Annotated in this window: 319 protein-coding genes, 1 tRNA gene, 2 pseudogenes and 1 riboswitch; of the genes and pseudogenes, 182 read left to right on the top strand and 140 right to left on the bottom strand. The window is 72.9% G+C overall.

Annotated features, from left to right (window positions below; genetic code table 11):
- Positions 1–33 precede the first annotated feature (33 nt).
- Positions 34–1,422 carry a hypothetical protein gene (locus tag K304_RS0103415; RefSeq protein WP_027762597.1) on the bottom strand — a complete coding sequence of 463 codons (1,389 nt, stop codon included), beginning with the start codon at positions 1,420–1,422 and terminating at the stop codon, positions 34–36.
- A gap of 388 nt (positions 1,423–1,810) precedes the next feature.
- Between K304_RS0103415 and K304_RS0103410 the strand changes: the two genes are divergently transcribed.
- Both K304_RS0103410 and K304_RS0103405 read left to right on the top strand, forming a co-directional pair.
- A complete protein-coding gene (locus K304_RS0103410) occupies positions 1,811–3,208 on the top strand; it encodes a hypothetical protein (RefSeq protein ID WP_158687292.1) in 1,398 nt (465 codons plus the stop codon).
- Positions 3,209–3,549: 341 nt separating this feature from the next.
- Positions 3,550–5,481 carry an anthranilate synthase family protein gene (locus K304_RS0103405; RefSeq protein WP_027762595.1) on the top strand — a complete coding sequence of 644 codons (1,932 nt, stop codon included), beginning with the start codon at positions 3,550–3,552 and terminating at the stop codon, positions 5,479–5,481.
- A gap of 189 nt (positions 5,482–5,670) precedes the next feature.
- Here the strand turns inward: K304_RS0103405 and K304_RS0103400 are convergent, their stop codons facing one another.
- Entirely contained in the window at positions 5,671–5,988 is a 318-nt protein-coding gene (locus tag K304_RS0103400) for a hypothetical protein (protein WP_027762594.1), read from the bottom strand.
- Between the two features lie 184 nt (positions 5,989–6,172).
- Here K304_RS0103400 and K304_RS27100 point away from each other — a divergent pair, with 184 nt between their 5' ends.
- The gene (locus K304_RS27100; RefSeq protein WP_486591556.1) at positions 6,173–7,459 is read left to right on the top strand and encodes a WXG100 family type VII secretion target; all 1,287 of its coding nucleotides are present in this window, start codon (positions 6,173–6,175) and stop codon (positions 7,457–7,459) included.
- 59 nt (positions 7,460–7,518) lie between these two features.
- The gene (locus K304_RS0103390; protein ID WP_027762593.1) at positions 7,519–8,844 is read left to right on the top strand and encodes a hypothetical protein; all 1,326 of its coding nucleotides are present in this window, start codon (positions 7,519–7,521) and stop codon (positions 8,842–8,844) included.
- Positions 8,845–8,928: 84 nt separating this feature from the next.
- Here the strand turns inward: K304_RS0103390 and K304_RS0103385 are convergent, their stop codons facing one another.
- The 4 genes from K304_RS0103385 to K304_RS27095 all read right to left on the bottom strand — a co-directional run bounded on the left by K304_RS0103385 (position 8,929) and on the right by K304_RS27095 (position 12,929).
- A complete protein-coding gene (locus tag K304_RS0103385; RefSeq protein ID WP_027762592.1) occupies positions 8,929–9,957 on the bottom strand; it encodes a 6-phosphofructokinase in 1,029 nt (342 codons plus the stop codon).
- Between the two features lie 183 nt (positions 9,958–10,140).
- Positions 10,141–10,827, bottom strand: a complete 687-nt coding sequence (locus tag K304_RS0103380) for a response regulator (protein WP_027762591.1) — start codon at positions 10,825–10,827, stop codon at positions 10,141–10,143.
- Positions 10,820–12,028 (bottom strand): MacS family sensor histidine kinase, encoded by a 1,209-nt coding sequence (macS, locus tag K304_RS0103375; protein WP_486591555.1) that lies wholly within the window; start codon positions 12,026–12,028, stop codon positions 10,820–10,822. Before macS ends, K304_RS0103380 begins: the two co-directional genes overlap by 8 nt.
- A 28-nt stretch (positions 12,029–12,056) precedes the next feature.
- On the bottom strand, positions 12,057–12,929 hold the full coding sequence (locus tag K304_RS27095; RefSeq protein WP_078528448.1) for a lysophospholipid acyltransferase family protein: 873 nt from the start codon (positions 12,927–12,929) through the stop codon (positions 12,057–12,059).
- A 187-nt stretch (positions 12,930–13,116) separates the two neighbouring features.
- Between K304_RS27095 and K304_RS0103365 the strand changes: the two genes are divergently transcribed.
- The gene (locus K304_RS0103365; protein WP_027762589.1) at positions 13,117–13,887 is read left to right on the top strand and encodes an alpha/beta fold hydrolase; all 771 of its coding nucleotides are present in this window, start codon (positions 13,117–13,119) and stop codon (positions 13,885–13,887) included.
- Entirely contained in the window at positions 13,874–14,455 is a 582-nt protein-coding gene (locus K304_RS0103360) for a hypothetical protein (RefSeq protein ID WP_037789083.1), read from the top strand. Before K304_RS0103365 ends, K304_RS0103360 begins: the two co-directional genes overlap by 14 nt.
- Before the next feature lie 299 nt (positions 14,456–14,754).
- Here the strand turns inward: K304_RS0103360 and K304_RS0103350 are convergent, their stop codons facing one another.
- The 6 genes from K304_RS0103350 to K304_RS0103325 all read right to left on the bottom strand — a co-directional run bounded on the left by K304_RS0103350 (position 14,755) and on the right by K304_RS0103325 (position 19,980).
- Positions 14,755–15,582: an endonuclease/exonuclease/phosphatase family protein gene (locus K304_RS0103350; RefSeq protein WP_027762587.1), complete on the bottom strand. Its 828-nt coding sequence runs from the start codon at positions 15,580–15,582 to the stop codon at positions 14,755–14,757.
- 33 nt (positions 15,583–15,615) lie between these two features.
- Positions 15,616–16,557 carry an ROK family glucokinase gene (locus tag K304_RS0103345; RefSeq protein WP_027762586.1) on the bottom strand — a complete coding sequence of 314 codons (942 nt, stop codon included), beginning with the start codon at positions 16,555–16,557 and terminating at the stop codon, positions 15,616–15,618.
- 128 nt (positions 16,558–16,685) lie between these two features.
- On the bottom strand, positions 16,686–17,255 hold the full coding sequence (locus tag K304_RS0103340) for a DUF5304 domain-containing protein (protein ID WP_027762585.1): 570 nt from the start codon (positions 17,253–17,255) through the stop codon (positions 16,686–16,688).
- Between the two features lie 60 nt (positions 17,256–17,315).
- Positions 17,316–18,689 carry an ArsA-related P-loop ATPase gene (locus K304_RS27090; protein ID WP_078528406.1) on the bottom strand — a complete coding sequence of 458 codons (1,374 nt, stop codon included), beginning with the start codon at positions 18,687–18,689 and terminating at the stop codon, positions 17,316–17,318.
- Positions 18,686–19,132 carry an SRPBCC family protein gene (locus K304_RS0103330; RefSeq protein ID WP_027762584.1) on the bottom strand — a complete coding sequence of 149 codons (447 nt, stop codon included), beginning with the start codon at positions 19,130–19,132 and terminating at the stop codon, positions 18,686–18,688. The genes K304_RS27090 and K304_RS0103330 overlap by 4 nt, the downstream gene beginning before the upstream one ends.
- Positions 19,133–19,218: 86 nt before the next feature.
- Positions 19,219–19,980 carry a metallophosphoesterase gene (locus K304_RS0103325; RefSeq protein WP_027762583.1) on the bottom strand — a complete coding sequence of 254 codons (762 nt, stop codon included), beginning with the start codon at positions 19,978–19,980 and terminating at the stop codon, positions 19,219–19,221.
- Positions 19,981–20,159: 179 nt separating this feature from the next.
- On the opposite strand from K304_RS0103325, the gene K304_RS27085 reads away from it, so the two are divergent.
- From K304_RS27085 to K304_RS0103300, 5 genes are all read left to right on the top strand, one after another.
- On the top strand, positions 20,160–21,560 hold the full coding sequence (locus K304_RS27085; RefSeq protein ID WP_078528403.1) for a GNAT family N-acetyltransferase: 1,401 nt from the start codon (positions 20,160–20,162) through the stop codon (positions 21,558–21,560).
- A 299-nt stretch (positions 21,561–21,859) separates the two neighbouring features.
- Positions 21,860–23,668: an AMP-dependent synthetase/ligase gene (locus K304_RS0103315; protein ID WP_027762582.1), complete on the top strand. Its 1,809-nt coding sequence runs from the start codon at positions 21,860–21,862 to the stop codon at positions 23,666–23,668.
- A 118-nt stretch (positions 23,669–23,786) separates the two neighbouring features.
- The gene (locus K304_RS0103310) at positions 23,787–25,136 is read left to right on the top strand and encodes a class II 3-deoxy-7-phosphoheptulonate synthase (RefSeq protein ID WP_027762581.1); all 1,350 of its coding nucleotides are present in this window, start codon (positions 23,787–23,789) and stop codon (positions 25,134–25,136) included.
- Positions 25,137–25,330: 194 nt separating this feature from the next.
- Positions 25,331–25,642 carry a (2Fe-2S)-binding protein gene (locus tag K304_RS31570; protein ID WP_027762580.1) on the top strand — a complete coding sequence of 104 codons (312 nt, stop codon included), beginning with the start codon at positions 25,331–25,333 and terminating at the stop codon, positions 25,640–25,642.
- A 245-nt stretch (positions 25,643–25,887) separates the two neighbouring features.
- Positions 25,888–26,310 (top strand): DUF7144 family membrane protein, encoded by a 423-nt coding sequence (locus K304_RS0103300; protein ID WP_051307794.1) that lies wholly within the window; start codon positions 25,888–25,890, stop codon positions 26,308–26,310.
- A 93-nt stretch (positions 26,311–26,403) separates the two neighbouring features.
- On the opposite strand, the gene bfr is transcribed toward K304_RS0103300, so the two are convergent.
- Positions 26,404–26,886, bottom strand: coding sequence for a bacterioferritin (gene bfr, locus K304_RS0103295; RefSeq protein ID WP_027762578.1), 483 nt, complete (start codon positions 26,884–26,886; stop codon positions 26,404–26,406).
- Positions 26,887–27,057: 171 nt separating this feature from the next.
- On the opposite strand from bfr, the gene K304_RS0103290 reads away from it, so the two are divergent.
- Complete coding sequence (locus tag K304_RS0103290; RefSeq protein ID WP_027762577.1) at positions 27,058–27,681, top strand: sulfite oxidase-like oxidoreductase; 624 nt, start codon at positions 27,058–27,060, stop codon at positions 27,679–27,681.
- A gap of 70 nt (positions 27,682–27,751) precedes the next feature.
- Positions 27,752–28,609, top strand: a complete 858-nt coding sequence (locus K304_RS0103285; RefSeq protein ID WP_027762576.1) for an alpha/beta fold hydrolase — start codon at positions 27,752–27,754, stop codon at positions 28,607–28,609.
- Positions 28,610–28,646: 37 nt separating this feature from the next.
- Here K304_RS0103285 and K304_RS0103280 read toward each other — a convergent pair whose 3' ends face one another.
- The gene (locus K304_RS0103280; protein ID WP_027762575.1) at positions 28,647–29,096 is read right to left on the bottom strand and encodes a MarR family transcriptional regulator; all 450 of its coding nucleotides are present in this window, start codon (positions 29,094–29,096) and stop codon (positions 28,647–28,649) included.
- Positions 29,097–29,280: 184 nt separating this feature from the next.
- Here K304_RS0103280 and K304_RS0103275 point away from each other — a divergent pair, with 184 nt between their 5' ends.
- Both K304_RS0103275 and K304_RS0103270 read left to right on the top strand, forming a co-directional pair.
- On the top strand, positions 29,281–29,601 hold the full coding sequence (locus K304_RS0103275) for an SMR family transporter (protein ID WP_027762574.1): 321 nt from the start codon (positions 29,281–29,283) through the stop codon (positions 29,599–29,601).
- 46 nt (positions 29,602–29,647) lie between these two features.
- The gene (locus K304_RS0103270; RefSeq protein WP_027762573.1) at positions 29,648–30,049 is read left to right on the top strand and encodes a DMT family transporter; all 402 of its coding nucleotides are present in this window, start codon (positions 29,648–29,650) and stop codon (positions 30,047–30,049) included.
- Between the two features lie 84 nt (positions 30,050–30,133).
- On the opposite strand, the gene K304_RS0103265 is transcribed toward K304_RS0103270, so the two are convergent.
- The 7 genes from K304_RS0103265 to thiO form a co-directional block, all read right to left on the bottom strand.
- Positions 30,134–30,583 carry a DUF4396 domain-containing protein gene (locus K304_RS0103265; RefSeq protein ID WP_027762572.1) on the bottom strand — a complete coding sequence of 150 codons (450 nt, stop codon included), beginning with the start codon at positions 30,581–30,583 and terminating at the stop codon, positions 30,134–30,136.
- 53 nt (positions 30,584–30,636) lie between these two features.
- Positions 30,637–31,518, bottom strand: coding sequence for a deoxyribonuclease IV (locus K304_RS0103260; protein ID WP_051307792.1), 882 nt, complete (start codon positions 31,516–31,518; stop codon positions 30,637–30,639).
- A 35-nt stretch (positions 31,519–31,553) separates the two neighbouring features.
- Entirely contained in the window at positions 31,554–32,327 is a 774-nt protein-coding gene (locus K304_RS0103255) for a transglycosylase SLT domain-containing protein (protein ID WP_078528396.1), read from the bottom strand.
- A 382-nt stretch (positions 32,328–32,709) separates the two neighbouring features.
- A complete protein-coding gene (gene pknB, locus K304_RS0103250) occupies positions 32,710–34,629 on the bottom strand; it encodes a Stk1 family PASTA domain-containing Ser/Thr kinase (RefSeq protein ID WP_027762569.1) in 1,920 nt (639 codons plus the stop codon).
- 170 nt (positions 34,630–34,799) lie between these two features.
- Positions 34,800–35,630 carry a thiazole synthase gene (locus K304_RS0103245; protein WP_078528393.1) on the bottom strand — a complete coding sequence of 277 codons (831 nt, stop codon included), beginning with the start codon at positions 35,628–35,630 and terminating at the stop codon, positions 34,800–34,802.
- Positions 35,631–35,633: 3 nt separating this feature from the next.
- Entirely contained in the window at positions 35,634–35,858 is a 225-nt protein-coding gene (thiS, locus tag K304_RS0103240) for a sulfur carrier protein ThiS (protein ID WP_027762567.1), read from the bottom strand.
- A complete protein-coding gene (gene thiO, locus K304_RS0103235) occupies positions 35,855–37,024 on the bottom strand; it encodes a glycine oxidase ThiO (RefSeq protein ID WP_027762566.1) in 1,170 nt (389 codons plus the stop codon). The genes thiS and thiO overlap by 4 nt, the downstream gene beginning before the upstream one ends.
- A 443-nt stretch (positions 37,025–37,467) precedes the next feature.
- Between thiO and K304_RS0103230 the strand changes: the two genes are divergently transcribed.
- The 5 genes from K304_RS0103230 to K304_RS0103210 all read left to right on the top strand — a co-directional run bounded on the left by K304_RS0103230 (position 37,468) and on the right by K304_RS0103210 (position 41,988).
- Positions 37,468–38,652, top strand: coding sequence for an NAD(P)/FAD-dependent oxidoreductase (locus K304_RS0103230; RefSeq protein ID WP_486591562.1), 1,185 nt, complete (start codon positions 37,468–37,470; stop codon positions 38,650–38,652).
- A 33-nt stretch (positions 38,653–38,685) separates the two neighbouring features.
- The gene (locus K304_RS0103225) at positions 38,686–39,051 is read left to right on the top strand and encodes an Rv2175c family DNA-binding protein (protein ID WP_027762564.1); all 366 of its coding nucleotides are present in this window, start codon (positions 38,686–38,688) and stop codon (positions 39,049–39,051) included.
- A gap of 132 nt (positions 39,052–39,183) precedes the next feature.
- Complete coding sequence (thiE, locus tag K304_RS0103220) at positions 39,184–39,870, top strand: thiamine phosphate synthase (RefSeq protein ID WP_027762563.1); 687 nt, start codon at positions 39,184–39,186, stop codon at positions 39,868–39,870.
- A 63-nt stretch (positions 39,871–39,933) separates the two neighbouring features.
- Complete coding sequence (gene metF, locus K304_RS0103215; protein WP_027762562.1) at positions 39,934–40,842, top strand: methylenetetrahydrofolate reductase [NAD(P)H]; 909 nt, start codon at positions 39,934–39,936, stop codon at positions 40,840–40,842.
- 75 nt (positions 40,843–40,917) lie between these two features.
- Complete coding sequence (locus K304_RS0103210; protein WP_027762561.1) at positions 40,918–41,988, top strand: hypothetical protein; 1,071 nt, start codon at positions 40,918–40,920, stop codon at positions 41,986–41,988.
- Between the two features lie 42 nt (positions 41,989–42,030).
- On the opposite strand, the gene K304_RS0103205 is transcribed toward K304_RS0103210, so the two are convergent.
- From K304_RS0103205 to K304_RS27075, 4 genes are all read right to left on the bottom strand, one after another.
- Entirely contained in the window at positions 42,031–43,416 is a 1,386-nt protein-coding gene (locus K304_RS0103205) for a phytoene desaturase family protein (RefSeq protein ID WP_027762560.1), read from the bottom strand.
- Between the two features lie 291 nt (positions 43,417–43,707).
- Complete coding sequence (locus K304_RS0103200; protein WP_027762559.1) at positions 43,708–44,322, bottom strand: TetR/AcrR family transcriptional regulator; 615 nt, start codon at positions 44,320–44,322, stop codon at positions 43,708–43,710.
- A 52-nt stretch (positions 44,323–44,374) separates the two neighbouring features.
- Complete coding sequence (locus tag K304_RS0103195; RefSeq protein ID WP_027762558.1) at positions 44,375–46,570, bottom strand: YhgE/Pip domain-containing protein; 2,196 nt, start codon at positions 46,568–46,570, stop codon at positions 44,375–44,377.
- Positions 46,570–47,310: an ATP-binding cassette domain-containing protein gene (locus K304_RS27075; RefSeq protein ID WP_078528388.1), complete on the bottom strand. Its 741-nt coding sequence runs from the start codon at positions 47,308–47,310 to the stop codon at positions 46,570–46,572. Before K304_RS27075 ends, K304_RS0103195 begins: the two co-directional genes overlap by 1 nt.
- 185 nt (positions 47,311–47,495) lie before the next feature.
- Here K304_RS27075 and K304_RS27070 point away from each other — a divergent pair, with 185 nt between their 5' ends.
- The 3 genes from K304_RS27070 (at position 47,496) to K304_RS0103175 (ending at position 49,580) form a co-directional block, all read left to right on the top strand.
- Complete coding sequence (locus K304_RS27070) at positions 47,496–47,972, top strand: SAV_6107 family HEPN domain-containing protein (protein ID WP_051307787.1); 477 nt, start codon at positions 47,496–47,498, stop codon at positions 47,970–47,972.
- Positions 47,973–48,159: 187 nt separating this feature from the next.
- A complete protein-coding gene (locus K304_RS0103180) occupies positions 48,160–48,921 on the top strand; it encodes a methyltransferase (RefSeq protein WP_027762557.1) in 762 nt (253 codons plus the stop codon).
- A 245-nt stretch (positions 48,922–49,166) separates the two neighbouring features.
- The gene (locus K304_RS0103175; protein ID WP_027762556.1) at positions 49,167–49,580 is read left to right on the top strand and encodes a DUF3040 domain-containing protein; all 414 of its coding nucleotides are present in this window, start codon (positions 49,167–49,169) and stop codon (positions 49,578–49,580) included.
- A gap of 253 nt (positions 49,581–49,833) precedes the next feature.
- Here K304_RS0103175 and K304_RS0103170 read toward each other — a convergent pair whose 3' ends face one another.
- From K304_RS0103170 to K304_RS0103155, 4 genes are all read right to left on the bottom strand, one after another.
- Entirely contained in the window at positions 49,834–52,209 is a 2,376-nt protein-coding gene (locus tag K304_RS0103170; RefSeq protein WP_027762555.1) for a transglutaminase TgpA family protein, read from the bottom strand.
- Complete coding sequence (locus tag K304_RS0103165; RefSeq protein ID WP_027762554.1) at positions 52,206–53,534, bottom strand: DUF58 domain-containing protein; 1,329 nt, start codon at positions 53,532–53,534, stop codon at positions 52,206–52,208. Before K304_RS0103165 ends, K304_RS0103170 begins: the two co-directional genes overlap by 4 nt.
- Positions 53,534–54,553 (bottom strand): AAA family ATPase, encoded by a 1,020-nt coding sequence (locus K304_RS0103160; protein WP_027762553.1) that lies wholly within the window; start codon positions 54,551–54,553, stop codon positions 53,534–53,536. Before K304_RS0103160 ends, K304_RS0103165 begins: the two co-directional genes overlap by 1 nt.
- 99 nt (positions 54,554–54,652) lie before the next feature.
- The gene (locus K304_RS0103155) at positions 54,653–55,162 is read right to left on the bottom strand and encodes a beta-class carbonic anhydrase (RefSeq protein ID WP_027762552.1); all 510 of its coding nucleotides are present in this window, start codon (positions 55,160–55,162) and stop codon (positions 54,653–54,655) included.
- Positions 55,163–55,403: 241 nt separating this feature from the next.
- On the opposite strand from K304_RS0103155, the gene rsmH reads away from it, so the two are divergent.
- From rsmH to K304_RS31940, 16 genes are all read left to right on the top strand, one after another.
- Positions 55,404–56,363 (top strand): 16S rRNA (cytosine(1402)-N(4))-methyltransferase RsmH, encoded by a 960-nt coding sequence (gene rsmH, locus K304_RS0103150; protein WP_027762551.1) that lies wholly within the window; start codon positions 55,404–55,406, stop codon positions 56,361–56,363.
- Positions 56,360–56,887, top strand: a complete 528-nt coding sequence (gene ftsL / locus K304_RS27065) for a cell division protein FtsL (RefSeq protein WP_051307785.1) — start codon at positions 56,360–56,362, stop codon at positions 56,885–56,887. Before rsmH ends, ftsL begins: the two co-directional genes overlap by 4 nt.
- A 194-nt stretch (positions 56,888–57,081) precedes the next feature.
- Positions 57,082–59,103, top strand: a complete 2,022-nt coding sequence (locus K304_RS27060; protein ID WP_486591561.1) for a peptidoglycan D,D-transpeptidase FtsI family protein — start codon at positions 57,082–57,084, stop codon at positions 59,101–59,103.
- 68 nt (positions 59,104–59,171) lie between these two features.
- Positions 59,172–60,860, top strand: coding sequence for a UDP-N-acetylmuramoyl-L-alanyl-D-glutamate--2,6-diaminopimelate ligase (locus tag K304_RS27055; RefSeq protein WP_051307781.1), 1,689 nt, complete (start codon positions 59,172–59,174; stop codon positions 60,858–60,860).
- A complete protein-coding gene (locus tag K304_RS0103130; protein WP_027762550.1) occupies positions 60,857–62,260 on the top strand; it encodes a UDP-N-acetylmuramoyl-tripeptide--D-alanyl-D-alanine ligase in 1,404 nt (467 codons plus the stop codon). Before K304_RS27055 ends, K304_RS0103130 begins: the two co-directional genes overlap by 4 nt.
- A complete protein-coding gene (gene mraY, locus K304_RS0103125; RefSeq protein WP_027762549.1) occupies positions 62,257–63,321 on the top strand; it encodes a phospho-N-acetylmuramoyl-pentapeptide-transferase in 1,065 nt (354 codons plus the stop codon). The genes K304_RS0103130 and mraY overlap by 4 nt, the downstream gene beginning before the upstream one ends.
- A complete protein-coding gene (gene murD, locus K304_RS0103120; RefSeq protein WP_027762548.1) occupies positions 63,318–64,766 on the top strand; it encodes a UDP-N-acetylmuramoyl-L-alanine--D-glutamate ligase in 1,449 nt (482 codons plus the stop codon). The genes mraY and murD overlap by 4 nt, the downstream gene beginning before the upstream one ends.
- A gap of 52 nt (positions 64,767–64,818) precedes the next feature.
- The gene (ftsW, locus tag K304_RS0103115; RefSeq protein WP_078528382.1) at positions 64,819–66,291 is read left to right on the top strand and encodes a putative lipid II flippase FtsW; all 1,473 of its coding nucleotides are present in this window, start codon (positions 64,819–64,821) and stop codon (positions 66,289–66,291) included.
- A 6-nt stretch (positions 66,292–66,297) separates the two neighbouring features.
- Complete coding sequence (gene murG, locus K304_RS0103110) at positions 66,298–67,392, top strand: undecaprenyldiphospho-muramoylpentapeptide beta-N-acetylglucosaminyltransferase (RefSeq protein ID WP_027762546.1); 1,095 nt, start codon at positions 66,298–66,300, stop codon at positions 67,390–67,392.
- A 57-nt stretch (positions 67,393–67,449) separates the two neighbouring features.
- Positions 67,450–68,307, top strand: a complete 858-nt coding sequence (locus tag K304_RS0103105) for an FtsQ-type POTRA domain-containing protein (protein ID WP_027762545.1) — start codon at positions 67,450–67,452, stop codon at positions 68,305–68,307.
- Between the two features lie 282 nt (positions 68,308–68,589).
- Positions 68,590–69,792 carry a cell division protein FtsZ gene (gene ftsZ / locus K304_RS0103100; protein ID WP_027762544.1) on the top strand — a complete coding sequence of 401 codons (1,203 nt, stop codon included), beginning with the start codon at positions 68,590–68,592 and terminating at the stop codon, positions 69,790–69,792.
- On the top strand, positions 69,789–70,526 hold the full coding sequence (gene pgeF, locus K304_RS0103095) for a peptidoglycan editing factor PgeF (protein ID WP_027762543.1): 738 nt from the start codon (positions 69,789–69,791) through the stop codon (positions 70,524–70,526). The genes ftsZ and pgeF overlap by 4 nt, the downstream gene beginning before the upstream one ends.
- A 15-nt stretch (positions 70,527–70,541) precedes the next feature.
- A complete protein-coding gene (locus K304_RS27050; RefSeq protein ID WP_037789080.1) occupies positions 70,542–71,291 on the top strand; it encodes a YggS family pyridoxal phosphate-dependent enzyme in 750 nt (249 codons plus the stop codon).
- Between the two features lie 188 nt (positions 71,292–71,479).
- The gene (locus K304_RS0103085; protein WP_027762542.1) at positions 71,480–72,130 is read left to right on the top strand and encodes a cell division protein SepF; all 651 of its coding nucleotides are present in this window, start codon (positions 71,480–71,482) and stop codon (positions 72,128–72,130) included.
- A 62-nt stretch (positions 72,131–72,192) separates the two neighbouring features.
- Complete coding sequence (locus K304_RS0103080) at positions 72,193–72,477, top strand: YggT family protein (RefSeq protein ID WP_027762541.1); 285 nt, start codon at positions 72,193–72,195, stop codon at positions 72,475–72,477.
- Positions 72,478–72,528: 51 nt separating this feature from the next.
- Positions 72,529–73,770 (top strand): DivIVA domain-containing protein, encoded by a 1,242-nt coding sequence (locus tag K304_RS31940; RefSeq protein ID WP_037789078.1) that lies wholly within the window; start codon positions 72,529–72,531, stop codon positions 73,768–73,770.
- Between the two features lie 208 nt (positions 73,771–73,978).
- Here K304_RS31940 and ileS read toward each other — a convergent pair whose 3' ends face one another.
- The gene (gene ileS / locus K304_RS0103060) at positions 73,979–77,137 is read right to left on the bottom strand and encodes an isoleucine--tRNA ligase (RefSeq protein WP_027762539.1); all 3,159 of its coding nucleotides are present in this window, start codon (positions 77,135–77,137) and stop codon (positions 73,979–73,981) included.
- 497 nt (positions 77,138–77,634) lie between these two features.
- On the opposite strand from ileS, the gene K304_RS0103055 reads away from it, so the two are divergent.
- On the top strand, positions 77,635–78,672 hold the full coding sequence (locus K304_RS0103055) for a histone H1-like repetitive region-containing protein (protein WP_037789076.1): 1,038 nt from the start codon (positions 77,635–77,637) through the stop codon (positions 78,670–78,672).
- Positions 78,673–78,730: 58 nt separating this feature from the next.
- On the top strand, positions 78,731–79,384 hold the full coding sequence (lspA, locus tag K304_RS0103050) for a signal peptidase II (RefSeq protein ID WP_027762537.1): 654 nt from the start codon (positions 78,731–78,733) through the stop codon (positions 79,382–79,384).
- Positions 79,385–79,430: 46 nt separating this feature from the next.
- On the opposite strand, the gene K304_RS0103045 is transcribed toward lspA, so the two are convergent.
- Positions 79,431–80,642 (bottom strand): peptidase M6, encoded by a 1,212-nt coding sequence (locus K304_RS0103045; protein WP_027762536.1) that lies wholly within the window; start codon positions 80,640–80,642, stop codon positions 79,431–79,433.
- Between the two features lie 138 nt (positions 80,643–80,780).
- On the opposite strand from K304_RS0103045, the gene K304_RS0103040 reads away from it, so the two are divergent.
- Positions 80,781–81,722: an RluA family pseudouridine synthase gene (locus tag K304_RS0103040; RefSeq protein ID WP_027762535.1), complete on the top strand. Its 942-nt coding sequence runs from the start codon at positions 80,781–80,783 to the stop codon at positions 81,720–81,722.
- Positions 81,723–81,724: 2 nt separating this feature from the next.
- Positions 81,725–83,338 carry a Na+/H+ antiporter gene (locus tag K304_RS0103035; RefSeq protein WP_027762534.1) on the top strand — a complete coding sequence of 538 codons (1,614 nt, stop codon included), beginning with the start codon at positions 81,725–81,727 and terminating at the stop codon, positions 83,336–83,338.
- Positions 83,339–83,366: 28 nt separating this feature from the next.
- Here the strand turns inward: K304_RS0103035 and K304_RS27040 are convergent, their stop codons facing one another.
- Positions 83,367–84,500 (bottom strand): mechanosensitive ion channel domain-containing protein, encoded by a 1,134-nt coding sequence (locus tag K304_RS27040; protein WP_051307777.1) that lies wholly within the window; start codon positions 84,498–84,500, stop codon positions 83,367–83,369.
- Positions 84,501–84,622: 122 nt separating this feature from the next.
- Between K304_RS27040 and K304_RS0103025 the strand changes: the two genes are divergently transcribed.
- Positions 84,623–85,228, top strand: coding sequence for a dienelactone hydrolase family protein (locus K304_RS0103025; protein WP_037789075.1), 606 nt, complete (start codon positions 84,623–84,625; stop codon positions 85,226–85,228).
- A gap of 17 nt (positions 85,229–85,245) precedes the next feature.
- Here the strand turns inward: K304_RS0103025 and K304_RS0103020 are convergent, their stop codons facing one another.
- The 4 genes from K304_RS0103020 to K304_RS0103005 all read right to left on the bottom strand — a co-directional run bounded on the left by K304_RS0103020 (position 85,246) and on the right by K304_RS0103005 (position 90,105).
- Positions 85,246–86,925 (bottom strand): alkaline phosphatase D family protein, encoded by a 1,680-nt coding sequence (locus K304_RS0103020; protein WP_027762532.1) that lies wholly within the window; start codon positions 86,923–86,925, stop codon positions 85,246–85,248.
- Positions 86,926–87,031: 106 nt separating this feature from the next.
- Entirely contained in the window at positions 87,032–87,964 is a 933-nt protein-coding gene (locus K304_RS27035; RefSeq protein WP_078528379.1) for a DsbA family protein, read from the bottom strand.
- Between the two features lie 47 nt (positions 87,965–88,011).
- Positions 88,012–88,704, bottom strand: a complete 693-nt coding sequence (locus K304_RS0103010; protein WP_027762531.1) for a hypothetical protein — start codon at positions 88,702–88,704, stop codon at positions 88,012–88,014.
- 66 nt (positions 88,705–88,770) lie between these two features.
- Complete coding sequence (locus K304_RS0103005; protein ID WP_027762530.1) at positions 88,771–90,105, bottom strand: DUF2252 domain-containing protein; 1,335 nt, start codon at positions 90,103–90,105, stop codon at positions 88,771–88,773.
- 238 nt (positions 90,106–90,343) lie between these two features.
- Here K304_RS0103005 and dnaE point away from each other — a divergent pair, with 238 nt between their 5' ends.
- Positions 90,344–93,886, top strand: a complete 3,543-nt coding sequence (dnaE, locus tag K304_RS0103000) for a DNA polymerase III subunit alpha (RefSeq protein WP_027762529.1) — start codon at positions 90,344–90,346, stop codon at positions 93,884–93,886.
- A gap of 95 nt (positions 93,887–93,981) precedes the next feature.
- Here dnaE and K304_RS0102995 read toward each other — a convergent pair whose 3' ends face one another.
- Both K304_RS0102995 and K304_RS0102990 read right to left on the bottom strand, forming a co-directional pair.
- Positions 93,982–95,154: a GDSL-type esterase/lipase family protein gene (locus K304_RS0102995; protein WP_027762528.1), complete on the bottom strand. Its 1,173-nt coding sequence runs from the start codon at positions 95,152–95,154 to the stop codon at positions 93,982–93,984.
- Positions 95,155–95,205: 51 nt separating this feature from the next.
- A complete protein-coding gene (locus tag K304_RS0102990) occupies positions 95,206–95,775 on the bottom strand; it encodes a TetR/AcrR family transcriptional regulator (RefSeq protein WP_027762527.1) in 570 nt (189 codons plus the stop codon).
- A gap of 333 nt (positions 95,776–96,108) precedes the next feature.
- Here K304_RS0102990 and K304_RS32700 point away from each other — a divergent pair, with 333 nt between their 5' ends.
- From K304_RS32700 to K304_RS0102975, 3 genes are all read left to right on the top strand, one after another.
- Positions 96,109–96,294: a WD40 repeat domain-containing protein gene (locus tag K304_RS32700; protein ID WP_106965511.1), complete on the top strand. Its 186-nt coding sequence runs from the start codon at positions 96,109–96,111 to the stop codon at positions 96,292–96,294.
- Positions 96,295–96,419: 125 nt separating this feature from the next.
- Positions 96,420–98,021, top strand: a complete 1,602-nt coding sequence (locus K304_RS0102980) for an MFS transporter (protein ID WP_027762525.1) — start codon at positions 96,420–96,422, stop codon at positions 98,019–98,021.
- A gap of 113 nt (positions 98,022–98,134) precedes the next feature.
- On the top strand, positions 98,135–99,007 hold the full coding sequence (locus tag K304_RS0102975) for an AraC family transcriptional regulator (RefSeq protein WP_027762524.1): 873 nt from the start codon (positions 98,135–98,137) through the stop codon (positions 99,005–99,007).
- 188 nt (positions 99,008–99,195) lie between these two features.
- Here K304_RS0102975 and K304_RS33560 read toward each other — a convergent pair whose 3' ends face one another.
- Positions 99,196–99,354, bottom strand: a complete 159-nt coding sequence (locus K304_RS33560) for a hypothetical protein (protein WP_199779551.1) — start codon at positions 99,352–99,354, stop codon at positions 99,196–99,198.
- A 192-nt stretch (positions 99,355–99,546) separates the two neighbouring features.
- On the opposite strand from K304_RS33560, the gene K304_RS0102965 reads away from it, so the two are divergent.
- The 5 genes from K304_RS0102965 (at position 99,547) to K304_RS0102945 (ending at position 104,553) form a co-directional block, all read left to right on the top strand.
- Positions 99,547–100,782: an NYN domain-containing protein gene (locus K304_RS0102965; RefSeq protein ID WP_027762523.1), complete on the top strand. Its 1,236-nt coding sequence runs from the start codon at positions 99,547–99,549 to the stop codon at positions 100,780–100,782.
- 488 nt (positions 100,783–101,270) lie between these two features.
- Positions 101,271–102,296, top strand: coding sequence for an ABC transporter ATP-binding protein (locus K304_RS0102960; protein ID WP_078528375.1), 1,026 nt, complete (start codon positions 101,271–101,273; stop codon positions 102,294–102,296).
- A gap of 151 nt (positions 102,297–102,447) precedes the next feature.
- Positions 102,448–103,287 (top strand): ABC transporter permease, encoded by an 840-nt coding sequence (locus K304_RS0102955; RefSeq protein WP_027762521.1) that lies wholly within the window; start codon positions 102,448–102,450, stop codon positions 103,285–103,287.
- A gap of 256 nt (positions 103,288–103,543) precedes the next feature.
- Positions 103,544–104,134 (top strand): hypothetical protein, encoded by a 591-nt coding sequence (locus tag K304_RS27030; RefSeq protein ID WP_051307775.1) that lies wholly within the window; start codon positions 103,544–103,546, stop codon positions 104,132–104,134.
- A 14-nt stretch (positions 104,135–104,148) separates the two neighbouring features.
- Positions 104,149–104,553 carry a hypothetical protein gene (locus K304_RS0102945; RefSeq protein ID WP_027762520.1) on the top strand — a complete coding sequence of 135 codons (405 nt, stop codon included), beginning with the start codon at positions 104,149–104,151 and terminating at the stop codon, positions 104,551–104,553.
- A gap of 4 nt (positions 104,554–104,557) precedes the next feature.
- Here the strand turns inward: K304_RS0102945 and ybaK are convergent, their stop codons facing one another.
- The 3 genes from ybaK to K304_RS0102930 all read right to left on the bottom strand — a co-directional run bounded on the left by ybaK (position 104,558) and on the right by K304_RS0102930 (position 107,591).
- Positions 104,558–105,061, bottom strand: a complete 504-nt coding sequence (gene ybaK, locus K304_RS0102940) for a Cys-tRNA(Pro) deacylase (protein WP_027762519.1) — start codon at positions 105,059–105,061, stop codon at positions 104,558–104,560.
- Positions 105,062–105,102: 41 nt separating this feature from the next.
- Positions 105,103–105,900 carry an LON peptidase substrate-binding domain-containing protein gene (locus K304_RS0102935; protein WP_027762518.1) on the bottom strand — a complete coding sequence of 266 codons (798 nt, stop codon included), beginning with the start codon at positions 105,898–105,900 and terminating at the stop codon, positions 105,103–105,105.
- 77 nt (positions 105,901–105,977) lie between these two features.
- The gene (locus K304_RS0102930) at positions 105,978–107,591 is read right to left on the bottom strand and encodes a hypothetical protein (protein ID WP_027762517.1); all 1,614 of its coding nucleotides are present in this window, start codon (positions 107,589–107,591) and stop codon (positions 105,978–105,980) included.
- Positions 107,592–107,746: 155 nt separating this feature from the next.
- Between K304_RS0102930 and hisD the strand changes: the two genes are divergently transcribed.
- The 10 genes from hisD to K304_RS27025 all read left to right on the top strand — a co-directional run bounded on the left by hisD (position 107,747) and on the right by K304_RS27025 (position 116,499).
- Positions 107,747–109,102: a histidinol dehydrogenase gene (gene hisD, locus K304_RS0102925; RefSeq protein ID WP_027762516.1), complete on the top strand. Its 1,356-nt coding sequence runs from the start codon at positions 107,747–107,749 to the stop codon at positions 109,100–109,102.
- Complete coding sequence (locus tag K304_RS0102920) at positions 109,099–110,226, top strand: histidinol-phosphate transaminase (RefSeq protein WP_051307771.1); 1,128 nt, start codon at positions 109,099–109,101, stop codon at positions 110,224–110,226. Before hisD ends, K304_RS0102920 begins: the two co-directional genes overlap by 4 nt.
- Positions 110,223–110,825 carry an imidazoleglycerol-phosphate dehydratase HisB gene (gene hisB, locus K304_RS0102915; protein ID WP_027762514.1) on the top strand — a complete coding sequence of 201 codons (603 nt, stop codon included), beginning with the start codon at positions 110,223–110,225 and terminating at the stop codon, positions 110,823–110,825. Before K304_RS0102920 ends, hisB begins: the two co-directional genes overlap by 4 nt.
- Positions 110,826–111,005: 180 nt before the next feature.
- A complete protein-coding gene (locus tag K304_RS33555; protein ID WP_027762513.1) occupies positions 111,006–111,170 on the top strand; it encodes a hypothetical protein in 165 nt (54 codons plus the stop codon).
- Positions 111,167–111,805, top strand: a complete 639-nt coding sequence (gene hisH / locus K304_RS0102905; protein WP_486591554.1) for an imidazole glycerol phosphate synthase subunit HisH — start codon at positions 111,167–111,169, stop codon at positions 111,803–111,805. Before K304_RS33555 ends, hisH begins: the two co-directional genes overlap by 4 nt.
- Positions 111,805–112,551, top strand: coding sequence for a bifunctional 1-(5-phosphoribosyl)-5-((5-phosphoribosylamino)methylideneamino)imidazole-4-carboxamide isomerase/phosphoribosylanthranilate isomerase PriA (gene priA / locus K304_RS0102900; protein WP_037789073.1), 747 nt, complete (start codon positions 111,805–111,807; stop codon positions 112,549–112,551). Before hisH ends, priA begins: the two co-directional genes overlap by 1 nt.
- Positions 112,548–112,946 (top strand): RidA family protein, encoded by a 399-nt coding sequence (locus K304_RS0102895; protein ID WP_027762510.1) that lies wholly within the window; start codon positions 112,548–112,550, stop codon positions 112,944–112,946. Before priA ends, K304_RS0102895 begins: the two co-directional genes overlap by 4 nt.
- A 23-nt stretch (positions 112,947–112,969) precedes the next feature.
- Entirely contained in the window at positions 112,970–113,734 is a 765-nt protein-coding gene (gene hisF, locus K304_RS0102890) for an imidazole glycerol phosphate synthase subunit HisF (RefSeq protein WP_027762509.1), read from the top strand.
- 117 nt (positions 113,735–113,851) lie between these two features.
- Positions 113,852–114,811: a bis(hydroxyethyl) terephthalate hydrolase gene (gene bdeA, locus K304_RS0102885; protein WP_027762508.1), complete on the top strand. Its 960-nt coding sequence runs from the start codon at positions 113,852–113,854 to the stop codon at positions 114,809–114,811.
- 116 nt (positions 114,812–114,927) lie between these two features.
- A complete protein-coding gene (locus tag K304_RS27025; protein WP_051307769.1) occupies positions 114,928–116,499 on the top strand; it encodes a response regulator transcription factor in 1,572 nt (523 codons plus the stop codon).
- Between the two features lie 54 nt (positions 116,500–116,553).
- Here K304_RS27025 and K304_RS0102875 read toward each other — a convergent pair whose 3' ends face one another.
- From K304_RS0102875 to K304_RS0102865, 3 genes are read right to left on the bottom strand one after another with little or no spacing between them, the layout of a single operon-like run.
- A complete protein-coding gene (locus K304_RS0102875) occupies positions 116,554–117,303 on the bottom strand; it encodes a succinate dehydrogenase/fumarate reductase iron-sulfur subunit (RefSeq protein WP_027762507.1) in 750 nt (249 codons plus the stop codon).
- Between the two features lie 17 nt (positions 117,304–117,320).
- Positions 117,321–119,282, bottom strand: coding sequence for a fumarate reductase/succinate dehydrogenase flavoprotein subunit (locus K304_RS0102870; protein ID WP_027762506.1), 1,962 nt, complete (start codon positions 119,280–119,282; stop codon positions 117,321–117,323).
- 1 nt (position 119,283) lies between these two features.
- Positions 119,284–119,985 carry a succinate dehydrogenase cytochrome b subunit gene (locus tag K304_RS0102865; RefSeq protein WP_037789071.1) on the bottom strand — a complete coding sequence of 234 codons (702 nt, stop codon included), beginning with the start codon at positions 119,983–119,985 and terminating at the stop codon, positions 119,284–119,286.
- An 82-nt stretch (positions 119,986–120,067) separates the two neighbouring features.
- Here K304_RS0102865 and K304_RS0102860 point away from each other — a divergent pair, with 82 nt between their 5' ends.
- Positions 120,068–120,955: a LysR family transcriptional regulator gene (locus K304_RS0102860; protein WP_027762504.1), complete on the top strand. Its 888-nt coding sequence runs from the start codon at positions 120,068–120,070 to the stop codon at positions 120,953–120,955.
- A gap of 33 nt (positions 120,956–120,988) precedes the next feature.
- On the opposite strand, the gene K304_RS0102855 is transcribed toward K304_RS0102860, so the two are convergent.
- Complete coding sequence (locus K304_RS0102855; protein WP_027762503.1) at positions 120,989–121,603, bottom strand: HAD-IA family hydrolase; 615 nt, start codon at positions 121,601–121,603, stop codon at positions 120,989–120,991.
- Positions 121,604–121,772: 169 nt separating this feature from the next.
- On the opposite strand from K304_RS0102855, the gene K304_RS33215 reads away from it, so the two are divergent.
- The gene (locus K304_RS33215) at positions 121,773–122,069 is read left to right on the top strand and encodes a phosphopantetheine-binding protein (RefSeq protein ID WP_037789069.1); all 297 of its coding nucleotides are present in this window, start codon (positions 121,773–121,775) and stop codon (positions 122,067–122,069) included.
- A gap of 33 nt (positions 122,070–122,102) precedes the next feature.
- Here K304_RS33215 and K304_RS0102845 read toward each other — a convergent pair whose 3' ends face one another.
- The 8 genes from K304_RS0102845 to K304_RS0102810 all read right to left on the bottom strand — a co-directional run bounded on the left by K304_RS0102845 (position 122,103) and on the right by K304_RS0102810 (position 129,402).
- A complete protein-coding gene (locus K304_RS0102845; RefSeq protein WP_199779550.1) occupies positions 122,103–123,149 on the bottom strand; it encodes a glycine betaine ABC transporter substrate-binding protein in 1,047 nt (348 codons plus the stop codon).
- Positions 123,150–123,184: 35 nt separating this feature from the next.
- Positions 123,185–123,913 carry an ABC transporter permease gene (locus tag K304_RS0102840; protein ID WP_027762501.1) on the bottom strand — a complete coding sequence of 243 codons (729 nt, stop codon included), beginning with the start codon at positions 123,911–123,913 and terminating at the stop codon, positions 123,185–123,187.
- 4 nt (positions 123,914–123,917) lie between these two features.
- Positions 123,918–125,141, bottom strand: coding sequence for an ATP-binding cassette domain-containing protein (locus K304_RS27015; protein ID WP_199779549.1), 1,224 nt, complete (start codon positions 125,139–125,141; stop codon positions 123,918–123,920).
- A complete protein-coding gene (locus tag K304_RS27010) occupies positions 125,134–125,781 on the bottom strand; it encodes an ABC transporter permease (protein ID WP_037789067.1) in 648 nt (215 codons plus the stop codon). The genes K304_RS27015 and K304_RS27010 overlap by 8 nt, the downstream gene beginning before the upstream one ends.
- Position 125,782: 1 nt before the next feature.
- A complete protein-coding gene (locus tag K304_RS27005) occupies positions 125,783–126,727 on the bottom strand; it encodes an alpha/beta hydrolase (protein ID WP_051307766.1) in 945 nt (314 codons plus the stop codon).
- Positions 126,724–127,542, bottom strand: a complete 819-nt coding sequence (locus K304_RS27000; protein WP_037789066.1) for an IclR family transcriptional regulator — start codon at positions 127,540–127,542, stop codon at positions 126,724–126,726. The genes K304_RS27005 and K304_RS27000 overlap by 4 nt, the downstream gene beginning before the upstream one ends.
- Before the next feature lie 102 nt (positions 127,543–127,644).
- Positions 127,645–128,475: a DUF6282 family protein gene (locus tag K304_RS0102815; RefSeq protein ID WP_027762500.1), complete on the bottom strand. Its 831-nt coding sequence runs from the start codon at positions 128,473–128,475 to the stop codon at positions 127,645–127,647.
- Positions 128,476–128,571: 96 nt separating this feature from the next.
- Positions 128,572–129,402 (bottom strand): nitrilase-related carbon-nitrogen hydrolase, encoded by an 831-nt coding sequence (locus K304_RS0102810; RefSeq protein WP_027762499.1) that lies wholly within the window; start codon positions 129,400–129,402, stop codon positions 128,572–128,574.
- 196 nt (positions 129,403–129,598) lie between these two features.
- Here K304_RS0102810 and K304_RS0102805 point away from each other — a divergent pair, with 196 nt between their 5' ends.
- Positions 129,599–130,309: a phenylalanine--tRNA ligase beta subunit-related protein gene (locus K304_RS0102805; protein ID WP_027762498.1), complete on the top strand. Its 711-nt coding sequence runs from the start codon at positions 129,599–129,601 to the stop codon at positions 130,307–130,309.
- 59 nt (positions 130,310–130,368) lie between these two features.
- On the opposite strand, the gene K304_RS0102800 is transcribed toward K304_RS0102805, so the two are convergent.
- The 3 genes from K304_RS0102800 to K304_RS26995 are packed head-to-tail and all read right to left on the bottom strand — an operon-like array spanning position 130,369 to position 132,656.
- Positions 130,369–131,097 carry a type 1 glutamine amidotransferase gene (locus tag K304_RS0102800; protein WP_037789064.1) on the bottom strand — a complete coding sequence of 243 codons (729 nt, stop codon included), beginning with the start codon at positions 131,095–131,097 and terminating at the stop codon, positions 130,369–130,371.
- Positions 131,094–131,741, bottom strand: a complete 648-nt coding sequence (locus K304_RS0102795; protein ID WP_027762496.1) for a TIGR03085 family metal-binding protein — start codon at positions 131,739–131,741, stop codon at positions 131,094–131,096. Before K304_RS0102795 ends, K304_RS0102800 begins: the two co-directional genes overlap by 4 nt.
- 27 nt (positions 131,742–131,768) lie before the next feature.
- Positions 131,769–132,656, bottom strand: a complete 888-nt coding sequence (locus K304_RS26995; RefSeq protein ID WP_158687291.1) for a hypothetical protein — start codon at positions 132,654–132,656, stop codon at positions 131,769–131,771.
- A 145-nt stretch (positions 132,657–132,801) separates the two neighbouring features.
- On the opposite strand from K304_RS26995, the gene hisI reads away from it, so the two are divergent.
- The 13 genes from hisI (at position 132,802) to K304_RS0102720 (ending at position 149,387) form a co-directional block, all read left to right on the top strand.
- Positions 132,802–133,176 carry a phosphoribosyl-AMP cyclohydrolase gene (hisI, locus tag K304_RS0102785; RefSeq protein ID WP_027762495.1) on the top strand — a complete coding sequence of 125 codons (375 nt, stop codon included), beginning with the start codon at positions 132,802–132,804 and terminating at the stop codon, positions 133,174–133,176.
- A 72-nt stretch (positions 133,177–133,248) separates the two neighbouring features.
- Positions 133,249–134,817 carry an anthranilate synthase component I gene (locus tag K304_RS0102780; RefSeq protein ID WP_027762494.1) on the top strand — a complete coding sequence of 523 codons (1,569 nt, stop codon included), beginning with the start codon at positions 133,249–133,251 and terminating at the stop codon, positions 134,815–134,817.
- A complete protein-coding gene (locus tag K304_RS0102775; protein ID WP_027762493.1) occupies positions 134,814–135,443 on the top strand; it encodes a TIGR02234 family membrane protein in 630 nt (209 codons plus the stop codon). Before K304_RS0102780 ends, K304_RS0102775 begins: the two co-directional genes overlap by 4 nt.
- 80 nt (positions 135,444–135,523) lie before the next feature.
- The gene (locus K304_RS26990) at positions 135,524–135,739 is read left to right on the top strand and encodes an HGxxPAAW family protein (RefSeq protein WP_037789062.1); all 216 of its coding nucleotides are present in this window, start codon (positions 135,524–135,526) and stop codon (positions 135,737–135,739) included.
- Positions 135,740–135,897: 158 nt separating this feature from the next.
- Complete coding sequence (locus K304_RS0102765; RefSeq protein ID WP_027762492.1) at positions 135,898–136,332, top strand: DUF2752 domain-containing protein; 435 nt, start codon at positions 135,898–135,900, stop codon at positions 136,330–136,332.
- Between the two features lie 136 nt (positions 136,333–136,468).
- The gene (gene trpC / locus K304_RS0102760) at positions 136,469–137,278 is read left to right on the top strand and encodes an indole-3-glycerol phosphate synthase TrpC (RefSeq protein WP_027762491.1); all 810 of its coding nucleotides are present in this window, start codon (positions 136,469–136,471) and stop codon (positions 137,276–137,278) included.
- Positions 137,279–137,836: 558 nt separating this feature from the next.
- A complete protein-coding gene (gene trpB / locus K304_RS0102750; protein WP_027762489.1) occupies positions 137,837–139,108 on the top strand; it encodes a tryptophan synthase subunit beta in 1,272 nt (423 codons plus the stop codon).
- On the top strand, positions 139,105–139,929 hold the full coding sequence (gene trpA, locus K304_RS0102745; RefSeq protein WP_027762488.1) for a tryptophan synthase subunit alpha: 825 nt from the start codon (positions 139,105–139,107) through the stop codon (positions 139,927–139,929). The genes trpB and trpA overlap by 4 nt, the downstream gene beginning before the upstream one ends.
- Positions 139,930–140,083: 154 nt before the next feature.
- Positions 140,084–140,821, top strand: coding sequence for a thioredoxin domain-containing protein (locus tag K304_RS0102740; RefSeq protein ID WP_027762487.1), 738 nt, complete (start codon positions 140,084–140,086; stop codon positions 140,819–140,821).
- Positions 140,822–141,044: 223 nt separating this feature from the next.
- On the top strand, positions 141,045–142,061 hold the full coding sequence (gene lgt, locus K304_RS0102735) for a prolipoprotein diacylglyceryl transferase (protein WP_027762486.1): 1,017 nt from the start codon (positions 141,045–141,047) through the stop codon (positions 142,059–142,061).
- A 201-nt stretch (positions 142,062–142,262) separates the two neighbouring features.
- Entirely contained in the window at positions 142,263–142,994 is a 732-nt protein-coding gene (locus K304_RS0102730; protein ID WP_051307762.1) for a VIT1/CCC1 transporter family protein, read from the top strand.
- A gap of 392 nt (positions 142,995–143,386) precedes the next feature.
- Entirely contained in the window at positions 143,387–147,931 is a 4,545-nt protein-coding gene (gene gltB, locus K304_RS0102725; protein WP_027762484.1) for a glutamate synthase large subunit, read from the top strand.
- Complete coding sequence (locus K304_RS0102720; protein ID WP_027762483.1) at positions 147,924–149,387, top strand: glutamate synthase subunit beta; 1,464 nt, start codon at positions 147,924–147,926, stop codon at positions 149,385–149,387. Before gltB ends, K304_RS0102720 begins: the two co-directional genes overlap by 8 nt.
- Before the next feature lie 146 nt (positions 149,388–149,533).
- Here K304_RS0102720 and K304_RS0102715 read toward each other — a convergent pair whose 3' ends face one another.
- The 3 genes from K304_RS0102715 to K304_RS0102705 all read right to left on the bottom strand — a co-directional run bounded on the left by K304_RS0102715 (position 149,534) and on the right by K304_RS0102705 (position 152,285).
- Positions 149,534–150,721: an SLC13 family permease gene (locus tag K304_RS0102715; protein ID WP_037789061.1), complete on the bottom strand. Its 1,188-nt coding sequence runs from the start codon at positions 150,719–150,721 to the stop codon at positions 149,534–149,536.
- A 30-nt stretch (positions 150,722–150,751) separates the two neighbouring features.
- On the bottom strand, positions 150,752–151,225 hold the full coding sequence (locus K304_RS0102710) for a PPOX class F420-dependent oxidoreductase (RefSeq protein WP_027762481.1): 474 nt from the start codon (positions 151,223–151,225) through the stop codon (positions 150,752–150,754).
- Positions 151,226–151,298: 73 nt separating this feature from the next.
- On the bottom strand, positions 151,299–152,285 hold the full coding sequence (locus K304_RS0102705) for a hypothetical protein (protein WP_037789059.1): 987 nt from the start codon (positions 152,283–152,285) through the stop codon (positions 151,299–151,301).
- A 127-nt stretch (positions 152,286–152,412) separates the two neighbouring features.
- On the opposite strand from K304_RS0102705, the gene K304_RS0102700 reads away from it, so the two are divergent.
- Positions 152,413–152,754, top strand: a complete 342-nt coding sequence (locus K304_RS0102700) for a chorismate mutase (protein ID WP_027762479.1) — start codon at positions 152,413–152,415, stop codon at positions 152,752–152,754.
- A 61-nt stretch (positions 152,755–152,815) separates the two neighbouring features.
- Here K304_RS0102700 and pyk read toward each other — a convergent pair whose 3' ends face one another.
- The 6 genes and pseudogenes from pyk to K304_RS0102670 form a co-directional block, all read right to left on the bottom strand.
- Positions 152,816–154,240: a pyruvate kinase gene (gene pyk / locus K304_RS0102695; RefSeq protein WP_027762478.1), complete on the bottom strand. Its 1,425-nt coding sequence runs from the start codon at positions 154,238–154,240 to the stop codon at positions 152,816–152,818.
- Between the two features lie 52 nt (positions 154,241–154,292).
- Positions 154,293–155,768: a SidA/IucD/PvdA family monooxygenase gene (locus K304_RS26985; RefSeq protein ID WP_078528366.1), complete on the bottom strand. Its 1,476-nt coding sequence runs from the start codon at positions 155,766–155,768 to the stop codon at positions 154,293–154,295.
- The gene (locus K304_RS26980; RefSeq protein WP_078528363.1) at positions 155,765–157,252 is read right to left on the bottom strand and encodes an aminotransferase class V-fold PLP-dependent enzyme; all 1,488 of its coding nucleotides are present in this window, start codon (positions 157,250–157,252) and stop codon (positions 155,765–155,767) included. The genes K304_RS26985 and K304_RS26980 overlap by 4 nt, the downstream gene beginning before the upstream one ends.
- 179 nt (positions 157,253–157,431) lie before the next feature.
- Positions 157,432–159,942 (bottom strand): aminopeptidase N, encoded by a 2,511-nt coding sequence (gene pepN, locus K304_RS0102680; RefSeq protein ID WP_027762477.1) that lies wholly within the window; start codon positions 159,940–159,942, stop codon positions 157,432–157,434.
- Between the two features lie 52 nt (positions 159,943–159,994).
- Positions 159,995–160,664: pseudogene (locus tag K304_RS26975) on the bottom strand (hypothetical protein).
- 108 nt (positions 160,665–160,772) lie between these two features.
- A tRNA-Leu gene (locus K304_RS0102670) sits at positions 160,773–160,845 on the bottom strand.
- Positions 160,846–160,941: 96 nt separating this feature from the next.
- Between K304_RS0102670 and K304_RS0102665 the strand changes: the two genes are divergently transcribed.
- Positions 160,942–161,601, top strand: coding sequence for a response regulator (locus K304_RS0102665; protein ID WP_027762476.1), 660 nt, complete (start codon positions 160,942–160,944; stop codon positions 161,599–161,601).
- A 73-nt stretch (positions 161,602–161,674) separates the two neighbouring features.
- Here the strand turns inward: K304_RS0102665 and K304_RS0102660 are convergent, their stop codons facing one another.
- The 7 genes from K304_RS0102660 to K304_RS26965 all read right to left on the bottom strand — a co-directional run bounded on the left by K304_RS0102660 (position 161,675) and on the right by K304_RS26965 (position 170,924).
- Entirely contained in the window at positions 161,675–162,391 is a 717-nt protein-coding gene (locus K304_RS0102660; RefSeq protein WP_027762475.1) for an ABC transporter ATP-binding protein, read from the bottom strand.
- Positions 162,388–163,431 carry an ABC transporter ATP-binding protein gene (locus K304_RS26970; protein WP_078528360.1) on the bottom strand — a complete coding sequence of 348 codons (1,044 nt, stop codon included), beginning with the start codon at positions 163,429–163,431 and terminating at the stop codon, positions 162,388–162,390. The genes K304_RS0102660 and K304_RS26970 overlap by 4 nt, the downstream gene beginning before the upstream one ends.
- Before the next feature lie 5 nt (positions 163,432–163,436).
- A complete protein-coding gene (locus K304_RS0102650; RefSeq protein WP_051307756.1) occupies positions 163,437–165,242 on the bottom strand; it encodes a branched-chain amino acid ABC transporter permease in 1,806 nt (601 codons plus the stop codon).
- Positions 165,243–165,247: 5 nt separating this feature from the next.
- Positions 165,248–166,174 carry a branched-chain amino acid ABC transporter permease gene (locus K304_RS0102645; RefSeq protein WP_027762473.1) on the bottom strand — a complete coding sequence of 309 codons (927 nt, stop codon included), beginning with the start codon at positions 166,172–166,174 and terminating at the stop codon, positions 165,248–165,250.
- A gap of 115 nt (positions 166,175–166,289) precedes the next feature.
- Positions 166,290–167,528, bottom strand: coding sequence for a branched-chain amino acid ABC transporter substrate-binding protein (locus K304_RS0102640; RefSeq protein ID WP_027762472.1), 1,239 nt, complete (start codon positions 167,526–167,528; stop codon positions 166,290–166,292).
- Positions 167,529–168,092: 564 nt separating this feature from the next.
- Complete coding sequence (locus K304_RS0102635) at positions 168,093–168,566, bottom strand: PaaI family thioesterase (RefSeq protein ID WP_027762471.1); 474 nt, start codon at positions 168,564–168,566, stop codon at positions 168,093–168,095.
- Between the two features lie 15 nt (positions 168,567–168,581).
- Complete coding sequence (locus K304_RS26965; protein ID WP_078528357.1) at positions 168,582–170,924, bottom strand: FdhF/YdeP family oxidoreductase; 2,343 nt, start codon at positions 170,922–170,924, stop codon at positions 168,582–168,584.
- A 140-nt stretch (positions 170,925–171,064) separates the two neighbouring features.
- Between K304_RS26965 and polA the strand changes: the two genes are divergently transcribed.
- On the top strand, positions 171,065–173,725 hold the full coding sequence (polA, locus tag K304_RS0102625) for a DNA polymerase I (RefSeq protein ID WP_486591560.1): 2,661 nt from the start codon (positions 171,065–171,067) through the stop codon (positions 173,723–173,725).
- Positions 173,726–173,874: 149 nt separating this feature from the next.
- Complete coding sequence (locus K304_RS26960; protein WP_051307752.1) at positions 173,875–175,680, top strand: lytic transglycosylase domain-containing protein; 1,806 nt, start codon at positions 173,875–173,877, stop codon at positions 175,678–175,680.
- Positions 175,681–175,759: 79 nt separating this feature from the next.
- On the opposite strand, the gene hrpB is transcribed toward K304_RS26960, so the two are convergent.
- Complete coding sequence (gene hrpB, locus K304_RS0102615) at positions 175,760–178,351, bottom strand: ATP-dependent helicase HrpB (RefSeq protein WP_027762469.1); 2,592 nt, start codon at positions 178,349–178,351, stop codon at positions 175,760–175,762.
- 81 nt (positions 178,352–178,432) lie between these two features.
- Complete coding sequence (locus K304_RS0102610) at positions 178,433–179,305, bottom strand: methyltransferase domain-containing protein (RefSeq protein ID WP_027762468.1); 873 nt, start codon at positions 179,303–179,305, stop codon at positions 178,433–178,435.
- A 346-nt stretch (positions 179,306–179,651) separates the two neighbouring features.
- Between K304_RS0102610 and rpsA the strand changes: the two genes are divergently transcribed.
- The 6 genes from rpsA to K304_RS0102580 all read left to right on the top strand — a co-directional run bounded on the left by rpsA (position 179,652) and on the right by K304_RS0102580 (position 187,493).
- Complete coding sequence (rpsA, locus tag K304_RS0102605) at positions 179,652–181,160, top strand: 30S ribosomal protein S1 (RefSeq protein ID WP_027762467.1); 1,509 nt, start codon at positions 179,652–179,654, stop codon at positions 181,158–181,160.
- Between the two features lie 156 nt (positions 181,161–181,316).
- Positions 181,317–182,300 carry a PAC2 family protein gene (locus K304_RS0102600; protein ID WP_037789057.1) on the top strand — a complete coding sequence of 328 codons (984 nt, stop codon included), beginning with the start codon at positions 181,317–181,319 and terminating at the stop codon, positions 182,298–182,300.
- A 186-nt stretch (positions 182,301–182,486) separates the two neighbouring features.
- Positions 182,487–185,324 carry an MXAN_6230/SCO0854 family RING domain-containing protein gene (locus K304_RS33210; RefSeq protein WP_037789055.1) on the top strand — a complete coding sequence of 946 codons (2,838 nt, stop codon included), beginning with the start codon at positions 182,487–182,489 and terminating at the stop codon, positions 185,322–185,324.
- Positions 185,325–185,334: 10 nt separating this feature from the next.
- Entirely contained in the window at positions 185,335–185,940 is a 606-nt protein-coding gene (gene coaE / locus K304_RS0102590) for a dephospho-CoA kinase (protein WP_027762465.1), read from the top strand.
- A gap of 117 nt (positions 185,941–186,057) precedes the next feature.
- Entirely contained in the window at positions 186,058–186,747 is a 690-nt protein-coding gene (locus tag K304_RS0102585; RefSeq protein ID WP_027762464.1) for a S1 family peptidase, read from the top strand.
- 128 nt (positions 186,748–186,875) lie between these two features.
- Positions 186,876–187,493, top strand: coding sequence for a dihydrofolate reductase family protein (locus tag K304_RS0102580; RefSeq protein ID WP_027762463.1), 618 nt, complete (start codon positions 186,876–186,878; stop codon positions 187,491–187,493).
- Between the two features lie 136 nt (positions 187,494–187,629).
- Here K304_RS0102580 and K304_RS0102575 read toward each other — a convergent pair whose 3' ends face one another.
- The 6 genes from K304_RS0102575 to K304_RS0102550 all read right to left on the bottom strand — a co-directional run bounded on the left by K304_RS0102575 (position 187,630) and on the right by K304_RS0102550 (position 196,268).
- Positions 187,630–189,141, bottom strand: coding sequence for an MFS transporter (locus K304_RS0102575; RefSeq protein WP_027762462.1), 1,512 nt, complete (start codon positions 189,139–189,141; stop codon positions 187,630–187,632).
- A gap of 177 nt (positions 189,142–189,318) precedes the next feature.
- A complete protein-coding gene (locus K304_RS26950) occupies positions 189,319–190,176 on the bottom strand; it encodes a VOC family protein (protein WP_051307749.1) in 858 nt (285 codons plus the stop codon).
- Between the two features lie 132 nt (positions 190,177–190,308).
- Positions 190,309–192,240 (bottom strand): GAF domain-containing protein, encoded by a 1,932-nt coding sequence (locus tag K304_RS0102565; RefSeq protein ID WP_027762461.1) that lies wholly within the window; start codon positions 192,238–192,240, stop codon positions 190,309–190,311.
- Between the two features lie 93 nt (positions 192,241–192,333).
- The gene (locus K304_RS26945; RefSeq protein WP_051307747.1) at positions 192,334–193,734 is read right to left on the bottom strand and encodes an MFS transporter; all 1,401 of its coding nucleotides are present in this window, start codon (positions 193,732–193,734) and stop codon (positions 192,334–192,336) included.
- 138 nt (positions 193,735–193,872) lie between these two features.
- Entirely contained in the window at positions 193,873–194,658 is a 786-nt protein-coding gene (locus K304_RS0102555) for a 3-hydroxybutyrate dehydrogenase (RefSeq protein ID WP_027762460.1), read from the bottom strand.
- A 188-nt stretch (positions 194,659–194,846) separates the two neighbouring features.
- Positions 194,847–196,268 (bottom strand): 3-hydroxybutyrate oligomer hydrolase family protein, encoded by a 1,422-nt coding sequence (locus tag K304_RS0102550; protein WP_486591559.1) that lies wholly within the window; start codon positions 196,266–196,268, stop codon positions 194,847–194,849.
- Between the two features lie 330 nt (positions 196,269–196,598).
- Here K304_RS0102550 and K304_RS0102545 point away from each other — a divergent pair, with 330 nt between their 5' ends.
- Complete coding sequence (locus K304_RS0102545) at positions 196,599–197,162, top strand: hypothetical protein (protein ID WP_037789053.1); 564 nt, start codon at positions 196,599–196,601, stop codon at positions 197,160–197,162.
- Positions 197,163–197,281: 119 nt separating this feature from the next.
- A complete protein-coding gene (locus K304_RS26940; protein ID WP_078528351.1) occupies positions 197,282–198,580 on the top strand; it encodes a peptidoglycan DD-metalloendopeptidase family protein in 1,299 nt (432 codons plus the stop codon).
- Here the strand turns inward: K304_RS26940 and K304_RS26935 are convergent.
- Positions 198,525–199,271 (bottom strand): hypothetical protein, encoded by a 747-nt coding sequence (locus K304_RS26935; protein WP_158687290.1) that lies wholly within the window; start codon positions 199,269–199,271, stop codon positions 198,525–198,527. The genes K304_RS26940 and K304_RS26935 overlap by 56 nt on opposite strands.
- 109 nt (positions 199,272–199,380) lie before the next feature.
- Between K304_RS26935 and K304_RS0102530 the strand changes: the two genes are divergently transcribed.
- Complete coding sequence (locus tag K304_RS0102530; RefSeq protein WP_027762457.1) at positions 199,381–199,746, top strand: DUF1801 domain-containing protein; 366 nt, start codon at positions 199,381–199,383, stop codon at positions 199,744–199,746.
- A gap of 42 nt (positions 199,747–199,788) precedes the next feature.
- Here the strand turns inward: K304_RS0102530 and K304_RS0102525 are convergent, their stop codons facing one another.
- Both K304_RS0102525 and K304_RS33205 read right to left on the bottom strand, forming a co-directional pair.
- Positions 199,789–200,607: an SAM-dependent methyltransferase gene (locus tag K304_RS0102525; protein WP_027762456.1), complete on the bottom strand. Its 819-nt coding sequence runs from the start codon at positions 200,605–200,607 to the stop codon at positions 199,789–199,791.
- An 88-nt stretch (positions 200,608–200,695) separates the two neighbouring features.
- On the bottom strand, positions 200,696–201,892 hold the full coding sequence (locus tag K304_RS33205) for a protein kinase domain-containing protein (protein WP_051307745.1): 1,197 nt from the start codon (positions 201,890–201,892) through the stop codon (positions 200,696–200,698).
- Between the two features lie 253 nt (positions 201,893–202,145).
- Between K304_RS33205 and K304_RS0102515 the strand changes: the two genes are divergently transcribed.
- A complete protein-coding gene (locus K304_RS0102515; RefSeq protein ID WP_027762454.1) occupies positions 202,146–202,850 on the top strand; it encodes a flavodoxin family protein in 705 nt (234 codons plus the stop codon).
- A 34-nt stretch (positions 202,851–202,884) separates the two neighbouring features.
- On the opposite strand, the gene K304_RS0102510 is transcribed toward K304_RS0102515, so the two are convergent.
- From K304_RS0102510 to K304_RS0102500, 3 genes are all read right to left on the bottom strand, one after another.
- Positions 202,885–203,559 carry an AIM24 family protein gene (locus tag K304_RS0102510; RefSeq protein WP_027762453.1) on the bottom strand — a complete coding sequence of 225 codons (675 nt, stop codon included), beginning with the start codon at positions 203,557–203,559 and terminating at the stop codon, positions 202,885–202,887.
- Positions 203,549–203,986, bottom strand: coding sequence for a Mut7-C RNAse domain-containing protein (locus tag K304_RS31920; protein ID WP_486591558.1), 438 nt, complete (start codon positions 203,984–203,986; stop codon positions 203,549–203,551). Before K304_RS31920 ends, K304_RS0102510 begins: the two co-directional genes overlap by 11 nt.
- Positions 203,987–204,170: 184 nt before the next feature.
- Positions 204,171–204,458, bottom strand: a complete 288-nt coding sequence (locus K304_RS0102500; RefSeq protein ID WP_027762451.1) for an acylphosphatase — start codon at positions 204,456–204,458, stop codon at positions 204,171–204,173.
- Positions 204,459–204,608: 150 nt separating this feature from the next.
- Here K304_RS0102500 and K304_RS26920 point away from each other — a divergent pair, with 150 nt between their 5' ends.
- Both K304_RS26920 and K304_RS0102490 read left to right on the top strand, forming a co-directional pair.
- Entirely contained in the window at positions 204,609–206,963 is a 2,355-nt protein-coding gene (locus K304_RS26920) for an MMPL family transporter (RefSeq protein WP_078528345.1), read from the top strand.
- Between the two features lie 63 nt (positions 206,964–207,026).
- Positions 207,027–207,524: a peroxiredoxin gene (locus K304_RS0102490; protein ID WP_027762450.1), complete on the top strand. Its 498-nt coding sequence runs from the start codon at positions 207,027–207,029 to the stop codon at positions 207,522–207,524.
- A 58-nt stretch (positions 207,525–207,582) separates the two neighbouring features.
- Here the strand turns inward: K304_RS0102490 and K304_RS26915 are convergent, their stop codons facing one another.
- Positions 207,583–208,440 carry a class I SAM-dependent methyltransferase gene (locus tag K304_RS26915; RefSeq protein ID WP_051307743.1) on the bottom strand — a complete coding sequence of 286 codons (858 nt, stop codon included), beginning with the start codon at positions 208,438–208,440 and terminating at the stop codon, positions 207,583–207,585.
- 186 nt (positions 208,441–208,626) lie between these two features.
- Between K304_RS26915 and K304_RS0102480 the strand changes: the two genes are divergently transcribed.
- Positions 208,627–209,394: a PIG-L deacetylase family protein gene (locus K304_RS0102480; protein WP_051307742.1), complete on the top strand. Its 768-nt coding sequence runs from the start codon at positions 208,627–208,629 to the stop codon at positions 209,392–209,394.
- A 45-nt stretch (positions 209,395–209,439) separates the two neighbouring features.
- Here the strand turns inward: K304_RS0102480 and K304_RS26910 are convergent, their stop codons facing one another.
- Complete coding sequence (locus K304_RS26910) at positions 209,440–210,804, bottom strand: MFS transporter (RefSeq protein WP_486591557.1); 1,365 nt, start codon at positions 210,802–210,804, stop codon at positions 209,440–209,442.
- Positions 210,805–211,345: 541 nt separating this feature from the next.
- On the opposite strand from K304_RS26910, the gene K304_RS33550 reads away from it, so the two are divergent.
- The gene (locus K304_RS33550; protein WP_051307740.1) at positions 211,346–212,206 is read left to right on the top strand and encodes a M23 family metallopeptidase; all 861 of its coding nucleotides are present in this window, start codon (positions 211,346–211,348) and stop codon (positions 212,204–212,206) included.
- 93 nt (positions 212,207–212,299) lie between these two features.
- On the opposite strand, the gene K304_RS0102465 is transcribed toward K304_RS33550, so the two are convergent.
- The gene (locus K304_RS0102465; protein ID WP_199779548.1) at positions 212,300–212,908 is read right to left on the bottom strand and encodes a methylated-DNA--[protein]-cysteine S-methyltransferase; all 609 of its coding nucleotides are present in this window, start codon (positions 212,906–212,908) and stop codon (positions 212,300–212,302) included.
- An 88-nt stretch (positions 212,909–212,996) separates the two neighbouring features.
- The gene (locus K304_RS0102460; RefSeq protein WP_027762446.1) at positions 212,997–213,917 is read right to left on the bottom strand and encodes a glycerophosphodiester phosphodiesterase family protein; all 921 of its coding nucleotides are present in this window, start codon (positions 213,915–213,917) and stop codon (positions 212,997–212,999) included.
- A 160-nt stretch (positions 213,918–214,077) separates the two neighbouring features.
- Between K304_RS0102460 and uvrB the strand changes: the two genes are divergently transcribed.
- From uvrB to K304_RS26905, 3 genes are all read left to right on the top strand, one after another.
- Positions 214,078–216,213 carry an excinuclease ABC subunit UvrB gene (gene uvrB, locus K304_RS0102455; protein ID WP_027762445.1) on the top strand — a complete coding sequence of 712 codons (2,136 nt, stop codon included), beginning with the start codon at positions 214,078–214,080 and terminating at the stop codon, positions 216,211–216,213.
- Between the two features lie 73 nt (positions 216,214–216,286).
- Positions 216,287–216,865, top strand: coding sequence for a TerD family protein (locus K304_RS0102450; RefSeq protein ID WP_027762444.1), 579 nt, complete (start codon positions 216,287–216,289; stop codon positions 216,863–216,865).
- Between the two features lie 280 nt (positions 216,866–217,145).
- A complete protein-coding gene (locus tag K304_RS26905) occupies positions 217,146–218,174 on the top strand; it encodes a TerC family protein (protein WP_051307736.1) in 1,029 nt (342 codons plus the stop codon).
- Positions 218,175–218,184: 10 nt separating this feature from the next.
- On the opposite strand, the gene K304_RS0102440 is transcribed toward K304_RS26905, so the two are convergent.
- The gene (locus K304_RS0102440; RefSeq protein WP_027762443.1) at positions 218,185–221,544 is read right to left on the bottom strand and encodes a phosphodiester glycosidase family protein; all 3,360 of its coding nucleotides are present in this window, start codon (positions 221,542–221,544) and stop codon (positions 218,185–218,187) included.
- Between the two features lie 339 nt (positions 221,545–221,883).
- On the opposite strand from K304_RS0102440, the gene K304_RS0102435 reads away from it, so the two are divergent.
- A complete protein-coding gene (locus tag K304_RS0102435) occupies positions 221,884–222,792 on the top strand; it encodes a hypothetical protein (RefSeq protein WP_037789103.1) in 909 nt (302 codons plus the stop codon).
- Positions 222,793–222,900: 108 nt separating this feature from the next.
- Here the strand turns inward: K304_RS0102435 and uvrA are convergent, their stop codons facing one another.
- A complete protein-coding gene (gene uvrA / locus K304_RS26900) occupies positions 222,901–225,816 on the bottom strand; it encodes an excinuclease ABC subunit UvrA (protein ID WP_051307734.1) in 2,916 nt (971 codons plus the stop codon).
- Positions 225,817–225,993: 177 nt separating this feature from the next.
- Here uvrA and K304_RS0102425 point away from each other — a divergent pair, with 177 nt between their 5' ends.
- From K304_RS0102425 to K304_RS33865, 20 genes are all read left to right on the top strand, one after another.
- Positions 225,994–226,698: a maleylpyruvate isomerase family mycothiol-dependent enzyme gene (locus K304_RS0102425; protein ID WP_027762441.1), complete on the top strand. Its 705-nt coding sequence runs from the start codon at positions 225,994–225,996 to the stop codon at positions 226,696–226,698.
- Positions 226,699–227,039: 341 nt separating this feature from the next.
- A complete protein-coding gene (locus tag K304_RS0102420) occupies positions 227,040–227,696 on the top strand; it encodes an MBL fold metallo-hydrolase (RefSeq protein WP_027762440.1) in 657 nt (218 codons plus the stop codon).
- Positions 227,693–230,500: a DEAD/DEAH box helicase family protein gene (locus tag K304_RS0102415; RefSeq protein WP_199779547.1), complete on the top strand. Its 2,808-nt coding sequence runs from the start codon at positions 227,693–227,695 to the stop codon at positions 230,498–230,500. The genes K304_RS0102420 and K304_RS0102415 overlap by 4 nt, the downstream gene beginning before the upstream one ends.
- 73 nt (positions 230,501–230,573) lie before the next feature.
- Positions 230,574–232,571 (top strand): excinuclease ABC subunit UvrC, encoded by a 1,998-nt coding sequence (gene uvrC / locus K304_RS0102410; protein WP_027762438.1) that lies wholly within the window; start codon positions 230,574–230,576, stop codon positions 232,569–232,571.
- 26 nt (positions 232,572–232,597) lie between these two features.
- Complete coding sequence (rapZ, locus tag K304_RS0102405; RefSeq protein WP_027762437.1) at positions 232,598–233,533, top strand: RNase adapter RapZ; 936 nt, start codon at positions 232,598–232,600, stop codon at positions 233,531–233,533.
- Positions 233,533–234,555: a gluconeogenesis factor YvcK family protein gene (locus tag K304_RS0102400; RefSeq protein ID WP_027762436.1), complete on the top strand. Its 1,023-nt coding sequence runs from the start codon at positions 233,533–233,535 to the stop codon at positions 234,553–234,555. The genes rapZ and K304_RS0102400 overlap by 1 nt, the downstream gene beginning before the upstream one ends.
- Positions 234,546–235,523: a DNA-binding protein WhiA gene (gene whiA / locus K304_RS0102395; RefSeq protein WP_027762435.1), complete on the top strand. Its 978-nt coding sequence runs from the start codon at positions 234,546–234,548 to the stop codon at positions 235,521–235,523. Before K304_RS0102400 ends, whiA begins: the two co-directional genes overlap by 10 nt.
- 210 nt (positions 235,524–235,733) lie before the next feature.
- On the top strand, positions 235,734–236,738 hold the full coding sequence (gene gap / locus K304_RS0102390; RefSeq protein ID WP_027762434.1) for a type I glyceraldehyde-3-phosphate dehydrogenase: 1,005 nt from the start codon (positions 235,734–235,736) through the stop codon (positions 236,736–236,738).
- Between the two features lie 141 nt (positions 236,739–236,879).
- The gene (locus tag K304_RS0102385) at positions 236,880–238,082 is read left to right on the top strand and encodes a phosphoglycerate kinase (protein ID WP_027762433.1); all 1,203 of its coding nucleotides are present in this window, start codon (positions 236,880–236,882) and stop codon (positions 238,080–238,082) included.
- Positions 238,083–238,089: 7 nt separating this feature from the next.
- A complete protein-coding gene (gene tpiA / locus K304_RS0102380; RefSeq protein ID WP_027762432.1) occupies positions 238,090–238,866 on the top strand; it encodes a triose-phosphate isomerase in 777 nt (258 codons plus the stop codon).
- A gap of 161 nt (positions 238,867–239,027) precedes the next feature.
- Positions 239,028–239,258 (top strand): preprotein translocase subunit SecG, encoded by a 231-nt coding sequence (gene secG / locus K304_RS0102375; protein WP_037789051.1) that lies wholly within the window; start codon positions 239,028–239,030, stop codon positions 239,256–239,258.
- 222 nt (positions 239,259–239,480) lie between these two features.
- Entirely contained in the window at positions 239,481–239,768 is a 288-nt protein-coding gene (locus K304_RS0102370) for an RNA polymerase-binding protein RbpA (protein WP_027762430.1), read from the top strand.
- A 283-nt stretch (positions 239,769–240,051) separates the two neighbouring features.
- Positions 240,052–241,668: a glucose-6-phosphate isomerase gene (gene pgi, locus K304_RS0102365; protein ID WP_051307732.1), complete on the top strand. Its 1,617-nt coding sequence runs from the start codon at positions 240,052–240,054 to the stop codon at positions 241,666–241,668.
- A 192-nt stretch (positions 241,669–241,860) separates the two neighbouring features.
- Positions 241,861–242,184: a type VII secretion target gene (locus K304_RS31915; protein WP_158687289.1), complete on the top strand. Its 324-nt coding sequence runs from the start codon at positions 241,861–241,863 to the stop codon at positions 242,182–242,184.
- Positions 242,185–242,187: 3 nt separating this feature from the next.
- Positions 242,188–243,453, top strand: coding sequence for an amidase domain-containing protein (locus K304_RS0102355; protein ID WP_027762428.1), 1,266 nt, complete (start codon positions 242,188–242,190; stop codon positions 243,451–243,453).
- Positions 243,454–243,945: 492 nt separating this feature from the next.
- The gene (locus K304_RS0102350) at positions 243,946–244,392 is read left to right on the top strand and encodes a hypothetical protein (protein ID WP_027762427.1); all 447 of its coding nucleotides are present in this window, start codon (positions 243,946–243,948) and stop codon (positions 244,390–244,392) included.
- A 482-nt stretch (positions 244,393–244,874) separates the two neighbouring features.
- Entirely contained in the window at positions 244,875–246,224 is a 1,350-nt protein-coding gene (locus tag K304_RS0102340; RefSeq protein WP_027762425.1) for a KGGVGR-motif variant AAA ATPase, read from the top strand.
- 2 nt (positions 246,225–246,226) lie between these two features.
- Complete coding sequence (locus K304_RS0102335) at positions 246,227–247,690, top strand: hypothetical protein (RefSeq protein ID WP_027762424.1); 1,464 nt, start codon at positions 246,227–246,229, stop codon at positions 247,688–247,690.
- Between the two features lie 189 nt (positions 247,691–247,879).
- On the top strand, positions 247,880–252,895 hold the full coding sequence (locus K304_RS26895; protein WP_037789048.1) for a DUF3320 domain-containing protein: 5,016 nt from the start codon (positions 247,880–247,882) through the stop codon (positions 252,893–252,895).
- A 123-nt stretch (positions 252,896–253,018) separates the two neighbouring features.
- Complete coding sequence (locus K304_RS33865; protein ID WP_486591553.1) at positions 253,019–253,153, top strand: hypothetical protein; 135 nt, start codon at positions 253,019–253,021, stop codon at positions 253,151–253,153.
- Here K304_RS33865 and K304_RS0102320 read toward each other — a convergent pair.
- Positions 253,131–253,466 (bottom strand): annotated as a pseudogene (locus K304_RS0102320) (transposase); the annotation flags it as partial. The gene K304_RS33865 and the pseudogene K304_RS0102320 sit on opposite strands and share 23 nt — an antisense overlap.
- 1,018 nt (positions 253,467–254,484) lie before the next feature.
- Between K304_RS0102320 and K304_RS26890 the strand changes: the two are divergent.
- Positions 254,485–255,966 (top strand): Glu/Leu/Phe/Val dehydrogenase dimerization domain-containing protein, encoded by a 1,482-nt coding sequence (locus K304_RS26890; protein ID WP_051307730.1) that lies wholly within the window; start codon positions 254,485–254,487, stop codon positions 255,964–255,966.
- Positions 255,967–256,065: 99 nt separating this feature from the next.
- Here K304_RS26890 and K304_RS0102305 read toward each other — a convergent pair whose 3' ends face one another.
- On the bottom strand, positions 256,066–256,923 hold the full coding sequence (locus tag K304_RS0102305; protein ID WP_027762422.1) for a peptidoglycan-binding protein: 858 nt from the start codon (positions 256,921–256,923) through the stop codon (positions 256,066–256,068).
- Between the two features lie 471 nt (positions 256,924–257,394).
- Between K304_RS0102305 and K304_RS0102300 the strand changes: the two genes are divergently transcribed.
- From K304_RS0102300 to K304_RS0102270, 7 genes are all read left to right on the top strand, one after another.
- Complete coding sequence (locus K304_RS0102300) at positions 257,395–257,601, top strand: hypothetical protein (protein WP_158687288.1); 207 nt, start codon at positions 257,395–257,397, stop codon at positions 257,599–257,601.
- A 52-nt stretch (positions 257,602–257,653) separates the two neighbouring features.
- Positions 257,654–259,372 (top strand): carbamoyltransferase N-terminal domain-containing protein, encoded by a 1,719-nt coding sequence (locus tag K304_RS0102295; RefSeq protein ID WP_027762420.1) that lies wholly within the window; start codon positions 257,654–257,656, stop codon positions 259,370–259,372.
- Positions 259,373–259,442: 70 nt separating this feature from the next.
- On the top strand, positions 259,443–260,408 hold the full coding sequence (locus tag K304_RS0102290; RefSeq protein ID WP_158687287.1) for a sulfotransferase family protein: 966 nt from the start codon (positions 259,443–259,445) through the stop codon (positions 260,406–260,408).
- Complete coding sequence (locus tag K304_RS0102285; protein WP_027762418.1) at positions 260,405–261,733, top strand: ATP-grasp domain-containing protein; 1,329 nt, start codon at positions 260,405–260,407, stop codon at positions 261,731–261,733. The genes K304_RS0102290 and K304_RS0102285 overlap by 4 nt, the downstream gene beginning before the upstream one ends.
- A gap of 71 nt (positions 261,734–261,804) precedes the next feature.
- Positions 261,805–262,065, top strand: a complete 261-nt coding sequence (locus K304_RS26885) for a YciI family protein (protein WP_037789046.1) — start codon at positions 261,805–261,807, stop codon at positions 262,063–262,065.
- Between the two features lie 58 nt (positions 262,066–262,123).
- The gene (locus K304_RS0102275) at positions 262,124–263,437 is read left to right on the top strand and encodes an MFS transporter (RefSeq protein ID WP_027762417.1); all 1,314 of its coding nucleotides are present in this window, start codon (positions 262,124–262,126) and stop codon (positions 263,435–263,437) included.
- Between the two features lie 5 nt (positions 263,438–263,442).
- Positions 263,443–264,708, top strand: coding sequence for a GNAT family N-acetyltransferase (locus tag K304_RS0102270; RefSeq protein WP_158687286.1), 1,266 nt, complete (start codon positions 263,443–263,445; stop codon positions 264,706–264,708).
- 68 nt (positions 264,709–264,776) lie between these two features.
- On the opposite strand, the gene pgl is transcribed toward K304_RS0102270, so the two are convergent.
- Genes pgl through tkt form a run of 5 tightly spaced genes read right to left on the bottom strand, consistent with a single transcriptional unit; the run spans position 264,777 to position 271,425 of the window.
- Positions 264,777–265,562, bottom strand: coding sequence for a 6-phosphogluconolactonase (gene pgl / locus K304_RS0102265; protein WP_027762415.1), 786 nt, complete (start codon positions 265,560–265,562; stop codon positions 264,777–264,779).
- A complete protein-coding gene (opcA, locus tag K304_RS0102260) occupies positions 265,559–266,650 on the bottom strand; it encodes a glucose-6-phosphate dehydrogenase assembly protein OpcA (protein ID WP_027762414.1) in 1,092 nt (363 codons plus the stop codon). Before opcA ends, pgl begins: the two co-directional genes overlap by 4 nt.
- A complete protein-coding gene (zwf, locus tag K304_RS0102255; RefSeq protein ID WP_027762413.1) occupies positions 266,647–268,173 on the bottom strand; it encodes a glucose-6-phosphate dehydrogenase in 1,527 nt (508 codons plus the stop codon). Before zwf ends, opcA begins: the two co-directional genes overlap by 4 nt.
- 6 nt (positions 268,174–268,179) lie before the next feature.
- A complete protein-coding gene (gene tal / locus K304_RS0102250) occupies positions 268,180–269,298 on the bottom strand; it encodes a transaldolase (protein WP_027762412.1) in 1,119 nt (372 codons plus the stop codon).
- 51 nt (positions 269,299–269,349) lie between these two features.
- Positions 269,350–271,425, bottom strand: a complete 2,076-nt coding sequence (tkt, locus tag K304_RS0102245; RefSeq protein WP_027762411.1) for a transketolase — start codon at positions 271,423–271,425, stop codon at positions 269,350–269,352.
- Positions 271,426–271,780: 355 nt separating this feature from the next.
- Between tkt and K304_RS0102240 the strand changes: the two genes are divergently transcribed.
- Entirely contained in the window at positions 271,781–272,719 is a 939-nt protein-coding gene (locus K304_RS0102240; protein WP_027762410.1) for a heme o synthase, read from the top strand.
- 166 nt (positions 272,720–272,885) lie between these two features.
- Here the strand turns inward: K304_RS0102240 and K304_RS26880 are convergent, their stop codons facing one another.
- The 4 genes from K304_RS26880 to K304_RS0102220 all read right to left on the bottom strand — a co-directional run bounded on the left by K304_RS26880 (position 272,886) and on the right by K304_RS0102220 (position 276,399).
- A complete protein-coding gene (locus tag K304_RS26880; protein WP_486591552.1) occupies positions 272,886–273,296 on the bottom strand; it encodes a hypothetical protein in 411 nt (136 codons plus the stop codon).
- 169 nt (positions 273,297–273,465) lie between these two features.
- Positions 273,466–274,464 carry a COX15/CtaA family protein gene (locus K304_RS0102230; RefSeq protein ID WP_027762409.1) on the bottom strand — a complete coding sequence of 333 codons (999 nt, stop codon included), beginning with the start codon at positions 274,462–274,464 and terminating at the stop codon, positions 273,466–273,468.
- Positions 274,465–274,549: 85 nt separating this feature from the next.
- Positions 274,550–275,284 carry an ABC transporter permease gene (locus tag K304_RS0102225; protein WP_051307806.1) on the bottom strand — a complete coding sequence of 245 codons (735 nt, stop codon included), beginning with the start codon at positions 275,282–275,284 and terminating at the stop codon, positions 274,550–274,552.
- A 191-nt stretch (positions 275,285–275,475) separates the two neighbouring features.
- Positions 275,476–276,399 carry an ABC transporter ATP-binding protein gene (locus K304_RS0102220; RefSeq protein ID WP_027762407.1) on the bottom strand — a complete coding sequence of 308 codons (924 nt, stop codon included), beginning with the start codon at positions 276,397–276,399 and terminating at the stop codon, positions 275,476–275,478.
- Positions 276,400–276,574: 175 nt separating this feature from the next.
- Between K304_RS0102220 and K304_RS0102215 the strand changes: the two genes are divergently transcribed.
- The 8 genes from K304_RS0102215 to K304_RS0102180 all read left to right on the top strand — a co-directional run bounded on the left by K304_RS0102215 (position 276,575) and on the right by K304_RS0102180 (position 283,324).
- Positions 276,575–277,414, top strand: a complete 840-nt coding sequence (locus K304_RS0102215) for an ArsR family transcriptional regulator (RefSeq protein ID WP_027762406.1) — start codon at positions 276,575–276,577, stop codon at positions 277,412–277,414.
- Positions 277,411–278,832 carry a Fe-S cluster assembly protein SufB gene (sufB, locus tag K304_RS0102210; protein ID WP_027762405.1) on the top strand — a complete coding sequence of 474 codons (1,422 nt, stop codon included), beginning with the start codon at positions 277,411–277,413 and terminating at the stop codon, positions 278,830–278,832. The genes K304_RS0102215 and sufB overlap by 4 nt, the downstream gene beginning before the upstream one ends.
- A gap of 99 nt (positions 278,833–278,931) precedes the next feature.
- Positions 278,932–280,113: a Fe-S cluster assembly protein SufD gene (sufD, locus tag K304_RS0102205; protein ID WP_027762404.1), complete on the top strand. Its 1,182-nt coding sequence runs from the start codon at positions 278,932–278,934 to the stop codon at positions 280,111–280,113.
- A complete protein-coding gene (locus K304_RS0102200; protein ID WP_027762403.1) occupies positions 280,110–280,451 on the top strand; it encodes a non-heme iron oxygenase ferredoxin subunit in 342 nt (113 codons plus the stop codon). Before sufD ends, K304_RS0102200 begins: the two co-directional genes overlap by 4 nt.
- A gap of 7 nt (positions 280,452–280,458) precedes the next feature.
- A complete protein-coding gene (gene sufC, locus K304_RS0102195) occupies positions 280,459–281,214 on the top strand; it encodes a Fe-S cluster assembly ATPase SufC (protein WP_027762402.1) in 756 nt (251 codons plus the stop codon).
- Between the two features lie 5 nt (positions 281,215–281,219).
- Positions 281,220–282,476, top strand: coding sequence for a cysteine desulfurase (locus tag K304_RS0102190; protein WP_027762401.1), 1,257 nt, complete (start codon positions 281,220–281,222; stop codon positions 282,474–282,476).
- 27 nt (positions 282,477–282,503) lie between these two features.
- Positions 282,504–282,998 carry a Fe-S cluster assembly sulfur transfer protein SufU gene (gene sufU, locus K304_RS0102185; RefSeq protein ID WP_027762400.1) on the top strand — a complete coding sequence of 165 codons (495 nt, stop codon included), beginning with the start codon at positions 282,504–282,506 and terminating at the stop codon, positions 282,996–282,998.
- Positions 282,995–283,324, top strand: a complete 330-nt coding sequence (locus K304_RS0102180) for a metal-sulfur cluster assembly factor (RefSeq protein WP_027762399.1) — start codon at positions 282,995–282,997, stop codon at positions 283,322–283,324. The genes sufU and K304_RS0102180 overlap by 4 nt, the downstream gene beginning before the upstream one ends.
- A 95-nt stretch (positions 283,325–283,419) precedes the next feature.
- Here K304_RS0102180 and K304_RS0102175 read toward each other — a convergent pair whose 3' ends face one another.
- Complete coding sequence (locus K304_RS0102175) at positions 283,420–284,463, bottom strand: hypothetical protein (RefSeq protein WP_486591551.1); 1,044 nt, start codon at positions 284,461–284,463, stop codon at positions 283,420–283,422.
- A 103-nt stretch (positions 284,464–284,566) separates the two neighbouring features.
- On the opposite strand from K304_RS0102175, the gene K304_RS0102170 reads away from it, so the two are divergent.
- From K304_RS0102170 to K304_RS26875, 6 genes are all read left to right on the top strand, one after another.
- The gene (locus K304_RS0102170) at positions 284,567–284,887 is read left to right on the top strand and encodes a DMT family transporter (protein ID WP_027762397.1); all 321 of its coding nucleotides are present in this window, start codon (positions 284,567–284,569) and stop codon (positions 284,885–284,887) included.
- Positions 284,887–285,462 (top strand): TetR family transcriptional regulator, encoded by a 576-nt coding sequence (locus K304_RS0102165; protein WP_037789043.1) that lies wholly within the window; start codon positions 284,887–284,889, stop codon positions 285,460–285,462. Before K304_RS0102170 ends, K304_RS0102165 begins: the two co-directional genes overlap by 1 nt.
- Positions 285,463–285,505: 43 nt before the next feature.
- Positions 285,506–286,108: an RNA polymerase sigma factor gene (locus K304_RS0102160; RefSeq protein WP_027762395.1), complete on the top strand. Its 603-nt coding sequence runs from the start codon at positions 285,506–285,508 to the stop codon at positions 286,106–286,108.
- A 1-nt stretch (position 286,109) separates the two neighbouring features.
- Positions 286,110–287,057 carry a CU044_5270 family protein gene (locus K304_RS0102155; RefSeq protein WP_027762394.1) on the top strand — a complete coding sequence of 316 codons (948 nt, stop codon included), beginning with the start codon at positions 286,110–286,112 and terminating at the stop codon, positions 287,055–287,057.
- 157 nt (positions 287,058–287,214) lie between these two features.
- Positions 287,215–288,219, top strand: a complete 1,005-nt coding sequence (gene dapD / locus K304_RS0102150) for a 2,3,4,5-tetrahydropyridine-2,6-dicarboxylate N-succinyltransferase (RefSeq protein WP_027762393.1) — start codon at positions 287,215–287,217, stop codon at positions 288,217–288,219.
- 53 nt (positions 288,220–288,272) lie between these two features.
- On the top strand, positions 288,273–289,103 hold the full coding sequence (locus K304_RS26875) for an EI24 domain-containing protein (RefSeq protein WP_051307728.1): 831 nt from the start codon (positions 288,273–288,275) through the stop codon (positions 289,101–289,103).
- A gap of 23 nt (positions 289,104–289,126) precedes the next feature.
- Here K304_RS26875 and K304_RS0102140 read toward each other — a convergent pair whose 3' ends face one another.
- Both K304_RS0102140 and K304_RS0102135 read right to left on the bottom strand, forming a co-directional pair.
- Complete coding sequence (locus K304_RS0102140; protein ID WP_027762392.1) at positions 289,127–289,738, bottom strand: Uma2 family endonuclease; 612 nt, start codon at positions 289,736–289,738, stop codon at positions 289,127–289,129.
- A 143-nt stretch (positions 289,739–289,881) separates the two neighbouring features.
- The gene (locus K304_RS0102135; protein ID WP_027762391.1) at positions 289,882–291,699 is read right to left on the bottom strand and encodes an endonuclease/exonuclease/phosphatase family protein; all 1,818 of its coding nucleotides are present in this window, start codon (positions 291,697–291,699) and stop codon (positions 289,882–289,884) included.
- Between the two features lie 367 nt (positions 291,700–292,066).
- On the opposite strand from K304_RS0102135, the gene K304_RS0102130 reads away from it, so the two are divergent.
- Positions 292,067–293,587 carry a hypothetical protein gene (locus tag K304_RS0102130; RefSeq protein ID WP_027762390.1) on the top strand — a complete coding sequence of 507 codons (1,521 nt, stop codon included), beginning with the start codon at positions 292,067–292,069 and terminating at the stop codon, positions 293,585–293,587.
- A gap of 100 nt (positions 293,588–293,687) precedes the next feature.
- Here the strand turns inward: K304_RS0102130 and K304_RS0102125 are convergent, their stop codons facing one another.
- The gene (locus K304_RS0102125) at positions 293,688–294,161 is read right to left on the bottom strand and encodes a carboxymuconolactone decarboxylase family protein (RefSeq protein WP_027762389.1); all 474 of its coding nucleotides are present in this window, start codon (positions 294,159–294,161) and stop codon (positions 293,688–293,690) included.
- Positions 294,162–294,403: 242 nt separating this feature from the next.
- Between K304_RS0102125 and K304_RS0102120 the strand changes: the two genes are divergently transcribed.
- A complete protein-coding gene (locus K304_RS0102120) occupies positions 294,404–295,879 on the top strand; it encodes an alkaline phosphatase PhoX (protein WP_027762388.1) in 1,476 nt (491 codons plus the stop codon).
- A gap of 77 nt (positions 295,880–295,956) precedes the next feature.
- On the opposite strand, the gene K304_RS0102115 is transcribed toward K304_RS0102120, so the two are convergent.
- A complete protein-coding gene (locus tag K304_RS0102115; protein ID WP_027762387.1) occupies positions 295,957–297,156 on the bottom strand; it encodes a TerD family protein in 1,200 nt (399 codons plus the stop codon).
- A complete protein-coding gene (locus K304_RS26870; RefSeq protein ID WP_486591550.1) occupies positions 297,056–298,099 on the bottom strand; it encodes a DMT family transporter in 1,044 nt (347 codons plus the stop codon). The genes K304_RS0102115 and K304_RS26870 overlap by 101 nt, the downstream gene beginning before the upstream one ends.
- Before the next feature lie 121 nt (positions 298,100–298,220).
- Here K304_RS26870 and K304_RS0102105 point away from each other — a divergent pair, with 121 nt between their 5' ends.
- Complete coding sequence (locus K304_RS0102105; RefSeq protein ID WP_027762386.1) at positions 298,221–298,844, top strand: TetR/AcrR family transcriptional regulator; 624 nt, start codon at positions 298,221–298,223, stop codon at positions 298,842–298,844.
- A 33-nt stretch (positions 298,845–298,877) separates the two neighbouring features.
- Here K304_RS0102105 and K304_RS0102100 read toward each other — a convergent pair whose 3' ends face one another.
- From K304_RS0102100 to K304_RS26865, 3 genes are read right to left on the bottom strand one after another with little or no spacing between them, the layout of a single operon-like run.
- A complete protein-coding gene (locus tag K304_RS0102100; protein WP_106965508.1) occupies positions 298,878–299,228 on the bottom strand; it encodes a GlsB/YeaQ/YmgE family stress response membrane protein in 351 nt (116 codons plus the stop codon).
- Positions 299,229–299,284: 56 nt separating this feature from the next.
- On the bottom strand, positions 299,285–300,127 hold the full coding sequence (locus K304_RS0102095; RefSeq protein WP_027762384.1) for an NAD-dependent epimerase/dehydratase family protein: 843 nt from the start codon (positions 300,125–300,127) through the stop codon (positions 299,285–299,287).
- Between the two features lie 40 nt (positions 300,128–300,167).
- Positions 300,168–301,055 (bottom strand): alpha/beta fold hydrolase, encoded by an 888-nt coding sequence (locus K304_RS26865; protein ID WP_051307727.1) that lies wholly within the window; start codon positions 301,053–301,055, stop codon positions 300,168–300,170.
- Between the two features lie 122 nt (positions 301,056–301,177).
- Between K304_RS26865 and K304_RS0102085 the strand changes: the two genes are divergently transcribed.
- Positions 301,178–301,747, top strand: coding sequence for a carboxymuconolactone decarboxylase family protein (locus K304_RS0102085; RefSeq protein ID WP_027762383.1), 570 nt, complete (start codon positions 301,178–301,180; stop codon positions 301,745–301,747).
- A gap of 72 nt (positions 301,748–301,819) precedes the next feature.
- Here K304_RS0102085 and thpD read toward each other — a convergent pair whose 3' ends face one another.
- The 4 genes from thpD to ectA all read right to left on the bottom strand — a co-directional run bounded on the left by thpD (position 301,820) and on the right by ectA (position 305,208).
- The gene (gene thpD, locus K304_RS0102080; RefSeq protein WP_027762382.1) at positions 301,820–302,722 is read right to left on the bottom strand and encodes an ectoine hydroxylase; all 903 of its coding nucleotides are present in this window, start codon (positions 302,720–302,722) and stop codon (positions 301,820–301,822) included.
- Between the two features lie 103 nt (positions 302,723–302,825).
- The gene (locus K304_RS0102075) at positions 302,826–303,230 is read right to left on the bottom strand and encodes an ectoine synthase (RefSeq protein WP_027762381.1); all 405 of its coding nucleotides are present in this window, start codon (positions 303,228–303,230) and stop codon (positions 302,826–302,828) included.
- 81 nt (positions 303,231–303,311) lie between these two features.
- Positions 303,312–304,580 carry a diaminobutyrate--2-oxoglutarate transaminase gene (ectB, locus tag K304_RS0102070; RefSeq protein WP_027762380.1) on the bottom strand — a complete coding sequence of 423 codons (1,269 nt, stop codon included), beginning with the start codon at positions 304,578–304,580 and terminating at the stop codon, positions 303,312–303,314.
- A gap of 94 nt (positions 304,581–304,674) precedes the next feature.
- Entirely contained in the window at positions 304,675–305,208 is a 534-nt protein-coding gene (gene ectA / locus K304_RS0102065; RefSeq protein WP_027762379.1) for a diaminobutyrate acetyltransferase, read from the bottom strand.
- Positions 305,209–305,658: 450 nt separating this feature from the next.
- Between ectA and K304_RS0102060 the strand changes: the two genes are divergently transcribed.
- Both K304_RS0102060 and K304_RS0102055 read left to right on the top strand, forming a co-directional pair.
- The gene (locus tag K304_RS0102060) at positions 305,659–306,756 is read left to right on the top strand and encodes an amidohydrolase family protein (protein WP_027762378.1); all 1,098 of its coding nucleotides are present in this window, start codon (positions 305,659–305,661) and stop codon (positions 306,754–306,756) included.
- Between the two features lie 210 nt (positions 306,757–306,966).
- Positions 306,967–307,881 (top strand): SCO1860 family LAETG-anchored protein, encoded by a 915-nt coding sequence (locus tag K304_RS0102055; RefSeq protein WP_027762377.1) that lies wholly within the window; start codon positions 306,967–306,969, stop codon positions 307,879–307,881.
- A gap of 364 nt (positions 307,882–308,245) precedes the next feature.
- Here K304_RS0102055 and cobC read toward each other — a convergent pair whose 3' ends face one another.
- The 10 genes from cobC to K304_RS0102005 form a co-directional block, all read right to left on the bottom strand.
- A complete protein-coding gene (gene cobC / locus K304_RS26860) occupies positions 308,246–309,358 on the bottom strand; it encodes an Rv2231c family histidinol phosphate aminotransferase CobC (RefSeq protein WP_078528334.1) in 1,113 nt (370 codons plus the stop codon).
- Positions 309,342–310,232 carry a sirohydrochlorin chelatase gene (locus tag K304_RS26855; protein ID WP_051307724.1) on the bottom strand — a complete coding sequence of 297 codons (891 nt, stop codon included), beginning with the start codon at positions 310,230–310,232 and terminating at the stop codon, positions 309,342–309,344. The genes cobC and K304_RS26855 overlap by 17 nt, the downstream gene beginning before the upstream one ends.
- 136 nt (positions 310,233–310,368) lie before the next feature.
- Positions 310,369–310,833, bottom strand: a complete 465-nt coding sequence (locus K304_RS0102040) for a cobalamin biosynthesis protein (protein ID WP_486591549.1) — start codon at positions 310,831–310,833, stop codon at positions 310,369–310,371.
- Entirely contained in the window at positions 310,830–312,233 is a 1,404-nt protein-coding gene (locus tag K304_RS0102035) for a cobyrinic acid a,c-diamide synthase CobB (protein WP_027762375.1), read from the bottom strand. The genes K304_RS0102040 and K304_RS0102035 overlap by 4 nt, the downstream gene beginning before the upstream one ends.
- A 4-nt stretch (positions 312,234–312,237) precedes the next feature.
- Positions 312,238–312,837 carry a cob(I)yrinic acid a,c-diamide adenosyltransferase gene (cobO, locus tag K304_RS0102030; protein WP_027762374.1) on the bottom strand — a complete coding sequence of 200 codons (600 nt, stop codon included), beginning with the start codon at positions 312,835–312,837 and terminating at the stop codon, positions 312,238–312,240.
- Entirely contained in the window at positions 312,837–314,963 is a 2,127-nt protein-coding gene (locus K304_RS0102025) for a putative cobaltochelatase (protein ID WP_027762373.1), read from the bottom strand. Before K304_RS0102025 ends, cobO begins: the two co-directional genes overlap by 1 nt.
- A gap of 61 nt (positions 314,964–315,024) precedes the next feature.
- Positions 315,025–316,572, bottom strand: a complete 1,548-nt coding sequence (locus K304_RS0102020) for a cobyric acid synthase (protein WP_027762372.1) — start codon at positions 316,570–316,572, stop codon at positions 315,025–315,027.
- The gene (locus K304_RS0102015) at positions 316,569–317,522 is read right to left on the bottom strand and encodes a cobalamin biosynthesis protein (protein ID WP_027762371.1); all 954 of its coding nucleotides are present in this window, start codon (positions 317,520–317,522) and stop codon (positions 316,569–316,571) included. The genes K304_RS0102020 and K304_RS0102015 overlap by 4 nt, the downstream gene beginning before the upstream one ends.
- 127 nt (positions 317,523–317,649) lie before the next feature.
- Positions 317,650–317,772: riboswitch (cobalamin riboswitch) on the bottom strand.
- Between the two features lie 188 nt (positions 317,773–317,960).
- Positions 317,961–318,173 carry a hypothetical protein gene (locus tag K304_RS0102010; RefSeq protein WP_027762370.1) on the bottom strand — a complete coding sequence of 71 codons (213 nt, stop codon included), beginning with the start codon at positions 318,171–318,173 and terminating at the stop codon, positions 317,961–317,963.
- Between the two features lie 33 nt (positions 318,174–318,206).
- On the bottom strand, positions 318,207–319,478 hold the full coding sequence (locus tag K304_RS0102005) for an inorganic phosphate transporter (protein ID WP_027762369.1): 1,272 nt from the start codon (positions 319,476–319,478) through the stop codon (positions 318,207–318,209).
- A gap of 193 nt (positions 319,479–319,671) precedes the next feature.
- Between K304_RS0102005 and K304_RS26850 the strand changes: the two genes are divergently transcribed.
- From K304_RS26850 to amaP, 11 genes are all read left to right on the top strand, one after another.
- Positions 319,672–320,352: a class II aldolase/adducin family protein gene (locus K304_RS26850; protein ID WP_051307720.1), complete on the top strand. Its 681-nt coding sequence runs from the start codon at positions 319,672–319,674 to the stop codon at positions 320,350–320,352.
- A 119-nt stretch (positions 320,353–320,471) separates the two neighbouring features.
- Positions 320,472–321,626 (top strand): alpha/beta fold hydrolase, encoded by a 1,155-nt coding sequence (locus tag K304_RS0101995; protein ID WP_027762368.1) that lies wholly within the window; start codon positions 320,472–320,474, stop codon positions 321,624–321,626.
- A gap of 184 nt (positions 321,627–321,810) precedes the next feature.
- Positions 321,811–323,208 carry a hypothetical protein gene (locus K304_RS0101990; protein ID WP_027762367.1) on the top strand — a complete coding sequence of 466 codons (1,398 nt, stop codon included), beginning with the start codon at positions 321,811–321,813 and terminating at the stop codon, positions 323,206–323,208.
- 228 nt (positions 323,209–323,436) lie between these two features.
- A complete protein-coding gene (locus tag K304_RS0101985; protein WP_027762366.1) occupies positions 323,437–325,035 on the top strand; it encodes an ABC-F family ATP-binding cassette domain-containing protein in 1,599 nt (532 codons plus the stop codon).
- 365 nt (positions 325,036–325,400) lie between these two features.
- Entirely contained in the window at positions 325,401–325,622 is a 222-nt protein-coding gene (locus K304_RS0101980) for a helix-turn-helix domain-containing protein (RefSeq protein ID WP_023529120.1), read from the top strand.
- A gap of 79 nt (positions 325,623–325,701) precedes the next feature.
- Complete coding sequence (locus K304_RS0101975) at positions 325,702–326,487, top strand: enoyl-CoA hydratase/isomerase family protein (RefSeq protein ID WP_027762365.1); 786 nt, start codon at positions 325,702–325,704, stop codon at positions 326,485–326,487.
- A gap of 153 nt (positions 326,488–326,640) precedes the next feature.
- Positions 326,641–327,135, top strand: a complete 495-nt coding sequence (locus K304_RS0101970) for an Asp23/Gls24 family envelope stress response protein (RefSeq protein ID WP_027762364.1) — start codon at positions 326,641–326,643, stop codon at positions 327,133–327,135.
- 33 nt (positions 327,136–327,168) lie between these two features.
- Positions 327,169–327,363, top strand: coding sequence for a hypothetical protein (locus tag K304_RS0101965; protein WP_027762363.1), 195 nt, complete (start codon positions 327,169–327,171; stop codon positions 327,361–327,363).
- Positions 327,360–327,746, top strand: coding sequence for an Asp23/Gls24 family envelope stress response protein (locus K304_RS0101960; protein WP_027762362.1), 387 nt, complete (start codon positions 327,360–327,362; stop codon positions 327,744–327,746). Before K304_RS0101965 ends, K304_RS0101960 begins: the two co-directional genes overlap by 4 nt.
- 95 nt (positions 327,747–327,841) lie before the next feature.
- Complete coding sequence (locus tag K304_RS26845; RefSeq protein ID WP_051307802.1) at positions 327,842–328,492, top strand: DUF6286 domain-containing protein; 651 nt, start codon at positions 327,842–327,844, stop codon at positions 328,490–328,492.
- 61 nt (positions 328,493–328,553) lie between these two features.
- The gene (gene amaP, locus K304_RS0101945; RefSeq protein ID WP_027762361.1) at positions 328,554–329,150 is read left to right on the top strand and encodes an alkaline shock response membrane anchor protein AmaP; all 597 of its coding nucleotides are present in this window, start codon (positions 328,554–328,556) and stop codon (positions 329,148–329,150) included.
- Between the two features lie 108 nt (positions 329,151–329,258).
- Here amaP and K304_RS0101940 read toward each other — a convergent pair whose 3' ends face one another.
- The 3 genes from K304_RS0101940 to K304_RS26835 form a co-directional block, all read right to left on the bottom strand.
- The gene (locus K304_RS0101940) at positions 329,259–330,017 is read right to left on the bottom strand and encodes an SDR family oxidoreductase (RefSeq protein ID WP_027762360.1); all 759 of its coding nucleotides are present in this window, start codon (positions 330,015–330,017) and stop codon (positions 329,259–329,261) included.
- A gap of 139 nt (positions 330,018–330,156) precedes the next feature.
- Complete coding sequence (locus K304_RS26840; protein WP_051307717.1) at positions 330,157–330,975, bottom strand: SURF1 family cytochrome oxidase biogenesis protein; 819 nt, start codon at positions 330,973–330,975, stop codon at positions 330,157–330,159.
- A 25-nt stretch (positions 330,976–331,000) separates the two neighbouring features.
- The gene (locus K304_RS26835) at positions 331,001–332,098 is read right to left on the bottom strand and encodes a DEDDh family exonuclease (RefSeq protein WP_078528328.1); all 1,098 of its coding nucleotides are present in this window, start codon (positions 332,096–332,098) and stop codon (positions 331,001–331,003) included.
- Between the two features lie 179 nt (positions 332,099–332,277).
- Between K304_RS26835 and K304_RS0101925 the strand changes: the two genes are divergently transcribed.
- Positions 332,278–333,153 (top strand): sterol desaturase family protein, encoded by an 876-nt coding sequence (locus K304_RS0101925; protein ID WP_027762359.1) that lies wholly within the window; start codon positions 332,278–332,280, stop codon positions 333,151–333,153.
- Between the two features lie 33 nt (positions 333,154–333,186).
- On the opposite strand, the gene K304_RS0101920 is transcribed toward K304_RS0101925, so the two are convergent.
- Positions 333,187–334,746 (bottom strand): S8 family serine peptidase, encoded by a 1,560-nt coding sequence (locus tag K304_RS0101920; protein WP_027762358.1) that lies wholly within the window; start codon positions 334,744–334,746, stop codon positions 333,187–333,189.
- A 245-nt stretch (positions 334,747–334,991) separates the two neighbouring features.
- On the opposite strand from K304_RS0101920, the gene K304_RS0101915 reads away from it, so the two are divergent.
- The 3 genes from K304_RS0101915 (at position 334,992) to moaA (ending at position 338,100) form a co-directional block, all read left to right on the top strand.
- Entirely contained in the window at positions 334,992–335,345 is a 354-nt protein-coding gene (locus K304_RS0101915) for a DUF485 domain-containing protein (protein WP_051307716.1), read from the top strand.
- Positions 335,342–336,967 (top strand): sodium/solute symporter, encoded by a 1,626-nt coding sequence (locus K304_RS0101910; protein WP_027762356.1) that lies wholly within the window; start codon positions 335,342–335,344, stop codon positions 336,965–336,967. The genes K304_RS0101915 and K304_RS0101910 overlap by 4 nt, the downstream gene beginning before the upstream one ends.
- 143 nt (positions 336,968–337,110) lie before the next feature.
- Positions 337,111–338,100, top strand: coding sequence for a GTP 3',8-cyclase MoaA (moaA, locus tag K304_RS0101905; protein WP_027762355.1), 990 nt, complete (start codon positions 337,111–337,113; stop codon positions 338,098–338,100).
- Between the two features lie 45 nt (positions 338,101–338,145).
- Here moaA and K304_RS26830 read toward each other — a convergent pair whose 3' ends face one another.
- Positions 338,146–338,421: a hypothetical protein gene (locus tag K304_RS26830; protein WP_051307715.1), complete on the bottom strand. Its 276-nt coding sequence runs from the start codon at positions 338,419–338,421 to the stop codon at positions 338,146–338,148.
- A 198-nt stretch (positions 338,422–338,619) separates the two neighbouring features.
- Positions 338,620–339,015 (bottom strand): DUF3099 domain-containing protein, encoded by a 396-nt coding sequence (locus K304_RS32680; RefSeq protein WP_486591548.1) that lies wholly within the window; start codon positions 339,013–339,015, stop codon positions 338,620–338,622.
- 184 nt (positions 339,016–339,199) lie between these two features.
- On the opposite strand from K304_RS32680, the gene K304_RS0101890 reads away from it, so the two are divergent.
- A complete protein-coding gene (locus K304_RS0101890; RefSeq protein ID WP_027762354.1) occupies positions 339,200–339,496 on the top strand; it encodes a hypothetical protein in 297 nt (98 codons plus the stop codon).
- A 31-nt stretch (positions 339,497–339,527) separates the two neighbouring features.
- On the opposite strand, the gene tyrS is transcribed toward K304_RS0101890, so the two are convergent.
- From tyrS to K304_RS0101875, 3 genes are all read right to left on the bottom strand, one after another.
- On the bottom strand, positions 339,528–340,937 hold the full coding sequence (gene tyrS, locus K304_RS0101885; protein WP_027762353.1) for a tyrosine--tRNA ligase: 1,410 nt from the start codon (positions 340,935–340,937) through the stop codon (positions 339,528–339,530).
- 136 nt (positions 340,938–341,073) lie between these two features.
- Entirely contained in the window at positions 341,074–342,480 is a 1,407-nt protein-coding gene (locus tag K304_RS0101880) for a TldD/PmbA family protein (RefSeq protein ID WP_027762352.1), read from the bottom strand.
- Entirely contained in the window at positions 342,477–344,003 is a 1,527-nt protein-coding gene (locus K304_RS0101875; protein WP_027762351.1) for a TldD/PmbA family protein, read from the bottom strand. Before K304_RS0101875 ends, K304_RS0101880 begins: the two co-directional genes overlap by 4 nt.
- 255 nt (positions 344,004–344,258) lie before the next feature.
- Between K304_RS0101875 and fabG the strand changes: the two genes are divergently transcribed.
- From fabG to K304_RS0101860, 3 genes are all read left to right on the top strand, one after another.
- Positions 344,259–344,963, top strand: coding sequence for a 3-oxoacyl-[acyl-carrier-protein] reductase (gene fabG / locus K304_RS0101870; RefSeq protein ID WP_027762350.1), 705 nt, complete (start codon positions 344,259–344,261; stop codon positions 344,961–344,963).
- Positions 344,964–344,967: 4 nt separating this feature from the next.
- Positions 344,968–345,747, top strand: coding sequence for an enoyl-ACP reductase FabI (gene fabI, locus K304_RS0101865; RefSeq protein WP_027762349.1), 780 nt, complete (start codon positions 344,968–344,970; stop codon positions 345,745–345,747).
- Between the two features lie 127 nt (positions 345,748–345,874).
- Positions 345,875–346,891, top strand: a complete 1,017-nt coding sequence (locus tag K304_RS0101860; RefSeq protein ID WP_027762348.1) for a Gfo/Idh/MocA family protein — start codon at positions 345,875–345,877, stop codon at positions 346,889–346,891.
- A gap of 53 nt (positions 346,892–346,944) precedes the next feature.
- On the opposite strand, the gene K304_RS26820 is transcribed toward K304_RS0101860, so the two are convergent.
- The gene (locus K304_RS26820) at positions 346,945–347,640 is read right to left on the bottom strand and encodes a FadR/GntR family transcriptional regulator (protein WP_051307711.1); all 696 of its coding nucleotides are present in this window, start codon (positions 347,638–347,640) and stop codon (positions 346,945–346,947) included.
- 65 nt (positions 347,641–347,705) lie between these two features.
- Here K304_RS26820 and K304_RS26815 point away from each other — a divergent pair, with 65 nt between their 5' ends.
- From K304_RS26815 to K304_RS0101835, 4 genes are all read left to right on the top strand, one after another.
- Positions 347,706–349,034, top strand: coding sequence for a CynX/NimT family MFS transporter (locus K304_RS26815; protein ID WP_037789039.1), 1,329 nt, complete (start codon positions 347,706–347,708; stop codon positions 349,032–349,034).
- A 16-nt stretch (positions 349,035–349,050) separates the two neighbouring features.
- Positions 349,051–349,167, top strand: a complete 117-nt coding sequence (locus tag K304_RS33860) for an SGM_5486 family transporter-associated protein (protein ID WP_281727999.1) — start codon at positions 349,051–349,053, stop codon at positions 349,165–349,167.
- A 183-nt stretch (positions 349,168–349,350) separates the two neighbouring features.
- Complete coding sequence (locus K304_RS0101840) at positions 349,351–349,578, top strand: hypothetical protein (protein WP_027762347.1); 228 nt, start codon at positions 349,351–349,353, stop codon at positions 349,576–349,578.
- 69 nt (positions 349,579–349,647) lie between these two features.
- Complete coding sequence (locus K304_RS0101835) at positions 349,648–350,166, top strand: SixA phosphatase family protein (RefSeq protein WP_027762346.1); 519 nt, start codon at positions 349,648–349,650, stop codon at positions 350,164–350,166.
- A 50-nt stretch (positions 350,167–350,216) separates the two neighbouring features.
- Here the strand turns inward: K304_RS0101835 and serB are convergent, their stop codons facing one another.
- Positions 350,217–351,446 carry a phosphoserine phosphatase SerB gene (gene serB, locus K304_RS0101830; RefSeq protein WP_027762345.1) on the bottom strand — a complete coding sequence of 410 codons (1,230 nt, stop codon included), beginning with the start codon at positions 351,444–351,446 and terminating at the stop codon, positions 350,217–350,219.
- Between the two features lie 219 nt (positions 351,447–351,665).
- Between serB and K304_RS0101825 the strand changes: the two genes are divergently transcribed.
- The 4 genes from K304_RS0101825 (at position 351,666) to K304_RS0101810 (ending at position 356,666) form a co-directional block, all read left to right on the top strand.
- Entirely contained in the window at positions 351,666–354,305 is a 2,640-nt protein-coding gene (locus tag K304_RS0101825; RefSeq protein ID WP_027762344.1) for an FHA domain-containing protein, read from the top strand.
- 117 nt (positions 354,306–354,422) lie between these two features.
- Positions 354,423–355,559: a GAF domain-containing sensor histidine kinase gene (locus K304_RS0101820; RefSeq protein WP_027762343.1), complete on the top strand. Its 1,137-nt coding sequence runs from the start codon at positions 354,423–354,425 to the stop codon at positions 355,557–355,559.
- A complete protein-coding gene (locus K304_RS0101815) occupies positions 355,552–356,196 on the top strand; it encodes a response regulator (RefSeq protein ID WP_027762342.1) in 645 nt (214 codons plus the stop codon). The genes K304_RS0101820 and K304_RS0101815 overlap by 8 nt, the downstream gene beginning before the upstream one ends.
- A gap of 224 nt (positions 356,197–356,420) precedes the next feature.
- Positions 356,421–356,666: a chaplin gene (locus tag K304_RS0101810; protein WP_027762341.1), complete on the top strand. Its 246-nt coding sequence runs from the start codon at positions 356,421–356,423 to the stop codon at positions 356,664–356,666.
- A gap of 72 nt (positions 356,667–356,738) precedes the next feature.
- Here K304_RS0101810 and K304_RS0101805 read toward each other — a convergent pair whose 3' ends face one another.
- The gene (locus tag K304_RS0101805) at positions 356,739–357,566 is read right to left on the bottom strand and encodes a hypothetical protein (protein ID WP_027762340.1); all 828 of its coding nucleotides are present in this window, start codon (positions 357,564–357,566) and stop codon (positions 356,739–356,741) included.
- 161 nt (positions 357,567–357,727) lie between these two features.
- Between K304_RS0101805 and K304_RS0101800 the strand changes: the two genes are divergently transcribed.
- From K304_RS0101800 to K304_RS0101785, 4 genes are all read left to right on the top strand, one after another.
- Complete coding sequence (locus tag K304_RS0101800; RefSeq protein WP_027762339.1) at positions 357,728–358,519, top strand: ABC transporter ATP-binding protein; 792 nt, start codon at positions 357,728–357,730, stop codon at positions 358,517–358,519.
- A 22-nt stretch (positions 358,520–358,541) separates the two neighbouring features.
- Entirely contained in the window at positions 358,542–358,967 is a 426-nt protein-coding gene (locus tag K304_RS0101795; protein ID WP_027762338.1) for an NfeD family protein, read from the top strand.
- Between the two features lie 82 nt (positions 358,968–359,049).
- Positions 359,050–360,006, top strand: a complete 957-nt coding sequence (locus K304_RS0101790) for an SPFH domain-containing protein (protein ID WP_027762337.1) — start codon at positions 359,050–359,052, stop codon at positions 360,004–360,006.
- 123 nt (positions 360,007–360,129) lie between these two features.
- On the top strand, positions 360,130–360,897 hold the full coding sequence (locus tag K304_RS0101785; protein ID WP_027762336.1) for a sulfite exporter TauE/SafE family protein: 768 nt from the start codon (positions 360,130–360,132) through the stop codon (positions 360,895–360,897).
- On the opposite strand, the gene K304_RS0101780 is transcribed toward K304_RS0101785, so the two are convergent.
- Complete coding sequence (locus tag K304_RS0101780; protein ID WP_027762335.1) at positions 360,875–361,423, bottom strand: HNH endonuclease; 549 nt, start codon at positions 361,421–361,423, stop codon at positions 360,875–360,877. The two genes, K304_RS0101785 and K304_RS0101780, sit on opposite strands and share 23 nt — an antisense overlap.
- Before the next feature lie 402 nt (positions 361,424–361,825).
- On the opposite strand from K304_RS0101780, the gene K304_RS0101775 reads away from it, so the two are divergent.
- Positions 361,826–362,219 (top strand): DUF4394 domain-containing protein (locus K304_RS0101775; protein ID WP_037789084.1); only part of this gene is annotated, 394 nt, incomplete at its 3' end.

The raw sequence follows: 362,219 nt of genomic DNA, 5'->3' as shown, positions 1-362,219 counted from the left end.
CCCTCCTGCCACTGCTGTCGCAGCCGGTCGCCCTCAGCGCGCCTCCGCCGAGGCTTCCGCCTCTCGCCGTTGCTGACGGCGTCCGGAGGGACGCCATTTCGCCTGTCGGAGGCGCATCCCCAACACGGTGCAGAGAGCCACGGCGACGATGGCAACCTGGACAAGCTCCTTGCCGCCTCCGCCGACCGGGAAGGCCACCGCCGCCGCCAGCACCGCCAGCCCCAGCCACACCACCGCGCCGAGGCGGAACCGTGGCGGGCGAACAGCCCCCGATCCCAGTTGCGGCACCGCCGGGCACGATTCCGGAGCGATCGCTCCCAGGGCCTGCCCCTGAGCGATCGGCCAGTCCGGCTTCCGGGGCATCCAGCCGCGCACGTACCGCGCCTCGTCACCACCGCCGACCACGAGAACGGCGGGCAGCATCTCCCCCTTGCGTCCCGGCCGTTCACGTGGCGGCTCGCCGTTCCGCGGTCGTTCCCAGTACAGCCATGCGGTGCGGCCGTACAGCACATCGGCGAGATGCTCCACGTCGACATGGCGGCTGACGTACAGCAACCGCTCGCCGTCCTGGGCCGTCAGACGCAGCCCGACCCCCAACTCCCTCCGTCCCTCGGGCGCCGTGCCGCTCAGGGTTACCGCGAGCGCCTGCACACCGCCATCGCGTAGGGCGTCCGTCAGAGTCTCATTTCCGCTGTACGGCTTGCCCCGACGCCAGAGCAACAGAGCCAGACCCGTCACTGCGGTGACAGCACAGAGGCCCAGCAGCACACCTGACGGGCGTACGGTGCCGCTCCGCAGCGCCACCAGTTCGCCGCGTGTCGCGGTCAGGTGGGCCTCCTCCCGACCGGGGCGGTAGAGCGCCCAGAGCGTGCCGTTCGGCCGTACCTGTTCGGAAGTCTTGATCGTGCCGCGCAGGGGAGTGTCCTGGCCGTCGGCCGCTGCATCGGCGAGGGCGACCGAGACGGTCGACGTGTACGTCGTCCCTCCGCCGCGTACGGGGCTGGAACTCTGCGCCCTCACCTCGGTGACCGTCACCGGGGCGATGCGTGCCGATCCGGCGCGCGCGTCCGCGAGCTGAGGCGTCACGTGCTGTGCGGAGCCGAAGAGGAGGAGGGCTGCCGACACCAGGACGAGCAGCACACCGAGGTGCCTTCGCTGCGCGCGATCCGGCCACCAGTCACCCGTCGGCCGCCGACCCGTCGGTGCCGAGGGCGCCCGTGACGTGGGCGGCTCCGGGGCCGTCGCCGGGCCGTGGCGTGTGCCCACCCAGGACACCACGAGCCCGAGCGCCGAGACCGCCATGCACGCCAGTACGTCCCATCGAGGGGCAGGCTCGACATAGCGCAGCAGGAGGGACGCCGGGACACCCGCGAGGCCGCCCCACTGCAACACGCCGCCGACGTCATACGCCTTGATGGCCATAGCCTCCGCCCGGCTTCGGCAACCATTTCACCGCGTCGAGATTTCCATCGAATGCGGTTGCCCGCGAGCCTTCGGCGGAACATCGACGACATGGATGAAGAGTTGACGCACATTCGGTTATGTCAGATATCGGGCTTGCTTCCCTGTCTGCATCAGGTACAGGATCCCACGCTGCGTGTCGACTGTGACGTGGGTCCCGCGCCCCAGAACCCGTCCTCCCGGCCACGTCCCTGTCACCGACAGCGCCTGCCCGCTGTCGGACATGTACGGGCAGCGTCCTAGAGTTGAGGGTCGCTGAGGGGGGTCACGAGAGAATCCTCGGAGGAGTGGCGCTGGGAACCGGTGAAGTGACCAGAGGCGAAACCAGGGCGTTGGAGGAGGATTTCGGATGAACTCTGGTTCTCGTGCGGTCGCGATGTGGCTGACGCTCGCAGCCTTGGGGTTCATCGCACTGTTCGTGATGATGTCGGAGCGTTTCTCGGCTGCGACACCGCGCTGGGATCTGATCGGTTGCTTCGCCGTGACGGCAGTCGGCGTCGTCGGGTGCCTGGTGACGGTGCGCGGAAAGAGGTTCACTGCATTCGGTGAAGTCGGGGCACGGCCCTGGTGGCCCGACCTGCGTGCTGTGTGGAGGGGGTTGTTCGTACCGGTTTCGCTGATGGCGCTCATGTACTTCGTGGCCGGTATCATCAACATATCGCCCGTCGCCTTGCAGATGGTTGAAGAGGGGCACGTCATCGCGACCGTGGAGGTCGACGACGTCCTGTCGAGTGAGCGTGAACGCGGCAGCCGGGGGGAGAGGTACTACAGCGTCAGAGTGAGAGCTTCGGTGCCCTACACCGACGGCGACGCAACCAGGGTTTGGGAGTTCGATTCCCCCCAACGAGTCGAGAACGGCGACGAGGTCTGGGCGCTGTACGCACCTTCGAGGCCGGATCTGGGGGCCTTCCTTGAAGAGGACCGTGGAGAGGTGGAACAGAAGGCTGGAGGGCCATCGGCAGGCCTTCCCTACATGATCCTGACGATCTTCTCCGCCTTGCTCATAGCCGCTCTCGCCTACACCGCTCCCGGTCTGCCGCGGCATGTCAGAAGAGCCCTCCGGGAAGGGCGCGTCCGGCATCTGCCCGTTCGGTCTGCTGTCGGCACGGCCACCCTGGCGGAGAGTCCGTCGGCGAAGGACTACAACAAGACGGGTCCCAACGACAAGCCCGAACTCAAGCCTCATCCCTGCCTGCTGCAGCGGGGGCCCGCAGGCGAACGTATCGAGACGGCGATCGGCAAAGGCATCGATCCGATGGGGGTCGCCAAAGTCCTTGAGGGGCGCCAGAAATGCTCTCCGATGATGCTGTACTGGATCGCGTCTGGCGATGATGCGGGGAAGGGGGTACTGGTTACGGGGAGCTACTACCTGCGCTGCGTGAAGGTCGCCGAGTCAGGTCAGAATTCGGTTCCGGAGAGCGGAGAATCAGTGGCGCATATCGCCGCACGCCGCAAGCTGCGGGAGATACGTCGCTTCCCGGAGTGGAGGGCCGATCTGCACGTCGATGGATTCGGCTGGGCTCTTTTCATCTTGCTTCTCCTCGGAGTCATCGCCCTCGGCGTCGGTATCATTGCGACTATCGTTCTCGCTGTCATCGCTTTCGTGGCCGGGCTCGTCGTCCTCTACGGCGCTTCAGCGGAACGTGAGGCCGAGTTGTCCGAACTGATTCCCGAGTCGCGGGATGAGGATGCCGGACACGCTTCGGACGAGGGTCCCCAGTCGTCCCCCGGGGAGGGGGCACGGTGAACGATGCGACAGAGCGAAGGGAAGGCGTACTGCTGGTGGCCACCGAAAGCTCCGTGACGGCGCTGAGTATCCGGCGCGGGCCGAGCCTGGCCCCCCTGTAGCGCCGGTCGTCCGCGTGCACCGGGCACCGGTGTCAGGGCAGGCGGACGGCCGGGGTGTGCCGTAGGGTGACGGCATGCACGCGCAGCCCGCGATGAACTGGTGGTGGACCGCTCACTCGGCGGCCCACTGACTGCGCGCGCACCACACAGACGACGCGAAGGCCGCCCGAGGGGCGGCCTTCGGCGTGTCCGGCGCCACCGGCTCGCGGCCGTTCCCTCCACAGCCCGGAAGGGAACACCGTGAACACCAGCGCCGCCCACCTCGTCGCCCGGCTCACGGCGGACGATGCTCCGCCGTTCGCCCTGCTCCGCAGGAGAGCCCCGGGGCGGGACCACGACACCGTCGAAGTCCTCCTCGGGAGCGTCCGTAAGGCCGGAAGCCTCGCGGAGCTGCCCGACCGCTGCCTCGCGCTCGTGCCGTTCCGGCAGATCGCCGAGCGCGGCTGCGACGCCGTGGACGACGGCACGCCCCTGTCGGTACTTGCGGCCGACGAGCAGCACGAGCTGCCCCTGGCGGACGTGGTCGCGGCGCTGCCGCGTCACCGTGTCGCCGTGCGGGACGGCGCCTTCGACGTGGACGACGACGCCTACGCGGACACCGTGCGCCGGGTGCTGCACGACGAGATCGCCACGGGCGAGGGCGCGAACTTCGTCGTACGGCGGACCTACCGCGGTCGGGTCGACGGGTTCGGCCGCACGGACGCACTGGCCCTGTTCCGGCGGCTGCTCGCGTGCGAACGCGGCGCGTACTGGACGTTCGTGGTGCACACCGGCGACCGGGTGCTGATCGGGGCGAGCCCGGAGGCCCACGTGCGGATGTCCGGCGGGACGGTGGTGATGAACCCGATCAGCGGCACGTACCGCTATCCGGCCGCCGGGCCGAGCGTGGACGGGCTGCTCGACTTCCTCGCCGACCGCAAGGAGACGGAGGAGCTGTCGATGGTCGTCGACGAGGAGCTCAAGATGATGAGCGTCGTCTGCGATCGCGGGGGAGTGGTCGTCGGGCCACGGCTCAAGGAGATGGCGCATCTGGCGCACACCGAGTACGAACTCCGGGGCCGCAGCACCCGCGACGTGCGCGAGGTGCTGCGCGAGACGATGTTCGCCGCGACCGTCACCGGCTCGCCCGTGGAGAACGCCTGCCGGGTGATCCGCCGGCACGAGCAGGGCGGCCGGGGCTACTACGCCGGTGCGCTGGCCCTGCTCGGGCGCGACGCCGACGGAGGACCGACGCTCGACTCGCCCATCCTGATCCGCACCGCCGACATCGACGCGGCCACCGGCGCGCTGCGGGTGGGCGTCGGCGCGACGCTCGTCCGGGGCTCGGACCCCGCCTCCGAGGTCGCGGAGACACACGCCAAGGCGGCCGGCGTCCTCACCGCGCTGGGCGTACGCGAGGCCCCGGCCCGGACGGCGACGGAACGGCCCCGGCTGGCCGACGACCCCCGCGTGCAGGAGGCACTCGCCGCACGGCGCACCGCGCTGGCGCCGTTCTGGCTGCGGATGCAGGAACCGGACCGGGCGGCGAGCCGTGGCCCGGCCCTCGTCGTCGACGGTGAGGACGCCTTCACGGCGATGCTCGCCCACCTGCTGCGGACGTCCGGCCACGAGGTGATCGTGCGCCGCTACGACGTTCCCGGACTGCGGGAGGAGACGCTGCGTCACCCGGGTCCGGTCGTCCTCGGCCCCGGCCCCGGCGATCCGACGGACACCCGCGACCCGAAGATCCGGCTGCTGGGCGGCCTCGCCCGCGAGCTGCTGGACCGGCGGGCGGCCGGGGAGGGCCCGCCGGTCCTCGGCGTGTGCCTGGGCCACGAGATGCTCGCCGCCGCCCTCGGGATCGCACTCGTCCGGAAGGAACGCCCCTTCCAGGGAGCCCAGGAGACCGTCGACGTCTTCGGCACGCCGCAGACTGTCGGCTTCTACAGCTCCTTCACCGCCCGCTGCGGCGACCGCCACGCGGCCGAACTCGCCGCCCACGGGGTCGAGATGAGCCGTGACCCTGCCACCGGGGACGTGCACGCGCTGCGCGGACCGGGGTTCGCCGGCGTGCAGTTCCACCCGGAGTCCGTGCTCACCCTCGACGGAGCCGGAATCGTCGCCGCCCTGCTGGCCGACCTGAACCCGGCCTCGGCAGACGGCCGTTCGGAGAAGGCGGTGACTTCCTCGTAGTGCGCGGGCGGCACCGTCTCGGGCCGGGCCGGGTGTCGGTGGGTCGGAGGATGTCGGTGCCGCCTAGCGCTAACCACGGTGCCCTCGTCAACCCCCGCCCTTGGGCCAGGTCCTTCGCGGCGTGGGAACCCGTTGAAGCCACCGGTATCGAGCGTTCCCCAGACCGGCGGTTCGGCGTGTGGCCGACCGCTACTTGCCCTTGAACATGTCCTCGATGGCTTCGTCGGCCGCTTCGGTGTTCTTGTTGTTCTGCTTGAGACCGTCGGAGATGTCGTCGAGATGTGTCTGGAGGCCCTCGACTGCTTCCCGCATGCTGTCCGCCAGTTCGATGTAAGAGCTGGTGATTTCCTCCGATTCCGTCAGGATGCCGAAGCCGTCGTGAATGGCTTCGGAATCGGTCTTCGGTTTGAACTTGGCGAGCTGTTCTCCCAGGCTTTCGGCCCTCTTGCCGAATTCCCGGGACAGCTCCTCCAATGCGCTGTGGCCGATGTAGAACTCGTCGGACATGGTCTCCCCCTAGTCTCAGGCCCCGTCAGGTCGTGCGGTGGGCCAGGCTAGCGCGTGCCCCGACTCCGTTCGGACGGGGGCGGGCTGCCGTATCCGGTAAGGGCCGAACTCCGTTGCCAGCTGGGCAGGTTCCTCCACAAGGGGGGCACAAAGCCTCCGCGAGGCGGCGGTTAGAGTGTCGCCGGTGCCCGGCCGCCGGCCGCTGTCCTACGGACCGGCAGCAGCGGGGGCGTGGAACGGCACCGAGATCCGAGACGACGAACGCGGGGGCGACATGGCCGAAGAGGGTGCCGTAGAGAAGGTCTACGAAGCCGGGCTCGAACTCATCAACCCGGGCGGTCGGCCTGACGTTCTGAAGGACGCCGCGAAGGCGTGGCGGGACATGGGTACGCATCTCGACACGTTCGCTGTGGAGATGGACCGGAAAATCCGCGCCAAACACGGCACGGAATGGCGAGGTCCCGCCGCTGATGCCTTTCTGGCTCACTGGGAGACGGTCAAGAAGTCCATCGAGGAGTCGCAGGACATCTTCGACGACGCCGCCAAAGGGCTTGAAGACGCGGCGGACAACATCGAGAAGGTCAACGATGAGATTCACCAGATCTACATCGAGATCGGTGTGACGATCGCCGCGTCGGTCGCCACCTCCTTCATCACGCTCGGGTTCTCTGCGGCAGCCGGTGCCGCGAATGCCGCACGTCTCGCTGCGCAGGCGACGGCCGCCGCCGCACGCCTGGGACGCCTGCTGTCCGCCATCGCCAAGACCTTCAAGCTCCTGAGCACCGTGACGCGGGGGAGCAGGTCTGCGAAGTACCTCTTCCAGTTCGGCATCGAATACGGCGCGAACGTCACCACCAGCCTGTTGAGCGGCAAGGGGAGCGAGTGGGACAAGAACCTCGTCAATGCCGGCTTTGGCATGGCGGGTGGTGCAGTCGCCGGAAAGTTGCTGGGCAACGTCGGCGAGGGCATGGCCCGCAACGTGGGCGAGGGAGCCCTGGGTGGCGCCTTGGGCAGCCTGGGCGGAGACACGGCGAACAACCTGATTCATGGTGAGAAGTTCGACGCCTCCCAGATGTTGATCGGCGCCGCGGGAGGAGCCGCGGGAGGCGGAGCCGGTGGTGGGCTGAAGCACCTGGCCATGGACAACTTCGCTCCTGCGGCCCCGGAGGCGCCGACCGGGACGGGCACGTCCGATCCGGCGCCCGGCGACGGCTCCTCTGACACGGCGTCGGACGGGGCGGTGCAGCCCGAGGTGGGGCGGGATCACTACAGCGACGCCGCAGACCTGGCGCTGGGCAAGCCTGCGGGTATCTTCTTCGGCGAAGAAGCGAACGATGCCAAGGACGCGGACGCGGACGCGGACGAACCGGCCGGGCCCACGCGTGAGGAGATGCGGGCCGAGAACGAACGGAACGCCGCCGCTGCGCGCGGGCATGCGGACAACACCACCCTTCAGTCGGAGTTCGGATGAGTGGCGACGGGGGTGCCCCGGACCCGTACGGGCGGGGCGCCGGTATGCGGGAGGCAAGGATGAATGCGCCGGACGGCGGGGGAGAGAGCGCGGTCCGGCCGGCCGTGACGCTGGGCCGGGTGGTCGGCGCGCTCGGGACGGCGGCACTGGCCGGGCAGGCGGCGGTATGGCTCTGCGTCGGGGATCCCGCACTGCGGGCCGCCCTCACGTGGTGGTGCGCCGGTGCCCTCGTCCTGTGCTTCGCCGCCGTGCTTCTGGTGCAGGTCTCGGCCCGGGGCACCGACGTCCGGAGCGCGTACCGGGCCGCGTGGCGTCTCGGGGTGGGGGGTGCGCCGAGTCGCCGGTGGCAGGCGGTGGTTCCCGCGCTGGCCGGCCCCGCCTACCTGGCGCTGCTGGTCGGGCTCGGGGCCTCCGCACTGCAGGAGGCGGGCGACGCGGAGAAGATCTCCGCCGCGGGAGCCCGCGTCGTCGCCGCGCCTGTCGAGGCGGTGGACCCGCAGGGCAAGACGGGCAAGGGGCGCTACGACGACTATCGCGCCGTCTACGACGTGCGGCTGCCGGTGAGCGGCGTCGGCGGCGCCGAGGCCGCCGACGGGCGCTCGGTCCGCGTCGAGGTGCTCAGCAGCGCGTACCTGGGTGAAGGAGACACCCTGTACGTCGCGTACGCGCCCGAGGACCTCGGGCTGCGGCCGGTCGCCGACGAGGAGCGCAGTCAACTGGAGCAGGAACTCGCGGGGTTGCCCCTCACCTTCCGCGCGTGGGTAGCGGTGCTCGTCGCCTGGGGCGCCGGGACGCTGTGGCTCGCCTTCCGCGCGGTGCGCGGCGCCGCCGGGTTCCGGGTGGAGAAGGCCGCGGGAACACCGGTGGCCCTACCGGTGACCATCGACGGTCATGTGCGGCACGCCACCGCGCCGGACGGCCCTCCGGGCCTCCTGCTGCGCGGCGACGGTGTGGAGATGCCGTTCGAGCCGGCGGGCGGCTCGGCACGGGCCGCCGCTGCCGCCCTCCAGGGACAGCAGGGCAGCGTGCTGTGGGAGCCGGCCGGCGCCGGCGGCGCCGGCGGGAAGGCCCCGGCCGTGTTCGTCGCCCCGGAGGGCCGGCGGCTGCACGGATCCGTGGCCGTCGCGAGGTGCCGCGAGGTCGAGGCGCGCGGGCAGGCGCGGGCGGTGGCGTCCCAGGGAGCCGGCGGGCGCGACGTCGACTTCGGCCCCGTCTGGCCCCTCGCCACGCGTCCGGGTGTGCTCGGGCTGTTCTTCCTGGCGTACGCGCTGCTCACGCCGCTCCTCGTGCTGCCGCACAGCGGCGGCTGGGGCATCGCATGCGGCGTCGCGAGCGCCGCCGCCGCGGGTGCCGGATTCCTCTACCACTGGAACCGGGCGGAATAGTCGGGGAGGCCGCCGGGAGCGGCGCGGTGTGGGGACGGCCGTCCCCACACCGGTTGGGGCCGCCGGGGTGCGGCCGGCGGCCCGTCAGCCGAAGAAGACGCCGGCCTCCTCGTAGAGCGCGGGCGGCACCGTTTTGATCCGGGCCGTGGCGTCGGCCAGCGGCACCCGGACGATGTCGGTGCCGCGCAGCGCGACCATGGTGCCCCAGTCGCCCTCGTGCACGGCGTCGATCGCGTGCAGGCCGAAACGGGTGGCGAGCCAGCGGTCGAACGCGCTCGGCGTGCCGCCGCGCTGGATGTGCCCGAGCACCGTCGTGCGGGCCTCCTTGCCGGTGCGCTGCTCGATCTCCTTGGCCAGCCACTCGCCGACGCCGGACAGGCGCACGTGTCCGAAGGAGTCGAGGGAGTCGTCCTTGAGGACCATGCCGCCGTCCCGCGGGACGGCTCCCTCCGCCACCACCACGATCGGCGCGTAGCTCGCCTTGAACCGCGACCGCACCCAGCCGCACACCTCGTCCACGTCGAACGGGTGCTCCGGGATGAGGATGCAGTTGGCGCCGCCGGCCAGCCCCGAGTGCAGCGCGATCCAGCCCGCGTGCCGGCCCATCACCTCCACCACCAGCACCCTCATGTGCGACTCGGCCGTGGTGTGCAGCCGGTCGATGGCCTCCGTCGCCACGTGCACGGCGGTGTCGAAGCCGAAGGTGTAGTCCGTCGCTGACAGGTCGTTGTCGATCGTCTTGGGCACGCCCACGCAGTGGACGCCGTACTCGTCCGTGAGCCGGGCCGCGACCCCGAGGGTGTCCTCTCCGCCGATCGCGATCAGTCCGTCGACCTCGGCCTTCGCCAGGTTCTCCTGGATGCGGCGGACGCCGTTCTCCTGCTGGAAGGGGTTGGTGCGCGAGGAGCCCAGAATGGTCCCGCCGCGCGGCAGCGTGCCCCGCACCGCCGGGATGTCCAGCGGCATGGTGTCGCCCTCGACCACGCCGCGCCAGCCGTCGCGGAAGCCGACGAAACGGTGGTCGTACTCCTGGACGCCTTTACGGACCACGGCGCGCATGACCGCGTTCAGGCCGGGGCAGTCGCCCCCGCCGGTGAGCACTCCGACCCGCATGGGATCTCCCTTCTCCGCGTGACCTCTCCGCGTGACCGCCGACGCACAGCGGCCACGCTAGCGGTGATCCAGGTCACAACGGGATGGGGGAGTGCGACATTCCCGGCGCCGGGCGGGAAGGGGGCGCCCACTCTCACCCGTACGAGCGACCGCTACGGCGCCGGGCGGGAGCGGATCGGCAGTTCAGCCGTCGTCGAGGCCGCGCTCGATCGCGTACCGCACCAGCTCCACGCGGTTGTGCAACTGGAGCTTGCCCAGGGTGTTCTGCACGTGGTTCTGCACCGTGCGGTGCGAGATCACCAGGCGCTCCGCGATCTGCTTGTAGCTCAGCCCCTTGGCGACCAGCCGCAGCACCTCGGTCTCCCGATCGGTGAGCTGCGGCACTCCCGGCTCGTCCGGCGCCGCGGCGGGCGGTTCGGTGGCCAGACGGCGGTACTCGCCCAGCACCAGCCCCGCCAGACCCGGCGTGAACACCGGGTCGCCGGCGGCGGTGCGCCGCACCGCGTCGATCAGCTCCTCGGTGCTCGCCGACTTCACCAGATAGCCGGTGGCGCCCGACTTCACGGCCTCCAGCACGTCCGCGTGCTCCCCGCTCGCCGACAGCACCAGCACCCGCAACGCCGAGTCGGCGCCCACCAGTTCACGGCAGACCTCGACACCGGGCAGCTCCGGCAGGTTCAGGTCCAGAACCAGCACGTCCGGCACGGCAGCCCGCGCCCGCCGTACGGCCTGACGGCCGTCGCCCGCGGTCGCGACCACGGCGAAACCCGCCGCCTCCAGGTCGCGAGCGACCGCGTCCCGCCACATCGGGTGGTCGTCGACCACCATCACCCGCAGCGGCTCCCGCTCGCCCGTCGCTTCCTCAGCCATCCTTCGGCACCCTCATCTCCACCTCGGTCCCCTGCCCCGGCACCGACACCAGTTCCGCCGTCCCGCCCAGGTCGCGGAGCCGGCCGCGGATCGACAGCGCGACGCCCATCCGGCCCTCCGCCTCGGCCGTGGCCAGACGCCCGGCCGGAATGCCCGGACCGTCGTCCCGGACGGTCACCAGCACCGCGTCCGGCTCGTCCTCCAGCAGGATCCACGTCCTGGCGTCCGCCCCGGCGTGCTGCCGCACATTGTCCAGGGCGGCACCGACAGCCGCGGCCAGTTCGCGTGCCGTCTCCGGCGCCAGCAGCACCGGGGTGCCCGGCTCGGAGAAGGTGACCAGGGCGCCGGCGTGCCGTGCGAGCAGCTTCCGCAGATCGTACGGCTCCCCCGGTTCCACGGCCCCGGGGCCGCCCGCCGCGCCGTGCGGCCCCGGCTCCGGCCCGGCAACGGCCTGCGCCGCGTAAGCGGCCGCCGGAGCGGGCAGCGGCGGCGGGCCGCCGGAGACCAGCGCGCGCAGCGCGACCTCCTGCTCGCCCGCCAGGCGTCCCAGCTCCGCCGCCTCCCCGCCCAGCGAACTGCCGCGGCGCTGCACCATGGCCAGCACCTGGAGGACGCCGTCGTGGATGTCGCGGGCGAGCCGCTCGCGTTCGCGGGTGGCCGCCTCGATCTGGAGCGCGCGGGCCAGGGTCCGCTCGCTGGCCCGCGCGACCTCGACGACGTAGCCGATGGCGATGCTCGCGACGCACACCAGCAGCACGTTGTGCACGGTGTCGCGGGACGGTGCGCCGCGCTCGACCAGGTTGGCGACGCCGACCAGCACCGAGGCGCCCGCCGCCCACCGCCACCCGCCCTTGATCGCGAAGCCCAGTACGGCCCCGGCCGACCAGATGGACGGCAGCGTGTTGATGCCGCTCTCCACCCGCGCCATCGTCTCGGTGAAGCGGGTCAGCACGATGCCGGTGAGCGCGATGGTCAGCTCACAGACCAGGAACGGGTAGCCGCACCGGGCGGCGGACACCGTGCGGGTGGCCGTCGCCAGCGTCCACACCACCAGCAGCGCCACGAAGCCGACCGCGAGGTACGGGCGCACGTAGTGGTCGTAGGCCAGGACGCACAGGCCCGCCGCGTAGGCCGCGCTCAGCAGGCGGTAGCCCGTCAGGGCCCGCCACAGCGGCTGTTCCACCGACATCCTCGCCGGCATCCGAATCCCCCCTCGTGCACCGCGTGCGCTACGCGGCGTTCCTTCTCTCGCCGTGCTTCCCCGGCTCACCCTGCGGGTCGTGCCCGGCCCGTTCGCCCGCCGCGGGCGTGCCCTCCGGCTTCCGCGTCGGCCGCTCCGCGGCCGGTTCCGCCGCGCCGGCCGCCTGCGCCGACTCCGGTTTCCGGGTCTGCTCGGCAGCCTGCGCCTTCTGCGCCTCTGCCGCAGCCTTCGCCGCGTCCGCGATCTGCCGCTTCGCCGCCGTGGCGTAGATGTCGACGTACTCCTGGCCGGACAGCTTCCAGATCTCGTACATCACCTCGTCGGTGACGGAACGCTGGATGAACCGGTCGTTCTCCATGCCCTGGTAGCGGCTGAAGTCGAGCGGGCGGCCGATGCGGATGCCCGGCCGCATGAGCTTGGGCCGGATCTGTCCGGGCGGCTGGATCTTCTCCGTGTCGATCATCGCGACCGGGATCACCGGGGCCCCGGACCGCAGGGCGACCCGTGACAGGCCCCCCGGCTTGCCGCGGTAGAGCCGCCCGTCCGGCGAGCGCGTGCCCTCCGGGTAGATGCCGAACAGCTCGCCCTTCTCCAGCACGCTCAGCCCGCTGCGGATCGCGGCCTCGCCCGCGCCGCGCACCCCGGACCGGTCGACCGGCAGCTGACCGACGCCCTTGAAGAAGGCTGCGGTGAGCTTCCCCTTCACTCCCGGTGCCGTGAAGTACTCCGCCTTCGCGATGAAGGTGACCTTGCGGTCCAGCACCGCGGGCAGGAAGAAGGAGTCCGAGAACGACAGGTGGTTGCTCGCCAGGATCGCAGGCCCGGTCGCCGGCACGTTCTCCAGCCCTTCCACCCAGGGGCGGAAGACGAGCTTCAGCGAACTGCCGACAGACAGCTTCATCGCTCCGTAGAACACCCGAGGACCTCCTGTACCTGACGGAACCGACCATATCCCGCGCAGCCGCCGGTATCCCCGCGCGCGCCGCGGACACCGCCGCAGGCGGTGTGCTACCCGGGTCACCCCGCGCACGCGTAGGGTGGCACCGTCCGACGTCCTTCCCGCGATGTGGTGCGAAGGGAGACCCGCGGTGCCGATCCTTCCCGGAGCCGAGCCGATCCGTCACGACGGCTCGCAGACCGGCGTCCTGCTGTGTCACGGTTTCACCGGCTCGCCGCAGTCGCTGCGTCCCTGGGCGCGCCATCTGGCGGACCGCGGATACACCGTGTCGCTGCCGCTGCTGCCCGGCCACGGCACCCGCTGGGAGGACCTCCAGGTCACCGGCTGGGAGGACTGGTACGCGACGGTCGACCGCGAGCTGCGCTCGCTGCGCGCCCGCTGCTCGGAGGTCTTCGTCTGCGGCCTGTCCATGGGCGGCGCGCTGGCGCTGCGCCTGGCCGCCAAGCACGGCGACGACGTCGGCGGCGTGGTCGTGGTCAATCCGGCGAGCACCTTCCCCCGTCTCGAGGGGTACGCGCTGCCGGTCCTGCGGCAGCTGGTGCGCTCCACCCGCGGGCTGACCGACGACATCGCCAAGGAGGGTTCGCACGAGATCGGCTACAACCGGGTGCCGCTGCACGCCGCCTACTCGCTGCGGAACTTCTTCCGCCGGCTGCGCACCGAACTCCCGGAGGTCACCCAGCCGTTGCTGCTGCTGCACAGCCGCACCGACCACGTGGTGCCGCCGTCCGACTCGGCGCTGATCCTCTCCCTCGTCTCTTCCGCGGACGTGACCGAGACGGTGCTGGAGGACAGCTACCACGTGGCGACCCTGGACCACGACGCGGAGCGGATCTTCGCGGACACCCACGGCTTCATCTCCCGGATCTCAGCGAGGACGACGGCACGTGACGGAGCGTAAGGAGGGCGCGGGCGGTTCCGGCGAGGAGCGGGAGCCCGCACTGCCTGCCGACGAGGAGGCGGCGTGGGCGCAGATCGTCGCCGCCTACGGCGACGAGCCCGACGACCGGCCCGACGACCGGCCCCACGACCGGCCCGAGGACGAGTCCGGCGAGGCGCCCGGCGGTGCGGACGAGGACCGCGACGCCCGGGACCGCGAGCGGGCGGGCGAAGCGGAGGAGACGCAGGCCGGGCCGGCCGACCGGCCCGCCCGCAGCTTCACCGTGTACGCCGCCGGCACCGGCCCCCGCGACTGGGAGCGCCCGGACACCGAGGACGACGACCACTTCACGCCACCGGAGCCGCCACCGCTGCCGGAGACCGACGCCACCACCAAGTTCGGGTGGCTCGGCGCGCTCGGCGGCCCCCTGCTGCTCATCGGGGCGGTGCTGTTCGACGTCTACATGTCGTGGTGGATCGTCACGCTCGGCGTCGGCGGCTTCCTCGCCGGCTTCGCCACCCTGCTGACCCGGCTCCGCGACGACCACGACGACGACCTGGGCGACCCCGGCGGCGGCGCGGTCGTCTGACCTGCGGCCCTTCCGGGTCCGCCGCGGTCCTGCCCGCACGGACGATCCCGGCAACCGCCGGGCGACGGACGCTGCCGGTAAACGGAAGTGCGCCGCGGGCCCGTTCCCTGCGACGATGGGGCGCCCGCAGCCGGAGCAGCTGGCGCGGGCGACGGTAGGAGGGGGAACCGACCGTGCTGACCCTGTTGTTCGTCTTCACCGCGGTGGCGCTGCTCACCGGCTGGCTGGTCGCGATCGAACTGCGCCGCGAGCGCGCCCGGGCGGGCGGCGACGGCTGACCGGGCCACACCCGCCCGGCGTCAGCCGTCCGTCGGCCGCCCGCCGTCCCCGCACGGCGCGGAGGCCGGTACGCGGAGCGCCGCCAGCACCGGCAGGTGGTCGGTGGCCGCCCGCAGGTCCCGTTCGGTCACGCCCGGCAGCCCCTTCGGCACGCCGCAGCCCAGCACCTCCACGTCCGGCGACGCCAGCACGGCGTCGATGCGCTGGTGCGGGTCCGACGGGGTCGAGGTGTGCTCCCCGCCCCACGGCTTCGTCGCCCAGCCGTCCTGCAGGGCGTCCGTGAGCCGGCGGAAGGCCCGGCCGCGCGGCCGTTCGTTGAGGTCGCCCGCAGCCACGGCGTACGGGGTCCGCCGCCGCATCTCGGTCAGGCGCTCCAGCAGCATGCCGGCCTGCGCGTACCGCTCGTCCTTCTGGAGACTGAGGTGCGTGCTCAGCACGCCCAGCCGGGCGCACGGTCCTCCGGGCCGCTCCGGTCCGAAGCGGAGCCGGGCGGTGGCGAACCCGCGCCGGTGAAGCCCTGGCGTCAGCGGCAGCAGCAGGTCTTCGGCGTCCTCGACGTGGGCGCGCAGCGACGCCAGGATCATGGGCCCGGCGGCGGTCGCCCCGCCCGTGACGTGGACCAGGCCGGACTCCCGCGCCAGCCGCGCCGCGTGCTTGCGCCAGCGGAAGAAGCGCGGCGCCTCCTGCACGCACACGACGTCGGGGGCGCACGCCCGGATGACCCGGGCGAGCGCCCCCACGTCGTCCCGCAGGGAGCGGACGTTGTAGCTGAGCAGCCGCACCACGGCGGAGCCGTCCGGTTCGGTGCGCGACCCGGGCAGGTCGGCGAGTACCGAAGCAGGTGTCATACGCCGCAGCGTACGCCGTGGCCGGCCGCTCGATCAGCCCTGACGCGCCAGGTCGGCGGCGCCCACCAGGCCCGCCTCACCGCCGAGTTGGGCGGACAGCACCTGCGCGTGCGGGCGCCAGTTGCCGCCGACCAGCCAGCGGCGGAACGACTTGCGGATCGGCTCCAGCACGAGGTCACCCTCGTCCGAGACGCCGCCACCCACGATGAACGCGGACGGGTCGAACAGCGAGGCCAGGTCGGCCAGCCCGGCACCGGCCCAGCGCGCCAGCTCGCGGAACGCGTCGACCGCGACGGGGCAGCCCGCCCGTGCGGCCTGGCTGACGTGCCGCCCCTCGATACCGTCCGGAGTGCCGTCGCCCAGCTTGAGGAGGATCTCGGCGTTCTCGGGAGTCGCGGCGGCCCGCTGCCGCGCGTAGCGCACCAGTGCGCGGCCGGAGGCGTACTGCTCCCAGCAGCCCTGACTGCCGCAGCCGCACAGCAGTCCGTCCGGGACGACCCGGATGTGGCCGAACTCCGCCGCCACGCCGAAGCGTCCGCGGTGCAGCCGCCCGCCGATCACGATGCCGCCGCCCAGCCCGGTGCCCAGGGTGATGCAGACGACGTCGTCGTGGCCCTGGCCCGCGCCGAAGCGGTACTCGCCCCAGGCCGCGGCGTTCGCGTCGTTCTCCACCACGACCGGCAGGTCGACGCGCTGCTCGACCTTGTCCTTGAGCGCCTCGTGGCGCCAGGCGATGTTGGGGGCGAAGAGGACCGTCGCGCGCTTGTCGTCGACGTACCCTGCGGCGCCGATGCCGACCGCTTCCACCGTGTGTTCCGCGCTGACCGTACGGACCGCGTCCGCGATGGCGTCGACGACGCCTTCGGCGGTGGGCGGGGTCGGAACCTTGCACGTCTCGAGGATCGAGCCCTCTTCGTCGACCACGCCGGCCGCGATCTTCGTACCGCCGATGTCGACGCCGATGGTGAGTCCCATGTGTCCCTCAGTTGTTCCGTCGATCCCCGCTGCGCACGAGGGTACCGGAGGGGTGTGTGGCGCAGCGCACGCCGCCGGGGAGTGGGACGCGGGGAAGGGACGCGGCGGAGGGAACGGCTGGGGCGCCGTCAGTCGAGGTCGATGCGTTCCGGGCCGGCGGGGCCGTCGTCGTCGTCCCGCCGGTCCGTCGGGCGGGTGCCCTTCGCGCCGTCCGGCCCCTCGGGGCGGTTCACGTCTCCCGGCCGGTCCGGGCCGTCGGGGCGGTCCACGCCTTCGGGGCGGGGCTCGTCGCCGCGCGGCGCGGGGGCCGCGTCCTGCGGACGCAGGTCCGCCGACCAGCGCTGCTCCTGCCCCTGCACGGCCGCGCGGTAGGCGGCCGCGATCTCGTTCCCCGCCGTCGCGAGGTGGTCGAAGATCTGCGGGTTGCGCTCGACGACCGGCTCCACCACGGCACGCGCCTGCGCCAGGAACTGCTGGGCGAACCCCTGGGCGGCGAAGCCGCCCGGCGTCCCGGCGAAGGGCTTGCCGATCTCCGTGACCTTCGCGGACACGGCGTCGGCCAGCCGCCGCAGCTCCTCCGAGGCGCTGACCGGCTGTGGACCGTATGCGGCACGCCGCCGCTCCCGCTCCGCGGCGAGGTCCTCCTCGCACGCCTCGGCCCAGGCGTCGGCGTCGTTCCGCTCGAAGGCATCGCTCATCGTGGGGCTCCCGTGCTGGGTCGGCTTCTTCCTCCGACGGTACCGGACCCGCCTTCCGGCTCAGCCCTGCGCGGAGTCCTCCGCGGTGCCGGCGGCCGTGCTGTCGGCACCGCCCTCCGTGGGGTCGTCGGGCCGCTCGGGCCACAGCGACGGATCCGGCTCGAACCGCACGCACAGCTCGCCGTTCTCGAACGCGGCCCCGGTCACCCGGCAGCGCCGCAGCGCCGACGGCAGGGGCAGCGTGCGCCGGTGCGGGCCGACTCCGACGACGAGTTCGTCCCCGCGTCGTACCAGCCCGAGTGCTTCCTTCCGCGCGCCCGGCAGCGGCAGCCGCCAGTGCAGCCTCCCCTCGGCGGCGCGCTTGTCCTCCACCGTGCCCGGCGCGCCGCTCCGGCCGGGGACGAAAACGCCGCCTCGCGGCGGCTCGGCGGCATCCGGGGAGGCCGCGGAGTCCGGGGAGCCGACGAGGTCCGCAAGCTCCGCCAGCTCTGCCAGGTCCGCCGTCCCCAGCGGCGCACGCCCCAGGTGCGGCACCTCCCGCACCGGGAGCCCGCGCACCGGGTGCGCGCGCAACGCCTTCAGCGCGGCCTGCTGTTCACCCGACAGCGCGGCCAGGAACGGGTCACGCGAGCGGGTCGGCAGGACGCGGTTGGCGACCACTGTGTCGCACCGCAGCCCGTACAGGGCCAGCGCGGCCCGCGCCGAGTGCAGCCGCTCCACGGCCGCGTCGCCGGGCTCGGCGACCAGCCGCACCGCCGTCCCCGGGGCCGCCAGCACCCCGGCCACGTCGGCGAGTTCGGCACGGAACCGGTCCGCCCCGGCATACAGGCCCGGCGGCGGCATCGGGACACCCGCCAGCCCGGCCAGCAGCGGGCGCAGCGCGCGGGCGGCCTGTTTCTGCGGCGGCAGCAGCCGGTCCAGGTACCGCCGGACCTGGTCCGGGAGCGCGAGCGTCCGCAGAGCCCGCTCCACGGGCGGCAGATCCACCACGACGGCGTCCCACCGCGCCCGGCTCCCGGTTCCCGTCCAGCCCTGGGCCGCGGCCCGTCGCACGGCCCGCAGCACCGCGAACTCCTCCGCGCCGGGCAGGGGCGTGAGCTCGTCGTCGTCCAGCGCCTCCGCGCCGGTGAACCGCAGCAGCGTGTCGCCGCGTTCGCGCAGGAGGGCGGCCAGCGCGCGGAGTTCGGCGTCCGGGTCGACGCGTGCGGCCCAGAGGCCGGTGCCGGGCTCGGCCTCGGCCGGTTCCCCGGCGGGTATCCGTGCGCCCAGCACCCGTTCGAGGACCCCGTCCTCCTCGGTGCTCAGCAGCAGCGTGCGGGCGCCGTCCCGCGCGGCGGCCAGCGCCGTCGCCGCCGCGACCGTGGTGCGGCCGGCGCCGCCGGTGCCCGTGACCAGCAGCAGCCGCGGACGTCCGGAGAGGCCGTCGGCACTCACGTGCCCAGCGCCTCGACCCGCTTCTTCAGCCCGTCCAGGGCGCGGTCGATGATGACCTTCTCCGCCTTGCGCTTGATCATGCCGAGCATGGGGATCTTGACGTCCACGGTCAGCTGGTACGTCACCTCGGTGCGGTCGCCGCCGGCCACCGGGTGCAGCCGGTAGGAGCCGTCCAGGGAACGCAGCATCTGCGATTTCACCAGCGACCAGTGCACCTCGTTCTCGTCGACCCAGTCGTACGCGAGGGTGTGCTCGTCCCTGATCGCCCCGGCGTCGAGCAGCAGCCGGACCTGTTCCGCCCGCCCGAGGTCGTCGGTGGAGACGACCTCCGCCTCCTTCACCTCGCCGGTCCACTCGGGGTAGCGCGCGAAGTCGGAGATCACCCCCATCACCTCGGCGGGTGCCGCCTCGATGGTGATGCTCGAGCTGGTGTGTTCGGCCATCTCCGTGGCTCCTCCGTCGTGCCGCCGCCTGTGGTGTGCGGTGGCAGGCTACCGCCCGGAAGGCGGCCGTTCGTCCGCGACGCCGGTCACCACGTCAGAACCCACGGCGTGCCCGTGGCGTTGAAGTGGCCCACGTTGACGCATTCGGTGCGGCCGATGCGCATCCGTCGGGTCAGCGGCTGGTGGACGTGTCCGAAGAGGTGGTAGCGCGGCCGGACCTCGCGCACCGCCTCCAGGAGCGCCGCGCTGCCCCGTTCGAACCGGCGGGCGACGGTGTCGTAGCACAACTCCGGAACCTCGGGCGGAATGTGCGAGCACAGCACGTCGACCTGCCCCAGCGCCGCGACCTTGGCCGCGTACGTCTCCTCGTCGATCTCGTACGGCGTCCGCATCGGGGTGGGCAGGCCGCCGCCCACGAAGCCGAACCGGAGGCCGCCGATGTCACAGGTCCCGCCGTCCAGCACCGTCGTGCCCGGCCGGGCGTACTCCGGCCACAGCGGCGGCACGTCCACGTTGCCGTAGGTGGCGTACGTCGGGCTGGGGAAGGCGGCGAACAGCTCGGCGTACTGGCGGCGCACGGCCTCCTCGGTGGCCGCCCGACGGTCGATGCCGGACCACAGCCGGGAGGACAGCGCGCGGGCCTCCTCGAAGCGGCGCGCGGTGCGCAGCGCGACGATGCGGTCCGCGTTCTCGACGCCGAAGAGGTCGGGGAAGATGCCCCGCGAGTGGTCGGCGTAGTCGAGGAAGAGGACGAGGTCCCCGAGGCAGAGCAGCGCGTCGGCGCCGTCCCCCGCCTTCGCGAGATCCGTCGCGTTGCCGTGCACGTCGCTCACCACATGGACCCGCATCCCCCCACCTTAGAGGCACCGTCGGCCGCTGCCGCCGCCGTTCCACCCCGCGGCCGGAGCGCCCGGAGCACCGCGCAGAGCGGCACGGTGCCCGGGCGCGACCCCGCGGCAGCGCTCGTCAACACCGGGGTAACAGGCCGTTAGCACCCCTGGCACACCGTTGCCGGAGGGTGGTGCGCATGGCAGATCCACAGCACCTCCTTCCTCCGTCCCGCGGCCATTCCGGGCTCGGCGGGCACGGCGGGCACTGGCGCCGCGACCTCGTCGAGCTGGCGGCGCTGTTCACCGCCGTGACGGTCACCGACCTCGCTGCCAAGACGATCGTCGGCGGACCGCACGGCGCCGGCCTGCTGGCCGCGTCGGCGCTGGTCCTCGTCTGCACGGCAGGCCTGCACGCATGGTGGTCGCGCCGGCGCGTGCCCGCCGGAACGGCTCCCGCCGCGCCCCCGGTCGTCGCCGACACCGCGCTGTGGCGGCTCCGGACGACCGTCCGCGAGCGCCCGGGCGCACTCGCCGCGCTCTGCACGTCCCTGGCCGGACTGCGGGTGGACGTGCTGGCGCTGCAGACCCTGCCGTTGGGCCCGGGAGACCCCGCGGCGGGGCCCGACGGCGGCGCGAAACGCCCGGAAGGGGCCGACCACACCGTGGACGAGCTGGTGGTGAGGGCTCCCGCCACGGTGGACGCCCCTGAGCTGCGGCGCGCCGTGACGGCCGCCGGCGGCCGGGACGTCCTGGTGGAGGAGGCCGACGCGCACGAGCTGGTCGACGGCACCACCCGGGCGCTGGAACTGGCGGCCCGCATCGCCCACGACTCGGCCGAACTCCCGCCCGCGCTGCGCCGGCTGCTGGGACGCTGCACGATCCGCGCGGAGGCCGCCGCCCCGGCGCCGGGCGGTGCGCCGTCCGAACGCCCCGGGGACCGGAACGCGTTCACACCGCGCCGCCTGCGGCTGGCCGACCCCTCCGGCGGCGTGCTCGTCGTGGAGCGGCCCCACGCTCCGTTCACGCCGGGGGAGTACGCCCGTGCCCGCGCTCTGGTGGCACTGGACCGGCGGCTCGGCAGGCGCCTCCCCGCGGAAGTGTGGCCCGCCACCGCCCGCGACGGAGGCGAGCTGGCCCTGCGCCGTGCGGACGGCCGCGACCTGCCCGCCGTGCGCGAGCTGCACGCCCGGTGCTCCCGGCAGACGCTCGCCGAGCGCTACCACGCGCCGGTGGCCGACCCCGGCCGGTACCTGGGCGGGCTGCTGTCCCCGCACGTGGGCCGGACCGTCGTGGCGCAGGACCGGTCCGGACGGACGGTGGCCGTCGGCCACCTGCTCTGGGACGGGGAGGAGACCGAGGTGGCCCTCCTGGTCGAGGACGCATGGCAGGGGCGCGGAGTGGGCGGCGCGCTGCTGCGCAGGCTGATGCGCATCGCCGGGGAGAGCGGGTGCGCGGACGTGTACGCCGTCACCTCCCCGGCGAACGCGGCGATGATCGCGGCGATGCGCGGCCTGGGGCTCCCCCTGACCCGGGAGGACCGTGACGGTGCGGTGGTCCTCACGGTGCGGCCGGCCGGGGCGCGGGCGTCCGCTCCCTGAACGCCGGTCGCCGACGCGCCCGGCCGGGGTGCCCTCCCGCCCCGGCCGGGCCGTTCGCTCGCTCCCACCTGCGGGATCACCCCGGTCGTCGGCGGTGTGCACTAACCTTTCCGGCAGTGCGTCAGCATGTCCGCGTCGTGACGTGTGACGCACGGAACATCTGGCCGCGTCCCCTACCCGGACGGCCTTACCAGTGGGTAACGTCCGGGCCGTCATTCCTTCGGGAGCGCAGCGCGGTCCCGGACACACGCGGACGGGTCCGGCCGCAGGGCCCGCCCGGCGCCGACGAGGAGCAGCAGTTGCGCGAGTTCAGCCTTCCGGCCCTGTACGAGGTCCCCGCGGACGGCAACCTGACGGATCTCATCCGGCGGAACGCCGTGCAGCACCCGGACGTGGCGGTGCTGGCGCGCAAGCGGAACGGCGGCTGGGAGGACGTCACGGCGACCGCGTTCCTCGCCGAGGTGCGCGCTGCCGCCAAGGGCCTGATCGCCGCCGGCGTCCGCCCCGGCGACCGGGTCGGCCTGATGTCGCGCACGCGCTACGAGTGGACGCTCCTCGACTTCGCCGTCTGGAGCGCCGGCGCCGTCACCGTGCCGGTGTACGAGACGAGTTCACCCGAGCAGATCGCCTGGATCCTCGGCGACTCCGGGGCGTGCGCCGTCCTCGTCGAGACCGACGTGCACGAGAAGGCCGTCGCGTCGGTGCGTGAACGCCTCACCGAACTCGAGCACCTCTGGCGCATCGAGCCCTCCGCGGACGCGCCGGGAGCGGTCGCCGTGCTCACGGCAGCGGGGGCCGAGGTGACCGACGAGGCGGTGGACAAAGCGAGTTCGGCCGCGTGCGCCGACGACCCGGCCACCCTCGTCTACACCTCCGGCACCACCGGCCGGCCCAAGGGCTGCGTGCTCACCCACCGCAGCTTCTTCGCCGAGTGCGGCAACGTCGTCGAGCGGCTGCGCGCGCAGTTCGACACCGGCGAGTCCTCGGTGCTGCTCTTCCTGCCGGTGGCGCACGTCTTCGGGCGCCTGGTCGAGGTGGCCGCCGTGATGGCGCCGATCAAACTCGGCCACGTCGCCGACGTCACCACCCTCACCGACGAGCTCGCCTCCTTCCGGCCCACCATGGTCCTGGGCGTGCCGCGGGTCTTCGAGAAGGTCTACAACTCCGCCCGCGCCAAGGCGGCCGCCGACGGCAAGGGACGGATCTTCGACAAGGCGGCCGACACCGCCATCGCCTACAGCAAGGCGCTGGAGACGCCCGGCGGCCCGTCGCTCGCACTGCGGCTGCGGCACCGCCTCTTCGACAAGCTCGTCTACCGCAAGCTCCGTGCGGCCCTCGGCGGCCGCGCGACCCACGCGATCTCCGGCGGCGCCCCGCTGGGGGAACGGCTGGGCCACTTCTACCGCGGCATCGGCTTCTCCGTCCTGGAGGGCTACGGCCTCACCGAGTCCTGCGCGGCCACCGCCTTCAACCCGGCCGACCGGCAGAAGATCGGCACCGTCGGCCAGCCGCTGCCCGGCTCGGTGGTGCGCATCGCCGACGACGGCGAGGTGCTGCTGCACGGCGAGCACCTCTTCACCGGCTACTGGAACAACGAGACCGCGACCGCCGACGCGCTGTCCGACGGCTGGTTCCACACGGGCGACATCGGCACCCTGGACACCGAGGGCTACCTGACGATCACCGGCCGGAAGAAGGAGATCCTGGTCACCGCCGGCGGCAAGAACGTCGCCCCCGCCGTGATCGAGGACCGCATCCGCGCGCACGCGCTGGTCGCCGAGTGCATCGTCGTCGGCGACGGCCGCCCGTTCGTCGCGGCGCTGCTGACCGTGGACGAGGAGTTCCTGCCGCGCTGGGCGCAGGAGAACGGCAGGGCCGAGCTCACCCGGGAGGCGCTGCTCGCCGACCCGGCGCTGCTGGCGGAGCTCCAGTCGGCCGTGGAGCTGGGCAACGCCGAGGTGTCCCGTGCGGAGTCGGTGCGGAAGTTCCGGGTGCTGCCCATCCAGCTCACCGAGGAGTCCGGCCACCTCACGCCCTCCCTCAAGCTCAAGCGGAACGTGGTCGCCAAGGACTTCGCGACCGAGATCGACGACCTCTACGCGGCCTGACCCCTCCCGGCGGGGTGCGCAAGCCCCCCGCCGGGACGCGCGGCGAGATCTGGTGGATCGCGTCTCATCAGCCGGTCACGGCCCCTTGCGGCCCGGTGCAGCCCTTAGGCTGGACTGCGTGACCGTGAACGCTGAGACCAGCACCTCGAACGCCACCTGGCGTGATCTTCCCGCGGCGCAGCAGCCGGAATGGCCGGACCACCAGGCTCTGCGCGACGTGATCGCCGAGCTGGAGTCCTATCCGCCGCTCGTCTTCGCCGGCGAGTGCGACCTGCTGAAGCAGCGGCTGGGCGCCGTGGCCCGGGGTGAGGCGTTTCTGCTCCAGGGCGGCGACTGCGCGGAGGCGTTCGACGCCGTGTCCGCGGAGAACATCCGGAACAAGCTGAAGACGCTGCTCCAGATGGGCGCCGTGCTCACCTACGCCGGCTCGGTGCCGGTGGTGAAGGTCGGCCGTATCGCGGGCCAGTACAGCAAGCCGCGGTCCAAGCCCGACGAGACCCGCGACGGCGTCACCCTGCCCAGCTACCGGGGCGACTCGGTCAACGGCTTCGAGTTCACCGAGGCGGCGCGCCGCCCGGACCCGGAGCGGCTGAAGCGCATGTACCACGCGTCGGCGGCGACGCTGAACCTCGTCCGCGCCTTCACCACCGGCGGTTACGCCGACCTGCGGCAGGTGCACGCCTGGAACCGGGACTTCGTGCGGAACTCGCCCTCCGGTCAGCGGTACGAGGCGCTGGCACGGGAGATCGACCAGGCGCTGAAGTTCATGCACGCCTGCGGCACGGACCCGGAGGAGCTCAAGACCGTCGAGTTCTACTCGTCGCACGAGGCGCTGCTGCTCGACTACGAGGGCGCGCTGACGCGTACGGACTCCCGCAGCGGCGACCTGTACGACGTGTCCGGCCACATGCTCTGGATCGGCGAGCGCACGCGTCAACTGGACGGCGCGCACGTCGAGTTCGCCTCCCGGGTACGCAACCCGATCGGCGTGAAGCTCGGCCCGACCACCACGCCCGAGGACGCGCTGACGCTGATCGACCGGCTGGACCCGGACCGCGAGCCGGGCCGGCTCACCTTCATCACGCGGATGGGGGCGGACAAGATCCGCGACCACCTGCCGACCCTGGTGGAGAAGGTCACCGCGTCGGGCGCCCAGGTGGTGTGGGTCAGCGACCCGATGCACGGCAACACCTTCGAGGCGGCCAGCGGGCACAAGACGCGGCGCTTCGACGACGTGCTGGACGAGGTCAAGGGCTTCTTCGAGGTGCACAAGAGCCTGGGCACGCACCCCGGCGGCATCCACGTGGAGCTGACCGGCGACGACGTGACCGAGTGCGTCGGCGGCGGGGACGAGATCTTCGTCGACGACCTGCACCAGCGGTACGAGACCGCCTGCGACCCGCGGCTCAACCGCAGCCAGTCGCTGGACCTGGCGTTCCTCGTCGCCGAGATGTACCGCGACCAGTAGTCGCGCCCGCGTACGCCCCGCTCGCGGCGGTCGTACTTCTGCCCGACGGGGCCCGTGTCGCAGGTGTGACGCGGGCCCCATCGGCGTTCGGTGGACGGGGCCGCCCGAGTAAGGTTAGGGTTACCTCACCCCTGGGAAATACAGGGGAGGACGCGCCGCGACGGCGCCCGAGCGACCCGACGGAGGTGACCCGCGTGTACGTCTGCTCCTGCTTCGGCATCACCGAGCAGCAGGTCCGCGCACACGCGGCAGCAGGTTCCTGCACTCCCCGCCAGATCGCCTCGGCGTCCAAGGCCGGCACCGACTGCGGCTCCTGCGTCCGCCGCATCCAGGGCATCCTCGGCCGCGGCGACTGCCCCCGGCGCGAGGCCCTCGACCGCGGCGAGCCGGCGCTCGCCCCGGCGGCACGGGCCCTGCGGCCCACCGAGGAAGAGGCCCCCGGCACCCAGGCGCCCCCTCGCGTCGGGCCCGTCCCGGCGACCGCGTTCAGCGCGCCCGCTGCCTGACACCTCCGTCCGGCCGGTCCTTCCCGACGCCGCCCGGCCCCTTCCCACCCGGCGCTCCTCGCCCGCCTCGCCCACCCGTGTGCGCATGCCCATGCCGATTTGCGCGCCCGCGCAGCGAGCGGAGAATTCACCGTAGAGGCGCCCGTACCCGCGCCCCGTACGAACTGCCGCCTTCCCGACGCGCAGCGGTTCGCCCAGGCTCCCGTACCGCCACAGCGCCTCGCTCGAAGTCCGAGGAGGTAACCATGGCTCACACAGTCCGACAACGGCCGGTGGACTACGGCCTCGCCGCGGGACTCACCGTCTTCGCGGGTGTCATGCTGCTCATCGCGGGCGTGCTCGACCTGCTCCGGGGCGTCATGGCGATCGTCAACGACGACGTCATCGTGACGACTCCCAACTACACCTTCCAGTTCGACACGGAGGGCTGGGGCTGGGTGCACCTCTTCGTGGGTGCCGTGGCCGTCATCGTCTCCCTCGGGCTGTTCCGGGCGAACATGGCCGCACGGGTGGCCGGTGTGGTGATGGCGGCGCTGGTGATCATCTCCAGCTTCCTGTCGCTGCCGTACTACCCCGTGTGGTCGGTGGTGCTCATCGCCATGTGCGGCTTCGTGATCTGGGGCCTGTGCAACGTGCGGGGTGAGGACGTCGCCAGGGGCGGCGACTGACCCGGGCGGCACCGGCGGACACGTCGCACGACGCGCCGGGGCGGACCGCAACGGTCCGCCCCGGCGCGTCGCAGGAGGAGTCGCCCCCGGCCGTCAGGCGTCCGCGGGCTGCTCGATCTGCTGGGCCAGGTACAGCGGTTCGCCCAGCTTCTCGATCAGCTCCAGCTGCGTGTCGAGGTAGTCGATGTGGTGCTCCTCGTCGGCCAGGATGTCCTCGAAGATGTTCGCCGAGGTGATGTCGTTCTTGGCGCGCATCACCTCGATCCCGCGCCGGAGGCGGTCGATCGCCTCGACCTCGACCTGCCGGTCGGCCTGGAACATCTCGGTGACCGTCTGGCCCACCCGCACGTGGAAGAGGCGCTGGTAGTTGGGCAGCCCCTCCAGCAGCAGGATGCGGTCGGTCAGCCGCTCGGCGTGCCGCATCTCGTCGAAGGATTCGGAGCGGGTGTACTTCGCGAGCTTGGTCCACCCGAAGTTGTCCTGCATCTTCGCGTGCAGGAAGTACTGGTTGATCGCCGTGAGCTCGGCGGTCAGCTGCTCGTTCAGGAACTCGATGACCTCGGGGTCTCCCTGCATCGCCGCGGGCTCCTTCCAGGGATGAACGGCTGGTTGCCTGCGCATACTCGCACCCCTGCGGCATGCACTTCCAGTAAGCACAGGCTTACCGAAACGCCTGGTCGGCGTACTGCGCCGGGCACGGCGGGGCCCTCGTCGGTGCGGTCGCACGGGGTCTGACACCATGGGGACATGGGTCAGCCGGAGAGCCACGGAGGGGAGCACCCACCGCTTCCGCCCGGGCAGCGACTCCAGCGCGGCTGGCCGGTCACCCACTACGGGCCGGTGCCGAAGTTCCGCCCGGAGCGCTGGGAGTTCCGCGTCTTCGGCGCGACCGCGGACGGCCGCAAGCACTGCTGGTCCCACGAGGAGTTCACCGCCCTCCGGTACGAGACGGTGACCGCCGACCTGCACTGCGTCACCAAGTTCAGCATGCTCGGCGCCGAGTGGGGCGGCGTACTCGCCCGGACCCTGCTGGCCCTCGTGCCGCCCGCCCCCGAGGCAGGCCACGTCATGGTGTGGGCCGAGTACGGCTTCAGCTCCAACCTGCGGCTCGCCGACTTCACCGCCGACCACACCGTCTTCGCCACCCACCGCGGCGGCGAACTCCTCACCGCGGAACACGGCTTCCCCGTCCGCCTGATCGTCCCGCACCTGTACGCGTGGAAGGGCCCCAAGTGGGTCCGCGGCATCGAGTACATGACCGAGGACCGCCGCGGCTTCTGGGAGGAGCGCGGCTACCACAACGTCGGAGACCCGTGGCGGGAACAGCGCTACAGCTACCAGGAGGACCCCGGCGACGGCCCCGAGCCGTGACCGCCCGGTCGTCCTATCCTCGAAGAAGCGAGTCTCTTCTCCCGCCGTCCCCTCCCCGGAGCGCAGACTCATGGCTTCGACGCGCGCACCCGCCGCACCCGCCGGCGTCGACCGCTACGCCGTCCTGCACGGACTCCGCTTCCACTACCGGGAGTGGGGAGAGCCCGACGCCCCGGCCGTCCTGGTGCTTCACGGTCTGCTCGGCCACTCCCGCGAGTGGGACACCCTGGACGCCGGCCTCGCCCGGCGCTTCCGCGTCCTCGCGCCGGACCAGCGCGGCCACGGCCAGTCCGACCGGACCGCCGCGTACAACGCCGCCGCCCTCGCCGCCGACGTGGCGGACCTGGCCCGGCGGCTGGACCTTCCGCGTCTGTGTCTGGTCGGCCATTCGATGGGCGGCCTGGCGGCGCTGCTGACCGCCGCCGACCACCACGACCTGGTGGAACGGCTCGTCCTGCTCGACGTCGGTCCGGACTCCCTCACCACCCGCTGGGCCCGCGGGGCGCTGCCGACGATGCTCCGGGCGCTGCGCGACGTCACGTACGGCGAGCCGGACGAAGCGGTACGCGACTGGCTGGCCGGCGACCCGCTGGCACGCGAGGCCCTGGTCCGGCACGTCGTCGCGCACAACCTGGTCCGCCGCGCCGACGGTCGCCTGGCCTGGCGGTTCGACGCGGACGGCCTCACCGGGTTCGTCGCGGGCGCCGCCGGCGAGGACGAGCTGTGGCAGGCCGTCGACCGTGTCGCGGCGCCGACCCTGCTGCTGCGCGGTCGGCACAGCGAACTCCTCTCGCAGGCCACCGCCGCACGCATGGTCGACCGCCTCACGGATGCGGCGTTCGCCGAGATTCCCGATGCCGCCCACGACCTCGCGGTGCAGAACCCGGAGGCCGTCACCACCGCCGTCCTCTCCTTCCTGAGCCGCTGACCGTGCCCGCCCGGTTCGGCGGCCCCGGCGGACCGCATCAGCCCCGGGCGGTGCGCAGGGCCTGGACGCTGGGGCCCAGCTCCGGGTCGCCGGTCAAGGCGTTCAGGGCCGACGACAGCACCTCGGCGTAGGTGGCACGTGCGGCCTCGTAGCGCCGGCGCCCCTCGTCCGTGATCACCGCGTAGACGCCGCGCCTGTCGGACGGGCACAGGTCCTTGTACGCGAAACCGGCCGCCTCCAGCCTGCTCACCAGGCGTGTCACCGACGACTGGCCCAGGCCCACCCGGTCGGCGAGGTCCTGCATGCGCAGCTCGCTGGTACCGGAGTGGTACAGGTGCTCCAGGGAGCGGTATTCGGACAGGCCCAGTCCCTGCCTGCGCTGCAGCGCCGCGGCCAGCTCCCGCTCGACGCGCGCGTGCAGGGCGAGTACCCGGTTCCAGACGGCCTGGTCGGAGGTGCCCAGGCGTGCGGCGGGTGAGGTGGTCATGAGCGCAGACTACATGAGCATGCAAGCTTCATCCGGTCCTTCCCGGGCTGTCGCGGGGTTAGACGGTCGCGCTCTGGTGCGCGGAGGTCGGATGACTAGTTGCACGCACAAGCAACTTGTTGCAGGATCTCGGTGCCGGCGCCACTCCGCAGCGCCGCACTTCGCGCTGTCGAAAGGACCTGCCATGCAGTGGCTCCACCTCGCCGTCGCCGTCGTGTTCGAGATCGCCGTCGCCATGGCGGCGGGCAAGGCCGAGGGCTTCCGGAACCGTCCCTGGACCGCCGCCACCCTGATCAGCGGCGCCGTCGCCACGTTCTTCCTCAGCAAGGCGCTGCTGACCTTCGACGTCGGGGTCGGCTATGCGCTGTGGACCTCCGTCGCCGGTGTCGGCATCACGCTCCTCGGGGTCCTGGTGTTCGGTCAGCGCCTCGACTGGCGCAAGGTGCTCGGCATCGCCGTGATCATCGCCGGGGTCGTCGGTCTCCAGCTCAGCGGTGCCGCCTGACCCCTCACGTCCGCCCCATCCCACCCTCCAGGAAGGAACCGCCCACATGTCCACCTCCGCACGTACCGCCGCGCACTCCTGGCTCATGCTCCTGCTCGCCGGCGTCTTCGAAGTCGGGTACGCCCTCGCCGTCGGCGGGAGCCGCGGCTTCACCCGCGTGTCGTGGTCGCTGGTCGCCGCGGTCTTCTTCCTGCTGACGCTCTGGGCGCTCAGCGCCGCCCTGCGCACTATCGACGTCGGCATCGGCTACGCGGTCTGGGCCGGCATCGGGGCGCTCGGTGCCGCCCTGCTGGGGCCTGTCTTCTTCGACGAGACCCTCACCGCGGCCCAGGCCGGATGGCTGGGCGTCATCATCGCCGGAGTCGTCTGGCTCAAGCTCGCCGACCGGCCGCAGGCGCGGCAGGAGGCCGGTGCCGCGCCCCGGGAGGTCCGGGGTGCGGCAGCCTGACCGGTGGCTCGGTCGTCCCGGTGCTGCGGTGCCGGGGCGGCCGCGCCGCAGGGGCCGGGCCGTAGGGGAGGAGTTCGCCCCGGCTCAGTGGTGGGCGTGTGCGACGGCGTGGCCCTTGCCGCGCGCGATGAGGGAGCGGTTGACCGGGGTCGTGACCAGGAAGGCGACCGCGAAGGCGAAGGCGAGCGTGCCCCAGAAGAGTCCCGAGGTCAGGTGGGCGTCCATCGCGCCGGGTACGAGCAGGATGACGCCGTTGTCCACCAGTTCCATGACGGCGATGGACACGGTGTCGGCGGCCAGGGCGACTTTCACCGCGCCCCGGAGGGGAAGACCGGCGCGGAGCACGGCGACCATGGTGAAGCCGTAGCCGAAGAAGAAGGCCAGGGTGATGGCGAGGATCATGGTCGGGACGTCGTGCCAGGCCAGTGCGGTGCCGATGACCAGGCCGAGGACCTCGCCGATGGCGCAGCCGGTGAGGCAGTGCAGGGTCGCGCGGGCGGCCGTGCTCCAGGACCTGTCGTGATGGTGCGGCATCGGGGTGCCTCCTCGTGGGGGACGGGGCGTTCAGCACAAGGAACGCTATACCCCTATGGGGTATTCCGCAGATCCTTGAGGCGGGCGATGTCCGCCGCGTGTCCCGCCTCGCCGCCCGGCGTCTCGATCACCAGGGGGACCCTCTCGGTGGCGGGGTGGCCCATCAGGTCGGCGAAGGGCTCCGCGCCGATGTGGCCGGCGCCGATGTTCTCGTGCCGGTCCTTCGCCGCGCCGCAGACGTCCTTGGAGTCGTTGGCGTGGATCAGCCGGAGGCGGCCCGGGCCGACGGTGCCGACCAGGTCGTCCAGCGTCTGCTTCGCTCCGCCGGGGGCTGCCAGGTCGTTGCCGGCGGCGAAGGCGTGGCAGGTGTCCAGGCAGACGCCGAGCTTCGGGTGCCGGTCCAACGCCTCGAAGTACGGGCCCAGTTCACCGACCAGGGAGCAGAGTGAGGAGCCCTGGCCCGCCGTGGGTTCGAGTAGCAGCCACGGGTCGTCGTCGTGGGTCAGTTCGTCCAGCAGCGGAAGCATCAACTCCCGTGCCTGGGCGAGCGCGACGGCGCGGTCGCGGCCGCCGGTCGCGGAGCCGGTGTGCACCACGACGCCCTCGGCGCCGATCGCACGCCCCCGGCGCAGCGAGTGCCGCAGCGAGACCACCGAGCGGGCCGCCGTCGCCTCCGTGTGCGAACCGAAATTGATCAGATACGGCGCATGCACGAAAGCGGGAATTCCCCGTGCGGCGCAGCAGGTTCGGAATTCCTCGTCCTGTGCCGGGTTCCCCGGTGGTGTCGCCCACCCGCGCGGGTTGGCGACGAACACCTGGACGGCCTCGGCGCCGATCTTCTCGGAATAGGAAAGGCCATTGGCGGCCAGTCCGCCTGCTACGGGGACATGGCCGCCAATGGGATTGCGTTGTTCGCGGGTCGTCACACCCTCCAGTATCGCGGGGCGTGCGGCCGGGGCGTCGGCAGGGCTCAGTAGGCCGAGTCGACGTTGTCGATGGTGCCGTAGCGGTCGGCCGCGTAGTTGCAGGCGGCGACGATGTTGGCGACCGGGTCGTACTGGTCGTGGGGCGTGCCCTCGACGTGGTAGGCGTCGAAGGTGGGCTTGATGACCTGCAGCAGACCCTTGGAGGGCACGCCGTTCTGGGCGTTGATGTCCCAGTTGTTGATGGCGCGCGGGTCGCCGCTGGACTCACGGATGATGTTGCGGTGGATGCCCTCGTAGCTGCCGGGGATGCCGTGCTTGGCCATGATGGACCTGGCCTCACGGATCCAGCCGTCCAGGTTGTTCGGGTAGCTCGGGGCGGCGGCCTTCTCGGCCTGGCCGCGCTTGTGGCTGCGGCTGGCCTCCTGCTTGGCCTCCCGCTTCTTCGCGGCCTCAGCGGCAGCCTTCTCCTTCTTGGTCTCGGCGGCCTTCTTGTCGGCGGCGATCTGCTTCTCGACGGAGTCGAGCTGCTGGGCTATGCCGTCGCGCTGCTTGTCGGCGTGCTCGACCGGGCCGGAGAAGGCGACGGGGGCGGAGGAGACCTTGGCGGCGGAGCTCTGGGACTCGTCGCCCGCGTCGGCGGAGCCGGGGACCAGGGTCAGTGCCATGGCGGCGGCGCCGGCCGTGGCGATACCGGCCACGGAGTACTGCTTCGTGCGGGCGGAGGAGCGGAGGGTCTGCAGGTCGACCTTCTTGAGCGTCTGAAGGGACTGCTTCGTCCTGGCGGTCAGGGCGGAGATCGGAAGATTGATGCGAGGCATGGTGCGTGCGGCCTTTCGAATTGCGTGACGGTCGCCAAGCCGGTGGCGGCGCGCCGCGTTCTGTCTCACGGCGCCATGCGACGCTGGCAATTCTTAGAGGCTCGGAATTCGCGAATCAAAAGTGTGACGTACTATCCCGTTTCGTGAAACTAACGGCACTCACCTGGTCATAACGGACATGCAGGCCGTTCGGGGCGCCGCTCGTGCCACTAAGCGGCTTCGTACGTGACGTGGGTCCTATGTGCGGCCTCACAGTGGGCGGCTTCCGGGCGCACGCCGGGTCCCCCGCCCGCGACCCGCGGTCACCGGAAATCCCGTACGGGTCGGGGCGGGCGGAGTGGCGGAGCGGCGGGGCCGGCCGGGCCGGGCCGGGCGGTGAGGCTCAGCGCACCCAGAGAGTGATCTGGGAGCCGCGCGGGGCCTGCTCCCCGGGGTCCGGGTTCTGGTTGAAGACGGTGTCGCCGAGGAAGATGCGCCGGATCCGCACCTCGAATCCGGCGCCCTCCAGCGTGGAGCGTGCCTCGTCCGCGCTCATGCTCTCCACGTCCGGGACCGCCACCAGGTCCGGGCCCTTGGAGACGGTCAGGGTGACCGTCTCGCCCTCGCCCCGGACGGCGCCGGCCTCCGGCGACTGGACGGCGATGGTCCCCTTCTCCTCCTCGGAGAAGACCCGCTCCGGGGCGATCCGCACGTCCAGCCCCGCCTCGCGCAGCGTTTCCCGTGCCGAGGCCACGTCCTGGCCGGCGACGTCCGGCACCTCGATCTCGCGGCCCTTGGAGACGGTGAGCCGCACGGCGGAGCCCGTGCGGCTCTCGGTGCCCGCGGCCGGCTCGGTGGAGACCACCGCGCCCTGCGCCACCTCCTCGTCGAACCGGCGGGTGACCAGGCCGGGCTCCAGGCCCAGCTCCTTCAGCTCCCGCCGGGCGTCGTCGAGCGGCGTCCCGGACAGGTCCGGCACCTTCACCACCTCGGGGCCGCGCGAGACGACGACGGTGACCGCGCCGTTCCGGCGGATGCGCTCGCCCGGGGAGGGGTCGCTCCCCATCACGCGACCCCGGTCGACGGTGAGGCTGTGGTCGCGCTCCACGCGCACCTCCAGCCCGGCGTCCCGCAGCTTCGCGCGGGCGTCGCCCTCCGTCAGGGACAGCACGCTCGGGGTGCGGATGAACTGCCCGGAATTGATGTACCAGACGCCGGTGCCCAGCAGCACCGCCAGCACGGCGCCCAGGACGACCAGCAGCGGACGGCGGGGCCCGCGCGGGCGGGCGGCGCGGTGCCGGGAGCCGTCCGTCCCCTCCGGCGGATCCAGGGGAGGGGAGGGGAAGCGGGCGGTCCGTTCGACCGGCGACGGGTCCCGGTCGTCGTCCACCGGGCGCGGGAGCACGGTGGTGAGGTTCTCCGCCCCTGCCTGCGTCCGGTTCCGGGCCTCCGGCGGGACGACGTCGAGCTGGGCGTCGGTCAGGCCCGCCCGTACGCTCCGGACCTCGGAGAGCAGGGCGACCGCGTCCGCCGGGCGCCGTTCCGGGTCGCGGGCGGCCGCGCGGGCCACCAGCGCGTCGAGCTCCGGGGCCAGCCCGGGCACCCGGCCCGAGGGGGCGGCCACGTCGGCCTGGAGGTGCTGGTAGAGGACCTGCGCGGGTGTACCGCCGGAGTGCGGCTTGGAGCCGGTCAGCATCTCGTAGAGCACCACGCCGCAGGCGTAGAGGTCGGTGCGGGTGTCGGAGACGCCGTGCTCGATCTGCTCCGGCGCCAGGTAGGAGACCGTGCCCAGGAGGGACTCGGTGTCGGTCGAGGTCTGCCCGTCCACGGCCCCGACCAGGCCGAAGTCGGCGACCTTGACCCGGCCGTCGTCCCCTATCAGGACGTTCTCCGGCTTCATGTCCCGGTGCACCAGGCCGGCCCGGTGGGCGGCGCCCAGCGCGGCCAGCATCGGCTCCAGCACGTCCAGCGCCGCCCGCGGCTGCAGCGCGCCGCGTTCCCGCAGCACGTCCCGCAGGGTGCAGCCGTCGACGTACTCCATGGCCAGGTAGACGTGGCCGCCGTCGGTGCCCTGGTCGAAGACGCCGACCACGTTGTGGTGGGCGAGCCGGGCCGCGGAGCGCGCCTCGCGGATGAACCGCGCCACGAACACCTGGTCGCCCGCCAGTGCGGCGTGCATCACCTTCAGTGCGCACACGCGGTCCAGCCGCATGTCCAGCGCCCGGTAGACCGTCGCCATCCCGCCCACCGCGATCCGCGCGTCCACGCGGTAACGGCCGTCGAGCACATGGCCGATGAGCGGGTCCTGAAGCGTCGTGTCCACCCGCCCGAGTCTACGAGGGGCCCCGCGCGGGAGCGGGTACCCCCGCCGCGCCGGACCCGCTTCGCAGCAGAACGGTGACACGGAGCCGTCCCCTCCGTGACCTGCGCGGGCCGTGCGGCGCCCGCCCGGGCGGCAGGTGACGGCGACTCACCCCACGCCCGGCGTAGGTATCAGGTGAAAGCGGGACGCTCCGGGTCGAACGCGGCGATGCCCTCGGTGGGGGAGGACGCCTCCGCGTAGTGCCGCCGGGGGATGCGCCCGGCCCGGTGCGCCAGCCGTCCGGCAGCCACCGCGTGCCGCATCGCCCGCGCCATCAGCTCCGGCTCCTGCGCCCGCGTCACCGCCGAGGCCAGCATCACCGCCGCGCAGCCCAGCTCCATGGCCAGGGCGGCGTCCGAGGCGGTGCCGGCCCCCGCGTCCAGGACGACCGGCACGGAGGCGCGTTCGGCGATCAGCCGGAAGTTGTGCGGATTGCGGATGCCCAGGCCCGAGCCGATCGGCGAGCCCAGCGGCATCACCGCCGCACAGCCCGCGTCCTCCAGCCGCCGGGCCAGCACCGGGTCGTCGTTGGTGTACGGCAGCACCGTGAAACCGTCGTCGACCAGCGTCTCAGCTGCCTCCAGCGTCTCCACCGGATCGGGCAGCAGGGTGTGCTCGTCGGCGACGACCTCCAGCTTCACCCAGTCCGTCTCCAGTGCCTCCCGGGCCAGTCGCGCGGTCAGCACCGCCTCGCCCGCGCTGTAGCAGCCGGCGGTGTTCGGCAGCACGCGGATGCCGTGCCGGCGCAGCACCGTCAGCACCGACCCTTGCACGGCCGGGTCGAGCCGGCGCATCGCGACGGTGGTCAGCTCCGTTCCGGAGGCGAGCAGCGCCCGCTCCATCACCTCCAGGCTGGGCGCTCCACCGGTCCCCATGATCAACCGGGAGCCGAACGCGACTCCGTCGATCACCAGCGGGTCCGCCGCGGCCTGCTCGACGTCGTCCGCGGTGTGCACGGTCATTGGTCAGCCTCCCTGTACGGCGGTCAGAACTTCGACGCGGTCGCCGTCGGCCAGCTCGGTCTCCCGCCACCGGCCGCGCGGCACGACGGCCTCGTTCACGGCCGCCGCCACCCCGGACGGCGCGGTGGTCAGCGTCGCCAACAGACGGTCGAGGGTCTGGCCGCGGGACAGCTCCCGCGGCTCCCCGTTCACGGTCAGCGTCACGGTCGCGGTGTGTGCAGCGGTCATCGGGTGTGCTCCTGGAGAGTGGAGGGGAAGCGGTCCGGGGCGAACGGCCGGGCGTCCTCGGGCAGCCGGCCCGTCGTCAGCACCTCTGCCATCACGTCTCCCGTCACGGGGGTGAGGAGCACGCCGTTGCGGCCGTGGCCGGTGGCGACGTGCAGGCCCGGCAGCGCGGTGGGCCCCAGCACGGGCGCGTTGTCGGGGGAGACCGGGCGCAGGCCGGCGCCGGACTCGGCGAGCGGGAGCTCGGTGACGCCCGGCACCAGCGCCCGTGCGTCCCGCAGCAGTTCGTACACGCCGCCGGCGGTCACCGTGGTGTCCCAGCCCAGCTCCTCGCTCGTCGCCCCCACCACCAGCTCCCCGTCCTCCCGGGGCACCAGGTAGACGGGCGTGCCGCGCACCGTGGCCCGGACGGTGCGGGAGAGGAACGGCGCGTACGCGGGCGGTACGCGCAGCCGCAGCACCTGGCCCTTCACCGGCCGCACCGGCGGCAGCACCCCGGGCGGCACGCCGTCCAGCTCCCCGCTCCACGAGCCGGTGGCCAGCACCGTCTCTCCGGCACGGATCTCGCGGCCGCCCGTGAGCACCGCCCCGGCCGCCCGGTCGCCCGCGACGGTCAGCCGTGCGGCGGCGGCCTCGTGGAGGACGACTCCGGCGCGGGTGCAGGCGGCGAGCAGCGCCGCCGCGAGCCGCCGGGGATCGACCTGGTGGTCGCCGTCCACCCGGACGCCGGCCCGCACCGAGGGAGCCAGCATCGGCTCCAGCCGCCGGCACTCGCGGCCGGTCAGCCACTCGGCCTCCAGGCCGCACCGCTGCTGCAGCGCGTGCACGTCCCGGAGACGGGCGCGGTCGTCAGCGTCGAAGGCGACGGACAGCGCACCGCAGGCGCGGTGGGCGGTGAGCCGCCCGCTCGCCTCCTCCAGTTCGGCGACGAAGTCCGGATAGCGGCGGGCGGACGCCAGGTTCAGGGCGAGCAACGTCTCCTCGCCGTAGTGGAGTTCGGTGACGGCGGCCAGCATGCCCGCCGCAACCCGGGCGGCGCCGCCGCCCGGCGCGGGGTCGGCCACGGCCGTCCGCAGGCCGCGCTGGGCCGCGCGCCAGGCCGTGACCAGTCCGGACAGTCCACCGCCGAGCACGAGGACGTCCGGGGCGGACGTCTCAGGGGTCGGCACTGCGCGTCTCCTCCCTTCGCCGGAATGACCCGGATCAGGTTCGTACGGTCGGAGGCCGTCCCGCCTCCCTCTCAGCCCGGTCCGCCGGGCTCCCGCGTGCATGACGTATGACCGCCAACCCTACTGCGTCCGCCTTAGGGCCTGTCCGGCGGATCTTCTCGGGCCCGCGACGACGCCTACGGCACCTCTCCCCCGTGGCCCTTCGGGCACGGGGGTGCCCCCACCGTTGTCGCATCGCGCGAGTACGACAAGTACGAGCTGCGATCCTCCGCCTTGCGATGCGTCCCCTCGGTCCTGGCGGACCTGGGGAGACCCCATGCATCCGACGCCGCGGGCCGACCCTCAAAGATCCGCCGGACAGGCCCTCCGCGGCGGGCCGGGCGCCGTCATACAGTGGCGGTGTGACCGAGGACAACGCGCGCGTGGTGATCGTCGGCGCCGGCATGGCGGGCGTCCAGACAGCGGTGCAGCTGCGCGAACAGGGCTGGACCGGCCCCGTGCTGCTGCTGGGCGCCGAGCCGCACCAGCCGTACGACCGTCCGCCGCTGTCCAAGGCCGTGCTGCTCGGTACGGCCGAGGGCTCCGCCTTCGACATCGACTTCGACGCGCTCGGAGTGGAACTCGAACTCGGCAACCCCGTCACGGGGTTGGACACCGGGGAGCGGGTGCTGCAGACCGGCCGCGGGCCGGTCCCGTACGACGCCCTGGTGCTCGCCACCGGAGCCGAGCCCCTGACCCTGCCGGGCGGCGAGGGCGCCCCCGGCGTGCACCTGCTGCGCACCCTGGACGACGTCGCCCGGCTCCGGCCCGTGCTCGAGGAGCGCAAGGACGTCGTGGTGGTCGGCGCGGGCTGGATCGGCGCCGAGTTCGCCACCGCGGCCCGCGAGGCCGGCTGCGCCGTCACCGTCGTCGAGAGCGCCGACCGGCCGCTGCCCGGCGCGCTGCCCGCCGACGTCGCCGTGCACATGTGCGACTGGTACGCACAGAGCGGCGCCCGGCTGCGCACCGGTGCCCGGGTGGCGGCCGTCGAACCCGGCGCGGTGGTGCTGGACGACGGCGAGCGCGTGCCCGCCGACGCCGTGGTGGTGGGCATCGGCGCCCGCCCCGCGACCCGCTGGCTCGCCGACTCGGGAGTCGCGCTCTGCGCCGACGGCTCCGTGCGCGGCGACGACCGGCTGCGCACCTCGGTCCCCGGCGTGTACGCGGTGGGGGACTGCGTGTCGTTCCCCTCCGCCCGCTACGGTGCCCGGCTGCTGGTGCACCACTGGGACAACGCCCTGCAGGGGCCGGTGGTGGTCGCCGCCAACGTCGTCGCCGACCTGCGCGGCGGCGGCCCGGCGGAGGAGGCCGTCTACGACCCGGTGCCCTATTTCTGGTCCGAGCAGTTCGGCCGCTTCGTGCAGTACGCGGGGCACCACGCGGGTGCCGACCGGATGCTGCTGCGCGGCGACCCGGGGGAGCCGTCCTGGTCGGTGTGCTGGCTGCGCGGTGAGACGCTGACCGCGCTGCTTGCCGTGGGGCGCCCCCGCGACCTCACCCAGGGCCGTCGGCTCATCCAGCAGGGCGCCGTGCTCGATCCCACCCTGCTGGCGGACGCGTCGGTCGCCCTGAAGAAGGCCGTGCGCTAGTGACTGTCGGCGGCAGGTGGCAGGCTGGTGTCCGTGACCGAGATTGACGCGAAGACCGATGCTCTCGTCCCCGCCTGGCTCACGCTGCCCGACATCGCCGAGCAGTTCGGCGTCGAGGTGACCCGGGTACGGCAGATGGTCAAGGAGGGCCAGCTGATCGCCGTGCGCCGCGGCGAGAACCGCGCGCTGCACGTCCCCGCCGACTTCGTCGCGGGGGACCGGATCGTGAAGGGCCTGGTCGGCACGCTGACGCTGCTCAAGGACGACGGGTTCACCGACGAGGAGATGCTGGAGTGGCTGTTCACCCCGGACGACAGCCTGCCGGGCACGCCCGCGCAGGCGCTGCGGGAGAACCGCGGCACCGAGGTCAAGCGCCGCGCCCAGGCACTCGCCGTCTGACCACCCGGACCGCCCGGACCGGGAGACGCGCCGCCTGACGGCGCGTCCGGCCGTCACCACCGCACACATCAGCTCGACGGTGCGCGGGTCGCCCCGGCGCGGCCCGCGCACCCCCGACCCCGGGACTCGCCCATGCCACCCACCGCCACCGCCCGGCTCGCCGACGCCCGGCTCTACCTCTGCACCGACGCCCGCAGGGAGCAGGGCGACCTGCCGGAGTTCCTGGACGCCGTGCTCGGTGCGGGCGTGGACATCGTCCAGCTCCGGGACAAGGGCATGGAGGCCGGCGAGGAGCTGGAGCACCTGGAGGTGTTCGCCGACGCGTGCCGCCGCCACGGCAGGCTGATGGCGGTCAACGACCGGGCCGACGTGGCGCACGCGGCGGGCTCGGACGTGCTGCACCTGGGCCAGGGCGACCTGCCGGTGCCCGCGGCCCGCGCCATCCTCGGCGGCCGGTCCGACGACGTGCTGGTGGGCCGCTCCACGCACGCCGAGCAGGAGGTCGACGCGGCGGCGGCCGAGCCGGGGGTCGACTACTTCTGCACCGGCCCCTGCTGGCCCACCCCGACCAAGCCGGGCCGGCACGCGCCCGGTCTGCCGCTGGTGCGCTACGCGGCGTCGCTCGCGCCCGTCCGCCCCTGGTTCGCCATCGGCGGCATCGATGCCGCGAACCTCGACGAGGTGCTGGACGCCGGTGCGGCGCGGGTCGTCGTCGTACGGGCGATCACCGCCGCCGACGACCCGGGTGCCGCGGCCGCCGACCTCGCCCGCCGGCTGCGCGAGCGTCCACTTGCCGGACACGAGTTGTCCGCCATGTGAGCTGTGCGGGCCTCTTGGCGCTGTTCCGGCCGGATGCCCTCTACCGGCGGTTAACCTGCACACATGGCCCTTGGTACCGCTTCCGTCAGGACTGACCGCGCGCCCACGATCCGTGACCTGCTCGCCTCCGGCCGGCGCTCGTACTCGTTCGAGTTCTTCGCGCCGAAGACGGCGAAGGGCGAGCGGACCCTGTGGGACGCGCTCCGCCGGATCGAGGCGGTCTCCCCGACGTTCGTGTCGGTGACCTACGGCGCGGGCGGCAGCTCCCGGGAGGGGACCGTCCGGTCCACCGAGCGCATCGCCAACGAGACGACCCTGACCCCGGTGGCGCACCTGACCGCGGTGAACCACTCGCGGGCCGAGCTGCGCCACGTCATGGGCTGCTACGCCGACGCGGGCATCCGCAACGTCCTGGCGCTGCGCGGCGACCCGCCGGGCGACCCGATGGGGGAGTGGGTCCGGCACCCCGAGGGCGTCAGCTACGCCGCCGAGCTGGTGGAGCTGATCAAGGAAGCCGGCGACTTCTGCGTGGGCGTGGCCGCGTTCCCCGAGATGCACCCGCGGTCCACGGACTGGGACACCGACGTGCGGCACTTCGTCAACAAGTGCCGGGCGGGCGCCGACTACGCCATCACGCAGATGTTCTTCCGCGCCGAGGACTACCTCCGGCTCCGCGACAGCGTGACCGCGGCCGGCTGCGAGACCCCGATCATCCCGGAGATCATGCCGGTCACCAACGTGCGGCAGATAGAGCGCTTCGCCCAGTTGAGCAACGCCACGTTCCCGCCGGAACTCGCGGACCGCATCCTGGCGGTACAGGACGACCCGGCGGCGGTACGCTCGGTCGGAATCGAGTACGCCACGGAGTTGTGCGCGCGCCTGCAGGCCGAGGACGTTCCCGGACTGCACTTCATCACGCTCAACCACTCCACGGCCACGCTCGAGATCCACCAGAATCTGGGACTGCACTAGGGTCTGACCGGACCGGGTCCGGCCGGGGCCGCGGTTCCACGAGCTGCGCCGAGGGCAGCGGGAAGAGGGGCGGACATGGGCTGGACGGTCCTCTACATAGCGTTCGGAGCCGTCGCGGTCTGGCTCCTGGCGGAAGTGCTGCTCCAGTACAAGGCGCGACTGCGCTGGAGGCTGCTCGCCTTCGCCGGCTTCGCCACCGTCGTGCTCGGAGTGGTCGCCCTCTCCTCGGTCGTCGTCATCACGCTGGGCGCGATGGCGTTCGCCGTAGGCCAGACCTTCGTCACCCTCTCCTACCGCCGCGGCTTCTCCACCGGCTGGGCGCTCGGCGGCATGCCCGGCTCCAGCCGCAGGCGCCGCGAGGGCAACGACGTCCCCCCGGTCGAGGACGCCGACCCGGTGCTCGAGGTGTCCGGCGTCGAGGAGGACCGGCCCGGCGGCGGCCACGTCGACGCGGAGTACGCCGGGGACCCGTACGACACCTCGGCCTACGACCCGCCCCCCTACCACCCGCAGCCGATGCCCGACGACACCGGCGAGTACGGCATCTACGGCCGCGACGACGACCGGTCGGTGTTCGCGCCCGCCGCCTCCCACGGCGCGGCGGGAGGTGACGCGCCGTACGGCTACGGCTACGGCGGCGAGGACCCGCAGCAGCACCCGTACGCCGCCTACTCCGACCCGTACATCGGCTACGACTCGGGTCCGTACGGCGGCGGCTACGACAACCCGGCCGGCGGCTACGGCATGCAGCAGGGCTACGGCACGCCGGACTACGGCATGCAGCAGGGGTACGGCGGCCCGGGCGACGGCTACGGCGATGCCGGCTACGGCGCCGGCGGCTACGACGCCGACGCATACGGCGCCGACGCATACGGCGGCGCATGGGTGCCGCAGCAGCGCGAGTCGGACCAGCAGCCCGTGCCGGAGCAGTCCTACCCGTACCAGGACCCGTACGGCGGCGGCTACGGCGGCGGCTACGGGGATGACGGGCCGGGAACCGGCTACGGGTACGGCTACTCCTACGGCGAGGCGGGATACCCCGCCGAGGGCGGCTACGGACAGGGCCACGACGCGGGACAGGGCTACGACGCCCCCGCGGCCGGAGGCCAGGGCGGCTACCACTACGACGAGCAGCGGGGCTACTGACCGCTACGGCGTCACGTCCGTGGGGTCACCGCCCCGGTCCGGTCACCGCGAGCCGTGCCAGTCGTCGCCCTCCAGCAGCAGCCCGGCCGCCAGCGCGCCGGACATCCCGGCGTGCGCCGTCCCGCCGCCGGGGTGCGCCCAGCCCCCCGCGCGGTACACCCCGCGCGGTGAGCCGAGGTTGGCTTCCCGCCGCCAGGCCCCGCCTCCGCCTGCGAGCACCGGCGGGGGCACCGCGCCTCCCGGCGCGTGCGTCGCGGCCGCGTGGTCGAGCGGCGTCCGCACCTCCCGCCACCGCACACGGCACCCGAGGTTCAGCCCCGCCGCGTCGGCCGCGGCGACCAACGTGTCGGCCAGCCGCTCCGGTTCGGCCACCGGGCCGGCGGGCACCACCGCAGTCAGCACCACCGCCTCGTGCCCGGCGTCCGGCACCAGCGCCGGGTCGTCCGGCCGCAGGACGGTCACCAGCCGGTCCGGGCCGTGCAGCAGCGTGCGGTGCGGCTCACCCGCGGGGCGGGGGCCGTCCAGCGCGAGCAGCACGGTGAAGCGGGCCCGCGCCCCGGGCGCGTGCGCGTCCGCCCGTCCGGGGGCGACGACGGCGTCCGCGTCCAGCACCTCGCCGTCGGCCAGTTCGGCGCCGGTCGCCCGGCCGTCTGCCTCCCGCACCCGCGCCACTTCGGCGCCGAACCGGAACTCCACCCCGCGCGCGACGCACCGGTCGTGCAGCGCGCGCGCCAACTCCCGCATGCCGCCGCCGACGTACCAGGTGCCGAAGGTCTGCTCCAGGTACGCCAGCACCGCCGCGCTCGCCGGCGCTTCGGCCGGGTCCAGGCCGTAGGACCGGGCGAACCCGCCCAGCAGCGCGGCCAGTCGCGGGTCGCGCAGCTCGTCCTCGGCCACCTCGGCGAGTGTGGGCGGGCGCCGCCGCAGCAGTCCGCGGCGCCGCGACGCCGGGTACGGGTCGGGCGCCGGACCGCCGTCTCCCGGGCGTGACGGCTCCTCCAGCAGCGGACGCCGGGTGGCGTCCCAGGCCGTACGCGCCCGCCCCAGCAGGTCGCTCCAGCGTTGCCCGGCACCCGCGCCCAGCGCCTCGTCGAGCGCGGCACGCACGCCGCCGTGCGAGAAGCCCGGCAGCGTGACGGCGGTGCCGTCGGCGAAGACGTGCCGTGCGTCCGGATCGACACGGCGCAGCTCGACGCACTCCTCCAGCGGCTCCCGGCCGGTCTTGACGAACAGGTCCCGGTAGACGGCCGGCAGGTGCAGCAGCCCCGGCCCGGTGTCGAAGGCGAACCCGTCGCGCGCGTAGCGCCGCACAGCCCCGCCGTAGGTGTCTCCGCGCTCCAGCACCGTGACCCGTCTCCCGGCCACGGCCAGCCGCGCGGCGGCCGCCATGGCGCCCATGCCCGCGCCGATCACCGCGATTCCCGCCATGACCGGCGACTCTATCCAGCGGCGCACCGACCGCCGGGCACCGGCCCGGTCCACGGTGAGCGCGGGCACCCACGGGCTGAGTACGGATACCCAGACGCCGGTTTGAGTACCCGAGCGGATGGGCGCCGACCTGAGCGGACGGCAGAGTACAGGGCGTGGAGGGACGCGGCGCCGGACCGCCGGCACGGGGCGGCGGAACGGCGCGGCACCCGCCACACGGGGGAGAAGGGGGAGACCGTACGGGGGAGGTACGGGGGGAGACGGGGGAGGGGGAGCGCAGGCGGGTGCGGTCTACGGGCCGCACCCGCCGACGCGTCCCTGCACCAGCAGCGACAGCGCGCCGTGCACCTCGTCCAGGGACCGTTCCGGCTGGAACGCCTGCCAGTCCAGTGCGGCCACCAGCACCATGCCCACCAGCGCGGCGGCCGTCAGCGGCACGTCGACGTCCCCGCTCAGCTCGCCGTCCGCGACGCCGTCCCGCAGCACCTGCTCCACCACCTCGACGACCTCCCGCCGCACCACGGTGAGGGTGTCCCGCCAGGCGCGGTTGGTGCGCCACAGCTCGGCGACGTAGAGCTGGGTGAAGGCCGGGTAGCGGTCGATGAAGACGAGCCCGGCCCGGATCATCGCGTCCAGGGCGTCCACCCGGCCGCCGCCGGCGGCCGTCGCCTCGTCCGCCGCGCGGCGCAGGTCGTCCCGCAGCAGCTCGACGCCGTGCCGCATCAGCCCTTCGAACAGCTCGGTCTTGCTGGCGAAGTTGTAGTAGACGGTGCCCTTCGCGACGCCCGCGCGTTCGGCGATCTCGTCCACCGTCGTGGCGGAGAAGCCCTGTTCGGCGATGAGCGTGACGGCCGCCTCGTAGAGCTTCTGACGGGTCGCGCTCCGGCGCGTGCTGCCGCGTGCCATGCCGGAGATTGTCACAGACCTCCGCCCCCGGGCCGCTCCCGCCCCGCGGCGCTCACAGCGTGAGCTCCGGATGGAGCCGCTTCATCGTCCACATCTGGCCGCGCCGGGCCGTCCAGGCGGTGAGCGCCAGCGCGGCGACCGTGAAGGCGACGAGCACCGCGCACGCCCGCCACACCGGCTCCAGACCGCCGCCGGTGATCAGGTGGCGCAGGCCCTCCACCACGTAACTCATCGGCAGCAGCGGGTGCAGCACGTTGAAGAAGTCCGGGCTGGTCTGCACGGGGTAGGTGCCGCCGGCCGAGGTCAGCTGGAGCATCAGCAACGCCAGCACCAGGATGCGCCCGGCGGGCCCGAAGCGTGCGCCCAGGAACTGCACGATCGCCGTGAAGCACAGCGTCACCAGCACCAGGAATCCCGCGGTACCGGCCCCGCGTGCCATCTGCAGACCGAGCCCCCAGTGCAGGACGGCCAGCAGCGCGGCGGCCTGCACGGTGCCGATCGCGGCCACCGGCAGCCAGCCGGCCAGTGCGATCCGCCGCCCCGGTGCTCCGGCCGCCAGCGCCCGCCGGTTGAGCGGCTGGAGCAGCATGTACGCCACCATCGCGCCCACCCAGAGGGAGAGCGGGATGAAGTACGGCGCGAAGCCGGTGCCGTAGTCGGGGGCGCCGTGCAGCCGGGACGAGGCCAGCCGGACCGGGTCGGCCATCACCTCGCTGCGGTCCGCGCGTTCCTCGTCGTCGTAGTCCGGGATGCGGGCGGCGCCCTTGTGGAGCCCGGCGGCGAGCCGCTCGGAGCCGTCCGCCAGCCGGAACAGCCCGCCGTCCAGCGCGTCCGCGCCGTCGCCCAGCCGTTCCAGGCCGCCGTCGAGCCGCTCGGCGCCGTCCTCGGCGCCGCCGAGGCCGGTGTGCAGCCGGGCCGCGCCGTCGGCGACCTTCCGCGCACCCGAGTTCAGCCTGTCGACCTTGCGCACCGCGCGATCCAGGTCCTCGTCCAGGCCGGGGGCCTCGCGGGCGAGCTTTCCGGCCGCGCGCTCCAGGTCCTCCAGATGGTCGCCGAGTTCGTCGAGGTTCTCGTGGTCCTGCACGAGATCGTGGGTGTCCGCGGCGACGTCGGCGGCGCGTTCGGCGGCGGCCACCGCCTTCTTCAGCTGCGGGCAGCCGCCCGCAGCCGCGTCCGGGGCGGGGGGACCGGACCGCCCCCCGGCGCCCGGGACTTCGGCAGGCGCGGAGCCGTGCGCCGTCGGTCCGGGGAGGGGCCCGTCCGGAGGGCCGCTCCCCTCGGAGGCGGCCGTCCCGCCGCAGAGGGCGGTGTGCGCACGGGCCAGCGCGTCGGCCGCCCTGCGGGAGTCCGTCTCGGCGCGCCGCGCGGCTCCGGGCAGGTCGTCGAGGTTCTTCCGCAGGGTCCCGGCCGCGCGTGACACCTTGCGGGCGGCCTTCGCGATGTCGTCGCCGTGACGGTCGAGCAGCGGCCCGGCCGTGTCGGAGAGGCGGTGCACCTTCGCGGCGAGCTTCCCGGTGCCGTCGGCGACCTTCGCGGCGCCGGACTTGAGCTTCCCCGAGCCGGTGTGCAGCCGCCTGGTTCCGTCCTTCAGGCGCCCGCTGCCGCGCTCCGCCTCGTCCAGGCCGTCGGAGAGTTCCCCGGCGCCCTTGCCGGCCCGGCCGATGCCGCCGTCCAGGTCGGAGGCGCCGTCCGCGGCCTTCTGCGTGCGGTCGTGCAGAGTGGAGAACGACACGAAGATGCGGTCGTAGAAGCGGCGGGAGGCCTTGCTCGACGCGGCGGCCCGCACCTCGGAGAACACCGTGCGGGCGATCTGGCCGACGAGGTAGTTGTTGCTGTCGTCGGTGCGCACCCGCAACGCGCCGGTCGCGGGGCGGTCCCCGGCGCCGGAGGCGAGCCGTTCGCTGAAGTCCTCGGGCACGGTGAGGGACAGGAAGTAGCGTCCCTCCGCGACTCCTTCGCGCGCGTCGGCCGCGTCGGTCTCCCGCCAGTCGAAGGTGTCGCTCTCGTGCAGGTTCTCCACGAGGGACGCGCCCGCCTCGATGCGTTCCCCTCCGGCCTCCGCGCCCCGGTCCTCGTCGACCAGCGCCACGGGTATCCGGTCCAGGCGTGCGTACGGGTCCCAGAACGACCACAGGTACAGCGCGCCGTACAGCAGCGGAAGCAGCATCATCGCGGCCATGGCGGCGCGGGGGAGACGGCCCCGGCCGAAACGGCGCAGCTCCAGGGCGGCCAGCCGCGGTGCACGCATCACACGGCCTCCCGGGCACGGTCCGCGGTGCGGACGACGACCAGCGGGACCTCCCCGGTGACGGCGGGCGCCGGGGGCTCGCCGACGGCCAGCACCGTGGTGCCGGCCGCGGCGACGGAGGCGAGCAGTTCCCACACGGCGGTCTTTTCGGCGTCGGTGAGCTTCAGGCCGACGTCGTCCACGGCCAGCAGCCGGGGGTGGCCCAGCAGGGCCAGGGCGACACCCAGCCGGAAGGTCTCGGTACGGGAGAGGTCGCGCCCGCGTGTGCGCACCCCGCGAGGCAGCGCGTCGGGGTCCAGGCCGGCGGCGGTGAGCGCCGCCTCCGCGCGCTCCCGGGCGGCCGTCGCGCGGCGGCGGGGCGAGGCGAGCAGGCCCCGCAGCGGCCCGTCGAACCGGCTGAGCAGCAGGGCGCGTTCGCGCAGCTGCTCGCCGACGGAGTGCGCGGGGTCCGGGTCGGTGATGCCGGGCACCGGGCCGAGCGCGCTCATCCGGCGCACGGCCGCCGCGCCGCGGGGCAGCCGTCGGCCGGCCACCTCGGCCGTGCCGGCGTCCGGCCGCATCCGGCCGGTGAGGGTGAGCAGCAGCGCGGTCCGGCCGGAGCCGGAGGGGCCGTCCACCACGATCAGCGCCCCCTCCGGGGCGCGCAGCTCCACGTCCGCGAAGACGGGGCCGCGCGGTCCGCGCAGTCCCAGTCCTCCGGCGGCCACCGCCGCACCCTCCGTCTGCCGGGGCCTCTGCACGGGCGCACCCCCTATTTTGAACTGACTGGTCAGTGCAAAAACTACGCCAACGGTGCCGGGGGCCCGTCGCCACCCCGCCCACCCGCGGCGTTTGTGCAGGTCGGCACGGATTGTCAGTGCCGTGGTCTTTCCTGGACACACAGGAGCGGTCTCACCGGCCGCCGTCCGACGAATGGAGGTTCGCCATGCACGGGCCCCCGAACGACGTCCATCCCGTACTGCGCCGCGCTTCGGCGCCGCCCGCGGCGCTGGACCTGCTCGCCCAGGCGCAGCACGGCCTGGACGAGGCGGCCGAGATGCCGACCGCCAACGAGCGGTTCGCCACGGCTCACCTCGCCGCGCTGCGTACGGCCGCGGCGGTGCTGGCGGTGCGCGGACGCCCCGAGCCCGCCCCCCGCCGCCGCACCCGGATACGCAGCGCCTGGGAGGTGCTCCCCGAGGCCGCACCGGAACTGACCGAGTGGAGCGCCCTGTTCGCCGCCGGCGCGCAGCGCCGTGCCCGCGCGGAGGCCGGCATCCAGGGCGCCGCGAGCTGGCGGGACGCGGACGACCTGGTGCGCGAGGCCGGGGTGTTCCTGCGGCTCGTCGAACGGATGCTGGTCTCCCAGCCGGCGCTGCCCCAGCCGCGGGTCCCCCCGGCCGACGAACCCCGCGCGAGCTGAAGAGCGAGTGCGAGCTGCGGTCCTCCGCCTGGCGATGCGTCCCCTCGGTCCTGGCGGAGCTGGGGAGACCCCGTGCATCCGACGCCGCGGGCCGACCCTCAAAGATCCGCCGGACAGGACCTAAGCTGGTCCCCCGCCGACCCAGCACCGCAGCCGCCCCAGCAGCACAGCCGCCGAGGAGCACCGCATGTCCCGCCCCAGCGCTTCCCTTCGTAACGCCGTGGTCTGGGAGGTGCTGCGCGGTGGGCTCGACGAACGGGTGAAGTCCACCGGCCGGGACAGCCTCGACGTTCTGGACACCGGCGGCGGCACCGGCAACTTCGCCGTGCCCGTGGCCCGGCTCGGCCACCGGGTCACCGTGGTCGACCCGAGCCCCAACGCGCTGTTCGCGCTGGAGCGCCGCGCCGCGGAGGCCGGCGTCGCCGACCGCGTACGGGGCGTGCAGGGAGACGCCCACGGGCTGTTCGACGTCGCCGAGCGCGGCGCCTCGGACGTGGTGCTCTTCCACGGCGTCCTGGAGTACGTCGACGACCCCGCCGACGCGCTCCGCAACGCCGTGGCCGCGCTGCGGCCCGAAGGCGGGGTGCTCAGCCTGCTCGCCGCCGGCCTCGGCGGCGCGGTGCTCGCCCGCGCCCTGGCCGGCCACTTCACCGAGGCCCGGCAGGCGCTCGCCGCTCCCGACGGCCGCTGGGGCGAAGGCGACCCGATGCCCCGGCGCTTCACCGCGGAGCAGCTCACCGGCCTGGTCGCCGACACCGGGCTCCGGATCGCGGCGATTCACGGGGTTCGGGTCTTCGCGGACCTGGTACCCGGAGCGCTGGTGGACACCGAGCCGGACGCCCTGGAGGCGCTGGCCCGACTGGAGGCGGCCGCGTCCGGGCTGCCGGCGTTCCAGTCGGTGGCCACACAGCTCCACGTGCTGGCGGAGGTGCCCGCCGCGGACGGGTGAGGCGTGCGGCTGCGCACAGCCCGTCCGCAACGGCCCGGGGCGCCGTATGATCGAGGCACACCGTCCGGCATGACGGAAAGGCGGTGAGGGAATGCACGGAATACACCGTCCACCACACCGGCCCGGCATCCCGGAAACGGTGGGAGGAATCAGCGTAGAGGGCGGGTTTCACGGGGGCGATTCCCTGCCTATCCTTGAAGGGCCGCATCCGGTCGCCCCCCGCGACCGACGAGTAGGAGGACTCCGTGCCGCTCTCTGAGCACGAGCAGCGCATGCTCGAGCAGATGGAGCGAGCGCTGTACGCCGAAGATCCCAAGTTCGCGACAGCGCTCGAGGGAAGCGAGCTGCGCTCGTACACCCGCAAGCGGGTCTACCAGGCGGTCGCAGGATTTCTGGTGGGCATCGCGCTCCTCATGGCGGGCATGGTCGCGCAGCAGATCTGGGTGAGCGTCGTCGGTTTCCTCGTGATGCTCGGCTGCGCCGTGCTGGCCGTGACCAGCTGGCGCAAGACCCCCAAGCCCGGTGAGGAGCAGTCCGCCACCGAGCAGGCCGCTCCGGCCGGTGGCGGCCGGCAGACCCGCCGCGCGTCCCGGCCCCGCCGTTCGATGATGAACCGCATCGAGGAACGCTGGCAGCGCCGCCGCGACGAGCGGGGCTGACCGACCGGCCCGGCACGAGCCGCCGCAGGACAGGCGGCAGCCCGTGAGGGGTGGGGGATCACCTCCCCCGGCGCTCCCGCACAGACGGCGTACACGCGCGAGCGCATCCCGCCACCCGTCCGTCACGCTGAGCCTCACCCGACTCCGTCCGAGGGGGCCGCCACCCGCAGGTGGCGCCCCCTCGGACCGTCGTCCGGGGCCCGTCGTCCTCCGGCCACCCGTGTCCGGGCCCGGCGCCCGCGCCGTCCCCGGTTCACCGACCCGCGGTACCGGGCCGCAGCATGCCCCGCCACCGACGGTTCCACTCCGTCCCTCGGTCGGCGGCCGCCCAGATCACCCGAATGGCGGAACGCGGCCACAGCAGGGCCCGTGCCCGCCGCCCCCGCGGGGCGCGCTGCGCCAACTCCGCACGCACCCGCCGGACGTCCCCCGCCAGGCCGTCGGCCTCCGGCTCCACCGGGGCGTACAGCAGGCGTTCGACGGCGTGCGCGACCCGCTCGGCACCGGCGGCCGCCTCCGTGCCCAGCGCGCCGCGTTCCACCAGCCGTTCCGCGGCGCGGCGCGGCGTCGCCGCCTCGTCGGGCTCGATGCCCAGGTCCCAGCCGGAGTCCAGCATCTCCCGCCAGGCGGCGAGCACGCCTCCGCCGGCCAGCCGCCGGCGCCGGGCCCGCAGCCGCCACAGCATCGGCAGCATCGGCAGCAGCAGGAGGGCCACCACCGCGCCGGACACCGGCACCACGGTCCCCCACGGGACGCCGCCGTCGCCTCCGCCCCCTGCGCCCCCGGCAGCCTCGGGCCCGCCGCAGGTCGGGTCGAGACGCTTCTCGGCGGCCGTGCACTCCGCCGACTCGGACGGGGCGGGCGCCGGTTCCGCCGTGTCGTCCGGCCGTTCCGGCACAAGGCTGTCCCGGTCGCCGCCGCTCCCGTCGATCTCCGGAAGGGAGTAGGCGGGAGAACTGCCGCGGGTCGGCGTCGGTTCGAAGCGGACCCATCCCACGCCGTCGAAGTACAGCTCCGGCCAGGCGTGCGCGTCCTGGAGCCCGACCGCCATCCGGCCGTCGTCCAGCTCCTCCCCGGGCGTGAAACCGACCGCGACGCGGGCCGGGATGCCCAGCGTCCGGGACATCGCCGCCATCGAGAAGGCGAAGTGGACGCAGAAGCCCTCGCGCTGCTTGAGGAAACGGGCGATGGCCGCGGTGCCGCTTCCGGCCCGCACCTCCGTGTCGTAGGTGAAGTCGCCGTCCAGGGTGAACCACTCCTGCAACTGGACCGCGCGGTCGTAGTCGGTGTCGGCGTTCCGGGTGACCTGCCGCGCGGTCCTCTCCACGACGTCCGGCAGCGAGTTCGGCACCTCGGTGTAGGTGGCCGGGAGCGGCTCGGACGGTTCGCCCGCCTGCGCGAGCTGTTGCGTGGTGGGCTCCACCAGCAGGCTCTCCACCCGGTACCGGGCGCCGCGGGTCGTCTGCCCGTCCTCGCCGACCAGGGCCAGGCTCCGCGGCTCGAACCGCCAGCCCCCCTCCACGTCCACACCGGTCGCCGGGTACGGCATCGGCAGCCAGGACTGGGCGTACCAGTCGGCGGCCGACACGGTCGTGGTCACGCGGCGGGTCTTCACCTCCTCCGACAGCCCCGGCGGGGAGGGGAACGACTCGGGAACCCGGGTGATCTGCCGCTCCGAGGCCTCCCACGCCGCGCCGTCGAACCGGTCGAGGGACACGATCCGCAGGTACATGTCGCCCGGATCGGGGTTGTCGGTGCGGTACGTCAGCACCGTGCGGTTCTCCGGCTGGTTCAGGCTGTCCTGCAGCGCCACCAGCGGATCCACGGCGGTCACCGTGCCGTTCCCCGGCCCGAGCCCGGAGCCGGGGCCGCCGAGCGAGTCCAGCAGGCCGCTGTCCAGCGACGGCAGCGCCGCCGGCACGGCCAGCGCGATGCCCAGAGTCAGCGCACCGATGCGCCGGCCCGTGCGGACCGTCGCCACCGGGGAGCCGCCCACGCTGCCCGGTTCGTACGGCCGTCCGGACGGGCCGGGGTGCCGGCCGAAGACCCGCCCCCACTGGGACAGCCGTTCGCGCCCCTCGGCGAGCAGCAGGAGCAGGAACCCCGCCGCGGCGACCAGGAACCACAGCCAGTTCGCCCCGCCGTCGTACAGCCCCGCGGCCACCGAGTACAGCGCGAGCAGCGGTAGCCCGGCAGGGGCGGCACTGCGGTAGGTCACCGCGAACGCGTCCACCAGCAGGCCGATCCCGGCCACGCCGGCCAGCAGCATCATCCGGATGCCGTCGCTGACGGGCGCCGGGATCGAGTAGCGCCGCACGTCCTGGGCGCCCTCCGCGAAGAGCCCGCCGAACTGCGCGAACGCGTCCGGCCCGGGCAGCACCCAGCCCACCGCCTGGTCGTGGGCGAAGATCAGCGTGAGCAGCATCAGCGTGAGCGCGAGCTGCACCAGCACCGTCAGCGGGCGGGCGAGTGGCACGCGCCGGGCGACGACGCCGGTCACCGTCTGGAGGCCGAGCAGCACGCACGCCTGGAGCAGCCAGGTCGCCTCCGCGGTGAGCGGCAGCATCGCGCACGCCGAGGTCAGTGTCGCGACCCCGGCGCACACCGCCAGCCGGGCACGTCCGGTCATCGTTTCAGTCCTTCCCCGGTCGCCTCGTGCGCCTTCTGCCACAGCCCGGGCAGCGTCGTGCCCGGGCCGCCGGCCGTCACCGTCCACCCGGCCTCCCGCAGGACCGGAGCCGTGTCCTCGCCGTCCGGCCCCGGCTGCGCGGCGAACGCCAGAGCCCGGCGGGTGCGTTGCCGCATCCGGGCCACCAGCGCGGCCTGCTCCCCGTCCAGCGCGCCGAGGAACGCGATGAGCAGGCCCTCGCGGGTGCCCGGCACGTCGCCGCCGCCGCGCAGCACGTCCCACGCCCGGGACAGACCCGGCTCCGGCGACTGCTCCAGCACGGCGAGGCCGTCCAGCAGCAGCGCCGCCACCTCCGCCGAGTCGCCGTCGAAGCCGGAGCCGTCCGTGCCCGTCGCCGGCAGACCCGTGTCGGTCAGCAGGCGCACCGCGAATCCCCTCTCCAGCAGGTGCAGGCAGACCGACGCGGCGCCGGACACCGCCCACTCGAACGGCGAGTCCGGCCCGGAGCCGCCGTACGCCGAGCGCCGGGTGTCCAGCAGGACCGTGCAGCGCACCTTCTGGGGCTGCTCCTCGCGCCGGACCATCAGCTCGCCGTGCCGCGCCGTGCTGCGCCAGTGGATACGCCGCAGGTCGTCGCCGTGCCGGTAGCCGCGGGGGATCACGTCGTCGTCGCCGGCCAGCGCCAGCGACCGCTGCCGGCGGTCGCCGTAGCCGCCGGCCGCCCCGGACAGCCGTACCGGCGGCAGCGCCTCCACCCGCGGCACCACGGTGAGCGTGTCGTAGGCGCTGAACGACCGGGTCAGCTCGCACATCCCGAACGGGTCCGTCAGCCTCAGCTGCAACGGACCCAGCGGGTAGCGGCCGCGCAGGTCCGAACGCACCCGGTAGGACACCTCCCGCCGGCCCTGCGGCTCGACCCGGTCCAGCACGAACCGCGGCCGCGGGCCCAGCACGTACGGCACCCGGTCCTGCAGCATCAGCAGGCCGGAGGGGATGCGGGAGACGTTGTCGAGGCGCAGGTGCACGCGCGCCTCCTCGCGGGCGGGCACCTGCGCGGGGCTCAGCCGGCGGGCGGCGGAGACCCGGTAGCGGGTGCGGTGCAGCACGAGCACGCACACCAGCGGCAGCATCGCGAGCAGCAGACCCACCCGCAGCAGGTCGGACTGGCCCAGTACGTACGCGCAGACGGCGGCGGCGAGCCCCGCAGCGAGGAACGAACGGCCCCGCGTGGTCAGCCCGCCGAGCGAGGCCCGCAGCGAGCCGGCGTTCTCGTCCTGAGGGTTCGGCCGGTGCGGCCGGGCGCCGACGACCGGGCCGGTGGACATCAGAAGCCCCGCGGGCGCCCGTAGCCCTGCGGGCCGGGCGGCACCGAGCCGGGGACGGCGGTCGGCACCGGGGTCTGCTGCACGATCTCGGTGACCACCTGCGCCGCGGTCCGTCGGCCCAGCTGGGCCTGCGCGGTGGGCAGCAGCCGGTGCGCGAGGACCGGCACGGCCAGCTCCTGCACGTCGTCCGGCAGCACGTAGTCCCGCCCGCTGAGTGCGGCCGACGCCTTCGACGCCCGCAGCAGCTGGAGTGTGGCCCGCGGCGAGGCGCCGAGCCGCAGCTCCGGGTGCGAGCGGGTGGCGGAGACCAGCTCCACCGCGTAGCGGCGGACCGGGTCCGCCACGTGGACGCCGCGGACCGCCTCGGTCAGCTTCACGATGTCGTGCAGGTGCGCGACGGGCTGGAGGTCGTCGAGCGGCGAGGCGGCGCCGTGCACGTCGAGCATCTCCAGCTCCGCCTCCGGGCTGGGGTAGCCGATGGACACCCGCGCCATGAAGCGGTCCCGCTGCGCCTCCGGCAGCGGGTAGGTGCCCTCCATCTCGACCGGGTTCTGGGTGGCGATCACCATGAACGGTTCGGGCAGCGGGTACGTCTGCCCGTCGATGGTGACCTGCCGCTCCTCCATCGACTCCAGCAGTGCCGACTGGGTCTTGGGCGAGGCGCGGTTGATCTCGTCGCCGATCACGATCTGCGAGAAGATCGCCCCCGGCTTGAACTCGAAGTCGCGTCGCTGCTGGTCGTAGACGCTGACGCCCGTGATGTCCGAGGGCAGCAGGTCGGGGGTGAACTGGATCCGCCGCACCGAACAGTCGATCGACCGGGCCAGAGCTTTGGCGAGCATGGTCTTGCCCACGCCCGGCACGTCCTCGATCAGCAGATGGCCCTCGGCGAGGAGCACCGTCAGGGACAGCCGCACCACCTCGGGCTTCCCCTCGATCACGCTCTCCACCGAACGGCGCACGCCGTCCGCGGTGGTGGTCAGATCGCTGAGGCTCACGTGTTCGTCATACGTCGTCACCCGGCCCATTCTTCATGGGTCGGCCGATTCCGTCACCGTGCGGGATCGATCAACCGTCCGGGAGCCGCCGTCCCGGGCACGGACGGCGGCCCGTCCGAGTCAGGCCGCGACCTCCCGCAGCCGCCCGGTGGCCACGTCGAAGACGAAGCCGCGGATGTCGTCGGTGTACGGCAGGAAGGGCGACCTGCGCAGCCGGTTGATCGACTGGAGCACCTCGTCGTCGAGGTCCTTGAACGCCTCCACGGACCAGGAAGGACGCTGCCCGGACTCGGCCTGGAGCTCGTGCCGGAAGTCCTCGGTGATCGTCAGCATGCCGCAGCCGGTGTGGTGCACCACCACCACCGAACGGGTGCCGAGCGCCCGCTGGCTGATGGCCAGGGAACGGATCACGTCGTCGGTGATCACGCCGCCGGCGTTCCGCATGGTGTGGTGGTCGCCGAGTGCGAGACCGAGCGCAGCCGGCACGTCGATACGGGCGTCCATGCAGGTGACGACCGCGACCTTGCGCGCGGGGCGGGCCTCGAGGCCGGGGTCGGTGAACGCGGCCGCGTAACGGGCGTTGGCCTCGACGATGGCGTCGGTGACCCGGCCCTCCGGGGAAGCAGACATGGCGACGAGATTAGTCGCACGCCCCGCGGCGGCGCGCCGCGACCCCGTCTCCGGAACCCACTCCGGTCCCGCGGGAGACGCGCCTGACCAGTTCGTTGACCGGGAGATGCGGTGGACTAGAGTGACGCGCAGCGGGAGGCGCGACACTCCCCGCATCCCGAATTCCCCCGCGTGCGCGGCGCGTACGTGCTCCCGGGAGCATGTGCGGCCGGCTGCGGAGACCGCCGGCCGGAGAGTGCACATGAACACGAACGAGCGTCATGTCCCGGTCATGCTGCGCCGTTGCCTGGACCTGCTCGCCCCCGCACTCGCCGAACCCGGCGCCGTCGTGGTCGACTGCACGCTCGGCATGGGCGGGCACAGCGAGGCCCTGCTGGAGACCTTCCCCGCCGCACGCCTGATCGGCCTGGACCGCGACCCGCAGGCCCTGGAACTCGCCGCGGAACGGCTCGCCCCCCACGGGGACCGGGCCACCCTGGTGCACGCCGTCTACGACGAACTGCCCGACGTCCTCGCCCGGCTCGGCACCCCCCGCGTGCAGGGCGTGCTCTTCGACCTCGGCGTGTCGTCCCTGCAGCTGGACGAGGCCGAGCGTGGCTTCGCCTACGCCCAGGACGCCCCGCTGGACATGCGCATGGACCAGACCCGCGGCATCAGCGCGGCCGAGGTCCTCAACACCTACCCGCCCGGCGACCTGGTGCGCATCCTCCGCACCTACGGCGAGGAGAAGCAGGCCAGGCGCATCGTCGAAGCGGTCGTACGCGAACGCGGCGCACACCCGTTCGACCGCAGTGCCCGGCTGGTCGAGCTCATCCGCGACGCGCTGCCGCAGGCGGCCAAGCGCACCGGCGGCAACCCCGCGAAGCGAACCTTCCAGGCCCTGCGGATCGAGGTCAACGGCGAGCTGTCGGTGCTGGAACGCGCCGTCCCCGCGGCCGTCGACACGCTCGCCGTCGGCGGCCGGATCGGCGTGCTGTCCTACCACTCGCTGGAGGACCGCCTGGTCAAGAAGGTGCTGGCGGCGGGAGCGACCAGCACCGCGCCCCCCGGCCTGCCGGTGGTCCCCGAGCGGTACCAGCCCCGGCTGAAGCTCCTCACCCGCGGCGCCGAACTGCCCGCCGACGAGGAGATCGCCGCGAACCGCCGCGCCGCCCCCGCCCGGCTGCGCGGCGCCGAGCGCATCCGGGAGGTCCAGGAGTGAACGCCCAGCAGCGCCTCGCCCGCCTCACCCGGTCGGTCGGCGCCGGGCGCACGTCCACCGCCGCGCGCACGCCGTTCGTCCTGCTCGTCGTGGTGCTGCTCGGTTCGGGCCTGCTCGCCCTGCTGCTGCTGAACGCGTCCCTGAACAAGGGGTCCTTCCAGGTCACCCGGCTGGAGCAGCGGACCACTGAGCTGGAGGAGGAGGAGCAGGCGCTGGAGCAGGAGGTGGCGTCCTACTCCGACCCCGCCGGCCTGCGTGAACGTGCCCGCGAACTGGGGATGGTCCCCGGTGGCCCGCCCGCCTTCCTCGAACCGGACGGCACGGTCCGCGGCTCCCCGGAGCCCGCGACCGCACCGCCCGCGCCCCCGCCCGGGGAAGCCCCGGAGGAGGAGGCGCCGGGACCACCCGCCGAGGCGGGGCCGTCCCCGGAGCCGGGAGCGTCCGGCGGGCCGCAGGAGCCCCAGCCGCGGGTGCAGTCCGAGGGGTCCGCGGGGGCCGCGCAGCAGCCCGTCCAGCCCGAGTAGTCGGAACAGGAGAACCGGTGAGCGAACGCAACGGGCCACCGCGCCGCGTGCCCCGTCCCGGCACCGGCCGCACCCCGGGCCCGCGCGGGGGTCGCCCTCGCAAGGAGGCCCCGCGCGCCGGGGAACCCCGGAAGCCCACCCCCCGGAAGGACGCCCCGCGGAAGGACGCCCCGCGCAAGGAGGCGCGCAAGGAGGTGCCCCGCAAGGGCGCCGGGCCGTCCCGGGCGGACGCCGCGCGCAGGAAGACCGGACGCGCCCCCACCGCCCCGGCGGCCCGCGGCGCCCGCCGCACTCCCGGCGGGGCGCCCCCCTCCCGCTCACGCCCTGCCGGCGCCGCGAGCCGCCCGGGCGGCGCACCGCTGCGCCTCGCCCGCCCCCAGCCCCGGCTCCGGCTGATCGGCGTCGCCGTCACCCTGGTGCTGCTGGTGTTCGCCGGCCGGCTGCTCCAGGTGCAGGCGGTCGACGCCGGTACGTTCGCCGAAGCCGCCGCGACCCACCGCTACGTCACCGTCTCGCTGGCCGCCGAACGCGGCACCATGACCGACCGCGACGGGGTGCCGCTGGCCACCACCGTCGACGCGTACGACATCACCGCCGACCCGCTGCTTTTCACCGAGGAGCACACGGACGTCGGCGACGCCCCCGCGCGGGCCGCCGAGCTCCTCGCCCCCATCCTCGACGAGCCCGAGGCCGAACTGGCCCGCAAGCTCTCCCGCGACGACACCCGCTACGTGCGGCTCGCCCGCCAGCGCACCCCGCAGGACTGGCGGCAGATCAAGGACCTCAAGAGCGCGCTGGCCGGCAAGGCGGCCGAGGGCGACGGCCCCAACGTGCTCGCCGGCGTCTTCTCCGACGCGCACGCCAAACGGGTCTATCCCGGCGACGAACTCGCCGCCGGCGTGCTGGGCTTCGTCAACGCCGCCGGCGAGGGCTCCGGGGGCCTGGAGGCCAAGCTGGAGAAGAAGCTGTCCGGCCGGGACGGCCAGATCACCTACGCCCAGTCCGGCGGCCGCCGGATCCCCACCGCCGACGCCGAGGAGAAGCCCGCCGTCCCGGGCTCCGACGTCGAACTGACCCTGGACCGCGACATCCAGTGGGCCGCCCAGCGCGCCATCGGCGAGCAGGTGGAGAAGTCGCAGGCCGACGGCGGCTACGTGGTCGTGCAGGACGTGCGCAGCGGCGAGATCCTCGCCATGGCCGGCGCCCCCACCTTCGACCCCAACGACATCGCCCGCGCCGACAGCTCCACCCTCGGCAACGGCGCGCTCCAGGACGCCTACGAGCCCGGTTCGACGCTGAAGGCCGTCTCGATGGCCGCCGTGCTGGACAAGGGCGTCGCGACCCCGCGCACCCACGTGACCGTGCCCAACCGGCTGCCGCGCGCCGACCGCGCCTTCGCCGACGACATCGACCACCCCACCTGGTACCTCACCCTCAACGGGGCGCTCGCCAAGTCGAGCAACATCGGCACCATCCTGGCCACGGAGCAGCTCGCCGACTCCCGGTCGGAGACCAACGAGATCATGCACTCCTACCTGCGGAAGTTCGGTCTCGGGCAGAAGACCGGCCTCGACTTCCCCGGCGAGACGCCCGGTCTGCTCGCCGCCCCAGGCGACTGGTCGGCGTCCCAGCAGTACACGATCGCCTTCGGCCAGGGCGTGTCCCTCAACGCCGTCCAGGCCGCGTCGGTGTACTCGACCATCGCGAACGGCGGCGTGCGCACCGAGCCGACCCTGATCCGCGGCACCACCGGTCCGGACGGCGGCTTCAGGGCGGCGGCCGAGCCCGACGCGCGCCGGGTGATCAAGGAGGAGACGGCGCGCACCCTGTCGAGGATGCTGGAGTCCGTCGTCTCCAGCGACGAGGGCACCGGCACCACCGCCCGCATCCCCGGATACCTCGTCGCCGGCAAGACCGGTACGTCCAACCGGGTGGATCCGCAGACCGGCCGCTACAACGGCTACACCTCGTCCTTCGCGGGTTTCGCGCCTGCGGACGCGCCCCGCGTCACCGTCTACTGCGCGGTGCAGAACCCGCGCAAGGGAAGCTATTTCGGCAGCGAGGTGTGCGGGCCCGTCTTCAAGGACGTCATGTCCTTCTCGCTCAAGTCGCTGGGAGTACCGCCGAGCGGCGAGAAGCCCGCCGGCCTGCCCGTGTTCTTCGACCCGGAGCGCGAGAAGGACGACACTGGCCGGAAGGAGGGCGAGCAGGAGTAGCACCATCCGGGGGGATCGGCCCAGGGGCCGCCGCGACGGCCCAGCGAACGGAAGACCGGAGCTGTTACGTGGACACGATCACCGACGGCACGGGACGCCGCCCCGCACGGCGCCCGGCAAACCCCTCGCTTCGCGGCGACGACCGCTCGCCGGGTACGCTCACCGCCGTGCCACAAGCTGATCAGATCTCCTCCGCACCGCCTCGTCCGGCCCAGCTGAGCCCCGTACCGCTGAGCGAACTGGCCCGGCAGCTGGGTGTCGACGCGCCCGCCTCCGAAGCCGCGGCGACCGGTATCACCCACGACTCGCGCGCCGTGCTCCCCGGCGACGTCTACGCCGCGCTCTCCGGGGCCCGCTTCCACGGCGCCGACTTCGCCACCCAGGCGGCCAGCCTCGGCGCCGTCGCGGTGCTCACCGACCCCTCGGGAACCGAGCGGGCCGCTGCCACCGGGCTGCCCGTGCTCACCGTGCCCGACCCGCGGGCCCGGATGGGCGCCCTGGCCGCCTCGATCTACGGCGACCCGGGCGACGGCCTGCTGCAGCTCGGCATCACCGGCACTTCCGGCAAGACCACCACCAGCTACCTGGTCGAAGGCGGACTGCGCCGGGCCGCGGAGAAGGACGGCGGCGTCACCGGACTGATCGGCACCGTCGAGTCCCGCATCGGCGACGAGCGCCTGAAGTCGGAGCGCACCACGCCGGAGGCCACCGATCTCCAGGCGCTCTTCGCGGTCATGCGCGAACGCGGCGTCACCTCGGTCGCGATGGAGGTCTCCTCGCACGCCCTGGTGCTGGGCCGGGTGGACGGCTGCGTCTTCGACATCGCCGTCTTCACCAACCTCAGCCCGGAGCACCTGGACTTCCACCCGGACATGGAGGACTACTTCCAGGCCAAGCGGCAGCTCTTCACCAAGGCCCGCTCCCGTGCCGGCGTGGTGAACCTCGACGACGAGTACGGCTTCCGGCTGATCACCGAGTCCGAGGTGCCCGTCACCACCTTCTCCGCCGAAGGCCACCCGGATGCCGACTGGCGCGCCGCCGACGTCGAGGTCGGTCCGCTCGGCTCCACCTTCACCGTGCACGGCCCGGACGGCCTCACCGTCCAGGCCGCCGCGCCGCTGCCCGGGCCGTTCAACGTCGCCAACGCGCTCGCCGCCATCGCCGCCCTCGTCGCCGCCGGCATCGACCCGCAGACGGCCGCCGACGGCGTCGCCGCGGTACCCGGCGTGCCCGGCCGCCTGGAGCGCGTCGACGCCGGCCAGGACTACCTCGCCGTCGTCGACTACGCCCACAAGCCGGATGCCGTGGAGTCGGTGCTCTACGCCATCCGCAAGGTCACCGACGGCCGGGTGCACGCCGTGCTCGGCTGCGGCGGCGACCGCGACCCGCACAAGCGCAACGCCATGGGCGCCGCGCTGGCCCGCCTGTGCGACACGGCCGTGCTGACCTCCGACAACCCGCGCACCGAGGACCCGCTCGCGATCCTCGCCACCATGCTCGCGGGGGCCGCCGAGGTGCCCGCGTACGAACGCGGGACCGTCCTGGTCGAGGAGGACCGGGCCGCCGCGATCGCCTCCGTCGTCGCCCACGCCCAGCCGGGGGACGCCGTCCTCGTGCTGGGCAAGGGCCACGAACTGGGCCAGGACATCGCCGGAGTGGTCCGCCCGTTCGACGACAAGCTGGTGCTGCGCGAGGCCATCGAGCGGACGCGCGCCGCCGGCGCCCCGACCTCCCGGACAGACGACCAGATTTCATGATCCCCCTCTCTCTCGCCGAGATCGCCGCTGTCGTCTCCGGGCAGCAGTGCGACATACCGGACCCCGACGTCCGTGTCACCGGTCCCGTGGTGAAGGACTCCCGCGAGGTCGAGGCCGGGGCGCTCTTCGTCGCCTTCCCCGGCGCCCGGGCGGACGGTCACGACTTCGCGGCCGGGGCCGTCGAGGCCGGCGCGGCCGCCGTGCTGGCCACCCGGCCGGTGGGCGTGCCCGCGATCGTCGTCGGCGACGTGACGGCCGCCCTCGGAGCGCTCGCCCGCCACCTCGTGCGGACCCTGGGCGCCGAGGTCGTCGCCCTCACCGGTTCCGCCGGGAAGACCGGCACCAAGGACCTCATCGCCCAGTTGCTGGAACGCCTCGCCCCGACGGTCTACCCCGCCGGGAACCTCAACAACGAGATCGGGCTGCCGCTGACCGCGCTGCGCGCCGACGAGCACACCCGGCACCTCGTGCTGGAGATGGGCGCCCGCGGCATCGGCCACATCCGCTACCTCGCCGGCCTCACCCCGCCGCGTATCGGTGTCGTCCTCAACGTCGGCACCGCGCACCTCGGCGAGTTCGGCGGCCGTGAGCAGATCGCGCAGGCCAAGGGGGAGCTGGTCGAGGCGCTGCCGCCGGCCGACGAGGGCGGCGTGGCCGTCCTCAACGCCGACGACCCGCTGGTCCGCGCGATGTCCGCACGCACCCGCGCCCGCGTGGTGCTGTTCGGCGAGGCGGGCGAAGCGGACGTACGCGCCGAGAACGTGCACCTCGACGACCGCGGGCGCCCCGCTTTCACGCTTCACACACCCACCGGGTGCAGCGACGTGACCCTCCGCCTGTACGGTGAGCACCACGTGTCGAACGCGCTTGCCGCGGCGGCCGTGGCCCATGAACTGGGCATGCCTGCTTCCGAGATCGCCGCGGCACTCGGCGCGGCGGGCACGCTCTCGCGCTGGCGGATGGAGGTCAGCGAGCGCGCCGACGGAGTCACGGTCGTCAACGACGCCTACAACGCCAGTCCCGACTCCATGCGGGCCGCGCTCCGCGCGCTCGCGGCGATGGGCCGGGGGCGGCGGACCTGGGCGGTTCTCGGCGAGATGGCCGAGCTCGGCGACCAGGCACTCGCCGAGCACGACGCGGTCGGACGGCTCGCCGTCCGGCTCAACGTCCACAAGCTCGTGGCGGTGGGCGGCCGGGAGGCCGCCTGGCTCGACATGGGCGCCAAGAACGAGGGTTCGTGGGGTGAGGAGTCGGTGCACGTATCCGACGCTCAGGCGGCGATCGAGCTGCTGGGTGAGGAACTGCGTCCGGGGGATGTGGTCCTGGTGAAGGCGTCCCGGTCGGTCGGTCTGGAGCGTGTGGCGCTCGGCCTGCTCGAGGGCGAGGTTCCTGCTCGATGAGGCAGATCCTCTTCTCCGGGGTCATCGGTCTGTTCCTGTCGCTCATCGGGACCCCGCTGCTGATCAAGCTGCTCGCGTCCCGCGGCTACGGCCAGTTCATCCGCGACGACGGGCCGCAGAACCACCACAGCAAGCGCGGCACCCCCACCATGGGCGGCATCGCGTTCATCCTGGCGACGCTCATCGCGTACGCGGTCACCAAGCTGGTGACGGGCAGTGAGCCCACCTTCTCCGGCGTGCTGGTGCTGTTCCTCTTCGCCGGCATGGGCCTCGTCGGGTTCCTCGACGACTACATCAAGATCGTCAAGCAGCGCAGTCTCGGTCTGCGGGCCAAGGCGAAGATGGCCGGACAGCTGATCGTCGGGATCGGCTTCGCGATCCTGGCGCTGAACTTCCCCGACGAGCGCGGCCTGAGCCCCGCTTCGACGAAGCTGTCCTTCACCCAGGACTTCGGCTGGTCGATCGGCCCGGTGCTGTTCGTGGTCTGGGCGCTGTTCATGATCCTGGCCATGTCCAACGGCGTGAACCTGACGGACGGTCTGGACGGCCTGGCCACCGGTGCGTCGGTGATGGTCTTCGGCGCCTACACCTTCATCGGCGTCTGGGAGTACCAGGAGTCCTGCGCCAACCCGGCCACCGCCGGCCCCGGCTGCTACGAGGTGCGCGACCCGCTCGACCTCGCCGTGGTCGCCGCCGCCCTGATGGGCGCCTGCTTCGGCTTCCTGTGGTGGAACACCTCGCCCGCGAAGATCTTCATGGGCGACACCGGCTCGCTCGCGCTGGGCGGTGCCCTGGCGGGCCTGGCCATCTGCTCCCGCACGGAACTGCTGCTCGCCGTCCTCGGCGGCCTGTTCGTCCTCATCACCATGTCCGTGGTGATCCAGGTCGGCTCGTTCCGTCTCACCGGCAAACGCGTCTTCAAGATGGCGCCGCTGCAACACCACTTCGAACTCAAGGGGTGGTCCGAAGTCCTTGTGGTGGTCCGCTTCTGGATCATCCAGGGCATGTGCGCGATCGTCGGCGTCGGCATCTTCTTCGCCGCCTGGGCGGCGGCGAAGTGACCGCCGCCCCGGGGCCGGAGGACTTCACCGGCCGGCGTGTCGTCGTGGCCGGGCTGGGCGTGAGCGGCGTCAGCGCCGCACGCGTCCTGGCCCGGCTCGGGGCTGGTGTCACCGTCGTCGACGGCGGTGACAGCGACGGGCACCGCGACCGTGCCGCCGCCCTCGGTGCGGACGGAGTCGCCGTCCGCCTCGGCGACGGCGCCACCCTCCCCGAGGGCACCGACCTGATCGTCACCTCGCCCGGGTGGAAGCCGGACAGTCCGCTGTTCGCCGCGGCCGCCGCGCACGACGTGCCGGTGTGGGGCGACGTCGAGCTGGCCTGGCGGCTGCGCGAGGGGCCCCGGCGCCACGCCGCGCCGTGGCTCGCCGTCACCGGCACCAACGGCAAGACGACCACGGTGCAGATGCTCGCCTCGATCCTGGAGGCCGCCGGGCTGCGCACCGCCGCAGTCGGCAACATCGGCACCCCCCTGCTGGACGTGGTGCTCTCCGAGGAGCACTACGACGTGCTCGCCGTCGAACTGTCCAGCTACCAGCTGCACTGGGCGCCCAGCGTCCGCGCGCACTCCGCCGCCGTCCTCAACCTCGCCCCGGACCACCTCGACTGGCACGGCTCCATGGCGGCCTACGCCGCGGACAAGGGCCGCATCTACGAGGGCAACCGCGTCGCCTGCGTCTACAACGCCGCCGACCCGGCCACCGAGGAACTCGTCCGCGAGGCCGACGTCGTCGAGGGCTGCCGTGCCATCGGCTTCACCCTCGGCGCCCCCCGGCCCTCGGAGTTCGGCGTGGTCGACGGCGTCCTCGTGGACCGCGCCTTCGTCCCGGACCGGCAGCGGAGCGCGCAGGAACTCGCCGGGGTCACCGACGTCACCCCGGCCGCCCCCCACAACATCGCCAACGCGCTCGCCGCCGCCGCGCTGGCCCGCGCGTACGGCGTCGAGCCCGCAGCCGTACGCGAGGGCCTGCGGACCTTCCGCCCCGACGCGCACCGCATCGAGCACGTCGCCGACGTCGGCGGCGTCGCCTACGTGGACGACTCCAAGGCCACCAACACCCACGCCGCCGAGGCATCCCTGGCCGCCTACGACTCCATCGTCTGGATCGCCGGCGGCCTCGCCAAGGGCGCCACCTTCGACGACCTCGTCGCCCGCGCGGTGAAGCGTCTGCGCGGGGCCGTGCTGATCGGCACCGACCGGACCCTGATCGCCGAAGCCCTCGCGCGACACGCCCCGGATGTCCCGGTCGTCGACCTCGAACGGACGGACACTGGTGCGATGGCGGCCGCCGTCCGCGAGGCCACCCGCCTCGCCGGACCCGGCGACACGGTGCTGATGGCCCCGGCCTGCGCCTCCATGGACATGTTCACCAACTACAACACGCGCGGTGAGGCCTTCGCCGAGGCCGTCCACGCACTGGGCTCCGGCCCGGCGGCCGGCGACTGAGCCGCAGCCTCCCCGGGGCCGAGGACCGGGTGGGACGAAGGGGACGACGCGCATGACGGCCGACGCGACACCGCACCGCCCGGCGGGCACCACCCGCCGGCCGGGTCCGGAGGGGGCGCGGCAGGCCGCACGGACCGCCGCCGGCCGCGGCCCCGCCACCGTCTACGCGGCGGGCGCGCGCACCCGCCGCCCGCCCGTGCCCCGCCGGGCACCGGCCCCCCGCAGGCCCCCGCGCCTGCCCGGCGGCGAGGGAGGCCCGCTGGGCAGGGCGTACCGGCGCGCCCGCCGGGCGTGGGACCGCCCGCTCACGGCGTACTACCTGATCATGGGATCGGTGCTGCTGGTCACCGTGCTCGGACTCGTGATGGTCTTCTCCGCCTCGCAGATCGAGGCGCTGCGGTACGGGCTGTCGTCCACCTACTACTTCCAGAAGCAGGTCTTCGCCGCGCTCCTGGGCGCGATCCTGCTGCTGATCGCCGTGCGGATGCCCGTCGCGCTGCACCGCGCCTGCGCCTACCCGCTGCTCGCCGCCTCGGTGTTCCTCATGTGCCTGGTCCAGGTGCCCGGCATAGGAGTCGAGGTCAACGGCAACCAGAACTGGATCGGCCTCGGCGGCCCCTTCCAGCTCCAGCCCAGCGAGTTCGGCAAGCTGGCACTCGTCCTGTGGGGCGCCGACCTGCTCGCCCGCAAGCGGGAGAAGGGCCTGATGACGCAGTGGCGCCACCTGATGGTGCCGCTGGTGCCCGTCGCGCTGCTGCTGCTCGGGCTCATCATGCTCGGCGGAGACATGGGCACGGCCATGATCGTCGCCGCCATCGCCCTCGGCCTGCTCTGGCTCGCCGGAGCCCCCACCCGCCTGTTCGCCTCGGTGCTGGGCGTCGGCGCGGTGCTGGCCGCCCTGCTCGTCTGGAGCAGCCCCAACCGGATGTCCCGGCTCCAGTGCCTGGGCGTGACCGACCCGGACGCCGGCGCGCTGGACCCCTGCTGGCAGGCCGTGCACGGCATCTACGCCCTCGCGTCGGGCGGCCTGTTCGGCTCCGGGCTCGGGGCGAGCGTGGAGAAATGGGGTCAACTACCCGAACCTCACACCGACTTCATCTTCGCCGTGACCGGGGAGGAACTCGGACTGGCGGGGACGCTGTCGGTGCTCGCTCTCTTCGCGGCTCTAGGCTATGCGGGTATCCGCGTGGCCGGACGCACGGAGGACCCCTTCGTGAGGTATGCCGCGGGAGGCGTGACCACCTGGATCGCGGTGCAGGCCGGGATCAACATCGGTGCGGTGCTCGGCCTGCTGCCGATCGCCGGCGTCCCCCTCCCGCTGTTCTCCTACGGAGGCTCCGCCCTGCTGCCGACGATGTTCGCGGTCGGTCTGCTGATCGCGTTCGCGCGCAGCGACCCGGCCGCACGGGTGGCACTGGCCGCGCGGCAGCCCGCCCTCGGGGGACTCCTCCGCCGCGGCCGGGCTGGGCGTAAAGGGAAGACGATGAGACGGCGGTCCGGAAGGCCGCCGTCCGGAGAGCGGTGAATTTCGGTGCATGTCGTACTCGCCGGCGGGGGGACCGCCGGCCACATCGAGCCCGCGCTCGCCCTCGCGGACGCCCTGCGCAGGCAGGACCCCACCGTGGGCATCACGGCCCTCGGGACGGAGCGCGGACTCGAGACCCGGCTGGTGCCGGAGCGCGGCTACGAACTCGGCCTGATCCCGGCGGTGCCGCTGCCGCGCAAACCCACGCCCGAGCTCATCACCGTGCCCGGGCGGCTGCGCGGCACCATCAAGGCCGCCGAGCAGATCCTGGAGCGCACCAAGGCCGACTGCGTCGTCGGCTTCGGCGGCTATGTCGCCCTGCCCGGCTACCTCGCCGCCAAGCGGCTCGGCGTCCCCATCGTGGTGCACGAGGCCAACGCACGCCCCGGTCTCGCCAACAAGATCGGCTCCCGCTACACCCAGTACGTGGCCGTCTCCACGCCGGACAGCAAGCTGCGGCACGCCCGCTACGTGGGCATCCCGCTGCGCCGCTCCATCGCCACCCTGGACCGTCGCGCGGCGCGCCCGGAGGCGCGGGCCGCGTTCGGGCTGGACGCCAACCTGCCGACCCTGCTGATCACCGGCGGCTCGCAGGGCGCCCGCCGGCTCAACGAGGTCGTGCAGTCCGTCGTCCCGCAGCTCCAGCGCGCCGGCATCCAGGTGCTGCACGCGGTCGGCCCGAAGAACGAACTGCCGCAGGTCGACCACATGCCCGGAATGCCGCCCTACGTGCCGGTACCGTATGTGGACCGCATGGACCTCGCGTACGCCGCGGCGGACATGATGCTCTGCCGCGCGGGCGCGATGACCGTCGCGGAGCTGTCGGCCGTCGGACTGCCGGCGGCGTACGTACCCCTGCCGATCGGCAACGGCGAACAGCGGCTCAACGCCCAGCCGGTGGTCAAGGCGGGCGGCGGCCTGCTGGTCGACGACGCCGAGCTGTCGGCGGAGTGGATCCGGGACCACGTGCTCCCGGTCCTCTCCGACCCCCACCGCCTCCACCACATGGCCCGCGCCGCCGCCGAGTTCGGCCGCCCGGACGCGGACGACCTGCTGGTCGGCATGGTGCACGAGGCGATGTCGGCACGCCGTCAGGCGTAGGCACACCCGCCTCCGGGTGCGGTACCGCGCCCGGAGGCCGAGGAGAGGGCAGGGAGCGTGGCCGGACCCGCACAGGCCGCCGAGCGGCACACGGACGAGCGGCGGACGGGGGAGGACCCCGCCGCGGACCCCGCCGAGCCGTCCGTCCGGCGCCGCCTCCCCCGCCCCGGCCGCCGTGCCCTGCCGGTCCTCGTCGTCCTGGCGCTGCTGCTGGGCGCCTTCGGCGTCTGGGCGCTCTACGGCTCCTCCTGGCTGCGTGTCGAGAAGGTCTCCGTCGACGGCACCCGCGTCCTGACGGAGCGCCGCGTGCTCGACGCCGCCGACGTTCCGCTCGGTGCTCCGCTCGCGTCCCTGGACGCGTCCGCCGTGGAACGCCGGGTACGGGAGGCGCTGCGCCGCGTCGACCAGGTCCGGGTGGTCCGCGCCTGGCCGCACGGCGTGGGCGTGCACGTGACCGAACGGCGCCCCGTGCTGCTGCTCCGCAAGAGCGGCGGCGACACGGGGGAGGGCGCCCGGTACGTCGAAGTGGACGCCGAAGGTGTGCGCTTCGCGACCGTCGGCGAAGCTCCGGAAGGCGTTCCGCTTCTCGTCGTCGGACCGCGCGCCGACGCCCGGATGCAGCAGCGCTTCAGCGCCCGGGCCCTGCGCCGGGCCGCGGCCGACGTCCTCGCCGGCCTGCCCGCCGGGGTACGCGAGGACGCCCGCACGGTCAGGGCCGCCTCCTACGACGCGCTCACCGTCGAACTGACCGGCGACCGCATGGTGCGGTGGGGGAGCGCCGAACGCGGCACGGCGAAGAACAGGGCGCTGCGCGCCCTGATGAAGGCTTCCCCCGACGCCGCGCACTTCGACGTCTCCGCCCCCACCGCCCCGGCGGCCTCTCCTTCACGTCCTTCGCGTCCTTCTCCTCCCTGACCCTGACGCCCCCGCAGGCCGCCGCGGACTCAACCGAGTTGACGTACATACCCGCAGGCCAGCACCCTGGTGGATCACCGGACGGCCTGATCACATAGGGTGAAAAGAAAAACGGGAGGTTCGGCGTGTTCGTTGAACACCCAGCACTTGTCGACTTAGTGTCCGTTGCGAAGAGTCCAGAGAAGTACGAGCACGGTTAACCCTAGACTTCAGGTTCGGGGTTGAGGTCGGCATTCGGACCGCCCAGCAGGGAAACGTAACTCGAGGCGAGAGGCCTTCGACGTGGCAGCACCGCAGAACTACCTCGCAGTCATCAAGGTCGTCGGTATCGGCGGCGGTGGCGTGAACGCCATCAACCGGATGATCGAGGTCGGTCTCAAGGGCGTCGAGTTCATCGCGATCAACACCGATGCGCAGGCCCTGTTGATGAGCGACGCCGACGTCAAGCTCGACGTGGGCCGCGAGCTCACCCGGGGGCTCGGCGCGGGGGCCAACCCCGACGTCGGCCGCAAGGCCGCCGAGGATCACCGCGAGGAGATCGAGGAGGTCCTCAAGGGGGCCGACATGGTCTTCGTCACCGCCGGCGAAGGCGGCGGCACCGGCACCGGCGGCGCGCCCGTCGTGGCCAACATCGCGCGGTCCCTCGGTGCCCTCACCATCGGCGTCGTCACCCGTCCGTTCACCTTCGAGGGCCGTCGCCGGGCGAACCAGGCCGAGGACGGCATCGCCGGCCTGCGGGACGAGGTCGACACCCTCATCGTGATCCCGAACGACCGGCTGTTGTCCATCTCCGACCGTCAGGTGAGCGTGCTCGACGCGTTCAAGTCGGCCGACCAGGTCCTGCTGTCCGGTGTGCAGGGCATCACCGACCTGATCACGACGCCCGGTCTGATCAACCTCGACTTCGCCGACGTCAAGTCCGTGATGTCCGAGGCGGGCTCCGCGCTGATGGGCATCGGCTCGGCCCGCGGCGACGACCGTGCGGTGGCCGCCGCCGAGATGGCGATCTCCTCGCCGCTGCTGGAGGCCTCCATCGACGGCGCCAGAGGCGTACTGCTGTCCATCTCCGGCGGCTCGGACCTCGGTCTCTTCGAGATCAACGAGGCCGCCCAGCTGGTCAGCGAGGCGGCCCACCCGGAGGCGAACATCATCTTCGGCGCGGTCATCGACGACGCCCTCGGCGACGAGGTGCGGGTCACCGTGATCGCCGCCGGCTTCGACGGGGGTCAGCCGCCGCCGAAGAACCGCGACAAGGTGCTCGGCGCCTACGGGTCCCGGGACGACTCCTCCTCTTCCTCCCGCACCTCCGACGAGGGCGGGGAGCGGCCCGCGCTCGGGGTGCTCACCCCGCGCGACGAGGAGACTCCCGCCCCGCAGCCGACCGCCGGGGCCGACGCTCCGCCGCCGGCTCCCCAGGTGCCGCCCGCCCGTCCGTACCAGGACAGCCAGGCCGAAGAGCTGGACGTGCCGGACTTCCTGAAGTGATAGGTCTGCACGACACGCTGAGCGGCGCCCACTTCGCCTTCACCGACCGGTGGGGCGGGGTGAGCGCCGCTCCTCGTGACACCCTCAACCTCGGCGGAGCGGTCGGCGACGACCCCGCCGCCGTGCGGCGCAATCGCGCGCTGGCCGCCGGAAGTCTGGGGATCGACCCGGACCGGGTCGTCTGGATGAACCAGGTGCACGGCCGTGAGGTCGCGGTCGTGGACGAGCCCCCGCACCTCTCCGGACGCCCGGTGGCCGCGGTCGACGGCGTGGTCACCGCCCGCCGCGGCCTCGCACTCGCCGTACTCACCGCCGACTGCACCCCCGTACTGCTCGCCGACCCCGAGGCCGGGGTGGCCGGCGCCGCCCATGCCGGACGCCCGGGGCTGCTGGCCGGCGTGGTGCCCGCGACGATCGAGGCCATGGTGCGCCTGGGTGCCGACACCTCCCGCATGATCGCGCGGACCGGACCCGCGGTGTGCGGCCGCTGCTACGAGGTGCCGGAGGAGATGCGTGCCGAGGTGGCGGCCGCCGTGCCGGCGGCGTACGCGGCCACCTCGTGGGGCACGCCCGCGGTCGACGTCGCGGCGGGGGTGCGCTCCCAGCTGCGTGCCGCCGGTGTCACGGCCCTGGAACAGTCCGCGGTCTGCACACTCGAGTCGGACGACCACTTCTCCTACCGCCGCGAGCGCGACACGGGCCGGCTCGGGAGCTACGTCTGGCTGGACGACTGAGGGAAAGATCACACGATGAACGACGACGCCCCCTTCCGCTCCGCGACCGGCGACCGGCGGGCCGAACTCGCCGCCGGCCTCGCCTCGGTGGAGGAGCGCATCGCGCGCGCCTGCGAGGCGGCCGGTCGTCCCCGGGACGCGGTGACCCTGGTCGTCGTCACCAAGACCTACCCGGCGAGCGACGTACGGCTGCTGTCGGAGCTCGGTGTCCGGCACGTCGCCGAGAACCGCGACCAGGACGCCGCCCCGAAGGCGGCGCAGTGCACGGATCTACCCCTGACCTGGCACTTCGTCGGCCAGTTGCAGACCAACAAGGCACGCTCGGTGGCCGGATATGCCGACTTCGTGCACTCCGTCGACCGCCCGCGCCTGGTGAGGTCCCTGGCGAACGCGGCCCCGCCGCGGGACCGCGAACTGGGCTGCCTGATCCAGGTCGGGCTGGACGCGGAAAGCGACGACGCCGGGCCGCGCGGCGGCGCCGCACCGGACCGGGTCGCCGACCTGGCCGACGCGGTGGCCGAGGCCCGTGGGTTGCGTCTGGACGGAGTGATGACCGTGGCCCCGCTGGCGGGCCCGTACGCGGGAAGGCCGGGTGAGGCGTTCGCGCGGCTGCGGGAAATCTCAACCCGCCTGCGCACGGCGCATCCTGCTGCGACGATGGTGTCCGCAGGGATGAGCGCGGACCTCGAGGAGGCGATTTCCGCCGGCGCGACACATGTCCGCGTCGGAAGCGCGGTACTCGGAGTCCGACCCCGGCTCCGGTAACGTCGCCAAGCAAGTCGGACCACAGCAGAAAATATGGTCATTCCGTCCTGGTGGACAGGCCGGCAGGCGGAAGGACCACGTGGATCCAAGGTCGCCGGCGACGGAGCCTTACGGCCTCCCCGCAGGAGGCAGGAGTGGGGTCTCCCGCCGAGGGCAGGGGAACCACCACAGAGCGGAGGATGCAGTCAATGGCCGGCGCGATGCGCAAGATGGCGGTCTACCTCGGCCTCGTGGAGGACGACGGTTACGACGGCCCGGGGTTCGACCCCGACGACGAGTTCGAGCCCGAGCCGGAGCCCGAGCGGGACCGGCGTCGGCACCAGGAATCCCCCCAGCATTCCCTGTCGCGGCACTCCCTGGAGAAGGCGGAGCCCGAGGAGTCCCTCCGGGCCGTGCACCCGCCGGCCCAGCGGGAGCGCGAGGCGTCACCGACGCCCGTGGCCGTCGGCGAAAGCGGACGAGGCGGGAGAATTGCTCCCGTGTCATCCATCACACCTGAACGTCAGAACCTGGAGAAGAGCGCACCGGTGATCATGCCCAAGGTCGTGTCCGAGCGGGAGCCCTACCGGATCACCACGCTGCACCCGCGGACCTACAACGAGGCCCGTACCATCGGGGAACACTTCCGCGAGAGCACTCCGGTGATCATGAACCTGACCGAGATGGACGACACCGACGCGAAGCGACTTGTCGACTTTGCGGCCGGACTGGTCTTCGGTCTGCACGGCAGCATCGAGCGGGTGACGCAGAAGGTCTTCCTCCTGTCTCCTGCTAACGTCGATGTAACGGCGGAGGACAAGGCCCGCATCGCAGAGGGCGGGTTCTTCAACCAGAGCTGAGACGCAGGACCGGAACACGCGGCCGGGAGGGCCGCACGAGCCAAGGGGAGAGGCACAGCAAGATGGCCGTCTGGCAGCAGGTGATCTACATCGCCTTGTGGTGCTTCATGCTCGTGCTGATCTTCCGGCTCGTGATGGACTACGTCTTCCAGTTCGCCCGCTCATGGCAACCCGGCAAGGCGATGGTGGTGGTCCTGGAGGCCACTTACACTGTCACTGATCCGCCACTCAAGCTCCTGCGGCGGTTCATCCCGCCGCTACGCTTCGGGGGCGTGGCGCTCGACCTGTCCTTCTTCGTGCTCATGATCATCGTCTACATCCTGATCAACGTCGTGGCCAGGCTGTGAACGATTCCTATGGTCTTGCCGATATGCCGACGAATACGTTGAGGTGAAGAGATGCCACTGACCCCCGAGGACGTGCGGAACAAGCAGTTCACGACCGTCCGTCTGCGAGAGGGCTACGACGAGGACGAGGTCGACGCCTTTCTCGACGAGGTCGAAGCCGAGCTGACCCGTCTGCTCCGTGAGAACGAGGACCTGCGCGCCAAGCTGGCCGCCGCGACCCGTGCCGCCCAGCAGAACCAGCAGCAGGGCCGCAAGCCTCCGGAGGGCCAGGAGCGTCCCGGCGGGGCGCCGGTGCCCGCCGCCATATCAGGACCGCAGCCGGTTCCCCCGGGCCAGCACGGCCCGGGCGGCCACGGCCCCGGTGGTCACGGCGGTCCGGGTGGACACGGCCCCGGTGGTCACGGCGGTCCGGGCGGCCCCGGTGGCCCCGGTGGCCCCGGTGGACACGGACCGCAGGGCGGCCCGCCCCAGCTCCCCGGCGGTCAGCCGCAGCTCCCGGCCGGTCCCGGCGGTCCCATGGGACCCGGCGGCCCCGGTGGACCCGGTGGACCCGGTGGACCCGGTGGACCCGGCGGACACGGACCGCAGGGCGGCCCCATGGGTCCCGGCGGCCCGCAGCTTCCCGGTGGCGGTCAGAACAACGACAGCGCCGCCCGGGTGCTCTCCCTCGCCCAGCAGACCGCGGACCAGGCGATCGCGGAGGCCCGGTCCGAGGCCAACAAGATCGTCGGCGAGGCCCGCAGCCGCGCCGAGGGCCTGGAGCGGGACGCCCGCGCCAAGGCGGACGCCCTGGAGCGGGACGCCCAGGAGAAGCACCGCGTCGCCATGGGCTCCCTGGAGTCCGCGCGCGCGACGCTGGAGCGCAAGGTCGAGGACCTGCGCGGCTTCGAGCGGGAGTACCGCACGCGCCTGAAGTCGTACCTGGAGAGCCAGCTCCGCCAGCTGGAGAACCAGGCCGACGACTCGCTGGCCCCGTCCCGGACGCCCGCGGCAGCTTCGCTGCCCCCGTCTCCGTCGATGGCCTCCGCGGGTGCGCCAGGCGGCGGCACCATGGGCGGTCACCAGTCGATGGGCGGCGGCCAGCCCATGGGCGGCGGCGGCCAGGGCATGGGCGGTCACGGCGGCCCCGGGCACGGCGGCCACACGCAGGGCGGCGGTCAGAGCTACGGCGGCGGCCAGCAGCAGATGTCGCCCGCGATGACCCAGCCGATGGCGCCGGTCCGCCCGCAGGGCGGTCCGCAGGCGGCGCCCTCGCCGATGCGCGGCTTCCTCATCGACGAGGACGACAACTGACCGGCTGACACCTCACAGCCGACGACGGCGGCGGGCCCGGAGCAACGCTCGGGGCCCGCCGCCGTTTCCGCGCTCGCCACGACCCGCGCTCGCCACGACCCGCGCTCGCCACGGCCCGCGGTCACCGCGGAAGAGGCCGGCGCCCAGCGCGGGCGACCGCCCACGGGACGGCCACCCGCAGGCGGCCGCCCCGTGGGGAGTCGTCGGTTCAGGCCCGCCGCAGGCGGAACGTGAGGCCGAGCGCCTCGTCCTCGACGGGGTCGCCGAAGGTGTCGTCGGCCTCGCCTTCGGAGAAGCTCGTCGCGAGCACCTCCTCGGAGATCAGCTCCGCGTGGTCCGCCAGCGCCCGGCGGACCTCCCCGTCGGCGGCGGACCAGCGGAGAGCGATGCGGTCCGCGACGTCCAGCCCGGAGTTCTTCCGCGACTCCTGGATGAGCCGGATGGCGTCGCGCGCCAGCCCCGCCCGTCGCAGCTCGGGCGTGATCTCCAGGTCCAGGGCGACCGTGGCGCCGGAGTCGGAGGCCACGGACCATCCCTCGCGCGGGGTCTCGGTGATGATGACCTCCTCCGGCGAGAGGGTCACCGTCTCACCGTCGACCTCCACCGAGGCCGTGCCCTCGCGCAGGGCGACGGACAGGGCCGCGGCGTCGGCCGCCGCGACGGCCTTGGCCACCGCCTGCGTGTTCTTGCCGAACCGCCGCCCCAGCGCACGGAAGTTGCCCTTGGCGCTGGTGTCGACCAGCGAGCCGCCGACGTCGGCGAGGGTGGCGATGTCGTAGACGTTGAGCTCTTCGGTGATCTGCCGCCGCAGATCCGGCGACAGCGTCGAGAAGCCCTGTGCCGCGACCAGCGCCCGGGACAGCGGCTGACGGGTCTTCACGCCCGACTCCGCCCGCGTCGCCCGGCCCAGTTCGACGAGCCGCCGTACGAGAAGCATGTCGCCGGACAGCTCGGGGTCGATCGCGCCCAGGTCGGCCTCCGGCCACGTCGCGAGGTGCACCGAGTCGGGCGCGCCGGGCGTCACGGGCACCACGAGGTCCTGCCAGACCCGTTCGGAGATGAACGGCACCAGCGGGGCCATCAGCCGCGTCACCGTCTCCAGGGTGTCGTGCAGGGTGCGCAGCGCCGCCGGGTCCGCCTGCCAGAAGCGGCGGCGGGAGCGGCGCACGTACCAGTTCGACAGGTCGTCGACGAACGTGGACAGCAGCTTGCCGGCGCGCTGGGTGTCGTAGTTCTCCATTGCCGCGGTGACCTGGTCGGTCAGCGCGTGGAGTTCGCTGAGCAGCCAGCGGTCCAGCAGCGGGCGGTCGCCCGGCGCCGGGTCGGCCCCGCTGGGTGCCCACGCGCCGGTGCGGGCGTACAGGGCCTGGAAGGCGACCGTGTTCCAGTAGGTCAGCAGCGTCTTGCGGACGACCTCCTGGATGGTGCCGTGCCCGACGCGCCGCGCCGCCCACGGCGAGCCGCCGGCTGCCATGAACCAGCGCACCGCGTCCGCGCCGTGCGCGTCCATCAGCGGGATGGGTTCGAGGATGTTGCCGAGGTGCTTGGACATCTTGCGCCCGTCCTCGGCCAGGATGTGGCCGAGGCAGACGACGTTCTCGTAGGAGGACCTGTCGAAGACGAGCGTGCCGACGGCCATCAGCGTGTAGAACCAGCCGCGGGTCTGGTCGATGGCCTCGGAGATGAACTGCGCCGGGTAGCGCTGCTCGAAGATCTCCTTGTTCTTGTACGGGTACCCCCACTGCGCGAACGGCATCGCGCCCGAGTCGTACCAGGCGTCGATGACCTCCGGCACGCGTGTGGACGTCCCGCCGCACGTCGGGCAGGGGAACGTGACCTCGTCGATGTACGGGCGGTGCGGGTCCAGCGCGGACTGGTCGGTGCCGGTCAGCTCGCCCAGCTCGGCCCGGGAGCCCACGACGACCGTGTGCTCCTCCGCGCACCGCCACACCGGCAGCGGGGTGCCCCAGTAGCGGTTGCGGGACAGGGCCCAGTCGATGTTGTTGTTCAGCCAGTCACCGAACCGGCCGTGCTTGACCGAGTCCGGGTACCAGTTGGTGCGCTCGTTCTCCCGCAGCAGCGCGTCCTTGACCTGCGTGGTGCGGATGTACCACGAGGGCTGTGCGTAGTAGAGCAGCGCGGTGTGGCAGCGCCAGCAGTGCGGGTAGCTGTGCTCGTAGGCGACGTGCCGGAACAGCCGGCCGCGCGCCTCGAGGTCGGCGACCAGCTTCTCGTCCGCCTTCTTGAAGAACGCGCCGCCGACCAGGCCGACGCCCTCCTCGAACGTGCCGTCCGCGCGCACCGGGTTGACCACGGGGAGGCCGTAGCGGCGGCAGGTCGCCAGGTCGTCCTCGCCGAACGCGGGGGACTGGTGCACCAGGCCGGTGCCGTCCTCCGTGGTGACGTACTCGGCGTTGACGACGAAGTGGGCGTCCGGGACGTCCACCAGCGCGAAGGGCCGGTCGTACGCCCAGCGCTCCATCTCGGCGCCGGTGAAGCGCTGCCCGGTGGCCTCCCAGCCCTCGCCCAGGGCCTTCTCCAGCAGCGGCTCGGCGACGACCAGCTTCTCGTTCCCGTCCGTGGCGACCACGTACGTCACCCCGGGGTGCGCGGCGACGGCCGTGTTGGACACCAGGGTCCAGGGGGTCGTCGTCCACACCAGCAGCGCGGCCTCGCCGGCCAGCGGGCCGGAGGTCAGCGGGAAGCGGACGAAGACCGACGGGTCGACGACCGTCTCGTAGCCCTGCGCCAGCTCGTGGTCCGACAGACCGGTGCCGCAGCGCGGGCACCAGGGGGCCACGCGGTGGTCCTGGACCAGCAGGCCCTTCGCGTGGATCTCCTTGAGCGACCACCACACGGACTCGACGTACTCCGGGTCCATGGTGCGGTAGGCGTCGTCCAGGTCCACCCAGTAGCCCATGCGGGTGGTGAGCTCGGCGAACGCGTCGGTGTGCCGGGTCACCGACTCGCGGCACCTCGCGTTGAACTCCGCGATGCCGTAGTTCTCGATGTCCTTCTTGCCGGAGAAGCCCAGCTCCTTCTCCACCGCCAGCTCGACCGGGAGGCCGTGGCAGTCCCAGCCGGCCTTGCGCGCCACGTGGTACCCGCGCATGGTGCGGAAGCGGGGGAAGACGTCCTTGAAGACGCGGGCCTCGATGTGGTGCGCGCCCGGCATTCCGTTCGCGGTGGGCGGGCCCTCGTAGAACACCCACTCGGGGCGGCCCTCGGACTGCTCCAGGGTGCGGGCGAAGACCTTGTGCTCGCGCCAGAAGTCGAGCACCGCGTGCTCGAGCGCGGGCAGGTCGACCTGGGCGGGCACCTGGTGGTACAGCGGAGTGTCGTGCTGCTGCGGCGATTCGGGACTCATCGTCGGTCGTCTTCCTCCGGCGGACTGGCGTGCTTCCGTCGGAGGGACGAGACGCGCCTGCGACGGCGCTCCCGCGGTACCACCCTCCTTGGCGGCGGTGTGGTGTCCGCCGCCCCCTCATTGGGGCCGCGCTGCCGGGTCTACTCGCCCGCACGCCTGACGCGCGGACTTTCTTCCGGCGGCTCCGGGGTGATCTTCACGTCGCGCTCGTCCCCGGGCTCACACCGTCCCCGGGTCGCTCCTGACTGCCTGACGACGTTACTCGTCCCCATCCATGCCTTTCGCTGAACCCAGTGTACGGGCCGCCGCGCTCGGCGCGGACCGGTTTTCCCCCGGCGGTGCGGGGCACAACGCCCTCGCAAGGCGTACGGAGACCGAGAGGACGGTCCGACCGGGCGACCGGAAGCGGCGCGTCCCGTTGCCGCCCACCCGAAGTCGATTTATCGTTCCGGTCACGATTCGCGAGCAAGATCACAGTATGTGAAGGGGTCGCGGCCATGGTGGCGAGGAAGACCGCCGCGAAGAAGTCTTCCGGCAGGAAGCCGGCGGCGAAGCGCGCGTCCGCGAAGTCGGCTGCGCCCGGGAAGACTGCGGCGCGGAAGACGGCGTCCCGGCGCACCGCGACCGACGAGGCCGTCTCCGGCGGGACCCCGGCGCGGAAGACGGCGGCCCCACGGAAGGCGGTGGGGGAGAAGGGGGCGGGGTCGGCGAAGAGCGCGGGCACTAAGCCCGCCGCGAAGAAGGCCGCCCCGAAGAAGGCGGCCGCGAAGAAGACCGCCCCCACCACCGCGGCCAGGAAGGCCGCGGCGAAGAAGTCGACCTCCCCCGGAAAGACGAAGGCGACGACGGCCGCGGCGAAGAAGACCACGGCTGCGAAGAAGGCTGCTCCGAAGGCCGCCGCCAAGAAGGCTGCCGCCAAGAAGACCACCACGAAGAAGGCGACCGCCGAGAGGGCGAAGACCGCGTCCAGGAAGACGTCCGCCCGGAAAGCCCCGGCCCAGCCCGCTCCTGCCGGCAGGAAGACCGCCCGGAAGACCCCCGCCAAGAAGACAGGAGCCCAGAAGGTGGCTGCGAAGAAGACTCCGGCGAAGGCCGCGGCGGTCCCCACCGCCCGTTCGGCCCAGGCCGCGCCCCTCACACCCGGTGAGCTGCCCGTCCGCCCGGGGGAGGACCCCTGGACTCCGGCAGAGGTCGAGGAGGCCCGCACCAACCTCGAGGACGAGGCGGGGCGGCTGCGGGACGAGATCCAGGCCTCCGAGGAGGCGCTGAGCGGGCTGCTGCGGGACGCGGGTGACACGGCCGGTGACGACGACGCCGACACCGGGACCCGGAACATCACGCGCGAGCACGAGATGTCCCTGGCCGCGAACGCCCGGGAGAGCCTCTACCAGACGGACCGCGCGCTGGAGCGCATCGAGGCCGGCACGTACGGCCTGTGCGAGAACTGCGGCAGGCCGATCGGCAAGGCGCGGATGCAGGCGTTCCCGCGCGCGACCCTCTGCGTGGAGTGCAAGCAGAAGCAGGAGCGACGCTGAAGCGGCGGTCCGGCGCACGGGTGACGGGGTGCGTACCGCTGTGTCGTACCCTCGTCACGTGAACGAGGTGGAGCGGGCGATCGAGACCCCGGACGAGGACGAGGCCGCGAGAGACCGGTCCGAGCACACGGCCGACGCGCCGGGGGACGCCGGAGCACCGGACGGCGCGTCGAACGACGCCGGACCCGCCGAGTCGGCCGAGGACACGGCGGAGACCGGCCCGAGAGGGCCGCGCCGCATTCCGATGCTGCTCGGCGTGGCCGCCGTCGCCTACGTCCTCGACCTGGTCAGCAAGCTGATCGTGGTCGCGTACCTGGAGCACCGCGCGCCGATCGAGCTGATCGGCGAGTGGCTGCAGTTCGAGGTGGTGCGCAACCGCGGTGCCGCCTTCGGCATCGGCGAGGCGCTCACCATCGTCCTGACCGCCATCGCCGTCGTCGTGATCGTGGTGATCGCCCGGCTGGCCCGGAGGCTCTACAGCACGCCGTGGGCCGTGGCGCTCGGCCTGCTGCTCGGCGGCGCCTTCGGCAATCTCACCGACCGGCTGTTCCGCTCGCCGGGCGTCTTCCAGGGCGCGGTGGTCGACTTCATCGCACCCCGGCACTTCGCCGTGTTCAACCTCGCCGACTCCGCCATCGTCTGCGGCGGCATCCTGATCGTGCTGCTCTCCTTCCGCGGCCTCGACCCGGACGGCACCGTCCACAAGGACTGACGGTCCGCGAGGAACGACCGCCCGGCGGACGGCCCGCAGCGTTCCGTCAGGGCCTGGTGACCCGCACCCGGTACCGGCCGCCGTGGTGCCCGGTGACCGCGACGGTGACGCCGCTCGCGAACGTGTGGCGCTCCCCGGGCCGCAGCGGCGCGTCACCCAGCTCGGCGAGTTCCTCCGGTGAACGGCCGGTGCAGGCGGGCCCGCCGCGGCTGGCGGGGCGGCCGTCCACCACCCGCACCGGGCCCTGCCCGGTGGGCACCCGGGAGTCGACGGTGTAGAGCAGTACGCCCTCCGCGCAGATGCCGCGATCCAGGCCGACCCGTGTGCGCGCCTCGGCCACGATCGCCGAGTGCTCGCCGACTTTCACCACGGCCATCGTCGCCCCGTCCGGCGAGCCGACGGGCTTCAGCGTGTGCGTGGCCGAGCGGTCGGTCACGCAGGCGACCTGGTCGTCCGTGATCCACCCGAACTTCCACTTGTGCCAGCCCAGCAGGTCGGAGATGCCGGCCATGCTCATCGTGTCCCAGCCGCCCGCGTACTCCACCGAGGCGCCGCGCTCGACGTTGTACAGGTCGGGCAGGCCGTAGAGGTGGTTGGCCTCGTGCACGAAGTTGCCGCGCTGCCATATGGCCGAATCGTTGCTGCGTCCGAAGACCAGCGCGGCCGCGCGGAGGGTGTGGCCGCCCGCGCGCAGCCCTTCGAAGGTGTTGGCCTGGGAGACCGTCGGGCGGGCCGGCACGTTGTCGTCGGCGACGACGTACACGAAGTCGGCACCGGCGAAGTCGGTGCCGCGCGCGACGGCGGCGTCGACGGCGTCCTGCACGTAGGCGCGCATCACCTCCGAGCCGATGCCGCGCTCGACGCCGTACGCCGACCAGGGTTTCGGCATCCGCACCCAGCCGCGGGTCGGTTCCAGTTCCAGCCGGTACCTGCCGTACGAGGCGAGGTCCAGGTACCGGTCGCCGTAGTCGGCGAAGAACGCGGCCCGCTCCGGGGCGGAGCCCGCCGCCGGGATGTCCTCGAAGTCGACCATGATCATGATCGCCTTCTTGTGCCCGGTCGGATGGACGAACTCCTCCGTCATCGGCCCCTCGCTGAAGCCGGCCGACCCGGCGATCGCGCAGTCCCCGGAGATGGCCGGAGCCGCGGAACCGTGCTGCGGGTCCAGTGCCATGACCACCGCGGTCAGGGCGGTGGCGGTGGCCACCGCGATGGATCTGCTGCCGGGTATCCGTCTGTGGCCGGCCGCTGCGGACATGGAGAGGCTCCCTCCGGGAAAGGTGTCCCGACGTAGTCACACGGTCACGAAGAGGTGACGTCGGCGCATGCGGAGGGGGGCCGCCCGGGTGAGGTCCGGCCGCAGGCGGCGGACGGGCGGTCCGGCATACTCGGGCAGGTGAGTACGCTTCCCGAGATCCGCACCCTGCCCGTACCGGACGGCCTGGAGGGCGAGCGCGTCGACGCCGCACTGGCCCGCATGTTCGGCTTCTCCCGCACCAAGGCGGCCGAGCTCGCGGCCGGCGGCAAGGTGCGGCTGGACGGTTCGGCGGCCGGCAAGTCCGACCGCGTCAGCGGCGGGGCCTGGATCGAGGTCGAGATGCCCGCTCCGGCCGCTCCGGTGCAGGTGGTCGCGGAGCCTGTGGAGGGCATGGACATCGTGCACGACGACGAGCACGTCGTCGTCGTCGCCAAGCCGGTCGGCGTGGCCGCCCACCCCAGCCCGGGGTGGACCGGGCCCACCGTCATCGGCGGTCTCGCCGCCGCCGGCTACACCATCACCACCTCCGGCGCGGCCGAGCGCCAGGGCGTCGTGCACCGGCTGGACGTCGGCACGTCCGGACTCATGGCCGTCGCCAAGTCGGAGCGGGCGTACACCCTGCTCAAGCAGCAGTTCCGGGAACGCACCGTCGACAAGCGCTACCACGCGCTCGTCCAGGGTCACCCCGACCCGCTCAGCGGCACCATCGACGCGCCGATCGGCCGCCACCCGCAGCACGACTACAAGTGGGCCGTGACCGCCGAGGGCAAGCCGTCGGTCACGCACTACGACCTGATCGAGGCGTTCCGCGCCGCCAGCCTCCTCGACATCAAGCTGGAGACCGGTCGTACTCACCAGATCCGCGTGCACATGTCCGCCCACCGCCACCCCTGCGTCGGCGACCTCACCTACGGCGCCGACCCGACGCTCGCCAAGCGGCTGCGGCTGGGCCGCCAGTGGCTGCACGCCGTGCGGCTCGGCTTCACGCACCCGGCGGACGGCCGCTGGGTGGAGTTCGAGAGCGACTACCCGGACGATCTCGCGCAGGCGCTGGAGACCGTGCGGGCGGAGAGCTCGTAGGAGTGGACCAACTCGCCCTGATCTTCGCCCTGCTGCTCGGGGCGGTCGTCATGGTGCCGGTTGCCGAACGGCTCAGCGTCCCCTCGCCCGTCCTGATGACCCTCGTCGGCGCCGCGCTCGCCGCCGTGCCGGTCGTGCCCGAGATCGAGATCCCGCCCGGCCTCATCCTGCCGCTGGTGCTGCCGCCCCTGCTGTACGCGGCCGCGCAGCGCACCTCGTGGCGCCAGTTCGCGGCCAACGTGCGGCCGATCTTCCTGCTGGCCGTCGCGCTGGTGTTCGTCACCACGGCCGTGGTGGCCGCGGTCGCCCACGCCCTGGTGCCCGGACTGCCGCTCTTCGCCGCCGTCGCGCTCGGCGCTCTCGTCGCCCCGCCCGACCCGGTCGCGGCCACCCAGATCGCCGCCCGGATGGGGCTGCCGCGCCGTCTGGTGTCCATCCTCGAGGGCGAGGGCCTCTTCAACGACGTCACCGCGATCACGCTCTACCACGTGGCCGTCGCCGCCGCCGTCACCGGCAGCTTCTCCTGGCCGGACGCCGCCGGCGACCTGGCCCTGGCCGGCGGCGTGGCCGTCGCCGTGGGCCTCCTGCTCGGCTGGGGCGCCGCGCGGCTGATGTCGTTCCTCGGCGACGCGACGCTGCAGACCGGCCTCACCCTGCTGGTGCCGTTCGTGTCGTACGTGCTCGCCGAGGAGTTGCACGGGTCCGGCGCGCTCGCCGTCCTCGTCACCGCGCTCTACCTCGCCTCCGGGCGCGCCGCGGACGCCGACGACGTCTCCGGCCGGCTCGCCGGCCAGAGCTTCTGGTCGGTGATCGACACCCTGGTCACCGGCGTCGCCTTCGGCCTCATCGGCCTGGAGCTCCAGCCGGTCGCCTACGCCGTGGGCGACGAGTGGCGCGCGCTGCTGCCCGCCGCGGCGGCGGTCGTCGCCGCGGTCGTCGTCGTCCGGCTGCTGTGGCTGCTGCCCGCGTCCTGGCTCGCCCGCCGTCTCCACCACCGGCGCGACCTGGACGAGGACATCCCGGTGAGCTGGCGGGAGACCACCGTGGTGTGGTGGTCCGGGATGCGCGGCGTCGTCTCCGTCGCGCTGGCCCTCGCCGTCCCCTTCACCGTCGACGGCGGTGGCGACTTCCCGAAACGGGACGCGATCCTCTTCCTCACCTTCGCCGTCGTGCTGGCCACCCTGCTGGTGCAGGGCCTCAGTCTGCCGTGGCTGGTGAAACGGCTCCACGTACGGGCCGACACGGCCGCCGAACGGGAGCAGGAACGCCTGCTCGCCGCCCGCTGCACGAAGGCCGCGAAGCGGCGCCTCCGCGAGATCCAGGAAGCGGAGGACGAGCTTCCCGAGGACGTGATCGAGGCGCTCACCAAACGCGCGTACGACATCGGGGTGCGCATCTCGCCCGACCTGCTGGACGAGGAACGCCACGAGGGGCAGGCCCGGCGGGTACGCCGGCTCCGGCACATCCACCGGCTGCAGGCCGAGTTGCTGTCCGCCGCACGGCACGAGGTGGTCGCGGCGCGCAATGAGCCCGGAGTCGACCCGGAGGTCGTCGACCGTGTCCTCCACCAGCTCGACGTCCGCAGCTTCCGCGGCCACGGCGGCGGGCGCGCGTAGCGCGCCCGCCGGGCCGCTGCGCCTGGGTTCAGACCTCGGGGGAGCCGTCGCCGTCCGGGGATCCGCCGCGGGCCCCCTGCGCCGGTACGGCGCTGCGGGGCGCGGCCCCGTCCGGGCGGGCGTGCCCCGCCCCCAGGGCCGGGGCGGTCGCGATCCGCGGCAGGGCGTACGGGTGCTCGCGCCGGACCCAGTCCAGCAGCTCCTCCCGCACCCCGCACTGCAGCGTCCACCAGTCGTCGGTGTCCTTCGCCGACATGGCGGCCCGCACCTGGATCGTCGTGGGCGTGGTGTCCGTGACGACGAGGCTCCACGTACGCCGGTCCCAGTCGTCGCGGGTCTCCAGCAGTTCCCGCAGGTACTCCCGGAGGGCCTTGACCGGTGTCGCGTGGTCGAGGTGCAGGTAGACCGTGCAGGTCAGTTCCGTGCCGCCGCGCGACCAGTTCTCGTACGGCTTGCTGTTGAAGTACGAGACCGGCATGGTCAGCCGGCGGTCGTCCCAGATGCGTACGGTCAGGAAGGCGAGGCTGATCTCCTCCACGACGCCCCACTCGCCCTCGACGACCACGGTGTCGCCGATCTTCACCGACGAGCCGAAGGCGACCTGGAGGCCGGCGAAGAGGTTGCCCAGCATCGACTGGGCGGCGACACCGGCGACGATGCCGATGACGCCCGCCGAGGCCAGCAGCGACGCGCCGAGCGCCCGCATGCCGGGGAAGAGCACCAGGATCGCGACGGACCCCGCGACGGTCGCGATCAGGAACGTTGCCACCCGCTGGATCATCGTGAGCTGGGTGCGGAAGCGGCGGATGCGCCGCGGGTCCCGGGTGTTGGCGGCGAACCGGGTCAGCGAGGTCTCGGCGATCGCGGAGGCGATGCGCACCGCGAGCCACACCGTGCCGGCCACCGTCACCAGCGCCAGGCACTTGAGGACGACCTTGTCGTGGTCGGTGTCGATGCCCGACCAGCCGTAGGTGGCCTGGAAGACGCCGGTGACCAGCACCACCTGGAGCGGGATGCGGCAGCCGCGCAGCAGCCCCCACAGCGGCGTCTCGGGGTGTCTGCGGTCCGCGGCGTGCAGCAGGCGGTCGACGACCCAGCCGACCAGCAGGGTCAGCGCGACCGTGCAGCCGATCACGATGAGCGGACGCAGCAGGGCCTCCATGAAGGACGCAGCTCCTCTCCTCGGCGGACTCGGACGGTTCGGGCCGGGCGCCCGCAGGGCGGGCCGACCGTCGTCCCGACGGTCGAAACGCTAGCTGGCAGGATGAGAATGTACGAAGTCGCATGCCTGTGGGAAGAGACACGATCGTGGCAACCGTCCTGCTGTTCCACTCCGTCCACGGGCTGCGGCCCGCCGTTCACGCCGCCGCGGACCGGCTGCGTGAGGCCGGTCACACGGTGCACGTCCCGGACCTGTACGACGGCCGGGTCGCCGGAAGCGTCGAGGACGGCCGTGACATCGAGGAAGCGATCGGCCACGAGGAACTGCTGAAGCGGGCCGTGACCGCCGCCGCGCCGCACTCCGAGGACGGCCTCGTCTACGCCGGGTTCTCGCTCGGCGCGGCTCTCGCCCAGAACCTCGCGCTCGCCGACGCGAAGGCCCGCGGCCTGCTTCTGCTGCACGGCACCTCCGACCTGCCGGACGACGCGGGGGTCGACGACCTGCCCGTGCAGCTGCACGTCGCCGACCCCGACCCGTTCGAGACGCACGACTGGCTGAACGCCTGGTACCTGCGGATGCGGCGGGCCGGGGCCGACGTCGAGGTGTTCCGCCACCGCGGCGCCGGGCACCTCTACACCGATCCCGAGCTGCCCGACCACGACGCGGAGGCGGCCGAGGCGACGTGGCGCACCGCCCTGGGTTTCCTGGCGGACGTCGCCCCGGCCTGATCCCGCTGCCGGCGGCGTCAGGCCACCGGGTCGTCCGTACGCTCCAGGCGTCCGCCGCCCGCCGGCTTGCGGTACGAGCGCAGGTGCTGCGTCCCCGTGCCGGCGTCGGTCTTGTCGCCGATCGCGTAGTAGTCCATCTGCGCCCGCTCGGCGGTGAGGTCGAGCACGCCGTACCCGTGGGAGTCCATGTCCACCCACCGCACGTGCCGGTTGGCGGCCTTGACCGCCACCTCCGCGACCGTGGAGACGGTGTGCGGCGGGGCGTGCACGATGTCGTCGACGTTGTCCGAGGTCACCGAGGACACGACGAACTCGGCGGCCACCGGCTCGTCCCACGGGTAGGTCGCGGCCTCCACGGGCACGTCGTTGGCGAGGTGCATGTGGATGTCGCCGGTGAGGAACACCGTGCCGTCGATGCCGTTGTCGCGGAGGTGGGCGAGGAGTTCGCGGCGGTCGTCGGTGTAGCCGTCCCACTGGTCGACGTTCACCGCGAGCCCGCCCGCCGGGATGCCGAGCAGTTGCGCCAGCGGGCGCAGCAGGTAGGCGGGCACCGACCCGAAGGCGATGGGGGAGATCATCACGGAGGTGCCGACCATCCGCCAGGTCGCCTCGGACGCGCTGAGCCCGGCTTTCAGCCAGTCCAGCTGCCGCCGCCCGGTCATCGTGCGCTCGGGGTCGTCGATGACGTCGCCGTCGCCCAGGGACGGCTGCGCGTCCCGGAACGACCGCAGGTCCAGCAGGTGCAGGTCCGCCAGCCGGCCGAAGCGCAGCCGCCGGTAGGTGGTGCCCTCGGTGGCCGGACGCACCGGCATCCACTCGAAGTACGCCTGCTTGGCGGCCCGTACGCGCGCCGCCCAGTCGCCCTCCGCGCCGGGCGTGTGGTTCTCCGCGCCCCCGGACCAGGCGTCGTTGGCGAACTCGTGGTCGTCCCAGATGGCGATGAGCGGGTGGGCGGCGTGCATCGCCTGGAGGTCGGCATCGGTCTTGTAGTGCCCGTGGCGGGCCCGGTAGTCGGAGAGGCTCAGCACCTCGTGGGTGGGGAAGATCTCGCGGATCTTGTCCTCTTCGAGCGGGTACTCGCCGGTGCCGTACTCGTAGACGTAGTCCCCGAGGTGGACCACGGCGTTCAGGTCGTTGCGGGCGGCCAGGTGCCGGTAGGCGGCGAACCAGCCGCTCTCCCAGTTGGCGCACGAGACCGTGGCGAAGCGGAGGTTGCCCGCGGTGGCGTCGGCCGCGGGCGCGGTGCGGGTGCGGCCGGCGGGTGAGGTGGCGCCCCCGGCGGTGAAGCGGAACCAGTAGGTGGTGTCCGGGCGGAGGCCGCGTACGTCGGCCTTGACGGTGTGGTCGGTGGCGGCGGACGTGGTCGCCGTGCCCTCGGCCGCCAGGGAGGCGAAGGCGTCGTCCTCGGCGACCTGCCACCGCACCTCGGTGGCCGCGCCGCGTCCGGAGCCGGGTGTCGCGTCGGGGGAGGGGGTCAGCCGGGTCCACAGCAGTACGCCGTCGGGCAGCGGGTCGCCGGAGGCGACACCGTGCCGGAAGGCGGGGCCCTGGGCCGCCCGGGCCGGCCCGGATATGCCGAGCCCGAGCGGCAGCAGCGCGGCGGATGCGGCACCCGCGGCGACGACGGTACGCCGCCGGGGTGCGTGCGCGCGGGATGCAACGGATCTGCGGGGAGTGGTGCTCTCTGCGTCAGTCACGCCCGCAGACGTTACCGTCCGGTACGACCAACGGGCAGGCCGCCTCGAGAAGTTGGCCTGCCCGTCACCGTCACGTCAGAAGCTGCCGGCGCTGCTCCCCGGCCTCTCAGCCGTGGTCGTGGCCGTCGCCTTCGCTGTGGCCGTCTCCCGCGTCACCTCCGCCGTCACCGCCGCTGCCGCCGTCGCCGCCACCGAGCTTCTCCTCGATCAGCGAGGTGAACTGCTGCGGCATCATGGGCGGGCTCTGGCCGTCGACGGTCAGCTTCTCACCGTCCAGCTTCAGGGTGGGGGTGCCCTGGATCTTCTCGTCCTGGAACTTCTGCGAGATGTTCATGGCCCAGGCGTCGTAGGTGCCGTTCTCGACGGCCTTCTCGAAGTCCTCGTTGCCCTTCAGGCCGTCGACGTCCTTCGCCAGCTTGATCAGGTAGGCGTCGTCGCCGAACTTGTCGTCGGCCTCCTCCGGGTGGCCGTCCTTGGAGAACAGGACCTCCTTGTAGGCCATGAAGGCCTCGGGGCTCTCGTTCAGCGCCGCGCCCAGGGCGCTCAGGGAGTTCTTCGAGCCGGTGCCACTGAAGGTCGGGTTGTCGTCGATGAAGGTGCCGAAGGTGTACGAGAGCTTGTAGTCCCCGTCCTCCATGCCCTTCTTCACCGTCTCGCCGACGTTCTGCTCGAAGCCGGCGCAGACCGGGCAGCGCATGTCCTCGTAGATGGCGAGGGTGTGCTCGGCCTTCTTGTCACCGATGACGATCTCGGTGCCGCCCTTGCCCGAGCTGTTGGCGGGCGCCTTGTAGGTCACGCCGTCGGCGGAGGCGCCGGGGCCCTCCTTGGCGACCTGGGTCGCCGTCTCCCAGTGGCCCTCGCCACCGGTCAGGTTGGTGACGGCCCAGCCGATGCCGCCAGCCAGCGCGAGCACGGCCACGATGCCGCCGCTGATCGCCAGCGTGCGGCGCATCTTCTCCTTCTTGGCCTGCTTCTCGCGCTCGATGCGCAGCCGCTCGCGGGCGGCGCGCTTGGCTTCCTGGCTGTTGCGCTTGCTCATGTCGGGTTCTCCGTGCGTGGTGGGGGTGGTTTGCGGACGTGCGCCGGTCAGGCCGCGAGGGCCGGAGCGACGGGCGGTCCGCGCCGCAGCACGGAGTGGAGGAGCAGGGGGAGCGGGCGCGACGCGGGTACGGCGGCCGCGTGCCGCGGGCGTGCGGGAGCGGCCGGCGGCACCGGGCGGGCGCGGACGGCCAGCAGCAGCGGCCGGAACGCGGTGGCCGCCGCCGCGCGCAGCAGCCGCGCCACCGCGGCCTCGCCGCGGCGCAGCCAGCCGGCGGCGGCGAGGCCGACGGCGACGTGCGCGGCGAGCAGCAGCCAGGGAGAGCCCTGCTGGAGTGCTCCGCCGAGACCGGTGCCGCCGGAGGCGGCCACCTGGGCCAGCGGAGTGCCGACCTCGCCCCCCGCGCACAGCACGTCGATCCCGACCGAACGCAGCGGGCCGGTCACCGGCCCGCCGCCGGGGCCGTAGCAGGCGTGCCGGCCGTTGGTGAAGACGGTGTCGGCGAACAGCTCCAGCGGGATCAGCAGCGCCGCGATGCGCCAGAAGCCGCGCTCCCGGCCGGCGAGGGCGAAGGCGACCAGGAACACCGCGACGCCGATCACGCCGAGGGTCACCGGCGGCACGGGGGAGCCGGACAGCAGCACGTGGGCGCCGCTGGACAGCGCGACGCACAACGCGGTGAAGACCGCGGCGCGCGTGGCGCGGAGTCCCGTCGTCGTCCCTGTGGTCGCCAAGTCCATCGCGGCCCGAGTGTGCCACGCCGAGGCGTAAAGCGGCACTAAAACGGTCCGGCTCAGGGCCTTCCCTTACAGGCCCGGAATGCGTCCGTTACGGAACAGGTCGACGAAGATCCGGTGGTCACGGCGCGTGCGCGCGCCGTAGTCGTGGGCGAAGTCCACGAGCATCCGCGCGAAGCCCTCCCCGTCCGAGCCGATCACGGCGTCGATGGCGCGCTCGGTGGAGAAGGGGACGAGGGAGTGGCCGGACTCGTCGACGTCCGCCGCTGCGTGCATCGCGGCGGTGGCGGCGCCCAGGTCGGTCACCACGCGCGCGATCTCCTCGGGCGAGTCCAGGTCCGACCAGTCCAGGTCGACGGCGTACGGGGAGACCTCCGCCACCAGCTGGCCGGTGCCGTCCAGCTCCGTCCAGCCCAGCCAAGGGTCGGAGTTGGCCTGCAGGGCGCGCTGCGAGATCACCGTGCGGTGGCCCTCGTGCGTGAAGTAGCCGCGGATCTCCGGGTCGGTGATGTGCCGGGACACGGCCGGGGTCTGGGCCTGCTTCATGTAGATCACCAGGTCGTTCTCCAGCGCGTCGCTGTGGCCCTCCAGCAGCACGTTGAACGAGGGGAGGCCGGCGCTGCCGATGCCGACCCCGCGGCGCCCGACCACGTCCTTGACCCGGTAGGCGTCCGGCCGGAAGTGCATGCCGGGCGGCAGGGTGTCCAGGTAACGGTCGAAAGCCTCCAGGACCCGGGAGCGGGTCGCCGAGTCCAGCGCGACCGCGCCGCCGCCGGGGGCGAACCGGCGCTCGTGGTCGCGGATCTCGGTCATGGTGTCCAGCAGGCCGAAGCGGGTGTTCGCGCGGGCCGCGTGCAGCGCGGCCAGGACCGGCCCCTCGGCGGTGTCCAGGGTGAGGGAGGGGACGTCCTCGTCCTTGGCGCCGGTGGCCAGGGCGTGCGTCCGCTCCCGGTACGCGCGGGCGTACGTCCGCACCAGCTCCGTGATCTGCCCGTCGCTGAGCGCCTTGGCGTAGCCGAGCAGCGCCACCGAGGCCGCGAAGCGCTTCACGTCCCAGGTGAAGGGGCCGACGAACGCCTCGTCGAAGTCGTTGACGTTGAAGACCAGCCGGCCGTTGGCGTCCATGTAGGTGCCGAAGTTCTCGGCGTGCAGGTCGCCGTGGATCCACACCCGGCTCGTCCGCTCGTCCAGGAACGGGCCGCTCTCCTTCTCCGCGTCGAGGTCGGCGTAGAAGAGGCAGGCGGTGCCCCGGTAGAACGCGAACGCGGATCCGGCCATCTTGCGGAACTTGACCTGGAAGGCCGCCGGGTCCGCGGCGAGCAGCTCCCCGAACGCCGCGTCGAAGACCTCGAGGATCCGCTCGCCGCGTGCCTCTTCGTCCGCGCCGGTCTGCTGGCTTGTCATGTCACTCGCCCCTTCTGCTGCGCGCGCCCTGTCGGCGGTGTCCTCGTGCAAGCGTAGGTGCGGGGACCCGCTTCCGTCCCCGGACACCCGGGCCGGGCCGGGTGTCCGGGGACGGGTCTCCGGGAGGCGCGGGCGCCTTCCGCGTAGCGTCGCGTCGGGCGTTGTCAGTGGTGGCCCGTAGACTCCTCAATCGCCCCAGAAGACCCGCCCAGGACCCGCGCCGGAGGTGGCCCGCCCCGTGTCAGAGCAGCCGTTCACCCATCTGCATGTGCACACGCAGTACTCGCTCCTGGACGGCGCCGCGCGTCTGAAGGACATGTTCTCGGCGTGCAACGAGATGAACATGTCGCACATCGCGATCACCGACCACGGCAACCTGCACGGCTCGTACGACTTCTTCCACCAGGCGCAGGCCGCCGGCGTCACCCCCGTGATGGGCATCGAGGCGTACCTGGCCCCGGAGTCGCGCCGGAACCTGCGTCCGGTGAAGTGGGGCACCCCGCATCAGAAGCGGGACGACGTCTCCGGTAACGGCGCCTACACCCACATGACCATGTGGGCGCGGAACAGCACGGGTCTCTACAACCTCTTCCGCGCCCAGTCGCGGGCCGGTCTGGAGGGTTTCTTCCGCAAACCGCGGATGGACCGCGAGCTGCTGGCCGAGTACGCGGACGGCCTGATGGCCACGACCGGCTGCCCGTCGGGCGAGGTGAGCACCCGTATCCGTCTCGGTCAGATGGACGAGGCGCTGAAGGCGGCCGGCGAGTACCAGGACATCTTCGGCAAGGAGAACTTCTTCGTCGAGCTGATGGACCACGGCATCGACATCGACAAGCGGGCGCGGGCCGGCCTCGAGGAGATCGCCCGCAAGCTCGACGCGCCGTTCGTGGTCACCAACGACTCGCACTACACCTACGAGCGGGAGGCCAGCGCGCACGACACGCTGCTGTGCATCCAGACCGGCTCCAACCTCTCCGACCCGGACCGGTTCAGCTTCGACGGCGCGGGCTACTTCCTCAAGTCCGCCGCCGAGATGTACGCGATCGACAACTCCGACGCCTGGCAGGAGGGCTGCCTCAACACGCAGCGGCTCATCGCCGACCGGGTCGACACCACAGGCATGTTCGCCAAGCGCGACCTGATGCCCCGGTTCGACGTCCCGCAGGGGTACGACGAGGTCTCCTGGTTCCAGGAGGAGGTCCGCCGCGGCATGGCCCGCCGCTACCCGTCCGGCGTTCCCGAGGACCGCCAGGCCCAGGCGGACTACGAGATGAAGGTCGTCATCGACATGGGCTTCCCCGGGTACTTCCTGGTGGTCGCCGACTTCATCATGTGGGCCAAGAACAACGGCATCGCCGTCGGCCCCGGCCGCGGCTCCGCGGCCGGTTCGATCGTGTCCTACGCCATGGGCATCACCGACCTCGACCCGATCGAGCACGGGCTGATCTTCGAGCGGTTCCTCAACCCCGAGCGCGTCACCATGCCCGACGTCGACATCGACTTCGACGAGCGCAGGCGCGGCGACGTGATCCGCTACGTCACCGAGAAGTACGGCGCCGACAAGGTGTCCATGATCGGCACCTACGGCACCATCAAGGCGAAGGCCGCCATCAAGGACGCCTCCCGCGTGCTGGGCTACCCGTACGCGATGGGCGACCGCATCACCAAGGCCATGCCGGCAGACGTGCTGGGCAAGGGCATCCCGCTCTCCGGCATCACCGACAAGGACCACCCGCGCTACAGCGAGGCCGGCGAGGTCCGCGGGATGTACGAGAACGAGCCGGACGTCACCAAGGTCATCGACGCCGCCCGGGGCATCGAGGGCCTGGTCCGGCAGATGGGCGTGCACGCCGCCGGCGTCATCATGTCCAGCGAACGCCTCATCGACCACGTGCCGGTGTTCTCCCCGAAGAACGACGGGACGGTCGTCACCCAGTGGGACTACCCCAGCTGTGAGGCCCTCGGCCTGCTCAAGATGGACTTCCTGGGCCTGCGGAACCTCACGATCATGGACGACGCCGTCAAGCTCATCAAGAAGAACAAGGGCGTCGAACTCACCCTGCTCGACCTGACGCTGGACGACCCCAAGACCTTCGAACTGCTCTGCCGCGGCGACACGCTCGGCGTCTTCCAGTTCGACGGCGGGCCGATGAGGTCGCTGCTGCGGCTGATGAAGCCGGACAACTTCGAGGACATCTCCGCCGTCTCGGCCCTCTACCGGCCCGGCCCCATGGGCATGAACTCGCACATCAACTACGCCCTGCGGAAGAACGGCCAGCAGGAGATCACCCCGATCCACCCGGAGCTGGAGGAGCCCCTCAAGGAGGTCCTCGGCATCACCTACGGCCTGATCGTCTACCAGGAGCAGGTGCAGAAGGCCGCCCAGGTCCTCGCCGGCTACTCCCTCGGACAGGCCGACCTGCTGCGCCGCGCCATGGGCAAGAAGAAGCAGGAGGTCCTGGACGCCGAGTTCGTCAACTTCCAGAAGGGCGCCCGCGACAAGGGCTACACCGACGAGGCGATCCAGGCCGTGTGGGACGTGCTGGTCCCCTTCGCCGGGTACGCCTTCAACAAGGCCCACTCCTCGGCGTACGGGCTGGTCACCTACTGGACGGCGTACCTCAAGGCCAACTACCCGGCCGAGTACATGGCGGCGCTGCTCACCTCGGTGCGCGACGACAAGGACAAGTCGGCGATCTACCTCAACGAGTGCCGCAAGATGGGCATCAAGGTGCTCCCGCCGGACGTCAACGAGTCCGACGCCAACTTCACGCCGCAGGGCGACGACACCATCGTCTTCGGCCTCACGGCCGTCCGGAACGTCGGCAACAACGTCGTCGACTCGATCGTGCGGTGCCGGAAGGCGAAGGGGAAGTACTCCTCCTTCCCCGACTTCCTCGACAAGGTCGAGGCCGTGGTGTGCAACAAGCGCACCGTCGAATCGCTCATCAAGGCCGGGGCGTTCGACGAGATGGGCCACACCCGGAAGGGCCTCACCGCCCACTTCGAAACCATGATCGACAACGTCGTGCAGGTGAAGCGGAAGGAGGCGGAGGGCCAGTTCGACCTCTTCGGCGGCATGGGCGACGACACCGCCGACGACACTCCCGCCTTCGGCCTGGACGTGGAGTTCTCCGACATCGAGTGGGACAAGACCTACCTGCTCGCCCAGGAGCGGGAGATGCTCGGCCTGTACGTCTCCGACCACCCCCTCTTCGGTCTGGAGCACGTCCTCAACGACAAGGCCGACGCCGCCATCGCCCAGCTCACCGGCGGCGACTACTCCGACGGCTCGATCGTCACCATCGGCGGCATCATCTCCGGCCTCCAGCGGAAGATGACCAAGCAGGGCAACGCCTGGGCCATCGCCACGGTCGAGGACCTGGCCGGCTCCCTCGACTGCATGTTCTTCCCCGCGACGTACCAGCTCGTCTCGACCCAGCTCGTCGAGGACGCCGTGGTCTTCGTCAAGGGCCGCCTCGACAAACGGGAGGACGTCCCCCGGCTGGTGGCCATGGAGCTGATGGTCCCCGACCTGAGCGAGGCCTCCGCCAACGCGCCGGTGACCCTCACCATCCCCACGGTGAAGATCACGCCGCCGCTGGTCGAGAAACTGGGCGAGGTGCTGACCCACCACCGCGGCCACACCGAGGTCCGGGTCCGTCTCCAGGGCGCCCGCAAGACCACGGTCCTGCGCCTCGACCGCCACCGCGTCACCGTCGACCCCGCCCTCTTCGGCGACCTCAAGCAGCTCCTGGGCCCCGCCTGCCTCACGGGCTGACGCCCTCGTCCCCCCGGCGCGCCGGTCCGTCACCCCCCTGCCGGACCGGCACCCCCGCCGGATTCCCGGCCTCTTGGGCCCCGCGAGGCATGGGCTCAGGCGAAGGGGCCGGTGGGGGTGAAGGCGTGGTGGGCGAAGCGTTCGCCGATGAGCCGGTGGGTGGCGGCGTCGGGGTGGAGGCCGTCCGGCAGGGGGTGAGCGGCGGCGTCGGACGCGCCGTACAGGGTGAGGCCGTCGAGGTGGTGCAGGTGGGGGTCTTCGGCGGCGCGTTGCCGCACGATGCCGGCCAGTTCGTCGCGGATGACGCGCAGCGTCAGCTTCCCGTCCGCGACCCCGGCGGGGTCGCCGGTGGACACGAAGGCGAGGCGCCCTTCGGCGAGCGCCGCGAGGTCGAAGGCGCCCGGCCCCGGGGTGTCCTCGTGCATCGGGCAGTGCAGCGGCGAGACGACCAGCAGGGGCGTGGTGGGGTGGCCGTCGCGGATCGTGTCGAGGAAGCCGTGCACCGCCGGAGTGAAGGCCCGCAGCCGCATCAGGTCGAGATTGACCAGGTTGATGCCCAGCTTGAGGCTGATCAGGTCGGCGGGGGTGTCCCGGACGGCGCGGGCGGTGAACGGGTCGAGCAGGGCGCTGCCGCTCAGCCCGAGGTTGGTCAGCTCCACACCGCCGATCGAGGCGGCGAGGGCCGGCCAGGTGGTGGTGGGGCTCGCCGCCTCGGAACCGTGGCTGATGGAGCTGCCGTGGTGCACCCACCCCCGGCGGCCCCGGTCGGGGAGGGGCGCGACGGGTGCGTCGGTGCGCAGGGCGAGGAGTTCGGTGATCTCGTTGTGCGGCAGCCAGATCTCGACGTCCTTCATGGTGCCGGGCAGGCCGGTGAAGCGGAGCGTTCCGGGTGCGCCGGGCAGGTGCTCGGCCGCTCCGGTCGACATGTCGATACGGACGACGTGGCCTCCGGCCACGCTCGCGCGGTCGGTGAGACGTCCGTCCACGAGCAGGTCGTACACCCCGTGCGGGCGGTCGGGGGCGCCCGCGTACTGCCGTCTGGTGGGCAGCGTCTCCAGCTCGACGGCTGTGGCGCGCGTGCGGAACGCCAGCCGTACGCCGGAGGGTTGGGCCTCGGCCATCGCCAGCTGAGGGTCGGCGCACTGCGCGCGGGCACGTGCGGGCAGCCGGTGCGGCAGCACGCCGTGCGGGGTGCGTTCCAGATCGAGCGCGCCGCGCAGGAGACCGGCGGTGACGGGCGTGGTGATCCAGGCGTGTCCGGGGTTCATGGTGTCGTCGTCCCGTTCGGTGCGTTCCGCGCGTGGCGGGGGAGGGGCGTGTCAGGGAGCGGGAGTGTGGCGCAGCAGGGCGTCGAGGCGGTCCACGATCCAGCGCCAGGATTCCTGCGGGTCGGGCGCGCTGTGGTCGAAGCCGCCGGCCAGTTCGAGGCTGACGTAGCCGTGGAAGACGCCGCCCAGCAGACGGACGGCGTGTGTCTCGTCGGGCTCGGCGAGGTCGTAGCCGCGCAGCAGGGCGCGCATCATCTGCGCGTGCCGCACTCCCGCGCTCGCCGCGGCCGTCTCCGGGTCGAGGGGCAGGCGGGCCGCGGTGTAGCGGCCGGGGTGCTCGCGTGCGTAGGCGCGGTAGACGTCGGCGAACGCGGTCAGCGCGTCCCGGCCGGCGCGTCCGGCGAGCGCGTCGGCGGCCCGGTCGGCCATCTCCTCCAGGGCGAGCAGCGCGATGCCGGTCCTGAGGTCCTGCGAGTTCCTCACGTGGGAGTACAGGCTGGCGACCTTGACGTCGAACCGCCGGGCGAGCGCCGTGAGCGTCACCTGCTCGAAGCCGGCTTCGTCGGCCAGCTCCGCCCCCGCGCGGATCAGGCGCTCGGCGGTCAGTCCTCTGCGCGGCACAGAAGCCCTCCAACCTTCTTTCATATGGTCGTTGCCTAAGGTATTTAGGCAACGACCATATCAGGGCTGGAGAGAGAGGGGGTGAAGCCGGTGGCCGGTGGTGAAGGGCCTTCCTCGGCGGCGTCAGCCCTCGGTGTGGAGGTACACGCCGTGGGAGCCGCCGGCCTGGTCGTTGGCCGGTCCACGGTCTCGGGCGCGAAACGGAGCACGGCCCCGGTGTCGGCCCCGGCCCCGGTCCTGGAGCCGGTGTCGCCGGAGCTGCCGGAGGAGCAGACGGGGACGAGCAGTGCCGCCGCGAGGAGCAGCCCGCAGCGGAGAGGGTGCGCGTGACGCATTACCGACCCCGGACGGCCGCACGTCGCCAGCGGCAGCGGTGACCGCACCGTACGGCTGTGGGACGTCGCGGAACCCGCCTCGGCCGAACCGCTGGGACAGCCGCTGACCGGCCATGTCGACACCGTCACCACCGTCGCCTTCAGCCCCGGCGGAACCACCCTGGCCTCCGCGGGTACGACCTGACGGCAGGCCTGTGACCCTGGACGCGGACCGGGCCGCGGACACGGTGTGCGCCACCAGGGTGAGCGCGCCCGCGCCCGCCCGCGCGACCCGGTGCCCGGCGGCGTCCCTCGCCTAGCGTCGGCGGGATGAACCTCGGACGGGTCCGCAGCGCCGGCCTGCTGCACGTGACCGACCACGCCGCGCACCGCGGCACGGGGGAGCGCGCCGGTCCGCGGGACGTGCCCCCGGGGGCGGTGCTCACCACAGGCTGCGCCGCGCTGTTCCTGCTCGGCGTCAACACCACGGCCATCAACGCCGCCCTGCCTGCGATCGCCGGGGACCTGGACATCGGCGCCACCGCCCTGGGCTGGGCGGTGGGCATCTACATGCTGGTCGTCGCCGCCCTGGTGGTGGTCGGCGGGCGGCTCGGCGACATGCTCGGCCAGCGCACCGTCCTGACCGCGGGTCTGCTGGTCTTCGCGGTCGGCGCGGTCCTCGTCGCCGTCTGCACCGCGACGCCGCTGCTGCTGGTCGGCAGGTTCGTCCAGGGGGTGGGCGCCGCGCTGATGATGCCCGGCACGATGGCCGTGCTGCGGCTGGCGTACCCGCCCGAGCGGCAGGGCTTCGCGCAGGGAGTGTGGGGTGCGGTCGCCGGGATCGCGTTCGCCGTCGGCCCGCTGATCGGGGGCGTGCTCACCGACGAACTCTCCTGGCGCTGGGTGTGGTGGGGGAGCGCGCTGTGGGCCGTGCTGGTGACCGTCGCCGGCCAGTACGCGCTGCGCGGGCTGCCCGGCCGGGAACCCTGGACCGGGCTGGACGTCCCCGGGGCGCTGCTGCTCGCGGTGGCGCTGCCGGCCCTCGTCCTCGCCTTCCAGCAGATCCCGGTGTGGGGCGCCGGGTCGCCCGCTGTCGTCGCCGCCTTCGTGGTGGCGGCGGTGGGACTGGTCGCCCTCGTCGCGGTGGAGTCGCGGCGCCGCTCACCGCTGCTGCACCTGCGCCTGCTGAGGGAACCCGCCCTGATCGCGGCCTGCCTCGGCACCTGCGTCAACGCCCTGTTCCTCATCGGCCTGCTGTACTTCTTCAACCTCTACGCCCAGGCCCAGGCCGCCCTCGACTACTCGGCCCTCCTCGCCAGCGCCGCGCTCCTGCCGTACGGGGCCTGCGTGTTCGCCGCGTCCCTGCTCATCGGCCGGCTCTGCGACCGCGTGGGCTTCCGGCTGCCGGTGGCCGGCGGCCTCGTCTGCGCCGCGGTGGGCGCGTTGCTGCTGGCCCGCACCGACGCCGCCACCGGCTACGCGGAGCTGTGGCCCGCCACGGCCGTCCTCGGCATCGGTGTGGGCATCACCCTCTCGTCCCCCTCCGGCGCCGGGCTGCGCGCCCTTCCGCCGCAGCACGCGGGGGAGGGCGCGGGCATCATCAACGTGGTGCGCTACCTCGCCGCCGCGCTCGTCGTCTCCATCGGCACCCTGGTGTTCCTCTCCACGGGCGCCGCTCGGCTGAACGCGCGGCTGGCCGAGGCCGGTGTGCCCCCGCGCGACGACGCGCGGGTGGACCGGCTGCTGACGGGGGTCGGCGAACGTCTCAGCGTCGTCGAACAGGGCCTCGGCCCGGCGGCACGGCAGGCCGTCCGCGAGGGTGCCGCCGCCGGCATCGCGCACGGCTTCGCCACGGTGATGCTCTGGCTGGGGGCGCTGACGCTGCTGTCGATCCCCGCGTGGCTGCTGCTGGTGCGCACGTCCCGGCGCTGACTCCGGCCCTGCCCGGCCGCACTGCGCCACCCGACCGGACCGGGGCGGCAGATGTCGGGTGCGGAGCGTCCTGGCGCCCGTAGCTTCGACAGCGGAAAAGGAGGGGGATCAGGGTGCTGGAGCGGTGGAACGCGGCCATGGAGCACGTCGAGCAACGCCTCGGCGAGAGCCCCGGGGAGCCGGTCGAGGCGGGCGAACTCGCCCGGCTCACCGCGACGTCGGAGTACCACTTCCGGCGGATGTTCTCCGCGCTGGCCGGGATGCCGCTGTCCGTCTACGTGCGCCGCCGCAGGCTCACCCTCGCGGGCGCGGAGGTGCTCGCCGGACGGGAGAGCCTGCTCGACATCGCCGTCCGCCACGGGTACGGCTCGGGCGAGGCGTTCGCCCGCGCCTTCCGCGCCCAGCACGGCGTGGGCCCGGCGGACGCCCGCCGGCGCGGCGCCGCACTCGAGGCACAGCCCCGGATGACCTTCCGCCTCGTCGTCGAAGGGAGCAGCAGCATGCGGTACCGGATCGTGGACAAGCCCGCCTTCCGTTTGGTGGGCCCCGGCACCCGGGTCCCGCTGGTGCACGAGGGGATGAACCCGGCCATCGTGGAGTTCGTCCGGGGCATCGACCCGGCGGTCCTGGAAAGCCTGGCGGGCCTGTCCGACCAGGAGCCCCGCGGCATCGTCTCCGCGAGCCACAACGTGCCCGAAGGACGCCGGGAGGGCGGCGAACTCGACTACCACCACGGAGTGGTGACCACCGCCGAGCCGCCTCGGGGCGTGGACGCCCTGGAGGTCCCCGCGGGCACGTGGGCGGTTTTCGAGAGCTCGGGCGAGTTCCCGAAGGCGCTCCAGCACCTGTGGCGGGACGTCTTCACCCAGTGGTTCCCGTCCAACCCCTACCGGAGCCGCCCCGGCCCGGAGATCAGCGCCACCCGCCTCTCCCCGGACGGCACCCACGCCGACGCGGAACTCTGGATCCCGGTCGAGCCGGACTGACGGCCGTCCGGTGTCCGCGTGGCGCGCCCCCGCGAGGCGGTGCGAGCGTCCCGGCGCGGCCGGTGACCGGGATTGCCGGGAGTGCTCGTAGTACGGGGAGTGCCGGGCACGCACGGGAGGGAGGGCGCACCCCGGAGTGCGCCCTCCCTCCCGTCCACCCGCTGGTCCACGCAGCGGAGCGGGTTCCGTCAGTTGTGGCCGAACGAGGGCTTCTTGCCCTTCCGCGCGATGTCCGCCGGCGAACCCGTCTGCTCCCGCGCGTCGGAGCCCTTCTGGCCCTGCTCCGGGGCGCGCTCCGCACCCTGCTTCTGCGCCCGACTCCGGTCCTGCTTCTTCTGCTTGGCCATGATCGCCTCCAGGTGATCCGTGGGGTAAGGCCGGAATCAGAGTTGCATGTCGCTACAGAAGCCGCATTTCGGGCAATCACCATGAGTGAGGCTGATCCGTGTCCTCCGCCACGCCGATGATCGGGGCGGGGCTGTCAACCACCGCGCCGTCGGGCAGACTCAAGGGGACCGTGCTGGGGAAGAAGGTGGAACGTGGACCGCTGCGTCGTCCTGGTGGACGCCGGCTACCTGCTGGGCGCCGCCGCCAGCCTGCTCGCCGGAGAACCCACCCGCTCCCGGATCAGCGTCGACCACGCCGCCCTCATCCAGGCGCTGCGGGAGCGTGCCGAGAGCGAGACCGATCAGCCGCTGCTGCGCATCTACTGGTTCGACGGGGCGCCCGACCGGGTGCCCCAGCCCGAACACCGCCGGCTCCGGGTCATGCCGCGCGTCACCGTGCGGCTGGGCGCGCTGACCCGCAGCGAGGGACGCTGGGCGCAGAAGGGCGTCGACGCCGCGATGCACGCGGAGCTGACCGAACTCGCCCGCAACCGCGCCTGCTCCGACATCGTCCTGGTCACCGGTGACGGGGATCTGCTGCCCGGCCTGATGTCCGCGAAGGAACACGGCGTCGCCGTCCACCTGTGGGCCGTCCAGGCCGCCGACGGCGACTACAACCAGTCCGAGGACCTGGTCGCCGAGGCCGACGAACGACGCGTACTGGACCGCACCTGGATCACCCGGGCGGTCCGCGCGCGGGAAGCGGCCGGAGTCTGTCCGCCCCAGCCCGTCACCCGGCCCGAGATCGCGGCGATCCTCGCCGCGCCGCTGCCCGACGCCGCCAAGAACGGCGGCGGCACGCGGCCCCGCTCCGCCGAGGGCGGCGAGGGGGCCGCCGGTAAGCCGGCCGCCGGGGGCGGAGCCGTTCCCGGCCCCGAGGCACCGGCGACCAAGGGCGTGCCCACGCCGAAGGACCTTGCGGGACTCGGCCGCCCCGCCCCCACCCCCGGACACGCGGCGGCCCAGAGCGCGACGCTGCGCTGGTCCTCCGACCGCGGTTGGGTCGAACGCGCCAGCGTCCCTCCGGAGAGCGCCGAGGTCGCCGCCCTGCCGATGCTGGCGCAGCTCACCACGGCCGAACAGCGCTGGGCCGACCGCGAGGAGGACATCACCGCCGTCGGCGGCGACCCCTTCGAGGTCGGCCAGGTCTTCGCCCGCCGCTGGACGGAACGCCTGGGCACGCCGGTCCACCTGCAGCACCTCTCCGGGGAGTATCCGCGCATCCCGCACCGCATCGACGGCGAACTCCTGCGCTACGCCGCCCGTTTCGGGCTGCTCGCGCACAAGGACGACCAGATCGACGAGCACGACCGGTACGCGATCCGGGCCGGGTTCTGGCGCGAGGTCGACACGCGGACGGGCACGGAACGGCCCCACCCCGACGCGTAGCCCTCCGGGACGCGCGTCCACCGACGAGGGGTTCCCGATGAGGGCGGGGAGGGTCCCACCCCGACCGTGGGTTCCCCTCCGCCCGCCGCACTCCGGCCGCAGGTCCGTTCCCCCCTCCACGGCCGCAGCGGCGGCGCCGGGTCGGGCGGCCCGGTTCTCCGGGGCGCCCGGACTAAGCGGGGGACGGACGCCGCCGTGCCCGCGCCCGTGCCGGCAGGGGGCCGGTACACGCACAGCCGCTACGCACAGCCGGGACACACGGTGGCGGGCTCCCTCCGGGCGTACGCCGGGAAGGGCGGCCCCGGCCCCCGGGTTCGGGGTGGCGCTCACCGTGGGGATGCCGGGTCGCGGCCGGCCGTTGCCCCCGGGGCGGCGGCGCCCGCGCGCGCCGGTGCGGCGGGAAAGCGGAGCGGCCGGCTTCGCGGGAGGGCGCCGCCGAGGCCACCCGCGGGGAGAGGTGGGCGCGGAGGCGCGTACCCTCGTAGCTCGTGGAGACGGGCACGGAGCAGGCGGTGAGCGGCGTGGAGACACCCCCGCGGCCCGCCGTGCGGACGACCGGCCTGGTCAAGACCTACCCCGCGGCCCGCGCGCGGCGCGGCGCGCCCGCGACCCCCGCCGTCCGCGCCTCGGACGGCGTGACCCTCACCGTCGGGCGCGGCGAGATCTTCGGGCTGCTCGGCCCCAACGGAGCCGGAAAGTCCACCCTGGTGCGGCAGCTCACCGGGCTGCTGCGCCCGGACGAGGGCGCCGTCGAGGTGCTGGGCCACGACCTCGTGCGTCACCCGGAGCGGGCGGCGCGGCTGCTGGCGTACCTGAGCCAGCACTCGACCGCCCTCGACGAGCTGACCGTCGCCCTCGCCGTGGAGACCACCGGACGGCTGCGAGGCATGGGCGCCCACGAGGCGCGCCGCAGCCGGGACGCCGTGCTGGAGGAGCTGGAGCTCGGCCCGCTCGCCGGGCGCCCGCTGAGCAAGCTCTCCGGCGGCCAGCGTCGCCTGGCGTGTGTCGCCGCCGCGCTGGCCGGCGACCGCGCGCTGCTGGTACTGGACGAGCCGACGACCGGCATGGACCCTCTGGCCCGCCGCGCCGTGTGGGCCGCGGTGGACCGCCGCCGCGCCGAGCACGGCACCACGGTGGTGCTGGTGACCCACAACGTCATCGAGGCGGAGACGGTGCTGGACCGGGTGGCCGTGCTGGACCGCGGCCGGGTCGTGGCCTGCGACACCCCGGGCGGGCTGAAGGCGCTGGTGGGCGAGGACGTGCGGCTGGAGCTGGTGTGGCGGGAGGGCCCGCCGCTCGACGTGCCCGAGATCGCCGCGCTGCGCGCGGACGCCGCCGTGTCCGGGCGGCGCTGGACGCTGCGGATGACGCCCGCGGCCGCGCGGGCGGCCGTCACCGCCGTCACCTGCGGACCCGCCTTCGCCGCGCTGGACGATTTCACGCTCGCCACCCCGAGCCTGGAGGATGTCTACCTTGCACTCGGGGGCCGCACGGAGGGACTGGTGAAAGCGTGAACCACGACCCGAGGAGCAGCGCCAGGTGAGCACCACAGCAGCCCGCGACGACGTCGTCACGGCCCAGGCCACCGGAGCAGGCACCGCGCCGGGCCGTCTCGCCGGGCCGCCACGCCGGGACCGCGCCGCCGTGGCCCGCGCGACCGCGACGATGACGGCGGACCGTGTGCCCGCCACCGCGGACCGCTCCGGGCCCCACGCGCCGCCCCGCGGGACCGTGCCGTCCGCCGCCGGACCCGCGCCGCTCGCCCCGCGCGCCGCCACCGGGCCGGCGCTGGTCGCCGTCTACCGCGCCCAGCTCTCCCGTGCCCGCGTCGCCCGCATCCCGCTGCTGTTCGTCGCCACCTTCCAGTCACTGGGGATCATGGTGCTGATGCGCGGCGTGGTCGACGGCGGCGCGGAGGCGCACGCGGTCGTCGCGGGCTCCAGCGTGCTCGTCGTGGCGTTCGTGGCGCTGAACCTGCTCGCGCAGTACTTCGGCCAGCTCCGAGCCAGCGGCGGCCTCGACCACTACGCCACGCTGCCGGTGCCCGCCGCCGCGGTGGTGCTGGGCGCGGCCGGGGCATACGCGTCGTTCACCGTGCCGGGCGTGGTCGTCACCGCCGTCGTGGGGTGCCTGCTGTACTCCCTGCCGCTCGGCGGCCTCTGGGTCCTGCTCGCCGTGATCCCGCTGACCGGTGCGGCGCTGGCGGGGCTCGGCGCCGCGCTGGGCCTGCTCGCGCCCCGCGCGGAACTCGCCACCGTGTGCGGGCAGCTGGGCATGTCGGCAGCGCTGCTGCTCGGCGTCCTGCCGGGCGGGCGGCTTCCCGAACCCGTGCAGTGGCTGCGCGACCTGCTGCCCTCCACCTACGGGGTGGAGGCGCTCGGCCGCACGTTCGCGGCCCGCCCCGACTGGGGGCACGTGGTGCTGGACCTGGGCGTCTGCGCGGCCGTCGGGGTGCTGTCCCTCGCCGTCGCCACCTGGGCCTACCGGCGCGCCGCGGTGCGCTGACCCCCTCACCCGTCCGCCCGGCGCGGCCGCGGGGACACCCCGCAAGACGCGGCCCCGTGCCGGATCGGGCGCCGGCACCTGGCACGATGGCCGAGTGACGGCACCGACACCCTCTTCCGGCAGCGACGGCCCCCGCTACGACCCGTGGGCGAAGCATCCGTCCACCGGTTCCCGCCCCCCGGCGGGCCCGCCGAACGGAGCCGGCGGCCGAGACGGGGACGCGCCTCCGCCCGGCGGCGCGTCCGGGCACGGGAGCGTGCCGTTCGGACCCGGTCCGCGCGGCGGGCCCGGCGAAGCGCCCGCCGCGGACCCGGCCCGCGCGGCACGCGAAGGCGTGCTGGCCGGTCTCGGAGTGGCCGTCTTCGGCGTCGTACTCGGGCTCCTGTGGCTGTGGCTGGCCCCCCGGGTGCCGCTCGTCTCCGACGGCAGCGCCGTCTTCCTGGAACGTCCCGAGGGCGAGGACGCCATCGGCGCCGACGGCACCTTCGTGCTGCTCGGCGTCGCGGTCGGCGCGGTCGCCGGAGCCGTGGTCTTCCTGCTGCGGCGGGCCGGCGGCGTCGGGCTGGTCGTCGGCCTCGCCGTGGGGGGCGTTCTGGGCTCGGTGATCGCCTGGCGGCTGGGCGTGTGGCTCGGCCCCACGGAGGATCTGGTCGCCCACGCGCGGGCCGTGGGCAAGGGCACGGTCTTCGACGGTCCGCTGGAGCTGAAGGCCAAGGGCGCCCTCCTGGCGTACCCCTTCGGGGCGCTCCTGGCCCACCTCGCGTGCACCGCGTTGTTCGGAAGGCGTGATCCGGAAACGGTCGGCCCGGCGCCCTGGGGACCGCCGCCGCCCCCGCCCGCGCGGTGAGGAAGGAGACCGTGGTGCCCGCATTCTCCGAACAACCCGCGCCGGGCGCGGCACGCGTGCTGTGCGACGTGGACGACGCCTCCGCCGGCACGGAGCGGCAGACCGCCGGAGTGCGGTGGAAGCTCGCCGAGCCCGGACGCCAGCTCGACGCGAACGTGGTCGGGCTGCCGCCGGGCGCGGTGGTCGACACGCACACAGAACCCGAACTGGACGTCCTGGTACTGGTGGTCGCCGGGGAGGGCGAACTGTCCTCCGGCGACACCACCGAGCCGCTCGCGCCGGGCGCCCTGTGCTGGCTGCCGCGCGCGTCCAGCCGGCGGCTGGCGGCCGGGCCGCAGGGGCTGTCCTACGTGACCGTGCACGCCCGCCGGCCGGGCATGCGGATCGGGCGCGGCCCCGCCGGGCGCCGGGAGGCGTAGACGGTCACCGCGCGACGGGAGCCGTCACCGCGTCCGTCAGGGTGACCAGGTCACCGGGCGCCAGCTCGATCTCCAGCCCCCGGCGTCCCGCCGAGACGCACACCGTCGCATGCCCGGCCGCCGAGGCGTCGACGACCGTGGGCAGCTGCTTGCGCTGTCCCAGCGGCGAGATCCCGCCCCGTACGTACCCGGTGGTCCGCTCGGCCGCCGCCGGGTCGGCCATCGTGGCGCGCTTGCCGCCGACCGCCGCGGCCAGCGCCTTGAGGTCGAGCGATCCGGACACCGGCACCACCGCCACCGTCAGCACACCGTCGACGTCCGCGACCAGCGTCTTGAACACCCGCTCCGGCTCCACGCCCATCGCCTCGGCGGCCTCCTCACCGTAGGAGGGCGCCGCCGGGTCGTGCGCGTAGGCGTGTGTGGAGAAGGAGACGCCGGCGCGCGTCGCCGCGACCGTCGCCGGTGTCGCACCGGCCTGCTCCTGCTTGCGCTTCTGCTTCTTCGCCATGCTCCCGCCGCCCGCTGTTCGTGTCCGCCGTCCGCCGTCCGTCAGTTGAAGCTCGTCGGCTTCCGCGTCAGCTCCACCGCCGGGAGCGACGGCAGCTGCCCGATGACCGCGGACTCGCGGCGCAGCACCCGCAGTTCCTCCGCGAGCCGGGACGCGGTGTCCGGCGCCTGGAGCAGTCGCTGCTTCGCGGGGGTGTCCAGCACGGTCGCCGCCGCGACCAGGTACGACACCACCGACGGGTCGTCCGGCAGCTCCTGGCCGGCCGCCAGCGTCCGCTCCCGCGCCCCGGCCAGCCGCTTCTGGTAGGTCTGGAAGGCCCGCAGCACTCCGGCGGCGAGCGCTCCGGCGCCCTCGCCCTCCTCCTCGGGCAGCTCCTCCACCTCGGCGGTCAGGTACGGTCCGCCCGCATCGACGGAGAGCAGCCGGAAACGGGTGGTGCCGGTGGCCAGGGCCTCGTAGCCGGCGCTGTCGTCGCCGTTCTCCGGGCCCTCCTCGGCGCCCCCGGTGGGCGCCGACCCCCGCGGGGGCCGCTTGCGGATCGTGGTGGCGTCCGCGACGCACCCGATCGTGTGGAAGGAGGACATCAGGTCGGGACCGAAGCCGCCGGCCGGATCGGTGCCGGCCGCGCCGGTCACGTCCTCGGGCAGGCCGACCGCCGTGGGCGCCACCTCGCGGCCGTCGCGGATCGCGACCACGCCGAAACGCCGCGGCTCGTCCTCCGGTACGGCCAGCAGGTCGCGCATCAGCGCGCGGTACCGCGCCTCGAAGATGTTCAGCGGCAGCACCAGGCCGGGGAACAGCACCGAGTTCAGCGGGAACAGGGGAAGTGCGGTCGTCACGACTGGTAAGCCTACGGCCTGTCACCGGCCGGGCGCCGTCCCCCTGCCCGTCCGGCGCCGTCCCGCTGCCCCACCCGTCACTGCCGGCGCAGCAGCCGGGTCGCGCCCGCCGCGACGGTCGTGGCCAGGATCCAGCCGAGCAGGATCATCACCGCGGCCAGCCACTGGTAGCCGCCCTCGGGAGCCCACGCCTGGTCCTGGCCGAAACTGATCACCGGGAGCAGCAGGTCCAGCGTGTAGAGGGCGGCGTTCCACTGCGGAGACTCGTTCAGCTTCACCGGCGGCGGCTCGTGCCGGGAGAAGACCGCGAATCCCGCCAGCCAGAGCAGCACCATCCACAGCGCGGCCTGCCCCGGCCGGTACCCGTAGGCGACCGTCCAGTCCTGGATGAGCCCCCACAGCTTGCCGGCCACCGGAAGCGTCTCCCGGCGGCGGCGCTGCTTCTCCAGCAGCACCGCCCGCGCGTCGGCGTCCTCGCCGCCCGCCCGGTAGACGGCCGCCAGCTGCTCGTACGGGCCCGGGGAGTACTCGGGCGTCGCCGCGGCGAGCCAGTCCAGCCGCTGCTGGAGCGAGAAGTGACCGCGGTGGATCAGCCGCTGGTAGGTGAACCCGGCCATCCACAGCCGTTCGTCGCGCGGCCAGCTGCTGACCTTGTCGACGAGGTTCTCCACCGTCGCACCGGACAGCACGATCAGGCCCCGTTCCGGCGCCGGCGAGGTGAAGCACAGCTCGGGAGTGCTGAGCCGGCGCAGCGAGATCTCCTGGTCGCGCTCCAGGGTGAAGCGCGCGTTGTCCAGCACCAGCGACCCGCCGAAGCGGCTGTCGTCCAGCTTCACCCCGCCCGTGCACTCGAAGTGCTGCGACCGCGGCGGCCGGGCACCGGCCGCGCCGAACGGCCCGTAGGTGCCGGCCGGGGGCGTGCTGCCCTGGATCAGGCGGGCGTTCTCCCGCTTCGGGTCGGCGAAGTGCGCCGACTGCTCGACGGTCAGCTGCGGCGCGTGCAGCGCGTACCGGCCCTGGGTGTTGCGCAGCACGCTGCCGTACATGAAGAGCGAGCCGCCGATCGTCGCGCCGCGCAGGCCCAGCTCGCCGTCCACCGTGAGCAGGCTGGCCTGCACCTCCTGGGAGACCGACAGGCCGTCCGCGGCGATGGCCCGCGTCCGGTCGCCGCTGCCCACCCGGGCCTCGTTGAGCAGCAGGTCCGTGCCGATGTTCGCGTCGGTGAGCCGTATGCCGTCCGGTATGACGCACCGCGCCAGGTGCAGGTCGCCCTCCACCTTCACGCGAGCCGCCTCCAGCCGCGGTATCCGGCACCCGATCAGCCGAGCGGTGCGCAGGTGCGCCTCGGTGAGCCGCACCTCCTCCTCGAACCGGCAGTGCCGCAGCTCCACGAACTTGTCGATCTCGCCGCCGGACAGTGTCAGCGAGCCCGTGACGTACGCGCCGGTCAGGTGCAGCGACGCCACCCGCCCGGGCAGCGACGTCGCCTCGTCGTCCAGCAGCAGGCGGGCGAGCACCCGCGCCCGCACGGTCCGCTCCGGCCCCCACTCGTGCTCGCCGTCCGGGTCGTCCAGCTCCGGCTCGCCGCTGCGCAGGTCGAGACTGCTGCCGTTGCGGAACGCCTGCCACACCCACACCTCGGCGGCGGTCAGGTCGCCGGGCGGCTCGCCCTCGTTCGAAGGCTGACTCATCTGCCCTTCCCCTTCCCCCTGGTCATACGGTCCCCTACCCCCGATGTGCCCTGTGTGACCGTGTGGACGCCGCCTGCGACGATCATCACTCCGGGTGTGTATCACGCCTCGATACGGCTGTCCGCCCCTCGGGAGCGGTCTGCGAGAATGGGTCCGTGATCTCCCGAATCGATCTGCGTGGGACGTTCTCCGCCGGCTCCTCCGGCGCCGGGATCGACCCCGACCTGCTGCCCCGTGCCGAACTCGACGTGGAAGCCGCCCTGGAGACGGTGCGGCCCATCTGCGACGACGTGCACCATCGCGGCAGCGCGGCGCTGATCGACTACGCGCAGCGGTTCGACGGCTGCACGCTGGAGCGCATCCGCGTCCCGCAGGGCGAACTCGCCCGTGCGCTGGAGGAGCTGGACCCGAAGGTACGGGCGGCTCTGGAGGAGTCCGTCCGCCGCGCCCGCGTCGTGCACCGCGCGCAGCGGCGCACCGACTCCACCGTCCAGGTCGTGCCCGGCGGCACCGTCACCGAACGCTGGGTGCCGGTCGAACGGGTCGGCCTGTACGTGCCCGGCGGCCGCGCCGTCTACCCGTCGTCCGTGGTGATGAACGTGGTGCCCGCGCAGGAGGCCGGAGTCGGTTCGCTCGCCGTCGCGTCGCCGCCGCAGGCGGGCTTCGGCGGACTGCCGCACCCGACCATCCTCGCCGCCTGCGCCCTGCTCGGCGTCGACGAGGTGTACGCGGCCGGGGGCGCCCAGGCCGTCGCGATGTTCGCCTACGGCACGGAGGAGTGCCCCGCCGTCCAGCTCGTGACCGGCCCCGGAAACATCTACGTCGCCGCCGCGAAGCGCCTGCTCAAGGGCCGTATCGGCATCGACTCGGAGGCCGGGCCGACCGAGATCGCGATCCTCGCCGACGACACCGCCGAGCCGTCGCACGTCGCCGCCGACCTGATCTCGCAGGCCGAGCACGACGTGGTCGCCGCCGCCGTGCTGGTCACCCCGTCCGAGGCGCTGGCGGAGTCGGTCGAGCGGGAGCTGAAGACCCAGGTCGCCGCGACCAGGCACCGCGAGCGCATCACCGAGGCGCTGGCAGGCCGGCAGTCCGGCATCGTGCTGGTGGACGACCTGGAACACGGACTCGCCGTGGTCGACGCCTACGCGGCCGAGCACCTGGAGATCCAGACCGCCGACGCCGCCGGCTGGGCCGCCCGGGTCCGCAACGCCGGCGCGATCTTCGTCGGTCCCTACGCCCCGGTGTCCCTCGGCGACTACTGCGCCGGGTCCAACCACGTGCTCCCCACCGGCGGCTGCGCCTGCCACTCCTCCGGCCTGTCCGTCCAGTCCTTCCTGCGCGGCATCCACGTCGTGGACTACACCCGCGACGCCCTCGCCGAGGTCACCCACCACGTGGTGGCCCTCGCGGAGGCCGAGGACCTGCCCGCGCACGGAGACGCCCTCAAGCACCGGTTCGCCGGAGACGAGGAGCAGACCGCAGAGACGGGAAGGTACCTGCCGCAGTGACCGGCCCGACCCCTGACCGCCCCCGGGACGTCGAGCTGCCCGTGCGCGAGGAACTGCGGGGCAAGTCCCCGTACGGCGCGCCGCAGCTCGACGTGCCGGTGCGGCTCAACACCAACGAGAACCCCTACCCGCTGCCCGAACCCCTGGTCGCCCGGATCGCCGAGCGTGTCGCCGACGCGGCCCGCGCGCTGAACCGCTACCCCGACCGCGACGCGGTCGAGCTGCGCACCGGCCTGGCCGCCTACCTCAGCCGCACCTGCGGCCGCCGCGTCACCGCCGACCAGGTGTGGGCGGCCAACGGCTCCAACGAGGTGCTCCAGCAGCTCCTCCAGACGTTCGGCGGGCCGGGCCGCACCGCGCTCGGCTTCGAGCCGTCCTACTCGATGCACGCCCTCATCGCGCGCGGCACCGGCACCGGCTGGCTGGCCGGGCCCCGCACCGAGGACTTCCGCATCGACGTGGACGCCGCGGTGGACGCCATCGCCGCGCACCGGCCGGACGTGGTGTTCGTCTGCTCGCCCAACAACCCCACCGGCACCGCCGTCGACACGGAGACCGTCCTCGCCCTGTTCGAGGCGGCGCAGGCCGCGAAGCCGTCGATGGTGATCGTCGACGAGGCGTACGGCGAGTTCAGCCACCGGCCCTCGCTGCTGCCGCTGATCGAGGGCCGCCCGCACCTGGTCGTGTCCCGCACCATGTCCAAGGCGTTCGGCGCCGCCGGGCTGCGCCTGGGCTACCTGGCCGCCGCCCCGGCCGTGGTGGACGCCGTGCAGCTGGTGCGGCTGCCGTACCACCTCTCCGCCGTCACCCAGGCCACCGCGCTCGCCGCCCTGGAGCACACCGATACGCTGCTGGGGTACGTCGCACAGCTCAAGTCCGAACGCGACCGGCTGGTCGACGAGCTGCGGGCGGCCGGCTGCGAGGTGACCGACTCGGACGCCAACTTCGTCCAGTTCGGCGTCTTCGACGACGCGCACGCCTTCTGGCGGCGGCTGCTCGACGAAGGCGTCCTCGTCCGCGACAACGGTGTTCCCGGCCGCCTGCGGGTCACCGCGGGCACCCCCGCAGAGAACGACGCGTTCCTCGACGCGGTACGCAAGCTCATGAAGGAGAACGCGACATGACCCGCCCCAGCCGCACCGGGCGCGTGGAGCGCACCACGAAGGAGACCTCCGTCGTCGTCGAGATCGACCTCGACGGCACCGGCCGGGTGGACGTCACCACGGGCGTCGGCTTCTACGACCACATGCTCGACCAGCTCGGCCGCCACGGGCTGTTCGACCTCAGCGTCAAGACCGAGGGCGACCTGCACATCGACAGCCACCACACGATGGAGGACACCTCCCTCGCGCTGGGCGCCGCGTTCCGGCAGGCGCTCGGCGACAAGCGGGGCATCGTGCGGTTCGCGAACGCCTCCGTGCCGCTGGACGAGTCGCTGGCGCAGGTCACCGTCGACCTGTCCGGCCGGCCGTACCTCGTGCACACGGAGCCCGAGGGCATGGCCCAGATGATCGGCCCGGACTACGACACCACCATGACGCGGCACATCCTGGAGTCCTTCGTCGCCCAGGCGCAGATCGCCCTGCACGTCCACGTGCCCTACGGGCGCAACGCCCACCACATCGTGGAATGCCAGTTCAAGGCCCTCGCCCGGGCCCTGCGGTACGCGTCCGAGATCGACCCGCGGCAGACCGGCATCCCCTCGACGAAGGGCGCGCTGTGAGCGACGGACGTGCGGCCGCCGGGCCGCAGGCGACGACGAGGCGCGCGCTTCTGCGCCGCGCGGGCGGAGAAGCTCACGGAGGGATGCTGTGAGCGACGGACGTGCGGCCGCCGGGCCGCAGGCGACGACGAGGCGCGCGCTTCTGCGCCGCGCGGGCGGAGAAGCTCACGGAGGGATGCTGTGACCGGGCTGTCGACGCTGCTGATCTTCGTGGGGCTGTTCCTGCTCGGCGGAGCGGTCTCGTTCTGGAAGCAGAAGATGCCGAAGGGCGTCATCGCCGTGCTCGGCATCGGCGCCGTGCTGGCGCTCGTCGCCGGCATCCTCCGGCTGGAGGTGTGGTCGTGAAGGTCGTCGTCCTCGACTACGGCTTCGGCAACGTGCGGTCCGCCGAACGCGCCGTCGCCCGCGCCGGAGCCGAGGTGGAGATCACCCGCGACTACGACGCCGCGATGAACGCCGACGGGCTCCTCGTCCCCGGCGTCGGCGCGTTCGCCGCCTGCATGACCGGACTGCGCGAGGCCCGCGGCGACTGGATCGTCGAACGGCGTCTGGCCGGCGGACGCCCCGTGCTGGGCATCTGCGTCGGCATGCAGGTCCTCTTCAGCCGCGGCATCGAGCACGGCGTGGAGGCCGACGGCCTCGACGAGTGGCCCGGTACCGTCGGCCCGCTCAAGGCCGACGCCGAACACGCCGTCCCGCACATGGGCTGGAACACCGTCGAGGCGGGGGAGGGGTCGCGGCTGTTCGCCGGCCTGCCCGCCGACGCCCGCTACTACTTCGTGCACTCCTACGCCGTGCACGACTGGGAGTTCCGGGCCACCCACGCCGCGATGACCGCGCCCACCGTCAGCTGGACCACGCACGGCGGCCCGTTCGTCGCCGCCGTCGAGAACGGCCCGTTGTGGGCCACCCAGTTCCACCCCGAGAAGTCCGGCGACGCCGGAGCCCAACTCCTCAGCAACTGGATCGAGACCCTGTGATGCCCGACGTGACGCCCGACGCGCCGACGCTCGAACTCCTCCCCGCCGTCGACGTCCGCGACGGCCAGGCCGTCCGGCTGGTGCACGGCGAGTCCGGCTCCGAGACCTCCTACGGCGACCCGCTGCAGGCCGCCCTGGCCTGGCAGCAGGCCGGCGCCGAGTGGCTGCACCTGGTCGACCTGGACGCCGCCTTCGGCACCGGCGACAACCGGGACCGCATCGCCGAGGTCACCGGGCGCATGGACATCAAGGTCGAGCTGTCCGGCGGCATCCGCGACGACGACACGCTCGCCGCGGCGCTGGCCACCGGCTGCACCCGTGTCAACCTCGGCACGGCGGCCCTGGAGACCCCCGAATGGGTCGCCAAGGTCATCGCCGAGCACGGCGACCGCATCGCCGTCGGCCTCGACGTACGCGGCACCACGCTGCGCGGTCGCGGCTGGACCCGCGACGGCGGCGACCTGTACGAGACCCTGGAGCGGCTGAACTCCGAGGGCTGCGCACGCTACGTCGTCACCGACATCAACAAGGACGGCACCCTCCAGGGCCCCAACCTCGAGCTGCTGCGCACGGTGTGCGGCGCCACCGACCGTCCGGTCGTGGCCTCCGGCGGCGTCTCCTCCCTGGACGACCTGCGCGCTCTCGCCGGTCTCGTTCCCGAAGGAGTCGAGGGCGCGATCGTCGGGAAGGCCCTCTACGCCAAGGCGTTCACCCTGGAAGAGGCCCTGGAGGCGGTTTCGTCATGACGACCGACCGGCGCGTGGAGCGCGTGCAGACCGACAGCCCGTGGGAGGAGTCCATCGGCTTCGCGCGCGCGGTCGCCGCCGGCGACCGGGTCCTCGTCTCCGGCACCATGCCGCTGGTGCACGGCGTCCTCCAGGGCGAGGGAGACCCCTACCAGCAGGCCAAGGCCGCCTTCGGCAACGCCCTCGCCGCACTGGAGCGGTTCGGCCTCGACAAGCACGCGGTCCTCCGCACCCGGATGTACCTCACCCACGCCCGCGACGTCGAGGACGTCGGCCGCGCCCACAAGGAGATCTTCGACGCCGTACGCCCGGCCGCCACCCTGGTCGTGGTCTCCGGCTTCGTCGACTCCCGGGTGCTGGTCGAGGTCGAGGTCGAAGCCCTGCGCACCCCCTGAACGACGATGGAGCACCAGACCGCATGACGCTGGCCGTACGAGTCATCCCCTGCCTGGACGTGGACGGCGGCCGGGTCGTCAAGGGCGTCAACTTCCAGAACCTGCGCGACGCCGGCGACCCGGTCGAGATGGCCAAGGTCTACGACGCCGAGGGCGCCGACGAGCTGACCTTCCTCGACATCACCGCCTCCTCCGGCGACCGCGAGACCACCTACGACGTGGTGCGGCGCACCGCCGAGCAGGTTTTCATCCCGCTCACCGTCGGCGGCGGCGTCCGCACCGCCGCCGACGTGGACCGGCTGCTGCGCGCCGGAGCGGACAAGGTCGGCGTCAACACCGCCGCCCTCGCCCGGCCGGAACTCATCCGGGAGATCGCCGAACGGTTCGGCCGCCAGGTCCTCGTGCTGTCCGTCGACGCCCGCCGCAGCGACGCCGGGACGCCGTCCGGCTACGAGGTCACCACTCACGGCGGCCGTCGGGGCACGGGTACGGACGCCGTCGAGTGGGCGCAGCGGGCCGCCGAACTCGGCGCCGGGGAGATCCTGCTCAACTCCATGGACGCCGACGGCACCAGGGACGGCTACGACACCGAGATGATCGCGGCCGTCCGCGGCTGTGTCACCGTCCCCGTCGTCGCCAGCGGGGGCGCCGGGCACCTGGACCACTTCCCGCCCGCCATCGACGCGGGCGCCGACGCCGTACTCGCCGCCTCCGTCTTCCACTTCGGTGATCTGCGCATCGGCCAGGTCAAGGACACCCTCCGCGACGCGGGCCACGCCGTGCGCTGAACGCACCCCACGGCCAGGGGGGACCGCCGCAGGGGAGACCGGTGATTCCACCGATGCGCGGAGCAGCGCCCGAGGGCACCGTGAGGGCATCCGCGACCGGAAGGATGTGCTCCCCCCATGCGTCAGCACCCCGGCACCACCCCCCGCAGAAGCCCCGCGCGCGGCGGCAGGGTCCGCGCCGCCGGCACCGGGCTCACCGCCGTCCTGGCCCTCGGCCTCGCCACCCTGACCGGGCCGGCCCCCGGCGCCCAGGCGGCCCCCGCTCCCGCCCCGGCGACCGCGCCCGCCGCCGACAACCCCTACGAGCGCGGTCCCGACCCCACCGAGGACAGCGTCGAGGCGCCCCGGGGCCACTACGACGTCGCCGAGGACCGGGTGTCCTCCCTGGAGGTCTCCGGGTTCGGCGGCGGCACCGTCTACTACCCGACGGAGACCTCCGACGGCACGTTCGGCGCCGTCGCCGTGGCCCCCGGCTACACGGCCGACCAGTCCAGCATGGCCTGGTACGGGCCGCGGCTGGCCTCCCGCGGGTTCGTCGTCTTCACCATCGACACCCTCACCCGGCTCGACCAGCCCGCCTCCCGCGGCCGCCAACTCCTCGCCGCACTCGACTACCTGACGGAGCGGAGCTCCGTCAGGGACCGCATCGACGCCTCCCGGCTCGGCGTGATGGGCCACTCCATGGGAGGCGGCGGCAGCCTCGAGGCCGCCGTCGACCGGCCCTCGCTGGAGGCGGCGATTCCGCTCACCCCGTGGAATCTCGACAAGACCTGGCGGGACGTCGGCGTCCCGACGCTGATCGTGGGCGCCGACGGCGACTCCATCGCCCCCGTCTCCTCGCACGCGGAGCCCTTCTACGAGAGCCTGCCCGGCTCCCTGGACCGGGCCTACCTCGAACTCAACAGGGCCAACCATTTCGCGCCCAACTCGCCGGACACCACGATCGCGAAGTACAGCATCTCCTGGCTGAAGCGCTTCATCGACGACGACACCCGGTACGAGCAGTTCCTCTGCCCGATCCCCGGCCCCAGCACGGAGATCGAGGAGTACCGCGGCAACTGCCCGCACGGCGGGTGACCCCGCGCCGTCCCCGCGCAGTGCCCGGCGACGCCGCCCTCCGGTTGGGGAGGGCGGCGTCGCCCGCACCGTTCCACCCGTCCCCGCCTTTCCGTAACCTCGACGGGGTGACCGGTATGCCGATCAGCACCAGTCCGCTCCGCCCGCGCCCCCGCACGCCCGAACTGGCCGCGATCGAAGCCCTCCTCGACCGGCTCGCCGACGATCCGGGCCGCACCGAAGCACTCCTCGGACGCGTCCCCGGGCCGCCGTCACCCGACTCCGACGTGCGTCGTGGCCGTGCCGCTCTGGCCCGCGGCCTGCTCGACCTCCGCGGCGGCCCGGTGGGAGACGCCCGCGAACTCCTCCTGCTCGCGGCCCGCCTGCTCGCCCCGCACGACCGCAGGCTCGCCCTGGAGGCCGTCCACGCAGCGACCGAGGCCGCATGGCTGGACGGTGACCTCGACACCTTCCGCGACGCCCTCGCCCGGGGACTCGCTCTGCATCCGGAGTCCGCGCCGCCCGACGCCTACCTGACCGGCATGACCGCCGTGCTCCACGGCCGCTTCGCCGAGGGCGCGTCCCTCCTCGCGCGAGCCCTGGCCCGCGGCCTTCCGAGCTCCACGCCCGCCGAACTGCTGCGGATCTGCGTCGTGGCCCTGGTCGTCGGCGACATCACCGCCGCCCTCGACGCCGCGACCCGCGCGCTGGCGCTCGCCCGCACGGAGGACCGCGGCACCCTCCTGCCGCAGATCACCGAGTACCTCGCGTACGCGGAGCTGCGCGCCGGACACCACGCACGGGCCCACGCGCACGCCACCCAGGGTCTCCGCCTCGCCGAGAGGACCGGGCAGCGCAACGCCGCAGCCCACCACCACGCCCTGCTCGCCATGACGGCGTTCGTGACCGGCGACACTCCGGGCTGCCTCGCCCACGCCGGTGCCGCCACCGAGACCGCGGCCGCGCACGGACTCGGCATGACGCGGGCCCTCGCCGCCTGGGCGCTCGCCCGCGCCGACCTGGCCGCCGGGCGCCCCCGCGAGGCGGTGGGCCGCCTCGCCCCGCTCGTGCGGCCCCCCGCGCCGGTCGGCCACTGGGCCCTGCGCATGCTCGCCGTGCCCTGCTTCGTGGAGGCGGCTGTCCTGGCGGGCCGGACGGAGGGCACGGCGGAGGCGGTCGCGGAGTTCGCCGCGTGGACCGCGTGGACGGCAGACCCGCAGGCGCCGGGCCAACTGGCCCGCTGCCGGGCCCTGCTGGCCGCCGACCCCGGCCGCGCGGGCAGCCACTACGTCCGTGCGCTCGCCCTGCACGACGACGCCGGTGCCGACTTCGAACGCTCCCGCACCGAACTGCTCTGGGGCACGGCGCTGCGGCGGGCTCGCAGGCTGCTCGAAGCGCGTGACCGGTTGCGGTCCGCGCTCGCGGGCTTCGAGCGGTGTGGAGCCGTCCACTGGTCCGCGCGCACCCGCGCCGAACTGCGCGCCACGGGAGCGGCGGTGGAGGGCCCGGATCCCGAACCGGGCGACGCCCTGCGGGCGCTGACGCCCCAGCAGTTGCGGATCGCGCGCTGCGTGGCGGAGGGAGCCACCAACCGGGAGATCGCCGAACGGCTCTCCGTCAGCACCCGGACCGTCGAGCACCACCTCCGCAACACGTTCGCCACGCTCGGTGTCCGCTCCCGCGTCGAACTCGCCCGGCGCCTGGGCTGAGCGGGCCCGACGGCGCCCCGGAGGCCGCGGCCCGCCGGGCGGCGCCGCTCCGGCCTACCTCCCGGGGCGCCGGCGGGCGGCGCGGAGGTACTCGCGGTTCATGGCGGCGATGCTGGTCAGCGGGATGCCCTTCGGGCAGGCCGTGGCGCACTCGCCGGTGTTGGTGCAGCCGCCGAACCCCTCGTCGTCCATCCGCCCGACCATGTCCAGCACCCGCGACTCCCGCTCCGGCGCCCCCTGCGGCAGCGCGTTCAGGTGCACGACCTTGGCCGCCGTGAACAGCGTCGCGGAGCCGTTCGGGCAGGCGGCCACACAGGCTCCGCAGCCGATGCACTCGGCGTTGTCGAACGCCGTGTCCGCCGCCGGTTTCGGCACCGGCACCGCGTGGGCGTCGGGTGCGCTGCCGGTCCGCGCCGTCACGTACCCGCCCGCGCCGATCACCCGGTCCAGCGCCGAACGGTCCACCACCAGATCCCGCACCACCGGGAACGCGCCCGCGCGCCACGGCTCGACGTCGATGGTCGCGCCGTCCTCGAAGTGCCGCATGTGCAGCTGGCACGCGGTGGTGCGCTCCGGCCCGTGCGCCTGCCCGTCGATCACCACGCCGCAGGCGCCGCAGATGCCCTCGCGGCAGTCGTGGTCGAACGCCACCGGCTCCTCGCCGTCCTCGGCGAGCCGTTCGTTGAGGGTGTCGAGCACCTCCAGGAACGACATGTCCGGGCTGACGCCCGGCACCCGGTACGGCGTCATCCGCCCGGGCGCGTCCGGGCCGGGCTGGCGCCAGATCCGCAGGGTCAGCGTCATCGTCGTCGGTGTCGTGCTCACTGGTAGCTCCGCTGGGTGGGGTGGACGTACGCGAAAGCGAGCTGCTCGCGGTGGAGTACCGGCGGCTCGCCCGGGCCGGTGAACTCCCAGGCCGCCACGTAGCCGAACCGCTCGTCGTCGCGCTGCGCCTCGCCCTCCGGGGTGCGGCTCTCCTCCCGGAAGTGGCCGCCGCACGACTCCTCTCGGTGCAGCGCGTCCCGGCACATCAGGTCCGCCAGTTCGAAGTAGTCCGCGACCCGGTTGGCCTGCTCCAGCGACTGGTTGAGCTGCTCGCCGCCACCCGGCACCCGCACGCGCTCCCAGAACTCGGCGTGCAGTTCCAGGATCCGCTCCCGCGCGCGCCGCAGCCCTTCCTCCGTCCGGGACATGCCGCACGCGTCCCACAGCAGCGCGCCCAGCTCCCGGTGGAACGACTCCGGGGTGCGGTCGCCGTTGTTGGACAGCAGCGCGTACAGCCGGTCGGAGACGGCGAACACCGCCTCGTGCACGGCCGGGTGGTCGTGCCGGACCTCGCCCAGGGTTCCCGCCGCGGCCCCGCGGGCGAGATAGTCGCCCAGCGTCGCCGGCAGCACGAAGTAGCCGTCCGCGAGACCCTGCATCAACGCGGAGGCACCGAGCCGGTTGGCACCGTGGTCGGAGAAGTTCGCCTCGCCGATCGCGAACAGTCCGGGCACGGTGGTCTGCAGGTCGTAGTCGACCCACAGCCCGCCCATCGTGTAGTGGATCGCGGGGTAGATCCGCATCGGGACCCGGTACGGGTCCTCCGCCGTGATCCGCTCGTACATCTCGAACAGGTTCCCGTACCGCTCCGCCACCGCGTCCCGCCCCAGCCGGGCCAGCGCGTCGGCGAAGTCCAGGTACACGCCCTGCCCGCCCGGTCCGACGCCGCGGCCCTCGTCGCACACGTTCTTCGCCGCCCGGGACGCGATGTCGCGCGGCACCAGGTTCCCGTACGACGGGTACAGCCGCTCCAGGTAGTAGTCCCGCTCCTCCTCCGGGACGTCACCGGGCGCCCGTCCGTCCCCGGCCCTCCGCGGCACCCAGATGCGGCCGTCGTTGCGCAGCGACTCGCTCATCAGCGTCAGCTTCGACTGGTGCGCGCCGGAGCGCGGGATGCAGGTGGGGTGGATCTGGGTGAAGCAGGGGTTGGCGAAGTACGCCCCGCGCCGGTGCGCGCGCCACACGGCGGTCGCGTTGGAGTTCTTCGCGTTCGTCGACAGGTGGAAGACGTTGCCGTACCCGCCGCTGGCCAGCACCACCGCGTCCGCGAAGTACGGGTCCACCCTGCCGGTCACCAGGTCGCGGGCCACGATGCCGCGCGCCCTGCCGTCCACCACGATCAGGTCCAGCATCTCGGTGCGCGGGTGCATCTCCACCCGCCCGGCGGCGATCTGCCGGGACAGTGCCTGGTACGCGCCGAGCAGCAGTTGCTGCCCCGTCTGCCCGCGCGCGTAGAAGGTGCGGGCGACCTGCACCCCGCCGAACGAGCGGGTGTCCAGCAGCCCGCCGTACTCGCGGGCGAACGGCACGCCCTGCGCCACGCACTGGTCGATGATCTCCACCGACACTTCCGCCAGCCGGTGCACGTTCGACTCGCGGGACCGGAAGTCGCCGCCCTTGACCGTGTCGTAGAACAGGCGCTGCACGGAGTCGCCGTCGTTGCGGTAGTCCTTGGCGGCGTTGATGCCGCCCTGCGCGGCGACCGAGTGGGCGCGGCGCGGCGAGTCCTGGAAGCAGAACTGCACGACGCGGTACCCCTGTTCGGCCAGCGTCGCGCCCGCTGCCCCGCCGGCCAGGCCGGTGCCGACGACGATGACGGTGTGCCGGCGGCGGTTCGCCGGGTTGACCAGCCTCGCCTCGAAGCGCCGGCGTCGCCAGCGTTCCGCGATCGGGCCGTCCGGGGCCGCCGCGTCCGTCAGCGGCTCACCCACCCGGAAACCCGTGCTGTCCGTGCTCATGTCAGCTCACGACTCCCGTCATCACACCGATCGGTACGGCGAGGAACCCGGCGGTCAGCGCCACCGCGAGCACGTCCGCGGCACGCCTGAGCGCACGGTCCAGGTGCGGCCGGTTGGCCCCCAGCGTCTGCGCGGCGCTCCAGAAGCCGTGCCGCACGTGCAGCCCCACCGCGAGCATCGCCACGCCGTAGACGGCGTTGCCGTACCAGGTGGAGAAGGTGTCCACGACGTTCTGGTAGGGACGGCCCTGCTCGAACCCGGGGTGCACCGTCCCCGTCATCAGGTCCAGTACGTGCCACACCACGAACAGCGCCAGGATGATCCCGCCCCAGCGCATCGTCCTCGTCGCGTAGCTCGCCCGGCGTCGCCGGTGCGCGTACCCCACCGGCCTCGCGGCCAGGTCCCGGCGGCTGAGCTGGTACGCGGCCACCCCGTGCGCGACGACCGCGGCCAGCAGCGCCACCCGCGCCAGCCACAGGAACCACTCGGGCCCCAGGAACGGCTCCCCGATCGTCCGCAGCCAGTGCGCGTAGCCGTTCATGTCCCCGGGACCGAAGAACACCTTGAGGTTCCCCAGCATGTGCGCGACCAGGTACAGCAGCATCGCCAGGCCGGTCACGGCCATCACGGCCTTCTTCCCGACGGTCGAACGCCACAGCATCCCCGCCAGGGAGGGCCTTCGCTCCCGCGTCACCAGTGCCATGTCCCGACGGTAGGAAGCACCGCGCTCATCCGTCCAAGACATGAAAACGCTGGCTTCCATAGAGAACACCTATGCTGGTCGTATGCAGCTCCAGCAGCTCCGCTACTTCACCGCCGTCGCGGAGACCCGGCACTTCACCCGCGCCGCCGCCCGCGAACTCGTCGCCCAGCCCTCCCTCTCCCAGCAGATCCGCGCGCTGGAGAAGGAACTCGGCGCCGACCTGTTCCACCGCGCCCGCGGCCACATCTCGCTCACCGACGCGGGCGAGGCACTGCTCCCGCTGGCCCGCCGCATCCTCGCCGACACCGAGACCGCCCGCCGCGAGGTCCAGGAGGTCGCCCGGCTCCGCCGCGGCCGCGTCCGCCTCGGCGCCCCGCCCAGCCTGTGCGCCGGCTTCGTCCCGGACGTGCTCAGCACCTTCCGCGCCCGCTACCCGGGTGTCGACCTCGTCGTCCACGAAAGCGGCTCGCAGGACCTGGTGCGCGTCCTGGCCGCCGGAGAGCTCGACCTCGCCCTCGTCATCACCCCGCTCGCCGGACCCGCCCCGGCGCTGACGACCACCGAACTCCTCACCGAGGAACTCGTCGTCGTCTCCGCACCCGGCACCGGCTTCCCCCACCGGCGCCGCCTGCGCATCGACGACCTGCGCGACCGGCCCCTGGTGATGTTCCGCCGCGGCTACGACCTGCGCGACCTCACCGTCTCCGCGTGCCGTGCCGCCGGCTTCGACCCGGTGTTCGCCGTGGAGGGCGGAGAGATGGACGCCGTCCTCGGCTTCGTCCGCGCCGGCCTCGGCGTCGCCGTCGTCCCCGGCATGGTCGCCGCCCGCTCCGGCCTGCGCCGCACCCCGCTCGCCCCGCCCGGCCTGCACCGCACCGTCTCCGTCGCCCACCGCAGCGACGTCTCACCGCCTCGCGCCGCCCGCGAACTCCAGCGGATCCTCACCGAGCACGGCCACAGCCGCACGTAGCCCCGCTCCGGACCGTGCGGCACGGCTCGGCCTTCACCCCGGCAGCCCTTCCAGTACCCGCGCCAGGTCCTCCACACCGCGGAAATGCACACCGGTCATCCCCAGCGCGGCCGCCGCCTCGACGTTCTCCGCCCGGTCGTCGACGAACACACACCGCTCCGGGGGCACCCCCGCCAGCTCCGCCGCGCGCAGGTAGATCCGCCGGTCGGGCTTCGCCACCCCCACCAGCGCGCTGTTGACGATCCGGTCACCGAAGTGCGCCAGCAGCCCCAACGGCTCCAGCTCCTGCGCCAGCTCGCGCGTCGCGTTGGTCACCAGCACCACCGGCACGTGCCGCTGCGCCCGGCGCAGCAGCTCCACGACCGTCTCGTCCGCCCGTGTCGGCGTCCGCCCGAACGCCCGGACGAGCCTCCGTGCCGCATCCTCCGGCACCTGCCCGGTCAGCCCCCGCACGATCGACTCCCGCCACCGGCTCTTGGTGATCTCGCCGCGCAGCAGGGGCCCGTCGACCCCGTCGGAGAAAGCGACCTTCGCCGTCGTCCCCGGTTCCAGCCCTTCGGCCTCCTCCAGCCGCGCCAGTTCGGTGTGGTCGTAGTACCGGATTACGTTGTCGATGTCGCACAGCACGGCGTCGAAAGGCAGCGTCACCCCGTCACCCTCCCACCCCGCCCACCGCCCCCACCAGCCCACACCGCGGAGCGAGCCATGGCCCACGTGGGTGAAGCGCGGCGGCCTCCGCCCCGCGGATACGCCGGGGCCCAGGGGTGCGGCGGCACTGTGGGAGATGCGCGGCCGTCCACGCCACCGGGAGGATGCCATGACCGTGGCCTTCAACCTGCTGATGCAGATCCTCATGGAGACCTTCGGCCTCCCCAAGCAGAACCTGCACCCCGACGCCACCTTCGCCGAGCTCGAGATGGACTCGCTGTCGCTCACCGAGCTGAGCGTGCTCATCGAGGAGCGCACCGGCCTGTCCATGCCGCCGTTCCCCGTCAAGATCACGCTCACCGAGGCCGCCGACCTGATCGACGACGCGGCCGACGCGTACCTGGACCGCATGGCCGCCGCCGAACAGGAGCAGCAGCGCGTCGAAGCCGCCCGCGCGAGGGCCTGAAACCCTCCGCCGCCCGCGCGAGTGCTCAGGCGGTCACCGCCCGCCGATGAAGCCGTGCTCCCGCAGGAAGTGCAGCGCCGCCTCGTCGGGGGAGCGGCCCTCCAGGTCCACCATGCCGTTGAGCTCGATCATCGTGTCCTCGGTCAGCTTCTCGCCCAGCCGCTGCGCGAGCTGCTCCAGCTCCGGGTGCTTCTTCAGCGTCTCCTCACGCACCGTCAGCGCGGCCAGCTCCGTCGTGAAGTGGTACCGGTCGTCCTTCACCACCGTCAGGTCCAGCGACTCGATGCGCGCGTCGGTGGTGAAGACCTCCGCGAAGGTGCACGGGCTGCCCTTCGCGACGTTGACGTAGTTGAGCGCCAGCGCGTTCTGGTAGACCTGCGGCGCCGGGAAGCCGACGTCGTACGTCTTCTGTATCGCCCGCAGCTCGCGGTCCAGGAACTCCGCCGCCCCGCACAGCGTCATCTCCTCCGGGTGTGCGGCACCGTACCGTCGCAGGTCGCTCAGCTCGTCGACGTCCGCGAGGTCGCCGGTGACGTCGCTCGCCCGCGCGATCGCGTACTGGTTGCCGAACCGGGTCGGCCCGAGCCACACCACGCCGTTCTTCTCCCGGTCCTCCGTCGCGGTGCGGCGGAACTGCTCCCGGGCGCCCTCCACGGGCCGGTCGTGGCCGAGGTACTGCGTCCAGCCGGTGCCGGAGTACTCCCAGTACATGTCGATCTCGCGGTTCTCCAGCGCGCCGCGCACGATGGTCGAACCGCTCAGCCCGGTCTGGTCCTTCGTCCGGGCGCCCGCCGCGCGCAGCGCGTACTGCGTGATGCTGCCGAGGATCTTCTGCTCGGTGAACTCCTTCGATCCCACCGTGAAGCGGGCTCCGGACAGGTCGAAGTCCTCGGCCAGCGAGCCGCCGCGCAGCTCCTTCGCGGTGACGTCGGCGCCCTGCGCCGCCGACCCGCCGCAGCCGGTGACCGCGAGTGCGGTCAGGGCGAGCACCGCGGCCAGGCACCGGTGATCGCGCCGGTGGCTCCCCCCGACGGCCCGCCGGACGGCCCGCCGGACGGTCTTGCGCGCACGTCGCAGCACGTCTCTCACCTTCCTCACTCCTCTCGTCGGCCCCGTCACAGCCCGCGCGGCCGCAGCAGGTCCTCGGCGATGCCCGCCAGCCAGTCCACGGCCAGTGCGAGCACCGCGACCAGCACACTGCCGGTGACCAGGACCAGGTTGCGGTGGGAGGCGATGCCGTTGGAGATGACGTCGCCCAGCCCGCCCGCGCCGATGAACGTCGCCAGCGCGACCGTGCCGACCGTGATGACCAGCGCCGTCCGCACGCCGGCGAGCATCACCGGAACGGCCAGGGGCAGTTCGATGCGCCACAGCACCGCCCGCCGCGTCATGCCCATCCCGAGCGCCGACTCGATCACCGACCGGTCGACCTGCTGGAGCCCGGCGATGGTGTTGCGCAGCACCGGGAGGATGCCGTATGCCACGAAGGCGATGACGGCGATCTCGTTCACGCCCAGGCTCACGAAGGCCACCGCCAGCAGCACGATCAGCCCCAGCGACGGCAGCGCCTGCCCCACGTTGGCCACGGCCAGCACCGGTCCGGAGAGGCGCCGTGCCCGGCCGCGCGTGAGCAGCACACCGGTCGGGATCGCGACGAGCAGGATCAGCACCGTGACCACGGCGAGCAGTTCCAGATGCTTGACCGTCCGGCTCAGCAGGTAGGCGGAGTTGAGGCTGCGCTGCTCGATCAGGTCGTGCGGCTGCGCGGACACGTACCACGCCAGCAGCGTCAGTACCAGGGCGAGGGCGACGGGCGTGGCGCCGTAGCGGACGAGGGCACGCACCGGCTCACACCTCCTGCAGCGCGTCGGAGCCGCCGGAACCGTGCGGCCGGGGAGCGTGCGCGGCGGTGCTGTTGATCAGCTCGCGGACCGCGTCCATGGTCACCACGCCCCGGTAGCCGCCGTCCCCGTCGACGACGGCCAGCGCCGAGGAGTTGGCGGCCAGCATGCGGTCGAGGGCGTCGAAGAGCGTGGCGTCCGGCCCGAGCGGGGTGAGCAGCGGAAGCCGCTCTCCGGGGGCGCCGTCTTCGACGCGCAGCCATCCCGCCGGGCGGCCGTCGTCGTCCAGCACCATCAGGTGGTCGTGTCCGGTGCGTCGCGCCGCCGCGGCCTGCTCCTCGCCGCCGGCGGAGTCGCGAACCGTCGGCCAGCCGGGCACCGGCAGCGCGCCGAGCGGGGTCAGCGACAGCCGCCGCACCGACGCGCCGGCCCCGATGAAGTCGGACACGAAGTCGTCGGCGGGATCGGCGAGGATGCGCTCGGGGGTGTCGTACTGGTGCACCACTCCGCCGTCGCCGAAGATCGCGATGCGGTCGCCCATCTTCACGGCCTCGTCGATGTCGTGGGTGACGAAGACGATGGTCTTGCGCACCTCCGCCTGGATGCGCAGGAACTCGTTCTGCAGCGCCTCCCGGTTGAGCGGGTCGATCGCGCCGAACGGCTCGTCCATCAGCATCACCTGCGGGTCGCCGCCCAGGGCCCGCGCCACGCCCACGCGCTGCTGCTGGCCGCCGGAGAGCTGCTTGGGATAGCGCCTGCGGTACGTCTGTGGCGCCAGCCCGACCAGGTCCAGCAGCTCGTCGACCCGGGCGGCGATCCGCTCCCGGTCCCAGCCGAGGAGCTTCGGCACGGTGGCGATGTTGTCGGCGACCGTGCGGTGCGGGAACAGTCCGCCCTGCTGGATGGTGTAGCCGATGTTGCGCCGCAGCACGTGCGGGGCGACCTCGGTGACGTCCCTGCCGTCCAGGTGGATGCGGCCGGAGGTCGGTTCGATCAGCCGGTTGATCAGCTTCATGGTGGTGGTCTTGCCGCAGCCGGACGGCCCCACGAAGGTGACGATCCGGCCCGCCGGTATCTCCAGGTCCAGCTCCTCGACCGCGGCCTGCCGCTGGCCCGGGTAGCGCTTGGTCAACGCCTCCAGGCGGATCATCGCGCGGTCCTCGTCCTGCTGCTCCCCGGCGGTCCGGCCGCCGTCGCCGCGCTTGCTGCCGTTGGTCATCTTCTCAAGCACCGAGCCCTCTGGGTGTGGTCAGCCGGTTCACGGCCGCGTACATCAGGTCGAAGAGGACGGCGAGCACGACGATGCCCAGCGCGCCCTCCAGCGTCAGGTAGACGGCGAACGGCGTGCCCGCCGTGGCGAGGCCGTCGAGGATGAGGTTGCCGAGCCCGGGGCCGTTGACGGCCGCCGCGATGGCGGCGATGCCCAGCAGCAGCTGGGTCGCGATCCGCAGCCCGGTGAGCAGCACCGGCCAGGCCAGTGGCAGTTCGACGGTGGCCAGCACCCGCAGCCGCCCCATGCCCATGGCCCGCGCCGACTCGACCACCGCCGGGTCGAGCGCGCGCAGGCCGACCACGGTGTTGCGGATGACCGGCAGCAGCGCGTACAGCGTCAACGCGACGATCGACGGGCCGCTGCCCAGGCCCAGCGGGGTGATGAGCAGCCCGAAGAGGGCGTAGGACGGGATGGTCAGGAAGACCCCGGCGACTCCCAGGGCGACCGCGCGCGGAGTGCCCGTGCGGTAGGTGAGCACCGCGACCGGCACGCCGATGAGGACGGCCAGCCCGAGCCCCTGGAGCACCAGCAGGGCGTGCGCCAGGGTGGCGTCCAGCACGGTGGGCCAGTTGTCAGCGAAGAACTGAGGGAACGTCATCTCACCCGCCTGCCCCTGCGCACCCGGCGCCGGCGGCCACGTGCCGGGCCGCCGGGAACGCCTCGGCGAAGAACCCGTCCAGCTCCTCCACCAACTCCCGGAACGTGGGGTGTTCGTCGAACATCCACTCCGTGTGTCCCGCCCCCTCGATCAGCCGCAGCCGTTTCGGATCCCGCGCGTGGTCGTACAGGGCGCGGGCCTCCTCGGGGCGGTGCAGCCGGTTCTCCGCGCCGTGCACCACCAGCAGCGGGCGCGGCGCCAGCCGGTGCACGACCTCCTGGGGCGAGAACCGCAGCAGCATGTCCGCCGACTCCAGGCTCACCCCGGAGCCGAAGCCGGGCGCCTTGTACAGCTCCTCGCCGACGTACCCGTCGGTCCGGTCGTCCAGGTCCAGGCGGACGATGTCCCAGGGGGAGGTGATCTCGCTGCGGCCGTTCGCGGCCCGCTGCCCGCGGTCCCGGGCCACCCGGTCCAGCAGGCTCCGCCAGCTCGCGTCGTCGTGCATGTTGCGCGTCGAACGGGTGCCGTCGCTGATGCAGTTGACGGCCGCGACCGCCCGCACCCGCGGGTCCTCCGCCGCTTCGGCGACGGCCACGCCGCCGCCCATGCCCCAGCCGAGCAGCCCGATGCGCCCCGCGTCGAGCAGGTCGTCGGCGGACGCCCGGTCCACCGCCGCCCGCACGTCCTCCGCCCACTCCTGCGGCACCAGACGGCCGCGCTCGCCCTCGCTGGCGCCGAAGCCGCGGTAGTCGAACGCGACGACCGCGTAGCCGCGTGCGGTCAGCGCCCGGGCGAACCGTTCCGGGTGGATGACCTTCAGGCCCTGGTAGCCGGAGGCCGGGACCACCACCGGGTACGGCGCTCCGGCTCCGTCGTCGTCGGGCAGGTGCAGGTCCGCGTCGAGCCGCAACCCGCTGCTGAAGAACGGGAACGGGTGAGAGTTCATCGGTCGGTCCTCCTGTCGCTGTGCGCGTCCGTTGAGGGCGGCGTGGCCGGCAGACCGGCCATCGCGCGGGAGATGCGGTGGGCCGCCGCGCAGGTGACGCGGGCGGCACGGTCGAGTTCCTGGCCCATCCGCCAGGCCGGGCCGGAGACGTTCAGCGCGGCCGTCACCCTGCCGCGGAAGTCCCGCACCGGCGCGGCGACGGCGACCAGCCCGGCCTCGAACTCCTCCTCGACCCGCGCGTGTCCCGCCTCGCGGGCCCGTGCGAGCCGCCCCAGGAAGTCCGGCACGTCCCGCGGCCCGTTCGGCTCGGGCGCGGGGAAGGACGTCCCGGCCAGCAGCCGCCGCACCTCGTCCTCGGAGTGGTCGAAGAGCAGCGCACGGCCCGAGGAGGTGGTGTGCAGCGGCACCACCCGGCCGATCCAGCCGGTGGCCTGAACCGCCCGGCAGGGGCGCTCCGAGAGCACGGTCAGGGCGCCGCCGTCGGTGAGCACCGTCAGGTGGACACGCTCCTGGAGCACGTTCACCACGCTGCGCAGCACCGGCGGCGCCTCGGCGACGAGCCGCGGACGCCCCGCGTTGGAGGCGAGGGTGAACACCTGCCAGCCGAGCCGGTAGCAGCGGGTACCGGCGTCCCGTTCCACCATGCCCACCCGGTCCAGCGCCTTCAGAGCCCGGGACACCTGTGTCTTCTCCCGGCCCACGCGCCGCGCGACTTCGACGACGCCCAGCCCGCCGCGTTCGGCCGCGTCGTCGGAACCGAGCGCCTGCAGGATGGCCAGCGTCCGGTCAAGGCTGGAGGAACCCTCGCTCGACATGGCCCCGAGGATGGGGGCGGGGGAGCGGTGCGGACAACCGTCGTTGCCCGTTCGGCAACTACCGCGTGACGGACGTCATGATGCCGCCGCGGGCGGTCCGCCTCACGGGACGACCAGCGTCTCGGGGCGCTCGGACGCGGAGGCGAGCAGCGCGCCCCCGTCCAGTCCCTCGCCGGCCAGGGCGTCGACCAGCAGGGCCAGCGCCTCCGGCGGCGTGGGGGAGTCCGGCTGGCCCGCGTCGGAGGAGAGCACCACGCGCTCCGGCCCGACCCGGGAGACGTACGCCGCCAGCCGTGCGGCCGTCATGCCCGGCTGGTGCAGCAGCTGAAACGTGGTGACCTCGGCGAACGCGCCGTAGGCCGCGGTGAGTTCGGCGGCCTCCTCGGCGCGCATGCCCGGCACGGTGTATCCGGGGTGGGTGAGCAGCAGCCGCCGTACGCCGGCCGCGTGCGCTTCCGGGAGCAGCCACCGCACCTCCGCTGTGCTCAGGTGACCGGTCGCCAGCACCGCGTCCGCCTCCGCGACCAGCGCGCACACCTGCCGTGCGGCCTGCGCGGCGAGGGGGTTCTGCGGCGGGACGCCGTAGGCGTGCGACGACAGGCCGGGCCGCGCGCCGCACAGGCGGGGCAGGCCCGCCGCGCGCTGGGTGTGGGCGTCGGCGGTGGGCATCCACACCACCCGGCCGCCCGCGTCGAGGCAGGCGGCCACCGCCGACGGGTTGACGCCGTCCGTGTGCTGGTTGAGCGCGATGCCGCCGTACACGGGCAGGTCGTGCGCGCGGGCCGCGGCGGCCGCGCGGCCGACCGTCGACTCGTAGTGCGCCTTGAGCACGCAGCCGGAGAACCCGGCCGCGGCGTAGGCGGCGACCGTGTCGTGGTCGTCGGCGCGGCGCGGGACGACGTCGGGGGCCGCGTGCACATGGAGGTCGAACACCCGCACAGGCTGCTCCCCTCGCCGCCGCCGCGCAACGGGAGTTGCCCGAGGGGCAACGGCCCGGCGGGCGGCGGGGCGCGCTGCTCCCCATGGACGTCAGTCGACGCCCTCCTGCATGAGGCGGCGCACCTCGCGCTGGACCAGGCCGAAACGGGCCTCCTCCAGCAGCGGCATCTCCCGGCGCCTGCGGCGCGCCGCGCGCACGTCGAGGTCCACCAGGGTCAGCGACTCCTCCCAGCGGGGGGCCTCGGCCGCGATGCCGCCCCACGGGTCCAGCACCCGCGAGCCGCCCCAGAAGGACGCCTTGCCCTCCTGTCCGACCCGGTTGACGAAGACCACCCAGCACTGCTGCAGCCGGGCGATGTTGAGCAGCAGGTCCTCCCAGTACACCGCGGTGTCGACGGCGCCGGGCGCGAGCCCGTCGGCACTGTTGGTCGGCACGAGCAGCACCTCCGCGCCGTCCTGCGCGGCCAGCCACGGCAGCATGGGCTGCCAGGCGTCGTTGCAGATGAGTGTGGCGACCCGGGCGTGCGCCGTGTCGAACGCGCGCAGCGCGTGCCCCGGGCTGAAGTGCTTGCGCTCCTCCCACTCCAGGTAGTTCGGCAGGTAGAGCTTGCGGTGCGTGTGCAGCACGGAGCCTTCGGAGAGGTAGCTGGCCGCGTTGTAGCGGCGCAGGCGCCCGTCCTCGTGCAGGCCGACCAGCACGTCGGGGCCGTGCGCGGCCAGCGCCGCCAGCCGCGCGTCGTCGGCGGCCAGCGAGGTGTCGTCCGGCACGCGGCCCAACGCGTAGCCGTGCAGGCTCAGTTCGGGGAAGACGACCAGATCGGCGCCCTCCGCCGCCGCGCGCCGGACGATCCGGTGGGCGCGCTCGAGGTTGTCCGTCACGTCCCCGAGCGCGCAGTCGGTCTGCGCCAGTGCGATCCGCACGGCGGATCACCCCTCTCCGCTGTCCGGCCCGGGGTCTCTCCCCGCCCTGGGGGCGCGTTCTACCGGGCCGTCGGCGCTGGTCGCAAGGGTGGTTGCGGTGCAGACAACCGGCACCGGCGACGATGCAGTACGGTGTACCGCAAAGTGCAGCATGATGACCTCCGTCGCACGCGTCCCGCAGGGAGAACCGAGAACCGTGACCGCCGACGCACAGCAATGGCTCGACGCCGTCCGCATCGACGCGGCCGTCTCCGCACTGCGCCCCGACTACCGCGCGCTCGTCGTGGTCGCCGAGGGCCTGCGGCCCGGACCGAGCGACGCGACCGGTGAACGGCATCTGGCGGCGGCCGAGAAGCGGGCCCGCGACCTGCTGGGCGGCCTCCCGCCCGAGGAGCACCCGCACCTCGCCGCCTGGCAGGAGGCGTTCCGCGCCTTCGGGGCCAAGCCCCGGCGCACCCGCCCCAGCGCGGAGGCGCTGCTGCGCCGGCTGGACGACGGCCTGCCCCGCATCGACCGGCTCACCGACGTGTACAACGCCGTCTCGGTGGCGCACCTGGTGCCGCTCGGTGGCGAGGACCTCGACCACTACCGCGGCCCGGCCCGGCTGGTCCGGGCGGACGGCAGCGAGCCGTTCGAGGTCGTCGTCGGCGGCGAGCCGGCCGTCGAACACCCCCGCGCGGGCGAGGTGGTGTGGCGGGACGACGCCGGCGTCACGTGCCGCCGGTGGAACTGGCGCCAGTGCGCCCGCACCCGCCTCACGCACGAGACGACCCGCGCCTTCTTCGTGCTCGACGCGCTCGGCGCCATGACCGACGACGCGCTGCACGCCGCCGGTGAGGCGCTGGTCGAAGCGCTGGGCGACGGCAGCCCCGGCGCCGCATTCGCCTCCCGGATCGTCACCGGCTGACGGGCGACCCGCCGACCGGCCGACCGCGCGAGCCCTTCCGGCGCCCGGACGCGTCCGTGCTAAGCCGCCGCGTGCACCACGCCGGCGAACCGCCGCGCGACCTCGCGCCACACCGGTGTCGCCGCCGCCTCGTCACGCTCCGCCCGTGCCGGGACCTCCTCCGGGTCGAACCCCAGCCGGCGCAGCCGCTCCGGCTCCCAGCGGCGGGTCTGCGCGGCGCTCGCCTCAGGGTGGAACTGCACGCCCCAGGCCCGCTCGCCGACCCGGAACGCCTGGTACGGGCAGCGCTCGCTCTCCACCAGCCACGGCGCACCCGGCGGCAGCGCGGTGATGGCGTCCACGTGGTTCTCGATCGCGGTGAAACGTTCGGGCAGGCCGCGGAACAGCACGTCCTCACCGGCCTCCGCGCGAAGCGTCAACGCGGTGCTGCCGACCTCCGGCGCCCCGTGCTCCCCGCGGACCGTGCCGCCCGCGACCTGCGCCAGCAGCTGACCGCCGAGGCAGATGCCGAACACCGGCACCTCCCGTTCGAGCGCCCGCGTCACCAGCGCACGTGTCCGCGCCAGCCAGGGCGCGCGGTCGTCGGCGTCCGGCAGATAGCCACCGCCCAGCACCACCACCGCCTGCTGGGAAAGGCCCTCCGGCACCGGCGGACCCTCGGCCCGGTAGCCGTGCGCCACGTCCAGGGCCAGCCCCGCCTCGGTCAGCCACGCGCCGAAACGGCCCGGACCGCCGTCCGGGCCGTTCTGTACCACCAGCACACGGGGTATCCCCGCAGGATCGCTCATGCCTGGGAGTCTCCCAGGCCCAGCTCCGCCCCCAGCACCCGGGCCACGGCGTCCTTGTCGCCCTCCGTCTCGACCCGGGCCACCCGCTGCCGCCCGTAGGCGAACAGCAGCAGCTCCGCCGGCTCACCGCTCACCGTGACCACAGGGGTGCCCTTGTGCGCCACCACGGTCTGGCCGTTGCGGCGGCGCAGGACCAGGCCGACCGGCGAGCGGCGCCCGGACAGCCGGGCGACGGTCTCCAGCCGGCGCCACAGCGCGTCCGCGAACACCGGATCGATCTCGCGCGGCGTCCAGTCCGGCTGCGCCCGGCGGACGTCCTCCGCGTGCACGAAGAACTCCACCACGTTCGCCGCCTCGTCCACCTGCTTCAGCGAGAACGGGGAGAACTTCGGCGGCCCGGTGCGGATGAGCTGGATCAGCTCCTCGTACGGCTTGTCCCGGAACTCGGCCTGCACCCTCTCCAGGCGCGCGGCGAGCGGCTTGAGGACGATCCCGCCCGCGGCGTCGGCGCGCCGCTCGCGTACTACCAGGTGCGCGGCGAGATCACGTGTCCGCCAGCCGCCGCACAGCGTCTCGGCCTCCGGCCCGGCACTCTCCAGCAGGTCGGCGAGAAGCAGACGTTCCCGCCTGGCATGAGTCGACATGCCGTCAGCGTACGCCCGTGCGGTTCCTCAGTCCGGGAGCGGAGCGGTGAGTTTCGGGCCGTCCAGCGTGTCGCTCAGGGTGATCGCGCAGGAGATCGTGTCGTCGTCGCCCAGCTGGTACGTCGGCAGCGCCGGGTAGATCGCGTAGTAGTAGTACATCCGGCCGTCCTTGGGCATCGAGTTCAGCCGGGTGTTCACGTCGGAGTGGCACAGCTCCATCACCTTCGTGCGCAGCGCCTGCTCGTCCGCGAAGGTGCCGGTGAGCGTGTCGTTGGTGATGACCTCGCCGTCGTGCGACTCGTCGCACGACCGCGTCTCCACCAGGGAGACGTCGCTGCTCAGCGCCGGGTGGTCGAAGCACTGACCGGGCTCCAGCACGACGAACGGCACCAGGTCCTGCCCCGGGGACGTCGGCAGGGAGGACTCCGGCTCCTGCGAGGCGCCCGGTGCCGGAACGTCCGGGGCACTGGAGGGGTCGGCGGCGCCTGCGCCGGGCTCCTCCTCCGCGCCGGGTGAACTCTCTCCGGTGGCCTCGGCCCTGCTGCTGCCGCCGTCGCCCCCGACCAGCAGCACCACGCCGCCGACCGCGACCGCCGCCGCCAGCACCGAGCCCACCACGATCGCCGCGACCTGGGCGCCGCGATTGCCGCCGCCGGGCGGCTGCGGGGGTATCCCGTACGGCGGGCCGGGAAAGCCGGGCTGCCCGTGCGGTGCGCCGTACCCCGGCGGGGGCGGGAACCCGCCGCCCGGACCCGTCCCCGCTCCGCTGCCGGGCGGGCCGAAGCCGCCGCCGGCGGGCTGCCCCTGGGGAGCCGGTCCGCCGGGCGCGGGCCCGAATTCCTGCGGCGGCCCGAAGCCCGACGATCCTGAACTGCCGTGCGCCTGCGGGTCCTGCGGCGGCGGAGGAAGACTCATGGCGGCAAGGATGCCGCATCGCACGGACATCCGGGACCGCGGGGGAGAATGTCCGGTACATGCCCGATCACGCCCGCCCCGCACGCCACACCGGCACCCCGAACGGCGTTGCGCACCGCACCGCACGCGGCGGCAGAATGGACCCATGACCCGCGTCCCCGCCGACTCCTCCGCACTCGACCCCGCCGTGGCCGCCCGCCTCCGCCGCAACGCCGACGGGCTGGTCCCCGCCATCGCCCAGCAGTACGACACCGGTGAGGTGCTGATGCTCGGCTGGATGGACGACGAGGCGCTGCACCGCACCCTCACCACCGGCCGCTGCACCTACTGGTCGCGCAGCCGCGGAGAATACTGGGTCAAGGGCGACACCTCGGGCCACGTCCAGCACGTCAAGTCCGTGGCCCTGGACTGCGACGGCGATACCGTCCTGGTCAGGGTCGACCAGACCGGCGCCGCCTGCCACACCGGCGACCGCACCTGCTTCGACGCCGCGCCTCTGCCCGTCACCGCCGACGGCTGACCCCGCCGGCACGCACCCGGCACCGCCGCCACGCACCCGTCACGGACCCCAGGAACAGGACCCAAGGCCCACATGACCACTCCGGACCTCGACACCTTCCGCCGGCTCGCCAAGGACCGCCGCGTCATCCCCGTCACGCGCCGGCTCCTCGCCGACGGCGACACGCCCGTCGGCCTGTACCGCAAGCTCGCCGGTGAACGCGCCGGCACCTTCCTCCTGGAGTCCGCCGAGAACGGCCGGACCTGGTCCCGGTACTCCTTCGTCGGCGTCCGCAGCGCGGCCACCCTCACCGTCCGCGACGGCCGCGCCCACTGGCTCGGCGACCCGCCCGCCGGCGTCCCCACCGACGGCGACCCGCTGCACGCGCTGCGCGCCACCGTCGAGGCCCTGCACACCCCGCGCGACCTCCACGAGAGCGGCGAACTCCCGCCGTTCACCGGCGGCATGGTCGGCTACCTCGGCTACGACGTCGTACGCCGCCTGGAGCGGATCGGCGACAGCACGCGCGACGACCTGCGCCTCCCCGAGCTCACCATGCAGCTCGCCTCCGACCTCGCCGTGCTCGACCACCGCGACGGCACCGTGCTGCTCATCGCCAACGCCATCAACCACAACGACCTCGACACCGGCGTCGACGAGGCCTACCACGACGCCGTCGCCCGCCTCGACGCGATGGCCGCCGACCTCGACCGCCCCACGCCCGCGGGCGCCGCGACCCTGCCGCCCTCCGCCCTTCCCGAGCAGGTCTCCCGCACCGGCGGAGGCGCCGCCTACCGCGCGGCCGTGGAGGACATCAAGGAACGCATTCGCGCCGGGGAGGCCTTCCAGGTCGTCCCCTCGCAGCGCTTCGAGACCCCCTGCCAGGCCCCCGCCCTCGACGTCTACCGCGCCCTGCGCACCACCAACCCCAGCCCGTACATGTACCTGTTCCGCTTCGCCGGGGAGGCGGACGACGGGGGCGCGGGCGGCTTCGACGTCGTCGGCTCCAGTCCGGAGGCGCTGGTCAAGGTCGAGGACGGGCAGGCCCTGATGCACCCCATCGCCGGCACCCGGCCCCGCGGCGCCACCCCGCAGCGCGACACCGCCCTCGCCGACGAACTCCTCGCCGACCCCAAGGAACGCGCCGAACACCTCATGCTCGTCGACCTCGGCCGCAACGACCTCGGCCGCGTCTGCCGACCGGGCAGCGTCGAGGTCGTCGACTTCATGTCCATCGAGCGGTACAGCCACGTGATGCACATCGTGTCCACCGTCACCGGCCGCCTCGCCCCCGACCGCACCGCCTTCGACGCCCTCACCGCCTGCTTCCCCGCCGGCACCCTCTCCGGCGCCCCCAAGCCCCGCGCGCTCCAGATCATCGAGGAACTCGAGACCACCCGCCGCGGCGTCTACGGCGGCTGCGTCGGCTACCTCGACTTCGCCGGCGACGCCGACACCGCCATCGCCATCCGGACCGCCGTCCTCCGCGACGGCACCGCCTACGTGCAGGCCGGGGCCGGCGTCGTCGCCGACTCCGACCCCGCCGCCGAGGACACCGAGTGCCAGAACAAGGCCGCCGCCGTGCTGCGGGCCGTGCACACCGCCGCACACCTCGGGGGCGCCAGCCGGGCCCCGGGCCCCGGCGGTAGCGTGGGCCCGTGACTTCCGCACCACCGCCCCGCACCTCCCGCACACCCCGGCGCGCCCTCGCGGCGGCGCTGCTGAGCGGCCCGCTGGGCGCGGCACTGGCACTGATCGCCGCCGGGCAGGTGTGGAGCGAGACCACCACCACGTTCGCCGGCGGCACCCTTCCGGTGACCGCCACCGGCAGCGACATCACCGGCCTGCCCAGCGCCTTCGCCCTCGCCGGCCTCGCGGCCCTGGTCGCCGTCTTCGCCGTCCGCCGCGCGATCCGCGTCGTCGTCGCCGGCCTGCTCGCCCTCAGCGGCGCCGGCACCGTCGCCGCTGCCGTGGCCGGTGCCCGCGACCACGCCGCGCTCACCGAGAAGGCCGCCCGGGCCAGCGGCCTCACCGACGGCGCCATCGACGCCGTGCAGGTCAGCGCCTGGCCGTGGATCTCCACCGCGGGCGGAGCCCTGCTGCTCCTCGCCGGACTGCTGGCCCTGGTGTACGGGCGGCGCTGGCCCTCCATGGCAGGCACCGGCCGGTACGAGCGCGGCACCCGCGCCGCCCGCCGCGACGCTCCCCCGCCCGTCGACCCCGACCGGCCCGAGGACCTGTGGAAGGCCCTCGACCGCGGCGAGGACCCCACGCACGGCACCCCCTGATCCACCGCGAACGGCGAACGGACACAATGGGGCGGGCGGCGCGCCCGCCCACCGAGGGAAACGACGAGGAGCAGCAACCCATGGCGAAGCACTACCACCACGGAAACAGCCCGGCGGCCTGGACCGGCGTCATCATCGCCTTCATCGGCTTCTGCATCGGCGGTGCCTTCACCGTGACGGCCCAGCCGATCGGCGTGGTGGCCGGCCTGGTCGTGGTGGGCCTCGGCGGCGTGGCCGGCCTGGTGATGCGCTCCATGGGACTCGGCCACGACCCGAACCCGAACGCCCCCCACTGACCTCCACGACGGCTGCCACTCAGCGACGTCCCCGCCCGCGCGGCGCACACCCCGTGCGCCGCGCGCGGCACGCCGGGACCGCTCCGGCGTCCGCCCGGCCGGGACACTCCGCCGGAAAGGCGCTGGCGCCGCCCGCCCGCACCGGACAGGCTGGGACGGTGACCCACGCCCCCACCCCCGCCGGCGCCCGCACTCAAGGCACCCTCACCCGGCTCGCCGCCCCGCTGAGCGCGCTGGCCGCCGTAGCAGGAGCCTTCGCGTACGTCGCCGCTCACGACCCCAACGCGCCCGGCCACTATCCGGCCTGCCCGCTGCTGCAGCTCACCGGCATCCTCTGCCCCGGCTGCGGCGGTCTGCGCACCGCCCACGCCGTCGCCCACGGCGACCTGGCCGCGGCCCTCGGCGCCAACGCGCTCGCGCTGGCCGGCATGGCCCTGGCCGTCCTCTTCCTGCTCCACTGGTGCGTCAGGGTGATCCGGGCCCGGCCCGTCACCGTGCCCGTGCGACCCGTGCACCTGTGGCTCGGTACCGGGCTGGTCCTGGTCTTCACGGTGGTCCGCAACCTCCCCTTCGGAGCGGCGCTCGCCCCCTGAGTTTCGCGGGAACTGTCCGCAATGTGGGATTTGGGGTAACCGGATGCGGGCCCTCCGTTCGTGGCCGGATACCATCGCAGTGCCCGACCATCGACATCCCTCAGCCACGAACCCAGCCACGAAGGGGGCCGCTCGCGTGAGTGTGCTTGACGAGATCATCGACGGCGTCCGCGAAGACCTCGCCGAACGGCAGGCGCGGATCAGCCTCGACGACCTCAAGCAGCGCGCCGCGGCCGCCCCCCAGGCCAAGGACGGGGTCGCGGCACTCAAGGGCGACAGCGTCCGGGTCATCTGCGAGGTCAAGCGGTCCAGCCCGTCCAAGGGCGCGCTCGCCGCCATCGCCGACCCCGCCGGCCTCGCCGCCGACTACGAGGCCGGGGGCGCGTCCCTCATCTCCGTCCTCACCGAGCAGCGCCGCTTCGGCGGCTCCCTCGCCGACCTCGAGGCCGTCCGCGCCAAGGTCGACATCCCCGTGCTCCGCAAGGACTTCGTCGTCACGTCCTACCAGCTCTGGGAGGCCAGAGCCTACGGCGCCGACGTCGTGCTGCTCATCGTCGCCGCCCTGGAACAGCAGGCTCTCGTCTCCCTCGTCGAACGCGCCGAGTCCCTCGGCCTCACCCCGCTCGTCGAGGTCCACGACGAGGAGGAGACCGCCCGCGCCGTCGACGCCGGCGCGCGCATCATCGGCGTCAACGCCCGCAACCTGAAGACCCTCGAGGTCGACCGCGGCACCTTCGAGCGCGTCGCACCCGAGATCCCCGACCACATCGTCAAGGTCGCCGAATCGGGCGTACGCGGCCCGCACGACCTGATCGCCTACGCCAACGAGGGCGCCGACGCCGTCCTCGTCGGCGAGTCCCTGGTCACCGGCAAGGACCCCAAGAGCGCCGTCGCCGACCTCGTCGCCGCGGGCGCGCACCCCGCGCTGCGCCACGGGAAGGGCTGACCCCGGTGGACCGGCGACCGCACCACGCCGCCGCGCCGCGCGACCGGTACGCGCGCCTGCGCCGCGGCTGCCGGCCTCGCGGGTGCCGCGCCCCGGCGCGGCGGGTGCACGGGCGTCGCGTCCGCTACCACATCGGCTGCGAGCCCGGCCAGGTCAACGGCCGGCGATGGCCCGCCACCGCGGCGACGGCCTGACCGCACCCGTACCTGCTCCCGGTCCTGCCCGCCCGGCCGGCCGTGACGCCGCGTGGCACCGCGCCGCCCGGGGCTCTGCCCGCCACGGGCGCCGTCCCGTCCCGCACGACGGTGGGACGCCGACGGCACCCGGGACGAGGGGCACCGCCGCCGGCGGGACCTCCGCCGCCCTGCCACGGCGCCGCACGTGCGGCCCGCGCTCCGTCCGGCGCCGTCCACGCCCCGCACGGCCGAGCAGGCGGGCCGTGGCCTGCCGTCGGCGCGTCCCCGCCGTGCCGACCGGGCCCCGCAGGAGGCTGGAGCCGGCCCCGCGCCCACACGGCGCCCCCCTTCAGACGACGAACCCGCAAGGAGCACCACGCACATGTCCCGCTTCTTCATCCCCGACCCGGAGGGCCGGGTGCCCACACCCCAGGGCTACTTCGGAGCCTTCGGCGGCAAGTTCATCCCGGAGGCCCTCGTCGCCGCCGTCGACGAGGTCGCCATCGAGTACGACAAGGCCAAGGCGGATCCCGCCTTCACCGCGGAGCTCGAGGACCTGCTGGTCCACTACACCGGACGCCCCAGCGCCCTCACCGAGGTGCCGCGCTTCGCGGAACACGCCGGCGGCGCCCGCGTCTTCCTCAAGCGCGAGGACCTCAACCACACCGGCTCGCACAAGATCAACAACGTGCTGGGGCAGGCCCTGCTCACCCGCCGCATGGGCAAGACCCGGGTCATCGCGGAGACCGGCGCCGGCCAGCACGGCGTCGCCACCGCGACGGCCTGTGCGCTCTTCGGCCTCGAGTGCACCGTCTACATGGGCGAGGTCGACACCGAGCGGCAGGCGCTGAACGTGGCCCGGATGCGCATGCTCGGAGCCGAGGTGGTACCGGTGACCTCCGGCAGCCGCACGCTCAAGGACGCGATCAACGAGGCGTTCCGCGACTGGGTCGCGAACGTCGACCGCACCCACTACCTCTTCGGCACCGCGGCCGGCCCGCACCCCTTCCCGGCACTGGTGCGGGACTTCCACCGGGTGATCGGCGTCGAGGCACGGCGCCAGATCCAGGAGCGCACCGACCGGCTGCCGGACGCCGCCGTGGCCTGCGTGGGTGGCGGCTCCAACGCGATCGGCCTGTTCCACGCCTTCCTCGACGACCCCGGCGTCCGGCTGGTCGGCTGCGAGGCCGCGGGCCACGGCGTCGCCTCCGGCGAGCACGCGGCGACCCTCACGGCGGGGGAGCCGGGCATCCTGCACGGCTCCCGCAGCTACCTCCTCCAGGACGACGAGGGCCAGATCACCGAGCCCTACTCGATCTCGGCCGGCCTGGACTACCCCGGCATCGGCCCCGAGCACGCCTACCTCAAGGACAGCGGGCGCGGCGAGTACCGGCCCGTCACCGACGACGAGGCGATGCGCGCGCTGCGCCTGCTCTCCGAGACGGAGGGCATCATCCCGGCGATCGAGAGCGCCCACGCCCTGGCCGGCGCCCTCGACCTCGGCCGCGAACTCGGCACCGACGGGCTGATCCTGGTCAACCTGTCCGGACGCGGCGACAAGGACATGGACACCGCCGCCCGCTACTTCGGGCTCTACGACGACCGGCCGGGCGGGCAGCAGGGCGACACCGAGACCCCGGGGAGCGACCAGTGAGCGGCAACATCGACCTCCTGAACGCCACCCTGGCCCGCGCCCGGAACGAGAACCGGGCCGCGCTGATCGGCTACCTCCCGGCCGGCTTCCCCACCGTGGACGGCGGCATCCGCGCCTGCACCGCCCTGCTGGAGGGCGGCTGCGACGTCGTCGAGGTCGGTCTGCCCCACAGCGACCCGGTCCTGGACGGTCCCGTCATCCAGACCGCCGACGACATCGCCCTGCGCGGCGGCGTCCGCATCGCCGACGTGCTCCGCACCGTCCGGGAGGCGCACGCCGCGACGGGTGCGCCGGTCCTGGTCATGACGTACTGGAACCCGGTCGACCGTTACGGCGTGGAGCGTTTCGCCGCCGAGCTCGCCGACGCCGGCGGGGCCGGCTGCATCCTCCCCGACCTCCCGGTCGAGGAGGCCGGCGCGTGGACGAAGGCCGCCGAGCAGCACTCCCTGGCCACGGTCTACGTCGTCGCGCCCTCCAGCCGGGACGAGCGGCTGGCCAGGATCACCGCGGCGGGCAGCGGCTTCGTCTACGCGGCGTCCCTGATGGGCGTCACCGGCACCCGGGAATCCGTCGGGCTGGAGGCGAAGGACCTGGTCGCCCGCACCCGGGCGACCACCGAGCTGCCGGTCTGCGTCGGTCTCGGCGTGTCCAGCGCGGCGCACGCGGCAGAGGTCGCGACCTTCGCCGACGGCGTGATCGTCGGCTCGGCCTTCGTCAAGCGCCTGCTGGCCGCCGCGGACGACCCGGAGGCCGGCCTGGCCGACGTGCGGACCCTGGCCGGCGAACTCGCCTCCGGCGTGCGCCGGGCGGCGGGAGCCTGAGGGGACGGCGACCCGCCCCGTGAGGGGTCCCCGCACCGGAGCGCGCCGTGTGCGGGGACCTCTTTCGGGGGAACTCCCGCTCCGGGGCGCATGCCGCGACGCCCCCGGCTCGTTGCAGCAGGACGTGACGAGTCAGATGGATCGCGACAGTGTGATGACCGACGACAAGCGCCCGGGAGCCGCGAGCGCCCGCGAGCGCCTGCGCGTGGAGCGGGAACGCGAGCGCCAGTCAGCCAAGCGGCTGCGCACGGTGAAGATGGCCGGCCTGGTCGTCCTGGTGCTCGCGGTCGCGGCGCTGGTCGCCGTGGCGGTGTCCGTGACCGGCAAGGAGGACGGCGCGTCGGGGGAGGCCCGCCCCGTGACCACGGGTGCGGCCGGGGCGCCGGTGACCATGACGGTGTACGAGGACTTCCGCTGCCCCGGCTGCGAGGCGTTCGAGGCGCAGTACCGGGAGACGATCAACGACCTGCGCGACGCGGGCAAGCTGCGGGTGGAGTACCACCTCGTCACCCTCATCGACGACAACCTCGGGGGCCAGGGCTCCCAGTACGCCGCCGAGGCGGCGATGTGCGCGAACGACGCCGGGAAGTTCGTTCCCTACCACGACCTGCTGTACACGAACCAGCCGCCGGAGCAGAAGGACGCCTTCGGCGACAGGACGTACCTGCTGCGGCTCGCCCGCCAGGTCGAAGGGCTGTCGACCGCCGAGTTCGAGACGTGCGTGCAGGACGGTCGCAACGCCGACCGCGTCGCCCGTACGAACAACGCATTCCTCGATGCGGGCATCAACCAGACCCCCACCGTCCTCATCGACGGCAAGCCGGCCGGTGCCGATCCGGCCGACCCGCTGACGCCGCAGAAGCTGCGGCAGATCGTGGAGAAGAAGAACTGACCGCGGCCGTGGACCGTTCCGTACCCGCCGCCGGCGCCCGGGCCCTTCCAGCGGTCCGGACGCCGGCGACGGGCACGTCCGCGGACGCCGGCGGCCGCGCCTCTCCGATGCCCTTTCCGGTGCCTTTGCGCGACGTTTCCCCGGTGCGTCCCGGGCAGCGTTATCCAGCCGTTGTGCCGGGCGGCGGCCCCCGGCGGCCGGGCACGGTAGCGTCGGTGGAGCCATGAACACCCTTGCCTTCATTCCCAGCCCCTCGACCGGAGAGATCCATCTCGGTCCGGTCCCGCTGCGCGGCTACGCGTTCTGCATCATCATCGGCGTCTTCCTCGCCGTCTGGCTCGGCAACCGGCGATGGATCGCCCGTGGCGGCCGCACCGGGACGGTCGCCGACATCGCCGTCTGGGCGGTGCCGTTCGGGCTGGTGGGCGGCCGGCTCTACCACGTGATCACCGACTACCAGCTGTACTTCGGCGAGGGCCGCAACTGGGTGGACGCCTTCCGCATCTGGGACGGCGGCCTGGGTATCTGGGGCGCGATCGCGCTGGGTGCCGTCGGTGCGTGGATCGGCTGCCGCCGCCGCGGCATTCCGCTGCCCGCCTACGCGGACGCCGTCGCACCCGGCATCGCGCTGGCCCAGGCCGTCGGGCGCTGGGGGAACTGGTTCAACCAGGAGCTGTACGGGCGCCCCACCGACCTTCCGTGGGCCGTGGAGATCGACCGCGCCCACCGGCCCGTCGAATCCCTCGACGTCGCCACCTACCACCCGACCTTCCTGTACGAGTCCCTGTGGTGCATCGGCGTGGCCTTCCTGGTCATCTGGGCCGACCGGCGCTTCCGCATGGGCCACGGGCGGGCGTTCGCGCTGTACGTCGCCGCGTACACCGCGGGGCGCTTCTGGATCGAGTACCTGCGCATCGACGACGCCCACCAGGTACTGGGTCTGCGGCTGAACAACTGGACGGCGCTCGGGGTGTTCCTGCTCGCGGTGGCCTACATCGTGATCTCCCACCGGGTGTCGCCCGGGCGCGAGGAGGTCGTCGAACCGGGCGCCGCCGACGGCGACGGCTCGCCGCCGGCGTCGGCGCAGAGCGACGACGGTGTGAAGAGCGAGGCGGACGCGCAGAGCGACGCGGCAGCGCAGAGCGCGGGCGGCGACGAGGGCGCCGAGCCCCCGGCCCCCGGCCCGGCCGCCGACGACGCTCCGGCGGCCCCCAGCGAGCAGCCGGGCCGCCGCACCTGAACCGCCCCCCTCTCCCCGCGCGTCCCGGGGCCGGGCGTCTCGCCGGGCTCCGGGGCCGCGCCCCGGAGCCCCATCAGGACAGGGGGCGCGGGAAAAGCCCTGGTCAGAGGGGTAAGTACGGCCTTCCTTGCTGGCGCGGAGCGCGCATGCGTGCCTACGGTCGAAGCACCCGACGGTCGCGAAGGAAGGACGGCGCGCCCCATGACCAGCGCCCTGGAAGAGACGCCGGACCCCGGCGCGGACGCGGAACCGCACGGTCACCGCGACGTCAACGGCGGCTGGCTGCGTCCCGCGGTGTTCGGCGCGATGGACGGCCTCGTCTCCAACCTCGGCCTGATGAGCGGCGTCGCCGGCTCCTCGGCCTCCCAGCAGACCGTGGTCATCGCCGGCCTGGCCGGTCTCGCCGCCGGAGCCTTCTCCATGGCGGCCGGGGAGTACACCTCCGTCGCCTCGCAGCGCGAGCTGGTGCAGGCCGAGCTGGACGTGGAGCGGCGCGAACTGCGGCGCAACCCGCGGGACGAGATGCGGGAGCTGGCGGCCGCCTACGAGGCCCGCGGCGTGGAACCGCAACTGGCCGCGCAGGTCGCCGAGCAGCTGTCCCGCGACCCCGAGCAGGCGCTGGACGTGCACGCCCGCGAGGAACTGGGCGTCGACCCCGGCGACCTCCCCTCGCCGACGGTCGCCGCCGTGTCGTCGTTCGGCTCCTTCTCCGTCGGTGCGGCCGTGCCCGTGCTGCCGTACCTCTTCGGCGCCGGAGCTCTGTGGCCGGCCGTCGTCGTGGCGCTGCTCGGGCTGTTCCTGTGCGGCGCGGTGGTGGCGAGGGTGACCGCACGGTCCTGGTGGTACAGCGGCCTGCGGCAGATGCTGCTGGGCGGCGCGGCGGCCGCGGTGACCTACGCGCTGGGCGCCGTCTTCGGCGTGGCCGTGGGCTGAGACCCCTGCGCGACGCCGGCGGGGCCCGCTGTGGCCGGTGTGGCCCGGGACACGGTGTGTGACGCTCCGGACGGGGCATGATCCACGTGTTACCGGACGGTTTCAGCGTCCGCCTTCCGGGGCACAAGCTGGAAAGCCCGCGAGCAACGATGCCCGCGTCGGCCTGCATGTTTCCGGCCTCAGGGGCCTTCGCCGCGCTGCGGCCGCACAGCGAGCCGTCCGCATGCTGGAACGAGGAATCCGCCTGCTGGGAAGATGCGTCATCCTGTAACCTGCACGAAAATCTGTTCAGCCAGGGCCGACGTCGTCCCTCGGCGAAAGCACATGCCATGACGACGACGGGAGAGCCGATGCGTGCGGCATTCGAGGCGGCCCACCCTGCCAAGCAGGGGATGTACGACCCCCGGTACGAGCACGACGCCTGCGGCGTCGGCTTCGTGGCCACACTCACCGGCGTTCCCAGCCACGAGCTGGTGCAGCAGGCGCTGACGGTCCTGCGCAACCTCGAGCACCGCGGTGCCACCGGTTCCGACCCGGACACCGGCGACGGCGCCGGAATCCTCCTCCAGGTCCCCGACGCCTTCCTGCGCGACGAGGTCCCCTTCGACCTGCCCGCCGCCGGCGGCTACGCCGTCGGCCTGGCGTTCCTCCCCGCCGAGCCGGCCGCCGAGGAGGAGGCCGTCGCGCGGATCGATGAGATCGCGGCGGAGGAGGGCCTGAGCGTCCTCGGCTGGCGTGAGGTGCCGGTCGCCCCGCAGCTGCTGGGCGAGGGCGCCCGCGAGACCATGCCCACCTTCCGGCAGCTGTTCCTCGCCGACGCGGCGGGCGAGCGCACCGGCGTCGCCCTGGACCGGATCGCGTTCGTCGCCCGCAAGCGGGCCGAGCGCGAGGCCGGCACCTACTTCCCCTCACTGTCCGCCCGCACCCTGGTCTACAAGGGCATGCTGACCACCGGGCAGCTGGAGCCGTTCTTCCCCGACCTGTCGGACCGGCGGCTCACCAGCGCCGTCGCCCTGGTCCACTCCCGGTTCTCCACCAACACCTTCCCCTCCTGGCCGCTGGCCCACCCCTACCGCTTCGTCGCGCACAACGGCGAGATCAACACGGTGCAGGGCAACCGCAACTGGATGCGCGCCCGCGAATCGCAGCTGGTCTCGGACCTGTTCGGCGACGACGCGAAGCTGGACCGGATCTTCCCCGTCTGCACGCCCGGCGCGTCGGACTCCGCGACCTTCGACGAGGTGCTGGAACTCCTCCACCTGGGCGGGCGCTCGCTGCCGCACTCGGTGCTGATGATGGTCCCCGAGGCGTGGGAGAACTCTGCTTCCGGCGAATCCATGGACCCGGCCCGGCGCGCCTTCTACCAGTACCACTCCACGATGATGGAGCCCTGGGACGGCCCGGCGTGCGTCACCTTCACCGACGGCACCCAGGTCGGCGCCGTGCTCGACCGCAACGGCCTGCGCCCCGGCCGCTACTGGGTCACCGACGACGGCCTGGTCGTTCTCGGCTCGGAGGTCGGCGTCCTCGACATCGACCCGTCCAGGGTGGTGCGCAAGGGCCGGCTCCAGCCCGGCCGGATGTTCCTCGTGGACACCGCGGAGCACCGCATCATCGAGGACGACGAGGTCAAGGCCACGCTGGCCGCCGAACACCCCTACGAGGAGTGGCTGGAGGCCGGTCTGATCGAACTGGCCGACCTGCCCGAGCGCGAGCACATCGTGCACACCCACCGCTCGGTGACCCGGCGTCAGCAGACCTTCGGCTACACCGAGGAGGAGCTCCGCGTCATCCTCGCGCCGATGGCACAGACCGGCGCCGAACCGATCGGCTCCATGGGCACCGACTCCCCGATCGCCGCGCTGTCCACCCGGCCCCGGCTCATCTTCGACTACTTCACCCAGCTGTTCGCGCAGGTCACCAACCCCCCGCTGGACGCCATCCGCGAGGAACTCGTCACCTCGCTGATCTCGCCGCTCGGCCCGCAGGGCAACCTCCTGGACCCGTCCTCGGCGTCCTGCCGCAGCGTCACCCTGCCGTTCCCGGTGATCGACAACGACGAGCTGGCCAAGCTCATCCACATCAACGCCGACGGCGACCTGCCCGGCTTCAAGTCCACGACCCTGTCCGGCCTGTACCGGGTGCACGACGGGGGAGAGGGCCTGGCCGCCCGCATCAAGGAGATCTGCAAGGAGGCCGACGCCGCCATAGCGGCCGGCGCCCGCCTCGTCGTGCTCTCCGACCGGCACTCCGACGCCGAGCACGCGCCCATCCCGTCGCTGCTGCTGACCTCGGCCGTGCACCACCACCTGATCCGCACCAAGCAGCGCACCCAGGTGGGACTGCTGATCGAGGCCGGCGACGTGCGCGAGGTGCACCACGTCGCCCTGCTCATCGGCTACGGCGCCGCCGCCGTCAACCCGTACCTGGCCATGGAGTCCGTGGAGGACCTGGTCCGGGCCGGCACCTTCCTGCCCGGCGCCGACGAGATGGCCCCCGAGGACGCCATCGGCAACCTCATCAAAGCCCTCGGCAAGGGCGTCCTGAAGGTGATGTCCAAGATGGGCATCTCCACCGTCGCCTCCTACCGCGGCGCGCAGGTCTTCGAGGCCGTCGGCCTCGACGAGTCGTTCGTCGACACCTACTTCCACGGCACCACCACCAAGATCGGCGGCGCCGGCCTGGACGTCGTCGCCAAGGAGGTCGGAGCCCGGCACGCCAAGGCGTACCCGGCCACCGGCATCGCCCCCGCGCACCGCGCCCTCGACATCGGCGGCGAGTACCAGTGGCGCCGCGAGGGCGAACCGCACCTCTTCGACCCGGACACCGTCTTCCGGCTCCAGCACTCCACCCGTGAGCGCCGCTACGACATCTTCAAGCAGTACACCCGGCGCGTCGACGAGCAGGCCGAGCGCCTGATGACGCTGCGCGGCCTGTTCCGCATGAAGGAGGGCGAGCGGCAGCCGGTGCCCATCGACGAGGTCGAGCCGGTGTCCGAGATCGTCAAGCGGTTCTCCACCGGCGCCATGTCCTACGGCTCCATCTCCCAGGAGGCGCACGAGACCCTGGCCATCGCCATGAACCGCCTCGGCGGCAAGTCCAACACCGGTGAGGGCGGCGAGGACCCGGAGCGGCTGTACGACCCGCAGCGCCGCTCCGCGATCAAGCAGGTCGCCTCCGGCCGGTTCGGCGTGACCAGCGAGTACCTGGTCAACTCCGACGACATCCAGATCAAGATGGCGCAGGGCGCCAAGCCCGGCGAGGGCGGCCAGCTGCCCGGCCACAAGGTGTACCCGTGGGTGGCGAAGACCCGGCACTCCACGCCCGGCGTCGGCCTCATCTCGCCGCCCCCGCACCACGACATCTACTCCATCGAGGACCTCGCCCAGCTCATCCACGACCTGAAGAACGCCAACCCGGCGGCCCGCATCCACGTGAAGCTGGTCTCCGAGGTCGGCGTCGGCACCGTCGCCGCGGGCGTGTCCAAGGCGCACGCCGACGTGGTGCTCATCTCCGGCCACGACGGCGGCACCGGCGCCTCGCCGCTGACCTCCCTCAAGCACGCAGGCGGCCCCTGGGAACTGGGCCTGGCCGAGACCCAGCAGACGCTGCTGCTCAACGGTCTGCGCGACCGCATCGTGGTGCAGACCGACGGCCAGCTCAAGACCGGCCGCGACGTGCTGATCGCCGCGCTCCTCGGCGCCGAGGAGTTCGGCTTCGCCACCGCGCCGCTGGTCGTGTCCGGCTGCGTGATGATGCGCGTGTGCCACCTGGACACCTGCCCGGTCGGCATCGCCACCCAGAACCCGGTGCTGCGCGAGCGCTACGCCGGCAAGGCCGACCACGTCGTCAACTTCTTCGAGTTCATCGCCGAGGAGGTCCGCGAACTCCTCGCCGAACTGGGCTTCCGCAGCATGGACGAGGCCGTCGGCCACGCCGAACTCCTCGACGTCAGCCGCGCCGTGGACCACTGGAAGGCCGCCGGCCTCGACCTCGGGCCGCTGCTGCACGTGCCCGACCTGCCCGAGGGCGCCGTCCGGCACCAGGTCGTCGAACAGGACCACGGACTGGCCAAGGCGCTGGACAACCAGCTCATCAAGCTGTCCGCGGACGCGCTGAGCGCCGAGTCCGTCGAGGCCGCCCAGCCGGTCCGCGCCCACCTCGACATCCGCAACATCAACCGCACGGTCGGCACCATGCTCGGCCACGAGGTCACCAAGCGGTTCGGCGGTGCCGGGCTGCCCGACGACACCATCGACGTCACCTTCACCGGCTCCGCCGGCCAGTCCTTCGGCGCGTTCCTGCCGCGCGGCATCACGCTGCGCCTGGAGGGCGACGCCAACGACTACGTCGGCAAGGGCCTGTCCGGCGGCCGCGTCGTCGTGCGCCCCGAACGGGGCGCCGACCACCTGGCCGAGTACTCCACCATCGCCGGCAACACCCTCGCCTACGGCGCCACCGGCGGCGAGATGTACCTCCGAGGCCGCGTCGGCGAACGCTTCTGCGTCCGCAACTCCGGCGCCACCGTGGTCTCCGAAGGCGTCGGCGACCACGGCTGCGAGTACATGACCGGCGGCTCGGCCGTCGTCCTCGGCGACACCGGACGGAACTTCGGCGCCGGCATGTCCGGCGGCTTCGCCTACGTCGTCGACCTCGACCCGGCGAACGTCAACGTCGCGCTCCGCCCCGCGCTCAACCCCCTGGACGCCACCGACCGGCAGTGGCTGCACGACGTGGTGCGCCGCCACCAGGAGGAGACCGGCTCCACCGTCGCCGAGAAGCTCCTCGCCGACTGGGACGCCGCAGCCGACCGCTTCACCAAGATCGTTCCCCCGCAGTACCAGGCAGTGCTCGCCGCCAAGGAAGCCGCCGAGCGAGCCGGACTCCCCGAGTCCGAGACCCACGAGAAGATGATGGAGGCGGCGCTCAATGGCTGACCCCAAGGGCTTCCTGACCACCGGCCGCGAGGTCGCCGAGACCCGGCCGGTCTCCGAACGCGTGCAGGACTGGAACGAGGTCTACGTCCCCGGTTCGCTGCTCCCCATCATCGGCAAGCAGGCCGGCCGCTGCATGGACTGCGGCATCCCGTTCTGCCACAACGGCTGCCCGCTCGGGAACCTCATCCCCGAGTGGAACGACTACGCCTACCGCGAGGACTGGGCCGCCGCCAGCGAGCGGCTGCACGCCACCAACAACTTCCCCGAGTTCACCGGCCGGCTCTGCCCCGCGCCGTGCGAGTCGGCCTGCGTGCTGGGCATCAACCAGCCGGCGGTGACCATCAAGAACGTCGAGGTCACCATCATCGACAAGGCGTGGGAGGCCGGCGACGTCACCCCGCAGCCCCCGGAGCGGCTGTCCGGCAAGACCGTCGCCGTCATCGGCTCCGGACCGGCCGGGCTCGCCGCCGCGCAGCAGCTCACCCGCGCCGGCCACACCGTCGCCGTCTACGAGCGCGCCGACCGCATCGGCGGCCTGCTGCGGTACGGCATCCCCGAGTTCAAGATGGAGAAGCGGCACATCAACCGCCGGATCGAGCAGATGCGGGCCGAGGGCACCAAGTTCCGCACCGAGACCGAGATCGGCGTGGACATCGACGCGAAGAAGCTGCGCAAGCGCTACGACGCGGTCGTCATCGCCGCCGGCGCCACCACCGCCCGCGACCTGCCCGTCCCCGGGCGCGAGCTGAACGGCGTGCACCAGGCGATGGAGTACCTGCCGCTGTCCAACAAGGTGCAGGAGGGCGACCTGACGGTCTCCCCGATCTCCGCCGAGGGCAAGCACGTCGTCGTCATCGGCGGCGGCGACACCGGTGCCGACTGTGTCGGCACCGCCCACCGCCAGGGCGCCGCGTCCGTCACCCAGCTCGAGATCATGCCCCGGCCGGGCGAGGAGCGCCCCTCACACCAGCCGTGGCCGACGTTCCCCATGCTGTACAAGGTCACCAGCGCGCACGAGGAGGGCGGCGACCGCGTGTACTCGGTCTCCACCACCCACTTCGAGGGCGACGAGAACGGCGACGTCCAGTGGCTCCACCTCATCGAGGTGGAGATGAAGGACGGCAAGCTCGAACAGAAGCCGGGCACCGAGAAGAAGATCCCGGCGCAGCTGGTCACCCTCGCCATGGGCTTCACCGGCGTCGACCGGGAGAACGGCCTGGTCGAGCAGTTCGGCGTGGAACTCGACGAACGCGGCAACGTCGCCCGCGACGCCGACTACGCCACCAACGTCGACGGCGTGTTCGTCGCCGGCGACGCCGGCCGCGGCCAGTCCCTCATCGTGTGGGCCATCGCCGAGGGCCGCTCCGCAGCCCGCGGTGTGGACCGCTACCTCACCGGCGCGGCCAGCACGCTGCACGCCCCCATCAAGCCGACGGACCGCGCGCTCACCGTGTAGCGGCCGTCCCCACCCGTCCCGCACAACGTCGTGCGGACGCGGGACGCAACAGGTCCCGTGGCGCCCGTCTCCCACCCCCGACCGGGAGGCGGGCGCCGACCTGTGCACAGCCCGCCGGACCCCCGGGGCGTCCCGTCGCCGCCGGATCACCGCCCGAGCGCCAGCGCCCCCGTCGCCGCCGCCGTCGCGGCCACCGACAGCACCAGCCCGGTCACCACGAACCGGCCCGCGGGCACCCGCGTCCCGTGCCGCCGGCACCGCTCCAGGCACAACAGCGTCGCCAGCGACGCCCACGGCACCACCAGCGCCCCCACGTTCGTGCCGATCAGCAGCGCCGCAAGGCGCTGCGGCTGGTCCACCGGCACCGCGCCCTCACCCGCCAGGTACACCGGCAGGTTGTTCAGCACGTTCGACAGCCCCGCGCCGACGGCCGCGGAACGGAACATCCCCACCACGCCGCCGTCCGCGCCCATCGCCGTCACCAGCCACCCGTGCAGGCCGTGCACCGTGACCGTCTCGACCACCAGAAAAAGCCCCGGCACCAGCACCAGCAGCCGCCACGGGACCAGCGACGGCCGCAGCACACCCGGCCGCCGCACCGCGAACGCCCCCACCACCAGCAGCGCCGCCGCGCCCGACGCCGCCCACAGCGGCACCTCCGCCCCCAGGATCGCCGCCAGGAACCCCGCCGTCGCCACCGCCGACACGGCGAACAGCACCCGGTCCGCGGCCCGGAACGGCTCCGGCGAGGCGAGCACACCCCCCTCCGGCCGCGCCGGCCGCCAATAGAACACCCACAGGCACAGCATCGTCACCGCGACCGCCGCGAGCTGCGGCGCCCACATCAGCACCGCCATGCCCTGCGGCGACAGGCCCAGCCGGTCGGCGGCCAGCAGGTTCGTCAGGTTCGACACCGGCAGCAGCAGACTCGCGGTGTTCGCCAGCCAGATCGTCGTCATGGCCGGCGGCAGCGCGGCGACGCCCACCCGGCCGGCCAGCGCCAGCATCACCGGCGTCAGCAGCACCGCCGTGGTGTCCAGGTTCAGCGCGATCGTCGTCACCGACACGAACACCGAGCACAGCACGAACAGCACCGCGTACCGGCCCCGCGCGGCCCGCGCCACCCCTGCCGCCACCGCGTCGAACACACCGGCCGCACCGGTCAGCTCCGCCAGCACGATCACCGACGCCAGGAACGCCAGCAGCGGCGCCAGCCGCACCAGCGCCGCCTCCGCCGCGCCCACGTCCAGCAGCCCCGTCACCACGCACAGCACACCCGCCGCAGCGAGCCCCGCCGCCGCCCGGTCCTGCCCCCGCAGCCGCTTCACCCCCACGCCGCCGGCGTACGCAGCCCCCGGAGGGGACTACTCCGAGGCGTCCGCCAGCCGCGCCGGGAAACCGCCGGTCGCCACCGGCCCCCAGCGCCGCGGCGTGACCCGCACGATCGACTTGCCCTGCCGCAGCATCGCCGCCCGGTACTCGTCCCAGTCCGGATGCTCACCGGAGATGCAGCGGAAGTACTCCACCAGCGGCTCCACCGAGTCCGGCGCGTCGACCACCTCTGCGTCGCCGTCCACCTGCACCCACGGGCCGTCCCACTCGTCCGACAGCACCACCACGCTCACCGCCGGCTCCCGGCGGGCGTTGTGCACCTTGGCGCGCTCCGGATAGCTCGACACCACGATCCGGCCCGCCCCGTCCACACCGCACGTCACCGGCGACGCCTGCACCGAACCGTCGGAACGCCGCGTGATCAGAAGGGACCGGTGCCGTGGACGCACGAAGTCCAGCAGGTCGGCCCGGCTCACCGTGGTGTTCGTCGCGATCGAAGGACTCATGCCGCGGAGCCTATGCGCAAAGCCGCCCCGCGCACGACCACCGGCACTCCCCACGCCCGCGGCGGCGCACCGCTCAGGTGTCGCAGTCCAGTACCGACCGGCACAGCCCGCAGCGTGCCCGCACCGGGCCCCGCACCGGCACACGGAGGCGCTGGAAGCACGTCGGGCAGGCGAACGCCACCCGCATCCCGTCCGCCCCGGCCCCGCCGTCCGCCCCGGCCTGCGCGCCCGCCGCAGGTGGACCACCCGGCTCACCCGTCCCGCCCGGCTCGAACACGTACCCCTCACCGTCGGACAGCGCGCCCCGCCCCGCCGGCCGGCCCCAGCGCCGAGCCCAGCGCCGGTCCCGCACGTACGCCCGGCGCGCCACCCGGCCCGCGCCCGCCAGCGGCGGCCGCTCCACGTCCCGCCGCGCCCTGGCCCGGCCCGCCACGTACGCCTCGTACGCCTGCGGACTGGTGAACCACGGCGACGGATCCTCCCCGAACACCGCCGCGCGCTTCGCCAGCACGTAACCGAACTCCTCGGGGGTCAGGTAGCCCAGCTTCTGCGACGACACCCCGTCCTGCCGGAACGCGTCCAGCAGCAGCCAGCCCGACCCCAGGAACGCCGCGGCCGTGTCGGTGAGGATCTCGTTCGCCGGCACCCCGCGGAAGGCCAGGTCCAGACGGTGCAGGTACACGTGCATCACCTCGTGCGCGAGCGCCGCCCCCACGTCCCGCCGATGCGTGCGGAACCGCTCGTTCAGCTCCACGAAGTACTCCGGGCCCGCAGCCAGCTCCACGCTCGCCGCGTGATCCATCGACCGGAACGACACGATGATCCGCGCCTGCGGCAGCCGCAGATGCCGCACCAGCGCTCCCGCCACCCGCTGCGCCCCCAGATGCAGGTCGTTCCCGTCCCCGAACGCCACGTCCGCCGGCGCCACGCTCACCCCGAACTGGTCCACCGTGTCCGCCGACAGCCGCCGGTACAGCGCCGTGACCGCCGACCGCACCGTCGGCAGGTGGGGAAAGCCGCGCTCCACCGGGTCCGCCGCCCGGCCCGCCACCGTGCTCATCACCACATCACCCCCACCCGCCATGGTCCCACCGCACGCCGGACCCACCCCGCCACCACGCCACGCCTGACCGGCATGCGGGCACCCGCTGCGCCGCCGGCCCGCGCCCCCATAGGCTGGAGGGATCATGAACGAGACCGACCGGATCGACGAGTCCGCCGCCGCCCAGCTCCTCGAGCTGCGGGACAGCATCGACAACATCGACGCGGCCGTGGTGCACATGCTCGCCGAGCGCTTCAAATGCACCCAGCGCGTCGGCCGCCTCAAGGCCGACCACCACCTGCCGCCCGCCGACCCCGACCGGGAGTCCCGCCAGATCGCCCGCCTCCGCGAGCTCGCCGAGAGCGCGAAACTGGACCCGGCCTTCGCGGAGAAACTCCTCAACTTCGTCATCGCCGAGGTGATCCGCCACCACGAGACCATCGCCGGCGGCACCCCCGGAAGCACCCCCGGCGGCAACAAGACCTGACCCGCACCGGGACGCACCCGCCCCCGGCCCGGCCTGCCGCGCCCCGCACGGGGGAGGCCCGCTACCCGGCCTCGCCGATGCGGTGCACCCGGACCAGGTTCGTCGTCCCCGGCACACCCGGCGGAGAACCGGCCGTGATCACCACCAGATCGCCGCGGGAACAGCGCCCCAGCCGCAGCAGCTCCTCGTCGACCTGCGCCACCATCTCGTCCGTGGTGCGCACCACCGGCACGCAGAACGCCTCCACCCCCCACGACAGGCCGAGCTGCGCCCGCGTCGCCGGCTCCGGGGTGAACGCCAGCACCGGAATCGGCGACCGGTACCGCGACAGCCGCCGCACCGTGTCCCCGGACTGCGTGAACGCCACCAGACCGCGGGCGCCCAGGAAATCGCCGATCTCCGCCGCCGCCCGCGCCACCGAACCGCCCTGCGTCCGCGGCTTGTCCTCCTCCGCCAGCGGACGCAGCCCCTCCGCCAGCAGGTCCTCCTCCGCGGCCGCCACGATCCGGCCCATGGTGCGCACCGCCTCCACCGGATGCGAGCCCACGCTCGTCTCCTCCGACAGCATCAGCGCGTCCGCGCCGTCCATCACGGCGTTCGCGACGTCCGAGGCCTCCGCACGCGTCGGACGCGACGCCTCCACCATCGAATCGAGCATCTGCGTCGTCACGATCGCCGGCTTCGCCATCCGCCTCGCCAGCTTCACCGCCCGCTTCTGCACCAGCGGAACCGACTCCAGCGCCATCTCCACGCCCAGCTCGCCACGCGCCACCATGATGCCGTCGAACGCGTCGACCAGGGCCTCCAGCGCCTCCACCGCATGCGGCTTCTCGATCTTCGCGATCACCGGCACCCGGTGACCCTCCTCGGCCATCACCCGCCGTGCCTCCACCGCGTCCTCCGCGCCGCGCACCGACGACAGCGCGACCACGTCGACACCCAGCCGCAGCGCCCACCGCAGATCCTCGACGACCTTCCCGCCCAGCGCCGAGCCCGGCGACGGCACCCCCGGCAGGTTCACGCCCTTGTGGTCGGAGACCAGGCCGCCGCGCACCACCCGCGTCGTCACCACCCGGCCCGACACGCCGGACACCCGCAGCACCACCCGGCCCTCGTCGACCAGGACCTCCGAGCCCGGCCGCACGTCGTCGGCCAGCCCCTCGTGCGTGGTGCCGCACCCCTCGTGGTCCCCCTCGGCCTCCGCCGAGAACAGCCGGAACACGTCCCCGCGTTCAAGAAGCACAGGCCCCTCGCGGAAACGGCCCAGTCGGACCTTCGGACCCTGAAGGTCCGCCAGTACGCCGACGCTCCTCCCGACGTCCGCCGACGCCCTCCGCAGCCGCGCGTACCGGCCCTCCAACTCGACGTGCGAACCGTCGCCCGGAGACAGCCGCACCATGTCCGTGCCCGCCTCGACGAGTGCCCTGATCACCTCATACGAGTCGGAGGCGGAACCCAGAGTGCTGACGATCTTCGCGCGGCGCATGCATCGAGCCTACGACCTACCGGAGGGTAGCGAGCGGCCCTCCGGCGCCGGCTCAACCCCCCGAGGGAAACACCCCGTTGACAACTCCCGAATCTGCGCGCCGCCCCGCTCCGATGAGCGGCCCCGACGACCCGGACGAGCCCGACGGCCCACCCCGCAGACCGAACGACGTGAACGCCGTCCGCCCCGGCAACGGAAACAGCTCCTTCCCCGACACCCCGTTCAGGATCACCGCACTGCGATACGCCCCCAGCCCCAGATCCGGCGCCCCCACCCCGTGCGAATGCCGCTCACCGTTCTGCACGAACACCCCACCCGTCACCGACGGATCCAGCACCATCCGGAACCCGCCGTCGATCAGCGGGCGACCCGCCGCGTCCCGCCGCACCAGCGGCGCCAGCGCCGCAAGCAACCGCTCCGCCGGCCGCTCCCGGTACCCCGTCGCCAGCACCAGCGCGTCCGTCACCAGCCGCGACCGCTCACCCTGCTCCGCGTGCTCCAGATGCAACTCCAGCTGCGACGACCCCAGCCGCCCCGCCGTCCGCACCGCCACACCCGGCGTCAGCACCACATCCGGCCAGCCGCAGCGCACCGCCCGCCGGTACAACTCGTCGTGCACCGCCGCCAGCGTCTCGTGATCCACCGCCTTGTGCAGCTGCCACTGCCGCGGCACCAGCCCGTCCCGCACCCGCTCCGGCAGACCGTGGAAGTACCGCGTGTAGTCCGGCGTGAAATGCTCCAGCCCCAGCTTGCTGTACTCCATCGGCGCGAACGCAGGACTCCGCGTCAGCCACCGCAGCCCCTCACCCCCCACCGGCCGCGCCCGCAGCAGATCCAGGAACACCTCCGCCCCGGACTGCCCCGAACCCACCACCGTCACGTGCCCCGCGGCCACCAGCCTGTCCCGGTGCGCCAGATAGTCCGCCGCATGCACCACCGGCAGCGACGGCGCACCCGCCAACGGCCGCAACTGCTCCGGGACATGCGGAGCCGTGCCGATACCCAGGACCACGTTCCGCGCATACGCCCGCCCCAGCGCCTCCGCCTCGCCCGCCTCGTCCAGCCGGGTGAAATCCACCTCGAACAACGCCCGCTCGCCGTTCCACCGCACCGCGTCCACCTGATGCCCGAAACGCAGCCCGCTCCCCACGCCCTCTCCGCCCGGACCGTCCGCCGCCAGACCGTCGCACACCCACCGGCAGTACGCGTCGTACTCCACCCGCTCGATGTGGAAGCGCTCCGCGAAGTAGAACGGGAACAACCGCTCCCGCGCCCGCAGATGACTCAGGAACGACCAGCGGCTCGACGGATCGGCCAACGACACCAGATCCGCCAGGAACGGCACCTGCAACGTCGCACCGTCCACCAGCAGACCCGGATGCCACGAGAACGACCGCCGCTGCTCGAACACCGCCCACCGCAACCCCGGAACCCCGTCAGCCAGCGCCCCCAGCGACAGGTTGAACGGCCCGCACCCCACACCCGCGACGTCCAGCGGCCCCTCCGACTCCCGCACCCCGCAGCTCACGCGCCCACCTCCGCGCCGCACGCCACCCCGGCACCCGCCGCCACGTCCGCCGCCGCATCCCGCACCAGCTTCACCAACGCCGCCAGCTCCCCCCGCTCCACCCGCGGATGCAGCACCGTCACCTTCCACCACAACCGGCCGTCCAGGGACGCCCGCCCCAGCACCGCCCGCCCCTCCTCCAGCAGCCGCCGCCGCACCTCGGCCACCACCTCGTCCGACGCCCCCACCGGACGGAACAGCACCGTCGACAACTCCGGCCACCCACGCAGCTCCAACCCCCGCTCCTCCCGCACCAGCCCCGCCAGCACACCCGCCGCCGCACACGCGTGCTCCACCAACTCCGCCAGCCCCCGACGCCCCAGCGCCCGCAACGTCACCGCCACCTTCAGCACATCCGGCCGCCGCGTCGTCCGCAGCGACCGCCCCAGAAGATCCGGCAGACCCGCCGCCGCATCATCGTCCGCGTTCAGATAATCCGCCCGGTGATCCAGTACACCCAGCTCCGCAGCATCCGGCACCACGAACAACCCCGCCGCCACCGGCTGCCACCCCAGCTTGTGCAGATCCACCGACACCGAATCCGCCCGCTCCAACCCCGCCAACCGGCCCCGCAGCCCCTCACTGAACAACAACGGACCCCCGTACGCCGCATCGACATGCAGCCGCGCCCCGCACCGCGCCACCACCTCCGCCACCTCCGGCAACGGATCCACCACCCCCGCATCCGTCGTCCCCGCCGTCGCCACCACCAGCGCACGACCCCCCACACCCGCCAGCGCCTCCTCCACCGCCGCCGGATCCAGCACCCCCCGCGGCGCCGCCACCGTGACCGGCTCCCCAAGCCCCAGCAACCACGCCGACCGGTGCACACTGTGATGCGCGTTCTCCCCGCACACCACCCGCACCCCCGGCCCGAACCGCTCCCGCGCCATCAGCACACCCAACTGGTTCGACTCCGTACCACCCGTCGTCACCAGCGCATCCGGCCGCCCCCCGGCCCGCGACGGCACCCGGCCACCGAACACCAGCCCCGCCAACTCCCCGCACACCAGCGCCTCCAACTCCGAAGCCGCCGGCGCCTGATCCCACGAATCCAGCGACGGATTCAACGCACTCGCCGCCAGATCCGCCGCAGCCGCCACCGCCAACGGCGGACAGTGCAGATGCGCCGCACACAGCGGATCCGCCGGATCCGCCGCCCCCTGGGCCAACGCCCGCACCAACACACCCAACGCCGCCCCCGAACCCACCCCGTACTCCGGCAGCACCTCACCCACCGCCGCACGCAGCCGCCCCGCCACCGCCTCCGGACCCCCACGCGGCAACGGCCCGCACCGCTCACCCGCCCCCACCGCCAACGCGTCCAGCACCGTCCCGACCAACGGACGCAACGCGGCAGGCCCACCGGACCCACCCGCGAGCAACCCGGCATCCCGCACGGCACCCCGCGCAGAAACAACGACAGACGCGGCAGAAACAGACATCGGCAGAACTCTCTCGCAATCGACACCACAAAGAGGTAAGGCCGACCTAACCTATGCGCGGAACGCCACCCCGCCACCGCACACAGCGAACGTTCCCCCGAAGGGGGTACACACAGCACCAGCCGGGGCCCGGCCCCGCCATGCGGAACCGAGCCCCGGCCTCCTCACGAAACCCCCGATCACCCCGCCCCACGCACCGCCAGCACCCGCCGCAGATCATCCAGCTGATCCGCCAGCACCCGACCCAACGCCGGAATCACCTCCCGCGACCGCAACAACTCCTCACCCAGCCGCAACACCTCGTCACCCGCCACCGCATGCGGAAACGCCGCCAACCCCGTCACCCGCGCGATCTCCGCACCCCGCCGCTCCGACACCGCCACCGCCGCATCGAAGAACCCCGGCGCATACGGCTCCAGCAACTCCACCTGCTCCGGCTCCGGCTGCCAGAACCCCTCCGCCGTCGCCCGGAACAACCGGTTCGACAACGCATCCCCACCACCGAACAACGCCTCCCAGGCAGCCGCCTTCGCCCCCGCCTCCGGCAACGCCGCCCGGCACCACGCCGCCCCCTGCTCACCCGACGCACTCCGGTCCTCAGCCAGCGCCGCCGCGATCTCCCGCTCACCCACCGCACCCAGCACCGACAACCGCTGCAGCAACAACCACCTCAACTCCGCATCCAGCTCCGGACCACCCGGAACCGAACCCGCCGACCGCCACCCCAGCAACTCCGCCACATCCGACGAACTCCGCAGCAGACACCGCACCGCCGTCAACCGCACCCCCGGCTCCCCACCGGCCTCCGTCCGCTCCAACAGCGCACGACACACACCCACCAGCAGCTCCAACGCCCCCGCACGCTCCCGCCCCACCAGGAAACGATCCGCCACCGCCCCCCGCGAGAACGCCAGCACCGCCTGCACCACCGACTCGTCCGCCTCCAGCGGCAGATGCGCCCGCACCGCCTCCAGATACACCTCCGGAGCCAGCTGACCGTCCCGCACCATGTCCCGCGCCGCGTTCCACACCACCGCACGCGACAACCCCTCCGGCAACCCCGACAACGACGTCCGCACCGCCTCCCACGAACCCTCGTCCAGCCGCACCTTCGCGTACGACAAGTCGCCGTCGTTCAGCAACAGCAGATCCGGCCGAGGCCCCTCACCCGACACCGAGAACCCCACACCGTCCCCCGACACATCACGCTCCACACGCTCCCGCAGCACCAGCCGCGCACGGTCACCCGCCACACGGTCGTACAACCCCACCGCCAACCGGTGCGGCCGCATCCCCACATGCCCCACCTCCGCCCGCCACCCGCCGGCCCCCTCCGACACCACCGGCGTCAACGTGTCCACACCCGTCGTCCGCAGCCACGCATCCGCCCACGCATGCACATCCCGGTCCGCCGACGCCCGCGCCATCGAATCCACGAAATCCGCCAGCGTCGCGTTCCCGAACCGATGCCGCGCGAAGTGCTCGTTCACCCCCGCCAGAAACGCCTTCTCACCCAGCCACGCCACCAGCTGCCGCAGCGCACTCGCGCCCTTCGCATAACTGATCCCGTCGAAGTTCAGCAACGCCGTCGCCGTGTCCGGCACCGACTCCGGCTCCGGCGCCACCGGATGCGTCGACCCCCGCTGATCCGCGTCGTACCCCCAGCCCTTCCGCGCCGCACCGAAATCCGTCCACACCTCCCGGTACCGCGTCGCATCCGCCAGCACCTGATACCCCATGTAGTCCGCGAACGACTCGTTCAGCCAGACGTCGTCCCACCACCGCAACGTCACCAGATCCCCGAACCACATGTGCGCCATCTCGTGCGCCACCGTCACCGCACGATCCTGCACCTCCGTCTCCGTCGCCGCAGCACGGAAGATCTTCTCGTCCCGGAACGTCACCAGACCCGGGTTCTCCATCGCCCCCGCATTGAACTCCGGCACGAACGCCTGGTCATAGGAGTCGAACGGATACGGCTCCTCGAAGATCTCGTGATACCGGTCGAAGCACCGCCGCGTGACCTCCAGCAACTCCTCCGCATCCCGCTCCAGGAACTCCGCCAGCGAAGCCCGCACATGCAACCCGAACGGCAACCCCGCATGCTCCGTCCGCACCGAGTGGTACGGACCCGCCACCACCGCCACCAGATACGTCGAAATCCGCGGCGTCACCGCACACACCCAGCGACCCTCACCGACCCGCTCGGCCACCCCGTTCCCCAGCACCGTCCACTCCGGCGGTGCCGACACCGACACCGCGAACGTCGCCTTCAGATCCGGCTGGTCGAAACACCCGAACACACGCGGCGCATCATCCAGGAAGCACTGCGAATACAGATACGTCAGCCCGTCCGCCGGATCCGTGAACCGGTGCATGCCCTCACCCGTCCGCGAATACGGCATCTCCGCCTCCACCCGCAGCTCGTGCTCACCCGCACCCAGCTCCAGCGGAAACCGGCCCTCCGACAACAGCCCCGCATCCAGCTCCACACCGTCCAGCACCACCCGCCGCAACACCACCGGCCGCACGTCCAGAAACGTCCGGCCCCCCGATCTCGCCGCGAACCGCACCGTCGACGTGGACCCGAAACTCTCCTCCCCACCCGTCACATCAAGATCGATCACGTACTCGTGGACGTCCAGGAACCCGGCTCGCTGCTGCGCCTCGTCGCGCGTCAAAGGGGACATGCGCCCATGCTGCCGCACGCACCGTCCCCACCGCACGGACCTTTCGACCAGGTCAGTACTTCGGCCCGACGTGCGCGTCCATCAACGCCACGGACGCCCTGCGGGCGATCGACACGTTGAACGGGTCGTGGCCGCGGGCCAGTACCGTCCGCTCCACGCCGACGCTCCGCAACGTGTCGGTGAAGATGCGCCTGATGTCGTCGGACTTGTTGGTGACGAAGTACCGGGGGTACTCGTACCGCTTCCTCTGCCCGCCGACCATGCGCGTCGTCCAGTTCGTGACGCGGCACCCGTCGGAGTGGATCAGCCCCCGGATCAGCTCCCAGGGATGCGCGTCCACGATCTCCTGCTGCCACGGCTCCAGGGCTATCCGCCGGTCGTGCTTCTTGCCCGGCCCGTGCTGGCGAAAGAGGCACGGCCAGTGATTGCTGTAGGCGCCGACCGATGTGTGACCGGTGAGTCGCACTCGCTGAACGCCGTTTGGGGGGCGGAGCGCCTTGACCGCCCGAGCGCATTCGTCGATGAGTCCGGGCCAAGAGTCCGCGCACGCGATGCGAAGAGAGAAGGTTCGACCCAGGCGGCTCGCCCAGGAGGTATGCGCAGCTGTCGGATTTCTCGGGGTGTGCCCGCTTTCCTGAGCATCTCGGGCAGGCGGCATTGCGGCCGAGGGCTGGCTCGGGCGGTGTCAGTGCCCCATCCCGTGTGGCGGTGTCGTCGTACATGTGAGCCAGCGTGAGGAGCGGCTGGTGACTGCGTCGGCGAGCCCGTCATCGCTTACTCGATCGAGTGAGCCGCGATTGAGTTCCGGTGACCTTGGAATTGAAGGAAAGTGCCCCGGGTCGGATTCGAACCGACGCTGAATGGGTTTTGAATCCATGGCCTCTACCGCTGGGCTACCGGGGCCTCCTTCAAATGCAAGGGGGGCAACCACCCTTGTGTCACCACCTTACAGGACACCGATAGGGTCGGAGGTCCCACCGTGCGGAAACGAGGAGCCCAGTGAGCACCGCGGACGCCCCCGAGCCCACCGAACCCGCCGACGCCGAAGCGGCGAGCGCCCACGTGCCGCCGGAGACGACGCGTGTCGTCATCGCGGAGGACGAGGCGCTGATCCGGATGGATCTCAAGGAGATGCTGGAGGAGGAGGGGTACTCCGTCGTCGGCGAGGCCGGCGACGGGCAGTCGGCGATCGATCTGGCCCGCGAGCACCGTCCGGACCTGTGCATCCTGGATGTGAAGATGCCGGTGCTGGACGGCATCTCCGCCGCGGAGCGGATCGCGGAGGAGGCGATCGCGCCGGTGCTGATGCTGACGGCGTTCTCGCAGCGGGAGCTGGTGGAGCGGGCGCGGGACGCGGGTGCGATGGCGTACCTGGTGAAGCCGTTCAGCAAGAGCGACATCGTGCCGGCGATCGAGATGGCGGTGTCGCGGTTCACGGAGTTGCGGGTGCTGTCGCAGGAGGTCGTGGACCTGGAGCAGCGGCTGGAGACGCGGAAGCTGGTGGACCGGGCGAAGAGTGTGCTGCAGACGCAGTACGGGTTGTCGGAGCCGGCGGCGTTCCGGTGGGTTCAGAAGACGTCGATGGACCGGCGGCTCTCGATGCGGCAGGTGGCGGAGGCCGTGATCGAGGACGCGGAGGAGAAGAAGCGGCAGCAGTAGGCGTCGGGTTTCCGGTACGGCGAAGGCGCCCGCCCCCTTTCCGGGGGTGGGCGCCTTCGCCGTGTGCGGGGGTTCAGTCTTCGCCGAGGTAGGCCTTGCGGACGGATTCGTCGTGCATGAGTTCCTGTCCGGTGCCGGAGAGGACGATGGAGCCGACCTCCATGACGTGGCCCTGGTCGGCGAGGGAGAGCGCGGCCTGGGCGTTCTGTTCGACGAGCAGGATGGTGGTGCCGGAGTTCTTGAGTTCGTTGATGGTCTCCATGATCTTCTGCATCATGATCGGGGAGAGGCCCATGGAGGGTTCGTCGAGCATGAGCAGTTTGGGCCGGGACATGAGGGCGCGGCCCATGGCGAGCATCTGCTGTTCGCCGCCGGAGAGTGTTCCGGAGGCTTGTTTGCGGCGTTCGCCGAGGATGGGGAAGCGGTCGTAGACGCGCTGGACGTCTTTTTCGACGCCGGCTGCGTCGCGTCGCAGGAAGGCGCCCAGTTGGAGGTTCTCGGCGATGGTGAGGCGCGGGAAGAGGCGGCGGCCTTCGGGGGAGTGGGCGATGCCTTTGGCGACGATCTTGTGTGCGCTGACGCCGTCGAGGGCTTCGCCGTCGAACATGATCTTGCCGCTTGCGGGCTTGAGGAGGCCGGAGAGGGTGCGCAGGGTGGTGGTCTTGCCGGCACCGTTGGTGCCGATGAGGGTGACGACCTGGCCTGCTTCGACCGTGAACGAGATGCCCTTGACGGCTTCGATCTTGCCGTAGGCGACGCGGAGGTCTTCGACTTCGAGGAGTGCGGTCACTTCTTCTCACCCTCTTCTCCGGCGCGGGTGGTTCCGGCCTGGTCGGCGGCTGACCTTTCGGTGCCTCCGCCGGGGCCGGTGTCGTCGTCCGTGCCGGTGGTGCTGTCGGTGCCGCCGGTCTCGTCGGTGCCGCCGGTCGTGTCGGCGTCGGGGGCCGGGGCGGGGGTGTCCGTGTCGTGGTGGGCTTCGGCGGCGGCGACCTCCTGGGCCTCCGCCTCGCCGGGTTCGCCTTCGAAGGGGGTGCCGAGGTAGGCGGCGACGACGCGGTCGTCGCTCTGGACGACCTCGGGGGTGCCTTCGACGATCTTCTCGCCCTGGACGAGTACGGCGACGCGGTCGCACAGGTTGAAGATGAACCGCATGTCGTGCTCGATGACGAGTACGGCGATGCCCTGGTCGCGGACGGCGAAGACCAGTTCCTGGGTGGCCTGGGTCTCCTGCGGGTTCATGCCGGCGGTGGGCTCGTCGAGGAGCAGGAGGCCGGGTTCGGAGGCGAGTGCGCGGGCGATCTCGAGCTTGCGCTGTTCGCCGTAGGGGAGGTTGCGTGCGAGGTGGTCGCGTTTGGCGGCGAGGCCGGTGAACTCGAGGAGTTCCATGGCGCGGGCCTCGGAGTCGCTTTCGGCCTTGCGGAAGCCGGGTCCGCGCAGGAGGGCGGACCAGAGGCCTTCCTTGGTGCGGGTGTGGCGGCCGACGAGGACGTTCTCCAGGACGGTCATGTTGGCGAAGAGCCGGATGTTCTGGAAGGTGCGGGCGACGCCGGCCTTGGTGACGAGGTGCGACTTGGGGGGCAGCACCTTGCCCTTGTAGGAGACCGTTCCCTCGGTGGGGACGTAGAGCCCGGTGAGGCAGTTGAAGAAGGTGGTCTTGCCGGCGCCGTTGGGGCCGATCAGGCCGACGATCTCGCCGCTGTCGACGGTGAGTTCGACGTCGCGGACGGCGGTGAGTCCGCCGAAGCGCATGGTGACGCCGGAGGCGTGGAGCACGTTGCCGCCGGTGCCGGGTGCGGCGGGCGGGGGCGCGGTCTTCGTGGTGGTGGTCATGGGTGTCACGCCTCCGCCTTGCTGAGGCCGGTCTGTTTCGGGATGTCGAGCTGGCCCGTTTCGTGGAACTCGAGCTTCTTGCGCCGGTCGGCGACGAGGCCTTCGGGGCGGAAGCGCATGAGCAGGATGAGGGCCAGGCCGAACAGCAGGAGCTGGTATTCGGCCATGAACTCGAGCTTCTCGGGGATGAGGTAGAGCAGTGCGGCGCCGATGAGGGGGCCGCTGACGGTTCCCATGCCGCCGAGGATGACGGCGGCGAGGAGGAAGGCCGAGTTGGGTGGGACGGCTTCGACGAATTTGTACTGCGTGGGGCTGACGGTGTAGGTCACGTGCGCCTGGACGGTGCCGGCCATGCCGGCGAGTGCGGCGCCGAGCGCGAAGGCGACCAGCTTGGTGCGGAAGGTGTTGATGCCCATGGCCTGTGCCGCGGTCTCGTCCTCGCGGATGGCGACCCAGGCGCGGCCGATGCGTGAGTTGTCGGAGCGCTTGAAGACCATCACGACGATGGCCGTGAAGAGGAGCATCAGCAGGTAGTAGTTGGCGAAGCGGCCGATTTCGAAGCCGAGGAAGGTGTGTTCTTCGCCGAGGTTGAAGCCGAAGATGACGAGGTCGGGGATGTCGGGGATGCCGGAGGGCCCGTTGGTGATGTCGGGTCCGGAGGTGCCGTCGAGGTTCTGCATGCCGATGCGGAAGATCTCGCCGAAGCCGAGGGTGACGATGGCGAGGTAGTCGCCGCGGAGTCGCAGGGTGGGGGCGCCGATGAGGACGCCGAAGACCAGCGAGGCGCTGATGCCGGTGAGGACGGCGAGCCAGAACGGGAAGTGGATGTCGAAGGGCGAGAAGGGGGTGCCGGAGACGAGGGCCGCGGCGTAGGCGCCGACGCCGAGGAAGGCGACGTAGCCGAGGTCGAGGAGTCCGGCGAGTCCGACGACGATGTTCAGGCCCAGCGCGACGGTGGCGAAGATGAGGATGTAGGCGCCGAGGCTGGCGTAGGCCTCGCTGGACTGGGTCAGGGGGAAGGCGACGGCGGCGATGAAGGCCGCGGCGACGGTGATGTTGCGGTGTTTCGCGGTGACGGCCGCGAGCCGGCGGTTGAGTCCGGCGCGGGCGATGGCGGCGATGGCTGCTGCGCTGAGCAGCAGGAAGCCGATGAAGAGTTCGCCGTACGGGGTGGCGATGCCGTAGGAGAAGACCCAGAGGCCGATGGCGACGGCCGCGCTGATGATGAGGATCTCCACCCAGGGGGGCAGTGCCTTGGCCGCTGCGGGCACGGGTGCCTTGAGGCTGTGGAGGAACCGGTGCAGCGCGGTGGTGGGCGGGTTGTGCGGGTCGTGCGGGGTGTCGGCGGGGAGGCCGAGGGCGCCGATGAGGGTGATGAGGGAGGCCGCTGCGGCGATGATGCCGCCGGGCTCGAGGTTGACGAGGCCGCCGAGGGTCACGGCGACGGCGCCGGCGGCGTACCAGGTGACGGCGAAGGTACCGAGGGCGAGCAGCAGCACGGGGCTGTTGCTGCCGCCGGGGGTGAGCCAGCGCAGTGCCTTGACGCCGAGTCCGGAGAGGAGGAAGGCGAGGGTGAGGAGTGCGCCGGTGAGGGTGAGGACCTGGAGGCCGCCGGGGTAGCCGTAGACGGTGAGGTTGCCGGGGAAGGCCTGGGTCCAGGTCCAGGCGAGGAAGGTGCTGGCGAGGGTGACTGTGGCGCCGGCGGCGGTGAGGATCCGCGCGGGGGCCGCTCCCAGGGGGAGGGCGCCGGGGGTGGGGGCGCCGGTGCCCGCGTTGTCGGGCACGGGTGTGGTTGTGGTGGTGGTCGTCATGGTTATCACGCCCGATCCGCGACGCGTTCGCCGAGCAGGCCCTGGGGGCGGAGGAGGAGGACGAGGATGAGCAGGACGAAGGCCCATACGTCCTTCCAGCCGCTGCCGAAGGAGGACATGCCGGGGAGGAGTTCGATGTATGCGGTGGCCAGGGCTTCGGCGACGCCGAGGACGAGACCGCCGATCATGGCGCCGTAGATGTTGCCGATGCCTCCGAGGACGGCTGCGGTGAAGGCCTTGAGGCCGGCGATGAAGCCCATCTTGAAGTTGACTTCGCCGTACTTGAGGCCGTGGGCGATGGCGGCGATGGCGGCGAACGCGGAGCCGATGGCGAAGGCGGTGACGATGATGCGGTCGGTGTTGATGCCCATCAGCTTGGCGGTGTCGGGGTCCTGCGAGGTGGCCTGCATGGCGCGGCCGCTGCGGGTCTTGGACACGAAGAAGCCGAGGGCGATCATGCTGACGGGGGCGGCGATGAGGATGTAGACGTCGGCGCCGCCGAAGCTGACGCCGCTGATGTCGAAGCCGCCTCCGGAGAACTGGGGGAAGGAGCGCGACTTGTGGCCGTCGGGGTAGAAGGCCCAGACCAGCTGCTGAAGGGCGATGGAGAGGCCGATGGCGGTGATGAGGTAGGAGAGCCGTGGGCCGCCGCGGAGGGGCCGGTAGGCGAGCCGCTCTGCTCCGACGCCGACGATGACGGAGAACGCCATGGCGAGGAGGAGCATGAGGGGGAGTGCGATCAGCAGGCTGGTGCCTTCGGGTAGCCAGAGCCAGGCGGTGAGGGCGCCGAAGCCGCCGATCATGAATATCTCGCCGTGGGCGAAGTTGAGCAGCTGGATGATGCCGTAGACCATCGTGTAACCGACTGCGATGAGTCCGTACAGCCCGCCGAGTAGCAGGCCGTTGGCGAGTTGCTGCGGCAGATCGTTCACCGCGGAGCCTCCGGAGGGGATGGGAGTTCAGACGGCTTCGCGGGGGCGCCGAGACGCCCCCGCGGAGCCTGTGGGTGGTGGGTTACGGGCCCGTGGGCCTGTGGTGTGCCGGGGCTCAGCCCTCGAACGTGCCGGTCTTGGCGGGCACGTGCTTCCCGTCCTTCACCTCGTAGATGGACAGCTGGCGGTTGGTGTTGTCGCCGAACTCGTCGAAGCCGACGGCGCCGGTGACGCCGTCGAAGGTGGTGTTCTGCATGGCCTCGGTGACCTGGGCGCGTGCGTCGTCGATCTCGTCGGGGAGCTGGCCGTCGTTCTTCTCGGCGGCTTCCTTCACGGCGAGGATGACGGCCCAGGTGCTGTCGTAGGCGTAGCCGCCGTAGGGGCCGTAGGTCTGCTCGTAGCCGGCCTTCTTGTAGTTGTCGATGAAGGCCTTGGCGGTGTCGAGCGTCTCGAGGGGCGCGCCCACGGAGCTGGCGAGGTCGCCTTCGGCGTTCTTGCCGGCGATCTTGACGTATTCCTCGCTGAAGAGGGCGTCGCCGCCGACGACGGGGATGTCGGCGCCGGCGCGCTTGATCTGGTCGGCGAGGGGGGCGCCGGCGGGGTACTCGCCGCCGTAGTAGACGAAGTCGGCCTTGGAGTTGGAGACCTTCGTGGCGATGGCCGTGAAGTCCTTGTCCTCCGGGTTGACGTGGTCGGTGCCGACGACCTTGCCGCCGATCTCCTTGAAGTGGTCGGCGAAGGTGCCGGCGAGGCCGGCGCCGTAGGTCTTCTTGTCGTCGATGACGTAGACGTTCTTCAGGTCCTGGTCTTCGTACATGTACTCGGCCATGTACGGGCCCTGGATGGCGTCGGTGGTGGAGGTGCGGAAGTAGGTGTCGTGGGGGCGCTGCTTGTCGCCCTTCTGCCAGTCCACGCCCTGGGTGAGGGCGGGGTTGGTGTTGGCGGGGGACACCTGGACCATGTCGGCCTTGGCGAAGACGGGGGCCATGGACTGGCCGACGTCGGAGTTGAGCGGGCCGATGGCGCCGATCATGTCGGTGTTGCCGACGAACTCGGTGGCGTTCTGCTGGCCCTGCGTGGTCTGGGCGACGTCGTCTTTGGACACGAGCTTGAAGGTGACGCCGTCGACGGTGTTCTCCTTGTTCGCGGTCTTGACCGCGAGTTCGGCGGAGTTCTTGATGCCGATGCCGATGGCGGAGAGGTTGCCGGTGAGCGGGGCGTCGAGGCCGATCTGGACGACGCGTTCGCCGCCCTTGTCGCCGCCGTTGGAGTCGTCGCGGGAGCCGCATGCGGTCAGCACGAGGGCTCCGGTGGTGACGGCGGTGGTGAGCATGATGAGGGATCGCTGGCGCACGATCAGTCCTTTCCCCTGGCGCGGCGCACTCAGGTGAGTGGCCGTGTAGCGCGCCGGGCCGTACTGGGGGGTGGTACTGGATCCGTGCTCTGACAGTTCGCGCCCGGCGGCGCGGTGACTGGCGGTGACTCTAAGGGGAGGGCTGGCGGCGGGGGAGAGGTGTCGAGAAGGATGTGACTTTCTTGTTATGACGCGCGTCATGACGGACGTCATTGTCGCGCGAGATAGATGCCCTGCGCACGGAAGGTACGCCCGGCGGACGGCGAAGGTGCAGTTCCCTCGCGTGTCGCGCGGGTGCGGGGCGAGGGGGAGTCCGCATTCCGTACACGCCCGGCGCGGGAGGGGGCCGGGTGTGGCACACGTCACTCCGTCCGGCGGTTCTCTCGGCGGGTGAGGTGACGCTGTGTGAGTGCGGGGGCGGTATCCGGGGCGAGCGTGAGGATCCGCCCGCAGGGGCACGTACCGGGATGTTCCGCCCGCGGAGAGGGGCGGCGCCGGTCCGGGGCCCGGACGCGGGTGCTGTGGGGCGGGGATCGGGCGGGTGACGCTGGGTCACCCGCCCCCTCACCTGCCGTCGGCGGCCGGTCCGGCGTCGCGGAGCAGGCAGGTGAGGCGGGCGCTGCACACCCGCTTGCCGCTCTCCTCGGTGATGACGACCTCGTAGGTGGCGGTGGAGCGGCCTCGGTGCACCGGGGTGGCGGTGCCGGTGACGATGCCGGAGCGGACGCCGCGGTGGTGGGTGCAGTTGAGGTCGACGCCGACGGCGATCTTCGTCGGGCCGCCGTGCAGCATGGCGCCGACGGAGCCGAGGGTCTCGGCGAGGACGGCGGAGGCGCCGCCGTGCAGCAGCCCGTACGGCTGGGTGTTGCCCTCGACGGGGAGGGTGCCGACGACCCTGTCGGGGGCGGCCTCGACGACGGTGACGCCCATGCGGTCGCCGAGGTGGCCTGCGGAGAACAGCGACGGGAGGTCGACGCCGACGCCGGTCCACTGTTCGAGGATCTCCGGCGGGAACTTCGTCGCGGTCTGCTCGCCCATGCTCAACGGCTCCGATCAGCTGCGCCGGCCGCCGCGGGCCGGCCGTGGGGTGTCCGCCTCGTTCCTATCATCGGCCCCGGACCGTCCGGCGGCGGGGGTGACCGTGACCACCACGGACTTGCTGGCCGGGGTGTTGCTCACGTCGGCGGTGGCGTCCAGCGGCACCAGCACGTTGGTCTCGGGGTAGTAGGCGGCGGCGCAGCCGCGGGCGGTGGGGTAGTGGACGACCCGGAAGCCGGGCGCGGTGCGGCGGACGCCGTCGCGCCATTCGCTGGTGAGGTCGGCGTAGGCGCCGTCGGGCAGGCCGCGTTCGGCGGCGTCGTCGGGGTGCAGGAAGACGACGCGGCGGCCGCCGGTGATGCCGCGGTAGCGGTCGTCGAGGCCGTAGACGGTGGTGTTGTACTGGTCGTGCGAGCGCAGGGTCTGGAGCAGCAGCCGCCCTTCGGGCACGTGCGGGTACTCCACCGGCGCGGAGGTGAAGGTGGCCCGGCCGGTGGCGGTGGGGAAGCGGCGTTCGTCCCGCGGGGCGTGGGGGAGGGTGAAACCGCCGGGGCGGGCGGCGCGGGCGTCGAAGTCCTCGAAGCCGGGCACGACGCGGGCGATGCGGTCCCGGATGCGGGCGTAGTCCCGCTCGAACTCCTCCCAGGGTGTGGCCGATCCGTCGCCCAGTACACGGCGGGCGAGGCGGCAGACGATGGCCGGTTCGGACAGCAGGGCGGGGTCGGCGGGGTCGAGGCGGCCGCGTGAGGCGTGCACCTTCCCCATGGAGTCCTCGACGGTGACGAACTGGTCGCCGCCGGCCTGGGTGTCGCGTTCGGTGCGGCCCAGGGTCGGCAGGATGAGGGCGCGGGCTCCGGTGACGCAGTGGGAGCGGTTGAGCTTGGTCGACACGTGCACGGTGAGGCGGGCGCGGCGCATGGCGTCCTCGGTGACGGCGGTGTCGGGGCTCGCGGCGACGAAGTTGCCGCCCATGGCGAGGAAGACCTTGGCGTTCCCGTCGCGCAGGGCGCGGATCGCGCGCACCACGTCGTAGCCGTGCCGGCGGGGCGGTGCGAAGCCGAACTCGGCCTCCAGCGCGTCGAGGAAGGCGGGCGCCGGGCGTTCGAAGATGCCCATCGTGCGGTCGCCCTGCACATTGCTGTGGCCGCGGACGGGGCAGACGCCGGAGCCGGGGCGGCCCACGTCGCCGCGGAGCAGGAGCAGGTTGACGATCTCGCGGATGGTGGGCACCGCGTGCTTGTGCTGGGTGAGGCCCATGGCCCAGCACACCACGGTGCGGCGGGAGGCCAGCACCATGCGGCCGGCCCGTTCGATCTCCTCGCGGGTGAGGCCGGTGGCCCGCAGCGTCTCGTCCCAGGAGGCGGCGCGGGCGGTGGCCGCGTACGCGTCGAAGCCATGGGTGTGCTCGGCGATGAACGCGTCGTCGGTCGCCCCGGCTTCGAGGACCAGGCGGGCCAGGGCGCGGAAGAGGGCCTGGTCGCCGCCGATGCGGATCTGGAGGAAGAGGTCGGTCAGCCGGGTGCCCCGCCCGGCGAGGCCGCGGGCGGTCTGCGGGTTGCGGAAACGGGCCAGGCCCGCCTCGGGCAGCGGGTTGACGGTGAGGATCCGCGCCCCGGCCCGCTTGGCCTCCTCCAGTGCGGACAGCATGCGCGGGTGGTTGGTGCCCGGGTTCTGCCCGGCGACGATGATCAGCTCGGCCTTGTGCAGGTCCTCCAGGTGCACGCTGCCCTTGCCGACGCCGAGGGTCTCGGTGAGGGCGGAGCCGGACGACTCGTGGCACATGTTGGAGCAGTCGGGCAGGTTGTTGGTGCCGAACTCGCGGGCGAAGAGCTGGTAGAGGAACGCGGCCTCGTTGCTGGTGCGGCCGGAGGTGTAGAACACGGCCTCGTCGGGGGAGTCCAGGGCGCGCAGTTCGCCCGCGACGATGTCGAACGCGCGGTCCCAGGACACCGGCTCGTACCTGTCGGCGCCCTCGGGAAGGTACATCGGGGTGGTCAGCCGGCCCTGCTGGCCGAGCCAGTAACCGGAGCGGCCGGCGAGGTCGTCGAGGGGATGCCGGGCGAAGAAGTCGGGGGTGACGCGGCGGAGCGTGGCCTCTTCGGCGACGGCCTTGGCGCCGTTCTCGCAGAACTCCGCGCGATGGGTGCGCTCCGGCTCGGGCCAGGCGCAGCCGGGGCAGTCGAAGCCGTCGGGCTGGTTGACGCGGAGCAGGGTGAGCGCGGTGCGCCGCACGCCCATCTGCTCCGTGGCGTGCCGCAGCGAGTGGCCCACGGCGGGCAGGCCGGCGGCGGCGCGCTGCGGGCCGTCGGCCTGCGGGGCGTCCTGTACCGGGTCCTCGGCGGGCGGTTCTCGCGTCATGTAACGATCGTCGCATGCCGGTGCGACAGCGCCCCGGCGATGGGCCCCGGCACGTCCGGACGGCGTTGTCGGCGGGGCGTGGGAGTATCGGGTGCGTGGCCAAGACAGCACCTGAAGACACCGCACCGCGCCTGCTCCTCATGGACGGGCACTCGCTCGCCTACCGCGCGTTCTTCGCGCTGCCCGCGGAGAATTTCTCCACCACCACGGGTCAGCAGACGAACGCGATCTACGGCTTCACCTCCATGCTGGCGAACACCCTGCGTGACGAGGCGCCGACGCATTTCGCGGTGGCGTTCGACGTGTCGCGGAAGACGTGGCGGTCGGAGGAGTACGCGGAGTACAAGGCGAACCGCTCCAAGACGCCGGACGAGTTCCGCGGCCAGGTGGAGCTGCTCGGGGAGCTGCTGGACGCGATGCGGGTCAAGCGGTTCGCCGTCGAGGGTTTCGAGGCGGACGACGTGATCGCCACGCTGGCCACGCGTGCGGCGGCGGACGGCTTCACGGTGTCGATCGTCACCGGCGACCGGGACTGCCTCCAGCTCGTCACCGACGACGTGACCGTCCTCTACCCCACGAAGGGCGTCTCCGAGCTCACCCGCTTCACGCCGGCGAAGGTGCAGGAGAAGTACGGCCTGTCGCCGAGCCAGTACCCGGACTTCGCCGCGCTGCGCGGCGACCCCTCGGACAACCTGCCCGGCATCCCGGGGGTGGGCGAGAAGACGGCCGCGAAGTGGATCAACCAGTTCGGCTCGTTCGCCGAGCTGGTGGAGCGTGCCGAGGAGGTCAAGGGCAAGGCCGGCCAGAACCTCCGCGACCACCTGGAGTCGGTGAAGCTGAACCGGCGGCTGACGGAGCTGGAGCGGGAGGTGGAGCTGGACGAGGGCCCCGCCGGCCTCGTGCGGCAGCCCTACGACACCGAAGCCCTGCAGGTCGTGCTGGACGCGCTGGAGTTCCGCCACCCCAACTTCCGGGAGCGGCTGTTCGCCGTCGACCCGGGAGCAGTGGAGGAGGAGGTCGAACCGGCCGAGGGCATCACCGTCGACGGCACCGTCCTCGGGGACGGCGAGCTGGCCGGGTGGCTTGCGGAGCACGGCTCCGGCGGGCCGCTGGGCATGGCCGTCGTCGCGGCGTGGAAGCAGGGCACCGGCAGCGTGAGCGAGGTCGCCCTGGCGACGGCGGAGGGCCCGGCCGCCTGGTTCGACCCCGCGCAGCTCGACGAGGCCGACGAGAAGGCGTTCGCCGCCTGGATCGCCGACGCGGAACGCCCCAAGGTCCTGCACGACGCGAAGTCCGCGATGCGCGTGTTCGCCGACCACGGCTGGCGGATCGCCGGCGTCCGGGTCGACACCGCGCTCGCCGCCTACCTGGTCACCCCCGGCCGCCGCTCGTTCGCCCTGGACGGCCTGTCGGTGGAGTACCTGGGCCGGGAGCTGGCTCCGGCGGCCGCCGAGGGCGGCGGGCAGCTCGCCTTCGGCACCGACGAGCAGGCCGAGGCCGACGCCCTGATGAGCAAGGCCCGCACCGTCCTCGATCTCGGCGAGGCGCTCGGGCGCCGGCTGGAGGAGGTCGGCGCCGCGGAGCTGATGCGGGACCTGGAGCTGCCCACCTCCGAACTGCTGGCCCGGATGGAACGTGCCGGGATCTGCGCCGACCGCGACTGGCTGTCGCAGATGGAGCGGCAGTTCGCCGACGCGGTGGAGCAGGCCGTGGCCGCCGCGCACGCCTCGGTGGGACACGAGTTCAACCTCGGTTCCCCCAAGCAGCTCCAGGAGGTTCTCTTCGGCGAGCTGGGCCTGCCCAAGACGAAGAAGACCAAGACCGGCTGGACCACCGACGCCGACGCGCTGGCCTGGCTCGCCGGGCAGACCGAGCACGAGCTGCCGGTGCAGATGCTGCGCTACCGCGAGCAGCAGAAGCTGCGCAGCACCGTCGAGGGTCTGATCAAGACGGTCTCCGCTGACGGCCGTATCCACACCACCTACAACCAGACGGTCGCCGCGACCGGGCGGCTGTCCTCCACGGACCCCAACCTCCAGAACATCCCGGTCCGCACGGACGAGGGCCGCGCGATCCGCCGGGGCTTCCGCGTCGGCGACGGGTACGCCTCGCTGCTCACCGCCGACTACAGCCAGATCGAACTGCGCGTGATGGCGCACCTCTCCGAGGACGCGGGACTGATCGAGGCGTTCACCGGCGGCGAGGACCTGCACGACACGGTCGCCTCGCACGTCTTCGCCGTCCCCACCGGTCAGGTCGACCCCGAGATGCGCCGCAAGATCAAGGCGATGAGCTACGGCCTGGCGTACGGCCTGTCCGCGTTCGGCCTGTCGCAGCAGCTCGGGATCGCCCCCGACGAGGCCCGCAGGCTGATGGACGACTACTTCGAACGGTTCGGCGGCGTGCGCGACTACCTGCGCCGCACCGTCGACGAGGCCCGCGCCACGGGCTACACCGAGACCATCATGGGCCGCCGCCGCTACCTGCCCGACCTCACCAGCGACAACCGGCAGCGCCGGGAGATGGCCGAACGCATGGCCCTCAACGCGCCCATCCAGGGCACCGCCGCCGACATCGTGAAGGTCGCCATGCTGCGCGTCGACGAGGCGCTGCGCGCGGAGCGCCTGTCCTCCCGGATGCTGCTCCAGGTGCACGACGAGATCGTCCTCGAAGTGGCACCGGGGGAGCGGGAGGTGTGCGAGGAGCTGGTGCGCCGGGAGATGACCGGCGCGGTCTCGCTGCGCGCCCCGCTCGCGGTGTCCGTCGGGTCCGGCGCCGACTGGGAGTCCGCGGCGCACTGAGGCGCCACGGGACGGCGGGGGCCGTAGCGGCGGACGGGCCCGGTTTCGATGCCGGGGCCCGCTGACGCGGACAGCGGAATGCCGTAGGGTCACGTGTCGATGTGGTCACCTGTCGACGTGAGTCGCCGGGGGAGAGGGGTGTCCTGAGCATGGGGCGATACCGGGGCAGGCACGCAGCCGCCAAGCAGACCGACTTCGGCTCCGCGCGTCTCCGCAGGGGGGTGAGCAGCGCGGCGATCGCGGCTGCGGCCATGGCCGCGCTCACCGCCTCCCAGGCGCCCGGCATCGGACTCGCGCAGGGCGGCGGCACCGAGGGCGACGTCCCCTCCGGCTCGGCACCCGACGTCGGCCCCGGCGACGACTCGTACCACACGGAGTTGCCGCCGCTCGCCACTCCCGCGCCGCCCGAGGAGGGCGGCGAGGTCGGCCCGGACCAGTCCGGCATCCCCGCGACGGTGCTCGCCGCGTACAAGAAGGCCGAGCGCGCGATATCCGGCTCCGACCCCGCCTGCAACCTGCCGTGGCAACTCCTCGCGGCGATAGGCAAGGTGGAATCCGGTCAGGCCCGCGGTGGCGCGGTCGACGAGGCCGGCACCACCTTCGACCCCATCCTCGGCCCCCAGCTCAACGGCGAGGGCTTCGCGGAGATCCGCGACACCGACAACGGCGTCCACGACGGCGACGCGGCCTACGACCGGGCCGTCGGCCCCATGCAGTTCATCCCCTCCACGTGGGCGAAGTGGCGCGCGGACGGCAACGGCGACGGCCGCTTTGACCCCAACAACATCTACGATGCGGCGCTGGCCGCGGGCGGTTACCTCTGCGCCGGCGAACGGGACCTCGCCGTCAAGGCCGACCTGGACCGGGCGATCCTCAGCTACAACGACTCGAGCGCCTACCTGCGCACGGTCCTGTCCTGGCTGGAGTTCTACCGCGACGGCGTCCACGAGGTGCCCGACGGCGCCGGCCCGCTGCCCACGTCGCCCGGCGCGGGCGGCGACGACGGCCCGTCCTCGGGCGGCTCCGGGACGGGCAAGCCGTCCCCCGACCCCTCCGGGGGATCGGAGTCCCCGGACCCGGACCCGAGCGACGACCCCTCGGACGACCCCTCCGAACCGGGCGAGCCCACGGACCCGGGCGAGCCGTCGGATCCGACGGACCCGACGGATCCGACGGAACCTGCCGAGGACGTGCCGGCCGCGCTGGAGCGCGTCGGCGCGGCGGAGGTCACGGTCACCGCAGGCGGACAGCACACCGGTGGATACCCGGTGCGCGTCACGGCCGAGGACGGCGACCCCGTCGCCCAGGCCCGGGTGCGCTACGAGATCGTCGGCGACACCGCGGCCCGCTTCCCGCGCGGCGCCCGGATCATCGAGGTGCGGACGGACGAGGAGGGCGCCGCGGCCGCGCCCGCCCTCCTGGCCGGCGACCGCCCCGGGACGTTCACGGTCGTCGCGACGGTGGTCGGCCACGGCGACGTGCGCGCCGCCGAGTTCACCACGACCGTCGCGCCCGCGCCCGAACCCGAGGCGGACACGCTGCAGCGCGTCGGCGAGGGCGGCCCGGTGCAGGCCCCGGCGGGTGCGGTCTGCCCGGCCGTGCAGCTCCAGGCCACGTACGAGGGCGAAGCCGCCGCCGGGGTGGCCGTCACCGCGACGGTGCTCGACGCCGCCGGCAAGCCCCTCCCGGCCGGCACCGGCCCGTACTTCGCCAGTGAGGGCGAGGCCGAGCTGCACACGCTCGAGGTGCGTACCGACGCGGAGGGACGGGTCACGCTGCCCGACCTGCACGCCGGGGAGCAGCCCGCCGACTACCGCCTGCGGCTCACCACTCCCGGCGGCGGCTCCCTGGTGGTCACCGTCAAGGTGACCGCCGCACCGTCCACCCCGACGCCGACGCCGACGCCGACGCCGACACCCACGCCGACGCCGTCCCCCTCGTCCTCCACGCCGTAGCGGCGTGCCCCGCCCTCCGCGTGACGTCGCGGGGAGGGCGGGGACGGCGTCGACCGTGCCGCCGCGCTCCCGTCAGGGGTCAGCGGCGGGGGTTGACGCGACGGGTGGGCAGGGCGGAGAGGGGGTCCTCGGGCCAGGCGTGCCGCGGGTAGCGCCCCCGCAGCTCCGCCCGCACCGCCCGGTATCCCTCGCGCCAGAATCCCGCCAGGTCACCCGTGACGGCGGCCGGCCGCCCCGCTGGCGACAGCAGGTGCACCAGCAGCGGCACCCGCCCGTCCGCGATGCGCGGCGTCTCCTGCCAGCCGAAGAGTTCCTGGAGCTTCACCGCCAGCACCGGCTGCTCCGCCGCGTAGTCGACCCGTACCCGGGACCCGGAGGGGACCTCCACCCGTTCGGGGGCGAGTGTGTCGAGGCGCGCGGCCTCCCCTCCTGCCCACGGCAGCAGCCCGCGCAGCACCTCTCCCGCGTCGGTGCGGGCCAGGCCGGCGCGGTTCGCCACCGCGCCGAGCCATTCGTCGGCGCGTGCGAGCAGCGCGCGTTCGGACACCTCGGGCCACGGGGCGCCCAGTTCGCGGTGCAGGAAGGCCAGCCGTTCGCGGAGGGCGCGGGAGTCCCGCGTCCACCGCAGCAGGCCGGTGCCTTCGCGGCGCAGACCGTCCAGCACGGCGGCCCGCAGCGCCTGCGGGTCGGGTCGCTCCAGCGGGCGGACGGAGAGTTCGAGGGCGCCGAGCCGTTCGGTCCGCGCCGCCACCACGTCGCCGCGGTCGGGGTCCCAGCGGACCTCCTCGCTCTCCTGCCGCAGCGCGGCCGCCGCCTCGCGCGCCGTCGCCTCGTCGACGGCGGCCGCCAGCCGGACCCGGGCCGCCGGCGAGCCGACGGGCCGGTCGGCCACGGCGACCGCGAGCCAGCCGGCGCCGCGCAGCGGTGAGCCGTCCGCGCATTCCGCGCGGGTGCCGCCCGCCATCAGCCAGCTGCGTCCGCCGCGCGCCGCCGCCACGCGCTCGGGGTGCGCGAGCGCCGCGATCAGACCGGCCGCCTGCCGTGGGTCGACCGGACCGCTCTGCTCCCCGTCCGCATCCGGGCCTGCGTCCCGCCCGTCCGCGCCGTCCGCCGCTCGCAGTGCGGCACGCAGGCGCCGCACCTCCGCCGCCCAGCGTGCGCCGTACGCGTCGCGCCCCCGGCGGGCCGTGCGCAGCGCGTCCGCGAGGTCGTCGCCGTAGTCGCGCGGCGGCTCCTCGCTGAGGAGCGCCACCGCCTCGGCCGCCGCCCGGGCCCCGACCCGCGGGGCGCCGTCGAGCAGGGCCCGCGCCAGCCGCGGGTGCACTCCCATCCGGGCCATGCGCGCGCCGCGTTCGGTGATCCGGCCGTCCGCGCCGGCAGCGCCGACGGCGCGCAGCGTCTCGCGGGCCGCCGCCATCGCCCCGGCGGGCGGCGCGTCGGGCAGCGCCAGGCCGGCGGCGTCCGGCTCTCCCCAGGCGGCGGCGTGCAGTGCGAAGGCCGTCAGGTCGGCGAGGGCGATCTCCGGCGAGGGCCATTTCGGGCGACCCGCGTCCTCGGCGGGCGCCCAGCAGCGGTACACGACGCCGGGCGCCTCGCGGCCCGCCCGGCCCTGCCGCTGAGCGGACGCCGCCCGCGAGACCCGCACGGTCGTGAGAGCGCCCAGGCCGCGTGCGTGGTCCGTGCGCGGCTCGCGGGCCAGCCCGGAGTCGACGACGCTCCGCACGCCCGGCACGGTCAGGCTGGACTCCGCGACCGACGTGGCGAGGATGACGCGCCGCTCCGCGGCGCCGCCGGTACCGCCGTCCGCGCCGCCCCCGCGCAGCACCGCGTCCTGCACCGAGGCCGGTGCCCGCCCGTGCAGCTGCAGCACCTCGGCCCCGCAGCCCTCCAGCAGCCCGGCGACGCGGCCGATCTCCCCGACACCGGGGAGGAAGCACAGCACGTCGCCCGCCTCGACCTCGGTCAGCGCCCGCCGCACGGTGGCCGCGACGTGCCGCAGCAGGGCCGGATCGACCCAGGTGCCGTGCGACGGCCGGACGGCGGCGGGCGGCGGGGCGTGCCGCGCCTCGACGGGGAAGGCGCGGCCGGCGCCCCGCACCACGGGCGCGGCCGGCGCCTCGTCGTGGGTGGCGAGCAGCCGCGCCCAGGCGTCGCTGTCCTGCGTCGCGGAGGCGGCCACGATCCGCAGCCCGGGCCGCAGCGCGGCCCGCACGTCGAGCAGGAGGGCCAGCGCGGTGTCGGCGTCCAGGTGCCGTTCGTGGCACTCGTCGAGCAGCACGACGTCCACCCCGCCGAGTTCCTGGTCGCGTTGGAGGCGTTGCAGGAGCACTCCGGTGGTGACGACCTCCACCCGGGTACGGCGCCCGGCGCGTCGGTCCCCGCGCACGGTGTACCCGACGGTGCCGCCCGGCTCCTCGCCGAGCAGCCACGCCATCCGGCGGGCCGCGGACCGGGCGGCCAGCCGGCGCGGTTCGGCGACCAGCACCCGCCGGGCGGGCGGGTGCACGCCGGCGGGTCCGAGGAGCCCCGCGAGGTGCACTGGCACGAGCGTGGTCTTGCCGGTGCCGGGGGGTGCGCAGAGCACCGCCGTGCCGTGGCCGTCCAGCGCGTCGGTCAGGGCGGGCAGGCTGTCCCGCACGGGAAGGCGGTCGAGGACGTCGGTACGCAGCACGTGCCCCAGTCTCCCAGCGCTCTCCCGGTCCTCCGCGCAGCGCCCTTGCCGCCCCGGTTCCCGAGGCGGTCACGCCGCCGTTCAGTCGTCGTCGCGGTCGCAGACGAAGATCGCCGTGCCGGGCAGCAGCCGCCCGCGCAGCGGGGACCAGCCGCCCCACTCCTGCCGGTTCCCCGGCGGCCACACGGGTTCCACCAGGTCCGTGAGCCGGAACCCGGCCGCCACGACGTCCCGCACCCGGTCGCCCAGCGTCCGGTGGTGCTCGACGTACACGGCGCGGCCGTGAGAGTCCTGCTCGACGTAGGGCGTGCGGTCGAAGTAGGAGGACGTCGCGGTCAGGCCCTCCGGGCCCGGCTCGTCGGGGAACGCCCAGCGCACGGGATGGGTGACGGAGAAGACGAACCGCCCGCCGGGACGCAGCACCCGCCGTGTCTCGCGCAGCACCCGGACCGGCTCGCCGGTGAACGGCAGCGCGCCGTAGGCCGAGCAGGCCAGGTCGAAGCTCCCGTCCGCGAACGGCAGGGCGGCCGCGTCGGCCTCCACCAGAGGGACCTCCGGAGGGTCCACTGGAGGGCCCACCGGAGGAAAGGGCGTGCCGTTCCCTGCGGCGGGGGCCGCGCCGCCGAGGCGCAGCGCGTGCTGGAGCTGGCGGTGCGAGAGGTCCAGCGCGACCGGCCGGGCGCCCTGGGCGGCCAGCCAGCGCGAGCACTGCGCCGCGCCCGCGCCGATCTCGAGCACCGCCCGGCCGCGCAGCGCGCCCTTCGGGCCGAGGAGCCGCGCGTCGGCCTCGTCCAGGCCCTCCGGGCCCCACACGAACCGCTGGTCGCCGAGGAAGCCGCCGTGCTCGCGCTGGTAGTCGTCGGCGTTGTCGTCCCACCAGCCGCGGCTGGCGCGGCTGCTCTCGCCGGCGCCGGCGACGCGCCGGACCGCCTCGGGTTCGTCCTCTTGGATCATCGTGCCCGTCGTCGTAGTGTGCCGCGGAAGCCGTCCGGGAACGGTCCCGGAACGGGCGGTGCGACGCCGTTCCGGCGCGGGCCGTGACGGGTGTGCGCCGGATTGGTCCGTTAGGCCCCGGGTGTACTCGTTCGCGCATTGACCGTGCCCGGCGGCGCCCGTATGCTACAAGTTGCGCTGCGGGCCTGCGCACCTCAGACGGAGCAGGTCGCGCTCGCATCTGTTGTATGTCCCCTCGGTACATAGGTCCTTCATTGGCTGTCCGGCTGGCTTGCATGCGGTGCGATACGGGCTCTCGGCGTAGCAGTACCTACGACTCACTGTCCGTACCGGAGCCCTTTTCCACATGACGAGCAGCACCGAAGCCACCGTGACCACCCCGCAGGTTGCGGTTAACGACATCGGTTCCGAGGAAGCCTTCCTCGCCGCGATCGACGAGACGATCAAGTACTTCAACGACGGCGACATCGTCGACGGCGTCATCGTGAAGGTCGACCGGGACGAGGTCCTGCTCGACATCGGCTACAAGACCGAGGGCGTCATCCCCTCGCGCGAGCTGTCGATCAAGCACGACGTCGACCCGAACGAGGTCGTCGCCGTCGGCGACGAGATCGAGGCCCTCGTCCTCCAGAAGGAGGACAAGGAAGGCCGACTGATCCTCTCGAAGAAGCGCGCCCAGTACGAGCGTGCCTGGGGCACCATCGAGAAGATCAAGGAAGAGGACGGCATCGTCACCGGTACCGTCATCGAGGTCGTCAAGGGTGGTCTCATCCTCGACATCGGCCTGCGCGGCTTCCTTCCCGCCTCCCTGGTCGAGATGCGCCGCGTCCGCGACCTCCAGCCGTACGTCGGCAAGGAGCTCGAGGCCAAGATCATCGAGCTGGACAAGAACCGCAACAACGTGGTCCTGTCCCGTCGCGCCTGGCTGGAGCAGACCCAGAGCGAGGTCCGCCAGACCTTCCTCACCACCCTCCAGAAGGGCCAGGTGCGCTCCGGCGTCGTCTCCTCGATCGTCAACTTCGGCGCCTTCGTGGACCTCGGCGGCGTCGACGGTCTGGTCCACGTCTCCGAGCTGTCCTGGAAGCACATCGACCACCCCTCCGAGGTCGTCGAGGTCGGCCAGGAGGTCACGGTCGAGGTCCTGGACGTCGACATGGACCGCGAGCGCGTGTCCCTGTCGCTCAAGGCGACCCAGGAAGACCCGTGGCAGCAGTTCGCCCGCACGCACCAGATCGGCCAGGTCGTGCCCGGCAAGGTCACCAAGCTGGTGCCGTTCGGTGCGTTCGTCCGGGTCGACGAGGGCATCGAGGGCCTGGTCCACATCTCGGAGCTGGCCGAGCGCCACGTCGAGATCCCGGAGCAGGTCGTCCAGGTCAACGACGAGATCTTCGTCAAGGTCATCGACATCGACCTCGAGCGCCGTCGCATCAGCCTCTCGCTGAAGCAGGCCAACGAGGCCTTCGGCGGCGACCCGACCGCGGTCGAGTTCGACCCGACGCTGTACGGCATGGCCGCGTCGTACGACGACCAGGGCAACTACATCTACCCCGAGGGCTTCGACCCCGAGGCCAACGACTGGCTCGAGGGGTACGAGAAGCAGCGCGAGGAGTGGGAGGGCCAGTACGCCCAGGCCCAGACCCGCTTCGAGCAGCACCAGGCGCAGGTCATCAAGTCCCGCGAGGCGGACGAGCAGGCCGCGGCCGAGGCCGCTGCCGGCGGCGCCCCCGCCCCGCAGGGCGGTGGCCAGGGTGGCGGCGGTTCGTACTCCTCGGAGTCGACCGACGACGCCGGCGCCCTCGCCTCGGACGAGGCCCTGGCGGCCCTCCGCGAGAAGCTGGCCGGCGGCCAGAGCTGATCGCGCGCCGCTGACGCGCACGTCGCACGGCGTGGCCCGCACCTCCCCCGGGAGGTGCGGGCCACGCCGCTTTCGGCCGCCCCGAGGTCCGGCCCTTTCGGGAATGACCGCGTGCCGCCACGCGTTGGCACGGACGTAGTCGACAAGGAGCTGAGCGTGCTGGAACCCAAGGGCCTGTACGAGTGGGAGCCGGACGGCCTCCGCGCCGTGGACGAGATCATCGGCGGCGGGGACACCTCCGGGCTCGTCCTCCTCTACCACTTCGAGGGCTTCATCGACGCCGGCGACACCGGCGGCCAGATCACCGAGCGGCTGCTGGACGACCAGCAGCCCCTCACCGTGGCCCGCTTCGACGCCGACCGCCTCACCGACTACCGCTCGCGCCGCCCGGCGATGACCTTCCGGCGCGACAGGTGGGTCGCGTACGAGAGGCCCACCCTGGAACTGAAACTGCTGCGGGACGGCACCGGTGCGCCGTTCCTGCTGCTGTCCGGCCCCGAACCGGACGTGCTGTGGGAGACCTTCACCGAGGCCGTGCGCGAGATCGTCGCCCGGGTCGGGGTACGCCTCGCCGTCACCTTCCACGGCATCCCGATGGGCGTGCCGCACACCCGGCCGGTCGGCCTCACCCCCCACGGCAACCGCACCGACCTGGTCCCGGCCCGCCCGGAGCCGTTCTTCGAGGAGGCGCAGGTCCCCGGCAGCGCCGCCGCACTGCTGGAGTACCGGCTGGGCGAGGCGGGCCACGACGTGCTCGGCGTCGCCGCGCACGTGCCGCACTACATCGCCCGTTCGCCCTACCCGGACGCCGCGCTGGTCGTGGTCGAGGCCCTCACCTCCGCGACGGGCCTGGTCCTGCCCGACCTCGCGCACGCGCTGCGCGGTGACGCGCTCAGCACGCAGAACGAGATCGAGCGCCAGCTCGCCGAGGGCGACGAGGAACTCGTGTCCGTGGTGCGCGGCCTGGAGCAGCAGTACGACGCGGTCGCCGGCGCCGAGACGCGCGGCAACCTGGTCGCCGAGCCTTCCGACCTCCCCTCCGCCGACGAACTCGGCGAGGTCTTCGAACGTTTCCTCGCCGAGCACGACGCGAGCGGCGGACCCGGCAGGCACGACGACCCCGGCCCCGGCGAGGCCTGAACCGCGCCCCCCGGCCCGCATCCGCGTACGAAAACCGGATGCGGGCCCGGTGGTTCCCACGGCATAGTCGGGACCTGCGCGGGGACGGCTCCGCGGTGTGCTTCCTTCTTCATCCCATCGGTAAGGAAACCAGCGCACCCACTCTCCGTCCCCGCGCCTCGCACGCCGAGGGAACGGGGGCCGGCCGTGAGCGCCGAGGACATCGACACACTGCTGCTGCGCCGCCGGGGTGCCGTGGTCGTCGCGACCGGGGACGACCGCGCTCCCGACCACGCCACGCCGGACCCAGCGGCGGCGCCGGACGTACCCGACGCGCCCGACGCGCGGGAGCGGCGGCGGGCCGAGGGCCTCACCGCGCTCGAGGCGGATCTCGCCGAGCGCGGCCACGTACTGACGGCCGCGCTGCACCGCGCGCTGTCCCGCCTCCCGGAGACCCCGCTCGCCGCCACCGGGGGACGGCTCCTCGCCGGCGTCGACGCCCTGCTCGGCGCCGACCGCAGCCACCGCCCGCTCTTCAGCGACTTCCCCCACGGGCCGCCGCGCGGTGAGGCGCACGGCCTGTTCACCCGCCGGGTGCGCGCCTACCTCGCCGCTCTGCCCGACCAGCCCTGCATGGCCTGCGCGGCCGTCGTGCCCGGCGTCTCCTCCCTCCTCGGCTGCGGCCACCTGGTGTGCGACCGCTGCTGGCGGACGCAGGGATCCGCCTGCTGCGAGGAGTGCTGCGGGTGGTTCTGCTGCCCCGTCTGCCTGCAGGTCACGCCCACCGGCACCCCCACCGATCCGCGCGCCGTCGCCCTGCCGGACGCCGCCGGCCCGCCGGCCGTCCTGCGAGTGCTGCACCACGCGCCCTCGCGCGAGGCCGCCGCGCGCGAGGAGCTGGCGGCCCTTCTCGCCCGCCGGACTCCGCTCACGCCGCAGGACCACGACGACCTCCGCCTGCTGCTGGCCATGGCCGCCGGCGACGGCGACACGTCCTGGATGCCCGCCGCGATACCGCTCCGGGAGAGCAAGGCCCTCGCGCTGGACGCCCTGCTGACGGGCGCCCACGACCTCACCGGTCTCGCACCCCTCCTGCGCGCCCGTCTCGACACGGCGACCGACGTGCTGAGGCTGCTGTGCGTACGGTCGTGTGCCGACCCCGACCTGCTCGCGCCGCCGCCGCGGATGCGTTCCCTGCCGCGCCCGCTGCGGCGCCTGCTGCTCTCCGTCCTCGACGGGCTGCCCCTCGCCTCGCTCGTCGAGGACCTCGGCCGGCATCCCCGGCTCTGGAAGCGCGCCGCCGAGTCGCTGCACCCCTTCGAGTACGCCGCGCGCCACCCCCGCGGCGCCCTCGCCTTCGCCACGCTGCGCGGCACCGTGCTCCGCGACGGCGACCCGCTGGCCGACGTGCTGCTGGCCGAGGCCGCCGCCCATCCCCGGCACGTCCGCCGCGTCGGCGACCGGCTGCGCCCGGTCACCTGGGCCGGCCGCGTCGAGGCGGCGCTCTCCCTGTACGACGTCGAGCGCGCCGCGCGGCTGCTCGCCGCGCGCCCCGGCGAACTCCTGCGCCGTCTGCGGCATCTGCTGCAGATCGCGACGTTCACCGCCGGCTCGGTCCCCGACGCTCTCGTGGACGCCCTCGCCACCGCCCTGCCGCGCGCCGAACCCGGGCCGATGCTGGGCGCCCTGGGCGAGCTGCGCCGCGCCCGCGCTACGGACGGCAGCACCGCAGGGCCGGCGACGCCCGACGAGGCGCCGCGCCGGGTGTACTTCCCGCGCGGCAGCGTCGCCAAGGCGTACACCGCGCCCGACCGGCGGCTGCCGCTCGACCCCGGCATGGCCGGCGACCTGTGCGCGCTCCTCGAAGGGGAACTCCTCGACCGCCTCGCCGCCGCGGACACCGTCCCGGCCGGCGCCGACGCCCGCTACGACACGGCCGTGCTGGACGCCGGCCTCGACCGCGTCCCGCTGCCGTCCGCCGCCAGGGGCGGCTCCGCGGCCCTGGTGGACATCCCGCGGGGCAGCGCACTCGCGATGCCCGGCCACGGCGAACGCGTGCGGCTGTTCCTGCACTGGACGCAGCCGCGCGGTCTGCGGGTCGACCTCGACCTGTCCGTGGCGGTCTACGACGCGGAGCGGCGTTTCCTCGGCCTCTGCGACTACACCCACCTCTCCTACGCGGGGGCCGCCGCCCTGCACTCCGGCGACTTCACCTCGGCCCCCGCCCCGCACGGCGCGACCGAGTACGTGGACCTGGACCTGCCGCGGCTCGCCCGGGCAGGCGCCCGCCATCTGGTCGTCGTGGTGTTCTCGTTCACCGACACGCCGTTCCACGAACTCCCCGACGCGTTCGCGGGGTTCATGCGCCTCGAGGCCGCCGACGGCCAGTCCGCGGGGACCCCCCGGCGCACCCGACGCAGCCGTACGCGGGCCGCGGCGTCCGCCCCGCAGAACGCCCGGTACGACCCGCGCGCCGTGCGGCAGCGCTTCGACCTCGACGGCGACGCGAAGATCAGCATGCCGATGACCCTCGACGTGGAGAAGCGGACCGCGCGTTGGACGGACGTGACCCTGGCCGGCCAGGGCCCCGGGGACGACGTGTGGCGCCACCGCGACCGGCTCGGCGCCCTGGCCCGCGCGCTGGACGACGTGTTCGGCGACGGCTCCCGGGTCACGCTGTGGGACCTGGCCTGCTGGCGGGCCGCCGCCCGCCTCCGGGACGGCGGTGAGGTGGTGGTGCGGGACGGGACGGCGCACCACGTCTACCGGCGCCGGGCCGGGGAGACGGTGCACGCCTTCGCCGACCGGGTCCGGCAGCGGTGGGCCCCCGACGCCGTCGCCGCGGGTGCACGGCAGGCGCCCGCCCTGGCGGTGGCACCCGGCGCTCGCCTGTTCTGTGCCCTGGTGCACGCGGACGTGCCCGGCCTGCCCGCGGACGCGGTCGGCACGGCGTACCGGCTCTTCCCCGGCCCGGCGGACGACTCCGGCCTCGACCGGGTCACCGTGGGAGACCTGACGGCGGAGCTGGCGCCGCGCGCCGTATAGCCTGGCCCGCATGCTGAAGGTGGGACTGACCGGCGGGATCGGAGCGGGCAAGAGCGAGGTGTCGCGGCTGCTGCGGTCCTACGGAGCGGTGCTCGTCGACGCCGACCGCATCGCGCGGGAGGTCGTGGAGCCCGGCACCCCCGGACTCGACGCCGTGGTCGCCGAGTTCGGCCCGGACGTGCTGGCCGCGGACGGCACGCTGGACCGTCGGAAGCTCGGCGCCCTCGTCTTCGCCGACGCCGGACGGCGCGCCGCCCTCAACGCCATCGTCCACCCGCTGGTCGCCGCGCGTTCCGCCGAACTGGAGGCCGCAGCAGGGGACGACGCGGTCGTCGTGCACGACGTGCCGCTGCTGGCCGAGAACGGACTGGCCCCGCTCTACGACACGGTGGTGGTCGTGGACGCGTCGCCGGAGACGCAGCTGGACCGGCTCGTCCGGCTGCGCGGCATGCCCGAGTCCGACGCCCGCGCCCGGATGGCCGCCCAGGCCACCCGGGAGGACCGACGCGCCGTCGCCGACGTCGTCCTCGACAACGACGGGCCGCTTCAGGAGCTGGAGCCCCGGGTCCGCCGCCTCTGGGACGACCTGCGGCGCGCCGCCGACCAGCGGTCGTAGCGGCTGCCTGCCGGACACGTCCCCTTCCAGCAGGGCGGGTTCGGCCCGCCGCGCTCTGGGCGGATGCGGCCCGGCCCTCCACAATGCCCGGGTGACCGGAATCGAGTGGAGGCGCGGATGAGAAGCGGAAGACGAAGCGGACGGATCGTGACGGCGCTGCTGGCCGCCTTGGGCGCACTGGCCCTGTCGGCCGGGCCGAGCGCCGCGCAGGAGCGGAACGCCGTCCAGCAGTACGCTGTGCGCGGCGGCGACACGGTGTACGGCGATCACGGCGGTGCGTGCCAGGTCGGGTTCAACGCCCGTTCGTCGAGCGGCACCCGCTACGGCATCGTGCTGGGCGCCTGCGCCGAGGGCGCCTCGACCTGGTATGCCGACGCGGCCCGCACGGTCGAGGTGGGCACCGCGGGCGGAGGTCTCCCCGGGCCCGGCACGGCCGCGCTGATCCGGTACACCAACCCCGAGGTGGCCTTCCCCGGCGAGATCACCGTCGGCGGCGACCACGTCGACATCACCGGCTCCGCCGCCCCGCGCGTGGGGCAGAACGTGTGCCACGCCGGCCGCACCAGCGGCCTGCGTTGCGGCGTGGTGCAGGCCGTGAACGTCACCATCCAGTTCCCGGACGGCATCGTGTACGGCGCCTTCCGGGCCACCGACTGTGCTGAGCCCGGCGACGCGGGCGCGCCCGGCTTCAGCGGCACGGTGGCGCTCGGCCTCGTCCTCGGCGGCTCGAACTGCGCCGCCGGCGGCAGCGCGTACCACCTGCCCGTGCGCGAGGTGCTCAGCACCTACGGTCTCGCCGTCTACTGACGCCGGCGGGACCGCTGCTCCTCCCGTCGCCGCGGCGTCCCGGAGCGATGAGTTCCGGGCGCGGCAGCCGTCGTACTCGGTGAGGGTCCGCACCCCCGGCGGGCCCGCGAGACGGGAGGAGCACACCGATGCGACTGACCCTGACCACTTTCGTGAGCCTGGACGGCGTGATGCAGGCCCCCGGCGCGCCCGACGAGGACCGCAGCGGCGGTTTCGAGCAGGGCGGATGGCTGGTCCCCTACGCCGACGACGACATGGGGAAGGCCGTGACCACCTGGTTCGCCGAGGCGGACGCCTTCCTCCTCGGCCGCCGCACCTACGAGATCTTCGCCGCCTACTGGCCGCGGGCCACCGACCCCGACGACCCGATCGCCGGGCCGCTGAACCGGCTGCCGAAGTACGTGGCCTCCCGCACCCTGGACCGCGCCGACTGGGCCGGCACCACGGTCGTCGCCGAGGACCTGCCCGGTCGCGTGGCCGAACTGAAGCGGCAGCCCGGCCGGGAGCTCCAGGTGCACGGCAGCGGCGACCTCGCGCACACCCTGATGCGGCACGACCTGATCGACGAGTACCGGCTGCTGACGTACCCGGTGGTGCTGGGCGCGGGCCGCCGCCTGTTCCCCGAGGGCGCGGCGCCTGCCGCGCTGCGGCTGGTGCGGAGCGACACCACCGGCACCGGTGTGGTCGTCAGCGTCTACCGGCCGGCCGGCGTTCCCGAGTACGGCACGTTCGGCGAGCCGTCGTGACGCCGTTCCGCCCGCCCTTCCTGGCACCCTTCACCACCCCGGCGCCCCGCTCTCCCCGTCCGCCGGTGCACCGCCCGGCGCCGGTCCGGCCCGGCAGGCGGGAAGAGAGGGACGACCCGCGTCCGCGACGTGCGGATCAGGCGTCCGCGCGGTCCACCGTGGACAGCGGGGTGGCGATGTCCTCCAGCGAGCGGCGCTCCGCCGGGACGGCGAGCGCCGCCGCCACCAGGCCCGCGGCGCACATGAGTCCGGCGCCGATCTGGAAGGCCAGCGTCGTCTCGCCGACCACGCCCGACTCGGTGAGCTTGGAGAAGATCAGCGGCCCGCTGATACCGCCGGCCGCCGTGCCGATGGCGTAGAAGAACGCGATGGACATCGCGCGGGTCTCCATCGGGAAGACCTCGGAGACCGTCAGGTAGGCGCTGCTGGCGCCCGCGGAGGCGAAGAACAGCACCACGGCCCAGCAGGCGGTGAGCGTGTTCGCACCGAGATGGCCGTTGTCGAACAGGTAGGCCGTGCCGAACAGCAGCACACCGGACAGCAGGTAGGTGCCGGAGATCATGACGCGGCGGCCGACGGTGTCGAAGAGCTTGCCCAGGAGCAGCGGCCCCAGGAAGTTGCCGGCGGCGATCACCGCGAAGAAGTAGCCCACGTTGCCGGACGGCACGTCGAAGAAGGTGGCGAGGATGGAGCCGAAACCGAAGGTGATGGCGTTGTAGAGGAACGCCTGCCCGATGAACAGGGACAGCCCGAGGACCGCGCGGCGCCGGTACCTGCTGAAGACGGTCTTCGCGATGAGGCCGAAACCGATCGACTTGCGCTGGTGGATGGTGATCTCCCCGGCGGGCGGCGGGAGTTCCCTGCCGGTGTCCCGGTGGATCTCGTCCTCCACGCGGGAGACCAGGCTCTCGGCCTTCTGGCCGCGTCCGTGGATGAACTGCCACCGCGGACTCTCCGGCACGTTGCGCCGAACCAGCAGGATCACCAGGCCGAGTACCACGCCGAAGGCGAACGCCAGCCGCCAGCCCAGGTCCTGGGCGAAGACGTCCGTGTCGAGCAGGACGATGGACAGCAGGGAGCCGCCGATGGCGCCGAGCCAGAAGCTGCCGTTGATGATCAGGTCGACGCGGCCCCGGTAGAACGACGGGATCAGCTCGTCGATGGCGGAGTTGATGGCCGCGTACTCGCCGCCGATGCCGAAGCCGGTGAGGAAGCGGAAGAGGAAGAACCACCACGACTCGAAGGACAGCGCGGTCAGCGCGGTGGCCGCCAGGTACACGCCCAGGGTGATCATGAACAGCTTCTTGCGCCCGTACCGGTCCGTCAGCCAGCCGAAGAACAACGCACCCGTGCAGGCGCCCGCGACGTAGAGGGCGGCGGCGATGCCGGTGACCTGCGCGGCGGAGATGTCCAGGCCGCTGCCGTCCTCGGCGAGCCGGGCGGCCATGTTGCCGACGATGGTGACCTCGAAACCGTCCAGGATCCAGACGGTGCCGAGGCCGATCACGATCATCCAGTGCCACCGTGACCACGGCAGCCGGTCCAGCCGGGCCGGTACGGCGGTGGTGACGGTGCCGTACCCGCCGGGGGTCCCGCTCGGCTCTCCGCCGCCGGGACCCGCGCCGTCGTGGTCGTGTGGCGTTCCCATCCGGAACTCCTCCCGCCCCTGGTGGTACCGGGCTCGCTTCCTGCGAGGCGCCGCCCTCGGGGCGGTGTCCGGTCGCCGGGTGCCCCGTCAGCGGTCCGCCATGCGGGAACGGGCGCCGCCACGCCGTGCGCGCGTCGTTCCTCGGGGACGCGGCCCGCCGTCAGGAGCCGCCTGTGCTCAGGAGCCGTCCGCCGTCAGGCCCCGGCTGGCCGCGCGCCCGGCCGAGCGGTAGCTCTCCGGGGTGTACAGCGCGAACGCACCGCCCTGCGGATCGGTCAGTCCGGCGACCCGGCCCGTCCCGGGGACGTCCACGGCGGGGAAGGTGGTGCCCCCGCCCAGTTCCAGGGCGTGGGCGACCGAGGCGTCCACGTCGTCGACCGCGAAGTAGAGCAGCCAGTGCGGTGGCACGCCGGGCGGAAAGCGGTCCTCGGCCATGCGCACCATGCCGCCGAAGTCCCGGCCGCCGATGCCCCATTGGGTGTATCCGCCGTACGGACCGCCGCCGTCGCTCCCTTCCGCGTCACCTCCGGCCTCATCGCCGGCCGCGGTCCAGCCGAGTGCCGTGGTGTAGAAGGCGCGCGCCGCGACCGTGTCGCGGGTGGCGAGTTCCACCCAGCACAGCGCCCCGCGTTCGTCCAGGCGCGCCGCGCCCTGGAAGAGCCCGGCCTGCCAGAGGGTGAAGACCGCCCCTCCGGGGTCGGCGACCACCGCGAACCGGCCCAGGTCGAACACGTCCATGGGCTCCATCAGCACGGCGCCGCCGGTCTCCCGCACCCGCTCCGCGACCACGTCGGCGTCGGCGACCGACACCGCCATCGTCCAGGCCACCGGCTGGTCGGTCTGGTACAGCGGCGCCGCGGCCGCGACCGGGTCGTCGTCCAGAAGCATCATCGTGTAACCGCCGGCCTCGGGACTTGCGTCCTCCTCCGGAGTCCAGCCGAACAGTCCGCCGTAGAACCGTCCGGCATCCGCCACGTCGGGTGTGCCCAGTTCGGCCCAGCAGGGAGCGCCCAGCACCGGCTCCGTGATCTTCATGGCTCCACGGTGACACCGGCGTGCGCGGGCCGCATCCGGACACCGCGGGACCTCTGCGGGGACGACGTGGGACGGCGTGGGACGGGCGGGACACCGCGGCGGCGGGTCAGGCGCCCCGGGCCCGGCCCGGCCTCAGAGATCCTGGGCCAGGTGGTGCAGCCGCAGCGCCAGCTGGATCTCCAGCGACCGGGCGGGGGCGTTCCAGTCCTTGCCCAGCAGCCGTCCGATGCGCTCCAGCCGCTGCACCACCGTGTTGACGTGGATGTGCAGCGCCGACTTGGTGCGGGTCAGGCTGGCACCGTGCACGAAGTAGGCGTCCAGCGTGCGCACCAGTTCCGTGCCGCGCCGTGCGTCGTAGTCCAGCACCGGCCCCAGCGTGTTCCGCACGTATCCGGCCAGGTCGGCCTGGTCGCCGAGCAGCACGCCGAGGAACCCCAGGTCCGGAAGAGCGGCGCCGTTCCCGGTGTGGCCGAGCGCCAGCAGCGCTGACAGGCACCGCTGCGCCTCCTCGTGCGCCGTGGGCAGCGAGCCGGTCCCGTCGCCGGTGCCCGGCTCCGCGGCCGCGCCCGCCGCGCCCACGGTGACCGGCGAACCGAGCGCCTTGCCCAGCTCCGCCGCCATCTCCTGGGCGCACCGGCCGGGGGCCTTCGACGGCACGGCGAGCACCACGTGGTCGTGGTGGATGCCCGCCAGCCCGCCCCGGGTGCGGGCGCTCTGCGCCGCCGCCGACAGCAGCCGCTGCCGGGTCGCCGCCTCGCCGTGTGCCACGAGCACGGCGTGCGGCCGCGACAGCTGGACGCCGACCCGGCGGGCGCGTGCGGCCAGCGCTGCGCCGTCCCCGGTCGCGGTCAGCAGGTCGTACAGCAGCTCCGCCCGCACCCGGTCCTCCGTCTCCGCGGCCGAGCGGCGCAGCAGCAGGAGCAGCGCGGTGACGATCCCGGCGCGTTCGAACAGCAGCCGGTCGGTGTCCGGCAGGTCCGGGCGGCCGGTGAGGGCGATGCTGCCCAGCAGTTCCGGGCCGGCGAGCACCGCGCACACCCAGGTACCGGCCGCGGCCTCGACGGGGACGGCTCGCCCGCTGGTGCGGGAGGCGGCGACCCCGTCGACCGGCGGCGTGAGCGGCGCGGTCCCGGTGCGGGCCAGTTCGGTGCCGTCCGCGTCGTGGATGAGGATGCCGCCGTCCAGCAGGGCGGCGATCCCGGCCGCCACCTCCGTGGCGTCGGCGCCGCGCAGCACCAGGTCGGTGAGATGGTCGTGGGCCTCCTCGGTGCGGTGCATGGCCTGGTTGTGCGCGCGGATGGTGTCGTTCGCCGCGCCCAGGTCGCCCAGCGCCGTGCGGGTCTCCTCCAGCAGCCGCGCGCCGTCGATGGCGATCGCCGCATGGTCGGCGAGCGAGGAGAGCAGCGCCACCTCCTCGCGCGCGAAGCGCCGCGGCGTGCGGTCCGCGGCGTAGAGCACGCCGATCACGCGGGAGCCCAGCCGCAGCGGCACGCCGAGGATGGCCCGCAGCCCCTCGTCGAGGACCGCGCCGTCGATGGTGTCGGTGTGGTGGAAGCGGTTGTCGGCCTGGTAGTCGTCGGTGGCGTACGGCCGTGCGGACTGGGCGACGAGTCCGCCGAGCCCTTCGCCCATCCCCAGCCGGACCTGCTGGAAGGAGGCGGCGACCGAGCCGTCGGTCACCCGCATGTACGTGTCGCCGGCTGTTTCGTCGTTCAGCGACAGGTAGGTGATGTCGGTGCCGAGCAGCAGCTTGGCGCGGTGCACGATGGCCCGCAGCACCGCGTCCAGGTCGCGCAGCGCGGCGAGGTCGCTGGCGGTGTCGAAGAGGGCGGTCAGTTCCGCCTCCCGCACCCGGTGCTGGCTCAGGGTCCGGCGGATGCGCAGCGCCACCCGGGTCGCCTCGTCCACCTCGGCCAGTTCGGCGGCCGAGGCTCCGTCGGCACGTGCCCGGGCGGCGGGGCGGGCGAAGTCCTCGGCGGGGGCGTCGGCGGCGAGCAGATCGAGCAGCGTGCGCAGGGCGCCCTGGGTTCGGGGGGAGCCGGAGGCTGTCACGGTGGGGAGCATACGGGGTGCTTTCCAGCGGGCCGTCGAGGTGACCGCGCCCCTCCCGGGAGGGCCGGGAGGGGCGCGGCGGGGCGGGTGCGCCCGCCCGGTGCGTCAGCCGGACACGGAGGCGGATCCGGCGGTGGCCTTCACCTCTCCCGAGTCGTCCCGGACGCCGGTGGTGCGCAGGTCCTTGGTGAGGTCCCGGCCACGGGTCTCCCGGCTCGCGAGGACCACCGCCGCGGTGACCACCGAGGCGAAGGCGAGGTAGAGGGAGACCGGTACCGAGGAGCCGAACGCGTCGAGCAGGGCGACCGCGATGAGCGGAGCGATGGAGCCCGCGACGATCGAGGCGACCTGCGCGCCCATCGAGGCGCCCGTGTAGCGCACCTTGGTGTCGAACATCTCGGAGATGTACGCGGCCTGCGGGCCGTACATCGCGCCGTGGAACAGCAGACCGATCGTCACCGCGACCGTGATGGCCGCGAAGGACTCGGTGTCGAGCACGGGGAAGAACAGGAACGCCCACACCGCCATGCCCAGGCCGCCGATCGCGATCACCGGGCGCCTGCCGATCCGGTCGGACAGCGCCCCCCACAGGGGGATGGTGACGAAGTGGACGGCGGAGGCGATCAGCACCGCGTTGAGCGCCGTCGACTTGTCCAGGCCGAGCTGGGTGGTGAGGTACACCACCAGGAACGAGGTGATGATGTAGTACGAGATGTTCTCGCCGAACCGGGCGCCGATCGCGGTGAGGACCTCGCGCCAGCTGGACCGGAAGACCTCCACGACCGGGGCCTGCTCGTCGCCGCCGGTCTCCTTCTTGATCTCCGCGGCCTTGCGCTGCGCCTCCAGGAAGACCGGCGACTCGCTGACCACGAGCCGGATCCACAGGCCGACGACGACCAGCACGCCGGACAGCAGGAACGGGATGCGCCAGCCCCAGGCGAGGAACGCCTCGTCGGTCTGCACGGCGGCGAGCACCGCCAGAACGCCTGTGGCGAGGAGGTTGCCGCCGGGCGCGCCGGACTGCGGCCAGGAGGCCCAGAACCCGCGCCGTTCCGGCCCGCCGTGCTCGGACACCATCAGCACGGCGCCGCCCCACTCGCCGCCCAGGGCGAAGCCCTGGACCAGGCGCAGCAGCACCAGCAGCGCCGGGGCCAGCGCGCCCACGGTCGCGTGCGTCGGCAGCAGGCCCATCGCGAAGGTCGAGCCGCCCATCAGCATCAGGCTGACGACCAGCAGCTTCTTGCGGCCGATCTTGTCGCCGTAGTGCCCGAAGACCAGACCGCCGATCGGGCGGGCCGCGAAGCCGATGGCGAACGTCGCGAACGCCAGCAGTGTGCCGACCAGCGGCTCGTTCTCCGGGAAGAACAGCTTGTCGAAGACGAGCGCGGCGGCCAGGCCGTAGAGGAAGAAGTCGTACCACTCGATGGTGGTGCCGATGATGCTCGCGCTGATGACGCGGCCGATGCGGGTCTTGTCTCTGACGTCCGGCTGCGGGGTTGCTGCCATGGGAGGTTCACCACTCTTCGCTGGGTGGAGCTGAACGGGGACGGTGGAGCGGGTGCGGGTGCGGGTGCGGGTGCGGGTGCGGGTGCGGGGACGGGGACGGGGGATGGGGGACCGGGAGGTGCGGCGGTCGCGCCGGCGTCAGTGGGCGGTCCAGCCGCCGTCGACGGGGAGTGAGGCACCGGTGAGGTAGCCGGTGTGCGGGCCGCAGAGCCACACCGCGATGCCCGCGACCTCCTCCGGCTCGATCAGCCGCTTGATCGCCGAGCGTTCCAGCATCACCTCGCGCACCACCTTCTCCTCGGGGATGCCGTGCGCCTCCGCCTGGTCCGCTATCTGGCCCTCGACGAGCGGGGTGCGCACGTAGCCCGGATTGATGCAGTTGCTGGTCACGCCGTGCGCCGCGCCCTCCAGCGCGGTGACCTTGCTCAGCCCTTCCAGGGCGTGCTTCGCCGCGACGTAGGCGGCCTTGTACGGGCTGGCGCGCAGGCCGTGCACGCTCGACACGTTCACCACCCGCCCCCAGCCCTGCGTGTACATGTGCGGCAGGGTGCGGCGCAGCAGCAGGAACGGCGCGGTGACCATCACCTTCTGGATCTGCGTGAAACGTTCCGGCGGGAACGCCTCCAGCGGGGCGACGTGCTGGAGCCCGGCGTTGTTCACCAGGATGTCGACCTCGGACGGGAGCTGTTCCAGCGCCCCGGCGTCGGCCAGGTCCACGGCGTGCGGCCGGCCGCCGGTGTCCTCCGCGACCGCCTTGGCGGCCTCGGCGTCCACGTCCACGACGTGCACGTCCGCCCCGGCCGCCGCCAGCGCGCGGGCGACGGCCCGCCCGATGCCGCTGCCGCCGCCGGTCACCATGGCGGTGCGGCCGGTGAGGTCGGCGGCGGGGGGCGCGGTGACGCCCGCGTCGAATCGGCTTGTCATGGCGTGAACGGTAGGGACGCGCGGCTGCCACGCCTACAGGTGGGATCACCACAGTGACGCCCGTAGGCATGGTGGTCACCCACACCACTCTTCGGAGGTGAGGTGCCGGCGCGGGCCCGCCGGGGTGGGCGGGCCCGCGCCGGGCACGACGGGCGGCCCGGGGCCGCAGCGAGGTTCGCCGGGGACGGTCAGCCGGCGGCGTCCAGCCGGCAGGAGGCCGTCAGCTCGTCGCGGTCCGCGCCGGCGGGCCGCTCGATCGTACGGCTGTGCGGGGGCCGGGAGCGCCCGTCGAGCCAGCCGTCCAGCGCGGCGAACGAGGAGCGGAAGCAGGGCTCCAGCGGCCGGAGCCGCTCCGGGTAGGTGTCGAACAGGCCGTCGACGTGGGTGCCGTCCTCGACGCGGTAGTACCGCAGCAGGTCCCCGCGGCCGGCTTCGCGCACCATGCGGGCGTAGACGTCGGAGGACCGGCTGATCGGCAGCAGCACGTCCAGCGTGCCGTGGAAGGTGATCAGAGGCCGTCCGATCCGGCCGGTCAGCCCGATCCGCTCCACCGCCCGGTGCACCTGGTGCGGGCGGTCCGCGTACGCGTAGTCGGTGTCGCAGCCGGGGCCGGAGCCGGGTGGGCAGTACGGCGTGCCGGCCTCGCGGTCGCCGTCGTACGCGGGGTCGAACTCCTCCCGGTAGATGCGCTGGGTGACGTCCCAGTAGAAGTCGTGGTGATACGGCCAGAGGAACTCCGACCCGGCCGGGAACCCGGCGTCCACCATGCGGGCGTGCGCCTCGTCGGCCCCTTCGCCGCCGGCTGCGTAGGCGGGGTAGGCGCGCAGCGCGGGCGGCAGGAAGGTGAAGAGGTTCGGGCCCCGTCCGGTCTCCGGCCGGCCGCGGCCGTCGGCGCGCCAGAGCGTGCCCTCCCAGTCCACGCCGCCGTCGTAGAGCCACGGCCGGTTCTCCAGCTGCCAGCGCACCAGGTAGCCGCCGTTGGACATCCCGGCGGCGAGCGTGCGCTCCGGCGGCCGGTGGTAGCGCTGGACGACGGCCGTGCGGGCCGCGCGGGTCAGCTGGGTGACGCGGCGGTTCCACTCGGCCACGGCGTCGCCGGGGCGGCGGCCGTCCCGGAAGAACGTGCCGCCGACGTTCCCCTTGTCGGTGGAGGCGAACGCGTAGCCGCGCGACAGCACGTGGTCGGCGATGGCCCGGTCGTTCGCGTACTGCGCGCGGACCCCCGGCGCTCCCGTGACGACCAGCCCGCCGTTCCAGTCGTCGGGGAGGCGGATCACGAACTGCGCGTCGTGGTCCCATCCGTGGTGGGTGTTGCCGCTCGAGGAGTCCGGGAAGTAGCCGTCGATCTGGATGCCGGGCACGCCGGTCGGCACGTCCGTGCCCGACGCCGTCAGCCCCGCCCAGTCGGCGGGCACGGTGTGGCCCGACTCCACGGTCCCGGCCGTGGTCAACTCGGCCAGGCAGGCGGCCTGCTGGTGTGCCGCGCCGGGGACGTGGACGCGGTCCAGGCGGTCGCAGTGGCCTCCCCCGCGCCCCTCGGACCCGGCGGGGGAGGCGGCGGCGGGGGAGAGGAGGCCGCCGCACAGCAGCAGGCCGGCCGCGGCCGCCAGCGGTGCGGTGTACGTGCCGCGGCGGCGCCGGTCCGCGGCGCCCCCGCGTCGGGACCACGGGGCGCGCCGGAGGCGGCCCGGTCGGGGCGGTCTGGTGGGTGTGGGCGGCACGGTGACCTCCGGCTGTCGGATCGTCAGGGCGCCGGACACCGTACGGAGGTCGGCACCGCCGCGACATGGTGCGGGGCACCACAATCGGCCGCTCGACGGTGGCTTCCGCAGGGATGTGCCTCGCCGGGGCCTTGCACGCGCGTAGATCTCGGGCATCATCAGACGCGACGTGTGCACGACAACGTGCGCGCGACGTTCACTTCGCTGGAGGAACCCCCCATGAGCGTGTCTCGCCTCCGCTCCGGCCTGGGCGCCGTCGCCCTCGCCTGCTCCCTGGTCGCCGCCCCGGGCGTCGGCCTCGCCACCGCCGCCGAGACCGCGGCTCCCACCACCGCGACGGCCGCCCCCGCACCGGCCGCTCCCGCCCTCGCCGCCACCAAGCTCTCGCACTCCGACGCCGCGTCCCGCTTCAGCTCCTCCGGGATCACCTGGTCGTCCACCGGCGGCTGTTCGGACCGCAACACCCCCACCTGCACCTCGTTCTCCCAGATCAACCTGGCCACCGTGCAGGGCGCCCAGACGCTCAAGAGCGCCAGCGGATGCGCCCTCCACATCACCGGCGGCACGGAGACGGGCCACGCCGGCGGCACCTACAGCCACTGGAACGGCTACAAGCTCGACTTCCGCCCCACCAGCTGCGTCAGCGGCTACATCACCGGCAATTTCACCTACATCGGCGACCGCGGTGACGGAGCGGCGCTGTACGAGGCCGCCTCGGGCAACATCTACGCCCGCGAGAGCAACCACTGGGACGTCACCTTCTACAACTGCGGCGGCTGCTGAGCCGCCCGTCCCTCCTCGGTGAGCGTGCCGGACGGGCCCCGCGCGGCCCGTCCGGCACGCCCCGCGCCCACCTCGCCCGGTGCACCGTGCAGTCCGTACGTCCGACCCCGGGAGGTCCCATGTCCGTCCGAAGACGACGCCACGCCCGCTGGTCGCGGGTCACCGCCGCCGCGCTGGCACTCGCCGGCGCACTCGCCGTCGCCCCGCCGGCCGGCGCCGCCGCGTCCGCCGCGTCGGCCGCGTCCGTCGCGCGCCCGGAGACCGGCCCGGTCGCCGCCGTGACCGAACGCCTCGCCGACCGCGCCCGCACCGCGCGGGCCACCTCCGCCACCGAGCCGCGCGTCCAGGTCACCCGGACGTCCGGCGACTGGGCCTTCGGCACCGCGGTCCTCGCGACCGAACCCGGCTCCGCACCCCTGCCCCAGGGCTGGCTGTTCCTCGCCGAACGCGAGGACGGACGGTGGACCGCGGCCCTCGAGGGCGAGCGGGCCTTCGCCGCGCTGGCTCGCCGGGCCCCGCTGGTCGAGGGCCGGGAACAGGCGCTCCTCGCCGCCCAGGACGGCAGCCGGTCCGAGGCCCGTCGGCCCGAGGCTCACGGAGCAGCAGACCGGCGGGGGACGTACGCCGCCGGGGGCGACTTCCGCACCGGCATGGCCCTGCCCACGACCGCCGGCCGCGCCACGTACATGACCAGCGGACCACACGGCTGGTCCGGCGCCGCAGCCCCGTGGAGCTCCCTCGACTTCGCCGGCGGCGACGAGGCCGTGCGCGCCGCCCGCCAGGGCACCGCGTACACGATGTGCCGCGGCTGGATCCGCGTCGTCCACGACCGCGGCTACGCCACCGACTACTACCACCTGTGGAACCACATCGACGCCGACGGCGCCGCGGTGAACACCGGCACCTACCTCGGCGACACCGGCACGGACGTCACCTGCGGCGGCTCCGCCACCGGCCGCCACGTGCACTTCGCGCTCCGCCAGAACGGCGACTACGTCGGCGTGGCCGGCCACGCCCTGGGCAGGTGGGTGTTCTTCAACGGCGGCGGCGCCTACCAGGGCCACGCCCTGCTCGGCAGCCGTCAGGTCGGCCCCGGAGGCGCCCTCCACCACCACGGCGCCCTCGGCTTCACGCAGGGCGTCATCGACACCTTCGGCGGCACCCACCTCAACAAGCGCACCGGCCCGGGCACCGGCCACGGATTGGCCGGAACCGTCGCCGACGGCGCCACGGTGGACATCGCCTGCTCGGCCGACGGCACGTCGCACACCGGGCGTTACGGCACGACGAGCCTGTGGAACCGCCTCTCGGACGGCACCTGGGTGAGCGACGCCTTCCTGTGGACCGGTGTGAGTGGTCCCGTCAACGGCTGGTGCCAGGCGGCCCGTCCGGACGGTCTCCCCGGGGCGGGGGCGTGACGCGGTGCCCGATGCGGCGGCGTGGACGCGTCCGCCGCGCCCGGGGGACCGGCGGGCCCTGCCGGGTGCGCCGCGTCTCCTCGCCACGGCAGAACAGGCAGGCCGTGTCGCCCGTCTCCTCCGCCGTGGGATCCAACGGCGCACCGGGGTGCCGCGCGCACCCCGAAGCCCCCCGCGGCCGGGACAGCTCGCGGGCCGTGACGAACGCCCGGTGGACCCCCTGCGCGAGCCGGGCGAAGTCCTCGTCGGGAGAGCCGTGTCCGAGGTCGAGCAGAAGTTCGCAGACCCGCCGCATCGCCTCGCCGAGCGCCTCCCGCGTGTACGGCGGGGCCGGTGCCGGGTACCGCTGACCGAGCGCGCGGCCGGTCTCCACGCCGGGGACCGACGGGTCGCCGATGCGCCGGTTCCGGTTGCACAGCAGGCAGCGTGTCCAGCCCTCCGGCGCCAGCGGATCCACCGGACCGTCGGGGTGCACGTCGCACCCCGTGCGGGAGCGCGTGGGCTCCAGCTCCCGCGCGACCAGGAACACGTTCCACAACCGGTCGGCCACGTCCTCGTACTCCGCCGGACCGGCCTCCCCGCCCAGCGCCCGTACCCGGTCGTCCACGCCCGGCACCGTCCGGTTCAGCTCACCCAGCAGGTACGGCCGGTTCGCCGGCACCCGCCGTCCGGAACGTCGCGCTTCATCCACCCCGCCAGCCTACCGACGTCCGTCTCCGCCGATGCGGCACCGGCCCGGTGACGACCCCGGGCGGGCGAGGAGGGGGCCGTTGTCGGTGCGGGCTCCTACACTCCCGGTCATGGTCCAGAGCAGCGCGCCCGACGTCGACACCTACCTCGCCGAAGCCCCCGCCGAACGCGGCCCGGCCCTGCACCGCCTGCGGGACCTGTGCCGCAGCGAGCTGACCGGCTTCACCGAGACGATGGCCCACGGCATGCCCTGCTACCAGCACGGCGGCACCACCGAGTTCGCCTTCGCGAGCCAGAAGCGGTACCTCTCCCTCTACGTCGTCCGCGGCGACGTCACCGACGCGTTCGCCGACCGCCTGGCCGCCCACGACATGGGCAAGGGCTGCCTCCGCTTCCGCACCCCCGACCACATCGACTGGCCCCTCGTCCGCGACCTCCTCCGCGCCACGGCCGCCACCCGCGGCCCCGTCTGCTGAGCCGGTCTCCCCCGGCCTGCGGGCGGAACAGGCATGTGCGGCCTACGGCTTGCGGGCCAGGCCGCCGTAGGCGTCGACGCTGGCCGGGGGCTCCGGCTCGGGGTCCGGCCGCCATGCGGTGACGGGGACGACGCCGGGCTCGACGAGGTCGAGGCCCTCGAAGAAGCCGGCGATCTGCTCCGGGGTGCGGACGTAGTAGGGGACGGCACCGCTGCGGTTGTACTCCTCCTGCGCGGTGAGCATCGCCTCGCTGGTGGCGGTGCCGTCGTAGTGGAGGAGGTAGCTGCCCGAGGGCAGGCCGTCGAGGAGGCGGCGCACCATGGCGCGGGCCTCGTCGTAGTCGGCGACGTGGCCGATGATGCCCATGAGGATGAGGGCGACCGGCTGCTCCATGTCGAGGACCTCGGCGGCCTCGGCCAGGATCGTGTCCGCGTCGCCGAGGTCCGCGTCGACGTAGGCGGTCGCACCCTCCGGGGTGCTGGTGAGGAGCGCCTGGGCGTGCACCAGGACGAGGGGGTCGTTGTCGACGTAGACGACGCGCGCGTCCGGGGCGACGCCCTGGGCGACCTCGTGGGTGTTGTCGACGGTGGGCAGACCGGTGCCCACGTCGAGGAACTGGCGTACCCCCGCGTCCGCCGCGAGGTGGCGGACGGCGCGGGCCAGCATGTGGCGACTGGTGCGGGCGACCAGTGCCAACCCGGGCCAGGTACGGGAGATGTGGTCGCCGATCTGGCGGTCCGGCTCGTAGTTGTCCTTGCCGCCCAGTAGGTAGTTCCACACCCGCGCCGAGTGCGGGACGGTGTTGTCGATCTTGTCGGCGATCGTGTCGCCGCGCGTTCCGTCCCGGCCGTCGTCAGCCATCCGCCGAACCCCTCCGCCTCTCAACTGCTGTGACCGCGAACAGACTTGCACACCGGAAGCCCGATGTGACCGTCTTTGCGCCGCTCGTTCACCGCCTGGGGAGGAAGCGGGAGAGGACGACGTCGAGTTGGGCCGCCCACTGCTCCAGCTCCCACGCGTTGCGGGTGCTCACCCGGCACACCGTCTGCGCGCCGTTCGTGAGGTGGAGGACGAGGGTGAGGACGTGGCTGGAGCCCTGGGGGTCGCGCCGGTGCTGGGCGAACCGGATGTGCTGCCAGGCGAGGTGGGTGCTCCGGCCGTACGCGGTGAACGAGACGCCGTGGGCGTCGGCGACGATGTCGTTCTTGCGGTCCATGGCGAGGAACTCCGGCTCCCCGGCCTCCCCGCCGGGCATCCCCGGCGCGCCCGGATGCGGCTGCACAGGATGGCCGGGCTGTCCGGGCTGTCCCGGTTGTCCGGGAGGGGGCATCGGGGCCGCCGGGCCGAAGCCGCCCGGGCCCGGCTGCGGCATCTGCCCCGGGTGCCCCGGGTGACCGGCCTGGGCGGGCGGCGGCGCGTACGCGCCGGGGCCCGGAGCCGGGGCGGCGGGCGGCGCGACCGGCGCGGGTTCCCCCTTCTGCGTCTCCGTCTGCATCCGCGTCCGCGGCACGAGAGCCGCGATCAGCGCCTCCGGGGCAGGGCGGCGAGCCGGGTCGTCGTCCAGGCACGCCTGGACCGTTGCGCCCAGCGTCGCCGGCACCCGCGACGATTCTCCGCCGCAGGCCGCGAGCAGCAGGCCGCCGAGCGCCCGCACGTCGTCCGCGGCCGCCGCGGCGTCGTCGCCACCGGGGGCCGGCCGCAGCCCGAAGTCCCTTACGCGCGGGCCGTCGTCGGCCATCAGCACGTCGGTGGCCTTGAGACCGCCGTGCGCGAGGCCACGCGCGTGCACCGACCGGAGGGCGTCCGCGACGCCGGTGCCCAGGCGGCGCACCTCGTCCTCCCCGAGGGCGCCCCGGGAGGTGAGGAGTTCGGCCAGCGACGGACCGGGCACGTACGGGGTGGCGAACCACGGGGTGTCGGCGTCCGTGTCCGCGTCCAGTACCGGCGCGGTGTGGAACCCGCCGACACCCCGCACCCCCTCGACGGCCGCGCGCAGCCGGTCGTCGGCCGCCTCGTCCCGCGCCGCCCCGGGGTGCAGCACCTTGACGGCGACCGCCCTCCCCGCGGCGGTCCGCGCGAGGTGGACGGTGCCCAGCGCACCCCGTCCGAGTTCGCGCTCCAGGACGTACGTTCCGATCTGCTGCACGCTGTTCACCCTCCGGGACGGTCGGTCCGTCGATGATCCCAGGTCGCCCGAACGGCCCGGCACGTGGTGCGGTCCCGCGCGCACGATCGGCCGGTACCGGTTGCCGCTCCCGCCGCGGGCCAGCAGGCTGGGCCCGGAGGCCGGCGCCACCGGGCGGACGGCTGCCGCCGAACGGAGGTCAGGCGTGGGGCACGACGACTCGGGCACGGGCGCGGGGGCGGCTGCGGGAGCCGACGAGGCCGACGCGGAGGCGGTGCGCCGGTTCACCGGCCTGCGCGCCCTCTTCGTCAACGCCACCCTCAAACGATCGCCCGAGGTCAGCAACACCGGAGGGCTGATCGACCTCAGCGCGGGCATCATGCGCCGCTACGGCGTCGAGGTGGACACGATCCGTGCCGTGGACCACGACATCGCGACCGGCGTCTGGCCGGACATGACGGAGCACGGCTGGGCGGCCGACGCCTGGCCGGACCTGTTCCCCCGGGTGCTGGCCGCCGACGTCCTGGTGCTGTGCGGACCCATCTGGCTGGGCGACAACAGCTCGGTGATGAAGCGCGTCGTCGAGCGGCTGTACGGCTGCTCCAGCCTCCTCAACGACGCCGGGCAGTACGCCTACTACGGCCGCGCCGGCGGATGCCTGATCACCGGTAACGAGGACGGCGTCAAGCACTGCGCGATGAACGTGCTCTACAGCCTCCAGCACCTGGGCTACACGATCCCGCCGCAGGCCGACGCCGGCTGGATCGGCGAAGCCGGGCCCGGGCCCTCCTACCTCGACCCCGAATCCGGGGGACCGGCGAACGACTTCACCAACCGCAACACCACGTTCATGACGTTCAACCTGCTGCACACGGCTGCCATGCTGCGCGCCGTGGGCGGCGTCCCGGCCTACGGCAACCGCCGTACCGAGTGGGACGCGGGCTGCCGCCCCGGCTTCGAGAACCCCGAACACCGCTGAGCCGCTCCCGCCCGCGCCGCCCCCGGGTGTGCCGTCAGGCCGCCTGGCCCGCGGGGCGGGTCTCGCTGGGGCGGACGACGACGAAGCCCTCGCCCTCCAGCTTGAGCTGGACCGCTTCGCCCGACCCGCCGCGGATCATCGAGCCGATGCTCTGCGAGCGGTGCAGGGAGGTGTGCAGCGCCGCGCTCCAGCCCACCACCGCGTCGGTGTCGACGAAGACCGGCGCCTGCGGCGACACCGGGATGACGATCGGGTCGCCGTCGCACACCACGCCGAGCCGGCCCTGGCCGGTGAAGAGGCAGTTGAAGAGGCCGCCGCCCGCCATGCCCGCGCCCTTGACCATCTTGATCTCGTAGCTCAGCGAGGCGTCGAAGCAGAGCACGTTCCGTCCGTTGACGGTGAGTGCGTCGCCGTGGGCGAAGTCGACGATGAAGCAGTTCGCGCCCTGGTGCGCGAACCACGCCTCGCCCTGCCCGCGCACGGCCATCAGCGCGAGGCCCTCGCCGGTGACCGAGCGTTTGATGAAGTTGCCGACCCCCTGACTCTGCTTCTCGAACTGGAGGTTCCCGCGGAAGGCGATCATCGCGCCCTGCCGGGCGAGACACTCGCCGTTGACCGCGTACTTGAGGGACTTGGAGTTCTGCCGGGTCATCCCGGGCGCGGTCGCCGGCTGCGCCATGTTCTCGGAGGCGAAGAGCTCACTCTGCATGTCCGGATCCTCCCCCGGAATCCCTGCTTCCGCCAAGGTGTTCCGCTCCTCCCACCGCGGTGCGGGCCGCGGCGACGGTGGCGGCCGGCCGGGCGTGGTGCGCGCCCGGCCCGTCGAGGCGGTCGCAGTCCCGGCACCGGGTGAGCAGGACGCGCTGGTCGGCGTCGGCGCGTTCCAGCAGCGTGTCGTCGTCGCTGTCGTTGCGGTACGCCGCGTCGACGCCGACCAGCCGCAAGCCGCGGGCCAGAGCGCCGAGAGGGACGTCCGGCAGGAAGCGCGGCGGCCCGGGGGCCCCGGCGGCAGCGGCTGCGGGCGCCGCACGGCGTGCACGTCCAGCGCGTCGCCGGCGCGGGGCACGTACGCCCCCGGGACGGTGCGCACCTGCGGGCGCACGCCACCGGGGCCCGGCCCGGGGGCCTGGCCCCACGGCTGCGGTGAACTTCCCGGCCTCGGTGAGCGGCACCCGAGCGTTTCGGCGACGTGGCCCAGGGACGACCGGCCGTCGTGCACGCGCCGCACGTCACCGCCCCGGTACGCGGCGGGCAGCAGGAACCGCAGCTCCGCCGCGAACCGGAGCCGTTTCCGGCCGGGCGCGTCCGGCGGCCGGTCCGTCAGCGTGCTCCGCGCGGGGTGGGCCGGACCTCGAAGTCCGGCAGGCCCTCGGGCTCGGCCTCCGAGACCCGCACGTCCGACACCCGCGCTGCCGGCGGGCCCTGCCGGGCCCACGCCACGAGCCGTTCCACCGCGTCCGCGTCGCCCTCGAAGTGCGCCTCGACCGTGCGGTCCGGGAGGTTGCGCACCCAGCCGCGCACCCCGTGCTCGACCGCCGCCGCCCGGCAGTCGTTGCGGTAGTAGACGCCCTGGACCTCCCCGGAGACGATCACGTGCTTGCTGGCCATGGCGGCCTCCCCGTCCTTCCGCTGCCGGTCTCTCAGCCATCGTAGGGGCGGGCGGGGACCCCGCACGGCCCGTCGCGGCCGCGGCGCGGGGCACCGCCCGGTCGGCCGTCACCGGGTGCCCGGTGCGCAGGGCGGACCTACAGTTCAAGAGTGACCACCGGTCGCCCCGCGGCGCGAAGACGGCCCCCGGCACCACCCCGAAAGGGGCGGCTGCGACGGGTGGGGGAATGGTGCGCCCGGCACTTCGTCGTCGTGCTCCTCGGATGGCTGGCGGCCGTCGGCGGGCTGCACGCCGCGCAGAGCGCCTTCGGCGGGTCGTACGCCGACGACTTCACCCTCTCCGACTCCCAGTCCCAGCAGGGCCTCGACGTCCTCCGCGCACACCAGCCCGACCGCGGCGGCCAGAGTTCTCTCGTCGTGCTGCACGACGGGCAGCAGCTCTCCGGGCACCAGCAGCAGGTCGCCACCGTCGTGAAGAACCTCGCCGGGCTGCCGCACGTGCTCTCCGCGCAGAACCCCCTCACCGCGCCGAAGCCCCAGGCCGACGGCACTCCGTCCGCCCCGCTCAGCCCGGTCTCGCCCAACGGCAGGACCGCCTACGTCACGGTCACCTTCGACGAGAACCCGGCCTCGCTCGGCGACGGCTACCTCGACGGCGTCGACGACGCCGTCGAGCCGCTGCGCCAGGCGGGCGTGCAGGTCGAGTACGGCGGCTCGCTCGGCGAACTGGCCCGGCCCGATGCGGCCGACCTGGCCAGCGAGTCCATCGGCTACGGCGTCGCGGTGGTGGTGCTGCTCATCGGGTTCGGCAGCGTCCTGGCCGCCGCCGTCCCGCTGGTCGCCGCCCTCGCCGCGGTCCTGGTCGGGCTCGGCGTGCTGGGACTGATCGCGGCCACGACCACGTTCGCCCAGGTCTCGCCCACGCTTGCCACGATGATCGGCCTGGGCGTGGGCATCGACTACGCGCTCTTCCTCCTCACCCGGCACCGGCAGGACCTGATGGACGGCGCCGACCCGGTCGCCGCCGCCGGTCGCGCCACGCACACCAGCGGCCGGGCCGTGCTGGTCTCCGGCACCACCGTGATCGTCGCCCTGGCCGGCCTCAACGCCTCCGGGGTGGGCTTCATCGGCAAACTCGGGGCGGCCGCGGCGGTCACCGTCGTCACCGCCGTGCTCGGCGCCCTCACCCTGGTGCCGGCGCTGCTCGGACTCGCCGGCCGCTCCCTCGACCGCTTCCACGTGCGCACTCCAGTGGCCGAGGTCGGCGCGGACGCTTCCGGCGGCTTCTGGCACCGGTACGCACTCCGCGTGGGGCGGCGTCCGTGGCGGTACCTGGCCGCCGGCCTCGTGGTCCTGGCGGTGCTCACCGTGCCGCTCTTCTCGCTGCGCCTCGGCCACATCGACGACGGCGCCGACCCCACCTCCTACACGGACCGGCGGGCGTACGACCTGGTCACCGACTCCTTCGGGGCCGGCGTCAACGGCCCGCTGACGGTGGTCGTCGACCAGAGCGGGGTCTCCGGCGGCAACCGTTCGGGTCTGGAGAACAGCGTCTCCTCCGCTCTCAAGGGTCTGCCCGGCGCTGCCGCCGTCAGTACCCTGCAGCCCACCCAGGACGGCGACGTGCTCACCGCCACCGTCATCCCCGCCGAACGGCCGCAGAGCGCCGCCACCACCGACCTGGTGCACCGCCTCACCGACACCGTCCTTCCGCAGGCCGTCGCCGGCACCGACGCACAGGGGTACGTCACGGGCACCACCGCGGGCCAGACCGACTTCCGCGACATCGTCGCCGAACGGCTGCCGCTGATCATCGCCGTCGTCGTCGGTCTCGCGCTGCTGATCATCCTCACCGTCTTCCGCGGCGTCCTGGTCGCGGTCAAGGCCGCGGTGCTCAACCTGGTGTCCATCGGCGCGTCGTACGGCGTCGTGGTCGCCGTCTTCCAGTGGGGCTGGGGCGGGCCCGCGCTGGGGGTGTCCGGCACCGTCCCGGTGGAGAGCTACGTCCCGATGATGATGTTCGCCATCGTCTTCGGGCTCAGCATGGACTACGAGATCTTCCTGCTCTCCCGCGTCCACGAAGCGTGGCTGCGCACCGGCGACAGCAGAGCGAGCGTCGCGCACGCGCTGGAGATCACCGCCCGGGTCATCACGTGCGCCGCGCTGATCATGGTGAGCGTGTTCGCCGCGTTCGTGCTCAGCAGCAACATCGTGGTGAAGATGCTCGGCCTCGGGCTCGCCGTGAGCGTCCTGGTCGACGCGACGCTGGTACGGCTGCTGCTGGTGCCGGCGGTACTCAACCTGCTGGGCAGCCGGGTCTGGTGGGCGCCGCGATGGCTGGACCGCGTGCTGCCGCACGTCCACGCCGAACCGCAGCCCGCGCCCGACGGCGGCGCGCCCGACGACGGAGGCACGCCGGGCGACGCATCGGGCGACGGCTCGCGGGGCGGCGCCGACGCCCGTGCGGCCCGGAAGTCCGGCCCCCCGGGGGCGGACGGGAAGTGACCCGCCGGTAGCGTGACGGAGGGCGCCCTGCCGGGCGTCTGCCCCGCACCTCCAGGAGTCCGCATGGCGAAGCCCACCGAGACCGGCGGCCCGGCGCCGCAGTTCAGCCTGCCCGGCGGCGTGCTGCGCGGCGAAGGGCCCGAAGCGGCCTTCGTACGCGCCGACTACACCGTCGACGGGGCACCGGGACGTCCGCTGGTGCTGGCGTTCTACCCCGGCGACGACACCGCCGTGTGCACCAAGCAGCTGTGCTCCTACTCCTCCGGACTGGAGCGCTTCGAGGAACTCGACGCGACCGTCTGGGGGATCAGCCCGCAAGGCGTCGACAGCCACGAGCGGTTCGCCCGCAAGCACGACCTGCGGATGCCCCTGCTCGCCGACACCGACGGCACCGTCGCCCGCGCGTACGGTGTGGCCGCGCCCGGCATCGGGCTGCGCCGGTCGGTGTTCCTCGTCGCCCCGGACGGCACCGTCGCCTGGAAGCACGTGGCGCTGCTCGGCATGACCTACCAGGACGTGGACACCCTGACCGACCGGCTGGCCGCGCTCCGGGCCGTTTGAGCAGCCGACAGGGCCGCCCCGGGGATGAGCCTCCCCGGGGCAGAACCGGGCGGACGTCTCAGGCGGGGCTGCCGCTGTGCTCCCCGTCTTCGTCGGGGGTCTGCGCCCGTTCCTCGCTCTTCCCGGCCGCCTCCTCCGGCGCCGGGAGCGTGACCCGGATCTTGGACTGCTTGTGCGGCAGGTCGTCCCAGTCGTCCATCGTGTGCGCGGCCAGGCCGTGCTTCTCGGCCAGCGCGATCAGGGTGGCCGGGCGGAAGTAGAAGTCCTCCCGCAGCACGTCGTGCTCCGTGCCGTCGGTGCGGTTGTAGGTGAAGTCGAAGAACCCGCCCGGCGCCAGCAGCCTGCCCACGTGGCGGAAGCAGTCCTCGATGACGTGGACCGGCGAGTGCGAGAAGACGCTGTGCGCGTGCACGACCCGGAAGCGGCCCCCGGGCAGGTGCGCCAGCCGCATGTCGTCGACCAGCGTCATGTGCGGCAGCTTGTCCTGGAGGTCGTGGTCGACCACCGTCTGCTGCGCGGCGAGCAGGATGTCGGGGGAGATGTCCACGCCGTAGTAGTGGCCGGTCTCCAGGTAGTCGATGAAGTGGCGTCCCGCGCGGAGGTTGCCGCAGCCGATCTCCAGCATGTGGTCACCGGGCTTCAGGCCGTGCCCGACCAGGTAGTCGAACTGCATCCTGCCCAGAGCGTTCCACCGCTCCTGCGACGGCGTGCCGACGGCGCCGAGCGGGTTCCGCGCGGTGTCGGACTTCATCACGGCCCGGTAGTAGGCGATGTGGTTTCCGCCGGACCGTCGCTGGAGCCGCCAGTCCCGCAGATGCCGGCGGAGGTACGGCACGACGCGCTGAGGGTGGCGGGCGGCGTAGCGGAGGCGGTGGGCCAGCGAGGAGCGGTTGTGGGAGGGGACGGCGGTGGGCATTGCTACGGGGTCTCCTGCGTCTGACGGCTGGTCCGGGGGAGCCGGCGGCCGGGCGGGTCCCGGCGCGTGACGGCCGTGATGTCTGTGATCGGGTATTTTCCCCGTTCGAAGACCGTTTGGCGATAGCGTGCGCAGGATGACCGAGCCTTTGAGTGATGCGGCGCAAGCGGTTGACGGAGGGACGCGATGAGCCAGGAGGACGCCGTCGCCGGCGAGCAGGTACGGCAGCTGGAGCCGATGCCGCGGGACTGGTCCTGTGCGCTGGCGGTGGTCGCACACCCCGACGACCTGGAGTACGGTGCTGCCGCCGCCGTCGCCGAGTGGACCGCGGCCGGCCGTGAGGTGACGTACCTGCTGGTCACGCGCGGCGAGGCGGGCATCGACAGCATGGCGCCGGAGGAGGCCGCCCGGGTCCGCGAGCGCGAGCAGCGGGCCAGTGCGTCGGTGGTGGGGGTGCGCGAGGTGGAGTTCCTGGACCACGCCGACGGAGTGATCGAGGAGGGCGTGGCGCTGCGCCGCGACCTCGCGGCAGCGGTGCGGCGGCACCGGCCCGAGCTGGTGATCACCCTCAACCATCACGACACCTTCGGCGGCACGTGGTGGAACACGCCGGACCACCGTGCGGTGGGGCGCGCGGTGCTGGACGCGGTCGGCGACGCGGGGAACCGGTGGATCTTCCGCGAGCAGCTGGAGGAGGGCGGGCTGGAGCCCTGGGGCGGCGTGCGCTGGGTGGCCGTGGCGGCCTCCCCGCACGGGACGCACGCCGAGGAGGTCTCGGAAAGGTCGATGGAGCTGGCCGTCGCCTCGCTGGCGGAGCACCGGGCGTACCTGACCGTGCTCAGCGACGAGGAGCCGGAGGCGTACGCGCGGAGGTTTCTCGGCGAGGCGATCAGCGGTGTCGCGGGCAGCTTCGGCGGCCGGCGCGGCGTGTCGTTCCAGCTCTACCCGCGCTGAGACCGGGCCGGGTGCCGGCGCCGCCGGTGCGGCGGTCCCGGCCGGTCAGGCCCCGGACGCCGGGGTGCGTGTACGGCGCAGGGCGACGGCCAGGGCCGTCGCGCCGACGGGGAGCAGCAGGGTCGCGGCGAGCGCGGTGAGCCACCCGTAGCCGGCCTGGGCCACCACCAGGCCGGACAGCGCGCCGCCCGCGCCGGCGGCGGCGTTGCTCGTCAGGTCGGAGAGGCCCTGCACGGCGGCCCGTGCGCCCTGCGGTACGGCGTCGGTGAGCAGCGCGGAGCCGGAGACCAGGCCCGCCGACCAGCCCAGGCCCAGCACGAAGAGCCCGGCGGCGGATTGCAGGTGGTCCGCCCCGGCCGTGCCCGCCAGCGCCGCCGCGCAGGCCAGCAGGCCGACCGACAGCCCGATGACCGCGACCCGGCCGAGCCGGTCGGCCAGCCAGCCCATGAGCGGTGAGAAGGCGTACATGCCGGCGATGTGGATGCTGATGACCAGGCCGATCAGCTCGATGCCGGCGCCGTGGTGACCGAGGTCCACCGGCGTCATCACCATGATCGACACCATGACGGTGTGCACGCCGGCGATGGTCACCAGAGCCAGCCGTGCCCGTGCGGAGGCGGCGACGGCGGCGAGACCCGCTCGCAGCGACCTCTCGTCCGCGCGCCGTCCGCCGGATCCCTCCTCTCCGTGCGCGGCGGCGGCCGAGGAGGCGAGGTCGCGGGCGGTGAGCAGCGGGTCGGGCCGGAGCATCAGGTGCACGGTCAGCGCGGAGACCAGGAATATCGCGGAACCCCAGAGGAAGGGCCCGGCCGCGACCGGTATGCCCATGCCGAGGGCGGCGACGCTCTCCCCGGCGGGGCCCGCGATGTTCGGCCCGAGTACCGCGCCGATCGTGGTCGCCCAGACGACGGTGGAGATCGCCCGCGCCCGGTGCTGGGGCTCGGCGAGGTCGGCCGCGGCGAACCGGGCCTGGAGGTTGGCCGACGAGCCCGCGCCGAACGCCGCCATGCCGCAGAGCATCAGGGGGAAGCTGTCCGCGGTGGCGCCCAGGACGACCGTCGCGCCGCCGACGGCGGCGATGAGGTAGGCCAGGGTGAGGCCGGGCCTTCGGCCCTTCGCCGCCATCAGGGAGGCGAGGGGCAGCGACAGTAGCGCGGTGCCGATCACCGACGCGGTGGAGGCCAGTCCTGCCAGGCCCTCGGAGCCGCTCACCTCCTCCGCCAGCACGGCGGCCAGCGCGATGCCGGTCGCCACGCCCAGACCGCCCAGGATCTGGCTGGCGACCAGCACCGCCGTGGTGCGCTGCCGCACCGCACGCAGTGCGCCCGCGCCCGCGTCCGCGGCCTTCGGTGCGACGGGTGCGGGGGAGGGCGCGGGGAAGGCGTCAGCAGCGTCCGAGGGTTCGCGGATGTCGGTCACGGCGGAAGTCTGCCAGCGCGCCGCCCGCGGCGCAGCGGGTCGTCCGGCACCGGTCGGGTGGGTCCGGGTGCCGAGTGCTGCCGGTCACTCAATTCCTGGTGCCTCAGGTCACAGAATTCAGGTAAGCCAGGTCACAGAATTCCCGTGCCGCACGTCACAAAAAGCACCGGCGGAGCCTTTCCGCGGGTGAGGTGAGGCACAGGAGAACGGGCTCTACGAAGCGGCATAGGAATGCCCGGGACGAAGGTCCCGGACTCCCGGCCCGCCCCCGGCCGGGCCCCTCGCCTCGCCGCCGCGGCAGGCGACGGGCCGCTTCTGCTGGGGGATGTGCGCAGGTGGCGTGCCGGGAGTCCCTCGCGCGGCCGTTCCCGGAAACCGCGAGCACCTCCACCTCGCGCCCTATTTGTCCATTTCGAGTACGGCGCCCCTTAGTAACCGGTCTTTTTTGGAAATGCCGGATTGGCGGGTTACCAAGGTGGGGCCTGGTCCGCAGAGCCAGGAAACCCCCACCGAATTCCGGAGGAAGTACCCCATGCGCCTGCACACCACGATTACCGACGCCCTCGGCCGCATCCCGCGCACCCGTAACGCCGTCATCGCCGGCGGGGTCGGCGCATCCCTGGCCCTGGGTTCCGGCGTGGCGCTCGCAGCCGGCGACGACATGTTCGCGACGGACACCCCTGCCAAGGCCGCCCACGCCACCCAGCAGCAGGCCGACGCCGCGGAGAAGAAGGACCGCAAGCCCGACACGGGCGGCGAGGGCGAGAAGGCCGGGAAGGGTGAGAAGGGCGAGAAGGCCGGGAAGAAGGCCGGTGCCACCCAGGACGGCAAGGACGAGAAGAAGGACGGGCCGGGCAAGCAGGCCCAGGCGGAGAAGAAGGCCCAGTCCCGCGACGGCGGCCACCAGCACAAGGCAGGTGGCGGCAAGGACGGGAAGGCCAAGAAGGCGAAGAAGGCGAGCCGTAGCCAGGGCCGCGCCCAGGCGCCGTCCTGGTCGCTCCCGGTGGAGAAGCCGTACACCAAGACCGCCGGCTTCGCCGACAGCGGCAACCGCTGGTCCGCCGCGCACTCCGGCCAGGACTTCGCGGTGCCCACCGGCACCGGCGTGAAGGCCGTGCACGGCGGCACCGTCGTCACCACCGGCTGGGGCGGCTCCTACGGCAACCGCATCGTGATCGAGCACCCGAACGGCAAGTACAGCCAGTACGCCCACCTCTCGAAGATCGGCGTCGGCACGGGCGAGCAGGTGAACACCGGCGAGCAGATCGGCCAGTCCGGCAGCACCGGCAACTCCTCCGGTCCGCACCTGCACTTCGAGATCCGCACCACCCCGGTCTACGGCTCCGGCTTCGACCCGGTCGGCTTCCTGAAGAGCCACGGCCTGAACCCGTGACGCTCGGCTGAAGGCCCTCGTTCCGAGGGGGCTCCGGGCGGACCGTCCGGAGCCGGCAGAACCGGGAAGACCGTCAGGGCCAGGAAGAACAGATCAGAAGAGTGGTTGCGGGAGCAGGCCCTCCAGCGTGAGGAGCTCCCGCTTCGTCTCCCTCCCGCCGCCGAACCCGCCGAGCCCGCCGCCGCTCTCCACCACGCGGTGGCAGGGCACCACCACGGGCAGCGGATTCGCGCCCATCGCGACGCCGACGGCGCGGGCGGCACCGGGCTCGCCGACCCGGTCGGCCAGGTCCTGGTATCCCGCCGTCGTCCCGTACGGCACGCCCGCCGCCAGGGCGCGCAGCACCCGCAGGTGGAAGCCGCCGGTCAACGACCAGTCCAGCGGGACGGTGAAGACGCGCAGGTCGCCCGCGAAGTAGGCGGCCAGCTCGCGCTCGGCGCACGCCAGATGCCCGGCCCACGGACCGTTGCCCGGCGCGCCGTGCCCGCCGCTCCCGGCGCGGGGCTCCCGCCCGGTGCGGGCGCGCAGGCGGTCCAGCGCACGCCGCGTCACCTCCGGGGTGGCGTGGAAGACCACCTGCACCAGCCCGTCCGCGGTGGCGGCCAGCAGCAGCGGGCCCACAGGGGACTCGAACAGGCTCCAGCCCCACTCCGCCGCCCCGCCGGGCCCGTTCTCGTCCGCCTCGTCCGCTCCGTTCACCACGCAGCCAGCGTACGGCGGCCCACCGACATCGCTCCGCCGCGGCGGCTCTCCCCCTCCCCGGGTCGCCGGGGAGGGGGAGAGCCCCGGGTCAGCGGCCCACCGCGTCCCGCACGACGTCGGGGGCGTTGGAGATGATCCCGTCGACCCCCGCCTCGGCCACCCGGCGGGCGGTCGCGGCGTCGTCCACGGTCCAGGTGAACACCTGCAGCGGCCTGCCGTGCGCGCCTTCCAGGGCCTGCACCTCGGACACGTAGTCCGCGGTCACGGTGGAGTGGTTCGGGTTGATCTGGTCGGTGAACGCCGCGTAGCCGGGCAGCTCGGCGGCCGCCGGGGTGCCGAGGAAGCCGGTGGTCACCTCGGGGGCCAGCTCGTGCACCGTCCGCACCGCCTCCGCCTCGAAGCTCTGGATCACCAGCCGGCGCGCCACGTGGTGCCGGTCCAGCCAGCCCTCGTTCGCCAGCTCCTTGAGGGTCTGGCCCTCCACGCCCGGGTAGAGCGTCGGCTTCTTGAGCTCCAGCAGCAGCCGCTGCCCGTTCGCCTCGACCCGCCGCAGGTACTGCTCCAGCGTCGGGATCCGCTCGCCGGCGAACTCCTCGCCGAACCAACTTCCGGCGTCCAGCCGCGCCACCTCCGCCGCGGTGAAGTCGGCGACCCGCCACGGCGCGCGGTCGGGGAAGACCTCCTCCACGTCCGTGGTGCGGGCCAGGCTCTCGTCGTGCAGGACGACCAGTTCGCCGTCGCGGGTGCGCTGGACGTCGTTCTCCACCCAGGCGAAGCCCAGGTCGTGCGCCGCGTCCACGGCGGCCAGGGTGTTCTCCGGGGCGTATGCCGAGGCGCCGCGGTGGGCGACGACGACCGGCGCCCGGCCGGTTCCCGGTTTCGCCGCCGCCTTCGCGGCGGGGAGGGCGGCCGCGGCCCCGGCGGCCGAGGCCGCGGGGGTGGCGCAGAGGAAGAGGGTGGACAGGCCCAGCAGCGCACCGGCTGCCACGGTGAGAGGGCGCATCGCCATGGAGACTCCTCGCGTCCGTCCGTGAGCACACGGTGATCCGCGTGCTCCTGTCAGAGAGAGGTTCCCGGTTGCGTCGTACACACAACAGGCGAACGGGTGTCCGAGGGCTGAACCCCGCGGGTCGGGGCGCGTGTCGGTGCCGGGCCGTACGGTGGGTGTCATGCGGCCCGTGACCAAGATCGAACGCAAGGTGGCGCCCTTCGAGGTCGTCAGCCCGTACCAGCCCAGCGGCGACCAGCCCACCGCCATCGAGGACCTGGCCCGCCGTGTCCGGGGTGGCGAGAAGGACGTCGTGCTGCTCGGCGCCACCGGCACCGGCAAGTCCGCGACGACCGCGTGGATGATCGAGAAGCTCCAGCGCCCGACGCTGGTGATGGCGCCCAACAAGACCCTCGCCGCCCAGCTGGCCAACGAGTTCCGCGAGCTGCTGCCGCACAACGCCGTCGAGTACTTCGTCTCGTACTACGACTACTACCAGCCCGAGGCGTACGTCCCGCAGACGGACACCTACATCGAGAAGGACTCCTCCATCAACGAGGAGGTCGAGCGCCTGCGGCACAGTGCGACGAACTCGCTGATCACCCGGCGCGACGTCGTCGTGGTCGCCTCCGTCTCCTGCATCTACGGCCTGGGCACGCCACAGGAGTACGTGGACCGGATGGTCTCCCTCAAGGTCGGCGAGGAGATCGACCGCGACGCGCTGCTGCGCCGCTTCGTCGACATCCAGTACAGCCGCAACGACGCCGCGTTCACCCGCGGCACCTTCCGGGTCCGGGGCGACACGATCGAGATCTTCCCGGTCTACGAGGAACTCGCCGTGCGCATCGAGATGTTCGGCGACGAGATCGAGGCGCTGTCCACGCTGCACCCGCTGACCGGCGAGGTCATCACAGACGACAGCGAGCTGTACGTCTTCCCCGCCTCGCACTACGTCGCCGGTCCGGAGCGGATGGAGAAGGCCATCGGCGGCATCGAGGCCGAGCTGGCCGAGCAGCTCGCCTCCATGGAGCAGCAGGGCAAGCTGCTGGAGGCGCAGCGGCTGCGGATGCGCACCACCTACGACATCGAGATGATGCGGCAGATCGGCACCTGCTCCGGCATCGAGAACTACTCGCGTCACATCGACGGCCGCGACCCCGGCTCCGCGCCGCACACCCTGATCGACTTCTTCCCCGACGACTTCGTGCTGGTCATCGACGAGTCGCACGTCACGGTGCCGCAGATCGGCGCGATGTACGAGGGGGACGCCGCGCGCAAGCGCACCCTGGTCGACCACGGATTCCGGCTGCCCTCGGCGATCGACAACCGGCCGCTGAAGTGGGAGGAGTTCCTGGAGCGCATCGACCAGACGGTGTACCTCTCGGCCACCCCGGGCGCGTACGAGCTGTCGCGCGGCGACGGCGTGGTGGAGCAGATCATCCGCCCCACCGGTCTGGTCGACCCGGAGGTCGTGGTCAAGCCGACCGAAGGCCAGATCGACGACCTGGTGCACGAGATCCGGACCCGCACCGAGGCCGACGAGCGGGTGCTGGTCACCACCCTCACCAAGAAGATGGCCGAAGACCTGACCGACTATTTCCTGGAGCTCGGCATCCAGGTCCGCTACCTGCACAGCGACGTCGACACGCTGCGCCGGGTGGAGCTGCTGCGGGAGCTGCGGGCCGGCGAGTTCGACGTGCTGGTCGGCATCAACCTGCTGCGTGAGGGGCTGGACCTGCCCGAGGTGTCGCTGGTCGCGATCCTGGACGCGGACAAGGAGGGCTTCCTGCGCTCCGGCACCTCGCTGATCCAGACCATCGGCCGCGCGGCGCGCAACGTCTCCGGTCAGGTGCACATGTACGCCGACAAGGTCACCCCCGCGATGGCCAGGGCCATCGACGAGACCAACCGCCGGCGTGCCAAGCAGATCGCCTTCAACGAGGCCAACGGCATCGACCCGCAGCCGCTGCGCAAGAAGATCGGCGACATCGTGGCGGACATCGCCCGCGAGGGCGTCGACACCGAGGAGCTCCTCGGTACCGGGTACCGGCAGAGCGCCGTGGAGAAGGGCCGTGGGCAGAAGGCCCCGGTGCCCGACCTCGGTCACGGGAAGGCCGCCCGGAGCGGCGGGAAGGCCGACGGAGAGGTCCTCACCGACCGCCCGGCCGGGGACCTGGCCGACCTCATCGAGGACATGACGCAGCGCATGCGCGCCGCGGCCGCGGAGCTCCAGTTCGAGGTGGCCGCGCGGCTGCGCGACGAGGTCGGCGAACTCAAGAAGGAACTGCGGCAGATGCGCGAGGCCGGCCTCAAGTAGGCTGCCGTCCCCAGGGCCGGACAGGCGCTGGAGTGCCGGTGACGGCGGATGACACGTCGAGAGGGGACACACGGTGACGGTCAACCTGTCCAAGGGGCAGGCGGTCAGCCTGCGGAAGTCCGACGGCGGCAGCCTCTCGGCCGTGCGCATGGGTCTGGGCTGGCAGGCGGCGCCCCGTCGCGGGCTGTTCGGCCGCCGGGCCAAGGCCATCGACCTGGACGCGTCCGCGGTGCTCTTCGCCGGCAAGCAGCCGGCGGACGTGGTCTTCTTCAAGCACCTCGTCAGCGATGACGGATCCGTCCGGCACAGCGGGGACAACCTGGTCGGCGGCGCCGGTCGAGGCGGGGACGACGAGACGGTGATGGTCGATCTCCAGCACGTCCCGGCGCACATCGACCAGATCGTCTTCACCGTGAACTCCTTCACCGGCCAGACCTTCACCGAGGTGGAGAACGCCTTCTGCCGCCTGCTCGACGCGGCGAACGGGGAGGAGCTCGCCCGGTACACCCTGACCGGCGGCGGGGCGTACACCGCGCAGATCATGGCGAAGGTGCAGCGTGAGGGCAGCGGCTGGCAGATGACCGCCATCGGCGAGCCCGCCGAGGGCCGCACGTTCCAGGACCTGATGCCGGCGATCGTGCCGCACCTCTGACGCCGCACGGGGTCGTCCGGTCCCTCCGGCCTCACCGGCCCCTCGGGCCTCCCCCGCCACTCCGCCACCCGTTCGGGTAAAGCTCCTCTTTGCCTTTCCTTGGCATTGCTTTACCCTGGACCGTGCGGAGGGGAGTATTCCCACGTCGCGGTGACCCCGTCAGTACGGGCCGGTCGGACCGGCCCCGGGGCGCCGGTCCGGCGGCGCGTACCGGAACAGGTCGGGCGCGGCGCGGGCGGAAGAGACCTCCGGCAGCGCATCAGCCGGAGGTGTACGTCACGTGGATGTGTCCTTTGCCGTATGGGCGGCGACCGTCATCGGTCTCTGTGCCCTGATCGCCGTCGACTTCTTCGTCGGCCGCAAACCGCACGAGGTCTCCCTCAGGGAGGCGGGCATCTGGACGATCGTCTGGATCGTCCTGGCCGTCATCTTCGGAATCGGTCTCTTCGTCTTCGGGGGCGGGCAGCCCGCCGGCGAGTTCTTCGCGGGCTACATCACCGAGAAGTCACTCAGCGTCGACAACCTCTTCGTCTTCGTCCTGATCATGGCGAAGTTCGCGGTGCCCAGCATCTACCAGCAGCGGGTGCTGATGATCGGCGTCCTCATCGCCCTGGTGCTGCGCGCCGGCTTCATCGCCGCGGGCGCGGCGATCGTCTCGACGTTCTCCTGGGTCTTCTTCATCTTCGGCGCCTTCCTGATCTGGACGGCCTGGAAGCTCGTCCAGGAGGCGCGCGTCGAGAACGAGGAGGAGGCGTACGAGGAGAACCGCATGCTCAAGATGATCGAGCGGCGCTTCCCCTCGACCGACCAGTACCACGGCACCAAGCTGTTCATCCGGGAGAACGGCAAGCGGCTGATGACGCCGATGCTGATCGTGATGCTCGCGATCGGCACCACCGACGTCCTCTTCGCACTGGACTCCATCCCCGCGATCTTCGGCCTCACCCAGGACCCGTTCATCGTGTTCACGGCGAACGCCTTCGCCCTGATGGGCCTGCGCCAGCTGTACTTCCTGATCGGCGGTCTCCTCAAGAAGCTCGTCCACCTCTCCTACGGGCTGTCCATCATCCTCGGCTTCATCGGCGTCAAACTGGTGCTGCACGCCCTGCACGAGGCGGGGGTGCACGTCCCGGAGATCAGCATCCCGGTCTCCCTCGGGGTCATCTGCGCGGTGCTGGTCGTCACCACGGTCACCAGCCTCTACGCCTCGAAGAAGCAGGCCCGGAAGCAGCGCGAGGAGCAGACCGCCCCGGTGGGGACCCCGGACGCGCGCGACGACCGGGGCCCCCTCTCCAAGGACGACGACTGACGCCTGCGCGTCAGCCGATCACCACCGTCCGCTCCGCCCGGGCGCCGTTCACCTCCACCGCGAGGGAGACGGTGCCCGGGCGCAGTGCCGTCAGCACCCCCGTCGCCGGATCGAAGGCGGCGTCGCAGCGCCGCTTCGGCCGCTCGTCGCCCAGGCACAGGTTCCGCGAACCGGACCAGTCCGCGCTGACCGGCCACGCCACCGGCACCTCGTGCGCCGCGGCCCCCTCGCCCTGCCGCACGGTCGCCCCCGCGGCGGCGGTCGCGCCGTCCGGCAGGGCGTCCGGCGCCTGGAGCGTCAGGCCGTCCACGTGGGCGCGGGTCTGCACCGCGAACGCCTCCCGGCCGGAGTGCACCGTGCCGTGCCGCTCCACGCCGACCAGGGACCAGCCGGTGAATCCGCCCTCACCGGGAGGCGCGGCAGGGTTCTTCCCCGCGTTGCCGTTGACCAGATACGGCACGCCGTCCACCCGTGAGGCGTCGAAGACGCCCACGTGCGAGCCGACGAACAGCACGTCCTTGCCGCTCCGGGCGTGGAAGGCGCTGAGCAGCTTCTCCAGCAGATCCGCCTCCAGCCGGTCCGTGAGACGGCTCGCCCGCTGCGGCGTCGGATCGCGCGGCGGCACGTGCTGGACGACCGCCACCGACCGCACGCGCCGATCGCGCGCCGCCGCGTCCAGTTGGCCGCGCAGCGCGGCGAACTGTTCCAGACCACCGAGCGAGAGCGAGGAGGTGTCCAGGGTGACGAAGCGGGTCCCCTCGTGGTCGAACGTGCGGCGGGCCGGGCCGAACTCCGCGACGAAGGCGTCGATGCTGCCGCCCATCACCTCGTGGTTGCCCGGCACGTAGTACCAGGGCACGGCGTCGCCGAGCTCGTCCTCCAGGACCTGCCGGGCGAACGCCAGGTCCTCGGGCGACCCCTCGTCCACCAGGTCGCCGTTGACGACGACGAAGTCCGGGTCCGCCGCGCGGATCTCCCGCAACGTCCGCCGCGCCTTGGCCACCAGCTCGCTGTCCGGCTCGCGGGCGACGAACTGGGCGTCCGACATCACCGCGAACCGCCAGTCGCGGCCGGCCACGTCCCGCGCGGTGGAGATCAGGCGGTCCCGCACGGCCGGCTGTGCGGGCAGCTCCACGTCCGGCGGGGTGCGCGCCACCAGCTCGTCCAGCACGATGCTGCTGCTGTACTGCGCGTCCGGACGCGTCTCGGCGACGTAGAAGCGCCGTACCTTCAGCGGGTAGGCCACCCCCTCCGGCACGGTGAAGGTCACCTGCCGCCAGCCCTCCCAGGTGACGTGCGGACCGCGCAGCACCTGGGAGGTGCCGTTCGCGTCGACCAGGTGCAGCGACGGCCACGCCCCGCGGCCGTCGCCCTCGACCCACAGGGTGAACGCCTGCGGCTGACCCGGCACCTCGAGGTACTGCGGCGGGTTGACGTACGCCGCGCGGGTCGCCGTGGACTGCCCGAAGTCGTAGTCCAGCCGGAGCCCCTGCCCGTCGCGACCGGCCGCTTCGGGGGCGACCGAGCCTTCCGCGCGGGCGGCGGAGAACGTCCAGTCGCCGGCGTCGTCGAAGGCGGCGACGTGCTGGTCGCGCAGGCCGACCGTCACGGCGAGCACGGTGCTGTGCCCGGCCACGGTGGCCTTCACGGTTCCCGACGCGCCCTCCTCACCGCTGCGGGAACGCACCGTGAAGCCGCCGGTGGTCGCGTCCGGGGCGATGGCGAACAGCGCCCCGTCGTACTCCAGCTCCACATCGGCCGGGTCGACGGGCGCACTGGTGCCGTCCGCGTCGAATCCCAGTACCCCGAAGGTGCCCTCGTCCTGCGGCGTGGCCAGGCCCACCCGGTCCCGGGTCGGCGTCACGCGGTGCAGCTCTCCGAGGACCCGGAGCTCGACGGAACCGTCTGCCCGTCCCCGCCGGGCGCTCACCTCGGTGCTGCCGGTGCGGCGGGCGCGGAACGTGCCGTCGTCGTCGACCCGCCCCACGCTGGGCCGGTGCACCCGCCAGTCGGGGTCGCCCTCGGCCGGACCGTAGGTCTCGTCGTAGCCGGCGGCCGTCAACTGCCGGGTGAGGCCGGGAAAGACGCGCTCCGGGTGGCCGCCGGGGACGGTGTCCGCGGTGGGAGCGAGGGCGGGGTCGGCGGCGGTCTCCACCCGGAAGCCGCGCAGGTCGCCGCTGCCGTCGGGCGCGGTGAGCGCCAGACCGTTGGGCACCTCGCGCTGCTCCCCGTCGGAGGGGGCGTTCTCCAGCTGCGGCGTGTCCGAGCCCGGTTCGCGGGCGAGCAGCGTGGACGAACCGCCGCCGTCCAGGTTGAGCGCGTTGTAGGCGCCCAACTCGTCCATCATCCGGGCCAGCTCGGTGAGGGTGACGCCGCCGGACGCGGCCTGCCGCCCGTCGACGGTGAGTACGTGCAGGGTGGAGCCGTCACGGGAGAAGCCCACCGCGGTGCGCGGGGCGGTCGTGTTGTTCGGCCGGCCCTCCCAGTCCTGCGGCTCGCCGTCGAGCACCAGGACGCCGCGGCCGCCGACCGCCGTCCGCGGCAACGGACCGCCGTCGCCCGTACGCAGGTCGTACTCCCAGGACACCGGATCGCCGGCCTTCAGCCCGGCCAGCACCTCGGCGCCCGCGTCACGGCCCAGCAGCGCGGTGGTGTCCGGCGGGACCGCCCCGTCGCCGGGCTTCTCCGAGACGCTCACGACCCGGCCGTCGCGGACCGCCACCTCGGTGGTCTCGGCCGCGCCCTCCACCGTCGCCGTCCGGTCGGCGTCGCCCCACTGGGCGTTGTAGGCGCCGATGCCGTTCTGCGGGACGTCGGCCGCGTTGTAGGCGGCGAGCGGTTCTTCGCCGTCGGGGAGGGTCAGCGTGCCCTCGAAGTACAGGTCGAGGACGCGGCCGGCGCCGCCCGGCCCGAAGCCGACCGCCTGCGTGGCACCGGGCTCGGGGGACTGGGTGATCTCGCCGTTCCGGACGCCCGGGCCCAGCGGCGCGCCGGTGACGTTGATGTCGAAGAAGTCCGCGTTGATCGCGGCGACCGTGCGGCGTCCCTCGCCGGGGTCGTGCGCGGCGACGTGCTCGCCGAGCGTGCGGCGCTCCGAGACCGCGCCCGAGAGGTGGTCGACGCGCGTGCCCTCCTCGAGGTCGACGCTGAGCGCGTCGGCCCGCAGCCACTTGTCGGGGGCGAGCCGGTCGAAGGAGGTGAGGGTGGCGCCGGGCGCCACCGGGCGGCTGGTGCTGTCGGTCTCCCACCCCGGCCCGGGCGTGCCGGGCGCCCGAGCGGGCGAGGCCGGGGCGTGTGCCGGGACGGGAGCGCCGGGAGCGGCGCCGGCCGGAGCCGTGAGCCCGGTGGCCAGTGCGGACGCGGCGGCCACCGGGACGAGTATCGAACGGACGGGGAACCGTCTGCGCGGGCGAGCTTCTTTCACAAAACCCCCTCGGTAAAGGTGAGTTCAGTGCACAGGGCGTGCACACAGCCGCACACAGTGGCAAGGGAGGGCGGGTCGCACCAGAGGGCCGTCGGCGAATTCGGCACGAACTATTGGGCCGACCTCTGGCGGCGCCGAAAGCCTTGCTGACCCGCTGGTCAACAGGCTGTAATGCGCGGGAGCGAAACGATGTGAACGTCACCGGCGCCGAAGTGAACGGACGGACGTCGATGACGCCGGCGCCGCGCTGCCGGCCCGCGCGAGAACGAGAGCGACACCGTGAGCATGCACTCCGAACTGGACCAGCTTCTGAAGACCGGGCCGTTCCACGTCGCCCTGCGCGCCGCCATCCAGGCGCGCGGTCTCGCGCTGCACCGCATCCAGCACCGGCTCGCGGAGCGCGGCATACAGGTCGGGGTGACCAGCCTCAGCTACTGGCAGCAGGGCAACCGGCGTCCGGCCCGCCCCGAGTCGATGCGTGCGGTCACCGCGCTGGAGCAGGTGCTGGATCTGCCGCGGGACGCGCTCACCCGGCTGCTGCGCGAGACCGCCTCGGCGGAACGGCCCGCCGCACGGCCGTACCGGTCGCTGGTCGACGCCGCGGACGCGCTCCAGCAGCTGCTCGCGGAACTGCGCTGGCCCGCCGACGGCGGCGTGCACACCGTGCTGCACGTCGAACGGGTGCGGATCGGGGCACGCCGCGAACTCGCCTCCCGGCACTCGGAACAGGTGGTGCGCGCGCACCGGGACGGCATCGACCGGTACGTGGCCATCCACTACGGCGACGACGGCTGCGACGTGTCCGGCGTCCGCCTGCGAGCCGGGGAGAACTGCCGCCCAGGCAGTGTGCGACGGCACGGGCCGACGGGGCTGGTCGCCGCGGAGCTCCTCTTCGACACGCGGCTGCGGGTGGGCGACACCCACATGTTCAGCTACACCTTCGAGGACGGCACGGCCGGGCCGTGCGGCGAGTACGTGCGCGGCTTCAGCTTCGGCGGAGGGCAGTACGTGCTCCAGGCCGGGTTCGACGCGGACGCGCTGCCGGTGGGCTGCCGGAGTTTCGCGCGGACCGCGCCGGGCGCACGGCCGACACAGGTGCGCGAACTCGACCTGTCCGCGCCGCACCGCGCGGTGCACCTGGCGCACCAGGACGTGAAACCCGGACTCCTCGGCATCAGCTGGGACTGGGCCTGACCGAGGGGACGCCTGGGCCTGACCGAGGGGACGCGCGACCCGCAGCGGCGCCGGCACACGCGCGTGGGGGGCGGGCCCGGCGACGGACCCGCCCCCCACGCGGCGGCGCTACTTCCGGGCCGCGGCCTTCTTCCGCGCGGTGCTCCGCGGCTTGCGGGACGCCGGCACCTGCGCGTCGCTCACCCGGTCGCCCAGGATCTCGCGGAGGAACTTGCCCGTGTGGCTCGCCGGGATCGCCGCGACGTCCTCAGGGGTGCCCTCGGCGATCACCAGGCCGCCTCCGCTGCCGCCCTCCGGGCCCATGTCCACGAGCCAGTCGGCGGTCTTGACGACGTCGAGGTTGTGCTCGATGACGATCACCGTGTTGCCCTTGTCGACCAGCCCCGACAGCACGCCCAGCAGCTTGCGGATGTCGTCGAAGTGCAGACCGGTCGTCGGCTCGTCCAGCACGTACACCGTGCGGCCGGTGCTGCGCTTCTGCAGCTCGCTCGCGAGCTTGACGCGCTGGGCCTCGCCGCCGGACAGCGTCGGCGCCGGCTGCCCCAGCCGCACGTACCCCAGGCCCACGTCGTTGAGCGTGCGCAGGTGACGGGCGATCGCCGGGACCGCCTCGAAGAAGTCCAGCGCCTCCTCGATGGGCATGTCGAGGACCTCGGCGATGTTCTTCCCCTTGTAGTGGACCTCCAGGGTCTCCCGGTTGTAGCGCGCGCCGTGGCACACCTCGCAGGGCACGTAGACGTCCGGCAGGAAGTTCATCTCGATCTTGATGGTGCCGTCGCCCGCGCAGTTCTCGCAGCGGCCGCCCTTGACGTTGAAGGAGAACCGGCCCTGCTGGTAGCCGCGGACCTTCGCCTCCGTGGTCTCCGCGAACAGCTTCCGCACCCGGTCGAACACCCCGGTGTACGTCGCCGGGTTGGAGCGCGGGGTGCGGCCGATCGGCGACTGGTCGACGTGCACCACCTTGTCGACCAGGTCGTCGCCCTCGACGCGGGTGTGCCGGCCCGGAACCGCCTTGGCGCCGTTCAGCTCGCGCGCCAGGTGGGTGTAGAGGATGTCGTTGACCAGCGTCGACTTGCCGGATCCGGAGACGCCGGTGACGGCCGTCAGGACGCCGAGGGGGAAGGCGGCGTCGATGTTCTGGAGGTTGTTCTCCCGCGCGCCGCGCACCAGGAGGCGGCGGTCGCCGTCCACCGGCCTGCGCTCCCGGGGCGTGGGGATCTGCTTCTTCCCCGAGAGGTAGTGGCCGGTGACCGACTCGCCGTTGGTGAGCAGCTGGTCCAGCGGGCCGCTGTGCACGACCCGGCCGCCGTGCTCTCCGGCACCCGGACCGATGTCGACCACCCAGTCCGAGGTCTTGATGGTGTCCTCGTCGTGCTCGACGACGATCAGCGTGTTGCCCATGTCCCGCAGCCGCACCAGCGTCTCGATCAGCCGGTGGTTGTCCCGCTGGTGCAGGCCGATGGACGGCTCGTCCAGCACGTAGAGCACGCCCACCAGGCCGGAGCCGATCTGGGTGGCCAGCCGGATGCGCTGCGCCTCGCCGCCGGAGAGGGTGCCGGCCGCGCGGTTCAGCGAGAGGTAGTCGAGGCCGACGTCGACCAGGAACCGCAGCCGCTCGTTGACCTCCTTCAGCACCCGCTCGGCGATCGTCTTCTCCCGCGCGGTGAGCCTGAGGTCCCGCAGGAAGTCCGCGCAGTCGCTGATGGACATCGCGGACACCTCCGCGATCGAGCGGCCCTGCACGGTGACGGCGAGCACGATCGGCTTGAGGCGCGTGCCCTCGCACGTCGGGCAGGGCACCTCGCGCATGTAGCCCTCGAAGCGCTCCCGGCTGCTGTCGGTCTCGGCCTCCTGATGGCGCCGCCGCACGAACGGCACGGCCCCCTCGAAGGCCGTGGTGTAGGCGCGCTCCCGGCCGTAGCGGTTGCGGTACCGGACCTCGATGCGGGTGCGGTGGCCGTTCAGCAGGGCCTTCTTCGCCCGCTGGGGGAGGCCGGCCCAGGGGATGTCGGTGCGGAAGCCGAGTGCGTCGGCCAGCGCGTCGACCAGCCGGCCGAAGTAGTCCTTGGTGTGGCCGTGCGACCACGGGTGGATGGCGCCCTCGTCCAGCGACTTCTCCTCGTCCGGGACGATCAGCTCCGGGTCCACCTCCATCCGCGTGCCGATGCCGGTGCACTCGGGGCAGGCGCCGAAGGGCGAGTTGAAGGAGAACGACCGCGGCTCCAGCTCCTCGAAGGACAGGTCGTCCCGCGGGCAGTACAGGTGCTCGGAATACATGCGCTCGCGCAGCGGGTCGTCCTCGTCCAGGTCGACGAAGTCGAGGATCACCATGCCGCCGGACAGGCCGAGCGCGGTCTCCACCGAGTCGGTCAGGCGGCGCTTCGCGCCCTCCTTGACCGTGAGGCGGTCCACGACCACCTCGATGGTGTGCTTCTCCTGCTTCTTCAGCTTGGGCGGGTCCGACAGCTGGATCGTCGTCCCGTCCACCCGGGCCCGGCTGTACCCCTTGGTCTGCAGCTCGTGGAAGAGGTCGACGAACTCGCCCTTCCGCTCCCGCGCCAGCGGCGACAGCACCTGGAAGCGGCTGCCCGGCTCCAGGTCCAGCACCTTGTCCACGATGGCCTGCGGGGACTGGCGGGTGATCGGGTCGCCGCACACGGGGCAGTGCGGCTTTCCGACCCGCGCGAAGAGCAGCCGCAGGTAGTCGTAGACCTCGGTGATGGTGCCGACCGTGGACCGCGGGTTCCGCGAGGTCGACTTCTGGTCGATGGAGACGGCAGGCGACAGGCCCTCGATGAAGTCGACGTCGGGCTTGTCCATCTGGCCGAGGAACTGCCGCGCGTAGCTGGAGAGCGACTCCACGTAGCGCCGCTGGCCCTCGGCGAAGATGGTGTCGAAGGCCAGGGAGGACTTCCCCGACCCGGAAAGCCCTGTGAACACGATCAACGCGTCCCGGGGGAGGTCGATGGAGACGTTCTTGAGGTTGTGCTCGCGAGCGCCACGTACGTAGAGACGGTCGGCCACGCCGGATGAGACCTTTCGTGCGGGAGCTGTGGGCGCAGGCCCACGAACCCCAGGGTATGGGAGCGCCGCGACGGTGTGCTTCGGATGCCGCAGAGCGAGCCTATAGCACGCGCATTCGATTTCCCGGCCTGGAGCGCGAGCTTCACTCGATGGTGTGATGGCCGCTACGTTGGGATCATGACCACGCACTCTCCCGCCGACGACTGCGCGGCCCTCCGCGAGTCCACCGCACGCCTCCTCGAGTCCGTCGCGAAGCTGAGCGACCCGGAGATCTCCGCGCCCTCCCGCCTCCCGGGCTGGACCCGCGGCCACGTCCTCGCCCACCTCGCCCGCAACTCCGACGCGCTGCTCAACGTACTCGCCGGCAGGCCGATGTACGCCGGCGCCGAGGCGCGCGACGCCGACATCGAGAGCGGCGCGCCCCGCCCGGCCGCCGAGCACATGGAGGACGTGGCCGTCACGGCCCTCCGCCTCGACGGAGCCTTCGAGGGGCAGCCGGACGGCGACGCCGGATGGGAGCGCACCGTCGAACTGCGCAACGGCGTCACCGACCGGGTCGCGAACATCCCTTGGCGGCGCTGGATCGAGACCGAACTGCACCACGTGGATCTCGGCGTCGGATACGAACTGACGGACGTTCCGGCGGACTTCGTCGAGCGCGAGATCGCGAACATGGCCGCGCGGTACCAGGGCCACGCCGACCTGGCCGTCGGCGTCGAGCTGCGCACCGGGGACGGGCGGTCCTGGCGTACCGGTGCGGCCGAGGGCGAGCCGCTCGTCGTCACGGGCACGCCCGTCGCCCTCATGGGCTGGATCACCGGCCGTGCCGACGGGTCCGGCCTCTCCGCCCCGGAGCCGCTGCCGGCCCTTCCCACCTTCTGACGTCCGCCCCGTTCCGGGCAGGTGCGGGGGAAGTCTGCGCGCCTGCCCGGAACCGTTTCCGGGCAGGCGCGGGGAGGCCGTCGGCCGGCCCGTGAGGACTAGGACCTGTCCGGCGGATCTTCTCGGGCCCGCGACGACGGCTACGGCACCTCTCCCCCGTGGCCCTTCGGGCACGGGGGTGCCCCCACCGTTGTCGCATCGCGCGAGTACGACAAGTACGAGCTGCGATCCTCCGCCTTGCGATGCGTCCCCACGGTCCTGGCGGACCTGGGGAGACCCCATGCATCCGACGCCGCGGGCTGACCCTCAAAGATCCGCCGGACAGGCCCTAGGGTGAGGGCATGGCCTACAGCGGAGCGGTGAAGGTCGGCGGTCCCGCCGACGTGCACGAGTTGGCCGACCTGATGATCTCCAAGGCGGCCGTCGGCCCGATGGACAACAACACCTACCTGCTGCGCTGCCGCGCCACCGGCGAGCAGCTGCTGATCGACGCGGCCAACGAGCCGGAGACGCTCCTCCGCCTCATCGGTGAGGACGGCATCGCCGGGGTCGTCACCACCCATCGCCACGGCGACCACTGGCAGGCGCTGGCCGAGGTGGTCCGCGCCACCGGCGCCCGCACGTACGCCGGGCGGTACGACGCCGAAGGCATCCCGGTGCCCACCGACGTGCCGCTGGAGGACGGCGACACCGTCCGCGTCGGCCGGGTCGAGCTCACCGCCCGCCACCTGGTCGGCCACACCCCGGGCTCGGTGGCCCTCGTCTACGACGACCCGCACGGCCATCCCCACCTCTTCACCGGGGACTGCCTGTTCCCCGGCGGCGTCGGTAACACCTTCGGCGACACGGAGGCGTTCACGACGCTCCTGCACGACGTGCAGACCAAGCTCTTCGACCGGCTCCCCGACGAGACGTGGGTCTACCCCGGCCACGGGGCCGACACCGCGCTGGGCACCGAGCGCCCGCACCTCGCGGAGTGGCGCGAGCGCGGCTGGTGAGCACGCCCGCCGTGGACGGCACCGGGTTCGCCGGCGTCCGGCCGCCCGTACCACTGCGCCGGCACCAGTCCGAGGCGCTGGACGCCCTCGACGAGGCGTTCGCGGCGGGCAGACGCCGGGCCTGGGTGGTGCTCCCGCCCGGCCTGGGCAAGACGCTCACCGGCCTGGAAGCCGCACGCAGACGGGGCGACCGGATCGTCGTCCTCGGCCCGAACACCGCGATCCAGGGCCAGTGGCTGGCCGCGTGGAGCACCTACCGCCCCGCCCCGCCTCCGGCCGGCACCGACCGCGCGCTGACCGACCCGGTGACCGTGCTGACCTACCAGGCCCTCGCCACCTTCGACCCGGACGCCGAGGTCGACGAGGAAGGTGCCGGCGAACCCGGCGGAACCGAGCACCTGTACCGGCTGCGCCCGCAGGGCCGCGCCTTGGTCGCCGCACTCCGCGACGCGGGCCGCGTCACGCTCCTCCTCGACGAGTGCCACCACCTGCTCGACACCTGGGGCGAGCTGCTCGCCGAGCTGCTGCGCGAACTGCCCGACGCCACCGTCGTCGGCCTCACCGCGACCCCGCCCGACCGTCTCACCCCGGCGCAGGCGGCACTGGTCGACGAACTCTTCGGCCCCGCCGTCCAGGGCCCGTCCATCCCCGCCGCCGTCCGGGAGGGGCATCTCGCCCCGTACGCCGAACTCGCCTGGATCACCCCGCCCACCGCCGACGAGGAGCACTGGCTCGCGGCGGAGGCCGAACGTTTCGCCACGCTCACCACCGACCTCCTGGACCCCGGCTTCGCCGCCACCCCCTTCCTTGCCTGGCTCGACGAGCGGATCGTGCGCCGCCGGACCGCCACCGGCGAACGCGCCCTGCCCTGGCACCGCTTCGCCCGCGAGAACCCGGACACCGCCGACGCCGCCCTCCGCTTCCACCACCACGGACTCCTGGAGCTGCCCGAGGGCGCCCGGCTGCGCGAGGAGCACCGGCACGCGCCGCTCGCCGCCGACTGGGTGTGTCTGCTGGACGACTGGATCCGCCGCTGCCTGCTCCGCAGCGACGACCCCCGCGACACCCGGGCGGTGGAGGCCGTACGCGCCGCCCTGCCGGCCGTCGGGCACCGCCTCACCCGCGCCGGCATCCGCGCCGGCCGCTCACCCGTCGACCGCGTGCTCGCCCGCAGCGCCGCCAAGACCACCGCCGTCCGGGAGATCCTCGCCGCCGAGAGCACGACGCTCGGCGACCGGCTCCGCGCGGTCGTCGTCTGCGACCACGAGCGGGCCACCGCCACGCTGCCCGCCTCCCTCCACGGCGTCCTCGCCCAGGAGGCCGGCTCCGCGCGCCTCGTCCTCGACGAACTCGCCGCCGACCCCCGCACCGCCGTGCTCGGCCCGCTGCTGGTCACCGGCCGTACGGTCGCCGCCGCACCGGACACCGCGCGCCGCTTCCACGCCTGGGCCGCCGAGGCCGACCCCGCCCTCCGCCTCGACCCGCCGCCCGCCACCGGGGACGGCGGGACGGTGGAGATCACCGGCCGCTGGGACAGCCGCCGCTGGGTCGCCCTGGCCACCCGCTTCTTCGAGAGCGGGGGCACCCGCGCCCTGGTCGGCACCCGCGGCATGCTCGGCGAGGGATGGGACGCCCGGGGCGTCAACACCCTCGTCGACCTCACCGAGGCCACCACCGCGACCGCCGTCGTGCAGACCCGCGGCCGCGCCCTGCGCATCGACCCCTCCTGGCCGGAGAAGACCGCCCACACCTGGTCCGTCGTCTGCGTCGCCGACGGCCACCCCAAGGGCACCGGCGACTGGGACCGCTTCGTCCGCAAGCACGCCGGCTACCTCGGCATCACCGAGGCCGGCGAGGTCGTCTCCGGCGTCGCCCACGTCCACGCCGCACTGTCCCCGTACGCGCCGCCGCCGGCCCACGACTTCGACCGGCTCAACGCGGTCATGCTGCGCCGCGCCGAGCAGCGGGAGACCACCCGCGCGGCGTGGCGCGTCGGCAGCCCGTACGACGACCGCCTCGTGCACACCGTGCGGGTGGCGCCGCCCGCCGGACGCGGTCCCGTCCCCGCAGCGGCCGAACCCGGCGCGCCGGTACGCCCGCCCGTCGCCGTCCCCGCGCCCGGCGGCGTCGCCCCCGCCGTCCCGCGACCGCCCTCGCTGTGGGCGGCGACCGCGACGGCGGCCCTGGTGTGCGCGGTCGCGGCCGTGCTCCTCGGCGCGGGCGTCCTCGCGCTGGTCGCCGCCGCGGCCGGGGGAGGGGCGGCCTACGCGCTGTGCAGGGCCGCGCTCGGCGCCCGCATGCTCCGCGCCGCCGGAGCGGAGCCTCCGATTCCCGCCGTCGCCCGCGCCGTCGCGGAGGCCCTGCATGCGGCAGGGCTCGTCCCGCGCGGAGCGGAGGCGGTGTCCGTCGCCCCCGACGAGACCGGCGCCTACCGGTTGCGGCTGGCGGGGGTGCCGGCGGCGGCGTCGGCCCTGTTCGCCACCGCCTTCGACGAGGCCGTGTCGCCGGTCGGAGACCCCCGCTACCTCGTTCCCCGCTACCTCGTCACCGGGCACGGCCTGCGCGACGGGGGCCTGGCGGCGCGCGGCCGCCTCCGCTCCCACGCGGTGGTGCACCACGCGGTGCCCGCCGTGCTGGGCGAGAACCGCCGGCGCGTCGACCTGTACGCGGCGGCCTGGCGCCGGTACGTGAGCGGGGCCGTGCCCGTCTACACCCGTTCCCCGGAGGGCGCGGGCGTGCTCGCCGCCCAGGCCGGGGCCTCGCCGCTGGACGCCTCCACCGCCCTCCGCGTCGCCTGGACGTGACCCGGCCGCGGGCTGCGGAACCGCCCGGGCAGCGCCCCGCAGGACGTCGGTCCCCGCACGTAGGGTGTGACGCATGGCAGACCCCTCCACCTACCGACCCAAGCCGGGAGAGATCCCCGACTCGCCGGGGGTCTACCGGTTCCGTGACGCGCACCGCCGCGTGATCTACGTCGGCAAGGCCAAGAGCCTCCGCTCGCGCCTGGCGAACTACTTCCAGGACCTGTCGGGCCTGCACCCGCGCACCCGGACGATGGTGACCACGGCGGCATCCGTGGAGTGGACCGTGGTCTCCACCGAGGTGGAGGCGCTCCAGCTCGAATACACCTGGATCAAGGAGTACGACCCCCGCTTCAACGTCAAGTACCGCGACGACAAGAGCTACCCGTCCCTCGCGGTCACGCTGAACGAGGAGTTCCCCCGCGTCCAGGTGATGCGCGGCCCGAAGCGGAAGGGTGTGCGCTACTTCGGGCCCTACGCCCACGCCTGGGCCATCCGCGAGACCGTCGACCTCCTGCTGCGCGTCTTCCCCGTACGCACCTGCTCCGCGGGCGTCTTCAAGCGCTCCGCGCAGATCGGCCGTCCCTGCCTGCTCGGCTACATCGGCAAGTGCTCCGCCCCCTGCGTCGGGCGGATCAGCCCCGAGGAGCACCGCGAACTCGCCGACGAGTTCTGCGACTTCATGGCCGGCCGCACCGGCGCCTACCTGCGCCGCCTCGAGGAGAGGATGCACGAGGCCGCCGAGGAGACGGAGTACGAGCGCGCCGCCCGGCTCCGCGACGACATCGAGGCGCTGCGCCGCGCCATGGAGAAGAACGCCGTCGTCCTCACCGACGCCACCGACGCCGACCTCATCGCGCTGGCCGAGGACGAACTCGAGGCCGCCGTACAGATCTTCCACGTCCGCGGCGGCCGCGTGCGCGGCCAGCGCGGCTGGGTCACCGACCGCGTCGAGGAGGTCGGGACCGCCGAACTCGTCGAGCACGCCCTCCAGCAGCTCTACGGCGAGGAGAGCGGCGACACCGTGCCCCGCGAGGTGCTGGTCCCCGCCCTGCCCGAGCCGGTCGAGCCGCTCGCCCAGTGGCTGGCCGGTCGCCGCGGCGCCGGCGTGAACCTCCGCGTCCCGCAGCGCGGCGACAAGCGGGCCCTGATGGAGACCGTCCAGCGCAACGCCCAGCAGGCGCTCGCCCTGCACAAGACCAAGCGCGCCTCCGACCTCACCACCCGCTCCCGCGCCCTGGAGGAGATCGCCGAGGCCCTCGACCTCGACTCCGCGCCGCTGCGCATCGAGTGCTTCGACGTCTCGCACCTCCAGGGCGACGACGTGGTCGCGTCCATGGTCGTCTTCGAGGACGGCCTCGCCCGCAAGAGCGAGTACCGACGCTTCCAGATCCGCTCCTTCGCCGGCCAGGACGACGTACGGGCCATGCACGAGGTCGTCGCCCGGCGCTTCCGGCGGTACCTCCAGGAGATGCAGCGGACCGGCGAGTGGCCCGAGGGCGAGGAGGGCGAGCACGGCCGGGACGAGGACGGGCGTCCGAAGAAGTTCGCCTACCCGCCGCAGCTCCTGGTGGTCGACGGCGGAAAGCCGCAGGTCGCGGCGGCGCAGCGGGCACTGACCGAGCTCGGGGTCGACGACGTGGCCGTGTGCGGCCTCGCCAAGCGGCTGGAGGAGGTCTGGCTGCCGCAGGACGACGACCCCGTCGTTCTCCCCCGTACGAGTGAAGGCCTCTACCTCCTCCAGCGCGTCCGTGACGAGGCGCACCGTTTTGCGATCACCTACCAGCGGAGCAAGCGGAAGAAGGCCCTCACGGCGAGCCCGCTGGACGCCGTGCCCGGCCTCGGCGAGACCCGCAAACAGGCGCTGATCAAGCACTTCGGGTCGGTCAAACGGCTCCGGGCGGCCACCGTGGAGCAGATCTGCGAGGTCCCGGGCTTCGGCCGCAAGACCGCGGAGACCGTTGCGGCGTCGCTGGCCGGGGCGGCTCCGGGAGGACCCGCCGTCAACACCGCCACGGGTGAGATCGTGGAAGACGAAGAACGCCCCCGCCAGACGCGGGGGAGCAACCGCTGACGACGGCCGGACCGGGGGACGCGATCATGGACGAAGCACACGAGGACCGCAGAGACGGAGCACAGGTGAGCACGGGCACGCCCGCCGAGACCGAGGACGCGACGACACCGGAGCTGTTGATCATCTCCGGCATGTCCGGGGCGGGGCGCAGCACCGCCGCGAAGTGCCTGGAGGACCTCGGCTGGTTCGTGGTCGACAACCTGCCGCCCGCGCTGATCCCCACCATGGTGGACCTCGGCGCGCGCTCGCAGGGCAACGTCGCCCGGATCGCCGTGGTCGTCGACGTGCGCGGCCGGCGCTTCTTCGACAACCTCAAGCAGTCGCTGATCGACCTCGACGCCAAGGAGGTCACCCGGCGCACCGTCTACCTGGAGGCCTCCGACGAAGCCCTCGTGCGCAGGTTCGAATCCGTGCGGCGCCCCCACCCCCTCCAGGGCGACGGACGCATCGTGGACGGCATCGCCGCCGAACGCGACCTGCTGCGCGAACTGCGCGGCGACGCGGACCTGGTGATCGACACCTCCAGCCTCAACGTGCACGAGCTGCGCGCCAAACTCGACGCCCAGTTCGCCGGCGAGGAGGAGCCCGAACTCCGTGCCACGGTCATGTCGTTCGGCTACAAGTACGGACTCCCCGTGGACGCCGACCTGGTCGTCGACTGCCGCTTCCTGCCCAACCCGCACTGGGTGCCCGAGCTGCGCCCCTTCACCGGGCTCAACGAGGAGGTCTCGGGCTACGTCTTCAACCAGCCCGGAGCCAAGGAGTTCCTCGACCGCTACACCGAACTGCTGCAGCTCATCGCCGCGGGTTACCGCCGCGAGGGCAAGCGCTACGTCACGGTCGCCGTCGGGTGCACCGGAGGCAAGCACCGCTCGGTCGCCATGTCCGAACGCCTCGCCGCCCGCCTCTCCCGAGAGGGCGTGGAAACCGTCGTCGTCCACCGGGACATGGGACGTGAGTAATGGCTCGTAGGACGATACGGCTGCGGCGTCTCGTCGGCGGACAGACGGTACGCCGCGGTGCCCAGCCCAAGGTCGTCGCCCTCGGCGGCGGCATGGGTCTCTCGGCCTCGCTCACCGCGTTGCGCCGCATCACCGGCGACCTCACCGCGGTCGTCACCGTCGCCGACGACGGCGGCTCCAGCGGCCGGCTGCGGGACGAACTCGGTGTGCTGCCCCCCGGCGACCTGCGCAAGGCCCTCGCCGCGCTGTGCGGCGACGACGACTGGGGGCGCACCTGGGCGGAGGTCATCCAGCACCGCTTCGAGAGCAAGGGCGAGCTGCACCAGCACGCGGTCGGCAACCTGCTGATCGTCGCCCTGTGGGAGCAGCTCGGCGACCACGTCCAGGCCCTCGACCTGGTCGGCAGGCTGCTCGGCGCGCACGGCCGGGTGCTGCCCATGTCCGCCGTCCCGCTCGAACTCACCGCGAGCGTGCGCGGACACGACGCCGCCCGGCCCGACGAGGTGAGCACGGTGCGCGGGCAGGCCACCGTCGCGCTGACACCCGGTGAGGTGCAGCAGGTCCACCTGGTCCCGCCGGACCCGCCCGCCGTGCCGGAAGCCGTCGCCGCCGTCCTGGACGCCGACTGGGTTGTGGTCGGGCCGGGTTCCTGGTTCTCCTCGGTCATCCCGCACCTGCTGGTGCCCGAACTGCGCGACGCGCTCCAGGAGACCAAGGCGCGCCGGGTGCTCTCCCTCAATCTCGCGCCGCAACCGGGTGAAACGGAAGGTTTCTCCCCGCAGCGTCATTTGGAGGTTTTGGCCCGACACGCCCCTAAACTCGCCTTCGACGCGGTGCTGGCCGACCAGGACGCGGTGCCGGACGCACACAGTCTCCGGGAGGCTGCCGAGCAGCTCGGAGCCACGGTCCAGCTGGCACCCGTCGCGGCCTCCGGCCAGTCCGCCCGGCACGACCCGGAGCTGCTGGCGGCCGCGTACGACCGTATTTTTCGGATGCATGGAAGGATCGGCCCATGGCGATGACGGCAGCGGTGAAGGACGAAATCTCCCGGCTCCCCGTCACCCGGACCTGCTGCCGGAAGTCGGAGGTCTCGTCGACCCTTCGCTTCGCGGGCGGCCTGCACCTGGTCAGCGGACGCATCGTGATCGAGGCGGAACTCGACACCGGCATCGCCGCCCGGCGGCTCCGCAAGGACATCCTGGAGATCTTCGGCCACGCCTCCGACCTGGTGGTCATGGCCCCCGGCGGGCTGCGGCGCGGCTCACGCTACGTCGTCCGCGTGGTGGCCGGCGGTGACCAGCTCGCCCGCCAGACCGGCCTGGTCGACAGCCGGGGCCGCCCGATTCGCGGCCTGCCGCCGCAGGTGGTCTCGGGGGCCACCTGCGACGCGGAGGCCGCCTGGCGCGGCGCCTTCCTCGCCCACGGCTCGCTGACCGAGCCCGGCCGCTCCTCGTCCCTCGAGGTCACCTGCCCCGGCCCGGAGGCCGCCCTGGCCCTGGTCGGCGCCGCCCGGCGCCTCCAGATCCCCGCGAAGGCCCGCGAGGTGCGCGGCGTCGACCGCGTCGTCGTGCGCGACGGCGACGGCATCGGCGCGCTGCTCACCCGCCTCGGCGCGCACGAGGCCGTGCTCGCCTGGGAGGAGCGCCGCATGCGGCGCGAGGTGCGGGCGACCGCGAACCGGCTCGCGAACTTCGACGACGCCAACCTGCGGCGTTCCGCGCGGGCGGCGGTGGCTGCGGGTGCGCGGGTGCAGCGTGCGCTGGAGATCCTCGGTGAGGACGTCCCCGAGCACCTGGCGGCGGCCGGCGCGCTGCGGATGGAGCACAAGCAGGCGTCGCTGGAGGAGCTCGGCGCCCTCGCCGACCCGCCGCTGACCAAGGACGCGGTGGCGGGCCGGATCCGCCGCCTGCTGGCCATGGCCGACAAGCGGGCACAGGACCTGGGCGTCCCCGGCACCGAGTCCAACCTCGCCGAGGAGATGGCGGTCTGACGCCCGCCTCCGTGCCGCGTCCCCGTCCGCGGGACGGGCTCCCCGCCCGGGCCCGTCCCGCGAACGGGGACGGGAACGCGACGGCACGGGGAGGGGAGCGGCGCCGCGACCGGGACGCGCGCGGTAGGGTCGGAAGTGGTCGGGGACACAGCCCATACAGCTCTCGCCGGCGTCCGCACACGCCGGCGTACCCAACGAGGAGATCGGTTCGTGACGATCCGCGTAGGCATCAACGGCTTTGGCCGCATCGGCCGCAACTATTTCCGCGCACTCCTTGAGCAGGGGGCGGACGTCGAGATCGTCGGCGTCAACGACCTGACCGACAACGCGACCCTGGTGCACCTGCTGAAGTACGACAGCATCCTCGGTCGCCTGAAGCAGCAGGTCAGCCACACCGACGACACCATCACGGTCGGCAACCAGACCTTCCGGACGATGGCGGAGCGCGACCCGGCCCAGCTTCCCTGGGGCGAACTCGGCGCCGACATCGTCATCGAGTCCACCGGCATCTTCACCAAGCGCGAGGACGCGGCGAAGCACCTCGCGGCGGGCGCGAAGAAGGTCCTCATCTCGGCTCCGGCCAAGGAGGAGGACATCACGGTGGTCATGGGCGTCAACGAGGACCAGTACGACCCGGAGAAGGACCACGTCATCTCCAACGCCTCGTGCACCACCAACTGCGTGGCGCCGATGGCGAAGGTGCTGGACGAGAGCTTCGGCATCGTCAAGGGCATGATGACGACCGTCCACGCGTACACCAACGACCAGCGCATCCTGGACTTCCCGCACAAGGACCTGCGCCGGGCGCGTGCCGCGGCCGAGAACATCATCCCGACGTCCACCGGCGCCGCGAAGGCGACCGCCCTGGTCCTGCCGCAGCTCAAGGGCAAGCTGGACGGCATCGCGATGCGCGTCCCGGTCCCGACCGGTTCGGTCACGGACCTGGTCATCGAACTGGACCGGGAGGTCACCCGCGACGAGGTGAACACCGCCTTCCAGAAGGCCGCGGAGGGCCAGCTCAAGGGCGTCCTGGAATACACCGAGGACCCGATCGTCTCCTCGGACATCGTCAACTGGCCGGCGTCCTGCACCTTCGACTCGTCCCTGACCATGGTCCAGGGCAAGCAGGTGAAGATCGTCGGCTGGTACGACAACGAGTGGGGCTACTCCAACCGCCTCGTGGACCTGACGGTCTTCGTCGGCGGCAAGCTCTGACCGTCGGCGGTACGTCCACCACGACGGCAGCAGCGAGGTGACATGGCCGGGGCTCGCGGAGCGCGATGACGCGTTGCGCGGGCCCCGGTTCGTACGGGGCCGCCCCCAGGCGCGGCCCGACACGAGGAATTCCGAGGAACGATGAAGACGATCGACGCTCTTCAGGTGGCCGGCAAGCGGGTCTTCGTCCGCGCCGACCTGAACGTCCCGCTCGACGGGGACACCATCACCGACGACGGCCGCATCCGCGCCGCCGTCCCCACGGTCCGCAGACTCGCCGAGGCCGGGGCCCGCGTGGTCGTCGCCTCCCACCTGGGCCGCCCCAAGGGCTCCCCGGACCCGCAGTTCTCCCTCGCCCCGGTCGCCGCGCGGCTCGGTGAACTCCTCGGCAGGGACGTCGCCTTCGCCGCCGACACCGTCGGCGACCAGGCCCGTGCCACCGTGGACGGCCTGGCCGACGGCGACGTGGCGCTGCTGGAGAACCTCCGCTTCCAGGCCGGGGAGACCAGCAAGGACGACGCCGAACGCGGTGCGTTCGCCGACCGTCTCGCCGCTCTGGCCGACCTCTACGTCGGCGACGGTTTCGGCGCGGTGCACCGCAAGCACGCCTCGGTGTACGACCTCCCCGCCCGGCTCCCGCACGCGGCCGGCGGCCTGATCGCCACCGAGGTCGGCGTGCTGAAGAAGCTCACCGAGAACGTCGCCCGCCCCTACGCCGTCGTACTCGGCGGCGCCAAGGTCTCCGACAAGCTCGGCGTCATCGAGCACCTGCTGGAGAAGGCGGACCGCATCCTCATCGGCGGCGGCATGGCGTACACCTTCCTCAGGGCCCAGGGCCACGAGGTGGGCGGCTCGCTGCTCCAGGAGGACCAGATCCCGGCCGTCCAGGACTACCTCAAGCGGGCGGACGAGCGCGGCGTGGAGTTCGTCCTCCCCGTCGACGTGCTCGCCTCCACCGCGTTCCCGGACCTGAAGACGAAGGCGCCGACAGACCCCGCCGCCGTGCCCGCCGACGCCATCCCGGCCGACCTGATGGGCCTGGACATCGGCCCGGAGAGCCGCAAGCTGTACGCCGCCAAGCTGGCGGACGCGGCCACCGTCTTCTGGAACGGGCCGATGGGCGTCTTCGAGCACCCGGACTTCGCCGAGGGTACGCGCGCGGTCGCGCAGGGTCTCCTCGACGGCTCGGCCTTCACGGTCGTCGGCGGCGGAGACAGTGCCGCCGCCGTCCGCCTGCTGGGCTTCGACGAGAATGCCTTCGGCCACATCTCGACCGGTGGCGGCGCCAGCCTCGAGTACCTCGAGGGCAAGACGCTCCCCGGCCTCGCCGCACTGGAGGACTGAACACCCCATGAGTAACCGCACGCCGCTGATGGCGGGCAACTGGAAGATGAACCTCAACCACCTCGAGGCCATCGCACACGTCCAGAAGCTCGCCTTCGCCCTCGCGGACAAGGACCACGAGGCCGTCGAGGTCGCCGTCCTGCCGCCGTTCACCGACCTGCGCTCGGTGCAGACCCTCGTCGACGGCGACAAGCTCAAGATCAGGTACGGCGCCCAGGACGTGTCCGCGCACGAATCCGGCGCCTACACCGGCGAGGTCTCCGGCGCGATGCTGGCCAAGCTCAAGTGCACCTATGTCACCATCGGTCACTCGGAGCGACGCCAGTACCACGCCGAGGACGAGGCCGTCTGCAACGCCAAGGTCAAGGCCGCCTTCGCACACGGGCTCACCCCGATCCTGTGCGTCGGCGAGGGCCTGGAGGTCCGCAAGGCCGGCGACCACGTCGCCCACACGCTCGCCCAGCTCGACGGCGCCCTCGACGGCGTGCCGGCCGAGCAGGCGGCGACGCTCGTGATCGCGTACGAGCCGGTGTGGGCCATCGGCACCGGTGAGGTCGCCACCCCGGAGGACGCCCAGGAGGTCTGCCGCGCGATCCGCGGCCGGCTGGCCGAGCTGTACGACGACGAGGTCGCCGGAAAGGTCCGCATCCAGTACGGCGGCTCGGTGAAGTCCGGCAACGTCGCCGCGATCATGGCGCAGCCCGACGTGGACGGCGCCCTGGTCGGGGGCGCCTCGCTGGACACGGACGAATTCGTGAAGATCGTCCGCTTCCACGACCAGTGACAGGCTCGTGACAGCGCCGTCGTCGCCCGTCACGGCGGGCACGAGTGACGACGGGTGACCACACGACGTACCCTGTCGGGGGCCGGAGTCAGTCCTCCGGCCCCCGCACCATCCAGAAAGTCTTCCGCTCACCGTCCGAGAGAGTTGGTCCAGCCGTGCTCATGGGGTTCTCTATCGCCCTCGTCGTCTTCAGCCTGTTGCTGTTGCTGCTGGTGCTGATGCACAAGGGGAAGGGCGGCGGCCTCTCCGACATGTTCGGCGGCGGCATGCAGTCGTCCGTCGGCGGGTCCTCGGTCGCCGAGCGCAATCTCGACCGCATCACGGTCGTCGTCGCCATCGCGTGGTTCGCGATCATCGTGGTGCTCGGTCTGCTGATGAAGTTCGAGGGCTGACCGTCCGCACGCTGTCGACGTTCCGCCCGCCCTGCCTATCATGTGGCTCCGCGGTCCGCGGCCGGAGTAAGTAACTCGGGTCGCGGGACGCGCGTTGGTCCTACGTAAACCAGGGCGTGTGCGGCGGAGCGGCCTCTCCACGCTCCGCGGCACCGTGAGGCAGGGAGTACGACCGTGGCAAGTGGCAACGCGATCCGGGGCAGCCGGGTCGGGGCGGGGCCGATGGGAGAAGCCGAGCGCGGTGAGTCGGCTCCGCGCCTGCGCATCTCCTTCTGGTGCTCGAACGGGCACGAGACACAGCCGAGCTTCGCCGGGGACGCAACCGTCCCCGACACCTGGGACTGCCCTCGCTGCGGCTTCCCCGCCGGCAAGGACCGGGACAACCCGCCCGACCCGCCGCGCACCGAGCCGTACAAGACCCACCTCGCCTACGTCCGCGAGCGGCGCAGCGACGCGGACGGCGAGGCGATCCTCGCCGAGGCGCTGGCCAAGCTGCGCGGCGAGATCTGACGGCGCACCCCACCCCGGTCCGTCGGGGCCACGTCCGGCGGCCGTCCGCGTGCCGCGCCTTCCGTGCGCCGTCCTTCCGCCCGCCGCCGTCTCCCACCGCGTCCGAACGGCGGGTGGCCGACGGGCGGACCTCTCGTGAACGACCCCGCCGCACCGCCCCGTCCGGTGGCGTGGCGGGGCCGTCGATCCCTTAGGTTTGTTGCGGCGGGGAACCAACGAGACGAATGGGCTGACTGTGCAGACACACGGAGAGGGTGCGGCGCCGCGCACACCGCTCGACCGCATGCCCGAGTGGAGGGCGCTGGCCGCACACCGCGACGCACTCGGAGACGTACACCTGCGCGACCTCTTCGCGCAGGACCCCGGCCGGGCCGAGCGGTACGGCGTCCAGGTCGGCGACCTCCACCTGGACTACTCCAAACAGCTGGTCACCGACGAGACGCTGCGGCTGCTGCGCGACCTGGCGTCCGCCGCGGACGTCGCCGGCCTGCGGGACGCCATGTTCCGCGGCGAACGGATCAACATCACCGAGGACCGGGCCGTGCTGCACACCGCGCTGCGCGCCCCGCGGGACGCGGTCGTCGAGGTCGACGGCGAGAACGTCGTCCCCGAGGTGCACGCGGTCCTCGACCGCATGAGCGCCTTCGCGGAGGCCGTACGGGGCGGCAAGTGGGCCGGGCACACCGGCCTGCCGATCCGGTCCGTGGTCAACATCGGCATCGGCGGCTCCGACCTCGGGCCGGCCATGGCGTACGAGGCGCTGCGCCCCTACACCCGCCGCGACCTCGACGTCCGCTTCGTCTCCAACGTCGACGGCGCCGACCTGCACGAGGCGCTGCACGGCCTGGACCCGGCCACCACACTGTTCGTGGTCGCCTCCAAGACGTTCACGACCATCGAGACCCTCACCAACGCGCACGCCGCCAAGCGGTGGCTGCTGGAGAGCCTGGGCGGCGACGCGTCGGCCGTCGCGAAGCACTTCGTCGCCTTGTCGACGAACGCCGCGAAGGTCGCCGAGTTCGGCATCGACACCTCGCACATGTTCGAGTTCTGGGACTGGGTCGGCGGTCGCTACAGCTACGACTCCGCGATCGGCCTCTCGCTCATGATCGCCATCGGCCCGGACCGGTTCCGCGAGATGCTGGACGGCTTCCGCCTCGTCGACGAGCACTTCCGCACCGCGCCGCCCGAGCGGAACGCGCCGCTTCTCCTCGGCCTGCTCGGCGTCTGGTACGGCGGCTTCTTCGACGCCCAGGCGCACGCCGTGCTGCCGTACTCGCACTACCTGTCCCGCTTCACCGCCTACCTCCAGCAGCTCGACATGGAGTCCAACGGCAAGTCCACCGACCGCGAGGGCCGGCCGGTGAACTGGCAGACGGGCCCCGTCGTCTGGGGCACCCCCGGCACCAACGGGCAGCACGCCTACTACCAGTTGCTGCACCAGGGCACCAAGCTGGTCCCGGCCGACCTGGTGGGCTTCGCCCGCCCGGTCGCCGGACTCGGCGAACTCGCCGGCCAGCACGACCTGCTGATGGCCAACCTCTTCGCCCAGGGACAGGCCCTCGCCTTCGGCAAGACCGAGGAGGAGGTCCGTGCCGAGGGCGTCCCGGACGCGCAGGTCCCGCACCGCGTCTTTCCCGGCAACCGCCCCACGACCACCCTCCTCGCCCCGGAGCTGACCCCGTCGGTGCTCGGCCAGCTCATCGCCCTCTACGAGCACAAGGTGTTCGTCCAGGGCGCGATCTGGGACATCGACAGCTTCGACCAGTGGGGCGTCGAACTCGGCAAGGTCCTTGCCAAGCGCATCGAACCCGCCCTGACCGAGGGCTCGGAAGTGGAGGGCCTCGACCCCTCCACCACGGCCCTCGTCGCCCGCTACCGCACGCTGCGCGGCCGCTGACCCAGCCGACGCGGGCCCGCCGGCAGAGCGGGCCCGCATCGAAGGAAGCAACCTCTTCCCGATCTCGAGTGTCACTGTGAGTTATGGAGTAGCATGCTCGCGTCATAAGTGCCTGCTCGAGCCTCACGTTCCGGGCGGTCACGGGCGAAAGCGGCTGTCGCTGACGATGGCAGCGGGGGAATGGGGGATTCAGTGGGAGACATCCACATCCGATCCGGAGCGGTGCGCAACGCGTCCGCCGACACCGAAGCTCTGGCTCGCCAGGTGGCGAAGCGTCTGGACGGAGCGCTTGACGGATCTGCGGAGGTGGCCAGGGTTCATCACGGACACGGGTGGACCAGCCCGGCGAAACTACGGGCCTGTGCGGAGCAGTGGGAAGACCACATGGTGAAGCTGGCCAAGAGAATGGGGGAGCTGAGTCAGCGGTTGAAAGATTCGGCCGACGGATACGACCGGAGCGACGCGGAGGCGGAATCCCGCCTGCGTGCCGGGCTGAACGACCTCGGACGGGTGTGACTCGTGGTCGACTATCAAGGAATCAGCGAGGCGCTACCGCAGAAGTGGTCCGATGCCTCGGATGAGTTTCAGTCTCTCTCGGACTACTGCCTCAACGCCGCCCAGGATCTGCGCGAGTACGGGACCAAACCACTTGCAGAGAACTGGACGGATGCCGTCGGCGCCGCGGCAGCGGGCGAATTCGAGAAGCTCGCCAATCAGCTGGAGGCGGCGCGGAGTGTTCTCCTGGCGATCGACATGGTCGTCGACGGGCTGACCACCAGTCTGGAGACGGCCAGGAGCACGCTGGGCGAGGCGCAAGAGCTCGCCGTCAGGTACGGCATGGAGATCACTTCGGCGGGCATCGTCACCGGTCCACCGGCGAGGAACCACACCCAGGCGGAAGACATGGGGCCCTACCGGGAGCAGGTACAGGACCTCGTCGATCAGGCACTGGAGCAGATGAAAGAGGCGGACGGGCTGGCGGCCAAGGAGTTCTCCAAGCTCGCCGCCGCCACCGACGTCACCGACCCGGCCAAGGCACTCAACGAGTTTCAGACGCATGCTTCCCACACCCAGATGGACATTCTCGCCGCCACTATTCCGGAAGGCGAGTCGCCTGACACGGTCCGCCGGTGGTGGGGCGGGCTGTCCACCCAGCAGCGCGAAGACCTGATGCTCGCCCAACCGGTCGCCATCGCTCAACTCGATGGGATACCAGAAGACGCGAAACAGGAATTGCGTGGCACGGACGGAAAGTTCGATCGGGTGAAGATGGTCGAGTACGCGCTTGACAACTGGGACGAAGAAGACCCGACCGACTTCGGTAACAACTGCACGAACTTCGTCTCCAATGCCTTGCTTCACGCCGGGATGCAGGAGAAGACGGATTTCTGGGCAGGAACCTCCGGTGACGACACCTGGATGATCGGCAATCCGACGGGTGTGGACGAGGTGGACAAGCGCCTCGCCTACTCGGACACCTGGGCCGCTGCGGAGAACCAGCAGAACTTCATGCTCCGGCACGGCGGTGAGGAAGTCGCAGCGTCTGAAGTGCGGCCAGGCGACATCATCTACTACGAGCAAGAAGGAGACAACGAGGCCATCGAGAAGGGCAATACTCATCACGCCGCCGTTGTAACAGCGGTGATGCCCGACGGTGAGGTGAAGTACACCCAGCACAGCAGTGCGCAGCAGAATGTGAGCCTCGAGGGGCGTATCAGCGCCACTGAGAAGGCGGAGGGCGCCCAGAATGTTCGAATCGTTCGCCCGCACCCGGATTGGTACTGAGACCTGTGGAGGCGTCTGTTCCCGTCCGGGCTTCTACAGGAGCCGCAGCGCGGCAAGGTTGGCTTCTGGCAGTACCGCTGCTGGTCGCTGCGTCGGTGGCCCTGTTCGCCGCCCGGCTCGTCTACGGTGAGGACACCTACCAGGGTTGCCGCTACCTGGGCCCATCGTTGCGGATGTACTTCACAGCTTGGGCTGCGCCGACATGCGCCGGTGTCGCTCTGATCTGCCTGCTGGTGGGTCGCCGGGGGCACCGGCGGTCATCCGACTGGCAGGGGCGACTTGCAGCTGCGGCGTTCTGCCTCGTTCCGGTGCTGCTCCTCATGGAGATGGTGATGCTGTACTGGACGTACGCACCGGACCCGGCAGGCGGAACAGGTTGCACAGGACTGGGCCTCCTTTGAGAGCAGGAAGCGTCCTGCACCTGTGCATTCGAAAGGGTCGGCTTGGGCGTTCGGCCACGCTCTGGGAGAGGCGACGTCGGGGAGTTCCATCGTGACGGCAGAAGAGCGGTCCGCGGTACCCAAGCCCGGGCCGCTGCGCCGCGAGCGCTGGTTCCAGTCTCGCCGTTCCGCCTACTCCTGGGAGCAGGACGGGCTCGACCACTCCACCCGACTCGACGCCCTTGCTGAGGACGCGGGTCCCAAGGCGGTTCTCTTTCTTCACAACGCCGGCCTGCTCGCCCGTTACTACGACGGCGGCGGCCATGATCTCCTCGTCGGCGCACAGCAGGCCGCTCGCCGCCCAACCCAGGCCCCGCACGGCCTGTGGCTGCTGTGCCCCATGGAGGACCCGAAGCAGACACCGACCCTGGACGGCCGCACCGTCGGAGTCGTCGACCGCGCCACCGAGTGGGTGCTGCTCGACTCCCTGTTCCTGAAGGAGGTGCGCGAGGAGCGAAGTTCTGAGGGGACGTCAGTAACCTCGTCGGTTGCGGACTAGCATGCACGTGTGGGAACGACATCACCCGAGGATCACTACGCGGGCGCAGCGCGACGACACCATGACGACGCGACGTACCTGCAGGCCGGCGGCCGATTACCGAATGCGGATCATCTTTTCGGCTTTGCTGTGGAGCGCGCGCTGAAGAGTCTCCTCTTGAGGTATCTGGGCGCATCGTTGGCGCCCGAGAAGCCTGGAGGTAAGCCACCCCTCAGACCGTGGATGCCCGGGCTCGACGGCAAGCCGCAGAGGTTCGGGCACCTGCCGGCTCTCTGGTCCGATGTAGGGATGCTGCTGCACGGGAGGTCCGGGAGCGCACTGGGCGGCTTGCTTCACGGCGCCGAACCTTTTCGGACGTGGGACGTGGGTGACCGCTACTTGGACGGTTCCTCCGTCACGTCGAGGGACGTCACCGCACGGCGCGCAGTGGCTCATCGCATCCTTGTCCTCCACCAACAGGCAACCACTGCCGGAGTACTCACGTGACGCCACCTCTCTCCCCCGTACGGTTCGACGACGCCCCGCCCATCGCTCGGTCGATCGCCCGTGAGGCGGCCGGCGGCGGGCTGGACGTTCTGCTCGTTCGTGACATCCTCGGCCGGTTCGCGCTGGCGGTCGACGATCGGGGCAAACATGTGCAGCCGCAGGAAGTCGACAGGCTGCAGGGGCGGATGAGTGAGGAGCTGGGCCTCTACGCGGCGCCGACGGCCGTGGTCTCGGCGTCGACCCTGTTTGTTGCTGACGCTCTCTTCGACTCACCTCGAGCCGTTCGTGATCCCTTGTGGGTGCCGAGCGCGGACCAAGGAATGATTCGCCTGCTCGACAACACCGTGGTCGGGGAAGACTGGGCGCATGTGAGAACGCCGCAGAAACCGCCGTGCGGGCAAGGCACGACGCGCACCGCCTTATACGGCTTCAAAGGCGGCGTGGGCCGGTCGACTGCCACGTTCCTTCTCGCACAGCACCTTGCCGACCGGGGGCGCTGCGTCCTTGTTGTCGACCTCGATCTGGAGTCACCGGGCTCCGGTCCTCTTCTGGTGGCCGAGGATCAGTTCCCGCAGTACGGGCTGGTGGACCACTTGGTGGAAGACGTCCTCGGCAATGCGGACGGGCTGGACCTCGTGGTCAGGTCCTCGCATGTGGAGGTCCGCGGCAACGGCGAACTCTGGGTCGCGCCAGCACGGGGCCGGGGCGGCGACTCTGACCACGGTCCCTACAGCTACGTGGACAAGCTCAACCGCATCTACGCTGACGGGGCAGGGGACGTCACGAAGGGGTTCGCCGATCGGTTGGACGCAGCGGTGGTGGCGTGTGAGAGGGGGGTCGAGGAACGCAGCCGCCGCCCCGACGTGGTCTTGCTCGACAGCAGGGCGGGAATCCACGACATCGCCGCCGTTGCCATCTCCCGGCTGGCGGACCTTGCGCTTCTCTTCGGTTCGGACAACGCTCAGACCTGGACAGGCTACCGGGACCTGTTTTCGGCTTGGCTGGATTCGGGACAGGCCGAGCGCATTCGCGAGAAGCTACGGATGGTTGCTTCCATGGTGCCGGACGCGACGGAAAGACGAGACGGATATCTGGAGTCCTTCCGCGAGAACTCTTGGTCCACCTTCTCCGTTCTGTATGACGACCTCGCATCCGACGACCCGAACGGCTTCAATCCCAGTCCCGAAGACCGCTCGGCGCCCCATGCACCTGTGCCGATCCTGTTCACCTCGGAGCTCGTCGGACTGGACGGCGTCGCCAGCCCTGGCTGGAGCGACTGGACGTTTGTACAGGCCGCGTATCGTACGTTTCTGGAGACCACCACCCGTCTGATCCTCGAAGGATAGTGATGACTGCACCTCTCGGTGTCGAGGACTACCGGGCCCTGCTCAGCATTGCACTGCCGCCGGCGCAGGATGCCGACACGGTCGAGCCGAACCGGAACAATCTGTTCACCCCGGACAGCCATCGATTGGCACTGGACCCGGACACCACGGTCGTGCGTGGTGGACGAGGTGTGGGAAAGACGTTCTGGTTCCGGTCCTTGCTGGATCCCGCCCTGCGAGCCATCGCCGCTGACGAGTACCGCATCGGCAAGCTCAACCGCCTCGAAGTTGCCGCCGGCTATGGAGCAGCTCTCGATCCCGACCGCTACCCGGGCCCCTCGGAACTCCGTCATCTCGTGGACTCGGGCATCGCGCCGTATGAACTGTGGACCACGGTCCTGCTGGTCGCTCTGCAGCAACCCGACCTCATCGGCATCCGGGACTGGAAGGACAAGGTCGCCTGGGTGCGCAAGCATCCCGCAGAGCGTGACCGGACGATCGCCGACGCAGACCGCGCGGGGCGTGCGCAGGAGACCGTTCACCTGATCCTCTTCGACGCACTGGAGCACCTGCACCTGGACAGGCGTCAGGCGGACCGACTGGTTGCCGGCATCTTGCAGGTCGCCCTCGAACTGCGGCTCAGTACCAGAAGCATCCGATGCAAGGTGTTCATTCGTCCAGACATGTTCGACGGGGCCCTGCTCCACTTCCCCGACGCGTCCAAGCTCACTTCGAACGCCGCAAGTCTGAAGTGGACGCCGCCCAATCTGTACGGTCTCTTCTTCCACTACCTCGGAAACGAGGATGCCAGCACGGCCGCGGCGTTCCGCGAGCTGGAGTCCGGATGGCAGGAGTCGGCGGAGGGGCGCTATGTCCCGCCTGCGGCGCTCCTGGGCGATGAGACTCTGCAGGCGGCGATCTTCACCAAGCTCGCCGGCCCGTACATGGGGGCGAACTTCCGGAAAGGCCATACGTACACCTGGCTGCCCAACCACCTCATGGACGGGGCGGAGCAGGTCAGCCCACGCAGCTTCCTGGACGCGCTCTCCAAGGCCGTCGAGGAGACGGTGGCCCAGTATGCCGGCCACGGCTTCCCCATTCATCACGAAGGCATCCGTCGCGGAGTCCAGTCGGCTTCCCGCACTCGTGTCCGCGAGATCAGGGAGGACATGCCGTGGGTGCAGACGGTGATCGAGCCGCTGGCCGGCCAGCAGGTGCCGATCGAGGAAGACACGGTGGTCGAGCTCTGGTCGGAAGCGCGACTCTCGGAGAGGCTCCACCTCCAAGCCGAGCGGGCGGCTACCGAGGAGGAGGAACGCGTGCGTACGGGGCCTCGTGACCCGCACGACTACCCTGTGCTGGTCGAGGAGCTCATCGAGCTGGGTGTGATGCGACGACGCAAGGACGGCCGTATCGACCTGCCTGACGTGTACCGCATCGCCTTCTCCGTCGGGAGAAAGGGCGGCGTCCCGAAGGTCAAGCCGTAGCCGGGGCCAGGATGACGGCACGTACTCGCGAAACTCATGGCCACCGCGCCTGCACCTTGCCTTCACAACAACTCCATATCGAGTCGGTCATCTCCGGTGTGTCAGGACATGGCAGCTGATAGGTAGTGAGTTTCCCAGGGGTGGCTTCGAGTCGGCACCCCGTGCTACCTGCTCGGAGGTACTCCACCCATGCCCGTTCGGCACCAGACCGGGCCCGTCCTCGATGACGCGGCTCAGGACCGGATGAAAGCCGTCCTCGGAGACTGGCGCGACTCCCTGCTGGACATGGGTGGCCGCAACAGGCTGCTGAACTTCCGTCACACCAGGACCGCGACCATCGAAGTCACAACACCCGGCGTGGACGCCGTCCTGACCGGGCTGGCGAAAGGCTGGGACTTCGCGCCGGTTGCGGAAGGGGCGGAGGACGAGGAGGCCACCGAGGCACAGGGAGCCGACCGCCTTCCCGCCCCACGAGCATCCATCTCCGGCCTGGTCACGCAGAAGACGACACAGCCGGCGCTGAACAGGGCCCTCTACCAGCTGCGCCAGAAGTCCGCCCAGATGTTCAACGACTACGGTCTGTGGGTGCTGTGGCTGGGCGTCGGCATGCTCGAATGGCGGGAAGAGGACGCCCACGAGAGCAGCTCCGCCCCGTTACTCCTGGTCCCCGTCGAACTCCGCCGCGAGAGCCGCAGTCACTATCGTCTCCGCCACGCCGAGGGGCAGGAGCGCACACACAACCCCGCCCTCTCGGTGAAGATGGAGCGGCTCGGCGTCGACTGGAGCCCGGTGACGGACAGCGACGTGACCGACATGGGCGCGATCCTCTCCGCCGCACGAGCGGTCGCCGCCGGAGTACGGGACTGGACAATCAACGAACGTGTCGTGCTCGGCCTGTTCGCCTCGCACCGCGAGGCGATGTACCACGACCTGCGGCAGAACGAGCAGCGCATCCTGAACCATCCGCTGGTACGCGCCGTCGCCCTCGGCCCGGACGCCGGCCTGCCGCACGACCTGATCGGCTTCGATCCCCCGGACCTGGACCGCATCGACGACGTTCAGCTCCCGGAGAGGACGCCGCTGGTGCTCGACGCCGACGCCTCACAGCGGCAGTGTATCGCCGCAGCCCTCGACAAACGCTCCTTCGTGATGAGTGGCCCGCCCGGCACCGGCAAGAGCCAGACCATCACCAACATGATCGCGGCGCTGATGCACCAGGGCCGCAGCGTCCTGTTCGTCAGTGAGAAGGCCGCCGCGCTCGACGTCGTACGGAACCGGCTGCGCGGCGTCGGGCTCGACGACTTCGTTCTCGCCCTGCACAGCGGCGACACGAGCAAGAAGGCGGTCGCCACCGAGCTGGCCCGCGTCCTGACCACCGAGGCGCGCGTCACCGGAGCGGCGGAGCACGAGCTGGATCGGGCACGGAAGCTGCGCGAGGAACTCTCCTCCTACGCCGCGGGGAAGAACCACACGCGCGAGCCCCTCGAACGCAGCCTGCACGACGTCCTCGGCCGACTCGTCCAGCTGGAGCGGGCCGACACTCCGCAGCTCCCGCTGCCCGCGGAGGACACCGAGACCGTCCGCACCCTGAGCGCCGGGTCCCTGCAGGCGGTCGTTGAGGCCGCCAAGGCCGTCAGCCGCGCGTGGCGTCCCGCGGCCGAGGGGGAGTCCTTCCCGTGGCGCGGATTGACCGGCACCTCGGCTCAGCCGGTGGTCGCCGAGGCCGCGGACGCCCTCGACGCGCTGCGTACGGTCATCGGCCGCCGCCCCTTCTCCGCCAGTAGCCCCGAGGTGCGCTCGGTACGCGCCCTGCAACAGGAGGTCCGCGCCCTGCGCGCAGCCCTCCCCACCGGCATGACCTCCGCCGAGGCCGGCCCGCCGGGGGACGTCTCCGACACCCTGGCCCAACTCGCCGACACCTTCGGCATGCCCAAGCCGGATGACGCCGAGGCGGCCTTCGCACTGTGCGAGCTCGCCGATCTGACGACGGCCGAGCGCCGCCCGCCGCGCGGCTGGTTCGACGTCGAGGTCCTCCGGCGAGCGCACGAGGCGGCGCAGGAACTGCGTAGCGCCCTCGAAACAGAGACGTCCGCGCGTGCCGCAGCCGAGGACGTCTTCACCGACCGCGTTCCGCACACCGACGACCTGCCCGCGATCGCCGCCCGCTTCACCGACGAGCATCGCGGACTGGTCGCCCGCTTCTCCGCCCAGGCCAAGGACGACCGTGCGGCCGTCGCCGCACTCACCCATCACGGCACCTGGCGCAAGTCGCTCCTCAAGCGCCTGGACCACGCCCTGGCCTGGCACCACGCGGCGGCCGAAGTCGCCCGCCTCGCCGAGAAATACGCGGAACTGCTGGGCGACTACACGCCCCGTCTCGCCGAGGACACCTCCCGCACCGTGAAGGCCCTGGCGACCGCGGACCGCATCGCGGAGCTGACCCGCGGCGCCGAGCGCCGCACCCTGCTCGCCGACCACCTGGCTGACGACGCCGACACCGATCTGCTGCCCGGTCTGCTTGCCGAGAACATCCGCAACTCGCTGAACACCTGGTGCGCCGCCGCCACCGCCCGCGCCGAACGCTGGTCGCGCGCCGCGACGGCGCTGCTCGACCTCTTCGACCCGGCGCGCAAGGCCCAGCTCTCACCCTCCCTGCTCGGCACCCTCGACCAGGCACGCCAGGTGGTCGACACGCTCCGCGCAGACCCGCGCGGGCCGGAGGAGTGGCACGCCTACCGCGACGGCCTCGCCGTCCTGGCCCGCCACCACGCCGCCGGCCTGGTCACCGCCGCCGCCGAACGCGGCATCGACCCGGAGCGACTGCCGGACGTCGTCGAGCAGGCACTGCTCCGCTCCTGGGCCGACGGCATCCTCGCCACCGACCCCCGGCTGCGCATCACCCGATCCGACGATCTCGACGCGCGGGTGGCCGACTTCCGGGAGGCCGACCGCCGTCTCGTCGCCGCTGCGGGCGGCGCGGTGATCGAGGCGTGCAACAAGCGCCGGCCGCGTCGCTTCGTCGGCGGACCTGGCGCGGTGATCAAGCGGGAGGCGGAGAAGAAGACCCGGCACATGCCCGTACGGGATCTCCTGGACCGGACCCGCGAGGTGACCCAGGGGATCAAGCCCTGCTTCATGATGAGCCCCCTCACGGTCAGCCAGTTCCTGCCCGCCGACTTCCACTTCGACGTGGTGATCTTCGACGAGGCCTCGCAGGTCCGTCCGAGCGACGCCGTCAACTGCGTCTACCGGGGGGACACGCTCGTCGTCGCGGGCGACGACAAGCAGTTGCCGCCCACATCGTTCTTCGACTCCTCCGTGGAGGACGAATCCGACGAGTACGCCGAGGAAGTCCCCGACCGCTTCGAATCGCTGCTCCATGCCTGCAAGGCCGGCGCCATGCGGGAACTGGACCTGCGCTGGCACTACCGCAGCCGCCACGAGAACCTCATCACCTTCAGCAATCGCGCGTTCTACCGGAACTCGATGGTGACGTTCCCCGGCGCGCTCGACGAGGGCAACGACGTGGGTGTCGCCTTCCTGAAGGCCGACGGCGTCTACGACCGGGGAGGCCGCCGCGACAACCGGGCGGAGGCGGAGTTCGTCGCCCGGCGGGTGCTGCACCACTTCGACACCCGACCGGGCCGGACGCTCGGCGTCGTCGCACTGTCCCAGGCCCAGGCGTCCGCGATCGACGAGGCCGTGCAGCAGGCCAGGCTCGCGCGCCCCGACCTGGAGCACTGCTTCACCGAGGACCGTCTCGACGGCTTCTTCGTCAAGAACCTGGAGTCGGTGCAGGGCGACGAACGCGACGTGATGATCATGTCCGTCGGCTATGGGCCGAACGAACACGGCAAGCTCGGCCTGAACTTCGGCCCCATCAACAAGTCCGGCGGCTGGCGGCGGCTCAACGTCGCCGTCACCCGCGCCCGCTACCGCATGGAGGTCGTGGCCTCGTTCCACGGCACCAGCCTGTCCGACAGCCCGAACGAGAGCGTCCAGCACCTCAAGCGGTACCTCGAATACGCCGAGAACGGCCCCGACGTGCTCGCCCGTGACGTCGTCCAGGACGACGCGGAGCCCGACAGCCCGTTCGAGGAGTCGGTGCTGGAGGTGCTGCGCGACTGGGGTTACACGGTCCAGCCGCAGGTCGGTGTCGCGGGCTACCGCATCGACCTCGGCCTGCGGCACCCCGAGCGCCCGGGTGCCTACGCGCTCGGCATCGAGTGCGACGGCGCCATGTACCACTCGTCCAGGACCGCCCGTGACCGGGACCGGCTGCGGGAACAGGTGCTGAACGGGCTCGGCTGGCGCTTGTACCGCATCTGGGGCACCGACTGGTACCGGGGGAGGGCAGCGGCCGAACTGCGGCTGCGCGAAGCGGTCGAACAGGCCGTCGCGCAGCGTCCGCTGGAGGCGTCCACACCGGCGGCCCCCGCGCCCGCCCCCGCCTCGGCTGTCGACCACTCGGAGCGAGCAGCCGTCCCGGCAGCGGCAGGTGCCACGCCGGCAGGCGCGACACCTGCCGGCGTCAGCCCGGCGGCCGAGGAGGGCGGGCACGCGGTGACGGTGCCGCTGCCGCGGGAGCCGGCACGGACCGCACCGTCGGTGGCTGTCGAGTACGAGCGGGTCGTGATCGACGCCGAGGCGGACCGCGACTGGAGCGCCACCTACCGGACCTCTCAGGTTGCCGTCTACCCGAGCCACGAGCTGCACACCGAGGAGGCCAGGCCCGCGCTGCGCAGAGTTCTCGGGCAGGTCGCCGAGACGGAGGGCCCGGTCCACCTCGACCTGCTGGTCCAGCGCGCCCGCGAGGCGTGGGGCGTCGGCCGGGCGGGAAGCCGTATCCGCGACAACGTCCGCACCACGGCCACGGCCATGGTCCGCAGTGGGGAGCTGTCGGCGGACGGCGACTTCTACGACATACCGGCCCGTGACACGCTCAAGGCGCGCCGCCCCGACGAGGGCAGCACACCACGCAAGGTCACCCACATCGCACCGGCAGAGCGGTATCTCGCCCTGTGCGAGCTGGCCGCCGAGTGCCCGGGCATGTCGGGGGACGAGCTGATCAAGTCCGCCTGCGAGTTCTTCGGCTGGCGCCGCATGGGCAAGGACATCCGCGAGTGCCTGCAACGCGACATCGGCGACCTGTTCGGCCGGCGCCTGCTTACCGGCGGACCCGGCCGTATCAACGCGGTCCGCTGAGGGCCCTGGACCGCCCAGGCCGGCCACGCTCACGGGGGAGGTGCGCGGCAAGCTGCCGGGTGGACCGCTGGCAGGATGGGGACCCGGCGGGACGAAGTCGACGAGTGAGGGTAGGGCACCGGGGTGGACAAGGCCGCACTGCTGAAGGACCTGCGCAAGCAGGTCACCGCGCCGGAGGACGACCTGCGGGCGCAGACGGACTCGGTGGAGCAGTTCCGGACGGAACTGGAACGGGTCATGTCCCTTGGCGTGGTGTAGGTGATCGGCTGTCGAGGGCTGGCGGGCTTGGTTCTTTGTCCTGATCGATGCGGTCCATGGTTTCGGCGGCGAGGTAGCGGCGGGGGAAGGCGATCCATTCGTCGTGCATCTCGACGAGGACGGCGGTGGCCAGGCGGGTGACGGCCGGGTCGTTCGGGAAGACCTGGACCACGTCCGAGCGGCGCTTGATCCCGCGGTTCAGCCGCTGGAGGGGGTTGGTGGACTGGATCTTCTTCCAGTGCGGGTGGGGGAAGTCCGCGAACGCCGTCAGGTCCGTCTTCGCTTCGCGGAGCATCGCTGTGACCTGTGGGAAACTGGCTGCCACGTAGGTCTACGCGAGGACGTAGCCCCGGCTTCCTGGCAGCAGGGGCTCTCGGGCGGTGGCGGGCGGACGTGCCTGCCGGAAGTCGATGCCCACGCGGTCAAGGGGCTGAAGTTCGGCGAGGCTCTGCCGGAAAGGCTCGCCCAGCGACACTCGCGCTCCGCCTCTCCGACGTGCCCGGGGCAGAGTGCGTGATGAGGGAGCCGACCGAGTTCCTCACCGGTGATACGGCGCGCTCCTCGAGGTAAGAACGCCAGCGGCCGTGTGACATCGGGTGCTGCCGAACGGGCGCGTCCATGTCACAGGGTTGCTGAGTGATCTCGGATCGACGCCTCAGCTCACAGTGCGTTCACGGGTGGTTTCCTCGCTCTTCGGTGCGGGGCCCGGCGGCAGGGCCTGATCCAGGGAGCGGGCAGGCGCATACGGGGGCGGATGTCCGTCCCGTCGTACGCCCCTCGTGCTTCTGCGGAAAGGGCCGTCGGCGGGGTGCCGGGAAATGCGGCGGGAGGCCGTATGGAGATTCTGCGAAGGGCCCCGCGCGGTGGTCTTCGGGGCCCTGTGCGGCACCGGGTGTCAGGTCGCTGCGCCGGGGTCGGCAGGGGGTGTTCCGGGAGGGTCGCGAGGACGTCGGGAAAGGCCCTCTGAGCTGGCCTTTTCCGGCGGGCGCCGACCCCGGCGAGGTGGCACCCACAGAACGTTCGATTCCGTGATCGACGACGGCCTTCCAGGGGCCCAACTCGACTGGCGGAACTGACCCCAGAGATGTCTTGACACGCCCGGAACCGTGACCTCACAGTGGGCGCTACGCACAACGCAATCAGAAGCGTTCAATGCGTATTTCCGCCGAACATTTTTCATGGCGCCGTCATGCGGGCTTGCTTCTGCGTGCCCAGCGGGTGCTATTCGAGCTGCCCATACCACCGCCGAAACAGCCTGCGGGCGCATCGGCGGAAACGGGCTGTGCAATTCCGCACGTGTCGATAAGTGACTGGAAAGGGTGAGTGCCGAAATGACGCAGACCGCCGTCGAGACGCCTTTGCAGGTCCTCGAGCATGAACCCTATCTGCAGGTCACGTGGCGCGACACGGAGACACCCGCCCGCGGCTTCGTGGTCATCGACCAGCTGGTCACCGGGATCGCGACCGGCGGGCTGCGCATGCGGCCCGGCTGCACCCTCCACGAGGTCGGCGAACTCGCCCGCGAGATGACGCTCAAGATGGGCGCCTTCGGCATTCACGTCGGCGGTGCGAAGGGCGGTATCGACTTCGACCCGGCCGACCCGCGCGCGGAGGAGGTCCGGGAACGGTTCCTCCAGGGCGTGCGCCCGCTCCTGGAGCGCTTCTGGGTCACCGCAGGAGACCTCGGCACCCAGCAGGAGCAGCTCGACCAGACCTTCGCGCGGATCGGCATGGGCGACACGTCCTTCCACGCCGCCGTGGTCCGGGCCGAGGACGAGGCCGAGGTCCGCGCCCGCGTCCGGCAGGCGTCGGACACCCGCACCGAGGGGCTGAAGCTGTCCGAGCTGGTCGGCGGCTACGGCGTGGCCGAGGCCGCTCTCGCCGCCCTGGAGGAGCGGCACATCCCGGCCGGCGGAGCGCGGGCCGTGGTGCAGGGCTTCGGCGCCATGGGCGGCTCCACCGCCCTCTACCTGGCCCGGGCCGGCGTGAAGATCGTCGGCATCACCGACGCCCGGGGCATGATCCGCAACGCCGCACGCGGCCTCGACGTCGAGCTTCTGCTGGCCGCGCGGACCTCGTCCGGCCTCATCGACCGGACCGCGCTGCGGGAGGACGACGAGGAGGTCCCCGGCGACGAGTGGCTGAGCCAGGACGTGGACGTGCTGGTGCCGGCGGCCGTGTCGTACACGATCACCGCCGACAACTGCGACCGTGTCCGCGGCAGCCTGATCGTGGAGGCGGCGAACGTGCCGACCACGCCGGAGGCGGAGCAGCGCCTGCTGGAGCGCGGCGTCACCGTGATCCCGGACTTCATCGCCAACACCGGCGCCGCCGCCGGTGCGTGGTGGGTCATCCTCGGCGAGGTCGTGAGCCCCGTCGGCGCGTGCAGCCGCCTGTCCGCGCAGATCCGTCCGCTGGTGGCCGGCCTGATGAGCCGGGCTGCGGCCACCGGCGGCTCGGTGCGGCAGACCGCGGTGCTCTTCGCCCGCGAGAACTCGCAGCGCATGATCCGCGAGAACGGCGGGGCGGTCGCCTTCCGGGATCTCTACACCGCCACCCAGCCGGGCCACGACGTCGCCGCCGCGGAGGTGCCGCCGCTGCCGGGCGAGGTCCCGGACGTCATCCCGGCCGTCGCCGTGGACGTGCTCCCCGAGGCCGTCGTCGTGCCGGACGCGGACACGCCCCCGGTTCCGCTGAACGGCTCCTACCCGGAGGCCGCCGACCTGCTCGACGGTCCGGTCGACACCGGCTTCCAGGCCCCCGACGCCGTGCCCGCCTACTGGCCCGGCGACGCGGGCACCGGAACCCCCTGACCGCACGCGCGCCCCGTCGACGGCACCCGGCACCGCCGGGTGCCGTCGACGTACGGGCACCGGCCGGCGCCCCGCCGCGCGGGCCGCCGGCCGCGCAGGTCACCCCTCGGGGACCCGGAGCTTCGTCCAGCTGACCGTCCCCGGAATGCCGTCCGCGTCGCCCCCGGAGTAGCCGAGCTTCCGCTGCCACGCCGCGTACGACGCGCGGTCCACGTCCGTCCACCGCGGCCCCGGGCCGACCTCGTAGCGGCCGCAGTCCTCCTCGACCAGACGCTCACCCATCCGGGTGATGATCGGGCTGCGCTGCCCGTCGTGGAAGAAATCGGCGCCCGGGAAGGGCTCGAACTCCGGACCCTGCGGCGGACGGCCGAGCCGGGCGGCGATCCGGTCCCGCATGCCGTTCATGGGGAAGCCGCGCGGGTCGACCTTGCCCGGCTGCCACTCCAGGTGCCCGATGACCGACCGCTCGGTCCAGCCGTACGCACGGCACACGGCGGCGGCCGCCTTCTCGATCGCCTCCAGCTGCGCCTCCGGCCACGGGTCCTTCCCGTCGCCCATGTTGATGCACTCGAACCCGTAGAAGCGGGCGTTGCCGTCGGTGTTGGCCTCGTTGTCCCGGGGGAGCGACGCCGACTCGTCGATGACCGCGCGCAGGACGTCGTCGTCCCCCAGCCCGGCGTGGTTCGCGCGGCCGTTGCCGACCAGCCACACCGAGCCGTCCTTGGCGATGACGCCGTGGCACAGCGGGCCAGGCAGCGACGCGTAGCCGTCGTAGCACAGGCGCACCGAACTGTCCGTGCCCCGGGTGACGGTGTGATGGATCATCACCCCGTTGATCGGCCCCCAGGCACCCTTGTGATTGCGGTTGTGGGTCCGCCAGCTGCGGTACTCGTGGACCTCCAGGCCCTCCTCGCGAAGGATTCTGACGAAGCGGGACGCGCTCAGGGGCGTAGCCATGGGTCTGAACTCCCTTCCTCATGGAGCCGTTGAAAGCGGCCCCGACGACCGGCTGTTCCCGTCCCCGGGAAGGTGCGCACGGTCTCCTCCTGGCGTTCTACCCACCCTGCGGCCACATGACTGCGTGTCACACGCGCCGGGTCCGGCGCGGGGGCGTCACCGCTGCGACTGCGTCGCCCGGACGTCAAGAAGGGCTTTCCGGTCAGACTTCCTCCGCGCCCGCCCTCCCCGCATCCAGGGCTTCGGGGCCCGGTTCGCCTCCGTTGCGCTGGCCGGAAACGCCCCCTCGCCCCTGCGGGCCCTTGACCGCGGTCCGGCGGCGGCTAGATTTCCCTCGGTGGTACGGCCGTGAGCGCTGTGTAAGCGCTGTCGGTGGAGACGTCGGGCACGACATTCAACGGGGGCGGCACCATGGAGACGAGTCGGCATGCGGAGCGGTCAGCCGGCTTACTCCTTTCCGCTCGCGACGCGTTGGTCGCGGAATTCGGCGACAGCGAGAAGCTTCCGCGTGCCGCCGTGCATCTCGTCGAATGCGCCATGGCCGTGGTGGAACTGCTGCCCAAGGGCGACGACGTGGAGACGGCCAGGGAGGCGCTGAGTGCGGCCAGAGCCGCCGTGCACACGGCGACCTGCGTCGTGCGCAGCGTGCACGACGACGGCCGGAGGACCCCGTACTGATCCGGCTCTGCCACCGAAGTCTCGCGGGACGAACTCAACGAGGGGATCCAACATGCTCACTGCCGGTGTGAAACTGACGCAGAGTGGCGGCGTCGCGTTATTGGACGGCGACCGTCTGGCGTTCAACATCGAGATCCAGAAGCTGCGGAACGGTGCGCGCTACAGCGATGTCGAGGAACTCCAGGACGTCTCCGCGATACTTTCCGCGGAGGGATACAAGACGGCCGACGTCGACCGCTGGGCGATCGACGGCTGGGACGGCGCCGTCGACGGCCGCGTCTCCCTGCTGAACGCCGGCCGCCCTCTCGAACTGACCGTCGCGCCCTACCGTGAGACCGACGCGGTGCCCAACCCCGCCACCCCCGGATACCACGGCGAGTTCACGCTGGGCGGTGAGGCGCGGAGCTACGCCAGCTACGTGCACGTGGCGAGCCATCTCGCCGCCGCCTACTGCACCAGCCCGTTCGCGCAGCGCGGCGAGCCCACCATGGTCATGGTCTGGGACGGCGGCTGCTTCCCCCGCCTCTACTGCGTCGACGCCGACGGCAGGGTGGAACCCGGCGGCGAGGTCTTCCCCCTGATCGGCCACACCTATGCGATGGCGTCCCAGCACTGGGGACCGTACCGGCGGACGGCGAAGTCGAGTCACGTCGACGACCTCGCGGTGGCCGGCAAGATGATGGCCTACATCGCGCTGGGCACGCCCCGACGGGAGATCCAGGACGTGTTCGCGGAACTCTTCCACGAGCACTTCGAGGCCGACAGCCCGCGCGTCCGCGCCTACCGCGAGAAGATCATCGGATGCGGCAGCACGGGGGAGCCCTCGCACGGCTACGTGCACGCCTTCCTGCGGGACGTGCACGACCGCACCACGGCCCTGGGCGTGTCCGACGAGGACGTGCTCGCCAGCGTGCACGCCTTCCTCGAGGAACTGCTCCTGGAACGCGTGGCCGCCAAGATCCGCGCCTGGAAGGGCGACGAGCCCTGGAACCTGTGCTTCGCCGGCGGCTGCGCCCTGAACATCAAGTGGAACAGCGCGCTGCGCAGCCACCCGGCGATCAAGGCCATGTGGGTGCCGCCCTTCCCCGACGACTCCGGCTCCGCCGTCGGCGCGGCCTGCCTGCGGGCCTCGGCCGACGGCATGCTCGGCCCGGTGCGGTGGGGGACCCTGCTCGGACCGGAACTCGTCCGCACCCCCCACGTGCCGCACGGCTGGACCATCTCGCCCTGCCGTCCCGAGGAGCTCGCCCGGATCCTGCACCGCACCGGAAAGGCGGCCGTGCTGCTGAACGGGCGCGCCGAGCTGGGCCCGCGGGCGCTCGGAGCGCGCAGCATCATCGCCCCGGCGGTGGACCCGGACATGAAGAAGCACCTCAACGACGTGAAGAAGCGGGAGCACTACCGGCCCGTCGCGCCGATCTGCCTCGTCGAGCACGCGCCGGAGATCTTCGACCCGGGCACCCCGGACCCGCACATGCTCTTCGAGCACCGGGTGCGTCCGGACTGGGTGGACCGCATCCCGGCGATCCTGCACCTGGACGGCACCGCCCGGCTGCAGACCGTCAGCCAGGACGACGACCCGAACCTGGCCGCGGTCCTCCGCGAGTACCACAAGTGGAGCGGCATCCCGGTGCTGTGCAACACCAGCGCGAACTACAACGGCAGCAGCTTCTTCCCCGACGCCGCCTCGGCCATGGAATGGGGGCGCCTCGACCTGGTCTGGGCCGAAGGGGTCCTCTACCAGCGCGCGTTCGGCGACACCACGCACTGACGGAACCACTCGGCTGAGGACACAGGACGGGTCCGGGCGGCGAGCCCGGCGGGAGGACGGAAGACTTCGCATGCGCCAAGCACCCCGCACCATGGTGATATCCCTGCAGAAGGCCGGCACCCATCTCATGCAGGGACTGATGGTCCAGCTGGGCTACAAGATGGCGGGCGTCCCCCGCCCCTCACCGGACAACGTGCCGGATTTCGGGGACGAGGAGCTGCTGCAGATCGCCTCCGTCACCCGGTCCGCCGACGACTGGGCCGCACTGCGGAAGCTGTCCGGCGACGAGCTCCGCCGCGCCACCCGGGACGACTGGACGGCGCTCGGCTGGAGCTGGCAGCGCCGGCTCGGGCAGCGGGTCGTCAACCGGTACGGGCAGCGTTCCTACGACCACGCCGACGAGGTCATCACCAACCCGCACATCTCCTACTCGCGGTTCGCCGACACCCCGCCCGGCCTGTGCTGGATCTTTCACGAGCTGGACATCGACAAGGTCGACGGGGCGTTCCTCGACGAGTGGGTGAGAACCGCCGCGCCGCCGCTCTTCCTCAACTTCCGGGACCCCCGGGACACCGTGATCTCCATGATCAACTTCCTGGAGGGGCGGACGCCGGCCGGCTACGGCAACTTCTACGAGTTCGACGTCTTCCACCGCACGCTCCGCTCGATGAAGACCTGGGAGGAGAAGATCGACTACGCCCTGCGCGACCCGTCCTTCCTGGGCCGCGACCAGTTCGAGCGGTCGATGTGGCTGCTCCGGCACCCGGACGTCTGCACCGTCCGCTTCGAGGACCTGGTCGGGCCCAAGGGCGGCGGCTCGCGGGAGCGGCAGGTCGAGGCGCTCTCGCGCATCCTGACGCACCTCTCCTCCGACATCGACGCCCAGGAGATCGTGGACCGCATCTACAACGAGAGCTCCTGGAGCTTCTTCAAGGGACGGTCCGGCGCCTGGCAGGAACACTTCACCGACCGCAACGCCGAGCGCTTCCGGGAGCAGTTCGGCGACCTCGTCGAGCAGTACGGATACACGTGGTGACACCGAACGCACCGGACGCGTCCCGCCCACCGGCCTTCGTGCTGCTGGGCGGGCTCCGCGTCATCCTGCGCAACTCCGTCTACCTGACCGAACTCCGCGACCGCGGACTGAAGGTTCTGGTCCTCACCTCCGAGGACTGGCGCGCCGAGACGCTGCGGGCCATGCGGTCCGGGGAGGAGCCGGGCGCGCTGATCGACGACGCCGGTTTCGTCGAGGGCGACGTGGCGATCGAGGGCGGATTCACCTCCGGCGTGATCGCGCACCTGATGGAGTGGCGCAGCCGCTACCGGATCACCGGCGTCTTCGCCGCAGGGGAGATGCTCGTGGAGCAGACCGGGGTGGCCGCCGACCTGCTCGGCGTGCCGTCGCCCGGGCTCCGGGCCACCAGGATCTGCCGCAGCAAGTACCTGCAACGCGCCTACCTGCCCGAGTTCAGCCCCCGGGTGCGGGTGGTCCCGCCCAACGGCCGGGACGCCCTCCCGGCGTCGGAGCTGCCGTACCCCGCCGTACTCAAACCCGCGGCGCGCAGGTCCAGTTCCGGCGTGCGCCGGATCGGCGGCCCGCGGGAACTCGCCGCCGCGCTGGCGTCCTACCCGGCGGGCGAGACGCTGCTGGTCGAGGAGGCGGTGGACGGCCCCGAGTACTCGGTCGAAGCCGTCGTCCAGCACGGGAACGTCGTCTTCGACTCGGTCACCGCCAAACGCACCAACGAGCAGGGCACCGACCGGTTCGTGGAGATGGGGCACACCGTTCCCGCCCCCGACGGCCCGGGGACCCGGCAACTGCTGGAGGCCAACCGGGCGGTGGTGGCGCGGCTCGGCTTCGAGGACGGCATCGTGCACACGGAACTGCGCCTCACCGCCGCCGGTACCGTGGTGCTGATGGAGGTCGCCGCCCGCACCCCGGGCGACGGCATCCTGCACCTCTACCACCTGGCCACCGGGCGCCCGCTGGAGCGGGAGATCCTCCGGACGGCGCTGGGCGAGACCGTCCACGCCCCGGCCCCGCGCAGGGTGGCCCGGCAGGTCTACCTGGAGACGCCGCAGGGCGTGCTGGAGGACGTGAAGGTGCGTCACCCGCAGTGCGCGGCGCCCGTATGGGCGGCTGACGGCGAGGCGTGGCCCCCGCTGCGGCCCGGCGCGCCGCAGGACCCGCCCGCGCTGCGCGCGGTCCTGGTCCTGCGGAGACGCGGCGATAACATCGGCCCGCTGACGGAGTCGGGTGACCGCGTGGTCACGTTCCTCATCGACGCCGCCACCACCGCGGAACTCGACGCGCTGGAGGCCGAGGTGCGGGCGTCCGTCGACGTGACCGTCAGACGGTAGCGAGAAGGCGGGGACACCCGTCCCCGCCCCGCTGCCCGGACCAGTCGGATCTCACCTGTGAGGTGCTCGTCATGTGGATCGTGGAACTCGCCTTCGACGGCAGCCCGGAGCGGCTGGAGGCACGCCCGGCGCACCGGGAGAAGCTGGACGAGCTGCACGCGAAGGGCCTGGTGCGGATGGCCGGGCCCCTCGCCGACGACTCCGGTGCGGTGCTCGTCTTCGACGTGGACGACCGCGCCGCACTCGACGGACTGCTCGCCGCCGACCCCTACTTCGGCACCACCGGAGTCGAGGTCGCACAGGTGAGGGAGTGGCGGCCGTTCCTGACCTGACCACCGGGGGACGGGACGCGGGGGGACCAGGCGGGCGACGGAGGGGAACGGTTTCACGATGGCATCGGAACAGCGGGCGCTGCTGCGGCGGGGGGTCTTCCGCCGGCTGTGGGCGGGCGAGGCGATGGCGCGGCTCGGCTACCGGACCGCGCAGTTCCTCCTCCCCCTGCTCGCGGTCGTCGAACTCGGCAGCAGCGGGTCGCAGACCGGGCTCGTCTCCGCCGCCCAGTTCGTGCCCGTGGTCGCGCTCTCCCTGACCGCCGGGGTGTTCGCCGACCGGCTGGACCCCCGTCGCCTCGTCCTGGTCTGCACGGTGGTCCGCGGTGCCGCGCTCGGCATGCTCGGCCTCAGCTACGCGGCCTTCGGGCTGACGCTGTGGATGCTGCTCGCCGTCGCACTCGTGGTGGGCTCCGCCACGGTCTTCTACGACGTCGGGTACCAGTCCGCGATCCCGAAGCTCCTGCGTCCGCAGGAACTCGCGGCGGGCAACAGTCTGCTGCAGGCGGTCAACTCGGCCACGCAGATGGCCGGTCCGGCGCTCGCCGGGCTTTTCGTCTCGCTCGCGGGCCTGCCGTTCGCGGTCTCCGTGACCACGGCACTGTTCGCCGGTGCGCTGGTGAGCTTCTGGTCGCTGCGCATACCCCCCGGCGACCCCGAGGCGGCGGCCTCACCGGCAGGACGCCCGCAGCGCGGTGTGCGGGCCGTCCTCACCGGCATGCGCTTCACCTGGGGCTGCCGCCCCATCCGCGACCTCTGCGTCCAGTCCGGCCTGTTCAACCTGCACGAGCAGGCGTTCCTGACCGCGTTCATGATCTACGGCGTGCGCGAGGCGGGACTGTCCGCCGGCACCGTCGGCCTGCTGATCGGGGTGGCCAGCGCCGGCGCCCTCGTCGGCTCGGTCGCGGTCGGCCGGTGGACCGCACGGCTGCACGCCGGGCGGACCCTGACGGCCGGTCTGGTGATCGCCTCCGCCTCGCTGGCCGCCGCCGCGCTGGCGGCCCCCGCAGGACCGACCGCCGTCGTGTTCTCCGCCGCCTTCCTGTGCAACGGGGTGGCCCTCGGCGTCTACAACGTCTACGCCGTCAGCCTCCGCCAGGTGCTGCCGCCCCGCGAACTCCTCGGCGCGGTGACGGCGAACTACCGGCTGGTCTCCCTGGGGCCCGCACCTCTCGGCGCACTCGTGGGCGGCGTCCTCGCCGACCTGGCGGGACCGGGCGAGGCACTGGTGTGCGCGGGCGTCTCCGTCACGCTCTGCTCGCTGCTGCTGCTCCGCTCACCGCTGAAACGGGTGCGGCGCGTGGAGGAGGCGGAAGCCCTCCCGGCCCCCGGGCCGGCCGGTGACGCACCCGACCCCAAGACGATCGGAAGGTGAACGCGGTGACCACGGTCCGGTGGCGGGACAGCGTGACGGACGTCGCGGAACGCGACTGGGCGGAGCTGGGCGGCACGCACCGCGTGGACTCGTGCCACGGCTACCTCCACTTCCGCGAACATGTGGAACCGGGGCGGCCGGTGGTGGTCACCGCGCACGACGCGCAGGGACTCTCCGGCGCGCTGCACGGCGCCGCGACCACGCCCGGCTCCGGACTCTTCAGCCACCCGTGGAAGCTGCTGACCGCGCCACAGTTCCGCCGGGCCGAGGGGGACGGGGAGGACGGGGACGGCGCGGCCGCCCGCGCGGAACACGCCGCCCGGGTCGGCGAGGTCTGCGGTGCGGCACCCCCGCCCGCCTCCGCGCTCCAGGCCGACGGCGTGCCCGGGGCGGGCGCGCTGACCGCGGCCCTGGGCGAAGCGCTCGTGATCCGCGGCTTCGACACCAGCCAGGCCCAGCTGAGAACGGAACCGGATGCGGAGGCCGCCCGGCGGACGGCGCTCGCGCTGCTCCGCGCCCTGCAGACCTCCGTCCGGGAGGGAGCGGCGGGCGCCGTGGCCCTCCCCTACGTGCGGGAGGACGACGCGCCGCTGCGCGCCGCCCTGACCGAGGCCGGGTTCCGTTCGGCCCGGCTGACCGCGACCACCGAGTTCGAGGTGCCCGCCGGGATGTCGTACGAGGAGCTGCTCACCGGCCTCTCCCGTCGCCACCGGCACCGCTACCGCAAGGAGGAGCGGGAGTTCGGCGCAGCGGGACTGCGCCTCGAACACCGCGAACTCGCCGACGTCGTGCAGCGGGTCGCGGAGCTGGAGACGTCCAACACCGCCAAGCACGGCGGCCGGGCGGACCGGGAGAAGGTGGCGGCCGCCCGTACCGCCATGGCCCGGCTGCTCGGGAAGCGGGTACGCGTCCCCGTCGCCGTGCGCGACGAGCGCGTCCTCGCCTGCGGCCTGCACCTCGCCGACGGCGGCGACTACTGCGTCCTGCTCTACGGGAGCGACGCTGAAGGCGCCGAGCAGCTCAGCACGGCCTACCCGTGCCTCACCTTCTACGAGCCGCTGCGCCACGCGGCGGCGCACGGGGGCGCCCGGGTGCGGTTCGGCTTCGAGGGGTTCGGCGCCAAACTCATCCGCGGGGCCACGCTGCGCGCCCGTGAGACATGGCTGTGGGTGCCGGACCCCGCGGAGCTCGACGCCGTGCACCGCCTCCTGCGCTTCCTGGAGAGCCGCTGGACCGCCTATCGCGACGCGCTGCCGATCCGCTCCGCCTGAGCGGGCGACGCGCCTGCGGGCGACCGCGCGGGGCGGACAGGACGGCCCCGCGCGGTCACCCCCTTGGCTCAGGTGGTCGGAGGAGAGGCCAGGTCACGGGGCAGACGGGAAGCGGCTGCCGTGTCGAGCATCCACAGGGTGCGGGCGGTGCCGTACGCGCCCGCCGCGGGGGCCTGGAGCTCCCCCGCGCCGGACAGGGCGAGCGCCACCGCGTCGGCCTTGTCCTCGCCGGCGGCGAGCAACCACACCTCACGCGCCGCCCGGATCGCCGGCAGGGTCAGCGACACGCGCGTCGGCGGCGGCTTGGGCGCACCGTGCACGCCGACGACCGTGCGCCCGGTCTCCCGGACGCCCGGGTGCTCGGGGAACAGGGACGCCACATGGGTGTCCGGGCCGACGCCCAGCAGGAGCACGTCGAACGCGGGCACGCCGAGGTGGTGTTCGGGCGCCGCCGCGCGGGCGAGTTCCTCCGCGTACGCCGCGGCCGCCGCGTCCGCGTCGTTCCCGTACGCGCCGTCCGAGGCGGGCATGGCGTGCACCCGCTCCGGGGCGAGCGGCACGTGCGCGAGGAGTGCTTCGGTGGCCTGGGTGACGTTGCGGTCCGGGTCGCCCTCCGGGAGGAACCGTTCGTCGCCCCACCACAGGTCCAGCCGCGACCAGTCGACGGCGTCCCGCGCCGCCGACTCGGCCAGCCCGGCGAGCAGCCCGTTGCCGTTGCGGCCGCCGGTGAGCACCACGGACGCGGTGCCGCGGGCGGCCTGGGTGTCGACGATGCGGGTGATCAGCCGGGCGGCGGCCGCACGCGCCATCTCCCGGGGGTCGTGGTGGACGGCGACCTGAGGAGTGTGGGTCACGAGGAGGCCGCCTTCGAACCGTTCCCGCCACCTCGGGCGGCGCGCTTCGCGGGCTTCCCCTTCGCGCCGGCTCCCGCCTCCGCCGTACCGGTGCCGGCACCGGACGCTCCGCCGGAACCGGAACCGGAACCGGAACCCGAACCGTCCGCGGCGCCCGGCCGCACGCCGCGGATGCGGTCCACACCGAACCGCACCGCACGCTCGTACGCCTCGTCCGGGTCCAGCCGCCGCAGCTCCTCGGCGATCAGCTCGGCGGTGTTGCGCCGGTGCAGCGCCACGTGCCGGTCCGGCTGTCCGGGGACCGCCAGCTCGGCCAGCGACCCGTGCTGCCGGTCCAGGCAGATCTCCCCGTCGGCGGTCGCCATCCGCACGGCGGTTATGCCCGGCCCCTCGGAGAGCACCCGCTCCACCGGCACCCGCAGCCGTTCGGCCAGCCACAGGGCCAGCAGCTCGGTCGAGGGGTTGTACTCCTCGCCCTCCACCTGCGCCGACTTGATCTTGGTGTGCTTCTGGTCCAGCGCCGCCGCCAGCACGCTCCGCCAGGGCGTCGTCCGGGTCCACGCCAGGTCGGTGTCGCCCGGCGCGTAGGTCTCGGACCGCAGACCCAGCGTCGCCACCGGGTCCTCGGTGGCCGAGGCGTCGGTGATCCGCCGCTGGGCCAGCGTGCCCAGCAGATCCTTGGACGGGTTGTCCGGGGCGTCCTCGGGCCACCAGACGACCACCGGGGCGTCCGGCAGCAGCAGGGGCAGCACCACGCTGTAGGAGTGCGCGGCCAGCTCGCCGTGCAGCCGCAGCAGGATGGTCTCGCCGGCGCCGCCGTCCGGGCCCATCCGCACCTCGGCGTCCAGCCGCGCCATGGCCCGGTCGCGGGGCGACCGGCCGGGGCGGCGGACGACCACCAGGATGCGGGAGGGGTGTTCCTTCGACGCCTCGCCCGCGGCCTTCAGCGCGTCGTAGTGGTTGCCCTCGTCGGTGACGATCACCAGCGTGAGCACCATGCCGATCGCGGGCGATCCGCTGGCCCGCCGCGCCTTCACCAGCGCCGCGTTGATCTGGCTGGACGTGGTGTCCGTGAGGTCGATGTTCATGGCCGCCGCCAGCTCCGTCCGTCTCGCGCGAGCATCTCGTCCGCCGCCCCGGGCCCCCAGGTGCCGGCCGGGTACTGCTCCGGCGGGCCGCTGCGCGCCCAGTGCCGTTCGACCGGGTCCAGGATCTCCCAGGACCGCTCGACCTCCTGGTGGCGCGGGAAGAGGTTGGCGTCACCCAGCAGCACGTCCAGGATCAGCCGCTCGTACGCCTCGGGGCTCGACTCGGTGAAGGACTCGCCGTAGGCGAAGTCCATGGTCACGTCGCGGATCTCCATCTGCGTGCCCGGCACCTTCGACCCGAACCGGATGGTCACGCCCTCGTCCGGCTGCACCCGGATGACCAGGGCGTTCTGTCCCAGCTCCTGGGTGTCGGTGGCGCCGAACGGCGAATGCGGGGCGCGCTGGAAGACGACCGCGATCTCCGTGACGCGCCGCCCCAGCCGCTTGCCGGTGCGCAGGTAGAACGGGACGCCCGCCCAGCGCCGGTTGTCGACGCCCAGCTTGATGGCCGCGTAGGTGTCGGTGACGGACTGCGGGTCGATGCCCTCCTCGTCGAGGTAGCCGGGCACCTTCTTCCCGCCCTGCCAGCCCGCCGCGTACTGGCCGCGCACGGTGTGCCGGGCGAGGTCCTTCGGCAGCTGGACGGCGTTGAGCACCTTCAGCTTCTCCGCCACCAGGGCCTTCGCGTCGAAGGACGACGGCTCCTCCATGGCCGTGAGCGCCAGCAGCTGGAGCAGGTGGTTCTGGATGACGTCGCGGGCCGCGCCGATCCCGTCGTAGTAGCCCGCGCGACCGCCGATGCCGATGTCCTCGGCCATGGTGATCTGCACGTGGTCCACGTACGACCGGTTCCACAGCGGCTCGAACATGGTGTTGGCGAAGCGCAGCGCCAGGATGTTCTGGACGGTCTCCTTGCCCAGGTAGTGGTCGATGCGGAAGACCTCGCTGGCCCGGAACACGCCGTGCACGGTCCGGTTGAGCTCCTGCGCGGAGGCCAGGTCGTGCCCGAAGGGCTTCTCGATGACCGCGCGCCGCCAGCTCTCGCCCTCGCCGCGGTTCAGGCCGTGCTTCTCCAGCTGGGCGACCACGGTGGGGAAGAACTTCGGCGGCACGGACAGGTAGAACGCGAAGTTGCCGCCGGTGCCGCGCGACTTGTCGAGCTCCTCGATGGTCGCCTTCAGCGTCGCGAACGCCTCGTCGTCGTCGAAGACGCCCGGCACGAAGCGCATGCCCTCGGCGAGCTGCTGCCAGACCTCCTCGCGGAAGGGCGTGCGCGAGTGCTCCTTGACCGCGTCGTGCACGACCTGGGCGAAGTCCTCGTGCTCCCAGTCCCGGCGGGCGAAGCCGACCAGCGAGAAGCCGGGCGGCAGCAGCCCCCGGTTCGCCAGGTCGTAGACCGCGGGCATCAGCTTCTTACGGGACAGGTCCCCGGTGACGCCGAAAATGACCAGGCCCGACGGCCCCGCGATCCGCGGGAGCCGCCGGTCCTGTGCGTCACGCAGCGGGTTGACCGCGCTGCTCACTTGGCCTTACGCCCCCTTCGGAGCGAGACGCTTCAGCTCTGCGTCGGTGGAATCCAGCAGGTCGGTCCAGGACTTCTCGAACTTCTCGACGCCCTCGTCCTCGAGCAGCTGGACCACCTCGTCGTAGGAGATGCCCAGCTTCTCCACGGCGTCCAGGTCGGCGCGCGCCTGCTGGTAGGTGCCGCGAACGGTGTCGCCGGTGATCTCGCCGTGGTCGTCGGTGGCCTCCAGAGTGGCCTCCGGCATGGTGTTGACCGTGTTCGGCGCGACCAGCTCGGTGACGTAGAGGGTGTCCGGGTAGGCCGGGTCCTTCACGCCGGTCGAGGCCCACAGCGGCCGCTGCGGGTTGCCGCCCTTGCCCGCGAGGGCCTGCCAGCGGTCGCCGGCGATGACCTGCTCGTACTCCTGGTAGGCCAGGCGGGCGTTGGCGACCGCGGCCTTGCCCTTGAGGGCCTTGGCCTCGTCGGTGCCCAGCGCCTCCAGGCGCTTGTCGATCTCGGTGTCCACGCGGGAGACGAAGAACGACGCCACCGACTGGATCTGCGAGATGTCCAGGCCCTTGGCGTCTGCCTTCTCCAGACCGGCCTGGTAGGCGTCCATCACCTCGCGGTAGCGCTCCAGCGAGAAGATCAGCGTGACGTTGACGCTGATGCCGCGCGCGATCGTCTCGGTGATGGCGGGCAGGCCCGCGCGGGTCGCCGGGATCTTGATGAACGCGTTCGGCCGGTCCACCAGCCAGGCGAGCTGCTTGGCCTCGGCCACCGTCGCGTCCGTGCGGTGCGCCAGACGCGGGTCCACCTCGATGGAGACCCGGCCGTCGCGGCCCCCGGTCGCCTCGTTCAGCGGCAGCAGGATGTCGCACGCGTCCCGGACGTCCGCCGTGGTGATCATCCGCACGGCCTCCTCCACGGTGACGCCGCGGGCGGCCAGGTCGGCGACCTGCTCCTCGTACCCGTCACCGGCCGAGATGGCCTTCTGGAAGATCGTCGGGTTGGTCGTCACGCCCACCACGTGCTGCTCGCGGAGCAGTTCCGCGAGGGCGCCGGACGTGATGCGCTTGCGGGACAGGTCGTCCAGCCAGATCGCGACGCCTTCGTCGGACAGGCGCTTGAGTGCCTCCGTCATCGGGATGCATCTCCTCCTGGTTCTTGTCGGGTTCGAGCTGTCGAGCGGGCGTCAGCCGGCTGCGGCTTCGAGGGACTCGCGGGCCGCGCTCACCACGGCGTCCGCGGTGAGGCCGTACTCCCGGTACAGGGTCTGGTAGTCGGCCGACGCGCCGAAGTGCTCCAGCGAAACGACCCGGCCGGCGTCGCCGACGAACGGGTACCAGGTCAGGGCGACACCCGCCTCCACGGCGACACGGGCCCGGACGCCGGGCGGCAGCACCGACTCGCGGTAGGCCCGGTCCTGCTCCTGGAACCACTCCACGCACGGCATCGAGACGACCCGGGTCGGGACGCCCTGCTTCTGCAGCTCCGCACGCGCCTCCACGGCGATCTGCACCTCGGAACCGGTGCCGATCAGCACCACCTGCGGGGCGCCGCCCTCCGCCTCGGCGAAGACGTACCCGCCGCGGACCGCCTCCGGGTCGGCAGCGAAGGTCGGCACGTTCTGCCGGGTCAGTGCGAGGCCGTGCGGGGCGGGCTTCGTGGCGTGGCGGCGCAGGATCTCCGCCCACACGGTCGCGGTCTCGTTCGCGTCCGCCGGCCGCACCACGTTCAGCCCGGGAATGGCGCGCAACGACGCCAGGTGCTCCACGGGCTGGTGGGTGGGACCGTCCTCGCCCAGGCCGATGGAGTCGTGCGTCCACACGAAGGTGACCGGCGCGCCCATCAGCGCGGCCAGCCGCACCGAGTTCCGCATGTAGTCGGAGAACACCAGGAAGGTGCCGCCGTAGATGCGGGTGTTGCCGTGCAGCGCGATGCCGTTCATCGCCGCGGCCATGGCGTGCTCGCGGATGCCGAAGTGCACCGTCCGGCCGTACGGGTCGGCGCCGGGCAGCGCGCTGCCCTCCGGCAGGAACGAGGTCTCCGCGAAGGTGGTGTTGTTGGAGCCGGCGAGGTCGGCGGAGCCGCCCCACAGTTCGGGGATGACCGGGCCAAGGGCCTTCAGCACCGCGCCGGACGCCTTGCGGGTGGCCATGTCCTTGCCCGGCTCGAAGGTGGGGAGCTTCTGCTCCCAGCCCTCCGGCAGCTCGCCCGCGCGGATGCGGTCGAACTCGGCGGCCCGCTCCGGTTCGGCGCCGCGCCATGCCTCGAACCGCTTGTCCCATTCCGCCCGCCACGCGCGACCCCGGTCGCCCGCGCCGCGGACGTGACCGAGGACCTCGTCGTCGATGTGGAAGTGCTGCTCCGGGTCGAAACCGAGGACGCGCTTGGTCGCGGCGACCTCCTCCTCGCCCAGCGCTGAGCCGTGCGCGGCGCCGGTGTTCTGCGCGTGCGGCGCGGGCCAGGCGATGATCGAGCGGACCGCGATGAACGACGGCCGCTCGGTCTCGGCCTGCGCGGCCTTCATCGCCGCGTACAGGGCCTTCGGGTCCAGGTCGCCGCTGGGCAGCGGCTCCACGCGCTGCACGTGCCAGCCGTACGCCTCGTAGCGGGCCGCGGTGTCCTCGGAGATGGCGCCCGAGGTGTCGCCCTCGATCGAGATGTGGTTGTCGTCCCACATCAGCACCAGGTTGCCGAGCTTCTGGTGGCCGGCGAGCGAGGACGCCTCGGAGACGATGCCCTCCTGCATGTCGCCGTCGCTGGCGAAGCACCAGACGGTGTGGTCGAACGGCGACTCGCCGACCGGCGTGTCCGGGTCGAACAGGCCGCGCTCGTAGCGGGAGGCCATCGCCATGCCGACGGCGTTCGCGACGCCCTGGCCCAGCGGACCGGTGGTCGTCTCCACGCCGCGGGTGTGCCCGTACTCCGGGTGGCCCGGCGTGAGACTGCCCCAGGTGCGGAACGACTTCAGGTCGTCCATCTCCAGGCCGTAGCCCGCCATGTACAGCTGGATGTAGAGGGTCAGGCTGGAGTGGCCCAGCGACAGCACGAAGCGGTCGCGGCCGGTCCACTCCGCGTCGGCCGGGTCGTGGCGCATCAGCTTCTGGAAGAGCAGGTACGCGGCCGGTGCGAGGCTCATCGCGGTGCCCGGGTGGCCGTGGCCGACGTTCTGCACGGAGTCCATGGCCAGGACACGCACGGTGTCCACGGCCCGGGAGTCCAGATCGGTCCACTCGAGGTCTGTCATGGTCGGCTTCTCGCTCACCCTGCGTCAGGGCTCCTCTCACCTGTCGAAAGGCCGGTGACGGACGGTGTGCACCGGGCGCTGTCGAGACTACCGCTGCGCGGTCCGCCGAACCCCGGGTGCTCGCACTGTGGTCATCCCACACCTCATGTGCTCGGCACCCGTCTCATCTGCGCGCCGCCGGTCGCGGCGGCCGCGGCGCGGGGGACGGGTGCGGACCGGCGGCTGACACGTGGGACCCCCGGGGCGGTCGAGGTATGGCCGCCGTCTAGAGTGGCGTGGTAGGTGCGAGCCCTCCCCGGACCCTTCCCGGCCGGGCGCGTGCGTCGCCGTGACGCCCGGGCTCGCTTGTTCGTTGACGTGATCAGGGGTGTTCGTGACGGCCGTCGAATCCCGTCCAGCGGGGGTGCTCGAGGGCACCGTCCACCGCCCGTTCGGCGCCCGTGTCATGGCGTTCGTCGCCCTCACCAAGCCGCGCATCATCGAACTCCTCCTCATCACCACCATTCCGGTGATGTTCCTCGCCGCCCAGGGCGTGCCGGACCTGACGCTGGTGCTCGCCACCTGCGCGGGCGGCTTCCTCTCCGCGGGCGGCGCCAACGCGCTCAACATGTACCTGGACCGGGACATCGACGCCCTGATGCACCGGACCGAGCGGCGCCCGCTGGTGACCGGCATGGTCTCGCCCCGCGAGGGCCTGGTCTTCGGCCTCACCCTCGCCGTCGGCTCCACCCTCTGGTTCGGGCTGCTGGTCAACTGGCTCTCGGCGGCGCTCTCGCTGGGGGCCCTGCTCTTCTACGTCGTCGTCTACACGATGCTGCTCAAGCGCCGCACCTCCCAGAACATCGTCTGGGGCGGCATCGCCGGCTGCATGCCCGTGCTGATCGGCTGGTCGGCGGTCACGAACGACGTCAGCTGGGCGGCTGTGGTGCTGTTCGGTGTGATCTTCTTCTGGACGCCGCCGCACTACTGGCCGCTGTCGATGAAGGTCAAGGACGACTACGCGCGCGTAGGCGTGCCGATGCTGCCCGTGATCGCCACCAACACCGTGGTGGCGAAGCAGATCGTCCTCTACAGCTGGGTGATGGTCGGCGTGTCGCTGCTGCTGTGGCCGCTGGGCTACGTCGGCTGGTTCTACCCGCTGGTCGCGGTGGTGGCCGGCGGCTGGTGGCTGTGGGAGGCGCACGCCCTGCAGAGCCGTGCCAAGGCCGGTCTGACCGGGGCCCGACTCAAGGAGATGCGGCTCTTCCACTGGTCGATCACGTACGTGTCGCTGCTCTTCGTCGCCGTCGCCGTGGACCCGTTCCTGCGCTGAGCCGCCGGACCCGCCGGACCCGCCGGGCCCCGGCCCGACGGGTCGGGGCGCACCTGGTCCGGACGGGTCCGGGCCGCGCCGCCCGGAACACGACAGGTCCCCGGAAGCGTCCGCTTCCGGGGACCTGTCGCATGGGGATGCTCCTGCGGCGGTCGGGCCGCGGGATTCAGTCGTTGGACGGGCCGCCGAGCTGGATGCCGGCCATCCGGGACCACTCGTAGCGGCCGGTGCGTACCCGGGCCGCCATCGTGCCGTCGAACTTCTCGTGCACGGTGATGCCCGCGCGCGCGACCGCCTGTTCCGCCAACTGCACTGACGGGGCCACCAGATCGCCCCACTCGCCGTTCTCGCCGACGAGGACGATGCGCGCCCCGCGCTGTCCCAGGTACGAGATCTGGCCCTCGGCACCGCCGCCGTGTGCGTCGGCGAAGGCGCTGATGCGGTGGGCGAGCCGGGCCACCCGGCGCTCCTGCCGGCTCCTGCTCCTGTTCCGGTCCGAGGCGTCGTCAGGGGCGGTCGTGTCCTCCGTGCCGTCCGTGCCGTCCGCGGGTTCCTCGGCATGCTGTGTCTCTGCCATGGACCGGATGCTACCGGCGGGTATGCGTGCGGGTCACGACCCCCGGCCCCGGCGAGACCCAGGCCACACCACCGGCGGGCGGGTGCGTGCGGGCGTGCCGCTGCGGCGTCGACGGCGACGGGAGGGGAGACTTTCCGGGGGAGTGGGGCGCGTAGGGCGAGCGGGGGAGTCAGCTCGCTGCGGCGACGGGGCGGTCCGGGGCCGACGCGGGGGCCGGAACGGTCGGCGGAATCACCGGTAGCCCCCGTTCCCGCACCGACAGCACCAGCCGCACCACGGCGATCCACATCAGCGTGGAGCCCAGCATGTGCAGCCCCACCAGCACCTCGGGCAGCTCCGTCAGGTACTGCGCGTAGCCGATCGCCCCCTGCACGACCAGGACGATCATCAGCTCGCGCACCCGGGCGCGCGGGCCGACCGGGCCGTCGAACGCGCGCAGCACGAACCAGATCGCCAGGGTCAGCGCGACCACGATCCAGGCCAGCGCGGAGTGGATGCGGGCGACGGTGTCCCAGTCGACCGGCATGCGCGGCACGTCGCTGCTGTCCCCGGCATGCGGCCCGGCGCCCGTGACGACGGTGCCCATGACGATCAGCGCCACCGACACCCAGGCCACCAGCCAGGCCAGCTGCTTCACCGGCTTGCCGACCAGCGGGCGCGGCGGGTCGTCGCCCTCGCGGGCGCGGAGCCAGGTGACGGTCGCGACCGTAACCAGCGCCGTGGCGGCGACGAAGTGCCCGGCGACCGTGTAGGGGTTGAGCTTGGTGAGTACTGTGATGCCGCCCAGCACGGCGTTCGACAGCACGATCCAGAACTGCGACCAGGCCAGCCGGCTCAGCCCGCGGCGGCGCGGCCTCGCCGCCCGAGCGGCGACGATGGCCCAGCCGACGGCGGCGCAGAGCACGTAGGTCAGCATCCGGTTGCCGAACTCGAGGGCGCCGTGCAGGCCCATCTCGGGCGTGGCGACCAGGCTCTCGTCGCTGCACATCGGCCAGGTGTCGCAGCCCAGCCCGGAGCCGGTCAGCCGCACCGCCCCGCCGGTGACCACGATGACCACGCTCATCACGACGGGCGCGAGCGTGGCGCGTTGGAGCATCCGCTGCGAAGGGGTCCAGCGGGCGGCGACGTACGCGAGGGGATTGCGTACCAGTTCGAGCAGTTTCGGCACCCGCCCATCGTAGGCCCGGGCTTGTGCCTGCCTTCACAAGGGGTACCGGAAGGCCGGGCCCGCCGGAGCGGGCGGCGGCGGAGGGCTACTCCCAGCGGAAGAAGCGGGCCGCCGCCCCGAGTCCCGCGACGGCCCACACCGCGAGCACGCCGAGGTCGGCCCAGGGCAGGCCGGCGCCGTGCTGGAGCACCTGCCGCAGCCCGTCCGAGAGGGCCGACACCGGCAGCAGCTCCAGCACGGCCTGCACCGGACCGGGGAAGCGCGACAGCGGCACGATCACGCCGCCGCCGACCAGCAGCAGGATGAAGAGCAGGTTCGCTCCCGCGAGTGTGGCCTCGGCGCGCAGCGTGCCCGCCATCAGCAGCCCCAGCCCGGAGAACGCGGCCGTACCGGCGACCAGCAGCAGCACCACGGCGAGCCAGCCCCCCTGCGGCGACCAGCCCAGCCCGAACGCCACGGCGGTCAGCAGCAGCACCTGGAGCAGCTCGGTCACCAGCACCGCGCAGGTCTTGGCCGTCATCAGCGCCCAGCGGGGCAGGGGCGACGCGCCGAGACGCTTCAGCACGCCGTAGCGCCGCTCGAAGCCGGTGGAGATCGCCTGTCCGGTGAAGGCGGTGGAGAGCACGGCCAGAGCCAGCACGCCCGGGGCGAGGAAGTCCACCCGGGTGCCCTCGCCCCCGGCCGTCGCCACCGGCACGTCCACGATCTCCACGACGCTGAACAGCACCAGCACCAGCGTCGGGATGACCACGGTGAGCAGCAACTGCTCGCCGTGCCGCAGCAGCATCCGGGTCTCCAGCGCCGCCTGCGCGGCGATCATGCGCGCCACGGGTGCGGCGCCGGGCCGCGGCCGGTACGCACCGCCGGCGGACGTCGTCGTGCCGGTCACCGTGGTTCCCTCCTCGTCGGCCGGCCGGGTCACCGCAACTCCCTCCCCGTCAGCTCCAGGCTGCTGTTTCCCGGGGGCGACCCCCGAACCCCCGGCCGGTCGGGGGTGCCGCTCCGCTCCGGTCACCGCAACTCCCTCCCCGTCAGCTCCAGGAAGACGTCCTCCAGCGTGCGCCGCTCCACGGTGATGCCGTCCGGCAGGACGCCGTTCTGCGCGCACCACGAGGTCACGGTGGCCAGCAGTTGCGGGTCGACGGTGCCGGTGATCCGGTAGCCGCCGGGGCTGAGTTCGGCCGCCGCGCTTCCCGGGGGCAGCGCCTTGAGCAGGGAGGCGAGGTCCAGGCCGGGCCGCCCGGTGAAGCGCAGGCTGTCCTCGGCGCCGCCGCGGCACAGCTCCTCCGGCGTGCCGTGCGCGATGACCGTGCCGCCGTCCACGACGGCGACGCTGTCGGAGAGCTGCTCCGCCTCGTCCATGTGGTGCGTGCTGAGTACGACGGTGACGCCGTCGGCGCGCAGCTCGCGGACCAGGTCCCAGGTCGCGCGGCGCGCCTGCGGGTCCAGGCCGGCGGTCGGCTCGTCGAGGAAGACCAGCTCCGGGCGTCCCACCACGGCCATCGCCAGCGCGAGGCGCTGCTGCTGGCCGCCGGAGAGCCGCCGGTAGGGCGTGCGGCCGCAGGCGTCCAGGCCGAGCCGGGCGGAGAGCGCCGGTACGTCCAGCGGGTGGGCGTGCAGTGCCGCCATGTGGCGCAGCATCTCCCCGGCACGGGCGGTCGGGTAGACGCCGCCGCTCTGGAGCATCACCCCGATCCGGGGCCGCAGCTCCGCCGAACGGGTGACGGGGTCGAGGCCCAGGACGCGTACGGTCCCGGCGTCGGGGCGGCGGAAGCCCTCGCAGGTCTCGATGGTCGTGGTCTTGCCCGCTCCGTTGGGTCCCAGGACGGAGGTGACGGAACCGGCGGCGACGGTCAGGTCGAGCCCGTCCACCGCGGTCCGGCCGCCGTACCGCTTGACCAGGCCCGCGATCTCGACGGCCGGTGCGTTGCGCATGTCCGGGAGTCTAGGGAGCCCTCCGGGAGGCCCTGCGGCCGGGTGTCCGGGACGCCCGGCCGCAGGTTCGGTAAGGCTTACCTTCCGTGATGCACGCCATCCGGGCTGGTCACGGCGTCGCTTGCCGCTCTCCGCCGAATTACGCAACAATGGCGTTGTGAAAAAGACGGGCGAGATGCAGCAGCCCCGCACGACGGCCGGTCCGGCCGCCGGCGGTGCCGCCGTGTCCGGCGCCCCCGACGAGCAGCACGGCACCCGGAACAAGGTCGCGCGGTCCGTCCTGGATCACGGCCCGTCCACCGCCGCCGAGCTCGCCCAGCGCCTGGAACTCACCCAGGCCGCCGTCCGCCGCCACCTGGACCACCTGGTGGCCGAAGGGGTCGTCGAGGCCCGCGCCAAGCGCGTCTACGGCACCCGCGGGCGCGGTCGTCCGGCCCGGGTGTTCGCCCTCACCGACGCCGGCCGGGACGCCTTCGACCAGGCGTACGACCAGCTCGCCGCCGAGGCGTTGCACTGGATCGCCGAGTCGGCGGGCGGGGGAGCGGCAGGAGAGGCGGCCGTCGCCGCCTTCGCCCGCGCCCGGGTCGCCGCACAGGCCGAGCGCTACCGCGCGGCACTGGACGAGGCACCCCCGTCGCAGCGCACCGCAGCACTGGCAGAAGCCCTGACCGAGGACGGGTACGCTGCCACCGCGCGCAGCGCCCCTGCCGCGAGCGGGGAGCAGCTCTGCCAGCACCACTGCCCGGTGGCGCACACCGCCGAACGGTTCCCGCAGCTCTGCGAGGCGGAGACCGAGGTCTTCTCGCGACTGCTGGGGACGCATGTGCAGCGTCTGGCCACCATCGCCCACGGCGACGGTGTGTGCACCACCTACGTCCCTCAGGCGCAGCCCGCACAGACCGTCTCCGGCCCCCGGGCCGGAGAGAACGCCCGCAACAGCAGCACGCACGACACCACAGCCAGCACAGCCACCACAGCATCTGCCGAGAACACGGCCGGGAGGAACCCCGCATGACTCTCCCCACGGAGACCGCCCACCCCGAGCTCGAGGGCCTGGGCCGCTACGAGTACGGCTGGGCCGACTCCGACTCGGCCGGCGCCGCCGCCAAGCGAGGCCTCAACGAGGACGTCGTCCGCGACATCTCGTCGAAGAAGGACGAGGCCGACTGGATGCTGAAGCTGCGGCTCAAGGGCCTGAAGCTGTTCGAGAAGAAGCCGATGCCCAACTGGGGCTCCGACCTCTCCGGCATCGACTTCGACAACATCAAGTACTTCGTGCGGTCCACGGAGAAGCAGGCCACCTCGTGGGAGGACCTGCCCGAGGACATCAAGAACACCTACGACAAGCTCGGCATCCCGGAGGCGGAGAAGCAGCGCCTGGTCGCCGGCGTCGCCGCGCAGTACGAGTCGGAGGTCGTCTACCACCAGATCCGTGAGGACCTGGAGGAGCAGGGCGTCCTGTTCCTGGACACCGACACCGCGCTGCGCGAGCACCCGGAGATCTTCCAGGAGCACTTCGGCACCGTGATCCCTGCCGGCGACAACAAGTTCGCCGCGCTGAACACCGCCGTGTGGTCCGGTGGCTCCTTCATCTACGTGCCGCCGGGCGTGCACGTCGACATCCCGCTGCAGGCCTACTTCCGGATCAACACCGAGAACATGGGCCAGTTCGAGCGGACGCTGATCATCGTCGACGAGAACGCCTACGTGCACTACGTCGAGGGCTGCACCGCGCCGATCTACAATTCGGACTCGCTGCACTCCGCGGTCGTCGAGATCATCGTCAAGAAGGGCGGCCGCTGCCGCTACACGACCATCCAGAACTGGTCGAACAACGTCTACAACCTGGTCACCAAGCGCGCCGTGGCCTACGAGGGCGCGACCATGGAGTGGGTGGACGGCAACCTCGGCTCCAAGGTGACGATGAAGTACCCGGCCGTCTACCTGATGGGCGAGCACGCCAAGGGCGAGACGCTGTCCGTCGCCTTCGCGGGCGAGGGCCAGCACCAGGACGCCGGCGCCAAGATGGTGCACATGGCGCCCCGGACCTCCTCCAACATCGTCTCCAAGTCGGTGGCCCGCTCCGGCGGCCGCACCTCCTACCGCGGCCTGATCGAGATCGGTGAGGGCGCCGAGGGCTCCAAGTCCAACGTGCTGTGCGACGCGCTGCTGGTCGACACCATCTCGCGGTCGGACACCTACCCCTACGTGGACGTCCGCGAGGATGACGTGACCATGGGTCACGAGGCGACCGTCTCCAAGGTCAGCGACGACCAGCTCTTCTACCTGATGAGCCGCGGTCTCTCCGAGGACGAGGCGATGGCGATGATCGTGCGCGGCTTCGTCGAGCCGATCGCCAAGGAGCTGCCCATGGAGTACGCACTCGAACTCAACCGGCTGATCGAGCTGCAGATGGAAGGCGCGGTCGGCTGACGCCGTCCCCCGTCCCTCCACGCGTGCCGCGGCGCGACGCCGCGGCACGCACCCCGACCACGGACCTGCGTCCCGAGAAAGAGAGCAGCACGAACAGCCATGGCTGAGAGTCAGAACATCCCGGCGGGTTCCACCGCCTCCGGCGGTATCGCGGTGGCCGCGGAGTCGACCGTCGCCACCCGGATGAGCGCCGAGCCGTCCTTCGACGTGGCCGACTTCCCGGTGCCGCACGGCCGCGAGGAGGAGTGGCGCTTCACCCCGCTCGAGCGGCTGGGCGGCCTGCACGACGGCAGTGCCGAGGCCTCCGGGTCCCTCAAGGCGGAGATCGCCACGCCCGACGGCGTCACGGTGGAGACCGTCGGCCGGGACGACGCCCGCGTCGGCCGGGCCGGCAAGCCCGTCGACCGGGTCGCGGCCCAGGCGTTCAGCTCCTTCGAGAAGGCCACGGTCGTCACCGTGCCCAAGGAGTCCGTGCTCGGGGAGCCGATCCGGGTGAACCTGCACGGCGAGGGCGGCGTCACCTACGGGCACACCGTCTTCGAGCTCGGCGCCTTCGCCGAGGCCGTGATCGTCATCGACCACACCGGTGACGGAGTGCGTGCCGCCAACGTCGAGTACGTGCTCGGCGACGGCGCCAAGCTCACCGTGGTCTCCGTGCAGGACTGGGACGACACCGCCGTCCACTGCTCGCAGCACAACACGCTGGTCGGCCGCGACGCCTCCTTCAAGTCCGTCGTCGTCACCTTCGGCGGCGACGTCGTCCGCATCCACCCGCGGGTCAACTACGCCGGTCCCGGCGGCGAGGCCGAGCTGTACGGCGTCTTCTTCACCGACAACGGCCAGCACCAGGAACACCGCCTGATGGTGGACCACGACAGCCCGCACTGCCGCAGCAACGTCGCCTACAAGGGCGCGCTGCAGGGCGAGTCGGCGCACGCCGTGTGGATCGGCGACGTGCTCATCCGCAAGGCGGCCGAGGGCACCGACACCTACGAGCTCAACCGGAACCTGGTGCTCACCGACGGCGCCCGCGTCGACTCGGTGCCGAACCTGGAGATCGAGACCGGTGAGATCGTCGGCGCCGGCCACGCCTCGGCCACCGGCCGCTTCGAGGACGAGCAGCTGTTCTACCTGATGGCCCGCGGCATCCCGGAGATGGAGGCCCGCCGCCTCGTCGTGCGCGGCTTCTTCGCCGAGCTGGTCCAGCAGATCGGCCTTCCCGACCTCGAGGAGCGCCTGATCGCGAAGATCGACGCGGAACTGGAGGCGTCCGTCGCATGAGTGACGCATCCGGATTCGTGCGCGTCGCCACTCTCGGCGAGCTGGAGGAGGACACCCCCAAGCGGGTGGAGATCGACAGCACCCCCGTGTCGGTGGTCCGCACCGAGGGAGAGGTGTTCGCGATCCACGACGTCTGCTCCCACGCGAACGTCTCGCTCTCCGAGGGCGAGGTGGAGGATTGCCAGATCGAGTGCTGGCTGCACGGCTCCGCGTTCGACCTGCGCACCGGCAAGCCCTCGGGCCTGCCCGCGACCGTTCCCGTCCCCGTTTACCCCGTCAAGATCGAAGGAGACGGCCCCGACGCGGCTGTGCTCGTCTCCGTCACCCAGGAGTCCTGAGTTCCCCATGGCAACGCTTGAGATCAACGACCTGCACGTCTCCGTCGACACCGACAACGGTGCGCGGGAGATCCTCCGTGGCGTCGACCTGACCGTGAAGCAGGGCGAGACCCACGCGATCATGGGCCCGAACGGCTCCGGAAAGTCGACGCTGGCCTACTCGCTCGCCGGTCACCCCAAGTACAAGATCACCGGCGGCTCGGTGAAGCTCGACGGCGAGGACGTCCTGGAGATGTCCGTCGACGAGCGGGCCCGCGCCGGCCTGTTCCTCGCCATGCAGTACCCGGTCGAGGTCCCCGGAGTCTCCGTCTCCAACTTCCTGCGCACCTCCGCCACCGCCATCCGCGGCGAGGCCCCGAAGCTGCGCACCTGGGTGAAGGAGGTCAAGGAGGCCATGGAGCGCCTCTCCATCGACCCCGCCTTCGCCGAGCGGAACGTCAACGAGGGCTTCTCCGGCGGTGAGAAGAAGCGCCACGAGATCCTCCAGCTGGAGCTCCTCAAGCCGCGGATCGCCGTCCTCGACGAGACCGACTCCGGCCTGGACGTCGACGCGCTGCGCGTCGTCTCCGAGGGCGTCAACCGCGTCCGCGAGTCCGGCGAGGTCGGCACCATGCTGATCACCCACTACACGCGCATCCTGCGCTACATCAAGCCCGACCACGTCCACGTCTTCGCCAAGGGCCGGATCGCCGAGTCCGGCGGCCCCGAGCTCGCGGACAAGCTGGAGGCCGAGGGCTACGAGGCGTACGTGAAGGGAGCCTGAGCCACATGACGCAGCTGCCGGGCCTCCTCGACACCGAGGCGCTCCGCAAGGACTTCCCCATCCTGGACCGCACGGTCCACGACGGGCGGAAGGTCGTGTACCTGGACAACGCGGCGACCTCGCAGAAGCCGCGCCAGGTCCTGGACGCGATGGCCGACTACAACGAGCGGCACAACGCGAACGTCCACCGCGGTGTGCACGTCCTCGCCGAGGAGGCCACGGCGCTGTACGAGGGCGCCCGCGACAAGGTCGCCGCCTTCGTCAACGCGCCCAGCCGGGACGAGGTGGTGTTCACCAAGAACGCCTCCGAATCGCTCAACCTCGTCGCCAACATGCTCGGCTGGGCCGACGAGCCGTACCGCGTCTCGGACGAGTCCGAGATCGTCATCACGGAGATGGAGCACCACTCCAACATCGTGCCGTGGCAGCTGCTGGCGCAGCGCACCGGCGCGAAGCTGAAGTGGTTCGGCCTCACCGACGACGGCCGTCTCGACCTGTCCCGCATCGACGAGATCATCACCGAGAAGACCAAGGTCGTCTCCTTCGTGCTGGTCTCCAACATCCTGGGCACCTTCAATCCGGTCGAGGAGATCGTCCGCCGGGCGCAGGAGGTCGGCGCGCTGGTCGTGATCGACGCCTCGCAGGCCGCCCCGCACATGCCGCTGGACGTGCAGGCGCTGCAGGCCGACTTCGTGGCCTTCACCGGGCACAAGATGTGCGGCCCCACCGGCATCGGCGTGCTCTGGGGACGTCAGGGACTGCTGGACGACCTGCCGCCGTTCCTCGGCGGCGGGGAGATGATCGAGACCGTCTCGATGAGCTCCTCCACGTACGCGCCCGCGCCGCACAAGTTCGAGGCCGGCACGCCCCCGATCGCGCAGGCCGTCGGCCTCGGCGCGGCCGTGGACTACCTGTCGGCCATCGGCATGGACCGGATCGCCGCGCACGAGCACGCGCTCACCGAGTACGCCGTCAAGCGCCTCCAGGAGGTCCCCGACCTGCGGATCATCGGCCCGGTCACGGCCGAGGACCGGGGCGCGGCGATCTCGTTCACGCTGGGCGACATCCACCCGCACGACGTCGGGCAGGTGCTGGACGAGCAGGGCATCGCCGTCCGGGTCGGCCACCACTGCGCCCGTCCGGTCTGCCTGCGGTACGGAATTCCTGCGACCACGCGGGCGTCGTTCTACCTGTACTCCACGCCGGCCGAGGTCGACACCCTGGTGGACGGCCTGGAGCACGTACGGAACTTCTTCGGCTGAGGACCACGGGCAAGGTAAGGACGAGGCGTGAAGCTCGACTCGATGTACCAGGAAGTGATCCTGGATCACTACAAGAACCCGCACGGGCGTGGCCTGCGCGACGGCGACGCCGAGGTGCACCACGTCAATCCGACGTGCGGTGACGAGATCACCCTGCGGGTGCGGTACGAGGGCTCCACCATCGCCGACGTCAGCTACGAGGGCCAGGGCTGTTCCATCAGCCAGGCCAGCGCCTCGGTGCTCAACGAGCTGCTGGTCGGCAAGGAGCTGGACCGGGCGCGGCGCATCCAGGAGACCTTCCTGGAGCTGATGCAGTCCCGTGGCAAGCTGGAGCCGGACGACGCCATGGAGGACGTCCTCGAGGACGCGGTCGCGTTCGCGGGCGTCTCCAAGTACCCGGCGCGCGTGAAGTGCGCGCTGCTGAGCTGGATGGCCTGGAAGGACGCCACCGTCCAGGCGCTGGGCGAGTCCGCGATGGACGGCGCCGAGCAGTCGACGGAGAAGACGGAGAAGACCTCATGACCGAGACCACCACCAAGCCGGCGAGCGAGGACGAGGTCCGCGAGGCGCTCTACGACGTGGTCGACCCCGAGCTGGGTATCGACGTCGTCAACCTCGGCCTCATCTACGGCATCCACATCGACGACTCCAACGTCGCCACCCTCGACATGACGCTCACCTCGGCGGCCTGTCCGCTGACCGACGTCATCGAGGACCAGGCCCGCTCCGCGACCGACGGCATCGTCAACGAGCTGAAGATCAACTGGGTCTGGATGCCGCCGTGGGGCCCGGACAAGATCACCGACGAGGGCCGCGAGCAGCTCCGCGCCCTCGGCTTCAACGTGTGACACCACCGCCCGTCCGCGGGTGACCGACGCCGCCCGTGCCCCGCAGTCCGCTGCGGGGCACGGGCGGCGTCGCGCGTGGGGTGGTGTCCGCCGTCTCAGTAGTGGATGCGGGCCGTCGCGGCGCGGTGGTCGGAGTAGTGCCGGTCGGCCCGGTCGCTGCCGGTGGCGTCCTGGTCGGCCTGGTCGCCGTCGTTCCACTCCACGGTGTCGGCCGCGGTGACCGCCGGCAGGCCGCCGGAGCCTCGCCGCGCCAGCAGGAAGTCGATGCGGCGGCCGGAGGACAGCGTCCACTCGTCCTTCAGGCAGTCCTTCACCGCGCCCGAGGCTGCGCAGTCCGCGTAGAGGGCGTCCCGGTAGCCGTACGAGCCACCCAGGTCGCCGTTGGTTCTCGCGTACCAGGAACGCCAGTTGTTCGCCGACGTGAGGCCGGTGCTGTTGGTGTCGCCGCCGAGGATCAGCAGGTCCCCGCCGAAGCCGTCCTCGCGGATCTCGGTGACGGCCTCCCGGGCGTTGCTCTCCGTGCAGGGCTTCCCGCCGTGGGCCGCCGTCGGCCAGTGGAGCGAGGCGACGGAGAGGTCCCGGCCGGCGACCCGGTCGTGCAGCCGCACCTTGACGGCCTTGGTGCGGGCCTGGTTGTTGTTGGTGCAGCCGCCGCCGAGGTCGGACTGCGCCTGCCAGCGCTTCACCGAGGCGTCCGGGTCGCTCTCCAGGGAGAAGCGCGCGGCCCGGTAGACGACCGCGTTGGTCTGGTACTTCTTCGGCGCCCCGCACGGGCTGTTCATGGCCTGGGGGGAGTTCTCCGCGATCACGGCCCGGTACTCCTCGCCGAGCTGGGAGGAAAGCCGCGCGGTGTAGTCGTTGAGCTGCTGCCGTCCGCTGATCTGCTGCACGAGGAACAGGTCGGGACGATAGGGCATCCGGTCGAGGTAGTAGACCAGGTCCTGCCAGTCGCCGGGGCACTGGAGCCCCACGGTCGGCAGGTTCTCCACGTTGTTCACCGCCACCTGCACGAAGGCGGGGTCGTCGTTCGGCGCGCCGGGGGCGGGCGCCGCCGCGGCGGTCGGGGACAACAGGGTGGCGGCCGTCGCGGCGGCCGCCACCAGGCCGAGGGCCCGCACTCTGCCGACGGTTCTTCGCACGTTCGGTACTCCTTCGGTCCACGGCACGGAGGAGACCAGCGTAGGGCGAATGGCGTGTTCATGGCAGGTGACCGGAAGCGGGGAGATGTGTACGCTCGTACACATGGTTTACGCGACGCTTGCCGGGGCGATCCTGGCCGAAGTCCTGGGCACCACCGCGATGAAGTACAGCGACGGCTTCACCCGCCTGTGGCCGTCCCTCGGTACCGCCGCCGGCTACCTGATCGCGTTCTTCCTCCTCGCCCAGACGCTCAAGACCCTGTCGGTGGGCACCGCCTACGCCATCTGGGCCGGACTCGGCACCGCCGCCGTCGCCGCCATCGGCATGATCTTCATCGGCGAGGCCGTCACCGCAACGAAGATCATCGGTCTGCTCCTGGTGATCGCCGGAGTCGTCGTCCTCAACCTCGGCGGAGCCCACTGATGGCCCCCACCCGCCGCCACGACCCCGACCGGCGCACGCGGATGGTGGACGCCGCCATCCGCGTCGTCGACGCGCACGGCATCGCCGGGCTCAGCCACCGGCGGGTCGCCGCCGAGGCCGACGTGCCCCTCGGCTCCACCACGTACCACTTCGCCTCCCGCGAAGACCTGCTGGTCGCCGCCCTGCGCCGGGTCGGCGACCGGTGGCTGGCCGACGTCGACGCCTGGGAACGGGCCCTGCCCGCCGACGCCCCGCTCGCCGGTGAACTCGCCCGCCTCGTCCAGGAGTCGCTGACCGGCGGCCGGGCCCGCACCCGCCTGGAGTACGAGTTGTACCTCGCCGCACTCCGGCACGACGCCGTCCAGCCGGTGGCCGCCGCGTGCGTCGACGGCCTCGCCGCCATCCTGCGCCGCCGCACCCCTGACGACGCCACCGCCCGCGCCCTGGCCGCCCTCACCGACGGACTCACCCTCCAGCTCCTCCTCACCGGCCGCACCCCCGACGGCGCCGAACTCCGCAGCCTCCTCGCGCCACTGGCCGGCACGGGCGTGAACTCCTCCTCCCCGACCGGGTGACAAGGGGGAGTAAGCCGCCGACCCGACGGGGGACCGCCCAGTGATCCACGATCCACCGACGCCGTACGAGACGACCGCGGACGACGCGGCGCTCATCCGGGAATCCCGGGAGAGACCAGAGGTCTTCGCACGGCTCTACGACCGCCACGCCGCCGACATCCACCGCTACGCCGCCAGGCGCCTCGGCGACGCCGTGGCCGACGACATCACCGCGGACACCTTCCTGGCCGCGTTCCGGCACCGCACCCGGTTCGACACCGACCGGTCCAGTGCCCGGCCCTGGCTCTACGGCATCGCCGCCAACCTCATCGGCAAGCACCGCCGCACCGAGCTGCGCGCGCTGCGGGCACTGGCCCGTACGGGCACCGACCCGGTGGCCGAGTCCTGGTCCGACCGCGTGGACAGCCGCGTCACCGCGCAGGCCGCCCACCGGCCGCTGGCCGCCGCACTCGCCACCCTGGCCGACCGCGACCGCCACGTGCTGCTGCTCGTCGCCTGGGCCGACCTCAGCTACCAGGAGGTCGCCGAGGCGCTGTCCATCCCGGTCGGCACCGTCCGTTCCCGGCTCAACCGCGCCCGCCGCAAGGTGCGCACCGCTCTGGGTGGCGACCCCACGATCGTCACCGACGCCGCGGAGGTGGCGTGACATGGACGAGATGACACGGCTGCGCGAGATGCGCGCCGACACCCCGGCCCCCGACCGGGCCCGGCTCGCGGCCGGACGGCAACGCCTCGCCGACGTGACCGCGAAGCGGTCCCGCCGCCGCGCGCTGCGCACCGACTGGCGTCTGGCCTCGCTCGGCGCCGCCGCTGCCGCGGTGGTGGCGGTCCTGATCGGCGTCCAGATCCAGGAACCCGGCGGGGGCGAGCCGTCGCCGGCCGCGTCCACCGTCGTCACGGTGCCCGACCTCGACGACCCGGTCGCCCTGGTCCACCGCATCGCGGACGCCGCCGAGGCGAGCCCCGACCCGAACCCGGAGCCGGGGCAGTGGGTCTACGAGAAGAGCGTCCGGGGCCACGAGAGCGGATCCGACGAGGGGGAACCCGGCTCCGGGCCGCAGGAGAGCTGGTACCTCTACGCCGACCCGCAGTTCGAGAACGGGACGGAGGGCGACGACTACTCCCACCGGCTGCGCTACGACTTCGTGGCCGACCTCCCCGAGGACCCGGAGAGGCTCTTCGCGAAGCTCCGTGAGTTCTACCCCGCCGCCGGCCCCGACGAGCCGCGCCTCGCGCACGACTACCGCGCCGCCCGCGTCCTCGCCGGCACCTGGCCGGTGCCCCCGCAGGGCATCGCCCGCGTCTACCGCGCCCTCGCCACCCTGGACGGCATCTCGGCGGTCGACCACCTCGTCGCCGACGCCACGGGACAGAAGGCGATCGCGGTGTACGTGAAGACCCCCGGCACCACCCTGCGGGACGAACTCCTCTTCGACCCGCGGACGCTGGAACGGGTGGGGAGCCGGAAGGTCGTCGTGAACAGCGAGGACCTCCCCGACTCGCCGTACGGCGACCCGCTGCAGAAGGGCGACGTGCTCAGCAACTCCGCCGTCCTCGACCACGCGATGGTCGGCCGCGAGAACGAGCGGCCCTGACCGCCGCCGCCAACTGTCCGGGGAGCGACCCCACAAGGGGGGAGGGCCGCTCCCCGGACGCACGTCCCACCCGGACGTCTCCGACACCCCTGGCCGGGCGACCCGGCTGGTGAGACCGGTTCGCCATGCGCGGGCAGGGCGGGCTAGCGTTCGGTGTATGACCGATGCAGCCACCGCCAGCTCCACCGCCAGCACCGCCACCGGCGCCGTCGCCGCCGGGCTCGCCACCGTCACCGACGGCGGCACCGTCCTCGACACCTGGTTCCCCGCCCCCGAGCTGTCCGCCGAGCCCGGCCCGGCCGGCACCGAGCGGCTCAGCGCGGAGCAGGCCACCGCGCTGCTGGGCGACGCCGCGCCGCACGCGCTCGGCCCGGACCCGCGCCGCGACGTGGAGGTCATCGCCGTCCGCACGGTCATCGCCTCCCTGGACGACAAGCCGCTGGACGCGCACGACGCCTACCTGCGCCTCCACCTGCTCAGCCACCGGCTGGTCCGCCCGCACGGGCAGAACCTCGACGGCATCTTCGGCCTGCTCTCCAACGTGGCCTGGACGAACCTCGGCCCGGTCGCCGTCGACCGCGTCGAGCAGGTACGGCTGGCCGCCCGTGCCAGCGGCGTCCAGCTCAACGTCGCCAGCATCGACAAGTTCCCCCGCATGACCGACTACGTCGCCCCCAAGGGCGTGCGCATCGGCGACGCGGACCGTGTGCGGCTCGGCGCGCACCTCGCCGAGGGCACCACCGTCATGCACGAGGGCTTCTGCAACTTCAACGCCGGCACCCTCGGCACCTCCATGGTCGAGGGCCGCATCAGCGCGGGCGTCGTCGTGGGCGACGGGTCCGACATCGGCGGCAGCGCCTCCGTCATGGGCACCCTCTCCGGCGGCGGCAAGCAGACGATCTCCATCGGTGAGCGCTGCCTGCTCGGCGCCCAGGCCGGCGTCGGCATCTCGCTGGGCGACGACTGCGTGGTCGAGGCCGGCCTCTACGTCACCGCCGGTACCCGCGTCACCCTGCCCGACGGCGAGGTCGTCAAGGCCCTGGAACTGTCCGGCGCCCACAACCTCCTCTTCCGCCGCAACTCCACCACGGGCACCGTCGAGGCGCTCCAGCGCAGCGGCTCCTGGGGCGGCCTCAACGAGGCCCTGCACACCCACAACTGAACCCGCCGCCTGCCCGGGCCGCGCACCCGCGCGGCCCGGGTAGGCTGCGGCGCATGAGTGATCTCGGGGCGGGACTGCGGTATCTGGGGCGCGGGCAGCGCTGGGCGTTCGGGCACGGACGGTGGTACGGGTTCGGGCTGCTGCCCGCTCTCGTCGCGTTCGTGCTGTACGCCGCGGCCCTCACCGCGCTCGCCTACGGCGCCGACGACATCGCCGCCTGGGCGACGCCCTTCGCCGACGACTGGAGCGACTTCTGGCGCGGCGCGCTCCGCTTCACCTTCGCCGTGCTGCTGTGGGCCGTCGGTCTGGCGCTCGCCGTCCTCACCTTCACCGCCGTGACGCTGCTGATCGGCGACCCGTTCTACGAGAAGCTCTCCGAAGAGGTAGAGAAGTCCGAGGGCGGCTGCCCGCCCGGCTCGGACGCGCCCTGGTGGCGGCAGCTGTGGCGGTCGCTGCTGGACAGCCTGTACGTGCTGGGGCGGGCGCTGCTGTTCACCGTGCCGCTGTTCGCCCTCGGCTTCGTGCCCGTGCTCGGGCAGACCGTCGTGCCGGTGCTCGGCTTCTGCGTCTCCGGGTACTTCCTGGCCGCCGAGCTGACCTCGGTGGCGATGCAGCGCCGTGAGATCCCGGTCCGGGAACGGCTGGCGCTGCTGCGCGCGCGGCGTTCGCTGGTGCTCGGCTTCGGGGTGCCGCTGGTGCTCTGCTTCCTGGTGCCGTTCGTCGCGGTCCTGCTGATGCCCGGCGCCGTCGCCGGGGCGGCCCTGCTGGTCCGCGACGTGGCGGACGGTCACCGTGACGTCCCGGCCGCCGTGCCGCCGCCCGCCCAGCAGGCGTCACCGGCCCACCCGGCGCCTCCGCACCTCCCCGGCCCACCGCGTCGCTGACGCCCGGTCCAGGCCGGAAGGGCTCAGACGTCGCCGCCCTCGCGGGGGAAGTCCGCCGTGGGGAGCTTCAGGTCGACGACGGTGCCGGACAGATCCAGGACCTCGCCGAACTTCGCGGTGAGGCGGCTCTGGTACTCGCCGTCCTTGGGGTGGGTGAAGAGGTGGCAGGTGGCCGTGTACGGATCCACGATCAGGTACACGGGCACCGCCGCGGCGGCGTACGCCTGCTGCTTCGGGCCGTAGTCGTTGGCGGCCGTACCCCGCGAGATCACCTCGGCGATGAACTCCACGTCTTCGTGAAGCCACCCGCGGCGACCGTCGGTGTGACCCTTGCCTGCGGAGTCCCTGAGCTTGGCCACGTCCGGCGCGAACCCGTTGCTCGCATCGGGGAAGTCGATACGGACGTCCGACTTCACCTTGGCGTCCATACCGAATCGGTCCTCCAGGGCGCGGACGATCCGGCGAATGATCTCCCAGTGCGCGTCCCGCTGCGGCGACATGTGAACGGTCCCCTCGACGATCTCGGCCTTGTAGCCCTCGGGGACGGGCATCCGCTCCAGCAGCTCGAACAGCTCGTCCAAGCTCAGGTCGTCGCTCACGGCCCTCTCGATCCTGTCGGTCAGCTCGACGGTCATCGACGTGCCACGCCTCCCCGCCGCGACCGGGCGGCGCAGCCGCACGGTTCAACGATACGGCGGCCGGCGGGACACGCGGCGTCACCACACGTGTCCCACCGGCGCCACCCGTCAGGAGGCCGGAGGCCAGGACGGTCAGGGCGTCACGGACGGAACCGCAGCACCTGCGGGTCGTGGTCGCTGACCTGGTCCGCGAACTCGGCGTTGGTGTGCACGATGTCGTAGTCGAAGCGGCGGATGCCGGGCGACACCAGCGTCTGGTCCAGCACCTGCGAGTTGCCGTCGTAGACGTAGGTGTAGCGCTCGCACTCCGGCAGTGCGTACACCGCGCTGCGCAGCACCCGGCCGTCGGTCAGCTGCTCGGTGGTGGCGGAGAACTCGAAGTCGTTGATGTCGCCGAGGACGACGACGTCGGCCTTCCGCTGCACCTGCAGAACGTCCTTGACGAAGGCGTTGACCGACCGCGCCTGCAGCAGCCGCTGCTCCTCGGAGGAGCGGGACGGCGGCTGGAAGCGGCTGTGCAGCGACTGGTCGCCGCCCTTGGACGCGAAGTGGTTGGCGACCACGATGACCGTGCGGCCGCGGAAGCGGAACTCGCCTGCGACGGGCTTGCGGCTGTCCTCCCAGGCGGCGGCGGTCGGTTCGATGCGGCCCGGGGAGTGCGTGAGGGTGGCCCGGCCGCGGCGCTCGACCACGTCCGTCGCGGTGGTGGCGTCGCCGCCGGGGCGGTCCACGAAGGCGACCCGCTCGGGGTTGAAGAGGAAGACGTTGCGTATGTTGCCGCCGGGCTGGCCGCCGTCCTGCTTGTCCTGCGGGTCGATGCCGCGCCATGCGTAACGTGGTCCGCCCGCCGTGACCACCGCCTCGATCAGTTTGGCCACCGTCTCGTCGGCCGCGACCACGCCGTCGTCCTCGGGGCCGGTGTTGTCCTGGATCTCCTCCAGGGCGACGATGTCCGGCGAGGCCAGGGCGTTCACCAGGCCGTCGGCGAGGCGTGCGAACTTCTCCTCGTCGTCGCCCGGGTCGAGGTTCTCCACGTTGTACGTGGCCACCGCCAGCTCGCGGCGCCGCTGCTCGCGGGTCTGCTCCCGCTCCAGGCCGCCGTCCTGGACGGTGCCCAGCTCGCGGGCGGCGAGGTAGTAGCCGCCGAACTGCTCGTAGTCCAGTGGGCCCTCAGTGGTGCCGGACAGCGTGTCGCCGGTGTCCGCCGCCGGGAACGGCTCCTCGGCGAGCGGGGTCAGCGACTCGACCTTGAGGCGCCCGGGGTTCTGCGCGTCGTAGCCGCCGTAGCGGGTGCCGCCGCCGGCGGTGGGGTTCTGCCGGGGCTTCACCGTCACCCACATCTCGGCGTACTGGGTGCTCGGGCCGGCGACCCGGGCGTCCCGGACACGGACGTTGCTGCCCTCCAGCGACTCGTACAGGTCCAGCGCGTACCGCGAGGGGCGCAGCTCCAGGTCCTCGATACCGCCGTCCGCCCCGCCCTCCGGTGCGTACGCCGAGGGCACGCTGCGGGAGCCGAGGGTGCGCGGGGCGGGGATCGGGTTGCCCGAGGAGACGACGGTCACCTCGGAGCCGGATATCTGCGTGACCGACTGGTTCCCGCCGTCCCGGCCGCCGTAGTAGTACTCGCCGACCGTGCCGGTCACCCGCACCTCGTCGCCGGGCCGCACGGTGGGTGCCGAGCCGGTGAACACGAACACGCCCTCGCTGGTGGCGGCCGATCCGTCACCCTCCGGGTCCTGGAACCAGAAGCCGCGCGAGCCGTACGTGCGCACGCCGGTGACGATGCCCGCCACCTCCCGGACCTCCTCGCCCGCATAGGGAGACAGGCGGGTGGAGCCCTGGATGTCGTGGATGCGCAGCGGGTCGCCGTCCGCGGCGAGGGCGGGGGAGGCGAGCAGGGTCGAGGTCAGTGCGGCGACGGTGAGCGCACCGAGCGCGGCGGTGTGACGGGTGGTCAAGAGGTCCTCCGTGGGGCGGGTGAGAAGCACCGGAACACGCCGGAAGTGGCAAGGCGGTTCTCTACGCGCGTAAAGCTCGCCGAGGGGGAGGTCGTTGTCAAGGGACGGCAGGAAGTCACCCGGCCGGGGGTGGGTGAACCCGAGGCGGCGGCACGGTGACGTCCCTGCTCGCGCGGGCTGCGGCGCCGCCGTACCGGCAGGTCTCACTTACGACTTTCCGGGCCGAGTCCTCTAGGCTGGCCCTGCCCCCGGGCTCCGGTCGTTCCCGCCGCACGTCCACCTCCGGCCGCGCCGTCCGCGCGGCCCCCGGACGCCCGGAACACCGTCCACGCCCCGCCGATCGACGCCCCGCGAGGAGCCCCGTTCCATGTCCGGTGACGACCGCCCCACCATGCCCCCCGTGCGGCTGCCCTCCGAGGCCGAGCTGGCCCGGGACGCCCTGGCGGCACCGCTCTTCGCCCGCGCCGTCTCCCTCGCCCGCTGGGCGGACGAGAAGCCCGTGCCGGTCGGAGCGGGCGGAGAACTGCTCGCCGACGGCCTGGCCGAGGCCGCCGCGCGCCTCGGCCTGATCGCCGACCCGGAGGGCACCGCCGCGACCGCCGAGGCGTGGAACCTCGCCGTGGACACCGGCCTGCTCGAGGTCGACGAGGACGAGGACGCCGAACCCACCCTGGAGAGCGACGAGGCCGTCGGCACCGCATCCGGCGGCGGCGAGCTCGCCCGCCTCACCGGCTCCGCCGCACCCGCGGACGTCCTGGAGCTCTGGCAGGGCGGGATGGAGACGGTCCTCGCCGACGCGGCCACGCCCAGCATCGAGGACCTCCTCGGCGACCTGGAGGGCGTCGTCGGCGACGACGGAGAGATCGACCCGGACGCCGTCGACCTCGACGCCCTGGAGTGGGACCCGGAGGAGGAGACCGACTTCCTCGACAGCGCCCTCGGCAACCTCTACCTGTTCACCCTCCAGGACCCGGCCGTCGCCTCCGGCGCCATGGTGCCGCTGCCCGTCCTCGCCGCTTCGATGATCGTCCCCGACGACATGGACGAGCCGACGGACGAGGTGCTGGAAGAGGTCTCGGTCGCGATGATGCGGCTCGACGAGCAGTTCCGCATCCTCGAGCCCACCGGAATGCTGGCCTACCGGCCGGTGGACGAGGCGCTGACGCAGGAGGCCGACGACGCGCTGCCGGACGACGAACCCGCCCCCGACGAGGAGGAGGACGTCTCCCGTTACGGCATGGTGCGCCTCACCCCGCTGGGTCTGCACGGAATGCGGCAGCGCATGCTGGACGCCGGCATCGACGCCCCGCTCGTCGGCGACCTCGCCGAGGAGGACGCCACCACGCTGCTGGGTGCGCTCGTCTCCTACCCCGAGACCGGTGCCCGCGAGGAGGTGGAGGGCTGGTTCGCCGCCCGGGACTCCGCCGACCGGGCCGCCCGCGACCTGCTGGCCGCCGCACGGGGCCGCGACGACGAGGCGCCGGGCCGCAGGCTGGTGTGCCAGCAGGCGCTCTCGCTCGCCGGCGACGCCGCCGAGCCCGCGCTGCGCGACGTGCTCGACGACGCCGAACTCGGCGGCCTCGCCCGGGTGTGGCTGGTCGAGCACGGCGCCGGAGACGTCCCGCCGCCGGACGAGCGCATGGTCTTCTGGCTCGCCGTCGACACCCTCGCCGCGCAGCTCGCGACCGCCGGCGAGCCCGACGAGCTGCGGGAGCTGATCCGCGGCCTGGTCGACCAGCACGCCGGGTTCTTCGACAAGGCGTGGAAGGTCGATCACCCGGCGGCCGCCGACGTGCTGGAGGCGATGGGGCGCCTCCACCCGGACCGCGCCACCGCCAAGGAGGCCCGCAAGGCCGCGTTCAAGGCCCGCTCCGCGCACCCCGGCTGACCCCCGCCCACGGCCCGGCGCCGTGCGGGTCCGGGACCCGCACGGCTGCCCGTTCCGCACGACCGGGCCGGCCGGGTGCCGGCCCCGGCTCAGCCGGCCGTCAGGCGAACTGGCCCGGCTGGTAGCCCCCGGCGGGCTGCCGGATCATCACGTTCCCGCGGTTGAAGGCGTTGATCAGGGCGATGACGCTCACCAGCGCGCCGAGCTGCTCCTCGTCGTAGTGCTTGGCCGCGTTCTGCCATGCCTCGTCCGTCACCCCGCCCGCCGCGTCGGCGATGCGGGTGCCCTGCTCGGCCAGCTCCAGCGCGGCCCGTTCGGCGTCGGTGAAGACCGTGGCCTCCTGCCAGGCCGCGACCAGGCTGAGGCGCGTCGCGGTCTCCCCGGCGTGCAGGGCGTCCTTGGCGTGCATGTCGACGCAGAAACCGCACCCGTTGATCTGACTGGCGCGGAGCTTCACCAGCTCCTGCGTCGCGGTCGGCAGGGTCGATTCGGACAGCACCTTGTTGGCGGCGGTCAGCTGCCGCACGAACCGGGCTGCGACCGGGTTCTCGAAGAGGTTGAGACGAGCCTCCATGGCGCACTCCTGTGTCGTCGTCGAGTGGTTGCACCTCCAGGACGGACGGGGCGGCGTCGGCTGTGACACGGCCTGCCTGTGATGTGTGCCACACGCGGGAGGGCTGGGGTGCCGCCACCGGTCTTCCGCACCGCGTACGGCGGACGCCCACCCGCCGTCGTGCGCAGTTCAACCGCCGTTCTCCGGAGCGGGCGAACGTCTGCCGTGCCCGCTTTCGCGCACGTCAGGAGAGGCCGGTACACATGCCGATCAGCCGCAGAGACTTCACCACGCGCTCCGCCGCCACCGGTGCGGGCGTCGCCCTCGCCGGCAGCGTCGGGGTCCTCGCCAGCGCCCCCGGCGCGCTGGGGAACCCGTCCGGCCACGCTCGTGGTCACGGACACGACGGCGGTCGTGAGGGCGGGCACGGCCCGGAGCCCGGTTACGGTCCGCTGCTCTCCGACCCGGCCGGTGTGCTCGCGCTGCCGGAGGACTTCTCCTACCGCATCCTCACCCACTCCGGCGTCACCACCCTGGAGTCCGGCGAGACCACGCCCTCGAACCACGACGGCACGGCCGCCTTCGAAGGCCCGCGCGGCGCCGTCCTCCTGGTCAACAACCACGAGCTGCGCGGCCCCCGCGGCGACTGGGACCACCCGGTCCCGCTGCCGGACGGCCTGGTCTACGACCCCGCCGCGGCGGGCGGCTGCACCGTGGTGGAGGTCTCCCGGCACGGCGACCACGTCGCGGAGTGGGTCGGCATCGCCGGCACCTCCACCAACTGCGCGGGCGGCGCTACCCCGTGGGGCACCTGGCTGACCTGCGAGGAGAACACCGACCGGGCCGGCGAGAACGGCATGACCAAGGACCACGGCTACGTCTTCGAGGTCGACCCCTGCGACCGCCGCGCCAACCTCGATCCGAAGCCGGTCAAGGCCCTGGGCCGGTACGACCACGAGGCCGTCGTCGTCGACACCCGGCGCGGCCACCTCTATCTCACCGAGGACGCGTCCGGGCCCAACGGCCTCTTCTACCGCTGGACGCCGCCCCGGAACTTCCGCCACGGCCGCCGTGCCCTGCGCGGCCTCGCCGACGACGCGGGCGTGCTCCAGGCGATGCGCTGCCACGACTCCGGCGGCCGTTTCGTCGAGGACCTCTCCCACGCGACCCGCGCCGGCACCGTCTACGGCGTCGACTGGGCCGACGTGCCGGACCGCGACGCCCGCACCACCCCGGTGCGGAAGCAGTTCGCCGACGGCGAGGTCACCCGGGCCCGCAAGCTCGAGGGCATGTGGTGGGGCGACGGGGGCGCGTACTTCGTGTCCTCCTTCGCCCGGGACGAGAGCCCCGGCACGCCGCACGACGGGCAGGTCTGGTTCTACGACCCGCGCCGCCGCACCGTCACCCTCAAGGTCCTCCTGGGCGTCAACCCCGACCCGGGGCGGCCCGGTTCCCTCGACGGCCCGGACAACGTGACGGTCTCCCCGTACGGCGGCCTGATCATCGCCGAGGACGGCGAGGGACAGCAGCACCTGTTCGGGGCCACCGACCGCGGCGAGACCTACCCGCTGGCCCGCAACGAGTTCAACATCGGCACCGAGGACGAGCCGGAGTACAGCGAGATGACCGGCGTGTGCTTCTCGCCGGACGGCGACACCCTCTTCGCCAACATCCAGACCCCGGGCATCCTCCTCGCCATCACCGGCCCCTGGCGCCGCCGCCCCCGCCACCACCGCTGACCGACGCTCACCGCGAGGGCGTCACCGGCACCGGGCGCCGGTGACGCCCTCGCGCATGCGTCGTCACGTCGGAGACCTCAGAGGGCGGCGCCGCCGGGCTTGATCATGCCGCGGACGGTGCGGGAGTCGACGTATTCGCCGAGGGCGGTCATGTCCCACTCGCCGGAGAACTGGCGGATCAATTTGCACATCAGCACACCGGTGCGGGGCTCGGCGTTGGTGAGGTCGAAGCGGACCAGTTCCTCTCCGGAGCCGCCGTCCAGCAGGCGGCAGTACGCCTTGGCGACGTCCGTGAAGCGCTGTCCGGAGAAGGAGTTGACGGTGAAGACCAGGCCGGTGACCTGCGGCGGGAGGTCGCCGAGGTGGACGGTGATGACCTCGTCGTCACCCGCGCCCTCGCCGGTGAGGTTGTCACCGGAGTGCTGGATGATGCCATTGAGGATGGCCAACTTGCCGAAGTAACAGGCGTCGATCTTCTTGCGGTTGGCGTCGTAGGCGATGACGGAGGCGTCGAGGTCGATGTCCTTGGAGCGGAACGCCGGTTCCCAGCCGAGGCCCATCCGCACCGAGGTGAGCACCGGACGGCCGCCCTTGACCAGGGAGACGGTCTGGTTCTTCTGGAGCGAGACGCGCCCCTTGTCCAGGTTGATCTTGCCGGTGCCGGGAGCCGGAGCCGCGGGTGCCTGTGGCGCGGGCGGCGCGGCGGGTGCCGAGGGAGCCTGCGGGGCGGCAGGGGCTGGACTCGCCTGCGGGGCGGCGGGAGCTGCGGGTGCCTGCGGCGCGGGGGCGGGCTCCTCCACCGTGACGCCGAAGTCCGTGGCGATGCCCGCGAGCCCGTTCGCGTAGCCCTGGCCCACCGCGCGCACCTTCCAGGTGCCGTTGCGCCGGTACACCTCCACCACGACGAGCGCGGTCTCGGCGCCGAGACCGGGCGGGGTGAAGCTGGCGATGACCGCCTGGCTCTGCGCATCGCGTACGGTGGCGGTCGGCTCGGTGCCGGCGAACGTGGCCCCCGGGGCGTCCAGGCTGGCCGTCACCACGACCTTCTCCACGTCGGCCGGGACGGCGGCGGTGTCGACGGCGATGGTGTCGACCGATCCGCCGCTGCTGTGCGTGACGCCCGGGCCGTGCGGCTGGTTGTAGAAGACGAAGTCGTCGTCGGAGCGCACCTTGCCGTCAGCGGCGATCAGCAGGCCCGACACGTCCAGCCGCACCGGGGCCGTGACGTCCACCGCGACCCGCGCGGTGGTCAGCGGAAGGTTCGAGCCAGGGGTCATTGCAGTCATGCCGGGAGTAACGAACGGATCCGGATCCCGGTTCCTCCGGCGGCAGCGGGTCGCGCGCGGCCCTTCCGGGAAGGGCCGCGACCGTCACGCCGAGGATGCTGACCGCCGTGCCGGCCAGTGCGACCGTGCCCGGCGCCTCGCCGAACATGACGTACGCCCAGGCCGTCGTCGTCGGCGGCGTGAGGTACATCAGCGCACTGGTGCGGGTGACTCCGCCCCGCCGCAGGCTCAGCCAGTAGAAGCCGTAGCCCCCGGCCGTGGACAGTGCCACCACCCAGGCGACGGCGAGCCAGAAGTCCCAGGCGGCGGGCGGCGCCGCGTGTCCGGCGGCGCCCGCCACGGCGGTGAACGCCACGGCGCTGACCAGGCAGTGCAACGGCAGCGCGTCGGTGACCGCCGTGCGGTGCTTCGCCCGTCGCTCGGCGAAGGTGGCGGCGAGCAGCCCTGCCATGCCGGCGAACGGGAGCGCGTACGCCCACGGCGGTGCGGCCCCGGGGGCCGCCAGATCGCCCCACACGACCGGCGTGACGCCCGCGAGGCCCACCACCAGGCCGGCCCACTGCCGGCGGGACACGCGTTCGCCGAGCAGCCGTCCGGCCAGAGCCCCGGCCGCGAGCGGCTGGAAGGCGGCGATCAGCGCACAGGTTCCCGCGGGGACTCCGGCGCCGACGGCCCAGAAGACCGAGCCGAGGTAGACGCCTTGGGAGAGCAGTCCCACGACGGCCTGCTCGGCGAGCGCACGGGGAGGCGGCAGGCGCCGGCGCAGCAGCAGCCATCCGCCGCCGAACAGCGCGGCCGCCGCGACGAACCGCCACATCAGCAGCGTGTCGGCACCGGCGGCGCGGGTGCCGAGTTCCGCGCCGATGAAGCCGGAGCTCCACATCACCACGAGCCCCGCGCCGGTCAGGACGCCCGATGCGCTGCGGCCGGACACGCCGGTCTCCCTTCCGTCCGGTCTCCCGGCGCACCGAGTAGACCGATCTGTTTACCTGGTCTCGGGTTACAGTGAACTAAACAGATCGGTCTACCGCAAGGGCGGGCAGGAGGTCACGGAGATGACGAGCACGGTCACACCCGGTGCGCGCAAGATCCTCGACGCGGCCGCGCGCCTCTTCTACGACCGCGGCCTCACCGCCGTCGGCGTGGACCTGGTCGCCCGCGAGGCGGGCGTCACCAAGAAGACGCTCTACGACCGCTTCGGCTCCAAGGACGCGCTGGTCACCGCCTACCTCCGGGAGCGCGACGAGCGCTGGCGCGCCTGGCTGACCGCCGAGGTCGAGCGCCGGGCGGAGACGCCGTACGGACGCCTGATCGCCACCTTCGACGCGCTGGGGGAGTGGATGCGGCGGCAGAACCCGCGCGGCTGCGGCTTCGTCAACGCCGCCGCCGAACTCCCCGACCCGGGGCACCCGGCGCGTGCGGTGATCACCGGGCAGAAACGGTGGCTGCGCGGCCGCCTGCGGGAACTCGCCGTCGCGGCGGGCGCGGACGACCCGGACCGCCTCGCCGACGAGCTCGCCCTGCTGCACGAGGGCGCCATCGTGCTCGGCGGGCTGTCCGTCGCCGGTCAGGACGGTGCCGGTCAGGACGGTGCGGGCCAGGGTGGCGCCGACCCGGTCGTCACCGCCCGCGCGCTCGCGGTCCGGGCGCTGGGCGAGGCGGGCTGCCGCCCGGAGTGAAGCCCCGGGCGGGAGAGGGGCGGTGACCTGCCGTCAGCGGCGCTCGCGGGAGTGGCCGAAGAGGAGGCGATAGGCGATCAGCAGCACCAGCGAGCCGCCCACCGCCGCCAGCCACAGCGACGGGTCGACGAAGTTGTCGCTCACCGGCCGGTCCAGGAACGTCGCGGACAGCCACCCGCCCAGGAACGCGCCCGCCACCCCGATCAGCGCGGTGCCGAGGATGCCGCCCGGATCGCGGCCCGGCAGCAGCACCTTGGCGACCGTGCCGGCCACCAGCCCCAGGATCAGCCAGCTGACCACGCCCGAGTTCGCGAGCTCGGCGAGCCCGGTCGATTCCTCGTCCGCCGCGAATGCGGCGGCCGCCGTGACGAGTGCGCCGTCCATGAAGTCCTCCCCGTGTGCCAGGCGTTGCATCTCCATCATGCCCGCCGGGGAAGGAGTCAGTGCAGTCCGGGCGGGTCGACCGTGCAGAACGTCCCGCCCAGCAGCCGGGCCGCCGCCCTCTCGGTCTCCGGCGCGCCCTGTGCGGCCAGGAGCGCCGGGGCGTACGTCTCGGAGTCGTCCTCCGGGGCGTAGCCGAGTGCGCGTGCGTCCGAGAGGTCCCACACCAGGCGGGTGTTGGCCGACGAGCCGTAGACGGCCGTGTGGGCCACGCTCTCCGCGCTCAGCGCCGCGTGGACGAGGCGCGCGCAGTCGTCAGGGCTGAGCCAGATGCCCAGCTGCCGTACATCGGCGGGCTCGGCCGCGCAGGAACCGATGCGCAGCGAGACCGTCTCGACGCCGTGGCGGTCCCAGTAGAGCTGCGCGAGGTCCTCGCCGTACGCCTTGGACAGCCCGTAGAAGGTGTCAGGCCGGTGCGGGGCGCGCACCGGGATCGGAGGGGCGCCGGGGCCCGGCAGCGGCGTGAACCCCACCGCGTGGTTGGACGACGCGTACACCACCCGCCGTACGCCTTCTTCACGCACCGTCTCGTAAAGCCGCGTCGTGCCCTCGACGTTGACCCGCAGGATGCGTGCGAAGGGCGCCTCGGACGGGATCCCCGCCAGGTGCACCACCGCGTCCACGCCGCGCACCGCCCGGCGCAGCGCGGCCTGGTCGTCGAGGTCCGCGGTCACCGCCGACGGCTCGCCCGCGACCGGGCGGACGTCGAACAGCCGCAGCGTGTAGCCGTAGCCGGGCAGCCGTTCACGCAGCATGGTGCCGATGCGGCCGGCCGCGCCGGTGAGGAGAACGGTGCGGGGCGGCGGGACGGCGCGGGGCGAGGGCGAGGCGGGCGCGGTCATCGCCTCATGCTAGGGCCGTGTCGCACAGGAGCCCGGGAGCCTACGGTTGCCCGGCGGCTCCCCCCGCCCCGTCCGTCCGTCCCGCGTCCGTGCCGGTCGCCTCCAGGAAGGCCCGCAGCCGGGCCGCGACGGCGTCCGGACGGTCCTCGGGAAGGAGCGTGTAGGCGTCCGTGATCTCCTCGTGGGTGCACCGGGGCAGGATGCTTGCGAGCCGCCGCCCGTGCTCGGGCGGCATCACGCGGTCCTCCGCCGCCCACAGCACGAGCGCCGGCCGGTCGAACCGCCGCAGTTCCTCGGACCAGCGCAGGAGTTCCTCCCGCGGCGGTACGCCCAGGACGTAGCGGCGCAGGTCGCGGCGGATCGCCGCGGAGGTCCACAGCGGGCGGAACCAGGCGTCCATCACCTCGGCCGGCACCGGGCTTCTGGTCATCCACCCCCACGTCATCGGCAGCCGCCGCGCCGCGTGCAGCCGCAGCAGGCCGAACGCGGCGGCCATACCGCCGGGCAGGCGCGCCGCGGCGTGCAGATTCCGTCCCGGGAGGCCGGGCGGGTAGTTGTCGAACGCCTCGCACGAGGTCAGCACCAGGCGGCCGACGCGCTCGGCCCGGCCGTCCGCGACCAGCGCCTGCGCGCCGCCCCAGTCGCTCAGCACCAGGGTGACGTCCCGCAGGTCGAGAGCGTCGAGGAACTCGGCCACCAGGCGTGCCACGCCCATCACCGACAGGTCGGCGTCCTCCCGCATCGGGATGCGGTGTGCCCCGAGCGGCAGCGTGGGCAGCACGCACCTGTGGTCCTCGCGCAGGGCCGGGACGACGTTCCGCCAGAGGCTGCCGTCCATCGCGACACCGTGCAGCAGCACGACCACCGGTCCGTCACCGCCGGTGTCCTGATAGGTGAGGGTGCCTGCCGACAGTTCCACCTGGGGCATGAGCGGTGACTCCTTCGTGGGCCGGAGCGGGGGAGAACCGGTGCGGATGTCACATTCCGCGGGCCCCGGTCCGTCGTAACGGGTGGAGAGACGCTCCGAGAACCGTCGAAGGAGGCCTGGAGATGGCCCGCATCTCGCTCGACCCGCCGCGCTCGCTCACTGTACGCATCGCCCGGTGGTACTCGCGCCGCACCTACGGGAAGGTCCTCGACCCGATCAGCGCCATGGGCCACCACCCGCGTGCGCTGCGGGACGGCGGCCGCTTCGAACAGCGGCTCGCAGGCTGGAAGGAGCTGGATCCCGCCCTGAAGCACCTGGCCGTCATGGTGTCCGCGGTGCGGATCGGTTGCTCGTGGTGCGTGGACTTCGGCCACTGGGTCGCCGCGGAGAAGGGGCTCCCGATGGACAAGGTGCAGTACGTGCCGGAGTGGCGCGAGCACCGTGAGCTGTTCACCGAACGGGAGCTGCTCGTGATGGAGTTCGCCGAGGCGATGACGGAGACCGAGCCGGCCGTCACCGATGCCATGGCCGCCGAACTGGTGCGGCGGCTGGGTGAGCCGGCGTTCGTCGAGCTGGCCCTGATGGTGGCGGTGGAGAACCAGCGGTCGCGCCTGAACGCCGCGCTCGGCCTGAGCGGTCAGGGGTTCTCCGACCGGTGCGAGGTGCCCCTGCGACGTTCCCGGCCGGCCTGAGCGGGCGCCGCACGCACGGCGGCGGGGGCGAGACCGAGTGCGGGCCTCGCCCCCGCCGCCGCTACTGGGACGTCACTTCACCGAGGTGAAGTCACGCGCTCCGATGTACTCCGGCCGCCGTACCGGCGCCGCGAAGGGCTCCACCGCCTCGTTCTCCACGCTGTTGAAGACGATGAAGACGTTGCTCCGCGGGTACGGAGTGATGTTGTCACCGCTGCCGTGCATGCAGTTGCAGTCGAACCAGGTCGCCGAGCCGGCCCTGCCGGTGAAGAGCTCGATGCCGTGTGCGTCGGCGAACTTGGAGAGGGCCTCGTCCGAGGGCGTGCCCGCGTCCTGCATCTGCAGCGACTTCTTGTAGTTGTCCTCCGGCGTCTCGCCCGAACAGCCGAGGAAGGTCTGGTGAGACCCCGGCATGATCATCAGGCCGCCGTTGGTGTCGTAGTTCTCGGTCAGCGCTATCGAGACCGAGACGGTCCGCATCTTGGGCAGACCGTCCTCCGCGTGCCAGGTCTCGAAGTCGGAGTGCCAGTAGAAGCCCGTGGCGCCGAAGCCCGGCTTGACGTTGATCCGGGACTGGTGGACGTAGACGTCCGACCCCAGGATCTGCCGGGCACGGCCCACCACACGCGGGTCCCGCACGAGACGAGCGAAGACCTCGCTGATCTTGTGCACCTCGAACACGGTCCGGATCTCCTGCGACTTCGGCTCCACGATGGAGCGGTCGTCCGCACGCATTACCGGATCCGAGGTGAGCCGTTCCAGTTCCCGGCGGTAGGTGTCCACCTCGTCGGGTGTGATGAGGTGGTCCATCGCCAGGAACCCGTTCCGCTCGTAGCCCGCCAGGTCCGCGGCCTCGATGGGCCCCGGCGTACCCGGTCCGGACCACACGACGGGGTCCATGCGCGGAGTCGCCACCTCGGTGGCGCCACGGGTCGGGTACAGGTCGGCGATGCTGCGCTCGGGTGCGGTGGTCATGGTGTTGCCTTCCTCTCCTCTCGTACGGCCCTTTCTGTTGGGCGGATGAACCGAGTGACCCGGATGGGCCAGAACACACTCCCCCGACCCGTCCGGGAACTACTCAGCCGTCGGCGGGCTCGGTGAGAAGCGGGTACACGCCGTTCTCGTCATGGTCCTCACGGCCGGTGACGGGCGGGTTGAAGACGCAGATCACGCGGAAGTCCGTCTTCGGACGCAGCGTGTGCTTCTCGTGCCCGTCGAGCAGGTACATCGTGCCGGGAGTGATCATGTGCTTCTCGCCGGTCTCGTCGTTGGTGAGCTCGGCCTCGCCCTCTACGCAGAGCACGGCCTCGATGTGGTTCGCGTACCACATCGAGGTCTCCGTGCCGGCGTAGAGCACTGTTTCGTGCAGGGAGAACCCGACCCGCTCCTTGGCCAGCACGATGCGCTTGCTGCGCCAGGTGCCGGAGGCGGACTTCACGTCGCGGTCGGTGCCCTCGATGTCCTTGAACGAACGAACGATCACTGCGGTGGTGCCTTTCTCGGGTGGTGGCTGTCAAGGGGGCGGCCCGCCCCGCATGCGCGGGGCGGGCCGGGGCTGAGGTGGCTAGACGGTCTCACGGACGGCTCGCGCCAGAATCCGCAGACCCTCGTCCAGTTCCTCGGAGGTGATGGTCAGCGACGGCAGCAGTTTGACGACCTCGCTCTCCGGGCCGGAGGTCTCGATCAGCAGACCCAGCTCGAAGGCGCGCTTGGCGATGAGGTTCGCCTTGGGCTTGTCGTGGAACTCCATGCCCCACACCAGGCCGCGGCCGCGGACGTCCGCGACGGCGTCCCGGTGCTCCTCGGCGATGGCCTTGAGGGCCATCTCGACGTGCTCGCCGCGGGCCAGCGTCTGCTTCTCCAGCTGCGCGTCGTTCCAGTAGGTCTCGAGCGCCGCGGTGGCGGTCACGAACGCCGGGTTGTTGCCGCGGAAGGTGCCGTTGTGCTCACCGGGCTCCCAGATGTCCAGCTCCGGCTTGAACAGCGTCAGGGCCAGCGGCAGGCCGTAGCCGCCGATGGACTTCGACAGCGTGATGATGTCCGGCTTGATCCCGGCCTCCTCGAAGGAGAAGAAGCCGCCGGTCCGGCCGCAGCCCATCTGGATGTCGTCCACGATGAGCAGCATGTCGTGCCGTTCGCACAGGTCCGACAGGGCGCGCAGCCAGTGGGCGTTGGCGACGTTGATGCCGCCCTCGCCCTGTACCGTCTCGACGATCACGGCGGCCGGCTTGTTCAGGCCGGAACCGGAGTCCTCCAGCAGCCGCTCGAACCACATGAAGTCCGGGTACTCGCCGTCCAGGTAGGAGTCGAACGGCATCGGGGTGCCGTGCACCAGCGGGATGCCGGCGCCGGCCCGCTTGAACGCGTTGCCCGTGACGGCCAGCGAGCCCAGCGACATGCCGTGGAAGGCGTTGGTGAACGACACGATCGACTCGCGGCCCTTGACCTTGCGGGCCAGCTTCAGCGCGGCCTCGACGGCGTTGGTGCCGGTCGGCCCCGGGAACATGACCTTGTGGTTCAGGCCGCGGGGCTTGAGGATCGTCTCGGAGAAGGTCTCCAGGAAGGCGCGCTTCGCGGCCGTCGACATGTCGAGCCCGTGCGTGACGCCGTCCCGCTCGATGTAGTCGATGAGGGCACGTTTCAGCACCGGGTTGTTGTGGCCGTAGTTCAGCGTGCCGGCCCCGGCGAAGAAGTCGAGGTAGGTGTGGCCGTCCTCGTCGTGCATGTGGGCGCCCTGCGCGCGGTCGAAGACGGTGGGCCAGCCACGGCAGTAGCTGCGCACCTCCGACTCCACGGTCTCGAAGACACTGAGGTCGGGCGGGGTGATGGTCACAGCATGCTCCTGGGAGTGTGTCGCGTGAAGAATGAGGAAGTCTGAAGGGGTGGGCAGAGGGGCCGTCGGTGGTCGGGGCCGTGCGGTGCGAACGTCAGGGACGCCCATCCGCGGCCTGTCCGAGCGCCACGAGCGAAGGGGCCGGGCCGATCCGGTAGAGCACCTCGGAGTCGTGCCCCTCGTCGGGGAAGACCCCGGCGTCGAAGAGCACCTCGCGCTCCAGCGGTGCGCTGTGCCGCTCGGCGTAACGGCTGAACAGGCGGTTGGATGCGGTGTTGTCCGGCGTGATCGTGGTTTCGATCCCGTCGATGCCCAGTGTCTCCGCCACCCGGGAGCTCAGCCCGTCGAGCATCGCGGCGGCGAGCCCTCGCCCGCGCTGCGCCTCGTCGACGGCGACCTGCCAGACCACGAGGGTCCGCGGGCTCCGGGGGCGGAGGTAGCCGGACACGAAGCCGACCGGGTCGCCGCCCGCGTCCCTGGCCACGACCGAGGTGTCGGCGAAGTCGCGACACCACAGCAGGTAGCTGTAGGAGGAGTTGAGATCGAGCGTCCGGGAGTCGCGGGCGATGCGCCACATCGCGGCTCCGTCCTCCAGTCGAGGAATGTCGAGCTTCAGTCCCTCCGGCATTTCCAGGAAATCGCTAGGGGCACGTGCATGGTCTGCTTGTGCGGCGGTCATGGCATTCAAATTTACCGAGGAGAATCTGAAACCGCATCGCGGAAAGGGGTTCACAAGGGTGCTGTGGTGTGGTATCGCGCGCCCGCGAACCTCTTCGCGCCTGCGCGACGTTTTGCCAGTTCATGTCGGGTATGGCGGGGCGAAGTGTCCCGCCTGTGGAGTCTGTCACATTGGCATAACGACTGACCGGAGCACCCCGGAATTGCGGCTTCGGTGAAGGGATAAATCTCAATGTTTGAGAAGGAAAAAAGCGGGCAGAAGAATATGGACGGCTACGCACGATAATCGAGTCCGGATTGTGTCCGAATCCTTTGTCGTGAGCCCTGTGAAACCGAGGGTGACGGTTCATCCGCGCCCGATGGGTGCTGGAGCGTAGCAGGCTCCTCGTACAGTGCGGACATGAGCGACCGCGGAATTCTCCACATCAAGGGGCGGATCCTGGCCGGCCCCGAGGACGTACGGGACGAACTGTGGGCGGTGGACGGCCGCGTCACCTACGAGCCCCCTGCCGCAGGATCGGTTCTGGAGCCCGTCGTGGTCCACGGCTGGGCCCTTCCCGGCCTGGTCGACGCACACTGCCACGTGGGCCTGGACGCGCACGGCCCGGTGGACGACTCGACCTCGGAGAAGCAGGCGCTGGCCGACCGGGAGGCGGGCACCCTGCTGATCCGCGACGCCGGCTCGCCCTCGGACACCCGCTGGGTCGACGACCGCGAGGACCTGCCGCGGATCATCCGGGCCGGACGGCACATCGCCCGCACCCGGCGCTACATCCGGAACTACGCCCACGAGATCGAGCCGGGCGACCTCGCCGCCTACATCCGGCGCGAGGCCCGGCGCGGGGACGGCTGGGTGAAGATCGTCGGCGACTGGATCGACCGCGCCGAGGGCGACCTCTCGGCGTGCTGGCCGCGCTGGGCCGTGGAGGAGGCGATCGAGGCCGCGCACGCGGAGGGGGCCCGGATGACCGCCCACTGCTTCGCCGAGGACTCGCTGCGGGACCTGGTGGAGGCCGGGATCGACTGCATCGAGCACGCCACCGGGCTGACCGAGGACACCATCCCGCTGTTCGCCGAGCGGGGCGTCGCCATCGTGCCGACGCTGGTCAACATCGCGACCTTCCCGCACCTGGCGTCCGGGGGCGAGGCGAAGTTCCCCCGCTGGTCGGACCACATGCGACGGCTGCACGCCCGCCGCTACGACACCGTCCGCTCCGCCTACGACGCCGGCATCCCGGTCTTCGTCGGCACGGACGCAGGGGGCGCCCTGCCGCACGGCCTGGTGGCCAAGGAGGTCGAGGAACTGGTCAGGGCCGGCATCCCGCCGCTGGCCGCGCTGTCCGCGACCACCTGGGGGGCGCGCGAGTGGCTGGGCCGGCCGGTCCTGGAGGAAGGCGCCCCGGCCGACCTGGTGGTGTACGACTCCGACCCACGGGAGGACGTGCGGGCGCTGGCCGGGCCCCGTCGGGTGGTGCTGCGGGGACGCATCATCCAGTAGCGGTGGGGGAGGCCGCAGAGGCGTGGGAAGACGGCAGTGACGGGAGAATCGTTCATTCGTCCACAAACCCCACGTGTGGGTGAATCTCCGCTCTTGCGCCTCTCGGGTGACCCGTGTGCGTCAACGATGGGCTGGTCTCCGTCACCGGCACGAGCGACCCCCGGAGGGGCGCGCCGGTTGACACCAGCACCTTCGTGGGGGTTTCACACCGTGAACACAGCTGTACGCAGTCTGCTCGCCGCCGCCGTCCTGGTGGCGGCCGGCACCGCACCCGCGCATGCCACGGGCAGCGACGACGGCCGCCGGGCGGGGGACGAGGGCGCTGCCAGCGCCACCGTGCTCCGCGCCGCGCTCGACGTCGGGCTGCTGAACAAGACCGTCGACGTCCCGCTGACCAGCACCCTGAACGAGGTCACCACCCGGGACGGCGGCGGCACCGAACGCCGCACGGCGCTCACGGCGCGGCTCGACGGCGTCCAGAGCGGCGAGCCCTTCAGCGTGCTTCAGGCACAGGTCGCCGACGCCGAGGCGGGCCGCGGCGCGTCGAAGAGCTGGGGTGCCGTCACCCTGGCCGACGCCAGGGTGCACGTACCGGGGCTGCCGCTGCTCTCCGTGGTCGAACTGGAGAAGGTCACCGCGCGGGTGGAGTGCGCGGCCGGCGAACGTCCCGTCGCCGAGGCGAACGTGCTCGGCAGCGTGCGGGCACTGGGCAAGCGGGTGACCCTGACCGCGGGCGGCCCGACGGTGGTGACGGTTCCCGGCGTCGGCGAGGTGCGGCTCGAACTGTCGCGCACCGACACGACCTCGCGTACGGCCGCCGCCACGGCGCTCGAACTGTCCGTGGAGGTCGACCCGCTGGACCTCGGCGTCGCGGAGGTCGCCGGCACGCTCACGGTCGCGGAGGCGACCTGCACCGCGCCGCCCGCACCGCGCGACGAGCCGGAGCCGGAGCCGGAGGCGGAGCCGGACCCTCAGACGCAGACGGTGCCCGGCGAGAAGCGGCCCGCCGGTCCCGAACTCGCCGCCACAGGAGGTGATCCGGCCACCCACTACCTCGTCGGCGGCGCGGCGGTGCTGCTCGTCGCAGGCGCCGCGACGGTCTTCGCCCTCCGCCGCCGCGGCTAGAGCCGGCCGGCGGGTCTGCGCGGACCCCGGCTCCCCGTGGTCCGCGGCGGGTGCCCCGGCGCACGCGCGCGGCTCGCCGTCGAGCCGTCCGCGTACCCCCCTGACGCGGCCGACCACCCGTGGTGGCGCTCGCGCGCACGGTCCCCAGAGCCTGCGGCCCCGGGTCCACGGCGTCGTGAGCCGGTCGGGGACGCGTCGTCGGACACGGGCGGCGGACCGCGACCCCGCCACCGGCGACCCCGGCCGCCGGAAGCGGCGGTTCGCGGGACTCCGGGGTCTCGAGTCCTCCGGCCCTCCGTCCTCTCCGGCTCGCAGGAGCGGACGAGCGGGGCGGAGGGCCGGAGCCGTGCCCGGGGTGGCTCCCCTACAGCGTGGCGAGAGCGGCGACGAGCCGGTCGGTCGTGGCGCGGTCGCGGACCGCGATCCGCAGCCACTCCCGGCCCAGCCCCGGGAACGTGTCGCCTCTGCGCACCGCGAACCCGCGGTCCCGCAACCGCTCCCGCACGCCGGCCGCGTCGGGGTGCCGTACGAGCAGGAACGGGCCCTCGGCGGGCTCGACCGGCACCAGGCGACGCTCGCGCGGCAGCGCGGCCAGCCGCGCGGCCAGGTAGGCGCGGTCGTCCGCGAAACGTTTCGCCGCTGCTTCGGCCTCCTCCAGCGCCTCCGGCCCGCAGCAGGCCGCTGCCGCGGCCAGGGCGGGGGTGGAGACCGCCCACAGCGGCTGGTGCCGTGCCAGGCGGCGCACCTCTTCCGGGCCGGCGAGCACGTATCCCACCCGCAGCCCGGCCAGGCCCCAGGTCTTGGTCAGGCTCCGGAGGACGACCAGCCGTCCCGGCAGTCGGCCCACCAGCGGCGCCAGCGACTCGCGTTCGCCCGGCACGGCGTCCATGAACGCCTCGTCGACGACCAGCGTGCGGCCGGGCCGGGCGAGTTCCTCCAGCACGCCGGCCGGGTGCAGGACCGAGGTCGGGTTGACGGGGTTGCCGACCACCACCAGGTCCGCGTCCGCGGGCACGTCCCCCGCACGGAGCCGGAAGCCGTCCTCCGGCCGCAGCAGCATGCGGGCGACGGGGCGGCCGGCGTCCCGCAGTGCGGACTCGGGCTCGGTGAACTGCGGGTGCACCACGACCGGCCGACGACCCGCCAGCGCCCGCGCCACCAGTACGAAAGCCTCCGCCGCGCCCGCGGTCAGCAGGACGCACTCGGTCGGCAGCCCGTGCCGGGCCGCCACCGCGCGCCGGGCCGCCCGTCCGTCCGGATAGGCCGCCAGCCCGTCCAGCGAGGCGGCGATCCGGGCCCGCAGCCACTCCGGCGGGGTCCCCGCCCGGACGTTGACCGCGAGGTCGGTCAGGGCCGCGCCCTCGTCACGGGTCTCCGCGTCGCCGTGGTGCCGCAGGTCCGGTTCGTGGGCCCGTCCCTGCGGGGGCGGTCGGTCGCGAGGGACCGGACGGTCCGGACCGTCAGTGGGCGTCGGCATGCCCGGAGTTCCGCTCCGAGGCGTCCGCCTCCTCCGAGCGGCGCCGGCGGGGTACCCGTGCGCCGCAGCTCCCGCACCGCGCCTGCGGTGCCGCCGTGACCGCCTCCCGGTAGCGCTCCTCCACCAGTCCGGCCAGCCCGGCCAGTCCGGCAGGTGCTCCGCCGGAGCCGATCACGTCGGCGCTCACCACCGTGGTCTCGGGGTGCACCGCGGCCCAGCCCTCGGTCTGGAGCCGGATGCGCGCGGGTTGCGCGCCGGGGAAGAGGAAGTACGGCAGCACCACGATGCGCCGCGCGCCCAGCGCGCGGCAGCGGTCCAGGCCGGACGCCACGTCGGGTGCCGCGTGCGACACGAACGCCGTTTCCACGCCGCCGTAGCCGCGGCCCTCCCACAGCAGCCGTGCCGCGCGGTGCACCTCGGCGTTGGCCGCCGGATCGGCAGTACCGGCGCCGACCAGCAGCACCGTCGTGGCGGCACGGTCCGCGGGCGTGCGCGCCGAACCTCCCAGCGCTTCGTCGAGCCGCTGCTCCAGTACGTCCAGCAGAGCCGGTTCGGGCCCGAGAGGACGTGCGCAGAGGTACGACGCCCCGTCGCGCAGCTCCTCCTCGCGGGCCAGCGCCGCCTCCAGGGCGCGGTCGGACTCGCCGGCCGGGGCCAGCGTGAGCGGCAGAGCGACCACCCGGGTGGTGCCCGCCTCCGCGAGGTCGGTGACCACCCCGTCGAGCGGAGGCGGCGACTGTTCCCCGAAACCACCGGCGACGGGGAACTCCGGGTTGCGGGCGGCCAGTTCGGACAGCAGCGAACGGAAGGCGTCGGCACCGTCGTCGTCCTGGGGGCCGTGGCCGACCAGGAGTAGTGCGGGCGGGGTTGTCACGGGTGCTCCTCGGGTGTCGCGGACTCGGTGCGCTGCTGGTGAGACGTTACTCACCGCCCTGGATGGTTCGTCGCCCAGGGCCGTCCGGATGGGCCGCCGCCTCACCGCGGAACGCCCGGTTTCCCGCCACCGGGTGTCACCGCCGGACGCGGCCGTACGCAGCGGGCCCGCCCGGCGGCCGGGCCACGGCGACCGTGACCCGGGCGGGCCCGCCCGGGCCGGAGCTCGCCGCCGCCGCGGTGCGTTTCGTCACCAGCAGCCGTGCCCCCTCGCCCGAGGCCAGCAGCGCCGCCGCCTCGGCGACCGACGGTGTGCCCACCGCCTCCCGGGCCACCCGGGAGGGGTGCGGGACGTGGACGGCGGCGAGGGCGCCCGCCGGATAGGCCCGGAGCGGCACCCCGAGTCGCCGCGCGGCGGCGAGCAGCCCGGGCTCGCCGGCCCGTACGTCCACGGTGGCCAGGGCGGCGACGCCCACCGGCCCGTCCGCGGACGCCTCCCGCAGCGCCCGGGTGACCGCCTCCCACACCTCCTCCGGCGTCGCCCCGCGCCGGGCGCCGACGCCGACGGTCACCCGGCCCACGGGCGTGGGGCGGTGGGTCACCACCGCGCGCACCGCTCGGCGAACCGGCGGGCCAGTTCCGGCGTCCCGGCCCAGTGCACGTGCAGGTAGGAGGCGTGCACGTGCCCCTGGACGAAACCCTCGGTGCGGCGGGCCTGTTCGGCGGGCCGCACCAGTCCCCAGGCGGGGGCGGGCCCCGCTCCGGGGGCGAGGGCCGTGCGGTGGAACTCGTGCGCCCGCACCCGGGTCCCGGCCGCGGCCAGCGTGCTGTCCCCGAGCGCCACCGCTTCGCGGTAGCCGAGCGTCAGCCGGCCGGTCATCTCCGCCGATGCGTCCAGCACGCCGCACATCGGGCGGCCGTCCAGTTCGCGCGCCAGGTAGAGCAGTCCGGCGCACTCGGCGGCCACCGGCCCGCGAAACGCCGCGACGGCGTGACGGAGCGGCGTGTTGGCGGCCAGGTCGGCGGCGTGCATCTCGGGGAAGCCGCCGCCGATCACCAGGCCGCGCGTGCCGGGCGGCAGCGCCTCGTCCCGCAGCGGGTCGAAGACGGCCACCTCCGCGCCCGCCGCGTGCAGCAGTTCGGCGTGCTCGGTGTAGGAGAACGTGAAGGCCGGGCCTCCGGCGACCGCCACCACCGGGCGCGTGCCGTCGGCCACCGGATCCGGGCCGCCCGCACCCGGGCCGTGGGGCCCCACCGAGGCCGTCCCCACCGCGGTGGCCGCGTCCCACGGGGCGGCGTCCAGCGGGGGAGCACTGCGCGCCAGCGCCAGCAGGCCCTCCAGGTCGCAGCCGAGCCGCACCCGTTCGGCGAGTGCGGCCACCGACTCCACTGCGTCGGCCCGGCGTTCGGCGACCGGCACCAGGCCGAGGTGCCGGCTCGGGGTGCCCACCGCGTCCGAACGGCGCAGCGCCCCCAGCACCGGCACCCCCGCGTGATCCAGGGCCTCCCGCAGCAGCCGCTCGTGCCGGTCGGAGGCCACCCGGTTCAGCACCACGCCGCCGATCCGCACCTGCGGGTCCCAGGACGCGAAGCCGTGCACCAGCGCCGCCACCGACCGGGACTGCGAGGAGGCGTCCACCACCAGGACGACCGGTGCCCGCAGCAGCTTGGCCACCTGTGCCGTGGACGCCAGCTCGCCCTGCCCGGACGCGCCGTCGTACAGGCCCATCACGCCCTCCACGACGGCGAGATCGGCGTCCGCCGCACCGTGGGCGAAGAGCGGTCCGACGAGATCGGTGCCGCACAGATAGGCGTCCAGGTTGCGGCCGGGCCGCCCGGTCGCGAGACCGTGGTAGCCGGGGTCGATGTAGTCGGGACCGACCTTGTGCGGGGAGACCTTCAGCCCCCGTTCCCGGAAGGCGGCCATCAGCCCGGTGGCGAACGTCGTCTTGCCGGCACCGGAGGAGGGCGCCGCGACGACCAGGCGCGGTACCCCGGTCATGCCCTCACCACTCGATGCCCTTCTGGCCCTTCTGCCCGGCGTCCATCGGGTGTTTCACCTTCGTCATCTCGGTGACCAGGTCCGCCGCGTCCAGCAGGGCCTGCGGCGCGTTCCGGCCGGTGATCACCACGTGCTGGAAGCCGGGCCGGTCCCGCAGTACCTCGACCACCTCGGCGGTGTCCACCCAGCCCCAGTGCAGGGGGTAGGCGAACTCGTCCAGGACGTACAGCCGGTAGGTCTCCGCCGCCAGGTCGCGCCGTACCTGCTCCCAGCCCTCCCGGGCGGCGTCCTCGTTGCTCAGGGAGGTGTCCCGCCGGATCCACGACCAGCCCTCGCCCATCTTGTGCCAGTCGACCGTGCCGCCCTCGCCGGAGCCGCCCAGCACCCGCAGCGCCCGCTCCTCGCCGACCTTCCACTTGGCCGACTTCACGAACTGGAACACCCCGATCGGCCACCCCTGGTTCCAGCCGCGCAACGCCATGCCGAACGCGGCCGTCGACTTCCCCTTGCCGGTTCCGGTGTGCACGGCCAGCAGCGGCCGGTTGCGCCGCTGGCGGGTGGTCAGTCCGTCGTCCGGAACGACGTCCGGCTGTCCCTTCGGCATTACGCGGCCCTCCTCGGAGCCGGAACGGTCCCCGCCGTGTCGCGCAGCGAGCGCACCAGACCGGTGACGGCGTCGGCCCGCAGGTCGTCGAGCGTGACGGCCTCCGCGCCCAGAGCCGCGGCCAGTTCGGCGGCCAGACCGAGCCGGACGGGTCCCGCCTCGCAGTCCAGGACGACCGACGCGGTGCCCTCCGCCGCCAGCAGTCCGGCCGCGTGCTGCGCGCGTCGGACGGGCTCGGGCCCCCCGGTGGCACGGCCGTCGGTCACTGTGACGAGCAGCGGGCGGCGCGCCGGGTCGCGCAGCCGCTCCACCCGCAGCACCTCGCGTGCCGTGAGCAGCCCGGCTGCCAGCGGCGTACGCCCGCCGGTGGGCAGGGACTCCAGCCGCGCGGCGGCCGCGTCCACCGACGACGTCGGCGGCAGCGCGACCTCGGCGCCGGCGCGGCGGAAGGTGATCAGGCCGACCTTGTCCCGCCGCTGGTAGGCGTCCAGCAGCAGGGACAGTACGGCGCCCTTGACCGCGCTCATCCGCTTCCGCGCGGCCATCGAACCGGAGGCGTCCACCAGGAAGAGCACGAGGTTCGACTCGCGGCCCTCGCGTACGGCTTCGCGCAGGTCCTCGCGGCGCAGCAGCAGCCCCGGACCGCTGCGGCCCCGCGTCCGCTGGTGCGGCGCTGCGGCCCGCACGGTGGCGGACAGGTGCAGAGCCGACAGGGCGCCCCGCGGGGGGCGCGCACCGGAGGTGCGGCCGTGCGCGGTCCGTGCCCGCGAGCGGCGCCCGGCCGCGCCCTCGCCGAGACCCGGCACCGTCAGGACCCGGGTGCGGAACGGCTCCGAGGCGCGTGCGGGCGGGCGTTCGCCCGCCGGAGCGCCGGACTGCGGCCGGGGGGCCTGCTGTTCGGACGACGCCTGGTGTTCGGACGCCTCCTGGTCGGGCGACGCGTCCTGCTGCGCGGGCGCGTCCGGCGTGTTCTCCGCGCGCTGCTCCGGTACGCCCGGTTCGTCCGTACCGCCCCCGGGCGGCCGTCCGCCGTCGTCCGGGCCGTCGTCGCCGGAGCCGCCGTCCGGTCCGCCCGGGTCCGGCTCGGGGTCGGGATCGCCGTCCGGCCCGTCGTCGTCCCCGTGCTCCCGCAGCGTCTCGTCCAGCTTGTCCTCGTCCAGGCCGGGCGCGTCGAACGGGTTGCGCCGGCGCCGGTGCGGCAGCGCCAGCAGCGCCGCCTGGCGTACGTCCTCGGCCCGTACGTCGGTGCGGCCGTCCCACGCGGCCAGGGCGGCCGCGGTACGCGCCATCACGATGTCGGCGCGCATGCCGTCGACCTCGAACGCGGCGCAGGTCGCCGCGATCCTGCGCAGCGCCGCGTCGTCCAGCGTCACCGCGGGCAGCAGGGACCGGGCGGCGGCGATCCGGTCGCGCAGCGTCTCCTCCTCGTCGGCCCAGCGCGCGCCGAAGCCGTCCGGGTCCGCGTCGTAGGCGAGGCGGCGCCGGACCACCTCGACCCGTTCCTCCGTCTCGCGGGACGCCGCCACCTCGACGGTCAGCCCGAAGCGGTCCAGCAGCTGCGGACGCAGCTCGCCCTCCTCCGGGTTCATCGTCCCGACCAGAAGGAACCGCGACGCGTGCCGCACCGACACCCCCTCGCGCTCGACGTGCACCACGCCCATCGCGGCCGCGTCGAGGAGCGAGTCGACGAGGAAGTCCTGGAGGAGGTTGACCTCGTCGACGTACAGCACGCCGCGGTGCGCCTTCGCCAGCAGCCCCGGTTCGAAGGCCCGCACGCCCTCCGCCAGGGCGCGTTCGATGTCGAGGGCGCCGATCAGCCGGTCCTCGGAGGTGCCGACGGGCAGCTCCACCAGGGCGGCCGCGCGGTGCTCGGCGGCCGCGCCGCCGTGCGGTCCGTCGGGGCAGCGCGGGTCGGGCGCCTGCGGGTCGCAGCCGAACCGGCAGCCGGAGACGACGTCCTGCTGCGGCAGCAGCGCCGCCACGGCCCGGACGGCGGTGGACTTCGCGGTGCCCTTCTCGCCGCGGACCAGCACGCCGCCGATGGCCGGGTTCACGGCGTTGAGGAGCAGCCCGAGTTGCAGGTCCGGCATCCCCACGATCGCGGTGAACGGATACGGGGTGGTCACGCTGTGATCCTCCTGCGGGTGGTGGTCGCGGTCGTGGTCGTGGTCGGCGGCCGGCTGCGGCTCACGGCGCGCCCGGCGGGACGAACGGCAGCCCGCCCGGCGGGCCCTCCTCGATCAGCCGCAGCAGCGCGCCCGTGTCCGCGTGTTCCTCGATCAGGTCCCCCAGCCGGTCGAGTTGCTCCTCGCGCAGCCGCGCGAAGGCGGTGTCGGGAGCCGGGAGGAAGGCCCGGCCGGCGTCGGAGGCGACGCGTCGCAGGAAGGCCCGGCGGAAGGCGTCGGACTCCAGCGCGCCGTGCCAGTGCGTGCCCCACACCGGGCCGACCCGGCAGCCGTCCAGGGGGCGGCCGCCGGTGCCGTCGGTGACGAACGGCTCGCCGCCGCGCACGTCGGCGACGCCGTGGTGGATCTCGTATCCCTCGACCGGTTCGCCCAGTGCGGTGCCGGCCGGGCGGGCGAGTGTCTTCCCGGGGGCGAAACGCACCCGCACCGGCAGCAGCCCCAGGCCCTTCACGACGCCCGCACGCGACTCGACGTGGTCCTCGATGCGCTCGCCGAGCACCTGGTAGCCGCCGCAGACGCCGAGCACCGGCCGGTCCTCGGCCGCACGCCGGGCGAGGGCGTCGGCCAGCCCTCGTGCGCGCAGCCACTCCAGCGCCTTCACGGTGCCGCGGGTGCCGGGCACCACCACCAGGTCGGCGTCGGCCAGTTCCTCCGGCCGGTCGCAGAAGCGGACCACCACGCCGGGCTCGGCGGCGAGGGCGTCCACGTCGGTGAAGTTCGACATCAGCGGGACCGGCAGCACGGCGACCCGCAGCACGTCCGCGCCGTGCGGCGGCGCCGTCGACGCCTCCCGCACGGTGCCGCGCAGGGAGATGCGCAGCCCGTCCTCCTCGTCGATGCCCAGGCCGTGCCGGTGCGGGAGCACGCCCAGCGACGGGCGGCCGGTGAGCCGGTGCAGCATCTCCAGCCCCGGCTGCAGCAGCGTCGTGTCGCCGCGGAACTTGTTGACCAGATAGCCGCACACCAGCGCCTGATCCTCGGGGGACAGCAGCGCGGTCGTACCGAAGAACGAGGCGAAGACCCCGCCGCGGTCGATGTCGCCGACGACCACCACGGGGAGGCGCGCCGCCCGCGCCAGACCCATGTTGACGATGTCGTTGCGCCGCAGGTTGATCTCGGCGGGGCTGCCCGCGCCCTCGCAGATCACGGCGTCGTGGGTGGCGCGCAGCTCCTCCAGGCACCCGGCGACCGTCTCCAGCAGCTTCCGCTGCCTGTCCTCGTGGTAGCCGCGGGCGCTCAGTTCGCCCACCGGCCTGCCCATCAGGACGACCTGACTGGTGCGGTCGCCGCCCGGCTTGAGCAGCACCGGGTTCATCGCCGCGCTGGGTTCCACCCGGGCGGCGGCCGCCTGCATGGCCTGCGCCCGGCCGATCTCCGCGCCCTCCCGGGTGACGAAGGAGTTCAGCGACATGTTCTGCGCCTTGAACGGCGCGACCTTCAGCCCCTTGCGGGCCAGCCAGCGGCAGACCCCGGCCGTGACCACGCTCTTCCCGGCGTCCGAGGTCGTCCCCGCGACCAGCAGACCGCCGCCCCGCCGCACCGCGTTCACCGCCGCCTCCCCTTCCGCGCGGCCACGACCCTCACGGCCGTCGTCGTCACCAGCGCCAGCACACCGACGCGGCGGGAGAGCCGCACCGCGCGCTCGACGTCCTCCGTACGGACCGGCCGGCCACGGGCGTTGAGCACCGGCCGGTGCTCGACCCGCCCCGCGTACGCCAACGTCCCGCCCAGCTGTACGCCCAGCGCCCCGGCGAACGCGGCCTCCACCGGGCCCGCGTTGGGGCTGGGGTGGCGGGAGGCGTCCGCACGCCAGACCCGCAGGGCGCCGCTCGGGTCGGATCCGGCGAGTGCGGCCAGCGTGGCCGTCAGCCGGGCGCCGGGCCAGCCCGCCAGGTCGTCCAGCCGCGCCGGCGCCCAGCCGAAACGCAGCAGCCTGGGGGAGCGGTGGCCCAGCATCGCGTCCAGGGTGTTCACCGCGCGGAAGGCCACCAGGCCCGGCACACCGGCGACCGCTCCCCACACCAGCGCGCCCACCACGGCGTCGGAGGTGTTCTCCGCCACCGACTCGACGACCGCCCGCGCGACGCCCTCGGCGTCCAGCGCCTCCGGGTCCCGCCCGCACAGGTGCGGCAGCCGCCGCCGCGCCGCCGGCACGTCGCCCGCGGCGAGTGCGGCGCCGACCGCCCGCGCCTCGCGGATCAGCGAGGTCCCGCCGAGCACCGTCCAGCCGGCGACCGCGGCCAGCACCACCGAGGGCAGCGTCGAACGCGCCCTCCCGGCGGCCGCGTTGAGGCCCGCCGCGGCGGCCGCCACGCCGCCGGCGCACACCACGGTGCACAACGCCCCGGCACCGCGGTGGTCACGCCACAGGGCGCCTTCGGCCCGGTTCACCGCGCGGCCGAAGGCCGCCACGGGGTGTCCGCGCCGGGGGTCGCCCAGCGCGAGGTCGGCGAGGAAGCCGAGCGTCACCCCGTACGCGTACGCACGCGGACGCGGCATCAGACGACGGGCTGTGGAGCCTCGCAGGAACACGGCGAGGTGCGGGGTGGGGGAGCGGCGCAGAAGCCACGCATGGCGGAGTCCTCACTCAGGGTCCTCGCCCTGGCTCGACGTGTCCGGCGGCGAGAGTCTCCTGGCTCCCGGATCGGCGCCTCCCCGGCCTTCCAGCCCGCTGGCGGGCCGTGGCGTGTGGTGAGGGGCGCTCCCCGGTGACAGTGGCGGGACCGCGCCGGATTCGCACCGGCTTCCTCTTCTGCCGCCGTTCGGCTGCCGGAAGTCCATCACGGCCCCCCACGACCGTCAACTCGCCCCCGACCTGCGGCGAAGCAGTGTGACCACCCCCACGTCGCGCCGTCGCGTCCCGCCCGGGCCGCCTCGGGTACGCGAGAGGGGTGGGTGCGGCCCGCAGGCCGTACCCACCCCTCGGTGCGCGGGGGTTCAGGCGCCGATCAGGTAGATGCCGTACGCCACGGCGGCCGCGCAGACCGCGTAGCAGAGGTACGCGCCGATGCGGGCCGGCACGGAGGCGCTGCCGCCGTCCTTGCGCGGTGCGGAGCCCACGATGCCCAGGGTGAACACGCCGACCAGTGCGACGGAAGCCAGCAGGCTGACGCCGAACACGTTGATCAGGGCGGACCAGTGGATGTCCATGGTGAGTGCTTCGCTTCCTTCGGGTGGGGCGCGTCAGGCGCCGGAGACGGAGGCCTTGGTGCGGGCGTGCTCGGACTCCTCGTCCTGCGCGCCGTGCTGCTCGGGGACCGCGCCGGCCGGCGGTGGCGCGACGGCGCTCATCGCGGCGGCCACCACGCCCGCGTCCTGTGCGTCGGAGCGGGATTCCGGGGCGGAGTCCTCCGGCATGTCGTTGACGTTGGTGTGGTCGACCGGCTGCCGGCGCGAGGCCAGCCAGATGGCGCCGTTGACCAGTACGCCGAGGACGGCGACCACGGTCACGCCGACGTTGCCGCGCTCGGCCAGCAGCGCCGCGCCGCCCGCGACCAGACCCGCGGCCGGGACGGTGATGCCCCAGGCGGCCAGCATCCGGCCCGCCGTGCCCCAGCGGACGGTGCCGCCCTTGCGCCCCATCCCCGCGCCCATCACGGCGCCGGAGCAGGTGTGCGTGGTGGACAGCGAGAAGCCCAGGTGGGAGGAGGCCAGGATGGTGACCGCGGCGCTCGTCTGCGCCGAGAAGCCCTGCGGCGGGTGGATGTCGGTGAGGCCCTTGCCGAGAGTGCGGATGATCCGCCAGCCGCCGAGGTATGTGCCCAGTGCGATGGCGACACCGGCCGAGACGACCACCCACATGGGCGGGCCCGCGTCCGGGGCCAGCGCGCCGCCCGCGATCAGGGCGAGGGTGATGACGCCCATCGTCTTCTGCGCGTCGTTGGTGCCGTGCGCCAGGGAGACCAGCGCGGCGGAGGTGATCTGGCCGGCCCGGTAGCCCTTGCCCGCCTGCTCCTCGCTCACGTTGCGGGTGAGGCGGTAGGTCAGGCGTGTGGCGCCCCAGGCGGCGAGGCCGGCGACCAGCGGGGCGGCCAGCGCGGGGATCAGCACCTTGGTGACGACGACGTCGCCGTTGACCGCGCCGATGCCCATCGAGGCGACCGCGGCACCGAGCAGACCGCCCATCAGGGCGTGCGAGGAGCTGGAGGGGAGTCCGGCCAGCCAGGTCAGCATGTTCCAGGTGATCGCACCGACCAACGCTGCGAGGATCACTTCAGGCTGGATACCGGCGCCTTCGTCGATCAGTCCCTTGGAGATCGTCTTGGCCACCTCGACGGAGATGAACGCTCCGGCGAGGTTGAGAACGGCCGACATCGCCACCGCTGCCTTGGGCTTCATCGCCCCGGTGGAGATGGTGGTGGCCATGGCGTTGGCCGTGTCGTGGAAGCCGTTCGTAAAGTCGAACACCAAGGCCGTGACGATCACGATCCCGATGAGAAGCGTGATGTGTTCCATTCACCCAGGCAATCAGTTCGAAGGTCAGTGACCCGGTGAACGTAAGGATGGTGGGTGAACGGAAGGTGAACTGGGGCGGGCATCGGAGTGTCGCACCCGGAGGGTGTTGGTGTGGGACCCGTCACAGGCCGAACGGGAGGGACCGCCGCATGGTCCAGTCGCCCGGTGGTACAGGAAGAGACCGGAGGTGCCGATGCACAGCGAGACGAGCGGGGAGATCCCGGTGACCTGGCGGGACGCGTGGGAGCAGGTGGTGGGGGCGGCGCGCCGCACGGTCGCCGACGGGCTGGTCGTCGGCACCTCCGGGAACGTCTCCACCCGGGTGGGGGACGTCGTCCTCGTCACCCCCACCGGGGTGCCGTACGACCGTCTGGGACCCGACGACCTGTGCGCGGTGGACCTGAAGGGTGAACGCGTCGCGGGCACCCTCCGTCCGACGAGTGAACTGCCCATGCATCTGGCGGTCTACCGCACCACCGACGCCGCCGCCGTGGTGCACACCCACGCCGTGCACGCCACCGCCGTCTCCACGCTGGTCGACGAACTCCCCACGATCCACTACATGACCGCCGCGCTCGGCGGTCCGGTGCGCGTCGCCCCCTACGCCACCTACGGCAGCGACGCCCTCGCCGGCCACCTGCTGGAAGCCCTCGAGGACCGCAGCGGCGCACTGCTCCGCAACCACGGCACGCTCACCCACGGCGCCACCATGGACCAGGCCTACGACCGGACCGCGCAGCTGGAGTGGATGTGCCGGGTCTGGCTGGCCGCGGCCTCCGTGCCCGGCCGCACGCCCACCCTGCTGCCCAGGGAGGAGATCGACCGGGTCGCCGACCGGCTGCGCGGCTACGGCCAGCGGCCCCCGGCCGGATGACCCGCGCCGCGGCCGGCCGCACGCTCCGTCTCCCGGTACCGTCCCGGCGCCCCTCCACCGGCGGCCTCCGGCTGCCGTCCGGTGGCCGGAAGGAGGCGGTACGGCGGACACTCGAGGTGATGCGCACGCCCGCTGCGGCGGCCCTGGCCGCCGGCACCGTCCTGGGTACCTGCGCGGCCGTTGTGGCGGCCGGCCGGTACGCGGCCGGGCGCGCCCTGCGTCCCGCCCGCGCCGACGGGGCCGCCGTCCCGCCGGGTTTCGGGGAGCCCCTCACGCTCCACGCCCGCCTCGCCGCCCGCCCCGAACGGGTCGCGCTCACCCGCTCGCTCACCGCGGAACTCCCCGGCACCTACGGCCTCACCGGCCGGGGCGTGCGCGCCGTGGTCGGGCACACCATGCGGGAGGCCACGCACGCCGCGCCCGCGGACACCGTCGTACGCCGTCTCCTGGACGTCACCCGCGGCACGCTGACCACCGGGGCCACCGTCCGGCTCACGCCCGTCGTCCACAGCGGTGACCCGGCCGGCGCGCTGGACCTGCCGTACACCGACACGGAGATCGCCTCCGAACTCGGCCCCCTGCCCGCGTGGGCGCTGCCCGGCGAACGCGGCGTGTGGGTCGTCGCCGCACACGGGCTCGGCACCACACGGGAACAGGCGATGAACGTCCTCCCCGTGCTCGCGCGGCTCCGCCTGCCCGTTCTCGTCCCGGCCCACCGAGGGGATCCCGGCGCGCCGCGGAACCCCGACGGCGTCGGCCACCTGGGCGCGAGCGAGTGGCGCGACCTGGACGCCGCCGTCCGTCACGCCCTCGACCGGGGCGCCTCCCGCGTCATCCTGTACGGCTGGTCCACCGGCGCGACCATGGCGCTGCACGTCGCCGCGGAGTCCGCCGTACGCGACCGCGTCTGCGGACTGGTGCTGGACTCGCCGGTCCTCGACCCGGCCGCCACCCTGCGTGCGCTCGCCGCCGCCCGCGGCGTCCCACGCCCCCTGCTGTCGCTGGCGGTTCGGGCCGCCGAGGGCCGCGCCGGGGTGCGGCCGGAACCGCCGGCCGTCGCGGCGGCGCCCGAGCGGCTCGGGGTGCCGGTGCTGATCGCGCACGGACCGGGCGACGAGGTCGCTCCCTGGGGCCCCTCCCGGGTGCTCGCCGACAGCCGGCCCGACCTGATCACCCTGCACGTCGTCGGGCGGGCGCAGCACGCCGCGATGTGGAACGCCGACCGCGACGGCTACGAGGAGGCCCTCACCCGCTTCCTCATGCCTCTCCTCTGACGCCCTTCGAGGTGGCGCCCGACGCGAAGCCCGGCCACGGGTGACGGAGCGCGTCCCCGCGGGCGTTCGCCTCCGCGCAGGAACCGGCGCGGAGGGCGGGCGGGGGCAGGCGGGAGCCGCCCGGCGAAGCCGCGAGGGCCTGCGCCGTTTGGGTTTTTCCGCTCTCACCGTGAAGACTGCTCCCGTGACGTCCCGTACACCGCGAGACACCCGCCTGCGCCTCGTCCCCCGACGGCCCATCGCCGCCGCGCGCCGCACCGTGAGCGAGACGCGCGGCCGCGCCTGGCCGGCCCGCGGCTCCTCCGCGCCGCGGCCGCCCGCCGGCACTCCCTCCCCGGGGGTGCTCGCCCGGCACGCCCGGGACTGCCTGCGCGGCGCCGTGAACATGGCCCGCTGGGCGGCGGACGAACCGCCGACGGCCGGTGTCCCCACCACCGAGGCCTTCGCCCGCGCGGCCGCCGCCCTCCAGGTCGATCCCGCACGAGCCCGCGCCGACTGGGACCGGGCCCGGCTCGCCGGGCTGGTCGAGTTGCACGGCGACACCGCCCGCCCCGGCTGGCGCCTGACCGCCTGGGACCGCGACGACAGCGCGGTGCTGCGCGGCTGGGTCGCCCTGTTCGACGCCTGGTCGCTCGCCCGCCCCGCCCCGGCCGACTCGGCCGACCCGGTGCTGACCGGCGAAGTCGTGGTGTCGATGCCGCAGGTGCTGTCCCTGCTGCACCTCTCAGCCGGACCGGTCACGCTGCCCGCGCTCCTCGACCACCTCACCCGGTGCATCACCGAGTTGCGCGCCGAGCGACCGGACCACGACGCCGGGGCCGAACCCGTCGACGGCACGCTGCCCACCCTGCTGGACTGGGCGCTGGACGCCCTCGCCTCCGTCGGGGCGCTCACCCGGTGCCGTGACGAGGAGCACACCGATTCGGCCGTGCTCACCCCGCTGGGCAACTGGGCGGTGTGGACCAAGCTCGAGCAGATCTGCGTGGCCGCGCAGAGCCCGGCCGGCAACATCGAGCAGTCCGCCCCCGACATGCTGCGCGGCTGCGCCCGGCTCACCCCGGGCCCCGCGCGCTCCGAGTACCGTGCCTGGCTGGCCGCCCGCCCGGTCGGAACCGCCGTCTCCGGACTGCTGGAGGCCGCCCGCGGCGAGGACGCCCTGATCCGGGCGCTCGCCTTCGAGGCGCTCCGCGTCGTGGGCGCGCCCGCCGAGCCCGACGTACGCGCGGCCGCCGAGGAGCCCGGCCTGCGCCCGTACGCGCTGCTGTGGCTCGCCGAGCAGGAGGGCGCCGACCCGGAGGAGCTGGCCGGCGGTGCGCCGGGCGTGCTCACCCGCGAGGAGGCGACCTGGCTGTGGGTGGACACCGCCGCAGCGGTCACCGACCACGGCGAGGCGCGGCTGCTCGTCGACCACCTGGACACCGCCGTGCAGGGGACGGTGCCGGAACTGATCGACGAGGTACGGGCCGTGGGCCATCCCCGCACCGTCCAGGTGCTGGTGGCGCTGGCCGCCGCGCACCCGGACGCCGCGCTGGCCAAGGCCGTACGCCGCGCCGCGTTCCAGGTCCACACCGGAGGCGGGTGACGCGCGTAGCGCAGGAGGGCCGGCCGTAAGGCGAGCCGTGCGCGGCGCCCCGGAAACCGGGTTGCGCCGCGCCGGTACACTGACCGGCATGGCTTACCTCCTTGTGCATTAGCGGCCGTGCGCCCGGGCCCAGGGCCCGTCTCCGCGGGACCACGCCGGTCTCCGCCGGGACCGGCCGGCCCCCTCGACCCGCACGCACGTCCGTCTTCCCTGCCTTGGAGCACCTCCGTGATCACCGCCTCCCGACTCGAGTTGCGCGCCGGCGCCCGGATCCTCATCGACTCCGCCTCCTTCCGCATCGCCAAGGGCGACCGCATCGGCCTGGTCGGCCGCAACGGAGCGGGCAAGACCACCCTCACCAAGTGCCTGGCCGGGGAAGGCGTTCCCACCGCCGGAACGATCTCCCGTTCCGGCGAGGTCGGCTACCTTCCGCAGGACCCGCGCACCGGCGACCTGGAGGTGCTGGCCCGCGACCGCATCCTCTCCGCCCGCGGCCTGGACACCGTGATCCGGCGCATGCGCGAGAACGAGGACCGGATGGCGAACGGCAAGGGCGCCACCCGTGAACGGGCCATGAAGAAGTACGAGCGGCTGGAGACCGAGTTCCTCACCAAGGGCGGGTACGCCGCCGAGGCGGAGGCCGCCACCATCGCCGCCAGCCTCGGGCTGCCCGACCGCGTGCTCGGCCAGCCGCTGCACACCCTCTCCGGCGGTCAGCGCCGCCGTGTCGAGCTGGCCCGCATCCTTTTCTCGGACGCCGACACGCTCCTCCTCGACGAGCCCACGAACCACCTGGACGCCGACTCCGTGGTCTGGCTGCGGGACTTCCTCAAGACCTACCGCGGCGGCCTGGTGGTCATCTCCCACGACATCAACCTCGTGGAGACCGTCGTCAACAAGGTCTTCTACCTGGACGCCAACCGCTCCCAGATCGACCTGTACAACATGGGCTGGAAGCAGTACCTCGCCCAGCGGGAGGCCGACGAGAAGCGCCGCAAGCGGGAGCGGGCCAACGCCGAGAAGAAGGCCACCGCGCTCAACTCACAGGCCGACAAGATGCGTGCCAAGGCCACCAAGGCCGTCGCCGCCCAGAACATGGCGCGCCGGGCGGAGAAGCTCATGGCGGGCCTGGAGGCCGAACGGCGGGCCGACAAGGTCGCCAAGCTGCGCTTCCCCGACCCGGCTCCCTGCGGGAAGACGCCGCTGATGGCGGAGGGCCTGTCGAAGTCCTACGGTTCGCTGGAGATCTTCACCGACGTCGACCTCGCCATCGACCGCGGCTCCCGCGTGGTCATCCTCGGCCTCAACGGCGCCGGCAAGACCACGCTGCTGCGGCTGCTGGCCGGTGTGGAGGTTCCCGACACCGGACGCGTCACGCCCGGTCACGGCCTCAAGCTCGGCTACTACGCCCAGGAGCACGAGACGCTCGACCCGGACCGCACGGTGCTGGAGAACATGCGGTCCTCCGCGCCCGACATGGACCTGGTCGACATCCGGAAGACCCTCGGGTCGTTCCTGTTCTCCGGCGACGACGTGGACAAGCCGGCGGGCGTGCTCTCCGGCGGGGAGAAGACCCGGCTGGCGCTCGCCACCCTCGTCGTCTCCTCGGCAAACGTGCTGCTGCTCGACGAGCCCACCAACAACCTCGACCCCGCCAGCCGCGAGGAGATCCTCGGCGCGCTGAAGACGTTCACCGGCGCCGTCGTGCTGGTCACCCACGACGAGGGCGCCGTGGACGCCCTCGCCCCGGAGCGGATCATCCTGCTCCCGGACGGCGTGGAGGACCTGTGGGGCGACGACTACGCGGACCTCGTCGCGCTCGCCTGACCGCCCCCGGCCCCGTTCCGGCCGGGCCGGTGGATCACCTGCTGGATCATTCGGCCTACGCGTGATCCTTCATCTGGGTGAGAGCGGCTGGTACCCCGGCGCGGCGCCTCCCTGCCCGCCCCGGAGCCTGCAGCCCGCGCCGGGGGCGGGCGCAGGAATCCCGCCATCGCGCCGCTGACCTGCACCTCCTTCACCCGGCCGGGCGCGCGCGTGCGCCGGGCACGTGCCCGTGGCCAGAGCATTCGGCGCGTGCGCCGATCCGCCGCAGGCACGGGATTGCACGGGCTTTGCCGAATGGGTGGCCAGAAGTGTGTGGAGGGGTGATCATGGGAGTCACAGAGCGCACTTCCCCTGAGGAGGCACGGGTGGCCGAGACTCTGAAGAAGGGCAGCCGGGTGACCGGCGCTGCACGCGAGAAGCTCGCGGCAGACCTCAAGAAGAAGTACGACTCCGGTGCGAGCATCAGGGCGCTGGCCGAGGAGACCGGCCGTTCCTACGGGTTCGTCCACCGGATGCTCAGCGAGTCCGGCGTTGCCCTGCGCGGGCGCGGCGGTGCGACCCGCGGAAAGAAGGCAGCCTCGTCCTGACCTGGGTACCGGGTCGTCGCCGCCGGTGGTTACTCTTCGGTATGTCTGACCGCCGAGAGTGGCCACCGGAGGAGCACCGATGACCGAGACCCTGCTGGACAAGGACGGCGTGCGGCTCACCGTGGAGGGTGACACCGCCACGGTCACGCTCGCCGTGCCCGCCAAGCGGAACGCGCAGTCGCCCGCCATGTGGCGGATGCTGACCGAGGCCGGCCGGGTCCTTCCCGGGACCGTGCGCGTGGTCGTGCTGCGCGCCGAAGGGCCCTCCTTCTCCGCCGGCCTGGACCGCCAGGCCTTCACGCCCGAGGGCTTCGACGGCGAGCCGTCCTTCCTGGACCTCGCCCGGGGCACGGACGACGAGGTCGACGCGGTCATCGGCGCGTACCAGGACGCGTTCACCTGGTGGCGTCGCAGCGACGTGCTCACCATCGCCGCCGTGCAGGGGCACGCCGTCGGCGCCGGCTTCCAGCTCGCCCTCGCCTGCGACCTGCGCGTCTGCGCGGACGACGTGCAGTTCGCCATGCGCGAGACCAGCCTCGGGCTGGTCCCGGACCTGGCCGGTACCAAGCCCCTGGTCGGCCTGGTCGGCTACGCCCGCGCCCTGGAGATCTGTGCCACCGGGCGGTTCGTGCACGCCGCCGAGGCGGAGCGCACGGGCCTGGCGAACCTCGTCGTGCCGGCCGCCGAACTGGACGGAGCGGTCGCCGACCTCGCCGCGGCCCTCCTGGCGGCGCCGCGCGACGCCGTCGTGGAGACCAAGGCGCTGCTCGCCGGCGCCGCAGCCCGCAGCCACGAGGAGCAGCAGACCGCCGAACGTGCGGCCCAGACGCGCCGCCTTCGGGACCTGGCCGGTCTCGCGGACTGACCGCCCGGTCCGTTCGCCGCACGGCCCGGTGCACGCGGCCGGTTGACTCTCCGTCACCCTTTCGGCGCGCGGTGCGGGCTCCCGCCCCGCCCGGCGCCTAACGTGGGCGGCGGAGCGGCAGACCGCGCCGCCGTCTCGAATGGGGTGAAGACGATGACCGACATGGAGTCCCGCAAGGGCACGGAGACACGAGCGGCGTCCCCGAGCGCCGGTACGCAGAAGACCTTCGGCCCGGGGGTGTCCTCCGGCGACCGCGGCCGCACCACCATCGCCGACGGGGTGGTGGAGAAGATCGCCGGTCTGGCCGCCCGCGACGTCGTGGGCGTGCACGCCATGGGCAGCGGCTTCGCCCGGACTTTCGGCGCCGTCCGCGACCGGGTGCCCGGCGGCACCCGGTCGGCGTCCGTCAGCCGTGGAGTCAAGGCCGAGGTGGGCGAGGTGCAGACGGCCCTCGACCTGGAGATCGTGGTGGAGTACGGTTTCGCGATCCTGGAGGTCGCGGACTCGGTGCGTTCCAACGTCATCAACGCCGTCGAGCGGATGACCGGCCTGGAGGTCGTGGAGGTCAACATCGCCGTCAGCGACGTCAAGCTGCCCGACGAGGAGGACGGCGACGAAGAGGAGCCGGGCCGCTCCCGTGTCCAGTGACGGTTCCGGCGCCGGTGAACGGAGGAACGCACGATGAGCATGGCCGTGGTCGGCCTGATCGCGGGGATGGCCCTGGGCTTCGCCGGGTACTTCGGCGGCTTCGGCGCCTTCCTGCTGGTGGCGGCGCTGGGCGCGATCGGCTGGGTGGCCGGCCGGTTCCTCGACGGCGACCTGGACGCGGGGGAGTTCTTCCGGGGCCGTGACGGCGGACGGCGCGGGCCGCGGTGACCCGCCCCGAGCAGTCGGCGGAACGGGTCGTTCCGCCCACCGAACGGGGGGCCACCCGCATCGCCGACCGGGCGGTGGCCAAGGTCGCCGCACAAGCTGCCAGGGAGGCGCTCCGCGCCGGCCCGGACGCGGCGACGCTCCCCGTAGGCGGCGGCACCGTGCCCCGGTCCGGCGTCGATGTGCGCGGCGATGTCGCCCGGGTGCGGCTCTCCGTCGAGCTGGGATATCCCTCCGACATCGGCGCGCAGTGCGGAGCGGTGCGTCGTCAGGTCACCGCGCGGGTAGGGGAACTGACCGGAATGCAGGTGTCGGACGTGACCGTACGGGTGGACCGGCTGCACTCGGCACACCTGCGCGGCGACGGCCTCGGGAGGGTCCGGTGAGCGACGACCAGTCGGGAGGCGGCGAGCGCGGTGCCCCCGACGCCTCCGGCGCGGACGGCCCCGCGGGCGGGCCGGGCGACACCCGGCCGCTCACGCTGAGGAAGGACGGCTCCGGTACCGCACCGGCCCCCGGCGGGGGACCGGGCGCGGGCGATCTGGAACAGGACTTCTCCTCCGCCGCCTACACCCCCGGTACCGACGGCGGCGGCCGGGTGGGCCGCCTGTGGGCCACCCGCCGCCTCCCCGCGGCGCTCGTCGCCGCGGTGCTGCTCGTGGCGGCGGCGCTGCTGCTGTACGACGTGGTGGCCGTGCGCCTGGACCGGCCCGGCATGGCATGGCGCCGGGAGCTCGCCGACGAGCTGGCCACCCGCCCGATCGACGACGTGTGGGTGCGCGTCGGCGCCGTGGCGGCCGTCGTGCTCGGGCTGTGGCTGCTGGTCGGGGCGCTCACCCCGGGGCTGCGGGGCCTGCTGCCGATGCGCCGCGAGCACGCCGACGTCCGCGCCGCGCTGGAGCGGAGCGCCGCCGCGCTGGTGCTGCGGGACCGTGCCATGGAGGTGTCCGGCGTCCAGGCCGCCAGGGTGAAAGTGGGCCGGCGCCGGGTGCGGGCCCACGCACAGGCCCACTTCCGCGAACTCGACGAGGTACGCGCCGAACTGGACTCCGCGCTGGGAGAGGGCATCCGGGAGCTGGGGGTGGCGAGGCGGCACCGGCTGTCGGTGCGCGTCCGGCGCCCGAAACGATGAGGGGCCCCGCCGACGGCACGGCCGTCCGGGGAGGGGCCGAGGCGAGGAGAGAGGGAGGGCGATGCTCCGCACGGTCAACCGGGTCCTGCTGACCCTGGCCGGCCTGCTGCTGCTCGTGCTGGGCCTGGCGGTCCTGGCCGGCGGCTTCGACCTGCAACGGCGCTGGGGCTACGACCTGGGTTCCGGATGGCTGTGGAAGGGCCCCGGCGACGTCCTGCTGACCGACGCCGACCGCACCCGCTTCCGCGACGACGGCTGGTGGTGGCCGGTGGTGATCGCGGGTCTCGCCGTCCTGGTGCTGCTCCTGCTGTGGTGGTTCCTGGCCCAGTTGCGGCGTCGCAGGCTGGGGGAGGTGCTGGTGGAGAGCGGTGACGGCGAGGGGGCGCTGCTCCGCGGCCGCGCCCTGGCCGACGTGCTGGCGGCCGAGGCCGAGTCGCTGGCGGGCGTCGACCGCGTACGGGTGAGGCTGCTGGGGCGCCGCACCCGGCCGAGCGCCCGGGTCAACCTGCGCCTGGAGCCGCACGGCAGGCCCGCGGCCACCGTCGAACGGCTGCGGGCCGAGGCGCTGGAGCACGCCCGCACCTCCGCGGGCCTGGACGCCCTGCCGGCGGAGGTCAGGCTGCGCGGCCGGCGTCACCGCGCCGAACGCGTCACCTGACCCGCCCTGCGCGCCCGGTCACCCGTACGGCCGAGTCCCCCGCACGGCCGTCGCCCGCGCGTCTCCCACCGCCGGGCGGGCCGGGGGAGACGCGCGCGGACGGCGCGCTCACAGGCCGCGGCGCGCACCCCCGTCCACCGGCACCACCACGCCGTTCACGTAGGAGGCGGCGGGGGAGAGCAGGAACGCCGCCGCACGGCCGAACTCCTCCGGCGTGCCGTACCGGCGCAGCGGCACCTTCTCCTCGCTGCGCCGCCGGGACTCCTCCGCGTCGCCGCTGAGCGCGTCGAGTTCCCGCACCCGGTCGGTGTCGACACGGCCCGGAGCGAGACTCACCACCCGCACGCCGCGCGGGCCCACCTCGTCGGCCAGCGTCTTCGCGAAGCCTGCCAGGCCCGGACGCAGTCCGTTGGAGACGGTGAGGCCGGGAATGGGCTCGTGGACGGAGCCGGACAGGACGAAACCGACGACTCCGCCCTCGCCGAGTGCGGCGGCCGCGGTGCGGGCCAGCCGCACCGCGCCGAGGAACACCGAGTCGAACGCGGCCTGCCACTGCTCGTCGGTGATCGTCTCCGCCGGGCCGGCGGGTGGCCCGCCGACGCTGACGAGCATGCCGTCGAAGCGGCCGAACCGGGCCCGGGCGGTCTCGATCAGCCGGCCCGGGGTCGCCGGGTCGGCGTTGTCCGCCGCCACCGGGGCGGCGGACTCGGCACCGAGACGGGCCGCCGCCTCGGCGGCGGCCTCCTCGGTCCGGCCGGTCACCACGACCTTCGCCCCCTCGGCGACGAGCTGCTGCGCCGAGGCGAAGCCCAGGCCACGAGTGGCGCCGGTGACGACGTGTACGCGGTCCTTCAAGCCAAGATCCATGCCCGCAGTCTGCCCTATGCCGTGCCAGGTGCCAGGTGCCAGGTGCCAGGTGCCAGGTGCCAGGTGCCGGCGTCCGTCCCGTGCCCGGGCTTGCGCTGGTGCGCCCGCCGGGCGACCGCGGCGGAGGGGGCCCGGGGCGTCAGCCGGCGGCGGCGCCCGCCGGAGCCGGTGCCCGCGCGGTGTCGTCGGCCTCCGTGCGGGCCCGGGCGCGGTCGCGCAGCTCGCGCCGCACCAGGACGACCCACCCGACCGGGACGCCCGCGGCGAACAGCCACCACTGCACCGCGTAGGCCATGTGCGGCCCGATGCTGTCGTGCTCCGGGTCGGGCAGCCGCTCCGGGTGTTCCCGGGGTTCCGGCGAGGACGCGGTGAGCTGGACGTAGCCGCCGAGTACGGGCCGGTCCAGCGCCTCCGCCCGCTGGTCGCTGTCGATCAGCATGACCTGGCGGTCCGGCAGGCCCGGCTTGTCCTTGATGCCGCTGGCCTCCGTGGTCTCGCTCGCCATGATCCGGCCGGTGACCGAGACCTCGCCGCGCGGTGCCGCCGGCACGTCGGGGAACTTCGTCAGGTCGCCGCCCGCCGGGATCCAGCCCCGGTTGACCAGCAGCACCGAGCCGTCGTCGCGCACCAGCGGCGTGAGGACGAAGTAGCCGATGGACTGGCCGTCGGAGGCGGTGCGCTGCCGGACGACCACCTCGTGGTCGGTGTCGTAGCGGCCGGTCGCCTCGACGCTGCGGAACCAGTCGTCGCGGTCCGGTTCCCCGCCCGACGCGGTGAGCTGCGTGACCGGCACGGCGGGCGCGGCCAGGCTCCGCGCGATCAGCTCGTTGTGCGCCACCCTCGCCTCGTGCCGGTGCAGCTGCCAGAAGCCCAGCTCGATCATCGCCGGAACGAGCGCCAGGCCGAGCAGCGTGAGGATCACCCACTGCCGGGACAGCAGGAAGCGGAGGCGGTACACAACCCCCGACGGTACCGGGCGCGGGTCAGCCCGCCGGGGACGGGGGTACCTCCCGCCCCGCGGGGCCGGGGGGCGGGTCCTGGGCGGGTGCGACGTCGCGGAGCAGGTGGGTGAACGCGGCCTCGTCGATCACCGGAGTGCCGAAGGTACGGGCCCGGGCGACCTTCGAGGTGACGGAGTGCGGGTCGTTGCTGACCACCAGACTGGTCCGGCGGGAGACGCTGGTCGCGATGTGCAGGCCCGCCTCGATCGCACGGTCCTCCAGCAGCTCGCGGTCGACGGAGGTGTCGCCGGAGAGCGCCACCCGCATGCCCTGCCGCAGCGGGCCGCCCTGCTCCCACCGCCCCGGGTTGGGATAGGGGCACGGCGGGCGCTTCCGCGACGGCCGCCGGCCGAAGCCGTACGGGCGGGAGCGGGGCGCGGAGTCGTAGCGGTCCGCGGCGGGCTCCGGGGGCAGCTCCGTGAGCGGCACGCAGGCCAGCAGCGGCAGGCGCACGCCGTGCCGGGCGGCGCGGTGGAGGCTCGGGCGGAACGCCTCGGCCAGCACCCGGGCGTCGTCCAGCGCGTGGTGGGCGCGCTGCTGCACCACGCCGTAGTGCGCCGCGAGCGACTCCAGCTTGTGGTTGGGCAGCGGCAGTGCCAGCTCCTTGGCGAGCGCGATGGTGCACAGCCGGTGCCGGACGGGCAGGGCGTGCGCGGTACGGGCGTACTCGCGGGCGATCATGGACCAGTCGAAGACGGCGTTGTGCGCCACCAGGACGCGGCCCTCCAGCCGTTCCGCGAGGTCCGCCGCGACCTCCTCGAACAGCGGTGCGTCGGCGAGGACTTCGGCGGTCAGTCCGTGGATCCAGGTGGGGCCGGGGTCGCGCTGCGGGTTGACCTGCGTGTACCAGTGGTCCTCCACGTCGCCGCGTGAGTCCAGCCGGTAGACGGCGGCGGAGACGATCCGGTCGTCGCGGCGCAGGCCGGTGGTCTCGACGTCCACCACCGCGTACCCCTCGGGGTAGTTCGAGGGCCAGCAGGCGTCGCCGGAGGCGGCGGCGCGGTGGGCGGGAGCGGACTGAGCGGGGATGTACAGGGCCCCCGCCTCCTCGTCCGGACGTGCCGTCTGGTCTTCGAGCATGGTCACAGAGGATACGGGCCGCGACTGACAGTTCCACGACCGCGCCTGCCCACACAGGGGCTTGACCGGCCGTCAGTCCCGCCCGGCCCGGTACGGTCCGCCGGGCGCCGCCCCGGAGACCGTCTACCGATCGGTAACGACCCCTGGCGCGCCGCGCGGAGGGGCTCTACCTTGCTGACATGCCGTCTCATCTGCCCGACGTCGTGCTGTGGTCCATCCCCGCCTTCCTCCTGCTCACGGTGATCGAGGTGGTCAGCCACCGGCTCCATCCCGACGACGACGCGGCCGGCTACGAGGGCAGGGACGCGGTCACCAGCCTGTCCATGGGCCTGGGCAGCCTGTTCTTCGACGCGCTGTGGAAGGTGCCGGTGGTGGCGATCTACGCCGCCGTCCACGAACTCACCCCGCTGCGGGTGCCGTTGCTGTGGTGGACGCTGCCCCTGCTGCTGCTCGCGCAGGACTTCTTCTACTACTGGTCGCACCGCGGCCACCACGTGATCCGCCTGCTGTGGGCCTGCCACGTGGTGCACCACTCCAGCCGCCGGTTCAACCTCACCACGGCGCTGCGGCAGCCCTGGACCAGCCTCACCTCCTGGCCGTTCTACCTGCCCCTGATCGCCCTCGGCGTCCATCCGGCGGTGCTGGCCTTCCTGGCGTCGGTCAACCTGGTGTACCAGTTCTGGATCCACACCGAGCGGATCGGCCGCCTGCCGCGCCCGGTCGAGGCGGTCTTCAACACGCCCTCGCACCACCGGGTCCACCACGCCTCGCAGGGCGGCTACCTGGACCGCAACTTCGGCGGCATCCTGATCGTCTGGGACCGGCTGTTCGGCTCCTTCGCGCCGGAGCGGGAGCCGTGCGCCTACGGGCTCACGAAGAACATCGAGACCTACAACCCGCTGCGGGTCGCGACGCACGAGTACGCGGCGATCGGCCGCGACCTGCGCGCGGCACGCAGCTGGCCGGAGCGCTTCGGCCGGGTGCTGCGCGGTCCGGGATGGCAGCCGAAGGGGGCCGAGCCGGAGCCCGGCCCCCTCGCGGCGCCGCACGGCTGAACGGCGGTCAGGCGCCGTTCAGCCCGTGGAGTGTCACTTCCGGACGGCGTCCAGCGCGTCGACGATGCCGTAGCCGTAGAAGCTGTTGATCTTGGCGTTGCCGGTGCACTCGGCGTTCACCTCGCCGTCGCCGTCGGGGTCGTACGGCCCCTCGGGACAGCCCGGGTTGTCGGCCCGTGCCTTCAGGCGCCACTGGATCTCCTGCGGCGTGGCGCGCCGGTGCTCGCTCTTGACCAGCGCGGCGACGCCGGCCACGTGCGGGGCGGCCATCGAGGTGCCCTGGAGGAAGGCGTAGTCGCCGTCGGGCATGGTGGACAGCACGCGGCCGTTCTTGCCGTCGCCCTCGGGGACCTGGTAGCGGTCGCCGCCCGGGGCGGCGACGTCCACGACGCCGTCGCCGTAGTTGGAGTAGTACGACTTCAGCGACTGGTCGCCGGTGGCGGAGACGGTCACCACGCCCGGCAGCTGTGCCGGGAGGTCCAGGCACTCGGACGGGTCGATGGTGCGCTCGACGGGTGTGGAGTCGTCCGGACTGGTCGCGTCGACGAGCTCGTCCGCGGCCAGGTCCTGGGCGGAGTTGCCGGCCGAGGCGACGTTGAGGACGCCCTCGCCCTCCGCGTACTCGGCGGCCCGTCCGACGGCCTCCAGGATGGCGGCCTGGTCCTCGTGGTCCGGGCAGTTGTAGAGCCAGGGGTCCGTGTAGTAGCTGTTGTTCGTCACCTCGACGCCCTGCTCGGCGGCGAACATGAAGGCGCAGACCACGGCCTCGGTGTAGAAGAGGCTGGAGCCCTGCTCGGCCACCTTGATCGAGGAGACCTTCACCCCGGGCGCCACGCCGGCGATGCCGACGTCGTTGCGCGGAGCGGCGATGATGCCCGCCACGTGCGTGCCGTGGTAGTGGCCGCCCTCCGCGTAGGGCCGCCAGGCGCCCCACGAGGTGTCGGGCTCGCCGCCGACGCAGTTGGCGGACTGGGTGGGCGCGAAGTTCTTCCGCAGGTCCGGGTGGGTGTCGTCGACGCCGGTGTCGACCACGGCGACGGTGACGCCGCGGCGTCCGTCGTCGATCGCGTGCGCCCGGTCGGCCTTGATGGCCGGGATGTTCCACTGGAGCGACTCCAGCGGCTCGTCGGGCGCCGCCTTCTTGCGGGCCCCGGGCGCGAGGCGCTGCTCGTTCTTCGCCAGTTCGGCGGCCAGCCGTTCCGGGTCCTTGACGTACTGCGGCTTGCCCACGTCCGTGGTGGCGGCCGCGCTGAGCGGAGCGGTGCGGGTGGCGCCGGCGGAGTCGACTCCGTCGACCGCGCGCATCGTCTTGCCGAAGCCGGGGTCGGTGGAGTGGGCGATGACGACGCCGATCTCCTCCCAGGACGTGACGACGGTGCCGCCGGCGTCCTCGACCTCCCGCTCGACGCGGTCCACGGTGGCGGAGTCGGTCGCGGTGTTGACGACGTAGCTGAGCTTCTCGCCGTCCGCCGCGGGCCGGGCGTCCTGCGCGAGCGCGGTCGACGCGCCGGGCAGGACCGCCAGCGACGCGGTCAGTGCCAGGCCGAGCGGCACCGCCAGTGCGTGCCGCCGTCTGGGCTTCACTGAATCCATGGGGTCTCCATGCCGTTTCGAATGTGACTTCCCGTGGAGGAACTTAGCCCTGTTGAGTGCAGTTGAGGGGTAGATCCAGAAAGAAAATCGTCGAATCAGACCGGCTTGGCGGCTTTCTCCTTCATCTTTCAACTACCTACCCCTGTTGTACGCAGCGTCATCCCCTTACGATGCGCGAACGGTGTGGCCGGATGTTGCGCAGGTCACACCGAACGTCCGCCTTCCCGACCTCTCTGGGAGTCGCCGTGGATTCCGCATCACACGAAGCGAGCGCCGGTGCCGCGCCACCGGCCGACCGGAACTACATCGAGGTGCAGCGGAGCGCCGAGTTCGTCGCCCTGCGCCGGGCCCACCGGTCGTTCGCCTTCCCGCTCACCGTCGCCTTCATCAGCTGGTACTTCCTGTACGTCCTCCTCTCCATCTACGCCGGTGCGCTGATGGGTACCAAGATCGTCGGCAATATCAACGTGGCATTCGTGTTCGGTGTCGCCCAGTTCGTCACCACGTTCGCCATCGCCTGGTGGTACTCGCGGCACGCCGCCGCGAAGCTCGACCCCGCCGCGGACGCCATCAAGTCACGCCTGGAGGGCGGCGCATGAACACCTACCTGCAGGTCGCCGCGGCGGACGCCGGCGAGCACCGCACGCTGATCATCACGCTCTTCTCCGTCTTCGTGGCCGCCACGCTCGGGGTCACCGTGTGGGCCGGACGGCGCACCAAGGACGCCACCGACTACTACGCCGGCGGTCGCTCGTTCAGCGGTTTCCAGAACGGCCTGGCCATCTCCGGCGACTACATGTCCGCCGCCTCGTTCCTCGGCATCGCGGGTGCCATCTCGCTCTTCGGATACGACGGCTTCCTCTACTCCATCGGCTTCCTCGTCGCCTGGCTGGTCGCACTGCTGCTCGTCGCCGAGCCGCTGCGCAACTCCGGCCGCTTCACCATGGGCGACGTGCTCGCCTACCGGATGCGGCAGCGGCCGGTCCGCACGGCCGCGGGCGTGTCCACCATCGTGGTGTCGATCTTCTACCTGCTCGCCCAGATGGTCGGCGCCGGCGCCCTGGTGGCGCTGCTCCTCGGCGTGTCCGGCGACGTGGGGAAGAACGTCATCGTGGTGCTCGTGGGCGTCGTGATGATCCTCTACGTCACCATCGGCGGCATGAAGGGCACCACCTGGGTGCAGATGATCAAGGCGTGCCTGCTGATCGCCGGGACCCTGCTCATCACGTTCCTCGTCATGCTGAAGTTCGACTTCAACATCTCCACGCTGCTCGGCGCGGCCGCCGAGAACAGCGGGCAGGGAGCGGCGTTCCTGGAGCCGGGCCTCAAGTACGGCGTCTCGACCACCACCGAGATCGACTTCATCTCCCTCGGTCTCGCCCTGGTGCTCGGCACGGCCGGCCTGCCGCACATTCTCATCCGCTTCTACACGGTGCCCACCGCCCGCGCGGCGCGGAAGTCGGTCATCTGGGCCATCGGCATCATCGGCGCCTTCTACCTGATGACCATCGCCCTCGGCTTCGGCGCGGCGGCACTGCTCTCCCGGAAGGAGATCACCGAGTCCGACGCGGCCGGCAACACCGCCGCCCCTCTGCTGGCGCAGAACATCGGCGGCGGCGCCGACTCGGCGGGTGGCGCGATCCTGCTCGCCGTCATCTGCGCGGTCGCCTTCGCCACGATCCTCGCGGTGGTCGCCGGTCTCACTCTCGCCTCGTCCTCCTCCTTCGCGCACGACCTGTACGCGAACGTGATCCGCAAGGGCAAGGCCTCCGACCGGGAGGAGGTCAAGGCCGCACGGGTCTCCTCCATCCTGATCGGCGGCGTGGCCATCCTGCTGGGCATCTTCGCCGGCAAGCTGAACGTGGCCTTCCTGGTGGCGCTCGCCTTCGCGGTCGCCGCGTCCGCGAACCTGCCGACGATCCTCTACAGCCTCTTCTGGAAGCGCTTCAACACCACCGGGTCGCTGTGGTCCATCTACGGCGGCCTGTCCTCGTCCGTGCTGCTGGTGGTCTTCTCCCCGGTCGTCTCCGGCAACCCGAGCGCCATGTTCCCCGGCGCCGACTTCCAGTGGTTCCCGCTGAACAACCCCGGTCTGGTGTCGATCCCGCTCGGGTTCCTGCTCGGCTGGCTGGGCACCGTGCTGTCGAAGAACGAGGACGTGGACGGCCGGAAGTACGCAGAACTGGAGGTCCGCTCGCTGACCGGCACCGGCGCGCACTGACGGCCGGCTCCCGGCGCCGCATCGGGCGGCCCGACCACGCTCCGTGCCCCCTCGTCACTTCAACGAACTGTTGAATGTCGGCGCTCTCGCGTACGCTGCGAAGCAGTTGCGAGACAATGGAAGCCACCGTGGAAGGGCCGCCCATGCTGCTCGACACATACGGCCGGGTCGCGACCGACCTCCGGGTGTCGCTCACCGACCGGTGCAACCTGCGCTGTACCTACTGCATGCCCGAGGAAGGGCTGCAGTGGCTGGCCAAGCCGCAGCTCCTGACGGACGACGAGATCGTCCGGCTCATCCGCATCGCCGTCACCGACCTCGGCGTCGACGAGGTCCGCTTCACCGGGGGCGAGCCCCTGCTGCGCCCCGGGCTCGTCGGCATCGTGGAGCGCTGCGCCGCGCTCGAACCGCGCCCGCAGCTCTCGCTCACCACCAACGGCATCGGTCTGGAACGCACCGCCGCCGCGCTCCGCGAGGCCGGTCTCGACCGGGTCAACGTCTCGCTGGACACTCTGCGGCCGGAGGTCTTCCAGCGGATGACCCGCCGCAAGCGGCACGCCGACGTGCTGCGCGGTCTGGAGGCGGCGCGCGCCGCCGGCCTCACTCCCGTCAAGGTCAACACCGTGCTGATGCCCGGCCTCAACGACGACGAGGCACCCGACCTGCTCGCCTGGGCCGTGGAGAACGACTACGAGCTGCGGTTCATCGAGCAGATGCCGCTGGACGCCCAGCACGGCTGGCAGCGCGACGGCATGATCACGGCGGGAGACATCCTGGAGTCGCTGCGCACCCGCTTCACCCTCACCCCCGAGGGCGAGGAGGCCCGCGGCTCCGCACCCGCCGAACGCTGGACCGTCGACGGCGGCCCGCACCGTGTCGGCGTCATCGCCTCCGTCACGCGGCCGTTCTGCCGCGCCTGCGACCGCACCCGCCTCACCGCGGACGGACAGGTCCGCACCTGCCTGTTCGCCCGGGAGGAGTCGGACCTGCGCGGCGCACTGCGCACCGGGGCCGAGGACGCCGAGGTCGCCCGGCTGTGGAAGCAGGCCATGTGGGGGAAGAAGGCGGGCGCCGGCATCGACGACCCCTCCTTCGTCCAGCCCGACCGTCCGATGTCGGCGATCGGCGGCTGAACCGGTCGGCTCCGGCCGCCCGGAGGGGCCGCTTCGTCCTCCCGCTCAGTCCTGGTCCCCCGGCGCCGCCCTCTCGCCCTGCTCGCCGGGCGTGTCCCGCTCCTCCGCGGCCTGCCATTCCGTCAGACGCACCACGTCCTTGAGGAATCCGCGCATGCCCAGGAACGAGGACAGGTGCTCCCGGTGCTCCTCGCAGGCCAGCCAGGTCTTCCGGCGGTCCGGCGTGTGCAGCTTGGGGTTGTTCCAGGCCAGGACCCACACGGCGGGCTCCCGGCAGCCCTTGGCGGAGCAGATCGGCGACTCGTGGTTCTGCGCAGACATCACGCCCCCATCCAACACCACGGGAGCGGTGGAAAAGGCGACGCCGGGCGGCCACGGGGGGAGCCGCCCGGCGTCGGTCCGTCGCTCCGACGGGGGATGCGGAGCGCCTTCGAAGTATGGCACGGGCACACCCGCGCACGGCAGCGGAACTGGACGATTCCCCTGACCTTTTCCCGGCCCTTTGCGCGGGCCGGCGGTTCAACGGCCGCCGTCGGCAGACCCGTTGACCTCCTCGGACCGGTCGGTCCCCCGCGGCTCGCCCGCCGGCGTCTCCTCGTCCGGGCGCTCCGTCGCACCCGGCCCGAGCACGGGACGGCTCGGACCCGTCACCAGCGTCGGCGGCATGTCCCGCACCCGCTCCCGCCCCGCGTTCGCGATCACCACGGCGACGTACGGCAGCGTGGCACCGAGGACGAGCGTGACCACGGCGAGCGGTCGCTGCACGTTCCACAGGATCACCGTCAGCAGGACCGCGAGCGTGCGGATCAGCATCGAGATCACATAACGCCGCTGACGCCCGCGGACATCGTCCTCCAGGCCCTGCCGGGCCCCGGTGATCCGGAAGACCTGGGGACTCTTCTGCTTGCGCAACACGCTCCACCACCCGCTCGTGCGCCGGTCACACCACGTTCCGGACGTCTCCCACGGTACGCCGCCCCGCCCGGCCCACCGATACCGGCCGCCGCCCGCAGCGGGTGCACCCTCGGGGCGCGCGTACGACACTGGCGGAGGACACGCGGCCGGCGTGTCCGGCGCGCCGTCCACCGGGAGGCGAGAGATGAACTGGCTGTGGGCCCTCGTGGTCGGGCTGGTGCTGGGCGTACTCGCCCGCGCCATCCTCCCCGGCAAGCAGCACATCCCCCTGTGGCTGACCGTGATCTTCGGGATGCTGGGGGGCCTGCTGGGCAACGCCGTCTCCGGCTGGGCCGGGGTGGCGGACACCTCCGGCATCGACTGGATCCGGCACGTGCTGCAGCTCGCCGGGGCCGTGCTGATCGTCGCCCTCGGAGCGCCGCTGTGGGCGAGCATCCGCGGGAAACCGAGGACGCGGGAGCAGGGCCGCCGGGCCGCCTGAACCGGCGGCCGGCGACCCGTGGGAACGGCGGTTACGCCCCCCGGACCTCGGCGATCTTCCGCCCGGCCTTGAGGTAGACCGTGCCGGACAGACCCGCCTCGGCGAGCTTCTCCGGCACCACCTCGCCCAGCGGGCGCAGCGCGTCCGCTTCCGGGAGGACGAGGGCCTGCTGCTCCCCGCCGGTCTCCACGATCAGCCGCAGCCCGTTCTGCTTGGCGATCCGGCGGGCCGCGGACGCGCTCGGCGTGAACTCCAGGACCTTGCTGAGCAGCGCCGCGATGCCCTCGCCGCCGTGCTCGGCCAGATCCAGTGAGGGCAGCGACTCCACGTCGGAGAAGGACTTCTTCGAGAACTGCGCGACGAACCCGGCGCGCGCCTTCATCGCGGTCTCCACGCCGTACAGCGCGGTCACGACCTCGCCCGCCAGCACCTTCTTCAGGTCCATCGGGTGCAGGTCCCGCTTCTCCACCCGGGCCAGCGCCTGCTCGATCTCCGGGTCGGTCCACTCCGTCCACGCCCGCAGGTAGGGGGCCATCAGCCGGTCCGGGATGGACATGATCTTGCCGAAGACGTCCTCCGCGGACGCGGTGAGCGGGATGTAGTTGCCCTTCGACTTCGACATCTTGGCGCCCGTGCCGTCGGTGCCCTCGATGAGCGGCATGGTGGCGACCAGCTGCGGCCGCTGCCCGTAGATCTCCATGATCTTGCGGCCCATCTGCATGTTCAGCAGCTGGTCCACGCCGCCCAGCTCGATGCCCGCCCCGATCTCCGCGGAGTCGATGGCCATGGCGACCGGGTAGATCAGCTCCGACATCGTCAGCCCGGAGCCGGCTGCCAGCCGGTTGCGGAAGTCCTCGCGCTGGAGCAGCTGCGAGGCAGGGATCTGCGACAGGATGCCGATCAGCCGCGGCAGCGTGATCCCGGCCAGCCACTCGCTGTTGTGCCGGAACCGCACCCTCTCGAAGTCGAAGAACGGCCGCACCTGGTCCCGGTAGCCCGCCAGGTTGCGCGCGATGTCCTCGTCCGTCAGCGGCGGACGCTCCGCCGTGCGGCCCGAGGGGTCGCCGATCTTCGCCGTGATGTCGCCGATGATCAGCGTCACGTCGTGGCCCATCCGCTGGAAGCGGCTGAGCACGATGATCGGCACCGCGTGCCCGAGGTGGATGTCCGTGGCGGTCGGGTCGATGCCCAGCTTGACGTGCAGAGATTCACCCGCGGCCCGACGGGTCTCGATCTCCTCGGCCAGCTTCTCCTCCGACGGCAGCAGGTCCACCGTGCGGGCGGCGATCAGCGCGGCCTGCTCCCCGGCGGACAGGTCGCCGAGGTCCAGATACCGCCGCGACCCGGTCTCGGCGAGCAGCTGCTCGACGGTCGGGTCGGAGGAGAGGTCCTGGGCCAGCAGGGCGCTTGCCCGCTGCACGGAGTCGCCGAGGCGTGTCACGTCTGTCGCCTTAAGGGATCGGTGTCGGATGGATGCGGAACAGAGTCTATGCGGGGACGCCGCCGCCCTCGCGCACGCGGGCGGCCCCGGGGCGCGCGGGCGGTAGGACCCACGCGGTGGCGGCGGCCCGCCGGGCTCACACGCCCCGGCTGACCGAGCTCATGTGGAAGTCGGGCACCCGCAGCGGGGGCATCGCCGCGCGGGTGAAGTAGTCGGACCACTCGCGGGGCAGCGTCCGCTCCGTCCGGCCGGCCTCCGTGACGCGGGACAGCAGGCTGACCGGCGACTCGTTGAACCGGAAGTTGTTCACCGCGCCCGTCACCTCGCCGTTCTCCACCAGGTAGACCCCGTCCCGGGTGAGGCCGGTGAGCAGCAGCGTCGCCGGGTCCACCTCGCGGATGTACCACAGGCAGGTCAGCAGCAGGCCCCGCTCGGTGCGCGCCACCATGTCCTCCAGCGACGCGCCCCCGCCCGCAGCGCCGCCGGCCTCCAGGACCAGGTTTCCCGCCTCCGGCGCGACCGGCAGCCCGGTCAGGCCGGCGCTGTGCCGGGAGGTGAGCAGTGAGGTGAGTGCGCCGTCGCGGATCCAGTCGGTGGCCGCCACGGGAAGACCGTTGTCGAACACGGACGCGTCGTCGCCCGACGCGTGTGCCAGCACGAACGGCGCGGCCTCCAGTCCCGGTGCGTGCGGGTCGCTGCGCAGCGTCAGCGGCAGTCCGGACAGTCGCTCGCCGACCCGGGTACCGCCCCCCGGCCGGCTGAACACCGTCCGCCCCTCGGCCGCGTTGCGCGCGCCGGACGACCACAGCTGGTAGATCAGCAGGTCCGCGACGGCCGTGGGCGGCAGCAGCGTCTCGTACCGGCCCGCGGGCAGCTCCACGCGGCGTTCCGCCCAGGCCAGCCGCTGCGCCAGCTCCGCCTCCAGGGCCGCCGGGTCGACGTCCGCGAAGTCCCGCGTGTACCGGCCGGCCCACGCCGAACGGGACAGGTCGCGCGACTTGGCGTTCAGCTCGACCGTGCCGGTCGGCTGGTCGTGCCGCAGCCGCAGCCCCGCGGAGGTGCCCAGGTAGCTGGACGTCAGGGAGTGGCTCGCGAAGCCGTACAGCTCACGCCCGCCCGCGTGCGCCCGGGCGAACGACTCCCCCAGCGCGGGGGCGAACGCGCCGAACACGCCGGAGTCGGTCTCGGCCGGGGTGTCGGCGAAGTCCGCCGACGCCGGCACGCCCTCCACCAGCGGTTGCGCGTCCTCGGCCGGACCCGCCGTCCGCGCCGCGTCCTCGGCGGCCCGTACCAGCGGCTCGAGCTCGTCCGGGGTGACCGCGGAGCGGGACACCACGCCGGACGCCGTGCCCTGCCCGCCGTCCACGGTGGCCACCACCGTCAGCCGCCGGCCGCGGGTCACGCCGTTGGTGGTCAGCGCATTGCCGGCCCAGCGCAGATTGGCGGTCGAGGTCTCGTCGGCGATCACCACGCAGCCGTCCGCGCGGGACAGCTCCAGCGCCCGCTCGACGACCTCGTGCGGCTTCCGCGTCGCGCGGCTCATGCGCCTGCCTCCTGCGTGGTGTTGAGGATGTTGACGCCCCGGAAGAGGGCCGAGGGACAGCCGTGCGACACCGCGGCGATCTGGCCCGGCTGCGCCTTGCCGCAGTTGAACGCCCCGCCCAGCACGTACGTCTGCGGGCCGCCGACCGCCTCCATCGAGCCCCAGAAGTCGGTGGTGGTCGCCTGGTACGCCACGTCCCGCAGCTGTCCGGCGAGCCGCCCGTCCTCGATCCGGTAGAAGCGCTGCCCGGTGAACTGGAAGTTGTACCGCTGCATGTCGATCGACCAGGACCGGTCGCCCAGCACGTAGATCCCGCGCTCCACACCGCCGATCAGCTCGTCGGTGGACGGCCCGTCCGCCGCGGGCTGCAGCGACACGTTGGCCATCCGCTGCACCGGCACGTGGCCCGGCGAGTCCGCGAACGCGCAGCCGTTGGAGCGGCCGAGCCCGGTCAGCCTCGCGATGCGCCGGTCCAGCTGGTAGCCGACCAGGGTGCCGTTCCGCACCAGGTCCCAGGACTGTGCCTGCACGCCCTCGTCGTCGAAGCCGACGGTGGCCAGGCCACCGTCGGCGGTGCGGTCGCCGGTGACGTGCATCGCCTCCGACCCGTAGCGCAGCGTCCCCAGCTGGTCGAACGTCGCGAAGGAGGTGCCCGCGTACGCCGCCTCGTAGCCCAGCGCGCGGTCCAGTTCGGTGGCGTGGCCGATCGACTCGTGGATCGTCAGCCACAGGTTGGACGGGTCGACCACCAGGTCGTAGGAGCCCGGTTCGACGCTCGGCGCGCGCAGTTTCTCCGCCAGCAGGTCCGGGACGCGCTCCAGTTCGGCGTCCCAGTCCCAGCCCGTGCCCAGCGCGTACTCCCAGCCCCGGCCCACCGGCGGGGCGAGCGTCCGCATCGAGTCGAACTCCCCGGAGCCGAGCACGGCGGTCGCGGTGAGCTGCGGATGCAGCCGCACCCGCTGCTGCGTGGTCACCGTTCCGGCGGTGTCGGCGTAGAACTTGTTCTCCTGCACCGTCAGCAGGCTCGCGTCCACGTGGCTGACGCCGTCCGCGCCCAGCAGCCGCCCGCTCCACTCCGCCAGCAGCCCGGTCTTCTCCGCGTCCGGCACGTCGAACGGGTTCACCTCGTAGGAGGAGACCCACGTCCGCTCGCCGTGCACGGGCTCCTCCGCGAGCTCCACCCTCTCGTCGGAGCCCGCCGCATCGATCACCCGGGCGGACAGCTTCGCCATCTCCACGGCGCGCGTCGCCACCCGGGCCGCGGCGTCCATGGTCAGGTCCACCCCCGCGGCGAACCCCCACGCCCCGCCGTGCACCACGCGCACCGCGTAGCCGGTGTCCGTGCTGTCCATGGACCCGGCCGGCCTCCCGTCCCGCAGCCGCCACCCGGCGTCCCGGACGCGCTCGAACCGGAAGTCCGCGTGCTCCGCCCCCAGCGCCTTCGCTCGCGCCAGCGCCGCGTCCGCGAGCGCCCGCAACGGCAAGGCGAGAAAGGACGGGTCGATCTCCTGCGCGTGCGCCACGGGCGCCTCCCACTCTCGTCGCTCGGCCAGGGGTCATCATGCCCCGACACACGACGCCGGGGCACGGAATTCCGCGTGCCGCACCCGCCTCACCACGTCGTACGGCACCCCGGCGCGCCACGGCCGCCACTGTGGGGTCCCCACAGTGGCGGGGTCGGGGTGCTGTCCGTGCCGGATTCCGTGCGGGAGGTACTCGGGAGATAGGTTCGGGAACAGCGCAGACCAGTGCTCCACACAAGAAAGGGTGGTCCCGCCTTGAGTCGCTCGGTACTCGTCACCGGAGGAAACCGCGGCATCGGCCTCGCCATCGCCCGGTCCTTCGCCGACGCAGGCGACAAGGTCGCCATCACCTACCGGTCGGGGGAGCCGCCGAGCGGTTTCCTCGCGGTGCGGTGCGACATCACCGACCCCGAGCAGGTGGAGCAGGCCTACAAAGAGATCGAGGAGAAGCAGGGCGCGGTCGAGGTGCTGGTGGCCAACGCCGGCGTCACCCGCGACCAGCTTCTGCTCCGCATGTCGGAGGAGGACTTCACCTCCGTCCTGGAGACCAACCTCACCGGTACGTTCCGGGTCGTGAAGCGCGCGACCCGCGGCATGCTGCGGGCACGCCGGGGCCGGGTCGTGCTCATCTCGTCCGTGGTGGGCCTGCTGGGCTCCGCGGGACAGGCCAACTACGCCGCGTCCAAGGCCGGACTGGTCGGCTTCGCGCGCTCGATCGCCCGTGAACTGGGCTCGCGCAACATCACCTGCAACGTCGTGGCCCCCGGCTTCGTCGACACCGACATGACCAAGGCCCTCACCGAGGAGCAGCGCGAGGGCATCGTCGGGCAGGTGCCGCTGGGCCGCTACGCCCAGCCGGAGGAGATCGCCTCCTCGGTCCGCTTCCTCGCTTCCGAGGAGGCCGCGTACATCACCGGAGCCGTCATCCCCGTCGACGGCGGATTGGGCATGGGTCACTGACGACATGAGTGGACTTCTCGCAGGGAAGCGCATCCTGGTCACCGGCGTCCTCACGGACTCCTCGATCGCCTTCCACGTCGCCAAGCTGGCGCAGGAGGAGGGCGCCGAGGTCGTCCTCACCGGCTTCGGGCGGCTCTCACTGGTGCAGCGGATCGCCAAGCGGCTCCCCAAGGAGGCGCCGGTCTTCGAACTGGACGTGCAGAACAAGGAGCAGATGGCCGGCATCGCGGGCCAGGTCGCCGAGCACTTCGGCGACGACGCGTCGCTCGACGGCGTCGTGCACTCCATCGGCTTCGCCCCGCAGGACGCCCTCGGCGGCAACTTCCTGAACACCGAGTGGGAGTCGGTCGCCACGGCGGTGGAGGTCTCCGCCTATTCGCTCAAGTCGCTGACCATGGCGCTGCTCCCGCTGCTGGAGAAGCGCGGCGGCTCCGTCGTCGGCATGGACTTCGACGCCCAGTCCGCGTGGCCGAAGTACGACTGGATGGGCGTCGCCAAGGCCGCGCTGGAGTCGACCTCCCGCTACCTCGCCCGCGACCTGGGCGCGAAGAACATCCGCTGCAACCTCGTCTCCGCCGGGCCGATCAAGTCGATGGCCGCCAAGTCGATCCCGGGTTTCGAGGAGCTGGCGGACGTGTGGAACACCCGCGCCCCGATCAGCTGGGACCTCACCGACCCGGAGCCGGCCGCCCGCGGTGTCGTCGCGCTGCTCTCGGACTGGTTCCCGAAGACCACCGGGGAGATCGTGCACGTCGACGGCGGCGTGCACATGATGGGCGCCTGACCGGGCAGAACACCGGCACCCACCGGCACCCACCGGTACCCCACCGAGGGGTCTCCGCACGGCGGGCCGCGGCGGCGACCGCGGCCCGCCGTCGCCGCAACACCCCGCCGCCGAGAAGGAGTCCTCCATGCAGATCGGCCTCATCGGCACCGGCCGCATCGGCGCCCTGCACGCGCGGACGCTGCGCGACCTGCCCGGCGTGGACGCGGTCCTGGTCGCCGACGCCGACGCCGAACGGGCCCGCGGACTGGCCGGAACGCTCGGGCTGCACGCCGCCGACGACATCGACGCGTTGTTCGCCGCCCGCCCCGACGGCCTGGTGATCACCGCCGCCACCAGTGCGCACGCCGAACTCCTGCTGCGCGCGCTGGACGAGCGCGTCCCGGTCTTCTGCGAGAAGCCGGTCGCCCTCGACGTGCCCGGCACCGTGGAGATCGTGCGCCGCGCCGAGGACGGCCCGGTGCCCGTGCAGATCGGCTTCCAGCGCCGCTTCGACGCCGGCTACCGCGAGGCGCGCCGGGCCCTGCACGCCGGCGAACTCGGCCTTCTGCACACGTTGCGCGCCGTCACCGCCGACCAGGCCCCGCCGCACGCCTCGTACATTCCCACCTCCGGCGGCCTGTTCCGCGACTGCTCCATCCACGACTTCGACATCCTGCGCTGGCTGACCGGCCGCGAGGTGGTCTCCGTCTACGCGCAGGGCGCCAACCGCGGGGAGGCGTTCTTCCGCGAGGGCGACGATGTCGACACCTGTGCCGCCCTGCTCCGCTTCGACGACGACGTGCTCGCCAGCGTCACCGCCACCCGCTACAACGGCGCCGGCCACGACGTGCGGCTGGAGGTGTGCGGCTCGCGGGACTCGCGCATCGTCGGCCTCGACGAGCGTGCGCCGCTGCCGACCGCCGAGCCCGGTGTCTCCTGGCGGCGCGAGCAGCCGTACGCCACCTTCGCCGACCGGTTCGCGGACGCCTACGTCACGGAGCTGGCCGCGTTCACCGAGGTCGCCGCCGGCCGTGCGGCCAGCCCCTGCACCCCGGCCGACGCCCTGGAGGCGCTGTACGTCGCCGAGGCCTGCGACCTGTCCCGCCGTACGGGGGAGCCCGTCGAACTGGCCGGCATCCGCAAGGAGGCCGGGCGCCGGTAGCCGGGCCGGCACCCGCGCGGCGCCGGGGCGTCCGGCGTCGAGGGGCGGGGAGGTCAGGTGCCGTCCGCGCCGGCCGCCCGCGCCCCGCAGCCCCATTCCAGGGCGTACGAGGCGGCCTCGCGCTCGGCCGCCGCGGCGTCACCGTCCCGGATCGCGGCGATCATCCGCGCGTGGTCCAGGTGGTCCTCCGGCCGCAGCCGCTCGCCGACGTCGAAGCGCAGGAACGCCCGGAGCACGTGCCCCAGGTCCGCGTACAGCGCGGTGAGGACGTCGTTGTGGGACGCGGCGACCACCGCCAGGTGGAGGTTGGCGTCCGCCTCGACGAAACGCTCCACGTCCCCGGACGACCAGGCGGCCTCCCGCCGCTCCAGCAGCGCCTCGAGCTGTACGACGTCCTGCTCGGAGCGCCGCAGCGCGGCCAGCCGCGCCCCGGAGGCCTCCAGCGTGGACCGCAGCTCCGCGACGTGCTGCGGGGCGGCATCCGCGAACCTGCGGTGCATCACGCCGGCCAGCTCGCTGGTCGCCACCACGTAGGTGCCCGAGCCCTGCCGGATGTCGAGCAGCCCGTTGTGTGCGAGGGCCCGGACGGCCTCCCGCACGGTGTTCCGTGCCACGCCCAGCTGCTCGACCAGTTCCGGCTCGGTGGGGATGCGTGAGCCCACCGGCCACTCGCCGGAGGTGATCTGTGCCCGCAGGGCCGAGATCACCTGGTCCGCGAGGGCCGAACGGTGTGGTGAGGACAGTGGCATGGATCTCCGTTCCGGGGCGGTCTGCGGAGTGGAATCAATTCATCCCATGATTCTATGATGGTGTCATGGCCACCGCGCAAGACCACCGCACGACGCACAGCGACGACCCGATCCGCACCGGACGGGTGCCCGCCCCGCACCCGGGTACGGCACCCTCCGACGCGGGCGGGACCGCCGCCAGCCCCGGCTCGTCGTGGACGCTCCGGCTGGTCGTCGTCGGCCTGGTGCTGGCCGCGCTCAACCTGCGCCCGGCCATCTCCGGTCTCGGCCCGCTGCTGGAGGAGGTCCGCGGCGGCCTCGGCATGAGCGGCACCTTCGCCGGCCTGCTCACGTCGATGCCGTCGCTGTGCTTCGCGGTCTTCGGCGGCCTCGCGCCGCGCCTGGCCCGGCGCTACGGCCCGGCCGCCGTGCTGGTCGCCGGCATGGTCGCGATCACCGCCGGCCTCGCGCTGCGCCCGTTCACGGGCAGTACCGCGCTGTTCCTGGCCGGCAGCGTCCTCGCGCTCGCCGGCATCGCCGTCAGCAACGTGCTGATGCCCGTCGTCGTCAAGCACTGGTTCCCCGGCCGGGTCGGCGCCATGACCGGCCTGTACTCGATGGCGTTGGCCGTCGGCACCGCCGGCGCCGCCGCCGTCACCGTGCCCCTGACCGACGCTCTCGGCGGCAACTGGCGGGTCGGGCTCGCCGCCTGGGCCGTCCTCGGCGCACTCGCCGTCGTCCCCTGGGCCGCCGTCCTGCGCGGCGTCCGGCGTCGCCGCGCCGCGGGGGCGTCCTCCGCCGCCGGCGACGCCCGGGCCCGGGACGCCGCCGCGGGCCTGCGCATCAGCCGCTCGCCCACGGCCTGGGCGCTCGGCGTGTTCTTCGGCCTCCAGGCCTCCGCCGCCTACATCACCATGGGCTGGCTGCCGCAGATCTTCCGCGACGCCGGCGTCTCCGCGTCGGCAGCCGGGCTGATGCTCGCCGTCACCATGGGCATGGGCATCCCGCTGTCCTTCGTCCTGCCGCGCGTGGCCGCCCGCATGAGCCACCAGGGCCCACTGGCCGTCGGCCTCGGGGTCTGCGGCCTCTCCGGCTACGCCGGGCTCTGGTTCGCCCCCGCAGAGGGCGCCTGGGCCTGGGTGCTGCTGCTCGGCGTCTCCAACTGCGCGTTTCCGCTGGTCCTCACCATGATCGGCATGCGGTCCCGTACGAGCACCGGAGTCGTCAAGCTGTCCGCGTTCGCCCAGAGCACGGGCTACCTGCTGTCCATCCCCGGCCCTCTCCTCGTCGGCGCCCTGCGGCAGCACAGCGGCGGCTGGCACGCGCCGCTGCTGCTCATGGCCGGTCTGATGCTCGCGCAGATCGCCGTGGGCACCCTGGCCGGACGGGACCGGTGCGTCGAGGACGGCCGCTGAGTGCGAGACTGCCCGCATGCCCGTTCTCGAACCCGAACCCCAGGGCGGCCAGAAGAAGCTGCTGCTCCTCTTCGCCGCGATCCTCGGCATCATGGTCGTCATCGGCGTGGTCGCGTCCATCGCGGCGCCCTGACCGCCGCGCCGCGCGAAGACCCCACGCCCCCGTGGCCCGGCGGCCTCGGGGGCGTCCCCTAGGGACTTCCGGGGGTTGTCCTCAGGGGACGGTGGGTGGCTCACCGGATGGGGAGTCACCGCCTGCGGCCGTAGCGTCGGGACCAGTCCGACGCACGGAGCCGCGACGCAGGGGGACGGGACCATGGCCGCGCACGCACACCTGAGCACCAGCCGGAGCCGGCCGCCCCGCGCGTGCGGAACGTCCGCCGCAGGGGAGCCCCGGGTCCCCTGGTGGGCCCTGGCCCTCCCCGTGCTGGTCTTCTGCACCCTGCTGGCACTGATGCTGGCGGGCGGCGACGCCGAGGCGGCCCAACGCGGCAGCGAGCCGCTGGCCCGCCTCCTGGAAAGCCTCCGGCAGGCTCTGCTCTGACCCCTCCTTGCGGGGGAACAGCGCCAACCCCCCACGCCCGGTGGCCGGTTTCGTGCGAAGCTGGAACGCATGAGCGTCGATGTGCCCCGCAGGATCGTCCTTCTCCGGCATGCCAAGGCCGACTGGCCCGACGTGGCCGACCACGAACGTCCGCTCGCCGACCGGGGCCGCAGTGACGCCCCGCTCGCCGGCGACTGGATCGCCGGCCACGGCATCGCACCCCAGCTCACCCTCTGCTCCACAGCCGCCCGCACCCGGGAGACGTGGAAACTCGTCGCGCACCAGCTGCCGCAGCGCCCCAGGACCGTCTACGAGGAGCGGCTCTACGACGCCTCTCCCGGCGAGATCATCGCGGTCCTGGGCGAGACCTCCAACGACGTCCGCGACCTGCTGGTCGTCGGCCACAACCCGGGCATGCAGGCCCTCGCGGAACTCCTCGCGGGCAGCGCCGACGACGACGCCGCGGCGCGTCTGGGCCGCCACGGCTTCCCCACCACGGCGCTGGCCGTCGTGCGCTTCACCGGCCCGTGGAAGTCCGTGGAGCCGGGGGTCGGCGCACTCGCCGCCTACTGGGCGCCGCACGTCTGACGCCTCCGGCGCCCGCCTCCCCCCGGGGCGGCGGGCCGTCGGCGACGGCGTCATTCCGCGATGTCGGCGGCCTCGACCTCGTCGCGGGTGATGCCCAGCAGGTACAGCACCGTGTCCAGGAACGGGACGTTCACCGCCGTGTGCGCGGCCTCCCGGACCACCGGCTTGGCGTTGAACGCCACACCGAGACCTGCCGCGTTCAGCATGTCGAGGTCGTTGGCCCCGTCCCCGATCGCGACGGTCTGTGCCAGCGGCACGCCCGCCTCGGACGCGAACCGGCGCAGCAGCCGTGCCTTCCCGGCCCGGTCCACCACCTCGCCCGTGACGCGGCCGGTCAGCTTGCCGTCGACGACCTCCAGGGTGTTCGCCGAGGCGAAGTCCAGGCCGAGTTCTTCCTGCAGCGCGTCGGTGACCTGCGTGAATCCGCCCGAGACCACGCCCACCTGGAACCCGAGCCGTTTCAGCGTCCGCACCAGCGTGCGGGCCCCGGGGGTGAGGCGGACCGCCTTGCGCACCTGCTCCACCACCGACACGTCCAGCCCGGCCAGCAGTTCGACCCGGGCGTGCAGCGACTGCTCGAAGTCCAGTTCGCCGCGCATCGCGCGGGCGGTGACCTCGGCGACCTGCCCCGCGCAGTCCGCGTGCTCCGCGAACAGCTCGATGACCTCGTCCTGGATCAGTGTGGAGTCCACGTCCATCACGACCAGGCGCTGCGCCCGGCGCGCGAGCCCGGACGCGACGACGGCGACGTCGACCCCGTGCCGCGCCGCCTCCTGCGCGAGCACCGTGCGGAGCGCTTCCGTCGCGGTGCCCGAGACGTCGAACTCGACGGCCGTCACCGGATACTTGGCCAGCCGGAAGATGCGGTCGATGTTGGCGCCGGTCCCGGTGATGCCGGCCGCTATGGCGGCGGTCGATCCCGCGGTCAGCGGATGCCCGAGCACGGTCACGTGCGACCGTCCCGTGCCGCGGGGCCGGTTGTCACCGGTGCCGGAGATGATCTCCGCCTCCATGCCGACCGCCTCGGCCCAGCTGTGCACGGTCGCCCGCAGCTCCCCCTCGGCGGTCCCCCCACCGGGGGAGGTGACGAGCGCGCACAGCGTGATCCGGCCACGGGTGACCAGCTGCTCGATGTCGACGACGTCGACCGCGTACGGGGCGAGCGTCTCGAAGAGACCGGCCGTGATGCCCGGCCGGTCCCTGCCGAAGATCTTGACCAGGAGGGTGGGCGTGTCGTCGGAGAGGGACGCCGGGGGCGCTGTGGCCTGCGATGGGGTCATGGTGCTTCCACGGTAGCGCCGTTCCGGGGGTGTTCGCCGCCCGGACCGCATCGCGGACGGAGCCGCGCTGGGGCCGCGCCCCACCGGGCCCGGGGAGCCTCGTGACAGGGACGTTGCACGGGTCGGCTTTCTCCCCGGCGGCGAAGCCTGAAATAGTGCCCTCCGATGAACCGCCACCTCCGGGCCTTCCGCCGCGGGGGCATCTCGGGGGACGACAACGTGGGGCATGGAGTGCCGGAACTCGCACTGGAACTGAACGGACGGACCTGGACGCTCGATCCGTCCAGAACACACCACCTCGGCCGTGATCCGCAGGGGGAGGTGGTGATCGACGACGCCCGGGTCTCCTGGCGGCACGCCGCGCTCCGCTGGAGCGGGACCGGCTGGGTGCTGGAGGACCTCGGCAGCACCAACGGCACCTATGCCGGCGGGCAGCGCGTCCAGCAGCTGGAGATCGGGCAGGGCGCCGCCGTCCACCTGGGCAACGCCACGAACGGGCCCCGGCTGACCCTGGCCCCCGCCGCCGCGCCCAGCGCCGCCCCCGCCGCGGCTCCGGCTGCGGCGCCCGCGACGGCACCGGCCCCGCAGGGCGCCCCGCAGGGCGCGCCCGGGCAGCCGTACCCGCAGGGGCCCGGGCAGGGCACACCCCCGCAGGGCTGGGGCCCCGGCCACCCGCAGCAGGCGCCCGTACCGCAGCAGGCCTCGCAGTACGCCCCGCCCCACCAGGCACAGCCCCACCAGGCGCAGCAGTACGCACCGCACCCGGCGCAGCCGTCGCGGCCCGCCTCCGCCCCGCCCGCGCAGCGTGAGCCGCAGCAGCCGGACGGGGGCGGCGACCGCAGCCCGACCACGTTCCACCGCCTCGACCTCGGCCGCGTGATGCGCATCGGCCGAGCGCTGGAGAACGAACTCGTCGTCTCCGACCTCCAGGTCTCCCGCCACCACGCCGAGTTCCGCGCCACGCCCGACGGCCGCTTCGAGATCCGCGACCTCGGCAGCCACAACGGCACCTACGTCAACGGCCAGCCGCTGCCCAAGTCCGGCACCGCGTTCATCACCGCGCACGACACCGTGGGCGTCGGCCACTCCACCTTCCGCGTCGTCGGCGGCCGGCTCGAGGAGTTCGTCGACACCGGCGAGGTGTCGTTCTCCGCCCGCCATCTGACCGTCAAGGTCGACGGCGGCAAGGTCATCCTCAACGACGTCACGTTCGGCGTCCCGGAGAAGTCGCTGGTCGCCGTCATCGGCCCGTCCGGCTCCGGCAAGTCCACGCTGCTGCGCGCCCTCACCGGCTACCGGCCCGCCGACGTGGGCGAAGTCCTCTACGACAACCGCGACCTGTACAAGCAGTTCGCCGAACTCCGCCAGCGCATCGGCCTGGTGCCGCAGGACGACATCCTGCACAAGGAGCTGACGGTCCGCACCGCCCTGCGCTACGCGGCGCGGCTCCGTTTTCCCGGCGACGTCGCCGAGACCGAGCGCAACGCCCGGATCGAGGAGGTGCTGGCCGAGCTCAAGCTCGACATCCACGCCACCAAGAAGATCACCTCGCTGTCCGGCGGGCAGCGCAAGCGCGTCTCGGTGGCACTGGAGCTGCTGACCAAGCCGTCGCTGATCTTCCTGGACGAGCCCACGTCCGGCCTCGACCCGGGCATGGACCGCGACGTGATGCAGCTGCTGCGCGGCCTCGCCGACGACGGCCGCACCGTTCTCGTGGTCACCCACTCGGTCGCCGAACTCCCCCTCTGCGACAAGCTGCTGGTGATGGCTCCGGGCGGCGGCGTCGCCTACTTCGGCCCGCCCGAGGAGGCCCTGAACTTCTTCGGCTACGACACCTGGGCCGACGTGTTCTCCGCCTTCGAGAACTACCGCAGCTACGACTGGATGGGGCGCTGGCAGGGCTCGCAGCACTACCAGATGTACGCCGCGGAGATCGCCGCCGTCTCCCCGCAGCCGGCCGCCCCGCCGCACCAGGCCGTTGCGCAGCCGTCCGCCCGGATGCAGAAGCCGCAGAGCTGGGGCTCGCAGTGGTGGACGCTGACCCGCCGCTACCTGTCCGTGATCGCCTCGGACAAGGGCTTCATGGCCCTGATGCTGCTGCTGCCCGCCATCCTCGGCGTGGTCAGCACCCTCATCCCGTCCGACTACGGCCTCGGCCCCAACACCGACAACCCGCGCGGCCACAACCAGGACGCGGGCACCATCCTGCTGATCCTCGCCGTCGGCATGTGTTTCGCCGGTGCGGCCAACTCCGTCCGCGAACTGATCAAGGAACGGGTCATCTACGAGCGGGAACGCGCCACCGGCCTGTCCCGCTCGGCGTACCTGATGTCCAAGGTCGTCGTCCTCAGCCTGATCACGGCGCTGCAGGGCGTGATCATCTGCCTCATCGGCTTCTCCGTGCGCACCATGCCGGAGGAGGGGCTGCTCATGCCGCCCGCGGTCGAGATGTGCCTGGCGATCATCGCGCTCGGCTTCACCTCCATGGCCTTCGGGCTGGTCATCTCCTCCCTGGTGAAGACGGCCGAGAAGACCATGCCGCTGCTGGTGATGTTCGCGATCGTGCAGGTGGTGTTCACCGGCGTGCTCTTCCAGATCTTCGGCTCCCCGGGCATCGCCCAGCTCGCCTGGCTGATGCCGTCGCGCTGGGCCATCGGCGCGGCGGGCGCGTCCGCGGACCTGGCGCACACCATGGCCCCGTGGGACCGGGAGAAGCCGAACGACCTCGACCCGCTGTGGGAGCACAGCGTCGGCACCTACCTGCTCGACATGACCGTGCTCCTCGCCCTCGGCGTCCTGTGCTGCCTCGCCGTGGCCCGGCTGCTGCGCCGCCACGAGCCCGAGGTCATGCGCAAGTGACGCCCGCCCGCACCGGCCGCTGAGGGGGGCCGGGACCGAAGGTCGTAGGACCCCGGTCCCGGCCCCCTCCCGCGCGTGCCCGATACCGGCCCCGGCCAGGGCCGGTACGGTGATCGCATGGTCCCCCGATCCGGTCTGGCAGCGGTCAGCGAGGCGCTCCTCGCCATGAACCGCCGCCTCGAGGTACGCGAGGTCCTCCAGACGATCGTGGCCTCCGCGCGCGACCTCCTCGACGCCGAGTACGCGGCCCTCGGCGTGCCGGACGACCACGGCGGCTTCGCCCAGTTCGTCGTCGCCGGAGTCAGCGACGCCGAGTGGAAGGCCATCGGCCCGCTGCCCCGGCAGCACGGCATCCTCGCGGCGATGCTCCACGAGGGCCCCCAGCGGCTCGCCGACGTCCGCGACGACCCCCGTTTCGAGGGCTGGCCCTCCGCCCACCCCGAGCTCGCCGACTTCCTCGGCATGCCCATCACCGGTGACGACGAGGTCCTCGGTGCCCTCTTCCTCGCCAACAAGCGCTGCGCGAAACCCGCCGGTACCTGCGGCTTCACCGAGGACGACGAGGAACTCCTCGGCCTGCTCGCCCAGCACGCCGCCATCGCCCTGTCGAACGCCCGCCTCTACGAGCGCAGCCGGGAACTGACCATCACCGGCGAACGCTCCCGCATCGCCCACGAACTCCACGACGCCGTCTCCCAGAAGCTGTTCTCCCTCCGCCTCACCGCCCAGGCCGCCAGCGCCCTCGTGGACCGCGATCCGGCCCGCGCCAAGGGCGAGTTGCACCAGGTCGCCGCCCTCGCGGCCGAGGCCGCCGACGAACTGCGCGCCGCCGTGGTCGAACTGCGCCCCGCCGCCCTCGACGACGACGGGCTGATCGCCACTCTCCGCACCCAGGTGCAGGTCCTCGACCGCGCCCACGCGGCCCGCGTCACCTTCACCCCCGCCGGGGTGCGCGCGCTGCCCGCGGCACAGGAGGAGGCCGTGCTGCGGGTCGCCCAGGAGGCGCTGCACAACGCGCTGCGGCACTCCGGCGCCCGCCGGGTCGAGGTCAGCCTCACCCGCCGGGGCCCGGGCGCGGTCCTCCGGGTGACCGACGACGGCACCGGCTTCGACCCGCGTGCCGTACGTCACGCCGGGCGCCACCTGGGCCTGGTCTCCATGCGGGACCGGGCCGGCGGCATCGGCGGCAGCCTCACCGTGCAGTCGGAGCCCGGGAAGGGCACCACGATCGAACTGGAGGTGCCCGGTGGCTGAGACCGCCCCCATCAGGGTCCTGCTGGTGGACGACCACCAGGTCGTACGACGCGGGCTGCGCACCTTCCTGGAGGTGCAGGAGGACATCGAGGTCGTCGGTGAGGCCGCCGACGGTGACGAGGGCGTGGCCCGAGCCGCTGAACTCCTGCCCGACGTCGTGCTGATGGACGTGAAGATGCCCGGCACGGACGGCATCGAGGCGTTGCGCCGCCTGCGCGAACTCGACAACCCGGCGCGGGTGCTGATCGTCACCAGCTTCACCGAGCAGCGCACCGTGGTGCCCGCGCTGCGCGCCGGAGCCGCCGGGTACGTCTACAAGGACGTCGATCCGGACGCCCTCGCCGACGCCATCCGCTCCGTGCACGCCGGCCACGTGCTGCTCCAGCCCGAGGTCGCCGGGGCGCTGCTGTCCGACGGGGACGGCGGCGGCAACGGACGCGGCCCCGCGCTCACCGACCGCGAGCACGAGGTGCTCGGCCTCATCGCCGACGGCCGCTCCAACCGCGAGATCGCCCGTGCGCTGGTGCTGTCCGAGAAGACGGTGAAGACCCACGTCTCCAACATCCTGATGAAGCTGGACCTGGCCGACCGCACCCAGGCGGCACTGTGGGCCGTACGGCACGGACTGGCCGGCTGAGACCCGCGGTCCTTCGCCCGCCGGGGGCGCGCGCAGCCGTCCGGCAGCCCTCCGTCACCCTCCCGGAGGCACGGCCGGACGGGTCCGGTCGCCCTGTTGCCGCGCAGGATTCATTCCGACGGGTGGTCGTTCCGCGGCGGGCGCATCCCCATCGGTCCGGGCCCGTTCTCCAGGGCGTGCTGCGGCGGCCGCCGCAGCCACTCGCCAGGAGGGAGATCGCCCTGATGAAGAACATGAAGAGGATCGCCACGGTTGCCGTCGCCGCCGCCGGGCTCGCCGTGTCCGGAGCCGGTGCCGCCGTCGCTCACGACGGTGCCTCCGCCGACGCGGTCGCCGCGAACTCGCCGGGCGTCCTCTCGGGCAACGTCGTGCAGGTGCCCGTGGACGTGCCGGTCCAGGTCTGCGGCAACACCGTGAACGTCATCGCGCTGCTGAACCCGGCCTTCGGGAACACCTGCGTCGTCAAGTGACCGACGCGCGTCGGCCTGGGGCCCCACGGTGCACGCACCGCGGGGCCCCGGCGCGTTCCCGCCCGCGCGCTCTCAGCTCCGACGCCGCTCCAACTCCTCCGCACCGGCGTTGTACGCCGCCACCTGCGCCCGCCGGGCCGTACGTTCCACCGGCCGCAGCGCCTCCGCGCGCGCGGCGATCTGCGAGGCGCTCATCGCCGTGCCGTGCGCGGCGCCGTCCCCTTCGGCGATGGCCACCAGGGCGCCGACCCGTTGCGCCAGCTCCAGCACCCGCACCGCACGCGGCGGATACCCGGGCGCCAGCAGCCGCCGCCCCGCCTCGGCGCGCGCACGGTACGCCTCCAGCGCCGCGTCGGCGACGGGCCCGGATCCGGCCACGTCCAGCCGCGTCAGCACCTGCGTCGCCTCCCGCAGCGCCTCCGCCAGTTCGCGCTCCGCCTCGCCCAGCGACGGCACGTCCGCCGGCGGCGCCTCCCGCACCGGCAGACAGCGCCACACCACCTCCACGTGGGTGTCGAGGGGGTCCGCACCGTCCGTCGCAGGACCCGCCTCGTGCACCTCGGGCACCAGGCCCAGCCCCGCCCCCGAGGCCACCACCGCCTCCCCGGCCTCCAGCGCCAGGGCGTTGAACTCCGGCGGCCCGCTCAGCCCCAGCGGATGACCGGAGGCGGGCAGCGCGAGCCGCAGGCCCACGGCGCCCAGCGCGCGCAGCCGCCCCAGCGCCAGCGTGAGTCCCGCCACGTCGTCGTCCGCCGCGCCCTCCGGCCCCGGCAGCCCGGCCGCCCGGTGCCGGCCGTCCTCCGCGGTGATGCGCGACGCCGCCTCGTCGGGCGACACCGCCCCGGCCAGCAGGGCGTTCCCCCAGGCGGCCAGCCGTCCTGAACGCGTCTCCTCGAGCATGTGCCCCAGCGTAGGCCGTGTAGCCGCGCAGGGGCCCGGGACCGCCCGGCGACCTCGGGAGCCGTACCGGTGGAGGTGTGGCGTAGGTTTTCCCATGGGCCTGTGCCCGCAGGGCACCGGCAGAAGCGACTTCACCGACAGCATGGGGAGACGACACGCTCATGAGCGACGTACTGGACCTGGTGGACGTATCAGTGGTCCGCGAGGGCCGCGCACTCGTGGACGAGGTCTCCTGGTCGGTCAAGGAGGGCGAGCGCTGGGTCATCCTCGGCCCCAACGGCGCCGGCAAGACCACGCTCCTCAACATCGCCTCGAGCTACCTCTTCCCGACCACCGGCACCGCGACCGTCCTCGGCGACCGCCTGGGCACCGTGGACGTCTTCGACCTGCGGCCCCGCATCGGCATGGCCGGCATGGCGCTGTCCGAGAAGCTGCCCCGCTCCCAGACGGTGCTGGAGACCGTCCTCACCGCCGCGTACGGCATGACCGCGCACTGGCGGGAGAGCTACGACGACATCGACCGCGACCGCGCCCTGGCCTTCCTCGACCGCCTGGGCATGAGCGACTACCTGGACCGGAAGTTCGGCACGCTCTCCGAGGGCGAGCGCAAGCGCACCATGATCGCCCGCGCCATGATGACCGACCCCGAACTCCTCCTGCTCGACGAGCCCGCCGCCGGTCTGGACCTGGGCGGCCGCGAGGACCTGGTGCGCCGCCTCGGCCGCCTCGCCCGCGACCCGTACGCCCCCTCCATGCTGATGGTCACCCACCACGTCGAGGAGATCGCCCCCGGCTTCAGCCACGTGCTGATGATCCGTCAGGGAAAGGTGCTGGCCGCCGGACCGATCGAGACCGAGCTGACCTCGCGCAACCTCTCGCTCTGCTTCGGCCTTCCGCTCGTCGTCGAGCAGAACGGCGACCGCTGGACCGCACAGGGTCTGCCGCTCAGCTGATCTTCCGCCTACCATGAGGCGGGTGGACGCATGGGTGTGGTGGCTGATCGCCGCCGTAGGGCTGGGCATCCCTCTCGTACTCACCGCGATGCCGGAGTTCGGCATGTTCGCGGTCGGCGCGCTGGCGGGCTCCGTCACCGCCGCGCTCGGCGGCGGAATCGTCGCGCAGACACTGGTGTTCGTCGCGGTCTCGGTCGCGCTGCTCCTCGTCGTACGCCCCCTGGTCAAACGCTCCCGCACGCAGGCGCCCGCGCACCGCAGCGGAGTCGACGCGCTGACCGGTCGTCAGGCCGTGGTGCTGGAACGGGTCGACGGGCAGGGCGGGCGGATCAAGCTGGCCGGCGAGGTCTGGTCGGCGCGCTCCCTCGACGACGGCGCCAGTTACGAAGCGGGCGCGCGCGTCGACGTGGTGGAGATCGACGGCGCCACGGCGGTCGTGATGGGATGACACGTATGCTGATCCCCGGGTGACGGACGCTCCACGCAGTGTGCCCGGCTCAGTGCTGACGACAACGACAGGGGGAGAGGCGATGGACGCCATCATCATCGTCCTGATCATCCTGGTGGTGCTGGTCTTCATCGCACTCATCAAGACGATCCAGGTCATTCCGCAGGCGAGCGCGGCCATCGTGGAACGCTTCGGCCGGTACACCCGCACACTCAGCGCGGGACTCAACATCGTGGTGCCGTTCATCGACACCATCCGCAACCGCGTCGACCTCCGTGAGCAGGTCGTCCCGTTCCCGCCGCAGCCGGTCATCACCCAGGACAACCTGGTCGTCAACATCGACACCGTCATCTACTACCAGGTGACCGACGCCCGCGCGGCCACGTACGAGGTCGCCAGCTACATCCAGGCGATCGAGCAGCTCACCGTCACCACCCTGCGCAACATCATCGGCGGCATGGACCTGGAGCGGACCCTGACCTCCCGCGAGGAGATCAACGCCGCGCTGCGCGGCGTCCTCGACGAGGCGACCGGCAAGTGGGGCATCCGCGTCAACCGCGTGGAGCTCAAGGCGATCGAGCCCCCGACCTCCATCCAGGACTCGATGGAGAAGCAGATGCGCGCAGACCGCGACAAGCGCGCCGCGATCCTCCAGGCCGAGGGCGTACGCCAGTCCGCGATCCTCACCGCGGAGGGCGAGAAGCAGTCGGCGATCCTCCGGGCCGAGGGCGAGTCCAAGTCCGCGGCCCTGCGCGCCGAGGGCGAGGCGCAGGCCATCCGTACCGTCTTCGAGTCCATCCACGCCGGCGACCCGGACCAGAAGCTGCTCTCCTACCAGTACCTGCAGATGCTGCCGAAGATCGCCGAGGGCGACGCCAACAAGCTCTGGATCGTGCCCAGCGAGATCGGCGACGCCCTGAAGGGCCTCGGCGGGGCTCTGGACGGCTTCCGCCCCGGCAGCAGCAGCACCGGAGGGTCCGGCGGCCAGTCCGGCGCGGGCCTGACCAAGACCCCGCGCCAGCAGCCTCCCATCGACTGACCGCCCCGCGCCCGCCGGGCACCGCCCCGCGTGCGGCCCACGGAGTGAGACCCGGCTGCACGCACGCCACCCCCCTCCGGCATGATCGGTGCCCCGAGCACCGATCAGCCGAGGGGGCAGCGCGTGAGCATCTGGGAGATGGCGGCCGTCTGCGTCGCCGGCATCTGGGCCGGCGCCATCAACACCGTCGTGGGGTCCGGCACCCTCATCACCTTCCCCGTGCTCCTCGCCGTCGGCCTGCCGCCCGTCACCGCCAACGTCTCCAACGCCCTCGGGCTGGTGCCGGGATCCGTCAGCGGAGCCATCGGCTACCGCCGCGAACTCAAGGGCCAGCGCGCCCGCATCCTGCGGCTGGGCGCCGTCGCCCTGGTCGGCTCGCTGGCGGGCGCCGCGCTGCTCATCGTGCTGCCGCCCGACGCGTTCGAGCTCATCGTGCCCGCCCTCATCGCCGTCGCCCTGGTCCTCGTCGTCCTCCAGCCCCGGCTCTCCCGCGCGATGCAGCGCCGCCGCGAGCAGAAGGACCGCAGGCCGCCCGCGCACGGCGGGCCGACCCTGCTCGGCGGCATGGGCGTCGCCAGCGCCTACGGCGGCTACTTCGGCGCCGCCCAGGGCGTCATCTACCTGGCCCTGATGGGCCTGCTGCTGCCCGACGACCTGCAGCGCATCAACGCCGTGAAGAACGTGCTGAGCGCCGTCGTGAACGGCGTCGCGGCGGTCTTCTTCCTGTTCGTCGCCGAGTTCCACTGGACGGCGGTGCTGCTCATCGCGGTGGGCTCCACCGTCGGCGGGCAGCTCGGCGCCCGTATCGGGCGCCGGCTGCCGCCGACGGTGCTGCGCGGCGTCATCGTGGCCGTGGGACTGGCCGCGATCATCCAGCTGCTGCTGAACTGACCGCCGCGGCCCCTCCGCTCCGCACACCGAGCCACTCGGGCAGGGTGTCGCCGTCCCGCAGGTTGAGCGCGAGCAGCAGCGCGTCCGCCGGCGTCGGCTCGAACGGCTGCGTGAGCAACCGCATGCCGGCCTGGACCGGCGTGCGGTCCGCCTTGCGGTGGTTGTCCGCCGCGCACGCCGCCACGGTGTTCAGCCAGGTGTCGCCGCCGCCGCGGGAGCGCGGCACCACGTGGTCGACGGTGGTCGCACGGCGCCCGCAGTAGGCGCACCGGTGCCGGTCCCGGACCAGCACACCGCGGCGCGACCACGGCGCCCGTTGTCGGAACGGAACCCGGACGTATCTGCAGAGTCTCACCACCTGCGGCACCGGAAGGTCGAGACTGGCCGCGCGCACGCGGAGGCCGGGGTGCGACTGCTCCACGACGGCCTTGTCCTGCATCACCAGGACCACCGCGCGTCGCAGCGACACCGTCGAGAGCGGCTCGAAGCCGGCGTTGAGAACCAGCGCCTGACGCTTGTTGATCATGACCCCACCTGCGCTTTCTCTCGGAACTCGGCCCGAGGAGAGGTGTGTCGGGGCCGAGCAGGACGGCGCGCGACCCGGTTGGCGCCCTCTTGGGGATACCCGGTTCGCCCACCCCATGAGCATCGCGACTCGGTGCACATTGCTCTACTGCATTTCTCACCGGCCCGGACGCGAGGCGTGGGGGGCAGCGCCGGCCGTGCGCCGTCCGCCGGTCGCTGGTCTGTGCGATCGCGGTACGGGGGAGCGAGGTGCGGGAGGGCGTGGAGCCCTGGACGCTCGGCTTCCCGGGTGGATTCTTCGTCGGGTTCCATACCTCTCGCGCGGCTTGTGAAGATTCGGTGGACATGCCCCTAAGGTCTGCCGTGACCGCCCGACCTGCGGGCCGGCACCGAGGGAGATTCGATGCGTAAGACCGTCCTTGCCGCTGCGGTGATCGCCACCGCGCTGTCCTCGGCCGTCCCGGCCGCCGCGGTCGCTCCGGCCGACGCCGACATGCCCGCGGCCGCTTTCGCCGCTCCGAAGCACGACGGCCCGCTGACGGTGGTCGGGCTCTCCCCCAACGGCAAGCGACTGCTGGAGTTCAAGGCGAACAAGCCCGGCAAGGCGTGGGAGCTGGGCCGGATCCGGGGCCTGTGGGGCGACTCCCGCCTGGTGGGCATCGACTTCCGCGTGCAGGACCACAAGCTCTACGGCGTCGGGAACCGCGGCGGCATCTACACGCTCAACCCGCGGGCCACGGCCCAGAAGGTCTCCCAGCTGACCGTGGACCTGGAGGGCCGCCGCTTCGGCGTGGACT

The organism is Streptomyces sp. CNS606 (assembly GCF_000426325.1).
Note: the sequence above shows the minus strand (reverse complement) of the source record. Positions and strands in the feature narration are given on the sequence as shown.

Excerpts from the sequence above, each read along its gene's own strand:
- K304_RS0103415 (WP_027762597.1), bottom strand. The coding sequence starts at position 1,422 with ATGGCCATCAAGGCGTATGACGTCGGCGGCGTGTTGCAGTGGGGCGGC.
- K304_RS0103410 (WP_158687292.1), top strand. The coding sequence starts at position 1,811 with ATGAACTCTGGTTCTCGTGCGGTCGCGATGTGGCTGACGCTCGCAGCC.
- K304_RS0103400 (WP_027762594.1), bottom strand. The coding sequence starts at position 5,988 with ATGTCCGACGAGTTCTACATCGGCCACAGCGCATTGGAGGAGCTGTCC.
- K304_RS0103390 (WP_027762593.1), top strand. The coding sequence starts at position 7,519 with ATGAATGCGCCGGACGGCGGGGGAGAGAGCGCGGTCCGGCCGGCCGTG.
- K304_RS0103385 (WP_027762592.1), bottom strand. The coding sequence starts at position 9,957 with ATGCGGGTCGGAGTGCTCACCGGCGGGGGCGACTGCCCCGGCCTGAAC.
- K304_RS0103380 (WP_027762591.1), bottom strand. The coding sequence starts at position 10,827 with ATGGCTGAGGAAGCGACGGGCGAGCGGGAGCCGCTGCGGGTGATGGTG.
- macS (WP_486591555.1), bottom strand. The coding sequence starts at position 12,028 with ATGCCGGCGAGGATGTCGGTGGAACAGCCGCTGTGGCGGGCCCTGACG.
- K304_RS27095 (WP_078528448.1), bottom strand. The coding sequence starts at position 12,929 with ATGAAGCTGTCTGTCGGCAGTTCGCTGAAGCTCGTCTTCCGCCCCTGG.
- K304_RS0103350 (WP_027762587.1), bottom strand. The coding sequence starts at position 15,582 with ATGACACCTGCTTCGGTACTCGCCGACCTGCCCGGGTCGCGCACCGAA.
- K304_RS0103345 (WP_027762586.1), bottom strand. The coding sequence starts at position 16,557 with ATGGGACTCACCATCGGCGTCGACATCGGCGGTACGAAGATCGCGGCC.
- K304_RS0103340 (WP_027762585.1), bottom strand. The coding sequence starts at position 17,255 with ATGAGCGATGCCTTCGAGCGGAACGACGCCGACGCCTGGGCCGAGGCG.
- K304_RS0103330 (WP_027762584.1), bottom strand. The coding sequence starts at position 19,132 with ATGGCCGAACACACCAGCTCGAGCATCACCATCGAGGCGGCACCCGCC.
- K304_RS0103325 (WP_027762583.1), bottom strand. The coding sequence starts at position 19,980 with ATGCGGGTCCATGTGGTGAGCGACGTGCACGGCAACGCGACGGATCTC.
- K304_RS27085 (WP_078528403.1), top strand. The coding sequence starts at position 20,160 with ATGGCAGATCCACAGCACCTCCTTCCTCCGTCCCGCGGCCATTCCGGG.
- K304_RS0103300 (WP_051307794.1), top strand. The coding sequence starts at position 25,888 with ATGGCTCACACAGTCCGACAACGGCCGGTGGACTACGGCCTCGCCGCG.
- bfr (WP_027762578.1), bottom strand. The coding sequence starts at position 26,886 with ATGCAGGGAGACCCCGAGGTCATCGAGTTCCTGAACGAGCAGCTGACC.
- K304_RS0103290 (WP_027762577.1), top strand. The coding sequence starts at position 27,058 with ATGGGTCAGCCGGAGAGCCACGGAGGGGAGCACCCACCGCTTCCGCCC.
- K304_RS0103285 (WP_027762576.1), top strand. The coding sequence starts at position 27,752 with ATGGCTTCGACGCGCGCACCCGCCGCACCCGCCGGCGTCGACCGCTAC.
- K304_RS0103280 (WP_027762575.1), bottom strand. The coding sequence starts at position 29,096 with ATGACCACCTCACCCGCCGCACGCCTGGGCACCTCCGACCAGGCCGTC.
- K304_RS0103275 (WP_027762574.1), top strand. The coding sequence starts at position 29,281 with ATGCAGTGGCTCCACCTCGCCGTCGCCGTCGTGTTCGAGATCGCCGTC.
- K304_RS0103270 (WP_027762573.1), top strand. The coding sequence starts at position 29,648 with ATGTCCACCTCCGCACGTACCGCCGCGCACTCCTGGCTCATGCTCCTG.
- K304_RS0103265 (WP_027762572.1), bottom strand. The coding sequence starts at position 30,583 with ATGCCGCACCATCACGACAGGTCCTGGAGCACGGCCGCCCGCGCGACC.
- K304_RS0103255 (WP_078528396.1), bottom strand. The coding sequence starts at position 32,327 with ATGCCTCGCATCAATCTTCCGATCTCCGCCCTGACCGCCAGGACGAAG.
- K304_RS0103245 (WP_078528393.1), bottom strand. The coding sequence starts at position 35,630 with ATGACCGTGCACACCGCGGACGACGTCGAGCAGGCCGCGGCGGACCCG.
- thiS (WP_027762567.1), bottom strand. The coding sequence starts at position 35,858 with ATGACCGCTGCACACACCGCGACCGTGACGCTGACCGTGAACGGGGAG.
- K304_RS0103230 (WP_486591562.1), top strand. The coding sequence starts at position 37,468 with ATGGCGGGCGTCCAGACAGCGGTGCAGCTGCGCGAACAGGGCTGGACC.
- thiE (WP_027762563.1), top strand. The coding sequence starts at position 39,184 with ATGCCACCCACCGCCACCGCCCGGCTCGCCGACGCCCGGCTCTACCTC.
- metF (WP_027762562.1), top strand. The coding sequence starts at position 39,934 with ATGGCCCTTGGTACCGCTTCCGTCAGGACTGACCGCGCGCCCACGATC.
- K304_RS0103210 (WP_027762561.1), top strand. The coding sequence starts at position 40,918 with ATGGGCTGGACGGTCCTCTACATAGCGTTCGGAGCCGTCGCGGTCTGG.
- K304_RS0103205 (WP_027762560.1), bottom strand. The coding sequence starts at position 43,416 with ATGGCGGGAATCGCGGTGATCGGCGCGGGCATGGGCGCCATGGCGGCC.
- K304_RS0103200 (WP_027762559.1), bottom strand. The coding sequence starts at position 44,322 with ATGGCACGCGGCAGCACGCGCCGGAGCGCGACCCGTCAGAAGCTCTAC.
- K304_RS0103195 (WP_027762558.1), bottom strand. The coding sequence starts at position 46,570 with ATGCGTGCACCGCGGCTGGCCGCCCTGGAGCTGCGCCGTTTCGGCCGG.
- K304_RS27070 (WP_051307787.1), top strand. The coding sequence starts at position 47,496 with ATGCACGGGCCCCCGAACGACGTCCATCCCGTACTGCGCCGCGCTTCG.
- K304_RS0103180 (WP_027762557.1), top strand. The coding sequence starts at position 48,160 with ATGTCCCGCCCCAGCGCTTCCCTTCGTAACGCCGTGGTCTGGGAGGTG.
- K304_RS0103170 (WP_027762555.1), bottom strand. The coding sequence starts at position 52,209 with ATGACCGGACGTGCCCGGCTGGCGGTGTGCGCCGGGGTCGCGACACTG.
- K304_RS0103165 (WP_027762554.1), bottom strand. The coding sequence starts at position 53,534 with ATGTCCACCGGCCCGGTCGTCGGCGCCCGGCCGCACCGGCCGAACCCT.
- K304_RS0103155 (WP_027762552.1), bottom strand. The coding sequence starts at position 55,162 with ATGTCTGCTTCCCCGGAGGGCCGGGTCACCGACGCCATCGTCGAGGCC.
- rsmH (WP_027762551.1), top strand. The coding sequence starts at position 55,404 with ATGAACACGAACGAGCGTCATGTCCCGGTCATGCTGCGCCGTTGCCTG.
- K304_RS0103130 (WP_027762550.1), top strand. The coding sequence starts at position 60,857 with ATGATCCCCCTCTCTCTCGCCGAGATCGCCGCTGTCGTCTCCGGGCAG.
- mraY (WP_027762549.1), top strand. The coding sequence starts at position 62,257 with ATGAGGCAGATCCTCTTCTCCGGGGTCATCGGTCTGTTCCTGTCGCTC.
- ftsW (WP_078528382.1), top strand. The coding sequence starts at position 64,819 with ATGACGGCCGACGCGACACCGCACCGCCCGGCGGGCACCACCCGCCGG.
- K304_RS27050 (WP_037789080.1), top strand. The coding sequence starts at position 70,542 with ATGAACGACGACGCCCCCTTCCGCTCCGCGACCGGCGACCGGCGGGCC.
- K304_RS0103085 (WP_027762542.1), top strand. The coding sequence starts at position 71,480 with ATGGCCGGCGCGATGCGCAAGATGGCGGTCTACCTCGGCCTCGTGGAG.
- K304_RS0103080 (WP_027762541.1), top strand. The coding sequence starts at position 72,193 with ATGGCCGTCTGGCAGCAGGTGATCTACATCGCCTTGTGGTGCTTCATG.
- K304_RS31940 (WP_037789078.1), top strand. The coding sequence starts at position 72,529 with ATGCCACTGACCCCCGAGGACGTGCGGAACAAGCAGTTCACGACCGTC.
- ileS (WP_027762539.1), bottom strand. The coding sequence starts at position 77,137 with ATGAGTCCCGAATCGCCGCAGCAGCACGACACTCCGCTGTACCACCAG.
- K304_RS0103055 (WP_037789076.1), top strand. The coding sequence starts at position 77,635 with ATGGTGGCGAGGAAGACCGCCGCGAAGAAGTCTTCCGGCAGGAAGCCG.
- K304_RS0103045 (WP_027762536.1), bottom strand. The coding sequence starts at position 80,642 with ATGTCCGCAGCGGCCGGCCACAGACGGATACCCGGCAGCAGATCCATC.
- K304_RS27040 (WP_051307777.1), bottom strand. The coding sequence starts at position 84,500 with ATGGAGGCCCTGCTGCGTCCGCTCATCGTGATCGGCTGCACGGTCGCG.
- K304_RS0103025 (WP_037789075.1), top strand. The coding sequence starts at position 84,623 with ATGCCTGTGGGAAGAGACACGATCGTGGCAACCGTCCTGCTGTTCCAC.
- K304_RS27035 (WP_078528379.1), bottom strand. The coding sequence starts at position 87,964 with ATGAGCAAGCGCAACAGCCAGGAAGCCAAGCGCGCCGCCCGCGAGCGG.
- K304_RS0103010 (WP_027762531.1), bottom strand. The coding sequence starts at position 88,704 with ATGGACTTGGCGACCACAGGGACGACGACGGGACTCCGCGCCACGCGC.
- K304_RS0103005 (WP_027762530.1), bottom strand. The coding sequence starts at position 90,105 with ATGACAAGCCAGCAGACCGGCGCGGACGAAGAGGCACGCGGCGAGCGG.
- K304_RS0102995 (WP_027762528.1), bottom strand. The coding sequence starts at position 95,154 with ATGAACCCCGGACACGCCTGGATCACCACGCCCGTCACCGCCGGTCTC.
- K304_RS0102980 (WP_027762525.1), top strand. The coding sequence starts at position 96,420 with ATGAACCTCGGACGGGTCCGCAGCGCCGGCCTGCTGCACGTGACCGAC.
- K304_RS33560 (WP_199779551.1), bottom strand. The coding sequence starts at position 99,354 with ATGGCCAAGCAGAAGAAGCAGGACCGGAGTCGGGCGCAGAAGCAGGGT.
- K304_RS0102955 (WP_027762521.1), top strand. The coding sequence starts at position 102,448 with ATGACGGCGGACCGTGTGCCCGCCACCGCGGACCGCTCCGGGCCCCAC.
- ybaK (WP_027762519.1), bottom strand. The coding sequence starts at position 105,061 with ATGGCGAAGAAGCAGAAGCGCAAGCAGGAGCAGGCCGGTGCGACACCG.
- K304_RS0102930 (WP_027762517.1), bottom strand. The coding sequence starts at position 107,591 with ATGAGTCAGCCTTCGAACGAGGGCGAGCCGCCCGGCGACCTGACCGCC.
- hisB (WP_027762514.1), top strand. The coding sequence starts at position 110,223 with ATGACCCGCCCCAGCCGCACCGGGCGCGTGGAGCGCACCACGAAGGAG.
- priA (WP_037789073.1), top strand. The coding sequence starts at position 111,805 with ATGCCCGACGTGACGCCCGACGCGCCGACGCTCGAACTCCTCCCCGCC.
- K304_RS0102895 (WP_027762510.1), top strand. The coding sequence starts at position 112,548 with ATGACGACCGACCGGCGCGTGGAGCGCGTGCAGACCGACAGCCCGTGG.
- hisF (WP_027762509.1), top strand. The coding sequence starts at position 112,970 with ATGACGCTGGCCGTACGAGTCATCCCCTGCCTGGACGTGGACGGCGGC.
- bdeA (WP_027762508.1), top strand. The coding sequence starts at position 113,852 with ATGCGTCAGCACCCCGGCACCACCCCCCGCAGAAGCCCCGCGCGCGGC.
- K304_RS27025 (WP_051307769.1), top strand. The coding sequence starts at position 114,928 with ATGCCGATCAGCACCAGTCCGCTCCGCCCGCGCCCCCGCACGCCCGAA.
- K304_RS0102875 (WP_027762507.1), bottom strand. The coding sequence starts at position 117,303 with ATGACGCTGACCCTGCGGATCTGGCGCCAGCCCGGCCCGGACGCGCCC.
- K304_RS0102870 (WP_027762506.1), bottom strand. The coding sequence starts at position 119,282 with ATGAGCACGGACAGCACGGGTTTCCGGGTGGGTGAGCCGCTGACGGAC.
- K304_RS0102865 (WP_037789071.1), bottom strand. The coding sequence starts at position 119,985 with ATGGCACTGGTGACGCGGGAGCGAAGGCCCTCCCTGGCGGGGATGCTG.
- K304_RS0102860 (WP_027762504.1), top strand. The coding sequence starts at position 120,068 with ATGCAGCTCCAGCAGCTCCGCTACTTCACCGCCGTCGCGGAGACCCGG.
- K304_RS33215 (WP_037789069.1), top strand. The coding sequence starts at position 121,773 with ATGACCGTGGCCTTCAACCTGCTGATGCAGATCCTCATGGAGACCTTC.
- K304_RS27010 (WP_037789067.1), bottom strand. The coding sequence starts at position 125,781 with ATGACGTTCCCTCAGTTCTTCGCTGACAACTGGCCCACCGTGCTGGAC.
- K304_RS27005 (WP_051307766.1), bottom strand. The coding sequence starts at position 126,727 with ATGAACTCTCACCCGTTCCCGTTCTTCAGCAGCGGGTTGCGGCTCGAC.
- K304_RS27000 (WP_037789066.1), bottom strand. The coding sequence starts at position 127,542 with ATGTCGAGCGAGGGTTCCTCCAGCCTTGACCGGACGCTGGCCATCCTG.
- K304_RS0102800 (WP_037789064.1), bottom strand. The coding sequence starts at position 131,097 with ATGAGCGATCCTGCGGGGATACCCCGTGTGCTGGTGGTACAGAACGGC.
- K304_RS0102795 (WP_027762496.1), bottom strand. The coding sequence starts at position 131,741 with ATGTCGACTCATGCCAGGCGGGAACGTCTGCTTCTCGCCGACCTGCTG.
- K304_RS26995 (WP_158687291.1), bottom strand. The coding sequence starts at position 132,656 with ATGAGTCTTCCTCCGCCGCCGCAGGACCCGCAGGCGCACGGCAGTTCA.
- hisI (WP_027762495.1), top strand. The coding sequence starts at position 132,802 with ATGACCCGCGTCCCCGCCGACTCCTCCGCACTCGACCCCGCCGTGGCC.
- K304_RS0102780 (WP_027762494.1), top strand. The coding sequence starts at position 133,249 with ATGACCACTCCGGACCTCGACACCTTCCGCCGGCTCGCCAAGGACCGC.
- K304_RS26990 (WP_037789062.1), top strand. The coding sequence starts at position 135,524 with ATGGCGAAGCACTACCACCACGGAAACAGCCCGGCGGCCTGGACCGGC.
- trpB (WP_027762489.1), top strand. The coding sequence starts at position 137,837 with ATGTCCCGCTTCTTCATCCCCGACCCGGAGGGCCGGGTGCCCACACCC.
- K304_RS0102740 (WP_027762487.1), top strand. The coding sequence starts at position 140,084 with ATGACCGACGACAAGCGCCCGGGAGCCGCGAGCGCCCGCGAGCGCCTG.
- lgt (WP_027762486.1), top strand. The coding sequence starts at position 141,045 with ATGAACACCCTTGCCTTCATTCCCAGCCCCTCGACCGGAGAGATCCAT.
- K304_RS0102730 (WP_051307762.1), top strand. The coding sequence starts at position 142,263 with ATGACCAGCGCCCTGGAAGAGACGCCGGACCCCGGCGCGGACGCGGAA.
- gltB (WP_027762484.1), top strand. The coding sequence starts at position 143,387 with ATGTACGACCCCCGGTACGAGCACGACGCCTGCGGCGTCGGCTTCGTG.
- K304_RS0102720 (WP_027762483.1), top strand. The coding sequence starts at position 147,924 with ATGGCTGACCCCAAGGGCTTCCTGACCACCGGCCGCGAGGTCGCCGAG.
- K304_RS0102710 (WP_027762481.1), bottom strand. The coding sequence starts at position 151,225 with ATGAGTCCTTCGATCGCGACGAACACCACGGTGAGCCGGGCCGACCTG.
- K304_RS0102705 (WP_037789059.1), bottom strand. The coding sequence starts at position 152,285 with ATGAGCACGGTGGCGGGCCGGGCGGCGGACCCGGTGGAGCGCGGCTTT.
- K304_RS0102700 (WP_027762479.1), top strand. The coding sequence starts at position 152,413 with ATGAACGAGACCGACCGGATCGACGAGTCCGCCGCCGCCCAGCTCCTC.
- pyk (WP_027762478.1), bottom strand. The coding sequence starts at position 154,240 with ATGCGCCGCGCGAAGATCGTCAGCACTCTGGGTTCCGCCTCCGACTCG.
- K304_RS26980 (WP_078528363.1), bottom strand. The coding sequence starts at position 157,252 with ATGTCTGTTTCTGCCGCGTCTGTCGTTGTTTCTGCGCGGGGTGCCGTG.
- pepN (WP_027762477.1), bottom strand. The coding sequence starts at position 159,942 with ATGTCCCCTTTGACGCGCGACGAGGCGCAGCAGCGAGCCGGGTTCCTG.
- K304_RS26970 (WP_078528360.1), bottom strand. The coding sequence starts at position 163,431 with ATGACCACCACCACGAAGACCGCGCCCCCGCCCGCCGCACCCGGCACC.
- K304_RS0102650 (WP_051307756.1), bottom strand. The coding sequence starts at position 165,242 with ATGACGACCACCACCACAACCACACCCGTGCCCGACAACGCGGGCACC.
- K304_RS0102635 (WP_027762471.1), bottom strand. The coding sequence starts at position 168,566 with ATGGGCGAGCAGACCGCGACGAAGTTCCCGCCGGAGATCCTCGAACAG.
- K304_RS26965 (WP_078528357.1), bottom strand. The coding sequence starts at position 170,924 with ATGACGCGAGAACCGCCCGCCGAGGACCCGGTACAGGACGCCCCGCAG.
- polA (WP_486591560.1), top strand. The coding sequence starts at position 171,065 with ATGGACGGGCACTCGCTCGCCTACCGCGCGTTCTTCGCGCTGCCCGCG.
- K304_RS26960 (WP_051307752.1), top strand. The coding sequence starts at position 173,875 with ATGGGGCGATACCGGGGCAGGCACGCAGCCGCCAAGCAGACCGACTTC.
- K304_RS0102610 (WP_027762468.1), bottom strand. The coding sequence starts at position 179,305 with ATGATCCAAGAGGACGAACCCGAGGCGGTCCGGCGCGTCGCCGGCGCC.
- rpsA (WP_027762467.1), top strand. The coding sequence starts at position 179,652 with ATGACGAGCAGCACCGAAGCCACCGTGACCACCCCGCAGGTTGCGGTT.
- coaE (WP_027762465.1), top strand. The coding sequence starts at position 185,335 with ATGCTGAAGGTGGGACTGACCGGCGGGATCGGAGCGGGCAAGAGCGAG.
- K304_RS0102585 (WP_027762464.1), top strand. The coding sequence starts at position 186,058 with ATGAGAAGCGGAAGACGAAGCGGACGGATCGTGACGGCGCTGCTGGCC.
- K304_RS0102580 (WP_027762463.1), top strand. The coding sequence starts at position 186,876 with ATGCGACTGACCCTGACCACTTTCGTGAGCCTGGACGGCGTGATGCAG.
- K304_RS0102575 (WP_027762462.1), bottom strand. The coding sequence starts at position 189,141 with ATGGGAACGCCACACGACCACGACGGCGCGGGTCCCGGCGGCGGAGAG.
- K304_RS26950 (WP_051307749.1), bottom strand. The coding sequence starts at position 190,176 with ATGAAGATCACGGAGCCGGTGCTGGGCGCTCCCTGCTGGGCCGAACTG.
- K304_RS0102565 (WP_027762461.1), bottom strand. The coding sequence starts at position 192,240 with ATGCTCCCCACCGTGACAGCCTCCGGCTCCCCCCGAACCCAGGGCGCC.
- K304_RS26945 (WP_051307747.1), bottom strand. The coding sequence starts at position 193,734 with ATGGCAGCAACCCCGCAGCCGGACGTCAGAGACAAGACCCGCATCGGC.
- K304_RS0102555 (WP_027762460.1), bottom strand. The coding sequence starts at position 194,658 with ATGACAAGCCGATTCGACGCGGGCGTCACCGCGCCCCCCGCCGCCGAC.
- K304_RS0102545 (WP_037789053.1), top strand. The coding sequence starts at position 196,599 with ATGAGCGTGTCTCGCCTCCGCTCCGGCCTGGGCGCCGTCGCCCTCGCC.
- K304_RS26940 (WP_078528351.1), top strand. The coding sequence starts at position 197,282 with ATGTCCGTCCGAAGACGACGCCACGCCCGCTGGTCGCGGGTCACCGCC.
- K304_RS0102530 (WP_027762457.1), top strand. The coding sequence starts at position 199,381 with ATGGTCCAGAGCAGCGCGCCCGACGTCGACACCTACCTCGCCGAAGCC.
- K304_RS0102525 (WP_027762456.1), bottom strand. The coding sequence starts at position 200,607 with ATGGCTGACGACGGCCGGGACGGAACGCGCGGCGACACGATCGCCGAC.
- K304_RS0102510 (WP_027762453.1), bottom strand. The coding sequence starts at position 203,559 with ATGCAGAGTGAGCTCTTCGCCTCCGAGAACATGGCGCAGCCGGCGACC.
- K304_RS0102500 (WP_027762451.1), bottom strand. The coding sequence starts at position 204,458 with ATGGCCAGCAAGCACGTGATCGTCTCCGGGGAGGTCCAGGGCGTCTAC.
- K304_RS0102490 (WP_027762450.1), top strand. The coding sequence starts at position 207,027 with ATGGCGAAGCCCACCGAGACCGGCGGCCCGGCGCCGCAGTTCAGCCTG.
- K304_RS26915 (WP_051307743.1), bottom strand. The coding sequence starts at position 208,440 with ATGCCCACCGCCGTCCCCTCCCACAACCGCTCCTCGCTGGCCCACCGC.
- K304_RS0102480 (WP_051307742.1), top strand. The coding sequence starts at position 208,627 with ATGAGCCAGGAGGACGCCGTCGCCGGCGAGCAGGTACGGCAGCTGGAG.
- K304_RS33550 (WP_051307740.1), top strand. The coding sequence starts at position 211,346 with ATGCGCCTGCACACCACGATTACCGACGCCCTCGGCCGCATCCCGCGC.
- K304_RS0102460 (WP_027762446.1), bottom strand. The coding sequence starts at position 213,917 with ATGGCGATGCGCCCTCTCACCGTGGCAGCCGGTGCGCTGCTGGGCCTG.
- uvrB (WP_027762445.1), top strand. The coding sequence starts at position 214,078 with ATGCGGCCCGTGACCAAGATCGAACGCAAGGTGGCGCCCTTCGAGGTC.
- K304_RS0102435 (WP_037789103.1), top strand. The coding sequence starts at position 221,884 with ATGCACTCCGAACTGGACCAGCTTCTGAAGACCGGGCCGTTCCACGTC.
- K304_RS0102425 (WP_027762441.1), top strand. The coding sequence starts at position 225,994 with ATGACCACGCACTCTCCCGCCGACGACTGCGCGGCCCTCCGCGAGTCC.
- K304_RS0102420 (WP_027762440.1), top strand. The coding sequence starts at position 227,040 with ATGGCCTACAGCGGAGCGGTGAAGGTCGGCGGTCCCGCCGACGTGCAC.
- uvrC (WP_027762438.1), top strand. The coding sequence starts at position 230,574 with ATGGCAGACCCCTCCACCTACCGACCCAAGCCGGGAGAGATCCCCGAC.
- rapZ (WP_027762437.1), top strand. The coding sequence starts at position 232,598 with ATGGACGAAGCACACGAGGACCGCAGAGACGGAGCACAGGTGAGCACG.
- K304_RS0102400 (WP_027762436.1), top strand. The coding sequence starts at position 233,533 with ATGGCTCGTAGGACGATACGGCTGCGGCGTCTCGTCGGCGGACAGACG.
- whiA (WP_027762435.1), top strand. The coding sequence starts at position 234,546 with ATGGCGATGACGGCAGCGGTGAAGGACGAAATCTCCCGGCTCCCCGTC.
- K304_RS0102385 (WP_027762433.1), top strand. The coding sequence starts at position 236,880 with ATGAAGACGATCGACGCTCTTCAGGTGGCCGGCAAGCGGGTCTTCGTC.
- tpiA (WP_027762432.1), top strand. The coding sequence starts at position 238,090 with ATGAGTAACCGCACGCCGCTGATGGCGGGCAACTGGAAGATGAACCTC.
- secG (WP_037789051.1), top strand. The coding sequence starts at position 239,028 with ATGGGGTTCTCTATCGCCCTCGTCGTCTTCAGCCTGTTGCTGTTGCTG.
- K304_RS0102370 (WP_027762430.1), top strand. The coding sequence starts at position 239,481 with ATGGGAGAAGCCGAGCGCGGTGAGTCGGCTCCGCGCCTGCGCATCTCC.
- pgi (WP_051307732.1), top strand. The coding sequence starts at position 240,052 with ATGCCCGAGTGGAGGGCGCTGGCCGCACACCGCGACGCACTCGGAGAC.
- K304_RS0102335 (WP_027762424.1), top strand. The coding sequence starts at position 246,227 with ATGACTGCACCTCTCGGTGTCGAGGACTACCGGGCCCTGCTCAGCATT.
- K304_RS26895 (WP_037789048.1), top strand. The coding sequence starts at position 247,880 with ATGCCCGTTCGGCACCAGACCGGGCCCGTCCTCGATGACGCGGCTCAG.
- K304_RS26890 (WP_051307730.1), top strand. The coding sequence starts at position 254,485 with ATGACGCAGACCGCCGTCGAGACGCCTTTGCAGGTCCTCGAGCATGAA.
- K304_RS0102305 (WP_027762422.1), bottom strand. The coding sequence starts at position 256,923 with ATGGCTACGCCCCTGAGCGCGTCCCGCTTCGTCAGAATCCTTCGCGAG.
- K304_RS0102295 (WP_027762420.1), top strand. The coding sequence starts at position 257,654 with ATGCTCACTGCCGGTGTGAAACTGACGCAGAGTGGCGGCGTCGCGTTA.
- K304_RS0102290 (WP_158687287.1), top strand. The coding sequence starts at position 259,443 with ATGCGCCAAGCACCCCGCACCATGGTGATATCCCTGCAGAAGGCCGGC.
- K304_RS26885 (WP_037789046.1), top strand. The coding sequence starts at position 261,805 with ATGTGGATCGTGGAACTCGCCTTCGACGGCAGCCCGGAGCGGCTGGAG.
- K304_RS0102275 (WP_027762417.1), top strand. The coding sequence starts at position 262,124 with ATGGCATCGGAACAGCGGGCGCTGCTGCGGCGGGGGGTCTTCCGCCGG.
- opcA (WP_027762414.1), bottom strand. The coding sequence starts at position 266,650 with ATGAACATCGACCTCACGGACACCACGTCCAGCCAGATCAACGCGGCG.
- tal (WP_027762412.1), bottom strand. The coding sequence starts at position 269,298 with ATGACGGAGGCACTCAAGCGCCTGTCCGACGAAGGCGTCGCGATCTGG.
- K304_RS26880 (WP_486591552.1), bottom strand. The coding sequence starts at position 273,296 with ATGGCAGAGACACAGCATGCCGAGGAACCCGCGGACGGCACGGACGGC.
- K304_RS0102225 (WP_051307806.1), bottom strand. The coding sequence starts at position 275,284 with ATGATCGCCGCGCAGGCGGCGCTGGAGACCCGGATGCTGCTGCGGCAC.
- K304_RS0102220 (WP_027762407.1), bottom strand. The coding sequence starts at position 276,399 with ATGCGCAACGCACCGGCCGTCGAGATCGCGGGCCTGGTCAAGCGGTAC.
- K304_RS0102215 (WP_027762406.1), top strand. The coding sequence starts at position 276,575 with ATGCAGCAGCCCCGCACGACGGCCGGTCCGGCCGCCGGCGGTGCCGCC.
- sufB (WP_027762405.1), top strand. The coding sequence starts at position 277,411 with ATGACTCTCCCCACGGAGACCGCCCACCCCGAGCTCGAGGGCCTGGGC.
- sufD (WP_027762404.1), top strand. The coding sequence starts at position 278,932 with ATGGCTGAGAGTCAGAACATCCCGGCGGGTTCCACCGCCTCCGGCGGT.
- K304_RS0102200 (WP_027762403.1), top strand. The coding sequence starts at position 280,110 with ATGAGTGACGCATCCGGATTCGTGCGCGTCGCCACTCTCGGCGAGCTG.
- sufC (WP_027762402.1), top strand. The coding sequence starts at position 280,459 with ATGGCAACGCTTGAGATCAACGACCTGCACGTCTCCGTCGACACCGAC.
- K304_RS0102190 (WP_027762401.1), top strand. The coding sequence starts at position 281,220 with ATGACGCAGCTGCCGGGCCTCCTCGACACCGAGGCGCTCCGCAAGGAC.
- K304_RS0102180 (WP_027762399.1), top strand. The coding sequence starts at position 282,995 with ATGACCGAGACCACCACCAAGCCGGCGAGCGAGGACGAGGTCCGCGAG.
- K304_RS0102170 (WP_027762397.1), top strand. The coding sequence starts at position 284,567 with ATGGTTTACGCGACGCTTGCCGGGGCGATCCTGGCCGAAGTCCTGGGC.
- K304_RS0102165 (WP_037789043.1), top strand. The coding sequence starts at position 284,887 with ATGGCCCCCACCCGCCGCCACGACCCCGACCGGCGCACGCGGATGGTG.
- K304_RS0102155 (WP_027762394.1), top strand. The coding sequence starts at position 286,110 with ATGGACGAGATGACACGGCTGCGCGAGATGCGCGCCGACACCCCGGCC.
- dapD (WP_027762393.1), top strand. The coding sequence starts at position 287,215 with ATGACCGATGCAGCCACCGCCAGCTCCACCGCCAGCACCGCCACCGGC.
- K304_RS26875 (WP_051307728.1), top strand. The coding sequence starts at position 288,273 with ATGAGTGATCTCGGGGCGGGACTGCGGTATCTGGGGCGCGGGCAGCGC.
- K304_RS0102140 (WP_027762392.1), bottom strand. The coding sequence starts at position 289,738 with ATGACCGTCGAGCTGACCGACAGGATCGAGAGGGCCGTGAGCGACGAC.
- K304_RS0102130 (WP_027762390.1), top strand. The coding sequence starts at position 292,067 with ATGTCCGGTGACGACCGCCCCACCATGCCCCCCGTGCGGCTGCCCTCC.
- K304_RS0102125 (WP_027762389.1), bottom strand. The coding sequence starts at position 294,161 with ATGGAGGCTCGTCTCAACCTCTTCGAGAACCCGGTCGCAGCCCGGTTC.
- K304_RS0102120 (WP_027762388.1), top strand. The coding sequence starts at position 294,404 with ATGCCGATCAGCCGCAGAGACTTCACCACGCGCTCCGCCGCCACCGGT.
- K304_RS0102115 (WP_027762387.1), bottom strand. The coding sequence starts at position 297,156 with ATGACCCCTGGCTCGAACCTTCCGCTGACCACCGCGCGGGTCGCGGTG.
- K304_RS0102105 (WP_027762386.1), top strand. The coding sequence starts at position 298,221 with ATGACGAGCACGGTCACACCCGGTGCGCGCAAGATCCTCGACGCGGCC.
- K304_RS0102100 (WP_106965508.1), bottom strand. The coding sequence starts at position 299,228 with ATGGACGGCGCACTCGTCACGGCGGCCGCCGCATTCGCGGCGGACGAG.
- K304_RS0102095 (WP_027762384.1), bottom strand. The coding sequence starts at position 300,127 with ATGACCGCGCCCGCCTCGCCCTCGCCCCGCGCCGTCCCGCCGCCCCGC.
- K304_RS26865 (WP_051307727.1), bottom strand. The coding sequence starts at position 301,055 with ATGCCCCAGGTGGAACTGTCGGCAGGCACCCTCACCTATCAGGACACC.
- K304_RS0102085 (WP_027762383.1), top strand. The coding sequence starts at position 301,178 with ATGGCCCGCATCTCGCTCGACCCGCCGCGCTCGCTCACTGTACGCATC.
- thpD (WP_027762382.1), bottom strand. The coding sequence starts at position 302,722 with ATGACCACCGCACCCGAGCGCAGCATCGCCGACCTGTACCCGACCCGT.
- ectA (WP_027762379.1), bottom strand. The coding sequence starts at position 305,208 with ATGCCGGAGGGACTGAAGCTCGACATTCCTCGACTGGAGGACGGAGCC.
- K304_RS0102060 (WP_027762378.1), top strand. The coding sequence starts at position 305,659 with ATGAGCGACCGCGGAATTCTCCACATCAAGGGGCGGATCCTGGCCGGC.
- cobC (WP_078528334.1), bottom strand. The coding sequence starts at position 309,358 with ATGCCGACGCCCACTGACGGTCCGGACCGTCCGGTCCCTCGCGACCGA.
- K304_RS0102035 (WP_027762375.1), bottom strand. The coding sequence starts at position 312,233 with ATGACCGGGGTACCGCGCCTGGTCGTCGCGGCGCCCTCCTCCGGTGCC.
- cobO (WP_027762374.1), bottom strand. The coding sequence starts at position 312,837 with ATGCCGAAGGGACAGCCGGACGTCGTTCCGGACGACGGACTGACCACC.
- K304_RS0102015 (WP_027762371.1), bottom strand. The coding sequence starts at position 317,522 with ATGCCGCGTCCGCGTGCGTACGCGTACGGGGTGACGCTCGGCTTCCTC.
- K304_RS0102010 (WP_027762370.1), bottom strand. The coding sequence starts at position 318,173 with ATGGACATCCACTGGTCCGCCCTGATCAACGTGTTCGGCGTCAGCCTG.
- K304_RS0102005 (WP_027762369.1), bottom strand. The coding sequence starts at position 319,478 with ATGGAACACATCACGCTTCTCATCGGGATCGTGATCGTCACGGCCTTG.
- K304_RS26850 (WP_051307720.1), top strand. The coding sequence starts at position 319,672 with ATGCACAGCGAGACGAGCGGGGAGATCCCGGTGACCTGGCGGGACGCG.
- K304_RS0101995 (WP_027762368.1), top strand. The coding sequence starts at position 320,472 with ATGCGCACGCCCGCTGCGGCGGCCCTGGCCGCCGGCACCGTCCTGGGT.
- K304_RS0101975 (WP_027762365.1), top strand. The coding sequence starts at position 325,702 with ATGACCGAGACCCTGCTGGACAAGGACGGCGTGCGGCTCACCGTGGAG.
- K304_RS0101970 (WP_027762364.1), top strand. The coding sequence starts at position 326,641 with ATGACCGACATGGAGTCCCGCAAGGGCACGGAGACACGAGCGGCGTCC.
- K304_RS0101965 (WP_027762363.1), top strand. The coding sequence starts at position 327,169 with ATGAGCATGGCCGTGGTCGGCCTGATCGCGGGGATGGCCCTGGGCTTC.
- amaP (WP_027762361.1), top strand. The coding sequence starts at position 328,554 with ATGCTCCGCACGGTCAACCGGGTCCTGCTGACCCTGGCCGGCCTGCTG.
- K304_RS0101940 (WP_027762360.1), bottom strand. The coding sequence starts at position 330,017 with ATGGATCTTGGCTTGAAGGACCGCGTACACGTCGTCACCGGCGCCACT.
- K304_RS26835 (WP_078528328.1), bottom strand. The coding sequence starts at position 332,098 with ATGCTCGAAGACCAGACGGCACGTCCGGACGAGGAGGCGGGGGCCCTG.
- K304_RS0101925 (WP_027762359.1), top strand. The coding sequence starts at position 332,278 with ATGCCGTCTCATCTGCCCGACGTCGTGCTGTGGTCCATCCCCGCCTTC.
- K304_RS0101920 (WP_027762358.1), bottom strand. The coding sequence starts at position 334,746 with ATGGATTCAGTGAAGCCCAGACGGCGGCACGCACTGGCGGTGCCGCTC.
- K304_RS0101910 (WP_027762356.1), top strand. The coding sequence starts at position 335,342 with ATGAACACCTACCTGCAGGTCGCCGCGGCGGACGCCGGCGAGCACCGC.
- moaA (WP_027762355.1), top strand. The coding sequence starts at position 337,111 with ATGCTGCTCGACACATACGGCCGGGTCGCGACCGACCTCCGGGTGTCG.
- K304_RS26830 (WP_051307715.1), bottom strand. The coding sequence starts at position 338,421 with ATGTCTGCGCAGAACCACGAGTCGCCGATCTGCTCCGCCAAGGGCTGC.
- K304_RS0101890 (WP_027762354.1), top strand. The coding sequence starts at position 339,200 with ATGAACTGGCTGTGGGCCCTCGTGGTCGGGCTGGTGCTGGGCGTACTC.
- K304_RS0101880 (WP_027762352.1), bottom strand. The coding sequence starts at position 342,480 with ATGAGCCGCGCGACGCGGAAGCCGCACGAGGTCGTCGAGCGGGCGCTG.
- fabI (WP_027762349.1), top strand. The coding sequence starts at position 344,968 with ATGAGTGGACTTCTCGCAGGGAAGCGCATCCTGGTCACCGGCGTCCTC.
- K304_RS0101860 (WP_027762348.1), top strand. The coding sequence starts at position 345,875 with ATGCAGATCGGCCTCATCGGCACCGGCCGCATCGGCGCCCTGCACGCG.
- K304_RS26820 (WP_051307711.1), bottom strand. The coding sequence starts at position 347,640 with ATGCCACTGTCCTCACCACACCGTTCGGCCCTCGCGGACCAGGTGATC.
- K304_RS26815 (WP_037789039.1), top strand. The coding sequence starts at position 347,706 with ATGGCCACCGCGCAAGACCACCGCACGACGCACAGCGACGACCCGATC.
- K304_RS33860 (WP_281727999.1), top strand. The coding sequence starts at position 349,051 with ATGCCCGTTCTCGAACCCGAACCCCAGGGCGGCCAGAAGAAGCTGCTG.
- K304_RS0101840 (WP_027762347.1), top strand. The coding sequence starts at position 349,351 with ATGGCCGCGCACGCACACCTGAGCACCAGCCGGAGCCGGCCGCCCCGC.
- K304_RS0101835 (WP_027762346.1), top strand. The coding sequence starts at position 349,648 with ATGAGCGTCGATGTGCCCCGCAGGATCGTCCTTCTCCGGCATGCCAAG.
- serB (WP_027762345.1), bottom strand. The coding sequence starts at position 351,446 with ATGACCCCATCGCAGGCCACAGCGCCCCCGGCGTCCCTCTCCGACGAC.
- K304_RS0101820 (WP_027762343.1), top strand. The coding sequence starts at position 354,423 with ATGGTCCCCCGATCCGGTCTGGCAGCGGTCAGCGAGGCGCTCCTCGCC.
- K304_RS0101810 (WP_027762341.1), top strand. The coding sequence starts at position 356,421 with ATGAAGAACATGAAGAGGATCGCCACGGTTGCCGTCGCCGCCGCCGGG.
- K304_RS0101805 (WP_027762340.1), bottom strand. The coding sequence starts at position 357,566 with ATGCTCGAGGAGACGCGTTCAGGACGGCTGGCCGCCTGGGGGAACGCC.
- K304_RS0101800 (WP_027762339.1), top strand. The coding sequence starts at position 357,728 with ATGAGCGACGTACTGGACCTGGTGGACGTATCAGTGGTCCGCGAGGGC.
- K304_RS0101790 (WP_027762337.1), top strand. The coding sequence starts at position 359,050 with ATGGACGCCATCATCATCGTCCTGATCATCCTGGTGGTGCTGGTCTTC.
- K304_RS0101780 (WP_027762335.1), bottom strand. The coding sequence starts at position 361,423 with ATGATCAACAAGCGTCAGGCGCTGGTTCTCAACGCCGGCTTCGAGCCG.